The sequence below is a fragment of the Rhizobium laguerreae genome, assembly GCF_019778565.1.
Classification (GTDB): Bacteria; Pseudomonadota; Alphaproteobacteria; order Rhizobiales; family Rhizobiaceae; genus Rhizobium; species Rhizobium laguerreae.
Map to the genome: position 1 here is coordinate 113411 of NZ_JAAXQT010000001.1, position 451908 is coordinate 565318.

A 451908-nucleotide genomic window follows, 5' to 3' on the forward strand; every position below is an offset into this window, starting at 1 on the left:
CAGACGATGAACGAACGAGACAATTCCCGATGAACGACCAGCGCCCCGACGGCTTCACCATGATCGGCCTGCATAAGCTCGCCGCGCGGACAGGCGAGGGCCTCGTGCCCGAACTTTACGAACTTTTCCAGCAGCATGCTGAACGCCAGCAGATCTACCAGAATGTGACGCTGTTCCCGACCTGGGAAGCGCGCATGCCCGGGGAAGCGACAACAAGACCGCTTGGCCCAGCAGCGGCAAACGGCGATAATGTTCTCGCCTTTCCCTTGCGTTCTGCAAGGGCGGGCAAGAGGAAGGCGTAGGGAGATTCCATGTATATCGCAATGAACCGCTTCAAGGTTGCAACCGGGAGCGAAGGCGATTTCGAGACGGTCTGGCGCAATCGCGATTCCAGCCTGCCCGAGGTGCCCGGTTTCGTCGAATTCCGCCTGCTGCGCGGCAAGGTCAACGAAGAGGAAGGCTATACGCTCTATTCCTCACACACGGTCTGGAAAAGCGAAGCGGATTTTCAGAACTGGACGAAGTCCGAGAGCTTTCGTGCGGCGCACCGCAACGCCGGCGATCACAAGGCGATCTACAAGGGACCGCCGATCTTCGAGGGCTTCAACGTGGTTGATGGCATATGAACGAAGGACATGACCGCATCGAGGTTCTGCCGGTCCTGCCGTCGCTCGATATCGATAAGACGCTTGCCTTCTACCGCGATGCGCTCGGTTTTACCGAGATCGTCTATCAGGCGGCGGATTATCTCATCCTGCGGCGCGACGACATGGAGCTGCATTTCTGGCGGACGCAAGATGCCACGCTTTGCCAAAACAGTTCCGTCTATCTCCGTGGCGGGGGCATCGGCGCTCTTCATGCGGAATATCGCGAAAGAGGCGTCGAGCGCCTGAGCGATATGGAGGTGCGGCCGTGGAACATGGAGGAATTCTACATCCATGATCCGCACGGCAATCTCCTGCGCTTCGGCCGTGTGCCGCAGCCGCGTGATTAGAGCAACTCCGGCAAAGTGCTCAGCGGTTTTGCATCCGGAATTGCGCCAAAACAAAACATTGAGCAATTCCGGGACTCGGAGAAAACGAAGTGCTCTATGCCCTGACGCGGAAGACAGCGCCTGCCGCAACGGCCAGCCAGCCAAGCATCATCGCCCAGCCTCCGGTCGGCGCGGCGTAGGGGAAGAGGCCGGAGCCGGAAAAGCGCAGGGTGACGAGATCGCCCGCAAAAAGCAGCGTTCCGACAATCATCAGCAAACCGGCCAGCCAGGCGGTTCTGAGCCTGACGTTGCCGAGAGCCAATGCCAGCAGCGCAGGGGCGTGGGCAAGGCACATGGCAGATGCGGATGCCGCAAGATTGGCCTCGCCGCCGCCATGGGCAGCAAGGGCGGCAAGCGCCACGCCGGCTACGCCAAATAGGCCGGCAAAAAGATAAAGCACCGGCTCCAGACGCGCGTTCAAGCTCATGATTGTTCCTTGTTGTCGGTAGCCTTGTTCTGCATGTGATAGGCGAGCCGCTCCACCGGCGCCCAGATGAGATCGCGCAGCGCCTGGCTTGATATCGTCTCGTCCAGGGCGCGGCGGAAGCAGAGCAGCCATTCGTCGCGCTCCACAGGGCCGATCTCGGCGACGAAATGGCGGCTGCGCAGACGCGGATGGCCGCGCTTGTCGGTGTAGAGCGGCGGGCCGCCGAGATAACCGGTCATATATTCGTAAAATTTCTCTTCGCTGCCCACAAGGCTCGACGGGTGTACGGCGCGCACGTTTCTCGCCTCCGGCAAGCTGTCCATCAGTTCGTAGAAACGGTGCGTCAGCGCCCGCACGACAGGATCGCCGCCGATCGCCTGATATAAGGTGGTGACCTTCTCCGTCACGAAACCATCCCAATTGCCTCAACCATTCCCCGGCCTCTTCATGCACCGGGCGGAAAATGATCGCAACTGTCATCAAGGTGCCGCGGCATTTCGCGCATAATGCCGGGACGGCTGCGTGGCGGCCGATTCTCCTTGACAATACCGTCCGGACGGTATCTTTTATTTGCATGTCGAACGCTCATCATCGCAAGAAGCAGCCCGTGCTTGTGCGCCAGCAGTTGCTGGAGGTCGCCGCGCGCCTTGCTGCCAGCGACGGCATGGCGGCAGTCACGCTCGATGCGGTTTCCGCCGCGTCCAGCGTCAGCAAGGGCGGGCTGCTGCATCACTTCCCGACGAAAAATGCGCTGCTCGATGCCCTGTTCGAGAGCCTGCTCGAAAAGTTCGACGCCGATATAGAGGAACTGATGCGCGGCGATCCGCTGCCACAGGGGCGCTTCACCCGCGCCTATCTCAGGGCGGTATCCGGTCTCAAGGAGCGTCCCGACGATTCCAGGAGTTGGACGCAGGTGACGATCGCGCTTCTTGCCGAACCCCGGCTACGTCTTCGCTGGCGCCAATGGGTGCAGGCGCGGGCCGAGGAATATATCGGCACCGATTCCTCCCTCGACGCACAAGTCGTGCGTTTCGCCGCCGATGGACTTTGGTTCGCAGATACGTTGGAAAGCCATGATATCAACGGCGTTCTGAGGCGGGATCTCATCGATCGCCTTGTCGAACTGACCGGCAGGTAATTCGAAAAGGAACCCGCCATGAGCCAGGCCGCCGTCTACGGGCTGCTGTTTGCAGCCATCGTGCTCGAGGTCATCGGCACGACCGCGCTGCAACTGTCGCAGCAGTTCACCCGCATCGGGCCGACGGCACTCGTCGTCGCCTGTTATGCGGCTGCCTTCTATTGCCTGTCGTTGACGCTGAAAAGCATCCCCGTCGGTATCGCCTATGCGATTTGGAGCGCTTTGGGAATCGTGCTCATTTCCTCGGTCGGCCTGGTGTTCTTCAAGCAGCGCCTCGACCTGCCGGCAATCGTCGGGCTCGGGCTGATCATAGCCGGCGTTTTGGTCGTCAATCTATTTTCTAAATCGGTTTCACATTGATATTGCTGTGATATTGCGAGACAGTTTTTCCGTCTTCGGCCGGTAAATTTTCCCCTTTGTCAAAATACTGACAAAGGTCTATGTGTTCCTTGGACGTGGAGGAGACGAGGCGCAGCCGGCGCCGTTTTCCAAAGCGCTTTGAATCCTGCCTTCCCGCCTATCGATACTTCCAGGTTCTACAGGAGCACATCATGGCCATTCGCACCGTCGTCTGGGGAGAGAACATCCACGAGAATAGCAATGAGATCGTCCGGGGGATCTATCCCGAAGGCATGCACACGACGATCGCCAATGCGCTGAACACCGATCCAAGTATCTCGGCGACGACGGCGACGCTGCAGGAGCCGGAACACGGCCTCAGCGAAGCCCGCCTTACTGAGACCGACGTCTTGACCTGGTGGGGCCACAAGGATCACGGCGCAGTTTCCGACGTCGTTGTCGAGCGTGTCGCCAAGCGCGTCTGGGAAGGCATGGGCCTGCTGGTGCTGCATTCCGGCCATTTCTCCAAGATCTTCAAGCGGCTGATGGGCACGCCCTGCGCGCTGAAATGGCGCGAGGCGGGTGAACGCGAGCGTCTGTGGACGATCAACCAGCGCCATCCGATCGCCGCCGGCATCGGCGAACATTTCGAGCTTGAGAACGAGGAAATGTACGGTGAGCAGTTCTCGGTGCCGGAACCGCTCGAAACGGTATTCATCTCCTGGTTCCAGGGCGGCGAAGTGTTCCGCTCGGGCCTGACCTGGCGCCGCGGCGCCGGCAACATCTTCTATTTCCGCCCGGGCCACGAGACCTATCCAACCTATCACGACGTCAATGTCCGGAAGGTGCTGATCAACGGCGTGAAGTGGGCCTATAACCCCGAGGGTGCATTGAAGAGCATTACCGATGCCCCAAATGTGCCGGTAGAAACAGCACTGGAGCCGATCGTCGAACGCGGCCCGAGACTGCACCAGGCCGGCGAAGCCGGTTACCGCTGAGGAGCATCCATGCGACTACTCGTTCTTGGCACGGGGGTGATGGCGAAAAACCAGCTCGCCCGCTTCCCCCTCATCGACGGCGTGACGGTGGTCGGCGCCGTCGACACCGATCCCGAGCGGCTTTCGGCCTTCGCCGACAAGTTCAACATCGAAAAACGGTTTCTTTCGCTGGATGAGGCGATCGCCTGGGGTGAATTCGACGCGGCGACAAATGTCACGCCCGACCGCATCCATCACCCGACGACGATGGCGCTGATTGCCGCGGGCAAGCACGTCTTCTGCGAAAAGCCGCTGGCGGAGAACTATGCGAAGGCGCTGGAGATGACGGAAGCGGCCGAAAAGGCCGGCGTCATCAACATGGTCAATCTCACCTATCGCAACGTCGCGCCGCTGCAGCGCGCCCGCGAGATGGTGCTCGCCGGCGAGCTCGGCACGATCAGACACGTGGAAGCATCCTATCTCCAGAGCTGGCTGGTGTCGCGTGCCTGGGGCGACTGGCGCACGGAATCGACCTGGCTGTGGCGGCTTTCCACCGGCCACGGTTCGAACGGCGTGCTCGGCGACGTCGGCATCCATATTCTCGATTTCGCCGCCTATGGCGCGGCGACCGACATCGACCACGTCTTCGCCCGGCTGAAGACCTTCAACAAGGCGCCGGGCGGCCAGATCGGCGAATATCTGCTCGATGCCAATGACAGCTTCACCATGTCTGTCGATTTCGCCAACGGCGCGCTCGGCGTCATCCATGCCAGCCGCTGGGCGACAGGGCATCTGAACGAGTTGAAGCTGCGCATTTATGGCGAGAGGGGCAGTCTCGAGGTCATCCATCGTCCCAGCGGTTCCGAGCTGCATGGCTGCCTCGGCGAGGATGTCGAAACCGCCACCTGGACGAAGATCGAGGTTGAACCGGTGGCGACCAACTACCAGCGTTTTGCCGAGGCCGTGGCAAGCGGCATCCAGCCGGATCCGAACTTCCGCCACGCCGCCAACCTGCAGAAGGTGCTCGACCTTGCGATGGTGACCGAGCGCGAGCGGCGCGAGCTGAAGGTTTGATCCGCTCGATCAAAAAGCACGACCGCCGTCCTTTCGGGGCGGCGGTTTTCGCTAGAAGAAAGGGTCCGTGGGAGCCGTACCCTTTCTTCCTGTTTATTCAATCACCTGCACCACGCGGTGGGTGCGGGGTTCGACGATCACACGGCGATCGTTGATGACCGTGTAAGCATATTTCGGATTGTCAGGCACCGGCGTCACGACGACATCCGCCGGAAGCGGCTTGCCGACGACAATGGGTTCCTGGACGACCACAGAAGCGGTCGGGGCCGGCTGCTGCTGGACATAGGTGACGACCTCGCGCGGCGGCGGATCGATCACTGCGCCGGCGACACCGCCGGCCACGCCGCCAACGGCAGCACCCACAGGGCCGCCGACGATTGCGCCGGTGATGGCGCCGCCGGCTGCACCGGTGACGGCTCCGTCAGCGAGCGCATTGGTGGCGAGCGACGACAGCGCAAGGGCGCTGGAGACAAGTAGGATCTTGTACATTTTGCTTCTCCTTTGCTGGGGTTGCGCTTGGGTAACGACCGCGCCAATCCGAGGTTCCGGCAGGAGAGAGTCACGCTTTGGACGGCCGGTTCACATAATGTGAGGCAGCTGAAGCATGGGTCCGAAGGCATTATTCCAGCCGCCGGCGGAAAAGCCAGGCGGCGGCGCTGAGCGTAACAGTGGCGATCAGCGCTAGTGGGATTGTCTGGTTCACCACCTCGCTCAGCGGAATATCCTTGAGGAAGACGCCTTTGACGATCACCAGGAAATAGCGCAGCGGATTGATCAGTGTCACCGGCTGCAGCCACCCCGGCATGTTCTCGATCGGCGTCGCGAAGCCGGAGAGGAGCATGGCGGGGACCATGAACAGGAAAGCGCCGAGGATCGCCTGCTGCTGTGTCATCGACAGCGCCGAAATGAACAGGCCGAGGCCGGCGACCGAACCGAGATAGAAGATTGCGCTGCCGTAAAGCAGGAAGAGCGAGCCGCGCAGCGGCACGTCGAAGAGGAAGACGGCGGCCAGGATATAGACGGTGATGTGGAAGAGGCCGATCATCATCGGCGGGATCAGTTTGCCGATCAGGATCTCGTGGATCCGCAGCGGCGAGACCATCAACTGGTCGAAGGTGCCGAGCTCGCGCTCGCGAGCGATCGACAGCGCCGTGACGATGAGGCCGATCAGCAGCGCGATGCTGGCGATCAGGTTCGGCACCATGAACCATTGATAGGTGAGGTTCGGGTTGAACCAGTTGCGCGGCACCGTCGAGACGATATCTGCGCCGGCACGTTTGCCGGCCGGCGTCTCGGCGGCGAGGGCGGCGCCGATCTGGGAGAGATAGCCCGCGACGATCTGCGAGGCGTTGGAGCGGCGGCCGTCGAGCACCACCTGCAGGTCGGCCGGCGCTCCCGCCTCAATATTGCGCGAAAAGTCCGGCCCGATCTGAACGACGGCAATGGCCGTCTGGTTGTCGATCGCCACCCGGACATCTGGTTGGCTTCCTGCAATCTCGATCTTCCGGAAGGTCGGCGAGCCATCGATGCGCTCGATCAGTTCCTGGCCCCAGTGACCGCTGTCGCGGTTGAGGATCATCACGTCGACATTGCGGACTTCGAGCGTCGCCGCATAGGAGAAGACGAGAAGCTGGACGATCGGCGGGCCGATCAGAATGGCGCGGCCCTTGGGATCGCGCAGCACGGCGAGCAGTTCCTTGACGATCAGGGCGTAGAGCCTTGTCCAACCCATCTCAGCCGATCCTCTTTCTGGTGCTGCGGGCCGCCAGCACGAACATGATGGCGCCGATCGTCAGCATCACGCCGATCGCCTGCAGAAACATCGGCCAGATGTCGCCGGCCAGGAACACCGTCTGCAGGCTGGGGATCAGGTAGCGCGCCGGCACGATGAAGGTGATCCACTGGATCACGGTCGGCATGGAATTGATCTCGAAGAGGAAGCCAGACAGCAGGAAAGCAGGGAGAAAGGCAGAGATCAACGCCAGCTGCGAGGCAAGGAACTGGTTCTTCGTGGCCGTCGATATCAATAGGCCCTGGCCAAGCGCCGGGATCAGGAAAGCGGCCGACAGCGCATAAAGAGCAGCGACGGAGCCGCGGAACGGCACGCCGAAGAGAAAGACCGCAAGCAGCACGCAGAGCGTCATCGAGGTGAGGCCGAGCAGGAAATAGGGCAGGATCTTGCCGGCGAGCAGTTCGACCGCCGTCACTGGTGTCGCCATCATCGCCTCCATCGTGCCCCGCTCCCATTCGCGGGCGACGACGAGCGAGGTCAGAAGCGTGCCGACCAGCGTCATGACGATGGCGATCGAGCCGGGCACGAGGAAATTGCGGCTGGTCAGTTCAGGATTGAACCAGAAGCGCTGCTCGACCGAAATGGCGGGACTGTGGGAGGCGACGTCCGCCTGCCTCTGCCGCTCCCAGTTGGCAACAGTGCCTTGGGCATAATTCTGCACGAAATTCGCCGTGTTCGGTTCGGAGCCATCGACGATCACCTGGATATCCGGCCGGTTGCCGGCGGTGTAGCGCGTGGTGAAATCGGCGGGGATGACGACGATGCCGCGCAGCTTGCCGAGCACGAGATCTTCCTCGAACAGACGCCGGTCGCGGCTGATGGCCACATCGAAATAGCGGGAGGCCTGGAAACTGGCCGACAGATCCTGCGTCAGCGGCGTCATCTCCTCGGTCACGAGGCCGATGCGGGTGCGGGTGGTATCGAGCGAGACGCCGTAGCCGAAAAGAAAAAGCAGAATCAGCGGCAGCACGAAAGCGATGAGGATGCTGCTCGGATCGCGGATCGCCTGAAAGCTTTCCTTGCGCACGAGGGCCAAGAGACGCCGCATCCAGCCGGAAGAGGTGCTCATGCTGCATTCTCCTTCTCGGATTGCTGTACCAGGGCGATGAAGGCATCCTCCATTGTCGGGTCGGGCAGCTCCTTGGTCGCGACGCGGGCCTTCAATTCATCGGGCGAGCCGAGCGCGATCGAGCGGCCGCGATAGATCAGCGAGATGCGGTCGCAATATTCGGCCTCGTCCATGAAATGGGTGGTGACGAGCACCGTGACGCCCTTTTCGACCAGGGCGTTGATATGCGTCCAGAATTCGCGCCGGGTGATCGGATCGACGCCGGAGGTCGGTTCGTCGAGGAAGAGGGCGCGTGGCTCGTGCATGACGGCGCAGGCAAGCGCCAACCGCTGTTTCAGGCCAAGCGGCAGGTCCTTGGCCGGCTGGCTGACATGGCGCCCGAAATCGAAGACGCCGGCCATCAGCTCGATGCGCTCGCGCCGGTGTCTTCCGCGAAGGCCATAGACGCCGGAGAAGAATTCGAGGTTCTGCATGACGGTCAGATCGCCGTAGAGCGAGAATTTCTGCGCCATATAGCCAAGCTGGTTGCGGGCCTCGGCGGCATCGCGGCGAAGGTCGAAACCGGCAACGCGGCCTTCTCCGCCGGTCGGCTTCAACAGGCCGCAGAGCATCTTGAAGGTGGTGGATTTGCCGGCGCCGTTCGGGCCGAGCAGGCCGAAGATTTCGCCGCGGCGGATATCGAAGCTGATATTGTCGGCAGCGGTGAAATCGCCGAAGCGCTTGGTCAGCCCCTTGGCCTCGATCACCGGCCGGTCGTCATCGCCCTTCGTCGGCTCTTGCGCCTCGGCCAGCCTCGAACGGCCGCCAGGACCACCGCCCAGCATGTCGATGAAAGCATCCTCGAAGCGCGGCGGGGCAGGGGTGAGCGTTGCGCCATCGCCGGCCGAGCCGATATCCGGTTTCTTGTCCCTGGCGGCGACGAGGCGGATCGCTTCGCCCTGGATCACGCCGTCGATGACGCCATCGGCCTGCAGAAGCCCGGCGAGCACCTGCCGGCGGCGCCCTGTCATGCCCGAGACGCGGAAAACCCGGTCGTTGACGCGACCGGTCATGTCATCAGGTTTTCCCGAAAAGAGCAGCTTTCCCTGGTTCAAGAGCAGCACATGGTCGCAGGCTTCAGCTTCGTCGAGATAGGCGGTCGACCAAAGGACGCCGATGCCTTCCTTCGTCAGGTTCTCGACCATCTTCCAGAGGTCGCGGCGCGAGATCGGGTCGACGCCGACGCCCGGCTCGTCGAGCAGCAGCAGGCGCGGCTTCTTCAGAAGCGCGCAGGCAAGGCCGAGCTTCTGCTTCATGCCGCCGGAGAGCTTTCCGGCGAGCCTATCGGTGAAGCGCTTGAGGTCGGTAAAAGTGAGCAGCTCGTCGAAGGCGCTTGCGCGTTCGCTCTTCGGCAGGCCCCGCAGATCGGCATAGAGATCGAGGTTTTCCTGCACCGAAAGGTCCTCATAGAGACCGAAGCGCTGCGGCATGTAGCCGATCGCCGCCTGGATGCCGGCGGGGTTCTTGCGCGTGTCGAAGCCGAGAACCTCCATCGTTCCCGTGTCGGGCAGCATCAGGCCAGTCATCAGGCGGATCAGCGTCGTTTTGCCGGCGCCGTCAGGGCCGACGAGACCGGTGATTGCGCCGCCGCCGATCATGCCGGAGACGGCGTCAAGAGCGGCTGGCGCATCGCCGAAGCGCTTGGTGACACCGTCGATCCGGACGAGCGGCTTGTCGCCCCGGCCGGTCTCGGCGGCGGTCATTGTCCGCCCGCCGTCGGCGTGGGAAAACGCACGGTGACCGGCATGCCCTGGCGCAGATCCGGGCCGGGCTTGTCGATGACAACACGCAGGCGATAGACGAGGTCGGTCCTAAGTTCCGGCGTTTCCACCGATTTCGGGGTGAATTCGGCAACCGGCGAGATGAAGCCTATCGTGCCTTCATAGGGTTTGTCGGGCGCCGTATCGGAGGTGACCGCAACCTTCATGCCGGGATGGATGCGGCCGAGATCGGGTTCGGCGACATAGGTGCGCACCCAGACGGGTTCTGTCAGCGACAGCACGAACACAGTGTCTGCCGGCGAGACGATCGCGCCATTCTCTCTGACGCGGGAGAGGATGACGCCGTCGTTCGGCGCGCGCAGTTCGGTATCATCAAGCGAGGTGCGGGCGGAGGCAAGCGTTGCCTGCGCCGCCTTCAACTGGGCGTCGGCGGCGGCGATATCCTCGACACGGGAGCCTTCCAGCAGCAGTTTCAACGCCTCGTTGGCGGAGTCGGAGCGTGCGGCGGCCATGGCCCTTGCAGCGGTCGCCTGATCAAGGCTGGCCTCGGAGATCGTGCCCTGCGGGCGCAACTGGCGGGCGCGGTCATAGGCGAGATTGGCATTGCGGAGATCGGCGATACTTTCGTCATAGGCGGCGCGCGCCTGGGCGATCTCTGTCGGCCGCGGACCGGCCTTCAGCTTGTCGAGCGTTGCCTGGAGGGCTGCGACATTGGCTTCGCCCGAGCGGACCGCGAATTCATAGGGTGCTGCATCGAGCTTTGCCAGAACCGTTCCCGTTTTGACGACGTCGCCTTCGTCGGTATAGAGTTCGGCGAGACGGCCGCTGACACGGAACCCGAGCGAGACCTGGCGGATATCGACATTGCCGTAAAGGACGAATTCGCGGCTGGGCTCAGGCAACCAGCCGAGCTTTTGGGGCAGGGCGTACCACCAGGCGGCGGCACCCGCCGCAACGAGAAGAAGGATGGCGATGGGAAGGATGCGTTTCATGCTGCACTTCCTTTCGATGCGCCGATGGCATCGACCAGCTCTGCGGCGAGGCCGCGCACGGTTTCCACCTGTTCCGGGCCGACGCCGTCCCACTCCATCTGGGCGAGCACGGCTGCGTGGGCGACGCGAAAGACGAGGATGCTGCCGAGAAGGGTGAAGGTGCGCAGGCGCACATGTTCCGAGGCGGGATCCTCATGAAGGATGGCGCCGATCAGCCGCCGGCTCATCTCGATCATCGGCCGCATGAGGCCCTGATAGACCCGCGTGAAGGCTTCTGTCGGCTCCATCTGTTCGCGGATCAGGAAGCGCGCCCAGGATTCGGACTCCTTGCCGACGAACAGCGTCACCATGGTCTGCAAAATCTCGGTCAGGAAATGGCGAGCCTCAGCTTCACCAAGCGGTTTGCCTGCAGCGTCGAGCGCCAGCAGATGCGCGCCGACGCGCGCCCTCATGTCACCGACATGGGTATTGATCCGCATCATCAGATATTCGGCGGTGGCGATGTAGAGACCTTCCTTGCTGCCGAAATAATAGGGGATTGCCTGCAGGTTGACGCCGGCCGCTTCCGTGAGCTGGCGCGTCGAAGCGCCGTCGAAGCCATAGCGGCCGAAGACGTCGAGAGCGGCGGTCAGCATCTTCTGGCGGGCGATCTCGGCGCGGGCAGAGGCTGGTGAAGGTTGGTTATCGCGTTCCCGAGTCATGATGGGTTTATAACGCCGATGGACAAATAAGTCAATCGATTGATATATTTCGAGGGAAGATGTTATCGACCGATGCCTTTGCTGAGGCAAGGCAAGATCGTGACATCGCTTATGGCGGGATGCGTGGCCTGATTGGGGGGCGAGATGTGCCGTTCAGCGGTTCAGCGTCAATTCGGATCAGGGCGATCTCAGCTGTTCCGGGAACGTTCGACAAGGCAAAGAGACCCGTGGGAACGGGTCTCTCAGGGTCCTCGGGGTGGGAAGAGGAACCAAGCCTCGGGGTCGGCTGCTAACAGGTAGCGGTATAATATCGCTAATTTTCACGACACTAATATGTCTGGTGCCGACCGGCCGCAAAACAAAAAAGCCGCCACTTTTTCGTGATCCCTGCGGCACTGTTTTGACACAAAACTGCCTTGCTCTTTCCGTATCGCCGGGTTGATGCGTATTCAGATTTATATTATCGCGCTGCTGCTCAGCGCCATCATGTGGTCGATCTCGTTCGATGCGGCGCGAGAATCCTATCATGCCGCGCAAAGCGCGGGATTGATGCCGAACCTGCACATCAACAAGAAGCTGGATCGCATTCTATAAACTGCGATGCAGCGTCCAGGTCAGCGGTACAATTGGCCGATGTTGCATTCTCGACATCGGGCCAGCGAATGTTTTTGCTATGCGCTCGCGAGCCTTCCGGACAGAAAGTCAAATTTCGTAAAATTTGACCGATCTGCTTAAAAGCCCTGAAAATACTGATGTGTAGAGTGGTCTCATGAAAGCGACCGAAGCGTGGACAGACGCGTCGATCGTTTGGAACCGGGCAAACCGAACGCCCGCTGATCCGCAAACGGGGACTTCAACATGCACAGAACTCTTGCCGCCATCGCCTTGACCCTGACCATCACTGCCGCTGCCGAGCCGGCATTCGCCGTCGGCCCCGCCAGCCTTGCCCGCGACCTGATGTACACCTCCGCCATCGGCCATGCGCCCGAAGTTCCGTTGACGACTCGCGCCGGTTTTGTGCGCCCAGGCGTTCCTTTCGTCCTGCGCAGCCCGGCTGCGGTCGAGGGCGAGGGCTATCGGCTCAAGACCTATTCGCAGAGCCTGACCGGTGTCGTCGGTTACGTGTTTTCGACAGCGGTCGAGGCCGTGCAGGCACTTACGTTTCTTCGCTGATACCTAGCCAGATCTTAGGCCGATCAGGGCCTGAGATCATCCGCACCTAAAGCGCGTCGTATGTCGTTATCGCAAAACCGTTATGCACTTTTGCGCGACATCCGCTAGGCGTCGAGTTCGCCGCGCACATCGAGATACCAGTCGACAAAGGCCTTGACGCCGACCTCCAGGGTCGTGTCCGGTTTGTAGCCGGTCAGCGCAACGAGCAGATCGGGCGCTGCGAAGGTACGCGGCACATCACCCTTCTGCATCGCCAGCATCTTGCGGATGGCAGGACGGCCGAGCGCCTTTTCCACCGTTTCGACGAAATCCATCAGGCTGACCGGCTGGCCGCCGCCAATATTGACGACACGGAAGGGCGCCTGGCGCGAGAGCGTTTCGACAGCCGTGTTTTCGAGGCGATTTTCCTCGGAGGGAACGACCGCCGATAGCCTGACAATCGCCTCTATGAGATCGTCTATATAGGTGAAGTCACGGCTCATATTGCCCTCGCCGTAGATCTCGATCGGCTGGCCCTCAAGCATGTTCTTGGTAAATTTGAACAGCGCCATGTCGGGCCGGCCCCACGGGCCATAAACGGTGAAAAAACGAAAAGCCGTGGTCGGAATCTTGTGAAGATGGGCATAACTGTGCGCCATCAGTTCCATCGATTTCTTCGTCGCCGCATAGATGGTCAGCGGCTCGTCGGCGCGATCGGTCTCGCGAAAGGGGACGGTTGCATTGGCGCCATAGATCGATGATGTCGAGGCCAGCATCAGATGGCGGATTTCGACGCGCCGCGCGATTTCCAGGATATTCCACGAGCCTTCGACGTTCGAACGAAGATAGGCCTCGGGATTTTCCAGGCTGTAGCGCACGCCGGCCTGTGCGGCGAGGTGAATCAGGATATCGGGCTTGGCCGCCAGAACAGCCGCTTCCAGCGCTGGCCGGTCCTCGAGCATTGATATGACGGGTTTGAAGGCCGGAAACTGGGAGAGTGCCGCATGGCGCATCTCCTTGAGCTTGACGTTGTAATAGGGAGTCAGGCCGTCGAAGCCTGTGACGTCATGCCCCTCTTGCAGCAGGCGCCTGGCCAGATGAAAACCGATAAAGCCGGCAGTCCCTGTAATGAAGTAGCGCATTCCCACCTTTTCTCGACTTCCTGCCGACGGCAAAGAGCCGATTCCGTATCAAGTGACCCCACTTACAAGATAAAAATAGGCCGAGTCGATAGGTCTTTGAACGAGAAGGCCACAGCACCGTCTCTACCGCGGCGGACTGTCCGCTGTTGCCTTGCCGGATGAGGGCGGGACCATCGATATCGTCTGTCGGTCGCCGCAACTCCCCGGCCGTTATGCTGCATTGCAACATGGTGGCTTGCATGTTATGGCCGGCCGGTCGTCTGCAAGCAGGTCAGGATCGATGAGAGATATAATTTATTGGATTCTCTGCGCGTTTCTGACCGTTGCCATCGCCATCGTGTCGTTACGCTATGTCACGAACTTCTGGCTTCTGTCCTTCGTCTACAGCTTTCAATTTCACCTCGGCGTCGTGTTCGTCGCCGCCAGTCTCGTCGTTCTGACTATCAAAAGGCAGATTTACGGCTTTATCCTTCTGCTTGCCTCGCTTCTTCTCATCGCTCACGGCGTCATCATGCTGCGCGAGTTCTCGCAGGACGACAGAGGCGCCGACAGGCCGCCGCTTTTTCGTCTGATGTCGTTCAACATCGCGATCGACAACTGGAAAAACTCGACTGAAATCACCGACATGGTGATCGCGTCGAATGCCGACGTCGTCAATCTGCTCGAAGCCAAGCCGCTGACGTTTCACCTGCAGCAATTGTTCAAGACCTATCCCTACCATATCGGCTGCGATGCCGGGAAGGATACATGCGATACGCTGGTGCTGTCCAAACGCCCCTTTGTCAGCCGGCAGGTCGCGAGCATGGGCAGTCTTCGAAAAAACAGGCTGGTCGTAGCAAGCGTCGACTTCGGCGGCGAAACTATCAATCTCGTTTCGGCGCACCTGACCAAACCATATTTCGACGATTTCCAGATGGCTGAATTGGAAGATCTCGGCAACGCGCTTGGCTCGATCGACGGCCCGCTGGTGCTGTCAGGCGATTTCAACTCCTCGGCGATCGCCCCGAGCATCCAAGCTTTCCTGCGCGAGCAGAAGCTGAAAACGATCACGCCAGAACCGGCAACATGGCCGATCGGCGCCGGCGCGCTGGGGATCGCCATCGACCACGTATTTGCACGCGCGCCGCTTCATCTGACATCGCTGAAACGTCTCGACGACAATCTCGGCTCGAACCATTCGGGCTTGATCGCCGACTTCGCTCTCGACAAGGACGGCGGAACTTCAACGGCAAAATGACTTTACCTGCGCAAGAAAATCTGCCGGGGCTACAGATCAGAATCTGGTTCGGCCGCCTTTTTTGTCGATCATTTGAAACCTCTTGCCGTCGGTCTTCACGTTGACGCAATCGGTCTTCTTGCTGGGAAACAGGACGCACACCTGGCCATTGGTTATCTTGTAGCCATTCTTATTGCCGTCGCGATATTCGTAGCCGTTCTTGCTTTCTTTCAGTTCGGACGTACCGGGCAGGTGCTGGCGAATTTCCGACTCGCTTGCGGTTCGCATGCTTGCCGTTTCGGCAAACGCCATTCCTGGCACCATAATTGCAAGAAATCCGGCGAGGACGGGCAAGGTACGCATCAGGGGGATATCTCCGGTCATGTCTGTCGGTACATCCATTCTACGAGAACCCCAAGAGGAAATTCAACAGCGAGGATGGTCGCGCCGAAAAGGCCCGACCATCGCTCCGGCTGCGATTTTACGTCCTTCCAAACTCATCGACGATACGAATGATGTCGTCCTCGCCGAGGTAGGAGCCCGTCTGAACCTCGATGAGCTCGAGAAGAATCTTGCCGGGGTTGGCGAGGCGGTGGACTTCGCCCAGCGGAATGTAGACGCTTTCGTTCTCGCGCAGCATACGCACGTTCTCGCCGACCGTCACCTCAGCCGTTCCCTTGACGACGATCCAGTGTTCGGAGCGATGGTGGTGTTTTTGCAGCGAAAGCTTCTTGCCCGGCGTGACGAAGATGCGCTTCACCTGGAAGCGATCGCCGTTGAAGATGGAGGTATAGCCGCCCCACGGGCGATAGGATGTCGGATGGGTTTCGGCGAATTTCGCAGTAGTGGAAGACGAGGCCAGCATTTTAACCAATTGTCCAACATTCTGGCTGTCTTTAAGCGGCCCGACATAGACGGCGTCCTCGCTGGCGATGACGGCGACATCCTCCATGCCCTGGACGGCAAGATGCACGCCATGGGTCATGACGAGCGAGTTGCGGGTATTGACGACGGTGGTGTTTGCAGCGGCGACATTGCCGTTGTTGTCGCGTGCGCCTGATTTCCAGACGGCATCCCAGCTTCCCATGTCCGACCATTTGAACGGCGAGGGGACGACGGCGGCCTTGGAGGTCTTTTCCATGATCGCATAGTCGATGGAGATATCGGGGCTCTTGGCGAAATGGTCGGCGTCGAGGCGGGTAAAATCAAGGTCGCGGCTTGCCTTCGAAACGGCCTTGCTGGCCGCCTTCAGCACATCGGGCGCATATTCCTGCAGTTCGGCGATGAGTTCCGTCACCGGGAACATGAAGATGCCCGAGTTCCAGTAGAAGCCGCCGTCGGCGAGCATCTGCTCGGCCTTCTCGAGTGCCGGCTTTTCGATAAAGCGCTTGACCTTGTGCGCACCGTTTTTGAGCGCGTCGCCGATCTCGATATAGCCGTAGCCTGTCGCCGGCTCCGTGGGGTTGATGCCGAAAGTGACGAGGCTGCCTTCGGCAGCGGCATCGCGGGCGATGCGGATGCAATCGAAATAGCTCTCATCGGCAAGGATCTCGTGATCCGAGGCGAGCATCTGGATAATAGTGCCCTTGCCGAACAGCTCGCCAGCGAGCGTTGCAGCGGCGGCCACTGCCGCGGCAGTGTTGCGGGCGACCGGTTCGAGCAGCACGGCAGCGAGAGGGACGGCGAGCGCACGGGCCTGCTCGGCGACCAGGAAGCGGAATTCCTCATTGGTGACAACGATCGGGGCTTCATAGAGCTCCGGATTGGAAACGCGTTCGAGGGTTTCCTGAAACAGCGTCTTGTCGCCGACGAATTGGATGAATTGTTTCGGTGCGGTGGCACGGGAAAGCGGCCAGAGCCGCGTGCCTTTGCCGCCGGCCATGATCACGGGAACGATTTTCTGCGTCATAGGCGGGTTCCTTGAAAATAAACGGCTTGTTCGTCGCATGTTAGCGGGCGCCTGCCCAGTCTGTTATTCGATTGAGCCCTGTATTCAGCAGCTCCAGGGCTGCAGCTTCGCTGCCGGCCTCCGTGTAGCAACGCATTTCCGGCGCATTGCCGGACGGGCGGAAATGAATGATGCCGCCATCCCTCAGCGTCACCCGAAGTCCGTCGATGTCGGATTTCGTCGCTACCTCGCCGATCGGCTGCAGGAAAGCCGAGAGATTTTCGTCCGAAGCGCGCAGATGCTCCATCAGCGCGGCACTCGTCTCCAGTGGAAAATTCTCCAGGCGGTCGGCGGCGGCAAAGGGCAGGCGATAGGAGGCGGCTACGGCCGAAAGCGGCTGCTTGCGGGTGGCGGCGAGCGACAGGATCGCGAGCATCGGGATAAAACAATCGCGCGTCGGCAAGGCGCGCACGGCTCTGTCGTTGATATTGAAAGGGGTTGCAGTCAGCAGGCCGCCATTGGCTTCAAAGCCCATGACATGATCTTCGCCGGCCGCCACGGCCTCTTCCATGCCTGAAATGACGAAGGGTGAGCCGACGCGGGTGCGCCGGACGGCGAAAGAGCCCGCGGCCTCGATGCCGGAATTGGAGGTAACCGGTGTCACCACCGTGCCGGCACCGAGGAGATTGGCTGCCACAAGGCCGAGAAGGTCACCGCGCAACGGCGTGCCGGTTTCGTCTGCGACCAGCGGGCGGTCGCCGTCGCCATCGGTAGAGACGATCGCATCGAACTTGTGCTCGGACACCCAGCGCTTCATCAGCGTGATCGTCTCGTCGGAAACGGCTTCGGTGTCGACGGGAATGAAACTCTCGGAACGTCCGAGAGCGGTGATCTCGGCGCCGTAATGGGCGAGAACATCAACCAACAGGTCGCGGGCGACGCTGCTGTGCTGGTAGACACCGATCTTCATGCCAGACAGCGCGCCCTGCGGAAGCAGGGCAGCATTGCGTTCGAAAAAGAGCTGCCGGCAGATCGCTTCATGCTCCTCCGTCTCGGCTGGCGCCTGCGTCACCCCTTCACCGGTTCGCTCGATCTCGGCCGCCAATGCGGTGATAGCAGCCTCGTCCGATTTGTCGATCTCACCATCCGGGCGGTAGAATTTGATGCCGTTGCGGTCCGCCGGAATATGCGAGCCCGTAACCATCAGGCAGGCGGCGTTGCTCTCGAGGCCATAGAGGGCAAGGGCGGGTGTGGGGACGGTGCCGCAGTCGAATATCCGGAAGCCGAGCGCGGCAAGCGCACTGGCACAATTCCCCGAGATTTCAGGGCTTGAATCGCGAAAATCGCGGCCGATCAGAATGACGTCGCCGGCCCGCGCCTTGCCGGTCTGCAGCAGATATTTGCCGAACGCGGTGGCGTAGAGGGCGGAGGCGCGTCCTTTGAGGTCGACTGAAAGTCCGCGAAGGCCGCTCGTGCCGAATTTCATGGGAAGACATGGCTCCGATTTCACGATCAAAGTTCTACTCAGGCCGCCTGCCGGCGTAAATACCAAAGCCATCATATAGTTAAATACGGACGACGGTGCCTCGGACAGCATCTTGCAATCTTCTCTCACCGAATTCTGGAGGTGTAGACGCATTGCCGCGCCGGCAGGCATTGCAGCGTAGATCGATTTTGTTAGAACCGTGTGTCCGTTGTTTCGTCATATGCGAAGGATTTTCCTAGATGAGCGATACATCCGTCAGTCTCGAGGCGAGCTGGAAAGCCGCGCTGAAGGGGGAGTTTTCAAGCCCCTATATGCAACAGCTCAAATCCTTCCTCGTCGCGCAGAAGCAGGTCGGCAAGCGGATTTTCCCCAAGGGCAGCGAATATTTCCGCGCCCTCGATCTGACGCCGATCTCCAACGTCAAGGCCGTCATCCTCGGCCAGGACCCGTATCATGGACTCGGGCAAGCCCATGGACTGTGTTTCAGTGTCCGGCCGGGCGTGCGCATACCGCCCTCCCTGGTCAATATCTACAAGGAGATGGAGACGGATCTTGGCATTGCGCCGGCACGTCACGGTTTTCTCGAACATTGGGCAAAGCAGGGCGTACTCCTGCTGAACAGCGTGCTGACCGTCGAGGAAGGGCAGGCGGCTGCTCATCAGGGCAAGGGGTGGGAACGCTTCACCGACGCCGTCATCCGCAAGGTCAACGATGAATGCGAATCCGTGGTCTTCATGCTGTGGGGTTCCTATGCCCAACGCAAGGCCGCCTTTGTCGATACGACGCGGCATCTCGTGCTCCGGGCGCCGCATCCCTCGCCGCTTTCAGCCCATAACGGTTTTTTTGGCTGCGGGCATTTTTCGAAGGCGAATGCCTTCCTGCAGTCGCGCGGACGTGCGCCGATCGACTGGCAATTGCCGGCCGATCCCCATGGGGCGTAGGTGTGAACGGACTTTGGCGTTCGTTCACTAAAAGAAGACAATGCGTTTTGGTCTACGGGTCTGTTCTACGGGAGTTTCAGCGCGCATCTTAGCCTCATCGAAAGCCCGCAACGGCGGGCAGAAAGGGGTTTGACATGCTCGATCAGATCAAGGGTCTGCACCACGTCACATCGATGGCGCAGGATGCCCGCACCAACAACCAGTTTTTCACCACTGCGCTCGGCCTGCGACGCGTCAAGAAGACGGTGAATTTCGACGCGCCCGATGTCTATCACCTCTATTATGGTGACGAGACCGGTGCGCCCGGCACGGTCATGACCTATTTTCCGTTCCCAAAGATGGCGCAGGGCCGTCCCGGTACCGGCGAAGTCGGCACGACGGTGTTTTCCGTTCCGCAAGGCTCGCTCGGCTTCTGGAGCGATCGCTTTGCCGCGCTTGGTGTCGGCGGCCTGAAGGCCGAGGAAAGTTTCGGCGAAAAACGGCTGAACTTCTCCGGCCCGGATGGCGATGGCTTCGCGCTCGTCGAGGTCAAGGATGACGCCCGCCAGGCCTGGACACATGGCGGCATCAGCGAAGACCATGCCATTTACGGCTTCCACTCCGTCGCCATGCGGCTGAGGGACGAAGGCGCTACGGCCGAACTCTTGAAGTTCATGGGTTATGAGGTCGCCGAGGAAAGGGACGGCGTCAAGCGGCTGATCAAGCCCTCCGGCAATGGCGCGCATCTCATCGATCTCGAGACCATGCCGAACATTGCCCGCGCCCTTCCGGGTGCCGGCTCCGTCCACCATGTCGCCTTTGCCGTCGAAAATCGCGAGAAACAACTCGAAGTGCGCAAGGCGCTGATGGACACCGGTTATCAGGTCACGCCGGTGATCGACCGCGATTATTTCTGGGCGATCTATTTCCGCACGCCGGGCGGCGTGCTGTTCGAGGTTGCGACCAATGAGCCCGGCTTCGACCGCGACGAGGATACGGCCCATCTTGGCGAAGCCCTGAAACTGCCGCAACAGCACGCCCATCTTCGCGCGCTGCTCGAGCAGCATCTGCAGCCGCTCGAAGTGTGAGGAGAGGCGATATGACCGAAACCGGATATGTGCACCGGCTGCATGCCGGTGCACCTGATAAACCCATCCTACTGGTGCTGCACGGCACCGGCGGCGACGAGAACCAGTTCTTCGACTTCGGCCGGCGCCTGCTGCCTGAAGCGACGATTCTCTCGCCGCGCGGCGATGTTTCCGAACATGGCGCGGCGCGCTTCTTTCGCCGCACTGGGGAGGGTGTCTACGACATGCCCGATCTCTCACGCGCGACGGAGAAGATGGCCGCCTACGTCAAGGCATTCGCTGACGAGTACCAGGCTTCCCATGTTCTCGGCCTGGGTTTTTCGAACGGCGCAAATATTCTTGCCAATGTCCTGATCGAGAAGGGTATCTTCGATGCCGCAGTTCTGATGCACCCGCTCATTCCGTTTCAACCCGAAGCCCAGCCGACGCTGGCGGGAAGAAAGGTGCTGATGACGGCCGGGCAACGGGATCCTATCGCGCCCGTCTCCATGACCGAGGCGCTGTCCGAACATCTAAAAAAACGAGGGGCGGAGATCAGGGTGGTCTGGCACCCCGGCGGTCACGAGATTGCGCCGCTCGAGATCAATGCGGTCCGCGATTTTCTCGGCGGTTATTGACGGCGTGCACCATCGGTCGGCGGGAAACTGGTTTGCGGGACCGGCGAATGCCGGTCCCGCATCTTTGCTGAAACAAGGATCCTATCGTCGTGATCGATAGGACATTAGGGGCGGGGAGGATATTTGCCCCTGATTGCCTTCATGTAGAAATTTCCCGGTGATTCCGCCATCGTCAACCCGACGACGACGCCCTTGGGAACGCCTTCATATTCTCGCCTCTGACCATTGGTCAGATAAACTCGTAGATGCCGGCTGTCTTCGTCGTAGGTGATCGCCTCGATAAGCTTCGAATCAACCGCAGTTTCCACTTTGCACCCCGCAATTTTGGATCTGAGATTCCTGATCAAGAAATGTCATTCACACTCGCAACGCGCCATCATTATGCTGCGCCGCGGGGGCGTCAAGCGTCATCTTCTTTAACGTTCATTTTTTCCTGATGACTCTCGTTATAGTTGATTTTAGCAGCTTTTTCGAAGGTGTGGCCTGTGGAAATCCGATACTTGTGGCTTCTCCATTTGGGGAATATTAGCCGAGAATGTCGCGAGAAACACAATAATCGCCGGTTTAACGCCGGATTAACCATCATATCGCAAACTATAGCGTATTATTAACCGCAGCACCCTCCGAAGTATTAATGATTACATCCGCAAGGCGGAGCGTGACCTCGCCGCTGCAACGGCCGATATCGGCGTTGCCGAGTCGCAGGCGCTGCGCACTCAGGTGAAGACACGCAGGAGACTCTTGCGCTTTCAATCGGGAGCTACAAGGATGGACAATCATCCTTGCTTGATGTGCTGGATGCGCAGTGTTCGGCCGCGACCAGTCAGGCCAACCTGGCGCAGGCGGTGCAGCAAATGGCGAAGGACTATGTCAATGTGGCAATTGGTTCGGGTTACAACTTCGGTGAGGCCCCGATCAGGCCAAATTCTTATGAACACTGAGCCTCATGCCGTTTCGGCGATGGATAAGAGATGGATTATTTCCGCAAACCGCCATCCGGTCGGGTCTCATAAATGGGTTCCATGTTTGACTATCTAGCGCCGTGGCGACGACAGATACCGATACTGGCTGGCAACCGAAAGAGACGCGCTCGGCTGACATTTGCCGAAGGCGAATTCGCTGCGGTCTACGCGATGAGCGATGTTCACGGATGTTATAAAGAACTCGTCGAGGCACATCGCCGCATCGAGGAGGATGCCGCCCGCATCCCAGGGCCGAAACTCATCGTCATGCTCGGCGATTATGTCGATCGCGGGCCGGATTCGAGCGCGGTGCTGGAATTCCTGAGCAAGACCCCGCCGCCGGGGTTTCAACGTTTCGTCCTGTGCGGCAATCATGACGCGGAGCTGGCGAAGCTCTATCGCAAACCGGCGCGCATTCTCGAATGGCTCGGCTTTGCCGGAACGGAGACGCTGCACTCATACGGTATCGATATCGAGTATCTGCTGCAGTCGGCGGCTGGAAGCGAAACAATCGCCCGCGTCATTCGCAACATGATACCCGAGCGGCATATCCAATTTCTGGAATCGCTGCCGGTCATGCTGCGGATGGGAAGGATCCTCTTTGTTCATGCGGGCATCCAACCGGGCGTCGAGCTCAAGAGGCAGAAAGACAGCGACCTTATGTGGATCCGTCAGCCCTTCCTGGATGAAGGGCCGCAGCTTCCTGTCCTGGTGATCCATGGGCACACCCCGGCGCGAATCCCGACATTCGGTCCGCAGCGCATCGGTATCGACACCGCAGTTTCGGCGACGGGCCGGCTGACCGTGCTGACGATAAAGGGGACGCGGGTCGGAATTCTTTAAATCGGTGAGCATGGTGTCGTCCGAAAATGCCTACAATTTTCGGCGTCATGCTCAAAACCAAACGCCGCGGATTATGCTCCGCGGCGTCAGGACGATCAGATGTTCAGCAGGCTATCTCAGGCGCCGGTCGCTTCCTGATAAAAGTTGGTACCGATGCCGGTATAGGTAAAGCCGTGTTTGCGGACCTCGTCGCTGCGGTAGATATTGCGCAGATCGACCAGGATCGGAGCGCGCATCGACTGCTTCAGGCGACTGAAATCGAGCGCGCGGAACTGGTTCCATTCGGTGACGATGACAAGCGCGTCTGCACCAGCGGCCGCTTCATAGGGACCGCTCGCATATTCGATATTCTCGATCACCTTGCGGGCGTTTTCCATGCCCTCGGGATCGTAGCCGACCACTTGCGCGCCGTTGTCCTGCAGGGTCTGGATGACTGCGATCGCCGGGCTGTCGCGCATATCGTCGGTGTTCGGCTTGAACGTCAGGCCGAGGATCGCGATCTTCTTGCCGCGAATGTCTCCGCCGACGGCCGAAATGACTTTGCGTCCCATCGCCCGCTTGCGGTTGTCATTGATCGAGATCGTCGTCTCGATGAGACGCATCGGCGCGTCGTAATCCTGCGCCGTCTTGGCAAGGGCAAGCGTATCCTTGGGGAAGCACGAACCGCCGTAACCCGGGCCGGCATGCAGGAACTTGGAGCCGATACGGCCGTCGAGACCGATTCCGCGCGAAACGTCCTGGACGTTAGCGTCGACCCGTTCGCAGAGATCGGCAATCTCGTTGATGAAGGTGATCTTCATCGCGAGAAAGGCATTGGCCGCATATTTGATCAGTTCCGAGGTACGGCGGGTGGTGAAGACCAAGGGGGCCTGGTTGAGATAGAGCGGGCGGTAGACCTCGGTCATGGTTTCGCGCGCCCGGTCGTCGTTCAGGCCGACGACGATACGGTCGGGACGCTTGAAGTCTTCGATCGCCGCACCTTCACGCAGGAATTCCGGATTGGAAACGACGGCGACATCCGCCGCAGGATTGGTTTCGCGCATGATGCGCTCAACCTCGTCTCCGGTGCCGACCGGCACCGTCGACTTGGTGACGATAACGGTGAAGCCTTCCACATAGGTGGCAATCTCGCGTGCCGCGGCGTAGACATAGGAAAGGTCTGCGTGGCCGTCGCCGCGCCTGGACGGCGTGCCGACTGCGATGAACACGACATCGGCGCTGCGGACGCTTTCGCCGACATCCGTCGAAAACGACAGCCGGCCGGTGCTGGTATTTTCCGCGACCAATTGCTCCAGGCCCGGCTCGTAGATCGGAATGCGGCCTTCGCGAAGGGCTTCGATCTTACTCAGATCCTTGTCCACGCAGATGACGTCGTGGCCGAAATCCGCAAAGCAAACGCCTGAAACGAGGCCGACATAGCCTGATCCAATCATCGTGATGCGCATATTTCCCTCAAATCATTAGAGTAGAACGTCATGCTGCGTCGCAGCATGACGTTCGTCATAGTTAATCTGGACGAAAAGACAATACCGAAGATCGCCTGAAACCCACACCGGAAATCGAACTCCGGGCACCGCAGCTTGCCGCGCGCTGCCCCGTCGACAGCCCAAACATAGGTTTGTGTGGGCGATATGACAAGTCGAGCCGGCTCGTCAGAGCAGGCTCGACTTCAATCCGGAAACAGGATCAATCAGTCTATGTCGCTGTCTCGGCTGTTATAGCCGGTACCAGACATAGGGGTCTGTTCCCGATTGGATCTTGTCCCAGCGCAGATCGGTATCGCGCCAGTTCTTGATGCTGCTTTTCCTGTTGTCGAGCACGAGATCGCCCTTGTCGGTTCTGACGACGAGGACCGCGTGTCCTTCACCGGAGGGCGTATATGCCGTCGCGATCCGCAAAGCGCGCGACGACCAGCCCATCGCGATCAGCCGGCTGCGTTTGGTCAATGCGAAATCTTCGCAGTCGCCGCTGCGCACATTCACCTTCCAGACGTCGCCATTCAGTTCGTTGCGGGGGTCGTTCCGGCCGATCATCGTACGATTGACGGCGGTGTTGACGTCCTTCAGTTGCAGCATTTGCTTGTCAGTCATCGCAACGACCGCCAAACCATTGTTATCGCGGCATTCAGTCGGGTTCTGGGCGCAGAACAGCACCTGGGCGAAAGGTGGAATGATCGTGCCTTTTTCAGAGATATAACTGACCGCCGAACTACCGGTCAGACCGCGGGCAAAACCTGCGGGACCGGCGGCAAATGCCGAGCATGCATTGCCTGCTGTAAAGGCCAGTGCCAGAAGTGTAACGACTGTTTTCTTCATCTCTTAAATCCCCGTTACGGGCAACCGATTGAGATCAGGCTTGCCTTTTGTCTCAGTCAATGGCATGGCGACTTAGTGATCTGCCAAGTATTGGCTGCAGAACATCTGTCCCGTTCCTGCTGCTTCAAGGAGCATAGCCAGGGCTTGTCTCGATTGATTTAAACGTTTCGCGACAATTTTAAATGATGTGGAATTCTGTTGCACTTTAACACGCAGGCGCTTGATATGCAACTTATGTTAGTACGGGAATATTGACCGTACTGGTTGTGGGCCCCTCATTCCCGCTGCTGCCGGTGAGCGAATTCAAATGTTATCCAACCTCATCAACAGGCAGATCATGCGGGAGGTGATCCTCGTTGTCTTCATTTGCCTGGTGATATTGTCTCTTATTCCGTTCGGAAGCGTCACGCCTTTTTCCTTCGCCTTCGCTGCGATCGGAATGTTTGTGCTGGCGATTATTGCCGCGCTGTTGTTCGGGGAGCCGAGGCAGACCAGATCGGTTTTCAGCATCGCTTTGTTTCTGCTCGTCGTGCTGGCGGGCTGGACGTTTATCCAAACCATCGAACTGCCCAACAATTGGCTGGCAAATCCCGCCTGGAATGCCGCGCGTGACCTAGCAGGTGCCCAATCCGCGGCGATCTCGGTCGAACCGGCCGACACGCTTGCGTCGATTCTGTGGATCGCCCTGCCTTTCGTCACATTTCTGACCGGGCTGCTCTTATGCGATACCGATCAGCGCGCGCGGAAAGTGCTGACGGGGCTCGGGCTTACGGCGGGCATTGTCGCTGTTTTCGGCCTGCTGCAGTTTTTGCTGTTTCCCAACATCCTGATTGTCGTGGAGAAACGCGCCTACCTCGACAGCCTGACTGCGGTCTTCGTCAACCGCAATACCGCCGCGACCTTCCTCGGGCTTGGAACGCTGCTGATGCTGACCCTGGTCAGGGACATAGCTCGTTCCTATTCAAACTATCCGCCCGGCGAACCGGGCCGAAACGCGCTTCTCTTGAGATCGTGGATCTATATCCTGCTCTTGTGCGCATGCTTCACCGCGCTGATGCTAAGCCGCTCGCGCGCCGGGATATTTGCGACCTTTGTTGCCGCTCTCATCTATTTTCCATGGCTTGTCCTCAATTGGAACGGCTCTAGGCGTTATCTGAGACCGGCGCCAAGATGGCGTTCGTTGCTGATACTCCTCTCGGCGATTGGTTTCGTCGTACTGCTGCTGACGGTGTTTGCGGGCCAGGCGATATTGCGCGCGCAAGAGCGGCGACTCGAGGATGATGATCGGTTTTGCATTCTGCCTGGCATATGGCGTGCCATTTCGGATCATTGGTTGACGGGAACGGGGCTCGGAACCTTCCGGACCGTGTTTTCCGCCTACCGCGATCCGGCCTGCGGAATTTTCGGAGTCTTCGACCGCGCGCATAATTTCTATCTCGAAGGATTTCTAGGCCTCGGAATATTGTTCCCGATTGCGACGGTCTTTGCCTTCTCGGTGCTTGCCAGAGTGTTCCTGCGCGGGTTCGCCCAAAGACGGCGTCTCAGGCACTATGTGCTTCTTGGCCTGGCGGCGACCGTTTTGGTCGCCCTTCATGCGGCGGTCGATTTTTCGCTGCAGATACCGGGTTTTGCGGTGTTTTACTCCGCCTTCCTGAGTGCTGTTGTCGCGATATGTCTGGGACGCAGCAACGGAGAGGCGGACATGGCATATGAGCGGCCGTTAACCACGTAAAGTTTAAATGGATGGATTTTAATAAGATTTTCGGAAAAGATCGATTGTGCAGGTGCGAACGGTTGACTCTGAAACCCCAGAAATTTTATAGCGGGTGCAGCCTTCGGATTGTTGCGACGCAAAAAGTCGGACCGAAGTCGTTTTTCGCTTCCTAAGGGGCTCGGCGTTGCCAGCCTGCCACAGTTAGGGGAATGTTAATCGGCTTTAAGTGTTATTGATCGGGGATTGTCTTGTATTTTGTCAGATTGCGGGGCAGTAGCTTCAGGGGCGTAAACGCAGGGTATTCTATGGGTTGTTCTCGTATCGGTAGTACACGCGTCGCCATTGTTGTAGCGCTAACGACTATATTGGCAAGCTGCACCTCGTTGCCAAGATCCGGTCCCGATCACAAAGACGTTGATCGAGATGCGGCGGTCAAAGTGACAACCAAGGAACGTCGCGTCGGTATTGACTACGCCCTGGTTGATCTCAGCAAGAACGTCCTGTCGTATTTTACCGCTCCCCAGCCGACATCGTTCAAAGGGTTTGGTGGAGGTCGAGGCGGGGCGCCTGAAATTCCGCTCGGTTACGGCGACGTCGTCCAGGTCGCCATCTTCGAAGCTCAGTCGGGCGGCCTCTTCATTCCGTCCGATGCAGGTAGCCGACCCGGCAATTACATTTCGCTGCCGGAGCAGACCATCGATAGAAACGGAACGATCACAATTCCCTATGCGGGTCGGGTTCCGGCTGCCGGTCGCCTGAAGGAGACCGTGGAGCAGGACGTCGAGGATCGCCTGGCGAGCCGCGCGATCGAACCGCAGGTGGTTATCACGACAACGACAAGCCGCTCCAGTCAGGTTGCTGTGCTCGGTGATGTCAACAATCCCCAGCGCGTCGAGATCAGCCCGGCCGGTGAGCGTGTTCTCGATATCATTTCCGCCGCGGGCGGTTTGACGACCAACAATATCGAAACGAATGTGACGCTGCAGCGCCGCGGCAAGACGGCAACCGTCGCCTACACTACGCTGTTGAAGAACCCGGCCGAAAATATCTATGTTGCGCCGGATGATACGATCTCGATCGATCATGAGCGCCGCACCTATCTTGCGCTCGGTGCCGCAGGCGTCAGCGGTCGCTTCGATTTCGAGGAGTCTGATCTGACCCTTGGAGAGGCAATCGCCAAGGCGGGTGGCCTGCGCGACGACCGCGCTGATCCGGCTCAGGTCCTGCTTTATCGTCTTGTCTCGAAGAAAACGGTTCAAGCGATGCATGTGGACACGGCGAGATTTGCGGGTGAAATGGTTCCGGTGATCATTCGTGCGAATATGCGCGACCCGGCAACCTTGTTTGCTGTTCAGCAATTCAAGATGGAAGACAAGGATATTATCTATATTTCCAATTCGGACTCTGTCGAACTGGTCAAGTTCCTTGACATTGTAAACTCGGTATCGTCCACTGTTTCCGGCGTGGCCGACGATGCGAACGATACCAGTAACGCGGTACAGGATCTTGGAAATTGATTGAAATAGGCGGGCCGGCATCGATCGCGGATGATCAATGCCGGCGGCCTATATAGCGGATTTGATGAAGGACTACGGTTATGGCAAGGTCAGGTGTTTATCGTAAGCTTGCATATAGCGGAATTATCGTCGCGATGTTTGCCGGCATGAATTCAAGCGCTTTTGCGGCAGCTTGCTTGGGTCCGGCAAATCTGACTTCCGTCGATGTCAGCGGATTTACGGCTAGCCCGGCCGTTCTGCTCGACATGTCCGATCCGTTGGTTTTGTCATCGCGCGTTCGCGCGCTGGTTGGAAGCAGCAATGATGCGCTGTCGCCAGTGATCGAGCAGGCCAAGAAGGCCAGTGCCGCACAGATGGCGGCTATCGGCTCCGGTCTCGGACGGGCCGCAAACAGCTGCCAGGTAACGGATCCGCAATTCAAGTTGGCGATCGAAAAGGCTGTTGCCGAGGCGGCGAGCGCCGATCCGAACCTGGCGCCGCTGCTTGCAGCCTTTGCAAAGGTCCTTGCCGAAGGCGGGACCGCGGCGCTCGGCCCGGGTGCAAGTGCCGCCGCCGCATCCGGCATCGGCAATGACGGGCAAGTTGGACAAACTGGGCCTGGAGCGGACGATGGTACGCCGTTCGACGGCGCTGCAACAACAGCGGGTACGCTGAAGGTTTCGAATGCCGGCGCAGATGATTCATCGTCGACTTCAACGACGACGATCCTCAGCACCGGAGCGGGAGGGCAGTCGTCTACCGATACGACGGAATCGACGAGTCCGAGTGTCCCGGTCATATAATAGCTGGAATTGCCCTTAGATCTTAGCGCTTGACGCATTTGTTGGAGATCGAAATTGCTATCGCCAGATAAACTTACACCGCGTATCGACCCCTCCCGCGATACCGGAAATGATGCTGATTTCATCGATTTCGACAAGCTCATCGCAATCGCCCGCCGACAGTGGCGGATGGTTGCGGCGTGCGGTTTCGCTTTTGCCATTCTCGGCATTGTTTATGTGTTGACTTCGGTACCTGTCTACACTGCCGACACCAGCGTGCTGATCGACCGCAGCGATAGTCAGGTGATCAATCAGCTGGCGGCTTTCGGCCAGATGGACGATGACGAAGGCACTGTCCTCAGTCAGGTCGAGCTGTTGAAGTCCGACACTATCGCCTATGCTGTTGTCGATAAGCTGAAACTCGTCGACAATCCGGTTTTCACGGCACCGAAAAGCTCGCTTTTTTCTATCTCAACGCTGAAATCCTTCGTGAATTTTCGGTCATGGTTTGCCGATGACGCAGCCGTCGCGCCCGATCCGGAAAGGAAACGGCGAAGCGCTGCGGAGACCGTCGCGGGCAATATCGACGTCGAACGTGTCGGTCGCTCCTATGTCCTCGATGTCAGCTATACCGCGCAGTCACCCGCTCTGGCGCGTGATATCGCGGCTGCCATCGCCGACGTCTATCTGGTCGACAAGCTCAATTCGAAATACGAGGCGACACGCCGGGCTGGACAGTGGCTGCAGGAGCGTATCGAAGAGCTCCGGCAGCAGGCGCTGGACACCGACCTTGCGGTTCAGAAATTCCGCGGCGAGCATGGGCTTGTCGAGGCCGGATCCGGTACGCTGATCAGCGAGCAGCAGCTTTCCGAGATCAATACCCAATTGATCAATGCGCAGGCCGAGACAGCGAAGGCGGAGGCAAGATATGCGCGCGTCAAGTCGATCATCGACGCCAAGCAGACCGATGCGATCGTCACGGATGTGCTCGACAGCTCCATTTCGAACGAACTGCGCAAGAAATATTTGGAGGCTTCGAAGCTCGAGACCGAAATTGAGGCGCGGCTCGGTCCCGATCATGTCCAGGCGGTTCGGCTTCGTGCGGAGATGGAAGAATATAAAAGGCTCATGTTCGATGAGTTGAACCGCATCGCCGAGAGCTACCAAAGCGAGCTGCAGGTCGCAAAGTCGCGGGAAAATTCTTTGCGCGACAGTGTCACGCAGGCGACGGGCGTTGCCGCAACGGCTGGCGAAACGCAGGTGCAGCTTCGCGAGCTCGAGCGCACGCGCGATACCTATAAGAATCTCTATCAGAGCTTCTTGACGCGCTACCAGGAAGCAATTCAGCAGCAGAGCTTTCCGATTACCGCTGCGCGCATCATCACGACGGCGGAGACGCCGACGAAGCCGAGCGCCCCGAAGAGAGCTCTCGTCGTTGCTTTCGCGATGTTCGTGGGCTGTGCATTTGGAAGTGGTATAGCTGCATTCCGCGAATTCCGGGATCGGTTCTTCCGCACCGGCGATGATGTCCGGGACGTGCTCGATGTCGAGTCTCTCGGTGTCATGCCGTTGATTGAAAACAACGTCGACGATCCGACGCTCGTTGATCCCAGCAATCCGCGAAGCATCGCCAGGGGTGGAAAGACCACGACCTATGTCGAGGAGCATCCGCTCTCGGCATTTGCCGAGACGCTTCGAAGCGCCAAGATTGCCATCGACCTCAGTGCTGCCGATCAGCGCTGTAAGGTCATCGGTGTCGTGTCGAGCTTGCCCGGCGAGGGGAAGTCGACGACATCCATCAATTTTGCCAAGCTCCTGGCAATGCAGGGTGCGCGTTGCCTGCTTATCGATGGCGATATGCGCAATCCCGGTGCCACCCGGGCGATCGGCCGCCATGCCGAGGCCGGCTTGCTCGAGGCGATCGTCGACAGCCGTCCGCTTAAGGATCTGATCCTTCTCGATCCAAAAACAAAGCTCGCATTTTTGCCGACGGTGGCACGATATCGTGTTCCGCATTCGTCGGAGCTACTCGCGTCACGCGGCATGGATCAGCTTCTTGAAACGGCGCGTCAAAGCTTCGATTATATTATTATCGACCTGCCACCCTTGGCGCCGGTTGTGGATGCGCGCGCTATCAATTCGAAGCTTGATGCGGTGGTTTTCGTTATCGAGTGGGGAAAGACATCGCGCAAGGTTGTGCAGTCGACCCTGCTGTCCGAGCCGGAACTCTATGCGAAATGCGTCGGTACTATCTTGACCAAGGTCGACCCGTCGCAGATGAAACTCTATCGGACATTCGGTTCGAGCGAATATTATTATAAGCGTTATTCGCGATACTATACCGAAAGCTGATGTTCCGCAGTCAGTCCGTTTCGATTACCAGAATCGCCTTCGTTATCGTCACGGTCGTCTTGGTGGTGCTGGCCGGTCGAGAGCTCTACGCTTCGATAAGAACGGCCAGCATCTCGATCGTCGCCGAAAGGATCGAGCGCGGCGAGACCGTTGCGGATGATGTCGTGACCAAATATGCGTCGCGCAGTGTCGACGTCGTTGACGGACATTATTGTCGATCCGACATCGTGGCTGCTGGTGTAACCCTCGTTCTGGCGCAACTCGATCGGCAGGATGTCAATGTCAATTACGACGGCTGGGCCGCTGCGGCATCGAGTGCGCGCCAGTATCTGCGGCATGCGCTTTCGTGCATGCCGACGAACAGTAATTTTTGGCTTCGTCTTGCGGCCGTGCAGTCGACAATTGCGGAAGAGCCGGTCTCGATCGCGGGAATGATGAAGCGTTCGGTCGTGCTCGCGCCGCACGACCAGGTGATGATCCTGACACGATTTTATTTCTGGAACGATTTCACCGATGCAACACTTGCCGCGGCAAAGAGCGCGCTCGACAGCGATCTCATGACCATGCTGAAACGGGGCGATCGTTGCAGGGTCAATGCCACGATAAGAGAGATCAGCCCACAGCTTCGCCCAATCTTCGATCGAAGCTGGACGAACGTCGGAGAGGCCGCGACGGCGCGGTTCCGACAGCGCTGCAGCAAGTAATCATCAAGGTTGGTTTTTAAAGACAGTTCCGAGATCGTGGCCGGCAGGCTGAGCAGCTACGGCTCTTTCTCTTGGGCGAATTCAACTTGTATAAACAACGCCCGCAGTCTGCGCGGCGGGCGTTGCCTTTTGGTTGGCTATTGATGATCAGACTTCTGCGTCCGCGCCAGTGATGTTGAGTGTCAAAATGCCAACGTCGGTGTGGCCTTCGCCGTCGGAGATCTTGTAGAACTGAACGGTCTCCGTGACCTGGTCCCCCGGAGCTATATCTGCTGTCAGATCATAGGTGAATGATCCATTTGCCTTGACATGGAACGTGCCATACGTGCCGGCGACGTCGGTCGTTGCGCTTGGATCGCCGTTTACGCTCGTGCCGTCGAACTGACGGAGGAAAAGCTTGCCATTGTCGCCGGGTATATCGTTGTCCAGGGCGTTGCCGCTGATGGCGTCGCCTTCGGTGAAGCTGTAGCTGTCGTCGACAGCGATCGGCTTGACTTGGGTTACGCCCTGAATATTCAGAGTGAACAGGCCGACATCGGTGTGACCGGCACCATCAGAGATCTTGTACGAGACCTTCTCCTGGAGCAATTCACCATTGGTGAAGCCGACCTTGGCAGCGTCGCTCAGAACATAGGTATAGCTGCCGTCCGGCTTGACGAAGAAGGTGCCGTAATCGCCCTGGATTTCGGTGACCTGGCTGTTGCCTTGCTTGGCGCCAACGCCCTGCTGATCGAAAAAACGAAGGAACAAGTTCCCATCGGATGTATCGTTCGCCAGAAGATTTCCGGAAATAGCGTCGGTTTCCAGGAATGTTGCACTATCATCTGTTGCATGAATAGCCATTACTGTCTCTCCTCGAATTGTTTCTTTGCTAGGTCAATTCTGACCTTTAGCGAGCTGGTCGATTAAGGATATCTTAATACGGAGAGTCAAGGGTGCAATTAACAGCGCGTGAACATTTTCGGCTGTATTGTACAATAATGACACACCTGTAACACGCATAAGGCGATGAAAAGCATGGTAATTATTACGTTAATAATAATTGAGAATACCAAATGGTAGATTCGGACCTCTGTTTCTTAAGAGGAGAAGAATGTTTATTCGGGGGCAATTTATAAGAATACGCGGAGGTGCTTATGCGCAGATGAGATGTTGATATAATCACTGCGGGCTACAGCTTGAAATCTCGGCCTTGCTTCGGTTCCCGCACCGGCGTCTGATTTTCGGCGAGGTAACTGATGTCATGATTTGGTAACATTTGTTTATCAAGTAATGTTTCTTTCTAAACGCAATTGGCGTAAAATAATATGCGATGCGTGGAGAATAATCTTATTTACACTAGAGATATTGAGTAACATCGTCATAACTGTGCGGTGCAATTTTTGTTGCAATGCAAAATATTCGAGAAATGAAGAAGTTTTTTGGGGGCGTAAGAATTATCGCGAGATAGAACGCATTTTAGTGTTCCATTTTAGCAGGCAGAGAGAGGTCCGCGGGTAAAAGATTTTCCAGTATCTTTGGGAGATCACGGCGTGACCGTCTACTATGTAAATTCGGCAACAGGATCCAATCAGAACAGTGGAGTGAGCGAGCAGTCGGCTTTCGCGACCCTCTCCGCTGTCGAGGCGCTCAGGCTCAATCCGGGCGATAGCGTGCTGCTTGCCGCCGGAAGCGTGTTTAACGAGCAATTCGATTTGAAATATTCCGGCAGCGTCGCCGCTCCAATCACGATCGGCAGTTACGGTGTCGGCGATGCGCCGGTCATTCATAGCAGCAATGACGGCATCCACGGGTCGAAGGCGTCTAACATCGTCATCGAGAATATTAAGATCGCTGATACCGGCGCTAACGCGATATATGCAGGGAATGTATCGAACTGGACGGTTCGCAACGTCGAGGTGACAAATACAGGCCTTGCTGGAAAGCCGGGCTCGATCAGCTTCCAAAGCAGCCAGAACATCACGATCGAGAACAGCACGCTGACCGGGGTGCATGCCGATGGCATTTGGATGGACAAGGTGAACGGCGTCACCCTGATCAACAATACGGTCACCAACAGCCAAGGCAGCGCGGCAGACGCCATCCAACTCAACAACAGCAGCAATATCCTGGTCAAGGACAATCATCTGGAGCAGACGGAGACCAATAGCGCTAAGGGGGTCCTTGTGCTGGTCGGGGCTGTAAATGCCGTGGTCGATGGCAACACGCTCATCGGCGGTGGCTTTGGGTTGAGTGCCCAGGCGGGGACGAATATCGCCATCCACGACAACGACATCTCGGGATACGGCGGCTATAGTTGGTCCTACGGTATCGGCCTTGGCGATCAGGGCAATGCGACAAATTACGATATCAGTGGAAACTATATTCATGACGGCGTCTGGGGCGTGTCGATCAGCGCTGCAGGTTACCCAAGTTATGCACGCACCGATATCGATATTCATGGCAATGTCTTTGACGACCTGTCGTCCTCGGCGCTGAAGGTCGACAGGCCTGCATCCGGCTCTTTCCATGAAAATATCATCGACAGCGCGGTGTCGACGTTGACGATGCCCGTCGCAATTGCCCTCCAGAGCACCTTCTTGATCAACGACAATAAGACCCTGGAGCAAGCGCAGGCCGAACTCGACGCTGCGACTGGCAACACCCCGTCCAACAGTGAGACGCCTACCACGCCGGTTGTGGAGCCGCCTGTCGAGCCGTCAACTCCGACGCAGACAAGCACTCCGGCGCCCGCGGACGAAGTGCAGGTTCCGACCGCACCCACCGTCGCCGCCAGGATTGTTGCAGCCCATGACAGCCTGAAAATCTCCACGGATACGGGCGGTGCCTATCATGGCAACCTCCTCGAAAACGATAGCGCAATCAATGGAACCGTGCTGCTTCGTCGCTTCGGTGACAGTGCCGTGGATAAGCATGGCCTGACGCTGACCGGTAAATACGGCGTCATCCATGTGGAGAGCGATGGTGATTACACCTATACGGTCGACGCGGTGAAAATCGCCGGTCTCAGCGGAAAGGTCAGCGAAACCTTCCAATATAAGATTTCTGACGGCGCTTCTCACATCGATACCGACTCGCTCGGCGTGTATATCAATGTGGATGCGTTCCATAGCAGCCAAGCGTCGCACCTGCTAGTTTGAACAAGCCAAATTAGAGAGCGCCGGCGGGTGTTCAACACTTGAAAGCTTGATGATGAAGGGGTGTCGGCGGTCGAAGGCGCGGATAAAAAATAGTTCCGCCGTTCATAGGAAAAATGAACTATAGATTGAATTTATAGTTAACTCCCCAGTAAGCGCCGCTAATATGCGCGCGATACGTTCATCTATCTGCGCCGTTGTTGGGCAATTTGCGATTTTCACTTGCTCAGGTTGGTATATTTAGCGTAGCGTCAAGTCAGAATCCCTGAAGCCACTCGTTATAAATTGGAATTTTTGGTCACTTTTTGGTTGGATTCATGTAATAGGTCGTGGGCTTGAAAGCGGGTCCGGCGCCAGTGTCGGGGGTCCAAGGCAGTCGTGTCATTGATCGGGCGCGATGGACCCGGAGCTGGAGTGTGCGCCGGCAATTTGCTTTCGTGCGATGCGGTAAGAGAGGGATTACTTCGTGTTTCAGAGTTCAGCAGCTGATGTCAGCGAGCCGTCCAAAGCATTAAAGAAATGCAAGGGGGGGCTTGTTTTCATTGGAATAGCAAGCGCGCTTATCAATATCCTATACCTTACAAGTTCATTTTTTATGCTTGAGGTGTATGACCGGGTCATTCCCAGCAAAAGCATACCTTCGCTGGCTGTCCTGGCAATACTTGCGCTGATGCTTTACACGTTTCAAGGAGCTTTCGAGGTTCTGCGAAGCAGGATGCTGGTGCGTGTTGCCGGAGCGCTTGATGAGATGGTGAACGGGCGCGTGTTCCGGGCGCTGATCAAGGCTCCGTTGAAGGTCAAAATCGGCGGCGACGGGCTTCAGCCGTTGCGCGACTTCGACCAGATCAGAACCTTCCTGTCCGGCCAGGGCCCGACAGCGATGTTCGACCTGCCATGGTTGCCGTTCTATATCGTGATCTGCTTCCTCTTTCATCCGGCGATCGGATATATCGCGATTGGTGGATCGCTGGTTCTCGCCATCCTGACATTCATGACCAATCAGGGAACGCGTACGCTCTCAAAAAAACAATCTGACTCCGCCAATATGCGAAATGCCTTCGCGCAGACCTCGATCCGCAACTCCGAGGTCATCCACGCCATGGGCATGGCAGGCACGATGGCCGAAATCTGGGACCGCAAGAACAGTGAATACCGGACGATCACCCGGCAGGCATCGGACATCGGCAATGGATATGCGACCTTGTCGAAGATTTTCCGTATTGCTTTGCAATCGGGAACGCTCGCGACCGGCGCAATCCTGGTCATTCAGGGGCAGGCTTCTTCGGGCATTATCATCGCCGGCTCGATATTGACCTCTCGCGCCCTGGCGCCTGTCGAAGCGGCGATCGGGAATTGGCGTGGTTTCGTTTCTGCTCAGCAGAGCTGGGCGCGGCTTTCGAGCCTGCTGAAAACCATTCCCGAGATTCCGGCCCCCCTTGCACTCGCGGCTCCTACCAAGCAAGTCACTGTCGAAGGACTGGCGAGCGGGCCACCGGCGGGTCAGCGCCTGGTCATTTCGGATGTCAGCTTCGGCTTACGGGCAGGGAGCGCGCTTGGGGTCATTGGGTACAGTGCCTCGGGTAAGTCGTCGTTGGCGCGGGCGATGATGGGTATCTGGCCGACCGTCAGAGGATCCATTCGCCTCGATGGCGCAGCACTCGACCAGTGGGACGGCGACGCACTTGGCCGGCATATCGGTTATCTCCCGCAGGATGTAGAGCTTTTCTCGGGAACTGTTGCCCAGAATATCTGCCGTTTTGCGAAGGAAATGTCGCCTGAGAGGGTGGTTGCCGCGGCGAGGGCGGCGCGTGTTCACGATCTCATCCTTCGTTTGCCGAACGGTTACGAAACCGAAATCGGCGAAGGCGGTGCTGCGCTTTCGGCTGGCCAGAGACAGCGTATCGCGCTTGCAAGAGCGCTTTACGGCGAGCCATTCCTCGTCGTGCTCGACGAGCCAAACTCCAATCTCGATGAAGAAGGCGAGCGGGCGCTGAGTGCCGCGATCATGAGCGTGCGGGCGCGGGGCGGCATTGTGGTCGTCATCGCACATCGATCCGGCGTTCTGGCGGTCTGCGACTTCGTGCTGATGATGCAGGACGGCCGCATGATCGCCTTTGGTCCCAAAGAGGAAGTTCTGGCAAGGGTCAGCCGGCCGGAGGCGGCGCGCACGCCGATTGCCGAGCGCGTGGCCCAGCTTAAAGTCGTGGTCGACGGCATGAATGCGGCCGAATAGGCCAGAGGGAAGATTGTGAATAAAGATATCAGTGAATCGAAACGCTCTCTCAATCGGCATGTTGCCGTTGTCGGTGTGCTGTCGATAGCCCTCGTTTGCGGCATTGGCGGTTGGGCGGCGACGACAGAGCTTTCGAGCGCCGTCATCGGCGAGGGCGTGATCGTCGTCGACGGCGATGTCAAGAAGGTCCAGCACCTGACAGGTGGTATCGTGTCGGAATTGCTGGTTTCCGAAAACGACCATGTGACGGCAGGGCAGGTGCTGATACGGCTCGATGGGACGACGACGAGAGCGAATCTCTCGATTGTCGAAAGCACGCTTGCTCAGCTTTATGCGCGCCGCGCCCGTCTGAAGGCGGAACGAATCGGTGCCGATTCGTTCGAGGTCGAGGAAAACATCAGGGATCTGACATCCAGCACCTCCGCCGAGAAGCTTCTTGATGGCGAGCAGAAGTTGTTCGACAGTCGCAGGACGGCGCTTATCGGAATGAAGAGCCAGTTGGCATCGCGCAAGGATCAACTGGGCGAGCAGGTAAAGGGATTGGTCGTTCAGATCAATGCCACCAACGATGCCTTGGGCTTGATCGAACAGGAGCTCGAGGGCATTGATACGCTCTACAAGAAGGGGCTCGTCACGCTTCAGCGTTTGAATACGCTCAAGCGCGCCCGCGCCGATCTCCAGGGCAACAGCGGCCAGGAAATCGCAGCTAAGGCGGAGGCCGAAGGTAAGGCAATCGAGATCGATCGCCAGTCGATCCAGCTGGATGAGGATCGTCGTTCGGAGATTGCAAAAGACCTGACCGACGTCGAGGCGCAGATCGCCGAATATGAAGAGCGCCGCGGAACCGCAGTCGATCAGCTGCACCGTCTCGACATTACCGCACCGTTGACTGGGCGAGTACACGAACTTTCGGTTCACACCGTCAATGGTGTCATCGATCCCGGTCAGACGTTGATGCTCGTCGTTCCCGAAAATAACGAGCTTACGGTCCAGGCGAAAGTCGCCACCCGCGATATTGATCAGGTTCACGTCGGCCAGTCGGTCGATGTGCGTTTCAGCGCTTTCGATCAACGCACGACGCCTGATGTGGCCGGTGAGATTACCTCGATAGCGCCCGATATCGTCAAGGATGAGCGCACGGGCATCAGCTACTATCCCCTGCGCGTCAAGCCGAAAGCTGAAAGCATTGCCAAATTGAAGACGATAAAACTCTATCCCGGCATGCCGGCGGAGGTCTTCATCAAGATCGGCGATCGGACCGTGATATCCTATCTGACGAAGCCGCTGACCGATCAGATGCAGCACGTATTTCGCCAGGAGTGATTGGCGGCTGTTTCACGCCGTTAAGAGCTCCGACGTTTCAAAGCTGCCGTTGTCATCTACCAGGATGGGGATTGGACGGTTTCGCATTGCTCGAACAGGCATGCGCGGCCATTTCACGAAATTGTCTCAAGCCTGCTGCAAGGTCTCCTCATGATATGCTTGGAGTTTTGGCGAGCGGTGCTGATTGAGAGGCGACCGGTCTATGGACTGGTTCTGTTTCTGGCGTGTCTGTTGATGCTTTCGGCGGTCAGGAACGGCTATGCCGATAATCCTCAGCCGCTGAAAATAGTGGCCTTCGGAACATCCTTGACGGCGCGAGGGGGATGGCAGCCTGCCCTTGAGACGGAGCTTGCAGCCTGCCTGCAGAAGCCGGTGAAGGTCGAGAGCGTTGCAAAAAGCGGTGAAACGTCACTGTGGGCTCTGACCCAGATTGATCGCGTCGTTGCCGAGCAGCCGGATATCATCCTGATTGAGCTCTACGCCAATGATGCGACATTGCATCGGTTCGTGTCGCTGGCGCAAAGCCGAAAGAATATCGGCGACATCCTCGACCAGCTCCGGCAGCGCCTGCCGCAAGCGCGAATCATCGTCATGGCCATGAATCCGTTTTCAGGATTGCGTGGGCTGGTCCGTCCCTTTGTCGACAATTATGTCTCTGCACATGAGGCGGAGGCGCAAAAACGTGGTCTGGAGTTTGTCGACCACCGGCCCAATTGGGAGCGTCTGACGCCGGATGTTCTGGCCACGGCAATTCCTGATGGCGTGCATCCTCTGCCCGACATAGCCTCCAAAATCATTGCGCCTGAGCTCGTCAAACGTATCGCCGGCAACAATTGCGGAGAATGAAATTTCGCTCGTAAGCGTCAGAGGCTATGACGGCTCTCGGGGTCAGACTGCCGTAATATAGTTTTTCAGGTAGGTCACCAGTGAAGCCCGACCGGCCTCCGACGAATCTTCGTGAGATGGGCTATCCAGCTCTTCGAGCAGATAGTTCCGGAGATCGTCGTCGGTGTGTGCGACATAGATGCCCGGCCGGCCGACGAGCTGGCTCACGGTGGCGAGCTGATGATCGTTTCGGTGCTCGCCGAGAGCTGCCTGTCGGGGAACGAGAATGATCGGCTTTCCAAAACGCTTGGCCGTAAGCACGGTGCCAATTCCCGCATGAGAGACGATGACACTTGCATCACGAAAGACGTTATCAAAGTCTTTGGGCTCGATATTCTTGATCCATTTCATATTCTGTGGCGTGTAGGTGCCCTTGCCGATCTGCGCCAGAACCGGTTGCGACAGTTCGTTTGCAAAGGTGTCGACAGCCTTGACAAGGCGATCAAACGGCAGTTGCGTTCCGACGGTGACAAGGATCAAAGGACAGCTCCTGCGTAATGGGGGCCATCCGGCCTCGACAGATGTTGCCATTGCGTGAGCCAGAGCGTCGCAATATGGCCGGCCAGTTTACCCGATAGAGACAGCTTCTCGACATTGGCGACGCTATCGATCCAGATTGTCCGCTTACCCGTCAATTTGCCGGCCAGCAGGCAAAAAAGCCCGGGCGCGGCACCGGTCGAGATGATGACGTCGGGCCTGTGCTTGATGACGATGGAGAAGGCGGTGAAAAAGCACCGGATCGACATGGTAATCGAGTCGCGGCTGCAATCGGGAAGGACTAGTCCGCCGCGAATGTCGTATTTTGCAAGCAGTCCCGGGATGGTCGTTGCAAAGACGATATCGCAGCCCTCAAATGCGCCGCGCATGGCCATCAGCTGTTCCCAGTGGCCGCCTCCTGACGAGGCAGCGAGAACCTTCAATTTTTTCTCAGTCATAAACAGGCATCTCCTATATTTGACCGATGGATAAGGGCGAAAAACCGTTCGGTTCGAACAGCGATTGTGTCACGATAGTTCAGCAGAAGTGTACCATTTTTGGCCCGGTTGATTGAAGCCTTGAAGTTTATGGACAGCCAATCACTCATGAGGTTTTCAACTGGAACATAATAAGGGGCAGAACTCTTCCAAGCGCGCTCGCGCAAACAATATCAGAGAGCGGCATTGGGCTTGTATTCCTGGTATGCATGTCCGAGAATCCCATTAACCATGCCGGCGCCGCGCAGAACATGGGTGAGGGCACGCATGCCCCAATAGGGTGAAATCAGGATCGCCGGCAGCATGGCCAGCCCAAGCATGACTCTCGTGGCGCCATAGGCCGCTCGGTAGATCCGGCGCTTCAGGTTGCCGTGCAGGACCTCGCTGACTGCGAAGGTATTGCCGAGCCGGTATTGTCTTTGCAACACCCATTTCCAGGTCATCCGGCTGGCCGGAACGATATCATGGACAAGTGCCTTGTCAGCCCAGAAAACCTGCATGCCACGGCGAATGGCCTGGTTGAAGAAAAGGTAGTCCGTGCCCCCGGTGAAGCGCATCTTCTCTTCAAAACGCAGATTCCAGGAGCGGATCAGGGGATAGTCGAACATGACGTTGTTCGAGGCCGCATAAGAAATGCGTTGACCGTCGGTGTTCTTCTTGCGCTCGAACACCCTTGCCTTGATGAAATATTCCGGTGGGTTTTCCGGATAGACCGGTTGGACGGGACCGTAAACGCAATCGGCGCGGTTTTTCTCCCGGGTCTCCAGCATCGCGTCCAGCCAGCCGTCGACCGGCCACTCGTCATCGTCGAGGAAGCAGAAGAGGTGGGTGCCGGGAGGTGCCGAATCCAGCGCGCGATTGCGCGCAAAGGGTATGCCCTGGTTTTGTTCGATGATGTAGATCAGGTCGTAGGCGCCTGTCTGGCCAAAGCCCTCCACCGTGGCCTTTGCGCTGCCGGCCGCATCATTGTCCACGATCACCATGGTGAGATGATAGGGACGGTCCGGATGCCGGATTTGGCGGGTCATGACGTCAAGCAGCTTGGCGATCCCGTCCAGACGCCGATAAGTCAGCACACCGACCGCAATGTTCAACGGCGAAGCACCTGCCTGATCGGCGCCGACAGATGAATGCGGAAAAGTTTCTTGCTGATTCATGACTGTCCTCTCCGCAGCATATTTCCCAAACGCTTGCGCGCCGCCATCAAGGCCACTTCGGTCGCGGCAGCATCGCCGAACGGACCGCCGGCCACTGTGTTGCGAGCTTCGCTCGGGAGCTTCAGAAGCGATGTCGTTTCAGCAATTCCGCCGGCCACGAGGCTCTTGCCGAGTGCCTGGAGGCCGTCATAGCGGCGTGCCAGTTCCAATCCTGTCGCGATCATGATCCGCGGGCGCAGTGTTTTCGCCCTGCTTGTGCCCGTATAGCGGTTCGAGGCATGAATGCGTTGAAAGGTCAGCGGTGTTTCGACGATGGCGCCGCGACCCAGATAGGCGGCTGCAAACTTGATGTAATTGTCGCTGAGGACGACGTCTTTCGCGACAGACATTGGCAGGATCTGGGACAGCAGCTCGCGGCGGAAGCTCAAGCCGGAGGTCGGCACCGGAAGCGAGGGAAAGCCGCCCTTGCGCAGCGTATCCCGCTTGTCGAACAAGGTCACTTGCAACTCTGCAGGAGGCTGGTCGCTTTCCTCGGTCGTCACGCGGTCGAAGCACCAGTCGATCTCGTTGCGATCGTAGATCTCGGCGATGCGGGCGAGTTTGCCGGGCAGAAACGCATCATCGGCATCGAGGAGAAAGAGGATATCGCCGCTTGCGGCGGCAAAACCCGCATTGAAGCTCGATGCCTGGCCACCATTTTCCTTCAATACGGTCAGGATCCGCTCGCCATAGGAAGCAAGAATCCCTTTGGAATCATCGGTGGAGCCATCGTCGACCACGATCACTTCGAAGTCGGGATAGACCTGTGACAGAACACTGTCGATGCATGGGCGCAAATACTGGCCGTAATTGAAATTGTTGATCAGCACCGATATTTTCAATGCACGGCCTCCTGCGCTAGTCGACCAGAATGATTTACCGCCCGTGCGTATCGGCGAAGTCCGGCGCGGTAGCCACGCATGTAATAGTACTTCCAGATGGCCCAGAACCGCTTCTTTGATCGTGGCAACGGATAAAGGAGGGCTGCTCGAACCGCCCAGTTGGCGCTCTCGATCCAGGTTCTTAAAGGGATTCCCCCGATCCTTATACCTTTTGGAATGTCCTCGGCGAAGAGCGCTGGCATTCCATAGCCAAGACGTTCCCCACGCTTCTGTACCCAAGCCTCTGTCACGCTAGAGGCTGGAATCCAATGATGAACAATGGCCTCGGCGCACCGATAGGTTTTCACGCCGCTTCGGGATAGGCGGCTGACAATTTCCGTATCCTCTCCCATTGCGAAAAGACCTCCTGGAAGCGGCCCGATATCTTCGCGGAATCGAACATTGCTGCCAAGCAATTCGCGACGTACAGTCGTGTTCGGACCCCAAATTTTTGTCGGGTCGCATGGGCCACTGGATTCCTGGTCGGCTATGGCGAAGGTTGATCCCATCGGGATCCAGTCCAACAGCGGATCCCCATGGGGATAATGCTCCCAATTTGGAAGAATTCGGCCGCCGATAACGCCGAAATTCGGGTTCGCCTCCGCGCATGCAGCGATCGAACTCAACCAGTTCACATCTGCCTCGACGTCGTCGTCCGTAAAAACGATCAGCGCTCCTCGAGCTATCGCCAGAGCTGCGTTCATGGCTCCTGATTTGCCTGGGCGGGTATGATTCACAAGAACAATTGGAAGTCTCTTCGCGTATTGATCGAGAAGCTGCTGTGTTTCGTCTTTGCTGGCGTTATTGACGGCGATTAGTTCCCATTGTTCAAATGGAAGGCTTTGCTCCAACATCGAATCCAGCATCTGTTGAAGCCGTCTGCTGGCGCCGTTGAAGGTCGAAAAGACAACACTAATTCTTGGATCTGTCATCAAGCCCACCTGCCTCCTGACGTGCGAAAGTCCGGCCCCTGCCTCCGTAGCGAGAGCACTTCCTGTCAATGTCGCGATTTAATTCTGTCATCATTTGGCGCCAACGTGAGAATAGATCGTGTTATTCATCGAAGATCGCTGCTTGAGAAATTGGCGCAGGATTCCCTGCCTCACCGACTGCGCCCAGAGCAATTTGAAACGAACGCCGCTTAGCGGAAATCTCTTCAGAATGAAGCTGGCAGGCGCCATCATAAGCCATCTCAAAGCACTACCGATGGGCAGGCCGCCGATTTTTATTTTGCTGTCGAACAGGCTCGGTCGAATGACAACCAAGCCCATGCCGTAGCGCTCGCCTCGCCGCAAAACCCAGCCTTCCTTCACATAGCCCTTCCTGACAATGTGTCGAACCCTTGGGCGTCGCGAGTGAAAGGCGCTGGCTCCGTTCTTCTCCAGCCTCAAAGCGAAAGCAGTATCCTCACCCATCGGAAACTGAGCGACGGTGGCATCAGGACCGAGACCGTCGTGAACGATATAGCCAGGTCCTAAAATGGAACGACGGAAGGCCGAATTCGGCCCTGATATCAACGCCGCGGAAATCGGTCCCTCGGGAAGATCGTCATTCAAAGCATAGAGGATCCCCAGATGCCCATACTTCATCAACCACGGCTCGGGCTTTTCCTCCCATTCGGGCGTAATCAAACCACCGAATATACCGAACTGCGGCTGCTCATCTGCCAAAGCGAGAAATTCCTCGATCCAATTCGGCTCGGGAATAACATCGTCATCAGTTAAAATGATCAGTTCGCCCTCCAAATGGCGGAAGCCCAAAGTCAGCGCGTGTTGCTTGCCTTGTTTGGGCTCAAAATAAACTTCCAGCGGAAGTCGCTCTTGATAGAATTTCAAGACTTCTGCAGTGTTGTCTCTGCTGTTGTTATCGACGGCAACGATCTTCCATTCATCCTTCGGGAGGGTCGAAGAGCATAATGCATCGAGCATCGTTGGCAGAGTCTTCGCACCGTTATATGTCGAGAAAAGTATCGTAACTTTGACTTTGCTCATTTGAATGCTCCGAACGCTCTTGTATTTCCATCAGCAGTAACGCTTTCGGACATGGTTCATTATGCGGATTTTGGTCACGCCTTGCCGAAAAACTCGCGCCTATAACCGCCCCCGACCATTTTCAGCTTGCGGAAGTTGCGCAGCAATCGTTTCGGCTTTAGAAGAACGCCGCGATTGAGGAAATACTGCCGCATCAGACTTGGCGCTCGGCTGTGCGAGCCGCCATGAGCAACGCGATAGACGGCCCCCCTGAACGGAAGTTTCGCTAGCGGTGTTCCACGTTGCGCAAGAATATTCGCAATGCGGACGTGGCTGCCCAGCATCGACTTGATCCAATCGAGCGAAGCATCCTCAAACCGTTTCGGCATTTGATAGAGATCAGCGCGAATGATCAGAGAGGTACCGCAAAGATGGCTAAAGTCGTCGTGCTCAAACAGGAAACTCCCGCCATTGTCCCAGATGTAGCCGTGGTCAATCGTCCACCCGTTGGCGTCCTGGTTTTCCGATACGTGTTGAACGATCCGGGAGCTGACGAAATCGTCGTCATCGACAATCATAAAAAAGCGGCTATCAGCGGCTGTCAACATTCCACTCAAAACGCGCCGGCCCTTGTCTGCGCGGAAGGCATCGAGGAAGTCCTCCTGGCTGCCTTTGCCAAGTTCGTGCATGTCATTCGGCGGAAACGTTACGCGAACCGCCGAGAATTTCTCTGGTAGATCAGGGAGGTCAGCTCCTTGGTTCGCCACGATGATCCCGCGCCAATCTCCGTTGGTTTGATTAGAAATCGAGGTCACCGTCTGACTGAGATTAGCTTTCAGCTTGCTCCAATCGCGGGCATTGTCCTGATGTCGGACCGGAATGATGAAGGTGAGAAGTGGCATCGAATGACCCCCTTTAAGCCCGCAAGCTCACAGCTTCTTTTTCATCGACACGTTCCTTAGCGGCCTGGTGACGCGCCCACTCGATTCCGTCTTCGAGCGAGGTCGCTTTGTATGAAAGATCCGTACCGCCGGAGAATGCGTTCATGAAGCGGCGGATCTTTCCATAGCTGTTGTCCAGCACCGCGTGCGGGCGACCGAGCAGCAGCGAGCAGATATGAACGTGCAGGCGATCGGTGACGATTGCGCGGGCGCGCGAAATCTGACTGATGCCGCGCTCGAAGCGGTTGTGGGCTGCTGCGTCTAGCGTGCGCAAAGCCAGTTCACTTGGCTTCAACGCGAGAAAGGCCGAAGCGGCCCCCAATTTCTTGGCGATATCCACTCTCCGTTTCGATTCTGTTATCCAATCTTCCACCGGTATGTCGGAGGGGATCTTGCGATCGGAGCTACCAACTCGCTCTGCATCTTCTCGCAACATAGCGAGCACAGACAACTGGGTTGCTCTTTCGGGAAGGGGACCGATAGCAAAGGCCATATCAGGGCAGAGCCGCACGATGCAGTCGAAGTGCTTTTCGGAAAACTCTTTTGACTCTTCATCGCGGACGAGCAAAACGAAATTCTTGTGACGGCCAATTGCGTGTTTGGATTGCTCGATGCGCTGAGGCGAACTGTAGTGGATCGACTGCGGGAACTGGATGATCTGCCGATCCGGAAACCGCTCCATGATCGCTTCCCGGAAATCCTGGTGGGCAACCCAAATATCGCCGAAATTTCCGCCACCATGAACGAAAATCGGGCCAGTCGGCACGCGCCGGTTCAGTTCATCAGCCGAGAAATCGCGTATTCGTGAGACGTAGTCCGGGCGTTTGCCGAAGCGATCCTTGAGATATGCCATTTCGCCCAACCAGATCGCAGAATCTCCGCAGTTTCGGATGTCGGGAAAGTCGAGAATTGCAAGTGGTTCATCGCTTGAGACATAGTCTCTCAGGCAATCATGGATCATACCATTAAGTTTTGCGATCAGCTCCGATCTGGATTGGCTGGTCATTCTGCCTCTCTTGTGATGTTCGTTGACTACTAGGCCGACTTAGGCACGGCGATACGTCTGGCTTTTGACAGAGTTTTGATAACTATGCGCTGGACTTCGGTCTCCGGCCCGTTCGGCTTCTTCATTGCGATCCAAAGGGTCAAGCTCGATCCTACATAGATGATGCCTCCGGTAACGACCAGAATAGCAAGATGGAGGGCCAGAGCCGGTTTGTCTGTCGGCATACTCAGAATATGCGACAATCCTAAGATCCCAGCAGCCATGAAAGCGACACTAACAAGCGCACGGAAGTTCGCGGCGAGCTGCTGAAAAAAAGCAAGCCCGATTAACCGCTTTACCAAAAGCATGTTAACAACCGTCGAAATCAGTCCCGTTAACACCCGAGCGTAGATCACCCCCGGAAGCCCGGCAAGCAGGAGACCAACAATAATGATGGGGACGCGAGTCACCAGCATCTGAGTGTCGCGGATAAACAGCAATTTAGTATGGCCCTTTGCCATTCCCAATGCTTGGACAAGCGAACCCAGAGTTTGCAAGGCGAAGACAGAAGCCAGCGCCTGCACAATGAAAATGGCAGGAATCCATTTCTCGCCTAAGGCTAACCTTATCATCGGGTCGGCCACCACCGCCATGCCAATCCCTGCCGGTAGCGCCACTGCAGCCAAAAGCGCCTGTGCACGCTGATAAGCTGCGGTAAGGCGAACAGGGTCATGGCGCACTCTGGAAAAGCCCGGATATATTGTTTGGTTCAAGGGCGCAGTAGCTTCACGGGTCGGAAGTGTCGAAAGTGTATTGCCGACCGTATAATGGCCAAGCTCCGTGGCACCCAACCACTTTCCAATCAGCAGGTATTCGACCCGCCAGTTCAGTGTGTTGACGATTTGTCCTGCCGTCAGCCAGAGTGAGAAGGAAAACAATTCTCGCGCATGCCGAAAGGTGATGCGCGGCCAGAACGGCAAGACAGTATAGGATACGATGATGTTGGTCACCTGATAGGCGAGCGTGCCGATAACAAGTGCCCAATAACTCTGATAGATGGCGGCAACTGCCACCGTCACGATGAATCCTATTAGCTTTTGCGAGACATTGAGTACGAATTCTTGCCAAAATATGAGATCGCGCTGGAGCATAACGCGACGCGGATTACCCAGACCGCTCATGAAAAGGCTGAAGCTCAAAGCAAACATCACGCCGACCAGCCGTGGCTCGCTGTAAAACTCGGCGATTGGATAAGCCCCGGCAGCAAACACCAGGCCAAGTATGGCACTTCGTGTCACGCTCAACGTCCAAACCGCGCTGAAGTGATTCTCGCTGGGAGATTCGTGGCGGATGAGGGCCTGGCCAAGAGAAAGGTCGGTAACAGAACTTAAAATAATTTGGATCGTCGTTGCGATGGCGACCAAGCCAAAATCTGAAGGTGCCAGATACCAAGCCAAGACAAAAGTGCTTAGCGCCGAAAGTCCGTTGACGATGGCCCGCGAAAAGCTAAGCCACACGCTGCCCTTTATGAGCCTGTCAGTGACATTCTTCATAGCCAACCAGCTCCGAATTTCAATGAGGATGACCATTCGAGCGGGCAACATTCCCAATCAAGCGTGCGATGCTCGCAACGGGAGCGGCCGGTCGTAAGAGTGATTGAAATCATCATGCCTAGTCTCGTTTCAAATCCAGCTTGCATGCGCGGGGTGCTTGTTTCAGTTGTCAAAGGCGCCCCTCGCATAGTCATTGCGGAAGAGTTGAAGCTTTTCGAAGGCCTGTTCGGCCCTCTGCATGCAAACTGCGTCGCTGCTTAAAATCGGTTTCAGCTTTGCAATTCTCTTTAGCTGTTTGATGGCGCTTGCTCTTACAAAAGGGTCGCTAATCCAACCCATACGACGCGTCACCCGGCGGGCCAGATGGTTGGGAGATATTTTGGTCAATTTTACCCACTCCATCGTGGTGGAGGGGCCGATCTTATCTGGCTCATATGCGACGCTCATGGAACGGCACCAGTCCATCCACTTAAAACGGTGCGCCGGCCCGGTCGGAACGACTGGTATCCAGGGAACGCGCAACGTATCCGCCACGATTGCACCATGCATTGCTTCAGTAACCAAAACCTCGGTTGCTCGCAGCTCATCAAGTATGTGATCGACGTCGGCAGTGGGATCGATAATGTTGATGCCCGCCCCGTCTGCAATCTCTCTCCAAGAGCCATAAAGCGCGGACTCCCAGTGAGGCATGAAGGAGACGGCATGCTTTTTCGGGCGGGGATCTAGCAGCTCCGGTCTTGCCCTCAATAATATGGCGGCATCCGTTATCGCCAGTTTAGGATCGATACCCAGCACTTCCGCCGTCTGCGGTCCACGCACAAAATAGAAACTCCAGGTCTGGTCGACTGTCGGTTTGGGCGCATAACCGCCATAGCCTGAACCCAGAACTATTTTGCGAGAGGTTGCAGGGAAGGTATCCTGGATAATCGAGCCGATAGGCAGAACAACAGTTGATTGATCTTCATCGAATTTGACTTCTGGCATGATTTGCGGCCAGAGCCATGCATTCAACTCATCGCCAAAATTCGAAACTGACGCTTTGAAATAATACAAGAACATCTGCGGCTATCCTCTATTCAATCGCCAAGCCAGGCTCATTCTGATCATGAAAAATAACGAGGACGGTCGTTTGATGATGTATGATAGAAATCCAATCTTATCTCCTTGTCTTCGAAGCGTTCGAAGCTGCCTCCAATGGAAATATTCCAGCATCCCTTGGCGGCCGGACGTAAGATGTTTCCGATCTTCAGACGTTAGCCTTCGATCTGTAGACAGCACTTCACTGCATATCGAAGCGAGCGTTGTAAAAATATGTTCTCCCGCGTTGCTTATGGAGTCTGCTCTTTTTCTATAGACGTAGAGGCAGTCGCCGAGGATATAATATTTTGCGTCGGCTAGAATGCAGCTCATGTAGAACAGCATATCTTCGCCAATTCGATAGCGCTCGTCATAGGAAATGAAATGTTCTTTGACAAACTTCGCGCGAAACAGGGGTTTTAAAATGCCCATTCCGTATCTCTGTGGTCCGGACCAAACATTTCGAAAGAAGAACGCACGATCGACCGGTAGGACTTCACCAGCCGCCACCTGAGGAAATGCCGCCGCAATATGCGTGTCGTCACCAAAGTGCCGAATGCTCAGATTGTCGGCAACGACGTCCGCGTCTTGCGTCTCGGCAAAAGAGACGAGACGCTCAAGTCTGTCAGGAAGGAAAAGATCGTCGGCATCAAGTAAGGTCACCCAAGTTCCGGTTAATCTTGTCCAAGCGACGTTCCGCGCTGCGGCAGGGCCGGCGTTCCTCTCCAGAAATATGGGCACAACCCGACTGTCTTCGCTCGCTTTTGCAGAAATGATGGCGCGCGAGCCATCCATTGAAGCGTCGTCGATGACAATCACTTCCAGATCGGCAATGGTTTGCTTCAAAGCGGATTCGATCGCCTCCCCTATGAAATCCTCTGCGTTGAAGCATGGGATGATAACCGACACTTTAGTCATTCTTGCCCCGCTGGATCTTATCGCTGCGTTCTGTGAAGGCTCTTGTTACCGCTCAGTTGCGATCAGGACGCTGATCGCGTCACAGCTGAAGCTTCTTCCGAAGCGCCGGCGAGACTACGCATGGCTTCTGGTGCGTAGCCGCTGCCTTCCTTAATCCGTCCGTAGCGCGAGATAATTTCGATGTCGCTGCGGATAATCTTTGCCGGATTGCCCGCCACGAGCGAGCGCGGCGGCACGTTCTTGGTCACCACCGAGCCCGAGCCGATGACGCATTCGTCGCCGATCTCGACGCCGGGCAGAATGATGCTGCGAGCGCCGATGAAGCAGCGCTTGCCGATCCTCGTGTGGAGGTAGAGCCCGCGTGTGAGATCGTGGGTGAGAATCGCAGCCTCAAAGGCGACGTAAGTTTCCGCGCCGATATGCAATCCCTTCGGGTTGGTCTTGTCGAAACGAACGCTCAAGGAAAAGCTTGCCGTCGGATCGATGTCCATTCCCCAGAATTTCGTATAGTAGAGCCATTTGGCCGTCACAATGCTGTTCCGCAGCGGCCGAAATACATTCAGTCCCCACTTCGGCTTTTTTCCTGTCTGCACCATCAAGTCCGACCCCGGCTGGAAAATTCGTCTAGCACGGAACTGTAATAGTCCTCGAGCATCCCCGTTTGGCGACGTAAGTCGAAACGCTCGGCCACCAGAAGCGGTGCCCGCGCGCTAAAGGCTGTCCACAGAGCCTGGTCGTTGAGCAGCCTTCCGACCGCCTCCGCCATTCCCGCGACATCCCGCTCCTCCACGAGATAACCAGTTTTCCCCTCTTCGATCGCTTCGCCCACGCCTCCCGAGCGAAATGCGACGACCGGAGTACCGACGGCTTCCGCCTCGAGATTGGCGAGGCCGAAAGCTTCGGCGTGACCATTGTCGAGGGTCACGCTTCCATGAAGATAAAGCTCCGCACTGGCGAGCAGATCTCTTATCTCAGTCTGCGACAGATTTTCATGGATCGTGACGCTTGGCAAGGAACGACGCGCCAGTGCTTCGATTTCCTCCTTCAAGGGACCTTGGCCGACCATGACGAATTCGACAGGGGTGCCGGCGGCGGCCACCCGTGAAAGCGCATCGATCATGAAACGATGGCCCTTGTAGTCGACGAAGCGGGCAATTGAAACCACGAGCCCTTTTTTTCGCGGACGAGGCTCCATTTTGAAGAGATCGAGATCGATGCCGATGTGATGGCGATAGACACGTTCGGCACGAAAGCCGAGCGCCAGCAGCCGGTCGCGGATGAAATCGGAAACGGCGATGTTCCAGCTGTTCCAGCCGGCCATGTCGCTCCGGCCCTTGGCAAAGAAACGCACCTGATTGAAGCCGCCCGGCTTTTTCGGATCACCGCGATAGGTGGCATCGAAGCCGTGGAACGTCGTGACCAGCGGCTTGCCGGCGGCGCGCGCCAATGGGCCAATGACATACCCGTTCTTGCCAAAATGGGCATGAACGAGATCGGCTTTTCCGATCGCGGGAAAGAGGAAGGGGAGACCGATCTGCGGGATTTTCAGAAGCAGTTCACCGGCCCGTGCAACGGGCGACCGACGGATGTCATGAACCGGAACAGTGGATTTTTTTGTATGGGCCGAAGAAATTCGCGAGCCAGCAAGAATTTCAGCTTCGAAAGAACGAAACGCTACCGCCTGGTTGAGAACAAATGCCTGGCTGGCAGGCAAAAATTTTTCCACATAAATAACGGCTTTTTTCATGAATCTGTTTGCGTCTCCGTTGTCTTGCGCATCACATCGCCTCTATTGCCCGCCGGATCCCGTCAGCCGCACTTCGTGGCGCATTGTTTTCGTCGTAAAGATTAACGCGCTTCGTGCAAGCCGCAGCGGGATCGGTCGCTTTCTCATCGGGCTCGCCGTATTTTTCCGACATGCCCCATACCGTCACGCCTTTCAAGTCACCATGTTCGGCGGCAACGGTAATCACGTCACTGAAAATATCGGCGTAGGATGCCGGCGTGAAGGCTTTGTCGCGGTTCAGGAAGTGACAGGACGCATCCAGTTCGGTGATGAAAACGCCGACACCCATGTCCTTCAGCGCCGCGCAGAAGCGTCCCATTCCTTCCGGATCGATCCGGTCGAGGCCGGGGCGGAAATGCGCCTGCAGACCTACCGCATTGATCGGCGTTTTTTTGGCGACGAGATCCTCGACGATTTTCAGGATGCGCGCGCGCTTCTGTTCGAACACGTCGGATTTTTTCTCCAGATGCGTTTCGTTGAGCACCAGCGTCGCGCCGGGATTGGCCTGGTGCGCCATGTCGAAACTCATACGGATATAATCGTCGCCAAGAAGGCGTCGGAAAACACAATCCCGCAGATCCGGTGCATCATACTCCAACGGTTCGTTTACCACATCCCAAGCATCGATCGAGTTCTTATAGCGAGTGACAACCTGTTTTATATGACGGTTCATCGTCGCCTGAATGGTCTTTGCGTCGGTGATATCAGACACCCAGCCCGGGACGCGATACCAGATCAGCGTATGGCCATAAACCCTCATGTTGTTTTTGCGCGCAAATGCAACCATACGGTCGGCGCTGCCGAAGCTGAAAACACCCGGTCTCTTTTCCGTCGCACTCCACTTCAGTTCGTTTCGCGGCGTTATTGAATTGACGTTGTCGATGTAGATCTCGGCAGCGATTGGATCTTTGATGTTTTGCAAATCGATTGCCGATCCGAATCGGAACGACCTCCTGTCGGCAAGGACGCGCAGGCCTGCAGCGGCAGGCACCTGTGCCAGGGCCTGGCCCGTACGGACATACAACAGAGCGAGCGGAACCGAGGCGAGGAAACGTCTTCTATTCATTCTATCTCTCACTGTTAGCTTTTTTCATGTCCGTGGTGGAATTTGAAAGGCCGGGCCCGTCGGCACCGATCCATCACGAGATTCGCGTTCAATTCAGCAGAGTAATACAACCTCAAATATACTTTCCCGGCAGGGGATATTATTGGTGTCTGCTAGACTTTTCAGCATAATCCAAGATATAAACCGCTCGGGGAGGGCGCGCGCGATGGAAGATTGGTCCAGCTATCTGATGAGCTATTTTCATATGGCATTTCAAAATGCCGTTTTTTTTATGGCGACCATTCGAAACGGTCTCTCTGCTCTCGATGACTGGCAGTTCGCGGTCCTTGTTCTCGGCATCATCGGCATCATTTCCCTCCCGTTCGCAGCGCTGGTCAGAATGTCGTGGCGGTTGCGCCGATCGGAAATCGTCATTCGCTCGCTGAACGAAGAGCTTGCGCAAGTCACGCAGGACCTCAATGTCGAGCGTGTCTGGCGTCTGGCGGGTGGGGACAGCACCGAACGGCCGAGTGCGGACAGTTTGAAAGAGCTCTACAAGATAATGGCCAGACATCACGACGATGCACGTCACATGGCGTGATCAGTCCGTGCATGGGATGAAGCCGATGACCTAATGCCGATGTTCCTGACTTTCAGCCGGCGCATCGGTATGGGGAGTCTCGGAGACTGACTGCGGTTGCGCGCTGTCGATCTCGACTGCGGGGTCCGGCAACGGCAGCCATCTTCTGCCGGAAAAATAATTTCTTGTACTTTTCTGAGGTCCTGAAGTTGCATCCAGCGAGAGCGTGAAGTTGTAATTCCCGGGATTGAGCACCTCGCGGGTGAAGCCGATGCTGGCTCCGAAGCCGTCTTCCTTGATGTCCTTCAGATTCTTGATCGCGTTCAGGGTCTCGTGAAAATCGAGCCACTGCGGTTGCCGCAGCATGATTTCGAAAATTCGCAGAATGGCGGGATCGAGCTGGCCATTTTCATCGGTCTCGGGATTGATGATTTTCACGCGCATATTGTTGATCGTGCCGGTGGCGTCGCCGCGAACGATGACGAAGATGGAGCTCGGGAGCTGATCCTTCTCCCGCTTGCCGCTCTGCTCGAAAAAGCATTCAAATGTATCGGCGTTGAAACTCGCCGCCGCCCAATCGCTGGTTTCGATGCCGGCATTGCGCAGCGCCGCACACATTGCGGCGCCGGATATCCGCCATGTTCGCAGGAAAGTCGAGGCGGTCTGTACCACCGGCGGTTCGATGACATGCAATGGAAGCATGAAGGTGGCCGGTGGTATGGGGCGGGGAAGGGCTTTGGGGGGAGGCGGACTGACCTCCTGGGGAAAGAAATCGAAGCCAAAATAGTGGCTAACCGTCTTTAAGTGTTTCATGTTGTTGGAAAGCAGGACCGTTCCCATGACCAGCGAGAGGGAAATCGTCAGCAGCAACCAGAAGACCACGGGAACCCGCGGTTTCCCCACCGGCTGTTTTGCATATGCGGACGGCGAATTATCGGGCAAGCTTGTCTTCTCCGGCGCGCGAGAAGGGGTTTCGATCGGGCTGTCAGTATACATTTATCCGTTAAATATCTTTGGCTTCTTGTCGGCAATTGGGCACCTTTGTGCCTCGTCATTGGGCATATCAAGTTCTGGTCGAAAAACACGCTGAGCACGCTGCTGCTGGATGCCGGCTTCGACAATGTTCGTTTTGAGTATGTCGGAAGAATTCCCGTTTTCGCCAAGTCGATGATCGCCGTTGCGCAAAAACCTCTCAGAGAGGTGTTGGAGCGGCCGTGATTTCGGATAGCATTCGTCGGCTGCGAAGTGCGCGATAGAGAGCGCGGGTGCACCCGCGCCAAATGGTGCTGCTGCGATAATCCACAGGTTGTTTTTACTGTGTGCGCTGCTGAAAAAAATCCTCACGAAATATTTACTTTTAGTTGCATTCTTGCTTAAACTCTCCATTATACAGTCGGGCGTGCTGATCAAGCGGGAGACTTATTCACATGAAGGCTAAATCGCCGAATTCGATTGACGTCTATGTTGGCAACCGCGTGCGCGTTCGGCGAAAGACGCTCGGGATGACCCAGAACGGCTTGGCCGAACTTCTGGGCATTACCTTCCAGCAGATCCAGAAATACGAAAAGGGAACGAATAGAATAGGCGCTAGCCGTCTTCAGCGCATATCCGAGATTCTTCGCGTGCCCGTCGGCTTTTTCTTCGAGAACGGCGGCTCCGGACCGGTCGACGGCGCGACGAATGAATTGAACACATTTTTGTCCTCGAAGGAGGGGCTGGCGCTCAACAAGGCATTCATCGCCATCGAGGATCCGAATATCAGGCAAAAGCTGGTGGCGTTGGCCAAAAGCCTGGCAGTCGCGGGATTGCCTGACAGCGACAGTGAGCTGCAGGATTCGGTTGTGAACAGCTAAGGACGGATCGTGCTCCACCTGCAGACATTCGGCGATCTGCGGTTGATCGAGACGAATGGCGACCCGGTTCGCTATCCGATCAAGGGCCTGTTGATGATGGCCCATCTCTATGCCGGCGCGAGCCATGAACTCAGCCGTTATGAATTGGCTCAGTTTCTATGGAATGACGTCGAATCCGAGCTGGCGCGGCTCAATCTGCGCAAACTGCTTTCCCGCATCCGCGAGACGGACGGCGGACGCGCCGAAATTCCCTTCGATTTCACCGCCACCACGGTTCGTCTCAACACGCAGGCGGTTTCCAGCGATCTGGATATTTTTCGCGCCGGCGGTTCGCCGCTGGAGCGGCTGAACGCGATCGCCGAACTGACCCAGCGTGGGTTCATCGGAAATATCAAACCAGCGACAAAGCTGATAGACGCCTGGATCAGAGCGCAACGGGACGCTCAGGCGCTGCAATTGCGGCAGGCACTGCTGGATGCGTTGCCGGATGCGCAAAAGCCCGGCGCTGCGCGCTCCATTTCCGGCGCCGCCCTGCAGATCCTCGAACGGGATCCGAACGACGAGCAGGTCAGAGCCCTGCTGCACCGGCTATCCGGCGGTTCGTCCCTCAGCGAGAGATTGCCGAACGGCGACGGCCATGCCAGGGTGCAGGTTAAGCGTTCGGAGGCCGGCGGTGAGACAACCGCCGACATCGAACGCGTATCGCAGGCGCCGCTGATCCTACCTCGGCTGGTGCTGCTTCCCCCGACATCGAAACATGCCGATGCCGGGCTTGCGCTTGCCAACGCCCTGATCGAAGACGTCACGATCGAACTCTGCGCGCTCAGAAACATTTCCATCGTAGCGCCCCATACGGCCGGCCAGATCCGGCGCGACTCCGAGAAGGCTGCCGTGGTCGCCCGTCACTCGATCGCCTATCTTCTGGATACACGGCTTTCCGAAGAGGGATTGTTCGCCCAGCTGGTTTATTTTCCCACGGACGAGATCATCTGGGCTAATCGCTTTACGATGACGCCCGATATATTGCCGCGTCAGAGACGACTGATTGCGCAGCAGTTGACCATGTCTGTCGCCCGCGAGCTGGCTGAAAACGAGGAAGAGCGCTTACGCTTCGAAGCCAATCCTGAGGCCTATCACGCCTATCTGGTCGGCTCGAGCCTTATGAGCAAGTTGACATTGCCGCATATCCGCCGGGCCCGAAAAGCTTTCAAGCAGTCGCTGTCGCATAAGGCGGATTTCTCTCCGTCATTTACCGGGCTGGCGAGGACCTTCACCAGCGAGTGGCTCGTGACGGCGCAGGGAAACAATGAGCTGCTGCATCTGGCGGAGCAGAACGCGCTTCGGGCCATCGAGCGGGATCCGGCATCGGCGGCGGGCCATCGCGAGCTTGGTGTCACCAAACTCTATCTCGGCGATGTCGATGCCAGTGTCGCCGCACTTGATCTGGCCGAACAACTCAGCCCGCATTTTGCCGATGTCATCTACAGCCATGCCGACACGCTCGTGCATGCATCCCGCCCCGGCGACGCGCTCGCCAAGATCAGAAGAGCGATTTCGCTCAATCCGATCGCGCCTGATGCCTATCTCTGGTGTGCTGCGGGAGCGAGCTTCTTCCTTGAACAGTACGAGGAGGCCATCGCCTATGTTGAGGCGATGAAAGACAAAGCGCCGGCCCATCGCATCGCCGCGGCCAGTTGCGCAATGATCGGCGATCGAAAACGGGCGCTCTTCCATCGGCAACGGGCCGAAAGTATCAACCCGGTCTTCGACGTCGAGAAGTGGCTCGCCATCGTTCCCTTCAAGGAAGATTGGCAAAAAAAGCTTTATCGTGAGGGCCTGTTGAGGGCTGGTTTTTAACAATAGCTGAGGGGCATTACATGGCGAAAGCTGTCATTATAGGTATACCGGGTGAGGCGGGTCTCTGGCTTGCCGATCTCGACGCGGGTACGGTCAAGCCTCTCAATCCGACGGGGGAATTGGCCACTGCAAACGGCCTGCGCAAGGCCGGCGGCACGTTCGTGAAGAGCGTCGACCTCGCCGTCGCGGTTTCCTCGGCGCAGGTTGCCCTTTCCGGTCACGTCGACGGCTGAGCCGGTATTCTGACACACCGATCCATATATTCCGACAGGGTTATGTCGCCGCGGGAAACCCTTTCCCGCGTCGAACCTCTTTTGGCCGGGTTCGGCATCACCAGGGTTGCGCGACATACCGGACTGGATGATATCGGAATCCCCGTCTGGTGCGCATACACTCCGAATTCCCGCTCGATCGTGATTGCCCAGGGAAAGGGTCTGACCGATCTTGATGCCAAAGTATCCACCGTCATGGAAGCCCTCGAACGGGCGGTCGCCGGCGAACCCACCGTCGATCTCGTCCGCGGCACCTCTTCCCGTCTGCAGGCAATGGGGCACAAGACCGACGCGCTGAACTGCCTGACCGCTGTCCATAAACCCGATCTCGGACCCGACGAGGAGACGGAATGGGTTGCCGGCGTCAATATTCTCACCGGCGAGGCGGTCTATATCCCCTTTGAAGCGGTGGTGCTCGACCGCACGCGTGACGCGCGATACTGGATGTCATCGGATGGCCTGGCCTCGGGAAACAATGTCGAGGAGGCGATCTTGCACGGCGTCCTGGAGCGTATCGAGCGTGATGCCCATGTGTTGTGGCAGGTGGGCGCGGAAGCGGATCGTTATGCCGGCTGCACCGATCCCCGCGGCTTTCAGGACGGCGCCCTGGACGGGTTGATCGACAAGATCGAAACCTCGGGATTGGCGCTCAGGCTCTTCGATATCACCAGCGACATCGGGATCCCCTGTTTCACCGCCATGCTGGGTCCTGGGGATTCCCTTCTGGGCCCCCGGGATTTTCACGGCAATAGGGACATTCGCCTCGTCGAGGTGACCGGCGGTACCGGGGCTCATCCGTCTCCCGTCCGCGCGGCCATTCGGGCGGTGACGGAAGCCGTGCAGTCCCGGCTGACCTATATCAGCGGAGCCAGGGACGATATTTCTCCCGCAACGTTCTCAAGATGGCTGCCGCCGCTGATGCGACAGGCCTTCGATGCGGTTGCCGCACCGCCCGCCGCTGCCATGGGCCGTGACGAGGCGGCAGGGTATCACCAGCAGGATCTGGCGCAGTTGCTGCAGCATGTGCTCGACGCGCTCAGAAACAGGCGGATCGTTTCGGTGATCGCCGTGCGCCTCAGCGAGAACACGCTTCCGTTCAGTGTTGTCAAGATTGTCATTCCCGAGCTCGAAAATCCGGAGGGGGAGCGCGCCCGGCGGTTTGGAACGAGGGCGCTTGCCAGGGCAATAGGGTTTTGAAGCTCATTTTCGCAGGTCCCAGTCTTCCCGATGCGGCGTCGTTTGCCGGCGAGGGGATACGCGTCTTGCCGCCTGCCACGCAAGGCGATGTCCTGGCCGCGGTGGAGCAGGGTGCCAATGTCATCGGCCTGATTGACGGCGGCTTCGAATATGCCGCACCGGTCTGGCACAAGGAAATTCTCCATGCTCTGTCGCTGGGTGTCGCGGTTCTCGGGGCGGCAAGCATGGGCGCGTTGCGCGCTGCCGAATGCCATCCGTTCGGCATGATCGGAATCGGCCGCATTTTCGAAGACTATCGCACCGGCCGGCTGGTCGACGATGCCGCCGTCGCGCTCACGCACGCGCCGAGCGCGCTGGGCAGCAAGCCGCTGACGGTACCGCTCGTCAATGTCAGCGCAACGCTCGATGCGATGGAGGATCGCGGGCTACTGGAAAGTCGGTTGCGCCAACAGCTCGAAGATGCCGCAAGCGCGATATTCTTCAAGAAGCGAACGTGGCGGGCGGTCGTCGAGCAGTGTGCTGGGCTGGCCGAGCCGGATCGTCAGCGACTGCTGGCGACACTTCTGTCGAACGCCGTCGATCAAAAACGCATCGATGCCTTGGGATTATTGAAAGTGGTGCAGGACGTCCGCGACATTCGCTCGACTGCCGATCAGCCCTGGAAACTGCACAACACCTCATTCCCCACGCGCCCTGCATTGTGAACTGAAATCGGCAATAGTCACCGAGGGTTGTGTCACGCTTTTTTCACGGGCTGGATCACCTCCACACGCGTATCATTTCTTCAATTCATTGGAGAAATGGGCATGGGCGTGACATCGGTTGTCAAGATAGATGCAGACCAAGGGGCGGAAGACGGTCTGGAAGAGCTCGTCGCGTTGGCGCGGATGATCGCCTATGCGCGACAGGTCGCTCAGGATGTCAAACTCCCGTTCGCGACGAATTGCCTCGACCTTGCGCTCGAGGCAGTGAAGCAGGAGGTGGGGGAGGGCTTGACCAGGGAATTGGCTGAATTGAGCTCCCCGGTTCCGCAAGTGAGTGTGAGAAGTCATTAGTACGACGCGTCCGATAGGGCGCGCCGAGAACGCTTCATCACTTCAAACCCGCGCATAACCCCGAAAGTGAGCTTCGATCTTCGGGGTTATTGCGTGTGGTTGGGCGCAACCGCGCAGTCGTCAATCGAACGGGGCCGTTTGTTTCAAGCACGGATGGTTTCAAGCGAGGGGTAAGCGGCTTCGCTGACGTTGCCTCCGGGCAGGGAGGCGGCGCGATTTCGCACTCAATGTCTTCTGCACGACAAGCCGATCAACGACCGACCCTTCATCTCAATGGGTCAGGTTGCGCTTCTGGGCCAGCAACAGAATGTAATCGTCGGCAATGTCTGCGATGGCCATTGCGACTTCCGCCGGATCGCATCCCTCGACCTTCGTATTTGCAATGAACTGATAGACCGCCTTCTCGATCTGCTTCCGGCAGATCATCACGCGCTCATCGTAACCAAATTCCGGAATCTGCGATGCTATATCACTCATCAGGTCGGCTCCCTCACTACTTACAGTGACCATGACACAAATTATAAGTTGAGCAAGCAAATGCTTTATGAAGGGTTAATTCGTTTGGGAGGTGCGACCATTTCGACACAGGTCAGCCATCTTACAGGCCGCACGCGTGTTGAATCAGGACATGTCAACTGCGCCGCGAGCAATCGCTTGTGTCGTATCGGGAGGCTCGTCAAAGAGGACAGGAATGTCTTAGGTCGTTGAGTTTTGTGTCGGTATTTCAATTGCGAGTCCAGGCTCATATGCCGACTTTTGAAAAGGCAGACCGAATGCTGTTGGCCGACCTGTTCGGTGCAGGTCGCAGGCAGATAAGAGATACCCTTTATTTATCAATATATTACACTTCAGCCCAGCGGTCGTGTTTTGCATCGGCAACTTTTCTCCTCGCGACCGTCCCAGGATTGTTGGGCCATCCGCGGTGACCAATCATCACCGATGATGCAGGCATTTGCCGGGGTCGTTGAGAGCCCGGCGGGAGAAGTAGCTTTCGGTAGATCCTCTGTTCCCAAGTCGAAGGTAATGCTGATGCTCCTTGAAAATGTATGCACAATATATGAAATTGATAATTGAGTTCATCGGGATAAAATTTATCAAAAGGTAAAATTGTGAATTTCAGACAATGGTTGTGTTTAAAAATCAATTGTAAGACGATTAAGTTTATACATGATGGTAATCAATTGATTTGTTGTTCTTAATTGCGGCAGTGATGCTTATGAAATTCTATCGGATGGTAGTCTCGAATTTGATGATGATCTTTCTGTCTCCGCAATTTCATTGCGGATCCGGAAGCATCACCGAGGTGAATTGAGTCGATGGTCGAAATATTGACGGAACAGAACCCGAATTTTGCTCTTCACTTGCCGATGACGGGGGATTTTCTGATCAAACGGAACTCAACAGCGATAGTATCGCCATCCGCGGTGAAATCTATTTATGCCGATGCAGCGATAACGGCTGTCGCATTTGTTGCAATCAGCCAAAAAAGCAAAGTCGAGGACCCGCCGGGGTGGGTGACGGGTCCTCTGCTAAGAATGTTTGCACGTGCATAAGGATGATTACAGTAAAACTCTGTATTGTCACAGATCATTATTGGGGTAATTGCTTTTTTTATATCTTGTTCTCTTATTTGCTCTTACTATTCTGATTAATTATCAAATTCGTAATAGAAGGTAGCGAGGTAGTCGCCACGCCGATTGAAGTGATGGGTTGTTAAACCTTCAGATTTTTGAGCAGCCGGGCGAAAAACTGCCGCCGGCGCTGGCGCCACCAACAGATGTGTAGTCGGCAAGCATCAAGCCTCCTGCGACGAGGCCGCCGCAGAGCATTCGCCGGATCGATCGATCTCCGACAAGTGCCTTAACAATGCCTTCGTCCTGAAGCGTGTCCAACCGCCAACCAATGGGACAAGTGGGTCTATCTCTTCGAATTTCCTGAAATTCTTTCCCTTTTGTTCCTTGGCTGGCCAGGCTTTGGACAATGTCCTGCGTGCGGCTCTGTCGGCTTTTGAAAGGATCAATTTGAACAGGATGCCGGAAGCAAGCATTGGGCTATGATGATAAATGTGCTTGAGCGAGGTCGCGGCGCGGCGCCAATCTTTCAATGCGGCAAATTTTGAAAATGCATAAAGATTCGCCGAGGCGCGGGCGCAATTGACGACAAAAGTTGGAAGCTGTGGATTGCGGGCGATACATTGCTCCGTCACAGCCAGAAGCGATAGCGCCATTTGCGACCTGTCGGAAGACATGGCTGCTGAATGAACACGATATCCCACTAGACCCAACGGCACCGTCTCGATCTTGAAATGCTCAGCTGTACGAAGTTCGAAGTCGAAATCCTCGCATCCTCCGATACCCTGCCTGGCATAACTTGGATCGTAGCCACCGATCTTCTCAATGACTGCGCGGCGAACCATGAAGCCGCTGCCATTGCCGACGAAGCGGAATACGAGATGACGGGTGAAAATGGTGTCCCTGGCGTTCAGTGACGAACCGGATCTCATGCAATATCCCTCGGGATCGATGAGACGGTGAAGAGCATAGACCGCGCCCCAGGTGTTCGGCAGGGGATGGAGAGCCGAAAGCATTCTTTCGATATAGGTCGGATGCCACAGATCGTCGGCATCGAGGAAGGCGATGTAGTCGGATTTCGATGCTTCAACCCCAGCGTTGCGGGCCGCGGCGACGCCACGGTTTTCAGTCGAGACAATCCGGATCCTTGGATCACTTGCGGCAAAATGGCGACAGATCGAGGCTGTGTCGTCCGTCGAGCCGTCGTCGACGATGACGATCTCCAGCGCCTTGTGGGTCTGGTCGATGACGGACTGGAGCGTCTGGGCAAGGTAGTCTCTGGCGTTATAGGCGGGGATCACGACGGCCACCCAAATCCCGGACATCGTTGACATATCCATCTCCGTCACCCGAGCTTCGACGTGGGAGCGGGGGGGCGGAGATCGATCCGATTCTTCATCAGCCTGGCCACAGCGGGCCGATGGCTAACGACGATGAGCGTTCTGCCGGCGTCTTCTTTCATCGCCGAAAACACCCGCATCTCGGTATCTTCGTCGAGCGCGCTCGTCGCTTCGTCCAACAGCAGGATCTGAGGCCGGCCGGCGAGCGCGCGCGCCAGGCCTATGCGTTGCCTTTGTCCGCCCGAAAGCCGGATCGCCTCGTCGCCCAGCCATTCATCGAAGCCATACGGCAGATCGTTGATGAACTCCGTTGCGCAGGCCACATCGGCCGCCCAGCGGATATCCTGCTCCGATATATCGCGACGAAACCGGATGTTGTCGAGGACTGTGCCCTCCATCAGTTCAACGTCCTGACCCGACACGGAGAGCAGCTCCAGCCAACTGGAACGGTCAATGGTTGCGAGGTCCCTTCCGTCAATGGTGATCACGCCTTGGCTCGGCGGGTTGAGATCGAGAATCATGTTGAGGATTGTGGTTTTGCCGGAGCCGCTCGGCCCCGTCAGAGCCGTCGTTTCGCCTGCCCTGATGGAGAAGCTGAGATCGTCAACAGCCGGGGCGTTCGACCGCTCATAGGCGAACGAGACGTTGTGGAAGACAATCGCCTCCGCCAGGCGGGTGACCGGCTCTCCTTGCGAGGTCAGTTTGATGTCATCCTTCTCCGCAAGCAGCGCCAGGACGTTTTGCAGGGACGCTTCCATCTCGTAAAGACTCAGAATCTGGGAATCGAATCCTTTGATATGCGGCTGCAGCCTGTAGAGAAGGATCGTGGCCGAGAGCGCCGCCTTGAAATCCACCGGCAGGAATTCCGAGGATAGAATGATCGTCAGGATGACACCGAACGTCAGGATTTCGCTCACAAGCGAGGTCGTCGCGCCCATCCAGTCCGACCGGCGCCAAGTCTGGCCGACCTCCCTGGAAAGCGCCGCGAAGAGCTGCTGGTGGCGCTTCTCGAGGCCGAAGCTTTTGACGGCCTTGGCAGTTTGGAGCGTTGTCCAGCTCAGTTGCGTCAATGCCTCCACTGCCGCCACCGCCGAGGCTCCCACGCGCCGGTAGGCGCCGGCAAAGAAGCCTAATGCGAAATTATGGAGGACGCCGAAGATGAGCCCGAGTAAAGCGATCGGCCAGGCCATCACCACCATGCCGACGCCGAAGATCACGATCGTGCCGAAATTGACCCCCAACCGCACCAGGCTGGCATGCGCCGAGGAGACCGCATAGGATTCCGTGGCGATGACGTTGATCAGGTCGCTACGCTCATAGTCCTGAAATCGCTGGAAAGGAATGGCCAGGACCTTAGCGTAGAGGCGATCCCGCATCCTGTCGCTAATCCGATGATTGATCGCGCTCGAGATGAGCGAGTTGGCGCATCCCAGAAAAATCCGCAGGAGGATGGAGCCGATGAGAATGCCGATCAGGACAGGCTTGGAAAGGCTGAGGTCGATGTTGCCGAAAAACGCCGGGAGCCATGCAATGGCGGAGCCGGAAACCGGGCCTTGCTGCCCGAGAAGAAAGACCAGGCTGACCAGAAGGGTTATCCCGATCATTTCCGAAAGGCCGGTGAGAATTCCGAGGACGATCATCACCGTCATCTTGAACCGCAGCGCCGGCACGAGTCGCCGAAGCTCGCGGAACCGAGCTGCCACGATCAGGTTGTAGGCGGTGGCCGGCTTGGCGGATGCAGGTTTTCGAAACCTATTCATTGTCGGCCACCCGCTGGGCGATGGGGCTGGGCGCTTCCCTGGCCGGCATGCCGGCGTATCGATCGCGGAAAGCTGTTCCGGCTTGCGGGATGACCGCGACGAAGCGGGTTTTGGGTCGGGCCGGAGGCTTGCCCAGGGCGCGCCTCGCTATGCGTATGCCGTGGCGTTTTACCTGCCGCCATCCCTGCTGCATGCCATGGATGACAAGGCGTGAGGGGTATTTGCTCACCATCATCGGCGCCAGCTTTTTGAGCTGCGCATAATCGTCGTCGAGAAACGCCTTTTTGAAATACCAGGAGGCGGTGTTGAATTCGGCGGTCCGGATATCACGCTCAAAATGTGGATAGCGGGCGATGATCGGCGCCATCACCAAGGCGTGGGACTTCAGCATCCGATAGGCATTGCTGGACATGTTGCCCTTCGTGAAACGATAGCCGGTCAGAAAATCGGGTACCAGCGCGAAGGGCAGCGTTTCGGCGAGCGCCAGATAAAGTTTCAGATCCTCACACCCCTCGGCGCCGTTGTCGCGCAGGCCGGCGTCATAGCCGCCGCAGCGAAGAATCTCCGCCCGCGGCATCAAGGGCGTGCTGCCATTGCCGATGAAATTTTCCCGCAACAGCGGTTCGAAGATGTTTCCTTGATGCAGGACCGGGCGCGAATGGCCGAAAATGATGCCGTTTTCGTCAATCGCCGCATACCAATTGTAGGCAACTCCGTTTCCGTGGGGAAATTTCAGCACCGCCTCAAGCTGGAGCTCGATCTTGCTGGGATGCCACACGTCATCGGCATCGACAGGGGCTATATAGAAGCCGCGCGCCTCTTTGATGCCGTGGTTGCGCGCCCGCGCAACCCCACCATTGTCCTGGCGGAGAACACGGACACGGCGATCGGTCAGGCTGTAGTCGCGCGCAAGATCGAAGGTGCCGTCCCGCGACCCGTCGTCGACCACCAGGATTTCGAGCTTGTCGTAAGACTGGGCAGAGACGCTTCGCAATGTTTCGACAAGCGTCTTCTCGGCATTGTAAGCCGGTATGACGATGGTGACCAAGGGGGATGCTGCGGCAGTCATGGCTTTGTCATCCGATAAAGGCTCCGGGCAGGCCGATGAGTTCAGGGAAGGCTTCAAGCGGGCGATCCCCGCGCACTTCGAAGCGCGGCAGAGCGAAGAAATTATCGGAGAAGGTAGCCTTTGCCGGCCGGGTCGTGAAGCCGACGCTATAGCCGGCAAGCGCCAGAATGCCCGGGACCCTGAAGTCTGTCCCGCCATAAGGAAGTGCGATCGATTCCACCGGGGCGCCCAGCCGGCTCTGCAGCGCGTCGCGCGATAATATGGCTTCGGCCAGCAGGGCTTCGTTATCAATCGCACTGGCTGGTGTGTGGGATGCGAGGTGGGAGCCGAAGCTGATGCCCTTTTGGTGCAATTCCTGAATTTGCGACCACGACATCAGCGGTGCAGGTTCTCCATGGGCGGAATCCCAATCTGACCGACCGCCGACCTTATCGGTCACGACGAACACGTCGGCGCTGAAATCATTCTCGGCAAGGATCGGGTAGGCGTTCGTCTGGAAATCCAGATAGGCGTCGTCGAAACTCAGCATCACAGGCCGGCCCTGGATCGGCTTGCCGCTGCGCAGAAGATTTGCCAGGTTCTGCGCGGTCACGCTGTAATAGCCCTGTCGCCTCAGGAACTGCATCTGCTTGCGGAAAATCTCCGGCGGCGTGCGGAAGCGCCGGAGTGCAGCGGGGCCGTCTTCTGCGATCCTGTGATACATCAGAATGGGAACCGAGGTGGTCACCTCCGTCTTCCATGCCGCCTCGCGCGCGATGCCCGCCGGTCCGCAGATAATGTGCTTTGCCACATCCGTATCCAATGGGGCTCCGTGCGCTTCGATCCGCAGGGCGGGATTGGCCACGGCACCTTTCCTGAATCGGTGGATGGCGTAAAGCTCGGTGTCGATCGTCTCTTCCAGGGCGAGGCCGGCCTGCGCGGCAAAAACCCGTTTTATCGTCTCGACACCGAAAGGATGGCCCCAATCGAAACCGGTTCGGCCGGGTTCGTCCTGGCGGATATGCGCGTGGGCAGTGATTAGGTGGCCGTCCGGCTTCACTGCTGCGGCCATCTTCCGGCAGACGGCCGCAAGCATCTCCTCATCCTTCATATAGTAGAGGACTTCGGAACAGATAACGAGATCCTGCTCGGGCGGAACATCGCTTTTGACGAAATCGAGAACACGAAGCTCGACGTTACCATGGTCGCGGCACCGCTTGATCGCCCTGTCGATCGCGCGCTGGGAAATATCGGTGGCCGTCAGCCGACCGACCCTTGGCGCCAGCTTCTCGGTAAAGATTCCTTCGGCGCAGGCGAGTTCGAGGGCCTTTTCGATCCCTTCCGGGATCAGGCTCAACGTCTGCGCATATTTGACTTGCTCGTAGACCGAGATGTAATTCCACGGATCCGGGCGTTCGAACATATGCTCCCAGTATTCCTCTTCCGATTGAGTGGAAGCAGTCTCTTTTCTTTTCTCCGACCTTGGCCCGGGAGAATTTCGAAACGGCGGTGCCAGTCGATGTTCGAAATCCCGCAGGATTTCGGAAATCCGGGCGTCATTGTCCTGTTTGTCGCCGGGCGCTGTGGCAAGGAGGGCATTGCGTCCGACACGCACCAAAAACCTTTCGAGACGCCCTCGCCGCCGGCCGCTTTTGATGATCAGTCCGCCGAAGGTCCTGTAGCCGCGCAATGCCTCCATTGTCCAGGAGCTGGCATAGGCGAGTGCGTGGGGCGTTTGCAGATGCTCGTCTGCCTGCATCTCATGCATGATCAGCCTGATCTGCGCCCGGATCGAAAGATCGCCCCAGAATGGCCCGACAAAGGAGCCGACATGTTGTCCGCCGGACATGGCGTGCATGACGAGCGTGTCTGATGGTTCGGCCTTGGGGATTCGCGAAAGCGTTTCGAGCGAGACACTGACCACCTGGACATTGCCAAGCGTGAATGACCGCAAAGGGTTTGCGACGGATATGTGCCAGGAAACGGCGTCAATGATCTTGCGCCCAGCGCCAGGCATGGAATGATTCTGAATCAGCTGGATGAGCGAAAGGAACGTGGGTCGCCATTTATCGAGAACATCGATGAGACCGTCTGCCCGATCGATAAAGAGCCCTGTCTGCAGGCCATGGAGGATGACGCCGGCAAAAAGGTTTTCGTAGCCCGCGGCGTCCGGCATGTCAGGCAGAAGCGCTGCAAGAGCTGCAATATCCAAAGTCGGATCGAGCTTGGCCGCGACGACCCAGGCAAGCATGCGCAGTTGGCTGACGGGGGGCGTGATCCAACCTGTCTCCGGCCCCCCGGCCGACAAGCCCTGCTGCATCTGCAGCGCCTGCGCTTTCGTCGTCACGCGAACCGCGTCGCGCACCAGTTTGACCGGATCGCCGGACAGCGAGCCGGCCTTCATGCGATAGAATGCGAGGCACTTGTCCACATGGCAAAATTCGGCGCCTGCAAAGGCCATGCGGAGCCAGAGATCCCATTCCTCGCCGGTCTGCAAGGTTTCATCCATGCCTTCCAAAAGCTCAAAAAGGCTTTTGGGAAAGACGACCGTATGGATGGCAAGGGCGCAGAAGGAGGAGAATTCGCGCTTGGCGGCATCTCCCGTCAGAATGGGAGCCTGTTCTACCCGCAGCAACTGGCCGCCCGGAGCAACGCGACGATAATTGCAATAGGCGAGAACGGGTGGAGATGCATCCTCTGCCACCGGCCGCATGTTTTCGATGAAAGTCGGATCCAGCCAGTCGTCGGCATCCAGCATACAGAGCAGGGGTGCGGATGCCAGTCTTGCAGCGTGGTTTCGCGCCGCCGCTGCGCCGGCATTCGGCTGGCGGGCGAGGCGAATGCGGCTATCAGTTCTTGCGATGCCCTCAAGCACCTCCCAGGTGCGGTCGGTCGAACCGTCATCGACCACGACCGCTTGCCAGTTCGATCGCGTCTGCTGCTGCAGGCTGGCAAGACATTCGGCAAGCGTATCGGCTGCATTATAGGCGGGGATGAGGAATGAAATATCAGGCGCGGCAGCGATCACCATGCGGGCCTCTTCCATCGCCGCAGAACGTATAGCGCGCCGTTTACGCTTCCGAGCATCTCCTGCTTCAGGAAGAAGTCGTGCGATGTCGTGCCTTTGCGAAGCCGTCTTCGGAGCCTTCCCGCGTAATATTTCGGAAACGAGAGCAGGATGCGCCGCAGATTGGCGTTATTGCCTGTGTTCTGATACTGGACCAGCAGTGCTGCGACATGGCCACTCATATATTGGTAAATCTGTTTGGCGAGCCCCTTCATATCCTTGCGATGAAAGTGCCAGGCTACCGCCGTCGGCTCGTAGCGGCAGACATGGCCATGATGGAGGAGCCGGTTCCAGTATTCGGAATCGCCCGAGCATCCGGCAGCGCCCATATCCAGGCGGACATCGAACAGGCCGATCTCCTCGAAGACCTTGCGACGGAAGGCCTGACTTGCGCCGGCCCCGATCGTCCAGACCGGAGCGCCGTAACGTGTATCCCGACGATAGAAGTCCTGATTGAAATCCTGCCGCAGATAGCCCCTGCCAAAACCCCAATGCTTTTCGAATATAAATTGTGCGGGCGTTGCAAGTTCTCCGGGAAGAACCAACCCGGTTACGCAGGCGATCTCCGGCAGGTCGAACCCCTTCATCAGGTTTTCCAGCCAGCGCTCGTGGAGGACGACGTCATCGTCCGTAAACGCGACGAATTCGGTTCTCGCCGCACGAACCGCCGCGTTGCGCGCATAATCCAGCCCGACCCGGTCTTCGCGGACATAGGTTGCGCCCGATTCCTCCACCACACGACGTGTCGCATCACCGGCGGAGGCATTATCCACCACGATGATCTCGATGGGGCCGAGCGACTGTTTCGGGATCGAGGCCAAGCACCGACGTAGCTCCTCCGGCCGGTCCTTGGTGCAAATCAGAATGCTGACGTCTCGGTTGCGCACCGGCGTTTGCGCGACATGACGCGCATGCTCGAGGGTCTCGGGCCGCACGATACGCGCGGCGAGGGCGGTAGCTGTCTCGGGCATTTCTATATAGGTCTGTCCGACGGGAAGACCATCCGACAGAAAGACCACGAGCCCATCGGAGATCGGGGGCGAAACGGCATCGAGACGAGAGGAGGCGAGATCGAGATAGTGAATCGGTACGGGAAAACTCATATCCTTCAGATCGGACGGAATTGGTTCTCGCATCATACTCTCTCAATCGCACCGTGAACATACGCCGCGCGCATCCAAGACGCGAGTCTCGAAAGCCGACATGGTTTATTCCGCGGCGTGCCTCATTTGGTCCCTGAACCAGTCGAGAGTCATCGCCACGCCCTGTTCGTAGGTGATTTTGCACGACCACTCGGGCATGACATAGTGGGCATTGGTCAAGTCCGGCCGTCTGTTCGTGGGATCCTGCGGCGGTGACGGTTCGAAGACGATCGGCACGCCGCCGACAAGTCTGGAGACATATTGCGCGACTTCGAGAACCGAAATCTCGCGATCGTTGCCGACGTTCAGAGGCCCCTTATAGTCGGTTTCATTCATCCAGAAATATCGCGCGAAACCATCGACAACGTCATCGACATAGCCCCAGCTGCGAGACTGAAGGCCGTCGCCGAACACGGTAATCGGCCGGCCCGAAAGCGCCTGGGTGATGAAGTTGGAGACTGCGCGGCCATCGTCGGACCGTGTCCGCGGGCCATAGATGTTGAAGGGGCGAACGATCTTGACGTCGAGCCCCTGGGTACGCTGCATCTCGAACAGCAGCGACTCCGTGCATCGTTTGCTCTCGTCGTAGGATGAGCGAGGTCCGGTGCAGTCGACCTGGCCCTTATAGGATTCCGGCTGCGGCGACACCAGAGGATCGCCATAGACTTCGGAAGAAGAGGTGAAACCGAAACGTCCACCCTTCTTCAGTAAGTCGAGCAACCGGAACGCCCCGAGAAGATTGGCGGAGATCGTCCTCTTCGGCTCCTTCATGTACCACGGCGGCGATGCGGGGGATGCAAGGTGATAGATTTCGTCGAATTTCTCCGACGTCTGCAGCGTCTCGACGTCGGACTTCACGAAGTGGAAACGGGGGTCTCTGATGTGCGCGATATTTTCGAAAAGCCCGGTCCAGAGGTTGTCGACAACGACCAGCTTCTGAATGTCCGTCCTCAGCAAAAGTCGATCACACAAGTGGGATCCGATGAAGCCAGCCCCGCCAGAAATCAATACGCTTTTCATTGCATTGCGCCTCGTGACTTGAGAAATGTGCCTGTTTATTAGCATCGCCTGTAATGCATGGCAATTATTTAGAGGAGTTCTAAGAAATACTCACTCATTAATGTTAATCGTTAAATGTACCTACTTTAAGGTGATTGTCGCTGCCGATACCGCGCTCGATAACGAGCGACCGCGCCGGACCGGATACTACAGATGAGCGTTGCGCGATCATCACGACCTGCCCTATCTCGACTATCCGTGCCATGAGAAGTCCGCCCCATCTGCGGGCACGATCGAAGGAATCCGGATGGTTTCGAGAACCTCTCCGACGCGTTCCGGATCCAGAGCTGAGGTTGCTCATCGACAAGCATGTCGCTCGGCGGCAACGGGGATCCTTGATGTGTGCTATATTTTCGAAAGGTCCAGTGTAAACATCGTCAACAACAACCAGTTTCCGGACATCGCTTCCTAAGTAGAAGTCGGTCACAGTCGATCCAATGAAGCCAGCTCTGCCAGAAATTGATACGCTTCTCACATCAACGCGCCTCATTACTTCAAGATATATTATTGTTATTACAGCGATTGAACGTTTGGTATGGGCACGAAGTCCGGGGTTGGATCGGACTTTGGTCTGAATTTTCCGCGCGCAGAAACGATCGTCGTCGTCTTTTCAAGCGCCTGGACAACGCTTTAACACATTGGATCTACCTCATTTTTCCCGAGCATAGATTCCGATTTTCGGGCCGATACGCGCGCATCGCCCATAAGGTGTGGCAATTGTTTAGGAGATCCTAAAAAATCTAGTCGGCCATACGCAGATACATGGAATGTCACGCCTTCGTGGTGCCGCTCGGCTGTTGCTGGTGACCGCACAGGCTTCTGGCACTGGGCGGCGGCACCTGGTTTCTCGGGACCGCCAGCCCGGTTCCACCATGGCCGTTCTGGCGCTTCTGAACGGCTTCGTGCTGCGCATCAAGCCTTGACGATGAGGTCAGCCCTCCGGGGACGAGACAAGCCGGTTGGCATCGAACTGGGCGGCGACCGGAATAATATCCTCACCTGACGTCGCGACATTGACCTCACGATGAACCGTGCGCGGGGAAATGCGAGGCGCGCTCAATCCCATCATCTCGCCAGGAGAATGCAGCGCCCATTTCATCAGCGCCGCTTCGGACGTCGATCCAAGGAAACTTGCTTCTTCCCAGGAAGCGGTCATGGGCAGGGAGGCGATCATGTTCGTGCCCTGCTTGGAGGCCTGCTGTGCAACAAGGCGGGGTTCGAAGCGGGCGTAGATTGGCAACGCCGGTGCCGGCCTATCCGGAAGGACATCAATTGGGCCGATCGACGCAGTCTCCAGTTTGTCATCCATATCAGCGTCGTGCTCCAGGGTGGGCGGGCGCATCGCCGGTCTCGGAATCGGGAAAGATGGAACATCCCCAGCGGACCGTTTGTCATCCCGCGGGGCTGCGCCGGTCTGCAGCGCGAGCGCGTTCAATGCTCGGCTTTTCGGCGTGGGCAGAAGCGCCGTCACCAGTTTATTGTCTGTGGTATCGTCGTTCGACCTGGTCGACGCGCTCACGTCTTCGTCTTCTCCCGCGGTGCTGGCAATCTGGATCGAGGTAGTGCTGCCGCGCCTCCTGTGGTTCGCAACCGCCTGATTGTATCCCGGCAGCGGTCGGCCATCGGCCGGCAGATGCATCGTTTGCCCATTCGGGAATATTCGAGCGAGTTCTTGCCGGGACATGCGGGGCCAGGCTCTGACATTGCCGACATCGAGATGCACGAAGGGCGATCCCGAGGTCGGATAATATCCAACCCCGCCGACCTGCATCTGCATTGCAAGTGCCCGCAGCGTCGAAAGCTTCACGCCGGGAACGTAGAAATCCATCGCCTTGCCCAGCATGTGCTGGCTCTTCTTGGCGACGCCCGTACTGCGCGAGCGGTTGCGGAGCATGTTGTTGGTGGTGGGCGAACGATAGGCGGAGACGATGTGGATGTAGTCCTTGCCGCCGCTGCGCTTGTATACTTCCCAGACCAGGTCGAGCAGCCGGGGATCCATCCGGGTCGGCTCGTTCCTTCGCCAGTCGCGCAGAAAGCGATTGATCTGGGCGAGGCCCTTTGGATCGAATTTTCCGTCCCGCTTGTAGGTAATCGTGGCCCTCTCGCCCGTATGGGTAAAGAACAGCTTCAGGGCCCGATCTTCCGCCGAGGCAAATGATGCGGAGCCGACAAGTGCCGGCAGCGCAAACACAGCCGGGAGAATGGTCTGCGCTGCGAAGCGTTTTGCACGCGACAGGAGCGTGGCAATTCCGCCCAAGGCTCTGCCCGATAATCCTTGCACTGGATACTTCAACACGAACAATTCCGTCCTACACCAAACACTCGACGGTGTGCGGGAATCTCCGCATCCATCACGTTCAGTAAAGCCAGCTTATGGTCAATAAATTCCTAACGAGCGGATGTGGAGGCTCGGTGAGTTGAGGGTGTGGGTCATTTGAGGCACAATCGCACCCGGCCTTCAGTCTCTTCCGTCTAGCAAAAGGCGCGCCAAGGAGATCGAGTACCTTGCATGGTGCGGGGGGTCTTATGGGCGTTCGTCACGAACGGTTGAGGCGCAAGGTCTCCTCTGACAACGAACTTCCTATGAAGGCTGCTCAGAATATGGCGCGCCGGAGGGAATGAAACTAGGAACTGCTTTGTCATTACTATGCCTACGCATTTCTGAGGTCAGCTTCGGATGTTGAAGCTCGCCTTGTATTCCACATCGGCCCTAGGCGGATTTCCGGTAACCCAATCTCTTGGCGCTGCGTAAACAATTCGTGGTTGCGCCAATGATCCAAATGGATATTCTTGAACGAAAGGGTATTTGGGACGAGGCGATGGCCAAAATACTAGGTCACAGGGGTTCAAAGCGTGCTTCTCAATCCAAGCTGCCGCCTCGAATAAAACTGTTCCGCCCGATTAGCTGGTACGACGGGATAACCGCTAGATCCGTCGGTGAGTACGTTTCCCATATGCTAATGGAACTCGGACGCCTCGGTCTGAATATCGATGACATCGAGAGCCGTTCCAGGCCGCCAAACAGGGAGACTGTTCTTTCCGACCTGATCGACTGGCTAAGCGACCACCCAGGCAAGGCCTTTGCGCAACTCTCCAATTGGCAAACCTTAGACCTCGCGCAAATTCGATCGCGCCTTGAACAGGATCGATCCGCCAAGCCTCGCATCGAGCTGTCATTTTTTCCGAAGACCCTGAACGATGGGCTCATGACGGTACTAATGGTAAGTTGGCAGCCAAGTGTGGCATGAAGCATGCCGTCATTGAACAGCTTAAATGCACGATCGCAGATCGCCGCGATTCAGATCTCAACAATGGCATGATTGGCCAGTTCGAAGCCTATCGGCGCGCAGAATACGACTCATGGAAATATCGACAAGAGCATGGCTATGATTGGTACGGCCCTGAAAGGCTATCCGACCGAGCGGTCGTGACACTCCGGCGGATAGCAAACGGTATAGTGGAGAAGCTCGACAAGCAGGCGCTCAAGACGTTGAGCGAAAATGGCTTCATCAAACTTTTCCGCAAAATAAAATGGCGCCTAACGGCGAAGGGCGAGAGGGCGATTAAATATCACGATGAGCGCGACGCATGGTTGAAGAAGAAAAACGAAATTGGGGGCGATAGCGAACTTGGCGACCCGGCTACCACCGGGTTCTGATCTTACGGTGTAGATATCGCAGCCACAGTGTGTCTTTCCCGAGAGAAGGGTGACAGTTCATACCGGAGACATGGGTTACACTTTTGCCTTTGCGAGGGGAGCGAAGGTGCCTTGGCAGGAGTGCAACCGTATGGACGAGCGTCTCAAATTCGTTGCGCGGGTTCTTGATGGCGAGAAGATAGCGGTGCTGTGCCGCGAGTTCGGCATCTCGCGCAAGACCGGCCACAAGATCATCAGCCGCTATAATGCCTGCGGGATGGAAGGACTGACGGATCGCTCGCGGCGTCCCTACCGGCACGCCAATCAGCTTCCTTTCCAAAACGAGAAGCTGATTGTGCGTGCCAAGCAGGAGAAGCCGAACTGGGGCGCACCGAAGATCAGAGAACGACAGGCGCGGCTTTACCCGGACGTGCAAACGCCGGCGATCTCGACCGTGCATGCGGTGCTCGACCGCAACGGGCTGGTTCAGCACCGCAAGCGACGGCGCAACAGGGCACAGGGAACGCCACTCTCCCAACCTCGCCAACCCAACGACTTATGGTGCGCTGATTACAAAGGCGAGTTCATGCTTGCCGACAAGCGAAAGCCGACATTGCTGGTGGAGGTGTCCTCGCCTTCCGCATGGCGCACAGCGGGTCGATAGCGCCGGCAGTAGTTCGGTGCGCAGAGATGCGATCCGCCCTTCAGCACTCGCCTAGCGATGCGGATCGCAGGCTGGCTAGGGTCGTAGCTCGCTTCGACACCGCCGCCGCGCGAATTGCTAGGGATGCAGCAGGAGTGCTTCGCCGGTTCCGGATGACGCATCGACCAGTAGTCGCTCATCCACTCCCAGACGTTGCCGATCATGTCGTAAAGGCCGTAGCCGTTCCACATCCATCGCTGCGGCGACGCGTTGAACGCCGTCTCCTACGGTCCGTGTAACCGTAACATACTTCCCTTCTCACCCCCGAAAGCGCACCAAATGCGTGCGGAGAGTTTCTCCGACGATCAATCGTTCACGATGGGGGTAGCATGTCGACGAGAACCAGACTGTTAGGAGGGGCGCTGGTCGCGTTCCTGGCGCTCACCGGGGCGGCCCGTGCCGATACCATCAGCTTCGCCGACGCGGTGAGCACGCTCGCCAACGACTGCGGATCCGACATCAAGAAGTTCTGCAAGGGCCTGAACCTCGGAAGCGGCCGCATCCAGAACTGTCTCGAGGCCCATGCCGCAAAAGTCTCGCCGACTTGCACCTCGACACTGGCGAGCGTCACCGCCTCGATCGAGCAGCGCCTTGCCGCCCAATCGTCGTTCACCGCGATGTGCAAGCACTATGTCGCGCAGTTCTGCAGCGGCGTAGTGGGCGAGGGAAACATTCTTTCCTGCCTGAACAAGGCGACGCGCGTGAACGAAGGCCAGTGCGGCCAGGCCATCATCGACGCCGGCTGGCGGTGAAACGATGTTGAAGGGATACAGGATCATGAAGGGCTTTCGACTTGCAACGATGCTTGCCGCCGGACTGCTGCTGGCACCCGGCCATCCGTTCGCACAGGAACTGAGCGGCCCGCAGGTGGTGCGCACGCTCGGCAGATTGCAGGGCGGGGCTCCGGCCATTGACCTCGCGTTGCTTATGGAAGAAGCGGCGGCGAGTGCAGGCAAGGGCGTCGCCGCGCTTCCCGACTGGCAGAAACTTTCGAAGCTGTCGCAGCTCATCGTCGAGATCGACTTCGAGAACGACTCCATTGCCATCGAACCTAAATCCTATCGCACCGTCGGCATGATCGCCGACGCCCTGCATCATCCGAACCTGCGGCGCTACAAGTTCCTTGTCGTCGGACACACGAGCTCGACGGGTGACGCCAAGCACAATCTGGACCTCAGCCAGAAGCGGGCGAACGCAATCACGGAGGCGTTGTCGACGACCTTCGCCATCGCCCCGGACCGTCTGTTCGCGATCGGCGTCGGCGAGGAGTGGCTCGTGGATCCGTCGAACCCGCAGGCCGCCGATAATCGTCGCGTCCAGCTCGTGAACCTTGGTCTCGTGAAGTAGCAAAAAGGAGATTTCTCCATGAAACGCCATATACGGATTGGCACTCTCGCCGTAGCCTGCCTCGTGTCGTTCGCGGGAGCGGCGCAGGCCGAAGACGCGATCACGGCCCCCGCCGCCAAGACCATTGGAGCGACCACGGCCACGAAGATGGTGCCGTCGCTCGCCGTCCTCAATTCCGGCGGGGCGACGCTGGTCGATGGCAAGCTGACGATGACGGGCGTCACCCCGAACTCCATCGTGTTCGCCGACCGTCCGGTACGATCGGCCGGACATGTTCTCACGACCGAGTTCATCAAGGAATGGGACGAGGGCAAGGATAGCTTCGCGGTCGACCCGCCGAACGCGACGATCTCCGTCATGAGCAGTGATGGCACCGCTGTCGAAGACGCGGTCGTGGTCCTGACCAAGCCAAAGCTGGATGGCGGCACGCTGACCTTTGACGTCCAGGTTCTCGAGGGCGAACTCGCAAAGGTCAATGGCCCGGCTTCGCTTTTCATCGACATGTTCGTGGCGCGCGCCGGAATGGGGCGCGTCGGCGTGGTCGGCGTGGGTGCGGTCGGCTTTCATGGCGGCTGGTATGCGCACCCGGCGGCCCGCTACGGCGCCGCGGTCGCGACGGGCGCGGCCATCGGTGCTGCGGCGGCCTCCGCGCCATACTACTATCACCCCCCGTGCGGCTACTATCCGTATCCGCCCTGTTACTGAAGTCGGGAGCGGCACGTTGCAATGGAACAGGGGAGAAGCAGTCGAGGCAGATGGAAGTCGGCTGTGGGCGTTCTTGCCGCCGTCTTCGTGGCCTATCTGCTCGTCTGCTACCTGGTCATGCCGGAGCTTTGGATCTTCCGCGACCGGAGCACTGTTGCCGATCTCAGCCGGATGGTCACCACGACCGGCGACGACATTCCGGGCGACCCGATCAACGTCGGCGTCGTCGGCCCGAAGCAGCAGGTGATCAAGGCCTTCGCCGCCTCGGGCTGGGATCCCGCCGACAGGATAACGTTGCTCTCCTCGGTTGAAATCGGCCTGAGCGTGGCGCTTGATCGTCCGGATCTCGATGCACCCGTCAGCCCGCTGTTCTTCGACGGCCGGAAGCAGGATCTGGCTTTCGAAAAGTCTGTCGGGCGTAGCGCTGACGAGCGCCACCACATACGCCTCTGGCAAACGGCGACCGTCGGCGCCGACGGCCAGCCGCTGTGGCTGGGCTCCGCGAGCTTCGACCGCGGCGTCGGCGTCAGCCACGACACCGGGCAGATCACCCACCATATCAGGCCCGATCTTGACGCCGAGCGCGAACTGGTGATCGGCGACCTCAAGGCCGCCGGGCAGATCTCCATGACCTACGAGCGCGCAGGCGTCGGTGCGACAAGAGATGGTCGGAACGGCGGTGGGGATCCGTACTTCACCGATGGTCGAATCCTTGTAGGGGTGCTGCGATCGGCCGAAAAGCGATAGGATTGGCGACAGCGGGACAAGGGCGAGGGGAGCGACCGCATGCGGTGCTCGACCGCAACGGGCTGGTCCAGCACCGCAAGCGACGGCGCAACAGAGCTGTCGGAACGCCACTCTCCCAACCTCGCCAACCCAACGACCTGTGGTGCGCCGATTACAAGAGCGAGTTCATGCTCGCCGACAAGCGCTACTGATATCCATTGACGGTCACCGGGCAGTCCGTTGGAATCAAACAGGTCGAAGACCACATATGGCTCGCAAGCTTCATGGATTACGACCTGGGATACTTCGATGACGAGACATGCAGACTGGAACCACTGCCGAACCCTTTCGGCTCAAAAGTGTTACCTATGTCTCAGGAATAAACCGTAACCTATGTGTCCAGCACGGACCAAAGGGGAAGTGGCGCACCCGACAGGATTCGAACCTGTGACCTTTGGAATCGGAATCCAACACTCTATCCAGCTGAGCTACGGGTGCATGCCTAAGGCGGTCTGAATCGCCTGTCCGATGGGTGGTTCTTAGCCTAGCTTGCGGCTGGCTTCAATCGCGAAATTCTCAGAAATACGGGTGCTTGCGGTTTGGCGGGTGTTTTTATCCGTCAGACCCGAGGAACGTTGCATGAAAACTCCGCCGGCCTTGCGGGCGGCGGAGCGTGGTTGGCGAGTCGGATCGTCTGGCGGCGGTCAGATCTGCATGGCGCCGGGGCCGGGGATCGCCTTTGGCGGCACCTTGCCGAGGATGATCATGCCGAGGACTTCGTCCTTGGTCACGTCCTCGGTGCGGGCGTGGCCGACGACCTGGCCGTTCTTCATCACCGAGACGCGGTCGGCGAGGTCGAAGACGTCGTGGATGTCGTGGCTAATGAGGAAGATGCCGATGCCTTCCTTCTTCAGCTGCTTGATCAGTTCGCCGACCTGCGCCGTCTCCTGGGGGCCGAGGGCCGCCGTCGGCTCGTCCATGATCAGGATGCGGGCGTTGAAGAGGATCGCACGCGCGATCGCCACCGATTGCCGCTGGCCGCCCGAAAGCGCCTTCACTGGCTCCTTGAAGCGCTTGAAGTTGGGGTTAAGCCGCCCCATCACCTCGCGGGCCGAGGCTTCCATCGCGACGTCGTCGAGCGTACCCCAGCGGGTCTTCAGCTCGCGGCCGAGATAGAGGTTGGCGGCGGCGTCGACATTGTCGGCGACGGCGAGCGTCTGGTAGATCGTCTCGATGCCGTATTTCTTGGCATCGCGCGGATTGCGGATGTCGGCAGGCTCGCCGTTGATCAGGATCTCGCCGCCATCGCGCTTGTAGGCGCCGGAGAGGATCTTGATGAGCGTCGACTTGCCGGCGCCGTTATGGCCGAGCAATGCCACGACTTCGCCGGGGTAGAGATCCACAGAGGCGTTGTCCACGGCGTGAATGCCGCCGAAGGAGATCGAGATGTTTTTCAGTTCCACGAGGGGAGTGCGTTGATCAGCCATGTTTTGGGCTCCTCTCACTTGGCACGGGAGCGATAGACGGTGTCGAGCCAAACCGCTACGACGAGGACGGTGCCGACGACGACGCTCTGCAGCGGCGTGTCGACATGCGCCAGCACCATGCCCGATTGCAACGACTGCATGACGAGCGCGCCGAGCATGGCGCCGGCGATGGTGCCGGTGCCGCCTGCCAGCGACGTTCCGCCGATGACGGCGGCGGCGATGGTGTAGAGCTCGTCGAGCGTACCCTGCGAGTTCGTTGCGGCGTTGAGGCGGGCGGTGGAGATCGCCGCCGCGATGGCTGCGAGAATGCCCATCAGCGCGAAAATGCGCACGGTGACCCAGCGGGTCTTGATGCCGGCGAGCTCGGCCGCTTCGGGGTTGCCGCCAATCGCGAAGACGTAGCGGCCGAAGCGCAGCCTTGTCGCGATGAAGGTCATGATGATGCCGACGACGATCGCGATCAGCACCGGCACGGCGATGCCGTAGGGGATATCCAGGCCGGTTTCGGGCCAGGGAATATTGTTGGTCTCGGCATATTTCTTGGCGATGTTGATCGGCCAGTAATAGCTGTTGGCGATCCAGACCGCGCCGAGGATGAGGACGCAGCTGAGGATGGCGAGGAAATATTCCGCCCACATCGGCCGGCGCGGAAAGCCGAAGCGGCGGCGCTGGCTGCGCGAGCCGATGATGCTGACGATGACGAAGAGACAGGCTGCAATGCCGACGATCCAGCTCCAGGTGGCGCCGATCGAGCCCTCAGCACCACCGCCCATGATGCGGAAGGTCTGGTCCATCGGGGCAACCGTCTGGCCGCTGGTGACGAGCCAGGTGGCGCCGCGCCAGACGAGCAGGCCGCCGAGCGTGACGATGAAGGAGGGAACGTTGAGGAAGGCGATGATGATGCCCTGGAAGGCGCCGATCAGGCAGCCTGCCGCCAATCCGACCAGCAGCGTGATCGCCCAGGTGAAGGGGCTGTCGAAGCCGATATATTCCGGCAGGATCTTGGCCTGCGTCACGCCCATGATCATGCCGCAGAGGCCGAGCACGGAACCGACCGACAGGTCGATGTTGCGGGTGACGATGATCAGCACCATGCCCGTCGTCATGACGGCGATGTCGGTCGTCTGGACCGAGAGGTTCCAGAGATTGCGCGGGGTCAGGAAGAGGCCGCCGGTGATGATGTGGAAACCGATCCAGATGATGATCAGCGCGCCGATCATGCCGAGCAGACGCGTGTCGATCTCGGTGGCGCGGAAGAAGCGGGTCACCAGATTGGCTTCCGCCGCTCGCGGTCCGCTTGATGTTGTGGATTTTACCATTTCGGCCATGGGTTTGCCGTTCCCCCACTTTGTTTGGACGGATGCGCCGTCGTGCTAGAGGCTGCCATCGGCGTCATGCGTCTGTACTTCAACTCACCATCGCGATGCTTCCGGAAGCCGGTCGCGTGGCGTTGCGACACCCTTCCGGCAGGGAATGAAAACCCGCGATGGTGCGGCGAGGCGGAGAAACTTCGTCGATCGAATTCTCATCCGCATCCGGCGCCGCAACGGTGTTCCGCTGCGGCGCCGGCAATTTCAGTGCAGAGCTTGCTTACTTGCAGGCAGCGACGGTGTCAGCCTTCACGCCCTGGCAGGCTTCAGCCTTGGAAATCCAGCCAGCGTCGATGACGACGTTCAGGTTTTCCTTGGTGATCGCAAGCGGCTTCAGGAAGACCGACTGCATTTCGACGCCCTTGGGGCCGCCCTTGAAAGCCTGGGCGCCGTCGATCTTGCTCATGTCCTTGCCGCCGGCGAGGTCGAGAGCGATTTCAGCGGCGCGTTGGCCGAGTTCGCGGCTGTCCTTCCAGACGGAAACCGTCTGCGTGCCGAGAGCGATGCGGTTGAGCGCTGCCTTGTCACCGTCCTGGCCGGAAACCGGAACGGAGCCGGCGAGGCCCTGTGCGTCGAGAGCAGCGATGGCGCCACCGGCGGTGCCGTCGTTCGAAGCAACAACGGCGTCAACCTTGTTGTTGTTGGCGGTCAGGAACTGCTCCATGTTGCGCTGAGCGTTCTCCGGCAGCCAGCCGTCGGTATAGGCCTCGCCAACATTCTTGATCTTGCCGGCATCGATGGCGGCCTTCAGGACTTCCTGCTGGCCCGAAAACAGGAAATCTGCGTTCGGATCGGAAGACGAGCCCTTGATGAAAACGTAGTTGCCTTCCGGCTTGGCCTTGAAAACGCCTTCAGCCTGCAGGCGGCCGACTTCCTTGTTATCGAAGGTAATGTAGAAAGCAGCCGGGTTTTCGATCAGGCGGTCATAGCCGACGACGGGGATACCTTCAGCGGCGGCCTTTTCGATGGCCGGGCCGATCGCATCGGAGTCCTGGGCGAGAATGATCAGCGCGTTGGCGCCCTGCGAGATCAACGATTCGACGTCGGTAAGCTGCTTTGCGGCAGAAGACTGCGCGTCAGCGGAAATATATTTGGCACCCTTGGCTTCGAGAGCCTTCTTGATGGCGGCTTCGTCCGTCTTCCAGCGCTCTTCCTGGAAATTCGACCAGGAAACACCGACGACGAGATCGGCAGCCATGGCAGCGGTATGCACGGAAACGAGGATGGCAGCACCGGCCATCAATTTCAAAATAGACTTCATAATGTCCTCCCGAGTGGATTGCGACCGGCCCAGCCCATGCTTCCTCCGGCCACCGCGAAAAGCTGTCGAGAAAGGTTTGGATTTTTTTCTCGACAGTCGAGAAATTTAGTGTCAGAGATTTTTTCAACTGTCAACACGGCACTGCCGGCTTAATTTTCTTGCGAAACACCGGCTGGAGATGCAGTGGAAAGCCGAGGGCGGAGTAAGCAGGGGAGAGGGCGGCATTCATGCTGACCAAGTCGAGCACGGAGCTGGTCCGGCAGCGAAACAGCGTGCTCGTGCTGTCTGTGCTGCGCCGCCACGGTGCGCTCGCGCATACCGAAATATCCGATTTCACCCGGCTTTCGTCGGCCACCATTTCGGCGATCACCACTGAGCTGGAAAAAGCCCAGATCATCGAAAAATCGGAACAGCAGCCGGCAAGCGGCCGCGGCCGGCCGCGCGTGCTGCTGCGCCAGCGGCGCGATTGCGGTTATCTCATCGTCGTCATCATCTCCTCGGATGCGGTGCAATATTCGCTGGTCGATTATGCCGGCAAGCTGATCGACCGCTTCAGCGAGGAACGTTCGCATGATCCGGCAGGCGCCGTACGCTTCGTCGCGGCGGTGCGGGCCGGGCTTTTGCGCATTCTCGATCGCTCGAAGATCAGCCAAGAAAAGGTGCTGCTGATTTCGATCAGCAGCAAGGGGCTGGTCAATTCCACGGAGCCGGTTCTCGTCTGGTCGCCGATCTTCGGCAGCGACCAGATCGATTTCGAATCGGCACTCCGGCCGGATTGGCAGGCCAAGGTCATCCTCGACAACGAGACGCTGCTGGTCGCAGCCGCGCTCGGCGCGCGTGAAGAGATGGTGAAGGGCGCCGATTTCCGTTCGCTCGCCGCCCTTTCGCTCGGCCACAGCGTCGGGCTCGGCATCGTCAGGCGCGGGAACCAGACAGGGCAGGAGATATCGGCACCCAATTTCGGGCACATGCTGCACATGGCCAATGGCGGGCTCTGTCGCTGCGGCACGCGTGGCTGCATCGAGGCCTATGCCGGTTTCTACGCGATCCTGCGCAGCGCCTTCGAGGTGCCGCTCGATACGATCCCGGCAAAGTTCGTGCCGGTGGCGGAACTGGACAAGATCGCCGCAAAGGCGCGCCAGGGCCACCGGGTCCCCGCCTTCGCCTTCCGCCAGGCGGGGCTGGCGCTCGGCAACGGGCTGTCGCGCATGCTGAGCCTGACGGAGCGCATGCCGATCGCCATCACCGGCCCGGGCACGCGTTATTACGACCTTCTCCGGCAAGGGATCGAAGAGGGTCTGGGGCAATCGCATATCGTGCGCATGGAAGGCATGCCCGAGATTAGGGTGGTGGCCGACGAGCAGATCCTCGTCTTCGAAGGACATCTGAACCGGGCGCTATCGGTCATCGACGAGGATATTGTTCTCTCGGGCGTTCAGGGAATCCAGGCATCGGCGACTATTCAGGAATCGGGTTGAGGGTTTCTTTCACGACGTGTGGTGATTGCAGCAGCAACCGGCCAGTCGGTAGTATGCGACTTTGAGGGGTTTGCCGTGCCAGCCCCCCTCTGGCCTGCCGGCCATCTCCCCCACAGGTGGGGAGATAACAAGTGACTGGGCCTTCCTGCCTCTTTGACGGTACGCTGCTTGGAACGTCCATCGCTTGGGGAAGCCAGTGCAGCCAGCCAATCTCCCCACCTGGGGAGATGCCCGGCAGGGCAGAGGGGGCGACCGCGGCACGCCGTTCATCAAAAGATCTCTGAAACGCGAAATGGCCGGGCGGGCGCCCGGCCATCTCATGCATGGCTTCCGGTCGGGAGAGAGCCGTCAGCCGATCTTGATGAGCTTGCCTTCCTTGACGGACAGGACCGCGGCATCGGCGAGTGCCAGCGCTGCGAGACCATCGGCGCCCGATGGAGAGATCTTGGTGCCCCTCTCGATCGCGGCGATGAAGCCGGCAATCTCGTTGGCATAGGCTTCGGTGTAACGGGTCATGAAGAAGTCATGCAGCGGCGGGCGGGTGTAGCCTTCGCCGTTTGCGACTTCGATGGAGACCGGCCGCTGGTTCTCGGCCGAGACGAGGCCCTTGGAACCATGCACCTCGATGCGCTGGTCATAGCCGTAGGTGGCGCGGCGGGAGTTGGAGATGACGGTCTGCTTGCCGGATTTCGTCTGCAGGATCACCGAGACGCTGTCATAGTCGCCGGCTTCGCCGATTGCCTTGTCGACGAGCACGGCGGCGGTCGCGAAAACCGACACCGGTTCTTCGCCGAGCAGGAAGCGAGCCATGTCGAAATCGTGGATCGTCATGTCGCGGAAGATGCCGCCCGAGCGCTTGATATAATCGACCGGCGGGGCGCCGGGATCGCGCGAGGTGATCGTCACCATCTCGACATCGCCGATCTTGCCTTCGTCGATGACCTTGCGGACAGCCATGAAATGCGGATCGAAGCGGCGGTTGAAGCCGACCATCAGCTTGGCGCCGGTCTCTTCCACCACCTTGATGCAGGCCTTGACGCGGGCGACGTCGAGGTCGATCGGCTTTTCGCAGAAGATCGCCTTGCCGGCGCGGGCGAAGCGCTCGATCAGATCGGCATGGGTATCCGTCGGCGTGCAGATGACGACGGCGTCGATGTCCTTGGCTGCCTCGATCGCCTCGATGGTGCGGACCTCGCAGCCATAGGCGGAGGCGATGGCTTCGGCTGCCTGCGGAAAGGCGTCGGCGACCGCGACGAGCTTTGCATTGGCGTCGCCGCTGACAGCCTTCGCATGAACCTTGCCGATGCGGCCGGCGCCAAGAAGACCAAATCTTACTGTCATTCCAACCTCCCTTGAATTCAGAACAAATAAACCGAATTGTCAAATTTCTGGAATTTTCATTCCACCTTCTCTGCGTCGCGTCAAGGCCTCGGATCTTTCACATTTGCAAGATTCGACCCGGAGCATTTCCGGCTCGGATTTAAGCGTTCTGCTGGAGCCGGCTTGTCGAACATTCGATACCGTTTGAGCCAACAGAATACTTTAATCTGGCCAGGAAAGGCTTTAGAGACAAGCGCGGCACAGGCCGAGGGCAGTGCGACATATCCGACCGCGGGGTAAAGATGCAGCTGATCGATCCGAACCATCCGGCATACCGGCGCCTCTGGGTGCGAGTTGCCATCGTTGCCGTCTGCTTCGGCTGGGCCGTGGTCGAGTTCGTCACCGGCGATCCGTTCTGGGGCGTGCTCGCGGGCGGGGCGGGCGCCTATTCCTTCTACATATTGTTCTGGACCTTCAAGCCGCAGCCACCAGCCACCGAGCCGGTCGTGCAGCCTGACGCCGAAGAAGAAGAAGGGCCTGCGGCGACCGCTGAAAAGCCTTCCAAGGACGGGCAGGCGGAATAATCAGCGGGCGATTCGCCGCAGCGCTTCGTCGATCAGCATATTGGCGAGCATCATCCGCTTCGTCGCATTGTCGCGGAAGGGCAGGGTAACACCGTCGGATAATTGGCGCGGGTGAGGACGCGGCCCTTCTCAGGGAGTGTCGGCAGCTTACCGGCGCCTTTGAGAAGAAGGCCGAATAGTCGAAGCGTGCCGCGATCTTTCTGATGCGCGCCACGCTTGAAGTCTTTGTTTGATACGATCGCAAAACCGACGCACGGCTTCACGTGCAGCCAGCACGATCCCTGCGCATTCCCGTCCTGTCAGAGTGACAGTTCCTTGGCTTGCGCCTCGATCTTTTCGCAGGCATTCCCGAATGGATCGTGCAGCGGTACCAGCGGCGAAACGCCGAGCAGGAGAAGCGCTTTCAAATGTGACCAGCCACCTCCCAGCAACGGCGCAAAGGATGTCATCACGATGCGTTCCTTGCCATAGAGACGCTCGTACTCTGGAAAATTGCAGAAGTTCTCGTGATTGCTGTTCTTCAGATGGAAGGACTCGGCCTCAGCACCTTCGGCAAGGATAAGTTCGTGCGTATCGAGCATGACGGCATAGTACTCGATCGATACGTCAGCGGCGGGAGTGACCGATGCAATCGTTTTACCGTTCACGAGGTCCTTCACCTGGATCAGAATGCCGTTCAGGTACAGCGCATGGCCAGGCGACAGATAGAGATCCGAGTGGGGTGTTTGCCCGTCCAGTGCGTGGCGGGAAACCCGGATCGGCACGACGTCGTTGGGCCAGCGCGCGCCGCTCTTCTTGAAGCTTTGGCGGCCGACCCACTTTACCGGGCGGGTGCTGCCGTCAGGAAGGGCAACGCGATCGCCGATGCTGAGATTCTCGACAGGCTTCTCACCGCAATCCGTGAGGATCGCCGTTCCCCGCAGGAAGCAATTTGGGCCGCTCCCGCTGCCGCCACCACCACCACCTCCACCTGAGCCACCGCTCCCGCCAGAGCCTCCGTGTCCACCGGAGCCGCCCCGTCCCCAAAGCCGCCCCAGCGCGTTGGCCGGAGAGGTGGAAATTGCCGTGGCCAAGGCTGCCACGCCGGCAAGACGAGCACCAGCGGCTGCGGCTACGCCTAGAAAATGTCTGCGCGCATTGTTGCGCGGCAGCTTCGGATCTCCCGTAGATGACATGTTGGCGGTCTCCTGAGAACATTTGCACCACGCTATGTTACAACAGGTTGTATCGCATTCAATTTCGCTAAACAGCTACGGCCTACCGAAAAGGGAGTAGGCATGGTCTACTGGGGTCCCGAAATATGCTATTGCCGGTCGCAAAAAGCGGCACATTTCTCTGCTACCCGAGCGCGAAAGAATCAAACTGCGTGCCATGGGCACTTGTTGAATCGCGGGAAAAACAGCCCATATAGAGTTCGCGAATCGAGTCGGAAACGGCGGCTCTTCCAAAGCCTCGGAACCTTTGCCTGCGTTCGCGAGAAAGCTTCAGCTGTGCGGCAGGCGGCGCATCGCCTCGTCGATCAGCAGATTGGCGATCATCATGCGCCTGTTGGCATTGTCGCGGAAAAGCTCTGGGACTCCATCAGGATGATTGGCCTTGGCAAAGGCGCGCCGCTTCTCGTTCAGCGTCTGTTGGGTATCGGCGGCAGCGATCGCCAGTTCCGCAGCAATCTCTTCCGGAGCGATGCGGGCGAGATGGTCCGGCATGACGGGCTCGGGTGGAGGCGCAGCCGCCGGTGCCTCCGCGATCGCGGCGGCAGCATCAAGATCCAGATTGTCGAAATAGGCCTGGCCGACCCGTTGCGAGGCGGTCGAGACATCTTCCATGACATCGAAGGCCATGACATCGAAGGCAAGCCCGGTGCCGAGGCCGGAGACGCGATGGACGGCCGGCGCCCCGGCGTCTTCGTCCGTCTCGCCCTCCGCCTTCAGCCGCTCGAGGACTGATTGAAATACCGACTGTCCGAACAGCATGCGCTCCCTTTCGACGCGTGCATTAAAGGCGGGCAAGATGGCGCAGGGCTTGCGGGTGTCGTCAGCCGGCCTGCTTGCGGCTCTCCTCGAGGATGATGTCGTAGAGCAGCCTTGCACTCGGCGGCAGCGCCCGTTCCCTCGCCGTGATCATGCTGTAGGGCTTGACGTTGATGTCGAAATCGATCGGCAGCATGCGCACATCGGAGGCATTCGAGCCCTGGCTGGCCAGGAACTGGGCGACGTCGACGGCAACGGGAGCGATCGCATCGGTCTCGCAGACGATGGCGCAGGTGAGCAACAGCGAGGAGGTGTTGACGATGTTTTCGGGCAGCGCCACGCCGCGCGACAGGAAAACGTCCTCGATCGTGCGGCGCAGCAGCGTGCCCGGCGGCTGGAACACCCAGTCGTAATCCCTGACCTCTGAAAGGCTGCTCGTCTTCTGCTTCATAAGCGGGTGGCTGCTGCGCACGATCAGGCAAGCCCGCTCGATGCCGATCTCCGTCACCTCGAACAGGCGCGGATTGAGATCATCGGGAATGCGGCCGATGATGAAGTCATGGCGGGCGGCGAGCAGCTCGCGGGCAAGCACGTTGCTCGTCTCCACCTGGATGTTGATCTCGATGCCCGGATAGGCCTTGCGCACCTTGTTGATTGCCGGAACGACGAGGCTCATGGCCGGCGCCGTCACCGCGCCGATGAAGACCGACCCGCCCTTGCCACTTTTCAATTCACCGATCTCGCGGCTCGCCTCGCGCAGCTCCAGGAGGATCTTGCGAGCCCTTCGGGCAAGCGCTGCGCCGAAGGTTGTCAGCACCACGCCGCGGGCCACCCGCTCATAGAGCGACGTCTTGGTAATCGATTCCATTTCGGACAACATCCGCGATGCGGCGGGCTGCGAAATGTTCAGAACGTCGGCTGCGGCGGAAATCTGTCCGCTATCTTCGATTGCGACGATCATGCGCAGGTGATTCAGCTTAAGTCCTGCACGTAAAAGGCTGTCATCGCCGAAATTATCGCTGTGGATATCGATGTGATCCATCGAAAACGGCTCGGAAACAATCGTCATGGTTGCAGCCTCCTCACTGCGCTCCATCAAAAGTAATACTTTTTAGCGATATACCAAAATTGTTATGCATATTACCACTTATTCTATTTGACAGTTATAGGAATCCATACCAGTTTGCCGCCGTGTGCTGGTTGGCACTCAACACGTGTGAGATCGTGGAGGAGACCTACTTCGTTTCTCACCATCTGAAGTAACTATCCAATACGGAACCTGCCACAGTTTCGGGGCGGGCGATTTTTCGTCCGCCGTCTATTAACAAGGGAGAGAGAAATGAAATCCATTATCTCATTGATGGCTGCGGCCGCCTTCGGCGTCGCTTCGTTCGTTATGCCTGCCATGGCGCAGGACAAGGGGCTCGTGGGCATCGCAATGCCGACGAAGTCTTCGGCTCGCTGGATCGACGACGGCAACAACATCGTCAAGCAGCTCGAGGCCGCCGGCTACAAGACCGACCTGCAGTATGCTGACGACGATATTCCGAACCAGCTTTCGCAGATCGAAAACATGGTCACCAAGGGTGCCAAGGTTCTCGTCATCGCTTCGATCGACGGGACGACGCTTTCCGACGTTCTCCAGAAGGCTCATGACGCCAACATCAAGGTCATCGCCTATGACCGTCTGATCCGCGACTCGGCCAACGTCGACTACTACGCCACCTTCGACAATTTCCAGGTCGGCGTTCTGCAGGCTGGTTCCATCGTTGACGCCCTCGGCCTCAAGGATGGCAAGGGTCCGTTCAACATCGAACTGTTCGGCGGCTCGCCGGACGACAACAACGCCTTCTTCTTCTATGATGGCGCAATGTCCGTCCTGCAGCCCTACATCGACAGCGGCAAGCTCGTCGTGAAGTCCGGCCAGACCGGCATGGACAAGGTCGGCACGCTGCGTTGGGACGCTGCAACGGCCCAAGCCCGCATGGACAACCTGCTCTCGGCCAACTACACCGACGCCAAGGTCGATGCGGTCCTGTCTCCCTATGACGGTCTGTCGATCGGCATCATCTCGTCGCTGAAGGGCGTTGGCTACGGCACTCCGGACCAGCCGCTCCCGGTTGTTTCCGGTCAGGACGCCGAAGTTCCGTCGGTCAAGTCGATCATTGCTGGCGAACAGCACTCGACGGTCTTCAAGGACACCCGCGAACTCGCCAAGGTCACTGTTGCCATGGTCGATGCCGTCATGTCCGGCAAGGAGCCCGAGGTCAACGATACGAAGACCTACGATAACGGCGTCAAGATCGTTCCGTCCTATCTGCTGAAGCCGGTTGCTGTCGACAAGACCAACTACAAGCAGATCCTCGTCGACGGCGGTTACTACACCGAAGACAAGCTGAAGTAATGAGAGGGACCGGAACCCGTGCTTGCGGGTTCCGGTCTTCGATTTTATGATCGCCCGGCCGCTCGACGGCCGGAGGCGCTGGAAGTTTGACTATGGACAATACTATCCTCGAAATGCGGAGCATCACCAAGACGTTCCCGGGCGTCAAGGCGCTGGAGAATGTGAACCTCAAGGTTCGCCAGGGTGAGATCCACGCGTTGGTAGGCGAAAACGGGGCCGGTAAATCGACCCTGATGAAAGTGCTATCGGGCGTCTATCCGACAGGAAGCTACGAAGGCGACATCGTCTACGAAGGCGAGACGCGCAACTTCAAGGTCCTGAAGGACTCCGAAGAAATCGGCATCGTCATCATCCACCAGGAGCTGGCGCTCGTGCCGCTGCTGTCGATCGGCGAAAACATCTTCCTCGGCAACGAGAACGCCAAGAACGGCGTCATCAGCTGGGAAGAGACGTTCAACCGCACGAAGAAGCTGCTCACCAAGGTGGGTCTGCGCGAATCTCCGAACACGCTGGTCACCGACATCGGCGTCGGCAAGCAGCAGCTCGTCGAGATCGCCAAGGCGCTGTCGAAGAGCGTCAAGCTGCTCATCCTCGACGAGCCCACGGCTTCGCTCAACGAGAAGGACTCGGACGCGCTGCTCAATCTGCTGATCGAGTTCCGCAATCAGGGCATCACTTCGATCATCATTTCCCACAAGCTGAACGAGATCCGTAAGGTCGCCGACCAGATCACTGTCCTGCGCGACGGCATGACCGTCAAGACGCTGGACTGTCACACGGACGAGATCAGCGAAGACATCATCATCAAGAACATGGTGGGCCGAGATCTGGCCGACCGTTATCCGCCGCGCTCCGTGCCGATCGGCGAGACGATCTTCGAAGTGAAGAACTGGAACGCCTATCACCAGCAGCACCGCGACCGCCAAGTGCTGCACGACATCAACGTCAATGTCCGCAAGGGCGAGGTCGTTGGCATCGCCGGTCTCATGGGTGCCGGCCGCACCGAATTCGCCATGAGCGTTTTCGGCAAATCCTATGGCCATAAAGTCAGCGGCGAGGTCTTCGTCAATGGCAAGGCTGTCGATGTCAGCACTGTGCGCAAGGCGATCGACGCCGGTCTTGCCTATGTCACTGAGGACCGCAAGCAACTCGGTCTCGTGCTCAGCGATAGCATCCTGCACAATACGACGCTTGCCAACCTCAATGGGATTTCGAGCAATAGCGTCATCGACGACATCAAGGAGATGAGGGTCGCGACCGATTACCGGTCGAAGCTGCGCATCCGCTCCTCTGGCGTCTTCCAGGAAACGGTCAATCTTTCTGGCGGCAACCAGCAGAAGGTGGTGCTGTCGAAGTGGCTGTTTTCCGATCCCGATATTTTGATCCTCGACGAGCCGACCCGCGGCATCGACGTTGGCGCAAAGTACGAAATCTATACTATCATCAACCAGCTTGCCGCCGATGGAAAGGGCGTTCTGATGATCTCGTCGGAAATGCCCGAACTGCTTGGCACATGTGACCGCATCTACGTGATGAACGAAGGACGCATTGTCGCGGAACTGCCGAAGGGAGAAGCAAGCCAGGAAACTATCATGCGCGCTATCATGCGCTCAGGGGAGAAGAGACAATGACTCCGGTCAACCCGACAACCGAGCATAGCAACGTCGTTTCCGTTGCCGATTATATCCGCGGCAATATTCGTGAATACGGCATGCTCATCGCACTCGTCGCGATCATGGTGTTCTTCCAGTTCTATACCGGTGGCATTCTCTTCAAGCCGGTCAACCTGACGAACCTTGTTCTGCAGAACTCCTTCATCGTCATCATGGCGCTCGGCATGCTGCTCGTCATCGTCGCCGGCCATATCGACCTGTCGGTGGGCTCGATCGTCGCCTTCGTCGGGGCGCTCGCGGCGATCTTCACCGTGTCATGGGGCATGAACTTCTGGCTTGCCGGCCTGATCTGCCTGATCGTGGGCGGCATCATCGGCGCGGCTCAGGGCTATTTCATCGCCTATCACCGTATCCCGTCGTTCATCGTGACGCTCGCCGGCATGCTTGTTTTCCGCGGCCTGACGCTGACGGTTCTGAACGGCAAGAACATCGGTCCGTTCCCGAAAGAGTTCCAGGTTATCAGCACCGGCTTCCTGCCGGGCGGCATGATCGACATTGCCGGCACACCCGTGCAGTCGACCTCGCTGATCCTGACCGTGATCCTACCTGTCATCCTCTTCTACCTCGCCTGGCGCCGCCGCAAGGTGAACGAAGACCACGGGATCGATGTCGAGCCGATGGGCTTCTTCATCGTCCAGAACCTGGTCGTTTCGCTCGCGATCCTGTGGATCGGCTATCTGCTCTCCACCTATAAAGGCCTGCCGAACGTTCTCGTCGTCATGCTGGTGCTGATTGCGATCTACGCCTTCATCACCCGCCGGACCACGATCGGCCGTCGCATCTATGCCATGGGCGGCAATTCGAAGGCGACCAAGCTTTCAGGCATCAATACCGAGCGGCTGAGCTTCTACACCTTCGTCAATATGGGCGTGCTAGCAGGCCTTGCCGGCATGATCATCGCGCTTCGCCTGAACTCGGCAACACCGAAGGCCGGCGTCGGTTTCGAACTCGACGTCATTGCGGCCTGCTTCATCGGCGGCGCCTCGGCGTCCGGCGGCGTCGGCAAGATCACCGGTGCGGTCATCGGCGCGTTCATCATGGGCGTCATGAATAACGGTATGTCGATCGTCGGGCTCGGCATTGACTTCCAGCAGATGGTGAAGGGCCTCGTGCTTCTCGCCGCAGTGTTCTTCGACGTTTACAACAAGAACAAGGGCTGAGCGCCTCAAGGCGCGCTAGCCAGGCATTCGCAGCCTATGAATGATGGATTCCGGCTCCTGATGGAGCCGGACAGGCGGAGCTTTTTCCTGTCTTCGCCGAAACGAGAAGGATCGAAGACGTGCTTATTTCACAGATCAAGGGTGCAAACGGAGAGATCATCGTCGCCGTGCGTGAGCAGGGCGGCGCTGCAAGGTTGGTCAAGAACGCCGTCAGCGTCTACGCACTGGCGATGGAAGCCGCAGACGGCGGCAAGTCTCTTGCCTCGGTCATCGAAGCCCATGGCTACGGCGATGCCGTCGATCTTGAAAAGGCCTATGCGGAAGGCCGCTTCCTTCCGCCGATCACCCATCCAGATGCCGCGCATCTGCATCTGACCGGCACCGGCCTGACGCATTTGGGCTCGGCGGCAACGCGCGATTCCATGCACAAGAAGACCACCGAAGCCGCCGAGGAAACCCTCACGGACTCGATGAAGATGTTCAAGATGGGCCTTGAGAACGGCAAGCCGAAGGCCGGCGAAAAGGGCGTCCAGCCCGAATGGTTCTACAAGGGCAACGGCCATGGCGCCGCAGCCCCCGGCGCCCCGCTCATCTCGCCTTCCTTCGCGCTCGACGGCGGCGAGGAACCGGAGATGGCCGGCATCTACGTGATCGCCAAGGACGGCTCGCCCTTCCGTATCGGTTTTGCGCTGTCGAACGAATTTTCCGATCACGTCACCGAGCGGATCAACTATCTCTATCTCGCCCATTCGAAGCTGCGCCCGGCCAGCTTCGGCCCGGAGATCCGCATCGGCGCGGCCCCAGAGGATATTCGCGGCACCTCGCGCATCAAGCGCGGCGACAAGGTGATCTTCGAAAAGCCGTTCCTGTCTGGTGAGGCGAACATGTCGCACACCTTTGCCAATCTGGAATATCACCATTTCAAATATGGCCTCTTCCGTGCTCCAGGCGATGTGCATGTCCATATGTTCGGCACGGCGACCCTTTCCTTTGCCGACGGCGTCAAGACTGAAGAGGGCGATATCTTCGAGATCGAAGTTGCCGAATTCGGCCTGGCGCTCCGCAACCCGCTGAAGGTGGCCGCCGAGGAAGAGATCGCCGTCAGGCAGCTCTGAATTCAAGACCTGGCCGCATTCAGCGGCCGGCTCTTTGCTCGTAAACGGTAAAGGAGGCTTGTTAAGCCCATGACCATTTATCAAAATCTGATCGCCGGCGAATGGGTCGGCTCGAACGCGACGAAGAACATCAACCCGTCGGATACCAATGAAGTCGTCGGCCTTTATGCCGACGGCAGCGCTGATGACACGAGAAACGCCATTGCCGCCGCCAAGGCCGCCTTCCCAGCCTGGTCGCGCTCCGGCATCTGGGAGCGCCACGTCATCCTGAAGAAGACAGGCGACGAGATCATGGCGCGCAAGGATGAACTCGGTGCGCTGCTTGCCCGCGAAGAGGGCAAGACGCTGCCGGAAGCCACTGGTGAGGTGATCCGCGCGTCGCAGATATTCGAATTCTTCGCCGGCGAGGCACTGCGGCTGGCCGGTGAGGTTCTCCCGTCGGTTCGCCCGAATATCGGCGTCGAGATCACCCGCGAGGCGCTCGGCGTCATCGGCATCATCACGCCGTGGAACTTCCCGATCGCCATTCCCGCCTGGAAGATCGCGCCGGCGCTCTGCTACGGCAACACCATCGTCTTCAAGCCGGCCGAACTGGTGCCTGGCTGTTCCTGGGCGATCGTCGATATTCTCAACCGCGCCGGCCTGCCGAAGGGCGTGCTGAACCTCGTCATGGGCAAAGGCTCGGTCGTCGGCCAGGCCATGCTCGAAAGCCCCGACGTTCACGGCATCACGTTTACCGGTTCCACCGGCACCGGCAGGCGTGTCGCCGCCGCCTCGATCGAGCATAACCGCAAGTTCCAGCTGGAAATGGGGGGCAAGAACCCGATGGTCGTGCTTGACGATGCCGATCTCAACGTCGCCGTCGAGGCCGCCGCCAATTCCGGCTTCTTCTCCACAGGCCAGCGCTGCACGGCGTCGTCGCGGCTGATCGTCACCGAAGGCATTCACGACAAGTTCGTCGCAGCACTCACCGATAAGCTGAAGACGCTCGTCGTCGACAACGCGCTGAAGGCCGGCACCCATATCGGCCCCGTCGTCGATGAGCGGCAGTTGAAGACCGATACCGACTATATCGAGATCGGCAAGTCGGAAGGCGCCAAGCTCGCCTTCGGCGGCGAGGTGATCTCGCGCGACACGCCCGGCTTCTACCTGCAGCCGACCTTGTTTACCGAAGCGACCAACCAGATGCGCATTTCGCGCGAGGAGATCTTCGGGCCTGTGGTCTCGGTAATCCGGGCGAAGGATTACGACGAAGCGCTTGCCATCGCCAACGATACGCCGTTCGGCCTTTCTGCCGGCATCGCTACGACCAGCCTGAAGCATGCCACGCACTTCAAGCGCAATTCCGAGGCCGGCATGGTGATGGTCAACCTGCCGACGGCAGGCGTCGATTTCCACGTGCCGTTCGGCGGCCGCAAGGGCTCGTCCTACGGCCCGCGCGAGCAGGGCAAGTACGCCGCCGAATTCTACACAACCGTCAAGACCGCCTACACCCTGGCTTGAGACAAGTGCGATAACCTGGGCCGTACGGGGCGGTCCGGCGATATCCTGAAGGATAGAGACGATGAAAAAGAAAGCGGAATGGCCGCGCAGGCTGAGGTCGCAGGAATGGTACGGCGGTACGAGCCGCGACGTGATTTATCACCGCGGCTGGCTTAAGAACCAGGGTTATCCGCACGACCTGTTCGACGGCCGGCCGGTGATCGGCATCCTCAACACCTGGTCGGACATGACCCCGTGCAACGGCCATCTCAGAGAGCTCGCCGAGAAGGTGAAGGCGGGCGTATGGGAGGCCGGCGGCTTCCCGCTTGAGGTGCCGGTGTTCTCGGCATCCGAAAACACCTTCCGCCCGACCGCGATGATGTACCGCAATCTTGCCGCGCTCGCGGTGGAAGAGGCGATCCGCGGCCAGCCGATGGATGGCTGCGTGCTGCTGGTCGGCTGCGACAAGACCACGCCCTCACTGATCATGGGGGCGGCCTCGTGCGACCTGCCTTCGATCGTCGTCACTGGCGGCCCGATGCTGAACGGTTATTTCCGCGGCGAACGGGTCGGCTCGGGCACGCATCTGTGGAAGTTTTCCGAAATGGTGAAGGCCGGCGAGATGACGCAGGCCGAATTCCTCGAGGCGGAAGCCTCGATGAGCCGCTCGTCGGGCACCTGCAATACCATGGGCACCGCCTCCACCATGGCTTCCATGGCCGAGGCGCTCGGCATGGCACTGTCAGGCAATGCTGCGATCCCGGGCGTCGATTCCCGCCGCAAGGTCATGGCGCAGCTGACCGGCCGGCGTATCGTGCAGATGGTCAAGGACGACCTGAAGCCCTCCGAGATCATGACGAAGCAGGCCTTCGAGAATGCCATCCGCACCAACGCGGCCATCGGCGGATCGACCAATGCCGTCATCCACCTGCTCGCCATCGCCGGCCGTGTCGGCATCGATCTTTCGCTTGATGACTGGGACCGCTGCGGCCGTGACGTCCCGACCATCGTCAACCTGATGCCGTCGGGCAAGTACCTGATGGAGGAGTTCTTCTATGCCGGCGGCCTGCCGGTGGTGCTGAAGCGACTCGGCGAGGCGGGCCTCCTGCACAAGGATGCGTTGACGGTATCCGGCGAAACCGTCTGGGACGAGGTCAAGGACGTTGTCAACTGGAATGAAGACGTTATCCTGCCGGCCGAAAAGGCGCTGACAGCTTCGGGCGGCATCGTCGTGCTGCGCGGCAACCTCGCGCCGAAGGGCGCGGTGTTGAAGCCTTCGGCGGCTTCGCCGCATCTGCTGGTGCACAAGGGCAGGGCTGTTGTCTTCGAAGACATCGACGACTACAAGGCCAAGATCAACGACGATAACCTCGACATCGACGAAACCTGCATCATGGTCATGAAAAACTGTGGGCCGAAGGGCTATCCCGGGATGGCCGAGGTCGGCAATATGGGACTGCCGCCGAAGGTGCTGAAGAAGGGCATCCTCGATATGGTGCGCATTTCCGACGCCCGCATGTCCGGAACGGCCTATGGCACCGTCGTGCTGCACACCTCTCCGGAAGCGGCGGTCGGCGGGCCGCTGGCGGTCGTGAAAAACGGCGACATGATCGAGCTGGATGTGCCGAACCGTCGTCTGCACCTCGACATTTCCGAGGAAGAACTGGCGAGGCGGCTGGCTAAATGGCAGCCGAACCATGATCTGCCTACATCCGGCTATGCCTTCCTGCATCAGCAGCATGTCGAAGGGGCCGATACCGGCGCCGACCTCGACTTCCTCAAGGGATGTCGCGGAAACGCCGTCGGCAAGGACAGCCACTAAAGCGTTTCAATCCATAACGAGAAAAAGGCGGGGCACGACCCCGTCTTTTTCTTTGCACTTGTTCAATGTGGAAATGGCTCTCTATTCCGTACAGATGTACAGGAGATACAGTCATGTCCAAGACGGTCGGTAAGGCGGAGTTCAAGGCGAAATGCCTGAACCTTATCGACCAGATGGGGAAGGACGATGAATCTATCGTCATCACCAAACGCGGCAGGCCAGTTGCCGTGCTTTCGCCGGCACCTGGCCCCAGCAGACGCAGAAGTATCATCGGCGCGATGAAGGGCAGCGTATTGCGCTATGACGATCCGCTGTCTCCGGTAGTTGAACCCTCGGATTGGGACGCCGTTCGTTGATCGTCATCGATACGCATATCCTCGTTTGGGCAATGCAGGACGATGCACACCTCGGTTCACAGGCCCCGGCGCATTATCGACGAGATGACGGAGAGAAGCCGGATCCTGATTTCGGCGATTACGCCTTGGGAAATCGCGATGCTTGTGCAGAAGGGACGCCTGGCGCTCGGCGACGATGTGGGGCGATGGATCGACAGCGCGCTGTCTCTGCCCGGAATCCAGCTTGCACCGATTGAGCCCTCGATCACGATAGACAGTGTCCGGCTACCCGGCGAGTTTCATGCCGACCCCGCGGACCGCATCATCGCCGCTACGGCCCGTTTTCATCGCGTACCGTTGCTGACGGCCGACCAGGCGATCCTCAGCTACGGTGTGCGCGGTCACCTTCAGGTTCTTGCGGCGGAATAGCGTTTGGATGGGGCCGAAATACACCAAGCGTGGCCCGCGCACCAGAAGTCGCGACGAACTCGGCAGCTACTCTATCGGCACCATCGTAGGGTGCGGTAAAGCTGTCTGTAGGCTCAGCTCTGGCTCTGGCTTTGCATCTGTCCGCCATCCTCGACCTTCACGGTGACCGACAGCGTTTCGCCCGGCGTGCCGATGCGCATGCCTGAAATCGGCGCGGCGTCGCGATAGCAGAGACCGGAGGCGACACGAATGTAGCGCGCATCCGGGCAGATCTCATTGGCGGGATCGAAGCCGACCCAGCCGAGGCCGGGAATATGGGCCTCGGCCCATGCATGGGTCGCAGCCTGTTCGATCTTTTCTTCCATCATCAAATAACCGGAGATGTAACGCGCCGGCACCTGCAGGGCGCGGGCAGCGGCAATGAAGATGTGCGCATGATCCTGGCAGACGCCGCTCTTCCTCTCCAGCGCCTGTTCGGCCGTCGTCTCGGTGTTGCTGGTGCCGGGCTTATAATCGACCGTCTCGTGGATCGCCGCCATCAGCGCATGCATGCGGGCAAGCTCATTGTCACCGCTGACGCCCTTGATGAGTTCCTTTACCAGCTTGCCGCCCTTGGTTAGCGGCGTGTCGCGCAGAAAGAGCCAAAGCGGGCAGAAACCGGTATGCGGGCCGGTGACGCCGTTATTGTCCTCGGTCTCGACTTCGCCTTCGGCCAGGATGCGCGTCACCTCCTGCTCGCCTTCCAGCGAGACGAGGTTGACGTGATTGCCGTACTGGTCGTCATATTCTACTTCCGGCGTGGCACCCTCGACGTTCAAGGCCCAGCCGAGCACTTTCTGTGCGGGGCTGGTCGGCGGCGTCAGCCGCAGCCGTTGCAGCGAGAACTGCGTCGGTCCGTCGTAGCGGTATTCGGTGAGGTGGCTGATCTTCAATCTCATATTGTTATCCGCTTATGCATAGAACCGGTAGCCGTCGGAAATTTCCGCGCCGAGCTTGTTGTTGCGCGAGACGAAATCCTCCAGGAACTCGTGCAGGCCCTGATCCATGATATCCCGGATCGCCCTCGTCTGCAGCGTGGTGCGGATTGAATCCGCGGTATCGTGGGCAGGGAGCCGCTCCTCGTAATCCTGGGCGAGATAGCCGAGATTGCTGACGATCTTCTCGTAGCAATAGGCAAGCGAGCGCGGCATCTGGACATTGAGGGTCAGGAAGTCGGCGATGTTCATCGCCCGGTATTCGCCGTCATAGGCCCAGCTATAGGCGCGGTGCGCGGAGACCGAGCGCAGGATCGATTCCCACTGCACGTTGTCGAGGGAGGAGCCGACTGACGAAACCGAGGGCAGCAGCACGTAATATTTCACGTCGAGGATGCGGCTGGTATTGTCGGCCCGCTCGATGAAGGTACCGATGCGGGCAAAATTATAGAGCTCGTTGCGCAGTGTCGAGCCATGGAAGGCGCCGCGGATGAGGCCGGCGCGGCGCTTGATGACGTCGATCACCTCTGGCATTTCGGCCGCCTTGACGCGCTTTTCGAGCAGCGACTTCAAGTCGATCCAGCATTCGTTGGTCGCTTCCCAGGTCTCCCGCGTCAGCGCCGTGCGCACCATGCGGGCATTGTTGCGGCCGGAATCGATGCAAGACATGACGCTCGACGGATTGGTGCGATCGCGCAGGAGATAATCGATCGCGTCGGCGTTGGTCAGCTTGTTGTGGCCTTCGTCATAAGCCTCGCGCACGCCCGCACTTTGCAGCACGCCATCCCAATTGTCATCGCCGGTGCTGCTGCGGGTCAGCGACATGCGCAGCCCGGCATCGATCAGGCGGGCTATATTTTCGGCGCGCTCGATGTAGCGAAACATCCAGTAGAGGCCGTTTGCTGTTCTTCCGAGCATCAGTCCTCCAATACCCAAGTGTCTTTGGTGCCGCCGCCCTGGCTGGAATTGACCACCAGCGAGCCCTGCTTCAGCGCCACGCGGGTGAGCCCGCCCGGAATGATCTGTACCTTGTCGGATACAAGCACATAGGGGCGAAGGTCGACATGGCGCGGCGCGATGCCCTTGTTGACGAGGATCGGCACGGTGGAGAGCGACAGCGTCGGCTGGGCAATGTAATTGTTCGGCTTGGCTTTCAGCTTCTCAGCGAAATCGGCACGCTCCTTCTTCGATGCAGTCGGGCCGACCAGCATGCCGTAGCCGCCGGAGCCGTGCACCTCCTTGACGACGAGGTCTTCCAGGTGTTCCAGCACATATTTCAGGCTGTCGGCTTCCGAACAGCGCCAGGTCGGCACGTTTTCGAGCAGCGCCTTGCGGCCGGTATAGAATTCGACGATCTCGGGCATATAGGAATAGATCGCCTTGTCGTCGCAAATGCCGGTACCCGGTGCATTGGCGATGGTGATGTTGCCGGAGCGGTAAACATCCATGATGCCGGGAATGCCGAGCGCGGAATCGGACCGGAAGGTCAGGGGATCGAGGAAGTCGTCGTCGACGCGGCGGTAGAGCACGTCGATCGCTTCGTAACCGCGTGTCGTTCTCATTTTCACCTTGCCGTCGATGACGCGCAGATCCGCGCCCTCGACCAGCTCGACGCCCATCATGTCGGCGAGGAAGGAATGCTCGTAATAGGCGGAATTGTAAATGCCCGGCGTCAGCACAGCGACACGAGGCTTGCCCTTGCAGCCGGGAGGCGCCAGCGAGGCGAGGCTCTGGCGCAGCAGATAGGGATAATCCTCGACACGCTGCACCTTGTTCTCGTGAAAGAGCTCAGGGAACATCTGCATCATGGTTTCCCGGTTTTCCAGCATGTAGCTGACCCCGGAGGGCGTGCGGGCATTATCCTCCAGCACGTAAAACTGGTCTTCGCCGGTGCGCACGATGTCGGTGCCGACGATGTGGGTATAGACGCCGCCGGGTGGCCGGAAGCCGATCATTTCGGGGATGAAGGTGACGTTGTTCTCGATCAGCTCACGCGGGATGCGGCCGGCGCGGATGATCTCCTGCTTATGGTAGATATCGTCGAGAAAGGCGTTGAGCGCGATCACCCGCTGCTCGATGCCTTGGGCGAGCTTGCGCCATTCGCGGGCGGAGATGATGCGGGGAATGATGTCGAAGGGGATGAGCTTTTCGGAACTGTCGGCATGGCCGTAGACCGCGAAGGTGATGCCGGTCTTCCGGAAGATGTTTTCCGCATCGCGGGATTTGGCAATCAGATGCGCCCGGTCTTGGCTGTTGTACCACTCGAAGTATTTGTCGTAAGGCGGGCGAGGGCTTTCGTCCCCGGTAATCATTTCATCAAATGCCAAAAGCGCGGCTCCCCTTTTTGTTCATTTGAATACAATGCAAATGGCAATGCAAGAACCATGCGCAGTTCGGGGAAAAGATTTTGCGCTGCGGGAAACGGGTGAAAATCGGGCATTTAAAGTGATGCGCTGCGGCATGGCGGATATTCATCCGAGGTGTCTGCGCAAAATCTGAGCATGTGACCGTTTTTCGTTCTGCCAAGGCGATATGGTCATGCGTGCGAGGCCCGCCCCTGGCCGCCATCGGGTCTCTGCATCAGTGAAATTTCAAATAAGCATCAAAGCTTCGCTTTTGACTACAGCCACCGGGTGGGGCTATCAGCACGGCGAACCCTCCTCTGTCGAGCCGCGCGCCCCATGTCCCTCGATCGCCTTGCCCCCGCCGTTTTCGTCTTGCTCTGGTCTACGGGCTGGGTGGTGGCGAAATATGCCTCGCTGCATTCCGAGCCCTTCACCTTTCTTTCGATACGCTATGCGCTGTCGGCGGCGGCATTCCTGGCGCTCTGCCTTGTGGTGCGGGCGCAATGGCCGAGCCGGGCGGCGGCGCTGCGCGCCGTCTATTCCGGCTTCTTCCTGCATGGTTTCTATCTCGCCGGTCTCTGGTGGGCGATCGCCAATGGCGTGCCGGCCGGCATATCGGGCATCATCGCGGCGCTGCAGCCGCTGCTGACGGCAATGGCAGCTCCCTTCCTTATCGGCGAGCGGCTGCAGCAGGCGCAGAAGCTGGGCCTTGCCCTCGGATTCATCGGCATTGCCATCGCCATTTCGCCGAAGCTGCTCGATCCGGCGACCGCCGATCTCACGCATGCCGCCCTGCCGCTGGCGATCAACCTCGTCGCCATGGCGTCCGTCACCTACGGCACGCTCTATCAGAAGAAACACCTGCAATCCGGCGACCTCAGAACCATCGCGACTTTGCAATATATCGGCGCGCTGATCCTCACCCTGCCGCTTTCGCTGATCTTCGAGCATCAGCATTTCGACGGCGCCGCGCAGGCCTATGGCGCGCTGGCCTGGTCGGTCTTCGGCCTGTCGATGGGCGGCGTCGGACTGCTGCTCTATCTGATCCGCCGGGGTCAGGTGTCACGCGCCGCCTCGCTGATCTACCTGATGCCGCCAGCGGTTGCTCTCGAAGCCTTCATCGCCTTCGGGGAACCGCTGACCCTGCCGCTGATCGTCGGCACCGTGGTGGTCGTGACAGGCGTCTATCTCACGAACCGCAAGGCCTTCAGCGAGCATAGGTCCGCGGAGGCGTGATAATAAAAAGGCCGGAGATATCCCCGGCCTTTCTGATTTTCAATCGTTCGACGATCAGGCGCGTTCGCGGCGCTGCCCGCCGCCGTTGCGGGAGCCGGAGCCACCGCGACGGTTGCCACTGTTGCCGTCGCGGCGCGGTTCGCCGGCCTGGGCCTGCTGCGGGCCGCGGTCCTCGCCATGCTTGCGGGCCGGGCGGCCGTGGGCATGGCGGCTGTTGCCGCGGTGATGACCGCTCGGCTCACCATTGGCATGGGCGCCGTGATGGGCCGGACGCTGCGGCTTTGCAGAGGCGCGGAAATCGGAGGTCGAGGCCAGATCATTGTCGGGGCCGAGATCCGGGGTCGTTTCACCGCGGCGCTGACCGCGGAAGTCCTCGTTGCGGCTGGTCGGGCGCTCCGGACGCGGACGACGCTCTTCGCCGCCGGCGCGGACTTCGCCGCCTTCACCTTCGCGACGTGGGCGGCGTTCCTGACGGCTGCCGCGATGCTCGGAGCGGTTCTGGTCGCCACGGCCTTCGCCACGACCCTGACCTTCGCGACCCTGGCCGCCATTGCGATTGCGGTTGTTGCCGTTGCCGTTGGCGCGACGGGGTCCGCCGCTGACGATTGCCGGCGCTTCGCCGCTTGCGACAGTGATGTCGATGCCCATCAGGCGTTCGATATCACGCAGCAGTTTGGCTTCGTCAGGGGCGCAGAAGGCGATGGCGATACCGTCGCGGCCGGCACGCGCCGTACGGCCGATGCGATGGACATAGGCGTCAGGCACTTCAGGCAGGTCGTAGTTGTAGACGTGGCTGACGGCCGGAATGTCGATGCCGCGGGCGGCGACGTCGGTGGCGATCAGCGTCTTGATGCTACCGTCGCGGAAGGCTTTCAGCGCCCGCTCGCGCTGACCCTGGCTCTTGTTGCCGTGGATCGAGGCGACGGAATAGCCGATGTTTTCGAGATGCTTCATCAGCTTCTCGGCACCGTGCTTGGTGCGCAGGAAGACCATGGCGCGGCCATCGGGGTTTTCGGTCAGCGACTTGCGGAGCAGCTCCGTCTTGTCGTTCTTGCCGGCGACGAAATGAACGTACTGCTCGACCTTGTCTGCAGCCTTACCTGGAGGCGTAACTTCGACCTTGACGGGATCGACGAGATATTCGCCGGCGAGATCGGCAATCGCCTTCGGCATGGTGGCCGAGAAGAGCATGGTCTGGCGCTTTTTCGGCACCATCTTGGCGATCTTGCGAAGATCATGCACGAAGCCGAGGTCGAGCATCTGATCGGCTTCGTCGAGCACGAGATAGCGAACCGCAGTCAGCGTGATCGCGCGGCGATTGATGAGGTCGAGCAGTCGGCCGGGCGTGGCGACGAGAATGTCGGTGCCCTTTTCAAGCTGAAGCTGCTGCTTGTTGATCGAGACGCCGCCGACCACGACATTGATGCGCAGCGACGACTTGCGGATGAACTTCTTCAGGCTCTCGGCGATCTGGTTCACCAGTTCGCGGGTCGGCGCAAGGATCAGCGTGCGCGTCGTGCGGTTGTCGGGGCGCCGTTCGTCGGCAAGCAGCTTTTCGATCAGCGGCAGACCGAAAGCGGCCGTCTTGCCGGTGCCGGTCTGGGCAAGGCCGATCAGGTCGCGGCCTTCGAGGAGGAGAGGAATGGCATGTTCCTGGATCGGCGTCGGCGTTTCGATGCCGAGCTGGAACAAAGTAGCGACGATCGGCTTGGAGACACCAAGCGATTCAAAATTAGTCAAGGTATAACCTTTCGGGGCGCCACAATGACTATCGCCGGAACGCACCATGCGACCCGGTTTCATTCTGGCGTCAAGAACCCCGCGTGAAGTGGGAACTTGTGAGTTGGAAAAAGCTTTCCAGCGCTTCTGGCCGCTCATGAGAGTGCGGCGCTCTATCGAAATGCGCTTTTGTCCCTTCTTCCTGCATCTGTATTTTTCAGCAGGGGCACGCTCACGCGGCGGCCGGAAGGGTGAAAGCTGACCCGCATTTGGGCTAGTTCGTGCTGAAAGTCAAGTGCGGTGCACAAGAAAGCCTCAAGCTGGGTCAGGCGAGGGCATGACGAGGACGAAACTTTCCGATGCGGTCTCCGCCCCGTTGACGAGGATGGCAATGCGATGTTCGCCTGGATAATAGCGTCGCGTGGTGATCGGCCGCATGGCGTGGCGGCGCCCAATGGTATGGCATTGCCCCGGAGCGAGCATTATCGCCTTGCATTTGAAGACCTTGGGTGAGAGCGAACCGTCGCCCTTCACATGGTGAATGGCGTAGTCGATCATCAGCGACTGCGTGAGCTCGCCGGCATTCGTCACCCGGATTTCGAAATCCAGCCCTTCGCCGAACATCACCTCAGCATTCCGGAGCCGCAGTTCGCATTCGAGCGAAGCGGCCGCGGCGAAGCCGAAATTGGCGAGTGCCTGCGCATGGCCTTTCTTCAGAAGCGTGCGCGAGGCATGTTTCAGCAGCCAACGGCGTTCGGGAGAGGCGCCGTCGATATGGCCGGCGATGAAGGCGGCGACCAGATCCGGGTGATCCTTGGCGACGTCGTTCAGGCTGTTGGCCACGGATCGGCGCACATAATCCTCCGGATCATCCATCAGTGCGATCAAGATGGGCAGGATTGGCGCCGGATCCTTGACGAGCTGCGGCAGGCGCATCGCCCAGGGCAGGCGCGGCCGGGTTCCCTCGCTCGCCAGCCGGCGCACATGCTGGTCGGGATCGTCGACCCAGCCGGAAATGATCGCCAGCGCGCGCTGCTGGTCGCGGTGGATAAAGGGTCGGATGCCGAATTCGGCGGTGAAATGCGGCGTCAGCGCCTTCAAGAGATCGAGGCCGAGATCGAAATGATCAAGACCGCGTGCGGCGATGAACTGATTGACCGGCAGCAGCATCCAGCCGGAGAGCCCCGGCCTGCCGGCAGTGGGCAGGCTTGCCGTCAGAATGGCTGCGGCCTCTCGGAAATCGCCAGGGAGTGTTGCAAACAGCGCGTCGCGGATCAGGGCCGAGCGCTCCATCAGCTCCAGCGCTCCGAGGCCATCGGTCGCCAGCATCATGAAGCGGCTTTTATCGAAAGTCGGCGTGTTGCGGGCAATGCGATCGGCCATATCGCCGACCAATATTTCATGCAGCAAGTTCTTGAGCGGTTCCGGCATGCTGGTCCTTCCTCTTATGCGACCACCGCATGCCAGCCGCATAAGGGCAGCATGGTCTGCGAAACATCTGGCGATTTGCTATCGGAGAATAGAGTGATCGCACCCACTCGAGCAATCGTGTGCTGATAGTGAGGTGCGTGTGGCGCGAGCTTTAGCGTATCGGTGCCGTCGATTTCCTTGGGATGAGGGTTGGGGCCGAGATCCGAATACGCTCGTCGGCAGGACTGTTGTCACCGGCAAGAAGATCAAGGGCGTTTGATGCTATTTGCTCAAACGGCACCCGCAACGTCGTCAGCGGCGTGGGGAGGTGGCTGACAATCGGAATGTCGTTATAGCCTACGATCGAGATGTCCTGCGGCACGGAAAGGCCAAGTTTCGTCAGTCCCGACAAGGCGCCGATGGCGGTATTGTCGTTGACCGCGAAAATAGCGGTTGGGCGCGGACTAAGATGCATTAGGGTTTCGACGGCTACCGCACCGGACTCGATGCCGAATGTCGAGGGAATGATGTATGAGGGATCTGCATTCAATCCAGCCTCTTCCAGGGCGTGGCGGAAACCCTCCACGCGGCCTCGCGAACTGGAGGCATAGGATGGACCGGCAATGACACCAATTTTGCGATGGCCGAGATCGAGGAGGTGGCGGGCCGCGAGGTAACCACCGAGCCTGTCATCGCCGACCGACGAGAGGCTGTGGCCATCCGTCCGGAGTGCCAGGACATAAGGGATACCGCGTTTTGCCAGCTCGTCCGGAAAGTCATCGTCTTCCCGCGCCGTCGAAAGAATCAGTCCATCGACACCGCGCTTCAGCAGAGACTCGGCCGCAAGCCGGTCTGCCTTTGGCTTGTCGTCGGTCGTTGCGACAATCGCAAAGCGGCCACTACGGCTGCAGGCCTTGGCCAGTGCTTCGTAAAGCATGGCCATGACCGTATCCGTCAGCCTGGGCACGATCACCCCGATTGTCATTGTGTTGCCGCGCCTAAGGCTCGCTGCGGAAACGTCCCGAACGTATCCCAGCTCTTCGGCAACCTTGCGCACGCGACGCGCGGTCTCGCTGTCGGATCGCGGAAGCCTTTCGTCGAGAATGCGGGACACGGTGGACTTGGAGACACCGGCTGCGGCAGCGACGCCGTGAATAGTGACGCGGGTCTGTCCCGGAACTTCATCCGTCTTTGAATTCATTGAGTCTTTTCCATTCGAGTCAGCATTGAGCCGCCGCTCTCCAGCATGCCTCAAAAAAGATATTGACTCCAGAGAATTCGAGAACGATAGTGGGAACGTTCCCGTAAACGATCCTATGCCAGTCGCGAGCGAACCGCGATTGCACGAAGGAGGAGACCAATATGCAACCGATGGATATGCGCGGGCTGAGCCCGGCCCCCGTTACCGCTTTCACCCGCGACAGTGAAATTGATCACAAAGCCAACGCCAAAATCGCCAAATGGCTGGTCTCGATGGAAGGCGTCAAAAGCCTCGTCATCCTCGGCCATGCCGGCGAAGGCACCTTCCTCACGGAAGATGAGCGCCTTGCTCTCATCCACACTTATGTTGAAGCGGTCGACGGTGCCGTTCCGATCATTGCCGGGATTACCGGTGAAGGCACGAGGGTCGCCGCTGAAGAGGCCAGGAAATGCAAGGCCGCTGGTGCCACCGGCGCGCTCGTCTATCCGAACCACGGCTGGCTGCGTTTCGGCTTTCAGAAGGGAGCGCCTCAGGATCGCTACAAGGCAATCTGGCAAGAATCTGGCCTGCAGTGCATCCTTTTCCAGTATCCCGACGCCACCAAGGCATCATACGATCTGGATACACAGCTTGCGATTGCTACCCAGGAAGGCGTCGTCGCTACCAAGAACGGCGTGCGCAATATGAAGCGCTGGTATGTCGAAATTCCGGAGCTGAAGAAGGCCAATCCAAAGCTGCAGGTTCTGAGCTGCCACGATGAATGGCTGCTGCCAACCATGTTCGATGTCGACGGTCTGCTCGTCGGTTATGGCAATATCGCGCCGGAGCTGCTGATCGACCTGATCAAAGCCGGAAAGGCACAGGACTATCCGGAAGCGCGCAAGATCTTCGAACGCCTTCTTCCGGTGACGCGTGGCGTCTATCACCGCGGCTCTCACATGGAAGGCACCGTGGCCCTGAAACTCGGCCTTGTCCACCGTGGTATCCTTGATCACGCCACGATCCGCGAGCCGCTGAAGAACCTTGGCGAAAAGGCCGAAGCAGAGATCTTTGCTGCCTTCGACGCCGCCGGTATTGGCCGCGTTGACCAGCTCTTGGCTGCCGAGTGACCTCTTTGACGCCCCTGCGCATGTTGCAGGGGCGCATTCCGAAGGGAGGAGGAAACCATGGAAACCCGCCGAGGCAGACTTGAACGTCTTTGAAGGCCATTGCTCTGACAGGACGAACTGACGCGCAGTAGCAACCATCAAGCAGGAGCGCCCCTGGCCGGGAGAGTGGTAGGCCACGGGGCGAGTAGGAGGAACCAATGAATGTCATGCAGCCTATGCCGGCTGAGACGGCGAATGTCGCTGATCATCAGGCCGAAATCAGCGCTCGTCTGGAGCGCCTTCCCATCACCCGCGAGGTATTCTGGGCTCGCAATATCGTCGGCGCCGCAACGTTCTTCGACGGCTACACGGTCATCGCCATCGCTTATGCCATGCCCGTCCTTGTTCGCGAGTGGGCCTGACGCCCTCACAGACCGGCATGATCCTGTCGATGGGCTATCTGGGACAGTTGATCGGTGCGATCCTGTTTGGCTGGCTCGCCGAGAAGATCGGCCGGCTGAAAGTTCTCCTATTCACCATCCTGCTCTTCGTCAGCATGGATGTCGCATGCCTGTTTGCTGCCGGGGCCGGCATGATGATGGCCTTCCGTTTCGTCCAGGGGATCGGCACCGGCGGCGAGGTTCCGGTCGCCAGCGCCTATATCAATGAGTTGATCGGGTCGAAGGGGCGCGGCAAGTTCTTCCTCCTCTATGAGGTCATGTTCCTGCTGGGCCTCGTCGGCGCCGGGCTGATCGGCTACTTCATGGTACCGGTTTACGGCTGGAAGGCGATGTTCGTCGTCGGTCTCGTTCCCGCAATCATCATGGTTCCTCTGCGCTGGTTCCTGAAGGAATCACCGCGTTGGTTGGCTGCCAACGGCCGCTATGGCGAAGCAAACGCTATCGTCACCCGCATGGAAGAAAGTGCTCGTGCGGCCGGCAAGGAATTGCCCGAACCGAAGCTCATCCAGGCGCCGGTCCACCGCAAGTCGGACTGGCGCGAACTCTTCCAGGGCGTCTACTTGAAGCGGACGCTTTCCATCTGGGCCATGTGGTTTACCGCCTATACGGTTGCCAACGGTACGATCACCTGGCTGCCGACCCTGTATCGACAGGTCTTTAACCTGCCGCTTCAAACCAGCATCTTCTATGGTTTCCTGACGTCGGTCGGCGGCGTGATCGCCGCTGTGATCTGCGCGCTGCTCATCGACAAAGTGGGACGCAAGCGCTGGTACACGGGGGCGCTGCTTCTCGCTCCCCTGCCGCTGCTGGTTCTCGCATGGCTCGGCGCGACCTCTCCCATCCAGGTTTTGGTTCTAGCCGGCCTCGCTTATGCGATCGTCCAGACCGTCACATTCTCCCTCTACCTGTACTCTGCCGAGATCTACCCGACACGCCTCAGGGCATTGGGAACCGGAACCGGCAGCGCCTGGCTTCGCCTGGGATCATCGGCCGGCCCGATCCTCGTCGGTACGGTGATGTCTTCCATGGGCATCCAGTATGTCTTTGCGAGCTTCGCAGCCATTCTGATCGTTGGTGCAATCATCACGATGTTGTTTGCGATAGAAACCAAGGACCGCGTACTGGAGGAACTTTCTCCGTAACGGTTGAAAATACGGTCTGATCGGCTTTGATCTGGCGGATGAAAATCCGCCAGTTTCATTTGGTCGTCGCTGAGGGCACTGGGTCGGCGCCGCCGGGAGGTCAAGCGGCGCCGGATGCGGTTTCTGTTATCGCTGGCAGACTTTGACGCGATAGGGATTGCCCCAATCGTCGTGCAACCATTCGAAGTGGCAATAGTCCGGCCGGTAATAGGTCCGGTAAACGGGGTAGGGGCGGTAAGCGGGATAGGCCGGGTAGGCGGGACGGGCGGCCTCCGACAGCAGGGCGCCGCCGACGACGCCGGCAGCAAGGCCGCCCCAGAAGGCATCGCGTGGACGGGCATCGGCGGTGGTGGCGGTGGCGAGCGAGGCGCCGGCAAAGGTCAGCGCAATCAGGCCCGTCGCCATGGTCTTATGAAGAGCGGACATGGTATTTTCCTTTCATGGGCATGGCTTCCATAAAGCCATGCCGCAGACTCGGCCCGGATCGCGGCGGCGCAATGGCCGCGCAAGCAGTTTCGGCATTAAATTTTCGTCATGATTTCAACGGATCCCCGATGTCGAAATGATTTATCGCGGACGACCTTTCAGTCTCGTGCAAGCCGGGCTGGTAATCCCGCAATGTCTTCAGCTTGGTAAGCCGGCTCGTAAAATTCGGCTGTCGAAATTTATGGTTAAAACCTTGTTAAAAGCCTTGGCGTTATCGTTTTTGTAGTCGATATTTCATTTGTTGCGGGAGCGATATTTTTTGAAATCAGCCGGGGAACTTCTGGAGTTGGCTTGCCGCCGGATCGCTGATCTGGATACCCCGGCCTATGTCAAGAACAGCGAGCTGCGTTATATCGCCGTCAACGAGGCCTATGCCCGCTTTCTAGGCCGCGAGATCTCCGATTTCATCGGCAGGCGCAGCCGCGAACTCCTCGACCGTGCCGAGGAAGAGGAACGCGAGGACAAGGAACGCCGCGCGCTGGTGTTCGGCACAGAGGAAAATGCCATCTGCTTCGATGCGGCGGGCCTCAGTCATGAACGCATCCAGATCGAAAGCTTTTCGCCATCGCCGGAGCGAACCTATGTGCTCGGCATCTTCGAAGTGCGCGAGACGCCACGCCGCGCCCTTGGAGACGGGAAGGGCGCCGGTGATCATGGCCTTGCCGGCGATTTCGCCCGCGTGCGCGAGGCGCTGGAAAAGCTCGACCACCCGATCGGCATCTTCGCCGAAGACGGCCGGCCTCTGGTCGTCAACGCCGCCTATCGCAACGGCGAGAAAACGGTAGCCCCTAGCGATTCGAGCTGGCACGCGAGCGTCGACGAACGCGACCTGCTGCGCACCATCATGGAGGATCTGCCGGTCGCGGTTTTCGTGCGCGACGAGAAACATCGCCTCGTCTATGCCAACCAGTATTATGAGACTTTCAGCGGCCATGAGCGCTCGCGGGTGCTGGGAATGACCGAATATGAAATGTTCGGCCCGGAGGGCGGCGAGGCGATCTACCGGGAAAACCGGCTGTCGCTGGAACAAGACCTGTCGCAGGAGCTGGAAGGCGTAATGCCGAGCAAGGATGGCCGCATCCATCCCGTGATCTCGCGAGTCAAGCGTGTCGTGACGGCGGACGGGCGAGCCTATGTCGTCGGCTCCTTTTCTGACATTTCACCGCTCAAGGAGCGGGAGAAGGCACTGATCGAAGCGCGGAAGCAGGAAGAAGTGCTGCACCGGGATATCGAGAATATCCTGCGCTCGCTGCCGGTCGGCGTGCTGATCCTGGATAACGACCACCAGATCCTCTACGTCAACGACGAATTCTACAGCATCTGGGAGCTGCCGCTCGACGACCGCTTTGACGGCCGCCCCTTCATCGACGTCATCCGCCGCAATTATGAGCTCGGTCGTTACGATGGCACGCAGACGCCCGAGGAAATCTACGATTTCCGCAAGCACCTGTTCGAGACCGAGGAGCCCGAGCCGATCGAGCTCGGCTGGGCGGGCGGCAAATCCGTCATCTTCGATAGCCGCCGTATCTCGAACGACCGGATACTGCTCACCTATGCCGACATTACGGCCGTGCGTGAGCGGGAAAATGAAGTCCACGAGGCCCGTGCCGCGCTGGAACATCTCGGCGAGATGATGCGCGACGCGACACACGCCATGCCGCAGGGCCTCGCCATCGTCCAGGATGGCATTATCAAGATGTCTAATGAGGCGCTGGCTCATATCCTGGAGATTCCCGCCACCTATATCGAGACCGGGCAGGGTTGGCTCGGCATGTTCGAATTCTGCGCGGCGCGCGGCGATTTCCACGAGGACGCGGCCGAGATTCTACAGGGTTGGCGCGACAATATCGCGGCGAGGTTGCCGATCTCCACGGCCTTCCATGTCGGCGGCGAGCGCTGGGTGAACATGGATGCGACGGTCAGCAAGGGGCAGTACTGGGTGGCGCTTTTTACCGACGTCACCGACCTCAAGAGCCGCGAGGAGGAGCTGCGCCAGCTGCTGTCGCGCGCCGAAGCCGCCGATCGCGCCAAATCCGAATTCCTTGCCAATATGAGCCATGAGATCCGCACGCCGATGAACGGCGTGCTCGGCATGGCGGAGCTGCTCGCCAAGACCAATCTCGATACGCGCCAGAAGACCTTCGTCGATATCATCGTCAAGTCGGGCAATGCGCTGCTGACGATCATCAACGATATCCTCGACTTCTCGAAGATCGACGCCGGGCAGATGAAACTGCGTAAAGCCGCCTTCGATATCACCGAAGCGGTGGAGGACGTGGCGACACTCTTGTCCTCGCATGCGGCCGAGAAGAACATCGAACTCCTGGTGCGGGCCGCACCCGACCTGCCAGCCGCCGTGATCGGCGACGCCGGGCGTTTCCGCCAGATCGTCACCAATCTCGTCGGCAACGCCGTCAAGTTCACCGAGCGCGGACATGTCTTCGTCGATGTCGGCTTCGAGGCTGCTGCCGGCGGCGAGATCATGGCGTGCATCCGCATCGAGGATACCGGCATCGGTATCCCGCCGGAGAAGCTCGAATCGGTGTTTGATAAATTCTCGCAGGTGGACGCCTCGTCGACCCGGCGGCATGAAGGAACCGGCCTCGGTCTTGCGATCACCGCCGGACTCGTCGACCTTTTCGGCGGTTATCTCAACGTCGAAAGCGAATGGGGCAAGGGTTCCGTCTTCACCATCAACCTGCCGTTTGCGGTGGCGGCCGCCCGCCTTGAGCCGAAGCCATTGCCGATCAACGTGCAGGGTGCGCGCATCCTCGTCGTCGACGACAATGAAGTGAATCGGCGAATCCTGACCGAGCAGCTGTCTCTCTGGGGCTTCGACGGCGTGGCCGCCGAGGGCGGCGGGACCGGGCTTGCGATCCTGGAGGCGGCGGCCGGTCTCGGCGTTACCGTCGATGCCGTCGTGCTCGATTATCACATGCCCGATATGAACGGCGCCGATGTCGCACGCCGGCTGCGCGCCGATCCCCGCTTCGTCGAACTGCCGATCATCTTCCTGACGTCGATGGATATTTCGGGCACGGAAAAAGAATTTGCGGCGTTGAACGGGCACGCGCATCTGATGAAGCCGGCGCGCGCCAACGTGCTGCGCAACACCGTGGTCGAGGTGGTGCGCGCCAGCCGCGTCAAGCAGGCATCCGAGGCTGAGTTTGCCCGGCTGCAGACGGAAGCGGTCGTGCTCGCGCCGGCGCCTCTGCCGCAGAAACGGGCCGCTGAATTCGTCGACGTGCTCGTCGCCGAGGACAACGAGGTCAACCAGATCGTCTTCACACAGATCCTGCAAGGCACGGGTCTTTCCTTTCTCGTCGTCGAGAATGGCGAGGAGGCGGTCGCCGCCTGGGAGAGGCATACGCCGCGCATCATCATGATGGACGTCTCGATGCCCGTCATGAACGGCCATCAGGCGACCCGGGCGATCCGCGAAAGGGAAAAGGGGCCGGGCCACCGGGTGCCGATCATCGGCGTTACCGCTCACGCGCTCGAAAGCGACCGCGAACTCTGCCTCGATGCCGGCATGGACGACTACATGTCGAAGCCGATCAGCCCCGAGCTGCTCGAGGAAAAAATCCGCCAGTGGCTCGGAACGAGCGAGCAGCAGCCGGAGCGCACCAGCTACTGATTTGAACCTTCGGAAAACAGGATGCTCTCGAATTCCTAAGCGCCGTTGAGGATATGCAGGATCTCGATACGATCCTCGCCGACGCGATAAAAGATCAAATAGTTGCCGCAAGGACGGCGGCGAACGCCAGTGTGTTCGTAACGTCGAACCAATGAAAAGCCGTTCGGCGTTTCTGCCAGACGCTCACACCGTTCCAGCCGTTCTTTGATGAAGCTTGCCGCCCGCTGCAGATCGTCCTTAGTGATATAGTCGCCAATACGTTCGAGATCCGCCTCCGCCTGGCGGTGATGAGGACGATCACGAACGGCCGTCATATTTGGCCGCAAGGCGGGCGGCGACATCGCTGATGGGCTTGAAGCGGCCTGCTTCAGCGTCGGCGATCCCCTGGTCGATCGCCAGATCGAGCGCCATCAACCGTTTTTCCCGCTCCTCGACAAGCCGGACACCTTCCCGCAGAACTTCGCTGCGAGAGTTGTAACGCCCCGATTTCACGAGTTCGTTCACATAGTTTTCGAGTTGCTGTCCAAGATTCGCGCTGCTGGCCATATTGGTTCTCTCGCTGTTAGCAATTGAGCCGTTTGAATCGATCGCACTTACCCGGGTTTACTTGATGCCGCAGAGCATTTCGCGCTTGCCGGCAAAGCCCTTGCGGCGCTCGACGGCAAAGCCTGCGGCGATGAGGTTGCGGCGCACGAAGCCGGCCGCCGCATAGGTGGCGAAGGTGCCGCCGGCTGCGCTTTTCTCGCAGACGAGCCGCATCAGTTGCTCCGACCACATATCGCTGTTGCGCGACGGGGCGAAGCCGTCGAGATACCAGGCGTCGAAGCCGGACTTGGCTGCCGCGACTCCGTCCAAGGCATGGCCGCAGACCACGCTGAGCGTCGTCTGGGCATCGAGATCGAGCTCAACGATGCTATCAGGCGCTTGCGGCCACGTCGCCGTCAGCGCTTCGCGCTCGGCATCGATCTCCGGCCAGTGCGACAGCGCCCGGCCGATTTCTTCGCCGCGCATCGGGTGGAGTTCGAAGGAGATGAAATGCAGGTGCTGGCCATCTGCACGGTGGAGTTTCCATTGCCGCCAGGTCTCGGCGAAGTTCAGCCCGGTGCCGAAGCCGAGTTCTCCGATCAGGAATGTCTGCCGCCCGTTCCAGCGCTCCGGCAGGCCGTTGCCGGCGAGAAAAACATGGCCGCATTCCAGCCGCCCATCGGTCTGGCAATAAAAATGATCGCCAAAGGCGGTGGAATAGGGCATATCGCCGTCGCGCCATTCGAGCGGCTGCGGCGCGCCTGCGCCAATCTGATCGGGGTTCACGTCTGTCATGGAAAAAGCCGATAATCCTCAGCCGGTCTCAGGTCAATCGTCCTCAGAATTGCTGATCGTCGGCGGCGGCATCATGGGTCTCTGGGCGGCGGTCCATGCCGAGCGCCGGGGCATCCGTTCCCTTATTGCCGACGCCGGCAGATTGGGCGAAGGTGCAAGCGGCGGCCTGCTCGGCGCGCTCATGCCGCATATGCCGGACCGGTGGTCGGAGAAGAAGCAGTTCCAATTCGATGCGCTGGTCTCGCTCGAAGCCGAGATCGCCGCGCTCGAAGCCGAGACCGGACTTTCCGCTGGCTACCGCCGTTCCGGACGGCTGATCCCGCTGCCGAAGCCGCATCTCAACACAATAGCGCGCGGCCACTCCGAGGACGCCGAACTCCATTGGCGGGCGGGCGAGCGCCGCTTCCACTGGCATGTGCTCGACAGGCCTGATGTAGACGGTTGGATCAAGGCGTCTGCCGGCGAGAGCGGCTTCGTGCACGACACGCTTGCCGCCCGCGTTGCGCCTCGCTTGCTGGTCGCAGCGCTCATCGCCTTCCTGCGGCGGGCAAAGCATGTTCGCATCCTGGAGCATGCGACGGTTGCCGGCCTCGATCCCGATCGCGGTACGGCCGAAATCAACGGCGAAACCATCGTTTTCAGTCACTGCATCCTGGCCGCCGGCCATCAGTCCTTTCCGTTGTTGCAGGGCCTGACGCCGGGGCTGAAACAACCGCTCGGCCAGCCGGTGAAGGGGCAGGCGGCATTGTTGAAAGCCGATATCGACCCGGCGCTGCCGACGATCTTCCTCGATGGGCTCTATGTCGTCGCGCATGAGGGCGGGCACGCGGCGATCGGCAGCACCAGTGAGAACCGTTTTGACGATCCTACATCCACCGACCTCCAGCTCGACGTGCTGATCGAGGCGGCGCGGGGCATCGTACCGACGCTTCGCGACGCCCCTATTGTCGAGCGCTGGGCCGGGCTTCGCCCGAAGGCGATCGATCGGGATCCGATGATCGGTCGGCATCCCGACCACCGGCGCCTGATCGCGCTGACCGGCGGCTTTAAGGTCAGTTTCGGCCTCGCCCACCGGCTGGCGGAGGCGGCGATATGTATCGCAAGCGATACAGACTGCGGATTTTTGCTGCCGGAAAGCTTCGCAATTTCAAGCCACATTGCGGTGGCTTCACGTTAAACGTGAATTAGACGCCGCTGCCTTTCGTGATTCTGTCATGCAAATCACCTATCTGCTTGCGCATCGACAGCGCCGGATCTGAACGGCTCTCACTTCCTTGATGGAGGAAATTGCATGCGCTATGCCATTTGCTTCACGCCTCCGGCGAGCGACCCGTTGTCGCTCGTGGCCGCCAATTGGCTTGGCCGAAACGTGTTTTCGGGCGATATGATGGAGCCTCCGGCAGTTCGTGGCCTCGGCATTCACGAGATTGCCTTCCATACCGCCGTGCCGCGGCGCTACGGATTTCACGGCGTTTTGAAGGCGCCGTTCCACTTGTCCCGCGACATGCGCGAATCGCAACTCCTGCGCGATCTCATGCGTTTTTCCGGGACCTTCGTTCCCTTCCAGATTCCTCGTATCGAAGTCGCCCGGCTCGGCAATTTCTACAGCCTGCTGCCGAGCACGCCCTGCGAGCAGATCCAGTATCTCGCCTCGGCGATCGTGCAGGAATTCGATCGTTTCCGCGCACCGCTTAGCGAGGCCGAGATCGAACGCAGCGATCCGGACGGGCTGTCGGCGACGCAATTTTCCAATCTGCATCGCTGGGGCAATCCCTATGTGATGGAGGAGTTCCGCTTTCATATGCCGGTGACAGGCCCCGTCAACGCGATCGACATGCCGCGCATCGAGCCGGCGTTGCGGACGATCTTCGAGCCTGTCCTCTGCGAACCTGTCACGGTTTCGAACGTGGCTCTGATGATCGAGGAGGGCACTGGCGGTCCTTTCCGCGTTCATTCGCTGCATCCGATGGGCAAGGTCAGCGCGCGCAAAATCGCTTGAGTCTGCCGATGGGCTAAAGGCTTGTGCCGTAAGGGCAAAATCCGGCGGAGCAGTTTCCGTCTCGACATTCCAGCTGCGGATGCTACCGTTCCCCGTCTTTTCAGAAGGTGATTTGATGGTATCCGAGACTTATCCGCGCAATCTCGTCGGTTACGGGCGTCTGACGCCCGATCCGAAATGGCCGGACGAGGCACGCATCGCCGTGCAGTTCGTCATCAACTACGAGGAGGGTGGCGAAAGCTCGATCCTCGACGGAGATCCGGCTTCCGAAAACCTGCTATCGGAGATCGTCGGTGCGGCGGCCTGGCCGGGGCAGCGCAACCTCAACATGGAATCGATCTATGAGTATGGTTCGCGTGCAGGCTTCTGGCGGCTCTGGCGGATGTTCACCGATCTCAAGGTGCAGGCCACCGTCTACGGCGTGACGCTGGCGATGGCCCGCAACCCCGAGGCCGTCGCCGCGATGAAGGAGGCCGGTTGGGAGATCGCCAGCCACGGTTACCGCTGGCTGGAATACAAGGATTTTCCTGAAGATCTGGAGCGCAAGCATATCCTCGAAGCGGTGCGCCTGCATACCGAACTCACCGGCGAGCGGCCTTACGGCATGTACCAGGGCAAGCCTTCCGACAATACGCTTCGGCTGGTGCAGGAGGAGGGCGGTTTCCTCTATTCCTCGGATTCCTATGCCGACGACCTGCCTTATTGGGTGAACGGCGTCGACGGGAAACCCTTCCTGATCATTCCTTATACGCTCGAAACCAACGACATGCGTTTTGCGACGCCGCAGGGCTTCAATGCCGGCGATCAGTTCTTCACCTATCTGAAGGATGCCTTCGACACGCTTTATGAGGAAGGCAAGGCGGGCAGCCCGAAGATGATGTCGGTCGGATTGCATTGCCGCCTCGTCGGGCGTCCCGGCCGGGCGGCAGCGCTGAAGCGCTTCATCGAATATGTGCTGAAGCATGACAAGGTCTGGATTCCGCGCCGCATCGAGATCGCCGAGCATTGGCACAAGCACCATCAGCCGGAAGCGCTGTGATGATGTCGCGCAAGGATTTCGTTTCCCGCTTCGGCGGCGTCTTTGAACATTCGCCTTTCATCGCCGAGCGCGCCTATGACGCCGGCCAGGTGCCGGAGCCGCTGACGGCAGCCGGCGTGCATGCGTCGCTAACCGCCGTCTTCCGGGCGGCAAGCCCGCAGGAACGCCTCGGCGTGCTCAGCGCCCATCCTGACCTTGCCGGGCGCCTTGCGATATCAGGCGAACTCACCGAAGACAGCCGGAAGGAGCAGTCCGGCGCCGGTCTCGACCGCCTGAGCCCGGCCGAACATGCCCGCTTCACCGAACTCAATTCGGCCTATGTCGAAAAATTCGGCTTTCCCTTCATCATCGCCGTCAAAGGGCTCGGCAAGGACGATATCCTGTCGGCCTTCGAAACACGGATCGGCAACAGCAGGGACGAAGAATTTGCGACCGCGACGGCGCAAGTCGAGCGGATCGCGCTGCTGCGCCTGACGACGATGCTGCCGGAGGCTGAATGAACGAGCGGCGCGCGATCGACTATCTCAATGAGATGTATGAGGCGGCATCCGAAGCGCTGTCTTTCGTCGGCGGAATGGATGGGGCGGCGTTCGCCGGGGACAAGCTCACTTTCAAGGCGGTCACCTTTTGCCACTTCACCATCGGTGCCGCGGCATCCCGCTTGCTGGTGACTCATCCGGAATTTGCGACCGAGCATCCCGATCTGCCGTGGACGAAAATCTGCGGCACGGGCAACCGTATCCTCGACGGCGTCTTCGATCTCGATCCTTCCGACATCTGGGAGGCGACGTATCGCACGCTGCCGGAGCTTCTTTCCGCGATCGATGCCATCCGTCACTGGCATGCCGAAGGTGAGTGAACGATTGCCCCCACATCTCGACATCCGTCCGCTTACGAGATCCGCCTTTGCTCCCTTCGGCGAGGTGATCGAAGCCGATCCCGCCTCGATGCGGCTTATCAATGGCGGTACGACGGAGCGTTTCCATGCGCTCGCCGCCGCCGAGGCGACGGGCGAGGGTGCGCGCGTCATCATCAACCTCTTTCGTGGCCAGCCGCGCAACTTCCCCTATGAAGTCACCATGATGGAGCGCCATCCTTTCGGCAGCCAGAGTTTCTCGCCGGTCTCGGGCCGTCCTTTTCTCGTCGTCGTCTCCGAGGATGAGCACGGTCGCCCGGGCAGGCCGCAGGTGTTTCTGGCGCGCGGCGACCAGGGCGTGAACTATCGCCGCAACGTCTGGCACCATCCGCTGATGGCGCTCGGCCAAGCCGCAGATTTCCTGGTCGTCGACCGTGACGGGCCGGGCAATAATCTGGAAGAATACTTCTTCGAAACCCCTTATATCATCAAAGAGCCAGCCCCATGACCGGACTGACCACACATGTTCTCGACACCGCTCTCGGCAAGCCTGCCGAGGGCTTGAGGATCGATCTTTTCCAGCTTGACGGCGAGATCCGCAGGCATCTGAAGACGGTGGAGACCAATGCCGACGGCCGGGTTGATGGCGGCCCCATCCTCATCGGCGAAAATTTTCGGGCCGGCACCTATGAACTGGTCTTCCACGCCGGCGATTATCTGAGGGCCAGCGGCACGCCGCTGCCGCATCCCGCCTTCCTCGATCTCGTGCCGATTCGCTTCGGCGTTGCCGACGTCACAGCGCATTACCATGTGCCGCTGCTGATATCGCCCTATGGCTATTCCACCTACCGAGGCAGCTAGAGATGCGTTTTGCGGCAATTGCCGATACCCACGGCAACCATCTAGCGCTCGAGGCCGTGCTTGCTGATATTCGTGCGCAGGAGATCGAGGAGATCGTCAATCTCGGCGATTTCTTCAGCGGCCCGCTCGATGCCGGCAAGACGGCAGACTTGCTGAAGCCGCTTAGCCTGACGTCGGTCCGCGGCAATCACGACCGCTATCTGATCGAGCAGGATCCCGCCTCCATGCATGCTTCGGATGCCGCCGCCTATCGGCAATTGACGCCATCCCATCTCGACTGGCTGCGCGGCCTGCCATTCGATATCGTCTATCGCGGCGAGGTCTATCTCTGCCACGCGACGCCGAAGGACGACAATCTCTACTGGCTGGAATCGGTCTCGCCGGAGGGCTTCGTCCTCCTGCAGCCGTTCGAGGCGATCGAGGCATTGGCCGAAGGCATCGACCTGCCGCTGATCCTCTGCGGCCACAGCCACATTCCCCGTGCTGTGCGCCTCTCCGATGGCCGCCTGATCGTCAATCCCGGCAGCGTCGGATGCCCGGCCTATGACGACGAACTGCCTTATTATCACAAGGTGGAAGCCGGCCATCCGCTGGCGAGTTATGCCATTCTGGAAAAGGCGGCGGGCGGATGGACATGGCAGTTCCGGACCGTCGCCTATGACCATATGGCGATGTCGGCACTGGCCGCTAAAAGGGGCCGTGCCGACTGGGCCCACGCGCTGGCAACGGGCTGGGTGAGATAGAGCATGATGCCGAAAAGTGTGTGCGGTTTTCGGGCGACATCATGCTCTAACTATTTAATTTAGAACAGGATTCAGATTTTAGGCCGAACCGGAGTAAAATCATCCTGCGCTAGTCCAGACCCGCTTGCGCGGCGATCAGTCCTTCTTTGGGGCCGGCTTCGGCGCCGGAGGGATGATCGTTTGTGTCGGCACTGCGGCCGGTATTGCCGGCTTTGCCGCGGCGTGCGTCGCCGGTCTTGCCGGTTTTGCACCATCGAGATTTCCAAGGAGGGATGAGATGGCATCGTCGCCTTCGAAGCCGGCTTCCTTCAACAATTTGTCGAGGATCGGTTTGTTGGCCTGGTAGGAGAGGAGCTGGCTAGCCAGTCCTTCACCGAGCCCGATGCCGTTTCCGCCGCCCGCTCCGTTTCCACGGCCAAGCATGCCGCCGGTGTCGAATATCCTGATATCCGAGATCTTCTCGATCGGCTTGACCGCTTCGGCGAGCGCCTGCGGAATGATGCGGATCCGTTCGCGGGTGATCTCGAACTCGATGATGGCTGAGCTCAGCTTGTTGCGGGCGTCGTTGAGCAATGCCTCGCTCTCGGCCGCGGCCTTGCCGGTTTCGAGAATGCCCTTGGCCTTGATGATCGCCGCATCCGCCTCGGCGGTGGCGAGCGTCTTGATGGCCTCGGCCTGGTCGCTTGCCGCCTGTTTTTCGGCTTCGGCGCCGACGGTAACGGCGGTCGCTTCCGTCTCGGCTTTCTTGCGTGCGTCGATGACGGCAATCTGCTTTTCGCGTTCGGCAATCTCGATCGCCTTGGCGGTGCCGACCTTTTCTTCTGCCGCTATCGCCAGCGCGCGGGCCGTTTCCGCAGCCGCCTTCGCCTCGGATTCTTCACGGCTCTTGTTGGCAACGGCGATGGCGCTTTCCTGTGCCACGATCTGGAGGTCACGCTTGGCTTCGGTTTCGCGTTGCTGGACGGCGCGGGCGGCGTCGATGTTGGCGCTTTCGCGAGCCTGTTTGGCAGATGCCTCACGTTCGGCGATCGCCTGTTCGGAAGCGATGCGGGCTTCCTCCTCGGCGCGTTTTGCGGCCTGCTCCTGCTGCGCGGTTTCGGCGCGTGTCGCCGCAGATTTGTTGGCGATGTCCCGTTCCTGGCTGAGTTCGGCTTCCCGCTTGGTTCGCTCGATGGTCAGCGATTGCTGACGGGCCTCGAGATCCTTCTGGGCAATGGCGACCTCGGTGTCGCGGACGATCTCGTTTCGCTCTTTCTTGCGTCCCTCGGTGATGCGGGTCAATGCCGCGAGGCCCTGCGCGTCGAAGAAGTTGTTGGCGTTGAAATGCTTGATATCGGTCTGGTCGAGGCGTGTCAGCGACACGGATTCGAGTTCGAGGCCGTTCGACTGGAGATCGGCGCCGACAGCTTCCTGCACGGCCTTGACGAAATCCATGCGCTGTTCCTGCAGCGCGTCGAGATTCATCGTCGCGGCCACCGAGCGAAGGCCGTCGACGAATTTCGCCTCGATCAGGATGCGGAGAGCCTCGGCATCGTTGGTGCGGTTGCCGAGTGTCTGAGCTGCAAGCGCAATCGAGGAGGCATCGGGTTTCACGCGCACATAGAATTCAGCGCCGATATCGACGCGCATGCGGTCCTTGGTGATCAGTGCATCGCCTTCGCCGCGGCGAACCTCGAGGCGCAGCGTCTTCAGGTTCACCCGGGCAGTCGAATGGAAGATTGGCAGGACGACCGAACCGCCGTCGAGCACGACCTTCTGGCCGCCGAGACCGGTGCGCACATAGGCCTCATCGCGGCTGGAGCGCGTGTAAAGAGAGGCGAGGACAAAACCGATGCCGAAGATCAGAACAATCCCAATGCCAGCTGGTAGAATAACGTCGTATATCATTGCTGCTCCCTCAAAGATTGATTGTCCGCATCGGCGGGGTCGACCGGCGCGGGAATGGCGATAAACACATTTGCCTTGTGATCGACGAGAAGAACCGAAGCGCCGATCGCGAGCGGACCTTCGCCCTTGGCAGCTCGGGCTCGAAGCACGTGCCAGTTTCCATGCTGATCCTTGACGCGGACGCGGCCCGGCAGTCCCTGATCGAGCGGGCCGATCGACACCTCGGCTGTCCGGCCGAGCAAGGCGTCGAGATCGACCGCGTAGGTTTCGTCGTGCGGTACGATCCGCGCCACGGTTCTGCTCGATGCCCTGACCATGGGGATGGTTGCGAGCGCGGCAGGTATGACGGCTATCAAGCTTGGCAGCGGCGCCCAGACGGCGTTGGCGACGGCCTGCAACGCAAAGCCCGTCATCGCGAAGAAGCCGAGCGTCAGCATCATGAGAATCAGCAGCGGAACACCGCCGAGATTGAGCCAGGAAAGGTAAGCCAGGATGCCGTCATGGCCATGAACCTCAGGCTTTCCCAGAAATTCCGTCATCGAAAAACCCATGACCATCGCGAGCATCTCGATCGCGGTCAGGCCGACAAGGATCGCTGCGGCGATGGCAAAGGGCGCACATTCAGGGGAGAAAAGGAGTGCCATCGTGTTATCGATTATTCGCCTTGAAGCGTGCGAGCCGGGCTTCGATTGCCTGCTCGCGGTGCAGTCGGTCGAGTTCGTCCAATTCGGAACTGTGGCTATGCTCGCCAGCGGGAACTCCGGTCAGCCGCGAAACTGCCGCAGCTGCGCGCGCAGCATCTGCACCCGGTGCGGGCTGGCTGTGACCGGTCGCTGCTTGTTCGGGATGTCGGGCGATACTGCGCTTGAAATCGGCAAGGCGAGCGTCCGCCTCACGGCGCGTGGCGAGCACGGCCTGCAAGGCTTTCTGCCCTTCGTCAACCTGCTCTCTGGCATCGGCCAGTGCCTTATCGAGCGCTGCGATCTGGGATTCGAGATCGATCTGACGGGCGACGCCGGCCTTTGCCAGGTCATCCCGCCCGGAGGAGACGGCGAGGCGGATCTTCTGGTCGAGCGCGTTCATGTCTTCGACGATTTCGTCTTTGCGACTCTGGATGCGGTATTCCTCCGCACGCGCCTTGCCGAGATCGGTGCGTGCCTCATCAGCCGCCGCATCGATCTCGCGGACCGCTTGTTCAATGACGGCGATCTTGTTTACGCCTTCCGCCTTGTCGATGGCCGCATTCGCGATGCCCGCGATCAGGCGACCCATGCGTGAGAGAATGCCTTCGTTCGTCATGTTTTCCTCCATCCGAGCGGAATTCGGCGTAACGCCGATGTGAATCTCGTAACGGTCCTGGCCCGCAACGAGGTAGGCCGGAAAAATACTCTCCCATCCCCGTGAATAACCCGCGACATCGAAGGGCACGGCAACGCGTCCGTGCACCGTGGCGATCGTTAGGTCCGAGGGGCCTTTGATGGCGAAGAGCTTATCGTCGAGCGGCAGATGCGGCGGATCGGCGGTGACGCCGCGATTGGCAGCGAAATCGCGAAGGCCGAGCGTGACCAGCCTTGCCGGCAGGCCCGTCTGCTCGCGGACAGTTTCATAGGCAAGGTCATGCAACACGACGAGATTGGCGCCCGTCCTGTCAGAGACGAGGCCGGTCAGGATTTCGATCATCCTGAGATAGGCGGCAATGGTGTCGTCCAGCGCCTGCCGGGCACTGTCGTCAGGCGCCAGCGTGTAGCGCAGCAGCGATGGATGCGGTGTCTTGCCTGTGGTAGCCATAGGCAAAACATAAAGCACCGCTTTTGTGCTTTCAAGATGCTGCGCTAAAAATACAACCTAAGCTTAACGTTCGGTTAGAAGGAGAGAATCGACACAGTTTTCGGATCACATTTGCCGATGGAAGACCCGGCAGCGGATCGGCGGTCGCTCCTATCGGGCGGCCGCGTGTGCCTCGCGAATACCGGCGCTGATGCGGTTGATGATCGTCCATATGAGAAGTAGAGCCACCAGCGCCCAAAGCCACGATGTCCATGCTGCAAACGTCCCACCGATCGCGACAAAGATGCCGAGCGCACCGAAAAGCACCGCACGGTCGCTTTTGCCCAGCGGCCCGTCGTAACGCCGGCTTGCCCCGACCGTTTGACCCAGAACGCCGGTAAATTCCGTTAATACCGAGAGGAATATGACGGCCATCGCCGGCATCAAGCCATTCGGATCGATGAGCGCAAACGGCAAATACAGGGCGACATCCGACACGACATCACCGATCTCGTTCAGATACGCACCTAAAATGCTCTTCTGCCCATGTTCGCGCGCGAGCATGCCGTCAATGGCGTTGAGGCCCATGCGCAGGAGAAACCATATAGGCACCAGCAGGAACCAATGCGGAAGCGGGGCGACGCTCAGAAAAAGGCCAAGTGCCACCGAGAAGGCGGCAGCAACTGAAGTCACCTGATTGGCGGTGACGCCCCGTGCCGCGAGTGCGCGCACCAGAGGGCGAAGAATATTCTGAAACCGGGACTTCAATTGATAAACAGACATGCGACCTCAGTGGAATATCGTGGCGTTTGATCAGTCTATCCCGGCTCGGGCAGTACAGATCGTCGTACCTGTGGGAAAGGCCGAACTTCATATCGGTTCATGCAAAGGACTTACATTTGCAACTAGACTTTTGCAATGAAAGCAACTCACTGTGCCGCCAATGGATGCGACCTATCCACCGATCAGAATTGGAGAAGACCGTGCTGCAAACTGCCGATAGCGAGCAGCCGTCCTCGACGGCCAGACCAATGCGTGAATCCGAATTCGCATCGCATGATGGCACTCGACTGTTTTACCGGATGTGGCCCGCGACCGGTGCTTCCCCGAAGGGCGCAGTCATTCTTCTCCATCGCGGCCACGAGCATAGCGGCCGCGTCGCCCATCTCGCCACCGAGCTCGGCCTCGATGATTTTGCCTTCTACGCCTGGGACGCACGCGGCCACGGGCGTTCGCCGGGAGAGCGCGGCTATTCGCCATCCTTTGCGGCCTCGACGCATGATCTTGATTGCTTCGTCCGCCATGTCAGCGAAACCAGCGGTGTTTCAGTCGAAGACATCGCCGTCATTGCACAAAGCGTCGGCGCGGTTCTGGCCACCACCTGGGTGCACGACTATGCGCCGCCAATCCGTGCGCTCGTGCTGGCCTCCCCAGCCTTCAGCGTCAAGCTCTACGTGCCTTTTGCCAAGGAAGGCATTGCGCTCTGGGACAAGCTCAAGGGGACATTCTTCGTCAACTCCTATGTCAAGGCGAGGTTTCTGACGCATGATCCCGAGCGCATCGCCTCGTACGAATCCGACCCATTGATCTCCCGGCCGATTGCCTCCAACATCCTGGTGCAGCTCTATGAGGCGGCGGCCCGGGTTGTCGCCGATGCCCGCGCCATCACCGTGCCGACCCAGTTGCTGATCTCCGGCAGCGACTGGGTGGTGCGACATGCGCCGCAGCACCGGTTTTACGAAAACCTCGGCAGCCGCATCAAGGAGCGGCATGTGCTTGCCGGCTTCTACCATGACACGCTTGGCGAAAAGGACCGCGCAATTGCGCTCGCCGAGATCCGCCGTTTTATCGATGCACGTTTCGCCGAGCCTCGGGCGCCTGTCGACCTTCGCACCGCCCATATCCAGGGCTATACCAAGGACGAGGCCGACCGGCTTTCGAGCCCTCTGGATGCCACATCCCCACGCGGTATCTACTGGGCGCTCAGCCGTCTCAACATCAGGCTCGGCGCGCTGGTGTCCGAAGGCATAAAGACCGGGGTCAAGACCGGTTTTGATTCCGGCTCGACGCTCGATTACGTCTACGAGAACAGGCCGCGCGGGCTCGGCCCCGGCGGGCGTTTGATCGACAAGGTGTTCCTCGAGGCGATCGGCTGGCGCGGCATCAGGCAGCGCAAGCTGCACTTGCAGGAGCTGATCGACCGCGCGCTGCAGCGCCTGAAAGCCGCCGGCCGCACGACCCACATGCTCGACATAGCGGCCGGGCACGGCCGCTATGTGATTGATGCGATCGAGACGGCTGCCGTGCGTCCCGATAGTGCGCGTTTGCAGGACTATTCCCCCATCAACGTCGATGCCGGCCGCAACAGTATTGCCACGCGTCGACTGGGTGATTTCGTCAGCTTCCGCCAGCAGGATGCTTTTGACGGCGAGGGGCTGGCTGCAATCATGCCGGCTCCGGATCTCGCGATCGTCTCCGGCCTTTACGAACTGTTTTCCGACAATGCGATGATCGCCGCCTCGCTCGACGGGATCGCCCGGGCGATGCGGCCCGGCGGTCTGCTCGTCTACACCAACCAGCCATGGCATCCACAACTGGAGATGATCGCCCGCGCCCTGACCTCTCATCGCGGCGGCGAGGCATGGGTGATGCGGCGGCGGACGCAAGAGGAAATGGACCAGTTGATCGCGACAGCCGGTTTCCGCAAGATCGAACAACGCATCGACCAGTGGGGCATTTTCACGGTCTCGCTGGCCGAGAGAGTCTGAGGGCAAAGGGTGGAGAAGGCACGTTCGACGTTTTCCCAGGGAGCACCGGTCCCGAAGCGGGCGGCGCTCTGGCTCGTCTTCCTGGCGCCGTTCTTCTATCTGAGCTATGGCGGCGCCAATTGGCTGGCATCGCAACGCGCTGATGTGCCGAACGTCGCCTTCGCATGGGAAAGCGGCATTCCTTTCCTCGGGTGGTCGATCATTCCCTATTGGTCGATCAATCTGTTCTATGCACTCTGCCTGTTCATCAACACGACGCCGCGCGATGTGGATATGCTGGCGAGACGTTATCTGACGATCCAGATCGTCGCGGTCGCTTGCTTTATCGCATTTCCGCTCGAAGCGACATTCGTGCGGCCGGCAACGAGCGGCCTGCCCGGTTTCATGTTCGCCGTCCTCGGCGGCTTCGATAAGCCGTTCAACCAGGCGCCGTCGCTGCATATTGCGCTCCTGGTGGTGATCTGGGATCATCTGCGCGGCCGGTTGCCGCGCAAGGCACGGCTTCTCTGGCACGTCTGGTGCTTCCTGATCGGTGCCTCCGTGCTGACTACGTGGCAGCATCAAGTCATTGACATACCGACCGGTATGCTGCTCGGCTTTTTTGCCGCCTGGCTTTTTCCGCGCGATGCCCGTTCGCCACTGGCGAATTTTACGATGAGCGGCGATCCAAAGTCGCGCCGTCTCGGCCTCTATTATCTGTGCGGTGCCATCGCATTTCTCGGTCTTGCAGCGCTCTTCACTCCTCTATCGGCGGCAGCGCTGTTGTTGCTCTGGCCCGCTGTTGCGCTGGCGATCGTCGCGCTCGGATATTTCGGCGCCGGCCCGCAGATATTCCAGAAACGCGTCGATGGCCGGGCCACGCTTGCGGGCCGCTGGCTGCTGGCACCCTACCGGCTCGGCGCTCTCATCAATATTCGGCTCTGGACCCGGAGAATGCCGGCTTCTGTGGCGATCGCCGACGGCGTCCATCTCGGTCGTTTTCCGCGTCGCCACGAGGCCGACCGTTTTGCCACGGTGATCGACATTACCGGCGAACTTCAGCGCCCGAGCGGGACGCTCGCGCGCTGGTGCAGCTTTCCGACCCTTGATCTTACAGCCATCGACAAGATCCAGGCGCTCGCCGCTGCAAACCTCATCGAGATTGCGCGCCAGCAGGGACCGGTTCTCGTCTGCTGTGCGTTGGGCTTCCAGCGGAGCGCCTGCGTCATCGTGCGTTGGCTGCTCATCAGCCGACGTTGCGAAGATCCAGCCGAAGCAGTGCGGCTGATCGAACGGGCGGGGCGGCGTGTTCATCTGCCCGCAGAAAGTATCCACGGCGTGACGGAGGGCTTGCAATGACGCAGTGGAATGCCGCGGCCTCGGCGGCAGCGCGAAATCTCGGTCGCAATTCGATCTTCTGCGGGCTGACAGCGCTGCTGCCACTGATTGTCGGCCCAATTATCGCGGGATATCGAGGCTTCGTTCCATCGCTCGGCTGGCTTTCGATACTCGTTTTCGGCGCGATTGTCCTTGCGCTGGCGGTCCATCTTCTCTTCGATGCGCTGCTGTTTCGTCTCGCGTCGAGCCACGAGACGGAGGCCGCCGGTCTTGCCGCCGTCGACGACCTGCTGTCCAGGATGCAGCTTCGCATGCCTGAGAAGACGCCGACTGGCCTGGAGAAGCGGATTGCCGGATCGCGCCGTATCGTCTGGCGGCAGCGTTTTGCGCTCGCCACCTGTCTCGTGATTTTCGCGATCCTTCTGCTCAATGCAAGCGACAGCCTGCCGCTATGCTGAATCGCATGCCGTCGATCGGCTGGCTCGTGACTCTTCTAGGCTGGCTTCTCAAGCAGGTCACTGCCGCCCGGCGATGATCGCCGAACTCACGTCGTTGATGTCGCGCTTGCCGCAAAGCGCCATGGTGATGTCCAACTCCATGCGGATGATGCCGAGCGCCAGCGATACGCCTTCCTTGCCCATGGCGCCGAGGCCGTAGAGGAAGGGGCGGCCGATATAGGTGCCCTTGGCGCCGAGCGCCACGGCCTTCAGCACGTCTTGGCCGGAGCGGATGCCACCATCGAGATGGACCTCAATACGGTCGCCGACGGCGTCGACGATCTTCGGCAGCATGCTGATCGAGGAGGGGGCGCCGTCAAGCTGACGCCCGCCATGATTGGAGACGACGATCGCATCGGCGCCGGTATCGGCGGCCGCCTTGGCATCCTCCGGATCGAGAATGCCCTTGATGATCAGCGGGCCGCCCCATTGTTCCTTGATCCAGGCGACATCGGCCCAGGACAGCCGGGGGTCGAACTGCTCGTGCGTCCATGCGGAGAGCGAGGCGATACTGGTGACATTTTTCGCATGGCCAACGATATTGCCGAAGTTGCGGCGCTTGGTCTGCAGCATGTCCAGGCACCAGAAGGGCCGGGTCGCCATCTGCCAGACATGTTTCGGGGTGAATTTCGGCGGCGCCGACAGGCCGTTGCGCAGGTCCTTATGCCGCTGGCCGAGGATCTGCAGATCGGCGGTCAGCACCAGCGCCGAGCATCCGGCGGCCTTGGCGCGGTTGATGAGGTTGAGGACGAAATCCTTGTCCCTCATCACGTAGAGCTGGAACCAGAAGGGGCGCGTCGTCGCTGATGCCACGTCCTCGATCGAGCAGATGCTCATCGTCGAAAGCGTGAAGGGGACGCCGAACTCCTCGGCGGCGCGTGCCGCCAGCATCTCGCCATCGGCATGCTGCATGCCGGTCAGGCCGGTCGGCGCCAGGGCCACCGGCATCGACACTTTCTGGCCGATCATCGTCGTTGCCAGTGTGCGGTCGGTCATGTCGACCATCACTCGCTGGCGCAGCTTGATCTGGCTGAAATCGCTCTCGTTGGCCGCGTAGGTCGATTCCGTCCAGGCGCCCGAATCCGCATAGTCGAAAAACATCTTCGGCACACGTCGCCGTGCCAGCTTTTTCAGGTCGGCGATGGTGAGCGGAGTGGCCATGAATTGAACCTTCACATCTGAATGCGGCCATCGGCCATAACATGAATTTGGCAGGAGCGTTACGGGAAACTGGCCGTGCCGGGCTGCTTTCACGGTCCGAATTCGAGCGTAACAGGGCGTGTCATTGAAGCTTCTTCTTCAACGCAATGCCGGCCACATAGGTCTCGGCGATCGCGCGGTCGTCGCCCATCGTCTGCAGCAGGAAAAGCTCCTCGGGCAGCGTCTTCACCACTTCCATCTTCAGCGCCATGGCCGGTGTCGCCGTTGCATCGAGAACGACGAGATCGGCCTCGGTGCCGGGTTCCAGCGTGCCGATCCGGTCCGCCAGCGACAGGGCTTCGGCATTGCCACGGGTCATCAGATAGTAGCTTTCCAGCGGGTTCAGCCGTTCGCCGAGCAACTGCTGGATCTTGTAGGCCTCGTCCATCGTCCGCAGCATCGAATAGCTGGAGCCGCCGCCGATATCGGTCGCCACGCCGATGCGAACCGGCTTTTCCCGCCGCGTCAGCGCCTTCAGCGGAAACAGGCCGGAGCCGAGGAAGAGGTTCGAGGTCGGGCAGTGGACGGCGACGGCACCCGCCTCGCTCATCGCGTCGGCCTCGCGCTCGGACAGGTGTATGCAATGGCCGAAGAGGCTCTTCGGCCCGAGCAGGCCGTAGCGGGCATAGATGTCGGTATAGTCGATCGCGTCGGGATAGAGTTCGCAGGTGAATCTGATTTCGTCGTGATTTTCCGAAAGATGCGTCTGGATGTGCAGATCGGGAAATTCGCGGGCAAGGACTGATGTCGCTTCCATCTGAGCCGGTGTCGAGGTGATGGCGAAGCGCGGGGTGATGGCAACGTGGTTGCGGCCCTTGCCATGCCAGTCCGCTATCACCTGGCGGGTCTCGTCATAACCCATCTCGGGCGTGTCGAGCAGGCCCTGCGGGGCATTGCGGTCCATCATCACCTTGCCGCCGACCATGCGCATATTGCGTCTCATCGCCTCGGCGAAGAAGGCGTCGGCCGAGGTCTTGTGCACGGAGCAATAGGCAACCGCTGTCGTCGTGCCGTGGCGGATCAACTCGTCGTAGAAATGCGTGGCGATCCTTTCAGCATGTGCGCTTTCGACGAAACGGCATTCCTCGGGGAAGGTATAGGTATTCAGCCATTCGAGCAGGTTGGCGGCGTAGGAGGCGATCACCTGCATCTGCGGAAAATGCAGGTGCATATCGATGAAGCCCGGCATGATCAGGTGCGGGCGGTGGTCGATCTCTACCGTGTCTGCGGCTGCTTTTGCCTTGACGTCGGTATAGGGCCCGATTGCCGTGATCAGCCCATTCTCGATCAGCAGGCCGCCGTCCTCCTCGTAGAGATAACTTTGGCTGTCGGCGAGGCTTAGCGGCGCGCGGTGAAAGGAAAGCAGGCGGCCGCGCAAGAGTGTCGTCGTCATTGTTTCTTGCCTTCGACTGCGCTCTCGAACCAGGCGACCAGCAGCTTGCGTTCGTCCGGCGTGATGTCGGTGATGTTGCCGGGCGGCATGGCATGGCTGCGGCCCGCCTGTATATAGATCTCGCGGGCATGGGCGGCGATTTCCGCGTCGTTTTCGAGCATCACGCCATTGGGTGGCCGCACGATACCCTCATAGACCGGCTCGGCCGCGTGGCACATGGAACAGCGCGTCGAGACCAGTTGCTTGACGGCGGGGAAATGCGGATCGCCGGCGAATTGCTGGAAGGCGGGCGCGACCGCTGCCGTATCCGTTTCGCCGGTCAGCAGCTTCGGCACGGTCGAAAGCCACATGATCAGGATGAAAAGGATGACGGTGACGATCCAGGTCCAGGTCGGCCGGCCTTTCCTGGCATGCGTCGTGTTGAACCAGTGGCGCATGGTGACGCCCATCAGGAAGACCAGAGCCGCGATCACCCAGTTGAACTGGGTACCGAAAGACAGCGGATAATGATTCGACAGCATGAAGAAGATGACGGGCAGCGTCAGGTAGTTATTGTGCAGCGAACGCTGCTTGGCGACCTGCCCATATTTAGGATCGGGAACCCGTCCGGCGATGAGGTCGGCGACGACGATCTTCTGGTTCGGAATGATGATCATGAAGACGTTGGCCGACATGATCGTCGCGGTGAAGGCGCCGAGATGCAGGAATGCGGCCCGGCCGGTGAAGAGCTGCGTATAGCCCCAGGCCATGAAGACGAGCACGACATAGACCACCGCCATCAGTCCCCAGGTGTTCCGCCCAAGCGGCGACTTGCAGAGCAGATCGTAGACGACCCAGCCCAGCGCAAGCGACCCTAGCGAGATCAGGATCGCGACCGACGGACTGATATCCAGCACATGCCGGTCGATCAGGAAGAGATCGGCGCCGCCGTAATAGACGATGCATAGCATCAGGAAGCCGGATATCCAGGTGAAATAGCTCTCATATTTGAACCAGGTCAGGTGCTCCGGCATCTGGGCGGGCGCCACCAGATATTTCTGGATATGATAGAAGCCGCCGCCATGGACCTGCCATTCCTCGCCATAGGCGCCGGGTGGCAGATGCGGGCGTTTCACCAGTCCGAGATCGAGCGCGATGAAATAAAACGACGATCCGATCCAGGCGATCGCGGTAATGACATGGAACCAACGCGCCGCGAAGGCGAGCCATTCCCATGCTATGGCATATTCATACATCGAGTTCCCCTATCTTCCTCCGACTCGTGACATTGCGGAAATTTTGGCGGGGAGGGAAGAGGAGATTGAAGGACCACACGCTCAATCGCTGACGCGGCCAAATGAGCAATGGAATGATCACCGCTCTACAGCGATCAGGTCATCGCCGAAAACGCGCCGATGGACCGCCGGCTTGCCGCGCTCGTCCTCTCGCGCGGAAACCGCATCGGCTATATTGCATCCGGTCCGGACACGCAGCGCGGGTTTTTCGATGAGAAACAGCGTTACTATGCGAAATACGGGCTTGTTCTCGATCTCTTCGTCGATCTCGACGCGCTTTCCGGTGACGAGGAGATCAACCGGCTGTTCTCCTGCGACGCCATCCATCTTTCCGGTGGGCACACCGGCGATTTTCTGAGACGGCTGCGCCAAAGCGGCATGCTGGACAAGCTGCGCTCATGGGCATTGGACGACGGCATTCTCGTCGGAACCAGCGCCGGGGCGATTTTGATGACGCCGACAATCGCCGTCGATGCGCTCTTTTCCGGCGGTTCGCCTGATGCGGTGCAGGACGGCGCGGCTCTTGATCTCCTGCCCTTCGAATTCTTCCCGCATCTGAACGACGATCCCGGTTATCTCTCCGCGCTGCTGCGCTACAGCGAGACGACGGCAACCCCCATTCTCGCATGCCGGGACGGCGAAGGTCTCATCCTCGGCAACGGGCTCGTCGAGATCTTCGGCGCTCCGCTGACGATTTCCGACGGTTTTGCCGAAGCTTCCGATGGCGGCCGCATCGCCGATCTGCTGTCGCGTGCCTAAAAGCTGCCGAGAAGGCTGTGCATTATCTCTGGCTTATGCTTGATCTGCTAATTCAGCAGGCCTTGAACTACGACGACTCGATTACAGTTATTTTGCAGGCCGCCGGAATAAAATAAGAACCGTTAGATCATCGGCGGCGCATTCATCGACGGAGAAGATGCCCATGCGCAGCATTCTGACGTGTGTGATGATTGCGTATGCGTCGTTGGCGATGGCTCACGACGCACCCTCGGGGTGGAGTTATGACCCCTATTGTTGCAACGGCGACAGTCATAGCGGCGATTGCCAGATGATCCCATCGAAAAGCGTGGCGGTGACGCCAGGCGGATATCGTGTGACGCTGATGCCGGGTGACCACCGGATGGTCACGCATGCTCATGTCTTCCTGCTGCCGATGACGAAGGCGATGCAATCCGGCGATAACGACTATCATCTCTGCCTGTTCCCGAACGAGGATACGCCGCGCTGTTTCTATGCGCCGGAAATGGGATTTTGAAGCCGGACCACAGGATCGCACCCGGCTCACGAACCGGACTTGGTGTGAAATGGGCTAATTTCCGGCTGCCTTCATCTCCTCGAGAATCCAGTTGCGGAAGGCCTTGATCTTGGGCACGTTACGACGGTTTTCGGGGTAGACGAGCCAGTAGGCCTTGCCGTCGCTGCGGGTCAGTTCGAAGGGCTGATAGAGCCGGCCGAGCGCGATCTCGGCCGCATAGAAGGCCGGATGAAGGATGGCGACGCCATGCCCGGCGATCGCCGCATCGGCTTCCACTGCCTGAGAGCCAAGCTGGTTGCGCGGGCGCCGAGCGAGATCCGTCTCCGTGACGCCGGCAGCCTCGAACCATTGTTTCCACCAGATGTCGCCGGCGTCGAAGAGATCGAAGTTCAGGAGATCGCGCGGCTCCCTGATGCCGCCTGCCGCCTCCGCCAGTTTGGGGCTCAGCATCGGCGTGAATTCCAGGCCCATCAGCCGGTGCAGCGCCAGCCCCGGCCAGTTGCCGTCGCCCCAGCGGATGCCGACATCGATCTGCTCGCGGGCGAAGTCGATGATGTCAGAACTCGCCTGAAAGCGCACCGCGATGGCCGGATGTTTCAAATGGAAGGAGCCGAGGCGCGGCGCCAGCCACTTCGAGGCGAAGGTATGGGTCGAACTGATGGCGAGCGTGCCTTCGACGCTGTCGCGCGCCGTCGCCATCGCGTCGTGCAGCATGGCGAAGGCTTCGGTCACCTTCGGCGCCAGCCGTTCGCCGGTGTCCGTCAGTGCGATCTGGCGGGGACGGCGCAGGAAGAGCGGCTCGCCGACATTCTCCTCCAGCAGCTTAATCTGGTAGCTGACGGCGGTCTGCGTCATGCCGAGTTCGTCGCCCGCCTTGGTAAAACTTCCCAGCCGGGCAGCGGCCTCGAAGACGCGTAACGCATTCAGCGGGAATTGTTTCGACAGTTTCATGGATAAGTTCTCTTGATGCAGGCAGACGGTTGTTCGATTGGAATTGCAGCACTTTTGGCCGCAAACTGCAACTCATACCATCAAACCATCGAGGTGATGTCATGGATTCCTATGCTATCGAACAGAGCCCGCCGCAGCCGACCATCGGAATTTTCCGGCGCCTCGGCGGCCGGCTGGCGCGGATCTGGCGCATGCCCAGCCTTGATCTCGATACGGCGCCCGATCGCGTCAAGCGCGATCTCGGTTTCCTCGACGGGCGCGATCCCTATTACGAAGACGAGCGCAGGCGGTAGGCGCCAAGCGCCGTCAGGATCTCGGCGGCGGTCATGGCGGCGATCACTTCAGGGCGCTTGTCTCTGACCGCCGTGCCGCCGATCGGCAGCGTCAGCCGCTCCATCCAGCCGCGCTTGCCGCCGCCTTCGCGAGAAAGCCAGCTAGCGAAGGTGGCGCGCTTGGTTGCCGAGCCGATCATGCCGGCATAGGCGAGATCCGTTCTTTCCAGCGCTTCGCGGGCGATGAGGAAATCCAGCGCATGATCGTGCGTCAGGATGACCACCACACCGCCGGCCGGAATATCCTTCACTAGCGCTTCCGGCATCGGCATGAGCCGCGTCCTCGTCTCGGCAGGCAGGTTTGCGAGCTCTTCCTGCCGCGTTTCGACGACCGTCACCGACAGCGGCAGCGGCGCAAGGGCCGTTGCCAGCGCCCGGCCGACATGGCCGGCGCCGAAGAGATAGACCTCGGGCAGGCGCTCGATCTCACTGGTTAGCCTGGCCCCGATTTCTTCGGCAACCGCCTGCGTCACCCGGCGAAACCGCAATTGCGTGCGCCCACCGCAGCACTGACCGATGTCAGGCCCGAGCGGGATATCCATCTCCGCCACCCCGCCGGTTCCCGCCAAAATGTCCCGCGCATTCGCGATCGCCATGAATTCGAACTGGCCGCCGCCGATCGTGCCCCACAATGCGGTTTGCGATACCAGCATGAAGGTACCGGCCTCGCGTGGGGTCGAGCCCTGCGTGCCGGTGATGTCGACCAGGATCGCGTCGGGGTGGGCGGTGAGGAAGGGGAGGATGTCGGTCATCGGTGGATGGTCGATGCGTTGGTAGGTGTGTCACCCCCCTCTGTCCTGCCGGACATCTCCCCCACAAGGGGGGAGATCGGCATGAGGCGGCGGCCTCCCGGAACAGAGAAGTCGTAGCGTAGAGTCGGGCTTTGGTGATGTAGCGGCAGGGTAGCGAGGCGCAGAGCATTCCGTCTTGCTGATCTCCCCCCTTGTGGGGGAGATGTCCGGCAGGACAGAGGGGGGTATCGCTCACTCCAAGCTCCCTGCCCGCCCCGATCAACCGTCGTGAGCAACAAACCAGCCGGACGCGTTTCCACCTCCTACACCTGCTTCATCCGCTCGACCGCCATCAGCACCCGTTCCGGTGTCGCCGGGGCGTCGAGCCTCGGGCAGACCTTGTAGTTGGCCACACTTGCTACCGCCATCGACAGCGCTTCCAGCACCGAGATCGCCAGCATCAAGGGTGGTTCGCCGACGGCCTTGGAGCGGCCGATGGTGGCTTCGGTATTCTCGGACCATTCGGCGAGGCGAACGTTGAAGATCTTCGGACGGTCGGAAGCGAGCGGGATCTTGTAGGTCGAGGGGGCATGGGTGCGCAGCCGGCCCTTGTCGTCCCACCAGAGTTCTTCCGTCGTCAGCCAGCCCAGTCCCTGCACGAAGGCGCCTTCGACCTGGCCCATATCGATCGCCGGATTCAGCGAGCGGCCGACATCGTGGAGGATGTCGGTGCGATCGATCAGATATTCGCCCGTCAGCGTGTCGATCGAAACATCGGTGCAGGAGGCGCCGTAGGCGAAATAATAGAAGGGCGTGCCGCGGCCGGCCTTGCGGTCCCAGTGGATCTTCGGCGTCTTGTAGAAACCGGCGGCAGAAAGCTGGACGCGGGCGAAATAGGCCTGCTTGATGAAATCGGGGAAGGGGATCTCGATCTCGCCGACGCGCACGCGGTTCGGCAGGAAGACGACGTCGGCGGTCCCAACATCCCATTTCTCGGCGGCGAAGGCCACCAGCCGCTCCTTGATCTGGCGGGCGGCGTCATAGGCGGCCATGCCGTTCAAGTCCGAGCCGGAGGAGGCGGCGGTGGCCGAGGTGTTCGGCACCTTGGCCGTCGTCGTCGCGGTGATCTTTACCCTGTCGATATCGACCTGGAAGCTGTCGGCCAGTACCTGCGCCACCTTGGTATAGAGGCCTTGGCCCATTTCGGTGCCGCCATGGTTCAGGTGGATCGAACCGTCCTGGTAGATGTGGACGAGGGCGCCTGCCTGGTTGAAGGCGGTCATGGTGAAAGAGATGCCGAATTTCACCGGCGTCAGCGCGATGCCCTTTCTGATATAGCGGCTGTCGCGGTTGAAGGCGATGATGGCGTTGCGCCGCGCCCGGTATTCGGCCGTTTCCTCCAGTTCCTCGACGATGCGGGCGATGATATTGTCCTCGACCTCCTGATGGTAGGGGGTGAGTGTGCGCTCCGAACCCGGCTGACCGTAGAAATTCAGCTTGCGGACATCGAGCGGGTCCTTGCCGACGGCATAGGCGATCTCCTCGATGAAGCGTTCGGCGCCGAGCATGCCCTGCGGCCCGCCGAAACCGCGGAAGGCCGTGTTGGAGACGGTGTGGGTCTTCAGCGGCTTCGATGTCAGATGCACATGCGGATAGAAATAGCTGGAATCGGCATGGAAGAGGGCGCGGTCGGTCACCGGCCCTGAGAGGTCGGAGGAGAAACCGCAGCGCGCCGCATAGGTCGCGTCGACCGCGTGGATGCGGCCTTCGGCGTCGAAGCCGAGCTCATAATCGACGAGGAAATCGTGGCGCTTGCCGGTGGCGCTCATATCCTCGTCGCGATCAGGGCGGAATTTGATTGCGCGGCCGAGCTTCTTGGCGGCGATCGCCGCAAGTGCTGCGAACTGATTGCCCTGCGTTTCCTTGCCACCGAAGCCGCCGCCCATACGGCGCACATTGACGGTCACGGCGTTGGAAGGAATATCGAGCACGTGGCCGACGATGTGCTGGATCTCGCTCGGATGCTGGGTCGAGGACCAGACGGTGACCTCGTCGTCCTCGCCTGGGATCGCCACGGCGATATGGCCTTCGAGGTAGAAATGCTCCTGTCCGCCGATGCGCATCTGAGCTTTCAGACGCATGGCGGCATTGGTCATTTCCGTTTCCGGCTCGCCGCGGTGCAGCGTCATCGGGGTGATGACGAGCGGGCTGCCATTAGCGAGCGCGCCGTCGATATCGCTCCAATGCGGCAGGTCGCGATAGTCGATCTTTGCCAGCTGCGCGGCGCGGCGGGCGGCATCACGCGTCTCGGCGATGACGGCAAAAATCGGTTGGCCATGAAACTGAACTAAAGTTTCGGCCAGCAGCGGCTCGTCATGGCTGCCGTTGGAGCTGACGTCGTTGACGCCGGGCACGTCCTTGCCGGTGAAGACCCAGACGACGCCGGGATGCGCGGCGACCGCGGAAAGATCGATGCTGAGGATTTCGGCATGCGCCCGGTCGGAGAGGCCAAGCGCCCCATGCAGCAGACCTGCGGGTTCGGGAATATCGTCGATATAATCAGCGGTTCCGGTGACATGCTTATGCGCTGAATCATGCCGCAGCGAGCCGTGCATCGGGCCTGATATGATAGGCTTGCGGTCTTCGAAGGTGGATTTGTCCATTAGATACCTCCTTCGCGAGAACCTGTGGTGCCGTGCGGCCCCCTCATCCGCCCTTCGGGCACCTTCTCCCCGAGGGGAGAAGGGGGAAAAGAGACGGCGCGGCAGTCCCTTCTCCCCAGCGGGGAGAAAGTGGCGGCAGCCGGATGAGGGGGGTGCTTTGTGCTGACATGTATCATCTTCATCACGCCACCTCCTCGAACCGCTTCAACTCCGCCGGCGCGCCCACGGTCTCGAGATAGAACCGCGTCAACAGGTTCTTCGCCGTCAGTTGTCGGTATTCCGCCGTGGCGCGCCAGTCGGTCAGCGGCTGGTAGTCGGCGTCGAAGGCGGGGCGGGCTGCCTCGATCGTTGATTCCGTCCAGGGCTTGCCGATCAGTTCGGCCTCGACGGTGCGGGCGCGTTTCGGCGTTGCCGCCATGCCGCCGAAGGCGATGCGGATGTCGGTAACCGTCTCGGCCTCATCGAGCGTCAAGAGGAAAGCGCCGAGCACGGCGGTGATGTCCTCGTCGCGGCGCTTCGTAACTTTGTATGCGGCAAAGCGGCTGGTCTCTTCAGGATAGGGCACGAAGACGCTCTCGACGAATTCGCCGGGCTTCCGATCCTGCTTGCCATAGGCGATGAAGAAATCCTCGAGCGGCATTCTGCGCTGGCCCTCCAGGGACCGCAGCGTCAGCGTCGCGCCGAGCGCGATCAGCGGCGGCGGGCTGTCGCCGATCGGCGAGCCATTGGCGATGTTGCCGCCAATCGTGCCCATGTTGCGCACCTGCTCGCCGCCAATGCGATCGATCAGCCGCCCGATCGCCGGGATTTTCGTGGAGATCGCCTCGAAGGCCTTGGTGTAGCTGACGCCGGCGCCGATGGTAACGCCGTTCTCGCCTTCCGTGACCGACTGCAATTCGCTGAGGTGGCTGATGAAGATGACCGGGCTCAGCCTGCGCATCTGCTTTGTCACCCAGAGGCCGACATCCGTCGCGCCGGCGACGATGATCGCGTCAGGTTCCTGCGAGAGAACTTCGGCCAGTGCCTGGATCGAAGCCGGCACGATCAGCCGGTCTTCGCCATTCTCGATCCTGATCGTACCGCTCGCCTGCATTGCCCAAAGCCGCGAGACGATTTCAGAGCGCGTCCGTTCCAGCGGATCGAAGAGCGCGCTCGGCCGCATCAGGCTCACCTGCTCGGCGGCCTTGACGATCGGCTCATAGCCCGTGCAGCGACAGAGATTGCCTTGCAGCGCCTTTTCGATTTCCTGGCGGCTCGGCTTTTCCTTGGCGAGCCAGAGACCATAAAGTGACATGACGAAGCCCGGGGTGCAGAAGCCGCATTGCGAGCCATGGCAATCGACCAATGCCTGCTGCACCGGATGCAGCGCGCCGTCCCTGCCGGCCAGATGCTCGACCGTTACCACATGGGTGGCGTGCAGCGAGCCCATGAAACGGATGCAGGCATTGACGGATTCATAGGCGAGCTTGCCGTCCGCCAGCCGGCCGACGAGTACGGTGCAGGCGCCGCAATCGCCTTCCGCGCATCCTTCCTTGGTGCCCGTCAGCCGTCGCTTCAACCGTAAAAAATCGAGAAGCGTCTCGGTTGGCCCGACATCGGTAAGCGTGATGTCCTCGCCATTCAGGATGAAGCGGATGCTATCGTTCATGATATTCCCGGTTGTTTTTCCAAATGGTTAAGCCGCCGTCCATCCACCGTCAATCGAGATATGCGTTCCGGTCACCTGCCGGGCCGCATCGCTGGCAAGGTAGAGCGACAGCGCGCCGATTTCCTCGGCCTTGACGAATTCATGTGTCGGCTGCGCCTTGAGGATGACCTCGCTCTTTACCTGTTCCTCGGTCATGCCGCGCGCCTTGGCTGTATCCGGTATCTGCTTCTCGACGAGCGGCGTCAGCACGTAACCGGGGCAGATGGCGTTCACGGTTACGCCGAACTCGGCAAGCTCGAGTGCTGCCGTCTTGGTGAGGCCTAATATACCATGTTTTGCCGCGACATAGGCGGATTTGAAGGGAGAAGCGACGAGCCCGTGGGCCGAGGCAATGTTGATAATGCGGCCATGCTTCTTCGTCTTCATCAGCGGGATTGCGGCGCGCATGGTATGAAAGGAACTCGACAGATTGATCGCGATGATCTGATCCCATTTCTCGATCGGGAAATCCTCGATCTTCTCGACGTGCTGGATGCCGGCATTGTTGACGAGGATATCGACGCCGCCGAAGGTCTTCGCTGCCGTTTCGATCAGGTCGGCGATCTCGGCGGGCTTCGTCATGTTGGCCGGATGATAGATCGCCCGGCCTTTGGACAATGATTCAAGCCGGTCAACGATCGCATTGATTTCATCAGCCTTTCCGAAACCATTGATGACGACGTTGTCGCCCGTTTCGGCGAAGGCAGTGGCGATCGCAAGGCCGATGCCGCTGGTGGAGCCGGTGACGACGACTGTTCTGCTCATGCTGTTCTCCCCGAAATCGCGATGCTGCGTTGCAGCGTTGGCTGAGAAGTTATGCCCAAAGCCGGCGGGCTGGCAATTCCGCTTTATTCGCTTTTCTCGCCCGCATCCGTGTCCTATTGATTTGCTTCGACAATTGACATGCTGAGGGAGGGTTTTCATGAGCGGATATGTTCTGGCGATCGATCAGGGAACGACGTCGACGCGGGCGATCGTCTTCGATGGCGACATGCATGTCGCCGGCAAGGGCCAGAAGGAATTTACCCAGATCTATCCGCGCTCCGGCTGGGTCGAGCACGATCCCGAGGAAATCTGGGATTCGGTCGTCTCCACCGTCCACATGGCGCTGCGCGATGCCGGGATCGAGGCTAAGGATCTTGCAGCGCTCGGCATCACCAATCAGCGCGAAACCGTCATCGTCTGGGAGCGCGAAACGGGCCGGCCGATCCAGAATGCCATCGTCTGGCAGGACCGGCGTACGGCAAGCTATTGCGACAATCTGAAACGGCAGGATCTCGAGCGGCTGTTCACGAAGAAGACCGGGCTGATCCTCGATCCTTATTTTTCCGGCACGAAGCTCTCCTGGATGCTGGCTAACGTGAAGGGCGCGCGGGCGCGCGCCGCCAGGGGCGATCTCTGCTTCGGCACGATCGACACCTTCCTGATCTGGCGGCTGACGGGTGGCAAGAGCTTCGTCACCGATGCCACCAACGCCTCGCGCACGCTGATGTACAACATTGCCGAAAACGCATGGGACGAGGATCTGCTCGATATTCTGAGGGTCCCCGCCGCCATGCTACCGGAGGTCAAGGATTGCGCCGCCGATTTCGGCACGGTCGATGCTGATATTTTCGGTGCTGCTATCCCGATCCTCGGCGTGGCCGGCGACCAGCAGGCAGCGACCATTGGCCAGGCGTGTTTTGCGCCGGGCATGATGAAATCAACCTACGGCACCGGCTGTTTCGCGCTGCTCAATACCGGCGCCGATATGGTGCGGTCCAAAAACCGGCTGTTGACCACCATCGCCTATCGCCTGAACGGCGAGACGACCTATGCGCTGGAAGGTTCGATCTTCATCGCCGGCGCCGCGGTGCAATGGCTGCGGGACGGGCTCGGCATCATCGGCAGCGCCGCCGAGACCAATGCCCTTGCCGAAAGGGCCGATCCGACCCAGGAGGTCTATCTCGTGCCCGCCTTTACCGGCCTCGGCGCACCGCACTGGGATGCCAAGGCGCGCGGCGCGATCTTCGGGCTGACGCGCAATAGCGGGCCGGCGGAACTCTCCCGGGCCGCACTGGAAGCTGTCTGCTACCAGACCCGCGACCTGCTCGACGCCATGCAGAAGGACTGGAAGAACGGCGCCGAGGACACGGTGCTGCGCGTCGATGGCGGCATGGTCGCCTCCAACTGGACGATGCAGCGCCTTGCCGATCTGCTCGATGCCCCGGTCGACCGCCCGGTCATTCTCGAGACGACGGCGCTGGGAGCCGCCTGGCTCGCCGGCAGCCGGGCAGGGGTGTGGCCGGACCGGGACGGTTTTTCGGCGACATGGAAACGGGATCGAAGATTCGAGCCCGACATGGACGAGAAGCTGCGGGCGGCTAAGCTCAAGGGTTGGAAAAATGCGGTTAGGCGGACGCTGAGCGAGGGGTGATAGAGAGCCTGTTCGTTCCTGCAAAGGCGATCGCCTATTCATAATTTTTTGATGCAGCCTGTCGGCTAAGCGGTTACTCCTTCGTCATTTGGAAAGAGGAGTGAGCAATGCTTTATGCAATCCTTTGTTACGCCCATGAGGAAACCGTCTTCGCCTGGACCAAGGAGGAGGAGGCTGCCGTCATGGAGAAACTCTACGCCGTACAGGAGCCGCTTGCCGCATCCGGCAAACTCGGTCCTGTCGGCCGGCTGATGCCGACGACGGCTGCGACCACCGTGCGCAAGGGCAAGGACGAGCCCTTGGTCATCGATGGGCCTTTTGCGGAAACGAAAGAGGCGCTTCTCGGCTTCTATGTGGTCGACTTCGAAACGCTCGACGAGGCGATCGCCTTCTCGAAGCAGCTTTCATCCGTCAATCCAGGTTCCACCTCTTACGAAATTCGGCCTTTCTACGTCTTCAGGCCGGGAGATGCTTCATCATGACAGACATTGCCTGGATCGACCACGCACTTGCCTCGGCCCGCCCGAAGGCGCTCGGCGCACTGCTGCGCTATTTCCGCAATCTCGATACAGCGGAAGAGGCGTTTCAGGAGGCGTGCCTGAGGGCGATCCGGACATGGCCGGAGAAAGGGCCGCCGCGTGATCCCACAGCCTGGCTCATCTTCGTCGGCCGCAACAGCGGCATCGATGCGGTGCGCAAGCGGGCGAAGATCCAGGCTCTGCCGGATGAAGACGTCATTTCCGATACCGAGGATGCCGAAAGCGATATCGCCGAGCGGCTGGATGATTCCAATTATCGCGACGATATTCTGCGGCTGCTGTTCATCTGCTGCCATCCCGATCTGCCGGCAACCCAGCAGATCGCGCTGGCGCTGCGCATCGTCTCCGGCCTTTCGGTGTCGCAGATCGCGCGTGCCTTCCTGGTTTCCGAAAGCGCCATGGAACAGCGCATCACCCGGGCCAAGGCGCGCGTCGCCAAGGCTGGGGTACCTTTCGAAACGCCGAGCCCGCAGGAAAGAGCGGAGCGGCTCTCGATCGTCAGCACGATGATTTACCTGATCTTCAACGAGGGCTACAGCCAGGCCGATCCCAGGCATGAGGCGGCCGCCTTCAGCGACGAGGCGATCCGGCTGGCGCGATTGATGCTGCATATCTTCCCATCCGAACCGGAGCTGATGGGGCTGCTTGCGCTCATGCTCCTGCAGATCTCGCGCCGGCCGGCGCGCTTCAGCGCCGAGGACGAGATCGTGCTGCTCGAAGATCAGGACCGGTCGCTATGGAACCAGCCCTTCATCAACGAGGCCTTGGCGCTGCTCGACAAGGCGCTGCGCCATCGCCGGCCCGCTCCCTATCAGATTCAGGCAGCCATCGCCGCCGTTCACTCCCGCGCAAAGCGCGCCGAGGATACCGACTGGGTGGAGATCGATCTGCTCTATCGCGCGTTGGAGCGTCTCCAGCCATCGCCTGTCATAACGCTGAACCGGGCCGTCGTCGTCTCCAAGCTCCAGGGTGCGCAGGATGCGCTCGATCTCATCGATCCTCTTGGCGAAAAACTCGGCGGCTATTTCTACTATCACGGCTTACGAGGCGGACTGCTGAAGCAGCTTGGCTTGACCAGCCAGGCGCGCGAAGCCTTCGACCGCGCCATTGCGCTCGCCCATTCGGCGGCTGAGGCAGCCCATATCCGCCGGCAGATCGACAAGATGCAGGAAGAGGCCACGCAGCCGATCGCAAAATAAAATGCGAAAAGGCCGGCGCGGTGTCGGAACGGCGAACTCTGACACGTCCTTGTAACAACCTGCCAGGGAACAGGTTTCATTCAAATGGAGAGATGTCGAGATGACCGCCAGCACACAACATGAACTCGTCCTCGTTCGCGAATTCGACGCGCCGCGCGAGAAGATCTACAAGGCATGGACCGATCCCGATCTGCTGAAGCAGTGGTTCGTGCCGCGTCCCTGGGGTGTGACGGAGGCAACGCTCGACGTCCGTCCCGGCGGTTCCAGCGTCGTCGTCATGCAGGATCCCGAGGGCAATCAATACCCGAACCGTGGCGTCTATCTCGAGATCGTCGAGAACGAGAAGATCGTCTTCACCGATGCCTATACCAGCGCCTGGGTGCCTTCCGAGAAACCTTTCTTCACGGGCCTCATCCTGCTCGAAGATCTCGGCAAAGGTCGCACGAAATATACGGCCAAGGCGCTCCACTGGCGCGCCGAGGACAAGGAAGCACACGAGAAGATGGGCTTCCACGAAGGGTGGGGCAAGGCCGCGGACCAGCTGGCGGAGCTGCTGGCGAAGATGTGAGCGGCGCGGCGAGACCGCGTCGTCCTGACGCTTCAAGCAAGGTTTGAGGCGGTTCGAAAGATGATTCCGCCGGTGCTTCGAAGTCGTTGAATTCAGATTCGAATTGGTCTTCGATAGATCTTCCAGATCGTCAGAGATATCATGCCGCTATCGAGATTCTCGAACATTCCGTTCCAGAATTTGTATTTGCGCTGCATCCCCGGCATCCTTATCTCAGCCGAGAATTCAACAGGATGCCGATGATGGAACTGGGGCTTTACACATTCGCCGACGCCAATCCGAACCCCTCCCGCAGCAAAGGAGCGGAAGCGGCCGAACGGCTGAAGCATCTTATCGAGGAGATCGAGCTTGCCGATCAGGTGGGGCTCGACGTCTTCGGCCTCGGCGAGCATCACCGACCCGATTATGCGGCGTCTGCTCCGGCGGTCGTGCTGGCGGCGGCTGCCGTCAAGACCAGGAATATCCGGCTGACCAGTGCGGTCACCGTGCTCTCCTCCGATGATCCGGTGCGTGTCTTCCAGCAGTTTTCCACGCTCGATCTGATCTCCAACGGCCGCGCCGAAATCATGGCGGGGCGCGGCTCCTTCATCGAGTCCTTCCCGCTGTTCGGCTATAATCTCGAAGATTACGACCAGCTTTTCGAGGAGAAGCTCGATCTGCTGCTGGCGCTGCGCGACAGCGAGCTTGTGGAGTGGAAGGGTGAACTTCGCGCGCCGATCAACGGGCGCGGCGTCTATCCCAGGCCGCTGCAGGATACGTTGCCGCTCTGGGTCGCGGTCGGCGGTACGCCGCAGTCGGTGGCGCGCGCCGGCGCGCTGGGCCTGCCGGTGGCGCTGGCGATCATCGGCGGCGAGCCGCGCCGTTTTGCGCCGCTCTTCGATCTCTACCGCGAGGCCGCGCGCCGGGCAGGGCAGGATCAGTCGAAGCTGAAGACCAGCATCAATGTCCACGGCTTCATCGCCGATACGACGGCCGCCGCCGCCGACCAATTTTACGGACCTCAGGCCGAGGTGATGAACCGCATCGGCCGCGAGCGTGGCTGGGGGCCCACGAACCGGGCGCATTTCGACATGTCGCGCGGGCCGAACGGTGCGCTCTTCGTCGGTGATCCCGAGGTGGTCGCCGAAAAGATCATCGCCCATCATGCACTCTTCAAGAACGACCGCTTCCTGCTGCAGATGGCGATCGGCCTGATGCCGCATGCCGAGATCATGCGTGGCATCGAGCTTTACGGCACGAAAGTCGCGCCGATCGTCAGAAAGGCGTTGACTGATAGCAGCGAAGAGGCGAAAGCCACGGCTTGACGAGCGCATAATGCCGAAAATCGGAATCGATTTTCGCAACGGAGTATGCGCAGATTCGAAGTGACAGAGCGTCCTTAGGGCTTCCTGTTGGAGGCGCGGCGCTCTAAGGCGGCCGCTGCCGCCCTGCGCAAGGCCGGAACAGACGAATGGTTATCGCAAACGACGACGAACTGGTAAAGCTCAAGGAGATCGGCCGCATCTGCGCCAACGCCATTCAGGTGATGGCGGCGGCGATGGAGCCCGGCATGACGACGCTGGAGCTCGACCGGATCGGCCGCAAGGTGCTCGAGGATTCGGGCGCGCGTTCGGCGCCGGAGTTCTGCTATCAGTTTCCCGGCGCCACTTGCATCAGCATCAATGAGGAAATCGCCCACGGCATTCCCGGCCCGCGCGTCATCCGCGCCGGCGATCTCATCAATATCGACGTCTCGGCGGAAAAGGACGGCTTCTTCGCCGATACCGGCGCCTCCTTCACGATGCCGCCGGTCAAGCCGAAGATCGAGCGGCTTTGCCGCGACGGCAAGCGGGCGCTCTGGGTCGGGCTCAACCAGGTCAAATCGGGCGAGCCGCTGGCAAAGATCGGCACCGCCGTCGGCGCCTTTGCGCAGAAGAACCGCTATACGCTGGTCGCCAATCTGGCGAGCCACGGCGTCGGCCGCTCGCTGCATGAGGAGCCGGCCGAGCTCTCGACCTGGCCGGACCCTTCCGAAAAACGGATGATGACCGAAGGTCTCGTCTTCACCGTCGAGCCGTTTCTCTCGCTCGGCGCGACATGGGCCGAAGGCGGCGACGATGCCTGGACGCTCTATGCCGATCCGAAGGCGCCGACCGTGCAATACGAACACACGGTGGTCGCGACGCGCAACGGGCCGGTGATTTTGACCTTGCCGGATGAGCGGGCGTAAGACCGACGCTGGACAATGAAGATGGCGGGAGCTGACTCCGTTTCGCATCCCGCCACACAGTCTTCGCCTCAGCCCCGCGTTCCCGACCTGCCGCCTTGCAGGATTTCGGTGGCGGCGCGTTCGAGGATGCCGGCGATGCGGGCGGCTTCGGGTTTCGACCAGGGATAGCGCATCCGCATGGCCGAGCGCAGCAGCATGCGGGCGGCGCGGATATCACCACCGTCCTGCATGAAATCGCCGTCATCGCCTTCGTCGGCGCCGTGACGGTCGGTTTCGAAGACACGCTTCACATGGGCCATCTTCTCACCGATGCGCTCGAGCTTGGCGAGCGTGTGCAGGATCATGTCGCGGTTTTCCTCGACGCGACCGCGGCCGGCCTCGGTGATACGGTAGAGCTTCTTGGCGCCCTCCACCTCGACCTCCGCAAGGCCGGTTTCCTCGAGATAGGTCAGGGCGGGATAGATGACGCCGGGGCTCGGCACGTAGAAGCCGCCGGACCGCTCCTCCAGCAACTTTATCAATTCATAGCCGTGGCGCGGCTGCTCAGCGAGCAGGGCCAGGATGACGAGCTGGAGATCGCCAGCCGCAAATTTGCGGCCCATGCGGAAATCTCCGCCGAACATGCCGCCTTTAAAACCTCTCATGACTTTTCCTTTCATCGTTAGATGTATCGTTGACTATGTCGTAAAACATATATCGTAAGATAATTCTTTTTAAGAGGGGAGAAATTTTCCGACGTTTCGGGAAATTGATCGATCGATCAGAATTACTTGATTGTGATGCCGGTGCTGCAGCGCGATAAACACGGGCATGCTCGCCCGCACCCGAAACTCCCCACCGAACCTCGTCTCCACCGCCGCTGCCGGTGCCGTTGCCATGGCTGCTGCCATGGGCTTCGGGCGCTTCTCCTACACGCCGATCCTGCCCGGTATGATCACCGGTGTGCCGCTTTCGGCGGCAGATGCCGGCTTCATCGCATCGGCGAATTTTGTCGGTTATCTCGTCGGTGCTGTGCTTGCCGCCTATGGCTGGGCGACCGGACGTGAACGGCTGGTGGCGCTGCTGTCGCTGCTGGCAACCGCGATACTGCTTGCCGCCATGGCCGCCACCGATTCTGTCGCCGTCTTTGCCATCATTCGCTTCCTGGCCGGCATCGCCAGCGCTTTTGCGATGGTCTTCACCTCGTCGATCGTGCTCAGCCACGGGGCTGCTGCCGGCAACGACCATGTGCAGGCGGCACATTTCGGCGGGCCGGGGGCAGGTATTGCGCTTTCTTCGGTCATGGTGCTGCTGATCGGACTTGCCTTTCACGACGGGCCGGGCGGTTGGCGCGCCGACTGGATTGGCGGGGCGCTCTACTGCGCGGCAAGCCTCGTCGTCGTCTTCCTGCTATTGCCGTCGGCGCCGGCGCAATCGGCGCAGACGGGCAAGGAGCCGGCGCTGGTCTGGAACCGGCCGATGGTGCTGCTGACGCTGTCCTACGGCCTGTTCGGCTTCGGCTACGTCATCACCGCGACCTTCCTCGTCACCATCGCACGTCTTTCTGCAACGGGACCCTTCGTCGAATTCCTCTGCTGGTTCATCGCCGGCCTGACGGCTGCGGTGGCGCTGTTTGCCTGGAAGCCGCTGGTCAAGCCGCTCGGGCTTGGGGGCGTCTACGTCGCAGCCCTTCTGGTCGAGGCCGCCGGGGTGCTTGCGACGGTGGCGCTACCGCCTTCTGCCGCACCGCTGATCGGCGGGGCGCTGTTCGGGGCGACGTTCCTGGCGATTACTGCTTTTGGGCTGCAGATCGGCCGCAAGCTTTCGCCTGACAGTCCGCGGCGGATCCTGGCGATGATGACGGCCGCCTTCGGTGTCGGCCAGATCGTCGGGCCTGTTGTTGCCGGCTGGATCGCTGAGCGCACGGGCAGCTTCACCGTGCCCACGATGATCGCCGCCGTGGCACTTGTCGCCTGCGCAGCGCTGGTGATGCCGGTGATCAAGAAAATTGCTTAACCGGTTACAACTCCGTAACAATCGGCTGAACCCATTGCTGCGTCCTTCGAACTGCCTTAGTTTCCGGCACAATCAGTGTTCGACGAACTCCCGAGACTCACAGTTCAGGAAAGCAAGCTCCCCGTGTTTCATTCCTTCTTCCCTCAGCCAAAAGCGTTCTTTACTTCGCTCGTAATCTGGACGCTGGCTGCGATTTTTGGCTGGTATTTCTTCGCCGCTGGTCTTGGTGCTTCTCTCGGTTTTGCATCAGTTCCTGAAGAGCAGCAGCCGATCGATCTCTCCTTCTTCCTGCTGCCCGAAAATGTCTGGTTCTACGGCTATTTCCTTCTGTCGGCGGTGATCTTCTGCGGCGCATGGCATCTGAAGGCGCGGAACCACCCCTGGAAGATTTGGTCGATCTGGGGTTCGGCACTGATCATCTTCGTGACCTACTTCGGCGTCCAGATCAGCGTTGTGATCAACAACTGGCGCCGGCCCTTTGGCGACCTCCTGCAGAACGCATTGTCCAAACAGCCAGGCATTTCCGTCGACAATTTTTACAGCCTGATGTGGGTCTTCTGCCAGATCGCATTCCTCAGCATGTTCGTATCGATCATGACTGACTTCTTCACCAGCCATTACATCTTCCGCTGGCGAACGGCGATGAACAATTTCTATATGTCGAAGTGGGAAAAGCTTCGTCACATCGAAGGTGCCTCCCAGCGTGTTCAGGAAGATACGATGCGCTTTTCGAGCACGCTCGAAGGTCTTGGTATCAGCCTCATCAACTCGGTGATGACGCTCGTGGTATTCCTCCCAATCCTTCTGGCGCTGTCGCATTACGTGACCGAACTGCCGTTCATCGGGCCGGTGGCGAATTCGCTCTTCTGGCTGGCGCTGTTCTGGTCGGCGTTCGGGACGCTCCTGCTGGCGATCGCCGGCGTCAAGCTGCCGGGGCTGAATTTTCGCAACCAGCGCGTCGAAGCGGCATATCGCAAGGAGCTGGTCTATGGCGAGGACCATGCGGAACGGGCTGAGCCGCTGACCGTCAGAGAGCTCTTCGGCAATGTTCGCCGGAACTATTACCGCATGTATTTCCACTACATGTATTTCAATGTCGCCCGTTATTTCTATATCCAGGCCGACGCGCTCTTCGTGGTCTTCATGCTGGTGCCGACGATCGTGGCGGGCACGATCACCTATGGTATCTTCCAGCAGATCTCGACCGCCTTCGGACAGGTCAGCAATTCGTTCCAATATCTCGTCAACTCCTGGACGACGATCATCGAACTGCTCTCGATCCACAAACGCCTCAAGGCCTTCGAGGCGGCAATCGACGACGAGCCGTTGCCGGAGATTGACCAGCGCTACCTGGAGCGTGAGACGGGCGTCGTGCACGCTGACGGTTGATGGCTGAGGGGTAGGGGATATGCGAGCAATCGGAACGTTTGCGCTTTGGGGGGCCCCTCATCCGCCCCATCGGGCACCTTCTCCCCGCCGGGTAGAAGGGGGAATCGCAGCGTCGCAACGAATCTCTTCTCCCCAGCGGGGAGAAGGTGCCGGCAGGCGGATGAGGGGGCCGCACGGCACGTCGGTTCGTCCAGATAATTGGCTCTTCAGAGACCCGACGTCTGCAATTTCCCGCGCGCCTCGATCATCGGGATCGCTTCCGAATAGCTGACGCAGGCGACGTCAACCCGGTTGCAGACGTCGCTGACCAGTCGGTCGAGGGCGCGCCAGTAGGCGCCGCCGTTCATTTCGACGAAGTGGAAGCCGAGCTGCAGCGGGATGCGGGCGCCGGCATATTGCTTGTCGAAAGCCTCCTTGAAGGCGGCATAGGCGCGCTCCTCGAATTCCGCGGAATCGGCCGTATCCTCCTCACCCTTGGAATGGCGGACGAAGAGATTGTAGTCCATGCCGATGATCGGCTTGTCATTCGGGCCTTCGGGGATCAGCGGCAGGCCGAAGCGGATGATGCCGTCTTCCTCGACAGGCATTGCCGGTCCCTTGGTGACGAGGCTCGCATCATAGGTGAAGCCCGCCTTCTTTTCGGCGGTGATCATATCGGCGCCAGCCGTCGCGGAGAGGTAGGGCGCGCGAAAGCCCTTAATGCCGTGATCGACCAGATCCTGCCAGCCGGCCGGTGCCTTGAGATCGACGCTCTTCCAGGCGTTTTTCAATGTCGCATGAAAGGTGGCGTACTCGGCCGACCAGTCGGCCTCGCTCCAGAGGCGGCCGTCGAAGTGGCCGCAGGCATGGCTCGATATGTCATGTCCTTCGAGATGGGCGTGCCAGATATTGCCGAGGCGCTCGCGGATCTCGTCGTCGCTCTGGGCGAAGCCGACATTGGATTTTCCGCGTTTTTGGTGCGGCGCCTGATAGGCCTTTTTCGCCGCCTCGTTCATCAGGAAAGTGCAGGAGAGGAAATAGGTGAATTGGGCGCCGTTTTTCGCTGCCATCTCGCGGCTCTTCAGCCACAGCGCGTTGTCGTGGGCGCCGTCGAAGGAAATGATGACGAGCTGTTTCGGCCGGTCGGCCGCCTCTGCAATTGCCGGAACGAGGAGCGAAACAGAAAGGCAGGCGGAGAGGAGGGAACGAGACATGGGCACCGCGACAATTTGTTCGCGGTTTCCCTCCGATAGAATTGCGGCGAAGCTGCGGTCGCGCTGGCATTTTTTCGCGCCAGCCGGTAAGCCATGACAAACGGCACGGAAGGGATCCGCAATGACATTGCTTATCGTCGGCATCATACTTTTCCTCGGGGTGCATCTGGTGCGGGTGCTGGTGCCGGACTTTCGCCGTTCGATGATCGCAAGCCTCGGCGAGAAGGGCTGGCGGGCGGCCTATTCGATTGCCAGCATAGCCACACTGATCCTATTGATCTACGGCTTTGGGCAGGCGCGGCAGGTGACCGGAACGCTTTACAATCCACCGGTCTGGATGGCGCATATCGCAATCACGCTGATGCTGATCGCGATGATCTGTCTCGTCGCCTCGCTGCTGCCGGCGGGGCATATCGCGACCAAGACAAAACATCCGATGGTGCTGTCGGTGAAGATCTGGGCACTGGCGCACCTGCTCGCCAATGGCGAGACGTCGTCGGTTCTGCTGTTTGCCGCCTTTCTCGCCTGGGGCGTTATCCTGCGCATTTCCTTGAAGCGGCGGCAGCGGGCGGGCGAGATCACGCTCCGACCGTTCGTCTCGGCCAAGTACGACCTCTATGCCATCATCATCGGCATCGTCGTCTGGGCGCTGATCATCTGGAAGCTGCACGAATGGTTGATCGGCGTTTCGCCGCTCGTCATCTGACGAATCTTTCACATCCCCCTTACAACGGCTGCAAAATGGAGTAGAAGGCCCGACAATATGCGTTTTGCATGGTGTATGGGTATTTCCGCGGCCGGAGACGAGAATGGCATTCAACGACGACAGCTTCATCCGTGAAGTCAATGAGGAATTGCGGTCTGACCAGATGAAGGGCGTCTGGCGCCGGTTCGGCCGCTATATCGTCGTCGTCGCCATCCTGATCGTCGTCGGTACCGCCGGCAAGGTTCTCTACGACTATTGGGACGACAACCGCTCCTCCGGCACCGGCGACCAGTTTCTGGCGGCAATGAAGCTAGCCGACGAGAACAAGAACGACGAGGCGCTGGCCGCGCTCGACAAGCTTGAGAAGGAAGGCCATGGTGCCTACCCGGTGCTGGCGCGCATGCGGGCCGCGACCGTTCAGGTGCAGAAGGGTGATACCGCCGCGGCAATCGCCGCCTTCAACGAGATCGGCAAGGACAATGCCATTCCGGCTGCCGTGCGCGATGCCGCCAAGATGCGCGCCGGCTGGCTGCTCATCGAGAACGGCACTTACGAACAGGTTTCGGCGGCGATCGAGGAAATGGCCGTTCCGGGCAACGCCTTCCGTCATTCGGCGCGCGAGGCACTCGGCCTTGCCGCTTACAAAGCCGGCAACATGGCGCAGGCGCGGCAGTGGTTCCAGTCGATCGTCGACGATGCCGACAGCCCACGCAATGTTGCCAATCGCGCCCATATGATGCTTGATCTGATTACCGCATCCGGCAAGGCGCCCGCCGCTCAGGGCTGATCGCGTTAAGGACAAGATATGAGTTTCACGGTCGCGATCGTCGGTCGTCCGAATGTCGGCAAGTCGACACTTTTCAACCGGCTGGTAGGCAAGAAGCTGGCGCTTGTCGATGACACGCCGGGTGTTACCCGCGACCGCCGGCCGGGCGATGCGCGGCTGATGGGCTTGACCTTCACGATCATCGACACGGCTGGTCTGGAAGAGGCCGACGCGGAAAGCCTGCAGGGCCGGATGCGGGCGCAGACCGAAGCGGCGATCGACGAGGCGGATCTTTCGCTTTTCGTCGTCGACGCCAAGAGCGGATTGACGCCCGTCGATACCGACCTTGCCGAAATGCTGCGCCGGCGTGGCAAGCCGGTGGTGCTCGTCGCCAACAAATCCGAAGCGCGCGGTTCCGACAGCGGTTTCTACGACGCCTATACGCTCGGGCTCGGCGAGCCGACGCCGATTTCGGCAGAGCACGGGCAGGGCATGCTCGACCTGCGCGATGCGATCGTCGCGGCGATCGGCGAGGACCGTGCCTATCCCGAGAAAGAGGATGTGGCGGTTACCGACGTCGACATTCCGCAATCATCAGACGAGGGCGACGAGGACGAAGAGCCGACCTATGATGATACGAAGCCGTTGCGCGTGGCGATCGTCGGGCGGCCGAATGCCGGCAAGTCGACGCTGATTAACCGCTTCCTCGGCGAGGATCGGCTGCTGACGGGACCGGAAGCGGGTATCACTCGCGATTCCATCTCGGTCGAATGGGACTGGCGCGGCCGCATCATCAAGATGTTCGACACGGCCGGCATGCGCCGCAAGGCACGGGTGATCGAGAAGCTGGAGAAGCTTTCGGTTGCCGACGCATTGCGCGCCATCCGCTTCGCCGAAACCGTCGTCATCGTGTTCGATGCCACGATCCCCTTCGAGAAGCAGGACCTGCAGATCGTCGATCTCGTGCTGCGCGAGGGCCGCGCCGCCGTGCTCGCCTTCAACAAGTGGGACATGATCGAAGATCGGCAGGCGGTGCTTGCGGATCTGCGCGAAAAGACTGACCGGCTGCTGCCGCAGGCGCGCGGCATCCGCGCCGTGCCGATCTCCGGCCAGACCGGCTGGGGGCTCGACAAGCTGATGCAGGCGATCATCGATACCGACAAGGTCTGGAACAAGCGCATTTCGACGGCGCGGCTCAACCGCTGGCTGGAGACGCAGCAGATCCAGCATCCGCCACCGGCCGTTTCCGGCCGCCGCATCAAGCTGAAATACATGACGCAGGTCAAGGCCCGCCCGCCGGCCTTCATGATCTCCTGCACCCGGTCGGATGCGCTGCCGGAATCCTATACGCGCTATCTGATCAATGGCTTGCGCGCGGATTTCGACATGCCGAGCGTGCCGATCCGCATCCATTTCCGCTCGCCTGACAATCCGTTTGAAGGCAAGAAGAGGCGGACGTAGGTTGGGCTTGCTGTGATTGGAGAGTTCTGACGCACGTCGTGCGGTCACCCCTCTGCCCGGCAGTATCACTGGCACTGTGATAGCTATCCGGCAATCTAAGCCACGCTTCGGTTCAGCGCCTCACGCAGCGCCACTATTTCCGCCTGGAGGCGGGTGAGGTCGACTGCGTCGCGACCACTGGCGGCGGCGATGCAGCCGGGGATGCCGATCGCCTTTTCCTTGAGGCGCTTGCCTTCGTCCGTCAGCCGAAGCACCACGACACGTTCGTCGTCCTTGCTGCGTTCGCGGCTGACATAACCGGCGGTTTCCAGGCGTTTGAGCAAGGGGATCAGCGTGCTCGATTCCAGGAAGAGCTTTTCGCCGAGGCCGCCGACGGTCTGGCCATCCCGCTCCCACAGCGCGACCATGGCGAGATATTGCGGATAAGTGAGGCCGAGCGTGTCGAGAAGCGGCTTGTAGACGCGATTTAACGCGTGCCTTACCGTATAGACGGCGAAGCAGATGAAATTGTCGAGCTTCAGCTGGTCCTGCAAGACAATGTCGACCATCAAGACCGCAGTTTCCGCAGCAGCACTCCTGGCAGCTTCCGCCGTCGGCGCCGGCGCTGGTCATCGTCGACGAGAACGACGTGCTGCGTGACGAAGGCGAGGCCTATGCCCGCAAGCTCAGCCCAGGCCGGTGTCCGCGTCACGTCAATGCGCTACAATGGCACGATCCACGATTTCGTGCTGCTGAACGCCATTGCCGAAACGCCTGCCACGCGCAGCGCGATTGCGGTCGCCAATGAGACGCTTCGCAGCGCTCTTCACAAGTAAAACCAATCAGTCTGCGGATGGGACAGGCCCGGCGGTTTCGCCGGGCTTTCTGCTTCTTGGAAGCGACTTGGTGGCAAATTGCCAGGCCCTCTTCCATTTCGGCGTGATGACGCCGTTGGCGGCGCGAATATTGTTGATGAACTGCAGCGTCGCCGCTTCCCAGGAATATTGCATGGCGAGCTCGCGCGCCTTGTCTCGGGAGGCGGAAAGGGCGGCAAGGCATGCGGCCTGCAGATTCTGGTCGAGCGCCCCGACTTCGCTATCCTCGCCGATGATGTCGAGCGGGCCGGTGACCGGATAGGCTGCGACCGGCACGCCTGATGCCAGCGCTTCGAGGATGGTGTTGCCGAAGGTGTCGGTGAGCGAGGGAAAGACGAAGACGTCGGCCTGAGCATAGGTTTTCGCCAGATCCTCGCCGAACTGCACGCCGGTGAAGAAGACGTCGGGATATTGCTTTTCAAGCTCGGCGCGCGCCGGGCCGTCGCCGACGACGACCTTCGAACCGGGTAGGTCGAGATCGAGAAAGGCCGGCAAGTTCTTTTCCAACGCCACGCGACCGACCGTCATGAAGATCGGACGAGGGAGGCCGAAGGGCTCGTCTTCAAGCGGCATGGGGTGGAACTGCGTGGCATCAATGCCGCGGGTCCAGGGCATCAGATTCTTGATGCCGCGCGCCGATAGCTCGCGGGCAAGGCTCGGTGTCGCCACCATACAGCCGGCGCCGCCATTGTGGAACCAGCGCACGAAGGCGTAGAGCCAGCTCTGCGGGATGGGCAAGCGGGCGGAAACATACTCCGGAAAACGGGTGTGATAGCTGGTCGAGAAGGGCATGCGCTTGCGCAGGCACCAGCGGCGGGCGGTCAGCCCCAACGGGCCTTCGGTGGCGATATGCACGTAGGAGGGATTGTGCTTTTCGATCTCGCGGGCGATGCGGCGGTAATTGGCGATCGACAGGCGGATCTCGGGATAGGTCGGGCAGGGGATGCTGTTGAAGCGCTCCGGCGTCACCATCGAAACCTCGACGCCCATCTTCGCCAGTTCGCGGTTGGTGTTCTCGATCGAGCGCACGACGCCGTTGACCTGCGGGTGCCAGGCATCGGTGACGATCACTAGCCTCTCAGGCAGGTTTCCGGCGGCTGCGGCATTGGCCCAGCTCTCGCCGCTATAAGTGTTTGCCGGACGTTGCAGCATGTCACGATTTCCATCCGCGTCGCAGTGATATGCCAACGCTCAACCCCTCAGCGGGGTTCCGGAACGGCGATTCCCGCTTCTATATTTTGAGGCATGACCATGATGGAAATATTACAGCCCATATTGCAAGGATTGCAGGGCTTTCGCCGGCCTGACCGCCCCGATTATGTCGGCGGCTGGCGGCGGTTCATTCGAAAAGAAGAAAGTCACGGCGCCGGTCGTGGACCGGCGCCGCCTGGGAGGTCAAGCTGCAGCGGAAGCCGAGCTTGCGGTCGGAACTTCCGAGATCGTCTTCAGAACCTGCGAAGCGATCTGGTAGGGGCAGCCCTGCGAGTTCGGGCGGCGATCTTCCAGATAGCCCTTGTAGTCGTTTTTCACGAACGAGTGCGGCACGCGGATCGAGGCACCACGGTCGGCAACGCCGTAGGAGAACTTGTTCCACGGAGCCGTCTCGTGCTTGCCGGTCAGGCGCTTGTCGTTGTCAGGACCGTAGACGTTGATGTGGTCCATCAGGTTCTTTTCGAACTGCGCCATCAGCGCTTCGAAATAGGCCTTGCCGCCGACTTCGCGCATGTACTTGGTCGAGAAGTTGCAATGCATGCCCGAGCCGTTCCAGTCGGTGTCGCCGAGCGGCTTGCAGTGATACTCGATGTCGATGCCGTACTTTTCGGTCAGGCGCTGCAGGAGGTAGCGTGCCATCCAGATCTGGTCGGCGGCCTTCTTGGAGCCCTTGCCGAAAATCTGGAACTCCCACTGGCCCTTGGCCACTTCGGCATTGATGCCTTCGTGGTTGATGCCGGCAGCGAGGCAAAGGTCGAGATGCTCTTCGACGATTTCGCGGGCAACGTCGCCGACGTTCGAATAGCCGACGCCGGTGTAATAGGGGCCCTGCGGAGCGGGGTAGCCCTGCTCAGGGAAGCCGAGCGGACGGCCGTTCTGGTAGAAGAAATATTCCTGCTCGAAGCCGAACCAGGCATCTTCGTCGTCGAGGATGGTTGCACGAGCGTTGCTCGAATGCGGCGTGACGCCATCCGGCATCATGACTTCGCACATGACGAGAGCGCCGTTGGTGCGGGCCGGATCGGGATAAATGGCGACGGGCTTCAGCACGCAGTCAGAGCTGCGGCCCTCGGCCTGCATGGTCGACGAACCGTCGAAGCCCCACAGCGGAAGCTGTTCCAGCGTCGGGAATTCATCGAATTCCTTGATCTGCGTCTTGCCACGCAGGTTCGGTACTGGTGTGTACCCATCGAGCCAAATGTACTCGAGCTTAAATTTTGTCATCGCGACTCTCTCAATGCTACGAAGGTGAGCAAATCCGGAGGTGATCTCGGCGCGCGAGCGCATCCGACCGCCAGGGATGACGCTTTAAAAGCACGTAGCGTGCCAGTTTTGGCGCCACGCGAAAGAAAAATCGCGAATCAGCGTGTCGTCCGATTTTTTCCCTTTTGGAAAATCGGGCTGTTTTTAACGCTCACTGGCGGTATCGCCCATCAAATCGCACTTTTTCCATGTGGAACCGGATGAAAATTGCGGCGTTAGGCTGAAATGATGAAGTGTTAAACAAATTATCGGAAGCTTTTAGCCGAGACAGCACGCCGACCGATTACAATTGCAACATTGCCCTTATTTTATGCAATTTGCATAAACTATGTGCATTATGCTATGTAGATGGTCCTGAAATGTTGATGCGCCGAACTGAATGGAGGCGATCTCATGCCCACCGGTTTCCATCGTGAATCCGCAACGATCTACCAGTTTCCCGTTAAGGCGACACGAAACGCCAACCGGTTCGAACGCGCCAGGCTGATGGAGCGCGAGGCCGCAGACGTCTGCGATGCTGCGCTCGACAGCTGCTGGTACCATGACGAGGCGGTTCGCGACGCCGATCGGCCGAAGAAGTCTTGATTTTCCGCTGGCAGCGGGCATGCGATCCGACAAGGCGGGAAGCGCTTGCCCACGGCGTTTATACTGCGTCAGCATGTGCGGCCTAAAAGCATGTTCCGGTAAGCGAATCTGAAGATCGCGCTGCTTTAGCCGCCATCCAATCCCAGCTTTTCCCTCACGACCAATGCACCATGTTCGCTGACGACGCAGGCAGCGACCTTTGCCGCGAAGCGGGCGGCGGCAGGTGCATCGCCGGCTTCGAGATATCGTGCGAGAAAAGCGCCGTTGAAGCTGTCGCCGGCGCTGGTCGTGTCGACCACCTTCTCCACCTTTTCGGCAGGAACGAAGGTTTGCTCGCCGGCAAAATTCAGCGTGACACCGTCAGCGCCGTTCTTGACGACGATATGGACGGCGCCCAGTGCGCGGTAGCGGTGGATCGTCGCCTCGATGGAATCATCGCCGAAATGGGCCGCCTCGTCGTCGAAGCTCGGCATGACGAGCACCGAAGAGCGGGCGCCTTCGCTGATCGTCGTGTGCATAACGTCGTAGCTGGACCAGAGCCGCGGGCGGATGTTCGGATCGAAGACGACGAGCTTGCCTGCGGCCTTGGCGCGACGGACTTCGGCAAGCAAAGTCTCGGCATCCTCATGCGGCAGGATGGCAAGGGTGATACCGGAGAAATAGACGACGTCAGCGCTCTCCACCGCCTCGCGCAGGCGGTCAGGATCGGCTGCCAGGCTGCGGGCGGCGGCACTGTCGCGCCAGTAGCTGAAGGAACGTTCGCCGTCCTTCAGGTTGATCATGTAAAGGCCCGGTGTCCTGCCCCTGATGCGGCGGATGAGGGTGGTGCCGATGCCTGCCATGTCGATGAAGGCAGCCATCTCATCCGACATGACGTCGTCACCGAGGGCGGTGAAGTAGTCGACCGACCAGTCGGGGCCAAGGCAGGCACGGGCATACCAGGCGGTGTTGAAGGTATCGCCGGCGAAGCCTTTGCGCAGCAGACCATCGCCTGCCTGCGAGAGTTCCACCATGCATTCACCGATCGATAGAAACCGTCTGCTCACCTTGTCCTCCCGGCACTAGAGCGCTGCGCGTCCAACAGGACGCGCTATCACTTTGAATTGGCGCATAACCCCGAAAATCGATTCCGATTTCGGGGTTATGCGCTGGTCCTCATTCGCTGATACGCGGAGAGCATGAAGGTGGCAAGCGCCGATAATAAGGAAGATGGAACCCCACCTCCATGGACGAGGTGAAGGCCGCTTGTACGGCCGTCTTTCCGCTCATGGCCTGTCCATGTGATAACAGGCGGCCTTCTGGCCGGGGCGGACCTCCTCGGTCGGCGGCATTTCGGTGCGACAGATGTCAGTCGCCTTCCAGCAGCGCGGTGAGAAGACGCAGCCTTTCGGCGGGTTAAGCGGCGAAGGCGGGTCACCCTGCAGACGGATGCGCGTGCGCAGGCGCGCAAGCTTCGGATCCGGGATCGGCGCGGCGGAAAAGAGCGCCTGCGTATAGGGGTGGGCGGGGTGATCGAAGACGGTGGCACAACTGCCGGCTTCCACCACCCTGCCGAGATAGAGCACCAGCACATCGTCGGAGATCAGGCGCACGACGGAGAGGTCATGGCTGATGAAGATCAGCGTCAGGCCGAATTCCTTGCGCAGCTTGCGCAGAAGCGTGATGACCTGGCCCTGGATTGAGACGTCGAGGGCCGAAACCGGCTCATCGCAGATGATGAGCTTCGGTTTGGTAACGACCGCGCGGGCGATGCCGATGCGTTGCGCCTGGCCGCCGGAGAATTCGTGCGGATAGCGGTTGATCATCTCCGGCACCAGTCCGACGGCGGTCATGATCTCGCGGACGCGTTCGGTGCGCTCGGCTCTTGATAGCTTCGGCTCGAAGACGGTGAGCGGCTCGGCGATGATGTCGCCGACCGTCATGCGCGGGTCGAGCGAGGCGATCGGATCCTGGAAGATGATCTGCATGTCGCGGCGGGCGGCCCGCATTTCCTCGTCCGACAGGTCGAGCAGGTTGCGGCCCTGCCAGAGGATACGGCCCTTCTGCGATTTCAACAGCCGCAGGATGGAACGCCCAAGTGTGGACTTGCCGCAGCCGGATTCACCGACAATGCCGAGCGTGCGGCCTTCGCTGAGGTCGAAGCTGACATTGTTGACGGCGGTGAGAAAAATCGGCGGCTTGAAGAGGCCTTTCGCCGGCAGTTCGAATTGGGTCGTCAGGTTCTCGACCCTTAGAAGCGATCGTTCAGCCATGGTTCAGCAGCTCCTCGCGGCGCGGGAAGGGGTGGTAGCAGGCGGCGCAGTGATGCGGCGCCAGCGTTTCGAGCAGCGGCGGGCGGTCGATGCAGTCGTCCTGGACCTGGGAACAGCGCGGCGAGAAATTGCAGCCCTTCGGCAGGTGCTGCAGGTTCGGCGGGCGGCCCGGAATGACGACGAGGTCGTCGACATCCTGGTCCGGGCGCGGGATCGAGGCATGCAGCGCCGCGGTATAGGGATGGGCCGGATTGTCGAAGAGCTCGTCGACGGGCGCTTCCTCGACGATGCGGCCGGCATACATGACGGCGACGCGATCGGCGAGGCCGGCGACGACGCCGAGATCGTGGGTGATCATGATAAGCGCTGTGTTCATCTCTGCCGTCAGATCGTTGAAAAGATCGAGGATCTGCGCCTGGATGGTGACGTCGAGCGCCGTCGTCGGCTCGTCGGCGATCAACAGCTTCGGCCGGGTGAGCAGCGCCATGGCGATGACGATGCGCTGGCGCATGCCGCCGGAGAGCTCATGCGGATAGAGATGAAAGCGCCGTGTCGGGTCGGGGATGCCGACGCGTTTCAGCATGTCGAGGGCAGCAGTGGATGCGGCGCGCGCCGTCAGCCCGCCGTGCACCTCGAGCTGTTCCGTCAACTGCCGGGAAATCTTCAGCGATGGATTGAGGGCTGTCATCGGATCCTGGAAGACCATGGCCATGTCCTTGCCGCGGATCTGGTCGAGTTCGCGCGGTTTCAGCGCCAGCACGTCCTTGCCTTCGAGCAGCGCCTGTCCCGTCGTTTTGCCGTTCTTGGCGAGCAGCCCCATGATGCCGAGGAAGGTCTGGCTCTTGCCGGAACCGGACTCGCCGACGATAGCGATGCGCTCGCCGCGCTTGACCGTCAGGTTCATGTTCGAGACCGCCTTCACCTCTCCATCCGGTGTCTTGAAGGTGATCGAGTAGTCTTTGAGTTCGAGAAGGGTGTCTTTTTGTGTTTCCTGGGACATTCTTAGCGATCCTTCGGGTCGAACGCGTCGCGCAGGCCGTCACCGATGAAGAGCAGGCTGAGCAGCAGGGCGACGAGGAAGCTTGCCGGGAAGACCAGCAGCCACGGCATGCTTTCCATGGCATCGGTTCCCTCGGCGATCAGTGTGCCGAGCGAGGTCAGCGGTTCCTGCACGCCGAAGCCGAGATAGGAAAGGAAGCTTTCGGTGGCGATGATTTCAGGCACCGTCAAGGCTGCGAAGATGACCACGGGTCCGACGAGGTTCGGGATGATGTGTTTGATGATGATCTTGAACGGCCGCTGCCCGGATGCGCGGGCCGCTTCGATGAATTCGCGATGCTTGATCGACAGCGTCTGGCCGCGCACGATGCGGGCCATGGTCAGCCATTCCAGCGCGCCGATGGCGGCAAAGAGCAGATAGACGTTGCGACCGAAGATCACCATCAGCAGGATGACGAAGAGGATATAGGGAAGCGCGTACATGATATCGACGAAGCGCATCATGATCGCATCCAGCCTGCCGCCGATATAGCCCGAGACCGCGCCGTAAAGCACGCCGATGAAGACGGAGACGACGGTCGCCGTCAACGCCACGGCAAGCGAGACGCGGGTGCCGTAAAGGACGCGAGCGAGAAGGTCGCGGCCGTTCGGATCGGTGCCGAAATAGTGGCCGGTTTCGATCGAGGGCGGTATGCGGAAGGCCGCCCAATCCGGATCCTCGTAGTTGAAGGGAATGAACCAGGGGCCGATAAAGGCCGCGAGGATCAGCAGCGTCAGGACGACGATCGACAGGACCGCGGCCTTGTTGCGCCCAAGGCGGCGCAAGGCATCCCTAGTGAGCGAGCGGCTTTCGGGCGCAAGGCCCTCCGCCTCCAGAAGTTCCTGGGCGAGCAGCTCGCGTTTTGCGGGGTTGAGGATCATCGGTTTCTCACTTTCGGATCGAGCCACGCATAGGCGATATCGACGAGAAGGTTCAGAACGACGATCAGCACCATGTAGAAGATGACCGTGCCGAGAACCATGCCGTAATCGCGGTTGAGCGCCGCGTTGATGAAGTAGCGGCCGATGCCGGGCAATCCGAAGATGCTCTCGACAACAAGCGAGCCGGTGAGAAGGTAACTAGCCGCCGGTCCGAGATAGGAGACCACAGGCATTAGTGCGGGTTTCAGCGCATGGCGCATCACGGTCAGCCGCGGGCCAATGCCCTTGGCCTTGGCGGTGCGGATGAAGTTCTGGTTCATCACCTCGATCATCGAGCCGCGGGTGATGCGCGAAATGCGCCCTGCATGCGGCAGAGCCAGAACGACGATCGGCAGGATCAGGAACTTGATCGATCCGTCACCCCAGCCGCCGACCGGAAGCCAAGCGAGATGGATGCCGAAGACGAGCTGCAGTATGGGGGCGATCAGGAAGTTCGGCAGGACGACGCCAATCAGGATGAGGGCGCCGAGAATGTAATCCGGCGTCTTGTTCTGATAGAGCGCCCCAAAACAGCCGACGGCGACGCCGACGATGATGGCGAGCAGAAAGGCTGCGGTGCCGATCGTGAAAGTGTAGGGCAGACCGATCATGATCTGCTGGGCGACGGTGAAATCTTCGCTGGCGAAGGAGGGGCCGAGATCGCCCCGGAGCAGGTCACCGACATAGATCAGGTATTGCTGGATGAGCGGCTTGTCGAGGTTGTAGTGAGCCGCAAGGTTTTTCAGGATCACCGGCGGCAATGGCCTTTCGCCATCGAAAGGGCCGCCGGGGGCAAGGCGCAAAACAAAAAAGCAGGCTGTGACGGCGATCCACAGAACGGGGATCGTCGACAGGAGGCGACGGAGTGCGTATTTGATCATGATCGTGGGCCGGTCCTTTCCGCAGTGCGCGGAAAGGACCGTTTTCCCTTACTCTTTCATCGACAGCCAGCGGGTGCGGTGGATGTCCTGGATATTGTCGACGAAGCCTTCGATCTTCGGCGAGACGACATTCTTCGAGACGTAGTAATAGATCGGCAGGGCGGCGGATTCATCGAGCGCCAGCTGCTCGGCCTTTTTGAAGATCGCGGCACGCTTGGCGAGATCCGTCTCCGCGTTGCCTTCCTTGATCATCTTGTCGTACTCGGGATTGGACCAGCGGCCGTAGTTCATCTGGACGCCTGTCACCAGGAGGTTCAGGAAGTTGTCCGGGTCGTTGTAGTCAGCGAGCCAGCCGGCGCGGCCGATTTCGACCTGGCCACGCTGCATCTGGTCGTAATGCACCTTGGTTTCGGCGTTGACAAGCTCGACATTGACGCCGAGCGGCTTCCACATGGAAGCGATGGCGACGGCGATGCGCTTATGGTTGTCGTTGGTGTTGTAGCTGAGCACGGCGTGCAGCGGCTTGTCCGGGCCGAAGCCGGCTTCGGTCAGAAGCTTCTTGGCTTCGGCGACCTTCTCGTTATAGGGCAGGTCCTTCCAGCTGACATAGGCCGGATCGCCGTAATTTGCCGTGCCCGGCGGCACCCAGGAATAGGCCGGCAGTTCGCCGGTGCCGAGGATCTGTGGGCCGATCACTTCACGGTTGATCGCCATGGAGAGAGCCTGGCGGACGCGCTTGTCGCTGAAGGGCGGCTTCTGCGAGTTGACGACGTAATAGTAGAGGCCGGAGAAGGGGGCGACATGCGCCTGGCCCGGCAGGTTCTTCTTCATCCACTCGTACTGGTCGGTCGGGAAGTCGGTGAGGATGTCGAACTCGCCTGCGCGGTAGCGCTTCAGCGCGGCTTCCTGATCCTCAAGCACGAAGAACTTCGCGCCATCGATCTTCAGGTCCTTGGTGTCGTACCACTGGTCGTTCTTTACCGTGGTGACATGCGAGCCCGGAACCCATTCAACGGGTTTGTAGGGGCCGTTGGTGACGATGTTGCCGATCTTGACCCAATCCTGACCCTTCGCCTCGACGACATGCTTCGGCAGCGGGTAGGCGGTGTAGTGCATCAGCGCATTGATGAAATAGGGGGTGGAGTTTTCAAGTGTGATCTCCAGCGTCTTGTCGTCGATCGCCTTGACGCCGAGCTGGTTGAGATCGGTTATCTCACCCTTGTTGATCTTTTCCGCATTCTTGATGGTGAATTGCAGATAGGCATAATCGGCGGCATTCTTCGGGTCGACGAGGCGCTGGAAGGCGAAGACGAAGTCTCCTGCCGTGACCGGCTGGCCATCGGACCACTTGATGCCGTCGCGAAGCTTGAAGGTGTAGACCTTGCCATCAGGCGAAATCGTCCAGCTTTCAGCCTGGCCGGGGATCGGATTATCCTTGGCGTCCTCGGTGACGAGGCCTTCGAAAATGTCGCCGGCGATACGGTTCTCCCAGTCGCCGGAAAGCTTCTGCGGATCGAGCGACTGCGGGTCGCCACCATTGTGAATGTTGAGCGTGGCCGCATGGGCCGAAAACGCCAGCAATGTGCCAAGCATTGCAGAGGCGAGAAATTTTTTCGCGAAATGGTTCATGGTGGGTCCACCTTTCTAGGCTTTTCGCCTTTATTAGACATTTGTTCCCGGTGTTTGACCTCTTACGTGCAGGTCAGCGCGCACATTATCGCAAAGGCTTTGCGTTGCAACCCCAAATCCGGAGGGTGGAACCGGGTTGTGGACAAGCCTATGTACGTCTCCCCCTTGTCGGTTCGCGACGATGCGTCGCGGCGTTTCGCAACACCTTCATAACCGCTTCACATGGTTGTCTTTTGTTTCGTCCGCTTTAGTGTGGCGAGCGCAAACGAGGCAGGAGATGTAGCCGATGGCATTGCAGGCAGGCGGGAGTGCGGACTGGTGGCGCGGTGCGGTGATCTATCAGGTCTATCCGCGCTCGTTTCAGGACACCAACAGCGATGGTCTCGGCGATCTCAGGGGAATCACCCGCCGGCTGCCGCATATTGCCAGCCTCGGCGTCGACGCGATCTGGCTCTCGCCCTTCTTCAAGTCGCCGATGGCCGACATGGGCTACGACGTTTCCGATTATTGCGACGTCGATCCGATCTTCGGCACGCTCGCCGATTTCGACGAGATGATGGCCGAAGCCCACCGGCTCGGCATCAAGGTCGTCATCGACCAGGTGATCTCGCATACCTCCGACCGGCATCCCTGGTTCGTCGAGAGCCGGTCGAGCCGGACCAATCCTAAGGCGGACTGGTATGTCTGGGCCGACCCGAAGCCTGACGGCACGGCGCCGAATAACTGGCTGTCGATCTTCGGCGGGCCGGGCTGGGAGTGGGATGGCGTGCGCCGGCAATATTACCAGCACAATTTCCTGACCTCGCAGCCGGACCTCAACTTCCACAGCAAGGCGGTGCAGGATGCGGTGCTGGAGACAGTGAAGTTCTGGCTCGACCGCGGCGTCGACGGCTTCCGCCTGGACACGGTCAACTATTATTTCTGCGATAAGCTGCTCAGGAGCAATCCGCCGCACGAGCCCGACGAGGATGATGCAGGCCTCGATGCGCCCGATACCAATCCCTACGGCATGCAGAACCATCTTTATGACAAGACGCAGCCGGAAAATGTCGATTTCCTCAAACGCTTCCGGGTGCTGCTCGATCAGTACGAGGATCGCACGACTGTCGGCGAGGTCGGCGATGGAGCGCGTTCGCTGAAGACGGTTGGCGCCTATACGAGCGGCGGCGACAAGCTGCACATGTGCTACACATTCGATCTGCTCGGACCGGATTTCACCGCCGAGCATATCCGCGGCTGCGTCGAAGCTTTCCAGAAGGCGGTCACGGACGGCTGGGTCTGCTGGGCTTTTTCCAACCACGACGTCATGCGCCATGTCAGCCGGTTTGCACTGACGGAGGAAGAGCGCCCCGCCATCGCCAAGCTGGCGATCTCGGTGCTTGCGGCGCTGCGCGGCTCGATCTGCCTCTATCAGGGCGAGGAGCTCGGTCTGCCCGAGGCGGAGCTCGCCTTCGAAGACCTTCGCGATCCCTACGGCATCCGCTTCTGGCCGGCCTTCAAGGGCCGCGATGGATGCCGCACGCCGATGCCCTGGGAAGCCGGCAAGGCGCATGCGGGCTTCACCTCCGCGGAAAAGAGTTGGCTGCCGGTGCCTTACGAGCAGGCAGCGCTTTCCGTGGATACGCAGGAGGCGGGCGACAACTCGGTGCTGCATCACTACCGCAGGACGCTCGCATTCCGGAAGAGCCACCCGGCGCTGATCGACGGCGACATGATCTTCATCGGCACCAACCAGGACCTGCTCGCCTTCACCCGCGAAAAGGACGGCGAAAAACTGCTCTTCGTCTTCAACCTGACGCGCAAACCGACGGAATTCCGTCTGCCTGATGGTATGGTGCTCGGGGAACCGCTTGAGATTCCGGGCTTCGAGGCGGTAGCGGGCACGGGGTCAGTGAAGCTTGCGGCGCTGGATGGGTTTTGTGCGCGGGTTTGACGGTTATTTCAGAAGCTTATCGTAATCTGCGTGCGAGCCGATCCAAAACCAGATGATGTCATCTCCGTCACTGACGGCTAAAGCTCTCCAGGATGCACCGACGCGCGCCGACCAAAACCGGCCGACGCGTTTGAAATGCAAGGAGGGATGTCTGGGATCTTGTTTGAGCAGATCGAAGTTTCCGTCAGCCAACTTGCGTATCTGTTCAGGCAAGCGGTCATACGCCTCCCAGAAGGCGGGAGTTGCGTGGTGTTTCAAAGCCGTCTTGTCTTTCCGGCACGAAAATCGGCAAAGGCCTTCTCGGCGAGATGATCGAGTTTGCCACTAGCAGCATCTGCTTCCATCTGCCTGTCCCAGCGTTCGGCTTGAAGGGCTTCAAACCACGCCGAAAAGGCTTCGAACTCGTACTTATCGAGTTCGGTAACGATTTTTTCAATCTGTTCCAGCTTCGTCATAATCGGCTCCAACGTTACCGCAAAATAAGCGCTGCCGCGGAATTTGCCAAGGATTCCGTCACCCGATCAGCGCGAACTTGTCCACATCCACCATGCCGCGGTCGGATATCTTCAGGTGCGGGATGACCGGCAGCGGTAGGAAGGCGAGTTGGAGAAAGGGTTCCTCCAGCGTGGCGCCCAGCGCCAAGGCGGCTTTGCGCAGTTGGTGGAGCGTATCGCGGACCGTCTCATAGGGCTCGAGGCTCATCAAGCCGGCGATGGGCAGGGCGATTTCGCCGGTGACCTTGCCGTCTTGGACGACGACGAAGCCGCCCTTGATCTGGCCGAGGCGGTTTGCGGCGCGTGCCATGTCGTCCTCGTTGACACCGACCACGCAGATATTGTGGCTGTCATGGCCGACGGTCGAGGCGATCGCACCCTTCTTCAGGCCAAAACCCTGGACGAAGCCGTTGGCATGGTTGCCGTTCTTGCCGTGGCGCTCGATGACGGCGACCTTGATGATATCATTGGCAAGATCGACGGTCGTCTCGTTGCCCCTGACGGGCAGGCGGTAGCGGCGATGCTCGGTGATGATCTTGCCCGGCATGACGCCGATGACAGGCGTCTCGCCTTCGGCGACCGGGACGCCGAAATGGGCGGCGTTGACGGGACGGGCCTTGACGCTGTCGAGGCCGATCGGGGCAACCGGCCTGCGCGAGGAAAAGAGCGCATCGGTGACGCGGCGGCCGGCGGAAAAGACCATGTCGGCGCGGCAGTTTTCCAGGCTGTCGAGCACCACCAGATCGGCGCGCCAGCCGGGCGCGACCAGGCCGCGGTCCCTCAGACCGAAGGCGCGGGCGGCCGAAATCGAGGCGGCGCGGTAGATCGCCAGGGGCTCGACGCCGCTCGCGATCGCTGTGCGGATCATATGATCAAGATGGCCCTGTTCGGCGATATCGAGCGGATTGCGGTCGTCGGTGCAAAGCGCGAGGAAGGGTGAAAGCCGCTCGGTGATAATGGGTATCAGCGCAACGAGATCCTTGGATACCGAACCCTCGCGCACGAGGATATGCATGCCCTTGCGGATCTTTTCCAGCGCTTCGGCGGAGGTCGTGCATTCGTGCTCGGTGCGGACGCCGGACGAGAGGTAACCGTTGAGGTCGTTGCCTGAGAGCAGCGGCGCGTGACCGTCGATATGGCCGCCCTGGAAGGCATCGAGCTTGGCCATGCAGACGGGATCCTTGTGGATCACGCCGGGGAAATTCATGAATTCGGCAAGGCCGATGACCTTCGGATGGTGGCGGTAGGGCAGGAGGCTTTCGATCGGCAGGTCGGCGCCGGAGGTTTCGAGATGCGTGGCCGGAACGCAGGAAGAGAGCTGGACGCGGATGTCCATGATCGTCTCCAGCGCGGATTCAAGAAAGAATTCGATGCCGGCGGCTCCGAGGACATTGGCGATCTCGTGCGGATCGCAGATGACGGTGGTGACGCCATAGGGCAGAACGCAGCGGTCGAATTCATGCGGAGTCACCAGCGAAGATTCGATATGCAGATGCGTGTCGATGAAGCCGGGAACGACGATCCTGCCCGAGATGTCGATCTCGGTCTCGCCCTCATAATTGCCTGAGGTGCCGACGATGCGATCGGCGCCGATGGCGATGTCCGACTGGACGAGTTCGCCGGTGACGAGATCGAAGAAGCAGCCGCCCTTCAGCACGATATCGGCCGGCACGCGGCCGACGCCCTGGTCGATGAGACGTTCGAGTCTGCTGGTCATGGCATTGCTCACATTACAACCGATTCCGAAACTTATAGCCGATCTGCCGCGACAAGCGAGTGCCGCAAAAACGAAACCGGGCGCCACAGGGGCGCCCGGTCGGTGACGGTCAGCGATGGTTTACTCGGCGGCGACGATCTTGCCGGCTTCCCACTTGTAGAGCGAGAAGCTCTGCGAGGTCAGGTCGCCGGTCTCGCCGTAGGTGACCTTGCCGATGGCGGTCGGGATCTCCTTGCCGTCCTTCAACGCGGTCGCGACGGCTTCCGCATCCTCGGCGCTGCCGGCCTTCTCGATGCCGGCTTTCAGTACCTCGACGGCGGCATAGGCGTTTAGCGTGAAGGCTTCGGCGGGGATGTTCTTGGCGGCGAGCGCGTCGGCTGCGGCTTTGGAATCCGGGCTCTTGGTGGCGTCGGAAGCGTTGGTGAAGATCGTGCCTCCTGCCGCATCCGTGCCGATTGCCCAGAATTCGGTGTTGGAGAGTCCGTCGCCGCCGATGATCGTCGTGTTGGCGGCGAGGTCATGCAGCTGGCGCGCGAGCAGGCCGCCTTCCGGGTGGTAGCCGCCGAAATAGACCACGTCGACCTTCTCGGACTTGATGCGGGTGGTGAGCGCGCTGAAATCCTTGTCACCAGGCGTGATCGCGTCGTTGATGACTTCGGTGATGCCGCCGGCGTTCAGCGTCGCCTTGAAGGCATCGGCGAGGCCCTTACCGTAGGCGCCCTTGTCGTTGACGATGGCGACGCGCTTGTCCTTGAAATTCTTCAGCACATATTTGGCGGCGACTTCGGCCTGCTGATCGTCCCGGCCGCAGGTGCGCAACACGTTGGTCAGGCCGCGCTTGGTCAAGTCGGGGGCCGTCGCGGTCGGAGTAACCATCAGCACGCCGTTTTCAGCAAGCACGTCCGAAACGGGAATGGCGACGCCCGATGTCACCGGGCCGACGACGAAGCGGATGCCGTCGCCGACGACCTTGTTGGCGGCGGAAACGCCCTGTTTCGGTTCGCCGGCATCGTCGGCCAGTTCGAGGACGACCTTCTCGCCAAGAATTCCGCCCTTCTTGTTGATCTCGTCGACGGCGGTCTGAGCGCCGTTCTTCACTTGGTCGCCGTAGGCGGCGACAGGGCCGGTCAGCGGCGCGATCAGGCCGATGGTAATATCGGCATGGGCAAGCGGCGCAAAGGCGAGCGACGCGACGAGGGTCGCCGTCAATGTCTTGAGGGTCATTGTCTGTCTCCTTGGATGGGGTCTTTCGACCCGCGATGAGGTGCCGCGCCGGATTTTCCGGATCGTTCAACGGCCCCCAGGCCGTGCCAAGGACGATCGATATCGGCGCGATCGATGCGCCCTCCGGCCATATTTGGCTCAAATGGGTGCAACGGCAAGATTTCTAAGAATTTTGGTGAGATTTCGCAAGTTGATAACAAAATGAAACGAAAATCGAGCCGATCCCGCGCGAAATAACCAAAATCGTCGATCGTGGCGTCGTCTGCAGATCTCCGGAGGGTGTTTTACCCGCATCTGCGCGGTGCCGATGAACCTGCCGAATTTCGCGAAACTCTTCGTCTTTCTGAATAGGCCGAATTCGGTTTCGAGATTAACGCTTGATTGTACCAATTAGAGTAGAATCATTGTTCGTGCATATATTGCTGCGATGCAAAAGAACGGTCGATAATAAACAGAGAGATATTTCAGGAACAGAGATCTGGATGCTCAAGCGTATCGAAGCCAGACAGGTGCGCAACGGAATGTTTGTGGAGGCGATCGAGGGTGCATGGCAGGACCCTCTTCTGTCCAAGCGGAGATTTCTGTTGCGCCGTGAAGTCGATGCCCTGAAGCTTCGTAAGAGCGGCATTGAAGGTGTTATCATCAACACCAGCAGAGGCCTCGACATCGACGGTCTGCCAGGCGGCAATATCGAGATCGACACCAAGGCGGCACGCGAGACCATCCAGAAATCCGTGCAGGTCCTGGAAAGCGTTTTCGGCCGGCTCCAGCATGGTGATGGCATCAGCTTCGATCAGGTGGCGCCGGTGATTTCCTCGGTCTCCAAGTCGATGGATGACAATCCCACTGTCTTTTTGAGCGTTACGCGTCTGAAATCCAAGGACGAAGTGACGTTTCTGCATTCGCTTTCGGTGAGTGCGCTGATGATCCTTTTCGGCCGTCATCTCGGACTTGACGAGACGACCGTGCAGATGCTTGGCACGGCAGGATTGCTGCACGACGTCGGCAAGCTCGAAATTCCACTCAAGATACTCAACAAGGAAGGGCGCCTGGACGAGGACGAGATCAAGATGATCCGCGATCATCCGGAAAAGGGGCACGCAATCCTGTCACGCCAGGAAGGCATGCCGGAGATCGTTCTCGACGTCTGCCTCAACCATCATGAGCGTATCGACGGCAAGGGATATCCCCGCAGGCTTTCCGAAGCGCAGGTCAGCTTCCATGCGCGTCTTGCTGCGATTTGCGACGTCTATGACGCCATGACCTCCGTGCGGCCGTATAAGGCGCCATGGAGTGCGAGCCAAGCCCTGAAATGGATGCTTGGCAATGAGGGGCAATTCGATCGCCGGCTCCTGAAGAAGTTCGCCCTCTGCCTTTCGGTCGCCGCCGTGACCTGAGGCCTATCCAACAAAAAAGGCCTGCGCGGATTTACAGCGCCGCGCATCTATTCAGATGCGCGGCGCTGTAACACTTTGAATTGCTGCATAATTCTATCCTTAAATCGAATCCGATTTAAGGAATCATCCGCCGCAGGCCCTGATGCCGGAAGTCTTCAGAGATTTCTCAAATGTTGTTCTGGAGGATCGTACGCAGCTTGCCGAAGAGCTCGTCGATGTGGTGCTTCTCGATGATCAGCGGCGGGGAGAGTGCGATGATATCGCCGGTGGTGCGGATCAGCAGGCCGCTTTCATAGGCTTTCAGGAAAGCGGTGAAGGCGCGCTTGGTGGGCTCGCCGGCGATCGGGTCGAGTTCGATCGCGCCAATCAGGCCGGTGTTCCTGATGTCGATGACATTGGGGCAATCCTTCAGCGAATGCAGCGCGTCGGCCCAGTAGTCGGAAAGCTCGGCGGCGCGTGTCAGCAGGCCCTCTTCCTTGTAGGTGTCGAGCGTGGCGAGTGCGGCGGCGGAGGCGATCGGGTTGCCGGAATAGGTGTAGCCGTGGAAGAATTCGATCATGTGTTCCGGGCCGTTCATGAAGGCATCATGAATCTCGGAGGTGACAAAGACGGCGCCCATCGGAATGACGCCGTTGGTCAGTCCCTTGGCGGCGGTGATCATGTCGGGCTTGACGTCGTAAAATTGCGCGGCAAAGGGGGCGCCGAGGCGGCCGAAGCCGGTGATGACCTCGTCGAAGATCAGAAGGATGCCGTGTTTGGTGCAAATCTCGCGCAGCTTCTGCAGGTAGCCCTTCGGTGGGATCAAGACGCCGGTGGAGCCCGCCACCGGCTCGACGATGACGGCGGCGACGGTGGAGGCGTCATGCAGGGTGACGATACGCTCGAGCTCGGTGGCGATGTCGCCGCCATGCTCGGGCTCGCCGCGGGTAAAGTTGTTCTTGCCGGGCTGGTGGGTGTGCGGCATGTGATCGACGCCGGTCAGAAGCGTGCCGAACATCTTGCGGTTGGTGACGATGCCGCCGACGGAGATGCCGCCGAAATTGACGCCGTGATAGCCACGCTCGCGGCCGATCAGGCGGAAGCGTGATCCATTGCCCTTCACACGGTGATAGGCGAGCGCCACCTTGAGCGCGGTCTCGACGGATTCGGAACCGGAGTTGGTGTAGAGAACGTGGTTCAGGCCTTCAGGGGCAATGTCGACCAGGCGGTTCGCCAGTTCGAAGGCCTTCGGATGGCCGAGCTGGAAGGCCGGCGCGTAATCGAGTTCGCCGGCCTGCTCGCGGATCGCCTCAGTGATCTTCGGGCGGCAGTGGCCGGCATTGACGCACCAGAGGCCAGCCGTGCCGTCCAGCACCTGACGGCCGTCATGGGTCGTATAATACATGTCCTTGGCGCCGACGAACAAACGCGGCTCCTTCTTGAACTGGCGATTTGCCGTAAACGGCATCCAGAAGGCGCGAAGATCGTTCGGTGCATTGAGGCGATTGGACATGCTGTTCTCCTGGCCTCCGACGGCCCTTTCCCGGGGCTTCACGCCCATATTTTTACTGCCCGGTCAAATTATCAGGGCTTCCCAAGGCGTCAACGGGAAAAGTCCCCAGAGCTCTCCTGACAGGAGGCTCAACTTGCTTCGCTCATCTGGAAATATGCAGGGTCAGGCACCGCAAGCTGCCCGTCATCAATCCATTGCCTCGGCTTGTTAGAAAACCGATGGCTCGCAGGGCGCAATTGCATTTCATCAATTAACTGAAATCAAACGATATTTCGATCGGAGATACTGATGTCTGACCGCCAGAAGACAAGGGCGCGCCCCACGCGGCGCCATGCATTCGCACCAAGTTACGGTGTCATCCTCGAAGAGGGCGTTCGCCGCCGCAGCGTGCTCAAGGGCTTTCTCGCAGCGATGGGCGCTGCGGCACTTTCGCCGGCGCTCGGAATCGCGCATGCCGAGGCTGCCGGCTCCAGCCTGACATTTCCGGAACTCAAACGCGTGCGCGATACCGCCGATCACTGGCCGGAGGGCTATGAGCGCCAGATCCTGGCGCGCTGGGGCGATGCGCTTTTCTCCGACAGCCCGGAATTCGACATTGCGACACTGGACGGCAAGGCTGCCGAGCGTCAATTCGGCTACAACAACGACTTCACGCAGTTTCTGCCGCTACCCTGGGGCGAGAAGAGCTCCGACCATGGGCTGATGGTCGTCAGCCATGAATATGCAACGCCTTTCCTGATGTTTCCCGGTCTGACCGACGAAAACTATCGCGAGAAGCTGACGGATAACCAGATCCGCGCCATCATGGCCGCCCTCGGCGTCTCGATCTTCGAAGTGAGGAAGACGGACGGCAAGTGGGCGATCGTCAAGGACGGGAAATATAATCGCCGCATCCATATGAGCACCGAGATCGGCATCTCCGGTCCGGCTGCCGGCGACGACCGTCTTAAGACCAAGGCCGATCCGACCGGCACGATCGTCTTTGGGACGATCTCGAACTGCAATGGCGGCATCACTCCCTGGGGCACGATGCTTTCGGGCGAGGAAGGCGCTATGGACGTCTTCGCCGGCGACTACAAGAAATTGCCGAACCAGGAGCTGGTCGAGCGCCAGGGCTGGGACGAGGACGAGAACGACATCTATTCCGTCAGCCGCGTCGAGCCGCGCTTCAAGTTCGAGGAAGAGCCGAACGAATGGATGCGTTTCGATTGGGTCGTCGAGGTCGATCCGTTCGATCCGACGGCAAAGCCGGTCAAGCGCACCTCGCTCGGCCGCATGACGCATGAGGGCGCGCAGTGTTGCGTCGCCCCTGACGGCCGCGTGGTGGTCTTCATGGGCGACGACGACGACTTCGAATATATCTACCGCTTCGTGACCCGCGATCCCTGGAACCCGAACGACCGCGCCGCCAACAAGGACCTGCTCGACCACGGCACGCTTGATGTCGCCAAGTTCGAAAGCGACGGCACGATGCGCTGGATCCCGCTCATTGCCGGCGAGGGGCCACTGAGCGCGGAAGCTGGCTTCGAGAGCCAGGCTGACGTCGTGCTGGCGACGCGCGCCGCCGCCGATCTCGTCGGCGCTACGCCGATGGACGGGCCGGAAGGCTTCATCCCGCATCTCGGCACTGGCAAACTCTATGTCGCCATGACGGAGAACGAAGACCGGCTGCCGAAGGGGGAGGGCGATGACGAGAAGGAGATGGTCAACATCGCTAATCCGCGCAGCCCCAATCCGCATGGCCATCTGCTGGAACTCGCAGCACCCGGCGGTCCCGAAAAGCCGGATTATGCAGCGGAAAGCTTCAAGTGGGACGTCTTCATTCTCTGCGGAGACCCTGCCAAGGCCGAGGATCAGGCGATGTTCCATCCGGCGACGACCTCGGCCGGCTGGTTCACAGACCCCGACAATCTCGCGGTCGATCCGGCGGGACGCCTCTGGGTCACTACCGATGGCCCGCCGCCGGAAGGCATAGCCGATTCCGTCTATGTGATGGATACCGAAGGCCCGGGCCGGGCGCTGCCGAAGCTGTTCTATATTGCGCCCGTCGGCTCGGAAACTTGTTCGCCGACTTTCACTCCGGACGGCAGCAGCGTCTTTCTTTCGATCCAGCATCCGGGCGAATTGCGGATGGCCGACAACGAGGATGCGACCTCGATGGAGGATGCCGGCACCGACTGGCCGGATTTCAAACCCGGCATGCCCGCCCGTCCGTCGCTGGTGGTGCTGAGCCGCGTCAACAACGATGTGGTCGGCAGTTAAAGCAACTCCGGCAAAGTGCGCGGCAGTTTTACGTCTGGAATTGCACCAAAACAAAAAACCGATAGCGAGACGGGTGCTCCTGCGCGACCGACTGTCTCTCTAAAAGCACGACCGGCAAATCGCAAATTTGCCGGTCGTGCCATAAGGTTCAGGTGCTGAAATATCGTTGCCAAGCCTCCGGGAACATCCCCTTGCAGCACGACATCGGCCGACATCATGTCAGCGCTATCATCAGGCGGCGGATCTATTTCTGTTCTGCACGAGGTAGATGTCTTCGAGCGTTGCCAGGATTTTCATGACCGGCTCGGAGGTGCTCGAATAGTAGATGGTTTGTGCGTCCCGGCGGGTCTTGACCAGCTTTTGAGCGCGCAGTTTCGAAAGGTGCTGAGAAAGAGCCGACTGGCTGAGCCCGACCTGCGTCGCAAGCACGCCGACGGCCACTTCGCCCTTCACGAGGCTGCACAGAATCAGCAATCTTTTCGGGTTGGCCATGGCCGACAATAAAGCTGCCGCCACATTCGTGTGATCGGCCAAATCAGAGGTTTCCATATGTTATCTTCCTAATGCGAAACGTACATCAAGTGGGTTGACGCAGAGCGCCAGCGGGGATTTTGACTGACACCAAAAGCTACCAACTAGGCTCGAAGATTGTATATACCTAAATTTAAGGTATCGAGTATGCTACTTTAGACATGTTTGAACAAATGTGATCGGCATCCACAGCGAGGGTTTCGAATTCGTATCGCAGAAGGAAGTCGCCGGAAATCATGTCGAAACCTGAGGAATCGATACCACAAATGCGCCAAGGACCTGACTCTGGCGCCTTTAGCCTGATAGCGAGGGCATCGGCGATATCGGGATGGCGTTCTACTAAATCTCGCACTGTCTCTGCCGCCTCGGCGGCGATCGCCTCATTCGCGGCCGACTGGATTACGAGATCATTCCCATCAAGCAGGTAGGCGCGGCCGAATCCGCCATTGAGGCTGGCCTGCTTCGGCTTGAGACGGAAGAACAGGAAATCAGGAAAGTCGATATAAAGCGCTGCCTTGCTGTGGCGATCGAGAAAACGCGTGCGGATACGCTCATGGATTGCATTGCCAGGCTCGACGGGTTCTGCCAGGCATTGGGTTGTCAAACGGGGATAGGCGAGGGGGTCGCCCTTGCCGGGTTCACCGGTCAGGAGCGAAGCGCGCGAGTCCTTGGCGAGCGCTTTGGTGTGGGCCGACAGCTTCGAAACGAGGATCACGGGCGTTCCGTCGATGTCGGTAGCAACCAGCACGCGGCTGGCGAAGGGAAAGCCGGTCTCGGGGTCGAGAACGGCGATCGCAGCATAGCGGGCGGAGCGCAACAACACGCGAGCGAGCTTGCGGGCTTCGTCGTCGGTTTCGCGTAAAGGGGAGGGCTGATCTTTCATATCCGCTTTGTGGCAAAGCGGATGGAAAACATCAAGCTTCCTCCTTGCGGCGATGGCGGGTGAGGCCGGCAACGATATCCTGAGCCGAGATCGTGCCGACGATCGCGCCGTTCTCGACGATGCCGATACTGCCCGGCTGGCGGGCAAGGGCATCGAGAATATCGATAAGCGGGGTCGCGGCGCGGGCCGTGGCGCTGACGCTCATGCCGGCGGCAGTCTGGCCGAGGCCTGGCTGCATGACGTCGGCGGCCGTCAGCATGTTGATCGGATTGAGGTTCTGCACGAAATCAGCGACATACTGGTCGGCGGGGTTCTTGACGATATCGTGCGGCGTCCCGCACTGGATGATGCGGCCGCTCTCCATGATGGCAATGCGATTGCCGATGCGGAAGGCCTCGTCGAGATCGTGGCTGACGAAGAGGATGGTCTTCTTCAGCCGCCGCTGGAACTCCAGGAGTTCATCCTGCAGGCGGGTGCGGATCAATGGGTCGAGCGCCGAGAACGGCTCGTCCATGAGCAGAATCGGGGCGCCGGTGGCAAAGGCTCGGGCGAGCCCGACACGCTGCTGCATGCCGCCGGAAAGCTCGTTGACCTTGCGATCGGCCCATTTCGTCAGGTTGACGAGTTCAAGCTGTTCGCCGACGCGGAGCTTGCGTTCGGCTTCCGGCATGCCGGCGAGCTCGAGACCGAAGCCGACATTGTCGGCGACTGTGCGCCAGGGCAGGAGGGCGAATTGCTGGAACACCATGGAGACGGTGTGGGTGCGCAGGTCGCGCAAGGCCTTGGCATTGCATCTATAGGGGTTGACGGGGCCGGTGGCCGCCGAGACCGCGACATCGCCACGCACCACGGGAGCGAGCCCGTTGACGGCGCGCAGCAGCGTCGACTTGCCGGAGCCGGAAAGACCCATCAGCACCAGGATCTCGCCTTCCTCGATCGTCAGCGAGGCGTTGGCCACGCCGAGCACCAGACCGGTGGCGGCGCCGATCTCGTCGCGCGTTTTGCCCTGGTCGACCATGGCAAGCGCGGTTTCCGGCCGATCGCCAAAGACGATGCTGACATTGTTAAAGCTTACCGCGGTCATGCAGCGCCTCCTTCACCCGCGGTGCGGAACATCCGGTCCAGAATGATTGCCAGGATGACGATGCAGAAGCCCGCCTCGAAGCCCTTGGCGATATTGACGGTGTTCAGCGCACGGACGACGGGCACGCCAAGCCCGGGAGCGCCGACGAGGGCGGCGATGACGACCATCGACAGCGACAGCATGATGGTCTGGGTGAGACCCGCCATGATCTGCGGCGTGGCAAAGGGAAGCTCGATCTTGCGCAGCACCTGTATCGGCGTCGCGCCGAAAGCCACGGCGGCTTCGACGAGGGACGGCGGCGTCGAGATGATGCCGAGACGCGTCAGCCGGATCGGGGCGGGGATTGCGAAGATGACGGTCGCGATCAGGCCCGGCACCATGCCGAGGCCGAACAGGATGAGCGCTGGGATCAGATAGACGAAAGTCGGTATGGTCTGCATGAGATCGAGCACCGGGCGCATGGCAGCATAGACCCAAGGGCGGCGGGCGGCGGCAATGCCGAGCGGAATACCGATCACCATACAGACGAAGGTGGCGGCGAGCACGAGAGCGAGCGTCTCCGTCGTTTCCTTCCAATAGTCCTGGTTCACGATCAGCAGCAGCCCGAGACAGGTGAAGACGGCAACCGCGATCGACCGGCGCAGCCAAAAGGCGATGGCGGTGATGGCAGCGATGACGATCAGCGGATGAGGCTTCTGCAGCACGAAGAGCAGGCCGTCTATCGCGCTCGACAGCAGGAAGGCGATCTGGTTGAAGAACCATTCGCCGTTCGAGGTCAGCCAATCTACGAAGGACTTGGCCCAGGGGCCAACGGGAATCTTAAATTCGGTGATCCAATTCAAGGGCGCGCCTATCCAAAAAACAACAATCGGACAAAAATGAAACGGGGCGGCGAGCCGCCCCGTTCATATCATTAGAGGCCGAGGCCGGTCTTGGCGGCCGCGAGGGCCTCGCCGCTGCCGTCGCGGGTCTTGACGCCCGCAAGCCAGGGCTCGAGCGCTGCGGGGTTCGCCTTCAGCCATTCAGAAGCCGCAGCTTCCGGCTCCTTGCCGTCGTTGAGGATCTTGCCCATGATCTGGTTTTCCATGTCGAGGGAGAACTTCAGGTTCTTCAACATCATGCCGACATTCGGGCATTCTTCGAGATAACCGGCACGGACATTGGTGAAGACCTTGGCGCCGCCGAAGTCAGGACCGAAGACGTTGTCGCCGCCTGTGAGGTAGGTCAGCTTGAAGTTGGTGTTCATCGGATGGGGTGCCCAGCCGAGGAAGACAACGGGCTTGCCCGATTTGTCGGCACGGGCGACCTGGGCGAGCATGCCCTGTTCGGAGGACTCGACGACTTCCATATCCTTCAGGCCAAACTCGTCCTTCTCGATCATGTCCATGACGAGGCGGTTGCCGTCATTGCCGGGCTCGATGCCGTAGATCTTGCCGTCGAGATCGTCCTTGTGAGCGGCGATATCCTTGAAGTCCTTGATGCCGAGTTCAGCACCCTTGGCGTTGGTTGCGAGCGTGTACTTGGCGCCGACGAGGTTTGGGCCGAAGGATTCGACCGACTTGTCGTCGAGATAGGGACGGACGTCCTTCTCCTGCGTCTCCATCCAGTTGCCGAGGAAGACATCGATGTCCTTGTTCTTCAGCGAGGTATAGGTGACCGGCACCGAGAGAACCTTGACGTCGGTCTGATAGCCGATGCTCTTCAGGACGACGGATGCGGTGGCGGTGGTGGCGGTGATATCCGTCCAGCCGACGTCCGAGAAACGAACGGTGGAGCAGCTGTCGGGATCGGCAGCGAAGGCGGCGGTCGCAACGGAGAGGGCGGCGACGGCAGTTGCGGTAACGAGTTTGAACGTGCTTGTTGTTTTCATTTTAGACTCCCAGTCTTTAAGTTCCCAAGCCAACCATCATTAACCGAGTTTGACAAGCGACCTCAGTGCGTTTGCGCCGTATCGACCCATGCGATTGCGACGTCCGCGGTTTTTTTGGCAGTGCCTTATTTTCGGGGCTTTCCGCGGTTTTCGAGCCGGATTCCTGTGATTATCGCTCACCCGGGGCTTTTCTTTGCCATTCCGAGCTTTCAATAAGCCGATCAAGGAGGAATCGGATGGCAAAACTCTATTTCAACTACTCGACGATGAACGCCGGCAAGTCGACGATGCTGCTGCAGGCCTCCTATAATTACCAGGAGCGCGGCATGCGCACGGTGCAGCTGATCGCCGCCTTCGACGAGCGCGCGGGCCGAGGCGTCATCGGCTCGCGGATCGGCTTGGAGGCGAGCGCCATTCCCTTCGAGCCGCAGGAGGATCTGTTCCGGTTGGTCGCGACGCTGAGCGGCGAAGGGGCGCCGATTTCCTGCATCTTCGTCGACGAGGCGCATTTTATGACGCCTGTCCATGTCTGGCAGCTTGCCCGCATCGTCGACAGGCTCGGCATCCCTGTGATGGTCTACGGGCTAAGAACCGATTTCCAGGGCAAGCTGTTTCCGGCCTCGCAGGAACTGCTGGCGATCGCCGACGAAATGCGCGAGGTGCGCACGATCTGCCATTGCGGACGCAAGGCGACGATGGTTGTCCGGCTCGACGCGGAAGGAAAAGTATTGCACGAAGGCGCCCAGATCGATGTCGGCGGCAACGAGAAATATGTCTCGCTCTGCCGCAGGCACTGGGACGACGCGATGAACGGTACCTGAATCGCCGAGCCGGTCTGAAGCCGGCGACGCTGCCTGTTTTCTTTGGCGTCGCAAGCGGCTAGCTTGCGGGCAGGAGATTCCCTGGAGAGGCTTGGTGCGCAAACCCCCGCCATTCGACAGCCAGTATGAAGCCGCAGGCAGCCTTGCCGAAAGGATTGTGGCCGAGGGTGCCTATTGCGTGGCCGCGATCGGCGCCTTCAGCGGCGACGAAACACGATCGGCCGACGAGGTCTTCCTCGAGCAGAATACCCGCTTCCAGGCCCATATCGCCGATGCTGCGGCGCTCGACGCGCAACTGGCCGAGCTGGTCTTTTGCCTCGATCGGTTGACGGCCGAGGTTTCAGCCGATCTCGACAGTTTCCGGGGGTTGACGCTGCGTGAGAAGATGGCCGGCTGGGTGTCGCGCCAACGGATGTGGCGCATGTATACCGAACGTGTGCGCGAAGCGCCCGTCATCGAGAGGCTGCTCGACCTTTTGACGAAATCGGATGCGCTCGCGGGACTGATTGCCGGCCAGCGCGCCGCGCTCACCGAACGGCACAAGGCCGCCGAACTCAGCCTTGTCGATATCGTCGAGCAGCGGCGCCGGCTGGTTGTTTCCATCGATATCGCCCGCCTCAAGATGAAGGAGCTCAATGCCAAGGCGCTGACGACGCAGGGCCGTATCGGCGTCTATGGCAACAGGGCGCATTGGGAGCAGATGGAGGCGGAGCGGCGGGCGCTGAAGGCGGAGGCCGAGCGGATTTCCGCCGGGGAGCACGAGATGCGCGACGACAGCCAGAGGCGTGAGCGCTTCATCGGCCTGTTCCAGGCCTTTGTCGATTCGCTGAACGGCCGGATCGCCGCCGGCAACGCGCTGCTGCGCAAGCTGCTGATCGACGTGGAAGAACGGCTGATCATCTACCAGGCGCAGGTCGATACCGACCGACCGGGCATGAAGGTGAGGATCAAGCCGGAACTCTTTCCCGATATCGCCGCGCCGATCAGGCTGTTTGAGAAGGGCATGCTGGTCGCCCAGGATCTGGAGCGGCGCAAGAGCCGCGCCGATCTCGAACTCGCCAGAAGGTTTCCGACCTATGCCGAATCGCCGCCGGAAACATCGGGAGCGCCCCTGATCGACACGGCGCGCAGGTCTTTCCGTTTCAGCCTGCCTTTCTTGCGCTCTTGACCAGCAGGGCACCCCTCTTGCGCAGTGCTTTCATTCCGAAAAATCGGAGGGCTCGTGTTGTGCTCGGCCCATCGAGCGCATATGTGGGATGCAGCGGGCGGCAATGTCCCGATGTTCGCCTCGCCTGACAGGAGACGACGATGCTTGACCGGATAGCCGGTTTTTTCAGGCTGATCGGCCAGACGATCGGCCGCTGGGCCCGCCTGTTTTCCGCCTGGGCCTTTTGGCCCTTTCTTGCCGCGCACGGCTGGTATCAGCGCCGGAGCTGGATGATCCGGCTGCCGGTCATCGCTTTCGTGGCGCTGTTGGCCGTGCTCTACGGTTATTTCTTCTGGCAGACGCAGGTCTGGTCGAATTTCAACACCGCATTCGTCGACCAGTACCGGCTTTCGGAGCGCAAGGTCGCGGCCGGACAGGACGTGCCGGCGGCCGACGGCGCCGCTGCGACGGCACCGAAGACCTGCCAGCGCTCGGCGATCGTCGATGTCGCGGCCGATCTGACCGATTTCAATGTCAACCAGAACGCATGGATCTCCTCCATGCTGCTCTACAAGATGGGCTTTTTCGGCATCGACTGGGATCATACGCCCTTCCTCGACAACAAGGCCTCTTTCCAGCGCGGTATCAACCAGGCGGTCCGGCGGACTTCGGCGGAGCTTGTCGATACGCTCGGGCGTGTGCGCGGCACCTCGGGCATTAACAACGACCTGCAGAGCGCGCGCGGCAATCTGCAGTTCGACGAAAACAGCTGGTATTTCGGCCTCAACCCCTTCGGGCCGAAGACGCCGACGCCCTCCTATTACCGCTCGGCGATAGGCAGCCTGCGCAAATTCAACACCGATCTCGCCCTCTGCAACGTCGTTTTCGACGGCCGCGCCGACAATCTGATGCAGTTCATCGACCGCATCGCCAACGATCTCGGCGGCACCTCCGACATGCTCGCCGAGCGCTCGGAAAACCACAATCGCGGCTGGTTCGATACCCGTGCCGACGACCGGTTCTGGTTCGCCTATGGCCAGCTCTATGCCTACTACGCCATCCTTGCCGCCGCGCAGGCGGATTTCTCGCAGGTGGTGCAGGAACGCAATCTCGGCGCGATCTGGGGCAGCACGACGCGGCAGTTCCAGGCCGCACTGCGCATCCAGCCCGCGATCATCTCGAACGGCCGCGAGGACGGCTGGATCATGCCGAGCCATCTCGCCACCATGGGCTTCTATATTCTGAGGGTGCGCTCGAACCTCGTCGAGATCCGCGCGGTGCTTGACCGCTAAAACATCTGGAGTCAGCGGGGTATCGTGTTGTCCTCGAAGCCGACGGCGCGCAGCTTCTCGACGAATTCATAGGTGATGCCGACGATGCCACCGCCGCTTTCATCGTTGCGGAAGCGGCCGACGCTGCGCACCAGCTTGTAGCCGCCAAGCCGGTTGTCGACACGATAAACAAAATGGAAGCCGACGCCGTGAAGGCTCGCCTCTTCGAAGGTTTGGGCGATCAGGCTGCGGTCCTCCTCGTGGATGCGCGACATCAGCTCTGTCAGGTTGACAGGGCCGTCGCTGTAGGAGAGGCCGAAGATTGCGTGGACATCCTCGCTTGCAAAGAAATGTCCTGTCTCGATGTCGATGCGCCAGAAGCCGAAAAGACGATAGGCAGCAAGCATCTGGACGACTTCCGCATCGGTAATGCCGATGTGGGCGCGGGATTGTTCTGTCTTGTCAATAACGGGCTGTTCGAAGTGAAGAGGCACGATTCCCCAGATCACGGGACGACGTGCCGACTCTCTTCTGATGCCTCAGTTGATCAGCTTCAATCGAATTGCCTTAGCTACCAACTGGGTCCGGTTGACGCAATCGAGTTTTTTGATCGCGTTCGTCATATAGGCGTTCACAGTATGGTCCGAGAGCGTCAGGATCTGACCGATTTCGATCGAGGTCTTACCTTGGGCAGTCCAGCGCACAACTTCTAGTTCGCGAGTCGACAGCGCGTTATGCGCGCATTCCTCGTTGCGTTTGACTGCATTGTATGCATCCAGTGCATGGAGAATGATCATTGCCAGCTCGTTGATTTCGCTCTGGCCGAGTGCGGCGCGCTCGCCGCAGAACCAGAAGACCAGGCGCTGGCCGTCGGCTGCAATGTTCGGCATGGCAACGCCTGCCGGTATGGCATGGCGCAGCATCAGGGCACGCAGTTCGGCGGAGAAAGCCTGACCATTGGAGGCGTCGTTGAGGTGCCAGGCCGGCGGCACGGCAGACTTCCTCAGCCTTACGCCGAAAGGGCAGTCGCGCATCATGTGGGCACGGTCGAAATCTCTGACATAGGCAGCCGGAAGCGAGCTCTCGATCAGCAGGGGTTTCAAGAGAAGGTCTTCCGGGGAGGGGGCGTGCATCAATATTGCATGCGACAATCCGAAGGCTGTGGAGACCCTGCCAAGCGCCTGCGCAAACAGGCCGCGCGTTCGTGCGGTCGCAAGTTCTGCCGAAAGCAATGACTGTCTTTCAGAGGTAGTCATGTAAGACATTTGTATGCCCCCGGAGCCTAATGTTACCGCTATCAAATACAGAAAATCGGCGGGATGCTAGCCCCAATTGACGTAACGCAAGCCGATTCATTCGAATTGTGAATAATTAGCCACGGTAGTGCGCGCGCCGGTTGAGTTTCGAGTTGCAAAAATAGCGTTGCGGTATCTCTGAGTTCTTTCACTGCGGCATAGGAGCCCCGGTAAATTGATGTCGTGATGCGAAAGAGAAGACTGCAACGGCAATGTGCCCTCTACGAGGCGATCGTTAGTTGCACACTGCCCTTATTGTTGTCGTAAGCCTGCCAGGCATCGTTGGCGAAGCAGTAGAGATAACCGTCGGCCTGCGGCGTGAAGGGGGCGCCGTCGCCGATCAGGAAGACCTCGTGCGGTAATCTCTCGATAGCCGATTTGTTTACCTGCGTCCTTTTCGGCGGCGGAATGTCATTGGCGAGGAGACCGACAAGGGCGAACCAGGGCATTTTCTCCTCGCGGCGGGTCCACCAGAAATCGATCTGCTCGTTCTTGGTCAGCTTTTGCGTCAGTGTTTCGAGGCCCCCCAAAATCGAAGAGGCGATCTGGACGACTTCGCCGATCTGGAAGGAACCGTCGTCGGTGCCCTCCGGCCCGGAACGGATCGAAGCATCCAGCCACTGGCCGGTCGCCGTCAGCTTATAGGTAAGGTCTTTTTTCAGGTAGACGCCGGTGTAGTTCCAGCGATCGCGAGCGAAGATATCGACGGTTACCGGCAGATTTGCCTTGAGCGGCCAATAGGCGCCCTGATCAAGCGGCGGATTGGCGTGGCGATCGATCGCGGAGGCATGGAGCAGGAGCGACTGGCCGGCAACCAAGGGTGCCGCGCGGGGCCGTGTCTTCAAGGCCTTGAATAGACCATGGACGGAATCGTGCAGCACGCCGCGGGGATTGGGCTTAAGCTGCAGGAGGGCGTCTTGACGGAATGCCAGTCCCTCTGCCGCGGCTTCCTTCATCATCCAGTAAAGCGCGCCATCCGATAGGCCGGACTGGCTGTAGCCGCCGCCGACGTCGCCGTGGACACCGGGAAACCAGAGTTGCTTCATGTCGGTCTGCGGCCCGCTCGAGGTCCAAAGCGTCGGGATGAAACTCTGCCGCTTCTCGTCCAGCCCGACCGCATGGCGGGCGTGGCCGACGATGGGGCTGAGCGTGGTATCGTGGAAGCGGTGATCGTCCGGATCGTCGAGCAGGTTGAGGAAGCCCATATCGTCGGGAATGCCAAGGGAGCCGACCGTATCCCAGACGCCGATGAAGTGGATCGGCGTCTGCCTTGACGGGTTTTCCCCGGTCGCGGCGTTGAAGAAGGGCATGGCTTTCGTCGCGCGCAGCGGGCTCGGCTTCGGATCGCGATAGGCATCGAAGATCTTCTGGACCACTTTCCACAGCGCATCATCTTTGGATGCGAACCGGGCAAGGTCGACGAGGCCGCATTTCGAGATTATGCCGCCGAGGCTGCGAACCGTGTAGGCGCCCCGGCTGAAGCCGAAGAGCCAGATGGGGTCGCCAGGCGTGTAATTCAGGGCAAGCCACCGGTAGGCACTCATGATGTTCTGGTCGAGGCCCTTGCCCGTGCCGCCGCCCAGGAACTTGTCCCACCACGTGCCATCGGTGCCGACACCTGGATGATAGTAGGCCTTCTGTTCTGTACCGGATGGATCGGCTGGGGCCAGGGCGTTGTAAAGCTTGACGACATTGGTGGGGCTCGGAAGGCCGCCTTCGGTTTCGTTCGGCGTGTTCCAGGTGCCGTCGCAGCATATGACGAGGTTCATTTTCCATCCTCCCGGTTGTCTGGAAGGAGGATCTGCATCGTTAAGGGAAAGTCAATATGAAATACACCTTTAAGGTGCGATGGTGGATATTGACGGGATTGTAGTGGAATGAAGAACGAAGCCGGCTTTTGGACTTGTCCGCTGTGGAAAGATAAGGGCATGGTTCGGCGAAATACCTGCTGTATTCGGGGAACATCCATGTCAGACATCAAATCCGATATCGAAATCGCGCGTGCCGCCACCAAGAAGCCGATTTTCGAGATCGGGGCGAAGCTCGGCATTCCGGCCGAGCAGCTCGTTCCCTATGGTCACGACAAGGCGAAGGTCAGCGCCGAGTTCATCGCCGCACAAGCGGGCAAGAAGGACGGCAAGCTGATCCTTGTCACCGCGATCAATCCGACGCCGGCGGGCGAGGGCAAGACGACGACCACCGTCGGGCTCGGCGACGGGTTGAACCGGATCGGCAAGAAGGCCATTGTCTGCATCCGCGAGGCCTCGCTCGGTCCCTGCTTCGGTGTCAAGGGCGGGGCGGCCGGCGGCGGTTATGCGCAGGTGGTGCCGATGGAAGACATCAACCTGCATTTCACCGGCGATTTCCATGCGATCACATCGGCGCACAATCTGCTGGCGGCTATGGTCGACAACCACATCTACTGGGGCAACGAAGAGAATATCGACATCCGCCGCATCACCTGGCGGCGGGTCATGGACATGAACGACCGGGCGCTCAGAAGCATGGTCTCATCGCTCGGCGGGGTCGCCAACGGTTTCCCGCGCCAGGGCGGGTTCGACATCACCGTCGCCTCCGAGGTGATGGCGATCCTCTGCCTCGCCACCGACCTCAGGGATCTGGAGCAGCGGCTCGGCGACATCATCATCGGCTATCGTTTCGACAGGACAGCAGTGCATGCGCGCGACCTGAAGGCCGACGGCGCCATGGCGGTGCTGTTGAAAGATGCGATGCAGCCGAACCTGGTGCAGACGCTGGAGAACAATCCGGCCTTCGTGCATGGCGGGCCTTTCGCCAATATCGCCCATGGCTGCAATTCGGTGACGGCGACGAAGACGGCGCTGAAGCTCGGCGACTATGTGGTGACGGAAGCAGGCTTCGGCGCCGATCTCGGAGCGGAAAAATTCTTCGACATCAAGTGCCGCAAGGCGGGGCTGAAGCCGGATGCGGCGGTCATCGTCGCGACCGTCCGGGCGCTGAAGATGAATGGCGGGGTGAAGAAGGAAGATCTCGGCACGGAGGATGTCGCGGCGCTGAAGAAGGGCTGTGCCAATCTTGGCCGGCACGTCGCCAATGTGCGCCGTTTCGGCGTGCCCGTCGTCGTGGCCATCAACCATTTCGTCTCGGATAGCGACGCCGAGATCGCGGCAGTCAAGGAATTCGTCTCGAGGCTTGGCGCCGAGGCGATCCTCTGCCGCCATTGGGCGCTGGGTTCGGCCGGCATCGAGGAATTGGCGCACAAGGTAGTGGAACTGGCCGAGTCGGGCCAAGCGAAATTCCAGCCGCTTTACGGCGACGATCTTTCGCTGTTCGAGAAGATCGAGATCGTCGCCTCGAAAATCTATCACGCCGGCGAGGTGACGGCCGACAAGGCGGTGCGCGACCAGCTGCAGACATGGGAGGAGCAGGGTTACGGCAAGCTGCCGATCTGCATGGCGAAGACGCAATATTCCTTCTCCACCGATCCGAACCTGCGCGGCGCGCCGGAAGGCCACATCGTCACCGTGCGAGAGGTGCGACTTTCGGCGGGAGCGGGCTTCGTCGTCGCCATCACCGGCGAGATCATGACAATGCCCGGCCTGCCGAAATCGCCGTCGGCGGAGCGGATTTTCCTGAACGACCAAGGCTATATCGAGGGGTTGTTCTGATCTTGGGAGCGCTTGCCGAGGTGGGGAGTGTTTGGAACTTAATCTAGTACGCGGAGCAAATTGGCGGCAGGTCGCAAGAGCCGTAATGAATTATCCCGTTTTGATTGTCTTGCTCATGTTGACGCCGGTGACGCGAAAGCCGGTTCCCTCGTAGACATGTTTTGCGCGCTTGTTATCCTCGGCAACACGCAACCTTATCTGCTCGAACCCCGTCCGCGCCAGTTCAGTTTCCAACGCATGCAATGCCTGTTTACCGAACCCTTTTCCCTGATGTGCAGCGAAGATATAGAAATCTTTGATGAATGCAGAGCGGCTTGCCAAATCCGGTCGGTACCAAAGATAACCCACGACGCTCTCAGCTTCCGGCGTTTGGTTTACGACACAGAACATGACCTCGCCGGGAGTATTGATGCCATGTGGCAGGTCGTTCGCGATTTCCTGTTTGGCCCGTGCCAAGGCCCGAGGGCCTGAAAGACCGTAGTTGGCCGAAATCTCGGTCGCATAATCAGTGATGAAATAATCGAGGTAAGCCGGATATTCGCTATCACGCATGGGTCTGAATGAGATCATCGTACTTCCTGGTTGTGAGCCTAAGTCCCAGCTGCATGCTAGGTAAAAAGAGATTTCCCAATCGAGATAATTGCTAGCAGTGTCAAATCTCAGGAAGCGCGGCGGCGAGATCGGCGAGCGACGGAATCTTTTGATTCCGTTGATCTAGACCCAAGCAATTGCCGAGCCATGTGAAGAAGGAGATCCGGAGTTAGCGAGTCATGATGGGCGCTCCGCCGGTTCTTCGCATTCAAGTCTAGTGGTTGGATGGCCTGATTCAAGCGGGAATCGCAAACCATTGAAATGATTAGTGACAGTAGCGATAGCCGCCCTTCCTCTCGATCACGTCGAGGTGGAAGTGGGTCTCGTGGGCGGCGTCGCTTTCGGGGTCGAGGACGGTGGTGAAGTAGAGGCAGCCGGCGGCGCTGACGGTGCGCTGGAAGGCGCCGGTCAGCGTCGGATCCTCGCGACGGGAACGGACGGCGACATCCTCGCCCTTTTCGAAATGGAAGCTTGCAACATCGATAGCGTTGCCGCGGGCATGTTCGGAGATCTTGCCGGTTCCGGCGCCGTTGCGCAGGCGGCACATATAGGACGTTGCCTGGTTGACGGTGGTGATGCGGCCCTGCTCCGGCAGGGCGGCGGAAGCCGCCGGGATGACGCTGTCCTTCATCCAGCGGGCAAGGGCGAGTGCCGCCGGGCAGCGCATCGTCGCCTCCGGCTTCAGCTTGATGCCGGGCAGGGCTTCGGAGACGACGATCGGCTTGTCGATGCCGCAGCCGTTACCGTCGTCGATGCGCGGCGTGTCCTTGAAGGCGACGCCCAAAGCCTGAAGGGCGGCCGTGCATTCGGCATGCTCGGCATCGCTTTCGGGTTCAATCGTCAGGTGTTGCTCTTCAAGTGTCTGCTCGCCGGGCGGCTTACCTTCTTCCGTCGGCGGTTGCGAGCTTTCAGGGCTGCCCGGCGGCCGTGGCGGACCTTGCATCGGTTCTGCCGGCCCGGGCTTTGACGGTGCGGCCTGCGGCGCTGGCGGCTGGCTCGATACCGGTGCCTCCGGATCCTTTAGATCGGGTTTCGGCTGAGGGGCCGGGACCTCTTCAGGCGGGGGCGGTTCCGCCTTTTCCGAGGACGGGGAGGTGGGGCTGGTCGCCTGTCTGGCATCTGGCCGAGGTTCGGGCATCGGGCCTTGCGCAGGCAGGCGGGCGCCGGCAAGAAAGGCGGTAGCGGCGAGAAGGATCGCCAATGTCGAAAGTTTTCTCAACGCGTCCGAATCCTCGTATCCGTGGCCAAAGACAACGCATGAGGGCGTCTTTCGTTGCAATTGTGCAACGTCCTTGAAGATCGCTAAAACTTGACTGATATATTCAACATAAAGCTGACGACTTATGTTGACAATCCTCCTCATGTTTTTTATGCGGCAAAAAGAAGGCGGAATTCTGCTCCGCCTCCATCCGTAAAAGCCCAGCCAGCCCCTCGAGCGTGCGACACGCCACGACCAGCCAGCCCGGTAATCATCATGAGAGGGTAGGTTATGATCGTCCGGCATTGGCGCTCGGTTCTATTGGTCTGCACGGCAGCCACAATTGTTCTTCCTGTTTCGCAGTCTTTCGCGCAAAGCGCTACGGCAGCCACGCCGCAAGCCGCGACGGAGGACAGCACCGTCCTGGAGAAGATCGTCGTCAAGGGCAAACGTGTGGCGCCTGGCAGCGTCGCCGACACGCCGCTGGCGACCGAGATCACTGCCAAGCAGCTCGAAGAAAAGCAGGTTACCAATTTTGACGATATCGGCCGCAGCGTCGATGCAGGCGTAAATTATTCGCGTGGTGACGCAGGCTTCAACCTGCGCGGCCTTTCCGGCGCTCGCATCCTGACCACCATCGACGGCATTCCGATACCTTATATTTCGAACAGCTCGCGCCAGGGGGCCTTTGCGCCGGCCAACGCCAACGGCGGCGGCGACACCTTCGATTTCGATTCACTGTCCTCGCTCGATATCGTGCGCGGCGCGGATTCGAGCAAGGGCGGTTCCGGCATGCTCGGCGGCGCCATCGTTCTCAATACGCTGGAGCCGGAGGATCTTATTCCCGAAGGCCGCGATTGGGGTGCGATCGTCAAGTCGACCTATGACAGCGAAGACCGCAGCATTTCCGGCTCGGCCGCCGCTGCCAAGAAGATCGGCAACACGTCGGTCCTCTTTCAGGGCGGCTACCGCAAGGGCCATGAACGCGACAATATGGGCGACAACGACAGCTACGGTGCTCTTCGCACCGAGGCGAATCCGGCTGATTTCGATCAGAACAACCTGCTCTTCAAACTGCGCCAGGAGCTGGAAGGCGGCCATCGCATCGGCTTGACGGCGGAACGATTCCGCCGCGATCTTAAGACCGACCTACGCCAACTCCAGGGAGGCACGAGTCCTCGCAACTTCATGATCGACAATTATGACGGTCGCGAACTGCGTGACCGCGATCGCGTATCGCTCGATTATGATTATGAAGCCCAGTCCTCCGACGCGTTCTTCAGCAGTGCGCGTGCCACGCTCTATTGGCTGGATTTGAAGAAGGAAGCCGGCAGCAGGGGCCGTACGACCGCCAATGTGGCCTATGGACGTAACAACGAGATTGAAAACGAAACCTGGGGCTTCAGTGGCACGGCAACGAAGGATTTCGAATATTCCGGTCTCAGCCACTCTCTTCGCATTGGCCTCGACGTCGGCGTTTCCAGCTGGAGCCAGTATAGCTGGGCCCTTTGCCCCACACCGACGACCTGCCCGTCGCTGAACAATCAGGCGGAAGTGCCCAATGTCGACAGCCAGAATTTTGGGCTTGTGGTCGAAGACAAGATCGAAGTCGGCAATACCGGCTTCGCGCTGACACCCGGCTTCCGCTTCGACTGGTTCAACTACAATCCCTCGACCGGCGGGAGTTTCGCAAGCAATACCGGGCTTACCCGTTTCGGGGACGTGAACGACCGAACTGAAGCCGGTCTGTCGCCGAAGATTCTTGCCACATACGACCTGACCCCTGACGTGCAGCTCTACATGCAGCTGGCAGTCGGCTTCCGCGCACCCACCGTGGACGAACTCTACAGCCGATTCTACAACCCGACGGGCCGCTACGCCCAGCTCGGCAATCCTGATCTGGAACCCGAAATCGGCCGCGGCGTCGAAATCGGCGCCAATTTTGACACGGGCGATTTCACCGGCCGGGTCGCGGCCTTCCACACCCGCTACCAGAACTTTATCGAGACGGTGCCAAGCGTCGACGCGACCGGCTTTACGGAATTCAACTACACGAACGTGTCTGCGGCCACGATCTCCGGTATTGAAGCCAGCGCCGCCAAGACATTCAATAACGGCATAAATCTGCATGCGTCACTTGCCTATGCCTATGGCAGAAATGATGAAACCACTCAGCGCCTACGCTCGGTGGCACCGTTCAAGGCGATCGTCGGCGGCGGCTGGAGCAACGAGAATTTCGGCTTCGATCTTTCTTCGACGCTGTCGGCCGGCATGCTCACCGACCATCTCGATACGCCCCTCAGCAACACCAACGACACGACCTTCGATGCGCCCGGTTACGCAATCGTCGACCTGACTGGCTGGTGGACGCCGGAACAGGTGCCGGGCCTGCGCGTGCAGGCAGGCGTCTACAACATCTTTGATCAGGAACATTACAACGCGCTCGCCGTGCGCGAGGTCAATCTGAGCTCGGCGACGGCGTCCCAGCCGCGGGAGTGGTATTCGGAGCCGGGCCGTACGTTCAAGGTCTCGATCACCAAGACTTTCTGATCGCGATCACACCTTCAAGGCTGGGGTGGGGCGGCTTTCGGGCCGCCCTATTTCAATCCTGCAATCGCCTCTTGCGCGACGGCGGATCTCAAGCTAACAATTTTCCCATGATCAAGTCCTTGAACATTGCTGTTTGGTGGTGGGTTCGCTAAGGCGGCCTCGACCAATCGTGTCCAAAGACGACGAGTGAGCCGCCCGAAACTTCGAGGCGGCTTTTTTTGTTTATGGCCGCCTGTCGTCCGGGCCCCGATAACGGAGTGGAACAATGGTAACGATCCTGCGGGATGATGGTGCGGAAATCTACGAGACCAAGGGCGGCATATCAGTCACGCGGCAGCGGCGGGCGATCCCCTACGGCGATGCGGTCTCTTCCTATGTCGACAAGCTCGACGAGCGCCGCGGCGCGGTGTTTTCGTCGAACTACGAATATCCCGGCCGCTATACGCGCTGGGATACCGCCGTCGTCGATCCGCCGCTCGGCATCTCTTCCTTCGGGCGCGACGTCTGGATCGAGGCCTATAATGAACGCGGCGAGGTGATCCTCGGCTTCGTGAGCGAGCGGCTGAAGACCGTGTCCGACATCGTGCTCGGCGCTTCCTCGGCCCGCCGCCTCGACCTCACCGTCAAGACGCCGGACCGGGTGTTCACCGAGGAAGAACGTTCGAAGATGCCGACGGTCTTCACCGTGCTGCGCGCCGTCACCGACCTGTTTTATTCGCAGGCGGATGCGAGCCTCGGGTTCTACGGCGCCTTCGGATACGACATCGCCTTCCAGTTCGACGCGATCGATCTGAAGCTGACGCGACCCTCCGACCAGCGCGACATGGTGCTCTACCTGCCGGACGAGATCCTCGTCGTCGACAACTACGCCGCCAAGGCCTGGGTCGACCGTTACGACTTCGAAAAAGACGGCGTGACGACCGAGGGCAAGGCCCAAGATATCGCAGCGGAGCCCTTCAAACACACGGATGCCATTCCGCCGAAGAGCGATCACCGGCCGGGCGAATATGCCGAGCTCGTCACCAAGGCGAAGGAAAGTTTCCGCAAGGGCGACCTTTTCGAAGTCGTGCCCGGGCAGAAATTCATGGAGCGCTGCGACAGCAAGCCGTCCGACATTTCAAAGCGGCTGAAGGCGATCAATCCCTCGCCTTATTCCTTCTTCATCAATCTCGGCCATCAGGAATATCTGGTCGGCGCCTCGCCCGAAATGTTCGTGCGCGTTTCCGGCCGTCGCATCGAGACCTGCCCGATTTCGGGGACGATCAAGCGCGGCGACGACCCAATCGCCGACAGCGAGCAGATCCTGAAGCTCCTGAATTCCAAGAAGGACGAGTCCGAGCTCACCATGTGCTCGGATGTCGACCGCAACGACAAAAGCCGTGTCTGCGAGCCGGGCTCGGTCAAGGTGATCGGCCGCCGGCAGATCGAGATGTATTCGCGCCTTATCCACACGGTCGACCATATCGAAGGGCGGCTGCGCGACGACATGGACGCTTTCGACGGTTTCCTCAGCCACGCCTGGGCCGTCACCGTCACCGGCGCCCCCAAGCTCTGGGCGATGCGCTTCATCGAGAGCCATGAAAAAAGCCCGCGCGCCTGGTATGGCGGGGCGATCGGCATGGTCGGCTTCAACGGCGACATGAATACCGGCCTGACGCTGCGCACCGTGCGCATCAAGGATGGTATCGCCGAAGTGCGCGCCGGTGCGACGCTGCTCAACGATTCCATTCCTGACGAAGAAGAAGCCGAAACAGAACTGAAGGCCTCTGCCATGCTTTCCGCCATACGAGACGCCAAGACGGGCAATTCCGGCAGGATCCAGCGCGACGTTGCGAGCGTCGGCAAGGGCGTCAGCATCCTGCTCGTCGATCACGAAGACAGCTTCGTCCACACGCTCGCCAATTACTTCCGCCAGACGGGCGCGACGGTTTCGACCGTGCGTACGCCGGTGCCGGAGGAAATCTTCGACCGGCTGAACCCGGACCTCGTCGTGCTGTCGCCCGGACCCGGAACGCCCAAGGATTTCGACTGCAAGGCGACGATCAAGAAGGCGCGGGCGCGCAACCTGCCGATCTTCGGCGTCTGCCTCGGTCTGCAGGCTCTGGCGGAAGCCTATGGCGGGGAACTGCGCCATCTGGCGCTGCCGATGCACGGCAAGCCCTCGCGCATCCGCGTGCTGGAGCCGGGCATCGTCTTCTCCGGCCTTGCCAAGGAGGTGACGGTCGGCCGCTACCACTCGATCTTCGCCGACCCCTCGACGCTGCCGCGCGAGTTCATCATCACGGCGGAAAGCGACGACGGCACGATCATGGGCATCGAACACGCCAAGGAACCGATCGCCGCGGTGCAGTTCCATCCGGAGTCGATCATGACGCTCGGCGGCGATGCCGGGATGCGGATGATCGAAAATGTCGTGGCGCATCTGGCGCGCAAGGTGAAGACGAAGGCTGCCTAAGGATTTCGCCGGTTATTTGGCCTGCCCTTTCCCCGACTGCGGGGAGGGGCAGGCCGTTTTCGAAAGGCCGGTTGACTTCTTCAGGCAAATCAGAACATTTCAGGAACGATCAATCGGGATATTCGACGTGGCCAATGCTGAAAAGTTCATCGTTCTTCCCTATCGCAAGAACCGCGGCAATCTCGTCCCCGGTGAAATGCGCCAGGCATCGAACTCCGTCAGCGCGGAGAAAATCGCCTCGGCGATGTCGGAGCGTTTCGTCGGCGTGGCGGCTTATGCCGTGATCGTCGATGAGGAAACCGGGGATATGTCCTCGCCGCGGCTGCTTGCAAAATACGGTGAGATTGCCGATCTCAACGCCGCCTGAGGCGCAGTTTTCACTATGGAGACGTCGCTCTACTTGCCGGTTAAAGCTTTCCTGGAGGCGGCGGGTTATGTCGTAAAGGGTGAGGTCGGCGGGTGCGATCTCGTGGGCCTCAGCGATGCCGAGCCGCTGGTTGTGGTGGTCTGCGAACTCAAGCTCTCCTTCAACCTCGAACTGCTTCTCCAGGCGGTCGACCGCGCGGCGATGAGCGATGAGGTCTGGATCGCGGCCCGCGTCTCCGCCAAGGGTCGGGGGCGGGAGACCGACAAACGCTATCGCGATCTCTGCCGCAGGCTTGGCATCGGCATGCTCGGCGTCTCCGATGCCGGCGAGGTCAGCATCATCGTCAGTTCCGTCTCGCCGATGCCGCGAACCAATCCCAAGCGGCGCACGCGCCTCGTCAAGGAGCATCAGCGCCGCCACGGCGATCCCGCCGTCGGCGGCAGCACGCGGGCGCCAATCATGACCGCCTATCGTCAGCAGGTGCTGCTCTGCGCCGCCGCAATCGAGCGTGGGGTCGGGCGGCCGCGGGATATGAAGGCTCAGGTGCCCAATGCCGGCCGAATCCTGCTCGATAACGTCTACGGATGGTTCGAACGCAAGGACAAGGGCGTCTACGCCCTGACGCCTGCAGGGCAGGCCGCGCTCTTGCGCTGGCCGCAGACTATTCTCTCAGAGCCTGCTCCTTGAGCTACGCGGCAGGGGAACCTCATTGCCCTTTGACAAATCCGCCGTCTTCCCCCATATCACCTTCAACTGAACCGCCTGCGCGACATTCGCGTGGGCGGTTTTGCGTTTCAACGGCTTGAAAGCTGCAATTCATTCGCAACCGCAGGGGAACGATATGAGTGACAACGGCGATCTTACGGTTCGGAAGCTGGCGATGTGGGGGATTCCGCTGTCGCTCGGCGTCATGGGGCTGAAGATGGTGGCGTGGTGGGTCACCGGGTCGGTGGCGCTGCTGTCGGACGGGCTCGAATCGTCGGTCAACGTCGTTGCCGCCTTCATCGCCTTCTTTGTCATCCGCTATGCGCAGAAGCCGGCTGACCACGACCATCCCTTCGGTCATCACAAGGCGGAATATCTGTCTGCCGTCACCGAGGGCGTGCTGATCGTCGTCGCTGCCCTGCTAATCGTCAACGAAGCTGTTGGTTATCTCGCCGAGCCACGCATGCTGGATGCACCTGTGCTCGGCCTTGCGATCAACTTCGCGGCCGGTGTCATCAATGCGATCTGGGCGCGGTTGCTGATCCGGACTGGACGCAGACATCGCTCGGCAGCGCTCTCGGCGGATGGACAGCATATCATGTCCGATGTCGTGACCTCCGTTGGGGTGCTCGTCGGCCTGCTGCTGGCGCTGGCAACGGGATATGCGATCTTCGACCCGGTGCTTGCCATTCTCGTTGCCGTCAACATCCTCTATCAGGGCTGGAGGGTAATCTCGCAATCGATTGGCGGGCTGATGGACCAGGCGGTCGAACCGCAGGAGGAGGAAGCGATCAAACAGGCGATTGCCACCCACGCGGAGGGTTCGATCGGCGTGCATGATCTGAAAACGAGGCGGGCGGGCACCGTCACCTTCATCGATTTCCACATGGTGGTGCCCGGCGGGATGTCGGTGCGGCAGGCGCATGATATATGCGACCGCCTTGAGGATGCCATCAGGGCGGTGCACGAGGGCGCCACAATCGCCATTCATGTGGAGCCGGAGGGCGAAAAGGCCCATGGCATCCGCGTCAAAGTCGTGAAGGAGGTATAATGCCGAGTACCGATGTTTCCAGCCTGTCGATGCTGGGTCAGCAAACCGAAACCGCGCAATCGCCAGAGGAGGCGGTGCTTGAAAAAGTGCCGTCCAATCATGCCGGCACCGATTACGTCGTGCGCTTCACCGCGCCGGAATTCACCTCGCTCTGCCCGATGACCGGGCAGCCGGATTTCGCTCATATCGTCATTGACTACATTCCGGGCGAATGGCTGGTGGAATCGAAGTCGCTGAAGCTCTTCCTGCATTCCTTCCGCAATCACGGCGCTTTCCACGAGGATTGCTCGATCTACATCGCCAAGCGCATCGTCGAGCTGCTCGATCCCAGGTGGCTCAGGATCGGCGCCTACTGGTATCCACGCGGCGGCATCCCGATCGACGTCTTCTGGCAAACGGACAAGCCGCCGGAAGGCGTGTGGCTGCCGGAACAGGGCGTTGCCACCTACCGCGGCCGTGGGTGAGCCGCGGTCGGGCGCAGCCCGAGCAATCGATCCAGTGAATCGATTGCAGCGGCGAACGCCCTGAGCTTAGAGCGAAGGGCCGGGCAACGGTGCGGCAACCGCTGCCCATCTCTACCCCGCTAGATCTCACACATCCGTAACATCGTCGCCGGACGAGTCGTCGGTGGAATCGCTGCCGCCTTCGTAATCGGCCTGCTGCAGGTTGGCATTGTTATCATCGCCTGTGTTGTCGGAGGCCTGACGGGTGTCGTCATTGCCGTAATAGTTGTTGATGACGGTTTCCTCGGTCGGTGCGCTGGCATTGCCGAGGGGATTGGCGCCGAACGGCGAACCCAAGCCGAGCGAGGACATGTGGTTGCCGAAGATGCCGCTCAGCGAATTGGCAAGCAGCATGCCGCCGGCCACGCCCGCTGCCGTGCCGAGCGCGCCGTGCAGGAAGCTGCCGCCCGCCGACGGCGCAGAGGCCTGCTGGCTCCAGGGGCCGGTCGGCTGCTGCTGGGGCTGGGGCTGGCGGACATTGCCGTCGCCGCGGGGATCGTCATAGTCGCGGGATTGCTGGCCCCAGGGACCAGGATTGGAGGGGCCGGGATTGGAGGGAACTGGGGCCGGCTGCTGCGTCTGGGTGTTGCCGAAGATCGAGCTCAAGAAGCCGCCGCCCTGTTCGGCCTGGCGGTGTTCGCTCTCGCCGGCTTCCAGCTGGCGGACATGCTCTTCGAGTTGCTTGATGTGGTTGGCAGCCGCCTCCAGCCCCTTTTCCTGAACGATGACGGCCTGGGCGAGATAATAGGTGGCGGAGGGCTGTTCGCGCGTCGCCTGGTCGATCAGGGCTTCGGCATCGCGGTCGCGCGGCGTGGCCGCAGCGGTGCGTACGCGGTCGAAGAGGGCGGTCAGCAATTGGCGTTCTTCGGGTGACATTGTCCTGCCTCCTAGTGATCTGATGCGGCGTTTGCCGCGTGAGGCTGAGGTAGGAACCGATTTGGGCTTTTCAAAGCCTTTCGCCGTTACAATTCAGTAAGGCTTGCAGAACGGCGCGCGGCTTCTTAAGGATATCTCCATCGCTTCGGTGCCTTGTGTTTTTCCCGCATTGTTTTAGGCATTGAGTCGCACTATGTGCGAGGAACCCGAATTCATCTCCAAGAGGTTCGAATGAACGACGAAGACCAGGACGACAAGACGAAGGAACTGCCGCTCGGCAAGGAAACGGAGGCGAATCTTTTCAAGTCGCGTTCGATCTTCATCTACGGACCGATCAATCAGGAATTGGCGCAGAAGGTCTGCTCGCAGCTCGTGGCGCTTGCCGCGGCCAGCGACGAGGACATCCGTATCTATGTCAATTCGCCCGGCGGCCACGTCGAATCCGGCGATTCCATCCATGACATGATCAAGTTCATCAAGCCGAAGGTCTGGATGATCGGTACCGGTTGGGTTGCCTCGGCCGGCGCGCTGATCTATGTCGCCACTCCGAAGGAGCGGCGACTGTGCCTGCCGAACACGCGCTTCCTGCTGCATCAGCCCTCCGGCGGCACGCGTGGCATGGCATCCGACATCGAAATCCAGGCGCGCGAGATCATCAAGATGAACGAGCGCCTGAACAGGATCATGGCGGAGGCCACCGGCCAGCCGCTCGACAAGATCGACAAGGATACGGATCGCGACTACTGGCTTTCGGCCGAAGAGGCGAAGGAGTATGGCCTCGTATCACGGATCGTGACGTCGCAAGCCGAGATCTAAGTTTTCTCAGCCAAAGCTGCCAAGAACCCGCCCTTGCCTGCCGATCGCAAGTGAGGGCGTTCTGTTTTCGGATAGTGCTGAACGGAGATGATCTTCCAGCGGCAAGGTCCGAACGGAAAGCAATGAATCCGGACTTGCGCCTGGGACAACCATCATGCTCCATGCGCCATTCGCGCAGCTCGAGTCCCGCCATGCTCAAAGATTTTTCCGTCCAAGCCCTGTTCATGGGGCTGCTGACCGCCTTCGTCGGTTCCGCCAGTTCCTTCGCCGTTGTGCTGCACGGGTTGCAGGCGGTCGGCGCTACGGATGTACAGGCGGCTTCCGGGCTGATGGCATTGTCGATTTCCATGGGCGTCTGCGCGATCGTGCTGAGTGCGGTAACCAGATTGCCGGTCAGCATCGCCTGGTCGACGCCGGGCGCCGCGCTGCTGGCAAGCACCGGGACGATCGAGGGCGGCTTCAATGCGGCGGTCGGGGCATTCCTGATCTGTGCTGCGCTGATTATCGTTGCGGGACTGTTCAAGCCGCTCGGGCGAGCGGTTGCCGCCATTCCGGCACCACTCGCCAATGCGATGCTCGCCGGCGTGCTGATCGGCCTCTGCTTCGCGCCGGTTAAGGCGATCGGCTTCAATCCGCTGTTCGGCCTGCCGATCGTCGTCGCCTGGATCGTCGTCGGCGCCTTCAAGCGGCTCTGGGCGGTGCCGGCAGCACTCGCGGCTTTCGTGCTGGTGCTCGCCTTCGGCGTCGATATCGCTGACGGTGCGCTAGTCTCGCTGGAACGATCATTGGTGCCGACGGCGGAGATCGTCCGGCCGGTGTTCAATCTTGCCGGCCTCATCTCGATCGCGTTGCCGCTCTTCATCGTCACCATGGCCTCGCAGAACATTCCGGGTATTGCGGTGCTGAAGGTCAACCACTACGATCCGAAGCCTGGTCCGCTCTTTGCCGTCACCGGCTTCTTTTCGCTGCTCTCGGCGCCGTTCGGCGGCCACGCCGTCAATCTGGCGGCCATCACCGCGGCGATGTGCGCCGGACAGGATGCCCATGCCGATCCGAAGCGGCGCTATTGGGCGTCACTGATCGCCGGCGTCGGTTATATCATCCTCGGGTTGCTCGCCGGCGCGGTGACGGCCTTCGTCGCGCTCGCCCCTTCGATCCTGATCGAGGCGGTGGCGGGGCTGGCGCTGGTCGGCGCCTTCTCGTCCTCGGCGATGTCGGCCTTCCAGGCGCCGGACTCGCGCGAGGCGGCGGCAATCACCTTCCTCGTCACCGCATCCGGCGTTTCCTTCGGCGGTATTTCCGGCGCCTTCTGGGGCCTGATCGCCGGTGGGCTGATGCTCGCGCTGTCGCGGCTGGTGAAGATTTGGAAAGACCGAGCTCAGTCGAGGTAGCGGAAGGTCGTTCTGCTCTGCAAATGCCGGATCCTGGCGCTTTCAGGCAACTCCGCCGGCAATAGGCGGGCAGTTCGTCGACCGTTGGCGACGACCAAAAGCCGGGCAAGGACTTGCCAGCGTCACCGCCCGAGGTTATAAGCGCGGTCATGAAGACCACTGGCGCCAGAATTTCTGACACGATTGCACGCGGCCGCATCGCCCTGCGTGACGTCTCGCGCGCCCTGACCTCGCTTCTTCTCCTCGGCCTTACGCGCGGTTGCCGGGTCCTTTGAGGAGCGCCCGGCGGCCGAAAGCCCGCCCGGCCATCGCTCCTCGCGACTCACTTTCAAAATTGACCTAACGACCGACAAGGTCCGCATTTGTTTATCGCCAAGCCTTACGTGATCGGCTAAGAGCGGGCAAATGCCGGGACGAGGAGACGATACGATGGATGCGAAGACGCAATCCCCCCGAGATAAGATGGCCTCCAAGTGCGAGATGAGCTCCGCTAAAGGCATGCCCGACGCCGCGGTGAAATACCGGGCCTATCCGCAGGTGAATATTCCCGACCGCACATGGCCGACGAAGACCATTACCAAGGCACCGGTCTGGTGCTCTGTCGACCTGCGCGACGGTAACCAGGCGCTCGTCGACCCGATGGGCCACGATCGCAAGGCGCGCATGTTCCATTTGCTGATCGAGATGGGCTTCAAGGAAATCGAGATCGGTTTCCCCTCGGCTTCGCAGACCGATTTCGACTTTGCCCGCTGGTGTGTGGAGGAGGGCAATGTGCCCGACGACGTCTCCCTGCAGGTGTTGGTGCAGTGCCGCCCGGAACTCATCACACGCACCTTCGAGGCGCTTGAAGGCGCAAACCGGCCGATCGTGCACTTCTACAACTCCACCAGCGAGCTGCAGCGCCGCGTCGTCTTTGCCAAGGATGTGCAGGGCATCAAGCAGATCGCCGTCGATGCCGCCAAGATGATCACCGATATGGCCACGAAGGCCGGCGGCGGTTACCGTTTTGAATATTCTCCGGAGAGCTTTACCGGCACCGAACTCGATGTGGCGCTGGAGATCTGCAATGCCGTCATCGAGGTCGTCAAGCCGACGCCCGATAACAAGCTGATCATCAACCTGCCGTCCACCGTCGAGATGGCGACGCCGAACGTCTATGCCGACCAGATCGAATGGATGTGCCGCAACCTCGACAATCGCGAGAATCTGATCGTTTCGCTGCATCCGCATAACGATCGCGGCACCGGCATTGCCGCTGCCGAACTGGCACTGCTGGCAGGTGCCGACCGCGTCGAAGGCACGCTGTTCGGCAATGGCGAGCGCACCGGCAATGTCGACATGGTGACGATGGCGCTGAACATGTTCACGCAAGGCGTCGATCCCGAGATCGATTGCTCGAATATCGAGCGCATCAAGGAAGTGTTCGAATATTCGAACCAGATGGTGATCGGCGAGCGTCATCCTTACGTCGGCGAGCTGGTCTATACGGCCTTCTCCGGCTCGCATCAGGACGCGATCAACAAGGGTATGAAGGCAGCACAGGTCGCCAATCATCCCGTGTGGGAAGTTCCGTACCTGCCGATTGATCCGCGCGATGTCGGTCGTTCCTACGAGGCGATCATCCGCATCAACTCTCAGTCTGGCAAGGGCGGCATCGCCTATATCCTGCAGCAGGATTACGGGCTGAACCTGCCGCGCAACCTGCAGGTGGAATTCCGCGAGGATATCCAGCGCATCACCGACGTAGAGGGCAAGGAGCTTCCGTCCCGGCGCATCTACGACCGCTTCATCGAGCGCTACGTGACGCAGCCGGAAGGGCGCCTGCGCTTCGTCGACCATCACACCTATCCCGACACTGAGCACAAGGGTCAGCGGATCGTCGCAGCCGAGATTACCGACAATGGGGAGATCAAGCGCATCGAAGGGCGCGGCAACGGTCCGATCGATGGCTTCATCAATGCGCTGTCGCATTATCTCGGCATCGAGATGTCGGTCGAGGACTATTCCGAGCATTCGCTCCAGCATGGCTCGAACGCGGCGGCGATCTCCTATGTCGAGACCTCCTATCCCGGCGGCAAACTCTTCGGCGCCGGCATCAATACCAACATCGTCGCGGCATCGCTGGAAGCGATCGTCTCGGCGGCAAACCGCGTGCTCGACGTGAAGGCCGGCAAGGCCTGATTTCGGAAAGCCTCAGGCCTCGGCCGCAATACTGCATTAAATTATGTAGAAATTCAAAGTGTTACAGCGTCCTATGCGCGTCTGAAAAGACGCGCGGCGCTGTAGCGCGGCGCGGTCTGACGATGCAGTCGGCAATCTCGCCGGCTTCATTTCGCGCCTCTGCGTGGCGCTTGCCCCATTGGCAGAGCGCCAGCAGCACCGGTTCGAGACCAAGGCCGAGTTCAGTCGCGCTGTATTTGACACGGGCGGGGACCTCGGCAAAGACTTGGCGGGCGACCAGCCCGTGCTCCTCCATCTCGCGCAGCTGCTGGATCAGCACCTTCTGGGTAATGGCGGGCATCATCCGCTTCAGTTCCGAAAGACGCTTCGGACCGGAGAAGACGTAATAGAGGATGATGGGTTTCCAGCGTCCTGAGATCACCTTCAGCGCACGCTCGACTGGCAGCTCGGGGAGTCTTTTCATCGGCTCAGCCATGGTCACCTCCTGGTGGGTATGGCACGAAAGAGTGTGTATTTTTATCTGATAGTCTATTGCTAAACCTGCCCCACGCCAATCAGACGTGAGGTTCATCTGTCATGAAAGCCGTCCAATTCACTCGCTTCGGTCCTCCCGATGTCCTCGAGGTCGTAGAACTGCCGGTTCCCGAGCTGGGGCCGGGTGAGGTTCTCATCCGCGTCCATGCGGCGGGTGTCAACTTCTTTGAGGTGCTGATGCGGGCCGACCGTTATGCCGCAACGCCCGATCTGCCGATGTTTCCCGGTGTCGAGGTCGCGGGTACGATCGAGCGAGCAGAGCCTGGTGCCGACCGCTCGCTCATTGGCATGCGGGTTGCCGTTCCTCTCTTTGCGACCGGGCGCGGTTCTGGCGGCTATGCCGAATTCGTCGCGGTCGACGGCAGGGCGGTGATGCAGCTGCCGGATGCGGTTTCTTTCGCGGCGGCTGCCGGTTTGATGGTGCAAGGGCTGACCGCGTCGCATCTCCTGCGCCGCAGTCCCGCGAAAGGCAAGAATGTTCTCGTGAGTGCGGCAGCGGGCGGTGTCGGGTCGCTGCTGGTGCAGCTCGTGAGACGTGACGGGGCGAGGATGGTGATCGCGGCGGCGAGCAGTGACGAGAAGAGGGCGCTTTCCCTGTCTCTCGGCGCCGATCATGCGGTCGATTATACGGCGTCTGGCTGGCAGGAGGACGTCAGAAGGCTGACCGGAGGGCTCGGCGCGGATATCATCTATGAAACCGTCGGCGGCGCGTTTTCAAGGGCGGCACTCGATGCGCTGGCGCCTTGCGGCGAGCTGGTGCTGGCGGCGATGGGGCGGTTCGGGCTTGAGGAGGCCGATGTCGAGCACATGCTTGATGACAATCAGTCAATCAAGGGATTTTCGCTATTGCCGCTGCTGACGCCTCAGGGGGTGCAGGAGGATCTTGCCGCGCTCTTCGAGCTTGCCGCGGCGGGTGCCCTGACGGTTATCGACGGCGGTCGTTTCCCACTGCATCAAGCGGCGGAAGCGCATCGCGCCATCGAAGGACGGCGGGCGGTCGGCAAGGTGGTGCTGGTGCCTTAAATCAAAGAAGGCGACGCACGATGTCGTGGGATACCGCTCGGCATCATGCTCCGGCAATCAGATCGCGGTGGCGATCTCCATGGCGAGCTGGCCGAGCGTTGCTTCGGCGGAGGGGCCGGCAAGCACATAGGAGGTGCCGGCATTGTGCCAGGTCACGAGGCCGATCTCGTCCTTGATCGTTTCCTTGAAGTCGTCGGTCTCCGGCGGCTGTGCGTCCTTGCGGAAGCAAATGGAGATGATGTCGCCATCGGAATTAGAATAGACGAGCTGTCCGACAGGGCGGCTATCGCCAAGGATGACGCGTGCGCCCTGGAAGGTCCAGGCTTCGGCGCTCAGATCCGGCACGCGGAAGGGCACGCCGATCGCCGTCGTCAGCCAGCTGGAGATTTCCTCGGCCTGCGAGGCGGGCACTTCGACGAGATGACGGGGCTGGCGGATCAGCAGGCGTTGAAAGGCGGTGACGTCGCCCAGCCAGTCGCTGGTATTGGCCGGTGCCGCATTGGTGGTAGCCGTGCTGGCAATCTCGTCGGCATCCGGCGCGGTGCCGACGAAATAGCCGATACCGGAACCGACGACAAAGAGGATGAGCGCGGCGGCCAGTGCCTGCGGGCCGCTCGGCGCCAGTTTCACTTGCGGGCGCGTGGCGCGCTGGGCGATCGGCGTTTTCGGCGGCTGCGTGCTCTTGATCGAGCGGACGAGGGCGAGCGGTACAGGCTCCTTCAGGATATCGTCGAGGCGGCGGCGGCCGAAATCAGCCCCGTGACGCAGCTTCTCATGCAGTCGGCGTGCATTCTCGTCGCTTGCCAGACGCTGCTCCAGTTCTTGCCGCTGTTCGGGCGAGACTTCGCCGTCGAGAAGAGCGGTGAGCTGGGCTTCGAGCGGCAATTTCCTAAGATCGAGCAAATTCAAAACCTGTGGATCGGGTGGGTGCCGGCAAGCCCGGCGAAATGCAGCCTCGCGGTCGCGAGCTGCGAGACGACGTTTGCCACCGGAATGCCCATGATGTCGGCTGCCTGCTGGTAGCTGTGGCCTTCGACGTCGACCAGCAGGAACATGCTGGAAACGCCATCCGGCATATCGGAAATCATGTGATGGATGGTGTCGGGATCGACCGTGGCCGAGCGATCGCGCGCGGCCTCGCGAATATCGGTGACGTTGCCGCGGACGGAAGCCTTCGGCTTGCGCTTGCGGTTGTCGTCGGTCCATTGCTGGCGGGCAAGGGTGTAGATCCAGCTTTCCAGCCGGCCTTCGCCGCTCCATTGATGACCTTTGGAGACGGCGCGCTGACAGACGGCCTGAACGAGTTCATCGGCCACGGCAACCTCGCCCGCGAGCGTGATCGCGAAGCGGCGAAGGCGGGGCAGGAGGCCGACGAGATCACGCCGGAGATCGATGGTCGTTGCGGGCTGACGCATTGTCTATCCAAGAAGCATTCACAATGGTTTCGCGGACGAAGGGTTCGCCGTCGGGCGCGAAACCGACTTTATCGACGCCGTCGATGCATGCGCTTTATGAAACAAGTCTCCTGCACTTCGCAAGCATCCGGTCATCTTCATCCCTCTTTCCCAAGGGATTTTCGTATTGTGGCCTGCAAAGCTTGCGTCAATATGTCTTGTAGCCGTTCAAGCTTTGCAGCAGGGAGCGATAGGCCCAGGTGCCTTCGCCGCCGCGATCACGGATTTCGACAAGCTGGACGCGAGCACCCTGGATGTCTCCCTGTTCCACCAGCGCCATGCCCATATAGGAGCGGGCGAGGATATAATTCTCATCCGCCTGCAGCGCCTTGCGGTAGTAGGACATGCCGAGTTCCATGCGGCCGGCCTTGCGGTTGGCGTAGCCGAGATAGTTCAGGACGCGCGGGTCGTTCTGGTTGCGAGCGAGATTGAGCACGGTGATGGCGTTGTCATACTGGCCGGCATAGGCAAACTCGCGGGCGAACTGATAGAGATCGTCGTCGTTGAAGCTGCTCTTCTTCGGGGTGACACATTCCTTCTTGGCCTTGTCCCAGACCTTGCCGCCGGTGCAGGTCTTGGTCGTCTGGGTCTTCGGCGGCGGATTGGTGTCATCGTTGCTGTCGCCGGCCGCGAAAGCGGCCGTGGCGATGCCGAAGGCAAAGCCGGCGGCGAGCGAAAGTCTGGACAGGTGGCGGAAAGAAAAAGTCATCGGCGCGCTCCGTTCTCAGGCAATGCAGTTGCTCGGATTGTACGCTTACCACTAAAAATACCAAGAGGGTAAGCAACCTCTGCGGCAAATGTTGCGGCGGCGGCAGGACGTCCTCGCAGATCGATTCAAGTGCTGCACAAAAAGAGTCCGGAACTGGAGCTAAGACGCGAAAATATCGGCGCTTTCCGGCATCACAGCGTCGCCAGCCCTGTTGAGGCTGAAGCGCTCGCCGCTGAGCTCCCAGGCACCGGGAGAGCCATCGATGGAGAAGAGGTTGTAGGCTGCGGGCGGCTTGATGCTGCCCGGTCCCTGCGAGGCAGAGGCGATGCCGACGACTGGCACCGGCTGCATCTGGCCGCGCAGCCAATTTAGCGTGTTCAGGTGCGTATGTCCGTGCAGCACGAGTTCGGCGCCGCCCGTCGAAATTACGGCGGCGAAGCGGCGGATGCCGATCATCCGTTTATAGAAGGCCGTGGCGCCGCGGATCGGCGGGTGATGGATCATGACGACGCGGAAGAGACCGGCTTCGCCAGCCGCACGCAGTATGTTGACAGTATCGCGGGCCTGTCGCGCGCCGAAAAAGCCAGAGGCGGCGAAGGGAGGGGTGGCGACCGCCGTCGAACAGCCGACAATCGCGACTTTGCCGCGAACGCGCAGATAAGGAAAGATATGGCGGTCGTCCTGCCATTGCGGTGGAGCGAGATCGCCGCGGACATAATCGTACCAGGCGCGCATCGACTTCTCGTAGGAGCCGGGTACATAGGCATCGTGATTGCCGGGAACGACCGACGTGTCTGCGGGATCGCCGAGCGCGCGCAGCCAGGCGGCGGCCGAGCGGATCTCGATGCCGCTCGCCAGATTGACGAGGTCCCCGGTCACGGCCAGGTGATCGGCCTGATTGGCGCGGATGTCGTCGAGCAGCAGATCCAACGTGCTGCCGAAAAGGTGCTTGCGTCGATTTCGATGCCAGTTCACAAAGCCTGTTATGCGTTTTGAAAACAGCTCTTGAATGGAAAGGCTGGGCAACGGCCCGAGGTGGACGTCGGAAATATGCGCGAGCTTGAACATTCTACGAGACATAGACCAGCTTATTGACAAATCAAACACATCCGGCGCGATGAAGAGCCGAAACGGAACAATGGTGGATAAAGAGAAGCGGCCCCCTCACATCAGGCTGGCGTTGCGCCTCCTGCATGTCTATTTCTCCTTTGCCCGCGGCATGACCGTGGGTGTCAGGGCCGCCTGCTTCGATGCGGACGGTCGTATTTTCCTGGTGCGCCACAGCTATATCGGCGGCTGGCATATGCCCGGCGGCGGACTGGAGCGCAACGAGACGGCCGAAGAAGCGCTGGTCAAGGAGCTGCGCGAGGAGGGCAACCTCAGGATCATCGGCAAACCGGAGTTGGTTCAGGTCTATTTCAACACCACGACCACAAAGCGTGACCATGTCGTGTTCTACCGGGCGACAGTCGAGCAGACCGCGCCGCGGCCGCCGGACTGGGAGATCTCCGACAGCGGCTTCTTCTCCCTCGACAGCCTGCCCGAGGGCACGACCGATGCCACCCATCGCCGTCTTGCCGAGCTTCGGGGCGAGCAGGAGCCCGACCATCGCTGGTAAGTTCATGCCCCGGCAAGTCCGCTGCATTACTTAAATCGGAATCGATTTAAGGATAAAATTATTCAGCCGTTCAAATTGTTACAGCGTCCGATGCGCGTCTGAAAAGACGCGCGGCGCTGTGGCACGGCCGTGCGGACTGTCGAGATCGAGCGCCGGGCCGACGGGAACGATGCCGGTCGGATTGATCGTCTTGTGGCTACGGTAATAGTGCTGCTTGATGTGGTTGAGGTTCACCGTCTCGGCAACGCCCGCCGTCTGGTAGAGGTCGCGAAGATAGTCAGGCAGGTTGCGGTAGTCGGCGATGCGGCGGATGTTGCACTTGAAATGGCCGACATAGACGGCATCGAAGCGCACCAGCGTGGTGAACAGGCGCCAGTCGGCCTCGGTCTGACGGTTGCCGAAGAGGTAGCGGCCCTTGCCGAGGCGTTCGTCGAGTATGTCGAGTGTTTCGAACAGCGTGACGACGTTTTCGGCATAGGCTTCCTGGGTGGTGGCAAAGCCTGCCTTGTAGACGCCGTTGTTGACGGTGTCGTAGACGGTGGTGTTCAGCGCATCGATTTCGGCGCGAAGGTCCTCGGGATAGAAATCGGCTGTCGAGCCGGTCAGCCCGTCGAAGGCGCCGTTGAACATGCGAATGATCTCGCCGGATTCGTTGTTGACGATCGTGCCGGTCTTCTTGTCCCAGAGCACAGGAACGGTGACGCGGCCGGAATAGTGCGGATCAGCCTTGACATAAACCTGCCAAAGCGCGGACGCGCCGAAGAGGTGGTCGCCGGTGGCGCCGTCGCCGACCTTGAACTCCCAGCCGTTCTCGAGCATCAGTGGATCGACGACGGAAACCGAGATCAGCTCTTCGAGCTTCTTCAGCTTGCGGAAGATCAGCGTGCGGTGCGCCCAGGGGCAGGCGAGCGAGACATAGAGATGGTAACGCCCGGCCTCGGCCTTGAAGCCGCCGCTGCCGGAAGGGCCGGCCCCGCCGTCCGGTGTCACCCAGTTGCGGAACTGCGAGGGCTGCCGCTTGAAATGGCCCTTGCTCTCCTTCGTGTCGTACCAGGCGTCGTGCCAGACGCCGTCCACCAACATTCCCATGATCTTCATTCCCTTGATTGCGTGTTGGAACGGAAGATATCGCAGATGGCAGGGCTTTACAGGCGGCAAAGATTGAACAGTGCGTCACATCGTTCGGGCACCGCATAATGCAGTGTTGCAGCGTCCTTTGTAACTCTCGAAAGGATGCGCGGCGCTGTGGTCGTGCATTTTGCGTTGGACGACGGAAATTTTTCCTGCTATCGGGCTTTTCACGATTTTCGGACCCCTGCCCTGATGTTCATTTCCAGAAACCCGCGACGACGCTGATGCTCCCGAACGCCCAAGGCGTGTTCGAGACCCATCAATCTGTCCATCCGGTTTCTGTCATCATGTACAAGCACGATCTCGTCTACCTCACTGAAGACGCGTCTCATGACGCCGCCATCGAACACATCAACGAAGAAGCCTTCGGTCCCGGCCGCTTCACCCGCGCTGCCGCGCGCATCCGTGAGCAGGGGCCTCATGATCTGTCGCTTTCCTTCATCTGCACCGATAATGGTGAGACGATCGCCTCCGTGCGCATGACGCCGGTGCTGGCCGGCACGGTGAAGGGCCATCTGCTCGGTCCGCTCGCCGTCCGCCCCTCCCACAAGAACAAGGGCATCGGCCGGGAACTGGTGCGGATTGCGGTGGAGGCGGCAAGACGCAAAGGCTCGGAAGCCGTCATCCTCGTCGGCGATCCACCCTATTACGGCCCGCTCGGCTTCGAGAAGGTTGCCTATAACGCGCTGTCTTTTCCAGGCCCGGTCGATCCGGGCCGTGTGCTCGTCGTTCCGATCGCCGAGGGCGTACACGCGCGGCTGAAGGGTACGATCGCCTGGCGCGAATGATCTTGCAACAGCCGCTACTGGCTTTTCCGGAGGAAGCTGTGCGTGCGGCTTTCCGGGTCACCTTGCCGTCGTATTGCGGATGAGGACCGCGAGCGACCGACGATCCGATGGGCCGACATCGGCGTTATTGAAGGGCCGAGAGCGCATCGATGATCACCGCCAGTTCCTCCGGCAAGGGCGAGGCGGTGAGCTCGAATTCCGGCATGAGATTAGCGCCCTTCTCGCCACCACATGGCGCCGAAGGCGAGCAGCAGGATGCCGACGCCGGCGAAACCGGCAAAGAGCGGCAGCGTGTTAATGCCCTTCAAGACCGTCTCGTTGGTCATGCGGATCATCATGCGATCGTTGTCGGAGACGCGGACCTGGCCGCGCACCGGTAGGATCGGCGGCACCGAGATAGCGCCATTAGCATTGGAGACGCGGGTGACGAGACCCTTGCTTCTGTCGGCGACCGGCTGCAGTACATCGGTCGTCGAGATCATCGCCTTGAATTCCGGTGCGTCGACAGCGCCGATATGGACAAGCGTCGACAGCCTGCCGTTGCGGATTTCGAAGAGGCCGATTTCGTCCATCCTCTTCTCGGCCTTGTAGAGCCCCGGTTCGGACTGAGTGAGCGGCAGGGTTTCGGTCTTGCCGGAGGGATAGCGCACGGTGGCATTGCCGGGATTGTCACCGATCGTCTGGCGGGTGACTTCAAGGGTCCGGCCGGAGGCGCGCGCCGTCAGCGCTTCTTCCTCGAGCGCCGGCTCCTTCATCAGCCAATGGGCGATACGGCGATAGAGCGAGACGTTCGGACCGCCGCCTTCGAAGCCGCGCGCCCAGAGCCAGCCCTGATCGGAAAGCAGCATGGCGACGCGGCCCTGGCCGGCACGGTTCAGCACCAGCAGCGGGTGGTTGTCGGCGCCGAGCATGATGGTCTCGCCCTGCGGCCGGTCGACATCGACGCTACGGAACCAGCGGCCCCAATGCGGCGGATCCTCGCCCGAACCGTCCAGACCGCGCGTGACGGGATGTTTGCGGCCTTCCTCGGAGAGGCGGGGATAGAAGGCCTTCTCGATCATCTCTCCGGTGGGCGTTGCCGGCAGGACCGTGGAAAGCGGCGTCAGCGCAATCGAATCTGGGCCGGCATGCTCGGGACCGGCGGCGATCAACAGCGCGCCGCCATTGTCGACATATTGCGCGATGTAATCGTAATAGAGCAGCGGCAGCACGCCGCGGTGCTGGTAGCGGTCGAAAATGATCAGGTCGAAGTCCTTGATCTTGTCGACGAAGAGCTCCCGCGTCGGGAAGGCGATCAGCGACAGCTCGTTGATCGGCGTGCCGTCCTGCTTTTCCGGCGGACGCAGGATGGTGAAGTGGACGAGATCGACCGAGGCATCGGATTTCAGCAGGTTGCGCCAGGCGCGCTCGCCGGCATGCGGCTCGCCGGAGACGAGCAGGACGCGGAGGTTCTGGCGGATGCCGTCGATGACGTGGACGGCGCGGTTGTTGGCGGTGGTGACTTCGCCTGGAAGTGCTGCGACCGAGAATTCGAGCACATTGCTGCCGCCACCCGGCACCTTGAAGGAGAAGGGCGTATCCTGCCCAGGCGTCGCCTGCAGAGTGGCGATCTCGTCACCATTCAGCTTAACCGTGACATCGGCCGTGCCGCCGGGGCTCGGGCCGTCGTCGAAGACGCGCAAGATTACCTGCTGCTCCTCGTTGACGATGCCGAAGCGTGGCCCCTTGATGACTTCGATGCGGCGATCGAATTCGTTGGCCTTGCCGGTGACGAGGCCATGGATCGGCGCGTCGAAACCAAGCGCTTGATTGGCGCCCGGTACATCATGGACCTCACCGTCGGTCAGCATGATGGCGCCGCCGATACGGGCGGGCGGGACATCGGCAATGTTGGCCGACAGCGCGTCGAACAGGCGCGTGGACGGAACGTCGGAATTGACGTCGCCTTCGACATCGACGAAGCGGGGCTCTATCTGGGGGAAGCGGGCGAGCTGTCCCTTCAAGGCAGCAAGCGCATCGTCGGTCATCTTGACGCGATCGGGCGTCTGCTGGCTCTGGCTTCGATCGACAAGAACGGGAACGATCGTGGACAACTGATCCCGATCTTCCTGCAGCAGCACAGGATTGGCAAGCGCGGTCAGCATGGCGAGTGCTGCCAGCGTTCTGATCCAGGCGCCGCGAATGCCGCGCAAGATCGCGAAAACGGCGATAACAGCGCTGACGACAGCCAATGCAGCCAGAACCGACCAGGGCAGGAAGGGCGAAAAGTCGAATGTCATCTCATTGTCCTAACCGTTCGAGGAGGTCGGGAACATGGACCTGGTCGGTCTTGTAGTTGCCGGTCAGCATGTACATCATGATGTTGACGCCGGAACGGTAGGCATATTCGCGCTGGGTTTCATCCGACGGCACGGTCGGCAGTATCGGCACGCCGTTGTCGTCGATCGCCCAGGCGCCGGCGAAATCATTGCCGGTGATCAGGATCGGCGAAACGCCGTCGGCCGTCGCCGCCGATTTTTCGCTCGGCCCCTGACCGCCTTGCCGGGCCTCGATCCAGAGAGGGCTGCCGGCATAACGACCGGGAAAGCTCGACAGGAGATAGAAGGATTTCGTCAGCACGTGATCTGATGGTACCGGCTCGAGCGCCGGAATGTCCAGATTGGCGAGGATTGCTTGCAGCCTCTCACCGTTGGCGCTGACATTGCCGCCATTGTCCAATGCGCTGATCTGATCGCGCGTATCGAAAAGCACGGTGCCGCCATTGCGCATATAGGCATCGATACGGCTAACTGCCGCCGACGACGGCATGGGTGCCGTTGCCGAAACCGGCCAGTAGATGATCGGATAGAAGGAGAGCTCGTCTTTGGTGAGGTCGATGCCGACGGGCGGTGCCGGCTCCAGCGTCGTGCGAAACGTCAGGAACTGGGTCAGTCCCTCGAGACCACGCTCGGAAATATTGTCTACATCCTGTTCGCCGGTGACGACATAGGCGAGATGGGTGTTGTCAAGCCTCTGCAGGATTAGGTCGTCGCCGGGCTTGGAGTCGTCGGCGTGAAGCGTGCCTGGTTGCATTAGGAAGCCGGCGCCGACGGCGACCGCGATCATCGCGGCGGTGCGGACAGCCGGGCGCAATCGCGAGAATGCACCATTCATGAAGAGGACGATCAGGCTGTCGGCCAAGAGCAGCAGAAAGGCTGCGAGAAAGAGCGCGGGTTTTGCCGACCAGCTTTCGCCGCCGATCAGGCCTTCGCGCACGGCATTGGTCCCTGTTGTGTCGATCGGCTTCAGTTCGGCGTTCTCGGGCAGCACGTTCAAAGAGGTGAAACCATCCTCCGAACCGTAGAGCCCGGGAGGGTTGTCGAAATTTGCCGTCGGTTCGACTCCGGCCTGTGGAATGAGCGGTCGCGCCGAACCCGTCTCGGAGACGAGCGTGCCCTTGGCCGTCAGTATGCGGAATGGCGGCAGGGTTTCGGAGACACGCGCATTGCCGCGCGCCTCCGATGTCACGCCGCCCGAGCGCGATATCTGCAGGAGGTGACGCAGCATGTCGACGAAAGTGCCGGAGATCGGCAGATCGGACCAGGTTGCTTCCGCGGTGACGTGAAACAGGACGATCTGGCCGGAGGCGAGCTGCTTCATCGTGACGAGCGGCGTGCCGTCAGCCAGGCTTGCCCAGGTGCGTTCGGCAAGATCGGGCGTCGGTTCGGCAAGCACCTGCCGCTTGACGACGACATCGGCGGGACGCGCTATGCCGGCGAAAGGCCCGATACTCGGAAATTCGGCAAGCGACTGCGGCTCGCTCCAGGACAAGGTGCCGCCCAGCGCCCGTTCTCCCTGACGCAGGATGACAGGGATCAGCGGATCGTCCGCAGGGGCTGCCGCCATGCGCGGGCCGGCAAAACGCAGGAGCATGCCGCCATTCGATATCCAGCGCGTCAAAGGCTCGTAGCTCTCCTCCGGCAGCCGGCCGATATCGGCCATGATGATGATGGAGGGATTGCTGGCGAGAAGTTTTGGTATTGCGACCGAAAGATCGGAATCGGCAGGTTGGATCAGATCCGCATAGGGTTGCAGCGCCCGCTGGATATAATAAAGCGGCGAGAGCAGCGGCTGGAATTCGTCCCCTCCTTCACCTGACAGCAAGACGACGCGGCGGCGCTTGAATGCGTCGTCGAGAAGGTGGACGGCGCCTGCCGTCGCGCCATTGTCGACGCTGACGCGCGCGAAATCGTTGCGCATCTCGAAGGGGGCGGTGATCGAACTCGTCGCGACGCTCTGGCCGGGGCGGAAATCCGCCCTGCCATTGGCGATCGAGCGGCCCTGGCTATCGACGGCGTTCAGCGCTACCGATGCGGCCTGCGCACTGTTGAGCCGCGTGACCTTGACGGTCATGGCATCCGCCGCATTGTTGGCCGCCGTGATCGCGACTGTCCGCGCGGCATCGCCCTCGATCAGGCGCAGATCGGCGGGCTGGAGTTCGGCGAGCCTGCGCACCGTCGCGTCGTCGGGCTTGGCGGCGGCGCCGTCGGTCAGGAAGGCGAGGGTACCGGGCTTGATGCCGTTCAGCGCGGCGCGCAGCGCTTGGAAGGCGCGTTCGCGGTCCGGCACAAGCGGTCGTGGCTCGGCGGCGCGCAGCTTGTCGCGGGCGGCAGCGGCGGTGCCGGGCACGGCGTCGTTGGTCGGATCGGCGGTGAAGGCGATCGACACAGGCGTGCCGGCGGATTCGGCATCGTCTATCAATGCGTCGGCGGTCTGGAGGCGGCGCTCCCAGTCGGGTGCCGTCGCCCAGCTGTTGTCGACGAAGAGCACGAGCGGGCCACCTGATGCGAGCGAACTGGTGCGTGGATTGAAAACCGGATCGGCGATCGCAAGGATGATGGCGGCAGCGAGCAGCATGCGCAGTAGCGTCAGCCACCACGGGCTTTGCGCCGGCGTCTCCTCGCGCTTCAGCACGGAGGCGAGAATTTTCAGCGGCGGAAAGACTTCGGTCTTCGGACGTGGCGGCGTCAGCCGCAGCAGCCACCAGATGACGGGCAAGGCAAGGAGCGCGCCGAGAATGGCGGGATAGGCGAAAGCGAAGGGAAGGGCGTTCATAGCTGCCCTCCATGCGTCGCCTTGGCCGGCATGCCGGACAGATACATGTGCACCGCGACCAGCGCCTCCGACGCAAGGTGATCGGTGCGGTGGCTTGCGAAGGTCCAGCCGAGATGGCGCAGCGACTGGCCGAGGCTGTCCCTGCGGGCGAGATAGGCGTTGCGATAGGCCTCGCGGATATGTTCGGCGCGGCCGGAGATAAGCTTGGCGCCGCTCTCGGGATCGGTGAATTCGGTGCGGCCGCTATAGGGGAATATCTCTTCAGCGGGATCTGATATCTCGACCACGTGGCCGCGCAGGCCGCGGCGGGCAAGCGGGCCGAGCCGTTCCATGATTGCCGGCGCATCATCGAGGAAATCGCCGATAAGGACGAGGTCGCTCCAGCCGCGGATCATCGCCGTTTCCGGCAGGCCGCCGGTCAGCGGCGTGTGCATGAGAGCGGCTGCGAGGCGTTCGGCGGCGTTACGGGCGGAGGCGGGCTCCATGATGCCGGGGCAGCCGATGCGCTCGCCGGAGCGGGCGAGGATTTCGGCAAGCGCCAGCATGATGACCAGCGCGCGGCTTTCCTTGGAGACGCTGCCATAGCTCGACTTGTACATCATCGAGGGCGACATGTCGCACCAGAGCCAGATCGTATGCGCTGCCTCCCATTCGCGCTCGCGCACATAGGTATGGTCGTCGCGGGCGGAGCGGCGCCAATCGATGCGCGACAGGCTCTCGCCCTCGGCATAGGGACGGAACTGCCAGAAATTCTCGCCGATGCCGCGCTTGCGGCGGCCATGCCAGCCGGCGATCACCGTATTGGCGATGCGCTTGGCTTCCACCAGGCAGTCCGGCACCAGGGCGGCCCGCTGCCTGGCGCGGGAAAGGGCATCGCTGCCGGGTGTCGGATTGACGATCTGTCCGATAGATGCCACGCGTCCGGCTTCCTTATCCCTTTGCCTGCTTGACCAGTCCGGCGATGACGTCACGCACCGACATGCCTTCGGCGCGGGCGGCGAAAGTCAGCGCCATGCGGTGCTGAAGAATGGGTTCGGCGAGCGCGAAGATATCGTCCAGAGACGGGGCGAGACGGCCTTCGTAGAGCGCGCGGGCACGCGCGCAGAGCATCATCGCCTGGCCGGCGCGCGGGCCGGGGCCCCAGGCGACATTCTTGTCGGTCGAGGCATTGCCCTGTCCTGGGCGAGCGGAACGCACCAGCGCCAGGATGGCATCGACGACCGTGTCGCTCACCGGCATCTGGCGCACCAGGGTCTGGATCTCGAGCAGCCGCTGCGCATCGATGATGGCTTCCGGCCGGGTTTCGCCCAGGCCCGTCGTCTCAAGCAGGATCTGGCGCTCGGCGGCGAGTTCAGGGTAGTTGACGTCGACCTGCAGCAGGAAGCGGTCGAGCTGGGCTTCGGGCAGGGGGTAGGTGCCTTCCTGCTCGAGCGGGTTCTGGGTGGCAAGCACATGGAAGGGCGCTGGCAGGTCATAACGCTGGCCGGCGATCGTGATATGGTATTCCTGCATGGATTGCAGAAGTGCCGACTGGGTACGCGGCGAGGCACGGTTGATCTCGTCGGCCATCAGGAGCTGGGCAAAGACCGGGCCCTTGACGAAACGGAAGGAGCGGCGTCCACTGTCGTCCTGGTCCATCACCTCGGAGCCGAGAATATCCGAGGGCATCAGATCCGGCGTGAACTGGATGCGGTTGGCGGCAAGGCCGAGCACCTCGCCGAGCGTCGTCACCAGTCTGGTCTTGGCAAGGCCGGGAACGCCGACGAGCAGCGCATGACCGCCTGACAGCACGGCGAGAATGGTGTTCTCGACGACGCTTTCCTGACCGAAGATCACTTTCGAGACTTCCCCGCGGATGGCGGCGATATCGGAGAGCGCCTTTTCGGCGGCGGCGACGATCGCCTTTTCATCGAGGCTGGCTTCGGTCTTCATCATACCCATGCGTATCTCCAACGGCTGAAATCATTCGGCAGCGAATCGGCGGACTTATACATGTGCCTCATACCCGATAGAGTTATGGAGATGTGACGGGCTGACAAGTTCGTTGCGAATGACTATCTCGTGACTTTACTTCGTTAAGGACAAACCGGGACGGAAGAATGGCAGCCGAGCAAATCAGCGGACAGGCGGATGCGGCGGGACTTGCCGCCCTGATTTCGCGCGCGTTTCAGGAAAATGCCGGTAAAAAACGAGGATTACCGCCGGTCGAGCGGTGGAATCCGCCTTTCTGCGGCGATATCGACATGGAAATCCGGGCGGATGGCACTTGGTTCTACATGGGTACGCCGATTGGCCGACCGGCGCTGGTGCGGCTGTTCTCGACGGTTTTAAGAAAAGACGACGACCAGAAGACCTATCTCGTAACTCCTGTGGAAAAGGTCGGTATAAGGGTCGTCGACGCGCCTTTCATCGCCGTGGAGATGAGCGTGACGGAGGGGCAAGGCCAACAGGTGCTGACCTTCCGCACCAATGTCGGCGATGTCGTGGAGGCGGGAGGAGAGCATCGGCTGCGCTTTGCCATTGCGGGCGAGAATGCCGAATTGAAACCCTATCTGCATGTGCGCGGGCGGCTGGAGGCGCTGGTGTCGCGTGCGGTGATGTATGAACTGGTGGCGCTCGGCGAGACGCTCGAGGTCGAGGGACAGGCGATGTTCGCCGTCCGCTCCGCCGGAGAAGTCTTTGCGATGATGCCGGCCGATGAACTGGATGCGCTTTCCCGATGAATGATGCGATTACCCAACGTTATCCGCTGTTTTCCGCAGCCGAATTCCGCCGCCGCGCGCTCAACCAGAATGGTGGGCCGGTCGATCATGCCTGGCGCGATCACGGGGACCACATCCTCAATCCCGATATCGTCGCCGAGGTCGAGACCTTCGAGCTGCGCGACGCCGCCGTGCTCGTGCCCGTCGTCGACGACGGCGAGGAAGCGCATGTGATCTTCACCAAGCGCACGGCGACGCTGCGCAAACATTCCGGGCAGATCGCCTTTCCCGGCGGCTCGATCGATCCCGCCGATATCTCGCCCGAAATGGCGGCGATCCGAGAAACGGAGGAGGAGATCGGCCTCGCCGGTTCCTTCGTCGAAACCGTCGGACGGCTGCCGAATTACCTTGCCTCGACGGGCTTCCGCATTACGCCGGTGCTCGGCGTCGTCTCGCCGGGCTTTGCGCTGGCGCTGAACCCGACCGAGGTGGACGACGTGTTCGAGGTGCCGCTTTCCTTCCTGATGGATCCTGCCAATCACACCCGCGACAGACGTGTCATCGACGGCATCGACCGGCATTTCTACCGCGTGCCCTATGAAAGCAGAATGATCTGGGGCATCACTGCCGGCATCGTCCGCACGCTCTACGAAAGGCTTTATGCATGACCGGCATCGCCGACCAAGCATGGTTTCTCGACCCGGCCCTCGGCCGGATCTTAGCGCTTCTCAACGCCGATGGCGGGGAAGGGCGGGTGGTTGGCGGAGCGGTGCGCAACAGCCTGATGGGCCTGCCGGTCAATGATGTCGACATAGCGACGACCCTCAGACCGGAGGCGGTGATGGAGCGGGCGGCGGCGGCCGGCATCAAGGCAGTCCCAACCGGCCTCGATCACGGCACGGTGACGCTGGTCATCGATGGCAAGCCCTTCGAGGTGACGACCCTTCGCACCGACGTCGAGACCGACGGACGCCATGCCAAGGTTGCCTTCAGCACCGACTGGAAGGCAGACGCCGAACGGCGGGATCTGACGATCAACGCGCTTTATGCCGATGCAAAGGGCGAGGTGGTGGATCTCGTTGGCGGACTTGCCGACATTGAGACGCGCAACATCCGCTTCATCGGCGATCCTGCAAGGCGCATCGCCGAGGACCATCTGCGCATCCTGCGTTTCTTTCGCTTCTTTGCATATTACGGTTCCGGGCGGCCGGACGCCGAGGGGCTGAAGGCGTGTTCCGTCGCGCGTTCGAAACTGACGACGCTTTCGGCAGAACGCGTCTGGTCTGAACTGCGAAAGTTGCTAGGTGCTGCCGATCCTGGCCGCGCGCTGCTGTGGATGCGGCAGGTGGCGGTGCTGACGGAAATCCTGCCGGAATCAGAACGATGGGGGATCGATGCGATCCCTTCGCTGATCGCCACCGAAAAGGCGCTCGGCTGGACGCCCGATCCGTTGCTGCGCCTTGCGGCGATCGTGCCGCCCGATGCGGCGCGCATGGAGGCGCTCGCAGCCCGGCTCAAGCTCTCGAATGCGGAAGCGGCCACTCTCAAGGCCTGGTCAACGGCAGCGCCTGTTAATGACGACATGTCGTCGGCCGCCTTCGAACGGCTGCTTTACCGCAACGGTGCCGACGGCATCACGACGCGGCTGAAGCTGGCGCTTGCGGTTGCGCGCGGCAAGGCTGAAGGTGATTTCGACGAAATGGCGCGGTCGGCGCGGCTTATCAAGCTGCTGGACAGGGCAATGCACTGGAAGAAGCCACAATTTCCGCTGAACGGCGGCGACGTGATTTCGGCAGGAATCGCCTCCGGCCCGCGCGTCGGCGAACTGCTTGCCGGTCTGGAAAGCCAATGGGTGGAGGAAAATTTCGTTGCCGACCGGGCGGCGCTGCTCGCCCGGCTGCAGGAACGCGTGCAATAATCAGGCTGCGTTCACCTCGTCGCGAATGCGAGCCTTGATATTATCCACCATGTTCTCGCGGATCGTGGTTTCGCCGTGAGCATTTTTCAGGTGCTCGACGGCACGGCGGACCACCTCGGCGTCGCTATCTGCCCGTGTATGCCAGGCGCAGCCCGGAACGAGAGTGCCGCATTCGAAAAGTCGCATGGTCTTCTCCTCTGTTCGAAACACAACGACGATCGCGATCTTACGCGATTTATGAATGTGCGGGGGGAGGGAAGGTTCCGGCCGGCATCGACATGCCGGCCGGTAAAGGCCGTGTCAGTCGGGCATCGCCCAGGCTTTGTAGGTATCCAAGAGGTGGCCGGGCATGTTGCTGTTGGCGGCGGCCGCTTCATTCTGCAGCTGTTCCGGCGTCTTTCCGCCGGCCAGTTGTAGCTTGACCTGCTCGATGAAGCAGGACAGCGGCAGATCCGAGCCGCTCTTGGCCCGCAGTTTCTCGGCGATGCGCGTCAGAAACTCAGGCGTGTCGATCGTGCGGGATGTTTCCTGGACATCCGTGGACGCAGGCGAGCCACCTTGTATCGTCATGACAATCCTCCTCCGATTGTTACGCACATACATATAAAGTTAGGACGCACTGAGTTTTCGTGAAGGTCTATCACCTCGAATTTATCGATGAGATATCACAGTTTCATGGCCAGCGGACGACGGGGGGCAGCGATGAGAGAATGGATTCAACGTTGCCGCCGGTCTTCAAGCCGAAGATTGTGCCGCGATCATACAGCAGATTAAATTCGACGTAGCGGCCTCGGCGGATCAATTGTTCGTCGCGATCGGCCTCTGTCCACAATTTATCGAAGTTGGAGCGGACGATTTTCGGATAAACCATGGCGAAGGCCCGGCCGACATCACGGGTGAAGGCGAAATCGGCGTCCCAGCCGCCAACTTCCTCGCTTGAATGCAGCCAGTCGTAGAAGATGCCGCCGATGCCACGAGCCTCGTTGCGGTGCTTCAGGAAGAAATATTCGTCGCACCAGGCCTTATAGGCATCATAATCGGCGACGGCGTGATTGCGGCAGGCGATCTCCATGGCCTTGTGGAAGAGCTGACTGTCCTCGTCCTCCTGCGTGCGGCGGCGCGACAACACCGGCGTCAAGTCGGCCCCGCCGCCGAACCAGCGGCTGGTGGTGACGACCATGCGGGTATTCATGTGCACCGCCGGAACGTTGGGGTTGACAGGATGGGCAATCAGCGAGATGCCGGAGGCCCAGAAACGCGGATCATCCTTGGCGCCGGGTATCTGGGCGCGGAAATCAGAGGCGAATTCGCCGTACACGGTGGAGGTATGGACGCCGACCTTTTCGAAGACGCGGCCTTCCATCATCGACATCCGACCACCGCCGCCGGCGCCGTTTTCGCGCGACCAGTCCTTGGCGACGAAGCGACCGGGCTCCTGATCGGAGAGCGGCCCTTCCAACTCATCCTCGATGGCCTCGAAGGAGGCGCAGATCGTATCGCGCAACCCCTCGAACCAATTGCGGGCTGCAGCCTTCTTCTGTTCGATATCGTCAGGCAAGCCGATCGGCAGTTCCGGTCTTTCCATTTACGCCTCCGACGGTCGACATCTCCTTCGGAGGCGACTCGCTCATTCTTGATTGCCCGCCATGATTAGCAGTTGGTGCTGCATCTCGCCAAGCCAAGGCAGGCACTGGGCGCTTCCAAGATTCGACTCGCAAATCGAGAATTTCGATATTACCTTTTCGGAGGAGGTAGGTGTGATGAAAAAAGTTCCAGGGCCTCCGTCTTTCGACGGCCTGAAGCGCAGGATAGCGAGACATCGGGCGGAAAATCCGCCGAGCAAGAAGGACCATTTCGTGCGTGAGACATATTGCCTCGGCCTCATGGACGCACGCGCCAAGGCGCGCGAATGGTTCGACGAATATCCGAAAGCTGCTTACTGGACCGAAGTGGAAAGCTGGCGCCAGCTCGACGGCGACCAGATCGAATTCACCATGCGCCGCCTGCCTTCGGCCGATTGACCGTCACTTCGCAGTGGTGCGCACGCGGCTTTCGATCAGCAGGCCGCTTTCATCCATGATCGGATGCGCCACGGACACGATGTGGGCGTTGAGGCGCTTCAGGTCGCGCAACATGTCGAGATGCAGCGAACTCGTCTGAAGGCTGTCGGCGCGGCCGTCACGCAAGCGTTCGAGGTGGCGCTCGGCCGATTGTTTTTCCATCCGGCGCACCTCGACTTTTACCTCCATCATCTGACGCGCGAGATTGAAATCGCGGGTGACGAAGATCGTCTGGGCGACGCGCAGATTGTCGATCGTCAGATCGAACAGCTTGCGCAGTTCCTGATGACCGTCCTCGGAAAATTTTAAACCGAGAGAGATTTTCTTCGCCACCTGCTCCGCCAGGCCCTTTTCGATGATGTCGCCCATATGTTCGAGATTGATCGCGTAATCGATGACGACGATCGAGCGGCGGGCGTTCTCGTCGCTGAGACCCTCGCGGCCGAGCTTCGAGAGATAGACCTTCACCGCCTGCTGCAGCCGGTCGACGCGCTCTTCGAGGGCGGATATCTCGGCAAGCTTCGATGCGTCGTTACGCTCGAAGGCTTCGGAGACCCGGATCAGCATGCGCTCGATCAGGTCGCCGACGCCGAGCACTTCGCGGGTGGCGCTGGCAAGGGCAACGACCGGCGTTGAAAGCTCCTGCGCATCCAGATATTTCGGGGCGCTGTCGGGCTCGGCCTGATCCGGCACCAGCCTGGCCATCAGGGCGGCAAGCGGGCGGGAGAATGGCCAGGCCAGCGCCGCCAGCAGAAGGTTGAAGGCAAGATGCGCGTCGACCGGTAGCTTGGCGGGACCAAAGGGCAGCATTCGGATGAGTTCCGCGCCATATCCCGCCAGGGGCAGGGCGATGAGGCAGCCGAGCGTGCGGACGGCGAGATTGCCGAGAGTGACGCGCCGAGCCGAAACCGGGCCGGACAATGTCGCGACGACAGGCGGTATTGCGCCGCCGAGATTGGCGCCGAGCACGAGCACGATGACGAGTTCGGCGGAGACCACGCCGGCCGAGGCGAGCGACAGGATGAGCACCACCACCGCAAGGCTCGACGAGGACGCGAAGGCAAGTGCTGCCGAGACGATCATTGCCACGGGCAGGGCGCCGTCCAGCAGGCCGATGAAGGCAGCAAGGGCGGGAGAGGCGCGCATCGGTTCCGTCGCAAGGCCGAGGAGGTGCAGCGACAACAGCATCAGCCCGATGCCGATCAGCGCCGTGCCGCCGCCCTGGCTGGTGCTGGACCGGCCGCGGCAAAGCACGATCCCGGCAAGGATCAGAAGCGGAGAGAGCCATTCGATGCCCGTTGCCACGATCCAGGCGGTGATTGCCGTGCCGACATTGGCGCCGAGCAACACGATCTGCGCCATGCGCGGCTTGATCAGGTCCCGCTCGACGAAGGAGGCCGTCATCAGCGCCGTCGCCGTGGAGCTTTGCAGCGCGATGGTCGCGACGAGGCCTGACAGGAAAGAACGAAGACTGTCGCGTGTGCCGGTGGCCAGACCTGTTCTCAGGCGGGCGCCGAAGGCTCTGGATACGCCATCCTTTACCTGCGCGAGGCCGAACAGCAGCAGAGCCACGGCGCCGAACAGGTTGATCATGATGATTGTAGAGTCCATTTTATTGTTTTTATTCTTCTTTCACGGATCTGGAGAAGTGCGGTTTTCCTGACATGGCCATTCCAACTTGTTGGAATCATGGAGGCCAATACTGAATTTTTGATTGCCCGGCTAATAAATATACGCCGGTTTAACGGATAGACAACGTTATTTTGCGACATATTCAGGAGCGGATCGGCAATTCCGCGGGCTTTTCTCCGCCAGCGCCGGTGTCCGTCAGGCCCAGACGGTTTGGCGCATCGCCTCGCCGACGATCATCGCGGCCGAGACGGCGACGTTGATCGACCGCTGGCCTTCGATCATCGGGATCAGGATGCGGGCGTCGGCCCTCTCATGCACCTGGTCCGGCACGCCGGCGCTTTCGCGACCGAAGAGCAGGACATCGTCCGGGCGGAAAGCAAGATCGGTGTAGCGCTCCGCAGCCTTTGTCGAGGCGAGGATCAGGCGGCGGCCGGTGCTCAGACGCCACGCCTCGAAGCGGTCCCAGTTGACATGGCGGGTGAGGGCGGCGGCGGCGATATAGTCCATGCCGGCCCGTTTCAGGTTGCGGTCGGAGATGTCGAAGCCGGCGGGTTCGATCAGATCGACCGCTAAGCCAAGGCAGGCGGCAAGACGCAGGATGGTGCCGGTATTGCCTGCTATATCCGGCTGATAGAGTGCCAGTCTGAGTGAAGTCATGATGCGCCGTTTTCCTGCTTTCGCCGCTCAAGGCCTAATGCAACTGTGATTTCGGCGCAACAGGGCGCGTTTTGACCTGAAGAGATGAAATTTTTGGCACAACAGGGCTGGAAAATTCCTCGTTTTCGCGTTATCGGTGCATATCTTCAATCGCCAGCAAGGAGCGCCAGAATGAATATTTTGCTGTATGTGCGCCTCCCGGCCGTGATGCCAAGCGGTGCGATTTTCCGCCGATAGTGCGGGTTTCTTCCCTGAATTTCCTTTTTTGATCCATTGTGCGGCTGTCTCAGCCTCGCCCCTTGAACGTTCGGTTCCCATATGTGCTTGCATGGCGCTGGGATGGCGCGAAGCCGGGAGCCGGAACGCTGACGTTTCGGAGCAATTTCATGTTTGGCTGGTTCGAACAGCGACTCAATCCCTTTCCCAGCGAGGACCCTGTCGCCCCGCCGAAAGGTCTCTTTGCCTTTTGCTGGCATTACAGCAAGCCGGCTGCGCCCTGGCTCGGCCTGATGGCCGTGCTGACCGCGCTGATCGCTATCGGCGAAGTGGCGCTCTTCCAGTTCCTCGGCGATATCGTCGACTGGCTGACCAATGCCGACCGCGCCACATTCCTGGAGAGAGAAGGCCACAAGCTTTTCTGGATGGCGGCGCTGGTGCTGATCGGCCTGCCTGTGGTAGCCGGGCTCGATTCGCTCATCATGCATCAGATGATGCTCGGCAATTATCCGATGATCGCACGCTGGCAGATGCACCGCTTCCTGCTGCGCCACAGCATGTCGTTCTTTGCCAACGAGTTTGCCGGGCGTGTCGCCACCAAGGTGATGCAGACCTCGCTTGCCGTACGTGAAACGGTGATGAAGATCCTCGACGTCTTCGTCTATGTCGTCACCTACTTCCTGACGATGATCATCGTGATTGCGGCGTCGGACTGGCGGCTGATGATCCCGATCCTCGTCTGGCTCGCGGTCTATATCAGCATCGTCGCCTATTTCGTGCCGCGGCTTCGCAAGATCGCGGCGGCGCAGGCGGATGCGCGTTCGATGATGACGGGCCGCGTGGTCGACAGCTATACGAATATCGCGACGGTCAAGCTGTTTTCGCATGCGGGCCGCGAGGAGGTCTATGCCAAGGAGGGCATGGACGAGTTCCTGCAGACCGTGCACAAGCAGATGCGCAAGGTGACGCTCTTCCACATCAGCGTCTATGTGAACAACTGCGTTGCGCTCTTCGTCATCTCGGGCCTGTCGATCTGGTTCTGGCTGAACGGGGCGATCTCAGTCGGTGCCATCGCCATCGCGATCGGTCTTGCCATGCGCGTCAACGGCATGTCGCAATGGATCATGTGGGAAGTCTCGGCGCTGTTCGAGAATATCGGTACGGTCTATGACGGCATGGAGATGATGAGCAAACAGCACGATATCGTCGACAAGCCGGGCGCACCCACCCTGACGGCGAAGAAGGGCGCGATCCACTACGACCGCATCCGCTTCCACTACGGCAAGAGCAAGGGCGTCATCGACAACCTGTCGCTCGACATCAAGGCAGGCGAGAAGGTCGGTCTGGTCGGCCGTTCCGGTGCCGGCAAGACGACGCTGATGAACCTGCTGCTGCGCTTTTACGATCTGGAGACCGGCCGCATCACCATCGACGGGCAGGATATCGCCGGCGTCTCGCAGGAAAGCCTGCGTTCGCTGATCGGCGTGGTGACGCAGGACACCTCGCTGTTGCATCGCTCGATCCGCGACAACATCGCCTATGGTCGTCCCGAAGCAACGGACGACGAGGTGATCGAGGCCGCCAAACGCGCCAATGCCTGGGAGTTCATCGAAGGCCTCGTCGACATGCAGGGCCGCGCGGGGCTCGACGCGCAGGTCGGCGAACGCGGCGTCAAACTGTCAGGCGGCCAGCGGCAGCGCGTCGCGATCGCCCGCGTCTTCCTGAAGGACGCGCCGATCCTGGTGCTCGACGAGGCGACCTCGGCGCTCGATTCGGAAGTCGAGGCGGCGATCCAGGAAAACCTCTTCGCCTTGATGGAGGGCAAGACGGTGATCGCCATCGCCCACCGGCTTTCGACGCTGACGGAGATGGACCGGCTGATCGTGCTCGACAAGGGCCGGATCATCGAGGCCGGCTCGCACAGCGAACTGATCGAAGCAGGCGGTATCTATGCCGACCTCTGGAACCGCCAGTCAGGCGGCTTCCTCTCCGATCACGCCGACGAAGCGGAAGTGGCGGCGGAATAACATAAATGAGGCCCTCTCGGCGAAAGCGGAGAGGGCCTCTTGAATACTGAGGGTGGTTTCCAGCTGCTGGGGCTGAGCGCGTTTGCGTTCTATCCGCTCAAAGGCTGTCGGCCCAATCGATCACGCGGTGATGTTCGACGACGATCATGGTGTTGGCGGCTGCGATCGTGCGCAGTGCGACGAGACGACGCTGCTCTTCCTGGTCCAGCCAGGCGGTAATGGCCTCGGCGACGATCTCGTCGCGCGGCAACCCTAGGGCGAATGCCAGGGCATCCAGCCTTTCTGCAAGCGGAAGCGGAACATGCACATCGAGCATTTTCGTTTCCATGGAAGTGGTCTCCGGTAAAGCGCGATCGTAACGTGAGATTGTGACCGGTTCGGGGGCATTCAATGGGTATGCCGCCGATGTTACCATTAATTACCAAAATATAAGGTTTCGGTCGCTTTTCATTCCCTTTGCCGGTCCGGTTATTCCGCCTATATCGCTTCTATGTTCTTAAGCCCCATCCTCCGCCGGTTCGAAACCTGGATCGATCCGTTCCGCCCACGCGCCAATCTCCAGCCGCCTCGCTCGACGCTCGGATTCATCTGGTTCTATATCGGCCAGGCGAGGACGCCGTTCATCGCCATGCTTGTTCTCGGCGGCGCGTCGGCGGCGATCGAGGCAGCGCTCTTCTGGTTCGTCGGGCGGCTCGTCGATATCCTCGGCAGCATCACGCCGGGGGCCGGCTGGAGCGGCCTTCTGGCTGCCCATGGCGGTGAGCTGTTCGGCATGCTCGCCCTCATCGGGCTCGTGCGCTTCGTCATCGCCTTCCTGATCGCGCTCGTCGACCAGCAGGTGATCACGCCGGGCTTCTACAATCTCGCGCGCTGGCAATCCTATCTCCACGTCTCCAGGCAGTCATTGTCGTTTTTCCAGAGCGATTTTTCCGGACGCATCGTCACCAAGGTTTGGTCGGCCGGGCAGGCCACCGGCGATCTCGTCACCTCGCTGATGGAAAGCGTCTGGTTCGTCGGCATCTATGCCGTAACGACGCTCGTGCTCGTCGCCCGGTTGGACTTTTCCCTTGCCGCCGTCGTGCTGTTCTGGCTTGGCGCCTTCAGCCTGCTGGCGCGCCACTTTGTCCCGCGGATCCGCCATCATTCCCGCGAAACGGCGGAAGCCGGATCGATGCTAAACGGCAGGATGGTCGACTCCTACAGCAACATGCAGACGCTGAAGCTGTTTGCACGCGACGAGGAGAGCGACCGCTACATGCGGCAGGGCTTCGATATCTATCAGGATACGGTGCTGCGCTTCACGCGGTTCATCACCGGCGTCAGGGCCTCGATGGCGCTGCTTTCCGGCCTGATGATCGTGACGATGGCGGGCCTGAGCGTCGATCTCTGGCTGCGCGGCCTCATCAGCTCGGGTGCGGTGGCGTTTTCGCTGGCGCTGGTGCTCAGGCTGAATTTCCTGCTCGGACGGTTGATGACGCAATTCAACGGTATCATGCGCAACCTCGGCACCATCCAGAACGCCGCCGAGCTGATCTCCCAACCTCTGGGGCTCGTCGACCGGACCGATGCGAAGACCTTGGTGATCCGGCAGCCCGGCATCCGTTTCGACAATGTTTCCTTCCGCTACGGCAAGGGCCACCAGCCGGTCGTCGAGAATTTCTCGCTGACCATCCGCCCGGGCGAAAAGGTCGGGATCGTCGGCCGTTCGGGCGCCGGGAAATCGACCCTGATGAACCTGCTATTGCGCCTCTACGATATTCAGGACGGCCGCATTCTCGTCGACGGTCAGAATATATCAGCCGTGACGCAGGAATCCCTCAGGATGCAGATCGGCGTCGTCAGCCAGGACACCTCGCTGCTGCATCGTTCGGTGCGCGACAACATCCTGTTCGGACGGCCGGATGCCGGCGAGGAGGGGCTGGTCGAGGCGGCCAGGCGCGCCGAAGCCATCGAGTTCATCGAACGCCTGCAGGATCAGCAGGGCCGCAGAGGTTTGGATGCGCATGTCGGCGAACGCGGGGTCAAACTGTCCGGCGGGCAGCGGCAGCGTATCGCCATTGCCCGCGTCATGCTGAAGGACGCGCCGATCCTCGTTCTCGACGAAGCGACGTCGGCGCTCGATTCGGAAGTGGAGGAAGCGATCCAGTCCAATCTCCACCGGATCATGGAAGGCAAGACGGTGCTTGCGATCGCCCATCGGCTGTCGACGATCGCCGCGCTCGATCGGCTGATCGTCGTCGATCTCGGACGGATCATCGAGGAAGGCAGCCATGACGCACTGCTTCGCCACGGCGGGCTCTATGCCGAACTTTGGGCGCGCCAGTCCGGCGGCTTCCTTGCTACGGATGAGGATGCAGGCTCAAGGGTCGACGACGAATTCCGCCATGAGGCCAAAATGATTTGATCCGAAGCCGTTCTCGATGCGGCGGACCGATTTAAGCCGCAGCGGCGCGCGGGTAAAGATATGATCGATCGGGATACCGAAGGCGCCGGCGCGGATCGGCCATGTCGCGGGCTCCAGCGATGCCGTGCCCAAGCCTTGAGTGCGCATGAGATACTGCATGTCGGGCGCGAGAATCGACGTATTGAAATCACCGGCCAGAACGAGCGGTCCCGAAAGGGTAGGGATGACCTCCGCGAGATCCCAGACTTCCAGGCCGTGGAACTCGTCGTAATAAGGTTTGGTCAGGTGCGCGGCGAGGAAATTGACCTTCTGGCCATCGAAATCGATCGTCGAGATCGTCAACCGGTTGCGCCAGAGCAGGCCGAGATTGCGGATGCGGGGTTCGATCAGCGGACGCTTCGACAGCACCAGCGTATCGCATTGCTCCATGCCGATGCCGCAGCCGATATAATAGGGATAGGTCTTCAACAACCGCGGCAGTTCCGACAGCAGCGGTTCGGCCTCCAGGATGTTGACGACGTCGGCGCCTGAGGCGATGACCATGTCGGCGATGTGAGGGCCGTTTGCGAAATTATCGTTCTCGATGTTGAAGGACATCAGCCTGAAGAGGGCCGGGCGGCTCTCTTCGACTGAGGGTTCGACGAATTCGCGCATCATCGCAATGCCATGGACTGCAAGGACCGCCGATACCGCGAGCGTCAGCAGGCCATACCAGTGTCGCTTGACGAGAAGGGCTGCGACCGAAGCCACCGCGCCGGCAACCGCCAGATGGACCTGGAAGCTGTAAAAAAAGGACAGCAGATAAAAATCGGTGACGTATCGCAGGGAGATGATGGCGAGAACAAGCGTCGTAAGGACGCTGAATACGCAAAAAATCGTGTCTCTCATCCGCTCCGGTCCGGCTCGCTGGCGTGGCTTGGACTGCGCCTATCACGAGGGCATTTTTGTTGCAATGCAACATAACGGCAAGCGCGTGTTTGCCTTAAAAAATTCATCCGAAATTTCCCGCGACATTGTGCCCTCATCCCCTTGCCAAGGCTGGACATAATTTGCGATCAAGCATAGAACGCGCCGGATTGCTGGGGAATCTATGGCCGAATTGTGTCTAGAGAGATTCGCCGGTATCGGGGGCAGGGCGGAATTCCGCGAAAATTGCGCAGAGGATGTTAGCCGTGAGCGAACACGAAACGACAAGCGAGGGCACGGGCGAACCCACTCGCCGTGATTTCCTTTATCTCACCACTGGTATGGCGGGCGCCGTTGGCGCCGTCGCGGTCGCTTGGCCGTTCATCGATCAGATGCGTCCTGACGCTTCGACGCTCGCTCTCGCCTCGATCGAAGTTGACGTTGCCAGCCTGGAACCCGGCATGTCGCTGACGGTCAAATGGCGCGGCAAGCCGATCTTCATCCGCAATCGCACCCCGGAAGAAGTGACGGCCGCAGCCGATGTTCCGCTGTCGGATCTCAAGGACCCGATTGCGCGCAATGCAAACCTTCCCGCCGACGCTCAGGCAACGGGTGTTGACCGTTCGGGCGGCAAGGACAAGGAAAACTGGATCGTCATGATCGGCACCTGCACGCATCTCGGCTGCGTACCGCTCGGCCAGGCCGGCGAATACAATGGTTGGTTCTGTCCCTGCCATGGCTCGGTCTACGACACGGCCGGCCGCATTCGCAAAGGTCCTGCGTCCGAGAACCTGGCGATCCCGACCTTTTCATTTGTGTCCGATACCAAAATCAAGATCGGTTGAGGGGAGACTGATATATGAGTGGCCATTCCAGCTACGAGCCATCAACCGGCCTCGAGAAATGGGTCGATGCGCGCCTTCCGCTGCCGCGCATGGTCTATGATAGTTTCGTCGCCTATCCGGTTCCGCGTAACCTGAACTATGCCTATACTTTTGGCGCAATGCTCTCCGTCATGCTGATCCTGCAGATATTGACTGGTGTGGTTCTCGCCATGCACTATGCCGCCGAGACGACGATTGCCTTCAACTCCGTTGAAAAGATCATGCGCGACGTCAATCATGGCTGGCTGCTGCGCTACATGCATGCCAACGGCGCGTCTTTCTTCTTCGTCGCGGTCTACCTGCACATTGCCCGCGGCCTCTACTACGGCTCCTACAAGGCGCCGCGAGAAATTCTCTGGATTCTCGGCGTGGTCATTTATCTCCTGATGATGGCGACCGGCTTCATGGGTTACGTTTTGCCCTGGGGCCAGATGTCCTTCTGGGGTGCGACCGTCATCACCGGCTTCTTCTCGGCCTTTCCCCTGATTGGCGAATGGTTGCAGCAGTTCCTACTCGGCGGCTTTGCCGTCGAACAGCCGACGCTGAACCGCTTCTTCTCGCTGCATTACCTGCTGCCCTTCATGATCGCCGGCGTCGTCGTCCTGCACATCTGGGCGCTGCATGTCGTCGGCCAGACGAACCCGACGGGCGTCGAGGTTAAGACGAAGACGGACACAGTGCGTTTCACGCCCTATGCGACGATGAAGGATGCTCTCGGTGTATCGGTCTTCCTGCTGGTCTATGCCTATTTCGTCTTCTACATGCCGAACTTCCTCGGCCATGCCGACAACTACATCCCGGCCGACCCGTTGAAGACGCCGGCCCACATCGTTCCGGAATGGTACTTCCTGCCGTTCTACGCGATGTTGCGTTCGATCACCTTCAACGTCGGCCCGATCGATTCCAAGCTCGGGGGCGTGCTGGTGATGTTCGGTGCGATCATCGTGCTGTTCTTCCTGCCCTGGCTCGACACTTCCAAGGTTCGCTCCGCGGTCTATCGTCCCTGGTACAAGGTGTTCTACTGGCTGTTCGTGATCAACGCGATCATCCTCGGCTGGCTCGGATCGCAGCCGGCGGAAGGTGACTTCGTCTGGATCTCTCAGGTCTGCACGCTCCTCTACTTCGCATTCTTCCTGGTTGCCATGCCGGTGCTCGGCCTCCTCGAGACACCGCGCCGCATCCCGAACTCGATCACCGAAGCGGTGCTCGAGAAGCGCAACAAGACAGCTGCCGCCAGTGCAGCGGCCAATGCGTAAGCGCGCGACGGAAGGGAACAGAAACATGAAAACGCTTGTTGCAAGCATTCTCTCGCTCGCTGTCGTTGCCGGTCTCAGCGGCGCGGCTCTGGCCGAGGAGGCGCCCGCCAACGGTGCGGCTCCGGCCCATCACGCGGAAGGTGAGACGCCGCATTATCCGCTGAAGCATCCGAAGGAGGAGGAATGGTCTTTCGCCGGTCCGTTCGGCCATTACGACAAGGGCCAGCTCCAGCGCGGCCTCAAGGTCTACACGGAAGTCTGTGCAGCCTGTCATTCGATGAAGCTCGTGCCTTTCCGCACGCTCCACGAGCTCGGCTATTCCGAGGCGCAGGTGAAGGCCTTCGCCGCGAACTACGAGGTCCAGGATGGTCCCGACGCCAGCGGCGAGATGTTTACCCGCAAGGCGGTTCCTTCCGATTATTTCCCGTCGCCTTTCCCCAATGCTGAAGCCGCGGCTGCTTCCAACAATGGCGCGGCTCCGCCCGATTTTTCGCTGATTGCCAAGGCCCGCTCAGTCGAGCGCGGCTTTCCGCAGTTCGTTTTCGACATTTTCACGCAATATCAGGAAAGCGGCCCGGACTATATCCACGCACTGCTGACCGGCTATGAAGAGCCGCCGGCCGGTTTCCAGGTGCCGCAGGGGGGGCATTATAACCCTTACTTCAATGCTGCCGCCGTCCTTGCCATGCCAAAGCCGCTCTCTGACGGCCAGGTGACCTATGACGACGGCGCGCCGGCGACAGTCGACCAGTATTCGAAGGACGTCACCGCCTTCCTGATGTGGGCAGCGGAGCCGCATCTCGAGGAGCGCAAGCGCACGGGCTTCATGGTCATGATCTTCCTGGCGATCTTCACGGTGCTGATCTACCTGACGAAGCGCTCGATCTACGCTAATAAGGAACATTGAGCGGTTCCCGCCGGATTTCGAAAGGCGGCCTACGGGCCGCCTTTTTTGTTGGTTCCGCCCCTGGCAATTGCTAGGGTGCGGCCAGTTTCATGCGTTCGCAGATATGGATTTTCCATGAACAATACGACTTCGGAGCTCGCAGCCAGCATCCGCTCCATTCCTGACTATCCCAAGCCCGGCATAATCTTCCGCGACATTACAACGTTGCTCGGCAACCCTCGGGCTTTCCGCCGGACGGTCGACGAACTCGTGCAGCCCTATGCCGGCACGAAGATCGACAAGATCGCCGGCATGGAGGCGCGGGGCTTCATCCTCGGCGGCGCGGTGGCGCACCAGCTTTCCTCAGGCTTCGTACCGATCCGCAAGAAGGGCAAGCTGCCGCACGAGACCGTGCGCATCGCCTACAGCCTGGAATATGGCGTCGACGAGATGGAGATGCATCGCGATGCTGTCCAGCCCGGCGAGAAGGTGATCCTGGTCGACGACCTGATCGCCACCGGCGGTACCGCGGTCGGCGCGACGAAGCTATTACGCCAGATCGGTGCGGAAGTGGTCGGCGCCTGTTTCGTCATCGACCTGCCGGATCTTGGCGGCCGCAGGAAGCTGGAAGAGCTCGGCGTCGTCGTGCATACGCTGGTCGAATTCTCCGGCCACTGAGCCCTAGAGCGGTTCAGCCTTTAACGGAAGCGCAGGACCGCTCTAGGCTTTTGCTTTTTACGCAATTCCGGACGGAAAACCGCTTCGCACTTTTCCTGGAATTGCTCCAGTCCTCCTGCCTGCGGCGTCAGTCGAATTCGAGCACGCTGCTTTCGAAGCGGATGACGGCATCTCCGTTTTGATTGACGCCCTCGCAGAGGATGGTGTTGAGGTGCCATCCCGGCCGCGACGCGAGCGCTCGGCTGGAGAGGAAGGCGACGGAATAGGTCACGACGTCGCCTGCGAAGACCGGCCGCAGCCATTGCAGTTTCTGGAAACCGGGTGAGGGGCCGAGGTTCGGCGACGCCAGGCCGTTTTGCGCGAGTGCGGCGCTCTGTCTTTCCCAAAAGGCAAGGAAGGTTCGCATCCAGGCGGCGGTGGTGTGCCAGCCCGAGGCGCAGAGACCGCCGAAGAGGGTGTCCTTGGCGACTTCCTTATCGACGTGGAAACGCTGTGGGTCAAAGCGTGTCGCGAAACGTATGACGTTTTCCTCGGTAAAAGTATAGCTGCCGATCTCGGCCTTCTCGCCAACCGCGTAAAGCTCGGACATCCTCATGCTGATGTCTCCGGGTTTATGCCGATATCGGCTGGCCGGGCGCGCATGCCGAACATGACCGAATTCTCCGAGACGCAGACGAGTTCGCCGCGCTGGTTTTCCACCTCGTGGCGAAACTTGACGATGCCGATGCCGGGGCGCGATCGCATCGGCCGGGCTTCAAGCACGATCGAGTGGCCGGACAGCGTGTCGCCGGCAAGCACCGGCTTTCGCCATTCCATCAGATCGACGCCGGGCGCACCCTCGCAGAGCGAATGCAGCACATAACTGTCGGCCATCATGCGCATGAACATCGAAGAGGTATGCCAGCCGGAGGCGGCAAGGCCGCCGAGAATGCTGGCGCGGCCGGCAGCCTCATCGAGATGCATCGGTTGCGGGTCGAATTCGCTTGCGAACTCAATGATTTCCTCGGTGGTCACCGGCTTCGGGCCAAGCGCGAAGCGGCGGCCGGGCTGGAAATCCTCGAAGGAAAGCTTTTCTGCCGACATTCGCTCCTCCCGCCATATGCAGCGCACAATGCTTACAATAGCATCCGCGCGGGCTCAATGATTCCGGGGAGATAAACCGGCATGACTGAACTAAGGTCGATACTCGACGAGGCCGTGCGCCAGGAGCTGATTTCGCCGGAGGCGGGCGGGCGTCTTCTGCCGTTCCTGACAGAGCGCGGGGTCGCCGTCATCGAGGGTGGGGTCGCTGAGGCACAGCCGGCAATGGAAGCGGAGGGGCAGGCCTCCTGGTCGGATACCGAGACGCCGCGCTTCGTGCGCGGCTTCCACGACGTGCTGATCACCATTGGCGTCGTGGTGGCGCTCGGCGGCCTCTGGGGGCTTGCCGCACTTTATGCCGTGCTGCCTGCGATCATCGTGCTTTCGGAAATCCTGGTGCGCCGCCAGCGGCTCGCTTTGCCGGCCGTCAGCCTGACGATTGCGCTGCTCTGCTGGACATTCCTGCTGATGTCCTTCTTCTTCAAGCCGGGAACATCAGTCTTCAATGATATCGGGGCGGAGGCGACGCAGTTCGTCGCCGGCTTCCCGATCATTCTCGGCCTCTATTATGCCCGGTACCGCGTGCCGCTGTCGCTGGCGCTCTGCATCACCTCGGCCCTTGCGCTGGTGCTCACCCTGCTATTGCGCCTCATGCAATGGGCGAGCGGCGATCCGCAATTCTTTGCAACCCATCCCCTGCTGCTGGCGGTGGTCTTCCTCGTTTGCGCGATCGGGCTGTTTGCAACGGCGCTCTATTTCGACCTCGGCGACCGGTTGCGCCGGACGACACGCTCCGATATCGCCTTCTGGCTTCACCTCGGCGCGGCACCGGCTCTGCTCTTCAGCGTAAGGCTGCTGATGTCGTTCGACGGCAATTTGCTCGATGTTGCCCAGGCGGTGTCGATCAAGACGCCGATCATCGTTATCAGCGTGGTGGTGTTGATACTGATCGGCCTTGTCATCGATCGGCGCGCCTTCGTCACGTCAGGCCTGCTGTCGCTCGGTTTTGCGATCTACGGCATTTTCCGGCAGGGGAGTGCGACGGTTGACACCTATATCTTCACGACGCTGATCGTCGTCGGAGCGATCGTGCTCATCATCGGTACCGGCTGGATGCCGCTGCGCCGCATTGTGCTGCGGGCGCTGCCTGCCGCCATTTCGCAAAGACTGCCGCCGGCCGTCTTAGGAGCAACCCCGTAAATCTTACGATTTCGCCCAAACCGCTGAGCGATTTGGGCGAAATGAATTGATCGGGATAGCGGCAATTTCCGTTCAGGTGTTGAAGCGGAAGTGGATGACGTCGCCGTCCTGGACGACGTATTCCTTGCCTTCGTCGCGCGCCTTGCCGGCATCCTTGGCGCCGACTTCGCCGTTGTATTTGATGTAGTCCTCATAGGCGATGGTGTTGGCGCGGATGAAGCCGCGCTCGAAATCCGAATGGATGACGCCGGCGGCCTGTGGCGCCTTGGTGCCGCGTTCGATCGTCCAGGCGCGCGTTTCCTTCGGGCCGACGGTAAAATAGGTAATGAGGTGGAGCAGCTTGTAGCCGGCGCGGATCAGCCGGTCGAGGCCTGCCTCGTCAAGGTCGAGGGCGGAGAGGAATTCCTTGGCTTCCTCCTCAGGAAGCTGGGCGACCTCAGACTCGATCGCCGCCGAGATGACGACGGTTTCGGCACCCTGTTCCTTCGCCATGACGGCAACGGTTTCGGTGAATTCATTGCCGGTCGAGGCATCGCCTTCGGCGACGTTGCAGACGTAGAGCACCGGATGCGAGGTCAGAAGGTTGAGGCTCTTGAGGATGACGATTTCTTCCGCATCGAGCGTCGACAGCAGCGCGCGCACCGGCTTGCCTTCGTTGAGCAGCTTCAGCGAGGCTTCCATGATCGGCAGCATCGCCACCGAATCCTTGTCCTTGCCGGTGGCGCGCTTGCGTGTCTGCTCGGTGCGGCGCTCCAGGCTTTCGAGGTCGGCAAGCATCAGCTCGGTCTCGATCGTCTCGGCATCGGCGACCGGGTTGATGCGGCCCTCGACATGAGTGATGTCGCTGTCTTCGAAGCAGCGGAGTACATGGACGATGGCATCGACCTCGCGGATATTGGCGAGGAACTGGTTGCCGAGGCCTTCACCCTTCGAGGCGCCGCGCACCAGGCCGGCGATATCGACGAAGGAGATGCGGGTCGGGATCAGTTCCTTCGATTTGGCGATGTCGGCAAGCTTGCGCATGCGCGGATCGGGAACGGCGACTTCGCCGGTGTTCGGCTCGATGGTGCAGAAGGGGTAGTTCGCCGCCTGTGCCGCCGCCGTCTTGGTGAGGGCGTTGAAGAGGGTCGATTTGCCGACATTCGGCAGCCCGACGATACCGCATTTGAAGCCCATGGCTAAAACCTGCTGTTCTTGAATTCCTTGCTGGTGCCTATGGGATAAAGGAGCAATATGGTCAAGTCTTAGAGAGCTTTTAGTGTCGCTCACTTGCCGATGGATCGGTGCTGGCCTATTCTTGAAAGCGACGGAGATTTCGACGTATTGCGGATTTCACCAGAATGCCGGTCGCGGCTCGTATAGACGCAGTTGGCCTTCTCGGTGTCGAAGCCGGCGACAAGCCCTTGCCCGTTTGAGGTCGGGGGCTCCACCGGCTAACTGTCAAAAACTCGTCATCGACAATGATTAGATGGTTTTGAAGATTCCTGACCCCATGTCATCAACGGGTGGGTTTTTCCGATGAGTGACAATGACATTGCCCTGAAACCGAAGACCAAAGTGAAGCTCAAGCTGGACAAGCCGAAGCTCTACAAGGTCATTCTCGTCAATGACGATTATACGCCGCGCGAACTGGTGATCATGATCCTGAAGGCCGTCTTCCGCATGAGCGAGGAGACCGGCTATCGGGTGATGATGACGGCGCACAAGCTCGGTTCCTGCGTGGTCGTGGTCTGCGTCAGGGACATCGCCGAGACCAAGGCCAAGGAAGGCATCGACCTTGCCAAGGGCATGGGCTTTCCGCTGATGTTCACCACCGAACCGGAGGAATAGGCGCTTTCCGAGGGCCGCCTCGAATAAGGAGTCAGGGCCGGCGGATCTGATAGCCGGTCTTTACCTGCACGAAACCGCAATTCTCATAGAAGCGCAACGTTGCCGGATTCTTGGAGCCGGTAAGCAGCATCACCTTGTAGCATCCGTCGTTCCAGGCCTCGGCGACCGCGTGGCCGATGACGGTGCGGGCATAACCGCGCTTGCGATGATCGGCATGGGTGACGACGTTTTCGATGAGCGCATAGGGCGCGCCGTTTCGTGTCAGGTTCGGCACGACGACGCTTGTGACGGTGGCGACGGCGACCTCACCCGCAAAACCGATGAAGACGGTCATGCCTGGCTGGGCCAGGATGGCGGAAAAGCGTTCTTCGGCAATGGCCTCGTCAAGAACCGGATCGGTGGGGCTCAGGTGACGGTAAAGCGTCATGAGACCGGCGAGATCGCCGCGGGCAGCCGGGCGGATGATGACGTCTTGATCCGGCATCGGTCTCAATCGCCCTTTTTGCCGAACATCTTTTTCAGCATGTCGGCCATCGGGCCGGTGGCCGGCAACTTCGGCTGATTGTGGTTGCGGGCCTGACGGATATGCGACTGGCCGGCCGGCTTCTTCTCGACATCCTTCTTTTCTTTCGCCGGTTTCTCCTCCTCGGCCTTTCCGCCGAGCGCCAGCGCGATCTTGTTCATCAGCTGCGAATCTTCGTTTCGCACCAGCATGTCGGCATTGTCGGCGAGCGTGTCGAGAAGCGGCTCCAGCCAGGCCTTGTCGGCCTTGGCGAAATCGCCGAGCACATGGTTCTGCACCATTTCCTTGATGCCGGGATGGCCGATACCGAGGCGTAGCCGCCGGTATTCCCTGCCGCAATGGGCGTCGAGCGACCTGATGCCGTTGTGGCCGTTGTGGCCGCCGCCGGTCTTCAGCCGCGCCTTGCCCTGGGGAAGGTCGAGTTCGTCGTAGATGGCCACGAGATCGGCCGGCTGGAGCTTGTAGAAACGCATCGCTTCGCCGACGGACTCGCCGGAAAGGTTCATGAAGGTCTGCGGCTTCATCAGCAGCACTTTCTCGCCGCCGACCTCGCCCTCGGCGATCTCGGCCCTGAACTTCTTCGACCAGGGCGAAAAGCCGTGGCGCCGATGGATGGCGTCGACGGCCATGAAGCCGATATTGTGGCGGTTGCCGGCGTATTTGCTGCCGGGATTGCCGAGACCCGCGATGATCAGCATGGCCTGTCTTTCCTCGCTAAAGCATGTCGCGCAAAGTGTGCAGCGGTTTTGCGACAATCACATGCGTAAAAACAAAGACCTAAAGCGCGAGGAGCAAATCTGAAAGATCGCGACGCGCTTTAGAACTTCCCGCCGTTCACCACCGCGAAATGAAAGCAAAGTCAAGCGGAAAGGGCAGCTGTCTCCGGAGTCATTCCGACAGGTTCATGCCGTATTTCAGGAAGATCTGCTTCTGGTCGCCATCGGCGATCAGCTTGTCGAGAGCAGCCTGCATGCTGGCGAGCAGATCGTCCGGAAAGTTCTTCTCACAGGCGATGCCCATTGGCTGGGCGGAGAGCACGGTCACCAATTCCACCGGCTGGTCGGCCTTCAGTTTTTCGAAATAGAGTTCGGAGATCGGCATCATGTCGATGCGCCCGCCAAGCAGTTTGCGCAGCGTCGCATTGAAGTCGCTGGCGACATCGAGCTTGGTGAAGCCCTTCTCCTTCAGGATCGTCTCGGTGTAATCCTCGCGCTGGGTACCGATCGTATATTTCTTCGCTTCGTCCAGATTGCCGGCGGTGACGCCCGAGCCCTTTCGCGTGATCAGGATATTGCGGTCGATGAGCAGCGGTTCGACCCATTTGAACAATGGATCGCGCGTGCTGTTGTGGGCAGTCGCGAAGACGCAGGTCATCGGCGCCGTGCGAGCAAGGCCATAGGCGCGCGCCCAGGGCATGACCTCGATCGTGTAGTCGACGCCGATCGCGGCCATCACCTTTTCGACCTGCTCGACGGTGGCGCCCTTGATCTCCTTGCCTTCGCGATAGTTGAAGGGTGCATAGTCCTCGGTCGTGAACGTCACCGTTTGCGCATGGGCGGTGCAGGGCAGCGCCAGGCATGCGAGAAGCAGGAGCTTTTTCATCCGTATCATCTCCTTGGTTCTTCGTTCACGAGGCGCGTGCGATGGCCGATTGCGAGGCCGTCAGTTCCTCGATCAGCGTGGTGGCGTGCTGCGGACGATGGAAGAGATAGCCCTGGCCATAGTCAAGCCCCATCTGATGGAGCGTGCGGCATTCCTCTTCGGTCTCGATACCCTCGGCAATGACGGTGCAGTTCATCTTGTGGGAAAGTGTGGTGATGCCCTCGATCAGCATGCGGCTCTTCTGGCGCACGTCGTCGTCGCCGTCGTTGATCGCGCGGGTGAAGGACTGGTCGATCTTGATGATGTCGACAGGGAAGCGGTTGAGGTAGCTCAGCGACGAATAGCCCGTGCCGAAATCGTCAAGCGCGATGCGGCAGCCGAAGCGACGAAGTTCCGTGACGATCAAGCGGATCTGTGGGTTGTCGTGCATCAGCACGGCTTCGGTGATCTCGACGACGATGCGCTCGGGACGGATGCCGTGGCGACCGACGATGGCGGCAAGACGGGCCGGCAGCGCCGGCTCGAACTGCAACGGCGAGAAGTTGATGGCGAGATAGGTATCCTGCATGCCTGGTATGCGGGAAATCTTGGCGAGGTTGGCGACCGCCTTTTCCATGATGACGTTGCCGACGCGGACGATCTTTGCCGTTTCCTCGGCGACGCTGATGATCTCGGCCGGAGGCATCAAGCCTTTCTGCGGATGGTTGAGGCGCATCAGCGCCTCGAAACCTGATATGCCGCGGCCGTTCAGGGTGACGATCGGTTGCAGGAAGGCTTCGAACCAGTTGTCGATGAGGCCGGCTTCGATATTGGCCTCGATTTCGGCCCGGCTGCGGGCACGGTCGAGCATGGCATTGTCGAAGAGCTGCGCGCCGTTCTTGCCGTCGCGTTTCTTGGCATACATCGCCATGTCGGATTTTTGCAGCAGCTCGGCCGCGGTTGCAGCATGATGCGGATAGATGGCGATGCCGACGGAAGCGCTCAGATGCATGTCGGGGGCGAATGGCGTTTCGAAGATCGAGGCGATCTGCTCGCACATCACCTTGGCGCGGGTTTCGGCGTCCTTGGCCGGCAGCAGGATGGCAAATTCGTCGCCGCCGAGACGGGCCGCCTCGTCGGAGGGGGCAAGATGGATCTTCAGGCGCTCGACGAGCTCGACCAGCGCCGTGTCACCGGCGGCATGGCCCATATTGTCGTTGATCCACTTGAAACGGTCGAGATCGACGAAGAGACAGGCGAGTTCCTGGCCGGCGGCATCGGCGGCGGCGATCTTGTTGTCGAGGACGGCTTCGAAGCCCTGGCGGTTGAGAAGCCCGGTCAGGTGATCGGTGATTGCCTGGCGGTGGTTGCGGTCCTCGGAGGCCTTGAGTTCGGTCACATCGGTCATGACCGATAGCGAGAGGCGGTCCTGAGCGCCAGCTCCCGCCTCCGATTCCATGATGAGGACGTCCATGGTGCGGCCATCCAGGCAAACGAACTTGACGGTGACGGTCATGCCGCTTTCGGCTTGGCGGCGCTTGACGAATTTGTCGCGGGTCGCGGGAGTGACGAGATTGGCGAAGTTGCGGCCGATGACGGCGGCGCGGTTATAACCTGTGGCGAGCAGCCAATAATCGCTGACGGCGGTGATGCGGTCTTCCTCATCGAGCGAGAAGAGCATGGCGGGGGTCAGATTGTAGATATCGGTGGCGCGGCGGTGGGCGAGCTTCAGCTCCTTTTCCTCGCTTTCGAGCTTGGTCTGCATCTCGTTGAAGCTATGGGCGAGCCGTCCCATCTCGTCGTTCGACTGCCAGTCGACATGATGGCGGGAGCCCAACTGGCGGGTGGCCTCGATTGCCGCCGTCAGCCGCATCAGCGGCTGGATGACGAAGAAGCGGTTGCCGATCAGCGCTGTGCCGAAAACGGTCAGCACCGCGAAGATGAAGATCGAGATGAAGACGACCTCTTCCTGCTTCAGGCCGGAAAACAGGCCGAGCGCAGGATAATAGACGCTGATGCTACCGAGATTCTTCGGACCGTCGATGGTGTTATAGATGATGGCGCGCGACACCTGCACCAGCTTGCCGTCGAAGGAGCGCGGAATGGTGGATTGGCTGACGTCGAGCTGGCCCGACTGGTCACGCACTTCGACCTTGACGATGGCGCCCTGGGAAACGACCGTCGCGCTGATCTGGGTGACGCTGTCCTCATCAAGATCCCATAAGGGTTTGGCCAGCGCCTGGGCATTGGCGACAAGAAGAACGGAGATATGGTCGCGTATTTCCTTGTCGGCCCGTTCCGAGGAAAGAAAAAGGAAGAGAACAAAGAGGGGAGCGACAAAAACAAGCAGCGCTCCGCAAACTATCGCAAAAAATCTGTTCTCAACGGAATTGTTCATGGTTCCGTCTACTCCCCGGGCCGGCCGTATTTGCTGTCGCGCGTTGAGGCAGGCTTCTTCGCAGCTGACGGAGCATGCTTTCACGAATTTGTTAAATGTTGCTGAAACGGGGCGTTTCCGGGCAATGAAAAGCCCGCTTTCCAGGGGAAAGCGGGCCATATGCTTTACAAATTGGTCGAAGCGATCAGGCTTCGGCTTCGCCTTCCGCGGCGCTCTCGTCGATGCCGGCAGCCGGAGCGATAATCGTCGCGATCGTGAAGTCGCGGTCGATGACCGGGGTGACGCCCTTCGGCAAGGTGACTTCCGCGATATGGATGCTGTCGCCGATCTTCTTGCCGCTGAGGTCAATGTTGAAGAACTCAGGGATCGCATCGGCCGGGCAATGAACTTCGACTTCATGGCGAACGATGTTCAGAACGCCGCCGACTTTGAGGCCCGGGGATTTCTCTTCGTTGATGAAGTGAACGGGGATTTCGACGGTCACCTGGGTGTTGCCGGAGACGCGCAGGAAATCGACATGCATGGTGAAGTCACGGACCGGATCGAGCTGGTAGTCCTTCGGCAGAACCTTGTGCTTCTTGCCGTCGACGTCGATCGTCGCCACGGTGGTCATGAAACTACCGGCGTGAATGCGCTTCGTCACCTCATTGGTGTTGAGAGCGATGGAAATGGGGGCCTGCTTGTCACCATAGATGACAGCGGGAATCAAACCGTTGCGGCGAAGTTCACGGGCGGACCCCTTACCAACCCGTTCGCGCGCCTCGGCCTTGAGCTCGTAAGTTTCCTGGCTCATGGCTATTCCTTTCGAGGTTATTTGGAGAGTTCGGCGGCGGGCAAAAGCCTTGTTCCGACGAACCGGAGGCGGTATGACCCGACCTCATCCGCGTTGCCTCCAAGGGTGTCTACACGGACCGGTGGCCTATATTATAAGTCGATCGGAAACGCAAGTTGCGGATTCAGGCCGTTTTCCGGCTATACAAGCGCTCCGGCAAGCCGAAAGCGCAGTCGGAATCGAGGCGCTTCTATCTCACGGCTCCGCAAGCAACAAGATTCAGCAATTCCCGCTCCGGTCGAGGTTGACATCGGCGCGCTTCCCCTTTTTGGATGCCGCATTCAAAAAGCGGCTGAGGAGAAATCGTACTATGCGTCTCAAACTTGTCACGGCAACGAGCTTGCTGGCACTTTGCCTTGTCACCACGGCCCAGAGCGCCGAGATCAACCAGGACGGCGCCAATGCGGTCAAGGACACTCTGACGAAGCTGCTTCCCGAGGATATGGCAAAGAGCGGCTTCATCAGCGTCAATCCGGCCGGCACGCGCTACGAGATCATCTATGATCTGGCGAAGCTGCTGACCAAGGTCGATCCGGCGAAATTCGCGATCAGTGGGCTGACGCCGTTCTCGACGTTCGCCACGCCCCTCGACAGCGGGCTCTGGAATATCGAGGGTGACAACAAGCTCAACGTCTCTGGCCATTTTAAAGACCCGGATCAGAAAACAACGAATTTCACCTATTCCATCGCTTCGATCGTCTACAGCGGTGTTTTCGACCCAGCAATCAGCTATCTGCGCTCAGGCACCTTCGCGATCAAGGACGTCAAGGTCGCCAGCAAGTCTGAGATTGCAGAAGTCAGCGCCAGAATCGCCAGCATGGACCACAAGCTGAGTTCGACGGACAGTTCAGGCGGCAACGGACGTATCGATTTTGTCGGCAGCGCCTCGATGTCTGGTTTTGTCGAGCAGGTTTCCAGTCTGCAAATGCCGCCCATCGAACTTCGTGCCGGCTCAATCAATGTCGATGCCAAGGTGAACGGCCTGCCGGCGAAGCAGATTCGCGAGATGGTCTTCTTCGCGCTCGAGCATCTCGATGAGAAGGAATTGAGCGCGGAAAATACCGACAAGATAAAGGCAATAGTGAAGGAAGCTTTTCCGCTTCTGACCTCGTTCAGCGAGACGATCGGGATCAACGACCTGGCCGTCATAAACGAGATGGGCAAGGGCGGTGCCAAGGCATTCGGCTACAACCTCGCCATCGAAGGGCCGAGCGACGCCATGCGTTTCGGCTTCGGCATGAACGCCCAGGAGATCAGCCTCGACACGCCGCTAATGCCGGCAAATTATGCGCCATTCATGCCGACCAATTTCGATTTTCAGCTCGCTGTTCCGAACCTGGATTTCGCAAGCTTCGGCGACGCCCTCATGGCGGTGGATTTCAATGACAAGGCACCCGAGAAGACCGGCGAGGAGATGGCGAAGAAACTCTTCCGCGACGGCCTGCTTATGGTGGAGTTTCCGAAGGTCAGTGCCAAGTCTGAGGTCTACGACCTCGACATGACGGGCAAGATCGAGGGGCGGATCGACACCGAGAAGGACTATTCGATGGAGGCGACGATCCTTGCCCGCGATCTCGACAAAACGATTGCCGCGGTTCAGGAGCTTGCCAAGACGGATCCTGATCTCAACCAGGTCTCCTTCGGCATCATGATGGTGAAAGGTTTCGCCAAGACCGATGCAGATGGCCGCTCGCGCTGGGACATCAGTGTCAGCCGGGATGGTGCAGTCGCCGTCAACGGCCAGCAGATCAAGGGGCCGGATGGTCTGGATCAGGATCAGGGGCTGCAGACTGAGCAGGAACCGGATCAGGGGCAGGATGCGGCACCTGCGCCACCGCAGCAGCCTTGAGCGTTATCAATCGGGAATCAGAAGTGAAAGAAGCCGGCCTTGTGCCGGCTTCTTGCGTCTTACGTCGCAAGCTTCGCCGAGACCAACGATCGGGACGGCTGTCACGAACGCGGCTCTGCGACAATCAACGGTCAGCAATTCATGCGGTTCGAAGAGCTGTAATAGCTTGGTCCACCTGATGTAGAAATCGAAAGAGCCGATCGAATGCCGGCTCTTTTTAATCGAAGAGGCTGGAGACGGACTCTTCCTGAGCTGTTCGGCTGATGGCTTCGCCGATCAGAGGGGCCGTGGTCACGATGCGGATATTGTGCGCCGAGAGAACCGCCGTGGTCGGCTGGATCGAATCCGTGATGACGAGCTCGCGAAGCTTCGAGGAAGTGACGCGGGTGACTGCGCCGCCCGAGAGAACGCCGTGGGTGATATAGGCGGTGACGCTGGATGCGCCCTTGGCCAGCATCGCGTCGGCCGCGTTGCAGAGCGTGCCGCCGGAATCAACGATGTCGTCGATCAGCAGGCAGTCCTTGCCGGTGATGTCGCCGATGATGTTCATGACTTCGGATTCACCCGGCCGCTCGCGACGCTTGTCGACGATGGCCAGAAGACAGTCCAGCCGCTTGGCAAGCGCGCGGGCGCGAACCACACCACCGACGTCAGGCGAGACGACCACGACGTTGCTGAGGTCATAATGGCTCTTGATGTCGCGCGTCAGCACGGGCATGGCGAAGAGATTGTCGGTCGGAATATCGAAGAAGCCCTGGATCTGCCCGGCATGGAGATCGAGCGTCATGACACGGTCGGCGCCGGCTTCTGTAATGAGGTTCGCGACCAGCTTGGCGGAGATCGGCGTGCGGCCGGAGGCGCGGCGGTCCTGACGCGCATAGCCGAAATAGGGAAGGACGGCGGTGATGCGGCGGGCTGACGAACGACGCATGGCGTCGATCATGATCAGCAGTTCCATCAGGTGGTCGTTTGCGGGAAAAGCGGTCGGCTGCACGAGGAAAACGTCCTCGCCGCGCACATTTTCCTGGATTTCCACGAAGATTTCCTGATCGGCAAACCTTCGAACACTGGCTTTCCCCAAGGGAACATTGAGATAGTTGCAGATCGCTTCGGCGAGTTGCCGGTTCGAATTGCCCGCGAAAACCTTCATTTTGGTCCGCCTGTTACGCGCTGATAGCCGCGCTTTTTAGTCAGCTTCCCCGTGAATGCAAGGGCAAAGGCGCCACAGCCTTCCATATTTGCAAAAAGTTTGTGACTAACCTCCCTGAGCCTGCCGCCAGGAAGAGAATTCCGCGATGGTTTTCGAGGCGATCTGCTGCATCACCGAGGCCGGAACGCCCGCCCATGGATTGGCCGCGGCCGTCGGCACGCTTTCCTGGCCCTGGATGCGGTGCAGGCGGCCCCCGCCGCTGTCGAGAATGTCCCAGACATAGACCACGGTGACCTTGCCGTCGTCGCTGAAGGCGGAGAGGTAGCCCTTGAGGATGTAGTCGCTGCTCGCGTCGTTCGAACTCTTGATGGAAAGGCCGTGCGCGCGCGCTTCGGCACCGAGCTGGCGCGAGAGCGGTGTCACGGCCTGCACCGGCGCGCCGATGATCGGTAGGAAGCGCACGGTATTGCCGCGGGCGGAGGAGGAACTGGGGGGGAGGGCGGCGGTCTGCTGCGGCTGTTGTGCCTCGGCCGGCGGAGCCGGCTGTGCGGCAAGTTCATCACTGGCCGCCGGTGGGGGCAGCGATTGTCCGTCGATCGGGGCAGAGGCGGCCGGTGAGGAGCCGCTTCTCGACAGGGCGTCTGCCTGTTCCTGCATCGTCGTCGGCGCCGCGCCGGTGCCGGGTCGATAGGCCCGCTGCGACTGACCATAGGCTGGATGGTAGCCGCCCTGCTGCGAGCTTCCCGAGAAACTCGGCTGGCGGGTGCCTGCCAAGCGCTCGGCTTCGCTCTGCGTCACCGGGCTCGACGGGGCGCCCCCGGAGGAATTGCCGATGTCGACCTGCGGCGTCAGCGCATCGGTCGTGTTGCAGGCTGTCAGTAGAGCCATGACGAACAGGAGCGTGGGCACAATCGCAGCTCGCGTCATCCCTTGGTCCGTCCTTCCCGCAATCGCAATCAGCCCCACCCGAATTTATGCGGGTGGGGACGGTCGTCTGTCAATTCCGGATTCTCACCGGTCAGAGCCCGATGAAATCGAGCGGATGGCGGGATAGCGCGCGCGGCGCATCCGCAGTCGTCAGATAGGTCTGGCCGAGCGTCATCGCCGTGCCCGTATCGGAATCGGCGATGATCATGTGCACGAAGAGCGACATGTTCGGCTCGATCGGCTGCGGATTGCCGACATGGAACATCTGATGCTCCATCCAGGAGGGCGAGAAGCGGGCGCCGAGCGAATAACCACAGGCATTCAGCCGGTGGCGGGCCAGGCCGCGCTCGTCGATGATCCTGGCATGCATGTCGAAGACATCGCCGAAGGTCTGGCCGGGCTTGAGCACGGTCTCGATCGCTTCGATTGTTTCGCGGCAGGCGTTGTAAAGCTCGCGGTGGCGATGCGTCGGCTCGCCGATGACGATCGTGCGCATCATGGCGGCATGGTAATGCGCATAGGCGCCGGCCCATTCGAGCGTCAGTTGGTCGTTGGCGTCGAGCTTGCGGCGGCCGGCCTTGTAGCGGCAAAGCAGGGCGTCGGCGCCGGAGCCGATGATGAACTCGTTGGCGGGGTAGTCGCCGCCGCCGGAAAAGATCGCGCCCTGCATGGCGGCGAGGATATCGGCCTCGTCGGCGCCGGGTTTTGTCAGACGGATCGCGGCATCGAGCGCATCGTCGGCGAGCACGGCGGCGCGCTCGACATAGGCGACCTCCGTCGGGCTCTTGATCAGGCGCAGGCGGCTGACGAGGTAGGAAGCGTCGACGATCTGGCCGAAGGTGGTCAATTGCGCGTCGAGCAGCCGGGCGACGCGGCCGGTCATGCCGTGCGTATCATATTCGATGCCGATGCGGGCGCCGAGCAGGTCCATTTCGACCAGCAGGTTCTTCAGGTCGAGCGTCGGGTCGGCATTGACCCGGTCGACCCAGATATGGATGTCCTCAAGGATCGAGGTATGCCTAGCCTGGCGAAGATCGGCCGAGCGGGTGATCAGCGCCATGGTGCCGTCGCTCTTGACGACCAGCGTCTGGAAGAAGCAGTAGCCGAAGGTGTCGTAGCCCGTCAGCCAGTACATGCTTTCCTGGGCGAAGAGCAGCAAGGCGTCGAGCTTTTCTTCCTTCATCTTCTCGGTGAGGCGCGCAAGCCGGCTTGCGAATTCGGCCTTTTCGAAGTGCAGTGCCATTCTGCTCAAGTCTCCCTAATTGATATCGCGGAAATCTGGCGGCCGTAATCCGGCTCCTTGCGATGTGTCGTCCTGCGGTAGGAAAAGAAGCGCTCGTTGTCCACATAGGTGCAGAGGCCGAGGCTTTCGGCACGCACGCCGGCTTTCGTCAGCCGGTCGACGGTCAGCGCCGGCAGGTCGAACATAGCGTGGCCGGGCGTTGCGGAAGGCACGAAATAGCGCTCGTCCTCCGGGTTTTCGGCGACGAAACGCTCGACGAACTCAGGGCCGACCTCATAGCTCGCCTGGCTGATCGAGGGGCCGAGGCAAGCGACGATGCGAGCGCGGTCCGCACCGAGCGCCTCCATGGCGGCGATGGTATTTTCGAGCACGCCCGTCAGCGCGCCCTTCCAGCCGGCATGGGCGGCGCCGATGACGCGATTGTCGGGGTCGGCAAACAGGATGGGTCCGCAATCGGCGGCGAGCACGCCAAGCGCAATGCCAGGGGTGCGGGTCACCATCGCATCCGCGTCGGGGCGGGCGCCGTCGTAATCGGCGCCGATCGTCACGACATCGGCGGAATGGACCTGATGCGTGGTTGCCAGCCGCTCGACCGGCAAGCCGAACCAGGCGGCGACGCGACGGCGGTTTTCCAGGACCTTGTCGCGTTCGTCGCTGGAGCCGAGGCCGACGTTAAGGCCACGATACAGCCCCTCCGAAACGCCGCCGGCCCGAGTGAAATATCCGTGCCGGATCGTGGCGCCCGTCGCTTCGTTCAGCAGCGCGCTTTCGATCGGTGCGGGAGAGGCCGCGTCCTGCATCTGTGATTCCGGGGTTTTCGAGGGGTTTGTTATTATCCCAAGCGCATCGCATATGCGGCGCGCTCTAAGTTCTTGTTTCGGGCCGATGTTGAACCAGCCGCGTGCGCCCTGTCAATCCACCGGACGAAAGGGCATGAGATCGAGGGGGGGATAGGAGACCGCCATCACCTTGAACAGTTCGCCCATCCGGCCTTCACCGGCGCCGGCGAGCCTTTCGACCGCCGCCTGGATGACCTGCTGGGTTTGCGGTTCGCGATCGCGGCCGAGCGCGGTTGCGCGCTCGATGATGCCGAGGCCGGTCAGGAAATCACCCTGATGCAGGGCGCCGTTCAGATGGAGGCCGGCCGCAAGTGCCGTTTCGGCGAGCTGCTGGAAGTCGACATGGCTCGTCAGATCGGCTTCGCCGGGATGGGCGAGCGGCGGGTCGAATTCATGCATGCGCACGGCCTGCAGCGTATCTCCGAAACCGGTGACGAGATGGCCGTAGTCGATCGTAAGCGCCGTGCCGCCGAAGGCGCGCAGCCGCTCGCAGATCGCCATCATCACCGCCTGGCGAGCAGGCGAGATCTCGAAGAGCGTGCCGACCGGCACGTTCTGCACCGGTTCGGGCAGCAAGGTGGGATCGAGGCCGGCGACGCCGGCGGCGAAAGTCAGCTCGCCATCGGCGTCGATACCGACCATGCGCTCACGGAACCCCGTTGGCATGCGGACGAACTGGCGGATCGGGATGGCGTCGAAGAGTTCGTTGGCGGCAATCAGCGTGAAGCCGGGCGGTACTTCGTCGAAGCCATCGTGCCAGGTGATCTTGTCGCCGTGGGGTTCGAGCGTCTGGCTCTGAACGTCGCGCAGGCGCTCGCTGGTTTCGACGAGATGCACGGTCATCGCGTCGAAAAGCGGTGGAGCGATGCGGGAAATGACGCGCAGCATGTCGGCCATCATGGTGCCGCGGCCGGGGCCGATCTCGACGAGGCGGACGTCTGTCGGTGTGCCATGGCGCTGCCACGCATGGACGATGAAGACGCCGATCATCTCGCCGAAGATCTGGCTGACTTCGGGCGCGGTGACGAAATCACCGGAACGGCCGAAGGGCTCGCGGGTGCGGTAATAGCCGTGTTCGGGGTCTGCGAGGCAGAGCGAGAAATAATCGGTGACGCTGATCGGGCCGTTGGCCTGGATAATCGCCTTGATCTTTTCGCCTAGAGCGGTGGTCATGTCGCGCGTCCTGCCGTTTCAGAGCTGCAGCGCAGCCTGGCGGCGGGCCCGCAGCATCGCCCAGAGGCCAAGCAGGATCATCGGGAAGGAGAGCACCATGCCCATGGTCAGCCAGTTCGTGCCGAGCAGGTAACCGAGCTGGGCATCAGGCTCGCGGAAGAATTCGACGAAGATGCGCGACAGCGCATAACCGCAGACGAAGACGCCTGTAATGAAGCCGGGGCTTTTCAGCGCGCGCATGCCATAGACGAAGGCGGCCAGCACCAGGAGCAGAACGATGCCTTCGAGACCGGCTTCGTAAAGCTGGCTCGGATGGCGGGCGAAGGGACCGCCGGTCGGGAAGACAACGGCCCAGGGCACGTCGGTCAACCGGCCCCACAGCTCGCCATTGATGAAATTGGCGATGCGGCCGAAGAACAGACCGAAGGGAACGACGGCGGCGACAATGTCGAACAGGCTCCAGACCGGGATGGCGTTACGGCGGGCAAAGAGGATCATGGCGATCGTCGTGCCGGTCAGACCGCCATGGAAGGACATGCCGCCGTTCCAGATCTCGAGCGCACGGACGGGAGTGCGCAGGACGGCGGGGAGATCATAGAAGAAAATATAGCCGAGACGACCGCCGAGGACGACGCCAAGCGCTGCCCAGACGATGAAATCATCGAGCTGCGTCTTTGATATCGGCGAGACGTTGCCGGGCCAGAGACTGTCATTGGCGGCGATGCGACGCGCATAGGCCCAGCCGAGCAGGATGCCGGCGACATAGGCGAGACCGTACCAATGAATCGCCAGCGGGCCGATCGAAACGGCGATCGGATCGATATCCGGGAAAGGCATGATGGCAAGGAGATTGGCTGCTGTCGGCAAGGTTTTCCACCTGTTGAGTTGCGCGGAACATGCCGCTGCGATCCCGGACGGTCAAGTCCATTGTTCGTGATGGCCCGTTCCCGGCCGGTTCCGGCAAGCTTATCCCGTGTAAAGCGCTTGCATCGTCGATGGCGAAGCCCTACCTCAATCCTCGAGGCCCTGAAGGGCTGAATTCACCTCATGCGAAGGGAGAAAAACGCCATGACGACCGGAACGAACCGCATCATGGACGAATTCGCCAAGCTGATGACCGATGCGGCCGGTGCCGCCCAGGGCGTCCGCAAGGAGATCGAAACCGCCTTCAACGCCCAAGCCGAGCGTTGGCTGAACAGCATGGACATCGTCAAGCGCGAGGAGTTCGAGGCCGTGCGCGAGATGGCGATCAAGGCACGCGACGAGAACGAGGCGCTTGCCGCCCGCATCGCAGCACTCGAGGCGAAGCTTGCCGGCGAGGGCGCTTAAGTCCCGATACGACACAGATGCGGCGTTGCCTTCATGCCACACGCCGCATCTTCCTTAAAAAAACCAGGTGAGTTTTCCACCTGTGGACACTGCCAAAAAAGCCAATTCGCAGAGTCGCTTATTCTCCCTTCTGAATTGAATTTCGAAGAGCCTTTCCACAGTGGTCGGTCCTATTTTCGGTTCGGGGGGCTGGCAGGGGACCAGGGGCGCTATACACTGATTTTAAATGATGATTCGAAGCGACGTGGTAAGCTCCGGGCAGGTTATCTGCGTTAAGTCTGGCAGCGGTTCAACGATCATCCGAGTGGTGGTTCCGGTATTTTGCGTGTGTCTTTCTTGTGTTCGTACACCAAGTTAGTCGCATTCGTTCCGGTCAAGAAGGTGCTGCATGAACCTGATGGAATTGGAAGTCGAGCGTCAGTCGAACCCGGTCGATATGATCGAGTACGTTGCCTCCAACAACGACTGGTCGTTCGAACGGTCCGGCGAGGACGAGATCGCGATGACGGTCGAGGGCCGCTGGACGGACTACCACGTCTCCTTCTCCTGGATGGAGGAATTCGAGGCGCTGCACCTTGGCTGCGCCTTCGATATCAAAGTTCCCGACATCAGGGTCAACGAGGTGGTCAAGCTGCTCTCGGCGATCAACGGGCAGGTGCTGATGGGTCATTTCGACCTCTGGCGCCAGGAAGATGTCGTCATTTTCCGCCAATCGCTGCTGCTTGCCGGCGGTGCGGAGCCTACCAATCGCCAGGTGGAGGTGCTGCTTTCCAGCGCGCTTGACACCTGCGAGGCCTATTTCCAGGCATTCCAGTTCGTCGTCTGGTCCGGCATGGAAGCGACGAAGGCGATGGAAGCCGTGCTGTTTGAAACGGTCGGCGAGGCATAAGATGCCGACGAAGGCTTTCTCCTCGACACATCCCGTCGTTCTGATCGGTGCCGGAAACATGGGCGGGGCGATGCTCTCCGGCTGGCTGAAAAGCGGCGTTCCGGGCTCGGCCGTCATCGTTGTCGATCCGGGCCCGTCGCCGGCGATGCTTTCGACGATCAGCGAGGCTGGCGCGACCCATCTGACTGCGCTTCCTACGGATTTGAAGGCAAGCGTGCTGTTTCTGGCAGTCAAGCCGCAGGTGATGGAGACGGTGCTGCCGGCGGTGAAGAGTGCCATCGGGCCGGACACGGTCGTCGTCTCGGTCGCGGCCGGCAAGACGCTCGGTTTCCTCGAGAAACATCTCGGCAAGGCCGCCATGGTGCGGGCCATGCCGAACACGCCAGCCATGGTCGGGCGCGGCGTCACCGGTGCTTTTGCGAATTCAGGGGTCAGCGATCCGCAGCGCGAACGCGTCCATGCCCTTCTGCACGTCTCGGGGCCGGTCGAATGGGTGCCGGCGGAAGCCGATATCGATGCCGTGACGGCGCTTTCGGGCAGCGGTCCGGCTTATGTATTCTATCTCGTCGAATGTATGGCGGAGGCAGGCCGTAAACTCGGCCTGCAGGCGGACCTCGCCATGCGTCTTGCGCGGGAAACAGTCGCGGGGGCTGGTGAACTCATGCACCAGTCCCCCGACGACGCTTCGCGGCTGCGGGAAAATGTGACCTCTCCCGGCGGCACGACGGCGGCGGCGCTCGCCGTGCTGATGGCCGAAGACGGCATGCAGCCCTTGTTCGACGCAGCCCTTGCGGCGGCGCGCAAGCGAGCCGAGGAACTGGCTGGCTGACGGAGACCATATGGCAGAAGAGATCACCTACGCCGATTTCGAGCGTGTCGATATCCGCGTCGGCACGATCATCGAAGCCGGCCCCTTTCCGGAGGCGCGCAAGCCGGCGTTCAAACTCCTGATCGATTTTGGTCCTGACATCGGCATCAAAAAGTCCTCAGCGCAGATCACCGTGCATTATACGACGGAAAGCCTGATCGGCCGGCAGGTGCTCGGCGTCGTCAACTTCCCGCCGCGCCAGATCGGGCCGTTCCGCTCGGAAGTGCTGACGCTGGGATTCGAGGATGAGAACGGCGCGATCGTGCTTGCTGCGGTCGAACAGCCGGTGCCGAACGGCAGAAGAATGATGTGAGCGCGAGCTTACAGCTATTTGTTCCGGGCTTCACGTGGCAGGATCGGATCCTCCACGAGGTTTGATCTCCTGCAGGAATGGATTGCTTCGCCGCTCGTCGCCGATGCGGCTGCCGGGGCCGTGGCCGCAGATGAAGCCGACGTCGTCGCCGAGCGGCAATACCTTGTCGCGGATCGAATCGAGAAGCTGCTGATGATTGCCGCCCGGCAGGTCGGTGCGGCCGATCGAGCCGTTGAAAAGCACGTCGCCGAGATGGGCGAAATTCTGCGCACGGTTGAAATAGATGACGTGGCCGGGGGCATGGCCGGGCGTGTGATAGACTTCGAATTCATGGGCGCCGAAAGAGATCTTGTCGCCGTCCTTCAGCCAGCGGTCGGGCACGACGTCGCGCAATCCTGATATGCCGTATTTTTCAGCCTGGGTTTCGATCCGTTGCAGCAGCGGCAGATCGTCCTGATGCGGGCCGACCACGTCGACGCCGAGGGCCTCCTTCAATTCACTGGCGCCGCCCGCATGGTCGAGATGGCCGTGTGTCAGCCAGATTTCATTGATGGTCAGGCCGTTCTGGGCAATCGCCTGCAGGATGAGCGGCACGTCGCCGCCGGGATCGACGACGACGCCTTCCTTGGTATCGGGATCGAAGAAGATCGTGCAGTTCTGCTGGAAGGGTGTCACCGGAATGATGCCGGCCTGGAGCATGCCCATATGTGCCTCGCTTCGTATCTCTATTGCTTCGGGTATATCCGAAACCACGGCAAGGACAGCCGGAATCTTCCGCCATTGCGGCCTGCCTCACGGCAAAAAGACGGACTGAAACAAGAGTTTATGCCTCTCTTGGCCACTGCCGTAGAGCGGAAAAATCGAATTTTGTTTAATTCTTCAAGGTACTTGGATGAAATCTCCGACAAGCGGCGTTTCGCTGGGCGGAGTGCCGGGGAACATCGGGGAACCCCGCGCGTTGTCAGCGCATCGAAACCAAGGAGACGCTCACATGACGTTGAAGAGAAACATTCTGTTGGCTGGAGCCGTGCTCCTGGCGAGCGGCGGTCTTGCGCAGGCGGAGATGATGGCGACAACGGTCAATGATCTCAACGTTCGCGCCGGCCCGGGCCCGCAATATCCCTCGGTCGGCCTTGCCACCCGCGGCTCGACCGCGGTCCTCGACGGCTGCATCGAAGGCAGCCGCTGGTGCCGCGTCGACGTCAACGGCATGCGCGGCTGGGTCTATGCTGATTATCTGCAGGTCGATCATGGCGGCACGTCTGTTATCGTCGAACAGCACCGCGCCGAGATCGGCGTTCCCAGCGTGACTTACGAGTCGACCGCGAGTGTCGTTCCGGCCGATCCGCAGCCGGCACCGGGCGACGAGTTGCTCGGCCCCGTCGGTGCGGTCGAGACCATCACCCCACCGGAGACAGTCCGCACCTACATCGAGACCAATCCGGGTGAGACGGTGCAGCTCGGCGGTGACGTCGTCGTCGGCGCGGAAGTGCCTGCCGATGTCACCTTCCAGTCGATCCCGGATTACGAGTATCGCTATACCAGGATCAACGACCGGCCGGTGCTGGTCGATCCCGGTACACGCCGGATCGTCTACGTCTATCAGTGACGTGATCGACAGAAACGAGGCGAGGCGGACGTCGGACCGCCTCGTTCCGGGGCGGTTCTCCCTGCCTTAATCCCGCATCGGTTGATTTTTCTTAACGCTTTCCTCCGAAATATGATAATATACTAATATGCCGAAGGTTCGGCATGGATCGGCGGTCGGGGAGATCGCCAGAGGAGGAAATCATGGAAGCGCTACTTCCGCTCATCACCCAATTGATTGCCGGTGCAATCGGCGGCAACGCCGCGGGCGCCGCTTTGAAGCAGCAGGCGATCAATGTCGTCGCCCGTACGATCGCGGGTGCGATCGGCGGCGTTGCCGGCGGTATGCTGCTCAGCATGGTCGGTGGGGAAGCGGCTATGACCGGCCTGATCGCCGACGGCATCGGCGGTTTGATCGGCGGCGGCATTCTCTCGACGCTCGCCGGACTGGTCATGGCACGGGCGCATAGATAAAAGGCCCGACGGGTCTGTATCTACAGCGCCGCACGTCTTTTCGAGAGCCGCAAAGGACGCCGTAGCTGCATCCTTAAATCGATTCCGATTTAAGGAATTATGCGGTAGCCGGACCGATTGCGTGAGGGGCTTATTCGGCGGCGACCGCCGCCGGATAGACTTCCTTCATGTGGTCGTTCATCCGTGTTTCGAGATCATCGACGGCGTGAAGCGATACGGGCCGATTTCGGAAACCGGGTTGATGACGTCTGGCGGGTGATACCGTTCAGAAAGCAACCCGGGGTCGGCGTGTGAATGACGCCATCCTTGATGAAGAAGATGTTGGCGCCGGTCGCATCAGTGACCTGACCGAGATAATCGAGCATCATCTCCCCAGACTCCTCCGGCGCTTCACGCCCCATGCCTGTTGATTGTTATCCCCATTACGTTTTATCCACAGACGCAAGGGGAAATCGCGTATTGCGTCGGAGTGCCGGACGGGCCTTGTTTTCCGGGGAAATGCCAGGGAAATGAGAGGCCGTGCGGGCTCCCGCAGAGTTCGTGGAAGCTGATAGCGACGCAAATTTATGTCAATAAGGCTGACATATCTTCGCGAAAGCTTCCGGCAGCGCGCGGAAAAGAAAGGAAATGCCGAGTGTCACGACAGACCGGCCCGAAAGCAGGCAAGCCGGAGCCGCTAGCCACGCCGATGGAAGATACTGATATCATCGATTTCGAGATCATCGAGCTGTTCTTCTTCGCCTATCGCGACTTCGTTTCCGATCCTGACGCTATCCTCGAAAAGAGCGGCTTCGGCCGGGCGCATCACCGCGTCGTACATTTCGTCAACCGCAATCCCGGCATGACGGTAGCCGATCTTCTCGAAACGCTGAAGATCACCAAGCAGAGCCTTGCAAGGGTGCTGAAACAGCTGATCGACTCAGGCTATATTCGCCAGGTGGCAGGTCCTGAAGACCGGCGGCAGCGTAAGCTCTATCCGACGAAATCGGGGCGTGAGCTGGCGCTTGCCCTTGCCGAGCCGCAATCGCGCCGCATTGAGCGGGCATTCGAAGGGGCTTCTGCGGAGGTGCGGGAGGGCGTAAAAGCTTTCCTCAGCGGCATGCGGGACAGACAGAAGGCGGATTGAATGGCGGTCAAGACAGATATTTCCGATGATGCGGCGCACTTGCTGGTGGTCGATGACGACTCCCGCATCCGTGCGCTGCTCAATCGTTATCTCGCCGAGAACGGCTTCCGCGTCACCGTCGCCGCCGACGGCGCCGAGGCGCAGCGCAAGCTTGCGGGTCTCGACTTCGACCTGATCATCATGGATGTGATGATGCCCGGCGAATCCGGCATCGAGGTTACCCGCGGGCTTCGCGCCATCAAGAACGTCCCGATCATCATGCTGACGGCGCTGGCAGAATCGGGCAACCGCATCGAAGGCCTTGAGGCGGGCGCCGACGACTATCTTTCCAAGCCCTTCGACCCGCGCGAACTGGTGCTGCGCATCAACAATATCCTGCGCCGCAACGCCGGCGGCGAGGGACCGAAGATCGAACAGGTGATGTTCGGCCCCTACACTTTCTCGCTGACCCGCAAAGAGCTGAAGAAAGCCAGCGAGGTGATCCGGCTCACCGACCGCGAGCAGGAGATCATGCTGCTCTTTGCGCGGCGCGCCGGCGACACGATCCCCCGCCATGAACTGATCGGCAACGATACCGAAGTCGGCGAGCGGACGATCGACGTGCAGATCAACCGGCTGAGGCGTAAGATCGAGGACGATCCCGCCAATCCCGTCTGGCTGCAGACCGTGCGCGGCATCGGATACAGGCTGAGCATCGACTAAACTCAAGGTTCGGGACCGGCGCTGATGGTGACGATCGACAGCTTGCGGCGGGAAGACCGCACTTCTGCGCCGGGCTGGCGCTCGATCGTCCGCTGGCTGCGCCGGCGGCTGCCGACCGGACTTTACGCGCGCTCGCTGCTGATCATCATCATTCCGATGGTACTCCTGCAATCCGTCGTCGCCGCCGTTTTCATGGAGCGCCACTGGCAAATGGTAACGGAGCGGCTGTCGCTTGCGGTTACCCGCGACATCGCCGCGATCATCGAGATCATCGAGACCTATCCGCAAAATTCGGACTATAGCGAAATCATCCGCATCGCCCGCGACCAGCTCAGCCTGCAGATCTCGATCGAGCCGGACGGCGACCTGCCGCCACCGCGCGTCAAGCCGTTCTTCTCGATCCTCGACGGCATCCTCAGCGACGAGATCACCGACGAGATCCATCGGCCTTTCTGGATCGACACGGTCGGCAACTCGAACCTCGTCGAGATCCGCATCAAACTCGACAACAAGATCCTGCGGGTGCTGACCAAGCGCAGCCAGACCTATGCCTCGAACACGCACATCTTCATCGTCTGGATGGTCGGCACCTCGCTGGTGCTGATCGGCATCTCGATCCTCTTCCTGCGCGGCCAGATCCGGCCGATCCTGACCTTGGCGCGCGCGGCCGAAAGCTTCGGCAAGGGGCAGAAGCCCGATAATTTCTATCCGCGGGGCGCCGACGAGGTGAGGCGCGCCGGCCTTGCCTTCATTTTGATGCGCGAACGAATCGAACGGCAGATCGAGCAGCGCACCGCGATGCTCTCCGGCGTCAGCCATGATCTGCGCACCATCCTCACCCGCTTCAAGCTGCAGCTGGCGCTGGCCGGCGACAATCCCGACCTGCATGGCCTCAACGATGACGTCAACGACATGCAGACCATGCTGGAGGCCTACATGGCCTTCGCACGCGGCGAGGTCGAAGAGGATGTCGGCGAGCTGAAACTCAGTGAGATCTTCGCAAAGCTGGAATCCGATTTTGCCCTGCACGGTAAAAAATTCAGCTATTCCATCGAGGGCGATGACGATATCTCCGTTAGGCCGAACGCCTTCATGCGTCTCGTCACCAACCTTGCCTCGAATGCGCGCCGGTATGCCGATAGGCTCGACATCGAGGCCAAGCACAATGCCAAATGGCTGACCGTCATCTTCGACGATGACGGGCCTGGCATTCCCGAAAAGAACCGTGAGGACGTGTTCAAGCCGTTCTTCCGGCTGGATACGGCGCGCAACCTCGATGCGTCAGGCACCGGGCTCGGCCTGGCGATCGCCCGCGACATTGCCCGCAGCCACGGCGGCAACGTCACGCTCAGTGACAGCCCGCTCGGTGGGTTGAGGGCAACGATCCGCATTCCGGCTTAAGCGTTGGCGGTAGCCGTCAGCTTCACGGCTTTGCGCGCATCGAAATCGTCCAGGCGTTGGACGATCCAGCGCCATAGCGAGGCGACCTGCATGAGGAGGTCGCGTCCGAGCGGCGTCAACTCGTATTCGACGCGCGGCGGCACTTGGGGATAAAGCGTGCGGATGACGAGGCCATCCTTTTCGAGGGTGCGCAGCGTCTGCGTCAGCACTTTCTGGCTGATGCCCTCGACCCTCTCCATAAGGCGCGAGAAGCGCAGGGGCGCGCCGGCATCGGAGAGCACATGCAGGATGCGCAGCGGCCATTTCGCTGCCGCCCGCTCGATCAGTTCGCGGGCCCGCGCATCCTGTTCGTCCGTCATGCTGCTGCAGAAATCGAACATGTCGCTACTCACGTCAGTTACCTCAAGGTGTGTATAGATCGTCTGGGTACCTTCTTTCGATCGGATACAATAGACCATACATGAGCCGGGAACCAAAGAAGGAGGGTTTCCGATGTCCAGGGTGTGGTTGATAACAGGGAGTTCACGCGGTCTCGGCCGGGCGCTGGCGGAGGCGGTATTGGCCGCCGGCGACAATCTGGTGGCGACAGCGCGCGATCCCGGCCAGCTTGCCGATCTTTCCGAGCGGTATGGCGATCAGGTGCTGACGCTGGCGCTTGACGTGACCGACGAGGCGGCGGCAGCGGCGGCAGTTAAGGCTGGTGTGAAGCGGTTCGGGCGCATCGACGTGCTTGTTAACAATGCCGGCTACGGCAATGTCGGCTCGATCGAGGATACCAGCCTTGCCGATTTTCGAGCCCAGATCGAGACCAATCTCTTCGGCACGATCATCATGACCAAGGCAGTCATCGCCCTGATGCGCGGGCAGGGAGAGGGGCACATCATCCAGTTCTCATCCGTCGGCGGCCGGATCGGACCTGCCGGGCGCGGCGCCTATTCGGCGGCGAAATTCGGTGTCGAGGGTTTTTCCGAGGTGCTGGCGAAGGAGGTCGCGCCATTCGGGATCAAGGTGACGGTGATCGAGCCCGGCGGCTTCAGGACCGATTTCGCCGGCTCCTCGACGGTGCTTGCCGAAGGGCGGCAGGACTATGCGGAGACGGTCGGTGCTACGGTGCGCTTCCAGCGTGCGTACAACGGCCGCCAACCCGGCGATCCCGCCAAAGCGGCCGCGGTCGTCATCCACATTGCCGGTCTCGACGAGCCGCCGTTCCGGCTGCTGCTCGGCAGCGATGCCGTGCGCAATGTCGAGAAAGCGGATGCGGCGCGTATCGAGGCCGATCGTGAATGGCGCGCCGTCAGCGTCTCGACCGATTTTGAGCCGGATGCCGAGGCAGGACCGATGCCTTGGGAAAAGAAGGCCGGTTGACGAGGCAAAAACAAAAGCGCCGCTGAGAAGCGGCGCTTTGTAGCAGGGATTGTTGTGAAATCAGCCGGCGGTGCAGAAGTGGCGGCGGCCGTCATAGCCGATGTAGGTGCCGCTGCGCGGATCGAAGGAGCGGTAACGGTAGGAGCAGTAGCGCTGCCATTGCGGCGACCAGGGCTCAACCGCCGTGCGAACCGGCGCGTAATATTGCGGCTGGTCGACATAGACGCGGCGGGGCGCGCGATAGACCGGAGCGGGCTCGTAGTAATCCGGCTCGTAGGCCGGGTCGATGTAGCGCCGCTCTTCGTAAACCGGACCGTTATTGGCATTGGCGATGGCAGAGCCGACGATCAAGCCGGTCGCAAGGCCGACGGCGCCGCCGACCCACGCATCGTTGTTGCCGTGATTGCCATGGCGCCAGTGGCGGTCGCGGGCCGACGCTTCACCGATGGCGGAAAGCGTGAGTGCGGCAGCGGTTGCCGTCAGCAAAAGGGTCTTGGCGAGCCTGTTCATAAGCATAATCCTAATCCCGGGAACCGAACGCCGGTCCCTTTCTCGATGGTCACAGTCGTACAGACCTGTAGCTGAACGAAGGCTGAACGACAAAACCCGGCATTGCTGCCGGGCTTCAACTCGAATACGCCAGCCTTGTTAAGGGTTCAGCCCGCAATCTGCAGATTGACGGCCTTCGGCCCCTTGCCGCGGCGATCCGGCTCCGTGTCGAAGCTTACCTTCTGGTTTTCCGTCAGACCGGCCAGGCCGGAGGCCTGAACGGCAGAAATGTGAACGAAGATATCGGCGCCGCCCCGGTCCGGCTTGATGAAGCCGAAGCCCTTGTCGGTATTGAAGAATTTTACAGTGCCAGTCTCTGCCATGCCTCAGGTCCTTTTCTCTCTGCCCGCCATCCACACGGGCAGCATCATAGCATTGCCTCCTTGCGGGAGGTGTTGGCAGGCAATTCTTGAAATTTGAGAAAAAGGTCCCCTCTACCTCGGCCTGTTCCGGGCAGGACTTTCGCCCGCCATTTTCGGAACCGGCTGACCGGGATATTAGCGTTCCCGGCGCGCAAATACTTAAGGACTTCCCATGCTCGCAAAATGCCCGAACGCGCTGAGAGTGCTGCGTTTAAAGGATTTTGGCAAGCAAAAGTTTTTTAACGTGTCGTTCGGGGCACACCCCCGCCGGTGTCCAATTTGCGCAAAAACGCAAAATTTCCTTCGCCGATAGGGAATGATTAACGTTTTATATCGTCGGCAATATAAGTTCCGAGCAGATTTTCCCAAAAATGCAACGTTAACGCGTCTCCCGCGTCCGATAAATTTTTTTCCCGATGTGTGGCCCAGCCATATTTGGACGCGTGTTCACGTGGCTGGCAGGCGTCGGCGGGTCAGTCCCGGCACGAGTTCGACCACAAGCATAGCGATAAACATCAGCGCGCAGCCTGCATAACCTGTTGCCGGCATCGTTTCGCCGAGCAGCAGGGCTGCAAGCGAGGCGCCGAAGAGCGCTTCGGAAGAAAGAAAGATCGCGGCCTGCGAGGGCGTCGTGTAGCGCTGGCCGATCACCTGCAGCACAAAAGCCAGGCCTGACGAGAAGATGCCGACATAAAGGATCTCCGGCGCCGCCGCCTGTATCGCCGAAAGGCTGACGGATTCGACGGCTGCAGCAACGGCCAGCGCACAGACTGCGGTGACGGCAAATTGCGTGGCGGAGAGCGCGAGCGGCCTTCCGGTCTCGGAAACGGTCGTGCCGGCAAGGGTGATCTGGATCGCCCAGAAGACGGCACAGACGACGGTCAGCAGATCGCCGGGTGTCAGCGCCGAGAGATGGCCGCCGGACAGGAGATAGATGCCGGTGACCGCCATCAGCGCCCCCGGCCAGATGATCCAATGCGGGGCACGGCGCAGGAAGAACACGGCGATCAGCGGCACGAAGACGACATAGAGGCCGGTGATGAAGCTGGAATTGGTCACCGTCGTCGTCTGCAGGCCGACCTGCTGCGTGGCGGCGCCGCCGAAAAGGGCAAGGCCGGTCAGGAAATAGAGCTTCGCATGGCGCGCGCTGGTCTTCTCCTTTGCCTTGCGCGCTTCAAAAAGGACGAAGGGCAGCACAGCCAGCGTGGCGACGGCAAAACGCAGGCCGATGAACCAGAAGGGACCGATCGCCTTCATCGCCGTCGACTGCGCGACGAAGCCGCCGCCCCAGATGGCAGCTGCAAGCAATAGGAGGAGGTTCGCCTGAACGCGCGTCATGTCAGCCTCGATGGGGAAGGGAGGTATGCTCAAGCGGTTAGCAGTTGCGTTTCCTTTCGGCAAGGGTGAAGACTTCGTGCCGGTTGACGGAGGCGAAGACATGCGAGGCGAAGAACAGAAGCTGGCCGGCGATGCGGCGGCGGGTGGGACGGCAGGCTATTCCGGCACGCCGCTCGTCAGGAAACTCGGCCTCGCACAGGGGCAGGCAGCCGCTCTTCCCGGCATTCCCGAATCGATCGGCGACATCAATGGTTTCGCTGGTTTTGCTTCGGTCATCCATGCGCTTCCCGAGACGCCTCAGCGTGCATTCGACTACGTACATCTGTTTACGACAGAACGTGCAGCGCTGGAGGCCATCGCGCCCGCGCTTTTTTGTGTCCTGAGACCGGGCGGTATGGTCTGGATCTCCTGGCCGAGAAAGAGTTCACGGGTTTCGACCAATATCACCGAGGACGTGCTGCGGGATGTTCTGCTCCCAACCGGTCTGGTCGACGTCAAGGTCTGCGCCGTCGACGAGATCTGGTCCGGGTTGAAATTTGTCATCCGCAAGGAGCTGCGCGGCGCGTTGTGACGTCTCAGCCGTTACGGGCTTGGGCTCTCGAGATCCTGAGCAGCGCGCCGTTGTTCTCGTCCGTCACCATCAGCAGGGCGCCGTCGGGGCCGACGACGACGTCGCGGATGCGGCCGTACTCGCCTTTGAACAGGCGCTCCTCGGTGACGAACGCACCGCTCTCGTCACGCTGCATGCGCGAGAGCAGCTGGAACTTCAGTGCCGCGACGAGGAAGTCGCCGTCCCATTCTGGGAACATGGCACCGCGATAGACGGCGAGCGCGCCAGGCGCGATCGAAGGGTCCCAATACTGCAGCGGCTGTTCCAGCCCTTCCTTGGCGGTGCCTTCGCCGATTTCGGCGCCCGAATAGTCACGGCCGTAGGTGATGATGGGCCAGCCGTAATTCTTACCGGCCTCGGGCTGGTTGATCTCGTCGCCGCCGCGCGCACCGTGTTCGACGGTGTAAAGCTTGCCGTCCTTGGCATCGAAGGCAATGCCTTGGGGGTTGCGGTGGCCTTTCGACCAGATCTCCGGCAGACCCTTCCCGCTGTCCTTGAAGGGATTGTCGGCGGGGATGCTGCCGTCGGGATTGATGTGGATGATCGAGCCGGCGTTGTCCTGCCAATCCTGCGAGCGCTTGCGGTCGCCGCGGTCGCCCACGCTGATGAACAGTGAACCATCACCTGATATCGCGATGCGGGAGCCATAGTGGATGTTGCTTGAGGTGAAGCGTCGCATGCTGAAGATAGGCGTCACGGCGTCGAGTGTCTTCTCGTCAGTGGAAAGCGTGGCGCTGAAGGCTTCGGTGCCGGAGCCCTGCCTGTTGGCGATGGCGGCGGTGAAATAAAGTTTGCGAGATGTCGCAAAGTCCGGCGCGAGCGCCACGTCCATCAGGCCACCCTGGCCACGGGCGCTGACCTTGGGCACGCCGCCAATCGGGTGGGAGACCTTGCCGTCGCGGACGATGCGTATGCGGCCCGGCCGCTCGGTAACGAGATAGGCGCCGTCGGGCAACACCTCCACCGCCCAGGGATGTTCGAGGCCGTCGGCGAGCTTGTCGACACGGACGGCGAGTTCCTGCGTGTTGACGGTGTCGGCCGCATCCGCGGACACGGCGCCGAACAGGACCAACGCTGCGGCGAAATGGAAGGCGGATATTCTCTTCATGTTGCTCCCCGTCGTTTCTCCATGTGGAACGTGGAGCGGGCAGGGAAGGGCTTCAACCTCATTCGGTCTGCAATAACGGCTTTGTGTTTACCGGTTGAACCGAGCCCGTCGCCCACGATATTCAAAGAAGTAGAGCGCCGTGCGTCCAAGAGGACGCACGGCGCTCTACCCGTCGACCAATTCTGCCTCAAGGATGTAGCGCAGCGGCCCCCGTTCGGTGGCATTGAAGGGCCAGCAGGTGGTCAGCACCAGGCGGTGGCCATCGGAGGAGGGATCGATGCCGTTGGCATCCCACGGGGCGATGCGGCCCTCGCCGGCCTTGAAGGTCAACAGTTTGCCGTCGCGGCGCGTGACCTCGATCGTATCGCCGGGCCTTATATATTGCAGCCAGCGGAAATGCGTGTCGCGATGGGCGGCGATGACGGAGGTGCCTTCCTCGCCCGGTTGCGGCGTGTTGGCGAGCCAGGCAGGCCCGAAGGCCAGAGCCTCGCCAGAGGCGCCGGAGAGCACGATCGCCTCCTTGCCAAGGCGCGGGGCGCGCACCTTGGCCTCCGTGGTGAAATCCGCCCAGGGCCAGGGTTTTGTCTCTTTCCCCTGAAGCTCCGCGGCGAAGGCGCGTTTCAGCAGGATCTGGGAGAGCTCCGCTTTCGCCTTCAGCAGAAAACCGTCGCCGATCAGCGCCAAGCCATAAAAGGCAAGGCCGGCGATGGCAAAGGCGATCGCCTTTTCGATCGAGGAAAGACGCCAGAGGAAGAAACCCTTCCGCTGGCGAGGCTTCGGCATGTCGTGGGCCGTGGCGGCGGCCATGGCGAGTTGCAGATAGGTCGGAAGCGGCTCGAATTCGGCCGCTTCCTCATTCTGGCTTGCGGAGAGCCTAGAGACCATTTCGCTTGGCTCCGACCGCGATAATGCGCTTGACGCGCCGCCGCCAGACGGCCAAACCGCTTGCCGCCGTCAGCGCCAGGAGCAGCATGGTCAGCCCGCGGATGATCTGCTCGTCAGCACGCGTCGCCGTCTGCGGCAGGTTCACGGTCGAGCTCTTCTGCGCAATCATGGTGGCCGCCTTGGCGGTCGGGGCTGCGGCCATCATGTTTGCGATCTCAGGCGATGCGGCGAGATCCTGTGTTTCGGCTGCAGCCTGCTCCGGTCCGGCGTTTTCTGCCGGCGTAGCCGAGCCATGGCGTTCTGCGCCGCCAAGAGGGGCAGCGTTTTCCCCGAAGACTTTATCGAAATCCCAACCATCCGGCAGGTTGAGCGGCAGCTTGGCCGAGCCGAGTGGCTGATCGGCCGGGCGCGACGGGGTGACATCGACGGCAACCAGGCTGGTGACGCGGGAGACGAGATGGTAAGCGAGCGCCACGGTCTCGATATCCTTGTCGAGCGCGGCCGGATCCTGACGCTCATAGGCACGGGCCTCGAAATCGTCGATCTTGCGGCGTGCCCAGAGCTTGGAAATGCCGCTGCCGTCGGCGGCATTGGCGATATCCATCTCGACGCGCCAGGGCTGGTCGCCTGTCTTGCCGATGATCTGCAGCTTGCCGGCGGGCTTCGCCTCAGGCAGCTCCGCGGTCAGCACGACGGGCTCGCCGCTGTAGAGGTCCGGCATCGGGTTCGGCGTGATATTCTCGGCTTCGATGCCTTCGAATGTCGCGGCGATATCGGTCATGGCTGGGTTCTGCAGCTTGGCGAAAAGCTCGCCCATGCGGCTTGCCACCTGGTCGGTCGAGCCGATCGCCGTGAAGGTGCCGCGGCCGATCTCGGCAGCCTTGGTCATGAAATAGGTGTTCGGCGCCGAGCCGATGCCGACGGTGAAGACACGGGCATCGCCGCGATTTGTGGTGATTTCCTGGAAGAGCTGCCGTTCGTTGCCGATCGCGCCATCCGTCAGGAAGACGACCTGACGCAGCGCGCCGGTTGCGACCGGTCCCTGGTTGCGCAGCGCAGCCTGCAAGGCAGGCAGCATTTCCGTGCCGCCGTCAGCGGTGAGGCCTCTGACATAGGCGATCGCCTTTTCGCGATTGTCAGGCGTCGCAGCAACGAGACCCTTGAAATAGTCAGTCATCGTATCGTCGAAACGGATGACGTTGAAGCGGTCGTCGGGGTTCAGCTTGGAGATGGCAAGCGCCAGGCTCTGCCTCGCCTGCTCGATCGACGGGCCGGACATGGAGCCGGAATTGTCGATGACGAAGACCACCTCGCGTTTTGCCGGCGGCGTTGCCGTATCCGGGGTCGTGGGCGGGGTGACGAAGGCGAGCAGATAGGTCTTACCATCAATCACTTCGCGGAAGAGGCCGGCACTCGGCATCTTTCCGGGAGCGGCCTTCCAGGTGAGCTCGAAATCCTTGTCGGCAGGAACGGCGTCCGCCTTCAGGCTAATTGTCCTCGCCTGGTCGCCATCCTGGCTGATATCGACCGCGTGGAAGGACGATTTGACGTCGCCGAGCGGGAAACCGGCCTTGAGGTCGACGGTTAGCGAAACCGGATTGATCCTGGCGTTCTCACGCGGATCGAGCACAGGGGCTTCGATCTTGTCGCGGTTTTCCACCGGGTCGCGCGGCGTGGCGAAACCGGCACCGTTGTTGAACTCGACAGTCTGGACGATCGGCGTCGGATTGTAGCGCGGAGCGACGACCATCGGGAAGCGCAGCGAGAACTCGTCGCCCGACTGGTTGATGATCTGCTGGTATTCGATCTGGACGACGATGGTTTCGCCGGGACCGATATTGGCGACCTGGTTGGTGAAGATGTTCGGCCGCTGCTGTTCGAGCAACGCCGTCTTCTTGCCCTCGGCCTTGGCCTGCTCGTAGATCTCGCGGGCTTCCTGGCGCGGCTTGATCTGGCCTTCGATGAAGCGTTCGCCGATCTGCATTTTCAGCGCGTCGACAGCGGAATTGTCCGGCAGCGGAAAGACATAGGTGCCTTCGACCCAACCCTGGCTCGGATTCTGGAAGCGCTGCGTCACCTTCACCCTGGCGATCGGGCCGGAGACATCGATGGCGACGTCGGTTTTCAGCCGCGGCGCTTCGACATAGAAGCCCGGCTCCTTCGACGGAAAGAGCAGCGAGCCGCTATTGATGTCGTTCGGCCGGACAAGCGCTGTGAGCTGGGCCGATGCCTGCGGCGTCTCGGCGGCACGGGCGGTGGAGGCAAGCCCCAGTATCGCGGCGATGCAGGCGGCAAAGGCGGTGACGGCAACAAGGACTGAAACGGAAATTCGGCGCGCACGAATGCGCCCTATGGTAAACTCATCTTCCAGAAACATTGGCATACCCTCAATAACCAATTTCGGATGCCGGATGATGCGGCTTCGATCTCGGCGCGCTCGCGACGGAATTGCGGCGTGGCGCGGCATTTGTTGCGGCTTATTCGTGGCAATGGCCGAATTCGACGATGCCACTGATTTCAGGGGATAAATCCGGGTGACTTCAGAGATTGATTCAAGATCTGCGCGTGGCGTTTCGACCGCGTGACGCAAGCCTCTCCGAGGGGGGCGGCGTGCCGGGCGGGTGGCGCGACGAATCGATCAATAAGAATCATTGCCTCCATCACGCCTTTGCGCTTGAAATGCCGTCATACATTGGACATAGAGCTAACCGCAGAACTCCGGTCCCGGCTTTCTGCCCGTTTCAACCATTAGGACCGTTATCATGGCTTTCCTTGCCGATGCTCTTTCCCGTGTGAAGCCTTCAGCCACCATCGCCGTCTCCCAGAAAGCGCGCGAGCTGAAAGCAAAAGGACGTGACGTCATCGGCCTCGGCGCGGGTGAGCCGGATTTCGATACGCCCGATAATATCAAGACGGCCGCCATCGACGCGATCAACCGCGGCGAAACGAAGTACACGCCGGTTTCCGGTATCCCGGAACTACGAAAGGCGATCGCCGCCAAGTTCAAGCGCGAGAACGGCCTCGACTATTCCTGGGAGCAGACGATCGTCGGCACCGGCGGCAAGCAGATCCTTTTCAACGCCTTCATGGCGACGCTGAACCCCGGCGACGAAGTCGTCATCCCGGCGCCTTATTGGGTTTCCTATCCTGAGATGGTGGCGCTGTGCGGCGGCACGCCGGTTTTCGTATCGGCCACCCAGGAGCATAACTTCAAGCTCCAGGCCGCCGATCTCGAAAAGGCGATCACGCCGAAGACCAAGTGGTTCATCTTCAACTCGCCGTCCAACCCGACGGGGGCGGCCTATACGCAGGACGAGCTGAAGGCGCTGACGGATGTGCTGATGAAGCATCCGCAGGTCTGGGTGCTGACCGACGACATGTACGAGCACCTGACCTATGGCGACTTCAAGTTCGTCACGCCTGTGGAAGTCGAGCCGAAGCTCTACGACCGCACGCTGACGATGAACGGCGTCTCCAAGGCCTATGCGATGACCGGCTGGCGTATCGGCTATGCAGCCGGTCCGATCCAGCTCATCAAGGCGATGGACATGATCCAGGGTCAGCAGACCTCGGGTGCGACCTCGATCGCCCAGTGGGCGGCTGTCGAAGCGCTGAACGGCACGCAGGACTTCATCCCTGCGAACAAGAAGATCTTCGAAGGTCGTCGCAATCTCGTCGTTTCGATGCTGAACCAGGCCAAGGGCATTGTCTGCCCGGTTCCGGAGGGCGCCTTCTATGTCTATCCGTCCTGCGCCGGCCTGATCGGCAAGACGGCTCCGTCGGGCAAGGTGATCGAGACGGACGAGGATTTCGTTTCCGAGCTTCTGGAAACGGAAGGCGTCGCCGTCGTTCACGGTTCGGCCTTCGGCCTCGGCCCGAACTTCCGCATCTCCTACGCGACTTCGGAAGAGCTGCTCGAGGAAGCTTGCCGCCGCATCCAGCGCTTCTGCGGCGCCTGCAAGTAAGCGGTTCTCAAAAACACAAATCGAAGGCCTGCTGGCGACGGCGGGCCTTTTTGTTTGCGGCGACGTTGACGATGTAGCTGCATGTAGCGACATTTACCCTCATGAAGACCGTTTCGATCCGTGATGCGAAGAACCGCCTGACCGAACTCGCCCGTGAGGTCGAGGAAGGTGAAACCATTGTCGTGACACGCAACGGCCGGCCGGTGTTCGATCTCGTGCCGCATCAAAAACGCGGCGGTTTGAACTTGGAAGCCGGCGAAGCCTATCTTCGTTCCAAGGGTATCACGCGCACGGAGATGTATATCGCCGACGACTTCGACGATCCTTTGCCGGAAGATTTTCTTCTCAAGCCGCTGCCGTGATCATGCGTCTGCTGCTTGACACGCACATGGTGATTGCAATTGCTCAGAAGAAACTGGCGGAGCGTTTTCCGCGTGTCGAGCAGGTGCTTTCGGACGGTGCCGCCATCGGTTTCGTCAGCGTCGCCAGCCTCTGGGAAATTGCCATCAAGACCAGGCTTGGAAAATTGCAGCCCGGATTGCCCCTCGAGACCATTCCCTTTTATCTCGGGGAGATCGGGCTGACGATCCTGCCCATCGATATCGCGCACGTCATCACCGCCGCTGACCCCGAGCCGGAGGCGCGCGATCCCTTCGATCGCTTGCTGCTTGCGCAATGCAAGGTCGAGGGGCTGCAGCTTGCGACAGTCGACCGGCTGCTCGTTGATCATCCATTGGCGCTGCGGCTCTAAGTTCACTTTCCGATTCAATATGCTCCTCATCTGAATCCGCTTCGCCTCGCAAGTCGTTGAAATCCGATTCAAAACGTGACGCAGAGTGACGGTCTGGCGGGTGATCTGCGGTTGCGGGTTGGCATCAAACCAACTAGATATCCGGCATCAGTTTAAGTCGCCGCTTCGGGAGGCCGGGATTTTGCAGCAGAGTGCCGTGATCGTCTGTTCGGATGTCAACATGCTGCCGGCCGCCTGCTGCACCCTGCTTTCCGTCAAGCGCAATCTCTCAAATTCCACTGTGGAGTTCCTGCTTCTCGGCATCGACCTCAAGCCGAACGAGATCGCCGAGGTCGGAAATTTCGCGCGGCTGCACGGCATGGCAATCAAGGTGTTGCCCTACAATACGCCAGATACGGCGCTGCAGGCGCGGGGTCGCTGGTCGGGCGCGACGCTGGCGCGGCTCTACATGGATCTGCACATTCCCGATGATGTTGAGCGGCTGCTTTATCTCGATGCCGATGTGCTTGCGGTTGCGCCGGTCGACGACCTCTTCGCCGTGGATTTGCAAGGCAAGGCGCTTGCCGCCATAGACGATTATGTCATGGCCTTTCCCGAGAAGGCCGGCGCACGGCAGCGGAAGATCGGCATGCGCGAGGGCGGCCGGTATTTCAATGCCGGCGTGTTGCTGTTCGACTGGTCGGCCTCCCAGGCGAGGGGGCTTTTTGCCAGGACACGGGAGATTTTCGAGGAGCGGTCGCATCTTTTCGAGAATAACGACCAAGATGCGCTGAACGTCACTTTCGACGGCGACTGGCTGGTGCTCGATCCGCGCTGGAACACGCAGACGGGCCTCCTGCCTTTCGTTGGCCGGCCGGCGATCATCCATTTCACCGGCCGGAAAAAGCCGTGGCAGGCGACTGTGCCGTGGGTGCATCGCCGGATGGCCAAGCGTTATGCCGAGGACCTCGCCAATACGCCATGGGCTTCCTTCTGCAGGCAGCCGTCGATGACGGGCCGGATTACGGGGTTCCTTTCGCATTTGGGAAAGCGGATCGGCGGGCTGGCGCGGCTGGCGCGGACACGCGCTTATTTCAGCAACAGCTAGTGGGACGGCCGAGCGCATCGTCCTTGGAAAGTGCATGTGAGCCGATATGGAAGCAATCCCTAGCGACACCCAGACCATGCCCGCCCCGGATAGTGGCTTCAATTTCCTGACGCCGGAGGCGTGGAAGGCGCTGTTGTCGCGCTATTCCCACGTCGTGCTGGTGGCAAACAGCGAAGCCGTCGATTTCGAACGGCTGCGAAGCGAATTGCCGGAGACGGCGCTCTACGTCTTTTTCAACAATGTCTACAAGGTGCTCGACGAACCCTTCGCAGGGCATGCGGTGCTGTTTGCCCGCAGCGGCGTGATGGGCGCCAATATCGTCCACCGGCACGAGGCGGCGGGTGTCCTGCGCTTCTTTGCCGGCGACGATTTTTTGGGCGTCGTCAACATTCGCGTCTCCCCGGAGGAAAATTTCAGCGAGGAGGGCCGCTTCGAAGGCGCTGAAACCCGTCACCTTGATCTGACGAAAATGCTCGTCGACCTCTATCCGGTGGGCAAGATCGCGACGAGCGGTTTTGCGGTGGCGCTGTGGCTCGCCGAGCTGCAACTGCCGGGCAAGATCCTGCTTGCCGGTTTTTCGGCGAAGAGGAGCGAGAAATGGAAGGTCTTCGACGTGCACGACTGGACGTTTGAGCAGATCTTCCTGCGTCTCTTTGCACGAATGGGCACGATCTCGATGATGGGCGGCGTGGATGCCAGCCCCTATGCGGCACTTGCCAGACGGTTTCCACAGGTGCCGCCGATCGAGATCGCGATGACGGCGGCCGAAGTCCTGTCGGAACGGCTCCACAACGCAAACAGCCAGATCGACAGGCTCATGTCCGTCACCAAATCCATCCGCGCCATCGAGGGTTTCTTCCGGCGCTTCAAGCCGAAAACCCGCAAGCAGCGTTTCCTCGAAAAGTCGAAGGAATGACTGTCGAAAGCTCTCCTCAAAAGGCGGGCTGTGAGGCCGCTCCGTAAGTTGACGTTACCGTGCGGATAACTGCTCTCCGTTCCCCCTTTCTGGGGAGACGCAGCCTTCAAAGCCCCAGCGCCGTCAGCATGACGAAGGTGGCGAAGAGGATGAAATGCGTCATGCCCTCGATGGCGTTGGTCTCGCCGTCGTTGAGGTTGATCGCGGCGGCAATCAGCGTGATCGCCACCATCACCGTCTGTACCGGGGTCATCGCCATGATGAAGGGCTGGCCGGTATAGAGCGCGATCGCCTCCATGACGGGCACCGTCAGGATGACCGTCGACAGCGAGGCGCCCATGGCGATGTTGACCGTCGCCTGCATGCGGTTCCTGAGTGCTGCCCTCAACGCGGTCAGAATCTCGGGGGCGGCCGAAATCGCCGCGACGACGACGGCGGTTACGGCGATCGGAGCGCCGCTGTCGCGCAGGCCTTCGGTCATGAAGGCCGCCATGAATTCCGCGAGCAGGCCGATAATGACGACGCCGGCGAGAATGGTGGCAATCGAGATCGCGGCCGGTGCGTCGTGGTCATGCTCATGCGGACTTTCTTTCTTCCGTTCGGAGCGCGGATAGCTGTAGCTGAAGAAATAGCTGTGCTGGCCAACCTGCATGCGCAGGAAGAGGCCATAAAGCGCGATCATCGCGACGATGGTGAAGGCGGAATAATAGTGCCATTTGTCGCTCGGCACGAATTCCGGCACGATCATCGAGATGCCCATGGCGGTGAGGATCATCACGCCGTAGGTCTTGCCGGAATTGTCGTTGTAGGGCTGTTCGCCGTGCTTGAGGCCGCCGAGCAGGGCGGCGAGGCCGAGAATGCCATTGATATCGAGCATCAGCGCCGAATAGATCGTATCGCGCACCAGCGTCGGCGAGCTCTCGCTGCTCATCATGATGGCGAGGATAATGACTTCGACGGCGACGGCCGAGAGCGTCAAGATCATCGTGCCATAGGGATCGCCGACCTTGACGGCGAGCAGCTCGGCATGATGGGCAACGCGGATCGAGGCGAGCACGATGGTGCCGACTAGGGCAGCGGCGGCAATGAGCGCGACGCCGCGCCCCATCTCGATCACCGCATGTTCCGAGAAATAAGCGATCGCTGCAACGACAAGTGCGGCGACCAGAAACTTTTCCTCTTTAAAGCGTGACGCGATCCCCAAGCCTCAGCTCCTGCCCCGATTGATGCGTTCTATCTAAGTCACTGATTTCGTATATCAAGCAAGCTCCGGTCGAGTGCCATTTGCAGTCTTCGGCGTTTAATGGAATACTGAACGTCATCGGGGCCGGAAAGCAGATCGCGGCGTCCTCGAATTCTCGTCAAGCGGCCGCGATGATCCGGATCTTTTCCGGAAGCGTGCGAATGCGCAACAAGAAGATGAGGAGACGGATGCATGATCAAGGTGGTCTACGAAGTCGTGCCGCATGACGGCGGCTGGGCCTACAGGCTGGGGGGTGTCTATTCCGAGGCATTCCCGACCCATGCCGAGGCGCTCGAAGCTGCGCGCATCGTCGCGGCCGAACAGCAGGTCGGCGGCGATTCCGCCGAGATCAGTTGGCAGGACGAGAACGGCAAATGGCATGAGGAATATGCCGAGGGCGGCGACCGGCCGGAAACCGAGGTGGTGGACGGCCAGTGGAAGGATCGCACGGCCGAGGCCTCGCGAGGCATCGGCAGCTAACCATCTCCCGCCAATGCCCGCGCGACGATCGCATCGACGAATTCGCGCTTATGCGCAGTATAGCGGTCTCCGTCCATCCTGTATTCGGCAGCCAGCCTGCGTTTGAGCGCGGCATAATCGGCCGATGCTTGCGGATGCGCGATGAGATAATCCCGGAAAGCCAGCCTGTTTCGATGCGTGCCGTTACCTTCAGGGCAAAGGTAGACCCGTTCTGCCGGCACCGAACCTTTCGATAGAAAAGCCCAGACATCGTCGTCATAGCGGTTGCCGCGCGGCTCGTAGCCTTCTGCCAGGAGCACACGTGTGGCGCCCTCGATATGCCCGAGGCCGGGAAGAACGATGTCGATATCGATAAGCGGCTTGGCTGTCATGCCCGGTATGGACGTGCTGCCGATGTGATCGATGGAGAGCGCCTGCGGCAGCAAGGCCAGCAGCCTGCCGCGGATCCGCTGGAAGGCTTGCGGCCATTGCGGATCGCAGGGCACGAGTTCGACCGGGCTGTGCGTTCTCATTTCCAGTTCCGCTGGGATGCTCGTCCGAAAGGACGCGTTAAGGAGGCTCTATCGGTTCGAAATTTGCGCATGATTCCTCCCGAAAATCGATTCTGATTTTCTGGATTATGCGCTTGTCGAATATCGGTGATAGTCCTGAAGCCCCTTGACCAATACGTCAAAGGTTGCGCGGTAGCGCGGCGAAGACTTCAAGTTCTCATGCATCGCCACCCATGTGCCGAGCGGTATGCTGAAAGCATCAGGCAGGATGTGAACAAGGTCGGGATTTTCACGCGCGAGTCCTGTCTGGCAGATGCCGATGCCAACGCCGGCACGGATTGCCGCAAGCTGGGCAAGATTGCTGTCGGTTCTGTAGGAGAATTCGATGCCGGGCACCGCATAGCGTTTCATCACCATGCGGACATAGGCCGTCTGCCGGTCGAAGCCGATGAGGCGGTGGTCTGCGAGGTCGGCCAGGGTTTGCGGCATGCCGTACCGTTCGAGATAGCGGCGATGGGCATGAAAGCCGAGGGGGAATTCGCCGATGCGGCGCACGACGAGTGCAGCCTGCTGCGGCTCGGCCATGCGCACGGCGATATCGGCCTCGCGGTTGACGAGGTCCTCGATCGCATCGGAAGCCGAGAGCTCGATCTGCAGTTCGGTATAGGTCTCCTGCAGCGGTCCGAGAATCCCCGGCAGCACTTCGACGGCGATGACTTCGCTGGCGCTAACCCTGACCGTTCCCGCCACGCGCTCGCGCTCACCGGATGCGGTGCGCAAAAGGGCGGCGGTGGTTGCCGCCAGCGTTTCGGCATAGGGCTTCAACGCAAGTGCGACGTCGGTCGGCAGCAGGCCGTTCGGCGAGCGGGTGAAAAGTTCGGCGCCGATTGCCAGTTCCAGCGCGTCGACATGGCGGCCGATGGTTGGCTGGGTTAGCCCCAGTTCGCGGGCGGCCGCCGAAAGCGACCCCTGCTGAAGCACGGTAAGAAAACTACGGTAGAAATCCCAGCTCGGCTCCGTCCTCATGCATTTTTGTATAACAGACGTATTTCTTTCGTCAATTTTGTTTATGCCACGCTGATGGCATGATCCTCTCATCCGATCGAAGGAGATGATTGTCATGAGCAGCGAAATGAAGATGACGGCCCTTATTCTCGGCGCGACAGGCGGTATCGGCGGCGCGGTTGCCCGCAAGCTGCTTGCGCGCGGCTGGCGTGTCCGGGCACTCAACCGTGACGCCGCCAAGGCGTCGAGGAGCGAGCCGGCTTTCGAATGGGTGCAGGGCGATGCGATGAATGCGGGCGACGTCCTGAGGGCGGCCGAAGGGGTCGGCCTGATCGTCCATGCCGTCAATCCGCCCGGCTATCGCGACTGGGAAACGCTGGTGCTGCCGATGCTCGACAATACCATCGCCGCTGCTCGCGCTGTCGGCGTGCGCATCGTGCTACCGGGCAACGTTTATAATTTCGGACCCGACGCCCTACGGGCGCCGACGGAAGAAAGCCCGCAGCATCCGGTGACGAAGAAGGGGACGATCCGGGTCGAAATGGAGAGGCGGCTGAAGGCCGCGTCGCAGTCCGGCGCCGGCGTCATCATCGTCAGGGCGGGGGATTTCTTCGGCCCAGGCACGACTGCCAATAGCTGGTTTTCGTCTGGTCTCGTAACCCCAGGCAAGCCGGTCGGCACGATCAGGAACCCGGGTCGACGCGGTGTCGGTCATCAATGGACCTACCTTCCAGACATGGCGGAAACCATCGCCCAACTCATCGAGCGGGCCGAACGGCTGCCGGACTTCGCTGTCTATCACATGGAGGGCTTCTGGGATGCTGATGGCATGCAGATGGCCGAAGCGATCAAGCGCGTTGCCGGCGGTAAGGCAAAGATCGGCAACTTCCCCTGGTGGTTCTTGCCGCTTGCTGCACTCTTCGTACCCGTGATGCGGGAGATCAAGGAGATGCGCTATCTCTGGAAGGTGCCGGTGCGGATGAGGAACGACAAGCTTACGGCCGAACTCGGCAAAGAGCCGCAGACACCGATCGACGAGGCGGTAAGGGCTTCGCTCGTGGCGCTTGGCTGCCTGCCCGGACCGCATCGTGACACGGCGGACGCCCTGATCGGGCACTTGTCGCGCAACGGGGGTTAGCTCTCGAGTTCAGCCAGCGCGATCCGGGCGACCGTCAGGGCCGTTTCTGCCTGCTGAATATTCGGATCGCCGAGGAACCAGGCGGCGGAAAGACCGGAATAGGCTACGATCCACTGCAGCAGCCGCTTCGGCTCCAGCTTCGCCTCCGCGGAGACGATGGCCAACTGGCGGCGGAAACGGGCGGGATCGGTGATGACAGGCAGTTCTTCGTTGGCGAAGATGTTGGCGAAATCGAAGCCGCGCTCGCCGTACAGCCGCTTCGGATCGATGGCCAGCCAGCCGCGCGCCTCGAAATCGAGGATATTGTCGTGGTGGATGTCGCCATGGAGGATGGTGAGATCACACTGATCGGCAAGGAGAACGTTTGCGATCGCCGAGCAATCGGCAAGCGTGCCGCCATGCTTGCCTGCCGCCGGCTCCAGATCACGGAACCAGCGGGTAAGGGAGATGGGATCGGGAAGCGGTTTATCGCGCGGCGCATGCAGCCGGGCCGCGGTGCGGCAGAGGATGCGGCTTGCCTCATCGTCCTCGCCGTTCATGGCCATGGCAAGCAGCGAGCGTTTTCCCGTCGCCCTTTCGAGCAGCACGGCATCGCCCTCATGGGCATACACATAGGCGGCCCCGTCCCCCTCCCACCACTGCATCAGAAGCGCGCCGTATCGTTCGTCGATATCGGCCGCCACTTTCAGCATGGCAGGCCTATCCTGCCAGAGGACCGGCAGCAGGCGACTGGAGTGGGTGATGATGGGCTCGCCGTCTGCTATGAGCGACCAGCGATCAAGATAGGGAGCAAACATGGCGGCACCCTACAAAAACCCGCCGAAGATGGAAATCCCGCCTTTCGCGGGATTCGCATTCGCGTGTGAAAGGTCAGGCGACCTTTTCGAGAATGGGATAGTCGATATAGCCCTTGCCGGTGCCACCATAGAAGGTCGACTGGTCGGGCGTGTTGAGTGGCAGGTTGTGTTCCAGGCGCTCGACGAGATCGGGATTGGCGATGAAGGGCTTGCCGAAGGCGACGAGATCGGCGCGGCCGCTTTCGACAGCGTCGATCGCCAGAGCGCGATCGTAACCATTGTTGACCATCCAGTCGGCCTTGCCGCCGGCCTTTTCATAAGTCTGGCACAGCGCCTTGTAATCGAAGGAGGGATTGTCGCCCTGCTTGTAGTCGCGGTCGCCGCCAGTCTGCCCTTCGATGACATGGATATAGGCCAGCTCGTATTTGGCCAGTCCTTCGACGACATGGCTGAAGGTCGCCTGCGGATTGGAATCGTAGCTTTCGCCTGATGGCGTCACTGGCGAGATGCGGATCGCGGTGCGGCCGGCGCCGATTTCCTTGACCACGGCATCGACGACTTCAAAGGTCAGACGGGTGCGGTTTTCGATCGAGCCGCCATATTGGTCGGTGCGGTCGTTGATACCGTCGCGGATGAACTGGTCGAGCAGGTAGCCGTTGGCGCCGTGGATCTCGACACCGTCGAAGCCGGCATCGATCGCCGCACGGGCAGCCTTGCGGTAATCCTCGATGATGCCGGGGATTTCGGCGGTTTCGAGCGCGCGCGGCTCGGAGGTGTCGGCAAAGCTGCCGGTGCCGTCGGCATTGACCAGATAGGTCTTGGCCTTGGCGATGCGGTTGGTCGAGGAAACCGGCTTGCCGTCGTTCGGCTGTAGCGTCGTGTGCGAGATACGGCCGACATGCCACATCTGGACGACGATCTTGCCACCGGCCGCGTGAACGGCGTCGGTGACGCGCTTCCAGCCGTCTAAAGCCTCTTTGCTATACAGGCCCGGCACGTTGGCATAACCCTGGCCCTGATGGGTAATCGCGGTTGCTTCGGTGATGATCAGGCCAGCGGTAGCGCGCTGACGGTAATATTCGACGTTGAGGTCGTTGGGGATTGCGCCCGGCGAGCGGTTGCGGGTGAGCGGTGCCATGACGATGCGGTTCTTGACTGAAATGTCGCCGACTTTCGTGGGTTGGAAAAGCTTGGCCATGATGGTCCTTTCTTTTGCGGGAGGATCACTCGGCAGGGGCGAGGGCGGCCCGGCCCCTGGCGGAGAGATAGGTGAGCGCCGTCGCGCCGAGGCCGATCAGGGCCATCAAGGCCGCGGCGAGCGGAACGCGGGTGAGATCGAAGCCAGCGTCGATGACCAGGCCGCCCACCCAGGCGCCGAGCGCATTGCCGGTATTGAAGGCGCCAATGTTGATCGTCGAGACGAGGTTTGGTGCGTCCTTGCCGAAGCCGACGACGCCGACCTGAAGCGCCGGTACGGCGGCAAAGCTTGCCATTGCCCAAAGGAAGAGGGTGATTTCGGCCGGGATGAAGAAGCGGCTCGTATAGCTGAAGGCGATCGAAGTGATGGCGATCGCGGCGAAGACGCCGGCAAGCGTTGCGCCGAGCCGCCAGTCGGCAAGCTTGCCGCCGACGAGGTTGCCGATGGTCAGCCCGATGCCGATCAGGAACAGCGTCCAGGTGACGCCTTCCGGTGACACGCCGGTGACGTCGCGCAGCAGCGGCGCGATATAGGTGAAGAGGGCGAACATCGAGGCGGCGAAGAAGACGGTGGTGGAGAGTGCCAGCCACAGGCCGCCATTCCTGAGTGCTGCGATCTCGCGCAGGATGCTGCCGTTTTCTTGCTGCTTGTCCCTGGGTAGGATGGCGATCAGGCCGAGAATGGTGACGAAACCGATGACGGTGACGACGCCGAAGGTGGCGCGCCAGCCATAGGCTTGGCCGATCGCAGTGCCGATCGGCACGCCGAGAACATTGGCAAGTGTCAGGCCGGTAAACATCAACGCGACGGCGCGGGCCTTGCGGTCTTCGGCAACGAGGCCGGCGGCGACCACGGAGCCGATGCCGAAGAATGCGCCATGGCAAAGTGCAGTCACGACGCGAGCAATCATCAGCACCCAGTAGTCGCTCGCCAGAGCGCAAAGCAGGTTGCCGGCGATGAAGAAGGCCATCAGCGCAATCAGGGCGGTGCGGCGCTTCAGCTTCGCAGTCGAAATCGCCATCACAGGGGCGCCGATGGCGACCGCCAGGGCGTAACCGGTCACCAGCCACCCGGCCTGCGGGATGCTGACTGAGAGATCGGCGGCGACCTCCGGCAACAGACCCATGATGACGAATTCGGTGGTGCCTATCGCAAACGAGCTTAAGGCTAGAACGACGAGGGCGAGGGGCATTCTAAAGGTCCTGCGTCAGTTGCTTGAGGAAGGCGGCGATGGTTTCTTCGTTGCGCTTGTAAAAGATCCACTGGCCGACGCGTTTGGTGGTAACCAGGCCTGCACGATGCAGCGTGCCGAGATGGGCCGAGACCGTCGACTGCGACAGGCCGCAGCGCTCGAACTGGCTGGCGCAGACGCCCATTTCGAAAGGATGTTCCTGCGAGGGGAAATGCTCCTCGGGATTTTTCAGCCAGTTCAGAATGTCCATCCGGGTGGGATGGGCGAGCGCCTTGATAATTTCGTCTTTGTCCATCGTCTTTCGCCGAACTGTAAATCGTGTCTGGCCGATATATCGATCGTCAGACTTCGATATGCAAATCACGGAGGCGTGAGGCGATGGATTTTATTGAATGAGCAAATTTTGGGCAAAAAAAGAGGGCCACCGGAAAACCAGGGCCCTTATAATTGTGAAGGTCAAAAAACCTCCAGAGGGGAACAGCTAATGCGGTGGTACTGGGAGAGAAACCACAAGATGCATCAGCTGAGAGGGATATGGTGCTTCCTTGAGCAGGTTTCAATGCTTTTTTGTGCATGTCTGCTATGCGCCGCACAAATTTTTTGCGGTGCGGCATTTCGCTGAGGAAGAAAGGCAAAAAAAGAGGGCCACTGGAAAACCAGGGCCCTTATAAGTGTGAAGGTCAAAAACCTCCAGAGGGGAACAGCTAATGCGGTGGAACTGGGAGGAAAAGCCACCATGTGCATCAGCTATGAGCGATATGGTGGTTTATTGGGCAAACGGCAACCCTCATTTGCGCATGCCAGTCATGCGTGTACTGCATAGTAGCCGATTTATCAATAAAACCAGGCTCAAAAGTTCCAGTTTCTGGCTTTGCTGACGATGAAATCGCGAAAGGCTTTCAGCTTGGCGGCGTTCTTGATCTCGTCGGGATAGCAGAAATAGGTGTCGAAGGAGGGGACGTCGGCATTGATTGCCAGCTGAATCAGGCCTGGGTCGCGGCCGACGATGTAATCCGGCAGGCAGGCGACGCCGATGCCGAGCAGGGCGGCGCGCTTGATCGAGGTCTGGCTGTTGATCTGGAGATGCGGAACACGCTTGTTGTCGGACGAGCGGCCGGCGACCTCAAGCCAGTTGACATCGAGCAGGTAGCTTGGCGCCGGCTCGCCGAAGGTGATGATACGGTGATTGTCGAGATCCTCGACCTTCTGCGGCTCGCCGTGGCGGTTGATGTAGGACGGAGCCGCATAGACGTGCATATGCACGGTGAAGAGCTTGCGCTGGATGAGGTCGGATTGCTGCGGCTGGCGCAGGCGGATCGCGCAGTCGGCATGACGCATGTTCACATCCACTTCCTCATTGTCGAGGATCAGCTGGATCTGCACATCGGGATAGAGCTGCAGGAATTCCTGGATCTTGTCGGTCAGCCAGCCCTGGCCGAGGCCGACCGTCGTGGTGACGCGCAGCTTGCCGGATGGCGTCTCGGTCGTTTCGGTGAGCTGCATCTTCACGGTTTCGAGCTTCAGCAGCACGTCATGGGCGGTGCGGTAAAGCAGCTCGCCCTGTTCCGTCAGAATCAGGCCACGCGCATGGCGGTGAAACAGCTTGGTGCCGACATCCTGCTCCAGCGCGCTGACCTGGCGGCTGATGGCGGATTGGGACAGATGCAGTTTATCCGCCGCATGCGTGAACGAACCCGCCTCGGCAGCTGCGTGAAAAATACGCAGCTTGTCCCAATCCAATGGCATTCCCCCACCCCTCATGCCGATCTTACTCCGCGGCCACGGCGACGGGCATGTGGCCCGTCAGATATCGCTCGGCTTCAAGTGCAGCCATGCACCCCAGGCCGGCGGCAGTGATCGCCTGGCGGAACGTATCATCCGTCACGTCGCCCGCGGCATAGACGCCGTCCAGGCTGGTCGCAGTCGAATCCGGCGCGGTCCAGAGATAACCATTGTCCTTCAGCTTCAGCTTGTCCTTGAAGAGCTCGGTGGCGGGCGCATGGCCGATAGCGACGAAGACGCCATCGATCACCATCTCGGTGATCGTGCCGGTTCTGACGTCGCGCAGGCGCGCTCCGGATACGGATTGCGGCATCGGCGGCTTGGCCGGCGTGCCGGTAATCTCAGCCACTTCGGTATTCCATAGAACCTTGATATTGTCCTTGGAGAACAGGCGTTCCTGCAGGATCTTCTCGGCTCGGAAGAAGTCGCGGCGGTGCACTAATGTGACCGACTTGGCGATGTTGGAGAGATAGAGCGCCTCCTCGACGGCGCTGTTGCCGCCGCCAACCACGATCACATCCTTGTTGCGATAGAAGAAACCGTCGCAAGTGGCGCAGGCCGAAACGCCGAAGCCCTGGAAATGCTGCTCGCTCTCGATGCCGAGCCATTTGGCCTTGGCGCCGGTGGCAATGATCAGCGTATCGGCGGTCCAGACCTGGCCGCTGTCGGTGCGGGCGACGAAGGGGCGCTGGTTCATGTCGACTTCGGTCACGAGGTCGTTGACGATCTCAGCGCCGACATGTTTTGCCTGCTGCAGCATCTGTTCCATCAACCAGGGACCCTGGATCGGATCGGCAAAGCCCGGATAGTTCTCGACATCGGTGGTGATCATCAACTGGCCGCCCTGTTCGAGACCGGCGATCAAAACCGGTTTCAGCATGGCGCGCGCGGCATAGACCGCGGCAGTATAGCCTGCAGGTCCGGAACCGATGATGAGCACCTTGGTATGGCGGGCGGGCATGTCATTTCCTTTCGACTGGCAGGAGGGCGGCGGCTAGATAGCGATTGCGGCCGTTTCGCGTCCCTGCGCCATTTATGAACGTCCAATGCTTTTATTCAAGGGCAGCCTTGCGTTACCAACAAGGCAAATCGCCCGATGTGCAAGAATCCGTCATCGGCGTGAAACTTTCTTGCGTATTCCGCGGCTTTATATAGAAGCTCCCCGCGGAGAATTAAAGAAAGGCAATGATGTGGGTCGTGCGGAACTCGACGTCATCGATATAAAGATCCTCCGGGAGCTGCAGGCCGATGGCCGCATGACCAATGTGGAGCTTGCCGATCGGGTCGGCATCTCGGCGCCGCCTTGCCTGCGCCGGGTGCGCAAGCTCGAGGAAGCCGGCATCATCGAGGGCTATCACGCGATGCTGAACAGCCCGAAGCTCGGCTTCGACCTCGTCGCTTTCTGCATGGTCGGCCTCAAGCACCAGTCGGAAGGCAATCTCAAGGCCTTCGCCGCCGCCACCGCCGAATGGCCGCTGGTGCGCCAAGCCTGGATGGTCTCCGGCGACAGCGATTTCCTGCTGCATTGCGTGGCGGAGAACCTCACACGTTTCCAGGATTTCGTCATTGAGGTACTGACGGCGAACGAACATGTCGATACCGTGCGCACCATGTTGACGATCCGGCAGGTGAAGAAGCTGGGACTGGTGGAGGTCTAACACCACCTCGGTAGAGCAAACGCCATCGCCAATTACTTGCGTGATATATAGCCTCCCCGATTTATTCCGTGGCGCTGGAGTTTGTCGTAAAACGTCTTTCTCGGAATGCCGAGCGCCTCGATGGTGCGGCGGACGTCGCCGCCATTGGCCGACAGCGCGTCGCGAATGATCTCCGCCTCGTAGCGCTCCAGCCGTTCGGGAAGCGTCGCATCCGTCGGCTGCGGAGCGACCGCTGCCGTTCCTCCGCCTTCCACGCCAAGCACCACGCGTTCGGCATAATGCGAGAGTTCGCGGACATTGCCCGGCCATGGGTGCGAGGCGAGATGCCGCCGCACATCCGGTGAAAGCGGCGGGACATCGCGACGGAAGCGCTCGGCGGCGCGAGCGGCGAAGTGGGAAAACAGCAGCGGAATATCGTCGCGGCGTTCTCTCAGCGGCGGAATGGAGATCGTCACGACATTCAGCCTGTAATAGAGATCCTCACGAAAATCGCCGCGCACCGCGGGATCCCCAAGGTCGATCTTGGCCGCCGCGACGACGCGAAGATCGACCGGACGCACCTCATTGGTGCCAAGCGGCGTGATCTCACGCATCTCCAGCACCCTCAGCATCTTGACCTGGGTGGCGGCCGGCATGCTTTCGATCTCGTCGAGGAAAAGCGTGCCGCCGCTTGCATGTTCGATGCGGCCCGTGCGGCGCTTCTGGGCGCCGGTAAAGGCGCCGGCCTCGTGGCCGAACAGTTCGCTTTCGATGACGGTTTCGGGCAGGGCGCCACAGTTTAGCGCCACGAAATTGCCCTTCCTGCGGTGGCTCCACTGATGCAAGAGCTGGGCAACCACTTCCTTGCCGCTGCCCGTTTCGCCGGCGACGAGCACGTCCACATCGGTATCGGCGATATGGCGAAGAATCTTTCTGAGGTTTTCCATGACAGGCGTCTGGCCGATCAGCGGCAAATTCTCCTGCGCATCTTCGGCTGCCTTCCGCAGCATGCGGTTCTCCAGAACAAGCCGCCGCTTCTCGCTTGCGCGACGCACGCTCTGGACCAGCCGATCGGCTGCGAAGGGCTTGGCGATGAAATCATAGGCGCCGTCCTGGATCGCCTGAACGGCCATGGGAATGTCGCCGTGGCCGGTCATCAAGATCACCGGCAGGTCGACATCCATGCCCTGAAGCGTGGCGAAGAGCTGCAGTCCGTCGATCTCCGGCATGCGGATATCGGTGACGACGGGGCCGGCAAAGTCCGCCGGCAGATCCGCCAGCGCGGCTTTCGCACCGTCATAGGCGGAAACGGAAAATCCGGCGAGTTCGAGCGTCTGGGCGGTGGCGCGGCGAAGGTCCTTGTCGTCGTCGATCAGCGCAACAGGCATCAGTGTGTTCATGACCTCAAGCCTTCCTCAGCTGAACGATGAACCGGGTACCGCCGCTGTCGCTTAAAACCTCCATCCGGCCGCCATAGTCGCCGATGATATCCTTGGAGATCACCAGGCCGAGGCCGAGGCCGCTTTCCTTCGAGGTGTTGAACGGCGTGAACAAGCCCTTGCGGATTTCCGGCGGGATGCCGGGACCGTTGTCGGCGACCGTCACCGTTATCATCCCTGCATCGGTGGATGTTCTGACCTCGACGCGACCCTCTCCGGCCTTCGGCGCCACCGCCTCGAGGGCGTTTTGAAGCAGGTTGATGAGCACCTGCTCGAGACGAATCCGGTTTCCCATCACCTGCAGTTCGTCGGGCGGCAGGTCGATGTCGAGCGTATCCATGCGGCCGGCAAACCGGCTGCGCAACAGCATCACCGCGCCCTCGATGACGTCCTTCAATCCGGTTGGTTCGGCGTTGCCTCGGCCTTTGCGGGCAAAGGTCTTCAGCTCCTCGGTGATCGAACCTATGCGCTCCGTCAGCGCCGCGATGCTTTCGAGGTTTTCGCCGGCGGGCGCCGTCTGGCCGCGATTGAGGAAGGTGCGGGCGTTATCCGCATAGGCACGAATGGTTGCCACCGGCTGGTTGATCTCATGGGCGACGCCGGCTGCCACCTGACCCAGGATGGCCAGTCGGTTGGCCTGCACCAGATCCTGCTGCACCGCCTGCAATTTCTGCTCAGTGCTCTTGTGGCCGACGATTTCAGCCTGCAGCCGGTCCCGCGCCTGGCTCAGATCCAGCGTCCGCTCGGCGACGCGCCGTTCCAGTTCCTCCCGAGCCCGCTGTTCGCTGGAGATTCGCAGGCTGATCACATGGCGACGGCGCAACAGGAAGGCTGCTCCGGCCAGCAGCGGCAGGAGTATCAGCAATGCCAGCATGCGGGCTTCACGAATCCCCGCATCGACGGATGGTCCGAGTGCGACGAGATGCTGCAAATGCCAACCGGTCGCCGGCACCGACGTTGCGACATCGAGAAACCTGGTTTTCCCGGCATCGCCGGGCATGACGATCCCGACGACATCGAGCCCGTCACCGAGGTCTCGAACCATGTCGAGCGGCAGGGGTTGAAGCGGCGCATCGCCGAATTGAAGGCTTTCGCGGATCGCCGTGAGCCGGTCCCCGGCGACCCGGCCGATCGTCATGAACCGCCATGACGGAATACTGGTGATGAGGACAATGCCGCGCTCGTCAACGACGTAGGACGGGGTGTTGGAGGCATTCCAATCCGCCTCGACGTCGTCGAATTCGACCTTGACCACGACGACGCCCAGCAGGCCATTGCTGCCCGAAATCCGCTGGGAGATATAGAGGCCCGGTTTCTTGCTGACCGTGCCGAGCGCGAAGTGCTCGGCCTGTCCTCGTTCCACCGCCCCCTGAAAATACTCGCGGAAACGATAGTCGTTGCCGACGAAACTCGTCGGCTCGCGCCAGTTGCTGGCCGAAACCGCCATGCCGTCCTTGTCGATGACATAGATGACGGCGGCCTTCGTGCCCACCGCCAAATTTTCCAGCTTCTGACTGAGCCGCTCGAACGCGCCGGCATCGTTTCCTGCTAGTGCGGCGGCGAGTGCCGCGTCCTGCGACAGCACGAAGGGAAGCGCCCGATATTTTTCGAGAACCGTGCGCAGCAATGCAGCATTCAGCCTCGCATCCATGCGGGCCTGTTCCTCGAGAGCAGCCTCCGCCCGGAGCCGACCGATCTCGCCGCTGGCCCAAAGGCTTGCGACGACAGCGAGGAGGGCGAGCACGGCATAGACCCACCACATCCGCCGGATGCGGTGCTTCAGGGGCAGGGAAGGCCACAATTTCTGCGACACGGACATGGCGGATTTGTGCATTTTTCTGCACGAAACGCAAATGGATTTGTGCGGATTTCCGCATTGCTTAATGAGGCATCAGAAGCTCCGTAATTTTGTTTATAATGAATTCAATATGTTACTTTGTCGGTGCAAAACTGGCACGGCGATTGCGAAGAACGTGGCAACAACGGCTGAGCTGTTGGACTTTAAGCGAACGGCTCGGGAGGCCGGAGTTCGTTCCGGACGAGCCATTAGGAGGACATCATGATCGCAGCATCACTCGACGCAGTCGCAGGCAGCAAGGGCAAGAAGCCCTTTTATACCCATCTATACGTTCAGGTTCTCGCCGCCATCGCCGCCGGTATCCTGCTCGGGCATTTCTATCCCGAATTCGGCACCCAGCTGAAGCCGCTCGGCGATGCCTTCATCAAGCTCGTCAAGATGATCATCGCGCCGGTCATCTTTCTCACGGTTGCGACCGGCATTGCCGGCATGAGCGATCTGCAGAAGGTCGGCCGCGTCGCTGGCAAGGCAATGCTCTATTTCCTGACATTCTCGACATTGGCGCTCATCATTGGCCTGATCGTCGCCAATGTCGTTCAGCCCGGCGCCGGCATGAACATCGATCCGGCCTCGCTGGATCCGGCCGCCGTTGCCACTTTTGCCGCGAAAGCGCATGAGCAGAGCATCGTTGGCTTCCTGACCAACATCATTCCGACGACGATTGTCGGCGCTTTTGCCGATGGCGACATTCTGCAGGTGTTGTTCTTCTCGGTGCTCTTCGGCATCGCACTCGCCATGGTCGGCGAAAAGAGCGAACCGGTCGTCAACTTCCTCAATGCCCTGACGGCGCCCGTGTTCAAGCTCGTCGCCATCCTCATGAAGGCTGCCCCGATCGGCGCCTTCGGCGCCATGGCATTCACCATCGGCAAGTACGGCGTCGGGTCGATCGCCAACCTCGCCATGCTGATCGGCACCTTCTACGTCACGTCTCTGCTCTTCGTCTTCATCGTTCTCGGCGCAGTCGCCCGCTACAACGGCTTCTCGATCGTGACGCTGCTGCGCTACATCAAGGAAGAGCTGCTGCTGGTCCTCGGTACCTCGTCTTCGGAGGCAGCACTTCCGGGACTGATGAACAAGATGGAAAAGGCCGGCTGCAAGCGCTCGGTCGTCGGCCTCGTCATCCCCACAGGTTATTCCTTCAATCTTGACGGCACCAATATCTACATGACGCTGGCAGCGCTGTTCATTGCCCAGGCAACCGGCATTCAGCTTTCCTGGGGTGACCAGATCCTGCTGCTGCTGGTGGCGATGCTGAGCTCCAAGGGTGCCGCAGGCATCACCGGCGCCGGTTTCATCACGCTTGCCGCGACGCTCTCCGTGGTGCCATCCGTGCCTGTCGCCGGCATGGCGCTCATCCTCGGCATCGACCGCTTCATGTCGGAATGCCGGGCACTGACCAACCTCGTCGGCAATGCGGTTGCGACGATCGTCGTGGCACGTTGGGAAAACGAGCTGGACACGGTGCAGCTCGCCGCCGCACTGGGCGGCCAGACCGGCGAGAGTGCTCCCGCCGCCGGGCTTCAGCCGGCTGAATAACTGACCGCACTGTCCCGCAGTCCTAAAATTCCTGAAACGGCCCGCTATCCGGCGGGCCGTTTTTCTTTTCCGCTTTAGCCGCGGTTGCCGCCGAGAAGGCTGTTGTAAACGGCGCCGATCGCACTTGCTTCCTTCTCCAGCGCAAAATTCGCCCTGACATGTCGCAGCGCATTCTCGCCATGCGCGATCGCCAGAGCGGGATCTGCGATATAGGGCGCGATTGCCCGCGTCAGCGCCTCGCCATCGCCGCCAGCGACGACCGAGCCCGTCTCACCCGTCACGATGAGCTCGGCATAGGCGCCGGCGTCCGATGCCACCACCGCCGTGCGCGAGGCCATGGCTTCGAGCGGCGTCAGGCCGAAACCCTCGTTGCGGGAAGGGGCGACGTAAAGCGTCAGGCGGCGATACCAGACTTTGATGTCAGGCACTTCGCCGAGGAAGAGGATACGGTCGCTGAGCCCGGCGGCCGCGACATCCGTTTTAAGTTTGTCGCCAAATGTCGTGTGCTCGGCCGTCACCCGGCCGGAGACGACCGCCGTCCACTCGGGGTGCTGCGGCAGCAGTTCGATCATCGCCTGGACGAAAAGATCGGTGCCCTTCTGATGGCGCACGCGGCCGAAGCAGCCGATGAGATGGCGGCCCGGCAGGCCGGTGGCGGCGATGCCGTCCTCCGCAGTTTCCGGCGGATGGAACAAGGCAAGATCGACGCCGTGCTGGATCACCGCGTGCGGCACGTCGAGGAACGAGCCGGATCGATCGCTGGTCGCGATGACGGCGTCCATGCGACGGATCAGCCATTTCGTATAGGCGGTGTGGCGGCGTTGCGCGGCCGAGGTGAAGAGAAGCTTCAGCGGCATACGCAACAGATGGCGCAGCAGGATGCCGACGGCCATCTCGTTGTTGCGGCGGGCGTGCCAGACACGCTGGCGCCGGCGCGCCGGCGGGCGCCAGAGGCCGAGGAGCTGCCGTCCCTTAAGTTTCGGCAGGTCTTCCGGCAGGCCGGGGCCGAGTGTCGCGATCTTGATGCCGAGCCGGATCTGGCACGGGATGAGCTGGACGATGGTCGACGTGACGCCGGAGAGCCGGCGCTTGAAATTGGGCGCGATAATCTCGACGTCACGAATATCCGGCAAGGGAGGGGGCTCGCGGCTGGCGGGCGATCAGCCCCAGGAAACCTGAAGGATTTCGTAGGCCTTGGAGCCGCCGGGCGCATTGACCTCGATGGAATCGCCGACTTCCTTGCCAATCAGAGCACGGGCGATCGGCGAAGAGATGGAGATGCGGCCGGCCTTGACGTCGGCTTCCTGGTCGCCGACGATCTGGTAGGTCTTTTCTTCGTCGGTGTCCTCGTCGATTAGCTTCACCTTGGCGCCGAACTTGATCTTGTCGCCCGACATCTTCGTGAGGTCGATGACCTCGGCGCGCGCCGTCAGGTCTTCCAGCTCGCTGATGCGGCCTTCATTATGGCTCTGAGCTTCCTTGGCGGCGTGGTATTCGGCGTTTTCGGAAAGGTCGCCATGGGCACGGGCTTCGGCGATAGCCTCGATGATTCGAGGGCGCTCCTCCTGCTGACGCCAGCGCAGCTCTTCCTGCAGCTTGACGAAACCGCCCGGTGTCATCGGTACCTTTTCAACCATTTTTCTGTCCTTCAATCCTCGTATCCGCACAATCAGCGGCGAACACAAAAGAAAACAGGTCCCGAAGGGGAGCTTCGGAACCGTGCCACAATCTTAGTCGGACGCTTATAGCAGATCGCCAAGGCCGATTTCCAGAAAATTCGCATAAAAGAAACGCGCCCCGCCCCGATATCGGGTGGTGCGGCTTGAAAATGGGCAGAAATCACATCGCCCTGATTGACTCTACCTATAAGAACATATAGTGAACATACTAATGAAGAAGTCGCTCACAGAACGCTTGGCCATCCTTTCCGATGCCGCGAAATATGACGCTTCCTGCGCTTCCAGCGGCACGGTGAAACGTGATTCCCGGGCAAGCGGCGGGCTCGGTTCGACTGAGGGATCCGGCATCTGTCATGCCTATGCCCCGGACGGGCGGTGCATTTCGCTTCTGAAAATACTGCTGACCAATTTCTGCATCTACGACTGTGCCTATTGCGTCAATCGCTCGTCGAGCAATGTCGAACGGGCGCGCTTTACACCGGAGGAGGTCATCTGGCTGACGCTGGAATTCTACCGTCGCAATTATATCGAAGGCCTGTTCCTTTCCTCCGGCATCATTCGGTCGCCCGATTACACGATGGAAGAGATGGTCCGCATCGTTCGCGAACTGCGTGTGAGCCACAATTTCCGCGGCTATATCCATCTGAAGTCTATCCCTGAGGCCTCACCGCGTCTGATCGAGGAAGCGGGGCTTCATGCAGACAGGCTGTCGCTGAATATCGAATTGCCGACGGATAACGGCATCACACGCTTTGCGCCGGAAAAGAAGCCTGCCAATATCAGGCGATCGATGGGGGATCTGAGGCTGAAGATCGAGGCCGCGGGCGAACCGACGCTGCGGACGAAGAAGCGTGAGCGTTTTGTGCCGGCCGGTCAGAGCACGCAAATGATCGTCGGCGCCGATGGCGCGAACGACGCAACGATCCTTGCGACCAGCGGCCGGCTTTACAGCAGCTACGGCCTGAAGCGCGTCTATTATTCCGCCTTCAGCCCGATCCCGGACTCGTCGAAAAATCTGCCGCTGATCAAGCCGCCGTTGATGCGCGAGCACCGGCTCTATCAGGCCGACTGGCTCTATCGATTCTACGGTTTCGGCATCGACGAGATCACCGCGAACCAGGCGGGAGGCATGCTCGATCTCAGCCTCGATCCCAAACTTGCCTGGGCGCTCGCCAACCGGGCCGAATTTCCCGTCGATATCAACAAGGCCGAGCGCGAGCGGTTGCTGCGTGTGCCCGGTCTCGGCACCAAGACAGTCAAATCGATCGTTTCGGCGCGGCGTTTTCGCCGGTTGCGGCTCGACGATCTTCAGCGGCTCGGCGTTTCGATCAAGAAGGTTCAGTCCTTCATCTCGGCGGAAGGCTGGTCGCCGCGCCGATTGATCGACCGCCCCGACCTTCGCGCTATGTTCGAACCGCAACCCGAACAATTGTCGTTGCTGTGATGCGCCGGGTCGTGCTGGCAGGACGCGGGGAGCTTGCCGAATGGCGTGATGCCGCACGCGCCTTCGCGGCCGCCGGCATATCGCCGGAGGGGATAGAGTGGCGCGAAAAACGTGCTGAGTCCGGGTTTGCGTTTCAACACGACGCGATGCCGCCGGCACCTGCTGCTGCACGAAGGCCGATGACGGTGCCACCCGCCTTTATCGAGCTTGCGGAAACGGTTCTCTGCCATTCCGATCCCACGCGCTTTTCCCTGCTTTACCGTCTGCTCTGGCGGCTGCAGATGGACCGGCAATTGCTTGAAGTGGCCTCCGACGAGGACGTCGCCCGTGCCAGGCTGATGGCGAAAAACGTTCGGCGCGACGCGCACAAGATGACGGCCTTCGTCCGCTTCAAGGAGGTTGGTGCGGTATCGGCGGATCGTCGAAAATTCCTCGCCTGGTTCGAGCCGGATCACCATATCGTCAGGCGTACAGCGCCCTTCTTCCAACGGCGCTTCACCGACATGGACTGGCTGATCGCCACACCCAAGGGATCAGCCGCCTGGGACGGCGAGCGGCTGACGATGAGCGACGAACCGTGTGAAAAACCCAATCTTACCGATGCTACCGATGACCTCTGGCGCACCTACTACGCCAGCATTTTCAATCCGGCGCGGTTGAAGCTGAAGGCGATGCAGGCGGAGATGCCAAAAAAATACTGGAAGAACCTGCCGGAAGCCGATCTCATTCCTGGGCTGATCGCATCGGCGGAGAGCAAGGTGCGGGCCATGGCCGCCCGGGAGGCGACCCAGTCATTGCCCTTTCACGATCGCCTGCAGGAGGCCGCGCGCAGCATCCCAGTTGAACCCGAAGCGCCGGCGGGCACGCTGGAAGCACTGCGCGCGGAAGCTGCCGGCTGCACCCGCTGTCCGCTTCACGCGAAGGCGACGCAAACCGTATTCGGGGAGGGGCCGCGCGATGCAGAGGTGATGTTCGTCGGCGAGCAGCCGGGCGACCAAGAGGATATATCAGGGCGCCCCTTCGTCGGTCCCGCCGGCAGGCTGCTGGACCAGGTGATCACTGAAGCGGGCATCGACCGCTCGACGCTTTACGTCACCAATGCCGTCAAGCATTTCAAATATGAGCCGCGCGGCAAGCGTCGCATCCATCAGAAGCCCAATATGGGAGAGGTGAAGCATTGCCGCTGGTGGCTCGATCTGGAGATGGCGCTGGTCAAGCCGAAGCTGGTCGTTGCCATGGGGGCGACGGCGCTTGCAGCGCTGACCGATACGAAGCAGCGGCTGCAGGATGTCAGGGGCAAGGCGATCGCGATCGACCAAAGGCGCACGCTCTTCGTGACAGTGCATCCGTCTTATCTGCTGCGTATTCCCGATGAGCAGTTGAAAGCGGATGAGCTGGCACGATTTCGCGAAGATATGCTGACAGTTCAGCGCCTTATGCTGGCAGTTGCATAAACTGATTCAGAAGTCGCCGGTGATGCCCAATGGCAAGGCTGGTACCATCGCTGATCGAGCGATGGCGTTCCGTATCTCAGGCGAAATAGCTCTGCAGCGGTCGCACTTCGAGATTGCCTGCCTTCAGCGCCTTGATCGCCTGGGCGGCGGCCTCGGCGCCTGCCATGGTCGTGTAGTAGGGCACCTTCTGCATCAGCGTCGCACGGCGCAGCGACTTGGAGTCCGAGATCGCCTTGTTGCCATCGGTGGTGTTGATGACGAGCTGGACCTGGCGGTTGCGGATCGCGTCCTCGATGTGCGGGCGGCCTTCGAGCACCTTGTTGATCTTAGTGGCGGTGATACCGTTTTCGGCGAGGAAGCGGGCGGTGCCGCCGGTCGCCAGCACTTTGAAGCCCTGCTCGACGAGGATGCGGATCGCCGGCAACACGCGCGGCTTGTCCGCGTCGCGGACGGAGACAAAGACCGTCCCGTCACGCGGCAGCTCGACGCCGGCGCCGAGCTGCGACTTGGCAAAGGCCAGCGCAAAATCGGTATCGAGGCCGATGACTTCACCCGTCGAGCGCATTTCCGGGCCGAGCAGCGTGTCGACGCCGGGGAAACGGGCGAAGGGGAAGACGGCTTCCTTGACGGCGATGTGCTTCAGCTTGCGCGGATCGGGCTTTTGCCCATAGGCGGCGAAGGTCGCATCGAGTTTCTCGCCGGCCATGACGCGGGCGGCGATCTTGGCAATTGGCGCACCGATGGTCTTGGCGACGAAAGGCACGGTGCGCGAGGCGCGCGGATTGACTTCGAGCACGTAGACGACATCGTCCTTGATGGCGAACTGGACGTTCATCAGGCCGCCGACATTGAGGGCTTTGGCCATGGCCTTGGCCTGGCGCTCCAGCTCGTCGAGCATCTCGTTGGAGAGCGTGCGCGGTGGCAGCGAGCAGGCGCTGTCGCCGGAATGGATGCCGGCTTCCTCGATATGCTCCATGATGCCGGCGACATAGACGTCGGTGCCGTCCGAGAGGCAGTCGACATCGACTTCGATGGCGTGGCTGAGATAGCTGTCGAAGAGCAGCGGGTTCTTGCCGAGCAAAGTGTTGATCTGGCCGGTCTTGTCGTTGGGATAGCGCTGCTTGATGTCCTCAGGTACCAGTTCAGGCACGGTATCGAGCAGGTAGCTCTGCAGCTGGCCTTCCGAATGAAGGATCTGCATGGCGCGGCCGCCGAGCACGTAAGAGGGACGCACGACCAGCGGGAAGCCGATTTCGGTGGCGACCATGCGGGCCTGCTCGACCGAATAGGCGATACCGTTGTTCGGCTGGTTGAGGTCGAGCTTCATCAACAGCTTCTGGAAGCGGTCGCGGTCCTCGGCAAGGTCGATCATGTCAGGTGCAGTGCCGAGGATCGGGATGCCGTTCTTTTCCAGCGCCTCGGCAAGCTTCAGCGGCGTCTGGCCGCCGAACTGGACGATGACGCCGACGACTTCGCCCTTTTCCTGTTCTGCCCGCAGGATCTCGATCACGTCCTCGGCCGTCAGCGGCTCGAAATAGAGACGGTCCGACGTATCGTAATCGGTCGAGACGGTTTCCGGATTGCAGTTGATCATGATCGCTTCATAACCCGCATCCTTCAACGCGAAGGCAGCGTGGCAGCAGCAATAGTCGAACTCGATGCCCTGGCCGATACGGTTCGGACCGCCGCCGAGGATGACGACCTTCTTGCGGTCGGACACTTCAGCCTCGGAGCGGGCGGCGCCGACGAAAGGCGTCTCATAGGTCGAATACATGTAGGCGGTCGGCGACGCGAATTCGGCCGCACAGGTATCGATGCGCTTGAAGACGGGGCGGACGTTCAGGCTGTTGCGGAATTCGGCGACTTCCTTCGGGCGCTTGCCGGTCAGCGTCGCCAGGCGCGCGTCGGAAAAGCCCATGGCCTTCAACATGCGCAGGTTGGCGGCATCATCCGGCAGGCCGTGCTCGCGGATCCGGGCTTCCATCTCGACGATATTCTTGAGCTCGGCGATGAACCAGGGATCGATCTTGCAGCCTTCGTGGACTTCGGCTTCGCTCATGCCCTGGCGCAGCGCCTGGGCGACCATGCGCAGGCGATCGGGCGTCGGTGTGCCGATTGCAGCGCGGATGGCGTTCTGGCTGGATTCGCCCTCTTCAAAGCCGGGGATCTCGATTTCGTCGAGGCCGGTCAGGCCGGTTTCGAGGCCGCGCAGCGCCTTCTGCAGCGATTCGGCGAAGGTGCGGCCGATCGCCATGACTTCGCCGACCGATTTCATCGCGGTCGTCAGCACCGGTGAGGCGCCGGGGAATTTTTCAAAGGCGAAACGTGGGATCTTGGTGACGACGTAGTCGATCGACGGTTCGAAGGAGGCAGGCGTTGCGCCGCCGGTGATGTCGTTATCCAGTTCGTCGAGCGTATAGCCGATCGCCAGCTTGGCGGCGATCTTGGCGATCGGGAAACCGGTGGCCTTGGAGGCGAGCGCCGACGAGCGCGAGACGCGCGGATTCATTTCGATGACGACAAGACGGCCGTCTTTTGGATTGACGGCGAACTGGACGTTCGAGCCGCCGGTCTCGACCCCGATCTCGCGCAGCACCGCGATCGAGGCGTTGCGCATGATCTGGTATTCCTTGTCCGTCAGCGTCAGCGCCGGCGCGACTGTAATCGAATCGCCGGTATGGACGCCCATCGGGTCGATGTTCTCGATCGAGCAGATGATGATGCAGTTGTCCGCCTTGTCGCGGACGACCTCCATTTCATATTCCTTCCAGCCGAGCACCGATTCCTCGACCAGCACTTCGGTGGTCGGCGAGGCATCGAGGCCGCCGCCGACGATCTCGAAGAATTCCGAGCGGTTGTAGGCGATGCCGCCGCCAGTGCCGCCGAGCGTGAAGGAGGGGCGGATGATGGCGGGCAGGCCGACATGGTCGATCGCCTGGGCGGCAATCGCCATGGCATGGCTCATGTAACGCTGCTTGCGGTCGCTCTCGCCGAGGTTCCACTGGTTTTCCAGCTCGTCCAGCGCCTTGTCGAGGTCGGATCCCGAGAGGCTTTCACGCAGCTTGACGCGCTCGGCCTCGTGCGTCTTGCGGTCGAGGTCCTTGATGTCGGTGGCGTTCGCCAGCATCGAGCGCGGGGTTTCGAGGCCGATACGGGCCATTGCTTCGCGGAACAGCGCGCGGTCCTCGGCCATGTCGATGGCGGCGGGCTTGGCGCCGATCATCTCGACATTGTAGCGGTCGAGGACGCCCATGCGCTTCAGCGAAAGCGCGGTGTTCAGCGCCGTCTGGCCGCCCATGGTCGGCAGTAGCGCATCCGGGCGCTCCTTGGCGATGATCTTGGCGACGACTTCGGGGGTGATCGGCTCGACATAGGTGGCGTCGGCAAGGCCCGGATCGGTCATGATCGTCGCCGGGTTGGAGTTGACGAGGATGACGCGGTAGCCTTCCTCTTTCAGCGCCTTGCAGGCCTGGGTGCCGGAATAATCGAACTCGCAAGCCTGGCCGATGACGATCGGTCCCGCGCCGATGATGAGGATCGATTTGATGTCTTGGCGCTTCGGCATGGGCGATATCCATTTCTAGCTGCGCAAAAAGCCGGCCAGGGTGGGAGATCACCGGGTCGGGTCGCGCATGGAGGGTCTTTTCAGGCTAGAAGCGGCTTATAGGCAAATGTATTTGCAAACGGAACCCCATAAATCGCGGAATCGACAGGAATCCAACAGGGCGCGAAGGGCTATTTCTCGTCAGACACGACCAGCGCCCGGATTTCGCCGTCACGCGTCAGATTGTTTATGGCTTCTGGTGCCTCCTCAAGTCCAATCCAACTGGATATCTGCGGCTCAAACATGATCGTGTCACAGGCGACGAGATCAGCCGGCGTGGCCGTGGGTGAAAGGTTCGAACATGCGGGGCCGCCCGTTTATTTACCGGAACAATATCGCGCCCGTAAAAGTTCTCGGCCGAGAAACTGGAGGCTGCAATGGTAGATCCTAAAGACAAAGAACCGGCAGAAGGCTCGCGGGAGACCGTGGATAAGGAGTTGGCGCGTCAAGAGGAGGGATAGTCGCCGCCAGGCGCTGCCCACAAAGGCGCCGGACCGAAAGGAGCAGCGCAACCCCGCTCAACGAACAAGTGAGGCCACGCAGGCGTTTGTTTTCGGTACGAGTGAAGTCGCTGGAATTCCGGCCGTCGACGGATATATAGATTGAGTGCAAGCAGGGCCTTGCCGGGGAGAGCGAAAATGGAATGGAGAGGCCGACGTCAGTCAGACAATGTCGAGGATCGCCGCGGCGGTCCCTCCGGTGGCGGTTTCGGCCGCGGCGGTGGCTTCAATTTTCCCTCCGGCGGCGGCGTTCGCCGCGCCGGCGGGGGCTTGAGCATCGGCACGATCATCTTCCTTGTCGTCATCTATTTCATCTTCAAGATGATGGGCATCGATCTGCTGCAGGTGCTCGACAGCGGCGGCACGACGAGTGGTCCCGGCTACGAGCAGAGCCAGTCCGGCGGAACACGCACGCCCGCCAACGACGAGATGACTGCGTTTATGCGCACCGTCCTTGCCGAGACCGAGGATACCTGGCAGGGCATCTTCCAGGCGCAGGGCCAAAATTACGAGGAGCCACGCCTCGTCCTGTTCTCGGGCTCGACGGCATCGGCCTGCGGCTCCGCATCATCTGCAACAGGTCCGTTCTACTGCCCGAGCGACCACAAGCTCTATCTCGATACCGAATTCTTCCAGGAGCTTTCCGACCGCTTCGGCGCGTCGGGTGATTTCGCCGAGGCCTATGTCGTTGCCCATGAGGTCGGTCATCACGTGCAGAACCTGCTCGGCATCCTGCCGAAGTTCAACCAGGCCCGTCAGCGCATGAGCGAGGCCGACGCCAACAAGATGTCGGTGCGCGTCGAGCTGCAGGCCGATTGCTTTGCCGGCATCTGGGGCAAATATACCCAGCAGAAAGGCCTGCTCGAGTCAGGCGATCTGGAGGAAGCGCTGAACGCAGCCCAGCAGATCGGTGACGATTCGCTGCAGAAGCGGTCACAGGGTTACGTCGTCCCGGAAAGTTTCAACCACGGTACCTCGGAGCAGCGGGTCAAATGGTTCAAGCGCGGCTTCGACAGCGGACAGCTGTCGGTTTGCGATACGTTCTCGGGACCGGTTTGAGGGCTGGAGATGAAGAGGCGCATGGCACAAAGAACATCGCAGCCCCTTCGATCCCTCGGTTACTTCTCGCTGTCCATATGCTGCAGCATATGCTCGGGATAACGCCCACCCGCGGCCGCGTCTTTCGGCACGGCGCGTTCGATGACGGCGAAATCCTCCGGCGTCAGGTCGACAGCGCGTGAGCCGAGCGCTTCCGTCAGTCGGTCGCGGCGGCGAGCGCCGATGATCGGGACGATATCCTTGCCCTTGGCGGCGACCCATGCGATGGCGATCTGGGCGACAGAGACGCTCTTTGCCTCGGCGATCTCGCGCAGTTTCTCCACCAGGGCAAGGTTCTGCTCGATATTGCCTTCCTGGAAGCGCGGGCTGTAGGCGCGGAAATCGCCGGCCGTCGCACCCCGGCCCTTCTGCCAATGGCCGCTGATCAGGCCGCGCGAGAGTACGCCGTAGGCAGTGATCGAGATGCCGAGTTCGCGGGTTGTCGGCAGGATCTTTTCCTCGATGCCGCGCGAGATCAGCGAATATTCGATCTGCAGGTCGACGATCGGGGCCACAGCGGCGGCGCGGCGGATCGTGTGGGCGCCGACTTCCGACAGGCCGATATGCCTGACATAACCCGCCTTGACCATGTCGGCGATGGCGCCGACCGTGTCCTCGATCGGTACGTTCGGATCGAGACGGGCGGGACGGTAGATGTCGATATAGTCGACGCCAAGGCGCTGCAGCGTATAGCTGAGGAAGTTCTTCACCGCGACCGGACGGCCGTCGAAGCCGTTCCAGCCGCCGACGGGATCGCGCAGGCCGCCGAACTTGACGCTGATGACGGCGCCCTCGCGCTTGCGGCCCTTCAATGCCTCGCCGATCAGCATTTCATTATGGCCCATGCCGTAGAAATCGCCGGTGTCGAGCAGATTGACGCCGGCATCGAGCGCGCCATGGATCGTCGCGATGCTTTCTGCGCGATCGGAGGGGCCGTACATGCCCGACATGCCCATGCAGCCGAGGCCGACGGCCGAGACATCGGGTCCGGTCCTTCCCAAACGATAGGTCTGCATTGTCTTCTCCTTCCTTCTGCGCCGAAGCGGCGCAATCGGGCTTTTGCGCCGGGCGTCGTCATCGATGCTGCCGTTCTACCGCTTTCGCATTCGGGCGATAATCGGAGGGTATCGAACAGGCTGTGCGGGGAAATGCACAATGACCAGTTTTTGGACCGATCTTCTCCGGTGATCTGGATGCCGTCGCGGCGATTGCAAGGGAACGCATCGCCCGGCGATCGCTGGGCGGCTGGCGATTATCTGAAACTGGAACTACAACGCGCGCCCACCGGTTGAGGCCTGTTATAAATTTCCCGTTGAGCATTATCAAAAACTATGAGATGTTCACGGATTGTTTCGGTTTCTTTTCTGAGCTATGTCACTTTCTCGGCGACGAGATCGTCTTTTCAGAACCAACCGCTGTAGAGATGCCTCATGCTTGACCCGAAATTCGTTCGCCGCGGCCTTTTCCTGGTCTTCATCATCCTCTTCCTCGACATTATCGGCATCGCCATCATCATGCCGGTGCTGCCCGCCTATCTGGAGCAACTGACCGGCGGCAGCGTCAGCGATGCGGCGATCGACGGCGGCTGGCTGATGCTGGTCTATGCCGGCATGCAATTCCTGTTCGCGCCGCTGCTCGGAAACCTGTCCGACCGCTTTGGCCGCCGGCCGATCCTGTTGCTTTCGGTGCTGACCTTCGCGATCGACAATTTCATTTGCGGCATCGCCACCAGCTTCTGGATGCTGTTCGTCGGCCGCGTGCTTGCCGGCATCAGCGGCGGCAGCTTTGCCACCTGCTCGGCGTATATCGCCGATATCAGCACGGAGGAGAACCGGGCGAAGAATTTCGGGCTGATAGGCATCGCCTTCGGCGTCGGCTTCACCATCGGCCCCGTCGTTGGCGGTGTCCTCGGCGAATTCGGCCCCCGTGTGCCGTTCCTCGGCGCGGCTGCGCTGTCGCTTGTCAATTTCATCGCCGCCTGCTTCCTGCTGCCGGAAACGCTGGAGGCGAAGAACCGCCGCCGGTTCGAGTGGAAACGCGCCAATCCACTTGGCGCGTTGCGCCAGATGCGCCATTATCCCGGCATCGGCTGGGTCAGCCTCGTCATGTTCCTGTTCTTCCTGGCGCATGCCGTCTATCCCTCGGTCTGGGCGTTCGTCTCGACCTATCGATACGGTTGGAGCGAGGGACAGATCGGCCTATCGCTCGGCATTTACGGGATTGGTGCTGCGCTCGTCATGGGGCTGGTCCTGCCGCGCGTCGTGCCTCTGCTCGGCGAATGGAAAACGGCGCTTCTCGGCCTCTGCTTTTCAGCTGCAGGACTGACCGGCTATGCCTTCGCCTGGGAGGGCTGGGTGGTTTACGTCGTCATCGTCGCGACCGTCATCGAAAACGTCGCCGACCCGCCGCTGCGCAGCATCGCCGCCGGCATGGTTCCGCCTTCGGCGCAGGGCGAGCTGCAGGGCGCGCTTACCAGCCTCAGCAGCATCACCACCATTGTCGGGCCGCTGATCTTCACGCAGATGTTTTCCTACTTCACGCAGCCTGAGGCGCCTGTCACTTTTGCCGGCGCGCCGTATCTCACGGCCGCCGTGCTCATCCTTCTGGCCGCCGGGGTATTCCTCACAAGGGTTCCGGTGAGGGAGCCGGCCGAGGCGCTGGAAGCCACGGGCTGATTGATCAGAAATAGTGATGCGATGATGAATTTTTCATCATCTGCCTTATCTGGGGTAGTTCTTTGCGGGGCTTTGCTCTAAGCCCGGATGATATTTCGCCGCAAGCTGTGGCGACGCATATTTCAATCACAGGACTGGTGTCATGGACACGCCGATCGACGCGCGCAGGCTTGCGCCGACAAACGATAATCGTTGGGGCGCACATTTCCGTGCGACGCTGGCGCTCGGCATTCCGCTGATCGGCGCGCAGCTTGCCCAGCTCGGTATCCACACCACCGATGTGATGATCGTCGGACGTCTCGGCGCCGAACAGCTGGCGGCGATGGTGCTGTCGGCGCAGTTCCTGTTCACGATCCTCATCTTCGGTTCGGGCTTTGCCATCGCCGTCATTCCGATGGTGGCGCAGGCCTATGGCCGCGGCGACGTCGTCTCGGTGCGCCGATCGCTGCGCATGGGTCTCTGGGTGGTGATCGGATTTTGGATCATCATGCAGCCGGCCTTCTTCAATGCGGAACAGATCCTGCTCTTTGCGCAGCAGAAGCCCGAGGTGGCCAAGCTCGCCCATGGTTATATCATGATCGGCCAGTTCGGCGTGCTGCCGGGCCTGCTCTTCAACGTCATGCGCTCGCTCGTCAGCGCCATCGGCAAGGCAGGCATCATCCTCAACGTCACCATCGCCACGCTGGTGATGAACGCGATCTTCGCCTATATGCTCGTGCTCGGCCATTTCGGTTTTCCGGCGATGGGGCTTGAGGGCGCGGCGATCGTTTCGGTCGTCGTGCAGACGGCCGGCTTCCTCTTCATCCTTGCTTTCGTGCAGCGGCGGGAAGAGACGCGGCGCTACGAGATCTTCGTGCGGTTCTGGAAACCCGACTGGCACGCGCTGCTGGAGGTCATCCGGCTCGGTTTCCCGATCAGCGTTACCCTCCTTGCCGAGGTCAGCCTGTTCACGGTAGCCTCACTGCTGATGGGCTATATCGGTACGATCGAGCTTGCCGCCCACGGCATTGCCCTGCAATGGGCCTCGATCGCCTTCATGATCCCGCTCGGCCTCAGCCAGGCGGCGACGGTGCGCATCGGCGTCGCGCACGGGCAGGGCGACCATCGGGGGCTGGTGCGCGCTTCGATCATGGTTGTTATCATCGCTTGCGCCATCTCGGCAGTCGGCTCGGTGCTCTTTGCCACCATGCCGCAATTCCTCGGCAGCTGGTTCCTTGACGTCAACTCGCCCGAGGCGTCCGAAGTGCTTGCCTATGCCGGGCCGCTGATCGTCGTTGCCGGGCTTTTCCAGCTGGTCGACGGGCTGCAGGTGGTTGCCAATGGATTGCTGCGCGGTCTCAAGGACGCGCGCGTGCCGATGATCATGGCACTGATCGCTTATTGGCCGATCGGCTTCTTCCTCGCCTGGGCCTTTGCTTTCCCGCTCGGTTTCGGCGGTATCGGCATCTGGTTCGGCTTCCTCGTCGGGCTGGCAGCCGCCGCCGTCATGCTCTGCGGACGGTTCTATCTTCTCCTTCGCCGGGAGGGCGCAATGGCCGGCGCCTGAGCCGGCCGGCGCTGCGATCAGGCCGCGACAGGCTTGTAGCCGGCGATGTCGGCGCGAATACCGAGACGCGCAAACATTTCCTGCGGATCGAAATTCGCACCCTTATGGGCGGCCGCCACGGCTGCCCGCGCGCGCTCGACGACCTCGGTATTTTCCCATTCGGCAATGGTGACGAAATTGAATTCGCCTGGACCAGCGACCTGCTCCAGCACCCTGTGATCGATGAAACCGTCCTGCACCTCCAACACCTTGTGGGTCATCATCACTTTGACGAGAAATTCCACGCGTGCCGCCGCCGGCACGATGAACTTGTCGACTCGAAAGAAAGCTCCGCTCATCCAGTTTTCTCCTGCATCAGATGTCTGCAGGCAGATCTGTAATTCCTCAAGTTAAGCTGAGGTCAATATGCGAATAAAGAAAAAGGCCCACTTGTGTGAGCCTTGATCAGAAGTATGCACTATTTGAAATCAGCGTTCGGCGAGCGCCGGTTCGCCCTTCTTCTCGCGCACCATGTTGATGAAGCGGCGGAAGAGATAATGGCTGTCCTGCGGGCCGGGAGAGGCTTCCGGATGGTGCTGGACCGAGAAGACTTGCTTGCCGAGGACGCGCAGGCCGCAATTGGTGCCGTCGAAAAGCGAAATATGAGTCTCTTCAACGCCATCCGGCAGCGACTTCGAGTCGACCGCGAAGCCGTGGTTCATCGAGACGATCTCGACCTTGCCGGTCGTATGGTCCTTGACGGGGTGGTTGGCGCCGTGATGGCCCTGATGCATCTTCTCGGTCTTCGCGCCGAGTGCCAGGCCCAGCATCTGGTGGCCGAGGCAGATGCCGAAGACCGGGATATCGGTCTTGATCAGTGTCTTGATCACAGGCACGGCATAGTCGCCGGTTGCCGCCGGATCGCCCGGGCCGTTCGACAGGAAGATGCCGTCCGGCTGCATGGCGAGCACGTCTTCGGCGCTCGTTGCTGCCGGCACGACGGTCACCTTGCAGTCGAGGCCGGCAAACAGGCGCAGGATGTTGCGCTTGACGCCGTAATCGAGGCAGACGACGTGGTATTTCGCGTCCGTGGCCTGGAGTTCACCGTAACCTTCATTCCAGACCCACGGCGTTTCGGTCCATTGCGAGGACTGGCCCGAGGAGGCGATCTTGGCGAGGTCGAGACCTTCGAGGCCACTCCAGGCTTTGGCTTCGGCCTTCAGCGCCTCGATGTCGAAGACGCCGTTCGGGTCGTGGGCGATCACCGCGTTCGGAGCCCCGTTCTCACGGATCCAGGCGGTCAGTGCGCGTGTGTCGATGCCGCAGAGACCGATGACGCCGCGGGCCTTCAGCCATTGGTCGAGGTGCTTGGCGGCGCGGTAGTTCGAGGGCTCAGTGATGTCGGCCTTGAAGATGACGCCGACGGCGCCGTGGCGGGCGGCAGGCGTCAGATCCTCGATGTCTTCATCATTGGTGCCGATATTGCCGATATGCGGGAAGGTGAAGGTGACGATCTGGCCGAGATAGGAGGGGTCCGTCAGGATCTCCTCATAGCCGGTCAGCGCGGTGTTGAAGACCACTTCGGCCGGCACCTTGCCGGTCGCGCCGATGCCCTTGCCTTCGATGACCGTGCCGTCGGCAAGAACGAGCAGGGCGGTCGGCTTTTCGATTGTCCAGGGTGCTGTCGCGGTCATCTTCATCCCGTTTCCGGCAGGTGGGCGCGTTGTCGCGCTCGTCGCCATTTGATTTCGCAGGCGTGTGGACACGGCAATGCCGCGCGCTTCAGGCCTGATCACGAATTTTGGTGCAGGTGGCGGTAAATAGCCACGCAATCGCTTAGCGTCAATCTTTGTAGCCAAGATCGTGGCCGTTTTCCTGCGCTTTATCGCGCTGACCGCGCAATTTATTTGATCCGCCGCATCAGCGTGGTTTATGAAGCGGCATCAAAACAGGAGTGAAGACCATGCTGCGCGATCAACTCGCCACCCAGCTGAAAGAGGCGATGAAGGCCAAGAATGCGGAGCGGCTTTCCACCGTCCGGCTGATTCAGGCCGCGGTCAAGGACCGCGATATCGCCAACCGCGGCACCGGCAAGGAGCAGGCGAGCGACGACGAGATCCTGCAGATCCTCGCCAAAATGGTGAAGCAGCGCGACGAATCGGCCAAGATCTACGAGGAGAATTCCCGGCCGGAGCTTGCCGCCAAGGAGCGCGCCGAAATCACCGTCATCCAGGATTTCATGCCAAAGCAGCTTTCGGACAGCGAAGTGCGCGCCAATGTCTCGGCGATCATCACTGAAACGGGTGCCGCAGGCGCCAAGGACATGGGCAAGGTGATGGCGGCGCTGAAGGAGCGTTATGCCGGCCAGATGGATTTCGCCAAGGCGTCGGCGACCGTCAAGGAACTGTTGAACGGATAAGCCTCAGATAACCTTTCTTGCCTGCGGTTCGTCACTGACCGCAGGCCCGAGCACTGCTTCGGCGGCGGCATCGATGATGGCGAATTTCGCCGCCTGATAATTCCAGTATTCGCGGATGAAACGGGCCGATAGCCAGAAGTCACCCTTGCGGGAGGGTTGCGTCCAACCGATGCTCTCCATGGTCGCTGCCTGCATCAGAAGCCGCTTCAGGTGGGTGTTGGAGATCATGAACTGTTCACGGATTTCCCTGAGCGACAGGGGGCCGAGCACGACGCGTTCGGCCGTCCGTGGAAATTCGGGAAGGCGCGAGATCAGGTAGTCCATCACCAGCCCGCCGGAATTCGCCCAGTTGAAAAGGTTGAAGGTGGCGCCCGGATTGCGGACTGCTTCACTTCCTATGATCGCCCTTGCGATCAGCGGCTGGATCGCTGCCATCATCGCCGAGGGGTCGGCGGTGATCTGATCGGCGCGCTCGCCGCCGTCGAGGCTGTCGAGGATCATCATATGGGCGACGAGCCATCGGGTGAAATGCTGCTCGGCGATTTCGGTGGGCTCCAGGTAACGTGTGCGCTTGTCGGGGCCGGGGACCGGTCGCAGGAAGCGATAGGCCAGCATTTCCTGCATGAAGGCCGCGGCTGTGTTGCGGCTGGCGATGTCGTTCCTGACCGCAAAATCGATGAAGCGCCCAGAATAGAGGCCGCCGCTCTTCCCATCGTCGGAATAACCGTAATGAAGCGCGAAGCCGGCATGGGCCATCAGCCAGCGCTGCTGCGCGGCGAAGATCGAGGCGATGCGCGGGCTCTCGCGATAGATGGCGAGCATCTGATCGGCGCAATGCAGGATCGCAGCGAGAAAGCGATCGTCTGCTGCAAGATTATCCGCGGTAAAAGCCATTTGGAGAGGTCCAGGGAGTTCGGCGCATACATCTTTCATGCAGGCGCCGCCTGTCAACGGTTTTGTCAATAAGCGGTTAATCTCAAAGGGAGAGTTGTCGCAAGGAGCCAAAAATTTAAGAAGGCAGGAGCTGGGGGCGCTCCTGCCTTCTTGCTCTTTGCTTCCACCGGCACGCAGGGCCGAAGCCCAAGCCGGAGGGTATTTGCAAAGGCACCCTTGCGAAGCGGCGCCGGGGGTAGGGATGGTGCTTCGCTCGGGGATCGCTTTGTTGAGATCGAACCTATTGCGGGCTGGCTGCTTATTCAAATTACAAAAAAATAATAATTGCCGGAATCGGCGATTTGGGAGGCGTCGAAGCGGGCTCTCGGGAGGTGGCGCGGAGGATCATGAGGCGCAATCGGAAGAGGTAATAAACCTTTGTTCCCAAAAGTTTTTCTTCGGATCTGTCAGAGGCTTCCGCTGTCGCGGAAGTCATGGGTGGCGGCGGAATTCCGGCTCTGCGACGACAATAATGTCGCACCCTGTCGCAGGGGGCGATAACGCGTTTTTGATTGGATAACCGGAGCCGCCGATGACGGCCGCATAGCCTGTGAATAGCGGGTTTTCATGACAAGTTTCATGGCATGGAGCGGAAAAGCAGCTTATATGGGAGCTGGCCAAGAGGTATAAATGCGCTTTTCCAACACCTTTCTCGATGATATTCGCGACCGCGTTCCGATTTCGAACGTGATTGCGCGCCGCGTGAGCTGGGACAAACGCAAGACCAATGTGTCGCGCGGCGATTACTGGGCCTGCTGCCCGTTCCACGGCGAGAAATCGCCGAGCTTTCACTGCGAGGACCGCAAGGGCCGTTATCATTGCTTCGGCTGCGGCGTCACCGGAGACCATTTCCGCTTCCTGACGGAACTTGAAGGTCTGAGTTTCCCCGAGGCGGTGCAGCAGATCGCCGATATGGCCGGCGTGCCGATGCCGCTTGCCGATCCTGTGATGGAGAAGCGCGAGAAGGAGCGCGGCTCGCTGATCGACGTCATGGAAATGGCGACACAGTTTTTCCAGGATCAGCTGCAGACGGCGAATGGGGCGAGGGCGCGCGCCTATCTGCGCGACCGCGGATTGACGGGACGCACCATCGAGACCTTCCGTCTCGGCTTTGCGCCCGACAGCCGCAATGCGCTCAAGGAATTCCTCGCCGGCAAGGGTGTCTCCAAGGAGCAGATCGAGGCCTGCGGTCTGGTCGTGCATGAAAACGTGCCGGTTTCCTATGATCGCTTCCGCGACCGCATCATGTTCCCGATCCTTTCGTCGCGGGAAAAGGTGATCGCTTTCGGCGGCCGCGCCATGTCTGCCGATGCGCCGGCGAAATATCTGAACTCCAACGAGACGGAGCTCTTCCACAAGGGCAATGTCCTTTACAATTTCGCCCGCGCGCGCCGCGCGATCCAGGGACCGGGCCGCGGCGATCCTCAGGACGACAATGCGACCGGCACCATCATCGCCGTCGAAGGCTATATGGACGTGATCGCGCTCTATCAGGCGGGCATCGAGAATGCCGTTGCGCCGCTTGGCACGGCGCTCACCGAAAACCAGCTCGAGCTGCTCTGGAAGATGGTGCCGCAGCCGGTGCTCTGCTTCGACGGCGACAGCGCCGGCATCCGCGCCGCCAATCGCGCCGCCGAACTGGCGCTGCCGCATCTGAAGCCCGGCCGTTCCGTTCGCTTCGCGCTTCTGCCCGATGGCAAGGATCCCGACGATCTGGTGCGCGATGACGGGCGCGCGCCTTTCGACAAGGTGATGAGCCAGGCAAAGCCGCTCTCCGAGATGCTTTGGAGCCGGGAGATCAATACCGGCAAGTTCGACACGCCGGAGGCGCGCGCCGAACTCGAGGCGCGGCTGAAGCAACTGGTCGCCGTCATCGCCGACGAGAACGTCCGCCGTCACTACCAGCAGGATATTCGCGATCGGCTGAACGTCTTCTTCCAGCCGCAGTTCCAGAACCGCAACAATGGCGATCGCCGCGGCGGCTTCAACGGCAACGGCAATTACCGGACGGGCCGCGACAATGCGGGCAAGGCCGGGCCGAAAAGCCCCAGCGTCATTTCCGAAAGGCTCGCCCGCTCGGGTCCCGTGCGCGGTCACCAGAACAATACGGCGCTGCGCGAAAGCGTGCTGGCGTTGACCGTCGTCAATCACCCCTCGCTGATGATCGACGATTATGACGAGATCGCCGCAATCGAATATGACAGCCGCGAGCTGCAGCGGCTCTGGTCGGCGATGCTGGGGGCAGCCGCGGCCGTCGCCGGCCCGCATCTGACGCGCGAATATCTGACCGAAAGGCTGGAATTCGAAGGCTTCGGCCCGCTCATCAAAAGCCTCGACCAGCAGGTGCGCAATGCCCGGCTATGGATCGCGACCGAGGAGGCTGCGATGGAGGATGCGCGTGAGGGATACCGCCAGGCACTGGCCTCCCACAAGCGGGCGAAGGCGCTGCGCCGGCAGAAGATCGAGCTCGAGCGCGAGATCGCGCTGGCAACCGAAGCCGGCGACGGCGAGGCGATCGTTCAGCTGATGCGAGCGCAGCAGGAAGTGCATTTCGAAGGGGTGCGCCTTGAGAACCAGGAGGCCATCATCGATGGCTTCGGCGTGCTTTCCGGCCGCGTCAAAGGGGCGGCGAACCACTGATGTCGCTGACTGAACGAAACGAACCGGGCTTTTCCGCTTCCGGCGCGCTGTTTTCTTCCGGCCGCTCGCCGCTCGATATCCTCAAGCAGGTCTACGGCTATTCCTCCTTCCGCGGCAAGCAGCAGCAGGTGGTCGAGCATGTGGTTTCCGGCGGCGATGCGGTCGTGCTCTTTCCCACAGGCGCCGGCAAGTCGCTGTGCTTCCAGATCCCGGCGCTCTGCCGCGATGGCGTCGGCATCGTCGTTTCGCCGCTGATTGCGCTGATGCGCGATCAGGTGGAGGCGATGAAGCAGCTCGGCATCCGCGCCGCAGCACTCAACTCGTCGCTGTCGCGCGAGGAGTTCGTCGAGGTTCGCCGCGCGCTTTCGGCGGGCCAGCTCGACCTTCTCTACGTGACGCCCGAGCGCATTTTGACCGATGGGTTCCGTGAGCTGATCGCCAACGAGAAGATCGCGCTATTTGCGATTGACGAGGCCCATTGCGTCTCGCAATGGGGCCATGATTTCCGGCCGGAATATCGCGAACTCGGGCGGCTCGGCGAGCAATATCCCGGTGTGCCCCGCGTGGCGCTGACGGCGACGGCCGATCCGCATACGCGCGACGACATGATCGAGCGGCTGGGTTTGGATTCTGCCGAGATCTTCACCACCAGTTTCGACCGTCCGAACATCGCCTACGAGATCGTCGAGCGTGATCAGCCGCGCCAGCAGCTGCTGCGGTTCCTGTCCGGCCACAAGGGCGACAGCGGCATCGTCTATTGCCTGTCGCGCGCCAAGGTCGAGGATACGGCCGAATGGCTAAACGGGCAGGGCATTCGCGCCCGCGCCTATCATGCAGGCATGGACAGGGCGGTTCGTGACGCCAATCAGGATGCCTTCCTGAAAGAAGAGAACCTCTGTCTGGTCGCCACCGTCGCCTTCGGCATGGGCATCGACAAACCGAACGTGCGTTATGTCGCCCATCTCGACCTGCCGGGTTCGGTGGAAGCCTATTATCAGGAGACTGGGCGCGCCGGCCGCGACGGCCTGCCGTCCGAAGTCTGGATGGCCTATGGCATGGCCGACGTCATCCAGCGCGGCCGGATGATCGACGAGGGCAGCGCTGCCGCGGAGATCAAACGGGTCGAACGCGCCAAGCTCAACGCATTGCTGGCGATCTGCGAGACCGCCTCCTGCCGCCGCCAGGCGATCCTTGCCCATTTCGGCGAGGCGCATGCCGGCCATTGCGGCAATTGCGACACCTGCCTGAAGCCCGTCGAGACCTGGGAGGGCACGGACGCGGCAATCAAGGCGTTGGCGGCCGTCTACCGCACCGGCGAGCGTTTCGGCGCTGGCCATGTCATCGATGTGCTCCTCGGCCACGTCAACGAAAAGACCGAACGCTTCGGTCATGCCGAAATGCCGGTCTTCGGCGCCGGCAAGGATATTCCGGCGCGCGTCTGGCAGTCGGTCTTCCGCCAGTTGCTTGCCATGGGGCTGATCCGTGTCGACCACGAGGCCTTCGGGGCGCTGAAGCTGGAGCCGGAGGCGCGTGCCGTCTTCAAGCACGAGCGACAGGTGTTCTTCCGCAAGGACCGCCCGGCCTCGGAACGGCGCACGAAGAAGGCGGAGCGCAGCGAGCGCAAATCGGGACTATCAGGCGCCGACGGCAGTCTCTTCGAGGCGCTTAGGGCCGAGCGCATGGCGATCGCCAAATCGCTCGGCGTGCCGCCCTATGTCGTCTTTCCCGATACGACGCTGATCGCCTTCGCCACGGAGCGGCCTCGCAGCCGCAAGGAATTGCTCGCCATATCAGGCGTCGGGCAGGCGAAGCTCGAACGTTACGGCGATGCCTTCCTGGAGATCATCCTGGCACAGGACAACGGCTGAGCGGCAAGGGAGGAGCGCCGATGGCCCAGAATATTTACGACCGACCGGAATTCTTCGCTGGATATAGCGGCATGAGACGATCCTTGCACGGGCTCGACGGAGCATCCGAGTGGCCGGCGGTGCGCGCGCTGCTGCCCAATCTTGCCGGCAAGCATGTTGTCGATCTCGGCTGCGGCTTCGGCTGGTTTTCGCGTTTTGCCGTGAGCCAGGGTGCTGCAAGCGTGCTTGCGCTCGACATCTCGGAAAAGATGATCGCCAGAGCGAGGGCCGATACGGCGGAAGCAGCGATCACCTACGAGATCGCCGATCTCGAGCATCTCACGCTTGCTCAAGCTTCCTTCGATTTCGCCTATAGCTCGCTGGCGCTGCATTATATCGAGGATTTTGCCGGTCTCGCCGCGACGGTCTATCGCGCGCTTTTGCCGGGATCGCAATTCGTCTTCACCATCGAGCATCCGATCTTCATGGCGCCGACCAATCCCGCCTGGGCAGCCGATGCCGAGGGGCGGCGCATCTGGCCGCTCGACCGTTATTCCGTCGAAGGTCTGCGCACCACCGACTGGCTTGCCAAGGGTGTGGTCAAGCAGCACCGCAAGCTCGGCACGACGCTCAACACATTGATCGCGGCCGGCTTTACCATTCGCCATGTCGAGGAGTGGAGCCCGAACGAAGATGAGCTCCACGACAATCCAGATTGGGCGGAGGAGATCGACCGGCCGATGTTCCTGCTGATCTCGGTCCAGCGCTGAGAAGACAAGCCGGCGGCAATATGCTAACCCGGCGGGCAAACGAAATCTCTGGGAAAGGCCGTCCATGACCTCGCAATTTCTCTCCCATCTCAGCAACGAGATCTCAGCGCTGAAGGATGCCGGCCTCTACAAATCCGAGCGCGTCATCAGCTCCAAGCAGGCGGGCGAGATCGCGATTTCCACCGGCGAGCGGGTGCTGAATTTCTGCGCCAACAACTATCTCGGCCTTGCCGATAACGAGGAGCTGGCCGAGGCCGGCAAGCAGGCGCTCGACCGATACGGCTACGGCATGGCTTCGGTGCGCTTCATCTGCGGCACGCAGGAAGAGCATAAGCAGCTCGAAGCGCGCATCTCCTCTTTCCTCGGCATGGAAGACACGATCCTCTATTCCTCCTGCTTCGACGCCAATGGCGGCCTGTTCGAAACGCTGCTGTCGGAAGAGGACGCGATCATCTCGGACGCGCTGAACCATGCCTCGATCATCGACGGTGTGAGGCTCTCGAAGGCCAAGCGCTTCCGCTACGCCAACAACGATATGGCAGCGCTCGAGGAGGAACTGAAGAAGGCCGAAGGCAGCCGCTTCAAGCTGGTCGCCACCGACGGTGTCTTCTCGATGGACGGGATCATCGCCAATTTGGGCGGCGTCTGCGACCTCGCCGAGAAATACGGCGCGATGGTCATGGTCGATGACAGCCATGCCGTCGGCTTCGTCGGTAAGAATGGCCGCGGTTCGCCGGAATATTGCGGCGTCGAGGGCCGGATCGACATCATCACCGGTACGCTCGGCAAGGCGCTTGGCGGCGCCTCGGGCGGCTATACCTCCGCCAAGGCAGAGGTCGTCGAATGGCTGCGGCAGCGCTCGCGGCCCTATCTGTTTTCGAACACGCTGGCGCCCGTTATCGCCGCCGCCTCGCTCAAAGTGTTCGACCTCATCGAAAACGGCGATGCCTTGCGCAGGCGCCTTTCCGACAATGCCGATCTGTTCCGCACTGAAATGACCAAGCTCGGCTTCACGCTTGCCGGCGAGGGCCATCCGATCATTCCCGTCATGCTGGGCGACGCCAAACTCGCCCAGGATATGGCAAGCCTGATGCTGAAGAAGGGGATCTATGTGATCGGCTTCTCCTTCCCCGTCGTGCCGAAAGGCCAGGCCCGCATCCGCACGCAAATGTCGGCGGCGCATTCGCGGGCGGATGTGGAGCGGGCAATCGCGGCCTTTGCCGAGGCAGGGCGGGAATTGGGTGTGATTTGACAATAGGCGTTGCCATCTCCCTCTTCTCCCAAGTGGGGAGAGAGGGAGTCGCAAAGTCAGGCACCAGAACAAGGGCAGGATATCGTTGATGTCGAACATGATGAAGGCGCTGGTCAAAGCGAAACCGGAGGTCGGACTCTGGATGGAGAATGTGCCGGTGCCCGAGGTTGGGCCGAACGACGTGCTGATCCGGGTGAAGAAATCGGCAATCTGCGGCACCGACGTCCATATCTGGAACTGGGATCAGTGGGCGCAGAAGACCATTCCGGTGCCGATGGTGGTCGGCCATGAATTCTCCGGCGAGATCGCCGAGATCGGCTCGGCGGTCACCCGCTATCATATCGGCGAGCGGGTCTCCGGCGAAGGGCATATCGTCTGCGGCAAGTGCCGCAACTGCCGGGCGGGCAGGGGGCATCTCTGCCGCAACACGCTCGGCGTCGGCGTCAACCGGCCGGGTTCGTTCGGCGAGTTCGTCTGCATTCCCGAAAACAATGTCGTGCCGATCCCGGATGATATTTCCGACGAGATCGCCGCCATCTTCGATCCGTTCGGCAATGCCGTGCACACGGCGCTCTCCTTCGATCTCGTCGGCGAGGACGTGCTCGTCACCGGTGCCGGGCCGATCGGCATCATGGGCGCGCTCGTCGCCAAGCGATCCGGCGCCCGCAAGGTCGTCATCACCGATATCAATCCGCACCGGCTGGAGTTGGCGCGCAAGCTCGGCATCGATCATGTCGTCGACGCATCGAAGGAAAACCTCGCCGACGTGATGAAGGCGATCGGTATGACGGAAGGATTCGACGTCGGGCTGGAAATGTCGGGGGCCGCACCTGCCTTCCGCGACATGATCGACAAGATGAACAATGGCGGCAAGATTGCCATTCTCGGCATCGCGCCGGCCGGCTTCGAAATTGACTGGAACAAAGTGATCTTCAAGATGCTCAATCTCAAGGGCATCTACGGCCGCGAGATGTTCGAGACCTGGTACAAGATGATCGCTTTCGTCCAGGGCGGCCTCGATCTCGCACCCATCATCACCCACCGGATCGGTATCGACGATTTTCGCGACGGCTTCGAGGCGATGCGGTCGGGTAACTCGGGCAAAGTGGTCATGGACTGGATCTGAGAAGGGTGAATGCTTTGCGCCGTCGTGCCGGCCGGCAGGTATGCCGCCGGCTTGACGGCAAAACCGGTAGAAAATCCTGCGTATAAGGCTGCGTGGCGTGCAAAAACTTTACTGCCCTTGTCTTTTGTTCGCAGCATCTTAAATAAGGGTTCGCAATCGCTGCCGCGGTTCAAAGCCTGTGGATAAGGCTTTTTCCGTATTTTTGTGGGCTTTTTTTCTGGAAAAGCTTGACGAGAACAAAAAATGTAGGAATCACCGTTCGACTTGTTGAATGGTGAACTGGGTCAAGGCGGATCGCGCAACCATGGCCGGAAATCCAAGAGCAAGAAAGCTTTGCTGTCCGGTGCCGGTAATCGTGGTTAATCAGGCTTTAAATGTCATCCCGTTAGGTGGGCAAAGGTGATTCGAGGGCGGCGCGTGCGGCGCGTCAGGCCCTGAGACAGCCCGTTCACTGTAGCGAGATTGGATAGCGTCAGGAAGGCGACGATATAAATGGCAACCAAGGTCAAAGAGAACGAAGACGCGGAAGTCGAACGCGACAGCGCAAGCGACGGCCCTCTTCTCGATCTTTCCGACGACGCGGTCAAGAAGATGATCAAGGCCGCCAAGAAGCGCGGCTATGTGACGATGGACGAGCTGAACGCCGTCTTGCCGTCCGAAGAAGTGACGTCCGAGCAGATCGAAGACACGATGTCGATGCTGTCCGACATGGGCATCAACGTCATCGAAGACGAGGAAGCCGAGGAAGCCGGTGCTTCCGGCGGCAGCGATGACGACGACGCCGGCGGCGACGAGGAGAGCGAAGGCGGCGAACTCGCGCCCTCGAGTGGCACCGCACTTGCGACTGCCAAGAAAAAAGAACCGACCGACCGTACCGACGATCCGGTGCGCATGTACCTGCGCGAAATGGGCTCGGTGGAGCTTCTGTCCCGCGAGGGCGAAATCGCGATCGCCAAGCGTATCGAGGCCGGCCGCGAGACGATGATCGCGGGTCTCTGCGAGAGCCCGCTGACCTTCCAGGCGCTGATCATTTGGCGCGACGAACTCAACGAAGGCACGACGTTGCTGCGCGAGATCATCGATCTCGAAACGACCTATTCCGGCCCTGAAGCCAAGGCTGCGCCGCAGTTCCAGAGCCCGGAGAAGATCGAAGCCGATCGCAAGCTCGCAGAAGAGAAAGAAAAGACCCGTCGCGCCCGCTCCGGCGACGACGACATCACCGATGTCGGCGGCGAAGGCCTGCCTCCCGAGGAGGAGGAAGAGGACGAGGACGAATCCAACCTTTCGCTGGCGGCGATGGAAGCCGAGCTTCGCCCGCAGGTGATGGAGACGCTCGATACGATCGCCGAGACCTACAAGAAGCTGCGCAAGCTGCAGGACCAGCAGGTCGAGCAGCGCCTGTCGGCTTCCGGCACGCTGTCCACTGCCCAAGAGCGCCGTTACAAGGAACTCAAAGATGAGCTCATCAAAGCCGTCAAATCTCTGTCCTTGAACCAGAACCGCATCGACGCCCTCGTCGAGCAGCTCTACGACATCAACAAGCGCCTCGTTTCCAACGAGGGCCGCCTGTTGCGTCTGGCCGAATCCTACGGCGTCAAGCGCGACTCCTTCCTGGAGCAGTACCAGGGCGCCGAACTCGATCCGAACTGGATGAAGTCGATCGGCAATCTGGCCGCCCGCGGCTGGAAGGAATTCGCCAGGGGCGAAAACACGACGATCCGCGACATTCGCCAGGAAATCCAGAATCTGGCGACCGAAACCGGTATCTCGATCTCGGAATTCCGCCGCATCGTGCATATGGTGCAGAAGGGCGAGCGCGAAGCGCGTATTGCCAAGAAGGAAATGGTCGAAGCGAACCTTCGCCTCGTCATCTCCATCGCCAAGAAGTACACGAACCGCGGCCTGCAGTTCCTCGACCTCATTCAGGAAGGCAATATCGGCCTGATGAAAGCGGTCGACAAGTTCGAATACCGCCGCGGCTACAAGTTCTCGACCTATGCGACATGGTGGATTCGTCAGGCGATCACCCGTTCGATCGCCGACCAGGCCCGCACGATCCGCATTCCGGTGCACATGATCGAGACGATCAACAAGATCGTCCGCACGTCGCGCCAGATGCTGCACGAGATCGGCCGCGAGCCGACACCGGAAGAACTGGCCGAAAAGCTCGCCATGCCGCTCGAAAAGGTCCGCAAGGTCCTGAAGATCGCCAAGGAGCCGATCTCGCTCGAAACCCCTGTCGGTGACGAAGAGGATTCGCATCTCGGCGATTTCATCGAGGACAAGAACGCGCTGCTGCCGATTGACGCCGCCATCCAGGCGAATCTGCGCGAGACGACGACTCGTGTTCTCGCCTCGCTGACGCCGCGCGAAGAGCGTGTGCTGCGCATGCGCTTCGGCATCGGCATGAACACCGACCACACGCTCGAAGAAGTTGGCCAGCAGTTCTCGGTCACCCGCGAACGTATCCGCCAGATCGAGGCGAAGGCGCTGCGCAAGCTGAAGCATCCGAGCCGCTCTAGAAAGCTGAGAAGCTTCCTCGACAGCTAAGACTTCGACGACACCGTTCTCATTGAAAAAGCCGGGCTTCATGCCCGGCTTTTGCTTTTGTGATTAACACCAATGATCCCGGCATCTTTCTTGTCCCTCCCTGGTGACAAGCCTATAATCCGGCCACGGGAAGGGATCGATCGCCGCGCGCGAGCGAGAGTTGACGTGTGGCCGTATACACCGATCCTCCGCTAGATCCGGATGGTTCAGGCCTGACGGGCCTGAAATCTGAATCCGGATCCACATCAAAGAAGTAGAGCATGGCGTCGTCCGAAAACCGCTGACACTTTTCGGCACCATGCTCTGGGAGGTGCGACATGACCACTTACATTCTTTTGATCAATTGGACCGATCAGGGCATCCGCAATGTTCGCGACTCGGCCAAACGGCTCGATGCGGCAAAGAAATTGCTCGCCGGCGTCGGCGGCTCCTTCAACCAGTTCTATTTGACGATGGGCGGGCACGACATGGTCGCCGTCTGCGAGGCGCCCGATGACGCCGTCATGGCGCATTTTACCCTCTCGCTGGCGATGGGCGGCAATGTTCGGACTGAGACGCTGAAGGCATTCCCGGAGGCCGCCTACCGGGATCTCATCGGCTCACTCGGGTAGCCGGAGATCGTCGGTCTTGAAGATTGCGGAGCACTCGTTGCGCTGGCAGTGTCGCGGCTTGCTTCAATTTCCGCGGCAGGCTCCGGCCCAACTTTTTGGAGAAGGTCAGCGGCAACAACGTCGAGGTGAAGGGCGGTGCCTTCCGCAGCAAACGGAAGTGGTACAACATCCAGTTTAAATGCGAGTTCGATGCCCGCTCCGGCAAGGTCCTGTCCTTTACCTTCCTCGTCGGCGATGCCATTCCGCGAGATGAATGGCAGGAGCACAATTTGGTGGCCGACGATGGCGCGGTCGAGCAATAAGCCTCATCGCGGCTCGATCACGCGGTTTTTTTCTTTTGTGGCTTGATGCTGCCGGTTTTAGGGGCCACATCGCTGCTGTGACAGAAGAAGACGTAGAACCGGCGGAAGCGCAGCACGAAACGGGAAGGCAGCGGCCTGAAATCCGCTGGGGCGTCGTCGCGTCTGTTGTTGCCCATATTCCTATCCTTGCTGCTCTCATTTTCGGGCTGCCGAAGATTGAGCCGAAACCTGCCGAAGACGAGAGTGTGAAAGTGGAACTCGTCCCGCCGCCGGAGGAGAAAAAGCCGGAGCCCAAGCCCGAGGAAAAGCCACCGGAGCCGAAGCCGCCGGAAGAGGCCAAGAAGGAACCGCCTCCGCCTCCGCCGCCACCACCGCCACCGCCAGCGCCAGCGCCGGAAGCTGCAAAGCCACAGGCAGAACCTCCAAGGTCGTCGCGTACCTTTCGTCCGGTGCTTGAATTTGCCGATAAGGGTTCTGCGCCGAAAGAAACGGAACAGGGAGAGCCGCAGCAGGCAGAAGCACCAAAGCCACCAATTGCTGATGTAAAACCGGAGGAGGTACGAGTGGAGCCGCCGCAGCCCGAAAAGCCTCAAGTTTCGGAGACAATGCCTGCTGCAAATCCGGTGCCTCGGGATATTGAACTTCCACAGGTGGAGACTGTTGAGTCCAATCCGGAAAAGAACGGGCCGGCTGCCACAGGGCAGGACGAGGCAAAGACGAATTTCGAGCAGCCGAAGCCAACCAAGGACACAACGGTGCAGGCGCCTTCGACACCGCCAAAAGCCGAGGCCAAGGAGGCAGACAAAATGATTAAGTCGAAGACGCTGTTTTCCGAAAGGGCCATCGCCAGTCCGATGATCAAGACCGCAATCAGCAATCTGCCGCGAGGCGAGCGTATCAACCAGCTTTGCCAGACCGAACTCAGGCAGCAACTAATCCATTCGGCCGCGCAATATCAACCGCATTGGCTACCTTCCTACTCGCTTTTGAGCGGAAGTGTACTTGATGCACGCCGCGGTGCCTTCAAGAGCCGCAATGAATGGTTTGAGGTCAGATTCAGATGCGAAGTGGATAATGATGCGACGAAGATCATATCCTTCGAGTATGATGTCGGAAAATCGGTTCCGCGCAGCGAATGGAAAAGCCGTCGTTTTCCTGAAGATTAACGATCAGGAGGGAGTTCGGCCAATGCAACAGCCACGCGCAAGCAACCCTACCTAGCTTCTTCCCATGGCCGTGATGATCCGGTGAAGAAGAGGACAATGATATGTCGAACGAGATCGAGCGTTTTTTTGAGCATCAGGACGAAGCCGTCAGTGCGCTGTTCCTGGAAAACAAGGGCGACGAGCTGACCGATATTCTGGTGGCTGCTCTGGAAGAGGCTTTCGAAATCCTTCTCGAAGCCGCGCCCGCCGAAACTGTTCATTGAGGTCGCAGGGGGCTCGCTCGAGCGATCGCGCCGCTTGCGCTGTCCCGCCTTGTCGGGATAATGCGCCAGCACCAATGGCCTAGATATCATGTCGATTTTCCAAGAGGATCAACCGCCGTCGGCGGGCGCGCTCGATGCCCGTCTGGCCGGTTACCGGTTCGAACGCGATGCGCTCGGCCGCTCCGCCGCAAGTGTCTTCCGGCTGGAAGCTCTCCGATTGCCGACGCTTTATCTGAAGGTCGAAGAGGTCGGTCCTTTTGGCGAACTCGCCGACGAGGCGGCCAGGCTTTGCTGGCTCAAGGCTTCCGGTCTGCCCTGTCCCGATGTTATAGCAGAGGACAGCGACGGTGTGCACAACCGGTTGCTGATCAGCGCGCTTCCCGGGAGTGATCTCGCCAGTACGTCAGTGCTGACGCCGCTTGCGCGGGTTGAACTGCTGGCAGTGGCGCTTCTTGACCTGCATCGCCTGCCGATCGCGTCCTGCCCCTTCGACAATCGGCTGGAGATGCGTGTTGCTGTAGCGAAAGCGCGGATGCAGGCCGGTATCATCGACGAGACCGATTTCGATGAGACGCGACTTGGAAAGAGTGCCGAAGCCCTGTTTGCCGAACTCGAAAGCGGGAGGCCTGGCCGCGAGGATCTCGTCGTCACCCATGGTGATGCCTGTCTGCCGAATTTCATCGCGCCGGAAAAGGGATTTTCGGGTTATATCGACTGCAGCCGGCTTGGCGTCGCCGACCGCTATCAGGATATCGCGCTCGCCTGCCGCAGCATCGCCTCCAATTTCGGCGAGACGCTGGTGCAGCCCTTCCTTGATCGCTACGGCATGCCGGCCGCGGATCCGGCGAGACTCGATTATTATCAGCTGCTCGACGAGTTCTTCTAGGCAGCCAGTCTGGCCGGAATGATTGCGTCATCTCGCTGTGGCTGGCAGAGTGGCCGGCGATCGGACCTGCGGACAGAGAATGGCGAAAAACCAGTTCAGGATGTTGCGCTCGGCGCTATCAGGCGTCGAAGCGGTAGAGGCGGAAACGCATCACAGCTTTGCGCGCCATACGCATGAGCAGTTCGGCATCGGTTTGATGTCCGCCGGGGCGCAGTCGTCGCTCAGCGGCCGCGGCATGGTGGAGTCTGAGGCCGGCGACATCATCACGGTCAATCCGAACGAAGTGCATGATGGCGCGCCGATCGGCGAAGGCCGGTCGTGGCGCATCCTCTATTTCGATCCCGCCATCGTCAGCGGTCTGTCACGAGAGATCAGCGAAAGCGGGGTAGGGCGGTCGGAAATCCCGCATCCCGTCATCCGCAATGCGGCGACCGCCGCCCGCTTCGAAATGCTGTTTGGCGCGGTGACCGGCGGCAGGGCGGCGGAGGATCTGCTCCGCGAGGAACTGCTTCTGCAACTCGTCGCCGACGTCATGCGGGAGCGCTCTTGTACCGAAGAGCGGCCAATGGTGCCGGCGTCGATCCGCGCGGCTCGAGATCTGATCGACGACGATCCGCTTGCCGCCGTCTCGCTTGCCGATCTCTCCAGGGAAAGCGGGCTCAGTCGCTTCCAGGTGCTGCGCGGTTTTGCCAAGGCGACCGGCCTGACGCCGCATGCCTATCTCGTCCAGGCCCGCATCCATATCGCCCGCCGGCTGATCGCTCAGGGCATGCCGCTTGCGGAGGCGGCCTTTGCCAGCGGCTTTGCCGACCAGAGCCACATGACGCGGGTCTTCGTGCGCAAATACGGCCTGTCGCCGCGCCTCTATGCCGGCGCCTTTCTCTGAGCGGTGCTGGCATGTCGAGCCTCGTCACCGGCACGGCGATGCTGGCGGAAGGCGGAGTTTCGATCAGCAGGACGTAGGGTCGGTGATGGAGAGATCAGTCCTCCGTGCCTGAGGTGCAGCCACCCGCCCTCGTCCTTCGAGGCTCCGGCCTTTGGCCTGCGCGCCTCAGGATGAGGGCTAGTCGGTGCGCCGTGCCGCTTCACTTCCCGTTGAACCAGGCCGCAACCTCTCTCCAGCCTCATCCTGAGGTGCCCCGTAAGGGGCCTCGAAGGACGGGGCTGGCCGCGCGCTTTAGTTCTTTGTTTTATCCTGCAATTTCGTTCAAGACCCTGATCCATCCCTGCTGTTTTGTCGGCGCATCCAAGAGGAGACGCCGAATGTCGAGACAGGTTCAAGGTTATGTCTATCTGGCGCTGGCCATGCTGACCGTGGGGAGCACCGTCATTGCAAGCAAGCTCATCGCGTCGGGCCTGCCGCCGTTCAGCGCCACCGCATTGCGCTTCGCCATCGCCTTTCCAGTCCTTCTCGTGCTGATGCGGGCGACCGGCGCGCGGCTGCCGAAACTCTCCAGGCAAGATCGCTTCACCCTTTTCATTCAGGCCGGGGCCGGCAGTGTCGGTTATACGACGCTGCTGATCTCCGGCCTCAGCCTGACCTCGGCCGCCGATGCCGGCGTCATCATCGGCACGCTGCCGGTGGTCTCGGCCGCAATCTCCATCCTGCTGCTCCGGGAACGGCCGCAGCCGGCTCTGCTTCTTGCCGTGGCGCTTGCAACGGCGGGCGTGCTGTCGATCGCCTTCACGCCGGATGCCGCCGGAGGATCGCTCTCCGGCAATGCACTGATCTTCGTGGCAGTCGTCTGCGAGGGGCTGTTCATCCTGCTGAACAAAAGACTGAAGACGGAGGTTGCACCGCTTGCCCTGTCGACGCTGATGGCCGGCATCGGCTTTATCGTTGCCGCCATCCCGGCTGTTTTTGAAGCGCCTTTCCCAGATGGTATTTCGGCAAGCGCTGTCGCCGCCGTCGTCTATTATGCGCTGGTGCCGACCGTCGGCGGATTTCTGCTCTGGTATGCGGGAGCAGAAAGGGTGAGCGGCACGGAAGCCGCGCTCTTCACGGCGCTGGCGCCGGTTTCCGCCGTCATGCTTGCCTTTATCATTCTTGGCGAGCCGGTCGGGCTCAGCCAGTTCGCGGGTATCGCCTGCGTGCTTGCGGCCGTGCTCGGGCTTGCCTTTGCCGGGAGCCGTTCAGTGAAACTTGCCGGAGGGAGATAGACCATGCAGTTCAGCCATTCCGATGCCATGTGGCAGGCCTTTCCGGAGCTTCGCGCCGGCGCGCTCCACGCCGACGGCATCCATGCAGATGCCGATGTCGAGGCGGCGATCGTAAGCTTCAGCGCGATCGCCGAGGCCCGGCTGGTCAAAGCGCAAGAGGGCGAATTCCCCGAAATCCAGGCCTGGCGGCGCGGCTTTTCCCGTATGGGGCTGAAGCCGACGCAATATCGCTGCGCTTCCGAGGCGTTGTTGCGTCGCTTCCGCCAGGAACATGCGCTGCCGCGCCTGCATCCGCTCATCGATCTCTGCAATGCGATTTCGCTCGCCTTCGCCATTCCGGTCGCCGTCTTCGACGTCGAAAAGATCGCTGGCGATCTCGAAGTCCGGCGAGCCAAGGGTGACGAGACCTATCTGACCTTCGCCGGCGAAATCGAGCATCCGGAGGCGAACGAAGTGATCTTCGCAGACGATGAACACAGGACTCATGCGCGGCGCTGGACGAACCGGCAGAGCGGGCTTTCGGCGGTGCGGGAGACGACGCGCTCGGTGCTGATCGTTGTCGAGGCCTTGCACGTCTCTGCCGGCGACGACATCGCCCGCCTGGTCGAAACAGCTGCGGATGCGCTTGCACGTCACTGGCCGGTGGTGGCGAAAACGGCGATATTCAGTTCGGTATCACCGCGTTTCGAATTCTGAGGTTGATCTCAGGTGTCGTCAGATCAGTAGGTTCGAGCCCTTGGGCCGGCGACGTGTCCGCCCTATCTCAGTGGGATCGATACCTCCTGGAGACGAATCCCCATGTCAGAAAAGATGTCAGATAAGTCGATCAAGATTCCGGGGCCGGATCATCCGATCAGCGTCGAGCACAATCCCTCCCGCGTCGTCGTCACGCTCGGCGGCAAGACGATTGCCGATACCCGCAATGCGCTGACGCTGCGCGAGGCCTCCTATCCGCCGGTGCAATATATTCCGCGCAAGGATGTCGACATGTCGCTGCTTCAACGCACCGACCACGCCACCCATTGCCCCTATAAGGGCGACGCTTCCTACTACAGCATCATTCCGGGCGGCGAGCGCTCGAAGAATGCCGTCTGGACCTACGAGGCGCCGAATGCGGCGGTCAGCAGCATCAAGGACCATCTTGCCTTCTATCCCGACCGTGTCGACGGCATCGAGGAAATGGCCTCTCCGGAAGCCGGCGCCTTCTGACGCTGCATCGAAGCCGTTCCGGCGGAACATGTTCGCCGCGGAACCGTTAGCGTTATCTAGCCGGGGATGTGTCGTGCCGAAATTCTACTTTCAGCTTTTCGATCGGGATGGCGTCGGGGCGACCGAGACGGGATATGATTTCGACTCTGTCGAGGCTGCGAAAGCGGAGGCGCGGCGCGTTCTCGCGGAAATGGCCGCCGAAGGCTTGCCGGCTGCACCTTTGAATATGCTGTCGGTGGAACTGTTCGATGAAAGCCGGCGGCCGCTGGCAGAAATCCGGCTGATTCTCGAAGAAATTTCGAAATAGCCGTGATCGGCTTGCCTGCCTTGAATAGCTGTCGATCGAGGCGAAGCAATCGAAAGACTATGTCAAATTTAATTGCCGGCTATGAAGGCGGGTCTTAGCGTCGCGTCACGATCGACCGAGTCGGTTTGATGCGTATGTGTGTGACCGGCGGCAGCCGTTAACGGGGACCGCTATCGTAAGACGTCGAGCCATTCATTGCTGAAGACTAGACTGGCAACTGTGACCGGGTCGCCCTTCTCGTTGCGAACGGTGACGGCGATCGTCATGCGATCACCCGCAGGCAGTTCGTCACGGGCCACATCCAGCAGGATGCGGGTCACCTCTTTAGGAATGTCTTCGCGAGATTTGAGCTCGGTGCCGTGCTCGTCGCGCGTGGGACCTTCGCCGTTGTGTAGATCGAAATAGTAGCGAGCCATGTTTTTTCCTGCGCGTCACAGGAGAAATCACAGATGAAGACAATTGTTCCCGAGGCTAGGCATTGATTCTTATAGAAAATACAGGTCGCATCGAAATGGTCAGGAACTTTTGCGCTATCGGCGGACAAACCCGTGATTGAAGCTCTGCTGCTGAACCTTGGTAGCCGCGATGTGCTGTCGGCCGAGGAGGAAAGCCATCTCAGAGCGGTCATCGTAAAAGACAGGCACTTCGTTGCCGGAGAGGATCTCGTCTCCGAAGGAAGCCGTCCGACCTACAGCACGCTGCTGCTCGATGGTTTTGCGGCGCGCTACAGGGTGATGGCCGATGGCAGTCGCCAGATCACCGCGCTACACGTCGCTGGCGATTTTGTCGATCTGCACGCTTTCCCGATCAAGAAGATGGACCATGGCGTCGTTGCGATGTCGTCCTGTCACGTCGCTTTCGCCGATCATGCCGTTCTCAAGGCGATCACTGAAGACATGCCGCATCTTACCCGGCTGCTCTGGCTCGATACATTGATCGACGGCGCGATCCACCGCGAGTGGATCGTCGCCATGGGCCGGCGCTCCAAGCGCGCCCATATCGCCCATCTCGTCTGCGAACTCTTCGTGCGGCTGCAGGTGGTGAAGCGGACGCGCGGCGCAAGTTTCCAGTTTCCGTTGACGCAGATCGAGATGGCCGACGTGCTCGGCGTCTCCGTCGTCCACCTCAACAAGACGCTGCAGGCGCTGAGGCGCGAGGGCGTGTTCACCTGGGAGAACCGGACGATCACCATCGTCGACTGGGAACGCCTGCAGGAAATCGCCGAATTCGATCCCGGCTATCTCAGCATCTCCAGGGAACCGCGCTAAAACCGAGGCGTCACACAATCCGGTGACACCAGCTCATTGCGATTGACAATTCGTCCATTCGGGCAGAACACCGCTCCGACCTTGAAAACTCTTATAAAGGCTGGCGGACCCGCGCTGCCGGCCGGTGACATCGCAATGGACATATCCCAAGGCCCGGGGAGCGTTCTTCGCCACCCCGGCTATCTGAACTTCGCCGCCTCCCGCGTCTTTTCCTCGCTTTCCTTCCAGTCCATTGGCATCGCCATGGGGTGGATGATCTACGATCAGACGCACAGCGCCTTTGCGCTCGGCCTCGTCGGCTTGTGCCAGTTTCTCCCGATGGCGGTGCTGACCTTCGTCGTCGGCCATGTCGCCGACCGGTTCGATCGGCGGCGCATCGGACTTGTCTGCCAGTTGATCGAGGCGGTGACGGCGCTGGTGCTGGCCGTCGCCACCTGGCAGCAATGGCTGACACCGGCCGGCATCCTTGCCGCCGTCACCGTGCTCGGCGCCGTCGTCGCCTTCGAGCGCCCGACCATGGCGGCCCTGCTGCCGAACATCGTGCCGGCCTCGATGCTGCAGAAGGCGGTCGCAACCTCCACATCGATGATGCAGACGGCGATGATCATCGGCCCCTCGCTCGGCGGCCTGCTTTATGGCCTCCACCCCGTCGCGCCTTTTGCTATCTCCGCGCTGCTCTTTGCCGTCGCAAGCTTCAACGTCATCTCGATCCGCATGCAATGGAGCCCAGCCAAGCGTGAGCCGGTGACGCTCGCCTCGGTCTTTGCCGGCGTCTCCTTCATCCGCAGCCGGCCGGTGATGCTCGGGACGATCTCGCTCGATCTCTTCGCGGTGCTGCTAGGCGGCGCGACGGCGCTGCTGCCGATATTCGCTAGCGATATCCTGCATGCCGGTCCCTGGGGCCTCGGTTTTCTGCGCGCGGCCCCGGCGGTCGGTGCGCTCGCCATGTCGATCGTGCTTGCCCGCCGGCCACTGAGCAGCAATGTCGGGCGCAAGATGCTTGCCGCCGTCGCCGTGTTCGGCGTCGCCACCATCGTCTTCTCGCTTTCGACCAATATCGCGCTTTCCGTGGTCGCGCTGTTCGTGGTCGGCGCGTCCGATACGGTGAGCGTCGTCGTGCGCAGCTCGCTGGTGCAGCTTCTGACGCCGGACGAGATGCGTGGCCGCGTCAGCGCCGTCAACTCGCTGTTCATCGGCACCTCCAACCAGCTCGGCGAATTCGAATCCGGCATGATGGCGGCAGCCCTCGGCCCCGTCGCCACCGGCGTTGTCGGCGGCTTCGGCACGATCGTCGTCGTGCTCCTGTGGATGCGGCTCTTCCCCGATCTCACCAAGGTCAAGACGCTGCAGGGCTAGCATATGCATGACGCGTTGAAAGCGGCGACCGCTCCCGTTAGGTTCGGCCCGACACATCATTCGGCGGAGCCGCGCGTGACGACAAATTTTCTGTTCTACATGATTGCGGCAGTTTTCACGTCGGTACCGGCCGTGGCCTTGGCCGATTGGCAGGCGGTCGAAGAGGTACGGCCCTATTCGATATCAGGCACGTCGGGGGCCGGGCTCTATGCATCGATCGGCGAGCTTGGGCCGAAGGCGGGCGGCTTCGGCCGGGCGATCGCGCATACGACGTTCAAGCTGACCTGGACCAGGAAATACGAACCGCAGGGAAATGCCTGCGTTATCGTGACCAACCGGCCGAAGCTCATCATCACCTATACGCTGCCGAAACCATCTGCCGAGCTGCCAGCCGCCGTGAAGAGCAGCTGGGAGGGCTTCATATCAGGGGTGCAGGCGCATGAGCGGGTGCATGGCGAGACTATCAAGGAGATGGTCAAGGAGATCGAGGCGATGAGCATCGGCCTCACCGTTGCCGACGATCCCGATTGCAAGAAGATCAGGATCGAGCTGACCCGCCGGCTCGGCGAGATCTCCCAAAGACAGCGCCAGCGCGGCCGCGACTTCGACAAGATCGAAATGGGTGACGGCGGCAATATCCAGCAGCTCATCCTCAAGCTGGTGAATGGCCCCTGAGGGGGCCGAAGCGGATAACGGGCGACCTTCTCGGGGCGGGGCGGCCTGGTAAGCCTCGGGTGCGGCTATCAGGCCGCAGCCAAATGCATGGGCGTCACCTTCGGCGCGGGCGCTTCGTCGCCATCAAGCCCTCGGTGAGTGCGTTCAGATCGCGGACAAGGGCTATCAGCTGCGGCAGCAACTCTATTCGATACCGCGGCGAGGGCAGCGAAGCGGGCCAGGCGTTTTTCGGGCCGAAATAGACGGCATGCATGCCGGCGTTGTCTGCTCCAAGAATATCGGCCTCGGGATTGTCACCGACGAAGAGACAGTTGTCGACGGGCAGGTCGAGACGGCCAGCAGCCAGTTCGAAAATTTCCCGTGCCGGTTTACGAAGACCGATATCTCCTGAAATGACCACCAGGTCGAGCACTTCGTTCAGTCCCGCCGCCGCGATTTTCGGTCGCTGAACATTGGCTTCGCCATTGCTGACGACGCCGATTAGAACGCCGTATTGCTTCAGCGTGGAAATGGTCTGTTTTGCCCCTGACATGGGAACAGCCATGCCGGGATACACTGTCTCGAAGTCATGGAAGAGGGCTGCAGCAAGGTCGCCTGGAAGACCGAATGTCTCCGTCAGGCGCGGATAAAGATCGCGCTTTCTAACCAGGCCGGCCTTCTCCAGCTGCAGGAATTCAGCAATGTAGCGCTGTTCCTCGACACCGTGCTCGCCAAGACGAAATCGCTGGTATTGGAGCGGCAGGAAGGTGAGGACGGCAGCGGTCTTGTCGATGAGTGTCTCGTCAAGATCAAAAAGGACCGCTCTAATCATGGTGTCCTGCCCGATGCTCACTCGAAGGATTGTTCTGCAAAGCCGGTAAAGCGGAAAACCGGATCGGGGTCAAACCTCATAAATCCAGTGAACGATCGACAGCGGCGCAAATCAGAGATGAAAAGGCGGTTGAACGCTTCGTCACTGGACCTGCCTGGCCGCCGTCCTATCTCCTCCGCCATAATGCGCAGATACGCAAAGGAGGAGCGAGATGTCCTATGTCGATGGTTTCATCGTGGCGGTTCCGAAGGGGAATATCGAGACCTACAAGGGATTCTCGACCTTCGCCGGCTCGATCTGGAACGAATATGGCGCGCTCGAATATGTCGAATGTATCGGCGACGACGTGCCCTATGGCGAGTTGACCTCCTTTCCCCGCGCCGTGCAGGCGAAGGAGGACGAGGTGGTGGTGTTTTCCTGGATCGTCTATGGCTCGCGCGAGGAGCGCGACGATATCAATGCCAAGGTGATGGCCGATCCCAGGCTCAAGGGCGACCAGTGGCAGATGCCGTTCGATGGCAAGCGGATGATCTACGGCGGCTTCGAGACGCTGCTCAGGCTTTGATCGCCCCAGTCAAGCTTGACTTTGCCCGGGCAAGCTTGACTTGCACGCGCAAGCTTGACTTGCGCCGAGCAGCGCGCCAACTCGCGAGAGATGTCATCTCGAAGCGGGAGAGCGCCTTGCCCCAGACGATCCTCACTCTGTCCACACGCGGACAGGGCCTTTACGAGTTCACCCCCCAGGCGGAGGCCTTCGTCAGCGCGTCGGGGCGGGAGGAGGGGCTTCTTACGGTCTTCGTGCGCCACACCTCCTGTTCGCTGTTGATCCAGGAAAATGCCGATCCCGATGTGCGCACCGATCTTCTCGCCTTCTTCCGCCGCCTCGTGCCGCCGGCCTCCGATCCTGACATGGGCTGGATCGTGCACAGGGCCGAGGGGCCGGACGACATGCCGGCGCATATCAAGGCGGCGCTGACGCAGGTCTCGATTGGCATTCCCGTCGCCAGGGGGCGGTTGATGCTCGGCACCTGGCAGGGGCTCTATCTCTTTGAACATCGAGACCGGCCGCACCGGCGCGAAATCGTGCTGCATCTCAGCGATTGAAAGAGTTAATCGTTGTGAATGCAAACTGAATGCCCGGTTCCAACGCCATTCAGTTTGCTGGGTCTACTGTCGAGACAATCCCTGAAGGGAGAGCTTAGATAATACCAATCGACGGAGACATCCCATGACGCATTTCCTGACCAAGGCTTCGCTTGCCGCTCTGCTCGCCCTCTGCACCATTCCGGCCACTGTTTCCACGGCGGCCGCCGCCGGACCGCAGACGAACTTCGTCGTCGAGGCGCAATATCATCGTCCGATCCGCGGCTGCTCACCGATGCATGCGGTGCGCAAGGCGCGTGATTTCGGCCTGCGGAGAGCCCATATCACCCGCATGTCGCCGCGGGTCGTCGTTGTCGCAGGGCGCGACCGCCGCGGCTGGGACAGGATGACTTTCGCGAATGTCCGCGGCTGCCCGCTGATCCGGCGCTGAGGACTGCGGCCGGAGGCGCCGATGTGGCGCTTCCGGCCCGCTTTTGCCTTGACGCTGACACTTTCAGCCGTCTCTTCTCTGACCTGTATGAGTGATTCCCAAATGACGCTTCGGCGTAATGCGAACTAATGGGGAGGGCGGCTCGCCGCACCGACTTTCAAAGGAAAAGGTTTTTCGATGATGCAGTTTCTGGCAAAGGCGGGTCTTGCCGTCATGCTGACAGCCGGCACCCTGGCCGGTACGGTGGCCCCGGCCGCCGCCCAGTTGAATATCATTATTGGCGAGCCGGACCGTGGTCCGCCGCAGGATTACCGCCGTCCGCCTCCGGGCCCGGGCTACGGCCGGCCGTCGCGCGGCTGCAATCCGCAGCTCGCCGAAAACCTCGCCCGGGATTACGGCTTTCGTCGCGCTCGGGTCGTCGACATCACGCCACGCCGCGTGATCGTCCAGGGCTGGACGCGTCGCGGTCCCGATGAAATGAGCTTCGGCAATGTGCGCGGCTGCCCCGCCCTGCGCCGCCGCTAATCAATGGAAGAAAACGCCGCCCCGTCTCCCCGATGCGGCGGCTAAGAACCGCCTTTGCCAGTCTCCCCGGATCGGCAAGGGCGGTTTTCTTTTGCGCTCAGTTTGACTGCGCTCTTTCCTCCGGCATCATTGTGGGTCCTGTGCCACGGCTGTCCGGTTGGCGCCAATGGCTGCCCCTCACCCTAACCCTCTCCCCGTAAAAAAGGGGCGAGGGGACGTGCCCTGCGAGAGCGAGCGGGGAACGGAGAGGGCGCGGCATTGTCCCTTCGCCCCGTTTACGGGGAGAAGGTGGCGGCAGCCGGATGAGGGGCTGGCATCGGCGTTCTCTTGGGCCGAGGAGCAGAAGATGACATTGAAACGAGCGCTGTGCGCCTGAAAAGACGCGCGGCGCTACAATGTTTATTGCTCGATCGCGAAGGTCACGGTGACGCTGACATTGTAATTGTTCTCGCCGCCCTGGACTGGAACGGCAGCGTCGGAAGCCTCTTTCATCATCGTGGCGCGATAGACTGGCTGCGGCATTGCGCGCGGCACATTCTCGTTGATCTCGAGAATGCGGCCGAGCTTGACGCCGGCGGCTTCGCTCAGCGTCTTTGCCCTTTTGACGGCATCGGCGACCGCGGCCTTGCGTGCCTCTTCGATCGCAGCGTCCGGCTTGTCGTTGGTGAACTGGATTTCGCCGCCCTGGTTGATGCCGAGGGTGACGGACTGGTCGATCACCTCGCCGAGCTTGGCGAGATCGCGCAGCCTGACGGTGACGGAATTGATGGTCTGGTAGCCGATTAGCTGCGGCTGCTGCTGCTGGCCGTCGACCGGCTGCGGATAGTTGTATTGCGGCTGGATGGAAAAGCCGGAGGTCTGCAGATCGCGCTCGGCGATGCCGCCGCTCTTCAGCGCGGCAAGCACGTCGTTCATCGCCTTGTTGTTCTCATCGAGTGCTTCGCGGGCGGTTTTCGCCTGCTTGACGACGGCGAGATTGACGACGGCCATATCGGGAGCGACGGACGATTCGCCATCGCCGGTCACCGAAATCACCGGTTCGCGCGGCTTTGCCTCCTGCGCGAAGGCGGGCGCTGCGGCGGCGAGCGGCAGCGCCAGAAGGGCGGTCATCAGGACAGTTTTGGTATAGATCGGCGCCATGTTTTCATTCCTTGGTTGTCGTTTCCCGGATGAGCTTTCTGTCGGTTGATTGTGAAGCTATTACGGCGGAAAAGACAGGCGCATGCGTAGCGAGAGAAAAATCTGCGGGGTGCATGCATTGGAGCTTGAATCAGGGGGCGTCCGCCGCCCGTTAAAAGCCGAAACGGCTGGACCGGAACCGACGGCTCGCTATCATATGGCGACCATCAACGACGAGGAAGCAATGTTCGAAACGCTCGATCCCGTCCCCTCCGAGATCGCCACCGCGATTTCCGATGGCCTGAACGCCTTCAACGAGAGCGCTGAGATCATACGCGAGGCCTTCGCCATCGTCTGGCGGGAAAACGGAAGGCTTATCGCCGGAATAACGGCGTCCGTTTCCTTCTCGGTTCTTTTCATCGGCAATCTGTGGGTCGAAAAATCGCTGCGCCTGAGCGGCATCGGCCGGAAGCTGATGGCGGCGGCGGAAGAAGAAGGGCGACGCCGCGCCGCCGTCACGGCCTGTGTCGACACACTCTCGACCCGGGCCCCGGACTTTTACCCGAAGCTCGGATATGTCGAATTCGGCAGGGTCAGCGGGCATGCGGGAGGCCGGCCCGTCGACCGGATCTGGTTCCGGAAGGAATTTCCGCCGCAACTTGATCAGAAGCCGATGGCGGCTTCCCATCTGATATCAACTGAAATGACATTGGAGGACGTAATGGCGGGGGGCAGACGAGTCTGTTGACTCGCCAATTGTCCTACTGGGCCCCGAAATCGTCCATGAAGGATGGATGGATAGCGGGCTTGCGCTCTTGGCGTGCGTCGCGAATACGCTGGGGAACCGCACCGAGACCAGCGACGAAGCGGGTCAGGAGATTGCGGTTGAAAAGTTTATGTATGGCACTCATGGTAGTTCACTCATTCTTTTTTTTGTTAGCCGGCAGCATATATTTTGCCCAGGCTGCCATAACAATGGGCAATTTTGCATGACAGTTATGTGACAGTGCATGGCTTGAGGGTGGCTGGCCTAAAAGGTGATCACATTGGCGTTAGAAACGCTCGTCGAGGGCGGTCGGCTGCTATAAATCCTCGTCGGTATTCGCCGTGGGTGGTAGATTGCCCGCTTGGGTAAAACCATACCCCTCCGAAGGAGAAGCTCAGATGAACCGATTTTTCGCATTTGTCGCGACCGGAACGCTGATCAGCCTTGCTACGATCATTTCGGGTTGCACTTCGTCCGGAAGCGTCGACCAGACGTCGTCGATCGGCGGCGGTTATTATGAGCGTCAGCCGCTTAATCCCGCGTGTGGGGGTGGGTTTAGACCTAGCGACGGGCGTTCTTGTAGCTATTAGAAATGTGCACCGGTCGGGCGTGATGCCGTGCTAATAGCTGCACGGACGATCAGGAAACGCCCGCCGCCGAGATAGTCTGTTACCCGTTTGGGCCGTGCCGCAGTGAACATCACCACCTTGAACTCCTGCTTGGGGTCCAAGGTCATCATTCAGTGAAGCCCTTGCAGTCTGTTTCGCCGCTCTGCCAGCAGTTCATTTTGAACCAAATTCCTGGCATTGTCCGAAAGACCATTCGGCCCGAGCAGACCAAGTTCGGTAAACCGCGCTTCAATTTCCTTAGGAATGCTATCCGCTTCGTGTTGGCAAAGGCGCACAAGCCACTTCCATTCGTTGCTAGTCATATCCCTGTGCACGACCATGAATTGCTACTCCTCCCGAGAACAGTGATATCCATCAATAAGTACCACAACTTCCATCGAAAGGCAGGTGGCTCGACGATCAGGCTGCTCATACGCGTATCAATCCGCAAAGCGCTGCACGAACGAGAAGTTTCTGATCATTCTCGGTAAGTCTCTACCAGTCGTTTGCGAACCGTGGCGCATACTCCTTGTCGCAGTCTCACCCGACGATCACATGCGCTGTCGACCCGATCAGGATGATCTCGAGTGCTCCTGCTTTGCAAAGAGATCGAGCATGCTTCGAAGCGGCCTTAAAGGAACTTCGATTACCGAAAATTCCGGAACTCGTGTTAAAATTGCGGAAATTCGCGTCCCGCTACAGGAGATTTGATTTTCCGCTTAAAGGTTGAATGGTGGGCCCGGAGGGACTCGAACCCCCAACCAAGCGGTTATGAGCCGCCGGCTCTAACCATTGAGCTACAGGCCCTGGCGTCGGGTGTCCGGCGCTTGGGTGCCGGGGCAATGGTTCCCGCAGCACGGTTTCCGCTCTAACGCAAATCCGGGGGAGCCACAAGCGGTGAGCGCAAGCATCTGTGGACGATGCATATTTCGTTGGCAGCCACTGGAACCTTCTCGCGCGGGCTACACTTATCCAAGTCACATTCCGCATGAAGAGGGCGATCGCAGATGGTGGCTTCGAACAGTGCCGTGGTGCTCATCGTGGAGGACGAGCCGCTGATCCGGTTCAATATCCTCGATGTGCTGGAAGAGGTCGGTCATGTGGCGCTGGAGGCGGCGAATGCCGACGAGGCTCTGGTGGTGCTGAAGGGCAGGCAGGATGTCGATATCCTGTTCACCGACGTCAATATGGCGGGTTCGATGGACGGTCTCCAGCTTGCCAATCGGGTGAGGGCGATGCGGCCGAACATCGGCATCATCATCACCTCGGGCATGGTGCGGCTCGATCCGATGGTGCTGCCCGCCAATACCGCCTTCCTGCCGAAGCCCTACATGCACGACACGCTGATTTCGACCATCGATTCCCTGATGACGTAACGGCAATACCCTGATGACTGGACAGGGGCGCGCAGCCGCAAAACGGGGACTGTTTTTGCGGCTGCGCGCGAGGCGCCGGGAGACATGCTCGTCTTCAGGCGGGGCGGAGGGGAACCACACCCTCAGCTGAAGCTGCTCTTCAGCGCCTCGTTCTCGTGATGGGCCTTCTTCTCGTAGATCGTGAACAGCGCCATCGAAAGGAGATAGGAGAGGAAGGGATCCCCTATCTGCGTGGCGATGTCGCGGGATGCGAGAACATGGCGCTCGAGAGCGCCGATATCCTTCTGTATTGCGGTCTGCGTGGTGGTTTCAGCGAGGCGATTCATGCTGCCATCTCCAGGAATTGGGTCACGACCGAGCGGGCCGGCACGTGCCTGACATAAAGGGGTAGGGTGAGGCCGAGGGCGGCGCGCATCTTGCGCAGCACCCGGTCCGATACTTCGAAGGCGCCGCAGCAGACGGGGTATTTGCCGTAGCCGTCTGCACGGCCGAGTTCTTCCACTTCGGCGCCGGCGCGCTTGTAGACGCGCTTGAGGTAGGGCTCGTAGTTGGAAATCATCGTATGGATGCCGTGATCGAGCGCGCATTCGCAAAGCGCAAGCAGCATCATGGAGAAGGCGCGGCCGGCATCGACATTGGAGAAATCCTCGGCGATCGCCTCCTCGTCGATGCACATGCGCGTGCCTTCCCAGATGCCGGGGGCAATCAGATTGGCGGCATCGGGAAACGTCTCGCGGAAGACGTCGTAGAGAAGGGTCGGGCCGGTCGTCGGCATCAGGCGCATGCCGCCATAGAGGCGGGTGCGGCTATCGTTGCACCAGACGAGGTAAGCTGGGGCGAGCGAATCGTAGCTGTCGCGTTCGTAAGGGCCGATGACGGGAACGTCCCAGCCGAGCGTATCGGCGAAGACCTTCTTGCGCAGGCGAAACATTTGGTCGAGTACGGCAGCGTATTTCTGATACTCATGTGCCTGAATGATAACGAACATTTTGCCCTCCAGCGTTTTCAAGTTCGTGGAAAGCAGAATGGTTCAAGCGGGCCGGTTCGGAAATTCCCTCAGATGGGCCCCCTCAGATGAGGGGGGGGCGCATATCGCGCAAAAGTGTGCAGCGGTTTTGCGACAACGACATGCGCTAGGGATTGATGATGCGCAATTGCACGGCCCGCGAAGCGGCGGCCGAGATCGTGGCGCAGCCGAGTTTGAAGCGGGCGGTCTTCAGATAATCGCGCGTGGTGTGCTCCGATATGCCGAGGATCACCGAAATATCCTTGTAATCCTTGCCCAGCGCCGTCCAGTGCAGACATTCGATCTCGCGCGGCGACAATGCCGGCACCGGATCGTTTTCACCATGCAGCTCGTAGACGGCCTTGCGGTGGATGAGATGGGCGATCTCGATCCATTCGTTGCGGCAGCGGCGGACGAGTTCGGCCCATTCTTCCGCCGGTTTGCGGGCATTCAGCGACAAGAGCGCGCGGCGCTGCGCCTTGTCGGCAACGGGAATGGAGTAGCCGTTGCCGCCGATACCGTGCTTCTGGGCATCGACCAGCATGGCATAGGCCTCCGGCGTCGGCTCGACCTCGCTCCAATCGAAGGGCAGCTGGCGTTCGAAGCCCTGCTTGACGATCGGATCGACCTTCACATAGCTGTTCAGGAGGTAGCGGGAGACCCAGGCATCCGGGTAGGTGGTGCGCACGAAGGGCGAATCGATCTTGGCCGCGATCGTCTGGGCGAGATGGTAGGTGACGAAATCGAGGCCATATTCCGCCTGGAGAATGCGGATGGCGGCATCCACATTGGCCGCAGCCTTGATCTGTTCGAAAGCGGACTCGAACTTTTCGCTGTAGGTATTCTCAATCATTTCCACTGCCCCAATCCCCTCAATCCTACCGCGAGCGCTGTCATAAATACAAGGCATCCCCACATATGCGGGGAATGACAATCCGGGCCCCATCTGCTAGCGCCTTTCATGAGGAGACCTCATATGGACAGCAAGAGACCATTCGCGATTGCCGAATGCCAACAGGCCGCCAAGGGCCTGAAATCCAGCTGGCAGGACATGGCAGGCTCCGAAGCGCTGATCCGCGCCCTCGTTGCCGAACGCAACGGCGACACGCCGCTGGCGCTGTTCTGGACCGAGGTTCACCGGGCGCTCTGCCAGGAAACCAACGCCTTCTGATAATCGGCTTTCCCGAAAGGCTCAGGCTTTTCTCCTTGGCTAAACAGCGCACCACCCGGGCGCGGCAGCAAGGAAGTCCCGCCGCCTTTCTATGTAATTATCGATGAACACGTCTTCATTCTTGTCGCGATTCGATTCTACGATGAAAGCGTCGGACGATAGCGTTTTCGGATATATGGTTAATAAACCCGCACTATTTCATCGATTTGTGCCAAAATGGGTTGACGAAGAATTTGCGGCAGGAGCAATGGTGTTTGTGGAAACGGTTACACTCCTCACCTGTGCCGCCACTGGCTGCAGAATGTTTAGACTGTCATCACTGATGCGTGGAATGGAATGACTGAAAAGCGCGTGCATCTGGTCTTCAAGACCCATCTCGATATCGGCTTTACCGACCATGCCGAGAAAGTCCGCCGGCACTATCACGAGCGCTTCATTCCGCAGGCGATCGAAACGGGTAAGCATTTTCATGCCGAAAATCCCGACGAGCCAAAATTCATCTGGACGACGGGCGCCTGGCTGATCTGGGACCATCTGAATTCGCGCTCGGCGGGAGAGGTGGCAGCGCTGGAACAGGCGATCGAGCGCGGGCTGATCCGCTGGCACGGCCTGCCGTTCACCACCCATACAGAGCTGATGTCGCCCGACCTTTTCCGGGCCGGGCTTTCCTATTCGCAGGAGCTCGACCGGCGCTTCGGCAAGACGACGATCGCGGCGAAGATGACCGATGTGCCCGGCCATACGCTCGGCATGGTGCCGCTGCTTTCCGAAGCGGGCATCCGCTTCCTGCATCTCGGCGTCAATACGGCCTCATCACCGCCCGATGTGCCCGACATCTTCCGCTGGCGGGCGCCCGGCGGCGAGGAGGTGGTCGTCATGTACCAACGCTCCTATGGCGAGACCTGTTTCCCCGACGGTTTCGAGGACGGGCTGAGCTTTGCCCATACCAACGACAATATGGGGCCGCAGAGTGTACCGCAGACGGCCGAGGCCTATCGCGAATTGCGCGCCCGTGAGCCGGATGCGATCATCCGTGCGGCGACGCTCGAGGATTACGGCGCCATTCTCTGGAGCGAGCGCGAGCGTTTTCCTGTTGTTGAGTTGGAACTCGGCGACAGCTGGATCCATGGCAGCGGCAGCGATCCGGTGAAGACGGCGCGGTTCCTCGCGCTGCAGCGGCTCTACGACCGTTTCGCAGCGGATGGGCTCGACGCGCGTCGCCTCGCCTTCGGGCGCGGACTGGCGATGGTGGCCGAACATACCTGCGGCGTCGATATCAAATCCTATCTGCGCGACGACAAGGCATGGTCGCGGGCCGATTTCGAGGCCGCACGCCGATCCGATTACCGCTTCGCCTATACCGAAGCCTCATGGGACGAGCAGCGCGCCTATCTCGACCAGGCGGTTTCGGAACTCGACGAGACAAACCGGAAGGCGGCCCAGGCGGTGCTTGCCGAATTCGCCACGCCCGCCGTCATGGAGGGTAGTGGACGGGAGCTCCGCCTGCAGACCGGTGGCTGGTCGATCGCGCTCGACGGTGCGAGCGGCGATGTGGCCGAAATCACCTCGCCCTCCGGCCGGACGATCTCCGGCCGCAACGGCCCGCTGATCGCCTATCGATATGAGAGCTACGATGCCGGCGACGTTACCAGGCACATGGAGACCTACCTGACCCATCGCCAGGAATGGGCGGTGCTCGACCATGACAAGCCGGGGCTTGCCCGGTCGGGGGCAGCACTTTCGAAGGTTTTTCTTCCGAGGATGGAAGCGACCCAAGAGGCGGGGATCCTGCTGTCGATGCCGGCCGAGGCCGTGCAGACATACGGCGCGCCGCCGCATGTGATGCTGCATTTCACCGCCGAGGGCGATCGCCTCGACCTGCGTCTGACGTTGAATGACAAGCCGGCCAACCGCATGCCGGAGGCAAGCTTCCTCTCCTTCACGCCTGATGGTGCCGGGGACTGGAATTTCCGCAAGATGGGCCTCTGGCACCGATCGGGGAATATTGCGACAGGCGGCGGGGCGCAATTGCAGGCGGTGACATCAGCACGTGGTGATCTTGCCGATGGCCCGCTGACGATCGAAACCTTCGATGCGCCGCTGGTTGCGCCGCAAAGCTCGGATTTCATGACATTTTGCAAGACGCTGCCGGATTTTACCGCCGGCATCCGCTTCAATCTGCACAACAATAAATGGGGAACCAATTTCCCAATGTGGTGGCAGGGAGATTTTCAAGCCCGCTTCCGGCTCAGCCTGGGCTGAGCCGGCAAGAGGGAAGGGTCAGCCGGCCTTTGTCGAAGGATTGACCCAGTCCTGACGCGGCATTTCGGGCCGCTGCGGTTTCGGACGAAACTTCACTAGCACCTCGCGGCCATCGACGGAGGCCTGCGTGCGTTCCAGCGCATCGCGTTCGGCAACCGCTTGGCGCCAATGTTCGTCGTCGCGGCCATCAGGGCGGCCCTGTTCCTCCCAGATCGCGTAAGCTCTTTTGCTAATCCATTCGTGGCGTCTGTCGCTCATCTATCCGTTCCGTTCGACAAGGTGTTATTCGGCAATTCTGTCCTGCAGAACCGGTAGCCGGCGCTTGGCTGCCATCAGCAGGTCGAGCTCAATCGAGGAGGGCCCGAAACGGTTGAACAGACTTTCGGCCTGCTCGTTTCGGAGGCCGTATTTGGAGGCGAATTCATCAAGGCTATAGGGACGGCCGCGCAGGATTCTGCTCCGGCGCTCCGGTTCACGGATTTGCGTCATTGGTGGTAACCCCAGTCGGTTTGGCGAATGTGAGAACAAAACAGATTACAGCGCCAAAAGTTCCGTGATTTCGCAGCGATTTCTGCCCTTTGTGCCGTTCCGCACCGATGGCAGGCGGGAGGCAAAAATATTTGACGAATGGCGCATGCCGAGAAAATTTCCACTAAAACATGCAAGAATATCATGGCGTTATGGAATTCGCTTCCATGCGCGCTGATAAATGGGCTTTACCCCAGCGCGTTACTCTATAGAATCAATAGTGTTATTCGGTTCGCAGGGGCAGCAAAACGTTCCGTTCCCCGCGTTTGGCGCGACCGATACCGGAGGACTTTGGCTTCAACCCATCAAGAGGAGACAGACATGATGAATGCACTGCCGCCACTTCATGACGGCCACGCGCCGTTCAACCTCCAGCAGCTGTTTCGCGAAGCGCTCTACGCCTTCGAGGAATGGGACAGCGAATTGACCGAACCGATCGTGACCCACGAAGGACGGGTCATCCCCATCAGCTTCGTTTTCGAAGCCATGCGCGAATGCACCGACATCGTGCCGATGAACATCGTCGGCGCCGTCACCGAACGGCTGACCAAGCCGTGGGAGGGCGAAGGCCCGCTCGACCAGATGACCTTCTCGACGGCGGCGCGTGTCATGCGCGTTTTGGTGCGCAAGCGCCTTCACGTCACTGGGGCTGCGGATCTCGTCGCCGTTTCGGCCCACGCGTCCGAAGACCAGGGTCGCGACTGACAAAGTGAGGATCGCGGCCATGGCTGCGATCCTTTTCCGCTTTTTGGCGGAACCTCGCTTATTCCCAGCCGTTTAATTCGGCAGGCACAGCCCGCCACTACAGCGTCCTTTTCGAGAGTCGCAAAGAGCGCTGTAGAACTTCGAATTGCTGCATAATCTATCCTTAAATCGATCCCGATTTAAGAATTATGCAGTGGTGACGGGCGAGGAATGAAGCACCATGCTAAAATCTATTGTTCATGAAATCATCGGTACACCCAGGCGTGAGCCTGAGCTTCCGCAATCGCTCGAGCAGTTTCGCGACAGGAAACGGGTGCTGATCATCTTTGCCGATGCGCAAGATGACCGCGCGCTCATCCAGGACGAATGGCTGCGCAAGGCGCATATGCGCTTGATCGAGGAAGACATCGAGGTGTTCAGCATCGCCGGCGGCGGCGCCTTTGCGCTGTTCGACGATGACTGGGAACTCGATGCCGACGATATTCGCGATCGGCTGCAGGGACCGCCGTCCGGCGAGTTCGGGCTGATCCTGATCGGACGCGACGGAACCGTTAAGCTGCGCTCGAGCGAGCCGATGAGCGCCGAGGATATCTTCGCTGCCTTTGAGATGTTGCCGAAGAAGACGCCTTGGTAGCGTTTCGAGAGCCTGTTTGAAGCGGGCGCGGTGAAGCATCCGCGTCCCGCGTCTTTTCATGTTCAGAGTTCGAAGGCTTCCTTGAGGCCCAGGCTCTTGCGTTCGCGCAGGTCGAGATCTGCCTCGATATGGGCGATGTGATGCAGCATCAGCTGGCAGGCGCGGTCGAGTTCGTCGGCTTCGATCGCCGAGATGATGTTACCATGTTCGGAATGGCCGCAGCTCGATGCGGTCGACTGCCCGTAGAGCGCAATCACCAGAGACGAGCGGGCGACGAGCTCTTCCATGAAGCGCTGCATGATTGAGTTTCCCGATATGGCCGCCAGCATCAAATGAAAATCGCCCGATGCCTTGATTTCGGCGCGGCGCGCCGTCTGGCCACGCTCGCTCATCAGGCGGCCTTCTTCCAGCAGAAGCTGTCGCAGATCGGTAATGTCATCAGGCGTGATCCGCGCCGCTGCCTCGCGCAAAATGCCTGGTTCGACCAAGCGGCGGGCGGAAAAGATCTGGCGAGCCTCATCAGGCGAGGGGTAGGCGACGAAGGCGCCGCGGTTCTTCTCGACGCTGACAAGACCCTCATAGGACAGCGCCTGCAGGGCGGCGCGGGCAAGCGTGCGGCTAACGTTGAAGAGATTGCCGACATCGCTTTCCGAAAGCTTGGTGCCGGGCGAGAGCCTGCGCTCGACGATCGCTTCGCGAATGGCATCGCGGATCTGTTGCGCGCCTGTTTCGGCGGAGTCTTCGGCCTGCTGAGCCTTGGCGGCGGATTTCATGAAATTTATTTCCTGATGGTCGGCAAACCATACCCGGCTTCGCGGCAAAAGCGAAACAGAATTTGTGCCCGAATGGTGGCAAGATTGTATACGATGTTTTGCACAAATTGCGCACGATAGCCTAAATCATGTGCAGATAACGCTACGCCTATAGTTTACTCTCTCAATGGCGGTGTTGATAAAATCGTTATTTCGCAATGGCTTCCTTTAAGCAGCGGAGTTTGGCACGGCAGATGCATCGTCTTTTCCGAACAGGGGAAGGCATGATGTCGAAAGCGGCAGAGATCGATATAGTATCCGTTTCGAAGGTCTATGGCCCGACGACGGCGGTCCATGCGATCAGCCTGAAGATTCCGGCCGGCTCCTATTGCTGCTTCCTCGGCCCGTCGGGCTGCGGCAAGACTTCGACGCTGCGCATGATCGCCGGCCATGAGAGCATCTCGTCGGGCGATATCAGGCTCGGCAATGTCGTCGTCACCGATTTTCCGCCGGCCAGGCGCGGCACGGCGATGATGTTCCAGTCCTACGCGCTTTTCCCGCATCTCGATTTGATCGACAACGTCGCTTTCAGCCTGAAGATGAAGGGCGTCGACAAGCAACAGCGGCAGGCCAAGGCGCTCGAGATGCTGAAGCTGATGCAGATGGAGGCCTATGCCGCCAGGCGTCCGGCCCAGCTTTCCGGCGGCCAGCAACAGCGCGTGGCGCTGGCGCGCGCGCTGATCACCGATCCGGAAGCGCTGCTGCTCGACGAGCCGCTGTCGGCGCTCGATCCGTTCCTGAAGATCCGTATGCGCGCCGAACTCAAGAAACTCCAGAAGTCGCTCGGCATCACCTTCGTGCACGTCACCCACAGCCAGGAAGAGGCGATGGCGCTCGCCGACGTCATCGTCATCATGAATGACGGCCGGATCGAGCAGGCGGCAGCCCCGCGCGAGGTCTTCGAGCGTCCGGCGACGGCCTTCGTCGCGCGGTTCATGGGCGATCACAACGTGCTGTCCGGCCGGGTGACGTCGAGCGAGAACGGCGTGTTCGTCATGACCGTGCCGGAAGGCCAGAGCTTTTCCGTGCGCGGGACGGGCAGGGAGGTCGGCGAGCCCGTCGATATCGGCATCCGCACCGACCGCGTGCGCCTGCAGGTGGCGACCGAATGGACGCTCGGCTTCGACGGCATCGTCTCCAACATCGAATATCGCGGCTCTTCCGTGAAGATCACCGTTATCGGCGCCGGCAGCGACGACTTCACCGTCATCGCCGACGACGGCGACTATTTCGCCCGGCCGGTCGCCGTCGGCGACACCGTCTCGCTCAGCTGGGCGCTCGAGGACGCCGTGCTTCTCGGCCGCTCGTCCGCGTGAGCGATCACCATCAAGAACACTGAACCTTCCATATCCAAGAAAAGGGGAACTGACATGACGACTGAAACGACATCGACCAAGGCGGAGAAGGGACTTTCCCGCCGCACGCTGCTGAAGACGGGTGCTGCCGCCGTCGGCGCCATCGCCGGCTCCGGCGCCATCACCGGCTTTCCCACCATCTGGGCGCAGACGAACATCACGCTTCGCCAGTTCGGCACCGGCGTTTCGAACATCAATGCCATCGCCGAGAAGTGCAAGGCCGATCTCGGGATCACGCTGGAGATGACGGCGACCGATTCCGATGCCGCCGCCCAGCGCGCCGTCACCCAGCCCGACAGCTACGACATCGCCGACATCGAATACTGGATCGCCAAGAAGGTGTTCCCGACCGGCGTGATGCAGCCGATGGACGTCAAGAAGCTGAAATATTACGACAAGATCGTACCGCTCTTCATCAACGGCAAGCTGAAGCCGGAGAGCGTCATCGCGCAAGGCACGGCGCCGCACACGGTCGGCTTCGTCGAAGCGCAGGATTCCAAGAAATTCGCCAAGGAAGCGACACAGTGGATGACGATGGTTCCGACCATCTACAATGCCGACACGCTCGGTATTCGCCCCGATCTCGTCGGCCGCGAGATCACCAGCTGGGCCGACATCATGGATCCGAAGTTCAAGGGCAAGACCTCGATCCTCAATATTCCGTCGATCGGCATCATGGACGCCGCGATGATCATGGAAGCCATGGGCAACATCAAATATGCCGACAAGGGCAACATGACCAAGGAAGAGATCGACAAGACGATCGAATTCCTGATCAAGGCCAAGGGCGAGGGCCAGTTCCGCGCCTTCTGGAAGAGCTTCGACGAGTCGGTGAACCTGATGGCGTCGGGCGAAGTCGTCATCCAGTCGATGTGGTCGCCGGCCGTCGCCGCCGTCCGCTCCAAGGGCATCGCCTGCAAGTATCAGCCGCTCAAGGAAGGCTATCGCGCCTGGGGTGGCGGTCTCGGCCTTGCCTCGCACCTCAAGGGTGCGCAACTCGACGCCGCCTATGAATACATCAACTGGTACACATCGGGCTGGGTCGGCGGCTATCTCAACCGCCAGGGCTACTATTCCGCCTGCATGGACACCGCCAAGAACTTCATGACGGCGGACGAGTGGGGCTACTGGATCGAGGGTAAGGCTGCCACCGGCGACATCATGTCGCCCGAGGGCAAGGTCATGGAGAAGGCCGGCGCCGTTCGCGACGGCGGCTCCTTCGAAGCCCGCATGGGTGCTGTCGCCTGCTGGAACTCGGTGATGGACGAAGACCGCTACATGGTCCGCCGCTGGAACGAGTTCATCGCGGCCTAAGCGATTGTCGTTTTCCCCTCCCCAACCCTCCCCACAAGGGGGAGGGAGCCTGGAGAGGCGGTGCGGCAAGGACACTCCTTCCTCCTGTGGGGAGGAGGTTCGGAGGCGGCGCGGCAAAGATACTCCCTCCCCCTTGTGGGGAGGGTTGGGGAGGGGTCTTCTCGAGCCCTCTCTTTAACGACCGGACGAATGACGAGCTTCCGAAAGGGTAAGGGATGGCGACCATCGCAGCGGAAACGGAGGAGGATGGCCAGGGCGCGCGCGGCGGGCGCGGACTGAGGCTTTCCCCATCGGCGATATCCTATCTCCAGGCGACGCCGCTGTTCGTCATTCTCGGCTTGTTCTTCCTGCTGCCGATCGCCATGATCGCGGTCGTCAGCTTCTGGGACTACGACTTTGCCGGCCTCTATCCCGACTTCCTGACGATGAACTACACCGACACGCTCGGTTCGTGGGTGACGTGGAAGATCTATCTCAACACGCTGAAATTCACCGCGATCGTCTGGGCGCTGACGCTCGTCATCGGTTTCTGGGTCGCCTATTTCCTGGCCTTCCACATCCGCAAGACGTCGACGCAGATGATCCTCTTTCTCGTCTGCACCGTGCCGTTCATGACGTCGAACATCATCCGCATGATTTCGTGGATACCGGTGCTCGGGCGCAACGGCCTCGTCAATTCGACGCTGATCAAGATGGGCATCATCCCGCAGCCGATCGAATGGCTGCTCTATTCCGATTTCGCCGTCGTGCTCGCCATGGTGCATCTCTATACGCTGTTCATGGTGACGCCGATCTTCAATACGCTGATGCGCATCGACCGGTCGCTGTTCGAGGCGGCGCGCGATGCCGGCGCCTCCGGCTGGCAGGTGTTGTGGAATGTCGTCTTCCCGCTCGCCAAACCCGGCATGGCGATCGGTACGATCTTCGTCGTGACGCTTGTGATGGCTGACTTTTCGACAGTGCAGGTGATGTCCGGCGGCCAGAGCGCGTCGGTGGCGCTGATGATGAAGAACCAGATGTCGCTGCTGCAATATCCGGCCGCTGCCGCCAATGCCGTGGTGCTGCTCGCCGTCGTGCTGTTGATGGTCGCGGCCATCCTGCGCGTCGTCGATATCCGCAAGGAGCTTTGAGATGAGCCACGAAAAACGCGGCCTGGAATTCTATCTGCTGGCGCTCTTCTTCATCATCTTCGTGCTGTTCCTCTACGGGCCGCTTTCGGCGATTCTGATCCTCTCCTTCCAGGGTCCGGACGGCGGTCTGACCTTCCCGATGAACGGCGTTTCCACGCACTGGTTCTTCAACCTGTTCGAGAAGCAGGCGGTCGGCGATTTCGGCGCATCGTTCCGCCGCTCCTTCACCCTCGGGCTAATGGTGATGGTGGTGACCGTCGTCGTCTCGCTGCTCGCCGGCCTTGCCTTCCGCCGCCGTTTCCGCGGTTCGACGGCGCTCTTCTACGCCACGGTCGCAAGTCTCGTCGTGCCGTCGATCATCATCTCGCTCGGCATCGGTGTCGTCTTCCAGGAAGGAGGGCTCAAGCCCGCCTGGTATTCGTCGGCCTTCGGCGCCCATCTCACCTGGACGCTGCCCTTCGGCGTGCTAATCATGTTTGCCGTCTTCAACCGTTTCTCGCCGGCCTATGAGGAGGCGGCGCGCGACCTCGGCGCCAGCTCCTGGCAGACGTTCCGCCACGTCGTGCTGCCGATGATCGCCCCGAGCCTGGTCGGCGTCGGCCTGTTCGGCTTCACGCTCTCCTATGACGAATTCGCCCGCACGCTGATGACATCAGGCACCTACAATACGCTGCCGCTCGAAATCTACGGCATGACGACCAATGTCACGACGCCGGTGCTCTATGCGCTCGGCACGGTGACGACGCTGTTTTCCTTCACCATCATTCTCGTAGCGCTCGGCATCATGACGATGCTCAGCCGGCGGCAGGCAAAGATTAACTGACATGCGCATCCTCATCGTCAATCCGAACACCACGGCCTCCATGACCGAGAAGGCCGCCACCGCCGCGCGTGCGGTGGCGGCATCCGGCACGGAGATCGTCGCGGCCACCTCGCGCATGGGGCCGGTTTCCATCGAAGGGCATTACGACGGAGCCTTAGCGATCCCCGGCCTGCTCGCCGAACTCAGGGAGCGGCAGGCGGTGGGTTATGACGCGGCTGTCATCGCCTGTTTCGACGATACCGGGCTCGAAGCGGCGCGGAGCTTTGCCGATGTGCCGATCCTCGGGCTTTGCGAATCCGCCGTGGTGACGGCGGGTTTCCTGGCGCAGCGCTTCACCGTGGTGACGACGCTGGAGCGCTCGCGGGTGCTGATCGACAATCTGGTGCGCCGCTACGGCATGGGCGACCGCGCCAAGGTGCGCGCTTCCGATATCCCGGTGCTGGAGCTGGAAGATGCGGCCTCCGGCGCGATCGGCAAGCTGAGGACCGAGATCGAGCGGGCGCTTTTGGAAGACGGCGCAGAGGCGATCGTGCTCGGCTGCGCCGGCATGACCGATCTGGCGCGCGAGCTGCAGGATATCTACGGCGTGCCTGTCGTCGACGGCGTCGCCGCCGCCGTCAAGCAGGCCGAGGCGCTGGTGTCGCTCGGGCTTTCCACCAGCAAGCGCGGCTCCTACGCCTCGCCGTTGCCGAAACCCTTCATCGGGGCGATGAGCGGTTTCTCGCCGGTCCTGTGACCGTTTCGAGATGCTGACGCCGAAGCTCTGACGAAGAGCATTTCCGTTTTCTTCGAGTGACGAAAATGCTCTATCTCATTGTCTTCGCGCAATTCCGGACGCAAGACCGCCGCGCAGTTTTGCTGGAGTTGCTTCAGGGGTAGGCCCAAGTTTTTGCTTTACTTTTTTGCTCTCCGCGAGAATGGTCTGCACGGATCATCGCGCAAGAGGAACGCTCATCATGACAATCGAGGACGATCTCAGCCGGATCGTGGAGCAGGAGAAAGTGCTGAGCTTCGACGCCTTCGACCTGACGACGGCATGGCAGCTCGGCAAACTCCTGCAGGAACTCGCCACCGAGCGCGGCCTCGGCATTGCGATCGACGTGACCCTGCATTCGATGCCCGTTTTCTATGCGGCACTTCCAGGTGTGACGCCTGATAACGTCAACTGGGTCCGGCGCAAGCGCAACATGGTGCTGCGTTATTTCCGCAGCAGCTATGCCTCCGGCCTGAAGCTGCAGAAGGACGGTAAGACGGTCGAGGATAACGGACTTTCCGGCGCCGACTATGCGCCGCATGGCGGCAGTTTCCCGATCAACGTCAAGGGTACCGGCTGTATCGGCGCCGTCACCGTCTCGGGACTGCCGCAGCGTGACGACCACAATCTCGCGGTCGAGGCGCTGGCGCTGATGCTCGCCAAGGATCTGGATACGCTGCGGCTCGCCTGAGATGGCTGCAATTTCCGGCAAGCGCCGCATGGGTGATGGCTACGAGCCGCATGTCGATGATATCGATGGAAGGCTGATCTATTCGCTTCCCGTCGATTCCGGCCATGTCAGCCTGTCGTTCGAATATGAGATCGAGGCCGGCGATCTGGCTGTGCTGCTCGATGACGCCTATCGCCGGGCGGTCCTGCATTGGGTTCTTCACACCAAGCTTCAGCGCACGATCACCGGCATGGCCGTGGAGATATCGCAAGCCGATTTTCGTGCGCTCTTGTCGGAGATATTGCATTCGCCGATCGACGACGTGGAGCGGATGATCGAGGCCGTGAACCGCCAGCACAATATTCGTTTGCAACATTATATTCGTCTGGATCTGGCGCAGGAGCGCTGACAATGCTTTTCGCTCGTCATGCTCGGCCTTGTGCCGAGCATCTGCCGCGCTATCCGTAGATCCTCGGCACAAGGCTGAGAATGACGTCTCTTGCCGGTGAGGCCGTTCGCCTCAGAGCTTGCCGCCAGCCTCAGTGATGCCCTTCGTCAGGCTGCCCGTCGCCGGGAAAAGCGGGATGAGACAGGCCTGCAGCGCGTGGTAGATATCGCCCTTACCGGGGAAGAGAGAGTGAGAGGGAACGAGATCCTCCGTCAGCTCCTCATGCCAGCCGCCGTTCTTGTGGTCGATGAAGGCGCGCTCGATCACGTTCCAGATCTTGCGGTAACTCTCTTCATGGAAATCGCTCGGCAGGTGCTCGTTGAGGAAATGTGCGGCAGCCGCACCTTCGCAGGCTGGCCACCAGAGCTTGTTGCGCTTGGCAGGCTTGTCGTCCCAATCGAGCGTATAGAAGAAGCCGCCCTTGTCGTTGTCCCAGCCGAGCGCCATGGATTGCGCGAACAGCGCCTTGGCCGCATCCGGCATCCACTCGATCCGTTTGCCGCCGAGCGCCCAAAGCTGCAGGATGAGGCGGGCCCATTCCAGCCAATGACCGGGCGTCGTGCCGGCCGGGCGGAACATTTCATTCGAATGATAGTAAGCCTTGTCGAGATTCCATTCGGCATCGAAATGCTCGGCGACGCGCCAGTCGACCGAACCCGCCGCGCGGCGGATAACGAGATCGGCGATGCTTTCGGCCCTGGTCAGGTATTCCCTGTCGCCGGTGGCTTCGAAGGCCGCCATCAGCGCTTCGGTCAGGTGCATGTTGGAGTTCTGGCCGCGATAGGCACCGCCGTCGAGCGGCTGCCAGTCGGCGGTGAATTCCTCGGCGATCGCGCCGTGCTTCGCTTCCCAGAATTTTGTGTTGAGGATCTCGGTGATATCGGCGAGCATGCCGTCGGCAAGCGGATGGCCGATCGTCTTTGCCGCTGAGGCGGCGAGCAGCACGAAAGCATGGCCATAGCCCTGCTTGTTGGAATCGACCGGACCGTCATTGTTGAGCGACCAGAAATAGCCGCCGTTTTTCCGGTCGCGATGATGGTTCCAGATATAGTCCATGCCGTGGTCGACGACGTCGGAGGCTCCGGGGCGGCCGAGCAGCGCGCCGATCGAGAAGCAATGCACCGCGCGCGCCGCGATATGGATGCCGCGGACCTGGCCATCGGCGTCGAGAGGCCTACCTTCGTCGTCGAGATCGTAGAAGCCGCCCTTTAGGTTGACCGAATAGTGCTGGAAGAAATCGAAGAGACCGTTCGCCTGGGTCAGCAGCCAGCCGCGGTGATAGGCGCGGGTCGTCCAGTTTCCAAGCACGGCGTTGACGGTTGCGGGTGCCATGATGCTCCTCCGATTTCGTGCACAAAGCGTTGTAAGCGCCTATATAGGCGTCGTGCGAGTCTGTCATCCGGCGAGATTTGCAAAGCACGAAATCGACAGGCATATATTGACATAAAGATATCTTTATGTGATGTGGAAGTCTGGTCTTACGACGTCAAGGAGCCCTCCCGTGTTTGACAATCTCTTTGGTCCGGAAACGGGCAAACGTGACGGCAGTGAAGTTTTCGCAGCTTTGAAACAAGCCGCGAGCGAGCGCATCCTTGTTCTCGACGGCGCCATGGGCACGCAGATCCAGGGGCTCGGCTATGACGAGGACCAGTTTCGCGGAACGCGCTTCATCGGCTGCGCCTGTCACCAGAAGGGCAATAACGACCTTCTGATCCTGACCCAGCCGGATGCGATCGAAGAGATCCATTACAGATACGCCAAGGCCGGCGCCGATATTCTTGAGACCAACACCTTCTCCTCGACCCGCATCGCGCAGGCCGATTACGAGATGGAAGGTGCAGTCTACGACCTCAACAAGGAAGGCGCCGAAATCGTGCGGCGGGCAGCACAGCGTGCCGAGCGCGAGGACGGCCGCCGCCGTTTCGTCGCCGGCGCCATTGGGCCGACCAACCGTACCGCCTCGATCTCGCCTGACGTCAACAACCCGGGTTTTCGCGCCGTGACCTTCGACGATCTGCGTTCCGCCTACGGCGAGCAGATCGACGGGCTGATCGACGGTGGCGCCGACATCATCCTCATCGAGACGATCTTCGACACGCTGAACGCCAAGGCTGCGATCTTCGCCTGCGAGGAGCGCTTCGAGGCCAAGGGCGTGCGCCTGCCCGTGATGATCTCGGGCACGATCACCGACCTTTCCGGCCGCACGCTGTCCGGCCAGACGCCATCTGCCTTCTGGAACTCGGTGCGCCATGCCAATCCCTTCACGATCGGGCTCAACTGCGCGCTCGGCGCCAATGCGATGCGCCCGCATCTGCAGGAGCTTTCGGGCGTTGCCGACACCTTCATCTGCGCCTATCCGAATGCCGGCCTGCCGAACGAATTCGGCCAGTATGACGAAACCCCGGAGCTGATGGCGGCGCAGATCGACGGCTTCGCCCGCGAGGGCCTCGTCAACATCGTCGGCGGCTGCTGCGGCTCGACGCCCGAGCATATCAAGGCGATCGCCGAGACCGTTGCGAAATACAAGCCACGGCCGATTCCCGAGCATCGCCCGTTCATGTCGCTGTCGGGTCTCGAACCCTTCGAGCTGACCAAGGACATTCCCTTCGTCAATGTCGGCGAGCGCACCAACGTCACCGGCTCGGCCCGCTTCCGCAAGCTGATCACCAATGCCGATTTCACCGCAGCGCTCGATGTCGCCCGCGACCAGGTCGAGAACGGCGCCCAGGTGATCGACATCAACATGGACGAGGGGCTGATCGATTCCGAAAAGGCGATGGTCGAGTTCCTCAACCTGATCGCCGCCGAGCCTGACATTGCCCGCGTGCCTGTGATGATCGACTCGTCGAAATTCTCGATCATCGAATCCGGCCTGAAGCGGGTCCAGGGCAAGCCGATCGTCAACTCGATCTCGCTGAAGGAAGGCGAGGAGAATTTCCTCGCCCAGGCGCGGCTGCTGCATAATTATGGTGCCGCCGTCGTCGTCATGGCCTTCGACGAGACGGGGCAGGCGGACAGCTACGAGCGCAAGGTGGATATCTGCACACGCGCCTACAAGCTGCTGACCGAAAAGATCGGCTATCCGCCCGAGGACATCATCTTCGATCCGAATATTTTCGCGGTCGCGACCGGCATCGAAGAGCACAATAATTACGGCGTCGACTTCATCGAGGCGACGCGGACGATCCGCGAGCGCATGCCGCTGGTGCATATTTCGGGCGGCGTCTCCAACCTGTCCTTCTCGTTCCGCGGCAACGAGCCGGTGCGCGAGGCGATGCACGCCGTGTTCCTCTACCACGCCATCCAGGCGGGCATGGACATGGGCATCGTCAATGCCGGCCAGCTTGCCGTCTACGACAATATCGATCCCGAGCTGCGCGAGGCCTGCGAGGACGTGGTGCTGAACCGCCGGCCTGATGGTACCGAGCGGCTGCTCGAAGTGGCGGAGAAATTCCGTGGCGGCGCGGCACGCGAAGGCCGCGTCCAGGATCTTTCCTGGCGCGAATGGAGCGTCGAGAAGCGTCTCGAACATGCGCTGGTCAACGGCATCACCGAATATATCGAGGCCGATACCGAGGAGGCGCGCCAGCAGGCTGCAAGGCCGCTGCACGTCATCGAAGGGCCGCTGATGGCCGGCATGAACGTCGTCGGTGACCTGTTCGGCTCGGGCAAGATGTTCCTGCCGCAGGTGGTCAAGTCGGCGCGCGTGATGAAGCAGGCGGTGGCCGTGCTGCTGCCCTACATGGAAGAGGAAAAGCGCCTCAATGGCGGCGAGGAACGCCGGTCGGCCGGCAAGATCCTGATGGCGACGGTCAAGGGCGATGTGCACGATATCGGCAAGAACATCGTCGGCGTCGTGCTTGCCTGCAACAATTACGAGATCGTCGACCTCGGCGTCATGGTGCCGGCGACGAAGATCCTCGAAACGGCGATTGCCGAAAAGGTCGATGTCATTGGCCTTTCCGGCCTGATCACGCCGTCGCTCGACGAGATGGTGCATGTCGCGGCCGAAATGGAGCGGCAGGGCTTCGAGATCCCGCTGTTGATCGGCGGGGCAACGACCAGCCGCGTGCATACGGCCGTGAAGATCCATCCCGGCTACAACAAGGGGCAGACGATCTACGTGACCGATGCGAGCCGCGCCGTCGGCGTTGTCTCGGCTCTGCTGTCGCCGGATAGCCGCCAGGGCTATGTCGACGATATCCGCGCCGAATATGCCAAGGTGGCGGCTGCCCATGCGCGTAGCGAGGCAGAGAAGGTGCGGCTGCCGTTGCCGCGAGCCCGCGAGAATGCCCACAAGGTCGACTGGTCTGCCTACCAGCCGAAGAAGCCGCAATTCTTCGGCACGCGGGTGTTCGAGGATTACGATCTGGCCGAGCTTGCCAAATATATCGACTGGACGCCGTTCTTCCAGACCTGGGAATTGCGCGGCCGTTATCCTGCCATTCTCGAAGACGAGAAGCAGGGCGAGGCGGCGCGCGCGCTCTGGGCCGATGCGCAGGCGATGCTGAAGAAGATCATCGACGAGAAGTGGTTCCGCCCGCGCGCCGTCATCGGCTTCTGGCCGGCCGGCGCGGTCGGCGACGATATCCGGCTGTTCACGGACGAGGGCCGCAGCCAAGAACTGGCTACTTTCTACACGTTGCGTCAGCAGCTTTCGAAGCGGGACGGGCGGCCGAACGTGGCACTTTCCGATTTCGTGGCGCCGGTTTCAAGCGGCGTTGAGGATTATGTTGGCGGCTTCGTGGTGACGGCCGGCATCGAGGAAATCGCCATCGCCGAGCGTTTCGAGCGGGCGAACGACGATTATTCGTCGATCCTCGTCAAGGCGCTGGCCGACCGCTTCGCCGAAGCTTTTGCCGAGCGTATGCATGAGCAGGTGCGACGCGAATACTGGGGCTATGCCAAGGACGAGACGCTCAGCAAAGAGGATCTCATTACCGAAGCCTATGCCGGCATCCGTCCTGCGCCCGGTTATCCCGCCCAGCCCGACCACACCGAAAAGGCAACGCTGTTCAAGTTGCTCGACGCTGAAAAAGCGGCCGGCGTGAAGCTGACGGAGAGTTATGCGATGTGGCCCGGTTCCTCGGTCTCCGGCCTCTATATCGGCCACCCCGACTCCTATTATTTCGGCGTCGCCAAGGTGGAGCGCGATCAAGTCGAGGATTATGCGGCGCGCAAGCAGATGGCGGTGTCTGAAGTCGAGCGCTGGCTCGGGCCGGTGCTGAACTACGTGCCGCGCAAGGCCGAAACCGAGATCGAGGATGCGGCGTAATCAGCCGTTGGCATCGTCCGCTGACAAAGTGATTCAAGAAATGAGGAAGCCGGAAAGTGATTCACTTTCCGGCTTCATGTTTTTGAAAATGAATGTGAAAATCATATCGTAGAACTTAATCTGGAGCAGGTCTCACAAAAAATTGCTGCGGTTTCGCGGTAACGACATGCATAAAAACAGAGACCTAAAGGGCGAGGAGCGAATCTGAAGGGTTGCGACACGCTTTAGCGGCGAACGGGCTCAGTTTTCTTTGCCTTGGCGAGGTCAAGAAATCTCGCCTTAATCGTTGCAAAAAGTCCAGGCGGAATGAAGCCATAAGCGAGTATTCCTCCGCTGCCGGGCACTGGCGAAAGTCCGCCATTCGGCCATTCATCGATATTGTATTCCGAGATGATAACCCAACTCGGCTCATCATCCAGACCGATTGCCTGCTTCACCTTCGGCGGGATTTCGATTCCGACCGTTTCGCCTGAAGGCGGGGTGTGCGTGATCGGCAACAGGACGACGTAGCGAGGATTGGCGAGGCTATCGCGTGCCGCGACGAGACAGGCTGGTCTGTCCTTGCCCTGGTCGCGACCCGCCAATGCTTCGCGCGACCAGAGGTAATCGTAGCGCACGACCAAGCCCGGCCTCGGTTCGGGAAGCGACGCCATGCGATGTTATTTCAGCAATTCATCGAGAGGAGCGTGGACAGGATCCATCTCTGCGCGCTCAATGGCATCGATGACGACAGAGAGGGCATCGGCGGTTTTGTGCGTCCGTTGCGCGGCGGCCTTCAGCCAATCATAGTGTTCCGCGGACATGAGGATGAATTCACGACGGCCATGCCGGGTGATCTCGACAGGTTCACGTTGCGCCTGATGCTGGAATTCGCCGAATTTACGCTGAAATTCCAGAGCCGTGGTCTGAGCCATCTTACCCGTTCCAACTTACGATATCCGAATTATACGTATAATTCGGATAAATTCAAGCCTCTCACGTCACCGCGATCGTCAGCTCCGCGACAAAGTCATAGGCATCGCCGCGATAGAGCGAGCGGGTGAATTCGACGGCGCGGCCGGAGCCGAGATAAGAGATACGCTCGATCGACAGGCCGGCCGCACCCGCGGAGACGCCGAGAAGCTGGGCGTCGGCTTCCTTCATATTGGTCGCGGAGATGCGCTGCACGGCGCGCACCGGGCGGACCTGAAGGCGTTCGAGTTCGGCATAGAGCGAATTGGTGACGGCCGAGGGATCGGGCAGGAATTCGCCGGAGACACTGGCATTCTCGATCGCCAGCGGCTGGTCGTCGGCGATGCGCAGGCGGGAAAGGCGCGAAACCTTGACGTCGGTACCGAGGCCAAGGATCATCATCTCGTCGGGCGAGGGGGTGTGGACGCCTTTATGCAGCCATTCGGAGCGGGAGGACATGCCGCGGCGCGCCATGTCTTCGGTGAAGGAAGTGAGCTGCGACAGGCGCTGCTCAACCTTGGAGACCGGCTTGGCGACGAAGGTGCCTGAACCGTGACGGCGCACCAACAGGCCATCGGCGACGAGTTCGTCGATCGCCTTGCGCACGGTGACTCGACTGACGGCGGCGAATTCGGCGATGTCGCGTTCCGGCGGCAGCGCATCGCCGTGCCCGAGCGTGCCGGTGCGCACGGCTCCTTCGAGCGTGCGGCGCAGCTTGACGTAGAGCGGACCTGTGCCGGCTGCCTGCAGGCGCTCCAGGGAAAGGAGGGTAGCGAGGTCGTCGGTCATGCCGCACCTCTCTGCCTGTCGTTTAAGAGCTTGACCGCAAGTTCCACCGCGCCCTGCAGGGCATCGCCCTTCGGGCTGGCAAGCAGCGACCGGTAGCGTTCGGAAAGCCACGGCTCATAAGCTTCGGCAAGACCGCCGAGCAGGCAGATCGATGGGCATTCGGGCCAGAGTAGCGCTTCGAGACTTTCGCCGATCGCCGTTGCCGCATCCGTGACGATGCCGTCCGCGACGGCATCGTCCTTGGCGGCATGTTGGAAGACGGTGGGGGCGTAACGGGCAAAATCCTTCGGTCTTGCGGAATGGGCGAATTCGACGATGCGCTCGGGATCATTGCCGTATTCGGTCATGACCGCGTCGGTGATCGGCGATGCCGGGCGCACCCCGTCATGGGCAAGCAGTGATCGTTCCAGTAGGTCGCGGCCGAGGCGGGCACCGCTTGCCTGGTCGCCGACAACGAAACCCCAGCCGCCGATGCCGTTCAACCGGCCATCCTTGCGGGCATTATAGACCGACCCTGTGCCGAAGGCGCCAACGATGCCGTCGGCATCGCCGAGCGCACCCTGTAGGGCGATCAGCGCATCGGTGACGACGCGGCCTTCGGCAAAGGGCAGGGCCTTTTCGATTCGCCTGCCGTAATCGCCGACATTGGCGCCGGCGACACCGACGACCGCTGCGACAGAGGAAAGAGTTTCAGCGGCAAGCCCGGCATCGCTTAGCGCCTGCCGGGCGGATTCGACGATGTTGAGAAGAGAGTTTTCCAGATCCGACAGGATATTGGCAGGGCCTGATTTGCCGCGGCCGATGACATTGCCGTTCCTGTCCGCGACTGCGGCCCGGCAGCTCGTTCCGCCGCCGTCTATGCCGATTGCAAGCTCCGTCATCGGGCCCTCCGAATATGCGTTCCCCATGGTTTTTAATACAATACCAAAAAAATACCATTTACCAAGTGGGAATGACACGGAAAATCGATCTTTTTATCATATTGATTTTGCTTGATTAAATTTTTTAATGAGTTTTATCAGGCCGAAAAGTTAATTTCGACTGGACAATTGGTATTTTTTTGGCATTAATTCGGCAAAAGGGAACAGCACTTCGAAGCCCACGAAAACCGGCAGTTAAACCAAGCCGGAACCGCTTCGAGGATGATCGAGATGACAACCCGCCGGCCCGTCAAGCTGGTGGTGAAGGTCAGGCATCCATCGGCTTTCCCCATCATTTCGCCACCTGGTGCAGTCGCCGGGAAGGCGCGCAGTTCGGCCGCAGGCGTCCGCCTTCGTGTCCGTTGAGCTTTCGGGACCGGCATTGCTGGCGGTCCTCCAAGGGGGCATTGGGTGTTACCTCAAACACGCCAATTGCTTGTTTCAGATCGAAGACAGCGCCTAGCGGCGCTTTAAAACAGGAGAGGGAAATGAAAAACACTGCTCTGAAAAGCTTGCTGCTTGCCTCCAGTCTGCTGACTTCAGCGGGCCTCGTCCATGCCGCCGACGTCACGCTGACGGTGGAAAGCTGGCGTAACGACGATCTGCAGATCTGGCAGGAAAAGATCATCCCGGCCTTCGAAGCGAAGAACCCGGGCATCAAGATCGTCTTCTCGCCGACCGCGCCGACCGAATACAACGCCTCGCTGAACGCCAAGCTTGATGCCGGCTCCGCAGGCGATATCATCACCTGCCGTCCGTTCGATGCCTCGCTCGAACTCTTCAACAAGAAGCAGCTCGCCGACATCACCAGCCTGCCTGGCATGGAGAACTTCTCGCCGGTCGCCAAGGCCGCCTGGAGCACCGACGACGGCAAGTCCACCTTCTGCGTGCCGATGGCTTCGGTCATTCACGGCTTCATCTACAACAAGGATGCCTTCGACAAGCTCGGCATTTCCGTGCCGAAGACGCAGGACGAGTTCTACGCAGCGCTCGACAAGATCAAGGCCGACGGCACCTACATTCCGCTCGCCATGGGCACGAAGGACCTCTGGGAAGCCGCTACCATGGGCTATCAGAACATCGGCCCGAACTACTGGAAGGGTGAGGACGGCCGCGCCGCTCTGATCGCCGGCAAGCAGAAGCTGACCGATGCCGAATGGGTCAAGCCCTATGAAGAGCTTGCCAAGTGGAAGCCCTATCTCGGCGACGGCTTCGAGGCCCAGACCTACTCCGACAGCCAGAACCTGTTCACGCTCGGCCGCGCGGCGATCTATCCTGCCGGTTCGTGGGAAATCGCGCTGTTCAACAGCCAGGCCCAGTTCAAGATGGGCGCCTTCCCGCCGCCGGTTCCGAAGGCAGGCGACACGGGCTACATCTCCGACCATCCGGATATCGGTGTTGCCCTGAACGCAAAGAGCACCCATGCCGAGGAAGCCAAGAAGTTCCTCAGCTGGGTCGCTTCGCCGGAGTTCGCTGATATCTACGCCAACTCGTTGCCGGGCTTCTTCAGCCTGAACTCCACCCCGGTCAAGATGTCCGATCCGCTCGCTCAGGAATTCGTTTCCTGGCGCGGCCCGTACAAGTCGACGGTGCGCTCGACCTACCAGATCCTGTCGCGTGGCACGCCGAACCTCGAAAACGAGACCTGGGTCGAATCGGCCAACGTGATCAACGGCACGGATACGCCTGCGGTTGCCGCCAAGAAGCTGCAGGACGGCCTCGACAGCTGGTACAAGCCGGCCAAGTGATAGCGTGTGGAGGGGCGGCGTTTGCCGCCCCTCATCCGGCCTGCCGGCCATCTTCTCCCACTTCAGAGGAGAAGGAGACTCGCAGCGACCTCCCAGCCCGACTTGGCATCAAAGCAGGGCACGTTCCTTCTCCCGGCAGCCGGAGAGACGGTCAGGGGTGAGGCGCAATGTTTCCATCTGCGCTGCACCTTGCGGCCAGTCGACAAGAACAGGCAAAAGCCATGAGCGAAACCGACAACACGGTCGATATCGTCCCGATCAGGCGCCCGGTGCGCTGGCATATCTTCGTCTTCATGCTGCCAGCCCTGATCGTCTATTCTGCCGTCATGGTGCTGCCGCTCATCGAAACGCTCAGGCTTTCGCTCTACAATACGGTCGACGGGCAGCCGGCCTTCGTCGGACTGGCGAATTTCAAGGTGCTGTTCGGCGATGCGCGCTGGGCGCGCGATTTCTGGAATGCGCTGGTCAACAACCTGATCTTCTTTGCCATCCACATGTGCGTGCAGAACCCGATCGGTGTGGCGCTTGCCGCCCTGCTTTCGGTGCCGAAGCTCCGCGGCGTCGCCTTCTACCGCACGGCGATGTTCCTGCCGACGCTACTCTCCTTCGTCATCGTCGGCTTCATCTGGAAGCTCATCCTTTCGCCGATCTGGGGCGTGGCGCCCTGGATGCTCGATCTCATCGGCTTGAAATTCCTGTTCGCGCCCTGGCTCGGCAAGGCCGGTTCGGCGCTGATCGCGGTGTCGCTGATCTCGAATTGGCAATATATCGGCATTCCGATGATGCTGATCTATGCCGCACTGCTCAGCATCCCCGAAGAGGTGATCGAGGCGGCCGAATGCGACGGCATTACCGGTTGGGCCCAGTTCTGGAAAATCAAGCTGCCGCTCATTCTGCCGGCGATCGGCATCATCTCGATCCTGACCTTCGTCGGCAATTTCAACGCCTTCGACCTGATCTATACTGTGCAGGGGGCGCTGGCCGGGCCTGACATGTCGACCGACATTCTCGGCACGCTGCTCTACCGCACCTTCTTCGGTTTCCAGCTTCAGCTCGGCGACCGCTCGATGGGCGCGACGATTGCCACGGTGATGTTCCTCATCATCCTCGCCGGCGTCTCGCTTTATCTCTTCGTCATCCAGCGGCGCATGCGTCGCTACCAGTTCTGAGGAGCGCGCATGTCCAAGGCACGCACATCTCCCATCCGCACCGGCCTCGTACATCTGGCGCTGAGCGCCTATACGCTGGTCGCGTTGTTTCCGGTGTTCCTGACCATCGTCAACTCGTTCAAGGATCGCGCTTCGATCTTCCGCGAGCCGCTGATGATCCCGACGCCGTCGACCTTCAGTCTGGTCGGCTATCAGACGGTGCTGGGGCAGGGCGATTTCGCCACCTATTTCCAGAACAGCTTCATCGTCACGATCGTCTCGATCCTGCTGGTGCTGCTCTTCGGCGCCATGGCCGCCTTTGCGCTTTCCGAATACCGTTTCCGCGGCAATATGCTGCTCGGGCTCTACATGGCGATCGGCATCATGATCCCGATCCGTCTCGGCACGGTGGCGATCCTGCAGGGCATGGTGGCGGCCGGCCTCGTCAATACGCTGACGGCGCTGATCCTCGTCTATACCGCGCAGGGCATACCGCTGGCGATCTTCATCCTGTCGGAATTCATGCGCACGGTTTCGGACGATCTGAAGAATGCCGGCCGCATCGATGGGCTGTCCGAATATGCGATCTTCTTCCGGCTGGTGCTGCCGCTGGTGCGCCCGGCCATGGCGACGGTCGCGGTGTTCACGATGATCCCGATCTGGAACGATCTGTGGTTCCCACTGATCCTCGCACCTTCCGAGGCCACCAAGACGGTGACGCTCGGCTCGCAGATCTTCATCGGCCAGTTCGTCACCAACTGGAATGCGGTGCTGGCGGCGCTGTCGCTGGCGATCCTGCCGATCCTCGTCCTCTATGTCATCTTCTCGCGGCAGCTGATCCGCGGCATCACGTCAGGAGCCGTCAAGTGACCGAAAAACCGATCCGCGTGCTCGTTGCCGGCCTCGGCAATATGGGCCGCAGCCATGCGCTCGCCTATCATAACAATCCAGGCTTCGAGATCGTCGGTCTCGTCAACCGCTCGACGCCGCAATTGGGGCCTGAGCTGCAGGACTATACGATCCATCCCGACTTCACGACGGCGCTGGCCAAGCTGAAGCCGGACCTCTGCTCGATCAACACCTATTCCGACAGCCATGCCGATTATGCGGTCGCCGCCTTCGAGGCGGGCTGTGATGTCTTCGTGGAAAAGCCGCTGGCGACCACCGTCGCCGACGCCGAGCGCGTCGTCGCGGCAGCCAGGAAGGCGGGGCGCAAGCTGGTGATCGGTTATATCCTTCGCCATCATCCTTCCTGGATGAAGCTGATCGAGGAGGCGCGCAAGCTCGGCCCGCCTTACGTCTTCCGCATGAACCTCAACCAGCAGTCCAGCGGCCCGACCTGGGCGACGCACAAGTCGCTGATGCGCACGACCTCGCCGATCGTCGATTGCGGCGTGCATTATGTCGACGTCATGTGCCAGATCACCGATGCGAGGGCCGTCGAGGTACGCGGCATGGGACTGCGCATGTCCGACGAGATCGCTGCCGACATGTATAATTACGGTCACCTGCAGGTGCTGTTCGAGGACGGTTCCGTCGGCTGGTACGAGGCCGGCTGGGGCCCGATGATCTCGGAAACAGCCTTCTTCGTGAAAGATGTGATGTCGCCGAAGGGGGCGGTGTCGATCGTCATGGATCCGAACGCGAGGTCCGACGATATCGACACGCACACCAAGACCTCGGTGATCCGCCTGCACACGGCCGAGACTGGGCCTGACGGCAAGTTCATCCGGCCTGACCAGGATATGACGATGACGGGCGAGCCCGGTCATCAGGCGCTCTGCGACCTGGAACAGGCCTTCATGCTGAGGGCGATCCGCGAGGATCTGGACCTCGACCGCCATATGGCGGATGCGGTGGCGTCGCTGCGCATCTGCCTTGCCGCCGACGAGAGCGTGCGCACCGGCCAGCCGGTCAGATTATAAGGAAAGACCCGTGGGATCGCTTCAACTCAAATCCATCCGCAAGACCTATGGCACGCATGAAGTGCTGAAAGGCATCGACCTCGAGGTCAAGGACGGCGAATTCGTCATCTTCGTCGGGCCGTCGGGCTGCGGGAAATCGACGCTGTTGCGCAGCATTGCAGGCCTCGAAGACGTCACGTCAGGCGCCGTCGTCATCAATGGCCGCGATGAGACGTTGACGCCGCCGGCCAAGCGCGGCATCGCCATGGTGTTTCAGTCCTACGCGCTCTATCCGCATCTGACGGTTAAAGACAATATGGGGCTTGGTCTCAAGCAGGCCGGCACCGCCAAGGACGAGATCGAAAGGCGTGTCGGCAAGGCATCCGGCATGCTTTCGCTGGAACCTTATCTGGCGCGCCGGCCGGCCGAGCTCTCCGGCGGCCAGCGCCAGCGCGTCGCCATCGGCCGCGCCATCGTGCGCGAACCGGAACTTTTCCTGTTCGATGAGCCGCTGTCGAACCTCGATGCGGCGCTGCGTGTCCAGACCCGCCTCGAAATCGCCCGGCTGCACCGCAGCCTGAAGGCAACGATGATCTATGTCACCCACGACCAAGTCGAGGCGATGACGCTCGCCGACAAGATCGTGGTGCTGAATGCCGGCGCGATCGAGCAGATCGGTTCGCCGATGGAACTCTACAAACGACCGGCCAATGTCTTCGTTGCCGGCTTCATCGGCTCGCCGCAGATGAATTTCATCGCAGCCGAGAAGGTCGGCGACCACAGCGCCAAGACGATCGGCGTGCGTCCCGAACACCTGACGTTGTCGCGCGAACAGGGGACCTGGGCTGCGAAGGTCGTGCATGTCGAGCATCTCGGCGCCGACACGATCATCTATCTGGAATCCGACCAGTGCGGCCTGCTGACCGCACGTCTGTTTGGCGAGCATCAGTACGAGCCGGACGAGATCGTCTATGCGACGCCGGATCAGGCGCACGTCCATCGTTTCGACGCCGACGACCAGGCGATCCGTTAAGCGCATGACAGAACGAAAAGACCGCCAGCCAACCCGACGGGGTTTTCGTTTCCAGTCGGGTGCGGGTTTGATCAGCCGAGCACGGGCCGCATGAAGCTGCGTTCATAGCTGACGATACTGCGGTTACGTTTGTCGAGTTCGAAAGCCGCCTGACATTCCGGATCGCTTGCCATGCGTGTGCGATAGTCCTCGTAGGCGGCAAGGCTCGGGAAGGAAAACAGTGCAATGGCAATATTGTTGGCGCCTTCGGATGGCAGGAAATAACCGTGATGGGTGCCGCCCATCCTGTTGACGATCGGAATCCAGAGCCGGGCATATTCCTCGAATTCGGCAAGCTTGTACGGATCGATCACATAGCGCAGGTGGCAGGTAATCATTGAAATATCCCATTTTCTTAAAGTGCCAAGCAGAGGGCTACCCGGCTCATTTGGTTCGCTCAACTTCTGGCACCGGCCTCGGAGAGTTCAAGTGCCTTATGGTGATGGCTGCATCACGATTGCTGACGGGTCGGACAACCTGAAATGAAAAAGGCGCCGTTTCGCGGCGCCTTTGCCTCAGCAGTATTGGCGAAATCAGTCGCGGATGATCAGCAGGTCGGCTGCCATGAAGCGCAGGGTTACGGTTTCGCCGGCCTGCGGCGGGGTGATGCCGGGGCTGTTGAACATGTCGAAGGAGATGACGTTGCCCCCAACATTCATGCGGGTGCGAATGACCGACCCCAGGAAGTGGGCCGAAACGACCTGGCCGGTCAGCGCCGTGTCGCTCTTGACGCTGTCGGAGAGCGAGCCGGCTTCCGGACGCAGGGCCAGCGAGATGGTTTCGCCAGTCTTGTGAGCGGCCACCGACTGCTTCAGCGTTATGCCCTGATCACCTATCTGGATGCGGTTGGTGTCGGGATCGACGACTTTGGCTTCGATGAGGTTCAGCGTGCCGACGAAGGAGGCGACGAAGCGCGTCGCCGGCGTGTTGTAGATCTCGAAGGGCGAACCGATCTGGTCAGCCTTGCCGGCATTCATGACGACGATGCGGTCGGAGATCGACAGGGCTTCTTCCTGATCATGGGTGACGAAGACCGTGGTGATGCCGAGCTGCTGCTGGATCTGGCGAATTTCCTCGCGCAGCGAGACGCGGATCTTGGCGTCGAGCGCGGAGAGCGGCTCGTCGAGCAACAGCACCTGCGGCTTGACGGCAAGCGCGCGGGCAAGGGCGACACGCTGCTGCTGGCCGCCCGATAGTTGATAGGGGAAGCGGTCGGCCAGATGATCGAGTTTGATCAGGCCGAGCATTTCCTTGACGCGGGCGTCGATCTCGGGCTTCGGCGCGCCGGCGACCTTGAGGCCGAAGGCGACATTGTCGTGCACGGTCATATTGGGAAACAGCGCGTAGGCCTGGAAGACCATGCCGATGTTGCGCTGGTTCGGCTTCAGCGAGCTCTGATCCTTGCCATTGATGGTCAGCGTGCCGCCGGTCGGCGTTTCGAAGCCGGCGATCATGCGCAGGACGGTCGTCTTGCCGCAGCCTGACGGGCCGAGAAAGGAGACGAACTCACCCTTTTCGATCGTCATGTTGAAGTTCTTGACGACCTGGACCGGGCCGAAGGATTTCTGAATGTTGGTCAGCGTGAGAAAAGACATGAACCAGATACCTTAAGCCTTTGCCGGGCGGGCTTTGCCGACGCGGGAAACGATGTTGAGCAGGCCCATGCTGAGCCAGGTGATCGAGAAGGCGATGACGGCGAGCGCCGAAGGCTCATAGGCCTTGTTGGCACCGACGAGCTGCAGGTAGGGACCGAAGGCCGGACGGTTGAGCAGTGCGGCGAAGGTGAATTCGCCCATGACGATCGCGAGCGTGATAAAGGCGCCTGAAAGCACGCCGCTCATGACGTTGGGGAAAATGCATTTGAACATGATGGTCGTCCAGCTGGCGCCGAGACTTTCGGCTGCCTCCGTCAGGGTGCGGACGTCGATGGCGCGCATGGCGGTATCGACGGCGCGGTACATGTAGGGCAGGGACAGGGTGATATAGGAGAAGACCAGCAGGATGTTGGTGCCAGTCGTTGAACCCGTCAGCGGCAGGTAGGACGACGAATTATACATCCTGAGGTAACCGAAGACGATGACGATCGCCGGAATGACAAGCGGCAGCAGCGTGATGAATTCGACGACGGGGCGCATCTGCGGCAGGCGCAGCCGCACCCAATAGGCCGTTGGCACGACGAGCAGCATGCCGAAGACGATAGTCAGCAGCGCCATCAGCATGGAATAGCCGAAGGTCTCGCGGAACTGAATGTCCGAGAAGACCGATTGATAGGCGTCGAGGCTGTATTCGCCGCGGCGCATGCGCAGCGAAAACTCGATGGTGCCGATCAACGGAATGACGAAATAGGATGCACCTAGAATGACGGCGATCCAGGCTCCGAGACGTTGAGCTTTCATTTCTGCCACCGTTCGGCGCGCATGCGCAGCAGGAGGTAAAGGACGTTGGAGACGCCGGTTATCACGATCATGCCGAGCGCGATGGCGTAACCGAGGTTGGCATTGTGCAGAACGTCGCCGCGGATCTGCGCATAAAGCAGGATCGGCACGATGTTCAGCGAACTGCCGGTCAGCGCAAAGGCTGTGGCGATGGCGCCGAAGGCATTGGCGAAAAGCAGCAGCGTCGTACCTAGCAGGCTCGGCCAGAGGATCGGCAGCGCGACCATCGTCCAGTATTGGCGGTTGGTGGCGCCGAGAATCTGCGATGCTTCGCGCCATTCCTTCTTCATGCCGTCGAGGGCCGGCGTCAGGATCAGCACCATCAGCGGGATCTGGAAATACATGTAGGTGATGGTGAGGCCGAAGAAGGACAGCAGATTGAAACCGGTGCCGTAGAGATTGAAGCCGAACCATTCGCGCAGGAAGATCGTCACAAGACCGGTGCGGCCCAGCGTTGCGAGGAAGGCGAAGGCGAGCGGCACGCCGGCGAAATTCGAGGCGACGCCGGAGAAGGTCAGCAGTGTCGAGCGCACGGAGGCGGGCAGACCGCCGAGCACGACGGCCCAGGCAAGGAAAAAGCCGATCAACGCGCCGCCGAGGGCGGAGGCGACCGAGATGCGGATACTGATCCAGTAGGCGCTCATGATCGATGGCGTAAAAAGATCGCCGATATTCTTCAGCGTGACATCGCCCTCGGGCGTCAGGAACGCGCCCACCACGAGATAAAGCGTGGGGATGATCAGGAATAGCAGGGAGAAAATAACGAAGGGTGCGATGCCCAGCCAGTCGATCACGCGGTCTTTGTTGATCAAGGGGGCACTGCTCGCCATCGGCGTTGAAACGGTGCTCATGGAAAAGCTCATCCTGGGGCGTCGGAGTGAGAAAACCTCCCCGCCTTGCAGCGGGGAGGCAGGATCAAACTTTACTGAACGTTGGCGCCGACGACGGAATCCCAGTTCTTGGTGATTGTTTCCTTGCCGGCGGCCTGCTCTTCCAGCGTCGGGAAGACAGCCTTTTCATAGGCTGCTGCCGGCGGCAGCTTGTCGAGCAGTTCCTTCGGGATCTTGTTGTTCTTGGCAAGATCGTTGAAGCGGATCGGATGGCAATAGCCCTTCAGCCAGCCGAGCTGACCTTCGTCGGAATAGAGATATTCCATCCAGAGCTTGGCAGCGTTCGGGTGCGGAGCGAAGGCGGAGATCGCCTGAACGTAGACGCCGGCTACAACGCCGGTCTTCGGAACGACGACCTCGAACGGAGGATTGCCCTTCAGGCCTTCTCCCCACGAGAGGGCGTTGTAGTCCCACGCGATGACGATCGGCGTGGAGCCCTGCGCGAAGGGAGCAGCCTTGCCGACGACCGGCACGAAATTGCCGCTCTTGTTCAGTTCGGCGAAGAACTTCAGGCCTTCCTCGGCTGCCTTGGCAGCGTCGCCGCCGGATGCGGAAAGACCAGCGGCGTAGACGCCCTGGACAGCCTGGTTGGCGCTGCGCGGATCGCCTGCGAGGGCGACGCTGTTTGCATAGTCGCTCTTCTTCAGGTCGGCCCAGTCAGTCGGCGATTCCTTGACGAGATCCTTGTTCACCAGGAGCGCGAGAACGCCGTAATAGTCGCCGTACCAGTAGCCTTCAGCATCCTTGGCGGTATCCGGAATGGAATCCCAGGTGGAGACCTTATAAGGCTGGATCAGGCCGTCTTTCTTGGCAGACGGGCCGAAAGAGAGGCCGACGTCGATGACGTCGGGAGCCTGCGGGCCGGTGTTGCCCTTGTTGGCCTTGATGGCTTCGATTTCGTCGCCCGAACTTGCATCCGGGTTCAGTTCGTTGACCTCGAGGCCGTACTTGGCCTTGAAGCCGGCAATGACGTCGCCATAGCCGCACCAGCTGTGCGGCAGAGCGATCGTCGTCAGGCTTCCTTCTTTTTTGGCGGCGGCGATAAGTTCAGCGCTCGGCTCGGCGGCGGCAATCGCGGTCGAGGCCACGATCATCGCAGTAGAAAGCGACAGAAGTCGAGAAATGTTAGAGATCACTGTTGTTCTCCTTCGGGTTTTCAGTGTCTGGCGATGCTGTTAATGAGATTACATGAAGCTTGTGTGACGGTTCGATGACGTTAATTCTGCTGTGAATAGCGGGGGTTGCGACAAATGTTTTATTTGCGACAACGCCGTCTGTTTCCGCGAAAAATCCGCCATAGTTTTTCTTCTGTTTTAGTCTTATCCTCCTAACCCGGTTTGCGGAAAAGCTTGGTCTGCTCGAACAGGCCTTCCAGTGTCTTCATGCGCTCCTTCGTCTCGTCCCAGGTCGAATTCTGAACGGCCTCGATCAGCGCTTCGACGATGTAAAGGGTGACGACGGAGGAATCCCAGGCCGACGGCGCCTCGATCCGGACGCGGAAGGCATGCCTGGCGAGCTTGGCGGCCGGCGACCCCCACTGGTCGGTGAAAACGATGATTTCGGCGCCGCGTTTGCGAGCGGCGGTCGCAAGGCTCACCATCTCCTGCTCATAGCGGCGGATGTCGAAAATGATCAGGATGTCGCCGGCATTCATGTTGAGGACATATTGCGGCCAGCTGCTGGAATTCGACGATAGCAGCGTCGTTGCCGGCCGGATCACCTGCATATGGGTGAAGAAATATTCGGCAAGCGCGCCGGTGATGCGGCCGCCGACGAAATAAAGGCCGCGCTTGCGGTCGGAGAGCAGCGCGGCGACGCTGTCGAACGTCGCGGTGTCGAGATCGGTCAGCGTCTGGCGCAGATTGCCCATGATAGCATCGGCGAAACGGTTGAGAATATGGGTGCCTGGTGCGTTCTGCGCCCAGCGGTCGTGCTTGGCGATCGGGTTCGAGATCGTCGCCTCGAGTTCCTGATGCAGATGCGCCTGAAAGTCCGGATAGCCCTTAAAGCCAAGCTTCTGCACCATGCGCACGACGGTCGGCGTCGAGACGCCGGCGTTCTCGGCGATCGTGGTGATGCTGCCGAGGCCGGAGACCGGATAATTGTCGAGCAGGCTTTCAGCCAGCTGCTTCTCGGCACGCGTTAACACCCCCAAATGCGAGTGTATGACGTCCGAAACCGTCTTCGACGCAACTGTCACTTAATATGCTCCCCGGGATGGTCTGGCGCCACTTTCCCACTCAAAGTTAACAACGCTGTCATAATCCATGTCAACCACTGTCATGAAAAGAAATTTTCAGTCGACGCTTGACACTGACCGAAACCTGAAGAATTCTTTTCTTCATCAAGAATTTGTTAAGGGATAGGAGTGGCGCCTTTGGTGCTGGCCCGGCCGAAAATCCTCAGCGAAGCGGACGGTGACTGCGTCGGGATCGAACGTATCCACGGCCGGAGCCCGGTGCTTCTGATCTGCGAGCACGCTTCGAATGCGCTTCCAGCCGTTTTCGGGGATCTCGGCCTGTCCCGCGAAGCGCTCTCCAGTCACATCGCCTGGGACCCGGGCGCGCTGGCGGTCGCCCGCATCCTATCGGAAGCGCTCGACGCGACGCTTATTTACCAGCGATTTTCCCGACTCATCTATGATTGCAACCGGCCACCCAGTTCACCTGGCGCCATGCCGGAGACCAGCGAAATCTACGACATTCCCGGCAACAGGGATTTGAGGCCCGAAGAACGACTTGCGCGTACGGATGCGCTCTATGTGCCTTTCCACGACGCCATTCGCGGGCTGATCCGCGATCGCCGGGCGAGGGGGCAAGACAGCATCATCGCGACGATGCACAGCTTCACGCCGGTCTATCATGGCCGCGAACGCGCAGTCGAACTCGGCATATTGCACGATGAGGATAGCCGGCTCGCCGATCTTATGCTGAGGGCGGCGGCCGAGGCGCCGCTTTACAGGACGGAACGCAACGAGCCCTACGGGCCTGAAGACGGCGTAACCCACACGCTGATCCTGCACGGGCTTTCGAACGGCTTACGCAATGTGATGATCGAGGTCCGCAACGACCTCATCGCAGACGATATCGGCCAAGGGGTCATGGCCGATTATTTGAAAGGGCTGCTCCAGCAAAGTCTGGACGGCTGAATAAAAAGAAGACCCGAGGGAGCAGTTTAACTGCGAACGTCCGCACGGCGCAAATGTCGCGGGCAATTGGCACTGAATCGGCCCGCAATTCCGCGGCCGATCGTGAACAGGGGGAAGTCATGTCGGATTATACCGAACTGGACAAGAAGCAGGATGTGCACATCCTGCATTCCATGGGTTATGCCCAGGAACTCGAACGGCGAATGAGCTCGTTCTCGAACTTCGCCGTCTCATTCTCCATCATCTGCATCCTTTCCGGCGGCATCAATTCGCTGGCGCAGGCAACCTCCGGTGCCGGTGGTGCTGCAATCGGCATCGGTTGGCCACTCGGCTGCTTCATCTCGCTCGTCTTTGCCATCGCCATGGCGCAGATCAGCTCGGCCTACCCGACGGCCGGCGGTCTCTATCACTGGGGTTCGATCCTCGGTAATCGTTTCACCGGCTGGCTGACCGCCTGGTTCAACCTGCTCGGCCTCGTCACTGTGCTCGGCGCCATCAATGTCGGCACCTATTATTTTTTCATGGGTTCGTTCGGCACGAGCTATCTCGGGCTGACGGATACGACGACGGTGCGCATCATCTTCCTGGTGATCATCACCGGCGCGCAGGCGCTCGTGAACCACATGGGCATCGGACTGACCGCGAAGCTGACCGATTTCTCGGGTTATCTCATCTTCGCGACCTCGATCGCGCTGGCAGTCGTCTGCCTCGCCGCGGCGCCCTCCTACGAGATCGGCCGCCTCTTCACCTTCGCCAACTATTCCGGCGAAGTCGGCGGCAATGTCTGGCCGACCACCTCAGGCGCCTGGGTCTTCCTTCTCGGCCTGCTGCTGCCGATCTACACCATCACCGGCTATGATGCCTCGGCGCATACGTCGGAAGAGACGGTCAAGGCCGCCCATTCGGTTCCGCGCGGCATGGTCGCCTCGGTGCTCTGGTCGGCGCTTTTCGGCTATATCATGCTGTGCTCTTTCGTCCTGATGCTGCCGAATATGGACGATGCGGCGAAGCAGGGCTGGAACGTGTTTTTCTGGGCGATGGACAGCCAGGTGAACCCGATCGTCAAGGACATTCTCTATCTTGCCATCCTTGTCTGCCAGTGGCTCTGCGGCCTTGCGACCGTCACCTCGGTCTCGCGCATGATCTTCGCCTTCTCGCGTGACGGCGGTCTGCCGGCATCGAAGGCACTGTCGAAGGTCAGCGCGACGTATAGAACGCCTGTTGCGGCCATCTGGACCGGATCGATCCTGTCGGTACTTTTCGTCTGGTTCACCTCACTCGACTTCATGAAAATCGGTGAGACGCCGGTTTACACAATCGTTGTCTCGTGCACGGTCATCTTCCTGTTCTTCTCCTTCGCGATTCCGATCGGCCTCGGCCTGTTCGCCTGGGGCACGTCGAAGTGGGACAAGATGGGCCCGTGGAATCTCGGTGAAGGCATGTTCAAGCTGTTTGCAGGCTTGTCGATCGTCGCGATGGTGCTGATTTTCGTCATTGGTATCCAGCCGCCGAACGGTGCAGCGCTCTACCTTACCGTCGGTTTCCTTGTGGTCACCGGCATCGTTTGGTTCGGCTTCGAGAGCCGGCGCTTCAAGGGACCGCCGATCGGCGCCGAAGTGGCAAGGCGCCAGGCCGAGATTGCGGCCGCCGAAGCAGCCGTCGGCGAGAGCGGCGAAAAGTAAGCATCGAGGCTTCCCTCTCAAATGGCGGGGCCGCATCCTGCGGCCCCATCACCGGTTCAACGAAAAGGCATCGGGCCGCAAAGTCCGGCCGAGCGCATGCGATTTCGTTGGCCCGATTTTTCAATCCCAGTTCAGGCGGATCAATCATGAGCAGCTACACAATCGACGATCTCAGAAAGGATGTTGCCGAAGGGCGCATCGACACGGTTCTGGCCTGCCAGGTGGATATGCAGGGCCGGCTGATGGGCAAGCGTTTCCAGGCGGAATATTTCGTCGAGAGTGCGTGGAAGGAAACGCACAGCTGCAACTACCTGATCGCCACCGACATGGAGATGGAGACCGTTTCCGGCTATAAGGCGACGAGCTGGGAGAAGGGTTACGGCGACTACACGATGAAGCCGGATCTTGCAACGTTGCGTCGCATTCCCTGGCTCGAAGGCACGGCGCTGGTGCTGTGCGACATGCTCGATCATCACACGCATGAGGAGGTCGCCCATTCTCCACGCGCGATCCTGAAGAAGCAGGTGAAGCGCCTCGAGGATATGGGCATGAAGGCCTATATGGCCTCCGAGCTCGAATTCTTCCTGTTCGACCAGACCTACGAGTCGGCGCAGGCTTCCGGCTACCGCAATCTTAAGCTCGCCAGCGCCTATAACGAGGACTACCACATCTTCCAGACCACCAAGGAGGAAGAGGTGATGCGGGCGATCCGCACCGGGCTGCAGGGCGCCGGCATTCCGGTCGAGAACTCCAAGGGCGAGGCTTCGGCCGGCCAGGAGGAGATCAACGTGCGCTACGCCGATGCGCTCGCCATGGCCGACCGGCACGCGATCATCAAGAACGGCTGCAAGGAGATTGCCTGGTCGAAGGGCAAGGCCATCACATTCCTCGCCAAGTGGAATTACAATGCCGCTGGCAGTTCCTCGCATATCCACCAGTCGCTCTGGAGCCTGGAGGAAAAGCCGCTATTCTTCGATCATACCGGCAAATACGGCATGTCGCCGCTGATGCACAATTACGTCGCCGGACTTCTCGCCCATGCGAGCGAGATCACCTATTTCCTTGCGCCCTACATCAATTCTTACAAACGCTTCATGGCCGGCACGTTTGCGCCGACCAAGGCGATCTGGAGCAAAGACAACCGCACTGCCGGCTACCGGCTCTGCGGCGAGGAGACCAAGGGAATCCGTATCGAGTGCCGCGTCGGCGGCTCCGATCTCAATCCCTATCTCGCCTTCGCCGCGCTGCTTGCCGCCGGCATTGACGGGATCGAAAACAAGTTCGAACTCGAAGCGCCCTTCGTCGGCGACGCCTATGGCGGCAAGGGCGTTCGCGAGATCCCGCGCACGCTACGCGCGGCCACGACTGAAATGACGGAATCGGCAATGCTGCGCAAAGCCTTTGGCGACGACGTGATCGACCATTACACCCGCGCCGCCGAATGGGAGCAGGAAGAATACGACCGCCGCATCACCGACTGGGAAGTGGCGCGCGGTTTCGAAAGAGCTTAATAGGCATTTGCGATTTGCTTGCCCCTCACCCTAACCTTGCCGGGGTCGAGCCACTGGTCTCGACCCGTCCTACGGACCCCCGTAAAAACGGGGAGAGGGGACGTGCCAAACGCAGCGTCGATGTTGGGAAAGCCGGTGCGGCATATCCCCTTCGCCCCGTTTACGGGGAGAAGGTGCCGGCAGGCGGATGAGGGGCCACGGCCTCACTCAAATTTTGAAGATACGAGGACAGGAACAGATCATGGCAATGATCCAATGCATTTCACCGGTTGACGGGTCGGTCTATGCCGAGCGCGCAGCCCTTTCTCTCGATGCCGCCAAGGATGTCGTGGCGCGCGCCCGCAAGGCGCAGAAGGCCTGGGCGAAACGGCCGCTCGAAGAGCGTGTGCAGCTGGTGCTGAAGGGTGCTGCGCGGCTGAACGAAATGTCCGACGTCGTCGTGCCGGAGCTTGCCTGGCAGATGGGCCGGCCGGTCAAGTATGGCGGCGAATACAAGGGCTTCAACGAGCGTTCCAACTATGTCGCTTCGATCGCGGCGGATGCGCTGGCGCCTGTTGTCGTCGAGGAGAGCGATCGTTTCGAGCGGCGCATCGAGCGCGAAGCGCATGGCGTCGTCTTCGTCGTCGCGCCGTGGAACTATCCGTATATGACGGCGATCAATACGATCGCGCCGGCACTGATGGCCGGCAATACGGTGGTGCTGAAACATGCCTCGCAGACGCTGCTGGTCGGCGAGCGGCTGGTGCAGGCCTTCACCGAGGCCGGCGTTCCCGAGGATGTGTTCCAGAACGTCTTCCTCGATCATGAAACGACATCGGCGCTGATTGCCGCCGGCAGCTTCAATTTCGTCAACTTCACCGGATCGGTCGAGGGCGGGCGCTCGATGGAGCGGGCGGCTGCCGGCACCTTCACCGGCCTCGGCCTCGAACTTGGCGGCAAGGATCCGGGTTATGTCATGGAGGACGCCGATCTCGAGGCGGCCGTCGACACGCTGATGGACGGCGCGACCTATAATTCCGGCCAGTGCTGCTGCGGTATCGAGCGCATCTACGTGCATGAATCGCTCTATGACGCCTTCGTCAAAAAATCGGTTGCCTGGGTGTCGAACTACAAGCTCGGCAATCCGCTCGATCCGGAAACCTCGCTCGGGCCGATGGCGCATAAGCGCTTCGCGAAGGTGGTGCGCGAGCAGATCGCCGATGCGATTTCGAAGGGCGCCAAAGCGCTTGTCGATCCCAAACTTTTCCCCCAGGATGACGGCGGCGCCTATCTCGCACCGCAGATTCTTGTCGATGTTGACCATTCCATGGCCTTCATGCGCGAAGAGACTTTCGGTCCGGCGGTCGGCATCATGAAGGTGAAGAGCGACGAGGAGGCACTCGCTTTGATGAACGACAGCCAGTACGGGCTGACGGCCTCGCTCTGGACCAGGGATGCCGAGCGGGCAGGGCGGCTCGGCCGCGAGATCGAAACCGGCACCGTTTTCATGAACCGCGCCGACTATCTCGACCCGGCGCTGTGCTGGACCGGTGTCAAGGAAACCGGCCGCGGTGGCTCGCTGTCGATCATCGGCTTCCACAATCTGACGCGTCCGAAATCCTTCCATCTGAAGAAAGTCACAGCATGAGCAGCAACATCACCGCAAACTGGAGCTATCCGACATCGGTCAAGCTCGGTCGGGGCCGCATCGCGGAAGTGGCCGACGCCTGCAAAAGCCTCGGCATCAAGAAGCCGCTGCTCGTCACCGACCGTGGCCTTGCCTCGATGGCGATCACCAAGACTGCGCTCGATATCCTCGAAGATGCCGGTCTCGGCCGCGCAATCTTTGCCGATGTCGATCCGAACCCGAACGAGAAGAACCTCGAAGCCGGCGTCAGGGCCTTCAAGGACGGCGGCCATGACGGCGTCGTCGCCTTCGGCGGCGGCTCCGGCCTCGATCTCGGCAAGTGCGTCGCCTTCATGGCCGGCCAGACGCGGCCGGTCTGGGACTTCGAAGATATCGGCGACTGGTGGACACGTGCGAGCCTTGAGGGCATCGCCCCGATCGTGGCGGTGCCGACAACGGCAGGCACCGGTTCGGAAGTCGGGCGCGCCAGCGTCATCACCAATTCCGAAACGCATGTGAAGAAGATCATCTTCCATCCGAGGTTCCTGCCTGGTGTCGTCATTTCAGATCCGGAACTGACGGTCGGCATGCCGAAGATCATCACCGCCGGCACCGGCATGGATGCCTTCGCCCATTGCCTGGAGGCCTATTCCTCGCCCTTCTATCACCCGATGTCAGCCGGCATCGCGCTGGAAGGCATGCGGCTCGTGAAGGAATTCCTGCCGCGCGCCTATCGGGAAGGCACAGATCTCGAAGCCCGGGCCAACATGATGGCGGCGGCTGCCATGGGCGCGGTCGCCTTCCAGAAGGGGCTCGGCGCCATTCACGCGCTGTCGCACCCGATCGGCGCGGTCTACAACACCCATCACGGCATGACCAATGCGGTGGTGATGCCGGCGGTGCTGCGTTTTAACCGGAAGGCGATCGAGGAGAAGATCGGCCGTGCCGCGGCCTATCTCGGCATTTCGGGCGGTTTTGACGGGTTCTACGATTATGTGCTGAAGCTCCGCTCCGAACTCGGCGTGCCGGAGACGCTGTCGGCGATGGGAATCGCTGACGACCGCATCGACGAATTGTCGGCCATGGCGATCGAAGATCCGAGCGCCGGCGGCAACCCGGTTGCAATGACACTCGAAAATACCAAGGCCCTGTTCAGGGATTGTTTCTGACAACATAAGAGCGGACCTACAGACTGGCCCGGAAAACCATGGTTTTCCGGGCTTTTTACGTTTCGGTGGCATCCCTATTTTTAGGGATGTGAAAAATACCGGCTGCAATTTCGCCGCGCGTGTTTCGAATTTGTTAACCATGATTAGAAAGGATGCATTAACCGCACGATGCTCCGACGGTGCGTAAAAGAGCGATTCCAGCTCGCACCATCCCTTCTGAGGACCGAACATGCCTGTCATCACATTCGCAAATACCAAGGGCGGCGCCGGCAAAACGACCGCTGTTCTGCTGCTCGCGACCGAGCTTGCCCGCAAAGGTTATCGCGTCACCATTCTCGACGCCGACCCGCAGCACTGGATTTCGCGCTGGCACGAAATATCAGGTCATGTGCCCAATGTTTCGGTGATCGATTTCGTGACGACTGCGTCTCTGCCGCTGCATATCAGCGAGAACAAGCACAATACCGACTACTTCATCGTCGACCTGCCGGGTGCGCGCAATCCGCTGCTTGCTACCGCCGTCGGCCTTTCCGACCATGTGCTGATTCCCATTCAGGGCTGCGCGATGGATGCGCGCGGCGGCGCGCAGGTACTCGAACTGCTGCAGTATCTGGACGAGAAGGCTGGCATCAAGATCGGCCATTCGGTGGTGCTCACCCGCGTCAATTCGATGGTAACGACGCGGGCGCTGCAAGTCGTCAAGTCACTACTCAGCGAGCGGCATGTGCCGGTGCTCGATACCGCTATTATCGAACGCTCCGCCTTCCGCGACATCTTCGACTGTGGCGGTACGCTGCACACGATCGATCCCACACGCGTCAGCAATCTCGACAAGGCCCGGGAAAACGCTACCTGTTTTGCCGAGGAAATGATGCGCAAGCTGCCGGTGAGGCTGACGGCATCCGCCCGCGTGACAAGCCCGATGGTCCGCTCCGCCGCCTGAATATTCCGTATGAAACGACAAGGCCGCCGGAGCGATTCGGCGGCCTTGTCGTTGTTATCGCGAGAATGACTTCAGTCGACGAATTCGACCGTCACTCCCGGCTTGACCATCTTGGCAAGCTCGGTGGCATCCCAGTTGGTCAGACGGATGCAGCCGTGGCTCTGGGTGCGGCCGATCTTCGAGGGCTCGGGCGTGCCATGGATGCCGTAGGTCGGCCTGGAAAGCGCCATCCAGACGGTGCCGACGGGACCGTTCGGGCCGGGCGGAATATTGAGGATCTTGTCATTGGCGCCCTGCTGGAAATTGATCTTCGGATTGTAGGTGTAGCCGGGATTGAATGCGACGCGCTCGACGTTGACCGTGCCTGACGGAGAGGGGGTATCGGTGGAGCCGATCGACGCCGGATAGGCGGCAAGCAGATTGCCGGCGCCGTCATAAGCGAAGACCTGCTTACGGCCCTTGTCGGCGATGATGCGGGCGACCGCGCCGCTCTTCGGCTCGCCTGGATTGACGACCTTGATGACGGTGCCGGGAACGGTGAAGTCGGCGCCGGGGTTCATCTCCTTAAGGAAAGCCTCATCCATGTGGAAACGCTCGGCGAGCATCTCGGTGGTCGAGGTGTAAGCCAGCGACGGCAGCAGCGCCTTATGCGAATAGTCTTCCGGAATCGCGGCGACGAAGGGGCCGGCCGCATCGGCCGGCGTGATCGTATAGCTGACGACGGGCAGCCCGCCGGTCATGCGCAGCTCTTCCAGAATGGCGTCGGTGTTGTTCGGATCGAGCTTCGAGCCGGTCATCTGATCGTAGGCTAAGATCGCCTTGGTGACGTTCGAACCCATATGGCCGTCGATGACGCCGGGGGAGACGCCGGCGCGGTCGAGGAAGACCTGCAATGCGACGATCTCCGGCTTCGATTTGTTGTTCAGCGTGATGACAGGTTCATCGGGTGGGGCCATCGGCTGATCGGCGGGCGGGATCTGCTGGTCGGGATCGATCGAGGCATAATCGTCGCCGGGCTGCGGATTGCCGATGCTGTTATCCTCGGGATAGGGCTGGTCGCCGAGCGGCTGGCGCTCGATCGCGGCATCGCGCGGTATGCCGCCGGTGACGGCGCCGCGCTCGGAATAACGCGTATCGCCATAGGGATTGTTGTCGGAATAATAGGGGTCGTTGCCGTATTGGTCGTTATAGACTTCGCGCGGGCCGGGCCGCGGCGGATAATAGCCGCGGGCGCGCATCTCGGTGGCGACGACGTTGCCATAGTCGTCGATCAAGACGCGATTGCCGCTACGGTCGCGGGCGTAGATATAGCCGGCTGGAACATAGTCGAGGATTTCGCCGCTCGGCGTCACAAGCACGATATCGCTCTGGCGGCGATCGCGGAACTGCTGCGCGCCTGCCTGCGGCGCTGTAGCCGCAAGAGCAGCCAGGACGGCCGCGAGACAAAATGCCGACTTCAAAAAGCGATCCACGTATCATACCTCGATCAGTGACTGGCAGACACACACCTGCGAATTTTGACGCTAGTGTGGAATTTATGAAAGCGTGCTGAACAAAATATGAAAATCACTAAGATTTCCTTTTACTCATAAACGTTTGCGTCCTTGTGTCAGTTCCGCAAAATTCACGGTTGCTGCAAAAACACAAGATAGGAGCCGCACTGATTGACGAATGGCGGCGTGAAACCTAACGCTAGCGCATCGTCCTTTCCGAAATCGGAACCGATTTCGGAAAGGACGATGGGAGGATTCAAAGAGTTAGAGCGTCCTTTGTGGCGTCCGGAAGGACGCACGGCGCTAAAGAGTCGATAATCCCTGAGGAGACCGTGATGATAGAATTTGCCGCCGCAAGCGGGCCGCGCCTGATGCTGGACGAAACATCGGTGCTGGATATCGGCGGATGCATCGTCGAAGGCGTTGACATTGCCCCGAAACGCGCCATTCCCGATGACGGCGACCCGCGAATCGATCACTCGCTCGAGGGTTTCCTGTTCACCTGTGGGCCGGACCATATCCGCCACCGCCAGCCGATCCCCGGCCGGGACGACGGCAACGTCTATCCGCTGCACGGATCGGCCTCCGGTCATGCGGCAAAGGTGCTGTGGACGAAGTTCGAGAACGGCAATGCCGAATGCCGGGCCGATATCGACATCACTACCGTCGAGGGACTGCCGCAGCGCCTCGAGCGGCTGTGGCGGATCGATGGTGCGACCGGCGAAGTGCGGCTCGAGGACCGGGTCGTCAATATGAGCGATCGGACGGTGCCGACCTTCCTCATGTATCACATGAACACCGGCGGCAAATGGCTGGACGACGGCACACGGCTCGAAGGCCGGATGCTGGAAAATGGCGGTTTCCCCTGGGCCTTCGGCGAAGAGCCTGGCGGCATCTTCTGCGTCGCGGCGCCGGCGACGGAGGCGGGTTTCGCGGAGGTCCGCCTCGGACCGATCGCCGCAATCGGCGGCAGGACGCTGCGCGTGCGCTTCCGCGCCGACACGCTACCCTATCTGCAGGTCTGGCGGAACCAGAAGGCGCCGGCCCATATCATCGGCATCGAGCCGGTTTCGCATCGCTGGATATCGCGTGACGAGCTTGAGGCAGCCGGTGAATTCAAAATGCTGGCGCCTGGCGAGAGCCGCCGCTATGCGCTGACCTTTGCCTTCCTGTGAGCGAAGTGTTGTTGACGCTGGCAGACCTCCGTCGTAGACCTTCAGCCCAAGATTTTTGAGGAGACAAGACGATGGATATTCGCCAGATCGACGATGAATATTCGGTTTCGGGCCAGATCACGCTTGAGGAGCTCGACGAGATCAAGGCGCTGGGCTTCAAATCGATCGTCTGCCACCGTCCCGACCACGAAAGTCCCGACCAGACGTCGTTCTCCGTCATCGAGGCGCGCGCGAGGGAGCTAGGTCTCGAAATTGCCCATGTGCCTGTTGGGCCGATGGGCGTGACCGAGGAAGCCGTGCAGGGCATGGTCGACGCGCTCGACGAATTTCCGCGGCCGATGCTTGGCTATTGCCGTTCCGGCGCACGCTCGACGGCGATCTACCAGAAGACACACCACATCCGCAATTGAGCCCCGTTCCAGGTGCAAATTTTCCGGCGCTAAACCTCAGCGCCGCCACCTTCCATTCACTCAGGAGACTATGATGAGCATCAAGCGTATCGACGTCGGCGCGCGCATGAGCGGCGCCGTCATCCACGGCAATACAGTCTATCTCGCAGGCCAAGTCGGCGAGGGCGAAAGCGTCACCGATCAGTGCAAGTCCTCGCTTGCCGAAGTCGACCGCCTGCTGGCTGCATCCGGCAGCAGCAAGTCGAAGATCCTGCAGACGATCATCTACCTCGCCGACATCGCCGATTTCGCCGAGATGAACGCCGTCTGGGAAGGCTGGATCGATCCGGCCAATCCGCCGGCCCGCGCCACCAGCGAAGCCAAGCTCGCAGCGCCCAAATACAAGGTCGAGTTCATCGTCACGGCCGCACTCGACTAAGTCGCACCATTCCGATTACCTGAAGCCGGTGAGCACTGCGCGTGCTCACCGGCTTTTTGTTTGCGCAATTTCGGAGAGCGTGCGCGTCGGCGTGATCGCTTCGGGATCGAGCTTGATTTCGATAATCGCGGGTTTACCACTGGCGCGCGCCCGCTCGAAGGCCGGGGCGAAATCCGCCGTCGTCTCCACCGTCTCGCCATGGCCGCCATAGGCGCGGGCAAGGGCTGCGAAGTCGGGATTGGTCAAATCGGTGCTGCTGACGCGGCCGGGATACTCGCGCTCCTGATGCATGCGGATCGTGCCGTAGATGCCGTTGTTGACGACGACTACGATGATCGGCAGGCCGTAGCGGATGGCGGTGGCGAATTCCTGGCCGTGCATCAGGAAGCAGCCGTCGCCGGCAAAGCAGATGACCTCGCGCTCGGGAAAGAGCCGCTTGGCGGCGACGGCGGCCGGCAGGCCGTAACCCATCGAGCCTGAGGTGGGGGCGGCTTGGGTGTTGAAGCGGCGGAAACGATGGAAGCGGTGCACCCAGGTGGCGTAGTTGCCCGCACCATTGGTGAAGATCGTCTGCGGTCCGGTATTGGCCTCCAGCCATTCCATGATCGGCCCCATATGGACGGCGCCCGGACCTGTCGATGGTGGCGTCGACCAGGCGAGATAGGCCTGGTGCAGGCGGGCGGTGCGCTCGGTCCAATGCGGTTCGGCCGGCGCTTCCAGATCGGCGAGGGCGGCCACGAATTCGGCAGGTGCTGCGCAGATGGCAAGATCCGGACGGTAGATGCGGCCGAGCTCCGAAGGGTCGGGATAGATATGCACCAGCGATTGCTGGGGGTAGGGGATGTCGATCAGCGTATAGGACGAGGACGGCATTTCCGACATGCGGCTGCCAAGCAGGATCAGCAGGTCGCTCTCCTTGATCTCCTTTGCCAGCACCGGATTGATGCCGATGCCGACATCGCCGGCATAGCAGGGATGGAGATGATCGAACAGCATCTGCCGGCGGAAGGAGCAGCCGATGGGCAGTTGGAAACGCTCGGCGAAGCTCTGAAAATCGGCGACGGCATCAGCATCCCAGCGTGTGCCGCCAAGGATTACCATCGGCCGCTCGGCTTTCAGCAGGCGGAGATAGAAATCGTCGATCTGGCGGCGGCCGGGATGGGCCTCGACATTGGCATAGTGCCTGGCGCGGGGGGCCTCGACCTCATCGCGCAGCATGTCCTCAGGCAGCGTCAGCACGACAGGGCCGGGACGGCCGGAGGTTGCGACCGCAAAGGCGCGGGTGACGAACTCGGGAATACGGGCGGCATCGTCGATCTCGCCCACCCATTTGGCGAATTCGGTGAAGGCGCGGCGGAACTCGACCTCCTGGAAGGCCTCGCGCTCACGCGCTTCCCGCTGTACCTGGCCGATGAACAGGATCATCGGGATCGAGTCCTGCTTGGCGATATGCAGGCCGGCGGAGGCGTTGGTGGCGCCGGGGCCACGGGTCACCATGCAAATGCCGGGTTCGCCGGTCAGCCTGCCCCAACAATCCGCCATCATCGCCGCTCCGCCCTCCTGGCGGCAGACGAGGACGTCGATATCGCTGTCGCGCAACGCGTCGAGCACCGCAAGGAAGCTCTCGCCGGGCACGCAGGAGAGACGCTTGACGCCGTTCGCCTTCAGCGCCTCGACGATCAGTTCCCCGCCAGTCTTCTTCATGACGATGCCTTCTTCATGACGATGCCTTCCTCTCGCGCTCGGCGAGTTCCGCCAGAATTTCTGCCTGGTGTTCACCGAGACGCGGGCTCGGCCTGATATAACGCAGCGGCGTCTCCGACAGCACCACAGGCGTCCTGACACCGGGGATCACGGTGCCGGCGGCATCCGCAAGGTCGATGCGCAGGCCGCGAGCCTGTACCTGCGGATGGGCGAACATTTCCTCGATTGTATTGATTGCGCCTGATGGAACCGCGTTTTCTTCACAGGCCTTCAGCAGATCCGCCTTCTGCCATTTCAACGTTTCGGTGGAGACGAGGCGCCGCACTTCGCCGCGATTGCCGACGCGGGCCTTGTTGGTGGCGAAACGCTCGTCGCCGGCGATCGCCTCCAGGCCGAGGAGGGTGCAGAGGCGACGGAACTGGCCGTCGTTTCCAACTGCGAGAATGAGGTACCCGTCCGCCGTCGGCACGACCTCATAGGGCGAGATATTGGGATGGGCATTGCCGAGGCGGGTCGGCGCCTCGCCGGAGACCAGGTAATTCATGTTCTGATTGGCGAGCACGGCCGATTGCACGTCAAGAAGAGCCATGTCGACCAACTGGCCTTCACCGGTCTTCAGGGCATGGATCAGAGCGGCTTCGATCGCCGAGACGGCATAGATGCCGGTGAATATATCGGCGATGGCGACGCCTGCCTTCATCGGCTGGCCGTCCGGCTCACCGGTGATCGACATGAAGCCGGACATGCCTTGGACGATATAATCGTAGCCGGCGAGGCTGGCATAAGGGCCGTTCTGGCCGAAGCCGGTGATCGAGCAATAGACGAGCTTCGGATTGATCTTGCGCAGGCTGTCATAATCGAGCCCGTATTTGACGAGGCCGCCGAGCTTGAAATTCTCTATGACCACGTCGGCGGTGGAGACGAGGCGGCGGACGAGATCCTGGCCTTCGGTACTCTTCAGGTCGGCGGTGACGGAGCGCTTGCCTCGATTGGCGGCGTGATAATAGGCAGCCGAGAGATTCTCGCCGTCGGCGCCCTCGACGAAGGGTGGCCCCCATTGGCGCGTATCGTCGCCGCCGTCGGGATTTTCGACCTTGATGACGTCGGCACCGAGATCGGCGAGCATCTGTCCCGCCCAAGGGCCGGCGAGCACACGGGCAAGCTCGACCACCCGGATGCCGGCAAGCGGCGGCTTTTTGGTCACGGTCTCTGTCATATTCCTCCCGGCAATATCTACGGCGCCAGCGTCACCTCAGATGTATCGGATACAGGCTTTGAAGCAAAGCGGCGCTCGCGCCAGAGGATGTAGAAGCCCGATGCCACGATAATGGCAATGCCGAGCCATTTCACGCCATCCGGAAAGTCGCCGAAGACCAGCCAGGCGAAGATCGTCGCCGAGACGATCTCGAAATATTGCAGCGGTGCCAGCGTCGATGCCGGCGCTGCGCGATAGGCATAGACGCCGATGATGCCCGATATCGCGGCCATGGCGCCGACGCCGGCGACAAGGAACCAGGCGCGGCCTTCCGGCATGACGGGGTCGAAGAGATCGGAGCCGGTTCCCTGGCCCAGGAAAAGCAGGACGGCACAGAAGAGCAGGCCCCACATGCCCATTTGGAACTGCATCGCCCAGGGGTCTTCTCTGTGCGAGAGGACGCGGGTCATCAGCACGAAGATCGCAATACAGAGTGCGCTGACGACAGGCAGGAGCGCGATGTAGCCGACCTCTTCGAAACTCGGCTGGATGATCAGCATCGCTCCGAAGAAGCCGACGCCGCAGGCAGTGTAACGCCGCCAGCCGATCGTCTCCTTCAGGAAGATACCGCTGAGGATCGTCAGCATGATCGGTTCGACGAAGAAGATCGCAATCGCGTCGGCGACCGCCATGTATTTCAGCGTGGTGACGAAGGAGATCATCGAGATCGTGATGATCGCGCCGCGGATGGCATGGAACATGTTTTGGTGCCAGGAAAAATCGGCAAAGCTGCGCCGCCATATCACAATCGGCAGCATGCAGAGCGCCTGTACGGCGAAGCGGCCGGCGGTGATCTCCGCGGATGGGACGGTGACGATGGCAAGCTTGGCGAAAATATCGATGAGCGGCGAGAACATCACCGAGATAAACATCAGCACAAGCCCCATCGTCACGTCGGAGGCGGACGAAACGGGGCGGGCGGAGGTGCTGTTCATGATGAAATCCCTGTACTCAGGATATTGGTCACTCAGGATATTGATCGCTCAGGATCTTGCGACGGCCCTGTCGCACCAGTCCGCAAAGGCTGCGATCGCCGCATCCGCGCCGATCTCATTCAGTGTTTCGTGCCGCACGTCCTGATATATCTCAGTGCTGATACGGGAGAAGCCTCGGCCTTTCAAATGGTTTGACAGCCAGAGCACGGCTTTTCCACGCTCCGTCGCCGGGTCTTCTCCGCCGCCGACGAGATGGATCGGCATGTTCCGGGGCAGCCGGTCGAGGTGGGTTTTCTGCGGCGCCCGGAAGGTCAGTTCGAAAAGATCGAGCCAGAGAGAGACCGAGGCGGCAAAGCCGCAGAGCGGATCGGCGACATATTTGTCGACTTCATCAGGTCTGCGCGTCAACCAGTCGAACTCGGTGCGGCGGCCGGAAATGGATTTGCCCCAGGTGCCGAAGGTGAGCTTCGGCAGCAAGCCGCTCGGCACGTCGGAGCCCTTCAACATGCGCTCGGCAAGCAGGATCGCCTGGGCGGCGCGGCCGGCAAGGCCGACGGCGAAATTCGAATTCCAGACGGCGACGGCGTCGAAGTCGGCCGGAGCCGTGACGGCAGCGTTGAGAGCGATGAGGCCGCCCATCGAATGGCCGAAAAGGATCACCGGCAGGCCGGGATGGCGGGAGGCCGCATGGCCGCGCATGGCGACGACGTCGCCGATTACCCTTTCGGCGCCACTGCGTCGGGCGAAGCGGCCGATCGGCGCATCGGGCGCCGTCGTCTCGCCGTGGCCTCGGTGATCATGAGCATAGACATGATAGCCGCGCGCCGCCATGGACTCGGCAAAGGAGTGGTATCGTTTCGAATGTTCGGCCAAGCCATGGGATATCAACAGGATGCCGCGCGGAGGGGTGATGGCCTCAGCATGGTGATAGGCCAGCGACGCCCCTGGCACGGCCAGCCTTTGCGTTTCAGAAAACATGTGGGTCCTCCCGGCGACAACAGACCAGATCGCCGGGCAATTGCAACATGGGCATTTGATTATCCGATAACAAATTGCGGCCTTGTTGCGATTCAGGGTTGCGGTCTTTTGATTTTGATGCTTATTTGTTCCTGTATTGTTCTTTTTGGGGGTTGAAATGAGCAGCATGCAGTTGCGTACCTTGTCGTTTGCCGTGTCGATGATTGTTGCCGGCGCCGCCGTGGCGCAGGAGGCGGGCGGGCGCACCCGCTTCATTCTGGCGGCGAGCTGGCAGCCGGCCTTTTGCCAGACGAACCAGAAGAAAGCCGAGTGTGCGAGCCAGACCGGCGAGCGCCCCGACGCAACGAACTTTTCGTTGCACGGACTTTGGCCAATGCGGGAGGATTATTGCGGCGTGAGCGCCGAGCAGAAGGCCGCCGACAAGGATGGCGACTGGAACAAGCTGCCGGAGGTCACGCTTGCGGCCGAGACGAAGACGGCGCTGGCAAAGGCGATGCCCGGCACGCAATCCGGCCTGGAACGGCATGAATGGGTGAAGCATGGCACCTGCACGAAGATGAGCGCCGACGACTATTTCGGCGTCGGCATGCATCTCGTAAGCTCACTCAACGCGTCGGCCGTACGCGATCTTTTCGCTGCCAATATCGGCAAGCCGGTCAAGGCCGAAGCGATCAAGGCGGCTTTCGACAAGAGCTTCGGGCCGGGTGCCGGCGACCGTGTCAAGATGAGCTGCCGGCGGGCCGGCAATGTCAGGATGATCAGCGAGCTGACGATCGGGCTTTCGGAAGCCGCCGGGGCGACTTCGGCGAAAAGTGCCGGCCTCGCCGATCTGATCCAGGGTGCTGGAAAAACGTCGTTCGGTTGTGACGAGGGCGTCGTCGATGCTGCAGGCTTTTGACCGGAAATCCTGAGTAAACCGGGTTTCGGCGTTGCCCGCAGGCGCTGTTTCGCCTACATAGCGGCACAATCGAAGTTTCCCGCCCGGAGCAGCGCAGCATGGCACGTCAGTTCATCTATCATATGTCCGGCCTCAACAAGGCCTATGGCAACAAGAAGATCCTGGAGAATATCCACCTTTCGTTCTACCCGGATGCCAAGATCGGTATCCTTGGTCCGAACGGCGCGGGTAAATCCACCGTGCTGCGCATCATCGCAGGTCAGGACAAGGAGTATACCGGCGAAGCCTGGCTCGCCGAAGGGGCGACGGTCGGCTATCTGGAGCAGGAGCCGCATCTCGATCCCAACAAGACGGTGTTTGAGAATGTCATGGAAGGCGTTGCCTCGAAGACGGCCGTCCTCGATCGCTACAATGAATTGATGATGAACTATTCGGACGAGACGGCGGAAGAGGGCGCCAAGCTTCAGGACGTCATCGACAGCCAGAACCTCTGGGATCTGGAAAGCCAGGTCGAGATGGCGATGGAAGCCCTGCGCTGCCCGCCGCGCGACGCCGAAGTCACCAGCCTTTCCGGTGGTGAGCGCCGCCGTGTCGCGCTCTGCCGCCTGCTGCTTTCGCAGCCGGATCTGCTGCTGCTCGACGAACCGACCAACCACCTGGACGCCGAAACCATCGCCTGGCTCGAAAAACATCTGCGCGACTATCCGGGCGCCGTGATGATGATTACCCACGATCGCTACTTCCTGGATAACGTCACCGGATGGATCCTCGAACTCGACCGCGGCCGTGGCATCCCCTACGAAGGCAACTATTCGGCCTACCTGCAGGCGAAAGCCAAGCGCATGCTGCAGGAAAGCCGCGAAGACGCATCGCGCCAGAAGGCGATCAGCCGCGAACAGGAATGGATCGCGTCCAGCCCGAAGGCTCGTCAGGCCAAGTCCAAGGCACGTATCAAGTCCTACGAGCAACTGGTGGATGCCGCCGAAAAGCAGCGTCCCGGCGACGCGCAGATCATCATCCCGGTTAGCGAGCGCCTCGGCCAGGTGGTCATCGAGATGGACGGCATCACCAAGGGCTTCGAGGGCCGCACGCTGATCAACGACCTGTCGATCAAGCTGCCGCCAGGCGGCATCGTCGGCATCATCGGCCCGAACGGCGCCGGTAAGACGACGCTATTCAGGATGATCACCGGCCAGGAAACGCCGGATGGCGGTTCGATCCGCATCGGCGAGACCGTGCATCTCGGTTATGTCGACCAGAGCCGTGACACCCTTGCGGCCGACAAGACGGTCTGGGAGGAAATCTCCGGCGGCGCCGAAATCATCAAGCTCGGCAAGTTCGACATGAACTCCCGTGCCTATTGCGGCGCCTTCAACTTCAAGGGTGGCGATCAGCAGCAGAAGGTCGGCAATCTCTCTGGTGGTCAGCGCAACCGTGTTCACCTTGCCAAGATGCTGAAGGCCGGCGGCAACGTTCTGCTGCTCGACGAACCGACCAACGACCTCGATACGGAAACGCTGGGTGCCTTGGAGAACGCGCTGGAGAACTTCGCTGGCTGCGCCATCATCATCAGCCACGATCGCATGTTCCTCGACCGCCTGGCGACGCACATCCTCGCTTTCGAAGGCGACGGCCATGTCGAATGGTTCGAAGGCAACTTCGAGGATTATGAACAGGACAAGGTGCGCCGCCTCGGCCCCGATGCCCTCAACCCGGGTAGCCAGGCCCATAAGCGCCTGACACGCTGATTTCACTCATTGTTGCTTGCGGAAGCCCCGGTTCGGCCGGGGCTTTTTCATATCACGCCTTTGTCGCAATCTGAGCAGCCAATTTCGCGGAGAGTGCGAATTGCCGCTTGCCACCGCTTTTCAAATCACATAAAGATATCTTTATATCTTGATTGGATCAAAGATGAGCGAACCCTTGAAGCTTGGACTGGATGCGTTGGTGGACGTCTTGAAGGCGGCCGGCGAGCCCACGCGCCTGCGTCTTCTGGCGCTTCTTGACGGCGGCGATCTGACGGTGACCGATCTTACCGAAATTCTCGGCCAATCCCAACCCCGCATCTCCCGCCACCTGAAGCTGCTCGGCGAGGCCGAACTGATCGAACGCTACCAGGAGGGCGCTTGGGCCTATTTCCGCCTCAGGCAGGACGGTAAGGCCGCCATGCTGGTGCGGGCGTTGCTGAAGCATGTTTCCGAGAACGATCCGACCATCCTTCGTGACGGCGAGCGGCTGTCGCAGGTCAAACGCCAGCGCGCCGAGCGGGCACAGGCCTATTTCAGCCGCAACGCGGCCGAATGGGACGAGCTTCGCCGCCTGCATGCGGCCGATGAAGAGGTCGATGCCGCCGTCATCCGGCTGCTCGGCAGCCAGCCGATCGACTCGCTGCTCGATCTCGGCACCGGCACCGGCCGCATCCTCGAACTCCTGTCCGGGCTCTACCGCCGGGCGACCGGCGTCGATGCCAGCCGCGACATGCTGAGTGTGGCGCGCGCCAATCTCGACAAGTCCCGCATCACCAAGGCCACCGTGCGCCACGCCGATATCCTGAACCTGCCTTTCGAGGGACAGGATTTCGATCTGGTGACGATCCATCAGGTGCTGCATTTCTTCGATCAGCCGGAGATTGCGATCGCGGAAGCGGCGCGCATGCTCCGGCCGGGCGGCCGGCTCGTGGTCATCGACCTTGCGCCGCACACGCTCGAATATCTCCGCGACGAGCATGCGCATGTCCGTCTCGGTTTTTCGCACCAGGCGATGTCCGACTGGTTGCGCAAGGCCGGGCTCGACGTCGAGCAGGTTGTCGATCTTCATCCGGGTCAGCAAAGCGGGCAGGGGTTGACGGTCACCGTCTGGCTCGCGCGCGATCCGAGGCGCCTCATGGCTTCGCAGACGAGCGAAGGCGCCGAACCTACATTTGCCGGGAGGGTATGATATGGCTTTGAAAAACGAAGCACGCGGCCGCAACGACATTAGAGTCTCTTTCGAATTCTTCCCGCCGAAATCGGAGGAGATGGAAGGCCAGCTCTGGCACGCCGTCGGCCAGTTGCAGGATTGGGACCCGGATTTCGTCTCGGTGACCTATGGCGCCGGCGGCACCACCAAGGCGCCGACACTCTCCACCGTTACGCGCTTCCTCTCGCAGACGCCGCTTGCCACCGCTTCGCATCTCACCTGCGTCGGTGCAACGAAGGAGGAGACCCATCAGGTGGTCGACACCTTCCGCAAGGCCGGCGTGACGCATTTCGTGGCGCTGCGCGGCGATGCGCCCGGCGGTGCCGGCGCGCCCTACCAGCCGCATCCCGGCGGTTATGCCAATGCGGCGGAGCTGGTGGCCGGCCTCAAAGAAATCGGCGATTTCGAGATTTCGGTTTCCGCCTATCCGGAAAAACACCCGGAAAGCCTTGATACGGCGGCTGATATCGACATGCTGAAGCGCAAGGCCGACAATGGCGCCGACCGGGCACTGACGCAGTTCTTCTTCGATAACGACAATTTCGAGCGCTACTTGGAACGGGTGCGCGGCGCCGGCATCTCGATCCCTGTCGTGCCCGGCATTATGCCGATCCAGAACCTGACGCAGCTGAAGCGTTTCGCCGGCGCCTGCGGCACTGTTATCCCCGCCTTCCTCGATGAGCGCTTCGCAGGCTTCGACGACAAGCCCGAGGAGCGGGCGAAGGTCGCCGCCGAAGTCGCCGCCGAACAGATCGAAGATCTCGTCCGGCGCGGTATCCACGACTTCCATCTCTATACAATGAACCGTGCGCCGCTGGTTTCCGCCGTGCTCGACAATCTCGGCTTCTCTCGCCGGGCGGCAAAAAGTGCGGGCGCGGCCGCCTGATCCTTTCAGCCAATCAACGCGTCTACAGCGCCCTTTGCGGCTCTCGAAAAGACGCGCGGCGCTGCAAAAGTGAAAAGCGCATGTCGGGCGGGACATGCGCTTTTTCGTTGGCGGATTGATCAGCTATTCAGGAGTTTAGGCACTATCAGTCATTACACTTTCGTCGGCCAGCTCAGATGAAGAGCATGGACAAGACGAAAGCAAACGCTGCACTGACCAACAGAACATTCAAGGATTGCGTGAGTCCCATGTCTGTCTCCTCGCGTTAACCGGCCAATAATATGTCTGAAATATGTCGGTTGGGAAGCAGATCTTATGCTGCGCTGCAGAAGGGTTCAGTGGATAAGTCGAATAGCGTTTCGGCAAGCGTTTGAAATTATTTGTTAATTTTCAACAAATTTTTGTTCACAGATTTTAACATGCCGTTAAATCGGGCGATTGCGCATTTACCTATGCGCTCAAAACATGGCGGGATCGCAACCGGTTGAAAACATGTGGAATTCGCAACCAGTTTCAGGCGGCCTTGGCCAGCAGGCGATAGGCGCGGCCATCGAGAATGACGAGGCCGAAACCGATCAGCGCCATGCCGGCAAACTCGCTCAGTGCCAGCCTTTCTCCGAGGAAGAGCACGCCGAGAAGGATGGCGCTCGGCGGCACCAGCAGGGTGACGAGCGAGGCATTGGTGGCGCCGGCCGTCGCCATGATCCGGAAATAGAGGATGTAGCCGAAGGCGGTCGACAGCAGCGCCAATGCCAGGATGGCGAGGAGGGCATCGAGCGGCGGTGCGGCAAGCGCCCAAGGACGATCGGCCAGCAGCGACAGCGGCAGTGCAATCAGCGAAGAGGCGGTCAACTGGCCGGCTGCGGTAACAGGGGCGGGAACATTCTTGAAGCGTTTTCCGTAAGTGGCGGCGAAACCATAGGAGATGGCAGCAAGCACGGGAAGAAGCAGCGCCCAGAGCGGGGCTTCGCGACCGGCCGAAATACCTGGGCCGATCAGCACGATCGTTCCGGCCAGGCCGACGAGGCAGCCGGCGATCTTTGCCGGCGACAGCTTTTCATCTGAGGTGAAGTAGTTGGCGATCAGCACGGTCCAGATCGGTGTCGTCGCATTCAGGATCGCCGCAAGACCGGCGCCGATGCGGGTCTGGCCGAAGAAGATCAGCGCATGCGGCAGGGCATTGTTGATGAGGCCGAGGATCAGGAACTCACGCCAGCGGGCCTTGAAGATCGCATAGAAATCGAAACGGCCGGCGATATAGATATGCAGCGCCAGCGCCGCGAGCAGCAGCCTGAAGAAGACCAGGGTCAGCGGCGGCACGTGCTGGACGGCAATGCGGGCAAAGAAGAAGGAGCCGCCCCAGATCAGGCCGAGCAGGACCAGCAGAGCCCAGGTCCAGGCATTCATTCTGCTGTCCATGCCGATTCCTCCACCGCAAGCCGTTTTGCCGAAAACGGTTTTCGGTTTCATGCTTTAGCGCAGGCGGCGGATCGCGCCACCCGTTTCTTGCGAAGCGGATGGCGGTGCAATGTTAGCAGGGATCAAAGGGCGTTAAGAAGGGCAGGCGTTGCCCAACCGTCGGCCGGCATGCCGAGGCGCTTCTGTTCCTTCTGGATCGCGACTCGCGTGCCGGAGCCGAGGATGCCGTCGATCTCGCCGACATCATGGCCGAGCGACTGCAGCTTGGTCTGCAGCGTCTTCATCTGGTCGCTGGCAAGCCCCTGTTCCGGCACACCCTTGAGGTACGGCTCGGCGCCCGAAAGGCGCGTTCCGAAATAGGCGGCCGAGGTCGTGTAGATGAACGACTTGTTCCATTCGAGATAAATCTTGAAATTGGGATAGGCGATGAAGGCCGGTCCCATGCGGCCCTGCGGTAGCACGAGGTCTCCTTCTAGGTTGCCGAAGGCGGTATTGCCGTCGCGCGGCTTGACGCCGAGTGCAAACCATTCGGCGGCCTTCATCGTGCCGCCAAGACCGGATTTCTCAAAAGGCAGGTTATCAGGCAGGGTCACCTCCTGCAGCCAGGGTTGGCCGCGCTCGAAGCCGAGATGCTGGATGAATTTCGCCGCCGTCAGGATGGCGTCCGGGCTGCTCTGTTTCAGGCGGACATGACCGTCGCCGTCGCCGTCCATGCCATAGGCGATGATGTCGCGCGGCAGCATCTGTACCTGGCCGATTTCTCCGGCCCAGGCGCCGGTATTGGTGGCGGGATCGAGGTCGCCGTGCTCGACCATCTCGATGAGGGCGATCAGCTGCGGACGGAAGAGTTCCGGGCGGCGGCAATCATGCGACAGCGTCACCAGGGCGTTGCGGGTGTTGAAATCACCCTGGACGGCGCCGAAATCAGTCTCCATCGCCCAGAAGGCGGTGATGACGCCCGGGGGCACGCCGAATTCCTGCTCGGCGCGGGCAAAGACGTCGGCATATTGCTTCATCTTCTGGCGGCCGATATCGAGGCGGGCCTGGCTGACGGTGCGTTGGGAGAATTCGAGGAAGGTCTGCTTGAAGACGCCTTGGGCGCGATCCCGGCTCAGGACCTTGGGGTCGATATCGGCGCCGGCGAAGGCCTCGTCGGCGGCTGCCGCACTGGCGCCGGCTGCGACAGCATCTTTCTTGACGCCTTCGAGGAAGGCGGACAGATCGCCGCCACAGGGCGCTGCCGGGGCTGCGCCCGGCGCCTGCTGGGCGGCCGCGCCGCCTGCGAGGGCGAAGGCAAACAGAAGGGCGAGTGCAGAGCGGCTTGCGAGCGAGCGGTGCATGGATGCGGTCCTTATATCAAACAGATTTCCGTCGCTTTCACAGACGAATGTGACGGAAGCAAGAAACATCGCAAGACGTTACTAAGAATTTCTATCCTTGGAAACGGCGGCGACCCAATTGTTCCAGTTCTTTGTGCTGCCGCCAAAGACATTGATGTCGGTCGGCCCACTAATGCCGGGAATAACACCGGTCGAGGTATATTGCCAGAAGGCCCAGCGGCGGTCGGAATAGGTCACCTCGGGGTGTTTTGCCACCGAACGGACCCAGAAATGATAATCCTGGAAGTAGCCGGCGAGATTTTCGCGGTGGAAATCGACCGAGGTGTAGATGATCGGGCGCTTGCCGTAATAGGCCTCCAGCCGGTCCATGAAACGCTGCATTTCGGCGCGCACCGTTTCAGCGTCGGGACGGTAGCGGCAGGTCTTCGATTCGCCGTTCCATTCGACGTCGAGCACCGGCGGCAGCCGCATGGCCGCCTTCGGCACGTTGCGGATGAACCAGTCGGCCTGCTGATCGGCGGATGAGCAGAAATAGTAGAAATGATAGGGAGCGTGCGGGATGCCGGCGGCGCCAGCCTCTCGCCAGTATTCGTCGAAGCGCGGATCGACCCTGTCCTTGCCTTCGGTGGCTTTGATAAAGGCGAAGGAGACGCCGGAATTCTTCACCGTGCCCCAGTCGATATCGCCCTGCCATTTGGAAATATCGATGCCGTGCACCGGATTCTGCTGCGGATGCTTTGCTCCGAAATCCTGGGGATCGGTGTCCTTGAAGCGCGTCTTCGGCTTGATCGACGCCGTTTCGAGATAGTCATAACCCGAGGAACTGCAGCCGGCCAAAAGGACGGCCAAGGGCAAAACGCATAACAATAGCCGGCGCATGGGCGTCCCGTCGTAGCTCGAATGATCTCTTTGCCCCACAACCTGACCTTCGAAAAAGACGAGTCAGCCGAGGATAACCCTCTATTCGCCATATCAACGTAAAAAATCGGTTAGTTTCAAGCGAATTATGAGCGCTTGCTGATAATAGCTGCCCGCCAGGCATAACCGCCGCCGACGGTATCGAACAACAATGTCGCGTTGTTTTCATGGGCTTGCGCTTCCAGGACCTCGCGCAAATCGGGGCGCGGGGTGACGTGGAATTTTGCAAGCCAGGACTGCAGCATGCGCCGGAACCAGCCCGGCAAGCCTTCCTGCTGGCCGAAATCGACGATGTGCAGCTGGCCGCCGGGATTGAGGGCGGCAATCGATGCATCAACGGCGCGCTGCCAGTCCGGGATCATCGACAGGGCATAGGAAATCAGGATGCGATCGAAGCCGCTGACGCCGAATTCGCGCGGTGTGAACGCCGTGGCGTCGGCGACGCGCAATTCCGGGATCGTCGCCTTGGTGGCAAAGGTCTTGCGCGCCGAAATCAGCATCTCCTGGGAAATGTCGAGGCCGAACAGCTTGGCGGTCGGGAAATGTCTGTGGGCGAAAGCCATGTTGCGCCCCGTGCCGCAGCCGACTTCAAGCAGCGTGCCGCCTTCGGGCACGTCGAGATTGCGGATCGTGCTGTCGCGGCCGAGAAGATAATATTTGCGGGTCAGGTCGTAGATATGGCGCTGATAGCGGTACATGCCATCCATGAGGCTGGCATGTTCATCGCTCTGTCCTGCCGTCTCGGTGCCGACCTTACTCACGCCTTCTTCCCGTAAATGTGGAAGCCGCCGTAGATTGCCGAGCGATCGAGCGCAGTCAGTTCACGCGACTTCTCTTCGAAATAATCCCATTGGTCGCGGATCGCCGGAGCCAGGCGGCCTTCGATGATGCTTTTTTCGGCGGCGGTGCGGAAGATCACGCGGGCGCCTTCGCGCGCCGTGCGGGTGATTTCCGTCCAGACGTCGTTCAACTGCTCGTCCGTCATCCAGTCCTGCGCGTCGAGTAGGATGTAGCGGTCGCGTGAGGCGGCCGGCTCGCGGGCCAGAAGCTCGGTGAAGCTTGCGTGGTGAACGTTGACGCGATCGACATTGGCGCGGATTACCTGATAGTGGTCCGACTTCAGATAGGTCGGCAGCGGGCCTTCCTCTTCGGTGCCGTAGCGGCGGCCGAAGGCCTGCCAGGCAAAATAGTTGTCGCTCATCGGGAAATGACAAGCGAGCTTTTCCAAGCGGTGCTTCAGCACTGGCGCGATCGAATGATCGGCGGCAAGGCTTGCAAGTTCGTCATATTGCTGCGGCGGAATGCCGAGGCCGAAGAGCGAGCTCTTGCGGCCGGTGATCCAGCGCACGACCGGCTTTTCGAAGAGCGGCGCGATCTGCTCGTCGAAGAACTGGCGCTGCTCGCGGATTGAGCGGGTCTTGGTCATCTCGTGCAGCTTGACGCCATGCAGGCGGGCAAGAAGGTGGGCGGCGCCGATGAAGCGACCGAGCAGGCCCGTTTCGTAAATGTTGCGGTCGAAGACTGTGACGCGGCGACGGCCGAACTTACGGCCGTTCCAGTAGCTGCGGGTCGCCTCATCGAGACGGGCGGCGAGATGCTGGTCGTAGGCGCGGCTGTTCGACTTCTCGTTCGGCATTGCCAGGAAGCGGACGAGATCGGCATGGCCGGGAAGGTGCTTGAAGGCGGCAAGCTTCAGACGGTTCAACGCGATGTGGTGCGGGTTGAGATCGACGACGTCGATCGAGGCCGGCGCTTTGGAGAGATAGGCGAGCATGTTGCAGCCGCCGGAGCCGATGGTAACGATGCGATGGTTTGGCTTCAGCTCCATCGCCTGCATGTCGAGATCCGGATCCTCCCAGATCTGCGGATAGACGAGGCCGGAGAAGAGAAGGCCGAAGAGACGCTCGGAAAAGCCATCCTTCGAAAAAGCCTTATGGCGGAGAAGGGCGTCCTTGAGTTTCCGGTTCTTGCGGAAGCCGGCATCCGGTGCAAATTCTGACATGAGTCTGTCACCTTTTTAGCGTTCAGGGCGTGTAGCGCGCCACTGCTACAGTTTGATGACGTGGGCTGTGGGCGCGCGCCGTTCGAAAACATCAAGCTCCTCGGAAAGTGATCGAGGCGACGGATCTTCTTCGCGCCGCCCCCTTTCCGGCAAACGGAATTCCTGCTTCTCTCCGGGCATTCGGAGGAATGCCATGCGATTTGTCCTGCGTGTCTTGAAGGCGCTTGCTCTCCTTCTCGTTCTTTTCGTCGTTGCCGGCGCCGCCTGGTTGTTCGTCAGCCCGCCGGAGCTCCTGCGTGTCGGGGACGGCTATGCCGCCAAGATTGTCTGTTCCAACGTCTTTATCGCCGGGCGCAACGCCGAGGACGTGCTGGAGGACGATGTGCAGGCGCCGGGAAACCCGCTGCTGCGGCTTGTACGCGTCAGTGTCGACCGTGACAATGGCCGAGTGACGGCTCGCTTCATGGGGCTGTTTGCATCGAGTTATGCGCTCTATCGCGGTGGGCTTGGCTGCACGAGTGTGCCGGATGGCGATTTCGAGGCGGCAGCGAATGCCGTCCCCTTCGACGCGCCGGCCAAGATGGAAACGAACCCTGCGTTATGGCCGCAGGGCGAGGACGTCGGCGATCCCGACACGAAGGTTGCCGCTGTGCTGGCCGATGCCGGGCTTGCCGGCCCGGCCATGCGGGCGGTCGTGGTAGTGCGGGGTGGTCGCATCGTCGCGGAGGCCTATGCCCCCGGATTCTCGGCGAAGACGCCGCTGATCGGATGGTCGATGACGAAGACCGTGAATGCGGCGATCCTCGGTCGCCTGATGCTCGACGGCAAGATCTCCTTCGACGACGATCATCTGCTGGCGCAGTGGAAGGACGATGCTCGCGCCAAAATAAAGGTTTCCGACCTGCTTGGCATGGAAAGCGGCCTTGCCTTCAACGAGAACTATGGCGATGTCGCCGACGTAACGCGCATGCTCTATCTCGATCCCGACATGGTATCGCTGCCGGCCAATGCGCCGATGGAGGCGGCCCCCGGCAAGCGATTCCGCTATTCGAGTGGCACGGCGGTGCTTTTGTCGCGCATCTGGATGGACAGGGTCGGCAATGCTCAGGCGGCGTTTTCCTATCCGCGCGACGCGTTGTTTGCCCCGCTTGGCATGACGAGCGCCGTGTTCGAACTCGATGCGCGCGGCACGTTCGCCGGAAGCTCCTATCTTTATGCGACTGCACATGACTGGGCGCGCTTCGGGCAGTTCCTGCTGCAGGATGGCGTGTGGAACGGCCAGCGTCTATTGCCGGAGGGTTTTGTCGGCGCCATGCGCACCCCGACGGCTGCTTCGAACGGCCGGTATACGCAGGGCCAGGCCTGGCTTGCCCCCGGCGGCGGCTCGAGCGCCGCGTTTGGGCTGCCGGAGGATACGTTCTGGCTGACGGGGCATGACGGGCAGAGCATGGCGATCGTGCCGTCCGCCAATCTGGTCGTGGTTCGGCTCGGACTGACGCCCAGCTGGTTCGGCTACCAGCCGCGGACGCTTCTCAAGGCGATCCTGGCGGCTTTGCCGCAATCGGGAGCGCCGGAGCAGCAGGCCGGATCGCAACGGCAAGCCCAGCCGTAGCCATAGGCCACCGTTTCACCCGTCATCCCTGTTTCAGCAATTGCCGGGTTTCAGTAGTTACCGTGGGCGATGTCGGTCATGCCCTTGCGCTTGGCGTCGTAATAATAACCGCGCGCGTAGAGGCGCACGGCGTCGTCTTCCTTACTGTCGGACACGAGCCAGGCGCCGCGCAGATATTTCGCCGCATATTTGATGTTGGTCTCGGCATCGAAAAGGCCGCCCGGGGCACCGTCATAGCCCATCGACTTGGCGGTGTTGTACTTGATTTGCATGAGGCCGAAATAGCCGCGCTTGTTGTAGGCCTTCGCATTATAGCGGCTCTCGCGATGAACGACGCGATGGAGCAGGGTCTCGGGAATTTCGTAGATTTTCGAATATTTCTGGATGAGCTTGGTGACAAAGCTCTTCTCGACGGTCGGCGCATCGTCTTTGTCGTCGTCGCTGAACATCGGGGGCGCGGTCGGCGGATCGATCGGCCCGGATTCGTCGAAACCGTAGTCCATGCTGGCACGCGGCGTGGTGTCGACTGCGGCAAGTGCTGCAAGCGCGCTGTTTTGCGGTGTCGCGGCAAAGGCAAGCTGCGTCGTCGGCTGTGCCGGCGTTCCCGGACGTGGCGTCGGCACGACGGACTGGATCGCCGTCATCTCGGGCGTCAGCGGGATCTGCGCATAGGCGGCCGGCTGCATGCCTGCCTGCATGGTAAGATCGCCAGTCTGGGAGGCTGTCACGGTCGGCATCGCCGTTGCGGTCAGGGAGGGGGATGTCTGCGGGATGGTGGCGCCTGCAACCGACTGACCGGCTGCGCCTTCGGCTGTCGGGATCGCGGCGAGTGTTGCATCTTCGCCGGGTTTCGGCATGGGCACGACGGTCTGGGCGGCTGTCAGTTCGGCCTGGGACGTGTATTCGACGCTCGTACATCCCGTCATCACGCCGCAGAGTATCGTCGAGACGACAAGACTGCGTTTCAGGCCGGATAATCCGATCGCTACCATTCCGCCACTTTCGTGAAATCGCGCCGCCCCCGGCAGCGTATAAAAGTTACCAAAAGCCTTAAGCCCTGGTGACCCCATTAACCTATTCGTGACATTCCGGCAACCACGGAATATTTCGGAATATTTCTACGCTGCAATACGGCGATACCCGGCCGTTACGGCGCCTGCAGCGATCAGCAGAGTGCCTCCGGTTCGGTTTACGGCGCGCTGGATGCTCGCCTTGCGAATCAGGCCGCGCGCGCTATGGGCGAGAAAGGCATAGGTGGAAGCGTTGAGGATCGCCAGCACGAGGAAGGTGGCTTCCATGATCGCCATCTGCCCGACGAAGGGCAGGGCCGGATTGAGGAACTGCGGCACGAAGGCGACGAAGAAGATGATGCTCTTCGGATTGAGGGCGGTGACGACATAGGCGTGGAGGAAAATCTTGAGCGACTTCTCCTCCGGCAGGTTGTCGTTGTCTGCAATCGGTTCGCCGATGATGGGAGCCCGCCAGAGCTTGATTCCCAGCCAGATCAGATAGGCGCCGCCGATCCACTTCAAGACGGTGAAGAGGGTCGCGGAGGCGGCCAGGACGGCGCCGAGACCGAAGAGAGAGGCCGTCATCGCCGTGAAGTCACCAAGCGCCACGCCGCCCACCGTCGCGAACGCCGTCCGGCGCCCATGACCGAGCGCATAGGAAACGACGAGCAGTATCGTCGGCCCCGGTATGGCCAGCATGATGGCGGATGCGGCCGCAAAAGCGAGCCAAGCTTCAAGTGACATGGTGTCTCCTCCTATTCCTCAGGAACAAGCAAAGACATCATATTAACCATCCGTCAATCACGCTTCTTTGTATTTCTGGCCTATATTGTCCATGACTTCGGCAAACCATGCCGTCGAAAGGTCAAAAGCCTTGCCGCCCTTGATGCGCGGGAATTCTATAGTGCGCAATTTACCGTTCTGGCCTTCATCATGGCCGGTGACGCCGGAGACTTTATTGAGCGCGCTTTCGACGGCGAGATCGACCATGCTCTGGATCAGCCTGAGGTCATCGCCGTTGGCGGGCGCCGAGCGGGCGAAATAACCTGATTTCTGCACCAGGGAACGCTCGGCGTCGAGCAGATTGGCGAACTGCTTCTGGAACCAGGCGCCGACATTGATCGTGTCGATTTTCACATGGCCGAAAGCATCGCGCTTGACGGTTTCGCCGGCGGCTTCGCGCTCGGCGACGATGGCGTCGAGGCAGGCGCCTTCCGAGACGAAAACCGTGGCGTGGCCGTTGCGGTCCATGCTTTCCTTCAACCGGGCGGCCTCGGCGTCGAGGTCGAAGGCCATCTCAGGCAGGTAGACGGCGTCGATACTCTTCAGGTGCGCGTCCATCATCAGGCCGTCGACATACTGGTTGCGGCTGGTGCGCTGCAGATAGGCGCGGGCGGTGGCGGCCGTCAGCCAACCGCAATGGCGGCCCATGACTTCATGGATGACGAGGGTGCGGGGGGCGGCGGTCTGCTCGTTGCCGACATTGTCGAAGAAGTGCGCGCCGACGTCAGCGGCCGTCCAGGCGCCGAGCGACTGGCGGATCGGCACGACGTCGTTGTCGACAGTCTTCGGCAGGCCGACGACGGTGAGATCGTAGCCGTTGGCGGCGAGGTAGGCGGCAAGGTCGGCGGCCGTGGTGTTGGTGTCGTCGCCGCCGATCGTATGGAGAATGGTGATGCCGTCATTGGCGAGGCGTTCGGCGGCGACTCGCAGCGGATTCTCGCCTTCCTTGACCAGGCCGCGCTTGACGCAGTCGGCGGCATTGGTGAGCTTGACGCGGCTGTTGCCGATCGGCGAGCCACCGTAGCGGTGCAGCAGCGGCGCCTTTTCGCGCATCGCGCGGCTGATCTCGATGCTGTCGCCGAGGAGCACACCCTGGTAGCCCGACTTGTAAGCGACGATTTCGAGTTCGGGCGCGACGTCGCTATAGCGTTCGATAAGGCCGCCGACGGCGGACGAAAGACAGGGCGCCAGGCCTCCGGCGGTCAGCATTGCGACTTTCTGTTTGGCCATAATCCCTCCTGCGGTGTTTCGGTGCGGCAGCGTTAGCTAGCGCATGGATGCGGCAGGGAAAGGGCCCTGTAAAGTAAAGAATTTACGAAAAATGCGCGTTTCTGCCGTGTTGGACCGCAAAGGCGAGGCGAAGTGCTGATATAATCGTTTCAACCCGGTCTGCTTGTCGAGCACTGCCCGTGGAAATTTCCGCCGCGCGTTCTGGAATCCACGTGCCCGGGCAATGCCGGCGACCGCCGTCCATGCCCTCACGCGAGATGAAAGCGGGCGTGATGAATCGTTTGCTGCGGTGCGACAATTACCAAATCGTGAAAACTGTGTTCGGCCCTACGACGAATAGTCGCCTTGCAAAGGCTGCGATTCTTTGGTCAAGCTGTTTCTCTATAAGTTGACACGTGTGTGAGATTTTCGATGTCCTTCTGGGAAAAACTGTTGAATGCCATTGGCAATACTGCAGGCAATGCGCTGTCTGCGGTGGTCGAGGCTATCCGCACGGTTTTTGAAGGCGATCCCGAGACCCGGCGTAAGGTGGCTTTCTCGGTGGCGATCATCGCGCTGTCGGCCAAGATGGCCAAGGCCGACGGCATCGTCAGCGAGAAGGAGGTCGAAGCCTTTCGCGAAATCTTCGAGTTTCCGCAGGATCAGGCGAAGAATGTCGCCAGGCTCTACAATCTCGCGCGCCAGGACGTAGCCGGCTACGAAGCCTATGCCGAACGGCTCTCGACGCTCTGCGTAACCTGTGCGGCCAATTGCCCGGTGCTGGAAGACGTGCTCGACGGCCTCTTCCACATCGCCAAGGCCGACGGGCTGATCCATGAGAAGGAACTGAATTTCCTGCGCCATATCGGCGAGATCTTCCAGATGAGCGAGATCCGCTTCGAGCAGATCGCCGCCCGCCACGTCTCGTCCGGCGGCGATCCCTACAAGGTCCTCGGCGTCTCGCCTTCCGATGATTTCCCGACCATCCGCCGCCGTTACCACGGCCTCGTCAGCGAACATCATCCCGACCGGCTGGTTTCGCGCGGCGTGCCGAAGGAATTCCATGTGATCGCCAATGAGCGCATGGCGGCGCTGAACGCGGCCTATGAGGCGATCGAGAAGGAACGCCGCGCCGCATGACCTCTTTCGAGGCCGACTGCAGAAGCGCCCGCGTGCAGCCTTCGCCGAACCATGGCGAACGGGCGGACGGGCGCCGTCCCGATATGATCCTGCTGCACTATACCGGCATGCCGACGGCAGATGGTGCGCTCGACTGGCTCTGTCGCGCCGAAAGCCAGGTTTCCAGCCATTATTTCGTGCATGAGAATGGCGAGGTCGTGCAGCTCGTACCGGAAATGCGGCGTGCCTGGCATGCGGGAAAAAGCAGCTGGCACGGCGAGACCGATATCAATTCGCTGTCGATCGGCATCGAGATCGCCAATGCCGGCCATCCGGGCGGGCTTCCTGATTATCCGAAAGAGCAGATCGCCGCGGTGATCGAATTGTGTCGCGACTGTGTCAAACGTTGGTCGATCACACCTGAACGGGTCCTCGGGCATTCCGATGTCGCTCCGATCCGCAAGGTCGATCCGGGCGAGAAATTCCCCTGGGCCGCGCTCCACCAAGCGGGCATTGGGCACTGGGTCGAGCCGGCAACGATCACCGGTGGCCGCTTCTTCCAACGCGGCGATACCGGTCAACCTGTGGAAGCGCTGCAGTCGATGCTGTCTCTCTATGGTTACAGCGCTGAAATTACGGGTGAATTCTCGGAAAAAACGGCGGGCGTCGTCGAAGCTTTCCAGCGCCATTTTCGGCCCGAACGGGTGGATGGTATCGCCGATTTCTCGACGATCGACACGTTGCACCGGCTGCTGTCGGCGCTGCCGCGTTATTCCTGATTCCTCGGCAATTACTGAAACGCCGAATTTCGCACTGCAGCGCGAAATTCCGCCTGCCACATCATTTCCCTATTATCTCCTCATTGCGATGGTCTAAGAGCGTCCGCCAAGCGGTGCTCGGGGTTGTTTTCGAGTTAAACCACGGGCGTTATGTGAAACGATAAGAATTACCGTGAATCCCGATCGATCCTTGATCTGGTATTCATTATGACGGCGAGGCGCGCAGTCCGGAAATTCTTTGGGTCGGAGTGTTCAAGACTACATGAGAAAACTGATTGTTGTTGCTGCAACATGCGTTGGCATGGTGCTGGCGGGAAATAGCTTTGCCTTTGCGAATGATTGGGGCGTGCGAGCCGATGCGCCGGTGAAGAAAGTCGAGCGTCCTTCGAAGAAGGCAGAGCGTCCGGTGAAGAAAGCGGAGCGTTCGGTCAAACCGGCGAAGCGTCCGCTCAAGACGGCGGAACGCCCGCTGAAGACGGTAGAGCGCCAGAGCGGTTATCCCGTCGCCAATGTTTCCGGCAATTCCTATTCCGTACTGATCAGCAAATATGCGAACCAATATGATGTACCGGTTGCGCTTGCGACCGCGGTCATCCGCATCGAAAGCAATTTCAATCCGAATGCGCGCGGCAGCCACGGTGAAATCGGCCTGATGCAGATAAAGCCTGCAACTGCCCGCATGATGGGCTATTCCGGCAGCGCCAAGGGCCTGTTCGATCCGGAAACCAATATCAAGTACGGCATGAAATATCTGGCTGCCGCCCATGATCTCGGTGGTGGCGAGACCTGCAACACCATCCTCAAATACAATGCCGGCCATGGCGCCACGCGCATGAACCCGGTGTCCAAGTCCTATTGCGGCAAGGTTCTGGCAATGCTCTGAGCGCTGAAGCGCATATCCCTGACAAGAGCGGATGATTCAAGATGATTGCTATGGTATCGCTGGAATTTAGCGAGGTGGGATATGGCGGTCGATTTCAGGTTCATCGTTATCGGCCGCGGCATGATGGGTGCCGCGGCCGCAAAATATCTGGCACGCCAGACGGATGGCGTCGCCGTCATCGGCCCGGACGAGCCTGATGACCGCAAGACGCATCAGGGTGTCTTCGCCAGCCATTATGATGAGGGGCGCATCACTCGTACCATCGATCCCGACCGCAATTGGGCACTGCTCGCCAACCGCTCGATCGACCGCTATGGCGAGATCGCCGGCGACAGCGGCATCGATTTCTATCGCGAGGTCGGTTGTGTCGTCGTCGCGCCGACCGGGGGCGATTATCTCGAGAAAACCCGACAGGCCGCCGTTTCGCTCGGCGTCGAGACCAGCCTGCTCGACGAGGAAGGGCTGAAGGCTGCCTTTCCCTTCCTCGCCTTTCCCGATGGGGGCGCGGGCGTCTTCGAAGCGAGAGGGGCCGGCCACATCAGTCCGCGTAAGCTTGTGAAAGCCCAATCGTTGCTGGCGGAAAAGGCAGGCGCCACGGTCATCCGCGATCATGTCGTTTCGATCCGCAGCGAAGGTGGGTCGGCTGTCGTCGAGACATCAGGTGGCCTGAGCCATCGTGCTGAAAAGGTGCTGCTGGCAGCTGGCGGATTTTCCATTGCGGAGAATCTGTTGCCGCAGCCTGTTGCTATGACTGTTTATGCCCGGACAGTGACGCTTTTCGAGGTAAGCGATGCCGACGCGGCGCGCCTGGCCGCGATGCCGTCGCTCATTCTCCGGGCGCCCGGCATCGATATCTACCTGCTGCCGCCGATCCGCTATCCTGACGGCAAATTCTACCTGAAGATCGGCGGCGATCCTGACGATCTGGCGCTCCGCGACGACACGGAAATGCGCGCTTGGTTCAAGACCGAGGGGCGCGATATGGTGCGCGCGCACCTCAAACGCATTGTTGAAGGTCTTGTGCCCGATATGGTGCCGCTTTCGATTTCGACGGCCGCCTGCGTCGTGTCGCATACGGAAAGCGGCTATCCGATGATTGGCTATAGCTCATCGCCCGAGATCGCGGTGTTGACGGGCTGCGCCGGGACGTCGGCCAAGAGCTCGGACGAAATCGGTCGGCTTGGGGCCGAGCTGCTTTTGTCAGGCGGAATCAGCGAACAGGGCTACTCCACGGATTTCACACCGCAATTTCGGTAAGTAAATTTTGTTTTCGATAGCAATTGCGATCTCTCTCGTTTATGGGAACCCTGCCAGTTGGCTGGGCAGCCGCGCTTTACCAATGCCGAAAGGCGGTAGGGTGAGGAAAGTCCGGGCTCCACGGAAACACGGTGCCGGATAACGTCCGGCGAGGGCGACCTCAGGGAAAGTGCCACAGAAAGCAAACCGCCTGTCATGACAGGTAAGGGTGAAAGGGTGGGGTAAGAGCCCACCGCATCTCCGGCAACGGAAATGGCACGGTAAACCCCACCGGGAGCAAGACCGAATAGGGATGACGCGGTAGGCCGAAAGGCCTTCCGGCTGGTTTCCAGGCCAGTCATCCGGGTGGGTTGCGTGAGGCAGCGTGCGAACGCTGTCCCAGAGGAATGGCTGCCACGTTCCGGTTCACGCCGGAGCCATACAGAACCCGGCTTACAGGCCAACTGGCGATTATCATCTTAACGGCGCGGCAGCCGGATTTTCAGCGTAAGTCGCTGAAACCGGCTGTTTTCAAGCAGATGTTTATGCATCCATCGGATGGATTTTTCCTGAAGGGATACCAATGCGTGTCATGTGTAAGATGACGCCGCTAACCCTTTGTTAAACTTAACGGCTTATAAATTTTTGATCATGCGTCTATTGCAAAATAGGCGTATCCCATTGACGCCCATATGGTCCCATGCTATCCCAAACGCGCACTGCACCAGGGCAATTATCTGCCCATTTATCGCAAAGCAAAGGCGTCTTCCTCTCCGGAAGCGTCGGAGGGGTTTTTGCTCATCCGGCCTGCGAAGCTGTGCCTGATATCGGGAGTTTCGGGCGTCTTTTGATCGTCCGGATCCCTGCGGGAACGGATGTTTCGTGTCATGAGCCGCTTCCTTTCGAATGCGACCAACAGGATCGACGCCAAGGGCCGAGTTTCCGTGCCTTCGGCTTTCCGTTCCGTGCTGGCGCAGCGCAACGTCCAGGAGCTTTACTGCTTCCAGGACTTTGTGTTTCCGGCGATCAGCATCGGCGGTCCGGATCTTCTCGAAAGATTCGAACGGCAGATTGCTGCGGAGGATCCGTTTTCGCCGGATGCGAACGAGATGTCGCTTCTCATTCATGGAGGCGGGGTCTTCATGAAGCTCGACGCCGAGGGGCGGCTGATGATCACGGATTTCATTCGTGGCTTCACCGGCATCTCGGACGAAGTGACCTTCGTCGGTCGGGCGGATCATTTTCAGCTCTGGCAGCCGCAGGCTTTTGTGGCAGCGCAGGCGCAGGCACGAGGGGAGCGCAAGCTGGCGGGCAAGCGTTCCTGAAAGAACGAGGGAACGGAATGGTGGCGAATCCTGGCGGAGGTTCAACTGATGCCGGTGGCGGACCGGTTCGTCACATTCCGGTTCTTCTCGATGAAGTCCTTGCGGCATTGGCGCCCGCGCCCGGCAAACTTATCCTCGACGGTACGTTCGGTGCAGGCGGTTACAGCTCGGCCATCCTTGCTGCCGGCGCCGAGGTGATCGCGCTCGATCGCGATCCGACTGCGATTGCGGCCGGCCAAGCGATGGTTGCCGCCCATGGCGGTCGTCTCAGGCTCGTTCATTCGCAATTCTCGCATCTTGCCGATCATGCGCCGCAAGGCGGGCTCGACGGCGTTGTGCTCGATATCGGCGTCTCCTCCATGCAGATCGACGAAGCTGAACGCGGCTTCTCCTTCCAGAAAAACGGACCGCTCGATATGCGCATGTCGGCCGAAGGCGTTTCGGCCGCCGATGTCGTCAACCGCGCCAAAGTCGCCGATCTCATCCGCATCTTCCATTTTCTCGGCGAGGAAAGCCAGGCGCCGCGCATCGCCCATGCGATCGAGAAGCGACGCGAGGAAAAACCGTTCGAAACGACACGCGATCTCGCCGGTCTCATCGAGCTCGTAACGCCGCGCAAGATGAAAGACAAGATCCATCCTGCAACGCGCGTCTTCCAGGCCTTGCGTATCTTCGTCAACGACGAGCTCGGCGAACTGGCGCAGGCGCTGTTCGCGGCGGAAACGGTACTGAAGCCCGGCGGGCGGCTTGTCGTCGTCACCTTTCATTCGCTCGAAGACCGCATCGTCAAGAAGTTCTTCTCCGATCGCGCCGGCAAGGCTTCGGGTTCGCGGCATCTGCCGGTCGCGCATGAGCGGGCGGCAACCTTTGCGGCGATCGGCAAGCCAATGGTTTCGGCAAGCGAGGCGGAGGCCGAGGTCAATCCACGCGCCCGTTCCGCCAAGCTGCGCGCCGGCCTGAGGACGGACGCCGCCGCCGAAGCCGCGGATATGTCGCTCTTCGGGTTTCCCAATCTTGCCAGTCTCGGAAAGCTTGGAGGTTGATATGCTGAAAACGTTCGATCTCGTGCTCATCGGCGTCATGACGGCCACCGCCACCGTGACCTACACGATCAAGCACCGCGCCGAATTGAAGGTCGAGGAGGTTCATCGCCTCGAAGCAGAGATCAAGCTTGAGAAGGACACGATTGACCTTCTCAAGGCCGACTGGGCGCTGCAATCGCAGCCGAACCGGCTGGAGCGTCTGGTCAAGGCCTATAATGAAGAATTGAAGCTGCAGCCGACGGAATCGACGGCGCTCGTGCATGCCAAGGAATTGCCGATGCTGAAATCTGAGGTTCCCGTGCCTGACGTGACGGAGGCTAAGGTCAGCGCCAAAGGCGCGACCGTGGCCAGCGCCAAGAGCGCGACCGAGGCCAGCGCCAAAGGCGCGCCAGGCACCAAGGGCGCGCAGGCCACCGCCAAGGCGCAGCCCGTTCCGATGCCCGCACCGCGCGGCGAGGCAGAGGATGCAGACCAGATCGAAACCGGATCAGTGGAGGAATAATGTCGTTTCTTTCCCGCATCATGGTTTTGAAGAGCCAAGCGCATTTCTCCGCCGGCGTCTATAACCGGTTCGGCGGTCCTTCCCCCGCCGGCCTGGCGATCGAGGGGTCGCGCAAGAAGAAATCAGGGCAGGCAAAAAGCCGCGTCGGCCTGCTAATCCTTGGCTTCATGGGCGTCTACGCCGTCATCGGCGGCCGTCTCGTCGAATATGCGATGAAGGATCAGGAGGTCGTTTCCAGCATCCTGCCGCCCGACCGGCTGATGGCCTCGCGCCCCGACATTCTCGACCGCAACGGCGAGGTGCTGGCGACCGACATCCGCACCGTCTCGCTGTTTGCCGAGCCGAACAAGATCGTCGATGCTGACGAGGCGGTCGAGAAGCTTGCAACGGTACTGCCCGAGCTCGACGTCAGGGACACTTATAAGAAGCTCTCGGTCAAGACCTCGCATTTCGCCTGGCTGCGCCGGCAACTGACGCCGAAGCAGCAGAGCCAGATCCTGGCGCTCGGCATTCCCGGCATCGGTTTCCGGCCGGAGAAGCGCCGCTTCTACCCGGGCGGGGCGACCGCCGCACACATCCTCGGTTACGTCAACATCGACAACCGCGGTGTCGCCGGCATGGAGAAATTTATCGACGACCAAGGCCTTGCCGATCTCGCTTCCGTCGGCATGACCAGCGACCAGCCGCTCGAGCCGGTGCGGCTGTCGATCGACCTGCGCGTGCAGAACATCGTTCGGGACGCGGTCGTCAACGCGGTAAACAACTTCCAGGCCAAAGGTGCCGGTGCCGCGGTCATCGACGTGCATACGGGAGAAGTGCTGGCGATGGCATCGGCGCCGGATTTCGATCCGAACGATCCGCAGGAAGGCGCCAAGGAGGGTTGGCTCAACCGGATGACCAACGGCACCTTCGAAATGGGGTCTACCTTCAAGACCTTTTCGCTGGCCATGGCGCTCGATAGCGGCAAGGTGAAGATGACCGACAGTTTCGATGCCAGCAAATCGATCTATATCGGCGGCTTCACCATCCACGATTTTCACGGGCAGCGCCGCTGGCTCACCGTGCCTGAGATTTTCCAGTATTCTTCGAATATCGGTACAGCGCGCGTTATCGATATCGTCGGCATCGACGCTCAGAAGGACTATCTCACCAAGTTAGGCCTCTTGACGAAGATGCAGACCGAGCTGCCCGAAGTGAAGATGCCGAGCCAGCCGCGCGTCTGGAAGAAGATCAATTCGATCACGATTTCCTTCGGCCATGGCGTCTCGACGACGGCGCTGCAGACAGGGGTGGCGGCTGCCGCACTCGTCAACGGCGGCAAGCTGATCGAGCCGACATTCCTGCCGCGCACACGCGAACAGGCCGATCAGATCGCCAAGCAAGTTCTTAAGAAGTCGACTAGCGACGAAGTGCGCTATCTCCTCGATTTCAACGGTTACAAGGGATCGGGGCGGGTCGCCCGCGTGCCGGGTTTTGCCGTCGGCAGCAAGACCGGCACGGCGGACAAGGTGGTGAATGGGCGTTACTCCTCGACGCTGAACTTCAACTCCTTCATCTCCGCTTTCCCGATCGATAATCCCCGATATGCCGTTATCACCTTCTGCGACGAGCCAAAAACGGGCGAAAAGCAATATGGCGGAACGCTCTCCGCAGGTACCGCCGGTCCGATCGCCCGCGACATCATCAGCCGCGCGGCCCCAATTCTCGGTATCGAGCCGAAATTCGGGGAGGGCGGATCGGCCTTGCTGGTGTCTTATTGAGTGTGAATGAATATCGACGCCGATTCGCGAGGGGTGAACCGGCTTCAAGAGAGAAAAGTGCATTCGATGAAATTGCGAGACCTGGCCGGAGATCAGTTTCCGGAACTTGAAGCACAGCTCGAAGGCCCGGCAGGCCTGCTTGATATTTCAGGCCTGTCTTCGGATAGCCGCAAGGTGGTGCCGGGCAATGTCTTCGTCGCGGTCGCCGGCACCAAGGCGGACGGCGCGGGCTTCATCGTGGATGCCGCCGGCCGCAGCGCTGCCGTCGCCATCGCCGCCCAAGCCGTCGATGCTTCGATCCCCGTGCTTGTAGTCAAGGAGCCGCGCCGTTTCCTTTCCATCGCCGCCGCGCGTTTCTACGGCAGGCAGCCCGACACCATGGTCGCCGTCACCGGCACGGCGGGCAAAACCTCCGTCGCTTCTTTCACCCGGCAGATCTGGGCGCATGCGGGCCACGCGGCCGCGATGATCGGCACGACGGGCGTCGTCTCACCGACGCGCAACGAATATGGCTCGCTGACGACGCCGGATCCGGTGTCGCTGCATGCGCTGCTGGCGGAACTTGCCGGAGAAGGCGTGACACATGCCGCGATGGAGGCCTCCAGCCACGGTCTCGACCAGTGCCGGCTCGACGGCGTCAGGCTTGCGGCCGCTGCCTTCACCAATCTTGGCCGAGATCACATGGATTATCATCCGACCGTCGAGGCCTACATGGCCGCCAAGATGCGGCTTTTCGATACGCTGTTGCCGAGGGGATCGCCCGCGGTGATCTTTGCCGACGATCCGTGGTCGGCGCAGGCGATCAAGGCCGTGACCGATGCCGGTCACGACATCCGTACCGTCGGGCGAAAGGGTGATTACCTCTCGTTGAAGCGCGTAGAGCACTTCCGCCACAAGCAGATGGCCGAGATCCATATCGGCGGCGAGATCTTCGAGGTGGACATTCCGCTGGCGGGCGATTTCCAGGTGGCCAACGCGCTGGTTGCAGCAGGGCTTGCCATGTCGACCGGCGTTGAGGCGAGGGTTGCAATGGCCGCGCTCGAGAAGCTCGTCGGCGCGTCCGGCCGTCTCGAACTCGTCGGCCATACAAAAGACGGCGCGCTCGCCTATGTCGACTACGCCCACAAGCCGGATGCGCTGGAAAACGTGCTGGGCTCGGTCAGACCCTTCACCACCGGCCGTGTCATTGTCGTTTTCGGCTGCGGCGGCGACCGTGACCGCGGCAAACGGCCGATCATGGGCGAAATCGCCTGCCGACTTGCCGACGTCGTTATCGTCACCGACGATAATCCGCGTTCTGAGGAACCGGCCTCGATCCGGGCGGAGATCATGGCGGCAGCAAACTGCGCGGCGGAAATCGCCGATCGCGCCATGGCGATCCGCGAGGCGGTCGGCATGCTGAGATCCGGCGATACGCTGATCGTTGCCGGCAAGGGGCATGAGGAAGGGCAGACGATCGGCGGCGTTACCCTGCCGTTCTCCGATCATGCGGAGGTGCGCAAGGCCTTGGAGGAGTTGAAATCTTGAGCTGGCTCTGGACGACGGAAGACATGATCGCGGCGATGGCGGGGCGCCCTTTCGGCACGCTGCCCGAAGGCATCTCCGGCATTTCCATCGACAGCCGCTCGATTGCTCCGGGCGAAGCTTTCTTCGCGATCAAGGGCGACCGCGTCGACGGTCACGACTACGCCTCGATGGCGATGGCAAACGGCGCCTCCCTTCTCGTTGTCAGCGAGGCGAGGCTTCCCGCCATGGGTCGGCTGACGGTGCCGATGATCGTCGTGGAAGACGTGCTCGCCGCACTTGGCCGGCTCGGCCTTGCCTCGCGTGAGCGCTCGCGGGCCCGGATCATCGCGGTGACGGGATCTGTGGGAAAGACGACCACCAAGGAAATGCTGCGGCATGTGCTGTCGCCCTCCGGCAAGGTGCACGCCTCCGTCGCCTCCTTCAACAATCATTGGGGCGTGCCGCTGACACTGGCGCGCATGCCTGAGGATACGGATTACGGCGTCTTCGAAGTCGGGATGAACCACCCCGGCGAGATCCGGCCGCTGGTGGCGATGATCCGTCCCGATGTCGCCGTCGTCACGACGATCGCGCCGGCGCATCTCGGCAATTTCAAGAACATCAAGGAAATTGCCGCCGCCAAGGCGGAGATCTTCGAGGGGCTCGAACCCGGCGGCCATGTTGTGCTCAACCGCGACAACGACCAGTTCAATTTCCTCGATCGGACGGCGCAGTCGCTCGGCATCGAGCATATCCATTCCTTCGGCCAGCATGCCAAGGCCGAATTCCGGCTCGCAGAATTCAATGGTTCCGACGAGAATTCGACGCTGTGGCTGACGATCGGTGGCGAGACGCTGGAGGTTGCGCTGGGCGCACCGGGCCGCCATATCGCCGAGAATGCGCTCGCAGCGCTCGGCGTCGTCAGGATCGTCGGCGCCGATATGCAAAAGGCGATCGAAGCGCTTGCGACGCTGAGGCCGGAAAAGGGCCGAGGCAAGCGCCACCGGCTTGTCATCGGCGGCGGCAGTTTCACGCTGATCGACGAGAGCTACAATGCCAATCCGGCCTCGATGCGCGCGGCAATCGCGCTGCTGGCGGCCTCCGAGCCGACCGGTCGCGGACGCCGTATCGCCGTGCTCGGCGACATGCTTGAGATGGGCGACTATGCGCAGAAGGTCCATACCGACCTTGCCGTGCCGCTGCTTGCGGCCGGCATCGAACATGTGTGGCTCGCAGGAGCCGAGATGGCTGCGCTCAAGGAATCGTTGCCGGAAAGCGTCCATGTCGAATATCGCGAGAACACGGACGAATTGACGGATTATGTATTGAACTCGGTCGCGCCAGGCGACGTGTTGATGGTGAAATCGTCTCTGGGCATCGGTTTCGGCAAGATCGTCGCCGCACTCCTTGACAAGTTCCCGCCATTTGCCGACACGCAACGCGAATTTTGATCGGGTAAACAAGGGGCCCTGAATGCTGATCTGGCTTGTCGAACTGTCGGAATATTTCAAATTTCTGAACCTGTTCAGATATATTACCTTCCGCACGGGGGCCGCTCTCTTCACCTCAGCGCTGATCGTCTTCCTGTTCGGGCCGACGATCATCAATTCGTTGCGCATTCGGCAGGGCAAGGGCCAGCCGATCCGCGCCGACGGGCCGCAGACTCATTTCAAGAAGGCCGGCACGCCGACCATGGGCGGGCTGATGATCCTTGCCGGCATCGTCGGCGCGTCGCTGCTCTGGGCCGATCTTTCCAATGTCTATGTCGTCGCTACATTGCTGGTGACGCTGGGCTTCGGTGCGATCGGCTTCTACGATGATTATCTCAAGGTCACGAAGCAGAGCCACATGGGCTTTTCCGGCAAGGCGCGTCTCGGCATCGAATTCGTCATCGCCGGTATCGCCGTCTATTTCATGATGCGCACCGCCCTTGCCTCGGGGATTGCCGGCTCGACCTTCGGCTCCTCGATCGCCTTTCCCTTCTTCAAGGACTTCATGATCAATATCGGCATCATGTTCGTCGTCTTCGGTGGCTTCGTCATCGTCGGCGCCGGCAATGCCGTCAACCTGACCGACGGCCTTGACGGGCTTGCCATCGTGCCTGTGATGATCGCCGCTGCCTCCTTCGGCGTCATCGCCTATCTCGCCGGCAACGTGGTGTTTGCGAACTACCTACAGATCAATTTCGTGCCCGGTACCGGCGAGCTCGCCGTCGTGCTCGGCGCCGTGATCGGCGCCGGCCTCGGCTTCCTCTGGTTCAATGCGCCCCCGGCCGCCATCTTCATGGGCGACACGGGATCGCTGGCGCTCGGCGGCACGATCGGCACCGTCGCCGTCGCCACCAAGCACGAGATCGTCATGGCGATCATCGGCGGCCTCTTCGTCATCGAGACACTGTCGGTCATCATCCAGGTCGGCTTCTTCAAGATGACCGGCCGGCGCGTCTTCCTGATGGCGCCGATCCATCATCACTTCGAGAAGAAGGGGTGGACCGAGAGCCAGGTGGTGATCCGCTTCTGGATCGTCGCCGTCGGCCTTGCGATGCTCGGCCTTTCGACGCTGAAGCTCCGGTGAGGCAGCGATGATCCCGGTCACGACGCTCAAGGACAGGAAGGTCGCGCTCTTCGGGCTCGGCGGCTCCGGCTTTGCCACCGCCCGGGCGCTGATATCAGGCGGTGCCGATGTGACCGCCTGGGACGACAATCCCGACAGTGTCGCCAAGGCCGCTGCCGAAGGCATCAGGACGGAAGACCTGCACAACATCGACTGGAGCCAGCAGGCGCTGTTCGTGCTGTCGCCCGGCGTGCCGCTCACCCATCCGAAGCCGCACTGGACCGTCGATCTTGCCCGCGCGGCCGGCGTCGATATCGTCGGCGACGTCGAACTCTTCGTGCGCGAGCGCCGCGCCCATGCGCCGGATTGCCCTTTCATCGCCATAACCGGCACCAACGGCAAGTCGACCACGACGGCGCTGATCGCCCATATCCTGAAATCATCAGGCTACGACACGCAGCTCGGCGGCAATATCGGCACGGCGGTGCTGACGCTCGATCCGCCGAAGGCCGAGCGTTATTACGTCGTCGAATGCTCCTCCTACCAGATCGATCTGGCGCCGACACTGGACCCGTCTGCCGGCATCCTGCTCAACCTGACGCCCGATCATCTCGACCGTCACGGCACCATGCAGCATTATGCCGATATCAAGGAAAGGTTGGTCGCCGGCAGCGATGTCGCGATCGTCGGCGTCGACGACAGCCATTCGGCGCTGATTGCCGACCGTGTTGAGCGGGCAAGCGTCAAGGTGGTCCGTATTTCGCGCCGCAACGTGCTGGCCGACGGCATCTATGCCGAGGGCACCAAACTCATCCAGGCCGCCGGCGGCGCCATGCTGCCCTTCGCCGATCTCGACGGCATCCAGACGCTGCGCGGCAGCCATAATGCGCAGAACGCCGCCGCCGCCGTCGCCTCCTGCCTCGCGGTCGGGGTTTCCGCCGACGACATCCGCACCGGTCTTGCCTCGTTTCCCGGACTGAAGCACCGTATGCAGCCGGTCGGGCAGCGTGGCCGCGTCGTTTTCGTCAACGATTCCAAGGCGACCAATGCCGATGCCGCAGCGCCGGCTCTTTCGAGCTATGATCGCATCTATTGGATCGCCGGCGGCTTGCCGAAGGCTGGCGGGATCACGACTCTTGCTCCCTATTTTCCGCGCATCGCCAAGGCCTATCTGATCGGCGAGGCGGCGGCGGAATTCGCCGCGACGCTCGGCGAGGCCGTGCCTTACGAGATCTCGGGCACGCTGGAGCGCGCCGTCGCGCATGCGGCCGCCGATGCCGAACGCGACGAGAGCGCTGCTTCGGCCGTGATGTTATCCCCGGCTTGCGCAAGCTTCGACCAGTATAAGAACTTCGAAGTCAGGGGCGAAGCCTTCGTCGGCCACGTGGCAGCGCTTGACGGTATTGCGATGCTGATCGGTCCGGCAACAGGAGAGAAATGACATGGTAAGCCGCGCGGAACGTGGGCCTCTGGCCGATTGGTTCTGGACTATCGATCGCTTCTTCCTGGCAATGTTCATCTTCCTGATGGGCATCGGCTTCATGCTGTCGTTTGCGGCATCTCCTGCGGTCGCCGAGCGCATCGGGCTCGAGCCCTTCCACTTCGTCAAGCGCCATGCGGCCTTCATGATCCCCTCGATCGGCGTCATGCTCGGGCTGTCGTTCCTGACGCCACGCCAGGTGCGGCGAACCGCAATTCTGATCCTGATCATCTCGGTCGCCATGATGGTGCTGGTGCTGTTCGTCGGGCAGGAGGTCAAGGGTGGCAGGCGCTGGATCTGGATCGCCGGCCTTTCCATCCAGCCGTCGGAATTCATGAAGCCTGCCTTCGTCGTGGTCTGCGCCTGGCTGTTTGCCGAACATGCGCGCCAGCCGGAGATCCCCGGCAATCTCTTTGCCATCATTCTGTTCGGCATCGTCGCGGCCCTTCTCGTCGCGCAGCCGGACCTCGGCCAGACCATCCTGACCACGGCCGTCTGGGGCGGGATGTTCTTCATGGCCGGCATGCCATGGATCTGGATCATGCTACTCGGTATCGGCGGCGCCGGCGGCTTGCTCAGCGCCTATTACGTTTTTCCGCACGTCGCCGGCCGAATAGACAAGTTCATGACCGGCGAGGGTGATACGTTCCAGATCGATACCGCGCGCGAGGCGATCATCCGCGGCAGCTGGTTCGGCCAGGGACCGGGCGAAGGCATCGTCAAGCGCATCATCCCGGATGCGCATACCGACTTCATCTTCTCGGTCGCGGCCGAGGAGTTCGGCATCGTCTTCTGCATGGCGCTCGTCGCGCTGTTTACCGTGCTGGTACTGCGTGGCCTCTCGCATGCCTATCGCGAGCGGAACGATTTTAACCGTTTCGCCGTCGCCGGACTGGTGTTGCAGATGGGCATCCAGTCGATCATCAATATCGGCGTCAATCTCGAACTGCTACCGGCAAAGGGCATGACGCTGCCGCTGATTTCCTATGGCGGCTCGTCTATGGTGGCGATCTGCGTCACCGCCGGCTTCATTCTGGCGCTGACGCGCCATCGACCGGAAAAACGCGCGCAGGACCGGAGCCTCTTCCGCGTCCCGCACGGGATGCCGGCGGAGTAGAAGACCATGAGCAAAGGCATCGTGCTGCTTGCCGCCGGGGGAACCGGCGGCCATGTGTTCCCGGCGGAGGCGCTGGCCTTCAAGCTGAAGGAGCGCGGCTATTCGGTGCATCTCGTCACGGACAGCCGGGCCGAGCGTTATGCGGGCAAGTTCCCGGCCGAGGAGATCCATGTCGTGCCCTCGGCGACGATCGGCTCGAAGAACCCGATCGCCGTCGCCCGCTCGCTGTGGACGCTCTGGAGTGGCATGCGGGCGGCAAAGAAGCTGATCCAGCGGCTGCAACCGGTCATCGTCGTCGGTTTCGGCGGTTATCCCACCGTGCCGCCGCTGCTTGCCGCCACCCGGCTCGGCGTGCCCTCGATGATCCACGAGCAGAATGCGGTGATGGGGCGCGCCAACAAGGCCTTGGCAACCCGCGTGCAGGCCATTGCCGGCGGTTTCCTGCCGGAGGGGGGCGGTGCCTTTCCAGACAAGACGGTGGCGACAGGCAATCCAGTCCGCCCGGCGATCATCGCCGCAGCCGAGGTGCCTTACATGCCGTCGCACGCGGGCGAGGTTTTCAATCTCGTCGTCTTCGGCGGCAGCCAGGGTGCGCAATATTTCTCTAAGACGCTGCCGACGGCGATCAGCCTGCTCGACGACGCGCTTCGCGTGCGTCTGCGCATCACTCAGCAGGTGCGTCCCGAGGACATGGAGATGGTCAGCGGCTGCGTCGCCAAGCTGGAAATGGATGCCGATATCGCCCCCTTCTTCACCGACATGGCCGAGAGGCTGGCGAGGGCGCATCTCGTAATCTGCCGTTCGGGCGCCTCGACGGTTTCGGAAATCTCCGTCATCGGCCGGCCTGCCATCCTTGTGCCTTACCCGCACGCTCTAGATCACGACCAGGCGGCGAATGCGGCGGCACTTGCTGCGGCCGGTGGGGCGAAGGTAATCGCCCAGTCGGAGCTTTCGCCGGAGAAGATCGCGGCGATCCTGACGGCTGTCATGAACGATCCGGAAAAGCTTGCGCATATGGCGGCGGCGGCGAAACTCGCCGGGAAACCCGACGCTGCGAACTTGCTTGCCGACATGGTTGAGGCTATTGCCGCCAGACGGACAATTGCGGAATTCAAGAGGACACGCGCATGAAACTGCCGAAGACGATCGGTCTCGTCCATTTCATCGGCATCGGCGGCATTGGCATGAGCGGCATTGCCGAGGTGCTGCACAATCTCGGCCACAAGGTGCAGGGATCGGACCAGGCCGACAGCGCCAATGTCCAGCGCCTGCGCGACAAGGGCATCGAGGTCTTCGTCGGTCACCGACCTGAAAACCTGGGTGAGGCCGAAGTCGTCGTCGTCTCGACGGCAATCAAGAAGAGCAATCCGGAACTCATCGCCGCGCGCGAAAAGCTGCTGCCGGTGGTGCGCCGTGCCGAAATGCTCGCCGAGCTGATGCGCTTCCGCAATGCGATCGCCATCGGCGGCACGCATGGCAAGACGACGACCACCTCGCTGGTCGCTGCACTGCTCGAAGCGGGTGGGCTGGACCCGACCGTCATCAATGGCGGCATCATCAATGCCTACGGCACCAATGCCCGCATGGGCGAGGGCGAGTGGATGGTGGTCGAGGCCGACGAATCGGACGGCACCTTCCTGAAGCTTCCGGCCGATGTTGCGGTCATCACCAATATCGACCCGGAACATCTCGACCATTACGGCAATTTCGACGCCGTGCGTGCCGCCTTCCGGCAGTTCGTCGAGAACGTGCCGTTCTACGGCTTCGGCGTCATGTGTCTCGACCATCCCGAGGTGCAGTCACTGGTCGGCCGCATCGAGGACCGCAAGATCATCACCTATGGCGAGAACCCGCAGGCCGACGTGCGCTTCAAGAATGTGCGCATCGACGGCACGCGCTCGATCTTCGACGTCGAAATCCGCCGCCGCCGCACCGGCCAGGTAATCGAGCTCAAGGGGCTGGTCATGCCGATGCCCGGGCGGCATAATATTTCCAACGCAACGGCGGCGATTGCCGTTGCCAACCGGCTCGGCATATCGAGCGCAGATATCGCCAAGGGGCTTGCCTCCTTCGGCGGCGTCAAGCGCCGCTTCACGCTGACCGGCGAGTGGAACGGAGTGCAGATCTTCGACGATTACGGCCATCATCCGGTCGAGATCAAGGCGGTGCTGCGCGCCGCCCGCGAATCCTGCAAGGGGCGTGTCATCGCCGTCCACCAGCCGCATCGCTTTAGCCGTCTTGCGAGCCTGTTCGAGGAATTCGCCGCCTGCTTCAACGATGCCGACAGCATTTTCCTGGCGCCCGTCTATGCGGCGGGGGAGGACCCGATCGAGGGTATCGATTCCGTGTCGCTGGTCTCTCGCATAAAATCCGGCGGCCATCGCGATGCCCGCTTTCTAACTTCGGCGGAACTTCTGCCGCAGATGGTCGCGGAGATTGCAAAGCCGGGCGATTTCGTGGTTCTGTTGGGGGCTGGGAGCATCACGTCCTGGGCAGCGGCACTGCCCAAGCAACTGGAAGGCCTATCGGGAAAGTCCGTATGAAACAGGTGAATGGGGAAAAGCTTCTCGCGTCTCTCGGAGACGGTGTAAAGGATATCCGCGGTCGTATCACGCCGGATGCCCCGATGGACCGCGTCACCTGGTTCAGGGCTGGTGGCCTGGCCGAGCTGATGTTCCAGCCGCATGACGTCGACGATCTCGTCGCTTTCCTGAAGATCTTGCCGGAGGAGGTGCCGCTGACGGTGGTCGGCGTCGGCTCCAACATCCTGGTGCGCGACGGCGGCATTCCCGGCGTCGTGCTGCGCCTGTCGGCCAAGGGGTTCGGCTTCGTCGAGCTTGCCGGCGAAAACCGGATTCTCGCCGGCGCCATCTGCCCCGATAAACATGTAGCGGCGATGGCGATGGACAATGGCATCGGCGGCTTCCATTTCTTATACGGTATTCCCGGCGGCATCGGTGGCGCGGCGCGCATGAATGCCGGCGCCAACGGTGTGGAGACGCGGGAGCGGCTGATCGAGGTCCATGCGGTCGACCGCAAGGGCGGCAAGCATGTGCTTTCCAATGCCGAGATGGGCTATTCCTATCGCCATTCGACCGCATCCACAGATCTAATCTTTACCTCCGTGCTGTTCGATGGCTATCCGGAAGAGCGCGCGCAGATCCGCGCCGAGATGGACGCCGTGCGCAACCATCGCGAGACGGTGCAGCCGGTACGCGAAAAGACCGGCGGCTCGACCTTCAAGAACCCGGCTGGTCATTCGGCCTGGAAACTGATTGATGAGGCAGGCTGCCGCGGTCTCGTCATCGGCGGAGCGCAGATGTCGTCGCTTCACTGCAACTTCATGATCAACATGGGGCAGGCAACCGGCTATGATCTCGAATATCTCGGCGAACAGGTGCGTCGCGAGGTCTTCGAAAAAGACGGCATTAAACTCGAATGGGAAATCAAACGCCTCGGCGTCTTCATGCCCGGCCGTGAGGTGCGTCCGTTCCACGGTGTGACGAGCGAATAACGGTTTACGTCACTGCAAGCTTCAGGCCTTCGCGCGGCGTGACGAGAGGCGACCAGCCGAGCACATCGCGGGCATGGGATATATCGACCTGCAGGGAACCGCAAAGACGCTGGTAGACTGCGCTCTTTCCCGTGACTCTCGCGCCCATCTGCAACAGCGTTGGAGGGAAGGGGAGCAGCATCGGTTTGACACCTAGCCCTGCGGCAATCCCTTCGATAAGCCCGGGAGTCGAAAGATCTTCTCCATCGCCTGCGAGAAAAGTCTGGCCGGCTGCGTTGGGATGCTTCATCCCGGCGATGATCAGATCGACGAGATTTGGAAGCGCGACCAGTGTCCGGCGGTTCTTCAGCGACGCGAAAGGGAGCGGCATTTTCTTCCGGACAAGTCCGACGAGCAGGGCGAAATTGCCCCGCGCGCCGGGTCCATAAACGAGCGGCGGGCGAATGACCACGACTTCCATGCCTGTTCGGGCGGCGATTTCATGCAGCCCGATTTCAGTTTCCAGCTTCGAGATGCCATAGGGATCGATCGGCATTGGCGTATCGTCATGCCGGAAGGGCCGATCGTTCTCCTCGCCATTGACCTTGATACTGCTGATGAAGACGAACCTTTTTACGCCTGCGCGGGCGGCCTGTGCGGCGAGGTTCAACGTGGCGGCGGTGTTGATCCGGCGAAATTCCGCAAGCGGATCGGCTGCGCGGTCGTTCATGATGTGAACACGAGCGGCGAGATGGACGATGACATCGATACCCTCGAGAACTGCCGTCCAATCGGTTTCGCTTGTTATCTCGATGGGGAAATGCCGCACAGATGTCGGGAAGCTGGCGGCTGCAGATCGCGTCGTCACCGCAAGCTCGGATATCCGCTCTGCATGCAGTCTTTCGACGAGAGGCCCACCGACAAAGCCGGCTGCGCCGGTAATGAGGCATCGCATGATCTGTTCCCCGTTTTGCCGTCAGTGTTCCGGTTAACCGGAAGTGCCCACGGCATCAATAAAAAGCCGCGACGTTAGAGCGCCGCGCGTCCTTCCGGACGCACAAAGGACGCTCTAACACTTTCAATCCTCGCATTTACTTACTGCTCGAGGCTCAGACTTCCTCGCGGCCCGACAGCTGGATGCAGACCAGCGAGATCACTGCCGAGGCGGCGAGGTAGTAGCCGACATAGTCCAGACTATAATGGGTGGCGAGCCAGGTTGCGATATAAGGGGCGAGCGAAGCGCCGAAGATGCCGCCGAGGTTGAAGGTCATCGAGGCGCCGGTATAGCGCACCGTGGTCGGAAAGGGGGCGGCAAGGGCAGCGCCGATCGGACCATAGGTGAAGCCCATCAAGGCGAGGCCGATGATAGAGCACAGGAAAGCGCCTGTGAGACCGCTGGTCAACAGCGTCGCGTAGAAGAAGCCGAAGATGGTGATGGCAATCGTCGTCAGCGTCAGGATGATGCGGCGCGAATAGAGATCGGAGAGCCAGCCGGAGAGCGGGATCGTCAGGCCGAAGAAGACGACGCCGACAAGCTGGACTACCAGGAACTGCTCTCTCGTATAACCGAGCCCACCCTTTTCCAGAGGTGTCGTACCCCAGGAGAGCGTGAAGACCGTCATCAGGTAGAACAGCACGAAGGTCGCGACGGCGATGAAGGTGCCGAGGATCAGGCTGCGCAGATGATTACGGAAGACGACCTCGATCGGCACAGCGACGCGTTCGTGCTTTTCGACGGCTTTGCGGAATTCCGGCGTCTCGGCAATCTTCAGGCGGACATAGAGGCCGACGGCGACGAGGGCGAGGCTGGCGATGAAGGGAATGCGCCATCCGTAGTCGAGGAAATCCTCGTTGCTCATCGTTTCCGTCAGGATGAGGAAGAAGCCGGAGGAGAGGATGAAGCCGATCGGTGCGCCGAGCTGCGGGAACATGGCGTACCAGCTGCGCTTGCCGGGAGGAGCGTTTTCGGTGGCAAGCAGAACGGCGCCACCCCATTCGCCGCCGAGGCCGAGGCCCTGGCCGAAACGGCAAAGCGCCAGCAACAAGGGTGCTGCGATGCCGATCGCATCATAGCCGGGCAGCATGCCGATCAGCACGGTCGAAAGGCCCATCGTCATCAGCGCGGCGACGAGCGTCGCCTTGCGGCCGATGCGGTCGCCGAAATGACCGAAAATCACGGCGCCGATGGGGCGGGCGAAAAAGGCGATCGAGAAGGTGACCAGCGATTGCAGCGTTGCGGCGTTCGAATCGCTTGCCGGGAAGAAGAGATGCGGGAAGACGAGGACGGCTGCCGTCGCGTAGACGTAGAAGTCGAAGAATTCGATGGTGGTGCCGACAAGGCTGGCGATAAGGACGCGAGCCGGAGAATTAACTTGCGTGCTGTTCGAGGCAGGGGTCGGCGATGCGGAGATCGCGTCAGTCATTTTCATTCCAATCAGTATTTTTATGGAGCGCCTTGGGAGGCTCGCGGGTCTTAACCCAATTTCAGATCCGAGAAAATGTCAAAACATGCAGTCGGTACTGGGGACGTGGCCCGCATGCATTACCGGCTCGCGTCCCCCGACGTCATCTCAAATCCTTGGGTTTTCCTTCCTTGCGCGAGGCTTGCCGTGGCGTTGCTCACATGCTTGACCGGAATCGAATTGTAACAGATTCATTGCTAACCCTCTGGTTGAGGGCAGAGGAGATATCCATGCAAAAGAGTCTTGTTGCCGAATTTCTCGGCACGTTCTGGCTGGTCTTCGGCGGATGCGGCAGTGCCGTGCTGGCCGCGGCCTATCCCGAGCTTGGAATTGGTTTTGTTGGCGTGGCCTTTGCGTTCGGTCTGACCGTGCTCACCATGGCCTATGCCGTGGGCGGCATTTCGGGCGGTCATTTCAACCCCGCCGTCTCGCTTGGCCTTACGGTTGCAGGACGGTTTCCGGCGGCGCGTCTCGTTCCCTATATCGTCGTGCAGATTGTCGGCGCCATCGCCGCGGCGGCGCTGCTTTATCTCATCGCCAGCGGCAAGGCGGGTTTCGAACTCGGCGGATTTGCCGCCAACGGATATGGCGATCATTCTCCGGGCGGTTATTCACTGCTTTCGGCGCTGCTGATCGAAGTGCTGCTGACCATGTTCTTCCTGATCATCATCTTGGGGTCGACCAGCAGTCGGGTGCCTGCGGGCTTCGCGCCGCTTGCGATCGGCCTCGGGCTGACGCTGATCCATCTCGTTTCTATCCCCGTGACGAATACCTCAGTCAATCCGGCGCGTTCCACCGGCCAGGCGCTTTTCGTCGGCGGCTGGGCGCTGCAGCAGCTCTGGCTGTTCTGGATTGCGCCGCTTGCGGGTGGGGCGCTCGGCGGGCTCGTGTGGAAGTTCCTCGACGACGCCGACTGACCGCAAGAAACTAATCTATCCCATTGAGCCCGCGCGGTTTTTTCCGTGCGGGTTTTTCTGTTTCGCGGATCGGTGACATCTTCGATCTGGCAATCGCGAAGAAGAGAAGGTTAAAAAATCCGGGGCGCGGCAAGACGAAGTTAACGAAAGTAAACACTTCATTAACCATAATGATGCTCTAATGCACTCAGGTCGGACAAAGGCCCGAAACGGCGCAGACAGCTTCGCGCAAGCGTCGATTTCGAAAATGGAAGTTATTTTTTGGGGGTGTTGATGAGTCGCAAGCATGTCGCTGTCCTGATGGGCGGATTTTCCTCGGAAAGGCCGGTCAGCCTTTCCTCGGGAAAGGCTTGCGCAGAAGCTCTCGAAGCGGAGGGCTTCGACGTGACGCGCATCGACGTGGCGCGCGACGTTTCCGAGAAACTCGCCGCGCTGAAGCCCGATGTTGTCTTCAATGCGCTTCATGGCCCGTTCGGCGAGGACGGCACTATTCAGGGCATCCTCGAATATCTCGAAATCCCATATACCCATTCTGGAGTGCTTGCCTCGGCGCTGGCGATGGACAAGGCCAAGGCGAAGCGTGTCGCTGCCGCCGCCAGCATTCCGGTCGCCGAATCCCAGGTGGTTAACCGTTTCGCCTTTCCCTCGACGCATCCGATGAAGCCGCCCTATGTGGTGAAGCCCGTCCGCGAGGGGTCGAGCTTCGGCGTCGTCATCGTCACGGAAGATCAGGCGCATCCGCCGCAGATCGTTAGCTCGCCCGAGTGGCGTTACGGCGAGGAGGTGATCGTCGAGCGCTATGTTTACGGTCGCGAACTCACCTGCGGTGTCATGGGTGAAACTCCGCTCGGCGTCACGGAAGTGGTGCCGCAGGGACACAATTTTTATGATTACGACTCCAAGTATGCGGCGGGCGGTTCAAAACACGTCATCCCCGCGAAAATTTCACCGAATATTTACCAAAAAATACAAACATTGTCCCTAAGGGCGCATCAGGCAATCGGTTGTCGCGGCGTCAGTCGGTCCGACTTTCGTTACGACGATCGTTTCTCCGAAGACGGCGAAATCATCTGGCTGGAGGTCAATACCCAGCCAGGCATGACTCCAACCTCGCTCGTGCCCGAAATGGCCGGTCATGCCGGCTATTCATTTGGTCAGTTTCTCCGGTGGATGGTGGAGGACGCGTCTTGTTTGCGTTGACAGTCAAGAGGATTGGGCGCCCCAGCCATCATGCCGTGCTTCCGATCGTGGAAGCCGAAGAGCGGTTCGTGCTGCCGCGCCCGCTGCGCCGGGTCACGCGCTTCCTGATCAGCCTCTGCAGTGGCCGAATCTACATTCCCGTTCATACGGGCACGGTCTCGGCGCTCGCTTTCTTAGGCGCGACGGGGCTTTACGGCATGTCGCTCGGCGGCCACACGGAAGCCGTGGCGCAGGCGACGACGACGGCCGCGGGTTTTGCGATCGAGGACGTCAAGGTCTCCGGCAATTCGGAGACCTCCGAAATCGAGATACTGCAGTTGATCGGCCTTGACGGCACGACCTCGCTGGTCGCCCTCGACGTCGATGCCGCCCGCAGGAAGATCGCGCATCTTCCCTGGGTCGAAAATGTCGAGGTCCGCAAGATTTATCCGAAGACGATCGAGGTGAAGCTCAAGGAGCGTCAGGCCTATGCGATCTGGCAGCACGGACAGGAGCTTTCCCTGATCGAGAAGAACGGCAGCGTCATTGCGCCGCTGCGCGACAACAAGTTTTCGGCGCTGCCGCTCGTCGTCGGCCGCGATGCCGAAACTGCGGCGGCTTCGCTCGACGAAGCCTTCTCGAAGTGGCCCGACGTGAAGGCCCGCGTGAAGGCCTATGTCTGGATATCAGGCCGTCGCTGGGACCTGCACATGGACAACGGCGTCGTCGTCAAGCTGCCGGAAGACGATATCGACCAGGCACTAGCGACGCTTTCGAAGTTCGACAAGGAGCATCGGCTCCTGGAGCGGGACATTGCCGCAGTCGATCTCAGGCTGGCCGACAGAACCGCGATCCAGCTGACGCCGGAGGCGGCGATCCGCAGGCAGACGGCAGTGACGGAGCGTACGAAAGAATTGAAGAAGGCGGGGCAGAATATATGAGCTTGTTCGGTTCATCCCATTTCGGATTGCCGCGCCTGAAGCCGCTTTCGTCGAAGCGGTCACATGTCGTTTCGGTGCTCGACATCGGTTCGACCAAGGTCGTCTGCATGATCGGCCGGTTGACGCCGCGCGAGGAAAGCCAGATCCTGCCGGGCCGCACGCACAATATCGAGATCATCGGCATCGGCCACCAGCGTTCCCGTGGCATCAAGACCGGCGTCATCGCCGATCTCGACGCGCTGGAAGGCGTCATCCGCCTTGCCGTCGACGCGGCCGAGCGCATGGCTGGGCTGACCGTCGAAAGCCTGATCGTCAACCTGACGGCCGGCCGTCTCGGCAGCGATATCTACACCGCGACGATCGATCTTGGCGGCCAGGAAGTCGAGCTCAACGATCTGAAGAAGGTGCTGTCGGCCGCTTGCCAGCAGTCGCTGCGCCAGGACCGTTCGGTGCTGCATTCGCTGGCGACCGGCTTCTCGCTCGACGGCGAGCGCGGCATTCGCGATCCGCTGGCGATGTATGGCGATGCGCTCGGCGTCGACATGCATGTCGTCACGGCGGAGCGCTCGGCGCTGAAGAACCTCGAACTTAGCGTCAATCGTGCGCATCTGTCGGTCGAGGGCATCGTTGCGACGCCTTACGCATCGGGCCTTGCAGCTCTCGTCGACGACGAGGTCGAGCTCGGCTGCGCGGCGATCGACATGGGCGGCGGTACGACGACGATCTCGGTCTTTGCCGAAGGCAAGCTCGTTCATACGGATGCCGTCGGTCTCGGCGGTCATCACGTCACCACAGACCTGGCGCGCGGCCTTTCGACCCGCATCGAGGATGCCGAGCGGCTGAAGGTAGTGCATGCCTCGGCCCTTTCGAATTCCTCCGACGAGCGTGAGCTGATTTCGATCCCGCCGATCGGCGAGGACGATCGCGACCAGCCGTCGCAGGTGCCGCGGGCGCTGGTTTCGCGCATCGTGTCGGCCCGAATTGAGGAGACGATGGAACTGATCCGCGACCGTATCCAGCGCTCCGGTTTCAGCCCGATCGTCGGCAAGCGCGTCGTGCTGACCGGTGGGGCGAGCCAGCTGACCGGCCTTGCCGACGTGGCGCGGCGCATCCTTGCCCGCAACGTCCGCATCGGCCGTCCGATGGGCGTCTCGGGGCTGCCGACGGCGGCCAAGGGCCCGGCCTTTTCGACGGCCGTCGGCCTGATGATCTATCCGCAGGTCGCGGACATGGAGACACATGCGTCACAGAGCGGTCTGCTCATGTCGCTTGGGGGAAATAACAGTCGCATAGCCCGCATGGGCCAGTGGCTGAAGGAAAGCTTCTGAAATTGCGTAATTGGCCGGCGTGGCGATGCGGCCAGAGAGAGAAGGAACAGGTACCATGACCATCAAGCTGCAAAAGCCTGACATCACAGAGCTGAAGCCGCGCATCACCGTGTTCGGCGTTGGCGGCGGTGGCGGCAATGCCGTCAACAACATGATTACCGCCGGCCTCCAGGGCGTCGACTTCGTCGTCGCCAACACGGATGCGCAGGCGCTGACGATGACGAAGGCTGAGCGCATCATTCAGCTCGGCGTCAACGTCACCGAAGGCCTCGGTGCCGGCTCGCAGCCGGAAGTCGGCCGCGCGGCCGCCGAGGAGTGCATCGACGAGATCGTCGATCACCTGAACGGCACGCATATGTGCTTCGTCACCGCCGGCATGGGCGGCGGCACCGGCACAGGTGCTGCCCCGGTTGTCGCACAGGCGGCCCGCAACAAGGGCATCCTGACGGTCGGCGTTGTCACCAAGCCGTTCCATTTCGAAGGCGGGCGCCGCATGCGCCTGGCCGAGATGGGCATCCAGGAACTGCAGAAGTCTGTCGATACGCTGATCGTCATTCCGAACCAGAACCTCTTCCGCATTGCCAACGACAAGACGACCTTCGCCGATGCCTTCGCCATGGCTGACCAGGTTCTCTATTCGGGCGTTGCCTGCATCACCGACCTGATGGTCAAGGAAGGCCTCATCAACCTCGACTTCGCCGACGTCCGCTCGGTGATGCGCGAGATGGGCCGGGCGATGATGGGTACCGGCGAAGCTTCCGGCTCCGGCCGCGCGCTGCAGGCTGCAGAGGCTGCGATCGCCAACCCGCTGCTCGACGAAACCTCGATGAAGGGCGCCCAGGGCCTGCTGATCTCCATCACCGGCGGTCGCGACCTCACGCTCTTCGAAGTCGACGAAGCCGCGACCCGCATCCGCGAGGAAGTCGATCCGGACGCCAACATCATCCTCGGCGCCACCTTCGACGAATCGCTCGAAGGCATCATCCGCGTCTCGGTCGTCGCAACCGGCATCGACAGGGCGATGAACGAAGCCGCCGAGCGGAACTTCCAGCCGACCGCAAGGCCTGCTATCCGTTCCTCCGCGGCTGTTGCTCCGGCAGCGGCCGCAGTTCAGCCTGCCCCCGTGATGCAGGCACAGAAGGCCATGGATCCGATCGCGCAGACCATCCGCGAAGCCGAGATGGAACGCGAGCTCGAAATTCCGGCCCCGCGTGCTGCCGCACCGCTGCAGCAGCCGGCGGCACAGCAGGAAACCTTCCGTCCGCAGAGCAAGATCTTCGCGCCTGCACCGGAAGCGCCGGCAATGCGTCCTCAGGTGCAGCAGCAGGCTCCGGCGCCGGTGATGAGCCAGCCGATCCAGCAGCCCGTCCAGCAGCAGCCGGTGCAGCAGCAGCCCGTCCGGCAGGAGCCGACCATCCGTCAGGCGCCCGAACCGATGCGCATGCCGAAGGTCGAGGATTTCCCGCCCGTCGTTCAGGCCGAACTCGACCACCGCACGCAGCCGGCGTCCGCGCATGCGGCGGAAGAGCGCGGTCCGATGGGGCTGCTCAAGCGAATCACCAATTCGCTTGGCCGCCGCGACGACGACGCCGTTGCCGCCGATATGACTGCAGCACCGCCGGCCGCTTCGCAGCAGCGCCGTCCGCTGTCGCCGGAGGCAAGCCTCTACGCACCGCGTCGCGGCAACCTCGACGACCAGGGCCGCGCGGTTCCGCAGGCCCGGATGATGCAGGAAGACGACCAGCTGGAAATCCCGGCATTCCTGCGTCGCCAGTCGAACTGAGGCCGTGCTTCGGGCCTCTCATGCCCGGGATCAAGGTCCCGGGCATTGCTGTTTTTTCGCCCGTGATTCGCAAATGATTTCAATCGCGTGACTTCGTAACAAAGCGAAAGAAACAGTGATTTGGATTGGAGCGCCGGCGCACGTAAGTATGGTGCAACGAAACTGCCCCAGGAGACCTTTTGACAGGCTCCGGCTGCAGAATAAACGATGACCGCGCCGATCGGACAGACCGCCGGTGCGGAAGAATAAAGGCAGAATTTATGGCGATTGGCTTGCTGGGTTTTCAAACGACGGTATCGCGTCCCGTGACGCTTTCGGGCATCGGGGTCCATTCGGGCGCCGACGTTTCGATCACCCTGAACCCGGCCGAATCGGGCACCGGCGTCGTTTTCCAGCGCCTGCATGACAATGGCGATATCACCGAACTCAAGGCCGTTTCCTCGCAGGTCGGCAACACCGACCTCTGCACCGTGCTCGGCTTCTCGCCCGCCCATTCGGTTGCGACGATCGAGCATGTCATGGCCGCCGTCTATGCGCTCGGCCTCGACAATGTGGTGATCGAGGTGCAGGGTTCCGAAATGCCGATCATGGACGGCAGCTCGCTGCCCTTCGTCGAAGCGATCGAGCAGGTCGGTCTCGTTTCGCTCGGCGTCAAGCGCCGCTATATCCGGATCACCAAGCCGGTGCGAATCGAGCATGGCGGCTCCTGGAGCGAATTCCGCCCCTATGACGGCACGCGCTTCGAAGTCGAGATCGATTTCGATTGCCCGCTGATCGGCCGGCAGAAGTGGGCCGGCGACATGACTGCCGCCGTCTTCAAGGCCGAGCTTTCCCGCGCCCGCACCTTCGGGTTCATGCGCGATGTCGAGCGTCTCTGGGCGTCGGGCCACGCGCTCGGCTCTTCACTCGAAAATTCCGTCGTCATTTCGGACGACAACACCGTCATCAACGTCGAAGGACTGCGTTACGCCAAGGACGAATTCGTCCGCCACAAGACGCTCGATGCCGTCGGCGATCTGTCGCTTGCCGGCGCCCAGTTCATCGGCTGCTACCGTTCTTATCGCGGTGGTCACAAGATGAACGCCAATGCGCTGAAGGCGCTGCTCGCCGATCCCTCCGCCTACGAGGTTGTGGAGACGTCGACGCCGCGCCAGCGTGTCGCTGCCCGCGAACTGATCGCAGTCAGCGCTTCGGAATTCGCTCCCTGGTCGGCATGACCTCCAGCATATTCTCAAGACCAGGCCGCCTCTTTCCCGGAGGCGGTTTTTTTTGTGTCCGGGCGCGTCTGCGGCAATAGGCCGATGCTTGGCCGCCACAGGTCGGGAAGAAGTTGAAAAGCCGGTCATTTCTGCGGCTGCTGCCACAAAAATGCGTTAATGCCTTATCATTGCGTTGCTCTTGATGCACATTTGTGGCTAGAAACGCCAGCGAGGCGTGGCTGCCGTGGAGAGAGCGGCAGCAGTGGGGTTCTTTCGAATGGGTTATGCAGGATCTGAAGGTATGATGAAGACAGCGCGTGCTTTGTTCGCATCGCTTCTGGTGCTCAGCGCAGGCGCCTTGATCTCCGGTTGCCAGTCGGACCCCGATATCGACATCACCAAGCTCGGCCTCGAAACCGATCCGCCCGACGTGCTCTACACCCAGGGCCTTGCCAATATGAAGGCCGGCAACATGGCGGAAGCGGGGCGCAAGTTCGACGCGATCGACCGCGAGAACCCGTTCTCCGAATGGGCGCGCAAGGCGCTTGTGATGAGCACCTTCGTCAAATACCGCCAAGGCCGCTTGGACGATGCGCTTGCTTCCGGCAACCGCTACATGTCGCAATATCCGAAGTCCCAGGATGCCGCCTATGTGCAGTATCTGATCGGTCTCACCTATTCCAAGCAGATTGTCGACGTGACGCAGGACCAGCGCGCCTCGGCCAAGACGATCGAGGCGATGCAGGCTGTCGTCGACAATTATCCGAACTCCGAATACGTCGACGACGCACAGGCCAAGATCCGCTTTGCGCGCGACCAACTCGCCGGCAAGGAAATGCAGATCGGCCGGTATTACATGGAGCGGAAGGAATATCTCGCCGCGATCTCGCGCTTCCGCATCGTTGTCGAGAAATATCCGAATACGAACCAGATCGAAGAGGCCTTAGCGCGTCTCGTCGAAGCTTATTACTCCATGGGCATCGTCGACGAGGCGCAGACAGCCGCTGCCGTTCTCGGTCACAATTACCCCGACAGCCAGTGGTATGCTGATTCCTACAAGCTGCTGCAGAGCGGCGGTGCCGAGCCGCGTGAAAACAAGGGCTCGTGGATCGCGGCTGCGGGCAAGAAACTTCTTCTCGGTTCCTGAGGCCAATGCTGATCCAGCTTTCGATCCGCGATATCGTCCTGATCGAGCGGCTGGATCTTGCCTTCGAGATAGGCCTCTCCGTGCTGACGGGCGAGACCGGGGCGGGCAAATCCATCCTGCTCGACAGCCTGTCGCTGGCGCTCGGTGGGCGCGGCGACGGCGACCTGGTGCGCCATGGCGAGGATAAGGGCCAGGTGACGGCGGTGTTCGACGTGGGCATGGAACACGGCGCCCGCACCCTCCTGCGTGAAAACGGCATCGATGACGAGGGCGATCTGATCTTCCGCCGCCAGCAATCGGCGGACGGGCGCACCAAGGCTTATGTCAACGACCAGCCGGTTAGCGTGCAGCTGATGCGCCAGGCCGGTCAGCTGCTGGTCGAAATCCACGGACAGCACGACGATCGCGCCCTTGTCGACACCAACGCTCACCGCACCCTGCTCGACGCCTTCGCGGGCCTCACCGACGAGGTTTCAGAGGTCGCCCGGCTCTATCGCCTGTGGCGCGACAGCGAGCGGACGCTGAAGAAGCACCGCGAGAAGGTGGAAAGTGCGGCGCGCGAAGCCGACTACCTGCGCTCTTCCGTCGAAGAACTCGAGAAGCTCTCGCCGCAGGACGGCGAGGAGGAAGAGCTCGCCGATAACAGGCAGAAGATGATGAAGGCCGAGCGAATCGCCGGCGATATCGCCGAGGCGTCCGAATTCCTGAACGGCAATGCCTCGCCGGTGCCCCATATCGCCTCGCTGGTGCGCCGGCTGGAGCGCAAGAGCCATGAGGCGCCGGGATTGCTCGAAGACACAGTGACGCTGCTCGATGCCGCGCTGGACCAGCTTTCCAACGCGCAGATGGAGGTTGAGGCGGCACTGCGCAAGACCGAATACGATCCCAGGGAGCTGGAGCGGGTGGAGGAACGGCTTTTCGCGCTCAGGGCCGCCTCGCGCAAATATTCCGTTCCCGTCACCGAACTGCCGGCGCTTGCCGTCCGTATGATCGCAGATCTTGCCGATCTCGACGCGGGCGAGGAGCGGCTTGCGCGGCTTGATGCCGAGGTCGGCCTGGCGCGGGAAAATTACGATGCGGCGGCGCGCTCGCTGTCAGACAAGCGCCATCATGCCGGAACCGCACTGGCCGGGGCCGTCATGGCCGAGCTGCCGGCGCTGAAACTCGAACGCGCCCGTTTCATGGTCGAGATCACCACGGATGCGGGCGAGGCGCTGGCCGAAGGCATCGACGTCGTCGAGTTCCATGTCCAGACCAATCCCGGCACGCGACCGGGCTCGATCATGAAGGTCGCCTCGGGCGGCGAGCTGTCGCGTTTCCTGCTGGCGCTGAAAGTGGCGCTCGCTGATCGCGGATCGGCCCCGACGCTCGTCTTCGACGAAATCGATACCGGCGTCGGCGGCGCGGTGGCCGATGCGATCGGCCAGCGGCTGAAGCGGCTGTCGGAGCGGGTGCAGGTGCTGTCGGTCACGCATGCGCCGCAGGTCGCGGCGCGGGCGGCGACGCATCTCTTGATTTCTAAGGGACCGTCGGCTGACGGTTCGGAAAAGATCGCCACGCGCGTCGCGACGATGGCGCAGAAGGACCGCACCGAAGAGATCGCCCGTATGCTCGCCGGGGCTTCGGTCACCGAAGAGGCGAGGGCGGCGGCAAAGCGGCTGCTGGCCGGCAACGGCTGATTTTTCTTCCGATGCTCTTTCCCCTGAGGCCGGCGGGATGACAATCATCCCGCGGCGCGATATGCGCTGAAGCTTCGATCGGCGGCGAACTCAATCCATGCGGCTTTTCCATTTCAGCGACGATTCCGATATTGCGGCGTTCGAGCCACGCGCGGTTCGCGTCCCGTCTGCCCGTGCGCCCGGCCGGGAATGGCTGAACGGTCCGCTCGTCTGGGCAATCGATGCCGATCATGATTTCATGTATCTCTTTCCGCGCGATTGCCCCCGCATCCTGCTCTGGGCGAAACCCGAGACGCTGGAGACCGAGCGGCGGCACTGGCTTGGTGATTGGCGCGCCGTCGCCTATGTCGAGCGCCATTGGCTGGAAAGGCTCGAAGCGGAGACGATCCACCGTTACGAGATGCCGGCCGAGGGCTTCGAGGATCTGGACGATGCCGGCATGTGGGTGGCCCGCAGACGCGTCATTCCCCTGGAGAGGACCGCCATCTCGCGGCTCGACCAGGAGTTTGCGCCGCGCAGGGTGGAGCTTCGGGTAGTCGATAGCCTGCGGCCGTTGAAGAACCTTTGCAACACCAGCCTGCATGTCAGCGGCATACGGCTGCGCAATGCCAGGGATTGGGAATAGGCGGGGTAGACCGATCTTCCCGATGCAGGATATCCAGCCTCTCTTTTCATCCGGAAATTTTGCTCTAAAAACAATCCAGATTTTCTGGCCAGATTCTCTGGAGTGATGTTCCATGTCCACCGAAGGTTTCACCGTCGACACGTTGACGATCGAAGAGGCTGCCGCCGAGCTCGAGCGGCTGGCAAAGGAGATCGCGCATCATGATGCGCTCTATCACGGCAAGGACCAACCGGAGATTTCGGATGCCGATTACGACGCGCTGAAGCGCCGCAACGATGCGCTGGAAGTGCGGTTTCCCGAGCTGATCCGCGAGGACAGCCCGTCGCGGCATGTCGGTGCAGCACCTTCCGTCACCTTCTCGCCTGTCGTCCATGCCCGGCCGATGCTGTCGCTCGACAACACCTTCTCGCAGGAGGACGTGCAGGATTTCGTCGCCGGCGTCTATCGCTTCCTCGGCCGGCTGCCGGACCAGTCGATCGCCTTTACCGCCGAACCGAAGATCGACGGCCTGTCGATGTCTATCCGTTACGAGAACGGCAGGCTCACGACGGCTGCGACGCGCGGCGACGGCACGACTGGGGAGAATGTCACCGCCAATATCCGCACCATCGCCGAAATCCCCAACGAGCTGCCGAAAGGTGTTCCCGCGGTCGTAGAGATCCGCGGTGAAGTCTATATGGCCAAGAGCGACTTCCTGGCGCTGAACCGGCAGATGGAGGCGGAGGGCAAGCAGACCTATGTCAATCCGCGCAACACCGCTGCCGGGTCGCTGCGCCAGCTCGACGCCAAGGTGACGGCGAGCCGCAAGCTGAAATTCTTCGCCTATGCCTGGGGCGAGATGTCGGAGATGCCTGAAGATACGCAATTTGGGATGGTGCAGACCTTCAAGGACTGGGGTTTTCCCGTCAATCCGCTGATGAAACGGCTGAACTCGGTCGCCGACGTCCTATCGCATTATGACGAGATCGGCCTCAAACGTCCGGATCTCGACTACGACATCGACGGCGTCGTCTACAAGGTCGACAGCCTCGAGCTGCAGGCCCGCCTCGGCTTCCGCTCGCGCTCGCCGCGCTGGGCGACGGCGCACAAGTTTCCTGCCGAGCAGGCTTTCACGATCGTCGAGTATATCGACATTCAGGTCGGCCGCACCGGCGCCCTGACACCCGTCGCGCGATTGACGCCGATCACCGTCGGCGGCGTAGTCGTCACCAATGCGACGCTGCACAACGCGGATTACATCAGGGGTATCGGCAATAACGGCGAGCGCATCCGCGACGACGAGCACGATATCCGCATCGGCGATACCGTCATCGTCCAGCGCGCCGGCGACGTCATTCCGCAGGTGCTCGACGTCGTCATGGAGAAGCGGCCGGCCGAGTCTAGCCCCTATGAATTTCCGAAGACCTGCCCGGTCTGCGGTTCGCATGCGGTGCGTGAAAGACATGAGAAGACCGGCAAGCTCGATTCGGTCACCCGCTGCACCGGCGGCTTCATTTGCAGGGCGCAGGCGACGGAGCATCTGAAGCATTTCGTTTCGCGAAACGCCTTCGATATCGAAGGGCTCGGTTCGAAGCAGATCGATTTCTTCTTCGAAAACGAGGACGCGTCGCTGCAGATCCGCACCGCGCCGGATATCTTCACGCTGGAGAAGCGTCAGCAGCAATCGCTGACCAAGCTGGAGAATATTGACGGCTTCGGCAAGGTCAGCGTCGGCAAGCTCTATGCGGCGATCACCGAACGGCGCAGCATTGCGCTCCACCGCTTCATTTACGCGCTCGGCATCCGTCATGTCGGCGAGACCACGGCGAAGCTCTTGGCGCGCTCTTATGGCACCTATGCGGCCTTTGAAACCGCAATGCGAGAGGCCGAGGCGCTTTCCGGCGACGCCTGGAGCGATCTTAACGCCATCGAAGGTATCGGCGAGGTCGTGGCGCGGGCCATCGTCGAATTCTACAAGGAGCCGCGCAATGTCGAGGTGATCACCCGACTGCTTGAGGAAGTGACGCCCGAGGAGGCCGAACAACCGAAGACGGCAGGCAGCCCGGTTGCCGGTAAGACCGTGGTTTTCACCGGCTCGCTGGAAAAGTTTACCCGCGACGAGGCAAAGGCGAGGGCGGAAAGTCTTGGCGCCAAGGTGGCGGGATCGGTCTCGAAGAAGACCGACATCGTCGTCGCCGGCCCCGGCGCCGGCTCCAAGCTCGACAAGGCGCGCGAACTCGGTGTGCAGACGATGGACGAGGACGAATGGCTGGCACTGATCAGCGGGTGAGGGGCTGACGGCAAGTCGGCAGCCCGTTTTCTCATAGCCTGAGGCGCGCCATCGTATAGGCATCGACGTATTGACCGGCGCGATATCCGAAGGCCTTCAGCAGGCCTTCTTGCTCGAAGCCGAATTTCCGGTAGAGGCCGATGGCAACATCGTTGTCGGTGTAGACAGTCAGTTCCAGCCGCTTGATATCGAGCCAGTCGTCGGCAGCATCGACCATTGCTCCGAGCAGGATCCGTCCGAAGCCGCGGCCGATGAAATCGTCATGCACGCCCATGCCGATGCTGGCGACGTGCTGCCTGCGGCCGGAAAGACGGTTGAGGCCGCCATTGCCAACGATTTTGCCGTCCTGGGTGACGACGAGGTTGAGTGCGCCCGGCGACGGGTTTTCCATGTACTTGCGAACTTCCTCGACCCTCTGGTATGGCGGCCGCAAGGTGCCGGCCCGGTAGCCGGGCAGATTTATCAGATCGGTGATCTCCTCCGCATCGGACAGGCGAACGGCGCGCACGAGTACGCCATCCGGCAGGCGCGCTCGGCCGCGAGGTTCGTTCTCTTTGTTTTCGGACATTCATGCTCTCCGTTTGTTTCAGGAGGAGAGCCGGCTTTACGAAAACCCTGCTCGCCTCGGCAGGGTTTTCGGGATGATCGGATCGCTGCTAACGCACCATCGCTCCCGCGTACCCTTCAAGGGTCGTGGTGTGATGGATAAGTGCTGCCATGGTTACGGAACCGATCATGCCAACAAGTTTCGATATGCGGGTTAAAAAGTCAACCGGGCGTCATGTCGAATTTGCGTGGCAGGAAGCGGGGCGGTATTCCTGTTCCCGAAGAAACGATTCGGACTGCGGCATTGAAAACCATCGCGATTGACTTCGAGACGGCGAACGAACAGCGCGGCAGCGCCTGTTCCGTTGGCCTTGCCTGGATCGAGGACGGCAGGGTGACGCGCGTCGAGGAGCGGCTGATCCGGCCGCGGGACATGCGCTTTTCCGGGATGAACATCGCGATCCACGGCATCCGTCCGGAGCATGTCGAGGACGCGCCCGAGTTTCCCGAGGTAATGGACGAGTTCGAGGAGGATTTTCGCGGCGCGACGATGATCGCGCACAATGCCGCCTTCGATTTCAGCGTCTGGCGGGCGAGCCTCGATCTCTACCGGCAATCCTATCCGGAGCTTACCTATCTCTGCAGCCTGAAGATGGCGCAGCGGATCTGGCCGCATTTCCTTTCGCACCGGCTGAACCTGATCGCCGAGCATCTCGGCCTGCGTTTCGTGCACCACAATGCCGCCGAAGATGCCGCCGTCTGCGCAGCGGCCGCAATCGAGATGGCAAGGGCGGTCAAGGCCCATGCCGTCCACGCCATACCGGCATTGATCGGCATGAGACCCGGCCGGCTGACGGCGCGGGCATACGAGCCCTGCACCTGCCGAAAAGGCTGATCCCTTTCTGCAAACTTCGTTTTCTTGCAAAGCATGGGTGCATGCTTATCTAGAATGCGGATTATTCAGGGAGCCGCCATGTCCAGACTGCGCAATCTTCTCCTCGCCGCCTTCTCTTTCGCCGCCCTTTCTACAGGTGCTGCCTCGGCCGAAGTCGTCGGCAAGGTCGGGGTCGACTGGATCGGCAACGACATCATCGTCGAGGCGGTCTCCGACCCTGACGTCAAGGGCGTTACCTGCCACGTCACCTATTTCGACCGCAGCCTGATCGACCGGTTCAAGAACGGCAACTGGTTCGAGGATCCGTCCAACAATTCCATTGCCTGCCGGCAGACGGGGCCGATCGAGATCGGCAATGTCGACTTGTCCAAGGATGGCAGCGAGGTGTTCCGCCAGGGCATGTCGCTGATCTGGAAGACGTTGGTCGTCAACCGTATCTACGACAAGACCAACGACACGCTGATCTATCTCGCCCATTCGCGCGAACTGACCGACGGTTCGGCGAAGATGTCGATCTCGACCATTCCGCTCTACGGACAGAACGTCGTCTGGAAGAATGGGAAGCCGCAATAAGTCTGGGAGATTCCCGCGTCTTTCGGTATCGAGATTAAAGACCCCGCCCCAAACCCCTCCCCACAAGAGGGAGGGGCTTAACTTGCCGCACCCGCTTTCCTGATTTTCGACGTTTCGGGATGAGCGAGGCAAGGGCTGAGCATAGCCCCTCCCCTTGTGGGGAGGGGTTGGGGAGGGGTTTTACAAGTTGGAAACCATGTCCGCTCTGCTCTCCACCCCAAAATCAAAAGGCCCGGACGAGCCAGGCCTCGAATTCCAGATATGAGTATTCCTCAGGCGGCCTGTGTCAGCTCGTCGGCAATGACCGTGTCGAGGTTCAAGAAGCAGACCATGGTCTTTTCGAGCGCGACGATGCCGCGGCAGAAGGCGCGTTGGGCCTCCGGGATGATTTCCGGCGGCGGCTGCAGGTCTTCGCTCTTGATGGTCATCATGTCGGAAACCTGCTCGACCAGCAGGCCGACCAGCTTGCCGGCGATGTCGGTGACGATGATCGCCGAGCGCTCGGAGGGCTCGGTCATCTTCATGCCGAGGCGGCAGGCCATGTCGATGACGGGGATCACCGCACCGCGCAGGTTGATGAGACCCAAGACGTAGGGCGGGGTGTGCGGCATCGGCGTCACCGGCGCCCAGCCGCGAATTTCGCGGATGGCCATGATGTCGATGCAGAATTCCTGATCGCCCAGGTGGAATGAAACGATTTCGAGATAAGCGCCCGACTGCTTGATGGCGTTATTATTGTTCATAGTCAGAAATCTTCCCAGTTGTCCCCAGCGGGAGAGGCGATGTAGAACCGCCGTTAAATATAGATGTGACGGCTTAAGTCTTTCCTAACGATATATATTTTCGGGTTGGCCGTCGCTCTAGAGGTAAGTTATTCAACCACATGCAATTTTGATCCGCGCAGATTCCTGAGGGCGGATTTCGTTGCCGTGGCAGTTTCCACCGGTGAGACAATTCAACACGGGTTCGAAAACATATTCTTGAATTGCGCGCCTCCGCTCGAGGCTATAATCACGCCAGCAGGGGCGGGCCACGCGTCTCCGCCCGGATTGAGGATCATGCCAATGAAGACATTCCGCATCGCCGTCTGGGTCGGTGTCTTGATACTTGCCGGGTTTCTCGGAGCGGTCACGCTCAACCTGACGAAGTCGAAGGATGTGGTGGCGGAACCTCCCTTCGGCGTACCCTTCACCCTGGTCTCCCAGAACGGACAGCCGATCACCGAGGAGGCGCTGCGCGGCAAGCCGACGGCGCTGTTCTTCGGCTTCACCCATTGCCCGGAAGTCTGCCCGACGACGCTTTTCGAGCTGAACGGCTGGATGGAGAAGGTCGATCCGAAGGGCGACAAGCTGCAGGCCTATTTCGTGACCGTCGATCCGGAGCGCGACACGCCCGAGATCATGAACGAATACGTCTCCAATGTTTCCAAGCGCATCACCGGCATTTCAGGCGCGCCCGACAAGATCGCCGAGGTGGTCAAGGGGTTCCGCGTCTACGCCAAGAAAGTGCCGGTCGACGAGAAGGATCCGAATGGCGACTATACGATGGATCACACCGCCTCGGTCTTCCTGCTCGATTCGGCCGGGCGGTTTTCCGGAACGATCGCCTATGGCGAAAACCCGGACACGGCGGTAAAGAAGCTGGAGAATCTCGTCAGCAAGGGGTGACAGCTTCAGCGTGATGGGGCGTTGGCTCGATCGGCGGCGGGCAACGGAAACGGGAAAGACCGCCTATCGTGAGTGAAATCCGCCTTTACGTGACGACGACCGAAGCCAAAGCCGAGGAGATCCTCGACCTTCTGAGCGCAGTCTTCGGTGAAGAAGACTTTGCCATCGGCACCACCGAGATCGATGAGAAGAAGGATATCTGGGAAGCCTCAATCTACATGATGGCCGAGGACGAGGCTGAGGTGCAATCCCGTGTCGAGGACGCATTGAAGGCCTCTTTCCCTGATGCCCGGCTGGAGCGGGAAGTCATCCCAGAGATCGACTGGGTGGTGAAATCGCTGGAGGGGCTGAAGCCTGTCCGGGCAGGGCGTTTCCTGGTGCATGGTTCGCATGACCGCGATAAAGCCCGTTCCGGCGACATCGCTATCGAGATCGATGCCGGCCAGGCTTTCGGCACCGGCCATCACGGCACGACGGCTGGCTGCCTCGAGGTGATCGATAGCGTGGTGCGTTCGCGCCCGGTCCGCAACGCGCTTGATCTCGGCACTGGCAGCGGCGTGCTGGCGATTGCGGTGCGCAAGCTCAGGAACATACCGGTGCTGGCGACCGACATCGATCCGATCGCGACGAAGGTGGCGGCCGAGAACGTGCGCCGCAACGGCATCGCCTCGGGCATCGTTACCAGGACCGCGCCGGGCTTTCATTCGACGGCCTTTTCCGAGCATGGCCCCTTCGATCTCATCATCGCCAACATTCTCGCCCGGCCGCTGATCCGCATGGCGCCGAAGCTTGCGACGCATCTTGCGCCTGGCGGATCGGTCATTCTCTCCGGCATCCTTGCCGGGCAGCGCTGGAAGGTGATTGCCGCCTATAGTGGCGCGAGGCTTCGCCACGTCAGGACCATCTGGCGCAACGGCTGGGTGACTATCCATCTCGATCGGCCTTGATGGGGCGAGAGTTGGGGAGGCGAATGCGGTGTCCTCTTCTCCCCAGCGGGGAGAAGTGCCGGAGCGATAGCGAGGCGATGAGGGGGTGAGCGGCGAAGCCGCGAATGCGCAGAGCGCAGCGAAGGGCAATGAATGGCGTGCCGTGTGGCCCCCTCATCCGACCCTTCGGGCCACCTTCTCCCCGAGGGGAGAAGAGGGAGCAAGCTGCGACCGGATCATTCCACAGGATAGCGTACCTCCCAAGCCTTGTTGAAGATAAGAAAAAGGCGGTGCCGATGGCACCGCCTTCGACCGGTCTATCCGGTCAATGCCCGCGAGCTCAAGGGGAGGAGCGCTCAAGCGGGCTCTACTGCATTCCAATAGGCCTGTCCGGGAGGGAGGAGACGGACTGGCTTTCAGGCTTAGAACGCGTAGCTGGGGGCGCCCTTGTGGCGCGTGGCCCGCTGGCCGGCGCCGAGCAGCTTGAGGCTGTCCTCGTTCTGCGGGCGGCGGGCGCCGATCACGTGACGCACGGTCTGGCGTTCGCCAGCCTGCACCGGGCTGCTATATGCGAAGCGCGAGAGAGAGGCGGTCATTTCAAGAATTCCTTTATTTACCGGTTCATCGCGAACCGTTCGATGACGCCTATATAGCTATTCTGAAATGCGGAGGCAGAGGGTTTTGCTCATGGGAGCCATGCGGCCAACGCATAAAGCGTGCCAAATTAACTTTTGGCGTCACAGTTCCGTCAAAATGTTGAGCGGTTCCAGCGGTTTCGACTCGTATTGTCGCTTTTTCTCCCCATCGATTGAAATTTCGCTAACATGGCCGGCATCCCATTAACCGGATTCGTCTCAATCATTCGGGTTTCCAGCATGTTCCAGTCTTTCGAGGTTACCTCCACGCCGCAATTCGGCAGGGATCGTGTATCAGCGCTGCGCGCTAGTTTCGATTCGCTCGGCATCGACGCCTTCCTCGTGCCGCGCGCCGATGAATTCAACGGCGAATATGTCCCCGCATGTTCGGAGCGCTTGGCGTGGCTGACGGGCTTTACCGGCTCGGCCGGCATTGCGCTGATCCTGCGCACGCAGGCGATCGTCTTCGTCGACGGACGTTATGTGACGCAGCTTGCCGAACAGGTCGACGGTTCTGTCTTTTCGGGTGGCGATCTCGTCAACGAGCCGCCGCATGTCTGGCTTGCCGCAAACGGAGCCAAGGGCCTGCGGCTCGGCATCGACCCCTGGCTGCATGCCGGGGCCGAGGTGCGCCGTCTGGAAAGGGCGCTGTCGGAGATCGGCGGCACGCTGGTCTTCCTGCCGCACAATCCGCTCGACAGGCTTTGGGCTGACCGGCCGGCCGAGCCACTCGGCGCGGTCAGCGTCCAGAACGTCGCGCAGGCCGGCGTGCTGGCGAGAGAGAAGATCGCGGCGATCGCCGCCGATCTTTCGAATAAGAACCTTGCGGCGGTGTTGATCGCCGATCCCTCTTCGATCGCCTGGACCTTCAATATCCGCGGCGCCGATGTGCCGCACACGCCGCATCCGTTGGCACGCGCCATCATCCATGCCGACGGCGGGGCCGAGATCTTCCTCGACAAGCGCAAGACCGGCATCGAGCCGGAGGCCTATCTCGCGCAGATCTGCACGCAGCTGCCGCCATCGGCGCTGGAAGAAAAGCTCGCCACCGTTTCCAGGGATGGCGGCCGCGTGCTGATAGACCCTGACATCGCCGCCTATGCGCTGGCCGAGATCATCCGCAAGGCGGGCGGCGAAGTGGTGGAGGGCGCCGATCCCGCCAAGCTGCCGCGCGCGGTGAAGAACGACGTCGAGATCAACGGCTCGGCCGCCGCGCATCTGCAGGACGGGGCGGCGATGGTGGAATTCCTTTATTGGCTGTCGCAGACGAAGCCCGGCACGGTGAGCGAGATCGCTGCTGCCGAGCATCTCGAAGCGGCGCGCGCCCGCGTCGGCCAGAGCATGCAGAACCCGCTGAAGGACATTTCCTTCGACACGATTTCGGGCGCCGGCGAACATGCGGCGATCATGCATTACCGCGTGACGACCGAGACCAACCGGATGATCGAAGCCGGCGAACTCTTCCTGATCGATTCGGGCGCGCAATATATCAACGGCACGACCGACATTACCCGCACCGTCGGCATCGGCACTGTTTCGGAAGAGCATCGGCGCTTCTTCACACTGGTGCTGAAGGGGATGATAAATATCAGCACGGCGCGTTTCCCGAAGGGCACGCGCGGCTGCGACCTCGATCCGCTGGCGCGCATCGCGCTGTGGCGGGCCGGTGCCGATTTCGCCCATGGCACAGGCCATGGCGTCGGCTCCTATCTCTCGGTTCATGAGGGGCCGCAGCGCATCTCCCGGCTGTCGACGCAGGAACTGCTGCCCGGCATGATCCTTTCGAACGAGCCCGGTTATTATCGGCCCGGCAGCTTCGGCATCCGCATCGAGAACCTGATCTATGTGCGCGGCGCCGAAGAGATCGAGGGCGGCGATGCGCCGATGCTCGGATTCGAGACGCTGACTTTCTGCCCGATCGACCGCAGCCTCGTCATTCCCGATCTTCTGACCCATGACGAACTGCACTGGTTCAACGACTATCATCGCCGCACATGCGAGGCGCTGATGCCACTCATCCACGATCACGATGTCAGGGCCTGGCTCGAAAACGCCACGCTGCCGCTGGAATATTGAGAACGGCATTACAGCGTCGGCGACGCTGTAGCACCTTGAATTTCTGCGCCGGCTTTCGGGCCGGTGCTCAGGCGCCGATCGAGTGGCGCCAGGTCATCACGACGATCCAGGCGGCGACCAGCATCCATGTATGGGTGAAGCGCAAGCCGATGAAGAGGGCGGCGATCAGCGCCAGCTTCGATTCCCAGCCGCCGATGAAGAAGGCAGGCGCGACGAGCGTCGTCAGCACGGCCGCCGGCACGGCATTCAGCGCTGCCTCCATGCGCGGGGGGATGCTCTTCATTCGGGTGATGAGGATATAGCCGCCGATGCGGGTGGCGAAGGTGGCGGCGGCGGCTGCGAGGATGACGAACGCCATGTGAAGATCGAATTCCATGGCTCAGACCTCGTGCACTTCGGATTGGAGGGCGTCGGCTTCCAGATCCTGCGGTTGCGGCGGCAGCGGCAACAGGGCGGCGAGCACGATGCCAACGGCGGCACCGAGGCTGACATGCCAGGGCGAGCCGACATAGCGGTAGGCGAGTACGGAAGCCACAGCGCTGACGAGCGCCACGGGCAGGAAATTGTCTCGCTTTCGGAAGCCGAGGACGATGCCGAGGAAATAGGCCGGCAGCAGGATGTCGAGGCCGATGGCCTTGGGATCGCCAATGAAGCCGCCGAGCATGCCGCCGGCGACGCTGATCAGCACCCAGGGAATGTAGATGATGATGCCGAAGCCGAAATACCAGGCGAAGGTGAGTTGCCGGCCGGTCTCGGCGCGCTTGACCGCTTCGGCGAATTGCGGATCGACGAGCAGGAAAAAGGTGAAGAATTTCTGCACCGGCGTGAAATGGCCGATGTAGCGCGCCAGCGCCGCCGAATAGAGCACGTGGCGGAAATTGACGGCGAGGATCGACAGCACGATCAGCCAGGCGTGGACATTGTGACCGAAGAGTTCGATGCCGACCATCTGGCTGGCGCCGGCATAGACGGTGGCGCTCATGAAGGCAGCTTCGGAGAGCGACATGCCGTTTTCGACCGCAAGCGCTCCGAACAGGGCGCCAAAGGGCGCCGATGCCAGAGCAACGGCGGAGCCGCCCCGCAAACCTTCAACAAAGTCGGCGCGATTCATGGGATCTTTCCTGTTGGAATTCAGGTTTTCCCTTATGGTCTACTGCTTGCAACGGCAATTGAATTTCATTGATTGACCAATCGATTTCGCTGAACCATCAAACTCCCGATCGCATTCGGTAAAGAGGCAACCATGAAGAAGATCGAATTTTCGAAGGAAGAAAAGGCTGAGATCGTTTCGCGCATCCGCGCTTATTTCGACCGGGAGCTGGATCCCATCGGCGCTTTGCCGGCTGAATTCCTGCTTGACTTCTTCGTCGAGGAGATCGGCCCGTACGTCTACAATCGAGGGCTGAGAGATGCCCAAGCCGCCCTGTTGAAGCGAATGGAAGACATGGCCGAAGATATCCATCTGCTTGAGAGGGAGGAAAAAATTCTAGCGCCTTAGAATCAAACCAGAGCCTTCACTTAACGCCAAATTATGTCTGCACCGATATGGTCGTGACGCTTTCGTTCACCGGGTTGCGTGTTATTTGGCCGTGATTGTCTCTGTTATCGATGAACCTCGATCCGCCAAGCTCGGCAAAGCGTTGATCTTCACGGTCTGGCTTACGCTGGCGTCTGCGCTTTGCTGGTCCGAAACGGTCTGGCGTGACGAGGTTCGTGCTTTGTCACTCGCCCTCCAGGGGGATAATTTCATCGATATGCTTCGCCAGATGCATGGCGAGGGTCATCCTGCTCTTTGGTATATTCTGCTGCGCGCCGCCTATGTCGTGGTCGGCTCACCTGTCGTCCTGAAGGTCGTCGCCCTGACGGTTGCAGCGGCGGCGGCCTATCTTCTGGTTTTCAGGCTGAAACTGCCGCTTTCCATCATGCTGCTTTCGCTGTTCAGCAGCTTTTCGATTTTCGACTACGCCGCGATGTCGCGAAATTACGGCATCAGCATGCTGGTGATTTTTCTTATCGTCTTGAATTGGGAGAAAGGAACACGCAACGGGCTATTGCTCGGCCTGTTGTTTGCATTGCTGGCAAATACCAACGTCCATTCGGTCGTGCTCGTCGGCGGCTTCCTTGCCTATTGGTTTTTCGGTTTGCTTCTGGCGCGACCAAGGCCTCCTCTGACGGAATATCGGGCCTTTGCGACAGCCGCTGCCGTTGCCGCGGTTGGAGTTGTTCTATGTTTCGTAACGGTCTATCCGACCTTCAATGATACGGGGCAGAACGATCTCAGCGGCAAGAATTTCGCTTTGTTTGCCCTTGGTGCACTTGCCGCACCCAGTTCCCATTTTATGGCATTCTATCCCGACCGGATCCTCGAATTGGTCGTGGCATATCCGTTGGCCTCCCGGATTTTCGCAGCGTTGATGTCCGTGCTCATCTACGCCAGCCTGTTGGCGCTGGCGAACCGGCGGCCGGCGATGATCGCAGCCGGACTGGTTCTCTTGGGGCTTTCGCTGCTTTTTACGCTTGTCTATCCGGGCGGATACAGACATCAGGTGCTCTGGCTGGTTTTCATGATCGCGATCACCGCCTTGACCAGACATACTCAGCGCGAGGGGGCGGGCGCTGCCAGCATCGAGGCTGCTGGCGGGATCGTAAGGTTCGGGCGTCTGTGCTTCCTGATATTGCTGGCGCTACAGGTCGTGTCCGGTATCGAAAAGATCAATCAGGCCTTCATAGCCGAAATACCCCTGAGCCGAAGCAAGGATTTCGGCGCGTTCATGCAATCGCGCCCTGATCTCAAGGACGCGGTCATCATAGCGGATCCCGACTATCTCGTGGAAGCCTTGCCCTATTACGTCTCCAATCGCACCTATCTCCTGCGGGAGGAGCGGTTCGGCGCCATTGTGCGATGTACCCGCAACGCGCGGCTTTCGCTCAGCCTTGCCGATATCCTCCAATCAGCACGCCGATTGCAGCAGAGTGAGGGGGTGCCTGTCATCATTCTTCTCTCGCAGCGGCTCGATCGGATCACTGCTCCCGTCTCCTTGCGTGAAAGCTACGTATGGCGGCTGTCTCTGACGCCAGAGGAGATTTCGGCTTTCCAAAGCGCGACAGAGCTCGTCAAAAGCTTCGGTGCGGTTGCCGGAAGCGATGAGACCTACGACGCCTATGTCTTGAAATAAGAAGCCAGACGGCTGCCTGCCTAACTTCCGCTCTTTCGCTCGCCCGCGCTTTCTCAGCCCTCGCGCTTCATCCGCTCCCGGCGTGCGAGTTCGGCCTGCGAGGGCTCGGCCATCGCGAAGCTGCCGGTGTCGACTTTGCCGGCGCGCTGGTAGACGCTCATGATGACGCCTGTCGTCGATACCGAGCTGGCGGTGAGCTTCAGCGCCGCTGGCTTGGTGCCCTTGCCGAACAAGCGCTTCCCGGGGCCAAGGATGAGCGGGAAGGTCAGGAGCCGGAGTTCGTCGATCAGGTCGTGCACCAGCAGGGTTTGCAGCAGGCCGCTGCTGCCCTGCGTCAGGAGGTCCGGACCGTCCTCCTGCTTCAAGCGGGCGATCTCGGCGGCGGCATCGCCGCGCAGCGCAACGGTATTTTCCCAGGTGAGCGGCTCGGCGGAAGTGGTCGCGACATATTTGGTCGCGGCATTGAAGGCTTTTCCGATGGGATCGTCTTTGCCGACGAAGGGCCAGTGCGCCGCAAAGATCTCGTAGGTCTTGCGGCCGAGCACCAGCGCGAAGGGGTCGGTAAAAATCCCGTCCATGAAACCGCCCATCGACTCGTCCCAGTAATTGACGGTCCAGCCGCCAAGGGTGAAGCCGCCGGTCGGATCTTCCTGCGGCCCGCCCGGCGCTTGCATGACGCCATCCAAGCTCACGAAGGCTGCGGTAACAAGCTTTCTCATCTCTCAACTCCCATGATTGGTGTGTTCAGAGCCAAGGACGAATGGACCTGTGCCGATCCGACATCCGCCACATTGCTTTTTGTCGCTGATCTCAATCAGCCGACTAAGACCTTGGCGCTGTCGATGATCGCGATGCCATGCGCCCGCATTTCCTCTATGGCGGCGGCGACGCCTTCGGGCGTGATGCCGCGGCTTGCATCTTCGATGAAGCGCACGCGGACACCGGGCATCATTTCCAGTGCGTCGAGCGCGGAGAACTTGACGCAATAGTCGGTCGCCAGCCCGCAGACGTCGAGGTCGGTGACGCCCTGATCCTCGAGGAAATCGGAGAGGCCGGTCGAGGCATCGCGGTCATTGTCGCGGAAGGCCGAATAACTGTCGATATCAGGATCCTCGCCCTTCTGCTGGATCAGGTCGATCTCTTCGGATTTGAGTTCGGGGTGCAGTTCGGCATCGAGCGTACCCTGAATGCAGTGATCAGGCCACATCATCTGCGGCTTGCCCGAAAGTTCTCCCATCTCGAAGGGGGCGGCACCGGGATGGGCGGAGGCGAAGCTGCCGTGGCCCGGCGGATGCCAGTCCTGCGAGGCGACGATCAGATCGTATTTGCCGCTGTCGATCAGTCTGTTTGCGACGGGAACAACCTTTTCGCCCTCCGGCACCGGTAGATTGCCGCCCGGACAGAAGCCGTTTTGAATGTCGACGAGCAGCAGCGCTTTCATCAAGGCCAATCCCTTCGCTTTATTGCAGTGTAAGACGCCAAGCACACCGAATGGATCAACTAGTGGATTTCCAGGCGCGGACGCGCAAGTGTTAATTCTGGCACTAGCGGTAGGAAGTCACCAAAACAGAGCGCTCTAATACGATCACTGCGAGAGTTGACGGGGCGATCGGTGTCTGAGCGCGATTAAATCCATGCCGGTGTTGACCCGAAATTGCCGTAACGCAGTGCGGACGAGCTATGGGCGGAGTGCCCGGGTTTGCGCGGCTGCGGCATTTCGTCTGCTTTCTGCGAGAGGTGACGTCAGGCCGACCTTGCTCCGGGTTATGATTTCTGCCTTTCTAACCCTTGGAAGCAAGCCGGAAGCAAAGCCATGTCAGAGCCGGATCCCGACGAAAAGATCGATGCGACGTTTCGCAACGGCTCGCTGACGGCGGCCGGGATCATCCTTGGCTTCTCGCTCAATTTCATCAGTGTCTGGGTTTCCAATCCCAATGACTGGAGCCGCATCGATATCCTGCCGATGCTGTTCCTGACCGTGGGCATCGCCATCCAGGTGAAGGTCTTTGCCGATTTGCTGGCGCGGGACTCCCTCTTCGCCGCGAAATATGATCGGTCGCGCCGGCTCTTTCTGATCGGGTTGGGAATCGTCGCCGCGGGCATGGGTGTTGCGCTTGTCAACGATATTCTCGGGCTTGGAAGGATGCGGATGCTCGGGTGAGCGCTGCTGACGCGAGGTCACACGCGCTCGACAAATCCGTCCAGCACCCGCTTCTGTCCCGCCCGGTCGAACTCGATCGTCAGCTTGTTGCCTTCGATGCCAGTGACGTTGCCGTTGCCGAATTTCAGGTGGAACACGCGATCGCCGAGGGTGAATCTCGACGGTTCCGACGAGGTCGATTTCGCCACCAGCTCGCCTTCGATGGTGCGCCCCTTCGGGCCGCTTTCGCCATAGCCGATGCGTTCGACGGCGTGGCCGGAGCGGGTGCCCCAGTTGTCGCGTGTAGCGTCTGTCTTGTTGGCCTGGGCGCGTTTCCAGCCGGGAGTGGAATAGGAGTTGGCGAAGGGTTCGGCCTTGTCGAAGCGGGACTGGCCGTAGCCGCCGCGGCCATACCCGCCGTAGCTCTGCTCCATTTCGGCGACCTCGACATGGGTTTCCGGCAGTTCATCGAGGAAACGCGAGGGCAGGGTCGATTGCCAGAGGCCATGGATGCGGCGGTTGGAGACGAACCAGATGTGGCAGCGGTGCTTGGCGCGGGTGATGCCGACATAGGCGAGGCGGCGTTCCTCCTCCAGGCCGGCACGGCCGCTCTCATCCAGCGAGCGCTGGTGCGGGAAGAGGCCTTCCTCCCAGCCCGGCAGGAAGACGGTGTCGAATTCCAGGCCCTTGGCCGAGTGCAGCGTCATGATCGAGACGGCGTCGAGGTTCTCGTTGGTCTCGGCATCCATCACCAGGGAGACGTGTTCGAGGAAGCCGCGCATCGACTCGAAGCTTTCCATCGAGCGTATCAGTTCCTTGAGGTTTTCGAGGCGGCCGGGGGCTTCAGCGCTCTTGTCGTTCTTCCACATGTCGGTATAGCCGGACTCTTCAAGGATCTGCTCGGCAAGTTCGGTATGCGGCGTGTTTTCAAGCAGTTCCTGCCATCGGCGGAAAGATTGAATCACGTCGAAGAGGGCTTTTCGCGCCTTCGGCTTCAGCTCGTCCGTCTCGATGATGTCGACTGCTGCCGCAAGCATCGGGATATCCCGGGCACGGGCATAGTCGTGCAGCGCCCGCACCGTCGTATCGCCGAGGCCGCGCTTCGGGGTGTTGATGATGCGTTCGAAAGCGAGGTCGTCGGAGGCTTGAGCAACCAGGCGGAAATAGGCCATGGCATCGCGGATCTCGAGGCGCTCGTAGAAGCGCGGGCCGCCGATGACGCGATAGTTGAGGCCGAGGGTGACGAAGCGGTCTTCGAATTCGCGCATCTGGAAGGAGGCGCGCACGAGGATCGCCATGTCGTTCAAGAGATGCTTGCCGCGCTGGAGCTGCTCGATCTCCTCGCCGATGGCGCGGGCTTCCTCCTCCGAATCCCAGGAGGCATGGACCTGCACCTTGACGTCGTCCGGATCGGAGCGGTCGGTGAACAGCGTCTTGCCGAGGCGGCCTTCATTATGGGCGATCAGATGGGCGGCGGCCCCGAGGATATGTTCGGTCGAGCGGTAGTTGCGCTCGAGCTTGATCACCTTGGCGCCAGGGAAATCCTTTTCGAAGCGCAGGATATTGTCGACCTCCGCGCCGCGCCAGCCATAGATCGACTGATCGTCGTCGCCGACGCAGCAGACGTTCTGGGGCTCGCCCTTGGGGCGCTGGGCGAGAAGCCTGAGCCACATGTACTGGGCGGTGTTGGTGTCCTGGTACTCGTCGACGAGGATATAGCGGAAGCGACCATGATATTCCTTCAAGAGATCCGGGTTCTTGCGGAAGATCGCGATCGGATGCATCAGCAGGTCGCCGAAGTCGCAGGCGTTCAGCGTCGTCAGGCGGTTCTGATAGGCAAAATAGAGATCGCGGCCGCGGCCATTGGCAAAGGCGCGGGCGTCGCCCTCAGGAATATCGGCGGGGCCGAGACCCTTGTTCTTCCAGGTGTCGATCATGCCGGCGAACTGCTTGGCCGGCCAGCGTTTATCGTCGAGGCCTTCAGCCTGGATGATCTGCTTGATCAGGCGGACGACGTCGTCGGTATCGAGAATGGTGAAATCGGAGCGCAGGCCGACGAGCTCGCCGTGGCGGCGCAGAAGTTTGACGCCGATCGAATGGAAGGTGCCGAGCCAGGGCATGCCTTCGACGGCGCCGCCGACCAGCAACGCGATACGCTCCTTCATCTCGCGGGCCGCCTTGTTCGTGAAGGTGACGGCGAGGATCTGCGAGGGAAAAGCGCGGCCGGTATTGAGGATATGGGCAATGCGGGTCGTCAGTACGCGGGTCTTGCCGGTGCCGGCGCCGGCGAGCACGAGGACCGGGCCCTCCAGCGTTTCGACGGCTTCGGTCTGTTCGGGGTTCAGCCCGGCGAGGTAATCCGGCCGCTTGCCGCCGTCGCGAGCCGCCATGGCGCGCGCCGCGATACCGCCACCGGCGGCGGGCGCCCTTTCGGCGGGGGCGGCAGGCGGCTGCGGCTTGCGCGCCATCTCGCCCGGCTCTTCGTCGAAGAAGGGCATATCGTCGAAACTATTGCTCATGGCGCGTAATGTAGTGATTCGGGAAGGAAAGACCAGAAAAGATGTTCTGCTTTCATTCCCGAGCCGCCGCCATCTCAGGCGGTATGTTGCGGTCGGCAAGGTCGCCGCCGAGCGCGGCTGTGGTCGCCATGCAGGCAAGCAGGGCAAAAAATTCGGATCAGGCGTGTCGGAACCGGCGCTGGTGGGGCGTCCTTGGATCATCGGACAGCAGTCCGAATCACCACCTGTCAACAAGGAGGCCGTTTTCATGCCGAAGGTCGTTTCAAATCTCTGGTTCGCCGAGGAAGCGCGCGAAGCCGTCGAATTCTATGTGTCTGTTATCCCGGATTCCCGGATCGGCCGCACCACCATATTGCCGGCGGAAACGCCGAGCGGGCCTCCCGGCAGCGTCGAGCTGATCGAGTTCACGCTTGCCGGCCAGGCCTTTCTGGCGATGAAGGCCGGCCCGCTTGATAGTTTCAACCATTCCTTCTCGATCGCGATTCTCGTGGAAAGCCAGGCCGAGATCGATCGGATATGGGAGGCATTCCTCGCCAATGGCGGCACGCCGGAAGCGTGCGGCTGGCTGAAGGACCGCTGGGGCCTTTCCTGGCAGATCGTGCCGCGCGTGCTCTCCGAGATGTTCGCCGACAGCGATCGCGAGCGGGCGAGGCGGGTAACCGAAGTGATGCTCGGCATGGTCAAGATCGACGTCGCCGCGCTCGAGGATGCGTTCAACGGCTGAAGGCCTGCGGAGACATGATCGCAATATCCGGCGCATGATCGTCATGCGCCCATTTCGCTAAGAATATTCCGTTTCTAAGAATATCCCGAACTTTCCAGCGTCATATGGCCCGTCGCACATCGATGTTCACCAATCGAACGGGCTCGCCGCCTGCCGATCGCTGATTTTCGGGATCTCGAATCACGGGCGGTATTGCACACCTTTTTCATCTTTCTGTCACGTCGTGAAATGTGCTGATACCGCGATGGCGTCTTTCTGAACTATACTGACCAACAGTTTCGTACAGTAATTAAAGATCCGGTGGATGCACAATTTCGTGCATTGCTAGAAATGGCCGGTGAGCGTGGAATAACCGACGAAACTATTGATTCTCAGGAACGTCATGGCCATCTCGATGGTTATAAGGACACCTGAAGCCTGTGGCATTAACCTTGAATGGAGGGCCCATGCTGAGCGAATCCGTATTTGATGCGTTCACCCGCAGTTATGATGCGCGTCGCGAGACCGATATGTCGATCTCGGAGTACCTCGATCTTTGCAAAAAGGAACCGCTTGCCTATGCCAATGCGACCGAGCGTCTGCTCGCCGCGATAGGCGAGCCGCAGATGGTCGACACCGCCAGGGACACCCGCCTCGGCCGGATCTTCATGAACCGGACCATCCGGATCTATCCGGCCTTTGCCGGCTTCCACGGCATGGAAGAGACAATCGAACGCATCGTTTCCTTCTTCCGGCACGCGGCGCAGGGGCTCGAGGAGCGCAAGCAGATCCTCTATCTGCTCGGCCCGGTCGGCGGCGGCAAGTCATCGCTGGCGGAGCGGCTGAAGCTGCTGATGGAGGTTCATCCGATCTACGTGCTGAAGGCCGGTGACGAGATCAGCCCCGTTTTCGAAAGTCCGCTCAACCTCTTCGACCCGGACACGATGGGATCGCTCCTGCAGGAGCAATACGGCATTCCCCTGCGGCGCCTGAGCGGACTGATGAGCCCGTGGTGCCTGAAGCGGCTCGACGACTTCGGAGGCGATATTTCCCGCTTCCGTGTCGTCAGAGTACAGCCTTCGCGGTTGCGCCAGATCGCCATCGCCAAGACCGAGCCTGGAGACGAGAACAATCAGGATATCTCGTCCTTGGTCGGCAAGGTCGATATCCGAAAGCTGGAGACCTATTCCCAGAATGATCCGGATGCCTACAGCTATTCGGGCGGCCTCAACCGCGCCAATCAGGGCGTGCTCGAATTCGTCGAGATGTTCAAGGCGCCGATCAAGATGCTGCATCCGCTGCTGACGGCGACGCAGGAAGGGAACTATATCGGCTCCGAGAATATCGGCGCCATACCCTTCTCCGGCATCGTCCTTGCGCATTCGAACGAGGCGGAATGGCAGACCTTCAAGGCCAACAAGAACAACGAAGCGTTCATCGACCGTATTTGCGTGATCAAGGTGCCCTATTGCCTGCGCGTTACGGAAGAGCAGAAGATCTACGAGAAGCTGATCGAGGGATCGGAACTCGCCGATGCGCCATGCGCCCCGGCAACGCTCGAAATGCTGGCCCGCTTCTCCGTGCTTTCCCGCCTGCGCAAGCATGAGAATTCGACATACTTCTCGAAGATGCGCACCTATGACGGCGAAAGCCTGAAGGAGACGGATCCGCGTGCCCGCAGTGTCCAGGAATATCGGGATGCCGCCGGCATCGACGAGGGCATGGACGGCATATCGACCCGCTTCGCCTTCAAGGTGCTCGCCTCCACTTTCAATCACGACACCACGGATATCGGCGCCGATCCGGTTCATCTGATGTATGTGCTGGAGCAGTCGATCCGCCGCGAGCAGTTTTCCGACGATGTCGAGAAGCGATATCTGGAATTCATCAAGGCCGATCTTGCGCCGCGTTACGCAGAGTTCATTGGAAATGAAATCCAGAAGGCCTATCTTGAGTCCTATGCGGATTACGGACAGAATCTGTTCGACCGCTACGTGGATTATGCCGATGCTTGGATCGAAGACGTGGACTTCAAGGATCCCGATACCGGCCAGCTTCTCGATCGCGAGCTCCTCAACCAGGAACTGACGAAAATCGAAAAGCCGGCGGGAATCGCCAATCCGAAGGATTTCCGCAACGAAATCGTCAAGTTCTGCTTGAGATCGCGGGCAGCCAACGGCGGAAAGAATCCGTCATGGACGAGCTATGAGAAAATCCGGGAAGTCATCGAAAAGCGAATGTTCTCGCAGGTCGAAGATCTTTTGCCGGTCATTTCCTTCGGATCGAAGAAGGATTCGGAAACAGAAAAGAAACACAGCGAATTCGTCTCGCGCATGGCCGCGCGGGGTTACACGGAGAGGCAGGTTCGGCGCCTCGTCGAATGGTACATGCGCGTCAAACAGGCAAGTTAATGTGGAGCCAATATGCACATTGTCGACCGTCGGCTAAATCCGCGCGGTAAAAGTCTGGAAAATCGGCAACGGTTTCTTCGGCGCATGAAAGGCGCCGTGCAGCAGGCGGTAAAACGTTCTCTGCAAAACCGGAACATTCGCGATGTACTCGACGGCGGGGAAATCAGCCTGCCGATCGATGGAATGGCCGAGCCGAACTTGAGAAGGGGCGACGGCGGCATCCGCGATCATATCCTGCCTGGAAACAGGGCCTTCGTCGAAGGCGACATTCTTCCGCGCCCGCCGGGGAGCAGGGGCGGAAAACCCAAGGATGCGGGTGAGGGCGACGGCGAGGACGGCTTCCGCTTCGTGCTGACGCGCGAGGAATTCCTGGATGTGTTCCTGGACGATCTGGAACTGCCCGACCTTGCCAAGCGGCGCTTGGCCGAAACCGAGGAGGAAACTCCGTTCCGTGCCGGTTATTCCGTGTCGGGATCGCCGTCCAACATCGCCGTCGGTCGCACGACCAGGCTCGCGATGATGCGCCGTGTCGCGCTTCACCGTCCGCGCCGCGAAGAAATCGAAGCCCTGCAGCGGCAGGTGGAGGAATGCGAAGACGACGAGAGCCGGCTGACGCTTGAGGCAAAACTCAAATCCCTGACGGAAAAAAGCCGGCGCATTCCCTATATCGATCCGCTCGACGTGCGGTATCGCCGCTTCGAAAACGAGCCGAAGCCTGTGGCGAAGGCCGTGATGTTCTGCTTGATGGACGTTTCCGGTTCAATGTCGGAACACATGAAGGACCTGGCGAAGCGGTTCTATCTGCTGCTCTACCTTTTCCTGTCGAAGCGTTACAAGAAAGTGGAGATCGTCTTCATCCGCCATACCGACAAGGCCGAGGAAGTCGACGAGGAAACCTTCTTCTATGGCCCGGCAACGGGCGGCACGCTGGTTTCCAGTGCGCTAGCGGCAATGCGGGCCATCATCGCGGCGCGTTTCGATCCGGCGGAATGGAATATCTATGGCGCCCAGGCCTCGGACGGCGACAACGCCCATTCGGACGGGAACCTGAGCGGACAGCTGCTGCGCGAGATTTTGCCGCTGTGCCAGTATTTCGCCTATATCGAGGTCGGCGAAGAAGGCGGTGACTCCTCAGTATCCCGCTCGCCGCTTTGGATGCTCTATGACGGGATCCGTTCCGAACTGCAGCCGCTTTCAATGCGCAAGGTCTGCCGGCGAAACGAAATATTCCCTGTTTTCCACGATCTCTTCCAGAAACGTGACGCACAGTCGAAGGTGACGCCATGACCATGACGATGAGGCCACGAGAGCGGCTATTATTCGAGGGGGCCGACTGGGATTTCGCAACGCTCCAGCGCATCCACGACGCCTGCGAGGAGATCGCGCTCGGCGAACTCGGCCTCGACGTCTATCCGAACCAGATCGAAGTCATCACCTCGGAGCAGATGCTGGATGCCTATTCCTCGACCGGCATGCCGCTCTTCTATCGGCATTGGTCTTTCGGCAAGCATTTCGCGCATCACGAAACCTTCTACCGCCGCGGGATGCGCGACCTTGCCTATGAGATCGTCATCAACAGCTCTCCCTGCATCTCCTATCTGATGGAGGAGAACACGGCGACGATGCAGACGCTCGTCACCGCGCATGCGGCCTTCGGCCACAACCACTTCTTCAAGAACAACTATCTCTTCAAGCTCTGGACCGATGCGGAGGGCATCCTCGACTACCTCGATTTCGCCAAGGGTTATATCACCCGCTGCGAAGAACGTTACGGCGAGACGGCCGTCGAGCGCACGCTCGACGCAGCCCATGCGCTGATGTCGCACGGGGTGCATCGATACGCGGGCAAGACCACGATTGACCTTCGCCAGGAGGAGAAGCGGCAGCAGGAGCGCCGCACCCACGAGGAGCAGATGTTCAACGACCTGTGGCGCACGGTTCCCGTCGGCAAGGCGCGGAAGGCGGGCGACAGCGGCCTGGAAAAGCGCCGCGCCGCCCTCGGGCTCCCTCAGGACAACATCCTATACTTTCTGGAAAAGTCGGCGCCGCGGCTGCAGCCGTGGCAGCGCGAGATTCTTCGCATCGTCCGCCATGTCGCGCAATATTTTCATCCCCAGCGGCAGACCAAGGTGATGAACGAGGGAACCGCCACCTTCGTCCACTACCAGGTCATGAACCGGCTTCACGAGCGGGGGCAGATCAGCGACGGAAACTTCCTCGAATTCCTGAAGTCGCACGCCAACGTCGTGTTCCAGCCGAGCTATGACGACCGGCGGTTTTCGGGCTTCAATCCCTATGCGCTTGGCTTTGCGATGATGCAGGACATAGAGAGGATCGTCACGACGCCGACGGAAGAGGACCGCGCATGGTTTCCCGATATCGCCGGACGAGGCGATGCGATGGCGGTCCTGCGCGACATCTGGGCCAATTACCGGGACGAGAGCTTCATCAGCCAGTTCCTGAGCCCGAACCTGATCCGGCAATTGCGGCTGTTCCATCTCTACGACGATCCGGAGCAGACCGAGGGGGTACTGGTTTCGGCGATCCACAACGAGCGCGGATATTTGCGCATCCGCCGCCAGCTCTCGCGCGAATACGATATCGGCTGGACCGATCCGGCAATCGATATCGTTGACGTCGACCTCGCCGGCGACCGCCGCCTGCTTCTGCAGCACATCGTCATGAATGGCTGCTATCTCCAGGAAGCCGACATGAAACTCGTCCTGCAGCATCTTGCCGATCTCTGGGGCTACGACGTCCTGCTTCAGGAAATCGACAGTTCCAGCACGGTGGCGAGGGAACACACGGCGAGCCCGCGCAAGATCGTTCAGTGATCGAGCGTTCTTCTTGAGGCGCCGGACTTCTTGCTCGCCGCCGGCTATCGGTATATATCATGGTAGCTATCGCGATGTGGAGGCTATCATGGCAACGAGAACTGCCAAGATTTTTACGACCGGCCGCAGCCAGGCGGTCAGGCTCCCTGCGGAGTTCCGCTTCGAGGAGAGCGAGGTGTTCGTCCGTCGTGATCCGAAGACCGGCGATGTCATTTTGTCACGCAAGCCGGAGTCATGGGATGGTCTCTTTGAACTCTATGGCAAGGATCAGGTTCCGGACGATTTCCTGGGGCCTGACGACCGCCAGCAGCCTTCTCATGATCGTGATCCATTCGAAGGCTGGAAGGAATGACAGCCTGGATGCTCGATACCAATATGGTGAGCCATGTGATCAAGGGCGATCGGCAGGAGATCATCGAAAGGTTGGCCGCGCTTC

Annotated in this window: 425 protein-coding genes, 2 tRNA genes, 1 other RNA gene and 13 pseudogenes (2 of these 441 only partly in view); 239 read left to right on the top strand and 202 right to left on the bottom strand. The window is 60.6% G+C overall.

Annotated elements, in window-relative coordinates; genetic code table 11:
- The 4 genes in view from HFO71_RS00530 to HFO71_RS00545 are tightly spaced (at most 9 nt apart) and all read left to right on the top strand, a layout consistent with a single transcriptional unit that may run on beyond the window.
- Positions 1 to 33: the end of a DUF2325 domain-containing protein gene (locus tag HFO71_RS00530; RefSeq protein ID WP_131639714.1), read on the top strand. 375 nt of this gene lie to the left of the window's left edge; only the last 33 of its 408 coding nucleotides appear in the window; its start codon lies beyond the left edge, outside the window; its stop codon occupies positions 31 to 33.
- A complete protein-coding gene (locus HFO71_RS00535; RefSeq protein ID WP_221987436.1) occupies positions 30 to 302 on the top strand; it encodes a hypothetical protein in 273 nt (90 codons plus the stop codon). The genes HFO71_RS00530 and HFO71_RS00535 overlap by 4 nt, the downstream gene beginning before the upstream one ends.
- A 9-nt stretch (positions 303 to 311) precedes the next feature.
- Entirely contained in the window at positions 312 to 626 is a 315-nt protein-coding gene (hmuQ, locus tag HFO71_RS00540) for a heme-degrading protein HmuQ (RefSeq protein WP_077979065.1), read from the top strand.
- On the top strand, positions 623 to 994 hold the full coding sequence (locus HFO71_RS00545) for a bleomycin resistance protein (RefSeq protein ID WP_077979064.1): 372 nt from the start codon (positions 623 to 625) through the stop codon (positions 992 to 994). Before hmuQ ends, HFO71_RS00545 begins: the two co-directional genes overlap by 4 nt.
- A 94-nt stretch (positions 995 to 1088) precedes the next feature.
- Here HFO71_RS00545 and HFO71_RS00550 read toward each other — a convergent pair whose 3' ends face one another.
- Positions 1089 to 1460 (bottom strand): DUF423 domain-containing protein, encoded by a 372-nt coding sequence (locus HFO71_RS00550; RefSeq protein WP_221987437.1) that lies wholly within the window; start codon positions 1458 to 1460, stop codon positions 1089 to 1091.
- Positions 1457 to 1867 carry a group II truncated hemoglobin gene (locus tag HFO71_RS00555; protein WP_017961696.1) on the bottom strand — a complete coding sequence of 137 codons (411 nt, stop codon included), beginning with the start codon at positions 1865 to 1867 and terminating at the stop codon, positions 1457 to 1459. The genes HFO71_RS00550 and HFO71_RS00555 overlap by 4 nt, the downstream gene beginning before the upstream one ends.
- A gap of 167 nt (positions 1868 to 2034) precedes the next feature.
- Here HFO71_RS00555 and HFO71_RS00560 point away from each other — a divergent pair, with 167 nt between their 5' ends.
- The 4 genes from HFO71_RS00560 (at position 2035) to HFO71_RS00575 (ending at position 4988) form a co-directional block, all read left to right on the top strand.
- Positions 2035 to 2598 (top strand): TetR/AcrR family transcriptional regulator, encoded by a 564-nt coding sequence (locus HFO71_RS00560; RefSeq protein WP_003542198.1) that lies wholly within the window; start codon positions 2035 to 2037, stop codon positions 2596 to 2598.
- Between the two features lie 18 nt (positions 2599 to 2616).
- Positions 2617 to 2958 carry an SMR family transporter gene (locus HFO71_RS00565; protein ID WP_077979061.1) on the top strand — a complete coding sequence of 114 codons (342 nt, stop codon included), beginning with the start codon at positions 2617 to 2619 and terminating at the stop codon, positions 2956 to 2958.
- Between the two features lie 191 nt (positions 2959 to 3149).
- Complete coding sequence (locus tag HFO71_RS00570; RefSeq protein ID WP_221987438.1) at positions 3150 to 3935, top strand: ThuA domain-containing protein; 786 nt, start codon at positions 3150 to 3152, stop codon at positions 3933 to 3935.
- A gap of 9 nt (positions 3936 to 3944) precedes the next feature.
- Positions 3945 to 4988 (top strand): Gfo/Idh/MocA family protein, encoded by a 1044-nt coding sequence (locus HFO71_RS00575; protein WP_077979059.1) that lies wholly within the window; start codon positions 3945 to 3947, stop codon positions 4986 to 4988.
- Between the two features lie 93 nt (positions 4989 to 5081).
- On the opposite strand, the gene HFO71_RS00580 is transcribed toward HFO71_RS00575, so the two are convergent.
- The 6 genes from HFO71_RS00580 to HFO71_RS00605 form a co-directional block, all read right to left on the bottom strand.
- Positions 5082 to 5477: a DUF1236 domain-containing protein gene (locus HFO71_RS00580; RefSeq protein WP_017961691.1), complete on the bottom strand. Its 396-nt coding sequence runs from the start codon at positions 5475 to 5477 to the stop codon at positions 5082 to 5084.
- 130 nt (positions 5478 to 5607) lie between these two features.
- A complete protein-coding gene (locus tag HFO71_RS00585) occupies positions 5608 to 6720 on the bottom strand; it encodes an ABC transporter permease (RefSeq protein ID WP_221987440.1) in 1113 nt (370 codons plus the stop codon).
- Position 6721: 1 nt separating this feature from the next.
- Positions 6722 to 7849, bottom strand: a complete 1128-nt coding sequence (locus HFO71_RS00590) for an ABC transporter permease (RefSeq protein ID WP_077979056.1) — start codon at positions 7847 to 7849, stop codon at positions 6722 to 6724.
- Positions 7846 to 9591, bottom strand: a complete 1746-nt coding sequence (locus HFO71_RS00595) for an ATP-binding cassette domain-containing protein (RefSeq protein ID WP_221987442.1) — start codon at positions 9589 to 9591, stop codon at positions 7846 to 7848. Before HFO71_RS00595 ends, HFO71_RS00590 begins: the two co-directional genes overlap by 4 nt.
- Positions 9588 to 10601, bottom strand: a complete 1014-nt coding sequence (hlyD, locus tag HFO71_RS00600; RefSeq protein WP_221987444.1) for a secretion protein HlyD — start codon at positions 10599 to 10601, stop codon at positions 9588 to 9590. The genes HFO71_RS00595 and hlyD overlap by 4 nt, the downstream gene beginning before the upstream one ends.
- Positions 10598 to 11302, bottom strand: a complete 705-nt coding sequence (locus HFO71_RS00605) for a CerR family C-terminal domain-containing protein (protein ID WP_221987446.1) — start codon at positions 11300 to 11302, stop codon at positions 10598 to 10600. Before HFO71_RS00605 ends, hlyD begins: the two co-directional genes overlap by 4 nt.
- Before the next feature lie 441 nt (positions 11303 to 11743).
- Between HFO71_RS00605 and HFO71_RS00610 the strand changes: the two genes are divergently transcribed.
- Positions 11744 to 11896: a hypothetical protein gene (locus tag HFO71_RS00610; protein WP_009988813.1), complete on the top strand. Its 153-nt coding sequence runs from the start codon at positions 11744 to 11746 to the stop codon at positions 11894 to 11896.
- Between the two features lie 264 nt (positions 11897 to 12160).
- Positions 12161 to 12475, top strand: coding sequence for a hypothetical protein (locus HFO71_RS00615; RefSeq protein ID WP_221987447.1), 315 nt, complete (start codon positions 12161 to 12163; stop codon positions 12473 to 12475).
- A gap of 104 nt (positions 12476 to 12579) precedes the next feature.
- Here the strand turns inward: HFO71_RS00615 and HFO71_RS00620 are convergent, their stop codons facing one another.
- Positions 12580 to 13596, bottom strand: coding sequence for an NAD-dependent epimerase (locus HFO71_RS00620; protein ID WP_221952579.1), 1017 nt, complete (start codon positions 13594 to 13596; stop codon positions 12580 to 12582).
- A 280-nt stretch (positions 13597 to 13876) separates the two neighbouring features.
- Here HFO71_RS00620 and HFO71_RS00625 point away from each other — a divergent pair, with 280 nt between their 5' ends.
- Positions 13877 to 14833, top strand: coding sequence for an endonuclease/exonuclease/phosphatase family protein (locus tag HFO71_RS00625; protein WP_077979050.1), 957 nt, complete (start codon positions 13877 to 13879; stop codon positions 14831 to 14833).
- Positions 14834 to 14869: 36 nt separating this feature from the next.
- Here the strand turns inward: HFO71_RS00625 and HFO71_RS00630 are convergent, their stop codons facing one another.
- From HFO71_RS00630 to HFO71_RS00640, 3 genes are all read right to left on the bottom strand, one after another.
- Complete coding sequence (locus tag HFO71_RS00630; protein WP_026158824.1) at positions 14870 to 15175, bottom strand: hypothetical protein; 306 nt, start codon at positions 15173 to 15175, stop codon at positions 14870 to 14872.
- A 118-nt stretch (positions 15176 to 15293) separates the two neighbouring features.
- Positions 15294 to 16721: a mannose-1-phosphate guanylyltransferase/mannose-6-phosphate isomerase gene (locus HFO71_RS00635; RefSeq protein WP_017961681.1), complete on the bottom strand. Its 1428-nt coding sequence runs from the start codon at positions 16719 to 16721 to the stop codon at positions 15294 to 15296.
- Positions 16722 to 16761: 40 nt separating this feature from the next.
- Positions 16762 to 18186, bottom strand: coding sequence for a phosphomannomutase (locus HFO71_RS00640; RefSeq protein WP_221987448.1), 1425 nt, complete (start codon positions 18184 to 18186; stop codon positions 16762 to 16764).
- Positions 18187 to 18425: 239 nt separating this feature from the next.
- Between HFO71_RS00640 and ung the strand changes: the two genes are divergently transcribed.
- The 3 genes from ung to HFO71_RS00655 all read left to right on the top strand — a co-directional run bounded on the left by ung (position 18426) and on the right by HFO71_RS00655 (position 20811).
- A complete protein-coding gene (ung, locus tag HFO71_RS00645) occupies positions 18426 to 19127 on the top strand; it encodes a uracil-DNA glycosylase (protein WP_221987449.1) in 702 nt (233 codons plus the stop codon).
- Positions 19128 to 19261: 134 nt separating this feature from the next.
- Complete coding sequence (locus HFO71_RS00650) at positions 19262 to 20194, top strand: VOC family protein (RefSeq protein WP_168257451.1); 933 nt, start codon at positions 19262 to 19264, stop codon at positions 20192 to 20194.
- A gap of 11 nt (positions 20195 to 20205) precedes the next feature.
- The gene (locus tag HFO71_RS00655) at positions 20206 to 20811 is read left to right on the top strand and encodes an alpha/beta hydrolase (protein WP_221987450.1); all 606 of its coding nucleotides are present in this window, start codon (positions 20206 to 20208) and stop codon (positions 20809 to 20811) included.
- Between the two features lie 104 nt (positions 20812 to 20915).
- On the opposite strand, the gene HFO71_RS00660 is transcribed toward HFO71_RS00655, so the two are convergent.
- Complete coding sequence (locus tag HFO71_RS00660; protein WP_003542164.1) at positions 20916 to 21158, bottom strand: KTSC domain-containing protein; 243 nt, start codon at positions 21156 to 21158, stop codon at positions 20916 to 20918.
- A 435-nt stretch (positions 21159 to 21593) separates the two neighbouring features.
- On the opposite strand from HFO71_RS00660, the gene HFO71_RS00665 reads away from it, so the two are divergent.
- The gene (locus tag HFO71_RS00665; RefSeq protein WP_376775059.1) at positions 21594 to 21752 is read left to right on the top strand and encodes a hypothetical protein; all 159 of its coding nucleotides are present in this window, start codon (positions 21594 to 21596) and stop codon (positions 21750 to 21752) included.
- Between the two features lie 72 nt (positions 21753 to 21824).
- On the top strand, positions 21825 to 22616 hold the full coding sequence (locus tag HFO71_RS00670) for a metallophosphoesterase (RefSeq protein WP_168257453.1): 792 nt from the start codon (positions 21825 to 21827) through the stop codon (positions 22614 to 22616).
- A gap of 116 nt (positions 22617 to 22732) precedes the next feature.
- On the opposite strand, the gene HFO71_RS00675 is transcribed toward HFO71_RS00670, so the two are convergent.
- Together HFO71_RS00675 and HFO71_RS00680 are read right to left on the bottom strand one after the other, a co-directional pair.
- The gene (locus HFO71_RS00675; RefSeq protein ID WP_020051281.1) at positions 22733 to 24061 is read right to left on the bottom strand and encodes a UDP-glucose dehydrogenase family protein; all 1329 of its coding nucleotides are present in this window, start codon (positions 24059 to 24061) and stop codon (positions 22733 to 22735) included.
- A 270-nt stretch (positions 24062 to 24331) separates the two neighbouring features.
- Complete coding sequence (locus HFO71_RS00680) at positions 24332 to 24931, bottom strand: transglutaminase-like cysteine peptidase (protein ID WP_168257455.1); 600 nt, start codon at positions 24929 to 24931, stop codon at positions 24332 to 24334.
- Positions 24932 to 25238: 307 nt separating this feature from the next.
- On the opposite strand from HFO71_RS00680, the gene HFO71_RS00685 reads away from it, so the two are divergent.
- The 5 genes from HFO71_RS00685 (at position 25239) to HFO71_RS00705 (ending at position 31979) form a co-directional block, all read left to right on the top strand.
- Positions 25239 to 26663 carry an O-antigen ligase family protein gene (locus HFO71_RS00685; RefSeq protein ID WP_168257456.1) on the top strand — a complete coding sequence of 475 codons (1425 nt, stop codon included), beginning with the start codon at positions 25239 to 25241 and terminating at the stop codon, positions 26661 to 26663.
- 287 nt (positions 26664 to 26950) lie between these two features.
- Entirely contained in the window at positions 26951 to 28162 is a 1212-nt protein-coding gene (locus HFO71_RS00690) for a polysaccharide biosynthesis/export family protein (protein WP_221987451.1), read from the top strand.
- Positions 28163 to 28242: 80 nt separating this feature from the next.
- A complete protein-coding gene (locus HFO71_RS00695; protein WP_168257458.1) occupies positions 28243 to 28944 on the top strand; it encodes a sugar transporter in 702 nt (233 codons plus the stop codon).
- A gap of 54 nt (positions 28945 to 28998) precedes the next feature.
- The gene (locus tag HFO71_RS00700) at positions 28999 to 31275 is read left to right on the top strand and encodes a polysaccharide biosynthesis tyrosine autokinase (RefSeq protein ID WP_168257459.1); all 2277 of its coding nucleotides are present in this window, start codon (positions 28999 to 29001) and stop codon (positions 31273 to 31275) included.
- Positions 31275 to 31979, top strand: coding sequence for a hypothetical protein (locus HFO71_RS00705; RefSeq protein ID WP_221987452.1), 705 nt, complete (start codon positions 31275 to 31277; stop codon positions 31977 to 31979). The genes HFO71_RS00700 and HFO71_RS00705 overlap by 1 nt, the downstream gene beginning before the upstream one ends.
- A gap of 147 nt (positions 31980 to 32126) precedes the next feature.
- Here the strand turns inward: HFO71_RS00705 and rapA2 are convergent, their stop codons facing one another.
- Positions 32127 to 32822, bottom strand: a complete 696-nt coding sequence (rapA2, locus tag HFO71_RS00710; RefSeq protein WP_168257461.1) for a calcium-binding lectin RapA2 — start codon at positions 32820 to 32822, stop codon at positions 32127 to 32129.
- 689 nt (positions 32823 to 33511) lie between these two features.
- Here rapA2 and HFO71_RS00715 point away from each other — a divergent pair.
- From HFO71_RS00715 to HFO71_RS00730, 4 genes are all read left to right on the top strand, one after another.
- Positions 33512 to 35119, top strand: a complete 1608-nt coding sequence (locus HFO71_RS00715; RefSeq protein WP_221987453.1) for a right-handed parallel beta-helix repeat-containing protein — start codon at positions 33512 to 33514, stop codon at positions 35117 to 35119.
- Positions 35120 to 35582: 463 nt separating this feature from the next.
- The gene (locus HFO71_RS00720) at positions 35583 to 37349 is read left to right on the top strand and encodes a type I secretion system permease/ATPase (RefSeq protein WP_027663928.1); all 1767 of its coding nucleotides are present in this window, start codon (positions 35583 to 35585) and stop codon (positions 37347 to 37349) included.
- Between the two features lie 15 nt (positions 37350 to 37364).
- Positions 37365 to 38672: an HlyD family type I secretion periplasmic adaptor subunit gene (locus HFO71_RS00725; protein WP_027663929.1), complete on the top strand. Its 1308-nt coding sequence runs from the start codon at positions 37365 to 37367 to the stop codon at positions 38670 to 38672.
- Positions 38673 to 38822: 150 nt separating this feature from the next.
- A complete protein-coding gene (locus HFO71_RS00730; RefSeq protein WP_221987454.1) occupies positions 38823 to 39518 on the top strand; it encodes an SGNH/GDSL hydrolase family protein in 696 nt (231 codons plus the stop codon).
- Between the two features lie 42 nt (positions 39519 to 39560).
- Here the strand turns inward: HFO71_RS00730 and HFO71_RS00735 are convergent, their stop codons facing one another.
- The 14 genes from HFO71_RS00735 to HFO71_RS00800 all read right to left on the bottom strand — a co-directional run bounded on the left by HFO71_RS00735 (position 39561) and on the right by HFO71_RS00800 (position 52904).
- The gene (locus HFO71_RS00735; protein WP_221987455.1) at positions 39561 to 40037 is read right to left on the bottom strand and encodes a glycosyltransferase; all 477 of its coding nucleotides are present in this window, start codon (positions 40035 to 40037) and stop codon (positions 39561 to 39563) included.
- Positions 40034 to 40492, bottom strand: coding sequence for a glycosyltransferase family protein (locus HFO71_RS00740; RefSeq protein WP_011653119.1), 459 nt, complete (start codon positions 40490 to 40492; stop codon positions 40034 to 40036). The genes HFO71_RS00735 and HFO71_RS00740 overlap by 4 nt, the downstream gene beginning before the upstream one ends.
- Positions 40493 to 40704: 212 nt before the next feature.
- A complete protein-coding gene (locus tag HFO71_RS00745) occupies positions 40705 to 41688 on the bottom strand; it encodes a glycosyltransferase family 2 protein (RefSeq protein ID WP_168257464.1) in 984 nt (327 codons plus the stop codon).
- Positions 41685 to 42569, bottom strand: coding sequence for a glycosyltransferase family 2 protein (locus HFO71_RS00750; RefSeq protein ID WP_168257465.1), 885 nt, complete (start codon positions 42567 to 42569; stop codon positions 41685 to 41687). Before HFO71_RS00750 ends, HFO71_RS00745 begins: the two co-directional genes overlap by 4 nt.
- Complete coding sequence (locus HFO71_RS00755; protein WP_168257466.1) at positions 42566 to 43540, bottom strand: glycosyltransferase family 2 protein; 975 nt, start codon at positions 43538 to 43540, stop codon at positions 42566 to 42568. The genes HFO71_RS00750 and HFO71_RS00755 overlap by 4 nt, the downstream gene beginning before the upstream one ends.
- A gap of 90 nt (positions 43541 to 43630) precedes the next feature.
- Positions 43631 to 44599 carry a glycosyltransferase gene (locus HFO71_RS00760; RefSeq protein WP_168257467.1) on the bottom strand — a complete coding sequence of 323 codons (969 nt, stop codon included), beginning with the start codon at positions 44597 to 44599 and terminating at the stop codon, positions 43631 to 43633.
- A 74-nt stretch (positions 44600 to 44673) separates the two neighbouring features.
- Positions 44674 to 45480, bottom strand: coding sequence for a galactosyl transferase (locus HFO71_RS00765; protein ID WP_168257468.1), 807 nt, complete (start codon positions 45478 to 45480; stop codon positions 44674 to 44676).
- Between the two features lie 13 nt (positions 45481 to 45493).
- Entirely contained in the window at positions 45494 to 46525 is a 1032-nt protein-coding gene (locus HFO71_RS00770; RefSeq protein WP_168257469.1) for a polysaccharide pyruvyl transferase family protein, read from the bottom strand.
- A gap of 29 nt (positions 46526 to 46554) precedes the next feature.
- Complete coding sequence (locus tag HFO71_RS00775; RefSeq protein ID WP_168257470.1) at positions 46555 to 48057, bottom strand: lipopolysaccharide biosynthesis protein; 1503 nt, start codon at positions 48055 to 48057, stop codon at positions 46555 to 46557.
- 162 nt (positions 48058 to 48219) lie between these two features.
- Positions 48220 to 49116, bottom strand: coding sequence for a polysaccharide pyruvyl transferase family protein (locus HFO71_RS00780; protein WP_221987457.1), 897 nt, complete (start codon positions 49114 to 49116; stop codon positions 48220 to 48222).
- A 6-nt stretch (positions 49117 to 49122) separates the two neighbouring features.
- Complete coding sequence (locus HFO71_RS00785; RefSeq protein WP_168257471.1) at positions 49123 to 50052, bottom strand: glycosyltransferase family 2 protein; 930 nt, start codon at positions 50050 to 50052, stop codon at positions 49123 to 49125.
- Between the two features lie 62 nt (positions 50053 to 50114).
- Positions 50115 to 50648 (bottom strand): acyltransferase, encoded by a 534-nt coding sequence (locus tag HFO71_RS00790; RefSeq protein ID WP_131710308.1) that lies wholly within the window; start codon positions 50646 to 50648, stop codon positions 50115 to 50117.
- Positions 50648 to 51799 carry a glycosyltransferase gene (locus HFO71_RS00795; protein ID WP_221987459.1) on the bottom strand — a complete coding sequence of 384 codons (1152 nt, stop codon included), beginning with the start codon at positions 51797 to 51799 and terminating at the stop codon, positions 50648 to 50650. The genes HFO71_RS00790 and HFO71_RS00795 overlap by 1 nt, the downstream gene beginning before the upstream one ends.
- Positions 51800 to 51830: 31 nt before the next feature.
- Positions 51831 to 52904 carry an endo-1,4-beta-xylanase gene (locus tag HFO71_RS00800; RefSeq protein WP_221987692.1) on the bottom strand — a complete coding sequence of 358 codons (1074 nt, stop codon included), beginning with the start codon at positions 52902 to 52904 and terminating at the stop codon, positions 51831 to 51833.
- 205 nt (positions 52905 to 53109) lie between these two features.
- On the opposite strand from HFO71_RS00800, the gene HFO71_RS00805 reads away from it, so the two are divergent.
- The gene (locus HFO71_RS00805; protein ID WP_077979025.1) at positions 53110 to 53484 is read left to right on the top strand and encodes a hypothetical protein; all 375 of its coding nucleotides are present in this window, start codon (positions 53110 to 53112) and stop codon (positions 53482 to 53484) included.
- A gap of 30 nt (positions 53485 to 53514) precedes the next feature.
- Here the strand turns inward: HFO71_RS00805 and HFO71_RS00810 are convergent, their stop codons facing one another.
- Positions 53515 to 54405 carry a DUF6030 family protein gene (locus HFO71_RS00810; protein WP_221954175.1) on the bottom strand — a complete coding sequence of 297 codons (891 nt, stop codon included), beginning with the start codon at positions 54403 to 54405 and terminating at the stop codon, positions 53515 to 53517.
- Between the two features lie 114 nt (positions 54406 to 54519).
- Here HFO71_RS00810 and HFO71_RS35680 point away from each other — a divergent pair.
- From HFO71_RS35680 to HFO71_RS00845, 7 genes and pseudogenes are all read left to right on the top strand, one after another.
- A pseudogene (locus HFO71_RS35680) lies at positions 54520 to 54719 on the top strand (class I SAM-dependent methyltransferase); the annotation flags it as partial.
- A 171-nt stretch (positions 54720 to 54890) separates the two neighbouring features.
- The gene (locus HFO71_RS00820; protein ID WP_017961650.1) at positions 54891 to 55316 is read left to right on the top strand and encodes a helix-turn-helix domain-containing protein; all 426 of its coding nucleotides are present in this window, start codon (positions 54891 to 54893) and stop codon (positions 55314 to 55316) included.
- A gap of 9 nt (positions 55317 to 55325) precedes the next feature.
- Positions 55326 to 57173, top strand: coding sequence for a peptide antibiotic resistance protein (locus tag HFO71_RS00825; RefSeq protein WP_017961649.1), 1848 nt, complete (start codon positions 55326 to 55328; stop codon positions 57171 to 57173).
- A 20-nt stretch (positions 57174 to 57193) separates the two neighbouring features.
- The gene (locus HFO71_RS00830) at positions 57194 to 57406 is read left to right on the top strand and encodes a hypothetical protein (protein ID WP_077979023.1); all 213 of its coding nucleotides are present in this window, start codon (positions 57194 to 57196) and stop codon (positions 57404 to 57406) included.
- A 42-nt stretch (positions 57407 to 57448) separates the two neighbouring features.
- On the top strand, positions 57449 to 58642 hold the full coding sequence (locus HFO71_RS00835; protein ID WP_077979022.1) for a YcaO-like family protein: 1194 nt from the start codon (positions 57449 to 57451) through the stop codon (positions 58640 to 58642).
- Positions 58639 to 59346: a TfuA-like protein gene (locus HFO71_RS00840; protein WP_221987461.1), complete on the top strand. Its 708-nt coding sequence runs from the start codon at positions 58639 to 58641 to the stop codon at positions 59344 to 59346. The genes HFO71_RS00835 and HFO71_RS00840 overlap by 4 nt, the downstream gene beginning before the upstream one ends.
- Positions 59347 to 59448: 102 nt before the next feature.
- A complete protein-coding gene (locus HFO71_RS00845) occupies positions 59449 to 59697 on the top strand; it encodes a hypothetical protein (protein WP_003542090.1) in 249 nt (82 codons plus the stop codon).
- 270 nt (positions 59698 to 59967) lie between these two features.
- Here HFO71_RS00845 and HFO71_RS00850 read toward each other — a convergent pair whose 3' ends face one another.
- The 7 genes from HFO71_RS00850 to HFO71_RS00880 form a co-directional block, all read right to left on the bottom strand.
- On the bottom strand, positions 59968 to 60174 hold the full coding sequence (locus HFO71_RS00850; RefSeq protein WP_003542083.1) for a hypothetical protein: 207 nt from the start codon (positions 60172 to 60174) through the stop codon (positions 59968 to 59970).
- A gap of 1318 nt (positions 60175 to 61492) precedes the next feature.
- Complete coding sequence (locus HFO71_RS00855; RefSeq protein WP_221987463.1) at positions 61493 to 62617, bottom strand: glycosyltransferase family 2 protein; 1125 nt, start codon at positions 62615 to 62617, stop codon at positions 61493 to 61495.
- On the bottom strand, positions 62614 to 64368 hold the full coding sequence (locus HFO71_RS00860) for an ABC transporter ATP-binding protein (protein ID WP_221987465.1): 1755 nt from the start codon (positions 64366 to 64368) through the stop codon (positions 62614 to 62616). Before HFO71_RS00860 ends, HFO71_RS00855 begins: the two co-directional genes overlap by 4 nt.
- Positions 64361 to 65437 (bottom strand): glycosyltransferase family 2 protein, encoded by a 1077-nt coding sequence (locus HFO71_RS00865; RefSeq protein WP_077979019.1) that lies wholly within the window; start codon positions 65435 to 65437, stop codon positions 64361 to 64363. Before HFO71_RS00865 ends, HFO71_RS00860 begins: the two co-directional genes overlap by 8 nt.
- Positions 65438 to 65444: 7 nt before the next feature.
- The gene (locus HFO71_RS00870; protein ID WP_221987467.1) at positions 65445 to 68447 is read right to left on the bottom strand and encodes a trifunctional glycosyltransferase/class I SAM-dependent methyltransferase/polysaccharide deacetylase; all 3003 of its coding nucleotides are present in this window, start codon (positions 68445 to 68447) and stop codon (positions 65445 to 65447) included.
- A complete protein-coding gene (locus HFO71_RS00875; protein ID WP_221987469.1) occupies positions 68441 to 69622 on the bottom strand; it encodes a glycosyltransferase family 2 protein in 1182 nt (393 codons plus the stop codon). Before HFO71_RS00875 ends, HFO71_RS00870 begins: the two co-directional genes overlap by 7 nt.
- 69 nt (positions 69623 to 69691) lie before the next feature.
- The gene (locus HFO71_RS00880) at positions 69692 to 70645 is read right to left on the bottom strand and encodes an NAD-dependent epimerase/dehydratase family protein (protein WP_077979017.1); all 954 of its coding nucleotides are present in this window, start codon (positions 70643 to 70645) and stop codon (positions 69692 to 69694) included.
- 806 nt (positions 70646 to 71451) lie between these two features.
- Here HFO71_RS00880 and HFO71_RS00885 point away from each other — a divergent pair.
- Positions 71452 to 71607 (top strand): hypothetical protein, encoded by a 156-nt coding sequence (locus HFO71_RS00885; protein WP_158081422.1) that lies wholly within the window; start codon positions 71452 to 71454, stop codon positions 71605 to 71607.
- A gap of 8 nt (positions 71608 to 71615) precedes the next feature.
- Here HFO71_RS00885 and HFO71_RS00890 read toward each other — a convergent pair whose 3' ends face one another.
- Positions 71616 to 72986 carry a peptidoglycan L,D-endopeptidase MepK gene (locus HFO71_RS00890; protein ID WP_221987471.1) on the bottom strand — a complete coding sequence of 457 codons (1371 nt, stop codon included), beginning with the start codon at positions 72984 to 72986 and terminating at the stop codon, positions 71616 to 71618.
- 436 nt (positions 72987 to 73422) lie between these two features.
- Between HFO71_RS00890 and HFO71_RS00895 the strand changes: the two genes are divergently transcribed.
- From HFO71_RS00895 to HFO71_RS00905, 3 genes and pseudogenes are all read left to right on the top strand, one after another.
- Positions 73423 to 73932 (top strand): hypothetical protein, encoded by a 510-nt coding sequence (locus HFO71_RS00895; protein ID WP_131639679.1) that lies wholly within the window; start codon positions 73423 to 73425, stop codon positions 73930 to 73932.
- Positions 73929 to 74342 (top strand): hypothetical protein, encoded by a 414-nt coding sequence (locus HFO71_RS00900; protein WP_131639678.1) that lies wholly within the window; start codon positions 73929 to 73931, stop codon positions 74340 to 74342. Before HFO71_RS00895 ends, HFO71_RS00900 begins: the two co-directional genes overlap by 4 nt.
- Positions 74343 to 74448: 106 nt before the next feature.
- Positions 74449 to 74925: pseudogene (locus HFO71_RS00905) on the top strand (helix-turn-helix domain-containing protein); the annotation flags it as partial.
- On the opposite strand, the pseudogene HFO71_RS00910 reads toward HFO71_RS00905, so the two are convergent.
- Positions 74892 to 75209: pseudogene (locus HFO71_RS00910) on the bottom strand (formylglycine-generating enzyme family protein); the annotation flags it as partial. The pseudogenes HFO71_RS00905 and HFO71_RS00910 overlap by 34 nt on opposite strands.
- A 144-nt stretch (positions 75210 to 75353) precedes the next feature.
- On the opposite strand from HFO71_RS00910, the gene HFO71_RS00915 reads away from it, so the two are divergent.
- The 5 genes and pseudogenes from HFO71_RS00915 to HFO71_RS36375 form a co-directional block, all read left to right on the top strand.
- A complete protein-coding gene (locus HFO71_RS00915) occupies positions 75354 to 75776 on the top strand; it encodes a cysteine rich repeat-containing protein (protein WP_077979013.1) in 423 nt (140 codons plus the stop codon).
- A gap of 25 nt (positions 75777 to 75801) precedes the next feature.
- Positions 75802 to 76371: an OmpA family protein gene (locus HFO71_RS00920; RefSeq protein WP_077979261.1), complete on the top strand. Its 570-nt coding sequence runs from the start codon at positions 75802 to 75804 to the stop codon at positions 76369 to 76371.
- A gap of 18 nt (positions 76372 to 76389) precedes the next feature.
- Complete coding sequence (locus HFO71_RS00925) at positions 76390 to 77076, top strand: hypothetical protein (RefSeq protein WP_131639676.1); 687 nt, start codon at positions 76390 to 76392, stop codon at positions 77074 to 77076.
- A gap of 21 nt (positions 77077 to 77097) precedes the next feature.
- Positions 77098 to 77823, top strand: coding sequence for an LssY C-terminal domain-containing protein (locus HFO71_RS00930; protein ID WP_077979011.1), 726 nt, complete (start codon positions 77098 to 77100; stop codon positions 77821 to 77823).
- Positions 77824 to 77861: 38 nt separating this feature from the next.
- A pseudogene (locus tag HFO71_RS36375) lies at positions 77862 to 78185 on the top strand (hypothetical protein); the annotation flags it as partial.
- Between the two features lie 38 nt (positions 78186 to 78223).
- Here HFO71_RS36375 and HFO71_RS00940 read toward each other — a convergent pair.
- The 4 genes from HFO71_RS00940 to xylF form a co-directional block, all read right to left on the bottom strand.
- Positions 78224 to 78300, bottom strand: a tRNA-Arg gene (locus tag HFO71_RS00940).
- Between the two features lie 206 nt (positions 78301 to 78506).
- Positions 78507 to 79289, bottom strand: a complete 783-nt coding sequence (locus HFO71_RS00945) for an ATP-binding cassette domain-containing protein (protein WP_003542059.1) — start codon at positions 79287 to 79289, stop codon at positions 78507 to 78509.
- 14 nt (positions 79290 to 79303) lie between these two features.
- Complete coding sequence (locus tag HFO71_RS00950; RefSeq protein ID WP_077979009.1) at positions 79304 to 80617, bottom strand: sugar ABC transporter permease; 1314 nt, start codon at positions 80615 to 80617, stop codon at positions 79304 to 79306.
- Positions 80618 to 80879: 262 nt separating this feature from the next.
- The gene (gene xylF, locus HFO71_RS00955; RefSeq protein WP_077979008.1) at positions 80880 to 81920 is read right to left on the bottom strand and encodes a D-xylose ABC transporter substrate-binding protein; all 1041 of its coding nucleotides are present in this window, start codon (positions 81918 to 81920) and stop codon (positions 80880 to 80882) included.
- 227 nt (positions 81921 to 82147) lie between these two features.
- On the opposite strand from xylF, the gene HFO71_RS00960 reads away from it, so the two are divergent.
- On the top strand, positions 82148 to 83398 hold the full coding sequence (locus tag HFO71_RS00960) for an ROK family transcriptional regulator (RefSeq protein ID WP_131639675.1): 1251 nt from the start codon (positions 82148 to 82150) through the stop codon (positions 83396 to 83398).
- 348 nt (positions 83399 to 83746) lie between these two features.
- Here HFO71_RS00960 and iolG read toward each other — a convergent pair whose 3' ends face one another.
- Positions 83747 to 84739 carry an inositol 2-dehydrogenase gene (gene iolG / locus HFO71_RS00965; protein ID WP_077979006.1) on the bottom strand — a complete coding sequence of 331 codons (993 nt, stop codon included), beginning with the start codon at positions 84737 to 84739 and terminating at the stop codon, positions 83747 to 83749.
- A 281-nt stretch (positions 84740 to 85020) separates the two neighbouring features.
- Here iolG and HFO71_RS00970 point away from each other — a divergent pair, with 281 nt between their 5' ends.
- Positions 85021 to 85302, top strand: coding sequence for a hypothetical protein (locus tag HFO71_RS00970; RefSeq protein ID WP_065280928.1), 282 nt, complete (start codon positions 85021 to 85023; stop codon positions 85300 to 85302).
- Positions 85303 to 85601: 299 nt separating this feature from the next.
- Here HFO71_RS00970 and HFO71_RS00975 read toward each other — a convergent pair whose 3' ends face one another.
- From HFO71_RS00975 to HFO71_RS00985, 3 genes are all read right to left on the bottom strand, one after another.
- The gene (locus HFO71_RS00975; RefSeq protein WP_131639674.1) at positions 85602 to 86477 is read right to left on the bottom strand and encodes a Hint domain-containing protein; all 876 of its coding nucleotides are present in this window, start codon (positions 86475 to 86477) and stop codon (positions 85602 to 85604) included.
- A 309-nt stretch (positions 86478 to 86786) separates the two neighbouring features.
- The gene (locus HFO71_RS00980; RefSeq protein ID WP_131639673.1) at positions 86787 to 87275 is read right to left on the bottom strand and encodes a hypothetical protein; all 489 of its coding nucleotides are present in this window, start codon (positions 87273 to 87275) and stop codon (positions 86787 to 86789) included.
- Between the two features lie 61 nt (positions 87276 to 87336).
- Positions 87337 to 88341, bottom strand: coding sequence for a LysR family transcriptional regulator (locus tag HFO71_RS00985; RefSeq protein WP_077979002.1), 1005 nt, complete (start codon positions 88339 to 88341; stop codon positions 87337 to 87339).
- A gap of 270 nt (positions 88342 to 88611) precedes the next feature.
- On the opposite strand from HFO71_RS00985, the gene chvE reads away from it, so the two are divergent.
- From chvE to HFO71_RS01025, 8 genes and pseudogenes are all read left to right on the top strand, one after another.
- Positions 88612 to 89676 carry a multiple monosaccharide ABC transporter substrate-binding protein gene (gene chvE / locus HFO71_RS00990; RefSeq protein ID WP_020051228.1) on the top strand — a complete coding sequence of 355 codons (1065 nt, stop codon included), beginning with the start codon at positions 88612 to 88614 and terminating at the stop codon, positions 89674 to 89676.
- Positions 89677 to 89768: 92 nt separating this feature from the next.
- A complete protein-coding gene (gene mmsA / locus HFO71_RS00995) occupies positions 89769 to 91307 on the top strand; it encodes a multiple monosaccharide ABC transporter ATP-binding protein (RefSeq protein ID WP_029872334.1) in 1539 nt (512 codons plus the stop codon).
- The gene (gene mmsB, locus HFO71_RS01000) at positions 91304 to 92509 is read left to right on the top strand and encodes a multiple monosaccharide ABC transporter permease (RefSeq protein ID WP_020051226.1); all 1206 of its coding nucleotides are present in this window, start codon (positions 91304 to 91306) and stop codon (positions 92507 to 92509) included. The genes mmsA and mmsB overlap by 4 nt, the downstream gene beginning before the upstream one ends.
- Positions 92510 to 92628: 119 nt before the next feature.
- Positions 92629 to 93624 carry an AraD1 family protein gene (gene araD1, locus HFO71_RS01005; protein ID WP_077978999.1) on the top strand — a complete coding sequence of 332 codons (996 nt, stop codon included), beginning with the start codon at positions 92629 to 92631 and terminating at the stop codon, positions 93622 to 93624.
- A gap of 69 nt (positions 93625 to 93693) precedes the next feature.
- On the top strand, positions 93694 to 95127 hold the full coding sequence (locus HFO71_RS01010; protein WP_131639671.1) for an aldehyde dehydrogenase family protein: 1434 nt from the start codon (positions 93694 to 93696) through the stop codon (positions 95125 to 95127).
- A 61-nt stretch (positions 95128 to 95188) separates the two neighbouring features.
- Positions 95189 to 96928 carry an L-arabinonate dehydratase gene (araD, locus tag HFO71_RS01015; RefSeq protein ID WP_168257479.1) on the top strand — a complete coding sequence of 580 codons (1740 nt, stop codon included), beginning with the start codon at positions 95189 to 95191 and terminating at the stop codon, positions 96926 to 96928.
- A gap of 113 nt (positions 96929 to 97041) precedes the next feature.
- The gene (locus tag HFO71_RS01020) at positions 97042 to 97284 is read left to right on the top strand and encodes a type II toxin-antitoxin system Phd/YefM family antitoxin (protein WP_221987473.1); all 243 of its coding nucleotides are present in this window, start codon (positions 97042 to 97044) and stop codon (positions 97282 to 97284) included.
- Positions 97281 to 97692, top strand: a pseudogene (locus HFO71_RS01025) (type II toxin-antitoxin system VapC family toxin). Before HFO71_RS01020 ends, HFO71_RS01025 begins: the two are co-directional and overlap by 4 nt.
- Before the next feature lie 113 nt (positions 97693 to 97805).
- Here the strand turns inward: HFO71_RS01025 and HFO71_RS01030 are convergent.
- From HFO71_RS01030 to HFO71_RS01040, 3 genes are read right to left on the bottom strand one after another with little or no spacing between them, the layout of a single operon-like run.
- Positions 97806 to 98630 (bottom strand): transglutaminase family protein, encoded by an 825-nt coding sequence (locus tag HFO71_RS01030; RefSeq protein WP_020051220.1) that lies wholly within the window; start codon positions 98628 to 98630, stop codon positions 97806 to 97808.
- 12 nt (positions 98631 to 98642) lie between these two features.
- Entirely contained in the window at positions 98643 to 99584 is a 942-nt protein-coding gene (locus HFO71_RS01035) for an alpha-E domain-containing protein (RefSeq protein ID WP_077978996.1), read from the bottom strand.
- Complete coding sequence (locus tag HFO71_RS01040; RefSeq protein WP_077978995.1) at positions 99584 to 100993, bottom strand: circularly permuted type 2 ATP-grasp protein; 1410 nt, start codon at positions 100991 to 100993, stop codon at positions 99584 to 99586. The genes HFO71_RS01035 and HFO71_RS01040 overlap by 1 nt, the downstream gene beginning before the upstream one ends.
- 354 nt (positions 100994 to 101347) lie before the next feature.
- Here HFO71_RS01040 and HFO71_RS01045 point away from each other — a divergent pair, with 354 nt between their 5' ends.
- Entirely contained in the window at positions 101348 to 102247 is a 900-nt protein-coding gene (locus tag HFO71_RS01045; RefSeq protein ID WP_131664518.1) for a DMT family transporter, read from the top strand.
- 54 nt (positions 102248 to 102301) lie between these two features.
- Here the strand turns inward: HFO71_RS01045 and HFO71_RS01050 are convergent, their stop codons facing one another.
- The 3 genes from HFO71_RS01050 to HFO71_RS01060 all read right to left on the bottom strand — a co-directional run bounded on the left by HFO71_RS01050 (position 102302) and on the right by HFO71_RS01060 (position 106577).
- Entirely contained in the window at positions 102302 to 104035 is a 1734-nt protein-coding gene (locus HFO71_RS01050; protein WP_131664659.1) for a DEAD/DEAH box helicase, read from the bottom strand.
- Positions 104036 to 104281: 246 nt separating this feature from the next.
- Positions 104282 to 105397 carry a DNA alkylation repair protein gene (locus tag HFO71_RS01055; protein ID WP_077978992.1) on the bottom strand — a complete coding sequence of 372 codons (1116 nt, stop codon included), beginning with the start codon at positions 105395 to 105397 and terminating at the stop codon, positions 104282 to 104284.
- 151 nt (positions 105398 to 105548) lie between these two features.
- Positions 105549 to 106577: a LacI family DNA-binding transcriptional regulator gene (locus HFO71_RS01060; RefSeq protein ID WP_027664022.1), complete on the bottom strand. Its 1029-nt coding sequence runs from the start codon at positions 106575 to 106577 to the stop codon at positions 105549 to 105551.
- A 161-nt stretch (positions 106578 to 106738) separates the two neighbouring features.
- Between HFO71_RS01060 and HFO71_RS01065 the strand changes: the two genes are divergently transcribed.
- Both HFO71_RS01065 and HFO71_RS01070 read left to right on the top strand, forming a co-directional pair.
- A complete protein-coding gene (locus HFO71_RS01065; RefSeq protein ID WP_221987474.1) occupies positions 106739 to 107686 on the top strand; it encodes a dihydrodipicolinate synthase family protein in 948 nt (315 codons plus the stop codon).
- Between the two features lie 197 nt (positions 107687 to 107883).
- Positions 107884 to 109268, top strand: a pseudogene (locus HFO71_RS01070) (MFS transporter).
- 126 nt (positions 109269 to 109394) lie between these two features.
- Here the strand turns inward: HFO71_RS01070 and HFO71_RS01075 are convergent.
- Entirely contained in the window at positions 109395 to 109694 is a 300-nt protein-coding gene (locus HFO71_RS01075; RefSeq protein WP_077978988.1) for a hypothetical protein, read from the bottom strand.
- Positions 109695 to 110013: 319 nt separating this feature from the next.
- Between HFO71_RS01075 and HFO71_RS01080 the strand changes: the two genes are divergently transcribed.
- Positions 110014 to 113391 carry a PAS domain-containing hybrid sensor histidine kinase/response regulator gene (locus HFO71_RS01080; RefSeq protein WP_221987475.1) on the top strand — a complete coding sequence of 1126 codons (3378 nt, stop codon included), beginning with the start codon at positions 110014 to 110016 and terminating at the stop codon, positions 113389 to 113391.
- 35 nt (positions 113392 to 113426) lie between these two features.
- Here HFO71_RS01080 and HFO71_RS01085 read toward each other — a convergent pair.
- The 3 genes and pseudogenes from HFO71_RS01085 to mnmC2 all read right to left on the bottom strand — a co-directional run bounded on the left by HFO71_RS01085 (position 113427) and on the right by mnmC2 (position 114711).
- Positions 113427 to 113692, bottom strand: a pseudogene (locus HFO71_RS01085) (type II toxin-antitoxin system RelE/ParE family toxin).
- Positions 113689 to 113937, bottom strand: a complete 249-nt coding sequence (locus HFO71_RS01090) for a type II toxin-antitoxin system ParD family antitoxin (protein WP_221939858.1) — start codon at positions 113935 to 113937, stop codon at positions 113689 to 113691. Before HFO71_RS01090 ends, HFO71_RS01085 begins: the two are co-directional and overlap by 4 nt.
- Before the next feature lie 57 nt (positions 113938 to 113994).
- The gene (gene mnmC2 / locus HFO71_RS01095) at positions 113995 to 114711 is read right to left on the bottom strand and encodes a tRNA (5-methylaminomethyl-2-thiouridine)(34)-methyltransferase MnmC2 (RefSeq protein ID WP_131639664.1); all 717 of its coding nucleotides are present in this window, start codon (positions 114709 to 114711) and stop codon (positions 113995 to 113997) included.
- Between mnmC2 and HFO71_RS01100 the strand changes: the two genes are divergently transcribed.
- The 8 genes from HFO71_RS01100 to HFO71_RS01135 all read left to right on the top strand — a co-directional run bounded on the left by HFO71_RS01100 (position 114710) and on the right by HFO71_RS01135 (position 120209).
- Positions 114710 to 115888 (top strand): NAD(P)/FAD-dependent oxidoreductase, encoded by a 1179-nt coding sequence (locus tag HFO71_RS01100; RefSeq protein ID WP_221987476.1) that lies wholly within the window; start codon positions 114710 to 114712, stop codon positions 115886 to 115888. The genes mnmC2 and HFO71_RS01100 overlap by 2 nt on opposite strands.
- A 114-nt stretch (positions 115889 to 116002) precedes the next feature.
- Positions 116003 to 116710: a DUF1045 domain-containing protein gene (locus tag HFO71_RS01105; protein ID WP_168335763.1), complete on the top strand. Its 708-nt coding sequence runs from the start codon at positions 116003 to 116005 to the stop codon at positions 116708 to 116710.
- Between the two features lie 115 nt (positions 116711 to 116825).
- Positions 116826 to 117749: an allantoinase PuuE gene (puuE, locus tag HFO71_RS01110; protein ID WP_168337156.1), complete on the top strand. Its 924-nt coding sequence runs from the start codon at positions 116826 to 116828 to the stop codon at positions 117747 to 117749.
- A complete protein-coding gene (gene uraD, locus HFO71_RS01115) occupies positions 117749 to 118249 on the top strand; it encodes a 2-oxo-4-hydroxy-4-carboxy-5-ureidoimidazoline decarboxylase (protein WP_132612859.1) in 501 nt (166 codons plus the stop codon). The genes puuE and uraD overlap by 1 nt, the downstream gene beginning before the upstream one ends.
- Positions 118246 to 118608, top strand: coding sequence for a HepT-like ribonuclease domain-containing protein (locus tag HFO71_RS01120; protein ID WP_003541963.1), 363 nt, complete (start codon positions 118246 to 118248; stop codon positions 118606 to 118608). The genes uraD and HFO71_RS01120 overlap by 4 nt, the downstream gene beginning before the upstream one ends.
- Entirely contained in the window at positions 118592 to 119113 is a 522-nt protein-coding gene (locus tag HFO71_RS01125; protein WP_183594428.1) for an ureidoglycolate lyase, read from the top strand. The genes HFO71_RS01120 and HFO71_RS01125 overlap by 17 nt, the downstream gene beginning before the upstream one ends.
- Positions 119110 to 119466: a hydroxyisourate hydrolase gene (gene uraH / locus HFO71_RS01130; protein ID WP_025395554.1), complete on the top strand. Its 357-nt coding sequence runs from the start codon at positions 119110 to 119112 to the stop codon at positions 119464 to 119466. Before HFO71_RS01125 ends, uraH begins: the two co-directional genes overlap by 4 nt.
- A 2-nt stretch (positions 119467 to 119468) precedes the next feature.
- Positions 119469 to 120209, top strand: a complete 741-nt coding sequence (locus HFO71_RS01135) for a metallophosphoesterase family protein (protein WP_221987477.1) — start codon at positions 119469 to 119471, stop codon at positions 120207 to 120209.
- Between the two features lie 135 nt (positions 120210 to 120344).
- Here the strand turns inward: HFO71_RS01135 and HFO71_RS01140 are convergent, their stop codons facing one another.
- The 4 genes from HFO71_RS01140 to HFO71_RS01155 form a co-directional block, all read right to left on the bottom strand.
- Positions 120345 to 122096 (bottom strand): flotillin family protein, encoded by a 1752-nt coding sequence (locus HFO71_RS01140; protein WP_077978981.1) that lies wholly within the window; start codon positions 122094 to 122096, stop codon positions 120345 to 120347.
- Positions 122093 to 122740, bottom strand: a complete 648-nt coding sequence (locus HFO71_RS01145) for an OB-fold-containig protein (protein ID WP_062943620.1) — start codon at positions 122738 to 122740, stop codon at positions 122093 to 122095. Before HFO71_RS01145 ends, HFO71_RS01140 begins: the two co-directional genes overlap by 4 nt.
- Positions 122741 to 122744: 4 nt before the next feature.
- Positions 122745 to 123902 carry a PspA/IM30 family protein gene (locus tag HFO71_RS01150; protein ID WP_077978980.1) on the bottom strand — a complete coding sequence of 386 codons (1158 nt, stop codon included), beginning with the start codon at positions 123900 to 123902 and terminating at the stop codon, positions 122745 to 122747.
- 132 nt (positions 123903 to 124034) lie between these two features.
- A complete protein-coding gene (locus HFO71_RS01155; protein WP_077978979.1) occupies positions 124035 to 124646 on the bottom strand; it encodes a CDP-alcohol phosphatidyltransferase family protein in 612 nt (203 codons plus the stop codon).
- Positions 124647 to 124846: 200 nt separating this feature from the next.
- Here HFO71_RS01155 and HFO71_RS01160 point away from each other — a divergent pair, with 200 nt between their 5' ends.
- From HFO71_RS01160 to HFO71_RS01170, 3 genes are read left to right on the top strand one after another with little or no spacing between them, the layout of a single operon-like run.
- Positions 124847 to 126631 carry a bifunctional alpha/beta hydrolase/class I SAM-dependent methyltransferase gene (locus HFO71_RS01160; RefSeq protein ID WP_221987478.1) on the top strand — a complete coding sequence of 595 codons (1785 nt, stop codon included), beginning with the start codon at positions 124847 to 124849 and terminating at the stop codon, positions 126629 to 126631.
- A gap of 9 nt (positions 126632 to 126640) precedes the next feature.
- The gene (locus tag HFO71_RS01165) at positions 126641 to 127969 is read left to right on the top strand and encodes a phosphatase PAP2/dual specificity phosphatase family protein (protein WP_221987479.1); all 1329 of its coding nucleotides are present in this window, start codon (positions 126641 to 126643) and stop codon (positions 127967 to 127969) included.
- Complete coding sequence (locus tag HFO71_RS01170; protein WP_221987480.1) at positions 127966 to 128406, top strand: hypothetical protein; 441 nt, start codon at positions 127966 to 127968, stop codon at positions 128404 to 128406. Before HFO71_RS01165 ends, HFO71_RS01170 begins: the two co-directional genes overlap by 4 nt.
- 57 nt (positions 128407 to 128463) lie before the next feature.
- Here the strand turns inward: HFO71_RS01170 and HFO71_RS01175 are convergent, their stop codons facing one another.
- From HFO71_RS01175 to HFO71_RS01185, 3 genes are all read right to left on the bottom strand, one after another.
- Complete coding sequence (locus tag HFO71_RS01175) at positions 128464 to 129606, bottom strand: alpha-hydroxy acid oxidase (protein ID WP_221987481.1); 1143 nt, start codon at positions 129604 to 129606, stop codon at positions 128464 to 128466.
- Between the two features lie 121 nt (positions 129607 to 129727).
- Complete coding sequence (gene guaD / locus HFO71_RS01180) at positions 129728 to 131038, bottom strand: guanine deaminase (protein WP_221987482.1); 1311 nt, start codon at positions 131036 to 131038, stop codon at positions 129728 to 129730.
- Positions 131035 to 132273, bottom strand: coding sequence for a urate hydroxylase PuuD (locus tag HFO71_RS01185; RefSeq protein WP_221987484.1), 1239 nt, complete (start codon positions 132271 to 132273; stop codon positions 131035 to 131037). Before HFO71_RS01185 ends, guaD begins: the two co-directional genes overlap by 4 nt.
- A 159-nt stretch (positions 132274 to 132432) precedes the next feature.
- Here HFO71_RS01185 and HFO71_RS01190 point away from each other — a divergent pair, with 159 nt between their 5' ends.
- Positions 132433 to 133071: a Type 1 glutamine amidotransferase-like domain-containing protein gene (locus HFO71_RS01190; protein ID WP_221987485.1), complete on the top strand. Its 639-nt coding sequence runs from the start codon at positions 132433 to 132435 to the stop codon at positions 133069 to 133071.
- A gap of 163 nt (positions 133072 to 133234) precedes the next feature.
- Positions 133235 to 133567: a hypothetical protein gene (locus HFO71_RS01195; protein ID WP_077978971.1), complete on the top strand. Its 333-nt coding sequence runs from the start codon at positions 133235 to 133237 to the stop codon at positions 133565 to 133567.
- Positions 133568 to 133621: 54 nt separating this feature from the next.
- Here HFO71_RS01195 and gcvA read toward each other — a convergent pair whose 3' ends face one another.
- The gene (gcvA, locus tag HFO71_RS01200; protein WP_025395542.1) at positions 133622 to 134518 is read right to left on the bottom strand and encodes a transcriptional regulator GcvA; all 897 of its coding nucleotides are present in this window, start codon (positions 134516 to 134518) and stop codon (positions 133622 to 133624) included.
- Between the two features lie 101 nt (positions 134519 to 134619).
- On the opposite strand from gcvA, the gene HFO71_RS01205 reads away from it, so the two are divergent.
- Positions 134620 to 134811, top strand: a complete 192-nt coding sequence (locus tag HFO71_RS01205) for a hypothetical protein (RefSeq protein ID WP_221987486.1) — start codon at positions 134620 to 134622, stop codon at positions 134809 to 134811.
- Here the strand turns inward: HFO71_RS01205 and xdhC are convergent.
- The 4 genes from xdhC to HFO71_RS01225 form a co-directional block, all read right to left on the bottom strand.
- Positions 134787 to 135602 (bottom strand): xanthine dehydrogenase accessory protein XdhC, encoded by an 816-nt coding sequence (gene xdhC / locus HFO71_RS01210; protein ID WP_221987487.1) that lies wholly within the window; start codon positions 135600 to 135602, stop codon positions 134787 to 134789. The genes HFO71_RS01205 and xdhC overlap by 25 nt on opposite strands.
- A 302-nt stretch (positions 135603 to 135904) precedes the next feature.
- Entirely contained in the window at positions 135905 to 138244 is a 2340-nt protein-coding gene (gene xdhB, locus HFO71_RS01215) for a xanthine dehydrogenase molybdopterin binding subunit (protein ID WP_221987488.1), read from the bottom strand.
- Positions 138245 to 138425: 181 nt separating this feature from the next.
- Entirely contained in the window at positions 138426 to 139892 is a 1467-nt protein-coding gene (xdhA, locus tag HFO71_RS01220; RefSeq protein ID WP_221987489.1) for a xanthine dehydrogenase small subunit, read from the bottom strand.
- A 27-nt stretch (positions 139893 to 139919) separates the two neighbouring features.
- On the bottom strand, positions 139920 to 140696 hold the full coding sequence (locus HFO71_RS01225; RefSeq protein WP_221987490.1) for a 3-hydroxybutyrate dehydrogenase: 777 nt from the start codon (positions 140694 to 140696) through the stop codon (positions 139920 to 139922).
- Positions 140697 to 140853: 157 nt separating this feature from the next.
- On the opposite strand from HFO71_RS01225, the gene glpK reads away from it, so the two are divergent.
- The 6 genes from glpK (at position 140854) to map (ending at position 146862) form a co-directional block, all read left to right on the top strand.
- Entirely contained in the window at positions 140854 to 142347 is a 1494-nt protein-coding gene (glpK, locus tag HFO71_RS01230; RefSeq protein WP_132612833.1) for a glycerol kinase GlpK, read from the top strand.
- A gap of 107 nt (positions 142348 to 142454) precedes the next feature.
- On the top strand, positions 142455 to 142829 hold the full coding sequence (locus HFO71_RS01235) for a YciI family protein (RefSeq protein WP_003561490.1): 375 nt from the start codon (positions 142455 to 142457) through the stop codon (positions 142827 to 142829).
- The gene (locus HFO71_RS01240) at positions 142826 to 144085 is read left to right on the top strand and encodes an RNA polymerase sigma factor (RefSeq protein ID WP_077978963.1); all 1260 of its coding nucleotides are present in this window, start codon (positions 142826 to 142828) and stop codon (positions 144083 to 144085) included. Before HFO71_RS01235 ends, HFO71_RS01240 begins: the two co-directional genes overlap by 4 nt.
- Positions 144086 to 144185: 100 nt before the next feature.
- On the top strand, positions 144186 to 144653 hold the full coding sequence (locus HFO71_RS01245; RefSeq protein WP_077978962.1) for an SRPBCC family protein: 468 nt from the start codon (positions 144186 to 144188) through the stop codon (positions 144651 to 144653).
- 242 nt (positions 144654 to 144895) lie between these two features.
- On the top strand, positions 144896 to 145957 hold the full coding sequence (locus HFO71_RS01250; RefSeq protein ID WP_131639643.1) for an LLM class flavin-dependent oxidoreductase: 1062 nt from the start codon (positions 144896 to 144898) through the stop codon (positions 145955 to 145957).
- 146 nt (positions 145958 to 146103) lie between these two features.
- Complete coding sequence (map, locus tag HFO71_RS01255) at positions 146104 to 146862, top strand: type I methionyl aminopeptidase (protein WP_003541915.1); 759 nt, start codon at positions 146104 to 146106, stop codon at positions 146860 to 146862.
- Positions 146863 to 146930: 68 nt separating this feature from the next.
- Here the strand turns inward: map and HFO71_RS01260 are convergent, their stop codons facing one another.
- Positions 146931 to 147506, bottom strand: coding sequence for a PadR family transcriptional regulator (locus HFO71_RS01260; protein ID WP_221987491.1), 576 nt, complete (start codon positions 147504 to 147506; stop codon positions 146931 to 146933).
- Between the two features lie 166 nt (positions 147507 to 147672).
- On the opposite strand from HFO71_RS01260, the gene HFO71_RS01265 reads away from it, so the two are divergent.
- Together HFO71_RS01265 and sbmA are read left to right on the top strand one after the other, a co-directional pair.
- Positions 147673 to 148857, top strand: a complete 1185-nt coding sequence (locus tag HFO71_RS01265; RefSeq protein ID WP_077978960.1) for a YbfB/YjiJ family MFS transporter — start codon at positions 147673 to 147675, stop codon at positions 148855 to 148857.
- Between the two features lie 123 nt (positions 148858 to 148980).
- Positions 148981 to 150246 carry a peptide antibiotic transporter SbmA gene (gene sbmA, locus HFO71_RS01270; RefSeq protein ID WP_077978959.1) on the top strand — a complete coding sequence of 422 codons (1266 nt, stop codon included), beginning with the start codon at positions 148981 to 148983 and terminating at the stop codon, positions 150244 to 150246.
- A 206-nt stretch (positions 150247 to 150452) separates the two neighbouring features.
- Here sbmA and HFO71_RS01275 read toward each other — a convergent pair whose 3' ends face one another.
- Entirely contained in the window at positions 150453 to 151439 is a 987-nt protein-coding gene (locus HFO71_RS01275; RefSeq protein WP_221987492.1) for a polysaccharide deacetylase family protein, read from the bottom strand.
- A 121-nt stretch (positions 151440 to 151560) separates the two neighbouring features.
- On the opposite strand from HFO71_RS01275, the gene HFO71_RS01280 reads away from it, so the two are divergent.
- The 3 genes from HFO71_RS01280 to der all read left to right on the top strand — a co-directional run bounded on the left by HFO71_RS01280 (position 151561) and on the right by der (position 154372).
- Positions 151561 to 152145: an NnrU family protein gene (locus tag HFO71_RS01280; protein WP_017961554.1), complete on the top strand. Its 585-nt coding sequence runs from the start codon at positions 151561 to 151563 to the stop codon at positions 152143 to 152145.
- A gap of 103 nt (positions 152146 to 152248) precedes the next feature.
- Entirely contained in the window at positions 152249 to 152932 is a 684-nt protein-coding gene (locus HFO71_RS01285) for a tetratricopeptide repeat protein (protein WP_077978958.1), read from the top strand.
- Positions 152933 to 152950: 18 nt separating this feature from the next.
- Positions 152951 to 154372: a ribosome biogenesis GTPase Der gene (gene der, locus HFO71_RS01290; protein ID WP_077978957.1), complete on the top strand. Its 1422-nt coding sequence runs from the start codon at positions 152951 to 152953 to the stop codon at positions 154370 to 154372.
- A gap of 95 nt (positions 154373 to 154467) precedes the next feature.
- Here the strand turns inward: der and HFO71_RS01295 are convergent, their stop codons facing one another.
- On the bottom strand, positions 154468 to 154905 hold the full coding sequence (locus HFO71_RS01295; protein WP_077979257.1) for a MarR family winged helix-turn-helix transcriptional regulator: 438 nt from the start codon (positions 154903 to 154905) through the stop codon (positions 154468 to 154470).
- A 47-nt stretch (positions 154906 to 154952) separates the two neighbouring features.
- On the opposite strand from HFO71_RS01295, the pseudogene HFO71_RS01300 reads away from it, so the two are divergent.
- Positions 154953 to 155187 (top strand): annotated as a pseudogene (locus HFO71_RS01300) (alpha/beta hydrolase fold domain-containing protein); the annotation flags it as partial.
- A gap of 6 nt (positions 155188 to 155193) precedes the next feature.
- On the opposite strand, the gene HFO71_RS01305 reads toward HFO71_RS01300, so the two are convergent.
- Together HFO71_RS01305 and HFO71_RS01310 are read right to left on the bottom strand one after the other, a co-directional pair.
- Positions 155194 to 156378, bottom strand: a complete 1185-nt coding sequence (locus tag HFO71_RS01305) for a glycosyltransferase family 4 protein (RefSeq protein WP_077978956.1) — start codon at positions 156376 to 156378, stop codon at positions 155194 to 155196.
- A 243-nt stretch (positions 156379 to 156621) separates the two neighbouring features.
- Positions 156622 to 157662 carry a glutamine synthetase beta-grasp domain-containing protein gene (locus HFO71_RS01310; RefSeq protein ID WP_077978955.1) on the bottom strand — a complete coding sequence of 347 codons (1041 nt, stop codon included), beginning with the start codon at positions 157660 to 157662 and terminating at the stop codon, positions 156622 to 156624.
- 432 nt (positions 157663 to 158094) lie between these two features.
- Between HFO71_RS01310 and gstI the strand changes: the two genes are divergently transcribed.
- Positions 158095 to 158286 carry a glutamine synthetase translation inhibitor GstI gene (gstI, locus tag HFO71_RS01315; protein ID WP_168259071.1) on the top strand — a complete coding sequence of 64 codons (192 nt, stop codon included), beginning with the start codon at positions 158095 to 158097 and terminating at the stop codon, positions 158284 to 158286.
- A gap of 125 nt (positions 158287 to 158411) precedes the next feature.
- Here gstI and HFO71_RS01320 read toward each other — a convergent pair whose 3' ends face one another.
- The 6 genes from HFO71_RS01320 to HFO71_RS01345 form a co-directional block, all read right to left on the bottom strand.
- Positions 158412 to 159332: a sugar kinase gene (locus HFO71_RS01320; RefSeq protein ID WP_132612823.1), complete on the bottom strand. Its 921-nt coding sequence runs from the start codon at positions 159330 to 159332 to the stop codon at positions 158412 to 158414.
- A 219-nt stretch (positions 159333 to 159551) separates the two neighbouring features.
- Positions 159552 to 160538, bottom strand: a complete 987-nt coding sequence (locus tag HFO71_RS01325) for an ABC transporter ATP-binding protein (protein WP_077978952.1) — start codon at positions 160536 to 160538, stop codon at positions 159552 to 159554.
- Positions 160531 to 161538: an ABC transporter ATP-binding protein gene (locus tag HFO71_RS01330; RefSeq protein WP_017961544.1), complete on the bottom strand. Its 1008-nt coding sequence runs from the start codon at positions 161536 to 161538 to the stop codon at positions 160531 to 160533. Before HFO71_RS01330 ends, HFO71_RS01325 begins: the two co-directional genes overlap by 8 nt.
- A 2-nt stretch (positions 161539 to 161540) precedes the next feature.
- Positions 161541 to 162458 (bottom strand): ABC transporter permease, encoded by a 918-nt coding sequence (locus HFO71_RS01335; RefSeq protein WP_017961543.1) that lies wholly within the window; start codon positions 162456 to 162458, stop codon positions 161541 to 161543.
- Positions 162455 to 163378, bottom strand: coding sequence for an ABC transporter permease subunit (locus tag HFO71_RS01340; protein ID WP_017961542.1), 924 nt, complete (start codon positions 163376 to 163378; stop codon positions 162455 to 162457). The genes HFO71_RS01335 and HFO71_RS01340 overlap by 4 nt, the downstream gene beginning before the upstream one ends.
- Positions 163379 to 163426: 48 nt before the next feature.
- Positions 163427 to 165007 carry a peptide ABC transporter substrate-binding protein gene (locus tag HFO71_RS01345; protein ID WP_221968283.1) on the bottom strand — a complete coding sequence of 527 codons (1581 nt, stop codon included), beginning with the start codon at positions 165005 to 165007 and terminating at the stop codon, positions 163427 to 163429.
- 286 nt (positions 165008 to 165293) lie between these two features.
- Between HFO71_RS01345 and bglA the strand changes: the two genes are divergently transcribed.
- The gene (gene bglA, locus HFO71_RS01350; RefSeq protein WP_077978949.1) at positions 165294 to 166940 is read left to right on the top strand and encodes a beta-galactosidase BglA; all 1647 of its coding nucleotides are present in this window, start codon (positions 165294 to 165296) and stop codon (positions 166938 to 166940) included.
- Between the two features lie 3 nt (positions 166941 to 166943).
- On the opposite strand, the gene HFO71_RS35690 is transcribed toward bglA, so the two are convergent.
- The 4 genes from HFO71_RS35690 to HFO71_RS01365 form a co-directional block, all read right to left on the bottom strand.
- On the bottom strand, positions 166944 to 167198 hold the full coding sequence (locus HFO71_RS35690) for a type II toxin-antitoxin system RelE family toxin (protein ID WP_077978948.1): 255 nt from the start codon (positions 167196 to 167198) through the stop codon (positions 166944 to 166946).
- Positions 167195 to 167395, bottom strand: coding sequence for a hypothetical protein (locus tag HFO71_RS01355; RefSeq protein ID WP_077978947.1), 201 nt, complete (start codon positions 167393 to 167395; stop codon positions 167195 to 167197). The genes HFO71_RS35690 and HFO71_RS01355 overlap by 4 nt, the downstream gene beginning before the upstream one ends.
- 58 nt (positions 167396 to 167453) lie before the next feature.
- Positions 167454 to 169151 (bottom strand): adenine deaminase, encoded by a 1698-nt coding sequence (ade, locus tag HFO71_RS01360; RefSeq protein ID WP_221987493.1) that lies wholly within the window; start codon positions 169149 to 169151, stop codon positions 167454 to 167456.
- 120 nt (positions 169152 to 169271) lie between these two features.
- Complete coding sequence (locus HFO71_RS01365) at positions 169272 to 170375, bottom strand: branched-chain amino acid ABC transporter substrate-binding protein (RefSeq protein ID WP_025395513.1); 1104 nt, start codon at positions 170373 to 170375, stop codon at positions 169272 to 169274.
- 482 nt (positions 170376 to 170857) lie between these two features.
- Between HFO71_RS01365 and HFO71_RS01370 the strand changes: the two genes are divergently transcribed.
- Positions 170858 to 171772, top strand: coding sequence for an HD-GYP domain-containing protein (locus HFO71_RS01370; protein ID WP_077978945.1), 915 nt, complete (start codon positions 170858 to 170860; stop codon positions 171770 to 171772).
- A gap of 166 nt (positions 171773 to 171938) precedes the next feature.
- Here the strand turns inward: HFO71_RS01370 and aptA are convergent, their stop codons facing one another.
- The gene (gene aptA, locus HFO71_RS01375; protein WP_221987494.1) at positions 171939 to 173264 is read right to left on the bottom strand and encodes an omega-aminotransferase AptA; all 1326 of its coding nucleotides are present in this window, start codon (positions 173262 to 173264) and stop codon (positions 171939 to 171941) included.
- A 288-nt stretch (positions 173265 to 173552) separates the two neighbouring features.
- On the opposite strand from aptA, the gene HFO71_RS01380 reads away from it, so the two are divergent.
- Entirely contained in the window at positions 173553 to 175526 is a 1974-nt protein-coding gene (locus HFO71_RS01380) for a PhoX family protein (protein ID WP_077978944.1), read from the top strand.
- 231 nt (positions 175527 to 175757) lie between these two features.
- Here HFO71_RS01380 and HFO71_RS01385 read toward each other — a convergent pair whose 3' ends face one another.
- The 5 genes from HFO71_RS01385 to HFO71_RS01405 all read right to left on the bottom strand — a co-directional run bounded on the left by HFO71_RS01385 (position 175758) and on the right by HFO71_RS01405 (position 179894).
- Positions 175758 to 176075 (bottom strand): ArsR/SmtB family transcription factor, encoded by a 318-nt coding sequence (locus tag HFO71_RS01385; protein WP_003561417.1) that lies wholly within the window; start codon positions 176073 to 176075, stop codon positions 175758 to 175760.
- A 115-nt stretch (positions 176076 to 176190) separates the two neighbouring features.
- Positions 176191 to 176940, bottom strand: coding sequence for a HugZ family pyridoxamine 5'-phosphate oxidase (locus tag HFO71_RS01390; protein WP_221968290.1), 750 nt, complete (start codon positions 176938 to 176940; stop codon positions 176191 to 176193).
- 31 nt (positions 176941 to 176971) lie between these two features.
- Entirely contained in the window at positions 176972 to 178024 is a 1053-nt protein-coding gene (choV, locus tag HFO71_RS01395) for a choline ABC transporter ATP-binding protein (RefSeq protein ID WP_077978943.1), read from the bottom strand.
- Positions 178021 to 178866 carry a choline ABC transporter permease subunit gene (choW, locus tag HFO71_RS01400; RefSeq protein WP_017961531.1) on the bottom strand — a complete coding sequence of 282 codons (846 nt, stop codon included), beginning with the start codon at positions 178864 to 178866 and terminating at the stop codon, positions 178021 to 178023. The genes choV and choW overlap by 4 nt, the downstream gene beginning before the upstream one ends.
- A gap of 71 nt (positions 178867 to 178937) precedes the next feature.
- Entirely contained in the window at positions 178938 to 179894 is a 957-nt protein-coding gene (locus HFO71_RS01405) for a choline ABC transporter substrate-binding protein (protein WP_020051153.1), read from the bottom strand.
- A gap of 236 nt (positions 179895 to 180130) precedes the next feature.
- On the opposite strand from HFO71_RS01405, the gene HFO71_RS01410 reads away from it, so the two are divergent.
- The 3 genes from HFO71_RS01410 (at position 180131) to HFO71_RS01420 (ending at position 183154) form a co-directional block, all read left to right on the top strand.
- Complete coding sequence (locus HFO71_RS01410) at positions 180131 to 180715, top strand: thymidine kinase (protein ID WP_131639626.1); 585 nt, start codon at positions 180131 to 180133, stop codon at positions 180713 to 180715.
- A 94-nt stretch (positions 180716 to 180809) separates the two neighbouring features.
- Positions 180810 to 181883: a hypothetical protein gene (locus HFO71_RS01415; protein WP_131639625.1), complete on the top strand. Its 1074-nt coding sequence runs from the start codon at positions 180810 to 180812 to the stop codon at positions 181881 to 181883.
- Between the two features lie 140 nt (positions 181884 to 182023).
- Positions 182024 to 183154 (top strand): DUF2333 family protein, encoded by a 1131-nt coding sequence (locus HFO71_RS01420; RefSeq protein WP_077978941.1) that lies wholly within the window; start codon positions 182024 to 182026, stop codon positions 183152 to 183154.
- Positions 183155 to 183165: 11 nt separating this feature from the next.
- Here HFO71_RS01420 and HFO71_RS01425 read toward each other — a convergent pair whose 3' ends face one another.
- The 3 genes from HFO71_RS01425 to HFO71_RS01435 all read right to left on the bottom strand — a co-directional run bounded on the left by HFO71_RS01425 (position 183166) and on the right by HFO71_RS01435 (position 186197).
- Positions 183166 to 183627 carry a PAS domain-containing protein gene (locus tag HFO71_RS01425; RefSeq protein WP_221987694.1) on the bottom strand — a complete coding sequence of 154 codons (462 nt, stop codon included), beginning with the start codon at positions 183625 to 183627 and terminating at the stop codon, positions 183166 to 183168.
- A 45-nt stretch (positions 183628 to 183672) separates the two neighbouring features.
- Entirely contained in the window at positions 183673 to 184398 is a 726-nt protein-coding gene (locus HFO71_RS01430; RefSeq protein WP_168259077.1) for a helix-turn-helix transcriptional regulator, read from the bottom strand.
- Between the two features lie 251 nt (positions 184399 to 184649).
- Positions 184650 to 186197, bottom strand: coding sequence for a DUF2235 domain-containing protein (locus tag HFO71_RS01435; RefSeq protein WP_221987496.1), 1548 nt, complete (start codon positions 186195 to 186197; stop codon positions 184650 to 184652).
- Positions 186198 to 186395: 198 nt separating this feature from the next.
- Between HFO71_RS01435 and HFO71_RS01440 the strand changes: the two genes are divergently transcribed.
- A complete protein-coding gene (locus HFO71_RS01440; RefSeq protein ID WP_221968279.1) occupies positions 186396 to 188075 on the top strand; it encodes a formate--tetrahydrofolate ligase in 1680 nt (559 codons plus the stop codon).
- 90 nt (positions 188076 to 188165) lie between these two features.
- Here HFO71_RS01440 and HFO71_RS01445 read toward each other — a convergent pair whose 3' ends face one another.
- Together HFO71_RS01445 and HFO71_RS01450 are read right to left on the bottom strand one after the other, a co-directional pair.
- A complete protein-coding gene (locus tag HFO71_RS01445) occupies positions 188166 to 188645 on the bottom strand; it encodes a GNAT family N-acetyltransferase (protein ID WP_168259078.1) in 480 nt (159 codons plus the stop codon).
- 286 nt (positions 188646 to 188931) lie between these two features.
- Positions 188932 to 189945: an extensin-like domain-containing protein gene (locus tag HFO71_RS01450; protein ID WP_221987498.1), complete on the bottom strand. Its 1014-nt coding sequence runs from the start codon at positions 189943 to 189945 to the stop codon at positions 188932 to 188934.
- 210 nt (positions 189946 to 190155) lie between these two features.
- On the opposite strand from HFO71_RS01450, the gene HFO71_RS01455 reads away from it, so the two are divergent.
- The 6 genes from HFO71_RS01455 (at position 190156) to queF (ending at position 197456) form a co-directional block, all read left to right on the top strand.
- Complete coding sequence (locus HFO71_RS01455; protein ID WP_131639619.1) at positions 190156 to 192414, top strand: TonB-dependent hemoglobin/transferrin/lactoferrin family receptor; 2259 nt, start codon at positions 190156 to 190158, stop codon at positions 192412 to 192414.
- 265 nt (positions 192415 to 192679) lie between these two features.
- Positions 192680 to 194869, top strand: coding sequence for an anthranilate synthase (locus HFO71_RS01460; protein WP_077978934.1), 2190 nt, complete (start codon positions 192680 to 192682; stop codon positions 194867 to 194869).
- A 127-nt stretch (positions 194870 to 194996) separates the two neighbouring features.
- A complete protein-coding gene (locus HFO71_RS01465) occupies positions 194997 to 195236 on the top strand; it encodes a hypothetical protein (protein ID WP_017961519.1) in 240 nt (79 codons plus the stop codon).
- 15 nt (positions 195237 to 195251) lie between these two features.
- Positions 195252 to 195923, top strand: coding sequence for a DUF2161 domain-containing phosphodiesterase (locus HFO71_RS01470; protein ID WP_077978933.1), 672 nt, complete (start codon positions 195252 to 195254; stop codon positions 195921 to 195923).
- Positions 195924 to 196077: 154 nt separating this feature from the next.
- Positions 196078 to 196992, top strand: coding sequence for a CDF family cation efflux transporter EmfA (gene emfA, locus HFO71_RS01475; protein WP_077978932.1), 915 nt, complete (start codon positions 196078 to 196080; stop codon positions 196990 to 196992).
- The gene (queF, locus tag HFO71_RS01480) at positions 196992 to 197456 is read left to right on the top strand and encodes a preQ(1) synthase (RefSeq protein WP_077978931.1); all 465 of its coding nucleotides are present in this window, start codon (positions 196992 to 196994) and stop codon (positions 197454 to 197456) included. The genes emfA and queF overlap by 1 nt, the downstream gene beginning before the upstream one ends.
- Positions 197457 to 197582: 126 nt before the next feature.
- Here the strand turns inward: queF and HFO71_RS01485 are convergent, their stop codons facing one another.
- The gene (locus HFO71_RS01485) at positions 197583 to 198371 is read right to left on the bottom strand and encodes a DUF2076 domain-containing protein (RefSeq protein WP_077978930.1); all 789 of its coding nucleotides are present in this window, start codon (positions 198369 to 198371) and stop codon (positions 197583 to 197585) included.
- Positions 198372 to 198602: 231 nt separating this feature from the next.
- Here HFO71_RS01485 and HFO71_RS01490 point away from each other — a divergent pair, with 231 nt between their 5' ends.
- The 3 genes from HFO71_RS01490 (at position 198603) to leuA (ending at position 202759) form a co-directional block, all read left to right on the top strand.
- Positions 198603 to 199187: an ATP-dependent Clp protease proteolytic subunit gene (locus HFO71_RS01490; protein ID WP_077978929.1), complete on the top strand. Its 585-nt coding sequence runs from the start codon at positions 198603 to 198605 to the stop codon at positions 199185 to 199187.
- 161 nt (positions 199188 to 199348) lie between these two features.
- Positions 199349 to 200578: a benzoate/H(+) symporter BenE family transporter gene (locus HFO71_RS01495; protein WP_077978928.1), complete on the top strand. Its 1230-nt coding sequence runs from the start codon at positions 199349 to 199351 to the stop codon at positions 200576 to 200578.
- A gap of 429 nt (positions 200579 to 201007) precedes the next feature.
- Positions 201008 to 202759 carry a 2-isopropylmalate synthase gene (gene leuA / locus HFO71_RS01500; RefSeq protein WP_077978927.1) on the top strand — a complete coding sequence of 584 codons (1752 nt, stop codon included), beginning with the start codon at positions 201008 to 201010 and terminating at the stop codon, positions 202757 to 202759.
- 61 nt (positions 202760 to 202820) lie between these two features.
- Here the strand turns inward: leuA and HFO71_RS01505 are convergent, their stop codons facing one another.
- On the bottom strand, positions 202821 to 203330 hold the full coding sequence (locus HFO71_RS01505; RefSeq protein ID WP_183594426.1) for a winged helix-turn-helix transcriptional regulator: 510 nt from the start codon (positions 203328 to 203330) through the stop codon (positions 202821 to 202823).
- Between the two features lie 5 nt (positions 203331 to 203335).
- Between HFO71_RS01505 and HFO71_RS01510 the strand changes: the two genes are divergently transcribed.
- Positions 203336 to 204316 carry a quinone oxidoreductase family protein gene (locus tag HFO71_RS01510; RefSeq protein ID WP_131639614.1) on the top strand — a complete coding sequence of 327 codons (981 nt, stop codon included), beginning with the start codon at positions 203336 to 203338 and terminating at the stop codon, positions 204314 to 204316.
- A gap of 57 nt (positions 204317 to 204373) precedes the next feature.
- Here HFO71_RS01510 and HFO71_RS01515 read toward each other — a convergent pair whose 3' ends face one another.
- The 4 genes from HFO71_RS01515 to HFO71_RS01530 all read right to left on the bottom strand — a co-directional run bounded on the left by HFO71_RS01515 (position 204374) and on the right by HFO71_RS01530 (position 207547).
- Entirely contained in the window at positions 204374 to 205219 is an 846-nt protein-coding gene (locus HFO71_RS01515) for an anti-sigma factor family protein (RefSeq protein ID WP_221987500.1), read from the bottom strand.
- A 2-nt stretch (positions 205220 to 205221) separates the two neighbouring features.
- Positions 205222 to 205731, bottom strand: coding sequence for an RNA polymerase sigma factor (locus tag HFO71_RS01520; protein WP_131639613.1), 510 nt, complete (start codon positions 205729 to 205731; stop codon positions 205222 to 205224).
- A 187-nt stretch (positions 205732 to 205918) separates the two neighbouring features.
- Positions 205919 to 206479: a tetratricopeptide repeat protein gene (locus tag HFO71_RS01525; protein ID WP_094088765.1), complete on the bottom strand. Its 561-nt coding sequence runs from the start codon at positions 206477 to 206479 to the stop codon at positions 205919 to 205921.
- Between the two features lie 159 nt (positions 206480 to 206638).
- Positions 206639 to 207547 (bottom strand): metallophosphoesterase family protein, encoded by a 909-nt coding sequence (locus tag HFO71_RS01530; protein ID WP_131639761.1) that lies wholly within the window; start codon positions 207545 to 207547, stop codon positions 206639 to 206641.
- 70 nt (positions 207548 to 207617) lie between these two features.
- Between HFO71_RS01530 and HFO71_RS01535 the strand changes: the two genes are divergently transcribed.
- Positions 207618 to 208097 carry an NUDIX domain-containing protein gene (locus HFO71_RS01535; protein WP_017961501.1) on the top strand — a complete coding sequence of 160 codons (480 nt, stop codon included), beginning with the start codon at positions 207618 to 207620 and terminating at the stop codon, positions 208095 to 208097.
- 78 nt (positions 208098 to 208175) lie between these two features.
- Here the strand turns inward: HFO71_RS01535 and HFO71_RS01540 are convergent, their stop codons facing one another.
- Positions 208176 to 209186 (bottom strand): glutathione S-transferase family protein, encoded by a 1011-nt coding sequence (locus HFO71_RS01540; protein ID WP_077979253.1) that lies wholly within the window; start codon positions 209184 to 209186, stop codon positions 208176 to 208178.
- Positions 209187 to 209452: 266 nt separating this feature from the next.
- Here HFO71_RS01540 and HFO71_RS01545 point away from each other — a divergent pair, with 266 nt between their 5' ends.
- Positions 209453 to 210016 (top strand): GNAT family N-acetyltransferase, encoded by a 564-nt coding sequence (locus HFO71_RS01545; protein WP_003541792.1) that lies wholly within the window; start codon positions 209453 to 209455, stop codon positions 210014 to 210016.
- Between the two features lie 60 nt (positions 210017 to 210076).
- Here HFO71_RS01545 and HFO71_RS35695 read toward each other — a convergent pair.
- From HFO71_RS35695 to HFO71_RS01565, 5 genes and pseudogenes are all read right to left on the bottom strand, one after another.
- Positions 210077 to 210221, bottom strand: a pseudogene (locus HFO71_RS35695) (GNAT family N-acetyltransferase); the annotation flags it as partial.
- Positions 210222 to 210225: 4 nt separating this feature from the next.
- Positions 210226 to 212295: a hypothetical protein gene (locus HFO71_RS01550; protein WP_168259080.1), complete on the bottom strand. Its 2070-nt coding sequence runs from the start codon at positions 212293 to 212295 to the stop codon at positions 210226 to 210228.
- A 1-nt stretch (position 212296) separates the two neighbouring features.
- On the bottom strand, positions 212297 to 215110 hold the full coding sequence (locus HFO71_RS01555) for a DUF4159 domain-containing protein (protein ID WP_168259081.1): 2814 nt from the start codon (positions 215108 to 215110) through the stop codon (positions 212297 to 212299).
- Entirely contained in the window at positions 215107 to 216027 is a 921-nt protein-coding gene (locus HFO71_RS01560; protein ID WP_020051068.1) for a DUF58 domain-containing protein, read from the bottom strand. Before HFO71_RS01560 ends, HFO71_RS01555 begins: the two co-directional genes overlap by 4 nt.
- A 13-nt stretch (positions 216028 to 216040) precedes the next feature.
- Positions 216041 to 217051: an AAA family ATPase gene (locus tag HFO71_RS01565; RefSeq protein ID WP_017961495.1), complete on the bottom strand. Its 1011-nt coding sequence runs from the start codon at positions 217049 to 217051 to the stop codon at positions 216041 to 216043.
- A 158-nt stretch (positions 217052 to 217209) separates the two neighbouring features.
- Here HFO71_RS01565 and HFO71_RS01570 point away from each other — a divergent pair, with 158 nt between their 5' ends.
- From HFO71_RS01570 to HFO71_RS01580, 3 genes are read left to right on the top strand one after another with little or no spacing between them, the layout of a single operon-like run.
- Positions 217210 to 217833, top strand: a complete 624-nt coding sequence (locus HFO71_RS01570) for a DUF1285 domain-containing protein (RefSeq protein ID WP_168259082.1) — start codon at positions 217210 to 217212, stop codon at positions 217831 to 217833.
- Complete coding sequence (locus HFO71_RS01575; protein ID WP_020051065.1) at positions 217830 to 218480, top strand: CoA pyrophosphatase; 651 nt, start codon at positions 217830 to 217832, stop codon at positions 218478 to 218480. The genes HFO71_RS01570 and HFO71_RS01575 overlap by 4 nt, the downstream gene beginning before the upstream one ends.
- Entirely contained in the window at positions 218477 to 219730 is a 1254-nt protein-coding gene (locus HFO71_RS01580) for a CCA tRNA nucleotidyltransferase (protein WP_168259083.1), read from the top strand. The genes HFO71_RS01575 and HFO71_RS01580 overlap by 4 nt, the downstream gene beginning before the upstream one ends.
- Here HFO71_RS01580 and HFO71_RS01585 read toward each other — a convergent pair whose 3' ends face one another.
- The 3 genes from HFO71_RS01585 to hemF form a co-directional block, all read right to left on the bottom strand.
- Complete coding sequence (locus HFO71_RS01585; protein WP_003565542.1) at positions 219731 to 219916, bottom strand: DUF1059 domain-containing protein; 186 nt, start codon at positions 219914 to 219916, stop codon at positions 219731 to 219733.
- Positions 219917 to 220030: 114 nt separating this feature from the next.
- Complete coding sequence (locus HFO71_RS01590) at positions 220031 to 220300, bottom strand: hypothetical protein (RefSeq protein ID WP_077978915.1); 270 nt, start codon at positions 220298 to 220300, stop codon at positions 220031 to 220033.
- Between the two features lie 103 nt (positions 220301 to 220403).
- Positions 220404 to 221315: an oxygen-dependent coproporphyrinogen oxidase gene (gene hemF / locus HFO71_RS01595; RefSeq protein ID WP_027664105.1), complete on the bottom strand. Its 912-nt coding sequence runs from the start codon at positions 221313 to 221315 to the stop codon at positions 220404 to 220406.
- 175 nt (positions 221316 to 221490) lie between these two features.
- Here hemF and HFO71_RS01600 point away from each other — a divergent pair, with 175 nt between their 5' ends.
- Positions 221491 to 221751, top strand: a complete 261-nt coding sequence (locus HFO71_RS01600; protein ID WP_003541775.1) for a hypothetical protein — start codon at positions 221491 to 221493, stop codon at positions 221749 to 221751.
- Between the two features lie 3 nt (positions 221752 to 221754).
- Here the strand turns inward: HFO71_RS01600 and HFO71_RS01605 are convergent, their stop codons facing one another.
- Both HFO71_RS01605 and HFO71_RS01610 read right to left on the bottom strand, forming a co-directional pair.
- Positions 221755 to 223401, bottom strand: coding sequence for a Na/Pi cotransporter family protein (locus HFO71_RS01605; RefSeq protein ID WP_077978914.1), 1647 nt, complete (start codon positions 223399 to 223401; stop codon positions 221755 to 221757).
- A 216-nt stretch (positions 223402 to 223617) separates the two neighbouring features.
- A complete protein-coding gene (locus HFO71_RS01610; RefSeq protein WP_077978913.1) occupies positions 223618 to 224079 on the bottom strand; it encodes a tRNA (cytidine(34)-2'-O)-methyltransferase in 462 nt (153 codons plus the stop codon).
- A 386-nt stretch (positions 224080 to 224465) separates the two neighbouring features.
- Here HFO71_RS01610 and HFO71_RS01615 point away from each other — a divergent pair, with 386 nt between their 5' ends.
- Positions 224466 to 226322, top strand: a complete 1857-nt coding sequence (locus HFO71_RS01615) for an ABC transporter ATP-binding protein (RefSeq protein WP_077979252.1) — start codon at positions 224466 to 224468, stop codon at positions 226320 to 226322.
- Positions 226323 to 226419: 97 nt separating this feature from the next.
- Here HFO71_RS01615 and HFO71_RS01620 read toward each other — a convergent pair whose 3' ends face one another.
- On the bottom strand, positions 226420 to 226650 hold the full coding sequence (locus HFO71_RS01620; RefSeq protein ID WP_025395472.1) for a CopG family ribbon-helix-helix protein: 231 nt from the start codon (positions 226648 to 226650) through the stop codon (positions 226420 to 226422).
- 162 nt (positions 226651 to 226812) lie between these two features.
- Here HFO71_RS01620 and HFO71_RS01625 point away from each other — a divergent pair, with 162 nt between their 5' ends.
- Positions 226813 to 228726, top strand: a complete 1914-nt coding sequence (locus tag HFO71_RS01625; protein ID WP_168257517.1) for an ABC transporter ATP-binding protein — start codon at positions 226813 to 226815, stop codon at positions 228724 to 228726.
- Here HFO71_RS01625 and HFO71_RS01630 read toward each other — a convergent pair.
- Positions 228682 to 229614, bottom strand: coding sequence for an endonuclease/exonuclease/phosphatase family protein (locus HFO71_RS01630; RefSeq protein WP_077978911.1), 933 nt, complete (start codon positions 229612 to 229614; stop codon positions 228682 to 228684). The genes HFO71_RS01625 and HFO71_RS01630 overlap by 45 nt on opposite strands.
- Before the next feature lie 284 nt (positions 229615 to 229898).
- Here HFO71_RS01630 and petA point away from each other — a divergent pair, with 284 nt between their 5' ends.
- The 4 genes from petA to HFO71_RS01650 all read left to right on the top strand — a co-directional run bounded on the left by petA (position 229899) and on the right by HFO71_RS01650 (position 233336).
- A complete protein-coding gene (petA, locus tag HFO71_RS01635) occupies positions 229899 to 230477 on the top strand; it encodes a ubiquinol-cytochrome c reductase iron-sulfur subunit (protein WP_026158794.1) in 579 nt (192 codons plus the stop codon).
- A 14-nt stretch (positions 230478 to 230491) separates the two neighbouring features.
- Entirely contained in the window at positions 230492 to 231772 is a 1281-nt protein-coding gene (locus HFO71_RS01640) for a cytochrome b (RefSeq protein WP_017961481.1), read from the top strand.
- A 25-nt stretch (positions 231773 to 231797) separates the two neighbouring features.
- Positions 231798 to 232679, top strand: a complete 882-nt coding sequence (locus tag HFO71_RS01645) for a cytochrome c1 (RefSeq protein WP_017961480.1) — start codon at positions 231798 to 231800, stop codon at positions 232677 to 232679.
- A gap of 114 nt (positions 232680 to 232793) precedes the next feature.
- Positions 232794 to 233336: an adenine phosphoribosyltransferase gene (locus tag HFO71_RS01650; protein WP_131639601.1), complete on the top strand. Its 543-nt coding sequence runs from the start codon at positions 232794 to 232796 to the stop codon at positions 233334 to 233336.
- A gap of 127 nt (positions 233337 to 233463) precedes the next feature.
- On the opposite strand, the gene HFO71_RS01655 is transcribed toward HFO71_RS01650, so the two are convergent.
- Together HFO71_RS01655 and HFO71_RS01660 are read right to left on the bottom strand one after the other, a co-directional pair.
- The gene (locus HFO71_RS01655) at positions 233464 to 233931 is read right to left on the bottom strand and encodes a MaoC family dehydratase (protein ID WP_077978909.1); all 468 of its coding nucleotides are present in this window, start codon (positions 233929 to 233931) and stop codon (positions 233464 to 233466) included.
- On the bottom strand, positions 233928 to 234419 hold the full coding sequence (locus tag HFO71_RS01660; RefSeq protein WP_077978908.1) for a MaoC family dehydratase: 492 nt from the start codon (positions 234417 to 234419) through the stop codon (positions 233928 to 233930). The genes HFO71_RS01655 and HFO71_RS01660 overlap by 4 nt, the downstream gene beginning before the upstream one ends.
- Before the next feature lie 81 nt (positions 234420 to 234500).
- Here HFO71_RS01660 and HFO71_RS01665 point away from each other — a divergent pair, with 81 nt between their 5' ends.
- A complete protein-coding gene (locus tag HFO71_RS01665; RefSeq protein WP_131639599.1) occupies positions 234501 to 235616 on the top strand; it encodes a hypothetical protein in 1116 nt (371 codons plus the stop codon).
- Positions 235617 to 235688: 72 nt separating this feature from the next.
- Here the strand turns inward: HFO71_RS01665 and ychF are convergent, their stop codons facing one another.
- Positions 235689 to 236792 carry a redox-regulated ATPase YchF gene (gene ychF, locus HFO71_RS01670; RefSeq protein ID WP_077978906.1) on the bottom strand — a complete coding sequence of 368 codons (1104 nt, stop codon included), beginning with the start codon at positions 236790 to 236792 and terminating at the stop codon, positions 235689 to 235691.
- A 342-nt stretch (positions 236793 to 237134) separates the two neighbouring features.
- Here ychF and clpS point away from each other — a divergent pair, with 342 nt between their 5' ends.
- On the top strand, positions 237135 to 237446 hold the full coding sequence (clpS, locus tag HFO71_RS01675) for an ATP-dependent Clp protease adapter ClpS (RefSeq protein WP_026265368.1): 312 nt from the start codon (positions 237135 to 237137) through the stop codon (positions 237444 to 237446).
- 31 nt (positions 237447 to 237477) lie between these two features.
- On the opposite strand, the gene HFO71_RS01680 is transcribed toward clpS, so the two are convergent.
- The 5 genes from HFO71_RS01680 to HFO71_RS01700 form a co-directional block, all read right to left on the bottom strand.
- On the bottom strand, positions 237478 to 237939 hold the full coding sequence (locus tag HFO71_RS01680; RefSeq protein WP_077978905.1) for a GNAT family N-acetyltransferase: 462 nt from the start codon (positions 237937 to 237939) through the stop codon (positions 237478 to 237480).
- Positions 237936 to 238667 (bottom strand): aminoacyl-tRNA hydrolase, encoded by a 732-nt coding sequence (gene pth, locus HFO71_RS01685; protein WP_077978904.1) that lies wholly within the window; start codon positions 238665 to 238667, stop codon positions 237936 to 237938. The genes HFO71_RS01680 and pth overlap by 4 nt, the downstream gene beginning before the upstream one ends.
- A gap of 190 nt (positions 238668 to 238857) precedes the next feature.
- Positions 238858 to 239571 (bottom strand): substrate-binding periplasmic protein, encoded by a 714-nt coding sequence (locus HFO71_RS01690; RefSeq protein WP_077978903.1) that lies wholly within the window; start codon positions 239569 to 239571, stop codon positions 238858 to 238860.
- 25 nt (positions 239572 to 239596) lie between these two features.
- Positions 239597 to 241948, bottom strand: coding sequence for an EAL domain-containing protein (locus tag HFO71_RS01695; protein WP_077978902.1), 2352 nt, complete (start codon positions 241946 to 241948; stop codon positions 239597 to 239599).
- Positions 241949 to 242132: 184 nt separating this feature from the next.
- A complete protein-coding gene (locus HFO71_RS01700) occupies positions 242133 to 242741 on the bottom strand; it encodes a 50S ribosomal protein L25/general stress protein Ctc (protein WP_077978901.1) in 609 nt (202 codons plus the stop codon).
- A 349-nt stretch (positions 242742 to 243090) separates the two neighbouring features.
- On the opposite strand from HFO71_RS01700, the gene HFO71_RS01705 reads away from it, so the two are divergent.
- Positions 243091 to 244629 (top strand): hypothetical protein, encoded by a 1539-nt coding sequence (locus tag HFO71_RS01705; protein ID WP_077978900.1) that lies wholly within the window; start codon positions 243091 to 243093, stop codon positions 244627 to 244629.
- Positions 244630 to 244846: 217 nt separating this feature from the next.
- Here HFO71_RS01705 and HFO71_RS01710 read toward each other — a convergent pair whose 3' ends face one another.
- The 6 genes from HFO71_RS01710 to lgt all read right to left on the bottom strand — a co-directional run bounded on the left by HFO71_RS01710 (position 244847) and on the right by lgt (position 250828).
- Complete coding sequence (locus HFO71_RS01710; RefSeq protein ID WP_011652946.1) at positions 244847 to 245779, bottom strand: ribose-phosphate pyrophosphokinase; 933 nt, start codon at positions 245777 to 245779, stop codon at positions 244847 to 244849.
- A gap of 105 nt (positions 245780 to 245884) precedes the next feature.
- On the bottom strand, positions 245885 to 246706 hold the full coding sequence (locus HFO71_RS01715; protein ID WP_221968275.1) for a hypothetical protein: 822 nt from the start codon (positions 246704 to 246706) through the stop codon (positions 245885 to 245887).
- 91 nt (positions 246707 to 246797) lie between these two features.
- Positions 246798 to 247949 (bottom strand): M24 family metallopeptidase, encoded by a 1152-nt coding sequence (locus HFO71_RS01720; protein WP_017961468.1) that lies wholly within the window; start codon positions 247947 to 247949, stop codon positions 246798 to 246800.
- A 5-nt stretch (positions 247950 to 247954) separates the two neighbouring features.
- Positions 247955 to 248749, bottom strand: a complete 795-nt coding sequence (gene pgeF / locus HFO71_RS01725) for a peptidoglycan editing factor PgeF (RefSeq protein ID WP_077978898.1) — start codon at positions 248747 to 248749, stop codon at positions 247955 to 247957.
- Between the two features lie 111 nt (positions 248750 to 248860).
- Complete coding sequence (locus HFO71_RS01730; RefSeq protein ID WP_077978897.1) at positions 248861 to 249961, bottom strand: class I SAM-dependent methyltransferase; 1101 nt, start codon at positions 249959 to 249961, stop codon at positions 248861 to 248863.
- 18 nt (positions 249962 to 249979) lie between these two features.
- A complete protein-coding gene (gene lgt / locus HFO71_RS01735) occupies positions 249980 to 250828 on the bottom strand; it encodes a prolipoprotein diacylglyceryl transferase (RefSeq protein WP_221968273.1) in 849 nt (282 codons plus the stop codon).
- 201 nt (positions 250829 to 251029) lie between these two features.
- Here lgt and HFO71_RS01740 point away from each other — a divergent pair, with 201 nt between their 5' ends.
- The 4 genes from HFO71_RS01740 (at position 251030) to HFO71_RS01755 (ending at position 253360) form a co-directional block, all read left to right on the top strand.
- On the top strand, positions 251030 to 251290 hold the full coding sequence (locus tag HFO71_RS01740; RefSeq protein WP_003541711.1) for an accessory factor UbiK family protein: 261 nt from the start codon (positions 251030 to 251032) through the stop codon (positions 251288 to 251290).
- 388 nt (positions 251291 to 251678) lie between these two features.
- Positions 251679 to 252179, top strand: a complete 501-nt coding sequence (locus HFO71_RS01745; protein ID WP_003541709.1) for a type III secretion system chaperone family protein — start codon at positions 251679 to 251681, stop codon at positions 252177 to 252179.
- Position 252180: 1 nt separating this feature from the next.
- Complete coding sequence (gene proC, locus HFO71_RS01750) at positions 252181 to 253008, top strand: pyrroline-5-carboxylate reductase (protein ID WP_077978895.1); 828 nt, start codon at positions 252181 to 252183, stop codon at positions 253006 to 253008.
- A 10-nt stretch (positions 253009 to 253018) separates the two neighbouring features.
- A complete protein-coding gene (locus tag HFO71_RS01755; RefSeq protein WP_077978894.1) occupies positions 253019 to 253360 on the top strand; it encodes a tRNA-binding protein in 342 nt (113 codons plus the stop codon).
- Positions 253361 to 253390: 30 nt separating this feature from the next.
- Here HFO71_RS01755 and HFO71_RS01760 read toward each other — a convergent pair whose 3' ends face one another.
- Positions 253391 to 254065, bottom strand: coding sequence for an MBL fold metallo-hydrolase (locus HFO71_RS01760; protein WP_132610294.1), 675 nt, complete (start codon positions 254063 to 254065; stop codon positions 253391 to 253393).
- 286 nt (positions 254066 to 254351) lie between these two features.
- Here HFO71_RS01760 and HFO71_RS01765 point away from each other — a divergent pair, with 286 nt between their 5' ends.
- Both HFO71_RS01765 and HFO71_RS01770 read left to right on the top strand, forming a co-directional pair.
- Complete coding sequence (locus HFO71_RS01765; protein WP_131630504.1) at positions 254352 to 254969, top strand: DUF1236 domain-containing protein; 618 nt, start codon at positions 254352 to 254354, stop codon at positions 254967 to 254969.
- 182 nt (positions 254970 to 255151) lie between these two features.
- Complete coding sequence (locus HFO71_RS01770; RefSeq protein ID WP_168340218.1) at positions 255152 to 255421, top strand: hypothetical protein; 270 nt, start codon at positions 255152 to 255154, stop codon at positions 255419 to 255421.
- 130 nt (positions 255422 to 255551) lie between these two features.
- Here the strand turns inward: HFO71_RS01770 and HFO71_RS01775 are convergent.
- A pseudogene (locus HFO71_RS01775) lies at positions 255552 to 255835 on the bottom strand (aminotransferase class IV); the annotation flags it as partial.
- 220 nt (positions 255836 to 256055) lie between these two features.
- On the opposite strand from HFO71_RS01775, the gene HFO71_RS01780 reads away from it, so the two are divergent.
- Genes HFO71_RS01780 through HFO71_RS01790 form a run of 3 tightly spaced genes read left to right on the top strand, consistent with a single transcriptional unit; the run spans position 256056 to position 258650 of the window.
- Complete coding sequence (locus HFO71_RS01780; RefSeq protein WP_017989072.1) at positions 256056 to 256547, top strand: MarR family winged helix-turn-helix transcriptional regulator; 492 nt, start codon at positions 256056 to 256058, stop codon at positions 256545 to 256547.
- Positions 256548 to 257249: a response regulator gene (locus HFO71_RS01785; protein ID WP_011652933.1), complete on the top strand. Its 702-nt coding sequence runs from the start codon at positions 256548 to 256550 to the stop codon at positions 257247 to 257249. It abuts the gene before it with no gap.
- 24 nt (positions 257250 to 257273) lie between these two features.
- Positions 257274 to 258650, top strand: coding sequence for an ATP-binding protein (locus HFO71_RS01790; RefSeq protein WP_025395442.1), 1377 nt, complete (start codon positions 257274 to 257276; stop codon positions 258648 to 258650).
- On the opposite strand, the gene HFO71_RS01795 is transcribed toward HFO71_RS01790, so the two are convergent.
- Positions 258647 to 259108, bottom strand: a complete 462-nt coding sequence (locus HFO71_RS01795) for a winged helix-turn-helix transcriptional regulator (RefSeq protein WP_168340216.1) — start codon at positions 259106 to 259108, stop codon at positions 258647 to 258649. The two genes, HFO71_RS01790 and HFO71_RS01795, sit on opposite strands and share 4 nt — an antisense overlap.
- A 34-nt stretch (positions 259109 to 259142) precedes the next feature.
- On the opposite strand from HFO71_RS01795, the gene HFO71_RS01800 reads away from it, so the two are divergent.
- Positions 259143 to 260015 (top strand): oxidoreductase, encoded by an 873-nt coding sequence (locus tag HFO71_RS01800; RefSeq protein ID WP_168259093.1) that lies wholly within the window; start codon positions 259143 to 259145, stop codon positions 260013 to 260015.
- A gap of 60 nt (positions 260016 to 260075) precedes the next feature.
- Here the strand turns inward: HFO71_RS01800 and HFO71_RS01805 are convergent, their stop codons facing one another.
- The 3 genes from HFO71_RS01805 to HFO71_RS01815 form a co-directional block, all read right to left on the bottom strand.
- Complete coding sequence (locus HFO71_RS01805) at positions 260076 to 260531, bottom strand: BA14K family protein (protein ID WP_206112777.1); 456 nt, start codon at positions 260529 to 260531, stop codon at positions 260076 to 260078.
- A 140-nt stretch (positions 260532 to 260671) separates the two neighbouring features.
- Entirely contained in the window at positions 260672 to 260887 is a 216-nt protein-coding gene (locus HFO71_RS01810; RefSeq protein WP_003561293.1) for a cold-shock protein, read from the bottom strand.
- Between the two features lie 486 nt (positions 260888 to 261373).
- Complete coding sequence (locus HFO71_RS01815; protein WP_168259095.1) at positions 261374 to 262264, bottom strand: DMT family transporter; 891 nt, start codon at positions 262262 to 262264, stop codon at positions 261374 to 261376.
- A gap of 100 nt (positions 262265 to 262364) precedes the next feature.
- Between HFO71_RS01815 and HFO71_RS01820 the strand changes: the two genes are divergently transcribed.
- Positions 262365 to 262835, top strand: coding sequence for a DUF3052 domain-containing protein (locus tag HFO71_RS01820; RefSeq protein WP_168259109.1), 471 nt, complete (start codon positions 262365 to 262367; stop codon positions 262833 to 262835).
- A 4-nt stretch (positions 262836 to 262839) separates the two neighbouring features.
- On the opposite strand, the gene HFO71_RS01825 is transcribed toward HFO71_RS01820, so the two are convergent.
- The 3 genes and pseudogenes from HFO71_RS01825 to HFO71_RS01835 all read right to left on the bottom strand — a co-directional run bounded on the left by HFO71_RS01825 (position 262840) and on the right by HFO71_RS01835 (position 267244).
- Positions 262840 to 263982, bottom strand: coding sequence for a PQQ-dependent sugar dehydrogenase (locus tag HFO71_RS01825; protein ID WP_221968271.1), 1143 nt, complete (start codon positions 263980 to 263982; stop codon positions 262840 to 262842).
- Between the two features lie 58 nt (positions 263983 to 264040).
- Positions 264041 to 264867, bottom strand: a pseudogene (locus HFO71_RS01830) (class GN sortase).
- Positions 264857 to 267244, bottom strand: a complete 2388-nt coding sequence (locus tag HFO71_RS01835; RefSeq protein WP_221968270.1) for a marine proteobacterial sortase target protein — start codon at positions 267242 to 267244, stop codon at positions 264857 to 264859. Before HFO71_RS01835 ends, HFO71_RS01830 begins: the two are co-directional and overlap by 11 nt.
- 385 nt (positions 267245 to 267629) lie before the next feature.
- Between HFO71_RS01835 and HFO71_RS01840 the strand changes: the two genes are divergently transcribed.
- The 5 genes from HFO71_RS01840 to HFO71_RS01860 all read left to right on the top strand — a co-directional run bounded on the left by HFO71_RS01840 (position 267630) and on the right by HFO71_RS01860 (position 271586).
- Positions 267630 to 268832 carry a pyridoxal phosphate-dependent aminotransferase gene (locus HFO71_RS01840; protein ID WP_221968269.1) on the top strand — a complete coding sequence of 401 codons (1203 nt, stop codon included), beginning with the start codon at positions 267630 to 267632 and terminating at the stop codon, positions 268830 to 268832.
- Positions 268833 to 268933: 101 nt separating this feature from the next.
- Positions 268934 to 269194 carry a type II toxin-antitoxin system Phd/YefM family antitoxin gene (locus HFO71_RS01845; protein ID WP_011652922.1) on the top strand — a complete coding sequence of 87 codons (261 nt, stop codon included), beginning with the start codon at positions 268934 to 268936 and terminating at the stop codon, positions 269192 to 269194.
- 2 nt (positions 269195 to 269196) lie between these two features.
- On the top strand, positions 269197 to 269583 hold the full coding sequence (locus tag HFO71_RS01850; protein WP_077978882.1) for a type II toxin-antitoxin system VapC family toxin: 387 nt from the start codon (positions 269197 to 269199) through the stop codon (positions 269581 to 269583).
- A 100-nt stretch (positions 269584 to 269683) separates the two neighbouring features.
- A complete protein-coding gene (locus HFO71_RS01855) occupies positions 269684 to 270670 on the top strand; it encodes a glycosyltransferase family 8 protein (protein WP_168259110.1) in 987 nt (328 codons plus the stop codon).
- A 46-nt stretch (positions 270671 to 270716) separates the two neighbouring features.
- Entirely contained in the window at positions 270717 to 271586 is an 870-nt protein-coding gene (locus HFO71_RS01860; protein WP_168259100.1) for a 3-deoxy-manno-octulosonate cytidylyltransferase, read from the top strand.
- A 106-nt stretch (positions 271587 to 271692) separates the two neighbouring features.
- Here the strand turns inward: HFO71_RS01860 and HFO71_RS01865 are convergent, their stop codons facing one another.
- Positions 271693 to 272790 (bottom strand): calcium:cation antiporter, encoded by a 1098-nt coding sequence (locus HFO71_RS01865; RefSeq protein WP_131639585.1) that lies wholly within the window; start codon positions 272788 to 272790, stop codon positions 271693 to 271695.
- A 231-nt stretch (positions 272791 to 273021) separates the two neighbouring features.
- Between HFO71_RS01865 and HFO71_RS01870 the strand changes: the two genes are divergently transcribed.
- Positions 273022 to 273309 carry a DUF2188 domain-containing protein gene (locus tag HFO71_RS01870; RefSeq protein ID WP_077978879.1) on the top strand — a complete coding sequence of 96 codons (288 nt, stop codon included), beginning with the start codon at positions 273022 to 273024 and terminating at the stop codon, positions 273307 to 273309.
- On the opposite strand, the gene HFO71_RS01875 is transcribed toward HFO71_RS01870, so the two are convergent.
- Entirely contained in the window at positions 273306 to 273821 is a 516-nt protein-coding gene (locus HFO71_RS01875) for a GrpB family protein (RefSeq protein WP_077978878.1), read from the bottom strand. The two genes, HFO71_RS01870 and HFO71_RS01875, sit on opposite strands and share 4 nt — an antisense overlap.
- A 105-nt stretch (positions 273822 to 273926) precedes the next feature.
- Complete coding sequence (locus HFO71_RS01880; RefSeq protein ID WP_221987502.1) at positions 273927 to 274826, bottom strand: LysR family transcriptional regulator; 900 nt, start codon at positions 274824 to 274826, stop codon at positions 273927 to 273929.
- Positions 274827 to 274920: 94 nt separating this feature from the next.
- Here HFO71_RS01880 and HFO71_RS01885 point away from each other — a divergent pair, with 94 nt between their 5' ends.
- Positions 274921 to 275943, top strand: coding sequence for an NAD(P)H-binding protein (locus HFO71_RS01885; RefSeq protein WP_077978876.1), 1023 nt, complete (start codon positions 274921 to 274923; stop codon positions 275941 to 275943).
- Here the strand turns inward: HFO71_RS01885 and HFO71_RS01890 are convergent.
- The 6 genes from HFO71_RS01890 to trxB form a co-directional block, all read right to left on the bottom strand.
- The gene (locus HFO71_RS01890; protein ID WP_131639582.1) at positions 275940 to 276740 is read right to left on the bottom strand and encodes an aminoglycoside phosphotransferase family protein; all 801 of its coding nucleotides are present in this window, start codon (positions 276738 to 276740) and stop codon (positions 275940 to 275942) included. The genes HFO71_RS01885 and HFO71_RS01890 overlap by 4 nt on opposite strands.
- A gap of 73 nt (positions 276741 to 276813) precedes the next feature.
- Entirely contained in the window at positions 276814 to 277938 is a 1125-nt protein-coding gene (locus HFO71_RS01895; protein ID WP_077978874.1) for an alkene reductase, read from the bottom strand.
- A 25-nt stretch (positions 277939 to 277963) separates the two neighbouring features.
- Entirely contained in the window at positions 277964 to 279130 is a 1167-nt protein-coding gene (locus HFO71_RS01900) for an MFS transporter (RefSeq protein ID WP_077978873.1), read from the bottom strand.
- A 1-nt stretch (position 279131) separates the two neighbouring features.
- On the bottom strand, positions 279132 to 279425 hold the full coding sequence (locus HFO71_RS01905) for an ArsR/SmtB family transcription factor (protein ID WP_011652911.1): 294 nt from the start codon (positions 279423 to 279425) through the stop codon (positions 279132 to 279134).
- Between the two features lie 554 nt (positions 279426 to 279979).
- Entirely contained in the window at positions 279980 to 280876 is an 897-nt protein-coding gene (locus HFO71_RS01910; RefSeq protein WP_077978872.1) for a LysR family transcriptional regulator VtlR, read from the bottom strand.
- 22 nt (positions 280877 to 280898) lie between these two features.
- The gene (trxB, locus tag HFO71_RS01915) at positions 280899 to 281873 is read right to left on the bottom strand and encodes a thioredoxin-disulfide reductase (RefSeq protein WP_065280788.1); all 975 of its coding nucleotides are present in this window, start codon (positions 281871 to 281873) and stop codon (positions 280899 to 280901) included.
- Positions 281874 to 282102: 229 nt separating this feature from the next.
- Between trxB and HFO71_RS01920 the strand changes: the two genes are divergently transcribed.
- Positions 282103 to 282570 (top strand): Lrp/AsnC family transcriptional regulator, encoded by a 468-nt coding sequence (locus tag HFO71_RS01920; protein ID WP_003541645.1) that lies wholly within the window; start codon positions 282103 to 282105, stop codon positions 282568 to 282570.
- A 32-nt stretch (positions 282571 to 282602) separates the two neighbouring features.
- On the opposite strand, the gene HFO71_RS01925 is transcribed toward HFO71_RS01920, so the two are convergent.
- Both HFO71_RS01925 and HFO71_RS01930 read right to left on the bottom strand, forming a co-directional pair.
- Positions 282603 to 283949, bottom strand: a complete 1347-nt coding sequence (locus HFO71_RS01925; RefSeq protein ID WP_077978871.1) for a sigma-54-dependent transcriptional regulator — start codon at positions 283947 to 283949, stop codon at positions 282603 to 282605.
- Positions 283950 to 283953: 4 nt separating this feature from the next.
- Positions 283954 to 285822: an ATP-binding protein gene (locus HFO71_RS01930; protein WP_221987504.1), complete on the bottom strand. Its 1869-nt coding sequence runs from the start codon at positions 285820 to 285822 to the stop codon at positions 283954 to 283956.
- A gap of 225 nt (positions 285823 to 286047) precedes the next feature.
- On the opposite strand from HFO71_RS01930, the gene HFO71_RS01935 reads away from it, so the two are divergent.
- On the top strand, positions 286048 to 287382 hold the full coding sequence (locus tag HFO71_RS01935) for a dicarboxylate/amino acid:cation symporter (protein ID WP_168259102.1): 1335 nt from the start codon (positions 286048 to 286050) through the stop codon (positions 287380 to 287382).
- A 74-nt stretch (positions 287383 to 287456) separates the two neighbouring features.
- On the opposite strand, the gene HFO71_RS01940 is transcribed toward HFO71_RS01935, so the two are convergent.
- Both HFO71_RS01940 and greA read right to left on the bottom strand, forming a co-directional pair.
- A complete protein-coding gene (locus HFO71_RS01940; RefSeq protein ID WP_168259103.1) occupies positions 287457 to 288515 on the bottom strand; it encodes a glycosyltransferase family 4 protein in 1059 nt (352 codons plus the stop codon).
- Positions 288516 to 288542: 27 nt separating this feature from the next.
- Positions 288543 to 289019, bottom strand: a complete 477-nt coding sequence (gene greA / locus HFO71_RS01945) for a transcription elongation factor GreA (protein ID WP_012758398.1) — start codon at positions 289017 to 289019, stop codon at positions 288543 to 288545.
- 253 nt (positions 289020 to 289272) lie between these two features.
- Here greA and HFO71_RS01950 point away from each other — a divergent pair, with 253 nt between their 5' ends.
- Positions 289273 to 290505: a putative DNA modification/repair radical SAM protein gene (locus HFO71_RS01950; RefSeq protein ID WP_132610266.1), complete on the top strand. Its 1233-nt coding sequence runs from the start codon at positions 289273 to 289275 to the stop codon at positions 290503 to 290505.
- Positions 290505 to 291959 carry a UdgX family uracil-DNA binding protein gene (locus HFO71_RS01955; protein ID WP_168259104.1) on the top strand — a complete coding sequence of 485 codons (1455 nt, stop codon included), beginning with the start codon at positions 290505 to 290507 and terminating at the stop codon, positions 291957 to 291959. Before HFO71_RS01950 ends, HFO71_RS01955 begins: the two co-directional genes overlap by 1 nt.
- 76 nt (positions 291960 to 292035) lie before the next feature.
- Here HFO71_RS01955 and carB read toward each other — a convergent pair whose 3' ends face one another.
- On the bottom strand, positions 292036 to 295524 hold the full coding sequence (gene carB, locus HFO71_RS01960) for a carbamoyl-phosphate synthase large subunit (protein ID WP_131639574.1): 3489 nt from the start codon (positions 295522 to 295524) through the stop codon (positions 292036 to 292038).
- A 677-nt stretch (positions 295525 to 296201) separates the two neighbouring features.
- Here carB and ypfJ point away from each other — a divergent pair.
- Positions 296202 to 297122, top strand: coding sequence for a KPN_02809 family neutral zinc metallopeptidase (gene ypfJ / locus HFO71_RS01965; RefSeq protein ID WP_131661089.1), 921 nt, complete (start codon positions 296202 to 296204; stop codon positions 297120 to 297122).
- A 59-nt stretch (positions 297123 to 297181) separates the two neighbouring features.
- Here ypfJ and HFO71_RS01970 read toward each other — a convergent pair whose 3' ends face one another.
- Positions 297182 to 298177 carry an aldo/keto reductase gene (locus tag HFO71_RS01970; protein ID WP_221968266.1) on the bottom strand — a complete coding sequence of 332 codons (996 nt, stop codon included), beginning with the start codon at positions 298175 to 298177 and terminating at the stop codon, positions 297182 to 297184.
- A 414-nt stretch (positions 298178 to 298591) separates the two neighbouring features.
- On the opposite strand from HFO71_RS01970, the gene HFO71_RS01975 reads away from it, so the two are divergent.
- Positions 298592 to 299836 (top strand): TCR/Tet family MFS transporter, encoded by a 1245-nt coding sequence (locus HFO71_RS01975; RefSeq protein WP_077978861.1) that lies wholly within the window; start codon positions 298592 to 298594, stop codon positions 299834 to 299836.
- 142 nt (positions 299837 to 299978) lie between these two features.
- Positions 299979 to 301382: an MATE family efflux transporter gene (locus HFO71_RS01980; protein ID WP_025395408.1), complete on the top strand. Its 1404-nt coding sequence runs from the start codon at positions 299979 to 299981 to the stop codon at positions 301380 to 301382.
- A 17-nt stretch (positions 301383 to 301399) separates the two neighbouring features.
- Here the strand turns inward: HFO71_RS01980 and HFO71_RS01985 are convergent, their stop codons facing one another.
- Positions 301400 to 301720, bottom strand: a complete 321-nt coding sequence (locus HFO71_RS01985) for an antibiotic biosynthesis monooxygenase (RefSeq protein ID WP_131639571.1) — start codon at positions 301718 to 301720, stop codon at positions 301400 to 301402.
- Between the two features lie 129 nt (positions 301721 to 301849).
- Positions 301850 to 303055: a glutamine-hydrolyzing carbamoyl-phosphate synthase small subunit gene (gene carA / locus HFO71_RS01990; protein ID WP_038614944.1), complete on the bottom strand. Its 1206-nt coding sequence runs from the start codon at positions 303053 to 303055 to the stop codon at positions 301850 to 301852.
- Between the two features lie 269 nt (positions 303056 to 303324).
- Here carA and HFO71_RS01995 point away from each other — a divergent pair, with 269 nt between their 5' ends.
- A complete protein-coding gene (locus tag HFO71_RS01995) occupies positions 303325 to 303780 on the top strand; it encodes a GatB/YqeY domain-containing protein (RefSeq protein WP_017961417.1) in 456 nt (151 codons plus the stop codon).
- Positions 303781 to 303783: 3 nt separating this feature from the next.
- Here HFO71_RS01995 and HFO71_RS02000 read toward each other — a convergent pair whose 3' ends face one another.
- Positions 303784 to 304674 (bottom strand): hypothetical protein, encoded by an 891-nt coding sequence (locus HFO71_RS02000; RefSeq protein ID WP_206987681.1) that lies wholly within the window; start codon positions 304672 to 304674, stop codon positions 303784 to 303786.
- A 669-nt stretch (positions 304675 to 305343) separates the two neighbouring features.
- Between HFO71_RS02000 and dnaG the strand changes: the two genes are divergently transcribed.
- From dnaG to HFO71_RS02080, 16 genes and pseudogenes are all read left to right on the top strand, one after another.
- A complete protein-coding gene (gene dnaG / locus HFO71_RS02005; protein WP_025395404.1) occupies positions 305344 to 307353 on the top strand; it encodes a DNA primase in 2010 nt (669 codons plus the stop codon).
- Positions 307353 to 309221, top strand: a complete 1869-nt coding sequence (recQ, locus tag HFO71_RS02010) for a DNA helicase RecQ (protein WP_025395403.1) — start codon at positions 307353 to 307355, stop codon at positions 309219 to 309221. The genes dnaG and recQ overlap by 1 nt, the downstream gene beginning before the upstream one ends.
- A gap of 20 nt (positions 309222 to 309241) precedes the next feature.
- Positions 309242 to 309970 (top strand): class I SAM-dependent methyltransferase, encoded by a 729-nt coding sequence (locus HFO71_RS02015; protein WP_025395402.1) that lies wholly within the window; start codon positions 309242 to 309244, stop codon positions 309968 to 309970.
- Between the two features lie 64 nt (positions 309971 to 310034).
- Positions 310035 to 311222 (top strand): glycine C-acetyltransferase, encoded by a 1188-nt coding sequence (locus HFO71_RS02020; RefSeq protein ID WP_206987683.1) that lies wholly within the window; start codon positions 310035 to 310037, stop codon positions 311220 to 311222.
- An 88-nt stretch (positions 311223 to 311310) separates the two neighbouring features.
- Positions 311311 to 312348: an L-threonine 3-dehydrogenase gene (tdh, locus tag HFO71_RS02025; protein ID WP_206987685.1), complete on the top strand. Its 1038-nt coding sequence runs from the start codon at positions 311311 to 311313 to the stop codon at positions 312346 to 312348.
- 492 nt (positions 312349 to 312840) lie between these two features.
- Positions 312841 to 314898: an RNA polymerase sigma factor RpoD gene (gene rpoD, locus HFO71_RS02030; protein ID WP_017961411.1), complete on the top strand. Its 2058-nt coding sequence runs from the start codon at positions 312841 to 312843 to the stop codon at positions 314896 to 314898.
- 317 nt (positions 314899 to 315215) lie between these two features.
- The gene (locus HFO71_RS02035) at positions 315216 to 315509 is read left to right on the top strand and encodes a GYD domain-containing protein (protein ID WP_027664171.1); all 294 of its coding nucleotides are present in this window, start codon (positions 315216 to 315218) and stop codon (positions 315507 to 315509) included.
- A 98-nt stretch (positions 315510 to 315607) separates the two neighbouring features.
- Positions 315608 to 315811, top strand: a pseudogene (locus HFO71_RS02040) (DUF930 domain-containing protein); the annotation flags it as partial.
- Between the two features lie 35 nt (positions 315812 to 315846).
- Positions 315847 to 316977 carry a DUF930 domain-containing protein gene (locus HFO71_RS02045; protein ID WP_221987696.1) on the top strand — a complete coding sequence of 377 codons (1131 nt, stop codon included), beginning with the start codon at positions 315847 to 315849 and terminating at the stop codon, positions 316975 to 316977.
- A 101-nt stretch (positions 316978 to 317078) separates the two neighbouring features.
- Entirely contained in the window at positions 317079 to 317240 is a 162-nt protein-coding gene (locus HFO71_RS02050) for a hypothetical protein (RefSeq protein ID WP_164986508.1), read from the top strand.
- Between the two features lie 88 nt (positions 317241 to 317328).
- A complete protein-coding gene (locus tag HFO71_RS02055) occupies positions 317329 to 318126 on the top strand; it encodes an APH(3') family aminoglycoside O-phosphotransferase (RefSeq protein WP_206987686.1) in 798 nt (265 codons plus the stop codon).
- 79 nt (positions 318127 to 318205) lie between these two features.
- A complete protein-coding gene (locus HFO71_RS02060) occupies positions 318206 to 319012 on the top strand; it encodes a helix-turn-helix transcriptional regulator (protein WP_206987688.1) in 807 nt (268 codons plus the stop codon).
- Positions 319013 to 319389: 377 nt separating this feature from the next.
- Positions 319390 to 320286 carry a DMT family transporter gene (locus HFO71_RS02065; RefSeq protein ID WP_206987691.1) on the top strand — a complete coding sequence of 299 codons (897 nt, stop codon included), beginning with the start codon at positions 319390 to 319392 and terminating at the stop codon, positions 320284 to 320286.
- 3 nt (positions 320287 to 320289) lie between these two features.
- Complete coding sequence (locus HFO71_RS02070) at positions 320290 to 320982, top strand: B3/B4 domain-containing protein (RefSeq protein ID WP_131639560.1); 693 nt, start codon at positions 320290 to 320292, stop codon at positions 320980 to 320982.
- A gap of 114 nt (positions 320983 to 321096) precedes the next feature.
- The gene (locus tag HFO71_RS02075) at positions 321097 to 321495 is read left to right on the top strand and encodes a DUF427 domain-containing protein (protein ID WP_077978853.1); all 399 of its coding nucleotides are present in this window, start codon (positions 321097 to 321099) and stop codon (positions 321493 to 321495) included.
- Positions 321496 to 321568: 73 nt separating this feature from the next.
- Entirely contained in the window at positions 321569 to 321802 is a 234-nt protein-coding gene (locus HFO71_RS02080; protein ID WP_025395393.1) for a DUF6894 family protein, read from the top strand.
- 170 nt (positions 321803 to 321972) lie between these two features.
- On the opposite strand, the gene HFO71_RS02085 is transcribed toward HFO71_RS02080, so the two are convergent.
- Positions 321973 to 322218, bottom strand: coding sequence for a DUF6894 family protein (locus tag HFO71_RS02085; RefSeq protein ID WP_168258865.1), 246 nt, complete (start codon positions 322216 to 322218; stop codon positions 321973 to 321975).
- A 132-nt stretch (positions 322219 to 322350) separates the two neighbouring features.
- Here HFO71_RS02085 and HFO71_RS02090 point away from each other — a divergent pair, with 132 nt between their 5' ends.
- The 3 genes from HFO71_RS02090 to HFO71_RS02100 all read left to right on the top strand — a co-directional run bounded on the left by HFO71_RS02090 (position 322351) and on the right by HFO71_RS02100 (position 325101).
- On the top strand, positions 322351 to 323070 hold the full coding sequence (locus HFO71_RS02090) for a Crp/Fnr family transcriptional regulator (RefSeq protein WP_206987693.1): 720 nt from the start codon (positions 322351 to 322353) through the stop codon (positions 323068 to 323070).
- 135 nt (positions 323071 to 323205) lie between these two features.
- On the top strand, positions 323206 to 324426 hold the full coding sequence (locus tag HFO71_RS02095) for an MFS transporter (protein ID WP_077978851.1): 1221 nt from the start codon (positions 323206 to 323208) through the stop codon (positions 324424 to 324426).
- Between the two features lie 3 nt (positions 324427 to 324429).
- Positions 324430 to 325101 (top strand): DUF922 domain-containing Zn-dependent protease, encoded by a 672-nt coding sequence (locus tag HFO71_RS02100; RefSeq protein ID WP_077978850.1) that lies wholly within the window; start codon positions 324430 to 324432, stop codon positions 325099 to 325101.
- A gap of 94 nt (positions 325102 to 325195) precedes the next feature.
- On the opposite strand, the gene HFO71_RS02105 is transcribed toward HFO71_RS02100, so the two are convergent.
- Entirely contained in the window at positions 325196 to 325912 is a 717-nt protein-coding gene (locus HFO71_RS02105) for an HAD family hydrolase (RefSeq protein ID WP_168258868.1), read from the bottom strand.
- Positions 325913 to 326123: 211 nt separating this feature from the next.
- On the opposite strand from HFO71_RS02105, the gene HFO71_RS02110 reads away from it, so the two are divergent.
- The 4 genes from HFO71_RS02110 to HFO71_RS02125 all read left to right on the top strand — a co-directional run bounded on the left by HFO71_RS02110 (position 326124) and on the right by HFO71_RS02125 (position 327971).
- Entirely contained in the window at positions 326124 to 326477 is a 354-nt protein-coding gene (locus HFO71_RS02110; protein WP_221987506.1) for a DUF1428 domain-containing protein, read from the top strand.
- A 116-nt stretch (positions 326478 to 326593) separates the two neighbouring features.
- A complete protein-coding gene (locus HFO71_RS02115; RefSeq protein WP_077978847.1) occupies positions 326594 to 327016 on the top strand; it encodes a secondary thiamine-phosphate synthase enzyme YjbQ in 423 nt (140 codons plus the stop codon).
- 124 nt (positions 327017 to 327140) lie between these two features.
- Positions 327141 to 327446, top strand: coding sequence for a hypothetical protein (locus HFO71_RS02120; protein ID WP_077978846.1), 306 nt, complete (start codon positions 327141 to 327143; stop codon positions 327444 to 327446).
- A gap of 177 nt (positions 327447 to 327623) precedes the next feature.
- Positions 327624 to 327971 (top strand): hypothetical protein, encoded by a 348-nt coding sequence (locus tag HFO71_RS02125; protein WP_011652868.1) that lies wholly within the window; start codon positions 327624 to 327626, stop codon positions 327969 to 327971.
- 399 nt (positions 327972 to 328370) lie between these two features.
- On the opposite strand, the gene HFO71_RS02130 is transcribed toward HFO71_RS02125, so the two are convergent.
- The gene (locus HFO71_RS02130) at positions 328371 to 329111 is read right to left on the bottom strand and encodes an SIMPL domain-containing protein (protein ID WP_168258869.1); all 741 of its coding nucleotides are present in this window, start codon (positions 329109 to 329111) and stop codon (positions 328371 to 328373) included.
- 196 nt (positions 329112 to 329307) lie between these two features.
- Between HFO71_RS02130 and HFO71_RS02135 the strand changes: the two are divergent.
- A pseudogene (locus HFO71_RS02135) lies at positions 329308 to 329739 on the top strand (GNAT family N-acetyltransferase); the annotation flags it as partial.
- Positions 329740 to 329851: 112 nt separating this feature from the next.
- On the opposite strand, the gene HFO71_RS02140 reads toward HFO71_RS02135, so the two are convergent.
- Positions 329852 to 330001 carry a hypothetical protein gene (locus HFO71_RS02140; protein WP_165940268.1) on the bottom strand — a complete coding sequence of 50 codons (150 nt, stop codon included), beginning with the start codon at positions 329999 to 330001 and terminating at the stop codon, positions 329852 to 329854.
- A 253-nt stretch (positions 330002 to 330254) separates the two neighbouring features.
- On the opposite strand from HFO71_RS02140, the gene HFO71_RS02145 reads away from it, so the two are divergent.
- Positions 330255 to 330446: a hypothetical protein gene (locus HFO71_RS02145; RefSeq protein WP_077978844.1), complete on the top strand. Its 192-nt coding sequence runs from the start codon at positions 330255 to 330257 to the stop codon at positions 330444 to 330446.
- Between the two features lie 149 nt (positions 330447 to 330595).
- Here HFO71_RS02145 and HFO71_RS02150 read toward each other — a convergent pair whose 3' ends face one another.
- Together HFO71_RS02150 and HFO71_RS02155 are read right to left on the bottom strand one after the other, a co-directional pair.
- Entirely contained in the window at positions 330596 to 330805 is a 210-nt protein-coding gene (locus HFO71_RS02150) for a hypothetical protein (RefSeq protein ID WP_221968264.1), read from the bottom strand.
- 390 nt (positions 330806 to 331195) lie between these two features.
- Positions 331196 to 331271 (bottom strand) — tRNA-Ile (locus HFO71_RS02155).
- Positions 331272 to 331471: 200 nt separating this feature from the next.
- Here HFO71_RS02155 and HFO71_RS02160 point away from each other — a divergent pair.
- Positions 331472 to 331840, top strand: a complete 369-nt coding sequence (locus HFO71_RS02160) for a response regulator (RefSeq protein ID WP_221987508.1) — start codon at positions 331472 to 331474, stop codon at positions 331838 to 331840.
- Between the two features lie 122 nt (positions 331841 to 331962).
- On the opposite strand, the gene HFO71_RS02165 is transcribed toward HFO71_RS02160, so the two are convergent.
- The 3 genes from HFO71_RS02165 to HFO71_RS02175 all read right to left on the bottom strand — a co-directional run bounded on the left by HFO71_RS02165 (position 331963) and on the right by HFO71_RS02175 (position 333699).
- Positions 331963 to 332166 carry a hypothetical protein gene (locus HFO71_RS02165; RefSeq protein ID WP_017961378.1) on the bottom strand — a complete coding sequence of 68 codons (204 nt, stop codon included), beginning with the start codon at positions 332164 to 332166 and terminating at the stop codon, positions 331963 to 331965.
- Positions 332163 to 332828: an acyl-homoserine-lactone synthase gene (locus HFO71_RS02170; RefSeq protein WP_077978843.1), complete on the bottom strand. Its 666-nt coding sequence runs from the start codon at positions 332826 to 332828 to the stop codon at positions 332163 to 332165. Before HFO71_RS02170 ends, HFO71_RS02165 begins: the two co-directional genes overlap by 4 nt.
- Positions 332829 to 332973: 145 nt before the next feature.
- A complete protein-coding gene (locus HFO71_RS02175) occupies positions 332974 to 333699 on the bottom strand; it encodes a LuxR family transcriptional regulator (RefSeq protein WP_077978842.1) in 726 nt (241 codons plus the stop codon).
- Between the two features lie 123 nt (positions 333700 to 333822).
- Between HFO71_RS02175 and HFO71_RS02180 the strand changes: the two genes are divergently transcribed.
- Positions 333823 to 334017, top strand: a complete 195-nt coding sequence (locus tag HFO71_RS02180; RefSeq protein WP_017961375.1) for a hypothetical protein — start codon at positions 333823 to 333825, stop codon at positions 334015 to 334017.
- A 336-nt stretch (positions 334018 to 334353) separates the two neighbouring features.
- Entirely contained in the window at positions 334354 to 336279 is a 1926-nt protein-coding gene (locus HFO71_RS02185; protein WP_221987511.1) for a DUF5054 domain-containing protein, read from the top strand.
- A gap of 18 nt (positions 336280 to 336297) precedes the next feature.
- On the opposite strand, the gene HFO71_RS02190 is transcribed toward HFO71_RS02185, so the two are convergent.
- Entirely contained in the window at positions 336298 to 336537 is a 240-nt protein-coding gene (locus HFO71_RS02190) for a DUF2934 domain-containing protein (RefSeq protein WP_025395376.1), read from the bottom strand.
- A gap of 24 nt (positions 336538 to 336561) precedes the next feature.
- Positions 336562 to 336768: a hypothetical protein gene (locus HFO71_RS02195; protein ID WP_131639544.1), complete on the bottom strand. Its 207-nt coding sequence runs from the start codon at positions 336766 to 336768 to the stop codon at positions 336562 to 336564.
- Positions 336769 to 337128: 360 nt separating this feature from the next.
- Between HFO71_RS02195 and HFO71_RS02200 the strand changes: the two genes are divergently transcribed.
- Positions 337129 to 337512: a BRA0787 family protein gene (locus tag HFO71_RS02200; protein WP_025395374.1), complete on the top strand. Its 384-nt coding sequence runs from the start codon at positions 337129 to 337131 to the stop codon at positions 337510 to 337512.
- A 220-nt stretch (positions 337513 to 337732) separates the two neighbouring features.
- Positions 337733 to 338146 carry a DUF4174 domain-containing protein gene (locus HFO71_RS02205; RefSeq protein WP_168258890.1) on the top strand — a complete coding sequence of 138 codons (414 nt, stop codon included), beginning with the start codon at positions 337733 to 337735 and terminating at the stop codon, positions 338144 to 338146.
- Positions 338147 to 338208: 62 nt separating this feature from the next.
- Here HFO71_RS02205 and HFO71_RS02210 read toward each other — a convergent pair whose 3' ends face one another.
- A complete protein-coding gene (locus HFO71_RS02210; RefSeq protein WP_168258891.1) occupies positions 338209 to 338919 on the bottom strand; it encodes a GntR family transcriptional regulator in 711 nt (236 codons plus the stop codon).
- 266 nt (positions 338920 to 339185) lie between these two features.
- Between HFO71_RS02210 and HFO71_RS02215 the strand changes: the two genes are divergently transcribed.
- From HFO71_RS02215 to HFO71_RS02245, 7 genes are all read left to right on the top strand, one after another.
- Complete coding sequence (locus HFO71_RS02215) at positions 339186 to 340274, top strand: ABC transporter ATP-binding protein (protein ID WP_168258892.1); 1089 nt, start codon at positions 339186 to 339188, stop codon at positions 340272 to 340274.
- Positions 340275 to 340328: 54 nt separating this feature from the next.
- The gene (locus HFO71_RS02220; protein WP_131664658.1) at positions 340329 to 341627 is read left to right on the top strand and encodes an ABC transporter substrate-binding protein; all 1299 of its coding nucleotides are present in this window, start codon (positions 340329 to 340331) and stop codon (positions 341625 to 341627) included.
- A gap of 215 nt (positions 341628 to 341842) precedes the next feature.
- A complete protein-coding gene (locus HFO71_RS02225; protein WP_003561140.1) occupies positions 341843 to 342757 on the top strand; it encodes an ABC transporter permease in 915 nt (304 codons plus the stop codon).
- A gap of 1 nt (position 342758) precedes the next feature.
- The gene (locus HFO71_RS02230; protein ID WP_025395369.1) at positions 342759 to 343580 is read left to right on the top strand and encodes an ABC transporter permease; all 822 of its coding nucleotides are present in this window, start codon (positions 342759 to 342761) and stop codon (positions 343578 to 343580) included.
- 1 nt (position 343581) lies between these two features.
- The gene (locus HFO71_RS02235; RefSeq protein WP_168258893.1) at positions 343582 to 344316 is read left to right on the top strand and encodes an aspartate/glutamate racemase family protein; all 735 of its coding nucleotides are present in this window, start codon (positions 343582 to 343584) and stop codon (positions 344314 to 344316) included.
- Positions 344317 to 344536: 220 nt separating this feature from the next.
- Positions 344537 to 345025 carry a heme-degrading domain-containing protein gene (locus HFO71_RS02240; protein ID WP_131666328.1) on the top strand — a complete coding sequence of 163 codons (489 nt, stop codon included), beginning with the start codon at positions 344537 to 344539 and terminating at the stop codon, positions 345023 to 345025.
- A 1-nt stretch (position 345026) separates the two neighbouring features.
- The gene (locus HFO71_RS02245) at positions 345027 to 345413 is read left to right on the top strand and encodes a hypothetical protein (protein ID WP_094088714.1); all 387 of its coding nucleotides are present in this window, start codon (positions 345027 to 345029) and stop codon (positions 345411 to 345413) included.
- Between the two features lie 111 nt (positions 345414 to 345524).
- Here HFO71_RS02245 and HFO71_RS02250 read toward each other — a convergent pair whose 3' ends face one another.
- Complete coding sequence (locus HFO71_RS02250; protein ID WP_168258894.1) at positions 345525 to 346784, bottom strand: AGE family epimerase/isomerase; 1260 nt, start codon at positions 346782 to 346784, stop codon at positions 345525 to 345527.
- Positions 346785 to 346953: 169 nt separating this feature from the next.
- Between HFO71_RS02250 and metH the strand changes: the two genes are divergently transcribed.
- On the top strand, positions 346954 to 350727 hold the full coding sequence (gene metH / locus HFO71_RS02255) for a methionine synthase (protein ID WP_221968259.1): 3774 nt from the start codon (positions 346954 to 346956) through the stop codon (positions 350725 to 350727).
- A gap of 224 nt (positions 350728 to 350951) precedes the next feature.
- On the opposite strand, the gene HFO71_RS02260 is transcribed toward metH, so the two are convergent.
- The 4 genes from HFO71_RS02260 to HFO71_RS02275 all read right to left on the bottom strand — a co-directional run bounded on the left by HFO71_RS02260 (position 350952) and on the right by HFO71_RS02275 (position 353348).
- Entirely contained in the window at positions 350952 to 351380 is a 429-nt protein-coding gene (locus tag HFO71_RS02260) for a hypothetical protein (protein ID WP_168258896.1), read from the bottom strand.
- A 6-nt stretch (positions 351381 to 351386) separates the two neighbouring features.
- On the bottom strand, positions 351387 to 351641 hold the full coding sequence (locus HFO71_RS02265; protein ID WP_017961356.1) for a type II toxin-antitoxin system prevent-host-death family antitoxin: 255 nt from the start codon (positions 351639 to 351641) through the stop codon (positions 351387 to 351389).
- Positions 351642 to 351702: 61 nt separating this feature from the next.
- Positions 351703 to 352467, bottom strand: a complete 765-nt coding sequence (locus HFO71_RS02270) for a GntR family transcriptional regulator (protein ID WP_020050885.1) — start codon at positions 352465 to 352467, stop codon at positions 351703 to 351705.
- Positions 352464 to 353348: a glucosamine kinase nucleotide-binding domain-containing protein gene (locus HFO71_RS02275; protein WP_077978829.1), complete on the bottom strand. Its 885-nt coding sequence runs from the start codon at positions 353346 to 353348 to the stop codon at positions 352464 to 352466. The genes HFO71_RS02270 and HFO71_RS02275 overlap by 4 nt, the downstream gene beginning before the upstream one ends.
- 527 nt (positions 353349 to 353875) lie before the next feature.
- Between HFO71_RS02275 and HFO71_RS02280 the strand changes: the two genes are divergently transcribed.
- The 5 genes from HFO71_RS02280 to HFO71_RS02300 all read left to right on the top strand — a co-directional run bounded on the left by HFO71_RS02280 (position 353876) and on the right by HFO71_RS02300 (position 359220).
- The gene (locus HFO71_RS02280; RefSeq protein ID WP_017961352.1) at positions 353876 to 355135 is read left to right on the top strand and encodes an ABC transporter substrate-binding protein; all 1260 of its coding nucleotides are present in this window, start codon (positions 353876 to 353878) and stop codon (positions 355133 to 355135) included.
- Positions 355136 to 355356: 221 nt separating this feature from the next.
- Positions 355357 to 356304, top strand: a complete 948-nt coding sequence (locus tag HFO71_RS02285; protein WP_017961351.1) for a carbohydrate ABC transporter permease — start codon at positions 355357 to 355359, stop codon at positions 356302 to 356304.
- 9 nt (positions 356305 to 356313) lie between these two features.
- On the top strand, positions 356314 to 357153 hold the full coding sequence (locus HFO71_RS02290; protein WP_017961350.1) for a carbohydrate ABC transporter permease: 840 nt from the start codon (positions 356314 to 356316) through the stop codon (positions 357151 to 357153).
- A complete protein-coding gene (locus HFO71_RS02295) occupies positions 357150 to 358208 on the top strand; it encodes a Gfo/Idh/MocA family protein (RefSeq protein WP_131666320.1) in 1059 nt (352 codons plus the stop codon). Before HFO71_RS02290 ends, HFO71_RS02295 begins: the two co-directional genes overlap by 4 nt.
- 10 nt (positions 358209 to 358218) lie before the next feature.
- On the top strand, positions 358219 to 359220 hold the full coding sequence (locus HFO71_RS02300; protein WP_131666319.1) for an ABC transporter ATP-binding protein: 1002 nt from the start codon (positions 358219 to 358221) through the stop codon (positions 359218 to 359220).
- 71 nt (positions 359221 to 359291) lie between these two features.
- On the opposite strand, the gene HFO71_RS02305 is transcribed toward HFO71_RS02300, so the two are convergent.
- The 6 genes from HFO71_RS02305 to HFO71_RS02330 all read right to left on the bottom strand — a co-directional run bounded on the left by HFO71_RS02305 (position 359292) and on the right by HFO71_RS02330 (position 364784).
- Complete coding sequence (locus HFO71_RS02305) at positions 359292 to 359597, bottom strand: NIPSNAP family protein (RefSeq protein WP_020050879.1); 306 nt, start codon at positions 359595 to 359597, stop codon at positions 359292 to 359294.
- Positions 359598 to 359792: 195 nt separating this feature from the next.
- Complete coding sequence (locus HFO71_RS02310; protein WP_027664212.1) at positions 359793 to 360854, bottom strand: ABC transporter ATP-binding protein; 1062 nt, start codon at positions 360852 to 360854, stop codon at positions 359793 to 359795.
- A 12-nt stretch (positions 360855 to 360866) separates the two neighbouring features.
- Positions 360867 to 361655 carry an ABC transporter permease gene (locus HFO71_RS02315; RefSeq protein ID WP_131639527.1) on the bottom strand — a complete coding sequence of 263 codons (789 nt, stop codon included), beginning with the start codon at positions 361653 to 361655 and terminating at the stop codon, positions 360867 to 360869.
- Positions 361652 to 362545 carry an ABC transporter permease gene (locus tag HFO71_RS02320; RefSeq protein ID WP_168258898.1) on the bottom strand — a complete coding sequence of 298 codons (894 nt, stop codon included), beginning with the start codon at positions 362543 to 362545 and terminating at the stop codon, positions 361652 to 361654. The genes HFO71_RS02315 and HFO71_RS02320 overlap by 4 nt, the downstream gene beginning before the upstream one ends.
- A 71-nt stretch (positions 362546 to 362616) precedes the next feature.
- Positions 362617 to 363720 (bottom strand): ABC transporter substrate-binding protein, encoded by a 1104-nt coding sequence (locus tag HFO71_RS02325; protein WP_025395355.1) that lies wholly within the window; start codon positions 363718 to 363720, stop codon positions 362617 to 362619.
- A gap of 191 nt (positions 363721 to 363911) precedes the next feature.
- A complete protein-coding gene (locus HFO71_RS02330; RefSeq protein WP_168257092.1) occupies positions 363912 to 364784 on the bottom strand; it encodes a MurR/RpiR family transcriptional regulator in 873 nt (290 codons plus the stop codon).
- A gap of 177 nt (positions 364785 to 364961) precedes the next feature.
- Between HFO71_RS02330 and HFO71_RS02335 the strand changes: the two genes are divergently transcribed.
- The 6 genes from HFO71_RS02335 to HFO71_RS02360 all read left to right on the top strand — a co-directional run bounded on the left by HFO71_RS02335 (position 364962) and on the right by HFO71_RS02360 (position 372643).
- A complete protein-coding gene (locus HFO71_RS02335; protein ID WP_168257095.1) occupies positions 364962 to 365732 on the top strand; it encodes an N-formylglutamate amidohydrolase in 771 nt (256 codons plus the stop codon).
- Between the two features lie 119 nt (positions 365733 to 365851).
- Complete coding sequence (locus HFO71_RS02340) at positions 365852 to 367414, top strand: amino acid permease (protein WP_168258899.1); 1563 nt, start codon at positions 365852 to 365854, stop codon at positions 367412 to 367414.
- A 146-nt stretch (positions 367415 to 367560) separates the two neighbouring features.
- A complete protein-coding gene (locus HFO71_RS02345) occupies positions 367561 to 368925 on the top strand; it encodes a glutamine synthetase family protein (RefSeq protein WP_168257090.1) in 1365 nt (454 codons plus the stop codon).
- Between the two features lie 241 nt (positions 368926 to 369166).
- Positions 369167 to 370552 (top strand): aldehyde dehydrogenase family protein, encoded by a 1386-nt coding sequence (locus tag HFO71_RS02350; RefSeq protein ID WP_168257089.1) that lies wholly within the window; start codon positions 369167 to 369169, stop codon positions 370550 to 370552.
- Positions 370549 to 371700: an iron-containing alcohol dehydrogenase gene (locus tag HFO71_RS02355; protein ID WP_077978819.1), complete on the top strand. Its 1152-nt coding sequence runs from the start codon at positions 370549 to 370551 to the stop codon at positions 371698 to 371700. Before HFO71_RS02350 ends, HFO71_RS02355 begins: the two co-directional genes overlap by 4 nt.
- 229 nt (positions 371701 to 371929) lie before the next feature.
- A complete protein-coding gene (locus tag HFO71_RS02360; RefSeq protein ID WP_077978818.1) occupies positions 371930 to 372643 on the top strand; it encodes a ParA family protein in 714 nt (237 codons plus the stop codon).
- Between the two features lie 71 nt (positions 372644 to 372714).
- Here the strand turns inward: HFO71_RS02360 and HFO71_RS02365 are convergent, their stop codons facing one another.
- The gene (locus tag HFO71_RS02365) at positions 372715 to 374115 is read right to left on the bottom strand and encodes a L,D-transpeptidase (RefSeq protein WP_077978817.1); all 1401 of its coding nucleotides are present in this window, start codon (positions 374113 to 374115) and stop codon (positions 372715 to 372717) included.
- Between the two features lie 356 nt (positions 374116 to 374471).
- Between HFO71_RS02365 and HFO71_RS02370 the strand changes: the two genes are divergently transcribed.
- The 3 genes from HFO71_RS02370 to HFO71_RS02380 all read left to right on the top strand — a co-directional run bounded on the left by HFO71_RS02370 (position 374472) and on the right by HFO71_RS02380 (position 376139).
- Entirely contained in the window at positions 374472 to 375311 is an 840-nt protein-coding gene (locus tag HFO71_RS02370) for an aldose 1-epimerase family protein (RefSeq protein WP_077978816.1), read from the top strand.
- A gap of 71 nt (positions 375312 to 375382) precedes the next feature.
- A complete protein-coding gene (locus HFO71_RS02375; RefSeq protein WP_017961334.1) occupies positions 375383 to 375721 on the top strand; it encodes a protein tyrosine phosphatase family protein in 339 nt (112 codons plus the stop codon).
- A gap of 73 nt (positions 375722 to 375794) precedes the next feature.
- Positions 375795 to 376139, top strand: a complete 345-nt coding sequence (locus HFO71_RS02380; RefSeq protein ID WP_025395342.1) for a RidA family protein — start codon at positions 375795 to 375797, stop codon at positions 376137 to 376139.
- Between the two features lie 45 nt (positions 376140 to 376184).
- Here HFO71_RS02380 and HFO71_RS02385 read toward each other — a convergent pair whose 3' ends face one another.
- Genes HFO71_RS02385 through HFO71_RS02400 form a run of 4 tightly spaced genes read right to left on the bottom strand, consistent with a single transcriptional unit; the run spans position 376185 to position 381011 of the window.
- Positions 376185 to 377843, bottom strand: coding sequence for a thiamine pyrophosphate-binding protein (locus tag HFO71_RS02385; protein WP_077978814.1), 1659 nt, complete (start codon positions 377841 to 377843; stop codon positions 376185 to 376187).
- A gap of 13 nt (positions 377844 to 377856) precedes the next feature.
- Positions 377857 to 379059, bottom strand: a complete 1203-nt coding sequence (caiB, locus tag HFO71_RS02390; protein WP_025395340.1) for a succinate--glutarate CoA-transferase — start codon at positions 379057 to 379059, stop codon at positions 377857 to 377859.
- A gap of 17 nt (positions 379060 to 379076) precedes the next feature.
- Positions 379077 to 380033, bottom strand: a complete 957-nt coding sequence (locus HFO71_RS02395; protein ID WP_168258900.1) for a DMT family transporter — start codon at positions 380031 to 380033, stop codon at positions 379077 to 379079.
- A 48-nt stretch (positions 380034 to 380081) separates the two neighbouring features.
- The gene (locus HFO71_RS02400; protein WP_077978812.1) at positions 380082 to 381011 is read right to left on the bottom strand and encodes an alpha/beta fold hydrolase; all 930 of its coding nucleotides are present in this window, start codon (positions 381009 to 381011) and stop codon (positions 380082 to 380084) included.
- A 157-nt stretch (positions 381012 to 381168) separates the two neighbouring features.
- Between HFO71_RS02400 and HFO71_RS02405 the strand changes: the two genes are divergently transcribed.
- The 4 genes from HFO71_RS02405 (at position 381169) to metF (ending at position 385753) form a co-directional block, all read left to right on the top strand.
- Positions 381169 to 381909 carry a ribonuclease T2 family protein gene (locus HFO71_RS02405; protein ID WP_168258901.1) on the top strand — a complete coding sequence of 247 codons (741 nt, stop codon included), beginning with the start codon at positions 381169 to 381171 and terminating at the stop codon, positions 381907 to 381909.
- 98 nt (positions 381910 to 382007) lie between these two features.
- Positions 382008 to 383657, top strand: coding sequence for an energy-dependent translational throttle protein EttA (ettA, locus tag HFO71_RS02410; RefSeq protein ID WP_011652822.1), 1650 nt, complete (start codon positions 382008 to 382010; stop codon positions 383655 to 383657).
- 163 nt (positions 383658 to 383820) lie between these two features.
- Entirely contained in the window at positions 383821 to 384846 is a 1026-nt protein-coding gene (locus tag HFO71_RS02415) for an ArsR/SmtB family transcription factor (protein WP_168258902.1), read from the top strand.
- Position 384847: 1 nt separating this feature from the next.
- A complete protein-coding gene (gene metF / locus HFO71_RS02420) occupies positions 384848 to 385753 on the top strand; it encodes a methylenetetrahydrofolate reductase [NAD(P)H] (protein ID WP_206987736.1) in 906 nt (301 codons plus the stop codon).
- A gap of 513 nt (positions 385754 to 386266) precedes the next feature.
- Here the strand turns inward: metF and HFO71_RS02425 are convergent.
- The 5 genes from HFO71_RS02425 to HFO71_RS02445 all read right to left on the bottom strand — a co-directional run bounded on the left by HFO71_RS02425 (position 386267) and on the right by HFO71_RS02445 (position 391432).
- Positions 386267 to 387172, bottom strand: coding sequence for a DMT family transporter (locus HFO71_RS02425; protein ID WP_077979246.1), 906 nt, complete (start codon positions 387170 to 387172; stop codon positions 386267 to 386269).
- A 122-nt stretch (positions 387173 to 387294) separates the two neighbouring features.
- A complete protein-coding gene (locus HFO71_RS02430; protein ID WP_221968256.1) occupies positions 387295 to 388512 on the bottom strand; it encodes a lytic murein transglycosylase in 1218 nt (405 codons plus the stop codon).
- 81 nt (positions 388513 to 388593) lie between these two features.
- The gene (locus tag HFO71_RS02435; RefSeq protein WP_132610210.1) at positions 388594 to 389391 is read right to left on the bottom strand and encodes a glycoside hydrolase family 25 protein; all 798 of its coding nucleotides are present in this window, start codon (positions 389389 to 389391) and stop codon (positions 388594 to 388596) included.
- Between the two features lie 125 nt (positions 389392 to 389516).
- Positions 389517 to 390191, bottom strand: a complete 675-nt coding sequence (locus HFO71_RS02440) for a class I SAM-dependent methyltransferase (protein ID WP_132610208.1) — start codon at positions 390189 to 390191, stop codon at positions 389517 to 389519.
- Positions 390188 to 391432, bottom strand: coding sequence for a BtaA family protein (locus HFO71_RS02445; RefSeq protein WP_077978807.1), 1245 nt, complete (start codon positions 391430 to 391432; stop codon positions 390188 to 390190). Before HFO71_RS02445 ends, HFO71_RS02440 begins: the two co-directional genes overlap by 4 nt.
- 193 nt (positions 391433 to 391625) lie before the next feature.
- Here HFO71_RS02445 and HFO71_RS02450 point away from each other — a divergent pair, with 193 nt between their 5' ends.
- A complete protein-coding gene (locus HFO71_RS02450; RefSeq protein WP_168335713.1) occupies positions 391626 to 393044 on the top strand; it encodes a serine hydrolase domain-containing protein in 1419 nt (472 codons plus the stop codon).
- A gap of 50 nt (positions 393045 to 393094) precedes the next feature.
- On the opposite strand, the gene HFO71_RS02455 is transcribed toward HFO71_RS02450, so the two are convergent.
- The 3 genes from HFO71_RS02455 to HFO71_RS02465 all read right to left on the bottom strand — a co-directional run bounded on the left by HFO71_RS02455 (position 393095) and on the right by HFO71_RS02465 (position 396067).
- The gene (locus HFO71_RS02455) at positions 393095 to 394036 is read right to left on the bottom strand and encodes a lytic transglycosylase domain-containing protein (RefSeq protein ID WP_132610204.1); all 942 of its coding nucleotides are present in this window, start codon (positions 394034 to 394036) and stop codon (positions 393095 to 393097) included.
- Between the two features lie 126 nt (positions 394037 to 394162).
- The gene (locus HFO71_RS02460) at positions 394163 to 394798 is read right to left on the bottom strand and encodes a LysE family translocator (protein ID WP_020050849.1); all 636 of its coding nucleotides are present in this window, start codon (positions 394796 to 394798) and stop codon (positions 394163 to 394165) included.
- 57 nt (positions 394799 to 394855) lie between these two features.
- Complete coding sequence (locus tag HFO71_RS02465; RefSeq protein ID WP_131639507.1) at positions 394856 to 396067, bottom strand: pyrophosphate--fructose-6-phosphate 1-phosphotransferase; 1212 nt, start codon at positions 396065 to 396067, stop codon at positions 394856 to 394858.
- Positions 396068 to 396478: 411 nt separating this feature from the next.
- Here HFO71_RS02465 and HFO71_RS02470 point away from each other — a divergent pair, with 411 nt between their 5' ends.
- The 17 genes from HFO71_RS02470 to murB all read left to right on the top strand — a co-directional run bounded on the left by HFO71_RS02470 (position 396479) and on the right by murB (position 414863).
- The gene (locus HFO71_RS02470) at positions 396479 to 397186 is read left to right on the top strand and encodes a J domain-containing protein (RefSeq protein ID WP_168258905.1); all 708 of its coding nucleotides are present in this window, start codon (positions 396479 to 396481) and stop codon (positions 397184 to 397186) included.
- Positions 397183 to 397944 carry an N-acetylmuramoyl-L-alanine amidase gene (locus HFO71_RS02475; RefSeq protein ID WP_221968253.1) on the top strand — a complete coding sequence of 254 codons (762 nt, stop codon included), beginning with the start codon at positions 397183 to 397185 and terminating at the stop codon, positions 397942 to 397944. The genes HFO71_RS02470 and HFO71_RS02475 overlap by 4 nt, the downstream gene beginning before the upstream one ends.
- Positions 397945 to 398206: 262 nt before the next feature.
- A complete protein-coding gene (locus HFO71_RS02480; protein ID WP_131639505.1) occupies positions 398207 to 398827 on the top strand; it encodes a lytic transglycosylase domain-containing protein in 621 nt (206 codons plus the stop codon).
- Between the two features lie 81 nt (positions 398828 to 398908).
- Complete coding sequence (locus HFO71_RS02485) at positions 398909 to 400084, top strand: NAD(P)/FAD-dependent oxidoreductase (RefSeq protein ID WP_077978801.1); 1176 nt, start codon at positions 398909 to 398911, stop codon at positions 400082 to 400084.
- A 53-nt stretch (positions 400085 to 400137) separates the two neighbouring features.
- Positions 400138 to 400535: RNase P RNA component class A (gene rnpB, locus HFO71_RS02490), an RNA gene on the top strand.
- Positions 400536 to 400950: 415 nt separating this feature from the next.
- The gene (gene mraZ / locus HFO71_RS02495; RefSeq protein ID WP_026158771.1) at positions 400951 to 401388 is read left to right on the top strand and encodes a division/cell wall cluster transcriptional repressor MraZ; all 438 of its coding nucleotides are present in this window, start codon (positions 400951 to 400953) and stop codon (positions 401386 to 401388) included.
- A gap of 17 nt (positions 401389 to 401405) precedes the next feature.
- On the top strand, positions 401406 to 402431 hold the full coding sequence (gene rsmH, locus HFO71_RS02500) for a 16S rRNA (cytosine(1402)-N(4))-methyltransferase RsmH (RefSeq protein WP_131639503.1): 1026 nt from the start codon (positions 401406 to 401408) through the stop codon (positions 402429 to 402431).
- Between the two features lies 1 nt (position 402432).
- Positions 402433 to 402933, top strand: a complete 501-nt coding sequence (gene ftsL / locus HFO71_RS02505; protein WP_072637784.1) for a cell division protein FtsL — start codon at positions 402433 to 402435, stop codon at positions 402931 to 402933.
- The gene (locus HFO71_RS02510; RefSeq protein WP_131639502.1) at positions 402933 to 404693 is read left to right on the top strand and encodes a peptidoglycan D,D-transpeptidase FtsI family protein; all 1761 of its coding nucleotides are present in this window, start codon (positions 402933 to 402935) and stop codon (positions 404691 to 404693) included. The genes ftsL and HFO71_RS02510 overlap by 1 nt, the downstream gene beginning before the upstream one ends.
- A gap of 6 nt (positions 404694 to 404699) precedes the next feature.
- Entirely contained in the window at positions 404700 to 406220 is a 1521-nt protein-coding gene (locus HFO71_RS02515; RefSeq protein WP_168258907.1) for a UDP-N-acetylmuramoyl-L-alanyl-D-glutamate--2,6-diaminopimelate ligase, read from the top strand.
- The gene (locus HFO71_RS02520) at positions 406217 to 407650 is read left to right on the top strand and encodes a UDP-N-acetylmuramoylalanyl-D-glutamyl-2,6-diaminopimelate--D-alanyl-D-alanine ligase (protein ID WP_168257084.1); all 1434 of its coding nucleotides are present in this window, start codon (positions 406217 to 406219) and stop codon (positions 407648 to 407650) included. The genes HFO71_RS02515 and HFO71_RS02520 overlap by 4 nt, the downstream gene beginning before the upstream one ends.
- A gap of 22 nt (positions 407651 to 407672) precedes the next feature.
- Complete coding sequence (gene mraY / locus HFO71_RS02525) at positions 407673 to 408773, top strand: phospho-N-acetylmuramoyl-pentapeptide-transferase (protein WP_003541415.1); 1101 nt, start codon at positions 407673 to 407675, stop codon at positions 408771 to 408773.
- A gap of 7 nt (positions 408774 to 408780) precedes the next feature.
- Positions 408781 to 410193 carry a UDP-N-acetylmuramoyl-L-alanine--D-glutamate ligase gene (gene murD / locus HFO71_RS02530; RefSeq protein WP_168258908.1) on the top strand — a complete coding sequence of 471 codons (1413 nt, stop codon included), beginning with the start codon at positions 408781 to 408783 and terminating at the stop codon, positions 410191 to 410193.
- Between the two features lies 1 nt (position 410194).
- A complete protein-coding gene (gene ftsW, locus HFO71_RS02535) occupies positions 410195 to 411349 on the top strand; it encodes a putative lipid II flippase FtsW (protein WP_017988955.1) in 1155 nt (384 codons plus the stop codon).
- 6 nt (positions 411350 to 411355) lie between these two features.
- Positions 411356 to 412480: an undecaprenyldiphospho-muramoylpentapeptide beta-N-acetylglucosaminyltransferase gene (gene murG, locus HFO71_RS02540; protein WP_168257082.1), complete on the top strand. Its 1125-nt coding sequence runs from the start codon at positions 411356 to 411358 to the stop codon at positions 412478 to 412480.
- A complete protein-coding gene (murC, locus tag HFO71_RS02545; protein ID WP_132610186.1) occupies positions 412477 to 413892 on the top strand; it encodes a UDP-N-acetylmuramate--L-alanine ligase in 1416 nt (471 codons plus the stop codon). Before murG ends, murC begins: the two co-directional genes overlap by 4 nt.
- Positions 413889 to 414863: a UDP-N-acetylmuramate dehydrogenase gene (gene murB / locus HFO71_RS02550; RefSeq protein WP_221987514.1), complete on the top strand. Its 975-nt coding sequence runs from the start codon at positions 413889 to 413891 to the stop codon at positions 414861 to 414863. The genes murC and murB overlap by 4 nt, the downstream gene beginning before the upstream one ends.
- 4 nt (positions 414864 to 414867) lie before the next feature.
- On the opposite strand, the gene HFO71_RS02555 is transcribed toward murB, so the two are convergent.
- Both HFO71_RS02555 and HFO71_RS02560 read right to left on the bottom strand, forming a co-directional pair.
- Complete coding sequence (locus HFO71_RS02555; protein ID WP_131639495.1) at positions 414868 to 415797, bottom strand: UDP-glucose 4-epimerase family protein; 930 nt, start codon at positions 415795 to 415797, stop codon at positions 414868 to 414870.
- Positions 415798 to 415951: 154 nt separating this feature from the next.
- Entirely contained in the window at positions 415952 to 417265 is a 1314-nt protein-coding gene (locus tag HFO71_RS02560; protein ID WP_077978789.1) for an MFS transporter, read from the bottom strand.
- 269 nt (positions 417266 to 417534) lie between these two features.
- On the opposite strand from HFO71_RS02560, the gene aqpZ reads away from it, so the two are divergent.
- From aqpZ to ligA, 10 genes are all read left to right on the top strand, one after another.
- Positions 417535 to 418221 carry an aquaporin Z gene (aqpZ, locus tag HFO71_RS02565; protein ID WP_025395311.1) on the top strand — a complete coding sequence of 229 codons (687 nt, stop codon included), beginning with the start codon at positions 417535 to 417537 and terminating at the stop codon, positions 418219 to 418221.
- A gap of 273 nt (positions 418222 to 418494) precedes the next feature.
- Entirely contained in the window at positions 418495 to 419421 is a 927-nt protein-coding gene (locus tag HFO71_RS02570; RefSeq protein WP_131639493.1) for a D-alanine--D-alanine ligase, read from the top strand.
- Complete coding sequence (locus HFO71_RS02575; protein WP_131639492.1) at positions 419409 to 420341, top strand: cell division protein FtsQ/DivIB; 933 nt, start codon at positions 419409 to 419411, stop codon at positions 420339 to 420341. Before HFO71_RS02570 ends, HFO71_RS02575 begins: the two co-directional genes overlap by 13 nt.
- A complete protein-coding gene (gene ftsA, locus HFO71_RS02580; RefSeq protein WP_003561012.1) occupies positions 420338 to 421669 on the top strand; it encodes a cell division protein FtsA in 1332 nt (443 codons plus the stop codon). Before HFO71_RS02575 ends, ftsA begins: the two co-directional genes overlap by 4 nt.
- Positions 421670 to 421724: 55 nt before the next feature.
- Positions 421725 to 423452 carry a cell division protein FtsZ gene (ftsZ, locus tag HFO71_RS02585; RefSeq protein ID WP_131639491.1) on the top strand — a complete coding sequence of 576 codons (1728 nt, stop codon included), beginning with the start codon at positions 421725 to 421727 and terminating at the stop codon, positions 423450 to 423452.
- 260 nt (positions 423453 to 423712) lie between these two features.
- Complete coding sequence (lpxC, locus tag HFO71_RS02590) at positions 423713 to 424669, top strand: UDP-3-O-acyl-N-acetylglucosamine deacetylase (RefSeq protein WP_020050823.1); 957 nt, start codon at positions 423713 to 423715, stop codon at positions 424667 to 424669.
- Positions 424670 to 424928: 259 nt separating this feature from the next.
- Entirely contained in the window at positions 424929 to 425798 is an 870-nt protein-coding gene (locus tag HFO71_RS02595; RefSeq protein WP_020050822.1) for an outer membrane protein assembly factor BamD, read from the top strand.
- A gap of 5 nt (positions 425799 to 425803) precedes the next feature.
- A complete protein-coding gene (gene recN, locus HFO71_RS02600) occupies positions 425804 to 427477 on the top strand; it encodes a DNA repair protein RecN (RefSeq protein ID WP_077978785.1) in 1674 nt (557 codons plus the stop codon).
- A gap of 97 nt (positions 427478 to 427574) precedes the next feature.
- On the top strand, positions 427575 to 428102 hold the full coding sequence (locus HFO71_RS02605) for a DUF6886 family protein (RefSeq protein ID WP_168258912.1): 528 nt from the start codon (positions 427575 to 427577) through the stop codon (positions 428100 to 428102).
- Positions 428103 to 428214: 112 nt separating this feature from the next.
- On the top strand, positions 428215 to 430371 hold the full coding sequence (gene ligA / locus HFO71_RS02610; RefSeq protein WP_221968247.1) for an NAD-dependent DNA ligase LigA: 2157 nt from the start codon (positions 428215 to 428217) through the stop codon (positions 430369 to 430371).
- Between the two features lie 31 nt (positions 430372 to 430402).
- Here the strand turns inward: ligA and HFO71_RS02615 are convergent, their stop codons facing one another.
- Positions 430403 to 430939 (bottom strand): GNAT family N-acetyltransferase, encoded by a 537-nt coding sequence (locus HFO71_RS02615; protein WP_077978782.1) that lies wholly within the window; start codon positions 430937 to 430939, stop codon positions 430403 to 430405.
- 282 nt (positions 430940 to 431221) lie between these two features.
- Here HFO71_RS02615 and HFO71_RS02620 point away from each other — a divergent pair, with 282 nt between their 5' ends.
- Both HFO71_RS02620 and HFO71_RS02625 read left to right on the top strand, forming a co-directional pair.
- Complete coding sequence (locus tag HFO71_RS02620; protein ID WP_077978781.1) at positions 431222 to 431812, top strand: 3'-5' exonuclease; 591 nt, start codon at positions 431222 to 431224, stop codon at positions 431810 to 431812.
- A 78-nt stretch (positions 431813 to 431890) separates the two neighbouring features.
- Positions 431891 to 432385 (top strand): CreA family protein, encoded by a 495-nt coding sequence (locus tag HFO71_RS02625; RefSeq protein WP_132610178.1) that lies wholly within the window; start codon positions 431891 to 431893, stop codon positions 432383 to 432385.
- Positions 432386 to 432657: 272 nt separating this feature from the next.
- On the opposite strand, the gene HFO71_RS02630 is transcribed toward HFO71_RS02625, so the two are convergent.
- On the bottom strand, positions 432658 to 433128 hold the full coding sequence (locus HFO71_RS02630; protein WP_003541378.1) for a chemotaxis protein CheW: 471 nt from the start codon (positions 433126 to 433128) through the stop codon (positions 432658 to 432660).
- Positions 433129 to 433449: 321 nt separating this feature from the next.
- Here HFO71_RS02630 and HFO71_RS02635 point away from each other — a divergent pair, with 321 nt between their 5' ends.
- Positions 433450 to 434052: an SCO family protein gene (locus tag HFO71_RS02635; RefSeq protein WP_077978779.1), complete on the top strand. Its 603-nt coding sequence runs from the start codon at positions 433450 to 433452 to the stop codon at positions 434050 to 434052.
- A 68-nt stretch (positions 434053 to 434120) separates the two neighbouring features.
- A complete protein-coding gene (locus HFO71_RS02640) occupies positions 434121 to 434999 on the top strand; it encodes a 50S ribosomal protein L11 methyltransferase (protein ID WP_168258914.1) in 879 nt (292 codons plus the stop codon).
- A gap of 401 nt (positions 435000 to 435400) precedes the next feature.
- On the opposite strand, the gene HFO71_RS02645 is transcribed toward HFO71_RS02640, so the two are convergent.
- Positions 435401 to 435574: a hypothetical protein gene (locus tag HFO71_RS02645; protein WP_003541368.1), complete on the bottom strand. Its 174-nt coding sequence runs from the start codon at positions 435572 to 435574 to the stop codon at positions 435401 to 435403.
- Positions 435575 to 435853: 279 nt separating this feature from the next.
- Between HFO71_RS02645 and HFO71_RS02650 the strand changes: the two genes are divergently transcribed.
- Complete coding sequence (locus tag HFO71_RS02650) at positions 435854 to 437689, top strand: aminopeptidase P family protein (RefSeq protein WP_168258915.1); 1836 nt, start codon at positions 435854 to 435856, stop codon at positions 437687 to 437689.
- A gap of 67 nt (positions 437690 to 437756) precedes the next feature.
- Here HFO71_RS02650 and HFO71_RS02655 read toward each other — a convergent pair whose 3' ends face one another.
- Together HFO71_RS02655 and HFO71_RS02660 are read right to left on the bottom strand one after the other, a co-directional pair.
- On the bottom strand, positions 437757 to 438065 hold the full coding sequence (locus tag HFO71_RS02655) for an AzlD family protein (protein ID WP_168258916.1): 309 nt from the start codon (positions 438063 to 438065) through the stop codon (positions 437757 to 437759).
- 3 nt (positions 438066 to 438068) lie between these two features.
- Positions 438069 to 438800: an AzlC family ABC transporter permease gene (locus tag HFO71_RS02660; RefSeq protein WP_168258917.1), complete on the bottom strand. Its 732-nt coding sequence runs from the start codon at positions 438798 to 438800 to the stop codon at positions 438069 to 438071.
- Between the two features lie 132 nt (positions 438801 to 438932).
- Here HFO71_RS02660 and HFO71_RS02665 point away from each other — a divergent pair, with 132 nt between their 5' ends.
- Together HFO71_RS02665 and HFO71_RS02670 are read left to right on the top strand one after the other, a co-directional pair.
- Positions 438933 to 439187, top strand: a complete 255-nt coding sequence (locus HFO71_RS02665; protein WP_017961276.1) for a DUF2164 domain-containing protein — start codon at positions 438933 to 438935, stop codon at positions 439185 to 439187.
- Positions 439188 to 439272: 85 nt separating this feature from the next.
- Positions 439273 to 440865: a hypothetical protein gene (locus HFO71_RS02670; protein ID WP_221987515.1), complete on the top strand. Its 1593-nt coding sequence runs from the start codon at positions 439273 to 439275 to the stop codon at positions 440863 to 440865.
- A 53-nt stretch (positions 440866 to 440918) separates the two neighbouring features.
- Here HFO71_RS02670 and HFO71_RS02675 read toward each other — a convergent pair whose 3' ends face one another.
- Positions 440919 to 441584: a dihydrofolate reductase family protein gene (locus tag HFO71_RS02675; RefSeq protein ID WP_168258919.1), complete on the bottom strand. Its 666-nt coding sequence runs from the start codon at positions 441582 to 441584 to the stop codon at positions 440919 to 440921.
- 95 nt (positions 441585 to 441679) lie between these two features.
- Positions 441680 to 442306, bottom strand: a complete 627-nt coding sequence (pncA, locus tag HFO71_RS02680) for a bifunctional nicotinamidase/pyrazinamidase (RefSeq protein WP_168258920.1) — start codon at positions 442304 to 442306, stop codon at positions 441680 to 441682.
- Between the two features lie 372 nt (positions 442307 to 442678).
- Between pncA and HFO71_RS02685 the strand changes: the two genes are divergently transcribed.
- Positions 442679 to 443026, top strand: a complete 348-nt coding sequence (locus tag HFO71_RS02685; RefSeq protein ID WP_027664282.1) for a hypothetical protein — start codon at positions 442679 to 442681, stop codon at positions 443024 to 443026.
- 17 nt (positions 443027 to 443043) lie between these two features.
- Here HFO71_RS02685 and HFO71_RS02690 read toward each other — a convergent pair whose 3' ends face one another.
- Entirely contained in the window at positions 443044 to 445524 is a 2481-nt protein-coding gene (locus tag HFO71_RS02690; RefSeq protein ID WP_221987516.1) for an ATP-dependent helicase, read from the bottom strand.
- Positions 445525 to 445771: 247 nt separating this feature from the next.
- On the opposite strand from HFO71_RS02690, the gene HFO71_RS02695 reads away from it, so the two are divergent.
- The 6 genes from HFO71_RS02695 to HFO71_RS02720 all read left to right on the top strand — a co-directional run.
- Complete coding sequence (locus HFO71_RS02695; protein WP_206987745.1) at positions 445772 to 446248, top strand: VOC family protein; 477 nt, start codon at positions 445772 to 445774, stop codon at positions 446246 to 446248.
- A gap of 446 nt (positions 446249 to 446694) precedes the next feature.
- Positions 446695 to 448638: a PrkA family serine protein kinase gene (locus HFO71_RS02700; protein WP_027664285.1), complete on the top strand. Its 1944-nt coding sequence runs from the start codon at positions 446695 to 446697 to the stop codon at positions 448636 to 448638.
- 12 nt (positions 448639 to 448650) lie between these two features.
- Entirely contained in the window at positions 448651 to 449925 is a 1275-nt protein-coding gene (locus HFO71_RS02705) for a YeaH/YhbH family protein (RefSeq protein WP_077978772.1), read from the top strand.
- Positions 449922 to 451472 carry a SpoVR family protein gene (locus HFO71_RS02710; RefSeq protein ID WP_206987747.1) on the top strand — a complete coding sequence of 517 codons (1551 nt, stop codon included), beginning with the start codon at positions 449922 to 449924 and terminating at the stop codon, positions 451470 to 451472. Before HFO71_RS02705 ends, HFO71_RS02710 begins: the two co-directional genes overlap by 4 nt.
- Before the next feature lie 88 nt (positions 451473 to 451560).
- Positions 451561 to 451824, top strand: coding sequence for an antitoxin (locus HFO71_RS02715; RefSeq protein WP_077978770.1), 264 nt, complete (start codon positions 451561 to 451563; stop codon positions 451822 to 451824).
- Positions 451821 to 451908: the beginning of a type II toxin-antitoxin system VapC family toxin gene (locus HFO71_RS02720; RefSeq protein WP_206987749.1), read on the top strand. 326 nt of this gene lie beyond the right edge of the window; only the first 88 of its 414 coding nucleotides appear in the window; its start codon is at positions 451821 to 451823; the stop codon falls past the right edge of the window. Before HFO71_RS02715 ends, HFO71_RS02720 begins: the two co-directional genes overlap by 4 nt.

What these genes read in the sequence shown, in the direction of transcription:
- HFO71_RS00535 (WP_221987436.1), top strand. Translation starts at nt 30, where the DNA reads ATGAACGACCAGCGCCCCGACGGCTTCACCATGATCGGCCTGCATAAG.
- hmuQ (WP_077979065.1), top strand. Translation starts at nt 312, where the DNA reads ATGTATATCGCAATGAACCGCTTCAAGGTTGCAACCGGGAGCGAAGGC.
- HFO71_RS00545 (WP_077979064.1), top strand. Translation starts at nt 623, where the DNA reads ATGAACGAAGGACATGACCGCATCGAGGTTCTGCCGGTCCTGCCGTCG.
- HFO71_RS00550 (WP_221987437.1), bottom strand. Translation starts at nt 1,460, where the DNA reads ATGAGCTTGAACGCGCGTCTGGAGCCGGTGCTTTATCTTTTTGCCGGC.
- HFO71_RS00560 (WP_003542198.1), top strand. Translation starts at nt 2,035, where the DNA reads ATGTCGAACGCTCATCATCGCAAGAAGCAGCCCGTGCTTGTGCGCCAG.
- HFO71_RS00565 (WP_077979061.1), top strand. Translation starts at nt 2,617, where the DNA reads ATGAGCCAGGCCGCCGTCTACGGGCTGCTGTTTGCAGCCATCGTGCTC.
- HFO71_RS00570 (WP_221987438.1), top strand. Translation starts at nt 3,150, where the DNA reads ATGGCCATTCGCACCGTCGTCTGGGGAGAGAACATCCACGAGAATAGC.
- HFO71_RS00575 (WP_077979059.1), top strand. Translation starts at nt 3,945, where the DNA reads ATGCGACTACTCGTTCTTGGCACGGGGGTGATGGCGAAAAACCAGCTC.
- HFO71_RS00580 (WP_017961691.1), bottom strand. Translation starts at nt 5,477, where the DNA reads ATGTACAAGATCCTACTTGTCTCCAGCGCCCTTGCGCTGTCGTCGCTC.
- HFO71_RS00585 (WP_221987440.1), bottom strand. Translation starts at nt 6,720, where the DNA reads ATGGGTTGGACAAGGCTCTACGCCCTGATCGTCAAGGAACTGCTCGCC.
- HFO71_RS00590 (WP_077979056.1), bottom strand. Translation starts at nt 7,849, where the DNA reads ATGAGCACCTCTTCCGGCTGGATGCGGCGTCTCTTGGCCCTCGTGCGC.
- HFO71_RS00595 (WP_221987442.1), bottom strand. Translation starts at nt 9,591, where the DNA reads ATGACCGCCGCCGAGACCGGCCGGGGCGACAAGCCGCTCGTCCGGATC.
- hlyD (WP_221987444.1), bottom strand. Translation starts at nt 10,601, where the DNA reads ATGAAACGCATCCTTCCCATCGCCATCCTTCTTCTCGTTGCGGCGGGT.
- HFO71_RS00605 (WP_221987446.1), bottom strand. Translation starts at nt 11,302, where the DNA reads ATGACTCGGGAACGCGATAACCAACCTTCACCAGCCTCTGCCCGCGCC.
- HFO71_RS00610 (WP_009988813.1), top strand. Translation starts at nt 11,744, where the DNA reads ATGCGTATTCAGATTTATATTATCGCGCTGCTGCTCAGCGCCATCATG.
- HFO71_RS00615 (WP_221987447.1), top strand. Translation starts at nt 12,161, where the DNA reads ATGCACAGAACTCTTGCCGCCATCGCCTTGACCCTGACCATCACTGCC.
- HFO71_RS00620 (WP_221952579.1), bottom strand. Translation starts at nt 13,596, where the DNA reads ATGCGCTACTTCATTACAGGGACTGCCGGCTTTATCGGTTTTCATCTG.
- HFO71_RS00625 (WP_077979050.1), top strand. Translation starts at nt 13,877, where the DNA reads ATGAGAGATATAATTTATTGGATTCTCTGCGCGTTTCTGACCGTTGCC.
- HFO71_RS00630 (WP_026158824.1), bottom strand. Translation starts at nt 15,175, where the DNA reads ATGCGTACCTTGCCCGTCCTCGCCGGATTTCTTGCAATTATGGTGCCA.
- HFO71_RS00635 (WP_017961681.1), bottom strand. Translation starts at nt 16,721, where the DNA reads ATGACGCAGAAAATCGTTCCCGTGATCATGGCCGGCGGCAAAGGCACG.
- HFO71_RS00640 (WP_221987448.1), bottom strand. Translation starts at nt 18,186, where the DNA reads ATGAAATTCGGCACGAGCGGCCTTCGCGGACTTTCAGTCGACCTCAAA.
- ung (WP_221987449.1), top strand. Translation starts at nt 18,426, where the DNA reads ATGAGCGATACATCCGTCAGTCTCGAGGCGAGCTGGAAAGCCGCGCTG.
- HFO71_RS00650 (WP_168257451.1), top strand. Translation starts at nt 19,262, where the DNA reads ATGCTCGATCAGATCAAGGGTCTGCACCACGTCACATCGATGGCGCAG.
- HFO71_RS00655 (WP_221987450.1), top strand. Translation starts at nt 20,206, where the DNA reads ATGACCGAAACCGGATATGTGCACCGGCTGCATGCCGGTGCACCTGAT.
- HFO71_RS00670 (WP_168257453.1), top strand. Translation starts at nt 21,825, where the DNA reads ATGGGTTCCATGTTTGACTATCTAGCGCCGTGGCGACGACAGATACCG.
- HFO71_RS00675 (WP_020051281.1), bottom strand. Translation starts at nt 24,061, where the DNA reads ATGCGCATCACGATGATTGGATCAGGCTATGTCGGCCTCGTTTCAGGC.
- HFO71_RS00680 (WP_168257455.1), bottom strand. Translation starts at nt 24,931, where the DNA reads ATGAAGAAAACAGTCGTTACACTTCTGGCACTGGCCTTTACAGCAGGC.
- HFO71_RS00685 (WP_168257456.1), top strand. Translation starts at nt 25,239, where the DNA reads ATGTTATCCAACCTCATCAACAGGCAGATCATGCGGGAGGTGATCCTC.
- HFO71_RS00690 (WP_221987451.1), top strand. Translation starts at nt 26,951, where the DNA reads ATGGGTTGTTCTCGTATCGGTAGTACACGCGTCGCCATTGTTGTAGCG.
- HFO71_RS00695 (WP_168257458.1), top strand. Translation starts at nt 28,243, where the DNA reads ATGGCAAGGTCAGGTGTTTATCGTAAGCTTGCATATAGCGGAATTATC.
- HFO71_RS00705 (WP_221987452.1), top strand. Translation starts at nt 31,275, where the DNA reads ATGTTCCGCAGTCAGTCCGTTTCGATTACCAGAATCGCCTTCGTTATC.
- rapA2 (WP_168257461.1), bottom strand. Translation starts at nt 32,822, where the DNA reads ATGGCTATTCATGCAACAGATGATAGTGCAACATTCCTGGAAACCGAC.
- HFO71_RS00730 (WP_221987454.1), top strand. Translation starts at nt 38,823, where the DNA reads ATGATATGCTTGGAGTTTTGGCGAGCGGTGCTGATTGAGAGGCGACCG.
- HFO71_RS00740 (WP_011653119.1), bottom strand. Translation starts at nt 40,492, where the DNA reads ATGACTGAGAAAAAATTGAAGGTTCTCGCTGCCTCGTCAGGAGGCGGC.
- HFO71_RS00745 (WP_168257464.1), bottom strand. Translation starts at nt 41,688, where the DNA reads ATGAATCAGCAAGAAACTTTTCCGCATTCATCTGTCGGCGCCGATCAG.
- HFO71_RS00755 (WP_168257466.1), bottom strand. Translation starts at nt 43,540, where the DNA reads ATGACAGATCCAAGAATTAGTGTTGTCTTTTCGACCTTCAACGGCGCC.
- HFO71_RS00760 (WP_168257467.1), bottom strand. Translation starts at nt 44,599, where the DNA reads ATGAGCAAAGTCAAAGTTACGATACTTTTCTCGACATATAACGGTGCG.
- HFO71_RS00765 (WP_168257468.1), bottom strand. Translation starts at nt 45,480, where the DNA reads ATGCCACTTCTCACCTTCATCATTCCGGTCCGACATCAGGACAATGCC.
- HFO71_RS00770 (WP_168257469.1), bottom strand. Translation starts at nt 46,525, where the DNA reads ATGACCAGCCAATCCAGATCGGAGCTGATCGCAAAACTTAATGGTATG.
- HFO71_RS00775 (WP_168257470.1), bottom strand. Translation starts at nt 48,057, where the DNA reads ATGAAGAATGTCACTGACAGGCTCATAAAGGGCAGCGTGTGGCTTAGC.
- HFO71_RS00780 (WP_221987457.1), bottom strand. Translation starts at nt 49,116, where the DNA reads ATGTTCTTGTATTATTTCAAAGCGTCAGTTTCGAATTTTGGCGATGAG.
- HFO71_RS00785 (WP_168257471.1), bottom strand. Translation starts at nt 50,052, where the DNA reads ATGACTAAAGTGTCGGTTATCATCCCATGCTTCAACGCAGAGGATTTC.
- HFO71_RS00790 (WP_131710308.1), bottom strand. Translation starts at nt 50,648, where the DNA reads ATGGTGCAGACAGGAAAAAAGCCGAAGTGGGGACTGAATGTATTTCGG.
- HFO71_RS00795 (WP_221987459.1), bottom strand. Translation starts at nt 51,799, where the DNA reads ATGAAAAAAGCCGTTATTTATGTGGAAAAATTTTTGCCTGCCAGCCAG.
- HFO71_RS00800 (WP_221987692.1), bottom strand. Translation starts at nt 52,904, where the DNA reads ATGAATAGAAGACGTTTCCTCGCCTCGGTTCCGCTCGCTCTGTTGTAT.
- HFO71_RS00805 (WP_077979025.1), top strand. Translation starts at nt 53,110, where the DNA reads ATGGAAGATTGGTCCAGCTATCTGATGAGCTATTTTCATATGGCATTT.
- HFO71_RS00820 (WP_017961650.1), top strand. Translation starts at nt 54,891, where the DNA reads ATGAAGGCTAAATCGCCGAATTCGATTGACGTCTATGTTGGCAACCGC.
- HFO71_RS00830 (WP_077979023.1), top strand. Translation starts at nt 57,194, where the DNA reads ATGGCGAAAGCTGTCATTATAGGTATACCGGGTGAGGCGGGTCTCTGG.
- HFO71_RS00835 (WP_077979022.1), top strand. Translation starts at nt 57,449, where the DNA reads ATGTCGCCGCGGGAAACCCTTTCCCGCGTCGAACCTCTTTTGGCCGGG.
- HFO71_RS00845 (WP_003542090.1), top strand. Translation starts at nt 59,449, where the DNA reads ATGGGCGTGACATCGGTTGTCAAGATAGATGCAGACCAAGGGGCGGAA.
- HFO71_RS00850 (WP_003542083.1), bottom strand. Translation starts at nt 60,174, where the DNA reads ATGAGTGATATAGCATCGCAGATTCCGGAATTTGGTTACGATGAGCGC.
- HFO71_RS00860 (WP_221987465.1), bottom strand. Translation starts at nt 64,368, where the DNA reads ATGAATAGGTTTCGAAAACCTGCATCCGCCAAGCCGGCCACCGCCTAC.
- HFO71_RS00865 (WP_077979019.1), bottom strand. Translation starts at nt 65,437, where the DNA reads ATGACTGCCGCAGCATCCCCCTTGGTCACCATCGTCATACCGGCTTAC.
- HFO71_RS00870 (WP_221987467.1), bottom strand. Translation starts at nt 68,447, where the DNA reads ATGGTGATCGCTGCCGCGCCTGATATTTCATTCCTCATCCCCGCCTAT.
- HFO71_RS00875 (WP_221987469.1), bottom strand. Translation starts at nt 69,622, where the DNA reads ATGATGCGAGAACCAATTCCGTCCGATCTGAAGGATATGAGTTTTCCC.
- HFO71_RS00880 (WP_077979017.1), bottom strand. Translation starts at nt 70,645, where the DNA reads ATGAAAAGCGTATTGATTTCTGGCGGGGCTGGCTTCATCGGATCCCAC.
- HFO71_RS00885 (WP_158081422.1), top strand. Translation starts at nt 71,452, where the DNA reads ATGTCACGCCTTCGTGGTGCCGCTCGGCTGTTGCTGGTGACCGCACAG.
- HFO71_RS00900 (WP_131639678.1), top strand. Translation starts at nt 73,929, where the DNA reads ATGAAGCATGCCGTCATTGAACAGCTTAAATGCACGATCGCAGATCGC.
- HFO71_RS00915 (WP_077979013.1), top strand. Translation starts at nt 75,354, where the DNA reads ATGTCGACGAGAACCAGACTGTTAGGAGGGGCGCTGGTCGCGTTCCTG.
- HFO71_RS00920 (WP_077979261.1), top strand. Translation starts at nt 75,802, where the DNA reads ATGAAGGGCTTTCGACTTGCAACGATGCTTGCCGCCGGACTGCTGCTG.
- HFO71_RS00925 (WP_131639676.1), top strand. Translation starts at nt 76,390, where the DNA reads ATGAAACGCCATATACGGATTGGCACTCTCGCCGTAGCCTGCCTCGTG.
- HFO71_RS00930 (WP_077979011.1), top strand. Translation starts at nt 77,098, where the DNA reads ATGGAACAGGGGAGAAGCAGTCGAGGCAGATGGAAGTCGGCTGTGGGC.
- HFO71_RS00945 (WP_003542059.1), bottom strand. Translation starts at nt 79,289, where the DNA reads ATGGCTGATCAACGCACTCCCCTCGTGGAACTGAAAAACATCTCGATC.
- HFO71_RS00950 (WP_077979009.1), bottom strand. Translation starts at nt 80,617, where the DNA reads ATGGCCGAAATGGTAAAATCCACAACATCAAGCGGACCGCGAGCGGCG.
- xylF (WP_077979008.1), bottom strand. Translation starts at nt 81,920, where the DNA reads ATGAAGTCTATTTTGAAATTGATGGCCGGTGCTGCCATCCTCGTTTCC.
- HFO71_RS00960 (WP_131639675.1), top strand. Translation starts at nt 82,148, where the DNA reads ATGCTGACCAAGTCGAGCACGGAGCTGGTCCGGCAGCGAAACAGCGTG.
- iolG (WP_077979006.1), bottom strand. Translation starts at nt 84,739, where the DNA reads ATGACAGTAAGATTTGGTCTTCTTGGCGCCGGCCGCATCGGCAAGGTT.
- HFO71_RS00970 (WP_065280928.1), top strand. Translation starts at nt 85,021, where the DNA reads ATGCAGCTGATCGATCCGAACCATCCGGCATACCGGCGCCTCTGGGTG.
- HFO71_RS00975 (WP_131639674.1), bottom strand. Translation starts at nt 86,477, where the DNA reads ATGTCATCTACGGGAGATCCGAAGCTGCCGCGCAACAATGCGCGCAGA.
- HFO71_RS00980 (WP_131639673.1), bottom strand. Translation starts at nt 87,275, where the DNA reads ATGCTGTTCGGACAGTCGGTATTTCAATCAGTCCTCGAGCGGCTGAAG.
- HFO71_RS00985 (WP_077979002.1), bottom strand. Translation starts at nt 88,341, where the DNA reads ATGACGATTGTTTCCGAGCCGTTTTCGATGGATCACATCGATATCCAC.
- chvE (WP_020051228.1), top strand. Translation starts at nt 88,612, where the DNA reads ATGAAATCCATTATCTCATTGATGGCTGCGGCCGCCTTCGGCGTCGCT.
- mmsA (WP_029872334.1), top strand. Translation starts at nt 89,769, where the DNA reads ATGGACAATACTATCCTCGAAATGCGGAGCATCACCAAGACGTTCCCG.
- mmsB (WP_020051226.1), top strand. Translation starts at nt 91,304, where the DNA reads ATGACTCCGGTCAACCCGACAACCGAGCATAGCAACGTCGTTTCCGTT.
- HFO71_RS01010 (WP_131639671.1), top strand. Translation starts at nt 93,694, where the DNA reads ATGACCATTTATCAAAATCTGATCGCCGGCGAATGGGTCGGCTCGAAC.
- araD (WP_168257479.1), top strand. Translation starts at nt 95,189, where the DNA reads ATGAAAAAGAAAGCGGAATGGCCGCGCAGGCTGAGGTCGCAGGAATGG.
- HFO71_RS01020 (WP_221987473.1), top strand. Translation starts at nt 97,042, where the DNA reads ATGTCCAAGACGGTCGGTAAGGCGGAGTTCAAGGCGAAATGCCTGAAC.
- HFO71_RS01030 (WP_020051220.1), bottom strand. Translation starts at nt 98,630, where the DNA reads ATGAGATTGAAGATCAGCCACCTCACCGAATACCGCTACGACGGACCG.
- HFO71_RS01035 (WP_077978996.1), bottom strand. Translation starts at nt 99,584, where the DNA reads ATGCTCGGAAGAACAGCAAACGGCCTCTACTGGATGTTTCGCTACATC.
- HFO71_RS01045 (WP_131664518.1), top strand. Translation starts at nt 101,348, where the DNA reads ATGTCCCTCGATCGCCTTGCCCCCGCCGTTTTCGTCTTGCTCTGGTCT.
- HFO71_RS01050 (WP_131664659.1), bottom strand. Translation starts at nt 104,035, where the DNA reads ATGGTGCGTTCCGGCGATAGTCATTGTGGCGCCCCGAAAGGTTATACC.
- HFO71_RS01055 (WP_077978992.1), bottom strand. Translation starts at nt 105,397, where the DNA reads ATGCCGGAACCGCTCAAGAACTTGCTGCATGAAATATTGGTCGGCGAT.
- HFO71_RS01060 (WP_027664022.1), bottom strand. Translation starts at nt 106,577, where the DNA reads ATGAATTCAAAGACGGATGAAGTTCCGGGACAGACCCGCGTCACTATT.
- HFO71_RS01065 (WP_221987474.1), top strand. Translation starts at nt 106,739, where the DNA reads ATGCAACCGATGGATATGCGCGGGCTGAGCCCGGCCCCCGTTACCGCT.
- HFO71_RS01075 (WP_077978988.1), bottom strand. Translation starts at nt 109,694, where the DNA reads ATGTCCGCTCTTCATAAGACCATGGCGACGGGCCTGATTGCGCTGACC.
- HFO71_RS01090 (WP_221939858.1), bottom strand. Translation starts at nt 113,937, where the DNA reads ATGGCCAGCAGCGCGAATCTTGGACAGCAACTCGAAAACTATGTGAAC.
- HFO71_RS01100 (WP_221987476.1), top strand. Translation starts at nt 114,710, where the DNA reads ATGGAAAAAGCCGATAATCCTCAGCCGGTCTCAGGTCAATCGTCCTCA.
- mnmC2 (WP_131639664.1), bottom strand. Translation starts at nt 114,711, where the DNA reads ATGACAGACGTGAACCCCGATCAGATTGGCGCAGGCGCGCCGCAGCCG.
- HFO71_RS01105 (WP_168335763.1), top strand. Translation starts at nt 116,003, where the DNA reads ATGCGCTATGCCATTTGCTTCACGCCTCCGGCGAGCGACCCGTTGTCG.
- puuE (WP_168337156.1), top strand. Translation starts at nt 116,826, where the DNA reads ATGGTATCCGAGACTTATCCGCGCAATCTCGTCGGTTACGGGCGTCTG.
- uraD (WP_132612859.1), top strand. Translation starts at nt 117,749, where the DNA reads ATGATGTCGCGCAAGGATTTCGTTTCCCGCTTCGGCGGCGTCTTTGAA.
- HFO71_RS01120 (WP_003541963.1), top strand. Translation starts at nt 118,246, where the DNA reads ATGAACGAGCGGCGCGCGATCGACTATCTCAATGAGATGTATGAGGCG.
- HFO71_RS01125 (WP_183594428.1), top strand. Translation starts at nt 118,592, where the DNA reads ATGCCGAAGGTGAGTGAACGATTGCCCCCACATCTCGACATCCGTCCG.
- uraH (WP_025395554.1), top strand. Translation starts at nt 119,110, where the DNA reads ATGACCGGACTGACCACACATGTTCTCGACACCGCTCTCGGCAAGCCT.
- HFO71_RS01135 (WP_221987477.1), top strand. Translation starts at nt 119,469, where the DNA reads ATGCGTTTTGCGGCAATTGCCGATACCCACGGCAACCATCTAGCGCTC.
- HFO71_RS01140 (WP_077978981.1), bottom strand. Translation starts at nt 122,096, where the DNA reads ATGATATACGACGTTATTCTACCAGCTGGCATTGGGATTGTTCTGATC.
- HFO71_RS01145 (WP_062943620.1), bottom strand. Translation starts at nt 122,740, where the DNA reads ATGGCACTCCTTTTCTCCCCTGAATGTGCGCCCTTTGCCATCGCCGCA.
- HFO71_RS01155 (WP_077978979.1), bottom strand. Translation starts at nt 124,646, where the DNA reads ATGTCTGTTTATCAATTGAAGTCCCGGTTTCAGAATATTCTTCGCCCT.
- HFO71_RS01170 (WP_221987480.1), top strand. Translation starts at nt 127,966, where the DNA reads ATGACGCAGTGGAATGCCGCGGCCTCGGCGGCAGCGCGAAATCTCGGT.
- HFO71_RS01175 (WP_221987481.1), bottom strand. Translation starts at nt 129,606, where the DNA reads ATGGCCACTCCGCTCACCATCGCCGACCTGAAAAAGCTGGCACGGCGA.
- guaD (WP_221987482.1), bottom strand. Translation starts at nt 131,038, where the DNA reads ATGACGACGACACTCTTGCGCGGCCGCCTGCTTTCCTTTCACCGCGCG.
- HFO71_RS01185 (WP_221987484.1), bottom strand. Translation starts at nt 132,273, where the DNA reads ATGTATGAATATGCCATAGCATGGGAATGGCTCGCCTTCGCGGCGCGT.
- HFO71_RS01190 (WP_221987485.1), top strand. Translation starts at nt 132,433, where the DNA reads ATGGACCGCCGGCTTGCCGCGCTCGTCCTCTCGCGCGGAAACCGCATC.
- HFO71_RS01195 (WP_077978971.1), top strand. Translation starts at nt 133,235, where the DNA reads ATGCGCAGCATTCTGACGTGTGTGATGATTGCGTATGCGTCGTTGGCG.
- gcvA (WP_025395542.1), bottom strand. Translation starts at nt 134,518, where the DNA reads ATGAAACTGTCGAAACAATTCCCGCTGAATGCGTTACGCGTCTTCGAG.
- HFO71_RS01205 (WP_221987486.1), top strand. Translation starts at nt 134,620, where the DNA reads ATGGATTCCTATGCTATCGAACAGAGCCCGCCGCAGCCGACCATCGGA.
- xdhC (WP_221987487.1), bottom strand. Translation starts at nt 135,602, where the DNA reads ATGACCGACATCCTCCCCTTCCTCACCGCCCACCCCGACGCGATCCTG.
- xdhB (WP_221987488.1), bottom strand. Translation starts at nt 138,244, where the DNA reads ATGGACAAATCCACCTTCGAAGACCGCAAGCCTATCATATCAGGCCCG.
- xdhA (WP_221987489.1), bottom strand. Translation starts at nt 139,892, where the DNA reads ATGAACGATAGCATCCGCTTCATCCTGAATGGCGAGGACATCACGCTT.
- HFO71_RS01225 (WP_221987490.1), bottom strand. Translation starts at nt 140,696, where the DNA reads ATGAGCAGAACAGTCGTCGTCACCGGCTCCACCAGCGGCATCGGCCTT.
- glpK (WP_132612833.1), top strand. Translation starts at nt 140,854, where the DNA reads ATGAGCGGATATGTTCTGGCGATCGATCAGGGAACGACGTCGACGCGG.
- HFO71_RS01235 (WP_003561490.1), top strand. Translation starts at nt 142,455, where the DNA reads ATGCTTTATGCAATCCTTTGTTACGCCCATGAGGAAACCGTCTTCGCC.
- HFO71_RS01240 (WP_077978963.1), top strand. Translation starts at nt 142,826, where the DNA reads ATGACAGACATTGCCTGGATCGACCACGCACTTGCCTCGGCCCGCCCG.
- HFO71_RS01245 (WP_077978962.1), top strand. Translation starts at nt 144,186, where the DNA reads ATGACCGCCAGCACACAACATGAACTCGTCCTCGTTCGCGAATTCGAC.
- HFO71_RS01250 (WP_131639643.1), top strand. Translation starts at nt 144,896, where the DNA reads ATGGAACTGGGGCTTTACACATTCGCCGACGCCAATCCGAACCCCTCC.
- map (WP_003541915.1), top strand. Translation starts at nt 146,104, where the DNA reads ATGGTTATCGCAAACGACGACGAACTGGTAAAGCTCAAGGAGATCGGC.
- HFO71_RS01260 (WP_221987491.1), bottom strand. Translation starts at nt 147,506, where the DNA reads ATGAGAGGTTTTAAAGGCGGCATGTTCGGCGGAGATTTCCGCATGGGC.
- HFO71_RS01265 (WP_077978960.1), top strand. Translation starts at nt 147,673, where the DNA reads ATGCTCGCCCGCACCCGAAACTCCCCACCGAACCTCGTCTCCACCGCC.
- HFO71_RS01275 (WP_221987492.1), bottom strand. Translation starts at nt 151,439, where the DNA reads ATGTCTCGTTCCCTCCTCTCCGCCTGCCTTTCTGTTTCGCTCCTCGTT.
- HFO71_RS01280 (WP_017961554.1), top strand. Translation starts at nt 151,561, where the DNA reads ATGACATTGCTTATCGTCGGCATCATACTTTTCCTCGGGGTGCATCTG.
- HFO71_RS01285 (WP_077978958.1), top strand. Translation starts at nt 152,249, where the DNA reads ATGGCATTCAACGACGACAGCTTCATCCGTGAAGTCAATGAGGAATTG.
- der (WP_077978957.1), top strand. Translation starts at nt 152,951, where the DNA reads ATGAGTTTCACGGTCGCGATCGTCGGTCGTCCGAATGTCGGCAAGTCG.
- HFO71_RS01305 (WP_077978956.1), bottom strand. Translation starts at nt 156,378, where the DNA reads ATGCTGCAACGTCCGGCAAACACTTATAGCGGCGAGAGCTGGGCCAAT.
- HFO71_RS01310 (WP_077978955.1), bottom strand. Translation starts at nt 157,662, where the DNA reads ATGACAAAATTTAAGCTCGAGTACATTTGGCTCGATGGGTACACACCA.
- gstI (WP_168259071.1), top strand. Translation starts at nt 158,095, where the DNA reads ATGCCCACCGGTTTCCATCGTGAATCCGCAACGATCTACCAGTTTCCC.
- HFO71_RS01325 (WP_077978952.1), bottom strand. Translation starts at nt 160,538, where the DNA reads ATGGCTGAACGATCGCTTCTAAGGGTCGAGAACCTGACGACCCAATTC.
- HFO71_RS01330 (WP_017961544.1), bottom strand. Translation starts at nt 161,538, where the DNA reads ATGTCCCAGGAAACACAAAAAGACACCCTTCTCGAACTCAAAGACTAC.
- HFO71_RS01335 (WP_017961543.1), bottom strand. Translation starts at nt 162,458, where the DNA reads ATGATCCTCAACCCCGCAAAACGCGAGCTGCTCGCCCAGGAACTTCTG.
- HFO71_RS01340 (WP_017961542.1), bottom strand. Translation starts at nt 163,378, where the DNA reads ATGATCAAATACGCACTCCGTCGCCTCCTGTCGACGATCCCCGTTCTG.
- HFO71_RS01345 (WP_221968283.1), bottom strand. Translation starts at nt 165,007, where the DNA reads ATGAACCATTTCGCGAAAAAATTTCTCGCCTCTGCAATGCTTGGCACA.
- bglA (WP_077978949.1), top strand. Translation starts at nt 165,294, where the DNA reads ATGGCATTGCAGGCAGGCGGGAGTGCGGACTGGTGGCGCGGTGCGGTG.
- HFO71_RS01355 (WP_077978947.1), bottom strand. Translation starts at nt 167,395, where the DNA reads ATGACGAAGCTGGAACAGATTGAAAAAATCGTTACCGAACTCGATAAG.
- ade (WP_221987493.1), bottom strand. Translation starts at nt 169,151, where the DNA reads ATGACCAGCAGACTCGAACGTCTCATCGACCAGGGCGTCGGCCGCGTG.
- HFO71_RS01365 (WP_025395513.1), bottom strand. Translation starts at nt 170,375, where the DNA reads ATGACCCTCAAGACATTGACGGCGACCCTCGTCGCGTCGCTCGCCTTT.
- HFO71_RS01370 (WP_077978945.1), top strand. Translation starts at nt 170,858, where the DNA reads ATGCTCAAGCGTATCGAAGCCAGACAGGTGCGCAACGGAATGTTTGTG.
- aptA (WP_221987494.1), bottom strand. Translation starts at nt 173,264, where the DNA reads ATGTCCAATCGCCTCAATGCACCGAACGATCTTCGCGCCTTCTGGATG.
- HFO71_RS01380 (WP_077978944.1), top strand. Translation starts at nt 173,553, where the DNA reads ATGTCTGACCGCCAGAAGACAAGGGCGCGCCCCACGCGGCGCCATGCA.
- HFO71_RS01385 (WP_003561417.1), bottom strand. Translation starts at nt 176,075, where the DNA reads ATGGAAACCTCTGATTTGGCCGATCACACGAATGTGGCGGCAGCTTTA.
- HFO71_RS01390 (WP_221968290.1), bottom strand. Translation starts at nt 176,940, where the DNA reads ATGAAAGATCAGCCCTCCCCTTTACGCGAAACCGACGACGAAGCCCGC.
- choV (WP_077978943.1), bottom strand. Translation starts at nt 178,024, where the DNA reads ATGACCGCGGTAAGCTTTAACAATGTCAGCATCGTCTTTGGCGATCGG.
- HFO71_RS01405 (WP_020051153.1), bottom strand. Translation starts at nt 179,894, where the DNA reads ATGAAAACAACAAGCACGTTCAAACTCGTTACCGCAACTGCCGTCGCC.
- HFO71_RS01410 (WP_131639626.1), top strand. Translation starts at nt 180,131, where the DNA reads ATGGCAAAACTCTATTTCAACTACTCGACGATGAACGCCGGCAAGTCG.
- HFO71_RS01420 (WP_077978941.1), top strand. Translation starts at nt 182,024, where the DNA reads ATGCTTGACCGGATAGCCGGTTTTTTCAGGCTGATCGGCCAGACGATC.
- HFO71_RS01430 (WP_168259077.1), bottom strand. Translation starts at nt 184,398, where the DNA reads ATGTCTTACATGACTACCTCTGAAAGACAGTCATTGCTTTCGGCAGAA.
- HFO71_RS01435 (WP_221987496.1), bottom strand. Translation starts at nt 186,197, where the DNA reads ATGAACCTCGTCATATGCTGCGACGGCACCTGGAACACGCCGAACGAA.
- HFO71_RS01440 (WP_221968279.1), top strand. Translation starts at nt 186,396, where the DNA reads ATGTCAGACATCAAATCCGATATCGAAATCGCGCGTGCCGCCACCAAG.
- HFO71_RS01445 (WP_168259078.1), bottom strand. Translation starts at nt 188,645, where the DNA reads ATGATCTCATTCAGACCCATGCGTGATAGCGAATATCCGGCTTACCTC.
- HFO71_RS01455 (WP_131639619.1), top strand. Translation starts at nt 190,156, where the DNA reads ATGATCGTCCGGCATTGGCGCTCGGTTCTATTGGTCTGCACGGCAGCC.
- HFO71_RS01460 (WP_077978934.1), top strand. Translation starts at nt 192,680, where the DNA reads ATGGTAACGATCCTGCGGGATGATGGTGCGGAAATCTACGAGACCAAG.
- HFO71_RS01470 (WP_077978933.1), top strand. Translation starts at nt 195,252, where the DNA reads ATGGAGACGTCGCTCTACTTGCCGGTTAAAGCTTTCCTGGAGGCGGCG.
- emfA (WP_077978932.1), top strand. Translation starts at nt 196,078, where the DNA reads ATGAGTGACAACGGCGATCTTACGGTTCGGAAGCTGGCGATGTGGGGG.
- queF (WP_077978931.1), top strand. Translation starts at nt 196,992, where the DNA reads ATGCCGAGTACCGATGTTTCCAGCCTGTCGATGCTGGGTCAGCAAACC.
- HFO71_RS01485 (WP_077978930.1), bottom strand. Translation starts at nt 198,371, where the DNA reads ATGTCACCCGAAGAACGCCAATTGCTGACCGCCCTCTTCGACCGCGTA.
- HFO71_RS01490 (WP_077978929.1), top strand. Translation starts at nt 198,603, where the DNA reads ATGAACGACGAAGACCAGGACGACAAGACGAAGGAACTGCCGCTCGGC.
- HFO71_RS01495 (WP_077978928.1), top strand. Translation starts at nt 199,349, where the DNA reads ATGCGCCATTCGCGCAGCTCGAGTCCCGCCATGCTCAAAGATTTTTCC.
- leuA (WP_077978927.1), top strand. Translation starts at nt 201,008, where the DNA reads ATGGATGCGAAGACGCAATCCCCCCGAGATAAGATGGCCTCCAAGTGC.
- HFO71_RS01505 (WP_183594426.1), bottom strand. Translation starts at nt 203,330, where the DNA reads ATGAACCTCACGTCTGATTGGCGTGGGGCAGGTTTAGCAATAGACTAT.
- HFO71_RS01510 (WP_131639614.1), top strand. Translation starts at nt 203,336, where the DNA reads ATGAAAGCCGTCCAATTCACTCGCTTCGGTCCTCCCGATGTCCTCGAG.
- HFO71_RS01520 (WP_131639613.1), bottom strand. Translation starts at nt 205,731, where the DNA reads ATGCGTCAGCCCGCAACGACCATCGATCTCCGGCGTGATCTCGTCGGC.
- HFO71_RS01525 (WP_094088765.1), bottom strand. Translation starts at nt 206,479, where the DNA reads ATGACTTTTTCTTTCCGCCACCTGTCCAGACTTTCGCTCGCCGCCGGC.
- HFO71_RS01530 (WP_131639761.1), bottom strand. Translation starts at nt 207,547, where the DNA reads ATGTTCAAGCTCGCGCATATTTCCGACGTCCACCTCGGGCCGTTGCCC.
- HFO71_RS01535 (WP_017961501.1), top strand. Translation starts at nt 207,618, where the DNA reads ATGGTGGATAAAGAGAAGCGGCCCCCTCACATCAGGCTGGCGTTGCGC.
- HFO71_RS01540 (WP_077979253.1), bottom strand. Translation starts at nt 209,186, where the DNA reads ATGGGAATGTTGGTGGACGGCGTCTGGCACGACGCCTGGTACGACACG.
- HFO71_RS01545 (WP_003541792.1), top strand. Translation starts at nt 209,453, where the DNA reads ATGCTCCCGAACGCCCAAGGCGTGTTCGAGACCCATCAATCTGTCCAT.
- HFO71_RS01550 (WP_168259080.1), bottom strand. Translation starts at nt 212,295, where the DNA reads ATGACATTCGACTTTTCGCCCTTCCTGCCCTGGTCGGTTCTGGCTGCA.
- HFO71_RS01555 (WP_168259081.1), bottom strand. Translation starts at nt 215,110, where the DNA reads ATGAACGCCCTTCCCTTCGCTTTCGCCTATCCCGCCATTCTCGGCGCG.
- HFO71_RS01565 (WP_017961495.1), bottom strand. Translation starts at nt 217,051, where the DNA reads ATGGGTATGATGAAGACCGAAGCCAGCCTCGATGAAAAGGCGATCGTC.
- HFO71_RS01570 (WP_168259082.1), top strand. Translation starts at nt 217,210, where the DNA reads ATGGCAGCCGAGCAAATCAGCGGACAGGCGGATGCGGCGGGACTTGCC.
- HFO71_RS01575 (WP_020051065.1), top strand. Translation starts at nt 217,830, where the DNA reads ATGAATGATGCGATTACCCAACGTTATCCGCTGTTTTCCGCAGCCGAA.
- HFO71_RS01580 (WP_168259083.1), top strand. Translation starts at nt 218,477, where the DNA reads ATGACCGGCATCGCCGACCAAGCATGGTTTCTCGACCCGGCCCTCGGC.
- HFO71_RS01585 (WP_003565542.1), bottom strand. Translation starts at nt 219,916, where the DNA reads ATGCGACTTTTCGAATGCGGCACTCTCGTTCCGGGCTGCGCCTGGCAT.
- HFO71_RS01590 (WP_077978915.1), bottom strand. Translation starts at nt 220,300, where the DNA reads ATGACGATACAAGGTGGCTCGCCTGCGTCCACGGATGTCCAGGAAACA.
- hemF (WP_027664105.1), bottom strand. Translation starts at nt 221,315, where the DNA reads ATGGAAAGACCGGAACTGCCGATCGGCTTGCCTGACGATATCGAACAG.
- HFO71_RS01600 (WP_003541775.1), top strand. Translation starts at nt 221,491, where the DNA reads ATGAAAAAAGTTCCAGGGCCTCCGTCTTTCGACGGCCTGAAGCGCAGG.
- HFO71_RS01605 (WP_077978914.1), bottom strand. Translation starts at nt 223,401, where the DNA reads ATGGACTCTACAATCATCATGATCAACCTGTTCGGCGCCGTGGCTCTG.
- HFO71_RS01610 (WP_077978913.1), bottom strand. Translation starts at nt 224,079, where the DNA reads ATGACTTCACTCAGACTGGCACTCTATCAGCCGGATATAGCAGGCAAT.
- HFO71_RS01615 (WP_077979252.1), top strand. Translation starts at nt 224,466, where the DNA reads ATGTTTGGCTGGTTCGAACAGCGACTCAATCCCTTTCCCAGCGAGGAC.
- HFO71_RS01620 (WP_025395472.1), bottom strand. Translation starts at nt 226,650, where the DNA reads ATGGAAACGAAAATGCTCGATGTGCATGTTCCGCTTCCGCTTGCAGAA.
- HFO71_RS01625 (WP_168257517.1), top strand. Translation starts at nt 226,813, where the DNA reads ATGTTCTTAAGCCCCATCCTCCGCCGGTTCGAAACCTGGATCGATCCG.
- HFO71_RS01630 (WP_077978911.1), bottom strand. Translation starts at nt 229,614, where the DNA reads ATGAGAGACACGATTTTTTGCGTATTCAGCGTCCTTACGACGCTTGTT.
- HFO71_RS01640 (WP_017961481.1), top strand. Translation starts at nt 230,492, where the DNA reads ATGAGTGGCCATTCCAGCTACGAGCCATCAACCGGCCTCGAGAAATGG.
- HFO71_RS01645 (WP_017961480.1), top strand. Translation starts at nt 231,798, where the DNA reads ATGAAAACGCTTGTTGCAAGCATTCTCTCGCTCGCTGTCGTTGCCGGT.
- HFO71_RS01650 (WP_131639601.1), top strand. Translation starts at nt 232,794, where the DNA reads ATGAACAATACGACTTCGGAGCTCGCAGCCAGCATCCGCTCCATTCCT.
- HFO71_RS01655 (WP_077978909.1), bottom strand. Translation starts at nt 233,931, where the DNA reads ATGAGGATGTCCGAGCTTTACGCGGTTGGCGAGAAGGCCGAGATCGGC.
- HFO71_RS01660 (WP_077978908.1), bottom strand. Translation starts at nt 234,419, where the DNA reads ATGTCGGCAGAAAAGCTTTCCTTCGAGGATTTCCAGCCCGGCCGCCGC.
- HFO71_RS01665 (WP_131639599.1), top strand. Translation starts at nt 234,501, where the DNA reads ATGACTGAACTAAGGTCGATACTCGACGAGGCCGTGCGCCAGGAGCTG.
- ychF (WP_077978906.1), bottom strand. Translation starts at nt 236,792, where the DNA reads ATGGGCTTCAAATGCGGTATCGTCGGGCTGCCGAATGTCGGCAAATCG.
- clpS (WP_026265368.1), top strand. Translation starts at nt 237,135, where the DNA reads ATGAGTGACAATGACATTGCCCTGAAACCGAAGACCAAAGTGAAGCTC.
- pth (WP_077978904.1), bottom strand. Translation starts at nt 238,667, where the DNA reads ATGCTGATCATCGCGGGTCTCGGCAATCCCGGCAGCAAATACGCCGGC.
- HFO71_RS01690 (WP_077978903.1), bottom strand. Translation starts at nt 239,571, where the DNA reads ATGAAAAAGCTCCTGCTTCTCGCATGCCTGGCGCTGCCCTGCACCGCC.
- HFO71_RS01695 (WP_077978902.1), bottom strand. Translation starts at nt 241,948, where the DNA reads ATGAACAATTCCGTTGAGAACAGATTTTTTGCGATAGTTTGCGGAGCG.
- HFO71_RS01700 (WP_077978901.1), bottom strand. Translation starts at nt 242,741, where the DNA reads ATGAGCCAGGAAACTTACGAGCTCAAGGCCGAGGCGCGCGAACGGGTT.
- HFO71_RS01705 (WP_077978900.1), top strand. Translation starts at nt 243,091, where the DNA reads ATGCGTCTCAAACTTGTCACGGCAACGAGCTTGCTGGCACTTTGCCTT.
- HFO71_RS01710 (WP_011652946.1), bottom strand. Translation starts at nt 245,779, where the DNA reads ATGAAGGTTTTCGCGGGCAATTCGAACCGGCAACTCGCCGAAGCGATC.
- HFO71_RS01715 (WP_221968275.1), bottom strand. Translation starts at nt 246,706, where the DNA reads ATGACGCGAGCTGCGATTGTGCCCACGCTCCTGTTCGTCATGGCTCTA.
- HFO71_RS01720 (WP_017961468.1), bottom strand. Translation starts at nt 247,949, where the DNA reads ATGGCACTGCACTTCGAAAAGGCCGAATTCGCAAGCCGGCTTGCGCGC.
- pgeF (WP_077978898.1), bottom strand. Translation starts at nt 248,749, where the DNA reads ATGCAGGACGCGGCCTCTCCCGCACCGATCGAAAGCGCGCTGCTGAAC.
- HFO71_RS01730 (WP_077978897.1), bottom strand. Translation starts at nt 249,961, where the DNA reads ATGACCACCGCTCTAGGCGAAAAGATCAAGGCGATTATCCAGGCCAAC.
- HFO71_RS01740 (WP_003541711.1), top strand. Translation starts at nt 251,030, where the DNA reads ATGACGACCGGAACGAACCGCATCATGGACGAATTCGCCAAGCTGATG.
- HFO71_RS01745 (WP_003541709.1), top strand. Translation starts at nt 251,679, where the DNA reads ATGAACCTGATGGAATTGGAAGTCGAGCGTCAGTCGAACCCGGTCGAT.
- proC (WP_077978895.1), top strand. Translation starts at nt 252,181, where the DNA reads ATGCCGACGAAGGCTTTCTCCTCGACACATCCCGTCGTTCTGATCGGT.
- HFO71_RS01755 (WP_077978894.1), top strand. Translation starts at nt 253,019, where the DNA reads ATGGCAGAAGAGATCACCTACGCCGATTTCGAGCGTGTCGATATCCGC.
- HFO71_RS01760 (WP_132610294.1), bottom strand. Translation starts at nt 254,065, where the DNA reads ATGGGCATGCTCCAGGCCGGCATCATTCCGGTGACACCCTTCCAGCAG.
- HFO71_RS01765 (WP_131630504.1), top strand. Translation starts at nt 254,352, where the DNA reads ATGACGTTGAAGAGAAACATTCTGTTGGCTGGAGCCGTGCTCCTGGCG.
- HFO71_RS01770 (WP_168340218.1), top strand. Translation starts at nt 255,152, where the DNA reads ATGGAAGCGCTACTTCCGCTCATCACCCAATTGATTGCCGGTGCAATC.
- HFO71_RS01785 (WP_011652933.1), top strand. Translation starts at nt 256,548, where the DNA reads ATGGCGGTCAAGACAGATATTTCCGATGATGCGGCGCACTTGCTGGTG.
- HFO71_RS01790 (WP_025395442.1), top strand. Translation starts at nt 257,274, where the DNA reads ATGGTGACGATCGACAGCTTGCGGCGGGAAGACCGCACTTCTGCGCCG.
- HFO71_RS01795 (WP_168340216.1), bottom strand. Translation starts at nt 259,108, where the DNA reads ATGGTCTATTGTATCCGATCGAAAGAAGGTACCCAGACGATCTATACA.
- HFO71_RS01800 (WP_168259093.1), top strand. Translation starts at nt 259,143, where the DNA reads ATGTCCAGGGTGTGGTTGATAACAGGGAGTTCACGCGGTCTCGGCCGG.
- HFO71_RS01805 (WP_206112777.1), bottom strand. Translation starts at nt 260,531, where the DNA reads ATGCTTATGAACAGGCTCGCCAAGACCCTTTTGCTGACGGCAACCGCT.
- HFO71_RS01810 (WP_003561293.1), bottom strand. Translation starts at nt 260,887, where the DNA reads ATGGCAGAGACTGGCACTGTAAAATTCTTCAATACCGACAAGGGCTTC.
- HFO71_RS01815 (WP_168259095.1), bottom strand. Translation starts at nt 262,264, where the DNA reads ATGACGCGCGTTCAGGCGAACCTCCTCCTATTGCTTGCAGCTGCCATC.
- HFO71_RS01820 (WP_168259109.1), top strand. Translation starts at nt 262,365, where the DNA reads ATGCGAGGCGAAGAACAGAAGCTGGCCGGCGATGCGGCGGCGGGTGGG.
- HFO71_RS01825 (WP_221968271.1), bottom strand. Translation starts at nt 263,982, where the DNA reads ATGAAGAGAATATCCGCCTTCCATTTCGCCGCAGCGTTGGTCCTGTTC.
- HFO71_RS01835 (WP_221968270.1), bottom strand. Translation starts at nt 267,244, where the DNA reads ATGTTTCTGGAAGATGAGTTTACCATAGGGCGCATTCGTGCGCGCCGA.
- HFO71_RS01840 (WP_221968269.1), top strand. Translation starts at nt 267,630, where the DNA reads ATGGCTTTCCTTGCCGATGCTCTTTCCCGTGTGAAGCCTTCAGCCACC.
- HFO71_RS01845 (WP_011652922.1), top strand. Translation starts at nt 268,934, where the DNA reads ATGAAGACCGTTTCGATCCGTGATGCGAAGAACCGCCTGACCGAACTC.
- HFO71_RS01850 (WP_077978882.1), top strand. Translation starts at nt 269,197, where the DNA reads ATGCGTCTGCTGCTTGACACGCACATGGTGATTGCAATTGCTCAGAAG.
- HFO71_RS01860 (WP_168259100.1), top strand. Translation starts at nt 270,717, where the DNA reads ATGGAAGCAATCCCTAGCGACACCCAGACCATGCCCGCCCCGGATAGT.
- HFO71_RS01870 (WP_077978879.1), top strand. Translation starts at nt 273,022, where the DNA reads ATGATCAAGGTGGTCTACGAAGTCGTGCCGCATGACGGCGGCTGGGCC.
- HFO71_RS01875 (WP_077978878.1), bottom strand. Translation starts at nt 273,821, where the DNA reads ATGAGAACGCACAGCCCGGTCGAACTCGTGCCCTGCGATCCGCAATGG.
- HFO71_RS01880 (WP_221987502.1), bottom strand. Translation starts at nt 274,826, where the DNA reads ATGAGGACGGAGCCGAGCTGGGATTTCTACCGTAGTTTTCTTACCGTG.
- HFO71_RS01885 (WP_077978876.1), top strand. Translation starts at nt 274,921, where the DNA reads ATGAGCAGCGAAATGAAGATGACGGCCCTTATTCTCGGCGCGACAGGC.
- HFO71_RS01890 (WP_131639582.1), bottom strand. Translation starts at nt 276,740, where the DNA reads ATGTTTGCTCCCTATCTTGATCGCTGGTCGCTCATAGCAGACGGCGAG.
- HFO71_RS01895 (WP_077978874.1), bottom strand. Translation starts at nt 277,938, where the DNA reads ATGGCCAAGCTTTTCCAACCCACGAAAGTCGGCGACATTTCAGTCAAG.
- HFO71_RS01900 (WP_077978873.1), bottom strand. Translation starts at nt 279,130, where the DNA reads ATGCCCCTCGCCCTCGTCGTTCTAGCCTTAAGCTCGTTTGCGATAGGC.
- HFO71_RS01905 (WP_011652911.1), bottom strand. Translation starts at nt 279,425, where the DNA reads ATGGACAAAGACGAAATTATCAAGGCGCTCGCCCATCCCACCCGGATG.
- HFO71_RS01910 (WP_077978872.1), bottom strand. Translation starts at nt 280,876, where the DNA reads ATGCCATTGGATTGGGACAAGCTGCGTATTTTTCACGCAGCTGCCGAG.
- trxB (WP_065280788.1), bottom strand. Translation starts at nt 281,873, where the DNA reads ATGCCCGCCCGCCATACCAAGGTGCTCATCATCGGTTCCGGACCTGCA.
- HFO71_RS01925 (WP_077978871.1), bottom strand. Translation starts at nt 283,949, where the DNA reads ATGAACACACTGATGCCTGTTGCGCTGATCGACGACGACAAGGACCTT.
- HFO71_RS01930 (WP_221987504.1), bottom strand. Translation starts at nt 285,822, where the DNA reads ATGCACAAATCCGCCATGTCCGTGTCGCAGAAATTGTGGCCTTCCCTG.
- HFO71_RS01935 (WP_168259102.1), top strand. Translation starts at nt 286,048, where the DNA reads ATGATCGCAGCATCACTCGACGCAGTCGCAGGCAGCAAGGGCAAGAAG.
- greA (WP_012758398.1), bottom strand. Translation starts at nt 289,019, where the DNA reads ATGGTTGAAAAGGTACCGATGACACCGGGCGGTTTCGTCAAGCTGCAG.
- HFO71_RS01950 (WP_132610266.1), top strand. Translation starts at nt 289,273, where the DNA reads ATGAAGAAGTCGCTCACAGAACGCTTGGCCATCCTTTCCGATGCCGCG.
- HFO71_RS01955 (WP_168259104.1), top strand. Translation starts at nt 290,505, where the DNA reads ATGCGCCGGGTCGTGCTGGCAGGACGCGGGGAGCTTGCCGAATGGCGT.
- carB (WP_131639574.1), bottom strand. Translation starts at nt 295,524, where the DNA reads ATGCCGAAGCGCCAAGACATCAAATCGATCCTCATCATCGGCGCGGGA.
- ypfJ (WP_131661089.1), top strand. Translation starts at nt 296,202, where the DNA reads ATGGAATGGAGAGGCCGACGTCAGTCAGACAATGTCGAGGATCGCCGC.
- HFO71_RS01970 (WP_221968266.1), bottom strand. Translation starts at nt 298,177, where the DNA reads ATGCAGACCTATCGTTTGGGAAGGACCGGACCCGATGTCTCGGCCGTC.
- HFO71_RS01975 (WP_077978861.1), top strand. Translation starts at nt 298,592, where the DNA reads ATGCTTGACCCGAAATTCGTTCGCCGCGGCCTTTTCCTGGTCTTCATC.
- HFO71_RS01980 (WP_025395408.1), top strand. Translation starts at nt 299,979, where the DNA reads ATGGACACGCCGATCGACGCGCGCAGGCTTGCGCCGACAAACGATAAT.
- HFO71_RS01985 (WP_131639571.1), bottom strand. Translation starts at nt 301,720, where the DNA reads ATGAGCGGAGCTTTCTTTCGAGTCGACAAGTTCATCGTGCCGGCGGCG.
- carA (WP_038614944.1), bottom strand. Translation starts at nt 303,055, where the DNA reads ATGACCGCGACAGCACCCTGGACAATCGAAAAGCCGACCGCCCTGCTC.
- HFO71_RS01995 (WP_017961417.1), top strand. Translation starts at nt 303,325, where the DNA reads ATGCTGCGCGATCAACTCGCCACCCAGCTGAAAGAGGCGATGAAGGCC.
- HFO71_RS02000 (WP_206987681.1), bottom strand. Translation starts at nt 304,674, where the DNA reads ATGGCTTTTACCGCGGATAATCTTGCAGCAGACGATCGCTTTCTCGCT.
- dnaG (WP_025395404.1), top strand. Translation starts at nt 305,344, where the DNA reads ATGCGCTTTTCCAACACCTTTCTCGATGATATTCGCGACCGCGTTCCG.
- recQ (WP_025395403.1), top strand. Translation starts at nt 307,353, where the DNA reads ATGTCGCTGACTGAACGAAACGAACCGGGCTTTTCCGCTTCCGGCGCG.
- HFO71_RS02015 (WP_025395402.1), top strand. Translation starts at nt 309,242, where the DNA reads ATGGCCCAGAATATTTACGACCGACCGGAATTCTTCGCTGGATATAGC.
- HFO71_RS02020 (WP_206987683.1), top strand. Translation starts at nt 310,035, where the DNA reads ATGACCTCGCAATTTCTCTCCCATCTCAGCAACGAGATCTCAGCGCTG.
- tdh (WP_206987685.1), top strand. Translation starts at nt 311,311, where the DNA reads ATGTCGAACATGATGAAGGCGCTGGTCAAAGCGAAACCGGAGGTCGGA.
- rpoD (WP_017961411.1), top strand. Translation starts at nt 312,841, where the DNA reads ATGGCAACCAAGGTCAAAGAGAACGAAGACGCGGAAGTCGAACGCGAC.
- HFO71_RS02035 (WP_027664171.1), top strand. Translation starts at nt 315,216, where the DNA reads ATGACCACTTACATTCTTTTGATCAATTGGACCGATCAGGGCATCCGC.
- HFO71_RS02050 (WP_164986508.1), top strand. Translation starts at nt 317,079, where the DNA reads ATGTCGAACGAGATCGAGCGTTTTTTTGAGCATCAGGACGAAGCCGTC.
- HFO71_RS02055 (WP_206987686.1), top strand. Translation starts at nt 317,329, where the DNA reads ATGTCGATTTTCCAAGAGGATCAACCGCCGTCGGCGGGCGCGCTCGAT.
- HFO71_RS02060 (WP_206987688.1), top strand. Translation starts at nt 318,206, where the DNA reads ATGGCGAAAAACCAGTTCAGGATGTTGCGCTCGGCGCTATCAGGCGTC.
- HFO71_RS02065 (WP_206987691.1), top strand. Translation starts at nt 319,390, where the DNA reads ATGTCGAGACAGGTTCAAGGTTATGTCTATCTGGCGCTGGCCATGCTG.
- HFO71_RS02070 (WP_131639560.1), top strand. Translation starts at nt 320,290, where the DNA reads ATGCAGTTCAGCCATTCCGATGCCATGTGGCAGGCCTTTCCGGAGCTT.
- HFO71_RS02075 (WP_077978853.1), top strand. Translation starts at nt 321,097, where the DNA reads ATGTCAGATAAGTCGATCAAGATTCCGGGGCCGGATCATCCGATCAGC.
- HFO71_RS02085 (WP_168258865.1), bottom strand. Translation starts at nt 322,218, where the DNA reads ATGGCTCGCTACTATTTCGATCTACACAACGGCGAAGGTCCCACGCGC.
- HFO71_RS02095 (WP_077978851.1), top strand. Translation starts at nt 323,206, where the DNA reads ATGGACATATCCCAAGGCCCGGGGAGCGTTCTTCGCCACCCCGGCTAT.
- HFO71_RS02100 (WP_077978850.1), top strand. Translation starts at nt 324,430, where the DNA reads ATGCATGACGCGTTGAAAGCGGCGACCGCTCCCGTTAGGTTCGGCCCG.
- HFO71_RS02105 (WP_168258868.1), bottom strand. Translation starts at nt 325,912, where the DNA reads ATGATTAGAGCGGTCCTTTTTGATCTTGACGAGACACTCATCGACAAG.
- HFO71_RS02110 (WP_221987506.1), top strand. Translation starts at nt 326,124, where the DNA reads ATGTCCTATGTCGATGGTTTCATCGTGGCGGTTCCGAAGGGGAATATC.
- HFO71_RS02120 (WP_077978846.1), top strand. Translation starts at nt 327,141, where the DNA reads ATGACGCATTTCCTGACCAAGGCTTCGCTTGCCGCTCTGCTCGCCCTC.
- HFO71_RS02125 (WP_011652868.1), top strand. Translation starts at nt 327,624, where the DNA reads ATGATGCAGTTTCTGGCAAAGGCGGGTCTTGCCGTCATGCTGACAGCC.
- HFO71_RS02130 (WP_168258869.1), bottom strand. Translation starts at nt 329,111, where the DNA reads ATGGCGCCGATCTATACCAAAACTGTCCTGATGACCGCCCTTCTGGCG.
- HFO71_RS02140 (WP_165940268.1), bottom strand. Translation starts at nt 330,001, where the DNA reads ATGAGTGCCATACATAAACTTTTCAACCGCAATCTCCTGACCCGCTTC.
- HFO71_RS02145 (WP_077978844.1), top strand. Translation starts at nt 330,255, where the DNA reads ATGAACCGATTTTTCGCATTTGTCGCGACCGGAACGCTGATCAGCCTT.
- HFO71_RS02150 (WP_221968264.1), bottom strand. Translation starts at nt 330,805, where the DNA reads ATGGTCGTGCACAGGGATATGACTAGCAACGAATGGAAGTGGCTTGTG.
- HFO71_RS02160 (WP_221987508.1), top strand. Translation starts at nt 331,472, where the DNA reads ATGGTGGCTTCGAACAGTGCCGTGGTGCTCATCGTGGAGGACGAGCCG.
- HFO71_RS02165 (WP_017961378.1), bottom strand. Translation starts at nt 332,166, where the DNA reads ATGAATCGCCTCGCTGAAACCACCACGCAGACCGCAATACAGAAGGAT.
- HFO71_RS02170 (WP_077978843.1), bottom strand. Translation starts at nt 332,828, where the DNA reads ATGTTCGTTATCATTCAGGCACATGAGTATCAGAAATACGCTGCCGTA.
- HFO71_RS02175 (WP_077978842.1), bottom strand. Translation starts at nt 333,699, where the DNA reads ATGATTGAGAATACCTACAGCGAAAAGTTCGAGTCCGCTTTCGAACAG.
- HFO71_RS02180 (WP_017961375.1), top strand. Translation starts at nt 333,823, where the DNA reads ATGGACAGCAAGAGACCATTCGCGATTGCCGAATGCCAACAGGCCGCC.
- HFO71_RS02185 (WP_221987511.1), top strand. Translation starts at nt 334,354, where the DNA reads ATGACTGAAAAGCGCGTGCATCTGGTCTTCAAGACCCATCTCGATATC.
- HFO71_RS02190 (WP_025395376.1), bottom strand. Translation starts at nt 336,537, where the DNA reads ATGAGCGACAGACGCCACGAATGGATTAGCAAAAGAGCTTACGCGATC.
- HFO71_RS02195 (WP_131639544.1), bottom strand. Translation starts at nt 336,768, where the DNA reads ATGACGCAAATCCGTGAACCGGAGCGCCGGAGCAGAATCCTGCGCGGC.
- HFO71_RS02200 (WP_025395374.1), top strand. Translation starts at nt 337,129, where the DNA reads ATGATGAATGCACTGCCGCCACTTCATGACGGCCACGCGCCGTTCAAC.
- HFO71_RS02205 (WP_168258890.1), top strand. Translation starts at nt 337,733, where the DNA reads ATGCTAAAATCTATTGTTCATGAAATCATCGGTACACCCAGGCGTGAG.
- HFO71_RS02210 (WP_168258891.1), bottom strand. Translation starts at nt 338,919, where the DNA reads ATGAAATCCGCCGCCAAGGCTCAGCAGGCCGAAGACTCCGCCGAAACA.
- HFO71_RS02215 (WP_168258892.1), top strand. Translation starts at nt 339,186, where the DNA reads ATGTCGAAAGCGGCAGAGATCGATATAGTATCCGTTTCGAAGGTCTAT.
- HFO71_RS02220 (WP_131664658.1), top strand. Translation starts at nt 340,329, where the DNA reads ATGACGACTGAAACGACATCGACCAAGGCGGAGAAGGGACTTTCCCGC.
- HFO71_RS02225 (WP_003561140.1), top strand. Translation starts at nt 341,843, where the DNA reads ATGGCGACCATCGCAGCGGAAACGGAGGAGGATGGCCAGGGCGCGCGC.
- HFO71_RS02230 (WP_025395369.1), top strand. Translation starts at nt 342,759, where the DNA reads ATGAGCCACGAAAAACGCGGCCTGGAATTCTATCTGCTGGCGCTCTTC.
- HFO71_RS02235 (WP_168258893.1), top strand. Translation starts at nt 343,582, where the DNA reads ATGCGCATCCTCATCGTCAATCCGAACACCACGGCCTCCATGACCGAG.
- HFO71_RS02240 (WP_131666328.1), top strand. Translation starts at nt 344,537, where the DNA reads ATGACAATCGAGGACGATCTCAGCCGGATCGTGGAGCAGGAGAAAGTG.
- HFO71_RS02245 (WP_094088714.1), top strand. Translation starts at nt 345,027, where the DNA reads ATGGCTGCAATTTCCGGCAAGCGCCGCATGGGTGATGGCTACGAGCCG.
- HFO71_RS02250 (WP_168258894.1), bottom strand. Translation starts at nt 346,784, where the DNA reads ATGGCACCCGCAACCGTCAACGCCGTGCTTGGAAACTGGACGACCCGC.
- HFO71_RS02260 (WP_168258896.1), bottom strand. Translation starts at nt 351,380, where the DNA reads ATGGCGTCGCTTCCCGAACCGAGGCCGGGCTTGGTCGTGCGCTACGAT.
- HFO71_RS02265 (WP_017961356.1), bottom strand. Translation starts at nt 351,641, where the DNA reads ATGGCTCAGACCACGGCTCTGGAATTTCAGCGTAAATTCGGCGAATTC.
- HFO71_RS02270 (WP_020050885.1), bottom strand. Translation starts at nt 352,467, where the DNA reads ATGACCGACGACCTCGCTACCCTCCTTTCCCTGGAGCGCCTGCAGGCA.
- HFO71_RS02275 (WP_077978829.1), bottom strand. Translation starts at nt 353,348, where the DNA reads ATGACGGAGCTTGCAATCGGCATAGACGGCGGCGGAACGAGCTGCCGG.
- HFO71_RS02280 (WP_017961352.1), top strand. Translation starts at nt 353,876, where the DNA reads ATGAAAAACACTGCTCTGAAAAGCTTGCTGCTTGCCTCCAGTCTGCTG.
- HFO71_RS02285 (WP_017961351.1), top strand. Translation starts at nt 355,357, where the DNA reads ATGAGCGAAACCGACAACACGGTCGATATCGTCCCGATCAGGCGCCCG.
- HFO71_RS02290 (WP_017961350.1), top strand. Translation starts at nt 356,314, where the DNA reads ATGTCCAAGGCACGCACATCTCCCATCCGCACCGGCCTCGTACATCTG.
- HFO71_RS02305 (WP_020050879.1), bottom strand. Translation starts at nt 359,597, where the DNA reads ATGATTACCTGCCACCTGCGCTATGTGATCGATCCGTACAAGCTTGCC.
- HFO71_RS02310 (WP_027664212.1), bottom strand. Translation starts at nt 360,854, where the DNA reads ATGTCTTTTCTCACGCTGACCAACATTCAGAAATCCTTCGGCCCGGTC.
- HFO71_RS02315 (WP_131639527.1), bottom strand. Translation starts at nt 361,655, where the DNA reads ATGAAAGCTCAACGTCTCGGAGCCTGGATCGCCGTCATTCTAGGTGCA.
- HFO71_RS02320 (WP_168258898.1), bottom strand. Translation starts at nt 362,545, where the DNA reads ATGAGCACCGTTTCAACGCCGATGGCGAGCAGTGCCCCCTTGATCAAC.
- HFO71_RS02340 (WP_168258899.1), top strand. Translation starts at nt 365,852, where the DNA reads ATGTCGGATTATACCGAACTGGACAAGAAGCAGGATGTGCACATCCTG.
- HFO71_RS02345 (WP_168257090.1), top strand. Translation starts at nt 367,561, where the DNA reads ATGAGCAGCTACACAATCGACGATCTCAGAAAGGATGTTGCCGAAGGG.
- HFO71_RS02350 (WP_168257089.1), top strand. Translation starts at nt 369,167, where the DNA reads ATGGCAATGATCCAATGCATTTCACCGGTTGACGGGTCGGTCTATGCC.
- HFO71_RS02355 (WP_077978819.1), top strand. Translation starts at nt 370,549, where the DNA reads ATGAGCAGCAACATCACCGCAAACTGGAGCTATCCGACATCGGTCAAG.
- HFO71_RS02360 (WP_077978818.1), top strand. Translation starts at nt 371,930, where the DNA reads ATGCCTGTCATCACATTCGCAAATACCAAGGGCGGCGCCGGCAAAACG.
- HFO71_RS02370 (WP_077978816.1), top strand. Translation starts at nt 374,472, where the DNA reads ATGATAGAATTTGCCGCCGCAAGCGGGCCGCGCCTGATGCTGGACGAA.
- HFO71_RS02375 (WP_017961334.1), top strand. Translation starts at nt 375,383, where the DNA reads ATGGATATTCGCCAGATCGACGATGAATATTCGGTTTCGGGCCAGATC.
- HFO71_RS02380 (WP_025395342.1), top strand. Translation starts at nt 375,795, where the DNA reads ATGAGCATCAAGCGTATCGACGTCGGCGCGCGCATGAGCGGCGCCGTC.
- HFO71_RS02385 (WP_077978814.1), bottom strand. Translation starts at nt 377,843, where the DNA reads ATGAAGAAGACTGGCGGGGAACTGATCGTCGAGGCGCTGAAGGCGAAC.
- caiB (WP_025395340.1), bottom strand. Translation starts at nt 379,059, where the DNA reads ATGACAGAGACCGTGACCAAAAAGCCGCCGCTTGCCGGCATCCGGGTG.
- HFO71_RS02395 (WP_168258900.1), bottom strand. Translation starts at nt 380,033, where the DNA reads ATGAACAGCACCTCCGCCCGCCCCGTTTCGTCCGCCTCCGACGTGACG.
- HFO71_RS02400 (WP_077978812.1), bottom strand. Translation starts at nt 381,011, where the DNA reads ATGTTTTCTGAAACGCAAAGGCTGGCCGTGCCAGGGGCGTCGCTGGCC.
- HFO71_RS02405 (WP_168258901.1), top strand. Translation starts at nt 381,169, where the DNA reads ATGAGCAGCATGCAGTTGCGTACCTTGTCGTTTGCCGTGTCGATGATT.
- ettA (WP_011652822.1), top strand. Translation starts at nt 382,008, where the DNA reads ATGGCACGTCAGTTCATCTATCATATGTCCGGCCTCAACAAGGCCTAT.
- HFO71_RS02415 (WP_168258902.1), top strand. Translation starts at nt 383,821, where the DNA reads ATGAGCGAACCCTTGAAGCTTGGACTGGATGCGTTGGTGGACGTCTTG.
- metF (WP_206987736.1), top strand. Translation starts at nt 384,848, where the DNA reads ATGGCTTTGAAAAACGAAGCACGCGGCCGCAACGACATTAGAGTCTCT.
- HFO71_RS02425 (WP_077979246.1), bottom strand. Translation starts at nt 387,172, where the DNA reads ATGGACAGCAGAATGAATGCCTGGACCTGGGCTCTGCTGGTCCTGCTC.
- HFO71_RS02430 (WP_221968256.1), bottom strand. Translation starts at nt 388,512, where the DNA reads ATGCACCGCTCGCTCGCAAGCCGCTCTGCACTCGCCCTTCTGTTTGCC.
- HFO71_RS02435 (WP_132610210.1), bottom strand. Translation starts at nt 389,391, where the DNA reads ATGCGCCGGCTATTGTTATGCGTTTTGCCCTTGGCCGTCCTTTTGGCC.
- HFO71_RS02445 (WP_077978807.1), bottom strand. Translation starts at nt 391,432, where the DNA reads ATGTCAGAATTTGCACCGGATGCCGGCTTCCGCAAGAACCGGAAACTC.
- HFO71_RS02450 (WP_168335713.1), top strand. Translation starts at nt 391,626, where the DNA reads ATGCGATTTGTCCTGCGTGTCTTGAAGGCGCTTGCTCTCCTTCTCGTT.
- HFO71_RS02455 (WP_132610204.1), bottom strand. Translation starts at nt 394,036, where the DNA reads ATGGTAGCGATCGGATTATCCGGCCTGAAACGCAGTCTTGTCGTCTCG.
- HFO71_RS02460 (WP_020050849.1), bottom strand. Translation starts at nt 394,798, where the DNA reads ATGTCACTTGAAGCTTGGCTCGCTTTTGCGGCCGCATCCGCCATCATG.
- HFO71_RS02465 (WP_131639507.1), bottom strand. Translation starts at nt 396,067, where the DNA reads ATGGCCAAACAGAAAGTCGCAATGCTGACCGCCGGAGGCCTGGCGCCC.
- HFO71_RS02470 (WP_168258905.1), top strand. Translation starts at nt 396,479, where the DNA reads ATGTCCTTCTGGGAAAAACTGTTGAATGCCATTGGCAATACTGCAGGC.
- HFO71_RS02475 (WP_221968253.1), top strand. Translation starts at nt 397,183, where the DNA reads ATGACCTCTTTCGAGGCCGACTGCAGAAGCGCCCGCGTGCAGCCTTCG.
- HFO71_RS02480 (WP_131639505.1), top strand. Translation starts at nt 398,207, where the DNA reads ATGAGAAAACTGATTGTTGTTGCTGCAACATGCGTTGGCATGGTGCTG.
- HFO71_RS02485 (WP_077978801.1), top strand. Translation starts at nt 398,909, where the DNA reads ATGGCGGTCGATTTCAGGTTCATCGTTATCGGCCGCGGCATGATGGGT.
- mraZ (WP_026158771.1), top strand. Translation starts at nt 400,951, where the DNA reads ATGAGCCGCTTCCTTTCGAATGCGACCAACAGGATCGACGCCAAGGGC.
- rsmH (WP_131639503.1), top strand. Translation starts at nt 401,406, where the DNA reads ATGGTGGCGAATCCTGGCGGAGGTTCAACTGATGCCGGTGGCGGACCG.
- ftsL (WP_072637784.1), top strand. Translation starts at nt 402,433, where the DNA reads ATGCTGAAAACGTTCGATCTCGTGCTCATCGGCGTCATGACGGCCACC.
- HFO71_RS02510 (WP_131639502.1), top strand. Translation starts at nt 402,933, where the DNA reads ATGTCGTTTCTTTCCCGCATCATGGTTTTGAAGAGCCAAGCGCATTTC.
- HFO71_RS02515 (WP_168258907.1), top strand. Translation starts at nt 404,700, where the DNA reads ATGAATATCGACGCCGATTCGCGAGGGGTGAACCGGCTTCAAGAGAGA.
- mraY (WP_003541415.1), top strand. Translation starts at nt 407,673, where the DNA reads ATGCTGATCTGGCTTGTCGAACTGTCGGAATATTTCAAATTTCTGAAC.
- murD (WP_168258908.1), top strand. Translation starts at nt 408,781, where the DNA reads ATGATCCCGGTCACGACGCTCAAGGACAGGAAGGTCGCGCTCTTCGGG.
- ftsW (WP_017988955.1), top strand. Translation starts at nt 410,195, where the DNA reads ATGGTAAGCCGCGCGGAACGTGGGCCTCTGGCCGATTGGTTCTGGACT.
- murG (WP_168257082.1), top strand. Translation starts at nt 411,356, where the DNA reads ATGAGCAAAGGCATCGTGCTGCTTGCCGCCGGGGGAACCGGCGGCCAT.
- murC (WP_132610186.1), top strand. Translation starts at nt 412,477, where the DNA reads ATGAAACTGCCGAAGACGATCGGTCTCGTCCATTTCATCGGCATCGGC.
- murB (WP_221987514.1), top strand. Translation starts at nt 413,889, where the DNA reads ATGAAACAGGTGAATGGGGAAAAGCTTCTCGCGTCTCTCGGAGACGGT.
- HFO71_RS02555 (WP_131639495.1), bottom strand. Translation starts at nt 415,797, where the DNA reads ATGCGATGCCTCATTACCGGCGCAGCCGGCTTTGTCGGTGGGCCTCTC.
- HFO71_RS02560 (WP_077978789.1), bottom strand. Translation starts at nt 417,265, where the DNA reads ATGACTGACGCGATCTCCGCATCGCCGACCCCTGCCTCGAACAGCACG.
- aqpZ (WP_025395311.1), top strand. Translation starts at nt 417,535, where the DNA reads ATGCAAAAGAGTCTTGTTGCCGAATTTCTCGGCACGTTCTGGCTGGTC.
- HFO71_RS02570 (WP_131639493.1), top strand. Translation starts at nt 418,495, where the DNA reads ATGAGTCGCAAGCATGTCGCTGTCCTGATGGGCGGATTTTCCTCGGAA.
- ftsA (WP_003561012.1), top strand. Translation starts at nt 420,338, where the DNA reads ATGAGCTTGTTCGGTTCATCCCATTTCGGATTGCCGCGCCTGAAGCCG.
- ftsZ (WP_131639491.1), top strand. Translation starts at nt 421,725, where the DNA reads ATGACCATCAAGCTGCAAAAGCCTGACATCACAGAGCTGAAGCCGCGC.
- lpxC (WP_020050823.1), top strand. Translation starts at nt 423,713, where the DNA reads ATGGCGATTGGCTTGCTGGGTTTTCAAACGACGGTATCGCGTCCCGTG.
- HFO71_RS02595 (WP_020050822.1), top strand. Translation starts at nt 424,929, where the DNA reads ATGGGTTATGCAGGATCTGAAGGTATGATGAAGACAGCGCGTGCTTTG.
- recN (WP_077978785.1), top strand. Translation starts at nt 425,804, where the DNA reads ATGCTGATCCAGCTTTCGATCCGCGATATCGTCCTGATCGAGCGGCTG.
- HFO71_RS02605 (WP_168258912.1), top strand. Translation starts at nt 427,575, where the DNA reads ATGCGGCTTTTCCATTTCAGCGACGATTCCGATATTGCGGCGTTCGAG.
- ligA (WP_221968247.1), top strand. Translation starts at nt 428,215, where the DNA reads ATGTCCACCGAAGGTTTCACCGTCGACACGTTGACGATCGAAGAGGCT.
- HFO71_RS02615 (WP_077978782.1), bottom strand. Translation starts at nt 430,939, where the DNA reads ATGTCCGAAAACAAAGAGAACGAACCTCGCGGCCGAGCGCGCCTGCCG.
- HFO71_RS02625 (WP_132610178.1), top strand. Translation starts at nt 431,891, where the DNA reads ATGTCCAGACTGCGCAATCTTCTCCTCGCCGCCTTCTCTTTCGCCGCC.
- HFO71_RS02630 (WP_003541378.1), bottom strand. Translation starts at nt 433,128, where the DNA reads ATGAACAATAATAACGCCATCAAGCAGTCGGGCGCTTATCTCGAAATC.
- HFO71_RS02635 (WP_077978779.1), top strand. Translation starts at nt 433,450, where the DNA reads ATGAAGACATTCCGCATCGCCGTCTGGGTCGGTGTCTTGATACTTGCC.
- HFO71_RS02645 (WP_003541368.1), bottom strand. Translation starts at nt 435,574, where the DNA reads ATGACCGCCTCTCTCTCGCGCTTCGCATATAGCAGCCCGGTGCAGGCT.
- HFO71_RS02650 (WP_168258915.1), top strand. Translation starts at nt 435,854, where the DNA reads ATGTTCCAGTCTTTCGAGGTTACCTCCACGCCGCAATTCGGCAGGGAT.
- HFO71_RS02655 (WP_168258916.1), bottom strand. Translation starts at nt 438,065, where the DNA reads ATGGAATTCGATCTTCACATGGCGTTCGTCATCCTCGCAGCCGCCGCC.
- HFO71_RS02660 (WP_168258917.1), bottom strand. Translation starts at nt 438,800, where the DNA reads ATGAATCGCGCCGACTTTGTTGAAGGTTTGCGGGGCGGCTCCGCCGTT.
- HFO71_RS02665 (WP_017961276.1), top strand. Translation starts at nt 438,933, where the DNA reads ATGAAGAAGATCGAATTTTCGAAGGAAGAAAAGGCTGAGATCGTTTCG.
- HFO71_RS02675 (WP_168258919.1), bottom strand. Translation starts at nt 441,584, where the DNA reads ATGAGAAAGCTTGTTACCGCAGCCTTCGTGAGCTTGGATGGCGTCATG.
- pncA (WP_168258920.1), bottom strand. Translation starts at nt 442,306, where the DNA reads ATGAAAGCGCTGCTGCTCGTCGACATTCAAAACGGCTTCTGTCCGGGC.
- HFO71_RS02685 (WP_027664282.1), top strand. Translation starts at nt 442,679, where the DNA reads ATGTCAGAGCCGGATCCCGACGAAAAGATCGATGCGACGTTTCGCAAC.
- HFO71_RS02690 (WP_221987516.1), bottom strand. Translation starts at nt 445,524, where the DNA reads ATGAGCAATAGTTTCGACGATATGCCCTTCTTCGACGAAGAGCCGGGC.
- HFO71_RS02695 (WP_206987745.1), top strand. Translation starts at nt 445,772, where the DNA reads ATGCCGAAGGTCGTTTCAAATCTCTGGTTCGCCGAGGAAGCGCGCGAA.
- HFO71_RS02700 (WP_027664285.1), top strand. Translation starts at nt 446,695, where the DNA reads ATGCTGAGCGAATCCGTATTTGATGCGTTCACCCGCAGTTATGATGCG.
- HFO71_RS02705 (WP_077978772.1), top strand. Translation starts at nt 448,651, where the DNA reads ATGCACATTGTCGACCGTCGGCTAAATCCGCGCGGTAAAAGTCTGGAA.
- HFO71_RS02710 (WP_206987747.1), top strand. Translation starts at nt 449,922, where the DNA reads ATGACCATGACGATGAGGCCACGAGAGCGGCTATTATTCGAGGGGGCC.
- HFO71_RS02715 (WP_077978770.1), top strand. Translation starts at nt 451,561, where the DNA reads ATGGCAACGAGAACTGCCAAGATTTTTACGACCGGCCGCAGCCAGGCG.